The following is a 461,373-nucleotide window of genomic DNA, read 5'->3' on the forward strand; positions in this document are numbered from 1 at the left end:
ATTCAGTGATAAATCCAAATTTTCATTTTTTATCGTAATCTGGAACGTTCCATGATGTCGGAAAGTCTGAATAATGCTGGGTATATAACTCAACCACTTATGATAAAATTTTGCATAATAATCTCTTCTTCGAGCGAATTGAGGATAAATACCAAGTGATGAATTATTAACAAATACCAACCCATTCACTTCAGCCAGATCAATTTTTATAGTGTGAGGTTTTGCAATAGCATCCAATATACTATTTATATCTGCAGGTAACGATAACTCCTTTACAAAATGATTCATTGTGCCAAGAGGAAGTACACCAAGAATTGTGGAGGTATTAACACAATATTGAGCAGCACTGCGAATTGTTCCATCTCCACCACCGACTAATAAAATCTTAAATTTTTTTATACAGTCTTGAATAGTGCTTACCAAATCATTGGGTTCAACGACAAAATAATAATAATTAATTCCCTTATCATCAAATGCCGTAAGATAATTAGTTATTTGAGGGGCATTTTTAGCTTTTTTATTTACAATAAGAGCGATAGAACTATTCATAAGCATCCCTTAAACAAATGAAATAGCTTGCCAGCTTGGGCAATTATGAGTCTTATTTTCTAGTACTACCGTGCAGCAAAGAAAATCAAGCTCATAAATAATAAGATAGTATAGATAAACAGCCCCTGATTTAATTTTTAAAATATTTACGCAATAGTAACCACAATCCTATCGCTACCAAGGCATTTAAAATAGCAAGTATAAGAAAAATAACTGCTATACCTAATTGTAGGTACAGTAAAAATATCACCAAAAGAGAACCGAGTACCATAAATAAGGCATTGCAGATATTATTACTTGCGATTACACGGGCTCGCATCTCATCTTCACTAGCTACCTGCAGGAAAGTATACAAAGGAACAATAAATAAACCACCACAAAAGGAAAAAAGGAAAAAATCAATAGTAATGCGTATGTTATTTATTTGAGTAAAAAATAGAGAGAGTTTTTGCAAAGGTAACGTAGAAGTGACTTTAGGCGATGCAAAATACAAGTCGATAGCAAATGCTGATAATAGCAACATGGCCAAAGGTACATATTTTAAGGTAATTTTTCCTCCCAGCAAATACCCAATTACAATAGATCCAAACGCAATACCAATCGAAAATAATGCTAAAAAAACTGCAAAAACAGATGTATCAGCATTTAAAACATAATGCATATAATCCGGTAATTTGGTGAGAACAACTGCACCGAGCAACCAAAACCATGAGATAGTAAAAATCGTCGGTAGGACCTTTCTATTTAGCATGGTTTCTTTCAACATTAATCTAGTTGCATGCCAAACATGCCAATCTACTTTCAACGTTTCTATTTTGGGTGGTGTATTTGGAATAAATAAACTGGAAAGCAGACCAAGAATTGCTATTATATTGGTTAATACTATTGCGTAACTTATATGAGCCTCTGTACTTCCAATAACCAAGGCACCAAAAGTAGTTCCTAACAGAATAGCTAAAAAGGTGCTTGACTCGATTAACGCGGTTGCATTAAGTAATAACGGACGCGGCAACAGATCGGGCAAAATAGCATATTTTAACGGTCCAAAAAAACTTGAATGGATACCCATTCCTGTTAAAACCATCATCATCAGTAAAACAGTTTGATAATGCAAGGCAAAGGCACCAACAACCATGAGTAGAACCTCAAATGCTTTTACCCATCGAGCCATTTTAGCTTTATCGTATTTATCTGCCAGCTGCCCTGCAGTAGCAGAAAACAGAAAAAATGGCAGAATAAATAGGGCTCCAGCCCAAGCTTGGTAATGCTCTGATTGAGTTGGAGTGGTACTCAAATGGTAACTAATCAAAGTTAATATGGATAATTTATAAGCATTATCGTTGAAAGCACCAAAAAACTGGGTCAAAAAAAAGGGTAAGAATACTTTCTTTTTTAATAAATAAGATATTTGATCAGGCATTCACTACTCCATCATTTTTCTGCCCGCAAAGGTAATCAGAAAGCCTATTGAAGTCAAATACTCTCTTGATAGCGTCTATCTAGCCTGCCATAGCGCGTTTGCTTAAAGAAGCAATAATTTTTTCAAGGCTATGCTGATACGGCTCTGTTTGCTCGATAATAGCCTTGGTACGTTCTTCGCAATACTCTTTTACTTCCCTATCGGGTAAAATATAAAAGGTTTTATTTTCTACTTCCCGTACAATGTGTTCAGCCACATCTTCAGCAGGTCGGCTCCGAGCCACTAAATCAGCTACCATATGGTGTAATTTATCCGCATGCAAAGGAGCGGAATTAGTGAGTAACTGAGTATTGGCAAAAGATGGGCAAATCACTGATACATCAACGGGTTTATCCAAACGTTTAAGATCAAAATACAACGACTCGGAAAGTGCAACTACGGCATGCTTAGACATTGCATAAGCAGCCATCTGTGAACCGCTACATAACCCATAAAAACTCGCCATATTTATCACATGGGCACGATGAGTTTGTTTAAACATTAAGGGCAAGAAAGCTTGTATGCCATGAATCACACCATGCAAATTGATATCCATAACTTTACGAATGTGTTCACTTGTTAATTCCCATATCGGGGCTAAATGACCACTTACACCAGCATTGTTGAATAACCAATCTATACGGTTAAAATGCTCATAACTTTGTTTTGCCAAATGCCGGAGGCTTTCGGGCTTTGTTACATCACAAACAACGCCAAGAACATCAACCTTTGCCTGCGTACTTAATTGCTCAACTTGATCACAAAGTGCGGTAACAGCATTATCAGCCATAACCACATGAATCCCACGCTGGATACAAACCCGAGCTAACGCAAGGCCAATACCACTCGCAGCCCCTGTAATAACTGCAACACGTTGCACCGATTCCATTCCACGACTCCTACCGTTTGTGAGGTTCTTCACGCTTTGGTTATTAATTATTAAATTCACCTGAATTGCAGTACTGCCGTACCTTGCAGCCTAACAACTCATACTTGAGTTAAAAAATCATTGGCGATAACGAGCTGAACCTCGTCTCTTGATTTCAAATAAACCAGAATGGGCGAATAATAACGATTCTGACCCCTGAAGGTCAAGAAATAGTTAGATTAGGAATCCAAACAAACCATTAGCAATAAATATCAAGCCAGGCACATCAGCCTGACTTGCTTAATAATTATTCGCTAACAACTATAACATCTTGTGCTTTGAACCCTTTGGGACCTTTATCAAGAATAAAAGTTACTGAATCATTTTCATGTAAGGTTTTGAACCCAACACCTTGAATATCTTTGTAATGCACAAATATATCATCGCCCTGTTGATTGACGATAAATCCAAATCCCTTTTTTTCATTGAACCACTTAACATGGCCAGTTTCTCTTTGCGACATTCACTATCCCCTTCTTAAACTCTTCTACCTAAAGCGGTAGGGCAAACATTTCAGCATCCACGCAGTTCAAATTGCGGGCAACTATAAAAGAAATGCCTCAAATACCTCTTAATTTGCGCTACAATGGATACATCACAATGCTTGAGTGCCCAAGCATTATGATTAGCATAACAGTTTTTTATTGATTGTTAACGATTTTTTTTAAAATCTTCGAATTAAGCCTTTATCCTTATAAAGTATCTTACTTTGAATTGATTATTGACTGCAGGTTTGCTTGATTTATTTTATAGGATGTTTAAATGGATAATTATAAAGAAACGTTTATTCGCTTAGCCCTGGATTGCCAAGTCTTAAAGTTTGGTGAGTTTACTTTAAAATCTGGGCGTCTAAGCCCTTATTTTTTTAATGCAGGACTGTTTTATCAAGGTGAAGCCCTACGCCAACTCGGTCAATTTTATGCCAAGACATTAATAAAACATCGTATTGATTTCCAACATTTGTTTGGTCCTGCCTACAAAGGCCTTCCTCTGGCAACTGCGACAGCAATTGCCCTTGCTGAACTGGGAAAGGATATAACCGTTACTTTTAATCGCAAAGAGGCTAAAACGCATGGCGAAGGCGGACAACTCATAGGCGCTCCCCTGCATGGTAATACAGTTATTATCGATGATGTCATTACAGCGGGAACAGCCTTTCGCGAATCACAAGCATTAATTGCCGAAAATGGCGGCAAGCTTACAACCGTTGTTATTGCCCTTGATCGCTGTGAACGTGGTATAACAAATCAATCTACTCTTGCGGAAATTGAGGCGCAAGGTATTCGCGTCTTATCCATTATCACCCTGTTCGATTTAATCAACTACTTGCGCCAGGATGGGCAATTGAGAGAAGTGGAGCGCTTGCTCGCTTATCAAGATCAATATGGTATTAATTAATTTCATCCCCTGAGCACTATACTGCCAGGGGATTTTAACTGCTTAGTAAGCAGCAATATCAATCGTTTTCATTTTATGGTTAATCTGTTTACCACCTCTGAGTATTGTTAGCGTTATTTTTTCGCCTACCTTGATATCAGTAAACAGATGATAAAGAGCATCATAGTTTTTCACCGGGTGGCCATTTAAAGCGACAATAATATCGCCAAGATGCATACGACCCAAATGATCTCGTCCTGTCCCACGCAGACCTACCAAAGCCGCAGGCGTGTTGGGTATAACATCTGCGATTAAAATACCCTTATTCACACCCAAACGTTGCGCGATACTTGGTTCAACTCGCTGAATACCAATCCCAGATAATACAACCCGGCCGTTTTTGATAATTTGTGGAACAATACGGGCAATATCATCCGCTGGTACGGCAAAACCAACGCCAGCTGACGAACCAGAATTGGAATAAATGGCTGTATTTAAACCTATCAAACGCCCTTTACTATCTAACAAGGGGCCGCCTGAATTACCAGGGTTAATAGAGGTATCCGTTTGAATCATATCTCGTATGGCCACGCCCCCAGCTCCTGGAACTTGGCGCCCTAATGCAGAAATAACACCCACAGTCAAACTATGATCCAAACCAAAAGGATTGCCTATGGCAATGGTTTTTTGCCCTACCATTAGATCGTGAGTATGAGTTAATTCAAAAGGTACATAAGATTTTAATAACTCCAATACTTTCGGTGAACTGATAGCAAGCACAGCAATATCCTTGCGGGGCTCGGTACCAATTACTCGAGCAGGAACTGTTAAATTGCCAATACTGACCGCCAAACGCTCTGCACCATTGACCACATGAAAATTGGTAACAATATGACCTTTTGCATCCCATATAATCCCCGAACCAGCACCAGCTTTCACTTGCATATGCTCATAAGAACGTTTCACTGTCGCCAGGCGATGGACATACACTACTTTGGGTGAAAATTTCTGAAATATTTCAACTGTATTACGCTCATTCGGCAATAACTCATCAAGCGTTGTACTATAAGAGGGGGAGCCAGCAAAAAAAACACAACCACTTAAAAATAACGTTAACAACTTACATCTCATTATCAAACTCCATTCCTACTGCGCCGGTTAAATGCTTACGAATATGTTGACGTTCTACTAATTTATCAATTACCACTTGAGGGAAATCAGTAATAGTAATCACATTTTTACTGATTAATATTTCGATTAAATCTTCCAATACACGAATTAGCTGTAAATCTGATTGTGTTAATTTAAAACGATTCTCATTATCGCAGCGATTAAGAAATTCCAGTACTTCTGGAGCATCCATATCCATTTGCTCAGTACCAGCAGCTGACCGTGCATAAAGTGCACATATTTTACCTTGTTTATCTCGCTTAATGTAGACCACTTGACTCATCCTTTAGGTTAGTTGATCTAATTATACTCATTTATAATCGATAAATAAAAATAACCAGATTGAATGCCAACAATCACGACCATTGTTAATATGAACATTATAACACCAACTCGATATTATTTTCACCATATATCGTACTACCTAAGGTATTTTCTTATTTTAAACCCATCACCCACTTGTTAATAAAACCCGCTCATCTCCTTACAGCACTTTCATAGCCTTATTACTTGGTAAACTCATTAATGCAAATGAATCAATCGGCTGTGAGTATTAACCGCAAAATAATGGCAAAAATCCTGATATGACTCCACTTCAGGCCATTCCTCAGCACTATCACACATTCGTAACATTTCGGCTTCAAAAATGGGTCGGTAATAGTGTTTAAGAAAAGGTTTCACATCCGCCAATTTGGCAAAATTTTTAATAATGACTGTTGCGTTTTCAGCAAGGTGAGATAAATTGATGCGTTCTAAAGCGGTGACAATCTCATTTTTCTCCTCCACAGTAGTTCTCATCCACTTCAATAATACAGAGCGAGGTTTAATGCGTAATAACTGCCGCCCCTCAGCAACTGAAGACTCCATAAGAACTATTTGTGAATGCAATTCAAATTTGAAGCAACATAAAAAATCGAGAAAAGTACCTTCAATCCGATTGTGGGTATTTTTCCCTGCCAAACGACTTATTTCATATCTGAACATGGTAGGGAAATGGCGCTCAATCTCATTTAAAGTAGCTTCTTCGCTATCTTGTCTGGGAATGACATAAGCTGTATTGTCAGTTTGTAGTTCGTTTAATTCAGGTAATTCCAGATCGGGTAATTGGGATGACAGGAATGATAAAAATACAGCCGTTGGTTTAAGAACTATAATTTCCCATTCACTTCGTTGCATGACGCTCTCCTTGACTTTATTGACTCATCCTGAGTACAACTAAAAAGCACAAATCAACGCCCTTCCCCACTTTTTTCAGGGAAGACTATCAGATTAAACTCCTTATAAAATATTAGCAATATCCAATATTGGTTTTTTTTTAATCGTTTTTAACTTGACATGACCTGCATTATGTATATGCTTGCCATTTTATCCCCAATTATTCAAACATGAAATTCTTAAAAAAACTGGTTACTGGCTTCGCGCTTCTTTTTGTAATCACTGCCATCACTTTATGGGCATTAGCAAAATCAATAAAACCTGAAACAGTCAAATCCTATGTCAGCTCCCAATTGAGCTCCTTGACCGAACGCAAAAGTCTCGTGAATGGTGATATTTCCTGGCAGATATTCCCTCGTCCTGGTATTAAAATTACTGGTGTGCAGATAGGGAATGAAAACGATAACGCAAATTATTCAGTAAAACTGGAAAACCTTCTTTTTCATTTGAAAATCACTCCCTTATTACGCGGTAAATTGGTTTTTAGCGAATTAAATGTTGACGGTTTCCACGTTACTATCAATCCAGATTCTCAACCACCAGCTAAAATTAAGAAAAGCAAACAAAGCAATAATGGTGCAAAAACCAATAATATGACGGAACAATTTGCTATTGAGCGATTTTTATTAAGTCGTGGTCAGATTGTTATTGTGCAAAATCAGAAAAAAATAATTTTTTCTGGCTTACAGATAGGAGCAGAACAGTTTAATCTGCAGAAAAATTCTTTCCCTCTCCAATTAAAAACGACACTCGATGTCTCAGAAGCTAATGAACCTCTTTTAAAAGCACATATTACTTTCAAGGGTAGTAGCGCCCTGTCAGCGTCTTTATTTAATAATCCTGTTATGGCACTGCAAAACCTTCCCCTGGAAGGTCAATTGTCCTTACAAGACGTTCGCCTTAAAAAGCTAAAAATAAATAAAGTTAGTGCCAATGCAAAAACCAAGATTGGCGTTTTTCATTTAAATCCTTTAACTTTGAGTTTGTATAATGGCCAATCCGTTGGCGATCTTAGTTATGAATTTGCCAGCAAAAAACTAACTGTTAATCAAACTGCTACCAATCTTGATAGTAGTAAACTCCTTTATGACCTGGTTAAGAAACGTTTATTTAAAGGCAGTGTGGATTTCTCTATCCATGCTCAAACCAATATGCAAGACTCTAACTGGCCAGATCACACCAGTGGTAATGGCAGCCTAACAATCAAAGATGGTGTGGTTGAATCAATTAATCTTGATAGAGTTATTGATGAAACAAGCAATAAAATCAACAAATTAATGACCAGCACAAAGAAAGATGCAAAGCAAGCCCTGGAATTAGGTCAATTTGATGATCCTAATATGTTCAAAGGAAACACACGTTTTGAATTACTTACTTTCCAATACCAACTCCAAGACTCTACGTTGCAAAGCAATTCCCTGGTATTACAAGCCGAAAAACTACAATTAAAAGGGGAAGGTATACTGAATTTAAAAGACTATAATCTCGATAGTCATCTGTTTGCAAAAGTCGCTTTAACCGATGAAAAAGTAGAAAAAATTCAACAGATTTTGGGTGGCAGTTTCCCTATTTTAGTTCAAGGCACTTTAACAAAGCCTATTGTTTTACCCGATTTAAAAAAAATTAATCCCATATTGACCAAAGCTTGGCTCAAGGAAACGTTGGTGAAACCTGTTGAAACCATAGTAAAACCGGTTAAACAAATTCAACAACAACTTCAAACAATCATTTTTAGCGGTAATAACCGTGATACAAGAGCAATTCAGTAACCCATTATTGGTATGGTTTGATTTGCATGGACGCAAAGATTTACCTTGGCAACATCCACGCTCAGCTTATCGAGTGTGGGTTTCTGAAATTATGCTGCAGCAAACTCAGGTTAAAACGGTCATACCTTATTTCAACCGTTTTATAGACAGTTTTCCCGATATTTGGCTGTTGGCTAAAGCGCCTGAAGATCAGGTTTTAGCCCATTGGTCAGGATTAGGCTACTATAGCCGTGCCCGTAACCTCTCTCAAACAGCAAAAATTATTTGTGAGGAATATGCAGGTGAATTTCCTATTACTTTGGCAGAACTGGTTGCCTTACCAGGTATAGGCCCCTCTACCGCAGCAGCTATTGCCTCACAAGCTTTTAATCAACCAACAGCAATTCTGGATGGTAATGTCAAACGTGTGCTATGTCGTTATTTTCTAATTGATGGCTGGCCTGAACAGAGTGCTGTGAAGCAACAGTTATGGCAACTGGCCCATCAGTGCATGCCCACACAACGTTGCGCCGATTATACGCAGGCTATAATGGACTTAGGAGCTACTTGCTGTACAACCAGACAGCCTAATTGCGCTTCTTGTCCAGTAAGAAAGACCTGCCTAGCAAATATTCATGATAAGACTACTTTGTATCCTCAAAAAAAATTAAAGAAAAGCCTGCCAGTCAAGCAGCAACAGTTTTTATTACTTTATACGGACAATAATAAAATTTACCTTGAAAAAAGACCTCCATCCGGTTTATGGGGAGGGCTTTGGTGCCTGCCAATCATCGATGACACTGCAACTTGCCCCAGAGACTATATAGAAAATAACTATGCCTTAACGAGTCAGCAGCCTACAGAGTTACTAACACTTAAACATAGCTTTAGCCACTTTCATTTATATATCAAAGCATTAGCGCTGAAAACAACCAGTAGGAAAAATGTGCTTAACAAATGCCCGGGAAACTGGTTCGCTGCAACTGAGCTCAACCAACTCGGGCTTGCCAAGCCTGTTAGCGATATCATTAATCATTTTTTACTACAATCAGGTATCTAACATCCAACTCATTTCGGTAACATCACTGATTTATTCTCATCCGTTTATTACATACTATCAAAAGAAAGGAAGGCCAATGTACAACCTAGGCAAAGTATCTAATCACGTATCACATAAAAGATGACGTTGCTTGGCAAACCTAATAATTAACGAGTTAAAAGAAGGTTTGATACAGGATAAACCAGCTTTAACCTGTATCATTACTCTCTTAATTTAGTCCGCTGCCAATCTCTGGTGGGTCCTCTTCAAGAGAATCTGAAGGACGAGGCCCTGTCTCGTATTGCTGATTATTAAAAAACAAAAATGTTGCCGCTTGTTGGAAAAATGTTTTTAACTTACTCCAGAGATTGACTAATTTTTCTGCCAACATGCCAATAGTAGTTAACTCTTCCCCAATCTCTTTGCGCGGTTGCTGCTCTGATTCGAGGAGAGTCGAAGCTAATTGGTTAATTGCTTGGGTATTTTGTGGATTAGCTAATACTAGCGCTGTAGCTTTTTCAATACTTTGGCATTCCTCTTGAGTTAGCATGCCTCTCTCATGAGCAAATGCGGCTTTTTGGCGTACCGCTTCAATGCTACCCTGCAATTCGTCCATGACTTCTTTGATCGCTTCGCAAGCTATTAATTTGTCTGTAATCTTCTTTAACTTATTATGCATGTCGGACAGTTCTTCATCACTAATAGCATACCCTAAATTCTTCAATGCAGCCTTCATAGAGGTAATTCGAAGTACTTGTTCTTGCAACAAAACAAAATTCGATGTGAAGAATACAAGGTCAGATTGTTTAAAATCGGTGATTTCTTTAAGCTTTAGATCCACGCGTTCATATAACGCATTAAAGGCATCTAACTCGTCTACACAATGTCTAGCATATTTATTAACAATTATTTCTTGCTTTAATTTTTTAGCGGAAAGGTCTTTCCAAAAATCATAACTGTTTGCTGCGTCAATAACTTGTGCCTGCAATTTTTCCTGTAAAGCCACATCTGGTGGCTCTTGTTTCATTGCCCAACGTAATTTGAGTAACGCATAAAGATGAGCATCTCTTTTTTCTGGATCACCCGTATAAAAATCCATAGGCACATCCTTAATGAGCCCCTTTACAGCCATTTCCTCGAGTTCGCTATCATATTTTTCTGCAAAAATATCATCTAAGGCTTTAGAAAGCTTCTCATCTACTGCATGAAGATGGGTTAGTTCCAAATCAATCAACTTTTTCACACAGAGCTTGTGCTGTATATCAAAGTCTTGTAATTCCGATAAGCTGGCACCAGCATCTACCCTTAAATCAGCAACAGCCAATTCAACTTCCTTGTAGAGTTTTTGCATTTTTTCATCATAGGCAAAACGCTTATTTGCTGAATCACTAATCTGAATTGAGCTGTAATAACGATTAAAATCAACAAGTTCAATCTCAAAGATACCAGCTTCCCTAGATTCAAGCGCTTCAAAACCACCTTCTTTTTGTTGATAAACACGTCCCGTACTACCCCAGGGATTTCGCATTTGGACATAACAGACAGGGCGTGCTGACTGCTCTCCCTTCGCATTAACAACTATTTCTTCGCGGGTAACCACTTTTAATATCGTATAAGCGTGTCGATTACGGAGACCTGGCACAGCTTCATCGAATTTGGACGGGGTAGAAGCGGTTACCAGACAACCCTCTGCTAACGCTTTCTCTATCGCGCGGAATTGTTGAATTTGATCGACCTGATAATAGCCTGAAAAAGGATCGCGCTCACCTCGAACAACATTCGTTTCAACGGGTACATCGATATAATTAAAGCAATGTTTGATAAATTGCTGTGCATCTGGGTGGGTGCTACCTATAAGGTCGATTAATTTCAATAATTTAGTTGGCTCGGTATCCTTCGAGGCAAAAATCTTGTCGCATTCTGCTTTATTGTCAAAATAAAACAATAGATAATCTTTATATTCCTTGTAAGCTGTAAGAGAGTCTGTCATCTCTTCATCAGGAATCGCCATTGCGAACTCTGTTCGTAAAGCATCAAGAGCAGGCGAGTTAGGGCTGTCCTGATACATGTCGACAATTTTATCTATATTGCACAACAAATAAACCGGCTTGTTAAGCCCTGTCTTAATTGTGCTCTTAATAAACTCTAAATTATCCGATTCTATAAATTGGGGAATATTCCAAGGCTGCTCCACTTTTGCCCCAACCTTTTCGGAGCGAGTATTTATTCCGGTTAAAATCTTAGTTGCCGTCGCTGAAAAACCACCTTCATTGAATACAGAACTTATGGACGCATCTACTTCTCCGTCATGCCTGGTTTGCATGGTGGCATAAGCTGACTCCAATACATGCACCCATAAAGCCTTATGGCCACTTAATGCACCGCTCTGATCATGTATAATCGCTGTCGTTATCCGTTTATACACTGGCTCTAGCGTTTTTGGATTAAATAATCTAACGGTTGTCGTACCGTCATTATTTTGCACCATCATCCCACGAAGAAAGGCAGCACCATTAGGCTGGTTTAGGATGGCTTGTATTGAAGCAAGTAAAAAACAATCTGGAATTTGTCCCTGGTTAATTTCGCTTAATGAAGGTGACCCTGGATCTGGAAATAAGGGCTCAACACTACGCTCATAATGCTCATCAAAACGAAAACAAGAAGAGTCAGTCGTTGTATACGTATAGCTTTCACCACGTACAATATCACGTTGACTTTCCGGGAGTGAGTCATCAGCACTTGCCTTATTATCATTAAAACAAGTTATTTTGAATCGTGGTTCTTCGTTCGGTGCATCAAGGTTAAGCGGCTGAATAATAACTCGAGTGCCTTTTTTAAGTTCGACAGGCCCCTTACCATTATCAACGGTAATACTTTGGCTCAAAGACCCACGTACTCCAGGAAAAACACGCTCTACCCGTTTATCAGTAGCAGAGATATGCAAACCACCTTTTTTTACTCTGGTACGGGGCATGACTCAAAACTCCAACAGTAAAATAAAAAAACGTATTCTTAATGATAACACAAATGACTATTTTTTATTCATTTAACGACTATTTATTGTGTTCAGAGCGAAATAAAGTATTATCAATATCCAAGAATTATTGTGAAACAGCATGAAAGAAACAGCATGACGATATTATTTGCTCTGGTGATTAGTTTTATCGCTTTATTATGGTCTGCCAATCATTTGGTTAGCGGCGCCTCAGGTATTGCCCACTATTACCGGTTACCGCCCTTATTAATTGGTTTGACTTTAGTAGCATTAGGCACTTCTGCCCCTGAAATTATGGTTGCTATTAGGGCATCTATGGAAGGTTTCCCTGAAATAGCTATTGGCAATGCCATCGGTACAAACATTGCCAATATTGGTTTAGTACTTGGTATAACAGCTCTTTTAAAACCGCTTAGGGTACAGCCTACTTTATTACGTCGAGAATACCCTCTCCTTTTTTTAGTGATGCTTTTTGCCTATTCACTCATTATCGACGGCTATCTTGGCGTTTTGGATGGTTGCCTGTTTTTATTAGCCTGCATCGCTTTAATCACTTATTTTATATATATAACGCGACAAGAACGCCCCCAAAAACAATTAACAATCGCCTTTCAACAAGCAGCCCTTCGTAAACATTCGCTAAAAACCCATACCATCCATTTGGTTTTGGGCCTGATTGTTTTACCTCTTAGCGCCAAATATTTAATACACAATTGTGTTGAACTTGGGCACTGGTTGGGAATTAGCGAACTGATTATTGGCCTGACCATTGTTGCAATAGGAAGCAGTTTACCCGAACTGGTTACCTCAATTATCGCAGCAGTTAAAGGGGCTGACGATATTGCCATTGGTAATATCCTTGGCGCCAATATGTTCAATTTAATTGCCGTTATGATTTTTCCTGGCATTATCCATCCTGCAGCAATCAGTCATGCTATCTTGTGGCGTGATATTCCGGTTATGTTTATAACAACTTTAGCTCTTCTATGGCTTAATTACCGCCATAAGAAAAAAATTACTCGTTGGCAAGGCGGCCTATTAATATTGATTTACTGTTGCTATATGCTCTCACTACTTATTACTGCCATAGGCTAGGTCTGTTGACATTTCGCTAGCGTTTCGGCCTAGATAGTAGAAATTCAACAGCCCCTAAGTATGTTTGCCCTGTTTATAGATGATCAGTTTTGCTTGGCGTCTTAATATTTCAGCCGCAACTTTGGCTTCAGGCTGGCCTGCATCAGCAGCCCGATTGATCCAATACCAAGCTACTTTGCGGTCTTCAATAACCCCTTGGCCATAATAGTACATATAGCCTACAGCGTATTGCGCATCTGGCTGTCCCTTTTTCGCCTCAGGTACTAGGCGAACAAAAGCCCGTCGGTAATCCTGTGCTTGAAAACTGCGGATCCCTTCAGTTAAATTTACATTACTTACACAAGCCGTCGCAGTGAGTATCAAAATAAACAGCAAAATTGTTCGCAATGCAAAACGCATAAGCTTATTCCTCAATTAACGGCTTTGCAGGAGCTTCGAAGATTAATTCATTTTTAGGTAAACTTAAACTCTCAAGAACCCCCTTATGCAAAACCACTACTCCTTTTTCTGTAATTCGTTTGATTATTGCGCCCCCGGGCAAGACATCACCAACCACATAGGTTTTTTGCCCTCCTCCTCCGGCGCGAATAATAACTTGCGATTCCTCTTCTTTAGTCGCAAACATGACTCCTACAACTTCGGCATCCAGCATGGATTGTTTAATATCAGCATCAGCTAAATTGGTTGGGACATAGTCTCCAAATAAAGAAGTCTTAAATAAGGGCGAATCCTTACGCAAGTCGGCCTGTGTCGGTACAAAATTGGTTTTTGGCATTACCATTTGTTTTTTTTCATTAAATTGAAAAGCGATAACGAGCTCCCATATAAATAAAAAAAAAGTCAGCGCAAAAATACAGATCGCCACCATTTTTTGCGGCTCATTGGTAACGAATAAAGGAAACTTAATCTGTTTTGTTTGCATAATTCAAAATTAGCATGGTTTTTGCCTATCACTATATGCACTAAAACAAGCAAAGACAAGAAAGGGAGTAACTATGCACTCTTCTAATCAAGAGCAACCTCATATCCAGTTAGCCACTATGTCACGTTGGTATGTTGTTTCACGGGCCATCCATGCAGTGGCAAAACTTGGCATTGCTAATCACATGTCCTTAAAACCAATCTCTATTAATGAACTAGCAGAGTGCACAGGAACAGTCCCTGAATTATTAAATCGACTATTAAGATTTCTTAGCGCTTACGGTCTTTTTAATTGCGATGGCAACAGTTATTCGCTCACAAGCTTATCAATGCCTTTACGTGACGATGATCCTCATTCTGTCCGTGATGTTTTGTGTATGGTGGATGACAGTTGGTGGCAATCTTTTGCTCATCTTGATACCAGTTTAAAAACAGGAAACGCAGCCTTCTCCCATCAACATAGCGACAGTTTTTTTAGTTTCCTTAGTAAACACCCGGAGAAACAAGCCAATTTTGATCGAGGCATGGCAAGACTATCTACTTTTGATGATGAAGCAATTGCTACAGCCTATGACTTTTCGAAGTTTTCTCACCTGGTTGATATGGGAGGCGGTCGTGGAGGATTAACTCAGGCATTAGCCCGTCATTATCCCAAACTACAATTAACTCTTTTAGACACAGCCGCCGTCATTGAGCAATTAAGAAGTGCTGATTTTCCACCACAGATCAAATTAACTGCAGGTGATTTTCTGGCCCAAATACCACCGGCAGATGCTTATATTTTTAAAGGTGTCCTCCATGATTTCAACGATAATTTCATGCATCAGATTTTGGCAAATTGCCATCAACAAATGACAAAGAGTACTGCTCTTTTCATTGCGGAACAGGTTATGCCTGACAGCCCTGGTCCTCATCCCAATAAAACAATGGATATTGTGATGATGGTTCTGTTAGGGGGCAGGCAACGCACACTTAGCGAATGGCAGCAATCTATAGAACCTTCTGGTTTTGTCTTTCAAGGTAGTTATAAAACAGATACCCTCTTTACTCTGATGGCTTTTAAACCAAATTAAGACAGGACTTACACTGTGAGTATAAATACGTTAGCTAATTCATATCAAAGATGATGTAAAGATGAGGTTAAAATGTGGCGTGGATCATAGTCTTTTTTCAACTGTAGCCAATCACCATAGGCAGGGCCAAAATGAGTTTGCCAATAATTTTTGGCTAGTTTTTGCCCCAGATAACCTGAAAGATAACGCTTTCCACCTTGTTGCAAAAAGTGTTCATCCAGAATAGTCATAGCCTGCAAACAGCTAGGGAGCAAAACAGGGTTCACACCCGGGTTTAAAATCATTAGGGCACAAATGTCTGTAGCATTAGGCAGCATTAAAAAACCAATACGTTTCTTATTAGCAAGTGGCACAATTTGCAGAACTGTTGCGTAGTGAATAGGTAATTGCGCAAGTAATTCCTCGAGATCCTTGGATAATACAGAAGTTGGAATGAAACATTCATACCAGGGATGAAGTAAATCCCATTGTCCAGTTAATTTCATTGCTTCAAAACGAGAGTTGTGGCGATGAAGATAAGAATGGATCGATTCATCCTGAATGTGAATCGTTTTCCAGGGCTTTAAATGACTGCTAACAGCATTTAATTGGGGTGGTTTATTGTCATATTCCAGTGATACATGTAAAGCAAAAAGCCATTGGGCAAAGGGTGTACGTTTGCCTTCTGCTGTTAATTTAGCACCCTGTAATGAGGGGGAGCAAAAAGCTTCAACGTAATCAGCGCCAGATTTAATATCAGCAAGATCATGAAGCCATTGATTTTTATCAAGATACACTAAAAAAAATGTTCTAACCTGTTTAAGACAAGGACGCAATTTGATACAAGCCCTGGTTATGACGGCAAAACGTCCTTGCCCGGAAAGACAGGCATGAAACAATTCAGATTGCTCATCAACCTGCGAGGTCTTACCATCAGCTGTAGTTACCTCTAAGGCTTTAACATGAGAACTGACACTACCGAACTTAAAAGAAGAAGACCCTACTCCTCCTGCCGAAAGTACCCCGCCTATCGACAAATTACAATTATAAGGTAGCACATAAGGAATCTGTGCTTTTTTTAGAGATACCTCTACTAATGAAGACCAAGTCGCATTTGCTTCAACCCAGATACTAGCCTGCTCATGAGTTTGAACATGATTTAATTGCTCTAAATGCATAATTAAACCACCTTGCTGTGCTAAAGCCTGCCCTCCCTGACTCAAACCATTTCCGCGAACAGTCACATTTAGATTATGTTGATTAGCATAGGCTAATACAGACTCCAGTTTTTTTATTGAGGATGGAATACAAACTGCTGATGGGATAACTTTATTTAATTTACCGAAATCCTGGGCGTAAGAAACAAGCGCATGCTCATCACTGAGCATCGCTTGTCCACTCTCTTTCTCACACTGCTTTATCTGAGACATACTCCAAGGCATTGGCTGCATTTTGCTGATCCCTCTGTTTAGCCAATTCTAGTCGTTGGTTACATGCAAGAATTAATCCATCAAACATCTTGTTAAAGGCATCGTAACATCTATCAACCATCTTCAAGGCCTCACGACGTACATTGACCGGAACAGGTATCTCAAACAATTTGCGCTCCATTTCCTCTTCAAATAAGGCATGAGCTAATTCGACTTCAAGATGTGAACTCGAAAAGTACTTCAGGTTTTTATCTTCTCCAGCTTTCTTTACTTGATTAGCTACTTTCTCGAAAAACACATGCCCGGAAGATTCAAGGGTAAGCAATAAAGCAATATTTAGTATTTCATCGTCTGTCTTATAGATTTCAGACATGATTGCATAGGCTGCATCACGAGTGAGTTGTGATTCTTTACTATAAAGCCAAGCCACATCATCTTTAGTGCAGGATTTATCGTTACACAAACCACCCATGTATTTTTTATCGTGTAAAAACCATTTTTCATGTCCTGCGTCTTCGAGACGATGGTGACGGGCAACCTTTTTCAAGTAAGGATCAGTAACCCGCTCTTCATTCAGACGTAAAATATCTTGGAAAGTCATTGCCCAAAAAGTTAATTCAGGGACAAAATAGCTGATTTCTTCTAAACTATTCAATTGAGTTAACACTTCAAAAAAAGGATGTCCCATGAATTCTTGTTGTTTGGAATCAATATAAGTTTGTATAGTTTTCATGGTAGTTGCCTCCGAGGCACGATTAAATTGGTTGGACAATTCATGTGTTGCACACCTCATGCCAAAAAATTAATCTTTTTAGTCAAATTAAATTCAAGTAAGCGTGTTTTTTTTATTTTTTGCAGGAGAAATTCTCGGAAAGCGACAAAAAAATGTCCCCGACTCTGACTTAAACGACAAAAAATTGACCCAATACGCATTAAATTTTAATGAATTTTCTCAACAAAGCTTAAATTCGCCAATTTTTTGTCATATTTTTCCATTAATTTCTCTACTTCAGACCAATCTATCTCTTCTATACACCTCGCTTTTAAACAAATTTCATCCAAAAGCTCATTTTGCAAAGCGCCATGTGCCTTCGCCTCTGCGTAGGGCGTATTAGTAAACATGACTAACACATGCTTTGAAACATAACGCTGTGGATACCGATGCATTAATTCCTGCTCTGTTTGTTTTTTTAAATTAAATTTTGCATCACGAATATCCGTTTGAATTTCATGGTAATTAGCCATTGACATCTCTGCTACAGCATCAGTATTAACCTTACGTGAATTAAAAAATGCAGGCATTACTTGCTGCCAATCATCATCGTATTGCTCCAAAAGCGCAGAAAGAATACGGCAATCTTCAAAAGCACTGTTCATCCCCTGACCAAAAAAAGGCACTATTCCATGTGCAGCATCACCAATCAATAAGCAATGATCTTTAAAATACCAAGGCGCACATTTAATTGTGCTTAAATTACCCGTTGGATTGTGAGTAAATTCATTAATCAAATCCGGCATTACCTCATAGGCATCAGGGAAAGCTTCTCTAAAAAAAGAATTGATAGCTCTCTCATTATTGAGCTGAGCAAAACTATTCTTGCCTTTATTAGCCAAAAATAAGGTGCCGGTAATTGAATCATCACGATTAGGATTCCCCAGGAGCATAAATGAATCTCGAGGCCAGAGATGTAAATGCTCTGGCATAAAATGACGAGAATGCTCTTTACTAATAGACAATTCTTTATAGCCGTGAGGTAGAAATTCCCTTGATGCAACAATAAGTTGCTCTTGCTCAAGGACTTCGCGCACTTGAGAAGCAGCTCCATCAGCACCAATCAAGATATCATAAGGTTTGGATAAAAGACTTTTATCGGGAAGCTCGAAATACGCTATCTTGTTATAGAGATCAAGATTTACCAATTTCATATCAAAATGCAAATGGATCCCTGAAGTTTGCTCAGCTCTGTTAAGTAATAATTCATTGAGGCCGCTACGCTGAATAGCATTAATATATTCTGTGTTATCACGGCCAAAAGGCTGGTATTTTATTGCGCCATTTTGCTCGTGAATGGCTCTAGCACGCATCGGTACCATGAGCTTTTCAACTTCAGACATTAAATTCACACCCGCTAAACCAGTAATGCCACGACAAGATAAAGCCAGATTTATTGAACGCCCTCTTTCGATTTTTGAGACACGTAAATCGGCTCTCGATTCAAACAAATCAATTTCATAACCGCGTCTGGCAAGGTACAGCGAAAGTAAGGCTCCTGCTAATCCAGAACCAATTATGGTTATGCTTCTCATCATGTCTCTCCGTTGCCTGAGTTTAGACTAATGAAAGCCAGGTTTGTTCACCAGCCTTCATCCATCCAAGATTCATCATCCTTGATAAGTCCATCATTATCATAGGCAAGTGACGTTGGTTTTTTAAAATGATCCCCATATAAATTACTCTGCTTAGGCTACAACCGCATACATCCCCCTGTAGTTAAACTACCGACCAGTACAGGTACTAATGCCCCTTCTATATAAAATACCCAGCAAAAATCGTACCTGTCCGTTTATTTTTAGATTTTCAACGAATAAAACTAGTGGTGAATTTTTTGCAGGGACCCCTGAAGAAATAAAGACTTTTCAACTGAAATATAGCCTGAAAACGGGTAACTTAACGCTGTAATTGCAGTTAAATAAAAAGTGATAACCAAAGTCAATAAAATATGCATATATAATTGCATGCTATGCCTTCGCAAACTCAAGGCGTTTAACAAAATTAATACAAAAGCAACAAAAAAAATAAATACATACCAGGCAGTAGGAATAGCACTTTTTAACAGACTTAAACGATGATTACGCAATTCCATTATTGCATTTAATGCTGAAAGTATTTCACTGTAAAAAGTCTGGGTAACTGTTGTTTCAGGAGAATAACTTTGAATCAGGGTATACAAATTAGATAGCAATTGCGGGATATCAGCATCTTGTTCGCCATCTGCCATTGCAGGCCACTCTTCTTCTGTCACTTCTCTTGCATATTGCTCAATCGCTTCTTGCAATCCATTAGCTACCGAGGTGGGAAACACTCGACTTCCTTCCCACATGATTGTTAATTTACTTCCCTCATCAACAACAACCTGTTCTGCAGTTTGGTAATTCTCCCATATCAAAAATAAGAGAAACCCTAGCAAAATACTGTACACACCATTGACTAAACCTAAGGACATACTAACTGCTTCATCAAAACGATCATCCTTTAATCGTTTTGAAGGTACTATTTTCGTAGCAATCGCATAGACTACAATAGCAAAGCCAACATAAATAATTGATATAAAAATATAAAATAAAGTTGGATGTAAGGTATTAACAATAGTGCGAAACATTTGCTTCCCTTGTTCATTAATCTTTAGCACCAAACTCGCATAACTTCTGTTAAAAACCCGGAAAATTTTCTAAATAATCTTTCAATGCCGCGGCTGTATTGGGTGGTTTAAAATAATACCCTTGGGCGTAATCACAACCATGTGCCACCATGAAATCCTTTTGTAATTCAGTTTCTACTCCTTCTGCTAATACCTCTAAATTCAAACTGTGACCAAGATTAATAATTGCTCGGGCAATTGCAGCATCATTTTCCTGATTGGATAGTTCACTGATAAAAGACCGATCTATTTTCAATTTATTGACGGGAAATTGTTTTAAATAGGACAAACTAGAATAACCTGTACCAAAATCATCAATCACTAAACTGGTACCCATATCTTTTAACTGATACATCGTCTCAACAGCATGTTCAATGTCATCAACCAATAAGCTTTCCGTTAACTCTAGTTCCAGGAATTTTGCTTCCAATCCTGTTTTCGCTAAAACATCAGCAACTATTTCGGGAAGTCTGCTCTGCCGAAATTGACGACCGGAAATATTGACCGCAATCCTTAAATCCTTAAATCCTTAAATCCTTCTTTATGCCAGCAGATTGCTTGAGTACAGGCTTGTTCCAATACCCATCGACCGATATCAACAATCAGACCGTTTTCTTCGGCCATACCAATAAACTCAATAGGCGAAACCTGTCCTAAAAGATGGCTATTCCAGCGCAGTAATGCTTCAAACCCAACTATGGATCGTTTTCTGAGATCAATTAGGGGCTGGTAAACGAGATAAAACTCCTTTTTTTTCATTGCATCCCGCAATGCATTTTCCAATTGCATGTGATTAATCACACGCCTATTCATTTCCGGCTCAAAGACCCGGTAATTATTTCGTCCGCTGTCTTTGGCATGGTACATGGATAAATCGGCATTTTTCATCAATGATTCATAGTCAAGACCATCTTTTGGATAATAACTAATCCCAATGCTGCCAGTAATTTTTAAGCTGTGTTGATCAACTTGGAATGGCTTTTCAATAAGATGCAGAATTTCTGATGCCATTTGCTGGGCTTGTTGTTCGCTGCTTAATTCTGGCAAAAGAATAACAAATTCATCGCCCCCTAATCGAGCAACCGTATCAAAATCATTCGTAGCAATCAGCAAACGATTGGAAACAGCCTGCAGTAATTTATCGCCTATACTATGCCCTAACGTATCGTTAGTCATTTTAAAGCGGTCTAAATCGAGGAACAGGAAAGCTAAAAGAGATTTCTTCTTCTTGGCCTGTAAGATAGCTTGCTCTACCCTATCCATCAACAACACACGGTTAGGCAATTCGGTCAAGGGATCATGCGTTGCCTGCCTGACCAATTGCTTTTCCATATCACGGCGCTGGGTGATATCATTAATAATACAGACGTAATGCCTGATTTTTCCGAAAGAATCACTGACTGGTGCAACACTTAATTCACACCAGAACATTTCACCATTGCGGCGATAACTTTCTAACTCAACGGTTTCCTCTCTTTGTTCTCTAATTGCCAGGTTAATACGCTTTTGATTAACCTGATCCGCCTTCGTTCCTTGTAAATGAGCTAAATTTTGGCCGATTGTTTGTTTTACATTATATCCAGTGATGCGTTCAAAGGCTTTATTGACATAAATAATAGGTTGATTAGGCTTGATGATATCGATAATTGCTACACCATGGCTGCTTGCCTCAATTGCGCGCTCGCGAATACGTAATTCATCTTCTGACATCATCCGCTGAGTAACATCACGAAAACTATATACTCTGCCCACAATTTCTGACCCTACACGCTGTGGCTGCGTATAACGCTCAAAAATACGACCATCCTTAAAATGTAATAGAGGTAATTCCCCTTGCCAATCGGGATTTTCATAGAGATATTGGACATCGGCTATCACCGATGCGGGATTACTTAATTGTTCCAAAATGTATTCAAAACCAATACTTTCAGTACCAGACTCAAGCATATGGGAAGGAATACGCCACATTTCAACAAATTTTTGATTCCAATCCACAACCTGGCCTTTCCCATTAACCATCATGATGCCATCGGCAGTAGATTCCAAGGTTGCCCGTAACAAAGACAGGGATTTTTCCATCTCAATGTTTTTCTCAAGTATTTCGCTTGTTTCGATTTTAATATTATTAGAAAGAGGGGCATTAATTGAGCGCTGAAATTCTGGCTGCGTGTGGTACCATTTTTCCAGTAGAGAGGATAACTCCGGCGTCAGCGAAGGAATACCTAACTCTTCACATACATTCGTTAAAGATGGCTCCTTGCCGCGTCGTTTTACTGTTTCGGCTGCAGAAGCAACTTTTTCATAATCTATTTCTTGCCTAGGCATGAATCCCTCACTAAAATAGTCCTCATTCGCGTGGGTGATTAAGCATAAAATCCTTAGCTAACTTCATGATTCAACACAGTTCATTATGAATATTATATACTGCTCCTGTGCTTTTTGCCCGTAGGCTTAACTCAAAGAAGGAATTTTTAATGGCCTCCACTCACTTTGACACCCGTGCAATTCATGCAGGACAAGAACCAGATCCAAGTACTGGCGCTGTGATGACACCGATTTACGCCACATCCACTTACCGGCAAAGCGCTCCCGGTATTCATCAGGGGTATGAATACTCGCGGACTCACAATCCCACGCGAGCGGCATATGAAGGTTGTATAGCCAGTCTTGAATCAGGGCAACGTGGTTTTGCTTTTGCCTCAGGCATGGCAGCAATTAATACCGTTATCGATTTACTGGATGCAGGTGCTCATGTTATTGCAACAGATGATCTCTATGGCGGAACTTTCAGGCTCTTTGATAAGGTAAAAACACACACTTCTGGTTTATCTTTTTCCTTTGTCGATATGTCGGATATCAAAAACATTGAGACAGCCATTCGCCCAGAAACCCGGATGATCTGGCTTGAGACTCCCTCAAACCCCATGCTAAAGCTGGCTAATATACGCGAGATTGCAAAATTGGGTAAACGACGCAACCTCATTACTGTTGCCGACAATACCTTTGCCACTCCTTGGATACAACGTCCACTTGAACTTGGTTTTGACATCGTCTTACATTCCGCCACCAAATATTTGAATGGCCACTCCGATGTAATCAGCGGTGTTGTAGTAGTAGGAAATACACCCGAACTCGCTGATAAAATAGCTTTTTTACAAAATTCTTGTGGTGCAGTAGCCGGCCCCTTCGACAGTTTTTTAGTATTACGCAGCCTCAAAACTCTCTCTTTACGTATGCAAAGACATTGTGAAAATGCACTTGCACTGGCTAATTGGCTGGAAAAAAATCCTAAAGTCTCCAAGGTTATTTATCCAGGTTTGGTAAGTCACCCACAGCATTTTTTAGCCAGAGAACAGATGCATGATTTTGGCGGTATGATTTCAATGGTTATTAATGGTGATTTGGATACTGCCAAACGCTTTTTATCGCGTTGTGAATTATTTACCCTGGCGGAAAGTCTGGGGGGAGTAGAAAGCTTGATTGAACATCCTGCCATAATGACTCATGCTTCCGTGCCAGCAGAAAAGCGTAGGGCATTAGGAATAGAAGATGGGTTTATTAGACTTTCGGTTGGTATTGAACATATAGACGATTTGATCGCTGACTTAAACCACGCTCTGAGTTGATGTGTAATGGAGTATATAATGAATTTTATAAAAAAATCAGTCAATCAACTACATGCTATTTTCACAATCATTCTGTTAGCTTTTTCTACCATTATCTGGTTTATACCTATTCTTTTTCTGGGATTATTAAAGCTACTGCCTAATCTGCGGTGGAAAACTTTCTGCACCAAGATTGTTGATCGAATCGCCATGCTCTGGAGCTCTACTAACAACGCTTATATTAACTACACTCAAAAAGTAAAATGGGAAGTAACCGGTTTAGACAATCTAAATTGTAAAAACTGGTATCTTGTGATCGCCAACCATCAAAGCTGGCTTGATATTGTTGTCCTGCAGCGTCTTTTTAATCGAAAAATACCCGTTTTAAAATTTTTTATTAAAGATCAACTTAAATGGATACCGCTGTTGGGCTTCTCGTGGTGGGCAATGGGTTGCCCTTTTATGAAACGTTATTCAAAAGATTATCTGGCCAAAAAACCTCACAAAAAGGGTAAAGATATCCAGGCAACCCGCAAAGCCATCAAATTATTCAGGCATACACCAGCAACTATAATGAGTTTTGTAGAAGGTACACGCTTCACCCCCCAGAAAAACAGGCAACAAAAATCACCTTATCAGCATCTCTTGAAACCCAAAGCTGGTGGCATTGGTTTTGTGATTAGTACTATGGGCCAACAATTTAATAGTATCCTGGATGTAACTATTATTTATTCCTCCAAGAATCATTCCCTATGGGATTTTCTGTGTCGCAGAGTCAATGCAATCAAAGTACATATTCGCCAATTGCCAATTCCCAAACAATTTGCTAACCCCAATTTAGTTGATGACGACAAGACACAAACTGAATTCAGAAATTGGTTGAATGCTAGCTGGCTTGAGAAAGATAAGCTCATCGCCAGTTTAAAATTCAAATAACGAAGAAAAAGCACATTAGAGACATGGCATAACACAACGATATGCCATGTCTTATTTACCTTTTCGTCAAGTTGTTAAACAGAAAGTGGTTGTTTTAAGATGAGTGATAAAAACTCAAATACCACGTCACAAAACGAGAAACTCCCTCACGAAAATCAATTTTGGGTAAATAACCAAGCTCATTTTGTAAACGGCAAGTATCAGCGTGAGTTGATAAAACATCACCATCCTGCATCGGTAAAAATTCTTTAATGGCTTTCTTACCCGTTGCCTGCTCAATGGCTTGAATATAATCCAATAAATTGACTGGTTTGCCGCAACCTATATTATATATTTTGTAGGGCGCATCACTACTAGCTGCATCAGGCTGTGCTGCTAGCCAATTGGGATTGGCTGCCGCAGGTTTATCAATTGCCAATGATACGCCAGCAATAATATCATCAATATAGGTAAAATCTCGTTGCATCTGACCGTGGTTATAAACTTTTATTGCCTTGCCAGCCAAAATATCTCGGGTGAAAGAAAAGAAAGCCATATCAGGTCTGCCCCAAGGACCATAAACTGTAAAAAAGCGCAAACCCGTTGTTGGCAAATGGTAGAGGTGCGAATAAGAATGGGCTATAAGTTCATTCGCTTTTTTAGTTGCAGCATAAATCGTTAATGGATGATTGACCGCATCACTTTCGCTGAAAGGCTGAGTAGTATTTGCACCATATACAGAACTTGTTGACGCATAAACCAAATGCTCGACCTGGTGATGCCGACAAGCTTCCACAATGTTAGTAAAACCGATTACATTTGACTGCACATAAGCCTGAGGATTGGTTAACGAATAACGCACTCCAGCTTGTGCGGCTAGATTCACAACCCGCTGTGGCTTATGGCTGATAAAAATCTCATTTACTTTTTGCGCGTCACTAATATCAGCATGGTAAAATTGAAAATTAGCATAAGCTTGCAATTGCTCCAGTCGAGCATGTTTGAGACGCACATCGTAATAATCGTTAAGATTATCGATAGCAATAACAGAATTACCTTGTTCCAAACGAAGTTTAGCCAAATGAAAACCGATAAAACCAGCCGCACCTGTGATTAATAACCGCATTCTTACTTCCTTTATAAAAAATACGTCGGAAGTATAATCGCTCTGTTACTATCTGCAAATCTGATTATCTCTCAGTCAACAGCCCCCTCCCCCTATAGCACATCATCTTACTATTCAAACTTCTTCCACAAGCGAAAGGTTTTGAGTATCTAATAACGATTAGAAAATTGTTTTCACACAACCCCTCACAACTTTAATTTGATTGGGTATACTAACGATCATTTCATTATCAGAGTATTTTGATGAACTCATTACAAAGCATTATCGAGCAGGGATTCGAGGAACGGCATGAATTATCTCCCGCAACCACATCAAGAGAATTAATGGCTGCGGTGGATAAGGTCATTTCTGAGCTTGATAAAGGAAATTATCGGGTTGCCGAAAAAATTGATGGTGAGTGGATTGTTCACCAATGGCTTAAAAAAGCCGTTTTATTATCCTTTAAACTGTACCCCAATCAAATCATTGATGGGGGTTTTTGTCAGTTTTATGATAAAGTCCCCCTTAAATTTGCAGATTATAGCACGGCAGAATTCAGCCAAACCGGTGTACGCGTGGTACCTCACGCCATGATAAGACGTGGTGCTTTTATTGGTAAAAATACGGTGCTGATGCCTTCTTATGTCAATATAGGAGCTTATATCGATGAAGGCGTTATGATTGATACCTGGGCAACAGTAGGTTCATGTGCCCAAATCGGTAAAAACGTACATCTTTCAGGCGGTGCAGGAATAGGTGGTGTTTTAGAGCCCTTGCAGGCTAATCCTACTATTATTGAAGATAATTGTTTTATTGGTGCTCGCTCAGAGGTGGTAGAAGGGGTTATTGTTGAGCGAGATTCAGTTTTATCGATGGGTGTTTTCTTAGGTCAAAGCACCAAAATATACAACCGCCTGACTGGCACCGTAAGTTATGGTCGTATACCAGCAGGTTCCGTTGTTGTTTCTGGCAGCATGCCTAGTGACGATGGGTCTCATAGTCTCTACTGTGCCGTCATTGTCAAACAGGTTGATGAAAAAACCCGAGCTAAAGTGAGCATCAATGAGTTATTAAGAGATATAAAATAATGAATGAGATTCAGGCTCTGCTTGCCAAACTTGTCAGTTTTGCATCAGTAACACCCTTTGATGCTGGTTGCCAAGACTACATGATTGATTTTTTCAAACAACATGGATTTGAATGCCAGCGTTTTGATAGCCCTCCTGTCGCTAATTTTTTTGCCCGTCTGGGCTCCCAGGCCCCATTACTTATATTTGCCGGTCATACTGATGTAGTACCCGTGGGCGAACAAAGCAAATGGGAAACAGATCCCTTTACCCTGCAAGAAAAAAATGGCCTGCTTTATGGCCGTGGCAGTGCCGACATGAAGGGTAGTCTTGCAACAATGATGGTCATGGCCTCAGAATTTGTGCAAAAAAATCCTCATTTCAACGGTAGCCTTGGATTTTTAATTACTAGTGGTGAAGAAGGAGATGATTTTGCTCATGGCACTCCCTATGTTATGGCTGAATTGAAAAAACTGGGTATTCATCCTGATTTCTGCGTCATTGGTGAACCCTCAAGTAGTGAGCTGGTTGGCGACGTTATCAAAATTGGTCGCCGTGGTTCCCTTACCGGCAAATTAGTTCTGCAGGGAAAACAGGGACATGTTGCTTACCCTCATTTGGCAGTAAACCCTATCCATAGCTTAAGTCCCGCCCTAGCCGAATTAACTACTATCCAATGGGATGAGGGTAATCAACATTTTCCCCCCACTTCCTTACAAATTACTTCTATTCACGCTGGTGGACAAGCGAACAATATTATTCCAGGTGAATTGGCAATGCACTTTAATTTTCGCTTTTCAACAGAGCAAACTGCCGCCACTTTGAAAGCAGCGGTCAATGCCTGCTTTAAACGGCATGAACTTAACCCAATCATTGAGTGGCAATTAAATGGCGAACCTTTTTTAACGTCACAAGGTAAATTGCTGGAAAGTAGTCTAAAAGCTATAAAAACGATTACTGACAGACAGCCTGAATTGTCAACGAGTGGAGGTACCTCAGACGGCCGCTTTATTGCGCCTTATGGGGTGGAGGTCATTGAGTTAGGCCCTGTCAATGCCACGATTCACCAAGTTAATGAATGTGTTTCTCTCGTAGAGCTAGAAACACTTAAGAAAATTTATTATTCAATCTGTGAGCAGATTTTAATTGTTAACTAGTAACGCTTAGCCCTAATGGCACTTACTTAAGGAAAATGCTGTCATGGCGAACGCAGTGTAACCCAGACTGGAATTTTGTTCAGGACCGAACTGGGTTGCTTCACATTGCTCGTAGTGACGAAGCAAAGTACGTTTAAAATGGACTCCATTTCCTTACGTAAGGACCATTAAGCTTTGCCCCCTGAGGTGTCACCTCTATTTTAAATAAGGATTTATAAAAGGAATTATTATGACGTTTCATAAGTTACTGACCCTTATTACAGTACTACTATTCCCAATGCTTTCTCTTGCAGAAAAGCAGGGATTTATTATTAAAGCCATTGAAAAAACACCAAAATTCATTATCAATAAGCAAATAATTCAAACAAAATATATGGTTTTAAATAATACCTCCTCCCCTCTCATCCATAATCGCTTAATCCCTTTCTCTTCAGGGATACAACAGATTACTACTGGAAAAGGAACTTGCCAAAGCACATTTGACTTAGAACCTGGTGCCAGTTGTACGCTCATTCTTGAAATAAACGCAGCAACTATGAAAAATAATACCATTCAAGGGGGGCCCCAAGTTTGTCAAACATCTGCTCAGTCAACTCATTGCTCTGTCATCTCTTCCCAAGATGAGATTTCTATTAGAAGAAATGAGGATATTGATGCCATCTTAAATAAACCTCTCTACAAAAACTCCACTTGGGGACTACAGGTTATTGAGCAAGAAACCGGTGATTTATTAATCAATTTAAGACCACATGATAATTTTTATATAGGTTCCATTCGGAAACTTTTTTCAATTGGAGAATTACTCAACCAATTAGGTGCAGATTATAAATTTCATACCCCTGTTAACTATCAAGGAACCCTAGACAGCAAAGGAGTATTAACTGGAAATCTGATTCTTGTCGCATCAGGTGATTTAACAATGGGTGGACGCACTCTGCCTGATGGTACGATTGCTCTTTCAGATTTTGATCATAACGAAGCGAACTCTCTTGGCAATGCCATTCTTACCAAGCCTGATCCACTCGCAGGTTATAAAAAATTGGCGAAACAGGTTTATGATTTTGGAATACGGCGAATTAATGGGAATGTTATTATTGATGATAGACTTTTCACCCCTTTCAATTTCCGCGATGAATTTAATGTTAGTGCGATTTTTGTCAATGATGACGTTGTTGATGTCACAATAAATCCCAGCTCCGTTGGTAATTTTGCTTCCGTTAACTGGAGACCTGTATCAGAAGCGTTTACTATTCAGTCCCATCTTAAAACGACAGCGGCTGGCACCCAGGAAACTTACAAACTCAGTCCGGAATTACCTGGATGTATAGGCAAAAACCCTTGTCAAGGCCAGATTAGCGGCAATATCCCGATTAATTTTTTACCTCCTTTAACCGAAAAATTACCTCTTGTGCAAACATTTAGGATAGTTGAACCAGGCAATTATGCCCGCACTGTTTTTATTGAAGCCCTGAAACAAGCCGGTATTACTGTTAATGCACCTGTAGTAGCTATCAATCCGAGCCCAGCAAGTGGTACTTCCATGCCAATCACTTCGTTGATCTCATTACCCTATTCTGAATACGCCAAATTCATTCTTAAAGTAAGTTATAATATCGGTGCAGATACAAGTTTAGTTCTCTTTGGACTGACTCAAAGTGTAAAGAATATGGCTGATGCGTTATTCGTTGAAAAAAATCTCTTAACGTCCCAATACCATCTTCCTGCTAACGAATTCTATTTTATTGATGGTAGTGGGGGTGGACCTACAACTGCGACCAACTTTGTGGTCACAAAATGGTTACAAATAATGAGTACACTTCCTGTTTTTCAAGCCTATTTTGACGCACTACCTATTCTTGGCATTGATGGATCGCTAGCAACTGTCACTGCATTTCAAAAAAACCCATCTCTAAAAGGAGCAACAGGGAAAGTGCGCGCAAAAACTGGAACCTATGCTGAAGGCACTTCTCAGGGATTAATCCTAAAAGGCCAAGGGTTTGCGGGCTATATAACAACTAAAAGTGGAAAGAAACTTATTTATCAACTCGTGGTAAATAATGTCCCCCTACAGACTATTGATGAGATATTAAACGTCTTTGAGGATGAAGGTACCCTATCAGCCATACTCTGGCGTGACCTCTAGGGGCTGCTTCCTTTTACCATCTTGAGCGAAAGCGTTAATTCCCAGCGCTTCGCGGCTCATTTGCTCTCATGTGAACCATGCTGCGATGTTCCAATGCAGTACAGTTTTCAAAGAAGCCTCTTACCAAATATAAGGGATATGGCGCTAAGTTATTTCTTCATATAAGCGCTATATCCTTCCAACTCTTTTCGTAGTGTTTGCTCCTCCAGATAAGCCCTGTAAGCAAGCAAGACAGATAATAAGAACGAAAAAATTAACCAATACCATGAACCAGGCAATAAAGGCCTGCCAAAAAAGTAAAAACCTGCTCCAGTATACGTGGTATGACGTCGAGGTCGAGGCAAAAATTTGATTTGAGCATGTTTAGACTAACTAATCATCAAATTTTTTATAAGCCCTGACTAAAAATCAGTCCTGTTAGATAAATAATTTTGCTCGATCGGAAGAGACCTTGGTGGCCATACCACCAAGGAGAATAGATACAGATTTAATTTATTGCGGAATCAGACTGAGCCCACAACATTAATTTGATCTGCGCCGGGTACAATGATTTCTTTATCTTGCTTAACCTTATCATCAACAACTTTGGCGACACAGGAATCAGACCAAACATTCAGTGCAGTCTCCAACATGTCGATTAAACTGTAGAAAGGTAAAATAATGCCCATTAAAGTAATCGGCACATTCATACTTGCCAGTAAGCTGGCACTAAGAAAAAAGCATCCCATTGGGACACCGGCATTACCAATAGCTGCTATCGTTGCAATAACTACCCATAAAGCCATCATGGCAAAAGAAACCTCTATCCCATGATTTTGCATCAGATAAATGACCGTAGTGAAGATAAACGCAGCACAGCCATTCATATTTAGACTCGTGCAAAGTGGTAATACAAAACGACTTACTTCAGGTTTAACATGCAAATTTTTCTCAGCAGTTTCCATTGTTACCGGTAAAGTACCAACGGACGATTTAGAAAAGAAAGCAACCGACAAGGCAGGTAACATCCCCTTAAAGGCGGCAAAAGGTTTAATGCCCTGTGATTTTAGCCACAAGGGTAGAATCACAAATCCTTGAACTAAATTGGCAAGGACGATTATCAACAGATATTCGCCAATTCCTTTAATCGCCATCCCGTCCCGCAATTGCACGACAGTCGTCGTAATAAATCCATAAAGACCTAAAGGAATAATGGTAATGACCCAATTGGTTATCACCATAAATAGCCCGTGCGCACCTCGGAAAAATTGCGTAATCGTTTGTCTGGCCTCAGGCTCAGGAATAAATCGAATTGCTACCCCAATCACAATCCCAATTAATAAAACACCCATCACCTGATGCTCTAAGAAAGGTGAAAAGATAGTCGAAGGAATCAAATTGGCAATATGTTGGAAATAACCAAGTTGACTTGTTGTTTGCGGCTCACTGACAGTCTGTTTAATAACACCAACCATGCTAGGATGAATGAGCAGATATAACATGCAACTCACTGCTGCCGCAATGAGCGTAGTACCTAAAGTGTAGCACATTGCACGTCGCCAAATAGTACGCATAACACCGTCAGCACGATAATTCGATAGCGTAACAATAATGGACAAGGCAATAATTGGTAAGCTGATGCATTTAAAAATTTTTATAAATACATCAGCAATAAACAAACCAAAGGTTTTTAGCAAAGAAATGTCGGAGTATCCACTGACAATACCAAGAAGGATCATGACAGTGTATAAAAAAGGTGTACTAAGCCATCTTTTTTTCTGGGAATGTTGGGCGCACATGAAAAAATACCTTATAAAATAATTAATTAAAGATTTACTAACTTAAAAAGAGGATTAGCAACAACAACAGCAAGGCAGGATTGAAGAGACGTAGAGAGTTGTAATAGTCGAATAAGCCAAGTTAGAGTCTTTCATAATCACCAGCAAATGTATTTTTTATGAACAATGAGAGCATATTTTAACACAAATTGCTACCAGGTCAAGCACATTGTACGGCAGAAGTCTTGTCCAAGGCCAACTGCAATCGTTTTAAACGAGAGATCCGTTGATAAGCTTGGTCTATACGACTTCGCTCTATAGCATTTGAAAGGACTAAATGCTCAATTCTATCGACAACTTCAGTTGCTGCAATTTCTCCCAACTGATTAGCAAAAATTACCATATCTGCTCCAGCATTAATAGTTAAACGCAAAGCATCATCCACAGAATAATGCTTACTAATTGCATGCATTTGCAAATCATCACTGATTATCACACCATCAAATCCCAATTCTTGACGAAGCAAACCAGTTAAAATAGCGTGCGACAAGGTGGCAGGCAAGCCACTGGCATCCAACTGACGATTAATCACATGAGCCGTCATCACCATAGCTGGTAATGAAGGATTATCTCTTAACAAGAGGTTATAAGGCTCGAGCTCACTATTTTGAAAAGTTGTCGTTACATCAACAAAACCATGATGAGTGTCGCCAACAGCACTTCCATGACCAGGAAAGTGTTTATAGCAACAGCTAATCCCCTGTTTAGAAAACACGTCTACAAATTGCCTGGCAATATGTGCAACGCGCTTGGGATCAGCAGAAAAACTACGACCCAATTTGCCGATAATGCCTTGATTTTCATTCAAATTAAGATCAACCACGGGAGCAAAATTTAGATTAAATCCCAGTATTTTCAAAGTTTCAGCCATTTTTCCGGCTTCAATTTGTAACAACTCATCGGATAATTGCGCCAATTCATGAGGACTCATTGTCGGCATACAATCTTTAATATTGCGCAGTCTATCGACAGCACCACCTTCATAATCTAAAGCAACGAAAAGAGGAAGCCCTTCTTTCCCAGCAGATAGGTTGGCGTAATGATTCAGTTGCTGAGTTAATCGTTTAATTTGGGCGATATCTACTAAATTTTTGCCAGGCTGTTGTTTAGCTAAATCAAAGTCAAATAACAATACCCCACCTAAACCATCGGTGCTTAACCATTCTTTAACGGGATTAAGGTCGTCAATTGCTGTACCTGAAAAACCCATAATAAGCATTTGCCCGATTTGATGTCTTAAAGTCACCAAGTTACGCCCCTAGTTATTTTTATCTCCATCGAATAGAGCATGATACACAAAGGGCAGTGCTTGTGCCAATAGGTCCTAACTGGCTGGCTGCGGTGGCACCGGAGGAATACTGCCAAAATCACATTTGCAATTCCCCGTTGCATCAGGAGGAAAGGGAACAGCAGCAAAAGCGGCAGGATAACAAACAGGAATATCCCAGGCGGTATCACCTGGTTTCGGCGTTGCAGGTAGAGACCAATAACGAATAGCCATATAAACTTTCCCTACCTCGCTTTGCCAAAATGCGGGTTGAAAGCTTGCCTGATAAATTAACTTCTGGCCCGGCTGACAGGTAAACGGTTGTCTCGTCCAAGACTGTCCTTTAGGAACTTCAACCGTCGTGATAGGCTGATTATTACTTGCATCCATGACGATTACCTTGACATCATAATTGGTCCAACAACTATCTTTAGCCAAGGTAAGGAAACAAGGAAAAGCCAAGCTTTGTGCGGAAACCCCTAATCCACAAAGAGCCATAAGCAAACGACTAATCATGTTTTTTCCCTTCTATAGCCAGAAATTCTTATCCTAAGTATAAACATTTATTTGTATTTTGCATGCTCAAATTGCAGCATGTAACCTCAAATATTAGCAGGTACGCTGGAATAGGGGTTAGGCTCTTGAGACTCTGTGGTTCGCTGGGTATCCAGTTCAGTAGGACCAATATTCATCATCTCGGCTCCCTCTATTTTGCTCTTTCCAGTACCTTCTGAAGCAATAAAAAACTTACTTTGGTATTTATTCCCCCTCACTTCTTTGGGTAGCTGTGGGTATAGTCCATCAACACTAGTTAATAATAACAGCATGCCTGGACCATCCAAGCTGGCTTCAGGTATGGTTATATCAGTATATTTTTGTAAGGGATTAATTTGTTCATCATTTTTGAGTTTGATATCCTTCTCAAAAAAATCTAATACAGGTGCAACTAAAGTTGCAATCGGTTTGATATCTCGCAAATAATTAGCCACACAGGTATCCCCATCAGCACTCAAAAATACTTTAACATCAAAAAGGGCGCGCAAAGACTCATCGGCAAATAGATAGTTTCCTCTCACAATCACTATCCCTGATTGAGAAGAAATTGCCGTTTTTAAAAGCGCATAATCAATGGGTCTATTTTTATCATATTTTTTACTACACTCTGCTGGCATTAGCTGCGTAGTCTCATTATCTTTTTCATCATGTGCTGTTAAGATTAGAAAATCAGACTCATCAATGATTGTCACTTCTACTTTTTTATCAATCTTGTCAGCAAATCGCTTTGAAAATGTATTGATTGATGAGCCTATCGGCCCAGTAATTGCAAAAACGCGCATATTTAACCCTCAATGATTATTTTTTCCGCATTCTACGCACAGTTGCTTGAAAAATATAGTCATCATAGACTTTCTTGATTTCCTTGGAAGATGAGTATATCCTTTCGCGCTTGGAGAGATGGCCGAGCGGTTGAAGGCGCACGCCTGGAAAGTGTGTATACGGCAACGTATCGAGGGTTCGAATCCCTCTCTCTCCGCCAAGTAAAGACTGCTCCCCTCTTCCTTTCCGCGAATCTTTTTTATGAACGATGAGTTAATTGATTTTTTTAAAAACGCCGAAGATTATTTTTTTAGAGCAATCAGCAAAAAATGCATCGAGTTTCCTAACCAGGCAGTCATTTATCTTACTGGTGTAGAAGCAGAAAGCCTTAATCTTCTTATCTGTAAAGAAAATATCAGCGACAGTAAAACAATTTTCACAAAATCTGCCCAGATTTTTTTTAAGCCAAGCCTTACCCTGGACAATTGCTGTTTGCGAGCAGTCTTTTAATGAGCGTTTGCAAAACAGTCTCGAAACAATTGGTTTTGGATATCGCGAAGAAGGGGTAGCCATGTTCGCTGAATTACAGCAAAGTCTCAAATTACCCCCAGCGCCAGATTTATTAATTAAAGAGACCGATAAAAATCTAACCGATTGGATGTTGCCCTTAGTAGAAGCATTTGAATCAGCCTATGATATTTGTACTCAATACAAAGAGGCCCATAAGAACGCCTTGCTTAATGGAGCCAAACTTGCTCACTTTTGTCTCTATGAAAATGACAAACCTGTATCAGCATTAACCCTCTCCAAAAATAAAAATCTTATACGGATTGATGACGTAGGTACTTTGCCCGCGCACCAACGAAAAGGCTATGCCAGCTATCTAATTAGTTACGCGTTGGAGCAAGCAAGACTTTCCGGCGCCAAATTTTGTTTTCTGGAAGCCTCTGAAGCAGGCTTATCGGTTTATGAAAAACTTGGTTTTCAACCCTTATTTAAAAGACAATATATGGGGGAAACAGAGAGTAAAATTCTATCTTGATTATATCATTTGAAGCGAATAGCTATTGTGGCCCTGTAATTCGCCATCCTGTTTAAAGGACCACAATAGCTGTAGATTCAGGTCCTTGGTGCATCAAGTACCGCATAAGTTTCTTCACGTTGCTCATGGGTTGGATTATTCAATCTGGTGTTTGCAACTTTAAAGAAAGTTCCTGCAGCAGAAAAAAATGAATTCGTTGTGACATAATCATTGCTTGCTGCACGCAAAGTATAGAGGAGCGAAGCTGTGAAGGAAGGCGCTTCTCCTATTGCATCATAAATAATTTTTCGTGTGTTATCATCACAGGTTTCCACGACTCTTTCAAAATCACTTGCGGCTTCTATACGCTCTGCTGTTGACTTGCTTGAATCATGCATTTCTCTATGCAAAGTAATCAGTCTGTCGTATATTTCAGTTCGCATTTACATCTCCCATTACAAATTAAAAATCTATTGCTCATTTTGCTTTAAAAAATTACAACTGGATGTTATCGATTGTTCTAAAAAAAATCAAATAAATAAATTCTTTAGGAGTGGCAGGACCAAACTTCTTCTTAAGCCTGGCGCGGCAGCAGGGAATAAAAAATTGTCGCCAATTGCCTAAAATAGGCTGTATCAAGACCATCTTCCAAATTCCATATCCAGGAAAGAATGGCTTGTACAAAACACCATTTGTATATCCGCTGTCTATCCAATTCAAGCAAGGCAGCCATCATCTCAATACGATTTTGTAAAATAGCTAATGCTTTTTCAGAGTCAAGTAACTCTGGTATTGGATTGCGAATAAACGTTGTCACTTCGTAAGCTTGTTCACCCAAGACACCTTTGGGATCGATAAGTAACCAATCTTCTCCATGGGCAAGGATATTGTCATGATGAAGATCGCCATGAAGTAATCTGGTTTCATTTCTGGTCTTAAGAAGAGATTCTTTTAGCTCACGAGCTTCTTTTAGATAAACAGCGGGAATGTCCCACTCTTTATCCAAAGCAGCAAGCCATTCATCGATTGAAGGGAAAACGCCCTCTTGTGGACGTGGAGCCTGATGTAATTTTTTCATAGATTTACAAGCAATTTTAATGGCCTCCTCTTCCCTCTCCGGCCAGTAACTTTTTAATGAATGACCTGGAACCGCACATTCAAGCAGCAAGGCATCATTCATTTGATCTAACAAGGCAACAACACCAAATCCTGCAAAAGCCTTTAAAGCTATCGCCTCTTTATTTAAGGTTTTATTATCCGGAGTTAGCTTTAAAACGACTGCCTTGTTATTTTGCAAACCACTAAGCACATAATGGTAAGAATGATTACCCAGTGATTTTAGCGCGCTAATCTGCCAAAATTCTTCCTTGCTTTCTATGATTTGAGGTAAATTCTCAAGCCACTGCTTTCCTTTCGCCCCATACAGGCTAATGATGTTCTGTACAAATAGTTTGTCCATTTCGCTTCTCAACAGGCCTATTCTTCCATTTTCAGATCTGTTACTATGCAGAAGTTGTAAAGTTTATGCAACAGGACACCCAATAACATGAATATTATTTCTCAATAAAATTTTAAATGCCCAGAAACATGGTTTTCTGGATTTGCTTTAAATATTGAGAGTACTATTATGCATAAACCCCTTCGTATTAACAGACTTACTCTGTCTTTCCCTCAAAAAACCTGCTTTCAAGATTTCACCACTGACATACGACATGGTTCGCGCATCGCTATCATGGGCCAAAATGGCAGTGGCAAATCTTCCTTGCTCAAACTGTTATCAGGAGAAATGGATTCTTACGAAGGCGAGGTAAAACATCCCGCTGATCTTGTTTTAGCGTATGTTCCTCAAATGGTTGCTGACTACCGCACCCAGCTCAGCGGTGGCCAAGCTTTTAATAGGGCGCTAAGTAAAGCCTTAAGCCGCTCGCCCAACCTGCTGTTGTTGGATGAACCAACCAATCATCTGGATAAGATCAATCGTCGAGCACTTTTTAAATTGCTAGATAATTACAGAGAAACCTTGATCATTGTTTCGCATGCTCCGCAATTACTCCGCCAAATTGTCGATACCTTATGGCACATAGATAATGGTCGAATTCGCATTTTCGCAGGTAATTATGAGGATTATTGCCGTGAATTGGCAATTCAAGATCAAGTAATTTCAAAAGCCATTTCACAGCTTGGACTAGAACAAAAAAAAACGCATCACAAGCTTATGAAGGAACAAGAACGTGCCAAAAAACGTAAAATTTATGGTGAAAATAAATACGATGGTGATAAATTAGCCTTGCGTAGTGCTCAGGGGCGCGGACAAGCTACTGCCAATAAGAATAAAAAAAGCCTTGCTGCTGAAAAAAAATCGTTAGTTAATCAACTCGCTCAATTCAAGCGTCCAGACATTATTAAACCACAATTCATTCTTCGAGCAGGGCAAGTAAATTCAAACACTTTATTATCAATTCGAGATGGTGCGGTCGGTTATGATAAACCCATTATTGAGGCGATTAATTTTTCACTACAAGGCAATGAGCGAATTGCGATAGCAGGAAGAAATGGTAGTGGTAAAACCACTTTCATTAAAGCGATTGTGCAAGCCAACCTAAGGAGATCAGGCGATTGGCATACACCAAGGCTGGAAGATATAGGTTATATTGAACAGTTTTATGCTACCCTCTCTAATCACCACACTGCTTTTATAACGATTCAAGCGTTAAAATCAAATTGGACTACCCAAGAAATCAGAGAGCACTTAAACCGTTTTCTGTTTCGTAAAAATGAAGAAATCAATACGCTGGTTTGCGATTTATCGGGTGGTGAGAAAGCAAGATTATGCTTGGCTCAAATTGCAGCCTCACCCCCAAAACTTCTTGTTTTGGATGAGTTATGTAATAACCTTGATTTAGTAACAAGAGAACATATCATACAAATATTAAAAGAATTTCCAGCAGCAATATTAGCTATCTCTCATGATGAAGATTTTTTGTCAGCCATAGGGATAGACCGTTTTTATCAGATCGAAAATAGCCTTATGTGGCCACTAAACAATTTGTAAGGAGAAAATAATGACAAGCAAAGGTATTCAAGCGAGTGATATCATCCCTGATGGTGCTGATTTTGCTCAAATAAATGGAGTACAAGTAAGAAAAGGGAGTGTTGGCGCTTTTTTAGCGAATATCAATTTACTGGAAAATTCCTCGACAACCAAAGAGAAAGAAGATGCCTTGCACGTACTTCAAGAGTTGGCGCCAACAATCATCGCCATAGGACTGCAGAAGCATGTTACCTTCAAGAATAAGCAAGTAGAGGATCTATTGCAGCAAGCAAAAAAAATTTAAGTTATCGGGATATTGAAAAAATGATGCCCACAATCCGTGGGCGAACCATGAACTGATTCGGTGATGAGGTTTTCACAAGGGTTCGATCGGACTTTTACGCCAGAACAGGCCAAGTGCAATGATAAAAGGCATTTGGATGAGATGGCTATTCTAGTAAATCATTCTAGTAACTACTTTAAAAAGAACACGAGCAGGAGATGCTTTCTAATTTATCACCCCTACCCCACATTCTCCTTGGTAACGCGCTGTTGCCATTGCTTGTACGACAAGCGATATAAAACATGTTGTGACAAAGGATGATCAAGCGGTAAATTCGGATGAATAAAATCATTCTCTGGGTGATGAATTAGCCCTATTTTTTCCATGACGCGCCGTGAACGCTGATTATGCATCGTAGTAAAAGAAACTATCTCATCTAATTTGAAATGACGAAAACCATAAGCTAAAACAGCTTTTGCTCCTTCAGTCGCCAAACCCTGCCTCCAATAAGGCTGTGCAAGACGCCAACCAATTTCTACACAAGGGGTAAAAGGAGCAGAAAAAGTAGGGGTACTTAAACCGATAAATCCTATGAAAGTGTTTGTTTCTTTCAGTTCCGCAGCCCATAAACCAAACCCATGCAGACAAATATGAGTTTCAATGCGCTTAACCAATGCCGCTGTTTCTTGTACTGTTAACGTATTAGGAAAATACCTCATCACCTCTTCGTCAGCGTTCATTTTTGCAAAAGGCAACAAGTCTGACTCTTGCCAGGTTCTTAATAAAGTCCGTTCGGTCGATACGATTTGCATTAGTCACTCGCTCCTGATTTGCAGGGATAAATCAAAAATATAGGACTTATTTTGTGGCGACAATTGCGCAGCAAAACGCTAAAAAATCTAACAAATAGGTTGGATTTATTCGCTAATTAATTATCAAGTAAATTATGCTAAAAATAAATCTTGCCTTCTCAGCTTTTTTCTTATAAAAATCTCTTTTTATTGTTATGTTCCATAGAAATTTATGGACAAAATAGAAAATTATTGTACAATTTTCCAGCCAATTAATGCTTCACTTTTTGAGAGAGACTATACAGCTAGTGATTAATCATCAAGACAATCATCAAGCCCCAATCAGTGATGGTGGGTATAGGCGCGGTTTAAAAGATCGCCATGTGCAACTCATCGCCTTAGGTGGGATTATCGGATCTGGATATTTTTTGGGCACTGGGGAGGTTGTTAACCTGGTTGGCCCTTCAGTATTCCTAGCCTATATATTAGGTGGTTTGATTATTTATCTCACCATGTTATGTATGGGGGAATTGGCTGTTGCTATCCCAATCTCTGGTTCTTTTATAACTTACACGGCTGATTTCATCTCTCCTACCATAGCCTGTGGTGTAGGGTGGTCTTATTGGATTAGCTGGGTCGCTTATATTCCCGCCGAATGTATTGCAGGTGGCATTATCATGCAGCATTTTACCGGTATAAATGGTTACGTCTGGGCTGTCTGCTTTGGCTTGTTAATTACCTATATCAATATCGCCAAAGTAGGTACCTTTGGTGAAATTGAATTTTGGCTGGCTTTAATTAAAATTCTGGCACTGATGGGCTTCGTTATACTCGCCACTCTCATTTTTTTAGGCATTATTCATGGCCCACAACCCGCTGGCATTATTGGTACAAAATTTATTTTTGACCAAGGAGGACTATTCCCTAATGGCAAGATGGCCCTATTAACAGCGATGGTACTTTTATTAGTCAATTACCAAGGCTCAGAAATTATCGGACTAGCCGCCGGCGAGTCGGTTAACCCAGCTCGCATGATTCCTCGTGCTATTCGAAACGTGACATTTAGAATTCTTTTCATTTACATTATCCCAGTCTTTTGCCTGGTATTGATTTTCCCCTGGCAAAAAGCCGGTCTTGCTAATTCTGTTTTTGCCGACGCCCTAAATTTCTATGGGCTACGCTGGGCTGGTGCAGTGACCAGTTTTGTAACACTTACAGCAACACTCTCCTGCTCCAACTCTGGGGTCTACGGCATAGTCCGTTCACTAAATGCACTGGCTCGTAATGGTATGGCACCGCATAAATTGAGCTTACTTAATCATAATGCTGTACCGCAAAATGCAGGTATCGTTACTTTGATTGCCATCTGGTTATTACTTGCTGCTGGTTATTTCTTTGGTCAGTCCATGCTTTATATTGCTCTATTGCTTGTTTCGGGCTTTACTGGTGCCATCGCATGGATATCGCTCTGCTGGGCTCAAATTAACTTCCGCAGACGTTTGTACCAAGCAGGCTATACTACAGATGATTTAAGTTATAGAACCCCAGGCTCACCTTATACCGGTATTGCCGCTATTATATTGATGGTTGGCTGTTTAATCTTCTTATTATTAAATAAAGATCCAACCTATAAAATCGCTTTTACCATGGGCTTTATCAGCTTTGTTGGCCCCATTTTAATCTATAAAATAGGTGGTTTCTCCAAGCGCCATCCTATTGCTATGGAAATCAATAAACATCTGCAATTTAAAGATATCTTTCCTGATCGCAAAGAAAAGACACAAAAAGCAGAGTAGTTTCCTCTACTGAACCTGATACACTTTGCCTGTTTGTAAGCCCTCAACACTTTTGCTGTAAGCAAGTGCTACCTGGGCTGCGCTGACAGGCATATACCCCCTGAAATACGCTGCATAATGCTTCATAGCCTCAGTAATCACAGTAGGACTAATGCAATTGATACGTTGTTTTTTGGGCATTTCCAACGCGGCAGCAATTACAAACGAATTCAAAGCACCATTAACCATTGAAGCAGAACAACCATAGCGAATTGGATCATGGCTTAAAATCCCACTGGTTAAAGTAAACGAGCCACCCTCATTAAGGTAGTTTCTACCAATTAATACGGTATTGACCTGCCCCATCAATTTGTCTTGTAAACCGATATTGAACTCATCGCCATTCATTTGCATAAAATCGCCAAAATGTACTTTGCCTGTAGTAAGCACCACCGCATCAACCTGCTTAATTTTTTTAAACATCGCTTCAATTGAGTTTTTATCAGTAATATCCACCTGGATATCACCACTTTTATAGCCAGCTTTAATGATCTCGTGGCGTAAGTGTAATTCTTCCACTACCGCCCTTCCTATCGTCCCGGATGCACCAATAACAATAATTCTCATAAGTACCCCCCTTGATTAATAAATCATTTTAAGCCATCGCAAAACTTGTGCTACTATTTTTCTAATAATTTGATGAACCTATTTTTACAACAGATGATAAACGAGTGTTAATCATCAAGAAAGATGGAGAACATCCATGCTAGATCATGTCGGTTTACAAGTTTCTGATATCAAACGCAGTAAAGAATTTTATCTTAACGTGTTAAAACCTCTGGGATATGAATTATTTATGGAATGGGAAGAGTGGGCAGGCTTCTCCATTCATGGTCAACCTGAATTGTGGCTTAAACAAGGCATCCAGACAACCCCCATTATTCACCTTGCTTTTCGTGCCCAAACCCGAAAAATGGTTGATGCTTTTTATAAGACTGCACTTGCTGCTGGAGGAAGAGATAACGGTTCTCCCGGGGTGAGAGAAATTTATCATCCAAACTATTACGCTGCTTATATATTGGATCTTGATGGACATAATATAGAAGCTGTCTGCCGTGAGGCTTAAATAGCTTCTAAATACTTAAAGTTCACAGTTCTTGTATTTATTACCCAAATAGAGCTTACACAGCGTCTCCATCTCTCCTGTATCTTGCATAATCACAATCATTTGATCCATGATATTTCTAATTGGGCTATTCTGCGTATAAGCAAAAGCAAGTTCATCGCTACTGAATTTAAAACTAGATACCGTTAGATCTTTAAAATTTGAAGCATCAATCACCATGGATAAAACTAACGAATCTTCAACTATCCCAAAAACTTCCTGGCTCTGTAAAGCGTCTATTGCCGCCACTAAATCGACTTGCGGTACCGGATCAGCATTAATCGCTTTAATGTATTTAATATACATTTCACCTTTTACATAAGCTAATTTTTTGCCCCTTAAATCACTAACATCATGAACTGGTTCGCTTGCGCTAACTATTTTCGCTGTCATATAGGCCGTATAGGTAGAGGTTACAACCAAATAAAAGGATAAAGCCACTATAAACCAAAATGTAATCGCAACCCGCGCAGCCGTTGTTGTGGGCCTGAAAAACATTCCTCCCTTAAGAAAATGTGAGATAAACACCCAAAGAGAGAAAAACGTTCCTTTAAAATACCCCTTTGGCATTTCTTCATTTGTTGATTTTTCAGCAAACCAGATAAGGTTTGAAATAAGAAAAAATCCTAGAATAATCAAGCCAACTATTAGTAAAGGTATTGTCTCAAACAGATTGTAAAGCGTTTCAAGCGCCGATACGGAATGGGTGTTAAAGGCAAGCCTTACCTCACTAAGAAAAAAAGGCCTACCATAATCAACTCGGACTATACGTTCACTGGTAACCGAAATAGGTCCAATGAGCAGGTCAAATTTTTTTGCGGCAACAGCATCAATTGCTGCATCAATATCTTCACCAACCAGGGTGATTTGATAATGCCAGTGCTGAGTTTCAGCAACAAATTTAAAAATATCAACCGCCAAACCAGTCAATAATCGATCTTTAGAAATAACAAACGGAGCTTCATTAACAGCAGCAACACGTATTGGGCGTTGGACACTTCCTAATGGCGCTGCCGCATAAGCATTGCAAGTATCGAATAAGCAAAAAAATCCCCACAGACTGACTAGCAGGATGAATTTTTTTGAATAGCCATTGATAACTAACAAGTTTTTCTCCTAGTGCATCTCTACTAAGTTTAGCACTAGTAAGAACATCAAACTGAATAATCACATTAATATCTCTCTAGATTGTTCCCGCCTGGAATTAGTTGTTCTTTGGATGTAACCAAAATACCAATTTATTCCGCGCGGGAATTTCCCTGTTTCTTTCAAGAGGTGAATCAAGTTACCGTACGGAACAACGAAAACAAGCTACGATTCAATCCGCTAACAAGATTCAAAAAATACAACTGAGAGCCCATTTACGCTGCCCATCTTCCAAGGCGTTGATCAACTCCTCCAAAAAAGTTGAGAGAGATAACTTCGATAAATTAGTGTAACTTTCGACCATTTTCCACCTTGGGATCTGCAGTAATCAAGCAAATAGCACCGTCTGCATCAGAAAAACCAAGTAACAAAAATTGTGAGATGAAACCAGCAATATTTTTTTCACCCAAATTCACACAACCAACTACCAATCTGCCTATTAAAGATTCCGGCGTATAGTGAGCAGTAACTTGTGCTGAAGTTTGCAAAATACCAATTTCAGGGCCAAAATCAACCCAAACTTTATAGGCCGGCTTTTTAGCGCGTGAAAACTCTTTAACCTCTACTACTGTACCCGAACGCAAATCAACTCGAGCAAAATCATCATAGCTTATGGTCATTTCCTTTCCTTATTGATTAAGGCAACAAGCCTGAGGGGGGCCTCTGTACCTTGCAAAAGTTTAAGTGGTAAAGCAAGAATATAACTTCCTACAGCAGGTAATTTCACAGCATTAGCTACATTCTCAATAAGGTATTTACCTGCCCCTAAGAATAATTGATGAACTGGATAACCGGCACCAGGCCGATCCGGCGACAAGGTATCAATACCAAGTCCCACAATTTCTCTCTCCAAAAGCAACTCTGCTGCCTCTTGCGCAATAAAGGGATAATTATAGTTATTATGGTATTTCTCCGGCTCCAGCCAATATTGATCCCAACCCGTATAAATAATCACAAAAGAGTGAGTTTCGATTTTTCCGTATCTGGATTCAAAATTCATAACATCTTCTACAACGACCTTATAATCAGCGTTTATTTTTTGTGAAACGTCAATAACCACTGCTGGAGCGAGCAAATCATTTAAATCAAGCTCTGCTACCGATTTGCCGCCTTTTATGCAATGAGCAGGGGCATCAATATGAGTCCCAATCCCCGCATGCATAATTAGATGCTGCACTCGAAATGGTAGGCCAGTATCACAATCTTGATAATCAATTACGTTATGATATTGAAAACCGCAGGTCTTATCCCAGGAAGGACAGTCAGAAGTCAAACCATGAGTTAAATCGATAATCGAATAAGGAAAATTCATTGAAATAAACTATAAACCATCCGTATTTCATCATAAATGAGAGAAATCCTCATCGACAAGTACTTCATAAAAAATCTTTTAGAGAGAAAAAACTGCCCAATCTAATGGCTTAATTAACTACTGCCCCTTTTTCTACCTGTGAATTAAATTCCGGCACTAAACTCTTTAGTAAAACATAAAGCTCTTCATTATGATGCATAGCACAAGCCGTATTTAACAACCGAATTGTTTGGATCAACTCATGCCATTCCAGCTGACGAAACTTGGCTTTAAATAACTTCTCATGCTCCGTGGGAGCCAATTGTTCGGACACATGAAAAAGTTCTTCAAATAATTTTTCGCCAGGCCTTAGCCCTGTATATTCTATGGCTATATCTTTACCAGGCTCCTTGCCAGCCAAACGAATCATTTGTTCAGCGAGATAGCTGATTTTAATCGGTTCCCCCATATCCAATACAAAGATTTCCCCCCCGTGGCCATTAACCATTGCCTGTAAAATTAACTGACAAGCTTCTGGTATAGTCATGAAATAACGCTGAATGTCGGGGTGGGTGACTGTTAATGGTCCACCAGCCTGCAATTGCTTTTGAAATAAGGGTACTACACTACCGGCAGAGCCCAAGACGTTACCAAACCGTACAGTGATGAATTGGGTATCAACCCGTTCATTCAAATTCTGACAATAAATTTCAGCAACTCGTTTGGTCGTTCCCATGACATTCGCCGGATTCACAGCCTTATCTGTAGAAATCAAAATAAATTTTTCTACTCCAACGGCTACACTCGCCTCTGCTACGATTTGGGTCCCTAAAACATTATTCTGTATAGCGACACGAATTTGATCCTCAAGCATAGGCACATGTTTATAAGCCGCTGCATGAAACACGATTTGTGGTTTAAATTGGTCGAATAAATAGTCAATTGCTACTTTATCAGTGACAGATACTAATCCTAACTCAAGGGGTATCAGAGGAAAACTCTTGTTCAACTCCTGCTCTATCTTGTATAAATTAAACTCAGAATTCTCTACAATTAATAACTTGCCGGGTTGAAGCGCCATGATCTGACGGCATAATTCAGAACCAATCGAGCCCCCGCCTCCAGTCACAATAACGCGTTTATTTTTGATGTTGGCAGCAATTTTATCCCATTGTAACTGGACCTGATCACGCCCTAATAAATCCTCGATGTTAACATCTCGAAGGGCATTTACTTCTACACGCCCTGCCACCAAAGCAGGGATGCTGGGTAAGGTACGAAATGGCACATTTGACTTTTCACAATGACTGACTATACGTCGCATCGCTGCAGAGCCTGCTGAAGGAATAGCAATAAAAATCAGATCGACATGATGTTGTATAACTAAATCGAGCAAATCGCGAGAAGTACCTAATACTCTGATTCCATGTACCTCTAGTCCTCTTTTGCCAAGGTTGTCATCGACAAAACCAACTGGCTGATAAGACTGTGTGCGTTTGAGATCACGCACCAAACTTTCACCTGCTCGACCTGCCCCAATAATCAATACACGCTTAATTTCACTAACCTGCCCTTCCCTACCCCGCTTATCCCAGAGAGAACGCATTAATAGTCTGCCGCTACAAAGCAGTGTTATTAAAATCATGTTGTACAAAGGAAATACTGAGCGAGGAATATGTTGCAGAAGGGAGGCTAAATAAAAAACGGGTATAGAGAGTATTGTTGCACAGACTGTAGCCTTAATAATTCTTGCTACATCATTTAAAGAGGAAAAACGCCATAAACCACGGTAAACCCGAAAATAATAATAACAGGTTATTTGCATCGTCATTAAAGTCAGTAATGCGAAAAGAGAATAAACCGTAACAAGGCTGCTGGGAAAGGGCTGCATATTATATCGAAGCCAATAAGCAAAGTACCAGGCAACTGGAATTGCTATTACATCAAAAGCAATAACAGGTAATTTCTTGTAGAGTTTCAGAAAAAAAGTACCAATATTCTGCATAATTGTAAAAAATTCCTTTCTTGGTAGAGCTGCACAAAATTTGTCAATCAATGGCAACGGCTATATTACTACAGCTTTAATTTAATAGGGTATAAATTTCATACCGATAAGAAGAATCCAAGTCTTTAACTTGGTATATTGTGCGAAATTGATATAATTTGTTCTTTTTTAGCTCTCTGCGCAAGCAATAATCAGTTGGTGTATAAATAACTCTTCCACTCGCCATTAATGAGGTTAAAATAATCGCTTCGGGCTTAATGAGAAATGCGTCCTGGCACATACGATTATACCTCTCCTGGTGTGATATCTTCGTCATTTTTTTGTTATTCAAGCAATAGGAATCAATAAAACGTAAGGGGCTAAGATAGGGAATCATCCCGCTATCAGCAAGCAATACCTGGCTGTCCTGAGTGACATTATTCGTTAACCAATCTACGACCTTCTGCCGCAAATGCTCCCCTGCTTGCGGATTGATAGCAAAATAACGGTAATTGGACAAACTCATCGATGGAATAAAAACAAACGCAACAAGAAGCGCACAAAATACAAGACTTGTATAATAAATTTCATCTTCTTTTTGTAAGAAATAACGCAATATATAAGTCATTCCCAAAAGAGACAGGGGCAGAAGTAGAATAAAAACAGGCAAAAATAAGCGATTAAAGAAAGCAACAATGGGATCCGCACCAATTAATAGAGTCAGATACAAAATACTTGGTGTCCACAAAAAATAATGACGCCTGTCTTTTGCAAAAAAAATCGCAGGCAGAGCTAATAACAAAAAAGGCAAAATTAAACCTAAATAACTTTCATCAAGATTAAACGCAGAAAAGTCGTTGAATCCTTTGCAATAAACGGCATTGGGAAATAACCTGCCATAGTAGTACCAACGCCAGATGAAATAAGGTAAAAAAAGGATGAGAAAGGTGCTACAACTCCACAACAGATTCCTATAATACGTTTTGTTCTTTTCATTACCACTATCAAACAAGGCTATGAAGCTCAAAAGCAATACCAAAGCCGGCGCTTCAGGCCTGGTCATTGCTGATAGGGCAAATAACAAACCCGTTAACAAGAAATAAACTTTGTTTGATTTTTTTCTTTGCTGAGGATAAAAATCGTAGCCCATACCGCGTAACAGGGAAAATAGGGAAAAAACGAGCAAAGCCTGATATACAGTCGTTTCCAGGCCGCTGACAGACCATATTATTTGACCCCGGTATATTAACATCCATAGACAGGGAATAAAGGCAAGCCAAGCAGAAAACCATAAGCGCGAAAGAAAATAAACGCCCGCTGTTGCAAAGAAAAGCCCTAAAACACCGGCGCTCTTCAGCACGATAACAGGATCAAGATGTAAATAGAGTGACACTGCCGCCAAAACAACAAAGCTATAGTTAGAATACCCCTCTACAGGTTCCTCTCCGATATTCCATAACAAACCGTACCCATCTGCCCAATGCTTGGCATAACGAAGACTAATGTACATATCATCAATGGTAAAGGGCCAAATCGCTTTTAACTGGAATAAGAGTAGATAAATAAATGATGCAACCAGCAATAGACCAATTAATAACCCTTTCTTATTCATTATTTAAACAACGCAATGAGGGTTAAAATTAGAAAACACAACGAATTAAACCGTGATAAGTTGTCACTTAAAAATAAGGAAACCGGATCATCATTACCACTACTTCGTCTTGTCACCCAGGCAAAACGCCACAGTCCAATAGCAGCAAAAGGTATTGTTAGCAAAAAATAGAACGATTCATCCCGGGCATAAATGGTATAAAGGAGATAGGCTACAAAACAACAGAAAGCGGTACCATTAATCATATAATCCAGTAATCTGGGCGAGTATTTCTTCAGTACTTCTCTGGTTGTATAGGTTAAATCCAGTTGCTTTTCTAAACGTCGCTTGCACAAAGCAATAAACAGACTAATCAAGGTTGCCGTCAAAGTGAGCCACCAAGAAATAGGTAACCCTATACCGATAGTGCCAGCTAAAACACGTAACATAAATCCACTAGCAATACATAACACATCAAGTATAGGCAGATTTTTCAAAGCATGGTTATAAGCGAGGTTTATCAGCAAATATAAACCAAGAAGTGCAGCAAGATTGATTGAAATCAACCCAGCCAACAATAATCCTCCAACCAGTAAGATTGCTAATATACTCAATGCAAAAGGAAGTGATACATTCCCTGAAGCCAAAGGCCTACGGCATTTTTGTGGATGTAATCTATCCTGCTCCCTGTCTTGTATATCATTGTAGATGTAAACGGCGCTAGCAATTAGACAAAATGAGAATGCCGCCAGTAAAGCATCAGGCAGATATTCAAGTGAGCCAGAATAAAAAACGCCAAGTAGCACAAAGGCAGCCTTAGACCAATGAGAAAATCTAAGTAGCATGAAGAATTGTTTTATCGGCGTCATAATTATTGCCTAAACAGCTTTGTGCAATGTTAATTGTTAACTATATCATCAGTTTTTCAATAGGTTAATTAACTTTGCATTTCTTCACAAATGATTTTAAACAATTATGCCTTGATGGAATTTTTTGTATAGTAATGAGGATCAAATGGGCATTTAAACGCATATACTTCATAAACATAAAATTTAGTCAGGTAAGATTGCATTTAATCAAGGAGTAGGTAATATAGAAAAATAGGATATTAAATTAGCATGGATGTGAGGTGTGTATGGGCTTTGTCCTTCCTGTTGCAAAATTTCTTAGCAAACTAGACAGTTTAGATAGAGATTATGAAATTCGTTCTGGGAAAGATTTAGAAAAATCACCACAACCTTATGCAATCAGTTGTTTTTTTGGTGCCAAAGATATCGCGACCCGCAGGCAGCAAATTGGCTTTATAAAAGGATTGCTGACTGCTTTGCGTAAAAACTGGGAGAGTCTCACGAAACCTGAGGAGGTAATCCAGAGTTTTTTAACAGCCTTGCACGTACTCATGACAGCCTGCTTCTATATTAAATCCAAAACTAATAGCAATTATTTCCCTCCACCTATTTTAAGCCAGCTTCTTGATGAAGCAGCAGAGATAAGCCCTATTAATCTTGTTGATGAAAAAACTCGAGCCACTTGCTTATTAGCAACCAAACGCTATTTGGAAACTAATGGACCGTTAAAAGCTATCAATACCAGAACTAATTCTCCTTTTACAGAGCTGGAATGGCATGAGTTCCTGGAATTTACTAAAGATCAATGTGCCTTATTAGATAAAAAGCAAGTAAAGAACTATCCTATTACATCACTCCTGAGACCCTTAATTGCCCAGCCCTTACAAATATTAGGTTGGAGTGTAGGCTATGTCATGGGCGATACGATTAGCCATATACCACCTGTCCGCTATGCTTTAACAGCCGTATTAGGTGGTGGTGTTTATTTAGCAGTGGGATCCTCCGCCAGTGTTTGTATGATTGTTCTAGTACCTGCAGTTGCCAGCCGTATTCTTGATACCTTTTGCGGCCTCTCCCTAGCCTTTGTAATGGGGAAATCACTGAAGATAGTTGGGGAAGGTGTTGGTTTTGGTATTGGTATACCGCTTGACATAAGTTGCCAACTCATTGGTGAGGCAGTCTGCGGGATCACCACTTTGTATCATCATTCTAAATCAGGGGAGAAATTAAGCGGCATCTCATTAGTTGACGGGCATCTTATTCAAGACGGTATCGATTTAATGCTGGTTAATCTCAGTCACATGCCAGCACAACTAACACTTGAACACAAAGAACATCTTACTCAATGTAAAACGGGTGAATTTGAAATAGGAGAAGCGGAGGTCATCGTAACTATCGATGGTAAGCATACTAGACTTCCCTTGCTTACTGAATGCGAAACGGATGTACCCGTCACTTCGACAGAGCGGATCGAATCAAAGACGTTATAGTTAAAATAACGTTGGTTAAGTATTCAATTGTATTAACTCACGTACCACACTGGTTGCATAACTACCAGAAGTTAATCTAAAACTTAAATTCAATTGATTATCCTGCCAGCTCCACATCAAATCTTCTATTGGCAATACTAAAGGTCGATATGCACGTTCTAATCCATGAGACTCCAATGCCTCACACCAAAATTTATACCTGTCTAATACCTGCTCTTGTTGAGTTAAAGCATCGCCTCCAACCCGTTCTTGGCCTTTCCCCCATAAAGGGGCGGCTGGTGAAAGATCAAAGTCTTCCACTCTGGTTTGTATGAGCTCGTCTGGAGCCTCGATGGTAAAAATACTGTTCTTGCCCGTTAATTGCATGACATCACCAGGTAAAGCAGTATTCCAGGTTGCTGCTTTAACGCGAGCTGAAAGAATTTGGTTAAATAAAAAGGCTCTCGCTGCTGAATAATAAATCCCGCGTAAAAATCGATTTTTTACTTTGATATGGCCACTAAAAAAAGCTTCTGCTTTAACAAGATTTTGCCCCTCATAGCCAAATCGCTGAGCACCAAAATAATTTGGCACCCCCACACATCGAATTTGCTCAAGGCGGTTTTCCACCTCCTCATATTCTTTAATATCACGCAAAATCAAATTAAAACGATTTGCCTCAAGTGCACCTATTTTTAATTTTTTTAAATGACGCTTGTTTTCAATAACCCGCCATCCTTCTCCGGCAAGTAAGTCAGGCGAAATAATTTCTTCACCAGGACAGTGAACACAAAGCCATTGTGTTGTTAAAGCCTGGCGATCCTTTAAGCCTGCATAAGAAATATTTTTTTCGGATTTGCCTAAAGTACGTGCTAAAGCCTTAACTACCTCTTCCGTATTCAAACCTTTTTTTTCAATACGCAAATAAAGATGCTCGCCTTGACCGCTTAACTCAAAGCCAAGCTCTTCATCTACTTTAAAATCCTCTGCTGAGGTTTTCATAGTTCCTGTTGCCTGTGGTTTACCGTGAGCAAACTCAAGATCATTAAAATCAAACATAATTGTTATGCATCCTGACAAAATTTATAACTGATTAGAGACTATTTTATCCAAGTTTTACTTTAAACAAAAATAAGTATAAATTCCTTACGCTAAAGCAAAACGGATGTTCGTTTTCATTACAGATTTATTGGCTTAAATTGAAAGGAAGCAATATCTTGAAAAAACATTTAGTTATCGGCTTATTCGTACTTATAGCCCAAGCAGTCGCAGCACAACCATTGCAAACACCTTTAGTCGCGCAACCAACTACCTGTCTATCATCGCAATTCACTGCGACGGGCGATCAGTACTGGAAATCAATGATTTTAAGACTAACCAATAACTGTAATAAAACGGTAAACTTTCAAAACGCCACGATTTCCTTTGAAAGTACAACAACAATTAATACGTCATTCTGGGGAGATTTTGCACCGTTATCTTATCCGGATAGCTCGTTAACTATTTCTTCGCAACATCAAACTAATGGAAATTATTTAGCCACTTTAAATTTGCATTTTCCATCTTATCCAGGCGCAAACTCCAAACTACCTCCTAATGATTCTATCCAAATTAGATATGGTGTTAGTGCAGATAATCATCTTGCGGGGAGTGTAAACGTTTATTTACAAACCCCCGTCGAAACAGGCTCATTAGTGCTACAAAATGCATCACCGAAACCAATTGGTGTTTCGCAGGATCATGCCCTAATTCACTTATTTCACGATGGTCAGATAATCAATAACGTTCAATTGCCTTGGGCCTCCACACTCACTTTATCCGAATTGCCCATAGGAGCTTATAGTGTTGCAGCTGAAAATGTATCTGACAGTAATGGCCATAGTTACCAAGGCAATGTACTGCCTCATACTTTTACATTAGAAAAAGATCAAACAATTAATTCAACGATTACTTATAATTTGACTCAACAAGAGGGTAAAATTGCGATTAATTTACAAACCTTGCCTGATAAATTAACAGGCTACACCAGTAATCCATCGGTCTTAATCACGCAAAATCAAACAGGGAATTCAATAACGCGCTCATTGAATTGGGACAGCCTCACCACAATTCCTCAATTACAGGCAGGTGCTGCTTATCAGTTCTCAACAACAGCAATTAATTATAACGGCCAGCATTGCGCTCCAATCTTTACGCCTACTAGTTTAGTTGCCAGTACAACAAGCCTTCCTGCGACTACTTTAACTTATCAATGTACCCAGATTATTCAGGATTCCGTCACCTTAAATGTTACAGGCGCTCCAGCCAATTTAACAGCGCTAAAAATCAATCTGACACCTCATGATAATTCTACGGTCATGTCGCAAACGATAGATTTAAATAACGGCAACGGCTCAGCGACTGTCATACTACCAGAAGGAGTAATTTATACTCTTTCCTCGCAGGCTGTAGATGGTTTTTCAATTCATTTTTCACCACAACCTTTGACAGCCTCTGCCAATGCTGTAGTAACAATTAGCTTCAGTCCTGAGAATGCGGAAACTCCACTTGCAATCAATGGACAATTAAAAGTGTGTGGCACTCAGCTTTGCAATGAGCAAGGAAACGCGATTCAATTAAAAGGAATGAGCACTCATGGCCTTCAATGGTACGGTCTTGGTTCTTGTATAACTGAAGCCTCTTTAAATGTATTGAGCAAGAATTTTAAAGCCAATGTTATAAGACTTTCTCTTTATGTCCAGGAAGGTGGGTATGAGAGCAATCCTACAGCCTTTACTCAACAGGTAAGTGAGTTAATTAATGAAGCTTATGAGCGAGGAATTTATGTCATCGTTGATTGGCATATCTTGAATCCTGGTGATCCAAACTACAATTTAATTCGCGCTAAAAAATTCTTCACCGATATTGCTACAGTTCACAAAGATAAAAAGAATATTCTCTATGAAATTGCAAATGAACCCAATGGAGTAAGTTGGGCAGCAATAAAGAACTATGCTGATCAACTGATTCCTGTAATCCGGGAAATTGATGCCAATGCTCCAATTCTTATTGGCACCCGGGGTTGGAGCTCACTCGGTGTCTCTGAAGGTAGTACTTATCAGGAAATTGTTAACAATCCTGTCCAATTTACAAATATTATGTACACCTTCCATTTTTATGCTGCCTCCCACAGAGAGGAGTATTTAAGCGCTTTGGATAATGCTTCTCAAGTACTCCCTATCTTTGTAACTGAGTTTGGTACACAAACCTACAGCGGTGATGGAGCAAATGATTTTGTCATGTCTGATCGCTATATACAGCTTATGGCAACAAGAAAAATTGGTTGGACAAACTGGAATTATTCTGACGATTTTCGTTCTGGAGCTATTTGGAAAACGAATAGCTGTACAAACGGTTCCTGGGGAGATAACAATTTAAAGCCAGCAGGAGTTTATATTAAAAATAAAATAGCGTAACCCATTGCCTGCGGCGCCAACTCACTGAGAAATATCGATCTATTTGGCTAATTTGATTTACAGATGTCCTCCCGTGAAGCGGGAAGACATGGCGTAAACATAGTGAGGAAGCAATTTGAGAAGGAGACTTCCTGCGTGGAAATGACAAAATCGCCTCGCAGGCACTAGAGAATTTAGGCTGCAGGCCTCACCCCATAACGCAGCATACGTGCTGCAGCTTTTATGCCTTGCATACCTACCCCCCCCATCACACCAGTCACTGAAATACTTCCATTTGAGGTGAGGTAAACAGGTGGAATTCCTGCTGCTGAGCCCCAAGAGGTTGCACTGTTAATCATTGCTGGTGAGGCATTTCCTGTAATAATAAGTGCTATGTTGGCCGCTGCAGCTGTTGGAGCAATAAAAGTAGTTGGTGCAGTAGCTAGTGGTGGTGGTGCGGGATTGGCAGTACTGTCATATTGAATAACACCACTCGCTGTTTTCAAAGCAGAGACATCTACACTAACTATATTTGTACACTTGGTTGTCGAATGGGTATTTGCGCTATTCCATGGTACAACGACTACTCCACCATAAGCCAAAGAAGAAGTTGTTGAGCAAATTCCTGAAGAATCACTGACTTGTACTTTAATATTCGAAGCCGAACCACCTAGACTTCCATTAACAACCACTCCAAGCGAATTGATTAATATTAATTGTCCACTTGCAGCAAACAAAGAACCTGCCAAACCAAACGACAAGACAATGGTTAATGAGGCCAATGATCTTTTGAATTTCATATGTTTACCAATGCACCCATCCATAGCGGCTTCCTTCTTCGTAATTAATTAGTAAGTTCCTAATTAAAAATATAATTAACACACCATCACAAGCTTTACAAATCATATTATTGGCTTTTTACAGCAGTAAGAAATCAAGTTCTCCAAATTTGGAAATGGTAGACTTATCGTTTAATCTCACTCCATTAGAGCTCTACTGGTTTAAGGAGTTAAATGATTACTCTTTTTCTCAAAGGATTAATTGTTGGTATTGCAATTGCGGCACCTGTTGGTCCAATCGGTATATTGTGTATACAACGTTCTCTGCATAATGGTTTCCAAATCGGACTTATGAGTGGTTTGGGTGCAGCGCTAGCTGATAGCGTCTATGGAATAATTGCTGGATTTGGTTTAACGGCACTCTCTTCTTTTTTGCTTACCCAACAATTTTGGATACGCTTGATAGGTGGCTTATTTTTGCTTTATTTTGGAATCACACTTTTTCTGGCAAATCCCAAAGCACGAGCAACTCGAGATGAAGAACGATCCCTTTGGAATGCCTTTGCTACCACTTTTTTATTGACCTTAACAAATCCAGCAACAATTTTATCCTTTATGGCTATATTTGCAGGTTTAGGTTTAGGCAGTACAGCCACTGACTTTATACATGCCTTTCTATTAGTCTCAGGAATAACGCTCGGTTCAGCACTTTGGTGGTTATTACTCAGTAGTTTCGTAGCGTTTAAATTACGCCATCGCCTTAGCCCTAAAGTGATGAGCTATATCAATCGTGTCTCTGGAATTATTATTTTATTTTTTGGAATTTTTGCATTATCAATGCGCTAAACACTGTTAGTGTTCTTATTCTAAACAGGATTAGAACTGTCAATAAAATGATGTTGCAACTTAAAATGCTCGGACAGATGTCTACCCAGCGCTTGAATACCATAACGCTCAGTCGCATGATGACCACAGGCAAAATAATGAATCCCTAATTCTTGTGCTTGATAATAGGTGCGCTCGGAAATTTCACCACTGAAATAAGCGTCAACCCCAAGAGCATAAGCTTCTTCTATAAAATCCTGCGCTGCCCCACTGCACCAGGCTATACGTTGAATAATGTTATCCCCAGCTTGCACATGCAAAGGTTCTCTGCCTAATTTTTCCTGTAATTGAATTGAGAATTCTTTGGCAGTTTTACCCTGTTTTAATGAACCAGACCATAGTAAATTGGGCGTTTTACCAGCTTGGTGCATGGTGATTGCATTAAAATCAAAAAGCCTTGCCAAGCAAGCGTTATTACCCAATTCCGGATGACAATCAAGTGGTAAGTGGTAAGCAAACAAGCTTATATTATTAGTGAGTAATTGAGCAACACGCTGGCGCTTAATACCAGTTATCACTGCGTCTTCACCCCGCCAGAAATAACCGTGATGTACAAACAAAGCATCCGCTTGCATCTTCACTGCCTGTTCAATAACATCAGCTGATGCTGTAACAGCCGAACAAATCCGAGTGATCTTATCAGTCCCTTCGATCTGCACACCATTAGGCGCATAATCATTAAAATTGGCGCAAGCTAATAGAGTGTGCAGATAAGAAGCCAAGTCATTACGAGCGATCACCGCACTGAAACCCTCTTGATATCAGCGCCTAACATCGATAGTTTTTCTTCAATACGCTCATAGCCCCTGTCGACGTGGTAAATACGCTCAACACTGGTTTCTCCTTCCGCGGCCAAGCCGGCTAAAATAAGACTTGCGGAAGCGCGTAGATCAGTAGCCATAACTGGAGCGCCGGTTAATTTTTCTACGCCAGTAACCATTGCTGTATTGCCATTTAAATGAATTTGAGCTCCCATACGCTGCAATTCCTGTACATGCATAAAACGATTTTCGAAGATATTCTCAATCACTGAAGAGGAACCTTCAGCAATGGTATTCAAAGCCATGAATTGCGCTTGCATATCAGTAGGAAAAGCTGGATAAGGAGCCGTGGATATATTAACCGCCTGAGGACGCAAACCATGCATATTCAAAGTCACCCAATCTTCCCCTATCGCCAATTCAGCACCTGCTTCTTCAAATTTACAAAGCATGGACAATAAATTATCTGGTTTTACACGACGTACAGTGACTCTACCGCGTGTCAGTGCACCAGCAGTAAGATAGGTCCCTGCTTCAATACGATCAGGCATAACGGCATATCGACCGCCAGTGAGTGAGCTTACCCCTTCTACTTCAATAGTTGCCGTACCAGCGCCAGAAATTTTTGCTCCCATTTGAGTCAGGAAATTCGCTAAATCAACAACCTCTGGTTCACGAGCCGCGTTTTTAATGAGCGTTTTACCTTCTGCAAGAACAGCCGCCATAAGAACATTTTCAGTGCCTGTTACAGTCACCGTATCAAAAACCAAAGGCTTACCCTGTAAACGCCCCTTTTTACAACGCGCCTTGATGTAACCATTTTTCACAGAAATATCAGCACCCATTGCTTTAAGTGCCTTAAGATGTAAATCCACTGGACGAGTACCAATTGCACAGCCACCCGGCAGTGAAACATCGGCTTGGCCAAAACGAGCCAATAGAGGGCCTAGTACTAAAATAGAGGCACGCATGGTTTTCACTAACTCATAAGGTGCAACATAACTATCAACATGCGAAGCATCCACTTGCACATTCATTTTTTCATCAACAGTTAATTGTGCGCCCAATTGCCCCAAGAGTTCCATCATTGTAGTGACATCTCGAAGATGAGGCACGTTAGCGATCGTCACATTATCGGTAGCAAGGAGTGTTGCAGCCATAATTGGTAAAGCCGAATTTTTTGCACCAGAGATCATGACTTCGCCATTTAAAGCTTTACCGCCATTTATTATTAACTTATCCATGACTTGTCTCCCACTCTTCCTTTGTCCAAGTCTTCATACTAAGCGCATGCAGACTGCCGGTCGTAATATAATCTTTCAGCTTTGAATAAACCCATTGCTGTCTTGCTACCTTTGATTTGTCGAGGAATGCGTTAGAAACGATAGTTAACTGATAATGATAACCATCCCCTTCAACCTTAACAAAATCAACCTCGCCTGTTTCTGCAAGACGACGCTCCAACTCTTCATTACTTACCATACAACTATCTCACTCTGCATATTCTTTACTACAAGGGCCTGTTACATTTCTACTATCCAGGTACTTACTCTTGATTTTCTGCGCTTCGCTGCCCACATACTCGCGTGCGTGCTCCGCAACGATACTCGAATACCAAGCCATAAACACCCAAGCTAGCGAAATTTAGCCCTTAGCTACGGTACCAATATCCCGTTAACTCCACAAAACTCGGCCAAAACCTGAATAACTTTTGGCATGCCTTCCATTTTGCAAATTTTGTTTTTCTCTCTACAAAGCCTTTTGGCTTCAATCAATAAAGCAAGGCCTGCACTATCACAGTGAATCACTTTGCTTAAATCAATCTTTAAAATAGCCTCTTCATTTTCCCGGCAATATTTATATAAGCGCTTGCAATCCGTTTGCACCGTAGAAAATGTCATTTCTGACGAAGGTTTAAAAGGTTGTGTTTGCACTTAAGCCGCCTTTTTAACAGTACTACGTTGATTCATTTGTTTAATTAAATCTTGCATGCTTGAACTTCGTAAAGCTTCAGCAAATTGTGAGCGGAAACTTTGTAATAAACTGACTCCCTCTACACTTAAATCATAGATCTTCCACGTCCCATTTTTAGACACCAGACTATAACTGAGTGGAATATTTTGTCCGTTTGAACGGACAATCACACTGTTTACACGAAGAAAGCGACTTGATAAAGAACCTCTTATAGGGAGAAATTTTACTGTTTCATCTGTATATTCAGCTAAAGGACTTGCATAAGTGCGAATAACCAATTGCGTAAATGCAGTAGCAAATTGCTTCCTCTCGCCAGCAGAAGCTTTACTCCAAGCTTGACGACCCAGCACCGAACGCGACATACCATTAACATCAACGTTAGGTAATAAATAGCGTTGGACAGCTTGATGAATCACTTGGGGATTATCTTTTAAACTCGCCTTATTTTGCTTGAGGGTATCAATAATTTGATTAGCAGTATCTTCAAGCATAGGTAAAGGAGATGATTGTGCCCACAGGATTTGGGAGATGGCTAACGAGGCAACTAAAACAATTGTTTTTATTACATTCATAATTCACCTATTTTTTAATATTAAACAAAAGCTGACCAATTAGATTTTCAAGAATGACAGCTTCTTGTGTTTTTGCAATAACGTCGCCTTCTCGCAAATAAGGATGTTCCTTATTTTCCTCATCATCAAAACCAGGGACGATACTAATGTAGTTAGAACCAATTAAACCCTCAGTCAAAATCCGTGCTGATGAATCTTCAAAGGGTATTGGCTTATCATTTCGCAATAACATGGTTACCTTAGCATTCAATTCACCGGGCTGTAATTCGATATGAGTCACTTCACCGATGCGCACACCAGCAACTGTGACCGGCGCTCTCACCTTAAGGCCACCTATATCAGTAAATTCCGCGGTTACATGATAGCCTTTGCTCGATGCTAAATTAGAAATACCACTAACTTTCATTACGAGAATAAATAAGGCAAACATCCCTAAGAGCATAAAAATTCCTACGCTGATATCGACATAGCGTTGCCTATTATTCTTATTCATTTACCAACCTCCAATCATTATCGCTGTCAAAAGAAAATCAAGTCCAAGCACTGCGACTGACGAATAAACCACTGTACGTGTTGTTGCTTGACTGATGCCTTCCGCTGTAGCAATACAATTAAACCCTTGAAACACCGCTATCCATACGACTACAAAAGCGAACACAATACTTTTAATAATGCCACTGAACACATCGATGCGAAAATTAACTGCTGCCTGCATATTAGACCAAAAACTACCCGCATCAACGCCTAACCACTGAACACCAACAAAATAACCGCCATAAATAGCAACTGCAGAAAAAATCAGGGCCAATACTGGCAGAGAAATAAGACCTGCAAGAAAGCGCGGATAAATTACACGCCCCAATGGGTCTACACCCATCATATCCATACTTGCCAATTGTTCTGTTGCCTTCATCAAACCAATTTCAGCAGTCAAAGCAGATCCCGCCCGTCCGGCAAAAAGTAATGCACTAATCACCGGTCCAAGTTCTCTGGCTATACTCAGGGCTAGAAGCTGGCCAAGTTGGCTGCTTGCGCCAAATTTTTGCAGCGTATTATAACCCTGCAAGCCAATAACCATGCCAATAAAAAGCGCGGAAACAACAATAATCAAACATGACAAAACACCAACAAAATAAAGTTGTGCGCGCAATGCAGGCCAAAGCCGAGGTAAATCCGCCTTTCTAAAGAAAATACCTAATAAAAAAACACCTGAATTACCAATTGTTTGCAAATTATTTACGCCACGCTGCCCCAAGCGCTCAAGCATATCAAGCATTTAACAACTCCTCCGTATAAGGACGTGCCGGATAATGAAAAGGTACTACACCATCAGCTTCGCCATGCATAAATTGCTTCACTTGAGGTTGCATAGAATTTTTTAATTCAAGAGGCGTGCCATGTCCAATGACCTGGCCCCCTGCTATGAGGTAAATGTAGTCAGCGATAGAACAAGTTTCTTCTACATCATGGGAAACAATAATAGTGGTTGTCTGTAAAAGTTGATTTAATCGCTTAATTAATCGAACAAGAACACCCATAGAAATCGGATCCTGGCCAGTAAACGGTTCATCATACATCATCAACTCGGGATCCAAGGCAATTGTTCTCGCCAAAGCTACCCGCCTTGCCATACCGCCAGAAAGCTCGTCTGGCATCATCTGCGCAGCTCCTCGTAAACCCACTGCCTCCAATTTCATCAACACAATGTCCCGCAACATTGCCGCGTTCAAATTGGTATGTTCACGCAAGGGAAAAGCAACGTTATCAAAAACCGACAAATGAGTAAAAAGCGCACTGCTTTGAAACAATAATCCCATTTTTCGCCTGGCTAAATACAAAGCCTTGCGCGAAAGTTGATGAATATTAACACCATTTACTAGAATTTCCCCAGCTTCTGGCTGCAATTGTGCCCCAATCAAGCGTAACAACGTTGTTTTACCGCTGCCGCTCGGCCCCATAATTGCCGTGATTTTGCCTCGTTGAACTGTCAGATCCACACCAGCAAAAATAGGGCGAGACCCTCGTATAAAGGTAAGATTGGTGATTTGCACCAAATTATCCTGCATATAATTTTTATTCCGGATCTAAATAGAAGACGATTATATACCTGATAAGAGTTATTTTGCGAATTTAAAACGCTACTAACAGCATCTAAATTTTGCAGAGTTGGGGTAAAAACCATTATAAACTGCAGTCAGTCCCTGACTTGAGGTATCATCAGAGTTATGTGAAGATGGTATTTTGATGAGCACATTATTAAATTAATAAATATCGTCCTCGGGGTGGTGCGAAGGTAAGTCTAAAAAATGCAGGCAAAACCAGGCGCAGACAATGCTTTCAAGATTTTAAAGTAATAGTTCCAGGCAAGTTACTATTCCTTTTCATAATTAAGACAAAGAATTCGTATCAGGCGATGGGATTAAGTTCAGTGATGAGCTGGAGTCCAATGCCAAAGACGTTGCCGCAATTCCATCCAACTGACGAATTATTTCTTTCAGTTCAACAGCAGTACTCGTTTTTTCACTTTTTATTATAATCCTGAGAATATCCTCTTCCACATCCCCAGAGCCAGCGCTTTTTCCTGAGAAAAACTGTGGACCTTGCCTTCCTAATAAAGGCTTGGCCTGTTCTACCAGCATTTTAAAATCTATTTTACGTTGTAAAAAATTATCAATTATTGTTTTATAAGGAGTAGGATCATCACTATAAGAAGAATGCTGCAATAACAAGTAAAGCTTGTAATAGAGAATCTGCTCCATAACACGAACTTCCAACCTATCCACTGCAGATTGTCTTCTTGAAGTTGATTCCTTGTGAAAGGTATTCCACTCATCAATACAAACCTCGAGATTTGCAAGTAATTGCAAAGTAAATTCCGGTTGGTCATATTTGCCGAATCTTGAGAAAACCTCGACTGCGTTATTGAGCTTAAGCGTATAAGGTGAAGGTCTATTATAAAAAACCGTGCTCTGCTCCAACCACCTAGCCAGCTCTTCATTAATATTAGACTGCAATTGATAAACAGTATACAGCTCCGGAGCACGTTCTTTTAAATACGATAGATTTAGCGCTCTAAAATCCACTTTATTAAGCAAACTATAATCGCTTAACATCGCCATTAACCAGGTACACTTCATTGGTGTATAAATCCGCTCATCACTATCTGTTGTAGGTTGGTAATAAGGAAGCTCCGTTAAATTATTTATAATTCCAAGGCCTCCAAAGAAAGAAAGTGCACGCGAAGTTTGTTCATAATCAGGCATAAAATGGCCACTGGCGCCATCAACCATTATGATTTTTCCATCTATAACTTTGATTTGCCCAGCCATGAACAAATTTGAACGACTATAGTAGTCAGCATAGGTGGGATGCAAAATCGCTTCACTGGAGAAAAATGAGGTGCGCTCTGGTGCAAGAGAAGGCCCCATGAACATACCACCATTTACATGTACGGTGTAAATAGCCGTCTGGGGGAAATCTTCGGGGTGCTGCCTAAAACTATCGTAGGCTTTAATTGATAAATGCTCAGTAGTAGCATAGCTAAAAGTAAGATGCCGATTATCACCTTTATCAAGCGTTTGTAATTTCAATAAATTAGTCTTGTTTGGTATGACTCGAAATTCCTCCAGCTCCTCTTTACTGTGATGGACTGTTCCAACTTTAGAGCGAAGTGCATAAAATGCCTCATCACCCGCATCCTTTCCGCCGTAAGGTAATAAATCCCTACTTGCCTTTAATTTAGCGTAAAATTTTTTAAAATGGGCGTTTATCTGTTCTACAGACTTTCCTCTTACACGTTCATAGAATGTCCAAGGATCATTGGAAACATCACCAGGAGCTGGTCGAAGCCAAGGCATAAAAAAGGGATCGAAATCGCGAATAGCTACTCGCGCAGTAATTTTTTCTCTTATTGTTTCGACATTATCATCATTAATGATGTAACCGATAACGTCTAAGACAGTTTTTTTTAATGTTGCATAATTTTTATGATCTTTTTCATGCTCATCACAATGATGCAAAAGCTTAATGAGACCATCAAATCGTTCGTAAATGGTTTGAGCGTCATAAATTGCTCTTAAATACTTCTCAACTACCCGATCAGGGTGCTGTTTTGATTTTGTGAGCCAATCATTCACTGATGGCAAAACTGGAAAAGCCATTATCAGATCATTTTATGTACAATATAGAAAAATATAGTCCATAAAATGCACTTTCGCCTGCTTCTTCCAGCAAATCGATTATTAATTAACCTACTTTTATTATAATTGTAGTTGGTTGAAAGGAACTATCTCAGCAAGATAAACCCGAGCTTTTTAACCTATAAAGAAAAAAATTACTGTGTTAAACTTGCCCTTCTGCTTGATAGCACTGAGAATACATGAATTTTTGCAAATTAGGCCTTGCGGTCATTGAAACTGAAGCTCAGGCAGTGCTTGAACTAACGCAACGCATTGATGAGCGCTTTGAAACAGCCTGCGAACTTTTACTAGCCTGTAAAGGGCGCGTTGTAGTGACTGGTATGGGCAAATCAGGTCATATTGCGCATAAAATTGCCGCCACACTTTCCAGTACAGGTACACCTGCCTTTTTTATGCACCCTGGTGAAGCCAGTCATGGTGATTTAGGCATGATTACCCGACAGGATGCTGTGGTTGCAATTTCAAATTCTGGGTTTACCAACGAAATTGTTACCTTATTACCCCTCCTTAAGCGTCTTGAAGTACCTCTAATTACATTGACCGGCAATGATGATTCAACTTTAGCTAAAGCTGCCAGTGTCAATTTAGATATTAGCATCCGCCAGGAAGCTTGCCCTTTAGGCCTGGCTCCCACCACAAGTACCACTGTCTCTTTAGTGATGGGAGATGCTTTGGCTATCGCTTTATTACAGGCTCGCGGCTTTAGTGCCGAAGATTTCGCCTTATCACATCCTGGGGGCGCTCTGGGCAGACGCCTTTTACTGCGTATTGACGAATTATGCCATCATGGCGATGAATTACCTTTGGTTCATGAGCAAGCCACTATCAGTGAAGCGTTGATTGAAGTTACGGCAAAAAAATTAGGAATGACGTGCGTGGTTGATAACCACGGCTATTTATCAGGTGTTTATACCGATGGCGATGTAAGGCGTACTTTGACTCAAAATTTTGATATTAATACGACACCGTTGGCCAGTGTTATGAGTAGAAATTGTAAAACCATCAAAAAAGGAACCTTAGCAGCGGAAGCACTGGCAATTATGCAAAAATACAGTATTACTTCTTTAGTTGTTGTTGATGACAATAATAAACCAGCAGCAGTTATCCATTTACATGATCTGCTTCGGGCTGGTGTTTTTTAAGGTAGAAAAATGAACGAATTAACAGAAAAAGCTAAGCATATCAAGTGTTTAATTTGTGATGTTGATGGAGTTTTGACTGATGGTCTTCTCCATATAGATAACTTGGGCAATGAATTAAAATCCTTTCATGTACAAGATGGAATGGGTTTAAAATTACTAATGGCTGCTGACATTGTAGTAGCAGTTATTACTACCTCTCAAAATGCCGTCATTGATCACCGCATGAAACAACTAGGTATTTTGCACTATTTTACTGGACAGGTGGATAAGCGAGATGCATTTGAGCAGTTAAAATTACGCCTAGGTTTAAGTAACAAGGAAATTGCTTATATAGGGGACGACCTACCTGATTTGGCTATTATTCAACAGGTAGGCTTGGGAGTTGCCGTTGCAAATGCGGTGCCTCAAGTAAAAGAATTTGCAGTTTGGCAAACCGAACAACAAGGTGGACGGGGCGCTGTTCGTGAAGTTTGTGAACTAATTCTGAACGCGCAAGACAAACAAGAACAGGCACTCACCAGGTACCTCGCATCATGAATGCAGCCAAACAAGCTGCATGGTTATTTTGTGTATTAATCGCACTGGCATGTTCCGGTTGGTATTTTGCAAGCTCTACACCAGTAGCCAAACTTAATGATAAAGCCCTTTCCAAAGCGGCGGACACGATTATTACTAACTTAACTGTACGCCGTTTTGACGAGAATGGGAAATTAGTCAATTATTTAAAAACTCCCGAAGTACAGCATATACCGAACCATAATAGCCATATACTGCAATCGCCTCATATTATTATCACCCAAGACAACCAAGCACCTTGGGAAATTAAATCCGAGCGAGCCAGGGCAATCAATGGCGGACAACAAATTACTTTTATTCATAATGTAATAGTTCATCAAAATAAAAGTACGCATAACCAGGAAAGTACAATGAAAACAGAGGAACTTACCTATTTTCCTAAAAACAAGCTAGCCACTACCGAAAAGGCAGTACGATTTGAACAACCAGGCAGTATTGTGCTCGCCCAAGGAATGAAAGCCTATCTAGCCGATAAGCGAGTGCAATTATTAAGTAAAGCGCGAGCCACTTATGAACCCAAACATGCCTAAGATTGGACTATTAAAATCCATTACTTTGCTGCTACTGATCTTAACTAGTAACCATAGTCTGGCAATGCCCGATGATCGCGAAAAACTGGTTGAATTATCAGCGGATTCAGCTGATCTCAATCAACAAACCCATCGAGGGGAATATATTGGTGACGTCCAATTCGATCAAGGAACTACACATTTACGAGCAGCAAAAGCGATTACTGAAGGAGATAAGCACAACAAATTAGTTTTTGCTGTTGCTGAAGGTAATGATAAGGAACAGGCTCATTATTGGACGCAAACTGCAATAGATAAACCCTTATTACATGCCTACGCTGATATCATCCGTTATTACCCAAACCGCCACCTGATTGAACTCATTGGTAATGCCCATGTATCCCAGGGAGATAATTCTTTTGCAGCGCCTAAAATTAGTTACGATACTCTCAAACAGCATGTAGTCTCTAAAAGTGATGGTAAGACACGTACGACAATTATCATTCATCCAGGAAAACAATCATGAGTGAATTGTCAGCAAAAAACTTAAAAAAATCATTTAAAACCCGTACCGTTGTTAATGGTGTCAGTATTAATATTCGCCGTGGTGAGTGTGTCGGTTTATTAGGGCCAAATGGAGCAGGAAAAACAACTTGTTTTTATATGATCGTTGGCCTGCAATCCTGTGATGAGGGCCAAATCATCCTTGATGGCAAAGATGTTACCAAGGCGCCGATGCACCAACGAGCACGATTAGGTGTAGGTTATCTACCCCAAGAAGCATCCGTATTTCGTAAAATGACAGTATCAGAGAATATATTGGCCATACTGCAATTACGTCATGATCTGGATGAGCAAGCACGGCAAGAGAAACTAGAGCAATTGCTGCATGAATTCCATATTTCTCATTTACAAAAAAGTTTAGGAATGAGTTTATCAGGTGGTGAACGCCGCCGAGTCGAAATCGCCCGTGCATTAGCCATTGAGCCGACCTTCATTTTGTTGGATGAACCATTCGCAGGTGTTGATCCTATCTCTGTTCTTGATATTAAAAAAATAATTTCCCATTTATGTGACAAAAACATTGGGGTTTTAATCACGGATCACAATGTCCGTGAAACTTTAGATATCTGTGAACGTGCATATATTGTGACTCAGGGCAAAATCCTTTGCGAAGGTTCGCCCGAAGCAATTCTTGCCAACCAGCAAGTACGTGCAGTGTATTTGGGTGAAGAGTTCTCATTATAATCATGTTGCTTATTATTGATAATTACGATTCTTTTACTTATAACCTTGTACAATACTTTCAATGCTTGGGGCAAGAGGTTAAGGTCTTTGCAAATGATCGCATCTCTATTGAGGATATTGAACGTCTAGCGCCCCAGTACCTGGTTATTTCTCCGGGCCCCAAAGGCCCAGCGCAAGCAGGTATTTCTTTACAGGTGATTGAACATTTTTATCAGCAAACTCCCATTCTTGGAATTTGTTTAGGTCATCAATGTCTAGCTCATTTTTTTGGAGCCTCCATTATTCAGGCACCAGAAATAATGCACGGCAAAAACTCTTTAATTAACCATAACAAGCGAGGCTTGTTTCGTAATTTGCCGACTCCATTTCAGGCTACTCGTTATCATTCACTAGCTGTCGATATTGCAACCCTACCCTCTTGTTTTGCCATTGATGCATGGGCTGATAATACAATTATGGCTATTACACATCGTCAATATCCTTTATATGGTCTACAATTTCATCCGGAAGCCATTTTAAGTGAATATGGCATGCAGCTTTTAACTCATTTTTTAGCCTATGAATACCAATAAATTATTTGAACAATTAATTGCCGGTGAAAATTTAACCGCCACAGCAACACAAGATTTTATGTATGCCTGCATGAAAGGTGAATTGACTGATGTGCAAATCGCTACCTTTTTAGCCCTGATGCGTATGAAAGGTGAAACAGTTGAGGAATTAACTGCTGCGGCTTCCGTTATGATGAAAATGGCTCACTGCATTGATTTGGGTAATGATTTGCTAGACATCGTGGGTACAGGGGGTGATGGCAAAAATACCTTTAATGTCTCAACGGTCAGCAGTTTTGTTGCTGCAGCAGCAGGGGCTCAGGTGGCTAAACACGGTAATCGTTCTGTTTCCAGTCGTAGTGGTAGTGCCGATTTGCTATTACAGGCCGGCTTCGAACTTCATTTGACCGATGCGCAGTTACAAGCCTGCATGCAGCAATGCGGCGTCAGTTTTTTATTTGCGCCTCATTTTCATCAAGCAGTACAACATGCAAAAACAGCACGTCAACAACTTGGGATACGTACTTTTTTTAATTTGCTTGGGCCCCTTATTAATCCCGCCCATGTAAAAAAACAAGTTGTCGGCGTCTGCGCATATCGTTTGCTAGAGCCAATAGCCAAAGTACTTGCTAATCTTGGCAGTGAGCGTGCATTGGTCATCAATTCTCGTGATGGCATGGATGAAGTCAGTATTTCAGCCATTACAGATGTCGTAGAATATCATCAAGGTGAATTCAAACATTGGTGTATTGACCCCAAAGATTATGATTGTTTTCATGCTAATTTGGACGCCATTATAGTCAACTCCCCTGCTCAAAGCCTGATACTTGCTGAGAAGGTGTTGAATGGTGAGTGGGGACCCGCGCGCGATATCGTCCTATTAAACACTGCTGCCGCGCTTTATTGTGCAGAACTCAGCTCCAGTTTTAGCGATGCTGTAGAAAAGGCTAAAAAGGCAATTGATAGTGGCAAAGCCGCCAAAACATTTATGCAATTGAAAGCATTAACTCAACAAGTGATAAACAATAATGAATAGTATTTTAAATCGCATAGCCGAACATAAGCAGGAAGAAATCGCACAAGCAAAACGTCTTAAGCCTTTAGCCAGTTTAAAAAATATTGACGCGTTACCTGTCCGGGATTTTATTGCTGGTTTGCACAAGATTAATCCAGCGATTATTGCTGAAATCAAAAAAGCCTCACCCAGCAAAGGAATCATACGTGCTGATTTTGATGTAGCAACTATCGCCCAAATTTACGAAAAAAATGGAGCCAGCTGTCTATCTGTCCTAACAGACCATCAATTCTTTCATGGCGATCCAAGTTATTTAGCCGTAGCAAAAAAACATTCATCCTTACCCGTGCTCCGTAAAGACTTCATCATCGATGATTATCAACTCTATGAAAGCCGCGCTCTGGGAGCCGATTGTATTTTGTTGATTGTTGCCATGCTGGATGACTCGCAACTCCGAGATTACTGCCAACTAGCTCAAGAACTGGGTATGGCAGTATTAGTAGAAAGCCATACGCTAGCAGAACTTGAGCGTGCACTGGTACTACCGACTCCTTTGATGGGAGTCAACAATCGGAGTTTACACACTTTTATCACTGATATTCGTACTAGTCTTGAATTAATTCATCACCTGCCAGCAGATAAAATCATGATCAGTGAAAGCGGCATTAATACCAATGAAGATATTAAGCGAATGCAAGGAAATGGCATTAATACCTTTTTAATTGGTGAGAGTTTGATGCGCGCAGCGAATATAGGACATAAGCTTCAAGAATTAATGAGCTAATCGTTATAGTTTATAATATTTTTAATTAACTACTTGTTTTTAATTAACTTATTTAGTAGCCAATAATATCCTTACACCACTGTAAGTGAATGGCTTTTCCATTTATTTGTCTTAGTGTGCTAAATTTAGCATAATGCAACCCCATTTTTTATGGCTGAGAGCCTATGACAAATAAAAAAATAACACCTGCTCTTTTGAAACAATTAGTAACCAAGGCGGAGCGCAATCAGGATGGCGATACCGCGAATTACATACCCGAATTAGCGAATGTGAACAAAGACTTAACGGCTGTAGCAGTTAAGCTTTTAAGCGGCGAATCATTTTCTTACAGCAATCTGCCTCTATCGCCAGTTACTCTACAAAGTACAGGCAAATTGATTCCCCTTATTGGCCTTTTAGAGGAATTTGGCGCAGAACAGCTTTTTGAATGGGTTAAAGTTGAACCTTCCGGCGATGATTTTGCATCGATTACGCGTCTTGAACGGTTTGGCCCTAAACCATCCAATCCTATGTTAAATGCTGGCGCAATTACCCTTTGCTCTCATATACCTGGCTTAGGAGAGCAGAAATTTGCCTGGCTGGAACATTGGGTACAGAAATTATTTAATCAACGTTTGAGCATAAATCCCCTGGTATTTGCGTCAGAAAAAAGGACTGGGGACCGTAATCGTTCCATGGCCTATTTACTCAAAAGCAGGAACAATTTGGGAACCGGCGTTGGTGAAACGCTTGATTTATATTTTACTCTTTGCTCTTACGAAGCAATGCTTGAACAGATGCTCTATTTACCGACTATCTTAGCCAATGCAGGAAAAGATCCCCAAGATGGAACACAAATTATTTCACTTGAAACATGTAAAATTACGCTCGCTATTATGGCTACCTGTGGTTTATATGATGAGACTGGAACACATATGGTTCGTACCGGCATGCCCGCTAAAAGTGGCGTTTCAGGATATACCATTGCCGTAGTTCCTGCCAAAGCGGGTATAGTGGTACTTAGTCCTCGAGTCAATGCTAAAGGCAATAGCATTCGCGGTGAAATTATCCTGGAAAACTTATCAAATACCATGGAATGGCATTTTGCAGTTCCCTAAGCTGGTAAAGTACCCATTAGACCTCTTGTATAATCTGTGTATTTTAAGGCGAAAACGCTTCGAGAGCGGAGTTTACAAGTACGCGGAAACGTTCGCAACGCAGCAATATAACTAAAGACACCGGCTATACAAGGGATCTACTTAATCATCTGATAAAGGTTCTGGTATATGCACTGGCTCTGGCTCTGGATCATTGGCTGGGCTTGGCTCAGGAGAGTAATCAGGGCCTGGTTCTGCCGGATCGGGGAGCATAGGATCTTCTAGTGGTGGTGAAGAGGGAATTTCCTCCGGTTGTCCCGATTGCTCTTGATAATTCACAGTACTCTCCTTAGTTCTTAGGCCACTGTCGTTGGCGGTGGAATTTCTGGCAACGCAGCTGTCGGAGTCACTCCCACAACCTGAACATGAGCAACCTCTGCACCATTGGAGAATTCAAAAAGCTTGCCACCTCCATGTGCTGCATCTACATTTCCAAGTTCATTCCAGGTTTGCGTGGATGTTTTTTCAATATTAACTGTATCATGTTGTTGACCATCACCGTCCCCGCGAATTTTCAGGACATGATCATAGGTAACACCATTTACCTCAACACTCAAATCACTGTTATGGGCTAATTTTAATGCGGCATCCAAATCAAGATGCACATCATTTTTACCGGCACCAGCCATATCAATGACTTCCCAGCCACCATGACCAAAATGTTCTTTAATTTCATTAGTACTTAAGCCCATGTTATTTTCATTAAATTTCACGGTATCAATACCATGTCCACCAGCTACTGTTCCCATATGTGATAAATCCTCAGGAATTAATAAATTCTCAGAATTATTACTAAGGACTTTTTCATGCTCATTACTAAAATCAAACAAATTGAGATTTAACGGATCCGAAGTTACTGTAACGGTAAAGTTCCCTGAAATAGAATCACCATCTCCATCAGTAGCAGTAAATTGGAAAGGCAAATCTGTTGTTTTATCGCCTTCAATATCAAACTCAACGCCAGAAACCCGGAAATGCTTATTATTTGCACTTGAAGAGCTTGAATTATTTTCTAGTTCTACACGATCAAGGTATTTATTCGCTGTTACAGGAATATCAATACTGGCAGTTGTGCCATCAGGTAAAATTGCAGTCCCTGTGGCAGTTGTGCCGTCAGTGTAATAGGCAGTCCACTTATAGGAGACATCTACAGAGCCTGTAGCGATAAGATCCAGTGTCATTCCAGTAGCATTATTTGCTACTCCATCAAGACCCGTATTATCAAAATCAAATGTTAATTTTTCACCTCTATTAACTACAGTATTACCTGCACCTCCAGTAACACCGAGGCCATTACTATTTAAAATGACATTACCATTACCACCACTTGCTGTGATCTTCATTTCCCAATCACCAGCTGAAGCAGACAGAGCACCAGACGCACTATTTACATAATATGCACTTGCATTACCTGAACCAGAAACTGTTGGCGTATAAGCGATATTAATGGGATCAAGCGGTTGAAGAAGAGTAAAGTTGTAGGTACCATCAGGTCCATCAGCCGAAAGGACAAATACTACATTTGAACCAGCCATCGCAGTAATCGTTGACCCAGATATATTATAGGTAATATCGACTCGTCCTGAAGTTAATCCTTCTAAAGGTGTACCATTTAAATTAATTACTCCACCTTGAGATTCACCACCCATGTCTGCTAATACACCATCAATTTGAGCGCCAGCAATATTTTGTGTTATTCCATCCGCTATATTTGCTACCGGTACATCATCAACGGGATAGACTGTAACGTTAATATTCACAGTACTACTTTCCTGAGCACCATTTGATGTTTCCGTTGCTGTGGCAGTGACTTGCAGTGAAAAATTGCCATTAAAATTGAGTGGAGGAAGAATTGTTAAAGCATTTATATTCCAACCGGTGATATCAACAGAAGTATTACCTACAGTACTAGTAAAAGTATGCGTACCATCACTAAGTACAGCACCAACAGGAATATTACCAAGTTTAATTGCTAAAATTTCGGAACCATCAGTATCTACCAATGCAGCATTAATGCGTGAAAGCGGAATGGATGTATCTTCACTGCCCTCATTATAAGAGTATGCTTGATAAAAACCATCAGGCTTAAGTTCAGAAAGACGGAGATTGACCCCATGCACATCATCGACATCTTGATATAATTTGAAATTTGCTGAGCTTAAATCTTTAATCGCGCCACCATTGTCACGCAAATTAACATCATAATTACCTGGTCCATCGGAATTATTATGATAAATGGATAACAAATAATAACCTGTTGTGGTAGGGACAAAATTACCGCTGAACACGCCTTGACTACCTCCCCAGGTAGCTTGAGCTACGACGTTATTACCCACCACAATACGAATACTATCATCACCAGATCCACTAAATGTATAAGTATGACCTGCTTCTAAATAAATAAGCCCTGAAATTTTTGATGCTGTTCCTGTTGCAACATCATTCGTACCTGGTTGCTGAACATTCTGTATACTGGTTGTAGAACTTGGATTTAAAAGAGTAGCCTCTATAACAGCTTGTAAAGTACTTGGCGTAGCCCCAGCTCCATTCGTTGTCAAACCCAAGATATTATTTATCCATGTTTCTTTTATTAACCCCGTTCCAATTGGAATTGAAGAAGTCGGGGTAGTTAATCCAAGAGTGGGAACATCAGCCACTGCAGTAACATTAAGTTGTAGAGAAGCCGTTGCAGAACCACCCTGTCCATCACTAACCGTATAAGTTATAGATGGGGCTGAACCACTCCAATTCGCTACAGGTGTAAAACTATAAGCACCATTTGCTCCAATGCTAAGGGTACCTACACCCGCTATTGTTGCTGTAGCACCAGCGGCATAAGAGGTATTGTTGATGGAGAAAGCAGTTACAGTTAAAACACCTCCATCTGAATCTTGATCATTGCTAAGAACATTACCAGTAATGATTGTATCTTCATTACCAGTTTTCGTGTCGTTAGTTAAAATAGGAACTTCATTAGTACCCTGAATGGTTACCGTAACCACTTTGGTAGCAGTGCCATCAAAAGATTTTGCCGTGAAACTATCAGTCAACGATTGGCCAACCTTTAATTGCTGGATGGCCGTTTGCGCATTGTTCGCCGTGTAAGTCCAGACCCCATTGGCGGCCAGGGTAAAGGTCCCGTAGGTTCCTGCCACAGAAGGCTGGGCGATGAAACTGGATTGCCCGGCATCCACATCGGCAATGGTGAGCGTACCACTACTAGTCAGATTACCACTGGTGACATTGACATCTTCGGTGACTGTACCGGTAGAGACCCCGGCAATTACCGGGACATCATTGGTACCCTGGATGGTGACCGTGACGAGCTGGGTTGCTGTTCCATCTAAAGATTTTGCCGTGAAGCTATCGGTTAACGTTTGGCCAGCCCCTAATTGCTGGATGGCTGTTTGCGCATTGTTCGCCGTGTAAGTCCAGACCCCATTGGCGGCCAGGGTAAAGGTACCGTAGGTTCCTGCCACAGAAGGCTGGGCGATGAAACTGGATTGGCCGGCATCGACATCGGCAATGGTCAAGGTACCGCTCTTGGTTAAATTACCACTCGTCAGTGCTGTATCTTCGGTGACTGTCCCAGTAGACACCCCGGCAATCACCGGGACATCATTGGTGCCCTGGATCGTCACCGTGACCGTTTGACTGGCACTGCCATCGGCCGAGGTCGCAGTGAAGCTATCGGTCAAAGTTTGGCCAGCCCCTAACTGCTGGATGGTTGTTTGTGCATTGTTCGCCGTGTACGTCCAGACCCCATTGGCAGCCAGGGTAAAGGTCCCGTAGGTTCCTGCCACAGAAGGCTGGGCGATAAAACTGGATTGGCCGGCATCGACATCAGCAATAGTCAAGGTACCGCTCTTGGTTAAATTACCATTCGTCAGTGCTATATCTTCAGTCACTGTCCCGGTAGACACCCCGGCAATCACCGGGACATCATTGGTACCCTGGATGGTCACAGTGACCGTTTGACTGGCACTGCCATCGGCCGAGGTCGCAGTAAAGCTATCGGTCAGCGTTTGGCCAGCCCCTAACTGCTGGATGGCTGTTTGTGCATTGTTCGCCGTGTAAGTCCAGACGCCGTTGGTGGCCAGGGTAAAGGTACCGTAAGTACCTGCCACAGAAGGCTGGGCGATGAAACTGGATTGCCCGGCATCGACATCGGCAATGGTCAAGGTACCGCTCTTGGTTAAATTACCACTCGTCAGTGCTATATCTTCAGTCACCGTCCCGGTAGACACCCCGGCAATTACCGGGACATCATTGGTACCCTGGATGGTGACTGTGACGAGCTGGGTTGCTGTTCCATCTAAAGATTTTGCCGTGAAGCTATCGGTTAACGTTTGGCCAGCCCCTAACTGCTGGATGGCTGTTTGTGCATTGTTCGCCGTGTAAGTCCAGACGCCGTTGGTGGCCAGGGTAAAGGTACCGTAAGTACCTGCCACAGAAGGCTGGGCGATGAAACTGGATTGCCCAGCATCGACATCGGCAATGGTCAAGGTACCGCTCTTGGTTAAATTACCACTCGTCAGTGCTGTATCTTCGGTGACTGTACCGGTAGAGACCCCGGCAATTACCGGGACATCATTGGTACCCTGGATGGTGACTGTGACGAGCTGGGTTGCTGTTCCATCTAAAGATTTTGCCGTGAAGCTATCGGTTAACGTTTGGCCAGCCCCTAACTGCTGGATGGCCGTTTGTGCATTGTTCGCCGTGTACGTCCAGACCCCGTTGGTGGCCAGGGTAAAGGTCCCGTAGGTTCCTGCCACAGAAGGCTGGGCGATAAAACTGGATTGGCCGGCATCGACATCAGCAATAGTCAAGGTACCGCTCTTGGTTAAATTACCACTCGTCAGTGCTATATCTTCAGTCACTGTCCCGGTAGACACCCCGGCAATCACCGGGACATCATTGGTACCCTGGATGGTCACAGTGACCGTTTGACTGGCACTGCCATCGGCCGAGGTCGCAGTAAAGCTATCGGTCAGCGTTTGGCCAGCCCCTAACTGCTGGATGGTTGTTTGTGCATTGTTCGCCGTGTAAGTCCAGACGCCGTTGGTGGCCAGGGTAAAGGTACCGTAAGTACCTGCCACAGAAGGCTGGGCGATGAAACTGGATTGCCCGGCATCGACATCGGCAATGGTCAAGGTACCGCTCTTGGTTAAATTACCACTCGTCAGTGCTATATCTTCAGTCACCGTCCCGGTAGACACCCCGGCAATTACCGGGACATCATTGGTACCCTGGATGGTGACTGTGACGAGCTGGGTTGCTGTTCCATCTAAAGATTTTGCCGTGAAGCTATCGGTTAACGTTTGGCCAGCCCCTAACTGCTGGATGGCTGTTTGTGCATTGTTCGCCGTGTAAGTCCAGACGCCGTTGGTGGCCAGGGTAAAAGTACCGTAAGTACCTGCCACAGAAGGCTGGGCGATGAAACTGGATTGCCCGGCATCCACATCGGCAATGGTCAAGGTACCGCTCTTGGTTAAATTACCACTCGTCAGTGCTGTATCTTCGGTGACTGTACCGGTAGAGACCCCGGCAATTACCGGGACATCATTGGTACCCTGGATGGTGACTGTGACGAGCTGGGTTGCTGTTCCATCTAAAGATTTTGCCGTGAAGCTATCGGTTAACGTTTGACCAGCCCCTAACTGCTGGATGGTTGTTTGTGCATTGTTCGCCGTGTAAGTCCAGACGCCGTTGGCGGCCAGGGTAAAGGTACCGTAGGTGCCTGCCACAGAGGGCTGGGCGATAAAACTGGATTGCCCGGCATCGACATCGGCAATGGTCAAGGTACCGCTGCTGCTCAGGTTATTGTTGGCAACATTCGCATCTTCAGTCACCGTACCGGTAGACACCCCGGCAATTACCGGGACATCATTGGTGCCCTGGATCGTCACCGTGACCGTTTGACTGGCACTGCCATCGGCTGAGGTCGCAGTAAAGCTATCAGTCAACGTTTGGCCAGCCCCTAACTGCTGGATGGCTGTTTGTGCATTGTTCGCCGTGTACGTCCAGACCCCATTGGCAGCCAGGGTAAAGGTACCGTAGGTGCCTGCCACAGAAGGCTGGGCGATAAAACTGGATTGGCCGGCATCCACATCGGCAATGGTCAACGTACCGCCACTGCTCAGATTGACATTTATTACATTCGCATCTTCGGTGACTGTACTGGTAGACACCCCGGCAATTACCGGGACATCATTGGTGCCCTGGATCGTCACCGTGACCGTTTGACTGGCACTGCCATCGGCTGAGGTCACAGTGAAGCTATCGGTCAGCGTTTGGCCAGCCCCTAACTGCTGGATGGCTGTTTGTGCATTGTTCGCCGTGTAAGTCCAGACCCCATTGGCAGCCAGGGTAAAGGTACCGTAAGTGCCTGCCACAGAAGGCTGGGCGATAAAACTGGATTGCCCGGCATCGACATCGGCAATGGTCAAGGTACCGCTGCTGCTCAGGTTATTGTTGGCAACATTCGCATCTTCAGTCACCGTACCGGTAGACACCCCGGCAATTACCGGGACATCATTGGTGCCCTGGATCGTCACCGTGACCGTTTGACTGGCACTGCCATCGGCTGAGGTCGCAGTAAAGCTATCAGTCAACGTTTGGCCAGCCCCTAACTGCTGGATGGCTGTTTGTGCATTGTTCGCCGTGTACGTCCAGACCCCATTGGCAGCCAGGGTAAAGGTACCGTAGGTGCCTGCCACAGAAGGCTGGGCGATAAAACTGGATTGGCCGGCATCCACATCGGCAATGGTCAACGTACCGCTGCTGCTCAGATTGGCATTTATTACATTCGCATCTTCGGTGACTGTCCCGGTAGACACCCCGGCAATTACCGGGACATCATTGGTGCCCTGGATCGTCACCGTGACCGTTTGACTGGCACTGCCATCGGCTGAGGTCGCAGTAAAGCTATCAGTCAACGTTTGGCCAGCCCCTAACTGCTGGATGGCTGTTTGTGCATTGTTCGCCGTGTACGTCCAGACCCCATTGGCGGCCAGGGTAAAGGTACCGTAGGTGCCTGCCACAGAAGGCTGGGCGATAAAACTGGATTGCCCGGCATCCACATCGGCAATGGTCAACGTACCGCCACTGCTCAGATTGGCATTTATTACATTCGCATCTTCGGTGACTGTCCCGGTAGACACCCCGGCAATTACCGGGACATCATTGGTGCCCTGGATGGTCACAGTGACCGTTTGACTGGCACTGCCATCGGCTGAGGTCGCAGTAAAGCTATCGGTCAGCGTTTGGCCAGCCCCTAATTGCTGGATGGCTGTTTGTGCATTGTTCGCCGTGTAAGTCCAGACCCCATTGGCAGCCAGGGTAAAGGTACCGTAAGTGCCTGCCACAGAAGGCTGGGCGATGAAACTGGATTGCCCGGCATCCACATCGGCAATGCTGAGCGTACCGCCGCTGCTCAGGTTATTGTTGGCAACATTCACATCTTCGGTGACCACAGCAGTCGCAACACCGCCGATCTCTGGTACATCATTCGTCCCGGTAATCGTCACCGTGACCGTTTGACTGGCACTGCCATCGGCTGAGGTCGCAGTAAAGCTATCCGTCAACGTTTGGCCAGCCCCTAATTGCTGGATGGCCGTTTGTGCATTGTTCGCCGTGTACGTCCAGACCCCATCGGCAGCCAGGGTAAAGGTACCGTAGGTGCCTGCCACAGAAGGCTGGGCGATAAAACTGGATTGGCCGGCATCCACATCGGCAATGGTCAAAGTACCGCCACTGCTCAGATTGGCATTTATTACATTCGCATCTTCGGTGACTGTCCCGGTAGACACCCCGGCAATTACCGGGACATCATTGGTGCCCTGGATCGTCACCGTGACCGTTTGACTGGCACTGCCATCGGCTGAGGTCACAGTGAAGCTATCGGTCAGCGTTTGGCCAGCCCCTAACTGCTGGATGGCTGTTTGTGCATTGTTCGCCGTGTAAGTCCAGACCCCATTGGCAGCCAGGGTAAAGGTACCGTAAGTGCCTGCCACAGAAGGCTGGGCGATAAAACTGGATTGCCCGGCATCGACATCGGCAATGGTCAAGGTACCGCTGCTGCTCAGGTTATTGTTGGCAACATTCGCATCTTCAGTCACCGTACCGGTAGACACCCCGGCAATTACCGGGACATCATTGGTGCCCTGGATCGTCACCGTGACCGTTTGACTGGCACTGCCATCGGCTGAGGTCGCAGTAAAGCTATCAGTCAACGTTTGGCCAGCCCCTAACTGCTGGATGGCTGTTTGTGCATTGTTCGCCGTGTAAGTCCAGACCCCATTGGCGGCCAGGGTAAAGGTACCGTAGGTGCCTGCCACAGAAGGCTGGGCGATAAAACTGGATTGCCCGGCATCGACATCGGCAATGGTCAAGGTACCGCTGCTGCTCAGGTTATTGTTGGCAACATTCGCATCTTCAGTCACCGTACCGGTAGACACCCCGGCAATTACCGGGACATCATTGGTGCCCTGGATGGTCACAGTGACCGTTTGACTGGCACTGCCATCGGCTGAGGTCGCAGTAAAGCTATCAGTCAACGTTTGGCCAGCCCCTAACTGCTGGATGGCTGTTTGTGCATTGTTCGCCGTGTACGTCCAGACCCCATTGGCAGCCAGGGTAAAGGTACCGTAAGTGCCTGCCACAGAAGGCTGGGCGATAAAACTGGATTGGCCGGCATCGACATCGGCAATGGTCAAGGTACCGCTGCTGCTCAGGTTATTGTTGGCAACATTCGCATCTTCAGTCACCGTACCGGTAGACACCCCGGCAATCACCGGGACATCATTGGTGCCCTGGATCGTCACCGTGACCGTTTGACTGGCACTGCCATCGGCTGAGGTCGCAGTAAAGCTATCGGTCAGCGTTTGGCCAGCCCCTAATTGCTGGATGGCCGTTTGTGCATTGTTCACCGTGTATGTCCAGACCCCATTGGCAGCCAGGGTAAAGGTACCGTAGGTGCCTGCCACAGAAGGCTGGGCGATAAAACTGGATTGGCCGGCATCCACATCGGCAATGGTCAACGTACCGCCACTGCTCAGATTGGCATTTATTACATTCGCATCTTCGGTGACTGTCCCGGTAGACACCCCAGCAATTATCGGGACATCATTGGTGCCCTGGATGGTCACAGTGACCGTTTGACTGGCACTGCCATCGGCTGAGGTCGCAGTGAAGCTATCGGTCAGCGTTTGGCCAGCCCCTAACTGCTGGATGGCTGTTTGTGCATTGTTCGCCGTGTAAGTCCAGACCCCATCAGCAGCCAGGGTAAAGGTACCGTAAGTGCCTGCCACAGAAGGCTGGGCGATGAAACTGGATTGCCCGGCATCGACATCGGCAATGCTGAGCGTCCCACTACTAGTCAGATTACCACTGGTGACATTGACATCTTCAGTCACCGTACCGGTAGACACCCCGGCAATCACCGGGACATCATTGGTGCCCTGGATCGTCACCGTGACCGTTTGACTGGCACTGCCATCGGCTGAAGTCGCAGTAAAGCTATCAGTCAACGTTTGGCCAGCCCCTAATTGCTGGATGGCCGTTTGTGCATTGTTCGCCGTGTACGTCCAGACCCCATCGGCAGCCAGGGTAAAGGTACCGTAGGTTCCTGCCACAGAAGGCTGGGCGATGAAACTGGATTGCCCGGCATCGACATCGGCAATGCTGAGCGTACCGCCGCTGCTCAAGTTATTGTTGGCAACATTCACATCTTCGGTGACCACAGCAGTCGCAACACCGCCGATCTCTGGTACATCATTCGTCCCGGTAATCGTCACCGTGACCGTTTGACTGGCACTGCCATCGGCTGAGGTCGCAGTAAAGCTATCAGTCAACGTTTGGCCAGCCCCTAACTGCTGGATGGCTGTTTGTGCATTGTTCGCCGTGTACGTCCAGACCCCATTGGCAGCCAGGGTAAAGGTACCGTAGGTGCCTGCCACAGAAGGCTGGGCGATAAAACTGGATTGGCCGGCATCGACATCGGCAATGCTGAGCGTCCCACTACTAGTCAGATTACCACTGGTGACATTGACATCTTCAGTCACCGTACCGGTAGACACCCCGGCAATCACCGGGACATCATTGGTGCCCTGGATCGTCACCGTGACCGTTTGACTGGCACTGCCATCGGCTGAAGTCGCAGTAAAGCTATCAGTCAACGTTTGGCCAGCCCCTAATTGCTGGATGGCCGTTTGTGCATTGTTCGCCGTGTACGTCCAGACCCCATCGGCAGCCAGGGTAAAGGTACCGTAGGTTCCTGCCACAGAAGGCTGGGCGATGAAACTGGATTGCCCGGCATCGACATCGGCAATGCTGAGCGTACCGCCGCTGCTCAAGTTATTGTTGGCAACATTCACATCTTCGGTGACCACAGCAGTCGCAACACCGCCGATCTCTGGTACATCATTCGTCCCGGTAATCGTCACCGTGACCGTTTGACTGGCACTGCCATCGGCTGAGGTCGCAGTAAAGCTATCAGTCAACGTTTGGCCAGCCCCTAACTGCTGGATGGCTGTTTGTGCATTGTTCGCCGTGTACGTCCAGACCCCATTGGCAGCCAGGGTAAAGGTACCGTAGGTGCCTGCCACAGAAGGCTGGGCGATAAAACTGGATTGGCCGGCATCGACATCGGCAATGCTGAGCGTACCGCCGCTGCTCAGGTTATTGTTGGCAACATTCACATCTTCGGTGACCACAGCAGTCGCAACACCGCCGATCTCTGGTACATCATTCGTCCCGGTAATCGTCACCGTGACCGTTTGACTGGCACTGCCATCGGCCGAGGTCGCAGTAAAGCTATCCGTCAACGTTTGGCCAGCCCCTAATTGCTGGATGGCCGTTTGTGCATTGTTCGCCGTGTACGTCCAGACCCCATCGGCAGCCAGGGTAAAGGTACCGTAGGTGCCTGCCACAGAAGGCTGGGCAATAAAACTGGATTGCCCGGCATCCACATCGGCAATGGTCAACGTACCGCCGCTGGCCAGATTGGCATTTATTACATTCGCATCTTCGGTGACCGCAGCAGTCGCAACACCGCCGACCTGCGGTACACCATTGATCCCTGTAATGGAAGTTATATTTCCCGCAGCGGCATCGACTTCGGCTAGAATAGCTTTTTGGCCTGGTGGTAAAAGAATATTTGGAATTTCTGTTCCATTTGCCTCTTGGGTATTGGCGCTAAAAGTATCAAATCCAGCTGCCACACTTCCAATTCCGTAGGAAGGCTCATAGACAAAGATACTGCCACCACTACCTAAAACAGGCCCTTCCCCTGCTGCAGTTGCTTCAAGCGCTTCAAGTAAAGCTACCGGATCAATGCCATTATCAACTGCTTTTTGTAGCAAATTTTCAATATCTTCTTGAGAGCTCTGTGAAATATTTTTTAGTAGTGGAGAAATGCCATCCAAATTAAAAGGGGTATTTACTGCGAGTTTAATATCCCCTAATTCAGTGGCATGAAGAAGTGCATCACCGCTCAATAAGAATAGCTGCTCTCCTTTCATTACTTGGGTGCCATTCTTTGCGATGGATAGCTGGCCACTCGCGTTACTTTTAATTAATAGTCCGTTAAGAGAATCAACAATCCCAGGTATCGTTTTACTCATCTCTAACATCCCCAAAACTGGACATTTTTTCTGGGTCGTCATGAACCAGTTAGCATTAAGTACAGTACTACTTACCTTTATCTCATCTTACAAGTATAGCTTCAATATTAGTGCAATTTTTAAACTATTTAAATCTTATTTGTAATTATTTGGTTAAGAAGGGTTCAACATCGCTGAGATAACATCCTTGGCCCCATTTTAGATGTATATTGTTTATTGCTTGCCACTGTGTTTCTGTTTCTATTTGTGTTGCAATAACTTGAATATCTAAGGTACAAGCCATTTCATTGAAATAATGAAGTAAAAACTGTTTGTTTTGGTTTTCGGCCAGGTCATAGGTTAAGCTACCATGCAATTTTAGGTAAGTAATAGGTAGCTCACTTAGGTAATGCATTGGCGAAAAATGAATTCCAGCTTGATCAACACCTACTTTTATATGTAATTTTTGTAACAGCTTTACAAAAGACATCACTTTTTCAAAATGTACTAATACAAACTGTTCATTAAATTCAATAAAGAGATTACTACGTGACTCAATTGAGAGAGTTTCAAGTTTTTTAATATAATCAGTCCGATGATCTTCATTTGTTACTGTCTCTTGAGTCAAATTTAATGCAATTTTTGTATGGCTTAAAAGATCGGCAGCAATAATTTTTGTTAAAACAAACTGATCTATTAAATAAGCAATTCCTGCTTTTTCGGCGATGGGTATGAAATAACCAGCAAATACCTGCTGTCCCTGCTCATTAATGCGGACAAACAATTCCTGATGATAATTTTCTCTGCTAGAAGTGACCCATTGAGAAAAAAGAGATATTCTGCCTTCAGATATGGCAGCCATGATACCCTTGCTATCAAGATTTATTTTATAGGGTATAGCTATGTTAGCATCAAACGCTATCCCTTTAGCTTCTTCCCTTGCTTTTTTTAGTACCAAATCAGTTTCAGTAAGCAACGTGCTAACAGACTGATGCAAAGAGTAAGAAGCAGCTGCAATAAATACGTTGCATACACTGTTATTAAATAATTTACGAACACTGAGATTAAACTCATTACAACGCTTTATAAATAAATCTGGATCATTTTCTCTAACAAGCAAACCAAAATTACTACCACTAATTCTTGCCATACAGATAATCATTGCGGAGGGCCAAAAATTTACACAGGCCTTTGCTACATCCTGAATAATTTTATCTCCTGCCTGATACCCTTGTTTTTTATTTAATGGTTCTAAGCCATCAATGGCCAGGATTACAAGAAAACCTGGTGTAAACTCTTCTTCATTACTTAGTAATGCCGTTGTTTGTTGCAAAAAATAACGTCGATTACCTAAATCAGTTAACGGGTCTTGAAAAGACTGATGGCGTAACATTTCCAATTGTTGCATCTGTTCTTGAAATAATCGCTTAATACGCATCACCATTTGATTCATAGCAAGAGTAACTTTTTTTAATTCCGGTGTTTTGGGGATAATAGTTTCAACAGGAAATTCCCCTTCACAAATGGCATTCGCCTGATCCCTCACTCGTTTTAAAGGTTTCAGCAGCCATTGAATGAATAAATAAACAATTAACAGCGAAATCAGTGCAAATAAAAGATACCAATAAACCAGTTCCACCGCATTATGCCAGAGCGCGTTAAAGGCATAATTACAATCACTTGCTACAAAAACTTCCCCTACCTGATTCCATCCTCGCATCACAACAGAGGATTGGACAGAAGCTGGCCATTTAATCAGCTGAATAAACCATGAAGGAACTTCCTGTTCTTTTGGAGAGGAATAACGCGATACCAATAACTCGCCATTTAGATCGCGAATTTCAATCAAAGCAAAATACCCTCGATCAAAGACTGCTTCAACCATCGAAAGCATGAGTGCTTTATCTTTACTATTTAAAGCTTGAGATAAAGACAAACCGAGAGAGGTTGCAGTATCTTGTGCATTACTATTCATCTGTTGGATGAAATAGTTACGCTCATTATTTAAAGTAATCAAATAGGTGCCAATAAAAATTAACATTAATAAACTAAGCACACCCAAAGCCATCTTCTTGGTTAATGTCATGCTAATCACCTTTTTTTTGCATTCTTCCTATCAGATCCCGCCATTTAGATAATCGTGCTGAATCCCCCAATGGCTTATCGTTTCCTCGTTGTTTTGCCAACCATAATCCTTCTCCATTAAAACTATAAACAGGGATTAAATCAGGCCTTTTTGAAGCGGGTAAAATCTTTCCCGTTAAATTATCAAGTATTAACGGTTCCAAATCGGGCTTTGCATAATAAGCCAAAACCATATGCGCTCGATTGAACTCAACAGATTTAACATAGGTAATACGTAAAGTCTGTATAGGAACTCCTAAAGCAAGTAGTGTAAAATATTTTGCAATAGAGAAATCCTCACAATCCCCACCACCATCGGCAATAAATTCATCGGGAGTTTTCCAATAATCAGTAGTTCCTTGATAACTCTCATCTTGTTCAAAGGTAAATTGATTAAAAAAATCATTCACCGCTTTCAGCTTATTATTTAAAGACTGGCTACGATAATTAATTATTAGTTGTTTCCATGCTGTAAAACGGCGTTTGGCAGGATCTTTAGAGTCTTGTTGCCTCATCACAATCTCCTTATGAGAGGCAACTGAATGACTGTATTTACAAAAACTATTCTGAGGTGTAAGAAAAAAGAGTAAAAACAACAGCCCAGCCAAGGTATTAGCTACATTTTGGTTCTTTCCTGTAGGTAACCAATATTCCTTGCACATGCGCTATTTCCTTCAACCTCTCCATACCATTTCCAGCATGGCCACGGTACTCATAAGGACCAACCACCACATTAAAGCAATCTGTACATTTGCTCAGTGACTCAATGCATGCTGCAAATCCAAGGTTGCGTAAACGGTTTCTCAATGCAACAGCATCTGCTTTTAACTTTAGACGTCCTGCAGAAACATACCAAATTCTTGGCGTCACACCAGGCGGTGGAGTCGTATTTTTTGCGATTATTGCTTTTGTTAAGGGGGTCGTATCCATATTCTTTACTGGTTGCGCCAGATATAAAGACCTGTCCGTTGTATCCGGATAGGGTAATTCATCCATCGCTTTGTTTAACAGTATATGCGTCTGGGCTGAACTGAAAACATCATTATTCACGACGTTTTGCGGTAAGCGCATCTTCAGATAACACAGCAACCGACCCATGCCATTGAGCAACCGATAACGACTATAAACCTCGTCATTGATTCCACGGGCCAACTCTATTTGTGACTGATAGTACTCATTCTGAGAATCCAGCAAATCCAGCAGGGTTCTTTTGCCAACCTTAAACTGTTCTTGATAAGCACTGCGAGTCTCTCTTGAAGCAACAACATGCCGGCGTAGCGGATTTAAACGCAACCCGGAGGCTGTCCACGCATTCCAGGACAACCGCACAGACTCCTTCATATCGATCAAAGCCTTATTCTTCAATTCATAGGCTTCTTGAACCTCATAGGCCGTCTGCCGTACATTGGCATCATCTGAACCGCCACGAAACAAATTATAATTCATCCGAATCATCGCCATTCGGTCATTATTCGGCCCTATCAATCCATCCAGGTTACGGTTTTGGGACGCACTCAATACAAAATCAACGCGCGGATAATACGCTGCCCGCGCAACATCGTATTGTGATTTCGCCTCTTTCACATCCGCATAGGTTGAACGGACAGTTGGATGGTTATCTAATCCTCGCTCTATTGCCTCACCTAATGAACGAGGCAAATCCTGGTGTGTCGGTACACGCGGCCACACCAATTTCCCTGGCCACTTCCCTACAACCTTCGCGTAATTAATCCGTGCTTCCTGCAAGTTCGCTTCCGCACTGATTTTATTCGATTCCGCCAAAGCCAGGCGAGCATCGGCTTGATCCACCTCTGCCTCGCGCGATACTCCTGCTTCACTCCGATCTTTTATCATGCCAAAAACTGCACGATGCGCATGATAGTTGGTGATTGCATAACCATATAATTTTTCGTGGAGAATCACCAGTAAATAGCGATTTATGATTTCTAGCGCTAAATCTTCCGCCACGCCTTGCGTTTTCAATTCCTGCGCTTGATACAAACTCTTCGTTCGTTTGACTTCATTAACTATACCGCCGCCAGCAAACAGATTTTGCTTTAACTCAATGTAGGATTCCGTACGATTCAATATCCTGATACCAGGCCCATCAATCGCTTCTGTCGTCGGGTTATCACTCCTTTCTCGACCAAAGCCCGCATTCGCATCGATAGTCGGCCACCAGCCTCCTCGAGCCTTATCTATCCCTTGACGCGCGGATAACTGCTTCGCCGTGTTATATAGAACATCAGGGTTAGAAATCATCCCGTGCTGCACTGCTTCATTTAATGTGTCCGCTCTTAATGGAGAGGTTGCAACAATAGCCAATACCAGTAAGCAATACCTCATTCATCCATCCTTCCCTGCTAGCAACATTCTCTAAAGATTAATAAGCTAATCCAAACTTCTATTAACATCAACTGTTTTGAAGCAATAGTTATTTTATAAATAGCCTTTCCACGTCCTCATCTAACCCCGAAAAGGATCAAACCAGGTAGGTCTATTCAAACTCCATCTTCACTTACACGCCCATTTCATTGACTACAACCACGGGAATTTGAGGGGTAATGTCCTGTATCGAATGAACTGTCGTGGCATCCACATTAAGCCCAACAAAAGTAAGCGTCGCACCATTAGCAAAATTCACATTCAAATCTTGTCCATTATTACTATTGGAAAACGGAGTTTGTTGATCCAGCAAATTGTCCAGATCATTCACATTCTCAACATTGATTACACTTTCAAATTTAAGCACATCCTGCGTCGGATTGAAATTATGGATAGTATTATTGCCTTTTAATGTTTCAAGGTTAAGTAATAAAGTATCCTGATCGGTATCAAGCCCAAGATCAATCACATTATTGCCTGTGCCTCCATCAACAATATCAGCACCTTTACCGGCATTAATGATATCGTTTCCTTCTTGCCCGAAAATTCGGTCATTTCCGGAGCCACCTTCCAGAATATCATGGCCTCCAGATCTTGTATTACCATTCGCCAACACTGTTTCCTGAGCCAATTCATGGGTATGATTATTGATATAATCCAGAGTATCAGCGCGGGTCCAGTTATATTGGGCATTGTTTTCTAATTCATTAAAAACTGCCCAACCTGAGCCTAGTGGTAAATCAAGCCCTTTATCTGCTGCAAGTTTATCCGTATAAAGTGTGTCACCATAAATAAGATCATTATCACCATAACCTACAATATGGTCACCACCAGCCGCATTTAAGGTAATAAATGGATTTAATTGCGCTAAAATGTCATTTAGTATCGCGGGTGAATTAGCATTAAAAGCTATTCCTGTGCTGTCAATATTATTCAGGTAACTGGTAGCCGCTGCATTATCAATCGATACCGCCCGTAATATTCCATGACTTTGTAGCGCATCTACTTCACTAAAGGTATCAGCAATACTTCTTACATAGTCATTAGAGCCACCACCAGTAGCAGTAGTACTACTAACAGCCAATGTTTCAAAATCGCCATCACTATCGTTATCGACTCGATATTGCTGTGTACCATCAAGATCCCGTGAGTTAGATTCTGAGATTAGATTATTAAAATCGCGTGTTGTTGCACCACCTGTTTCAGTGCCATATAAATTTCTAATAAGAACTTCTTCTGTTAAAGAACCATGGCCCATAACAGAAGTTTGACTCGTATAATTTGTGGAGTCACCATCCATATAGAATGTAGGTAAACCATCAGTTAAAAATATAGTTTGTTGAATATCCGCAGCGCCTGCGGAGGTGTCAAACCACTGATGGGTTGCTCCTAAAGCGGCTTCGTAGTTAGTACCCCCTGTTGCTTGTAAACCCGCAATAAAATTAAGCGCTCCTGCTAAACCAGCAGCCGTACTAATGTTAAAAGTTCCTTGATTATTTACAAAGGTGCTAAAAGAGGTTAGATGAACATTAATCGTAGCATTTTCTGTCTCTGATAATTGGTTTAACAAATTAGATACTAAACTTTTCATGACAGTTAAACGGGATTGATTATTGCCAAAAATTTCACCCATACTGCCGGATGTATCAAGAATAAACGCTAAATTGGCTACCTTACCTACAACTTCTACACCGCCAACATCTCCCACTAAAATGTCGGCTCTTCCATCACCAGATATGGTACCTTGCCCACTACCCACTTCGTAATTGGGTAGACTATTCCCTGTATCATTAGTATTTGTACCTACGATAAGCACAGGAGGCGACGTGTCATGGGTATTAATAATTAAATTAGCCGAACTATAATCACCATCGCCATCACGAATAGTGTAAACGAATTGTTCTGTACTATCTTCCAATGTTTCATAGGATGTATAACTGTAATCACCACTAGTAAAATCGAATCTTAGAGTTCCGTGGAATTGTGTATCTTCAATAAGAACAAAACGATGACCATTGGCATCAATAGCAGCATTCTCGGCTAAATAAGTAACTCCATTATGTTCCAGGGAAACTACTTTCTGATCGGTCCCACCATCAGCACCATAAGAATCGACTTGCCCATTCGGACTAGGATTTGAGATTACATTACCATTAACAAAACTTGCCTCATTCACATTAGTTAGATTATCAAAAGCTACTGGACCGTCATCATCAAAACCAATGTTACCTCCCAAATCCAATACCTTAGCATCTGTATGAGTATCACCATCGCCATCAATGATGATGGCCGTAGCTAATAATCCAACCAGTCCATTATTTAGCCATATTTGCTGGGCAGCAAAATTAGCGTTTGTACCCGGTAAATCGTGATCGATTTCCCTTTGTTGAGTAAGTGTCACTAAGCCAGTACTAGAATTAACTCCCAATGAAAAGACTGTATTTCCCCCGGTCACGCCAGCTGCCGTTGCCGAGGTTGAACCGATAACCTCACCGTTGATGTTGTAAAGGTGAATCACCTGCCCATCCGATTTTAGCCCGGAATCAACACCGGCGGATGCCAGTAAATTAAGCTGGTAAGTCCATGCCACAGAACCAGCCCCATCCGCACCAAAATTCGAAGCAGCTGTAAAGGCGGCAGCAAAGGAAGCCGTCGCCACATCAGACGCCGCACCGATGGTTTGTGCATCCTGGGTATTTAACAGAATGAGGTTGCCATCGGTTGCTGTCACAGAAATGCTTGGACCATCATCATCAAAAACGACATTGCCCCCTAAATCAAGCACCTTGGAATCGGTACTGGTATCGCCATCACCATCCGTGATCGTGGCTTGACCGGTTAACCCCACCAGACCCGTGTTTAAACTAATTTCCTGGGCCTCATAATTCGCATTTGAACCTGGCAGGCTGTGATCGATTTCCCGCAGTTGCGTGAGGCTGACTTCCCCGGTACCGGAATTCACGGCCAGTGAGAAAATTGTATTTCCCCCGGTCACGCCAGCTGCCGTTGCCGAGGTTGAACCGATAACCTCGCCGTTAATGTTGTAAAGGTGAATCACCTGCCCATCCGATTTTAGCCCGGAATCAACACCGGCGGATGCCAGTAAATTAAGCTGGTAAGTCCATGCCACAGAACCAGCCCCATCCGCACCAAAATTCGAAGCAGCTGTAAAGGCGGCAGCAAAGGAAGCCGTCGCCACATCAGACGCCGCACCGATGGTTTGTGCATCCTGGGTATTTAACAGAATGAGGTTGCCATCGGTTGCTGTCACAGAAATGCTTGGACCATCATCATCAAAAACGACATTGCCCCCTAAATCAAGCACCTTGGAATCGGTACTGGTATCGCCATCACCATCCGTGATCGTGGCTTGACCGGTTAACCCCACCAGACCCGTGTTTAAACTAATTTCCTGGGCCTCATAATTCGCATTTGAACCTGGCAGGCTGTGATCGATTTCCCGCAGTTGCGTGAGGCTGACTTCCCCGGTGCCGGAATTCACGGCCAGTAAGAAAATTGTATTTCCCCCGGTCACGCCAGCTGCCGTTGCCGAGGTTGAACCAATAACCTCGCCGTTGATGTTATAAAGGTGAATCACTTGCCCATCCGATTTTAGCCCGGAATCAACACCGGCGGATGCCAGTAAATTAAGCTGGTAAGTCCATGCCACAGAACCAGCCCCATCCGCACCAAAATTCGAAGCAGCTGTAAAGGCGGCAGCAAAGGAAGCCGTCGCCACATCAGACGCCGCACCGATGGTTTGTGCATCCTGGGTATTTAACAGAATGAGGTTGCCATCGGTTGCTGTCACAGAAATGCTTGGACCATCATCATCAAAAACGACATTGCCCCCTAAATCAAGCACCTTGGAATCGGTACTGGTATCGCCATCACCATCCGTGATCGTGGCTTGACCGGTTAACCCCACCAGACCCGTGTTTAAACTAATTTCCTGGGCCTCATAATTCGCATTTGAACCTGGCAGGCTGTGATCGATTTCCCGCAGTTGCGTGAGGCTGACTTCCCCGGTGCCGGAATTCACGGCCAGTGAGAAAATTGTATTTCCCCCGGTCACGCCAGCTGCCGTTGCCGAGGTTGAACCAATAAGCTCGCCGTTAATGTTGTAAAGGTGAATCACCTGCCCATCCGATTTTAGCCCGGAATCAACACCGGCGGATGCCAGTAAATTAAGCTGGTAAGTCCATGCCACAGAACCAGCTCCATCCGCACCAAAATTCGAAGCAGCTGTAAAGGCGGCAGCAAAGGAAGCCGTCGCCACATCAGACGCCGCACCGATGGTTTGTGCATCCTGGGTATTTAACAGAATGAGGTTCTCATCGGTTGCTGTCACAGAAATACTTGGACCATCATCATCAAAAACGACATTGCCCCCTAAATCAAGCACCTTGGAATCGGTACTGGTATCGCCATCACCATCCGTGATCGTGGCTTGACCGGTTAACCCCACCAGCCCCGTGTTTAAACTAATTTCCTGGGCCTCATAATTCGCATTTGAACCTGGCAGGCTGTGATCGATTTCCCGCAGTTGCGTGAGGCTGACTTCCCCGGTACCGGAATTCACGGCCAGTGAGAAAATCGTATTTCCCCCGGTCACGCCAGCTGCCGTTGCCGAGGTTGAACCGATAACCTCACCGTTGATGTTGTAAAGGTGAATCACCTGCCCATCCGATTTTAGCCCGGAATCAACACCGGCGGATGCCAGTAAATTAAGCTGGTAAGTCCATGCCACAGAACCAGCCCCATCCGCACCAAAATTCGAAGCAGCTGTAAAGGCGGCAGCAAAGGAAGCCGTCGCCACATCAGACGCCGCACCGATGGTTTGTGCATCCTGGGTATTTAACAGAATGAGGTTGCCATCGGTTGCTGTCACAGAAATGCTTGGACCATCATCATCAAAAACGACATTGCCCCCTAAATCAAGCACCTTGGAATCGGTACTGGTATCGCCATCACCATCCGTGATCGTGGCTTGACCGGTTAACCCCACCAGACCCGTGTTTAAACTAATTTCCTGGGCCTCATAATTCGCATTTGAACCTGGCAGGCTGTGATCGATTTCCCGCAGTTGCGTGAGGCTGACTTCCCCGGTGCCGGAATTCACGGCCAGTGAGAAAATTGTATTTCCCCCGGTCACGCCAGCTGCCGTTGCCGAGGTTGAACCGATAACCTCACCGTTGATGTTATAAAGGTGAATCACCTGCCCATCCGATTTTAGCCCGGAATCAACACCGGCGGATGCCAGTAAATTAAGCTGGTAAGTCCATGCCACAGAACCAGCCCCATCCGCACCAAAATTCGAAGCAGCTGTAAAGGCGGCAGCAAAGGAAGCCGTCGCCACATCAGACGCCGCACCGATGGTTTGTGCATCCTGGGTATTTAATAGAATGAGGTTCTCATCGGTTGCTGCCACGGAAATACTGGGACCGTCGTCAAGTATATCAATATTAAAATTTTTACTCAGACTATCGCCATCACTATCAATAACGGTTGCTGTAACAACGACTCTAAACAGGTCGTTATTATCAAGAGAATCAGCGTGTGGTATCGCCTTTAGTTGCGTAAATTGATATTCATTCTCCGCATTGTAAACTAGCTTCCAAAATCCATCATTATTGGTTAACGTACGAGTTTCCGGATCCCATACTGCATTTTCTGCTGTAAATTTAACCTCACCACCGTCAGCATCAGCACCAAAATCTTTTTCTAAAACCCCAACAATAGACGTTAATCCATCTGTTTCATCTACTAATAAATCATCTGTACCCGTAATCTTAGGTCCGTCATCGTAAATAGTTATCAAAAATGGGCTACTGGCGCTGGCACCATCAGTCCTTGTTAGGATAGCAGTCACCTCAATAGCAGTATTGTCATTGTTATCATTTGAGTCTGGATGTTTAATGGCTTCTAATTGAGAAAAATCGAATTGCTTAGTATTAGCGTTATAGCGTAGCTCCCAACTACCATCATCCGCCACTAACATTTTTTCGCCATCGTTCCATGTTGCATTGCTCGCAGAAAATGTTAAGGATTTAATTGCTAAATCCTCCACATTCGAACGCACTGTTACAGCAGCTGTTTGTAAACCATTCGACTCATCGAATGACAACCCCTGTGTTGCCAGTTGAACAGGTATTTGCGCTGTTATGGCTGGTACACCAGAATCACCTATATTTGAAATTTGAACATCTTGTACAGGAGCTCTCTCTTCAAAAAGAATAGGAACAAACCTTATTGAGTCAGTAAAGGAGAGGGAAGGTCCTAAAGTATCATACCCGGCATTAACATGCCCAACACCATAAAGTGGATCCAGAACAAATATACTACCACCGCTTCCTAAAACCGTGTCCTCACCTGCTGCGGTTTCTTCCAATGATTGCAGCAAGGCCACTGGATCAATGCCATTAGCCATTGCCTTTTCAACAAGCGCGTCAACATCAACACCCTGCTTTATACTTTTTAGCAAGGGAGAAATACCGTCGAGATTGAATGTTTGCCCAGCCCCCAAATAGATATTTTCCAACCCCTGTATATGGAGTTGAGCGTCTCCATCCATTAGCAGGAGTCGTTCTCCAGGTAATACCGTCGTACCGGTTTTTGCAATAGTTGCGTGGTTATTTGAATGAATTTTAATAAGAAAACCATTTAAGGCATCGACAACCATCGGTATATCTTTATTCATTTTAATACATCCCTAAATAAAGAAATGGAAGCTATGTCTGAATGCACAGCAAAACCGACAGATCGCCTTTTGAATTTGTATATCCTTCACAAATACTGTTTAACGATTGGATTTGCTTAAATAGAATGGTTTCCTATCCCTGAATCCTTCTCATAATGCTTTCCAGTCATAAGGATACCATTTCAACAGTATCTTGTTTAAATATAGCACAGCATGAGATTTATTTTTCCTTTTTGATTTTTTGGAACCATTTTCCTGTTATTGATTAGCTGAAACCTTGAAAAAACCCGGTTAAACGGGAAAAGATGAAAACTATCTAATTGATTTAATTAATAAAAAAAAGCTTTCTCGAAATTATTAGCCTACCCCAATATTAAAAAATTTATCAAAAAAAACGGTATATTTTTAGCTTGTTCTCATCAAAATGACCATTAGTATAGTTATTAGCTCGTTGTATTCCATAACGAGAAAAGAGGCAGTATCTGCAATTTTGGCTTTAAGCGAGCAATATCACTCGTTATTGATGTCTTTATGCTCTCCTCTAGCCGATAGGAGGAGAGCCAAACCACTATCCTGCTAAATCTTAGCTACATTTTGGTTCTTTCCTGTAGGTAACCAATATTCCTTGTACATGCGCTACTTCCTTCAGCCTCTCCATACCATTTCCAGCATGGCCACGGTACTCATAAGGACCAACCACCACATTAAAGCAATCTGTACATTTGCTCAGTGACTCAATGCATGCTGCAAATCCAAGGTTGCGTAAACGGTTTCTCAATGCAATAGCATCTGCTTTTAACTTTAGACGTCCTGCAGAAACATACCAAATTCTTGGCGTCACACCAGGCGGTGGAGTCGTATTTTTTGCGATTATTGCTTTTGTTAAGGGGGTCGTATCCATATTCTTTACTGGTTGCGCCAGATATAAAGACCTGTCCGTTGTATCCGGATAGGGTAATTCATCCATCGCTTTGTTTAACAGTATATGCGTCTGGGCTGAACTGAAAACATCATTATTCACGACGTTTTGCGGTAAGCGCATCTTCAGATAACACAGCAACCGACCCATGCCATTGAGCAACCGATAACGACTATAAACCTCGTCATTGATTCCACGGGCCAACTCTATTTGTGACTGATAGTACTCATTCTGAGAATCCAGCAAATCCAGCAGGGTTCTTTTGCCAACCTTAAACTGTTCTTGATAAGCACTGCGAGTCTCTCTTGAAGCAACAACATGCCGGCGTAGCGGATTTAAACGCAACCCGGAGGCTGTCCACGCATTCCAGGACAACCGCACGGACTCCTTCATATCGATCAAAGCCTTATTCTTCAATTCATAGGCTTCTTGAACCTCATAGGCCGTCTGCCGTACATTGGCATCATCTGAACCGCCACGAAACAAATTATAATTCATCCGAATCATCGCCATTCGGTCATTATTCGGCCCTATCAATCCATCCAGGTTACGGTTTTGGGACGCACTCAATACAAAATCAACGCGCGGATAATACGCTGCCCGCGCAACATCGTATTGTGATTTCGCCTCTTTCACATCCGCATAGGTTGAACGGACAGTTGGATGGTTATCTAATCCTCGCTCTATTGCCTCACCTAATGAACGAGGCAAATCCTGGTGTGTCGGTACACGCGGCCACACCAATTTCCCTGGCCACTTCCCTACAACCTTCGCGTAATTAATCCGTGCTTCCTGCAAGTTCGCTTCCGCACTGATTTTATTCGATTCCGCCAAAGCCAGGCGAGCATCGGCTTGATCCACCTCTGCCTCGCGCGATACTCCTGCTTCACTCCGATCTTTTATCATGCCAAAAACTGCACGATGCGCATGATAGTTGGTGATTGCATAACCATATAATTTTTCGTGGAGAATCACCAGTAAATAGCGATTTATGATTTCTAGCGCTAAATCTTCCGCCACGCCTTGCGTTTTCAATTCCTGCGCTTGATACAAACTCTTCGTTCGTTTGACTTCATTAACTATACCGCCGCCAGCAAACAGATTTTGCTTTAACTCAATGTAGGATTCCGTACGATTCAATATCCTGATACCAGGCCCATCAATCGCTTCTGTCGTCGGGTTATCACTCCTTTCTCGACCAAAGCCCGCATTCGCATCGATAGTCGGCCACCAGCCTCCTCGAGCCTTATCTATCCCTTGACGCGCGGATAACTGCTTCGCCGTGTTATATAGAACATCAGGGTTAGAAATCATCCCGTGCTGCACTGCTTCATTTAATGTGTCCGCTCTTAATGGAGAGGTTGCAACAATAGCCAATACCAGTAAGCAATACCTCATTCATCCATCCTCTTCTTCCTAAATGCCTTCATTTATCCCAATAAGCTAATGCATCCCCCCCCTAACATCAACTTATTTTTCCTATAAATTTTAGTCTGTTATCATTAGATAACTTCTCTTGCTCAATTCATAAAAACATAATGCAAAATGATTTAACTGCTCTCACTGTCACTCAACTTAACCAACAGGTCCGATCCTGGCTAGAGCTGGAAATGGGGAATGTTACGGTTACAGGTGAATTATCTAATTTAAGTAAACCTGGTTCCGGGCATTTTTATTTTACTCTAAAAGATCCTACCGCCCAATTACGTTGTGTTTATTTTCGTAACCACCACAATAGCATGAGTAAAAATTTTCAGGACGGCCAGCAAGTCCTCGCTCAAGGCAAATTAAGCTTATATGAGGCGCGAGGTGATTACCAACTGATTGTCTACTCTTTGAATGAAGCTGGTTTGGGTGCACTCTACCGTCAATTTGAGGAATTGAAAACAAAACTTCAAGCACAAGGTTTATTTGCACAAGATAAAAAAAAGAGCATTCCACGTTACCCTACTGTCATTGGAATCATTACCTCACCAACAGGAGCTGCTCTTCGCGATATCCTCATTACTTTAGCACGGCGCTTTCCTCTAGCGGCCGTTAAAATTTATGCGAGTGAAGTTCAAGGCAGGGATGCGGCTAAACAGCTTATTAAAGCGATCAAAAAAGCGAATCAAGATAAAAAATCCGATGTTCTGATTTTAGCGCGTGGAGGGGGTAGTATAGAAGATCTCTGGGCTTTTAATGACGAGCAATTAGCCTTGGCAATCAGAGGCAGTACCATACCAATTGTCTCCGGAGTTGGACACGAAACTGATTTTACTATCGCTGATTTTGTTGCCGATTTGCGAGCTGCAACACCAACAGCAGCAGCCGAGGCTGTTACACCAAATCAGTTTGATTTATTAAACACACTTATTTCTCTTGAGCAACGACTGTTAAGAGCAATAAACCGCTTTATTCAACATAAACAATTGTTACTCTCTCATTGCACTACCAAAATCTTATCACCAGAGCACTTAATTAATAAGCATTACCAAACGCTCGATTATCTCGAACGACACCTCAATCAAGGCTTACGAAATTTAGTAAATCAGAAAAAAAATCATGTCCATTTACTAATAACTAATCTTCATGCAAAAAATCCGATAATCCTTTTACAGCAATCGAAAGCAAAATTACAATATCTTGAACAACAACTCACCCACAATCTACTTGCCAAAGTAAATAGATTAAAGCAAATTTTTTCTTCCCGTTTGGCAACATTGCATGCAGTGAGCCCTCTAGCTACACTGGAAAGAGGTTATGCTATCGCAACTCATGATAAAACTATTCTTTTCGATAGCAACCAAGTCAAAAAAGGCGATAATATTGAATTAAGATTGGCAAAAGGACGTCTCATGTGTGAAGTCATTAATAATGAGGAATAAAAGGATGAAAAATTTTTCTCAGCGTTTCACGATTGGTTTGATGTTTGTTTTTTTCCTAATAAACACCACATACGCCGCTTTGCCCTATCAGCTACCAGAAAATCATTCAGTCAATGGCGGCCTAACCATTATTCCTATTGACATCAAACAAAAACCTGAAGCCTACTACGACAACAAAAAAATAGCTGTTATGCCAAGTACACAATCCAATCAATGGCTACTGATTGTCGGAATCCCCTTGGACAAAGAAGAAGCTATTCAAACTCTTATGATCACCAAACCCTACAAAGCCTCTATCCCTTTTCATGTCACTGATAAATTTTATAGTACTCAGTATTTGACGATTGCAAACAAACGCCAAGTTGATCCCTACGAAGAAGATAAACAACGAATAGACAACGAAACGAAAGAAATGGCTATTCTTTTTGCCGAATTTACTCCTGCCAATCCTTTCGCCGAAGGTTTTAAGGCTCCAGCGCATGGTCCTATTACCGGTCTATTTGGCTTAAAACGACGATACAATAATCAGCCGCGTCCACCTCACTCTGGTTTAGACATTGGAGCCCCAGAAAATACGCCTGTCCATACTATTGCCAAGGGAAAAGTAGTCGCTACCAACGATTATTTTTTTACAGGTAATACTGTTATTGTCGATCACGGTATGGGCGTCTTTTCTCTCTATGCGCATTTGAAGCGCATCGATGTCAAAAAGGGAGATATTTTGAACCAAGGACAACAAGTGGGCATCGTTGGTCAAACCGGCCGAGCAACTGGACCCCATTTACACTGGTCAATGGTAATGAATCAAACCTTAGTCGATCCCCTTCTTTTTGTGCCCGTACGTATCATAACGGCTGTACCCAAACCAGCCGAGGTAAAAACACCCATGAACCCAGCGAATTAATACTATGCTCGAACAACTTAATACCAGCCTGACTTTGATTATTAGTCAGACACAACAAAATCTGAAGATCCTGGCTATTATCCTCTTTCTGCCTTGGTCCATTTACTTTATAAATTTCTTCCTGGGCAAGCGTTTACTTTATTTGGGCATCATTCCCAGGCACATGATTGGTCTACCCGGTATAGTATTTTCACCGCTACTGCACCTTAACTTTAATCATCTTTTTTTCAATTCAATTCCACTTTTAGTATTAAGCAATTTTGTTTTGATTAATGGCTTGACTTATTTTTTATGGGTTACCCTGGTTATTGCCATTATTAGTGGTTTTTTAACCTGGTGCTTTGCAAAACCCGGAATACATGTTGGTGCCAGTGGTTTGATTACCGGTTATTGGGGATTACTGGTCACCGACATTTTGCAGCAAGGAACTCTTACTGCGATCATTCTCGGTGTAATCAGTTTGTATTATTTCGCTGGGATTTTTCTAGGTGTATTTCCCGGGAAAAAAGGCGTCTCCTGGGAAGGCCATTTATTCGGTTTATTAGCAGGTTTAATAACCAGCTATCTACCTCATTCTTTCCTTAGCGCTTGAAACTCAAAGAAGGATCAAAAACAAGCCTTAGTTCCTGCATGCAGGTATACTATTAATCCTACAAATCACAAGTTATAAGAGTCGCTGCTTTGGAGCTTTTATAGTATACTCTTGCCCCTTAAAACATACTGGCAGCTTGTAAACCTTATGGCGACAACAATACTTAATTATCCCAAAATTGACACAAAACAAACCTGGGGACAGTTATACGGCTGCAGTCTACCCCTAGCGGTTGCTGAGTATTGTCATCAAAAAACGGGCGTCAAGCTGATAATTGCACCTGATAATTTAACAGCCGCCCAGCTACTTACCGAGTTACGATTTTTTCTTACTGATTTAACCACGCAGGAATTACTATTTTTTCCCGATTGGGAAACCCTGCCTTATGATCAATTTTCCCCACATCAGGACATTATTTCTGAACGTTTATCGACTCTCAGTCGTTTACATCAAACCACCAATGCAATCGTCATTAGTTCTGCCAGTACGTTGATGCATCGTCTTTGCCCACCCCAATTTTTACATCACCATGCCCTTCTCTTAAAGGAAGGGCAGACCCTGAATTTAGAACAATTCCGACATCAGTTACAACAAGCCGGCTACCACTGCGTCAATAAAGTATTAGAACATGGTGAGTTTGCCATTCGTGGCGCCATTATTGATATCTTTCCTATGGGAAGTAACATCCCTTTTCGAATAGGATTATTCGATAATGTCATTGATAGTCTGCGGCAATTTGATACTGAATCACAACGAACTGTAGCTAAAATTACCGATATCCATGTTTTGCCAGCACGTGAGTTTCCTTTAAACGAAAAAAGCATAACCCTATTCCGCCGTGCGTTTAGGGAGCAATTTCCTGGAAATCCAAGTCAGTGTCCAGTCTACGAAGCGGTAAGTGATGGACAATACCCTTCCGGTATTGAGTATTACTTACCTTTGTTTTTCGATAAAACAGCTACCTTTTTCGATTATCTTCCAACCGATACCAGCGTTTTTTTGATTGAAGAAATACAGCAACAGGCAGAGCAATTCTGGCACGAACTAACAACCCGTTATGAACAACGAAGCTACGATATTTCCCGTCCCATTTTAAAACCTAATGCGTGTTTTTTAACCACGACGGAATTACTAACTCTGGCCAATCAATATCAGCAAATACGTTGTTATCACAAAGCAGTTGAAAAAAAGGGGGCTATAAATTTCAACATTAACAAAGCGCCTTCTCTTCCTTTAGAGCGTCAAAGTACCCAACCACTCCTGAATTTGAGTAATTACCTCGCAGATAAAAGTAGACGTTATTTATTAGTAGTTGAGAGTGCTGGGCGGCGCGAGGTTTTATTGGATTTACTTAGGCAAGGCGATATAACCGCCAAAATACAACCCTCTTGGCAATCATTTATCAATGACAAAGAAACCATTAACATCATTACCGGTCCTCTGATTTATGGCACAGAGTTAATTGAACAACAAATTGCTGTTATCGTTGAAGCCCAACTCTTTGGAGAACAGGCGACTCCTCAACGGCGTAGCAGCCAAAAAGCAGTTGATCCCGATTTAATCATTCGTAATTTGGCTGAACTACGCTTAGATACTCCGGTTGTACATTTACAATTCGGTGTCGGCCGCTACCAGGGACTCAAAACCATTGAAAGCAATGGCATTGCCAACGAATTTCTCATCCTGGCCTATGCCGGTGATGATAAAATATATGTCCCTGTCACCTCACTGCATCTTATAAGTCGTTATACAGGCATGGATAGTGAGCATGCTCCACTGCACAAACTGGGTAGTGACCAATGGCAAAAAGAAAAGAAGAAAGCGGCTGAAAAAATTCATGATATAGCCATTGAATTATTAGAAATTTATGCCAAACGTGAAGCTAAACCGGGTTATGTTTATCAATTTGATGCCAATGATTATCAACGTTTTGCCAGTGGCTTCCCGTTTGCGGAAACAACGGATCAACTACGTGCTATTGAGCAAATTATCCAGGATATGCAGTCACCTCGTCCTATGGATCGGTTAATCTGCGGGGATGTCGGTTTTGGTAAAACTGAAGTAGCTATGCGGGCTGCCTTCCTAGCAGTACAGAACAGTAAACAAGTTTGTGTTCTCGTTCCAACTACTTTGCTCGCTGGTCAACATTTTGAGAATTTCCGCGATCGTTTTGCTCAATTCCCTATCAATATAGAATTGTTATCTCGTTTTCGTAGCGGCAAAGAAGCCGAAAAAGTAATCGAGTCATTAAAAAACGGTCAGGTAGATATCGTTATCGGTACTCATAAACTTTTTTCCAAAGATATCCAGTTTAAAAATTTAGGCTTACTGGTGATTGATGAAGAGCATCGCTTTGGTGTCAAGCAGAAAGAACATATACGTTCATTACGCACACATGTTGATATTCTATCAATGACTGCTACCCCTATCCCGCGAACACTCAACATGGCCATGGCCGGTATACGCGATATTTCTCTAATCGCAACACCACCTGCCAAACGGTTAGCGATTAAAACGTTTTGGCAAGAAAAAAATAACGCTATCCTGCGTGAGGCCATATTGCGCGAAATTTTACGCGGTGGCCAGGTTTATTTTCTCCATAACAATGTCCAAACGATCGAACGCGTAAGCCAGGATTTACAAGAACTTGTTCCCGAGGCCAAAATTCGCAGCGCTCACGGTCAGATGCGTGAGCGTGAACTAGAACGCATTATGTCCGATTTTTATCATCACCGATTTAATGTGCTAGTTTGTACCACCATCATTGAAACAGGTATTGATATCCCGACTGCCAACACCATCATTATCGATAGAGCCGATAAGTTTGGTTTAGCGCAATTACATCAATTACGTGGCCGTGTTGGCCGTTCTCACCATCAAGCTTATGCATATCTCCTCACGCCTAATGAAAAATCATTAACTGCTGATGCCGTTAAACGATTAGAGGCCATTGTTTCTCTCGAAGATTTGGGTGCCGGCTTCACTTTAGCGACTCATGATTTAGAAATTCGCGGGGCTGGTGAATTATTAGGAGAAGAGCAAAGTGGTAATATCCATGCTGTAGGTTTCAGTTTGTTTATGGAAATGCTGGACAGAGCCGTCAGCGATTTAAAAGCAGGAAAAACACCAGAATTGGCTGCACCAATCCAACAGGGTCCAGAAATTGATCTACGTTTAAGCGCAATTATTCCTGAAGATTATATCGCTGATGTGCATACCCGTCTCATTATGTACAAACGTATAGCGAATGCGAAAGACAAACAACAATTACGTGATTTGCAAATTGAAATGATTGATCGCTTTGGCTTACTTCCCCAACCAGCCAAGCAATTATTGCTAATTACAGAATTAAAATTATTGGCAACCCAATTAGCGATTAATAAAATTAATTCAGCCCAACAGACGGGCAAGATTGAATTTGGTGAGAAACCCGCGATTGATCCCGGCATTTTGATCAATTTGATTCAACTACAAGCAAAGCGCTACCAAATGGAAGGTCCTACCCGCTTGCGTTTTACTTTGGATAGTACCTCCCCAGAAGAACGTATTCATGAGATTCAAGCTTTACTAATGAAACTGGCTAATAAATCTGGTGAGTAATCTAAGCCCAAATAATGACGTTATGGTCGGTAATTGCCTCCCGTATTAAGTCTTTATAGGTTGATTCCACAACAGGACGCTTAACCTTTAATGTTGGCGTAAGCAGTCCATTCTCAGCTGTCCATGCCTCTTGCAAAATAATCACATGGCAAATTTTTTCATAACTGACCAGTTCACTATTAATTTTATGCAAATCTTCTTGTAGGCTCTTCTTGATTTCTTCCTTTTCCTGACTTCTCCCTGATTCGCTTAAGGTAATTAGTAAAACGTTATGAGGTAACTCCTTGCCAACCATACAAAGCTGCTCTATGAATTGATTTGATGAAAATCGTTTCTCAATAGCTGACGGGGCGATGAATTCTCCTTTTTGATTTTTAAAATTCTCTGATAAACGCCCTAGTATTTTTACATTATTGTGTTCATCAAGTTCAACTATATCACCGGTATGCAACCATCCATCGCTGGTAAAAGCTGCTTTAGTTGCAGCTTTCTCTTTAAAATATTCCTTCATCAAACAAGGCGATTTAAGAAGCAACTCGTTCTCATCACCAAGTTTAATCTCAACGTATTTTCTTGGTGTACCCACATAACCAGGACGACGCTGTTCTAAAGTAGAAAAAGTAGCATAAGCAAGATTTTCGGTTTGTCCGTAGCCCTCTTGAATATGAATATCAAGCTTGTCAAAAAAACCAAGAATTGATACTGGCAAATGCGAAGCGCCAGAAAAACTATTAGTGCAGCGGCAAAGACCAAGCTGGTGCTTAATTTTCTTTTTGATTACAGAAGAAATGCCAGGTATTTTGAGCAAAAAATTCAAAATCGCAGGAGATAGTTTCTGCTCTATTTTTTGCTGAAAAACCCCCCAAATCCGCGGAACTGCAGTAAAGAAGGTGGGTTCAGCTTCGCGCAAATTCTCAATAAATTTATCCAGGCTTTCAACGAAAGACACATCACAGGGTATCGTAATACTCCCTAATTGGATTGCTGAACGTTCATAAACGTGAGCTAGAGGTAAATAAGACATAAGATGATAATGAGCGACCCTTTTAATACGCTGAATGTCTTCAGGAAAAATTTTTAGGTAATTAGCAATTGTTGCATGCGTATAAACCGCTCCTTTAGGCAGCCCAGAAGTCCCTGAAGAATAAATAATCGTGAATAGATCATCTGGAGATGAGTCCACAATATCTGTTAAAGGCTCCTTAGCGAGAATATCTGCCCAATGGTTATTCGTATTGAGCTTAGGATGATAATCAAAATTTACTGTCGGCAAATCGGCGGGAATATAGCTACGAACTCGTACACAATCATCTAATTTTCCAATAAATACGAGCTTTACTTCTGCGTGCTTTAAAACATATTCAATGCTGTCATGGTGCTGATTTGCAAATAAAGGTACACTGGCCATACCTGCCAAACTGATACCAAAATCAGTAATAAACCATTCGGCACAATTTTTGGAAAAAATAGCAATATGGTCACCTTTTTTTAGACCAGCATCCTGCAAAAAACGGGCAATTTGCCTGGCTTGGCGAATAACCATCTGCCATGTATATTCATACCACTTTCCATTACGAGGTTGTCTTAAATAGACTTTTTCACCATGCTTTTTTTCGTTTTCTAATAAAAGTTGGTTAAGCGAATTTTGTAATATTTTTTTTGCCATAGCCTGGCCTTGAACGCTTTTTAATATTATTTTAGTATCAGAACCCCAAGTTTGCTCTTTGAATTACCTTAAATCGATACAATAACTATTTTCTATAAAAATGCTGTTTACATTTCACTAAATTAAAAGCATAGGGTTTTTAACAGGGGAAACAAGTAGGTCGGCCCCCGGCCTAACAAGCTGCTTGGCGAAGTCTGACCTACCTTTACTTAAGCAATTGAAGGTGATTCTGATAATTGATGCTCTCTATCTTTGACGGTGAGATCGTCACTCCCTTTTGTTATTTTTCGGTGCGCTTGCCTCTGCTGCTTATGACCGAATATACCATAGCTATCTAACTGTCTATTTAATAAACCGTCTAATCTTGTCCCTGATTCTCTACGTATTATTCGTGCTTTCCCCAAAACTTCACGCAAATAATCTACCATTTCTATCTGCTTAGTTGTGCTGGCTTTTCGAAGCGCTAATTCTAGTACAGCTTTTCGAGGTTTATTATCGGATAATAAACTACAAAAACCTTGCACCATGGCAATTTGCTTGCCTTTTACAGCAGTTAATAAACCTTGTTCAACTATACGTTGCGAAGGAGCATTGGTGGGCAAATTACAAAGATACAATACCGCTGCTGTATCACCTAATTTAATGGCTGCCTGCAGAGCATTTTCAGTCCCCTGGCGACTAGGTGGATTGCTTAAATTACAGAAAAACTCTATAGCTGTTGCCTGCTGTGATTTAACCGCCCACAATATCCCAAAATCAACCGCGCCCTGTAAAAAGCGATTTGTTGGTAAACTGCAAAAATAAGCTATAACGTCTTGTTTTCCCGCTTTTATAGAAGCTTGTAAAGCTTTTCCCTGAACTTGTGGACTTGTTTTATTTAATTCTAAATTTGATAAATAGTTTACTAAAGGCAAATGACCATTTGCCGCAGCCTCAATTAAGGCGGATTCAATAAGCGTTCGGCTTAAAGGATTATCCTTCAAACCGCAGAAATAGCTTATAAACTCAAGATTGCCAACCCGAGCCATTTTATTCATTACTCGGTCGATCACTAGTTGGCGAGGCGCATTATTTTCTAACCTGTAAAGACGTTTAGCCAACTCCAAACAATTAGTTTCTGCCGCCTGTTCAAACATTTTTTCAATTTGTAGTTGCGAGGGTGCATTGACTGGTAAGGAGCAAAAATATTCAGCTAAATCCCAATGATCCAACTTCGCTGCAAGTCTAAATCCTCTTTCAATCACTTCTTTACTAAAAGAGTGACCTGTCAACTGGCAAAGATAACGCACCACATTAATATGATTATTGGTAATTGCACCCTCAAGTGCTTTTTCTAAAATTTTTTTAGGAGGTAAGGGATTATCGTCATTACAAAAGACTCGTACAGCAGTTAGTTCCCCCTGCTCAGCAGCCTGCATTAAAACGAGATAAATTGTCCTTCGTGTGAATAATTTAATTGTATCCGCACAAAGGTAATTGACCACAGGCCAATGACCAACTTCGGCTGCAAGCAACAACGCTTTATTCATCACAGGCTTACTTTGTTGTTTTATTGCTGCAATAGTCGTAAGAAGTCCCAGATTGCCTTGTCTGGCAGCTTTAAGGAAAACCGTCTCACCACCATAATCTCTCGCCCACCAATTGTGGCGTTGAATAGGAGCAGCCTCAAGCTTATCGATAATTGTATCTCTAATTAATTCGTCATCAATTGCCGTCAGGATTTCAACTAACACACGCTCATATTCACTAATATCTTCCGATGGTTGTGTTGGCGATTGTAATGACAATAATTCAGTAAAGGCATTAATATCAAAAGCCCTGCCCTGCTTGTTAAAACAAGCTTGGGCAATCCGAATATACAAAGTATATTTGTCATAAAAATCAACTTTGGCCTGAGAATTGAGGTAAGTTAAAGTCTGCAATTTCCGTGATACCTCGAACCAGGTGTCTTCAATTAACTGATAGCTTTCAATAGTCAGCGGACTCTGTTCAGTACCCCTAGTAATGCATTCCTCAAGCTGTTGCTGTAACTGGACAGAACGACGAGCCAGGTGAATAGCCCATCCTGGGTATCTTTTTAATTGTCGCAATAACTCGATATCATCAATTAAGTGAGAACTATCAAAAAGCTTCTCAATAATTGCATCAAATACCTGACCCGCAGAGGGATGATTATGCTTTAAGAAGACAGTAAGCATAACCAGTAATTGGGCAATTACATCAAGTCCAGACGCGTCAGAACTATTAAGTTGCTGAATATATTTCTCCACATTGACTGCTTTTATCTTTTCAAACAAGGCTGGTTTATAAGGCAATAAATGCAAGACTGCGCCGCTATTTAATGAAATCAACTGCTCAACGGTGGACTCCTCTATTAATTTAGCCAGCTCTTTCAAAAATGCAGGTTGTCCTACGGCAATAAGATTAATAAGAGCCGGTAATTCTTTGGTTAACATACTTTCATGATTCAGGCTACGCTTTAAAGCATTCAGCCAATTTTGACTCTCAGGTTCGGTAGGCGTTATTACCGCAGCAACTAAGAAGGGTTGACCGAATAACTTGGAAAGTGCAGCAAAATTCTCTTCCGTAGGTGTAAAATCCAGAGGGGAATCTGACACCTGCACCGACAGAAGTTCCTCTTCTCTATGCAGGACACCATCTAAGCTATAAGACTCAAATCCACGCTCATCACAACTCACCTTGCCAGCCTGGACAACCAATTTTTTTGCTTCAGGAAATTGGGCCAGAAGCCTATATAATTGACGAATAGCACTCTCTTCCTGATCGAGAGTAAATAGATGATATTTTAGAAAATTATGTAGTAAATTCGTTCTTAGAATTGTCCTTGAAGAAACTCCCTGCTGTAATAGCCACAATAATAAAGCTGCAAATTTTTCAACGTCATACAATTCAGTATTAAATAACGCACTAATTCCCAGCGCATTTTTCTGTTGAGCTAATTCCTCTGAAAAAAGCCCTAGATAGATTTCGACAGATTTGACTGCCCCAGCCATTTTAATGTCAGCCAATTCCCTCGCTACCTGGCAATTTATTTCCTCACAATCTTTAAATAAAGCTTTATTTTCTTCATAAAAATTTAGTGCCTTGATCTTATCTTCTTGCAACAAAGCCATAAATAGCTGCGTACCTTTCTGAATAAACTTAGTGTTTTCACTTTCCACGGGAAAACTCAAACAATACTTAAGGGCCACCGAGAATAGGCTATCACTTGCAACCGTAGCTAACTCCCTTTTACCGAATTCTATAAAATTCAAGAGTTGCTGATGTTGTTCTACATCTTGAGCTTCTGAAAGAGAAGTATGGCTTGTATCGACCTTTCTGCTTTTGCTAAACCATGCGATCCTGGCTCTTGCGATTAATCTTTGGTGATTCTGTCGTTCGATTGTATGCTCTTTCTCAAAAAAAGAGAGTGTCAGAGGTTGGTTTTCAAAAGGAAAGTCTTCTTCGTTACCCTCTATCCATGCTACTAAACTGCTTAACATATTCACTCTCCTTATGAACGGGCATAAATTGATTATAAAGAAGCCGTTATAAAGAACAAGAGTTTTTTTGTACGGTAGGATAATTTTTTAGGCTTGACGCGCAGGTGGTAGGCGAAAAGATCGCCAAAAGATCATCGTGACAGAATATAGGCAGAAAGTTTTAAAGCACCCAAATTAACGGGTGCCGCCAATAGTCAGAGCATCAATTTTAAGGGTTGGTTGTCCTACGCCGACAGGGACTGATTGGCCATCTTTACCACAAACACCGATACCACCGTCCAATGAAAGATCATTTCCAACCATAGAGATTTTTTTCATGACTTCAGGGCCATTACCAATTAAGGTAGCCCCCTTAACAGGCTTGGTCACTTTGCCATCTTCGATGAGATAAGCTTCGCTGGCAGAAAAAACAAATTGCCCAGATGTTATATCAACCTGCCCACCACCAAAATTTACGGCATATAAACCGCGTTTTACCGAACGCAGAATTTCCTCAGGACTGTAATTTCCTGCCAGCATATAAGTATTTGTCATTCTTGGCATTGGTAAATGAGCATAAGACTCCCGCCGGCAATTACCTGTAGGTTTCATACCCATTAATTTGGCATTTAATTTATCCTGCATATAATTGACTAGTACCCCATCATCAATCAGGGTAGTGCACTGGGAAGGAGTTCCTTCATCATCAATGGTGAGTGAACCTCGTCGATCTTTTAGAGTGCCATCATCGACTACGGTAACACCCTTAGCAGCAACCTGCTGTCCCAAACGACCTGAAAAAGCGGATAAACCTTTACGATTAAAATCACCCTCCAAACCATGCCCTACTGCTTCGTGAAGCAAAACCCCAGGCCAACCAGGTCCCAGGATCACTGGCATAGTACCAGCAGGAGCTTCTTCTGCTTCAAGATTAATTAATGCTTCACGCACTGCTTCACGCGCATAACCCAGTGCTCTTTCCTGTTCCAGAAAATACGAATAGGCTACACGTCCACCGCCGCCGGAGCGAGCCGATTCTCGACGGCCGTTTTTATCTTCAACAATCACACTGACATTAACACTGACTAAAGGCCTGATATCAGCAATCATTTCTCCGTGTATACCAGCCACCATAACGACTTCGAAACAACCGCTTAAAGAAGCATTAACCTGAATTACTCTCGGATCTATCCGTCTCGCTTCTTTATCGATCGCTTCAAGCAAGGCAATCTTTTCCTGTTTGGTCATTCCTTCGATGGGATTTATATCGGCATAACGTGTAATAGGCGAAGCTGCTACTTGGATCGATTGAGTCGCCTTTGTGCCACTAAAAGCAATAGAACGTGCCGCATCAGCCGCACGCTGCATTGCAGGCAATAAAATATCATCGCAATAAGCATAACCTGTTTTATCACCACTGACTGCTCGAATGCCAACCCCACGATCAATGGAATAGCTACCGCTTTTAACTTCTGAATCTTCCAGATACCACGATTCATAGCTACTACTTTGAAAATAAAGATCAGCATCATCTACATGTCGACCCATCATCGAACGAATCAATTTTTCGACTACCGACTCATCCAGAGAAGCTGGTTTTAATAACAAATCTTTAGCAATAGTTAATACTTGAGACATAATTTTACCTTCAAAAATAACGGTCATTTATCCAAGAGAACATGGTGATCATTACAAGGAAATTGTCGACGCAACTGTTGCAGCCGTTGTAAATCAATATCAGCTGTCAACATGCCCACCCCATTCTCCTGCTGAGCCACTACTTTTCCCCAAGGTTCAACTATCATGCTATGGCCATAGGTTTGTCGGCCATTTTCATGAAGTCCTCCCTGATTAGGAGCTATAACGTAACATAAATTCTCAATTGCACGTGCTCTCAATAACACTTCCCAGTGTGCAACTCCTGTGACTGCGGTAAATGCCGATGGCACTGTAAATAATTCAGCACCTCTTAATACTAATTGTCGATACAATTCAGGAAAACGCAAGTCATAACAAACCGTCAACCCCACTCGTCCAACGGGCGTATCTACTACCACTACCTCATCGCCTCGTTCTATTGTTGCTGATTCCTGGTGAGCCTCCTGCTCAGAAACACGTACATCAAAAAGATGAATTTTGTCATAACGGGCCGCACAGCGCCCTTCATCGTCAAACACCAGACAACTTGTTTTCACGCGGTCGTGCAGACCTTTCAAAGGAAGAGTTCCAGCAATAACCCACAATCCATATTGCTTGGCTAAGGAACTAATCTTGTCTTGAATTGCTCCTGCCCCATATTTCTCGGCAATTTGCAATTTATCACTTTCATTAACGCCCATAAACGCAAAATTTTCTGGCAAAACCAGTAAATCAATTTGCTTTTCCCTTGCATCAATAAAGAATTGTTCAACCTGTTTTAAGTTATTTTCAACGGAAGCGGACGAAACAACTTGAACAGCAGCAACTTTAGGCATAATTATCCAACCAATAATAGTAAAAACTATCTGTAATTATCGGTGATTAAATCAGGATCTTTCAATAGATCTCTTTAAACTCTGCTGTAGCGCGAAATTGGCTTCGCCGATAAAGTGCTCAAATCCCTCCTGTGCTTGCATTTTTACACTCAGGCACTACGCATCTTCTTGCACTTCCTCACTACAACCAATTTGAAAAAGAGCTCCTATTGAGGAAAGAGATTTATAACCTTGATTCTAGAATTCTTTTTTAACAATCCTACATGAGTAGAGTATTTAAACTGCTTGCGAGTATTTATGCAGTTCTATAGACTTGAAAAATGGGCAAGCCGACCATAGATATGCTAAACTAGAAATATAAATTATCTGGAGTTATTGCATGAACCGAAATGACGTTACTGTGTTAAGCCAACGTAGTGATTCAGTACTTGCCACAAACAAAGTACTTCGTAACACTTACCTTTTGCTTGGCATGACTTTTTTATTTAGCGCATTAACTGCGTATGCTGCTTACGCTTTTGCTGTTAAACCCCTAAATCCAATACTCATGATTGTTGGTGTCTATGGCTTAATGTTCTTGACACAAGCATTAAGGAATAGCGCACTTGGAATAGTAAGCGTCTTCGCGTTCACAGGTTTTCTGGGTTATACCTTGGGACCGATTCTTAATTTTTACATTGCCAATTTTTCAAACGGCCCTCAGCTAATAGGCACATCATTAGGTGCGACGGGTATGATTTTCTTTGCCTTATCAGGCTACGTATTAACTACTCGTAAGGATTTCAGCTATTTAGGTGGCTTTCTGTTTGTGGGCATCATGGTTGCTTTGTTGGCCATGGTTGCTGGTATCTTCTTTCAAATTCCAGCGCTTCAACTAGCTATATCAGCAGCCTTTGTACTGATTTCTTCCGGTTTAATTTTATTCCAAACGAGTGAAATTATTCATGGCGGAGAAACGAATTACATTTCCGCAACCGTGTCATTGTTCGTATCCATATATAATTTGTTCGTGAGCCTACTTAACTTATTAAGTGCTTTTTCAGGACGCGATTAATATACGTCTCCTCAACCTGAATCCCGGTGAAATTAGCCGGGATTTTTTTTGAGTTTTATTACACACTCAAAACTGGTACGTAATCTGGGTACAGGCGCAGCCGAAACCCGGGATTTTAATTTTCAAGAAGTTGAGAGTATTTCATTCCTGACTTACAGCCTTCGACTTAGATCCGGGCTACCACCTAAACTACCTGTTTTTTTCACCTTGCTGCCAATTTGCTCTAGCACGGAATAGAGCAGGCAAATCAGCCACTGATTTTTGACTCGGTTTATCAAGATTAAATATTTCACGGGATTTTTGATAATAAATCCCCAAGGGTACTGGGAATTCTGGAAAATTAAGCTGGGCCAGGCGCATTGCAGCAATGTAGTTACTTGAGTCATGGTGATAGAGTGTATTCTTATCACTACAGTTGGCACTCGGAATACACTGTAAAGATTCATTCTGTAAAGCCAACACCCATTCTTGTTCTGCTCCGAAGTAGAGGGGCTTTTCCTCTTCCAGCACAATTGTTTTATCTGCTCGATTTGTTTTTAAAGCGAAGGAATCGAAAGCACCATGGTTAAAAATATTGCAATCCTGGTAAATCTCTACAAAAGAACACCCCTGGTGCTCGTATGCTTTCTTAAGAATGAAAGCCAGATGATTAGGATCCTTATCTACGGCACGTGCAACAAAACTAGCTCCCGACGCCAGTGCAATCATTAAAGGATTAATAGGTTCATTACTCACCCCTTCTGGGGACGTTTTGGTGACCTGCCCCTTTTGGGAAGTTGGTGAAAATTGCCCTTTCGTTAACCCATAGACTTGGTTATTAAAAAGCAAGATATTGATATTCACATTGCGTCTTAGGCAATGCATCAAATGATTACCACCAATACTAAGGGCATCTCCATCACCGGTGATAACCCATACCGTCAAATCATTCCTCATGGCTTTAAGACCAGTAGCCACCGCTGTTGCTCTGCCATGAATAGTATGAAAACCATAGGTGTTCATGTAATAAGGCAACCTGCCTGCACATCCAATTCCTGACACAAAGACATGTTGTTCCGGTGGCAAACCTAATTCTGGTAATAAACGCTGTAAAGCAGCTAAAATAGCGTAATCACCACATCCTGGGCACCAACGGACCTCGGTTGCATTGGCGAAATCTTCGCGTTTATAACTGTTATTCATAGTTTATTTCCAATTTAATGGCTTTAACAAGATGACCGACGGTAAAAGGCTGGCCATTGCACTGATTAATTGATTTAGCGTCAAGTAAATAGGTTGCCCGCAGAAGCTGGCACAATTGCCCCGAATTTAATTCAGCAACCAAAATCTTATCAAAACCAGCCATGACTTGACCTAATTCTTTTGGTAAAGGATTCAGATGCCGTAGATGTAGCAGAGCAATAGTAATACCTTCAGCACGACACTGGTTCACTGCTGATTTAAGACTACCGTACGTACTTCCCCAACCTATTAACAAAATTTGGGCATTTTCATCACCCTCTAATTGTAAATGGGGATAATCGCGAGCTATACCTGCAATTTTCTCCGCTCTCAATTTGACCATTTTCTGATGGTTATCAGCATCATAGCTAACTTTTCCTTCTTCACCCTGTTTTTCCAACCCTCCTATTTGGTGAATGAACCCTGCTGTACCAGGAACATTCCAACTACGAGATAGAACGTCATCTCGCTGGTAAGGTTTGGGGAAGCGGTTAAAATCAACAGCCGGTATCTTAATTGATTCAATCGCAGGTAGTTTCCAAGGTTCAGCCGCATTTGCCAAATAAGCATCCAGCAAAACTATCACTGGCGTCATATATTTAATGGCCAAAGTAAACGCTTCAATAATTGTGTTAAAGCAATCCGAAGGTGATTTTGCAGCGAGAACAGGTAATGGAGCCTCTCCATGACGACCGTACAAAGCTTGGCGTAAATCACTTTGGCCAGTTTTAGTAGGCAATCCAGTAGAGGCACCCGCACGCTGGACATCCACTAAAACAAGAGGTAGTTCCGTCATCACAGCCAGACCAAGACTTTCACTTTTCAAATCCAGCCCAGGCCCCGAGGTGCAAGTTAAGGCTAAACAACCACCATATGCAGCACCTATGCAAGAACAAATTGCTGCGATTTCATCTTCAGCTTGTAATAAACGAACACCGTAGTCTGCCAATCTCGCACACTCATGTAAAATGGCAGAGGCAGGTGTTATAGGGTAACCTGATACCAGCAACGGTATTTGGGTGCTCACAGCGAGCGTTGCCAGAGCAAGAGCCACAGCTTCTACACCAGTGATTTGTCTGTATTCACCGTTTTCACGGCTTACCTGCCCAAGCATAAATTGCCGCCGACTCAACTCCAGTGTCATGGCATAATTATAACCGGCCAATAAGGTCAACTCGTTGGCTTTAGCAATCTGTGGATTCGCTTTAAATTTTTTATTAATAAAAGCCAGACAACTTGCCGTGGGCAAATCAAACAGCCAAAGTACTAAACCTAATACATAGAAATTCTTTGCTTTTTTAGCTTGGGCATGGTTCATCGCCAGTGTTTCAACCGCTTGTAAAGTCTGACTTATCAGAGGCAAGGAAACAACTTGATACTGATCGACAACCCTGTCAAGAAATTCGCTCGTTAGACCTGCTTTTTGCCAATCCTTAGGTTGAAAACTATCTTCATTAATAATCAATAAACCACCTGGATTTAAGTATTCCAGTGAGTTCTTTAAAGCGGCAGGATTTAAGGCCACCAATACATCCAAGGTTTCCCCAGCAGTAAAAATAGCCTGTTCAGCCATCGCCAACTGGAATCCCGATACTCCCGCAACAGTCCCTGCAGGTGCTCTGATTTCAGCGGGAAAATCAGGCAAGGTTCGTACGTCACGTCCGGTAAGTGCTGCTGTGATGGTTAATTGCTCACCTACAAGCTGGACACCATCACCAGAATCACCGCTCAAACGAATAACAATCGCCTCAGTATTTGACATAATTTCTTGCTTCCAACATAAGTTGGCGCATATGCCTCACCGCATCTTTTAATCCACAAAATAAAGCTCGGGCGATGATCGCATGGCCAATGTTTAATTCGTGTAATTCTTTGATGGCTGCAATAGGCTTCACATTTTGATAGTTTAATCCATGACCGGCATTAACAATTAAATTGAGGCTTGCAGCATACTCTGCAGCTTGCCTTACTCTCTGCAGTTCTCGTGCCCGTTCAGCGGCATTGCTGGCATCCGCATAACAGCCTGTGTGTATCTCAATAGTGGGAGCTCCAATTTCAGCCGCTGCTTCAATTTGTTTTGGATCAGGATCGATAAATAAGGAAACCTCGCTACCCATTTCTGTTAAACGTTTCACTGCGTTAGAAACCAGTTGGTAGTTAGCCAACACATCCAAGCCGCCTTCCGTAGTCAATTCTTCACGTTTCTCAGGAACAAGGCAGGTGTGTTCCGGCATAATTTCTTCGGCAAAATCCAGCATTGCATCAGTGACAGCTAATTCCAAATTCATACGTGTTTGCAGTACAGACTTAATTAATCTGACATCACGAGCTTGAATATGGCGTAAATCCTCCCGCATATGTAGCGTAATTCCATCAGCACCGGCTTCCTCGGCATCGATAGCTGCCTGTACAGGATCAGGATAACGTGTACCTCGAGCCTGGCGCACAGTGGCAACATGATCAATATTAACACCCAGTAAAATTTCTTTAATCATTATTCACCATTAAATTCAAAAACACTCCGCTAAATTATGACTCGAAACCATCCCGGCTTCTATACTTGGCAACCTCATTTGCTAAGAAAACGCCTGCTTTGGCTTACACAAGCGATTTGCATGCCAATTATTAGAGTATCTGTGAAACTTTACTGGATTAGCGTGTTGATCGGCCTTTCTCCCCGCACGGTTCTCTATAGGGCGAGCTCACAAGAAGCCTATTTAATTTTTTTGCCGGATATATAAGGAGCGTGATTTAAGCTCTCGTCCACCTAGCAGATGATCAATTGCCTGACGCATAATTATTTTTGCCGTTTTCAGGACATTCAAATCACTGAGTTGTCCTTGGGAAAGTGCGAGAATATCACCGCCAGACATCCCCCCTTCAGTGGAAGCCATAAATCCTGTGCTAGCAATGAATTGGTATTGTTTATGACTAACAATGGCATTAGTAGAACAAGCTTCTTCAGTAAAGGAAATAGAACAACCACAGGCTAAAAGAAGCGCATATTCAAAACGCCTTAAGAGTGCTTCAATCACTAACCTATCCGTTGTGGTAGTTAAACCATGCAAAGTTAGCAGATAAACATCAAAGAGTTCTGGATGAGTATCCATAGGGGCAAGAGCATAATAGAGTAACTCATTGAGATAAAGGCCGGCAAAAAGCGCCTCTCCATTGAGTTTAAAACCAGTGGTAGTGCTTTCAATGTTACGCGCATAATACCAATCTTTCCGGGTATCAATGGCTAACCATAGGGAACTAAAAGGCTGTAAAAGGGCTTGTTTTTTCGGAGTGCGCCCCCCCTTACATAAACAGGTGAGCACCCCTTTTTCGCGGGTAAAAAAAGTTATCCGCACACTCGTATCACCAGAGGGGCGTTTATGTAAAACCCAACCCTCCAGCGTTTCAGTGGTCATAACCTAATTGTTTTAATAGACGCTCATCATCAGCCCAACCGGATTTTACTTTACACCAGCATTGTAAAAAAACTTTTTTACCCAGTAATTGCTCCATATCCAAACGGGCGCCGGTAGCCATTTCTTTTAATTTCTGCCCTTTATCGCCAATAATAATGCGTTTATGATTGGCTTTATCGACTAAAATTAAAGCGTGTATACGTACCAAATTACCCTCATCTTTATAAGATTCGATATCAACAGTTGTTGAGTATGGTAATTCTTGGCCACAAAAACGAAAAATTTTCTCCCGTAACAATTCAGCACATAAAAAACGTATAGGCCGATCTGTGAATTGATCATCCGCAAATAAATGGGGACCTTCCGGTAAATAGGCTTTTAATTGTTGTTGCAAATTATCAACTTGCACTCCTGTCTTGGCAGAAAGGGGGATGATAGCCGCAAAATCATGACGCTGGCTGATCTGCTCCAACCAGGGTAACAGTAACGATTTATCACTAATCTTATCTATTTTATTGACAACAAGAATAGAAGGAACATTAGCCTGCTTAATCAAACGTAGCACATATTCATCTTCATCTTCCCAATGTGTTCCATCCACTAAAAAAGCGATAACATCGACATCGCGCAAGACACTGATTGCTGTTTTGTTCATCAGACGATTCATCGCCTTTTTTGATCCCTGATGAATTCCGGGAGTATCTACATAGACATATTGATATTGCTCAAGAGTCTGTATGCCTAAAATACTGTGTCTTGTAGTTTGTGGTTTTTTAGAAGTAATACTTAGCTTTTGTTGTAAGATATGATTCAGTAAAGTTGATTTACCTACATTAGGTCGCCCAACCAAGGCAATGTAACCGCAGTAACTTGTCATTAATCCTAAATCCTGTTTATTTTTAGCACATTTTAACAGTCCACCTACAAGATTGCCAGCGATGCCTACATTCTTAACACCAGAATCAAAATTCGCTCAATAAAAATGATAGCTATCCTTTTCCGCAAACGAAATTCTGTACTTGAATTAATTTGCTAACAACTTTTCAAGATGGATTTCATTATCATCCAATTTGACTTAGTGCAAATTTACTTGCCATTGTTGTATAAAAGCATATAGTGTTGCACAAGGGATCCTCAATAACCAAGTGTAACATGGGCAGAACGGAATATATTGATGGGCGCTTACAAGCAATAATACCTTTGCAAGTTAAACCTTATTCTCATCAAGCAGTACCAACTATTACAGGTTCCCCCGTTACTAATCAAGCTGGTACTGTATTATATGGCTACTATGGTATGGATTATCGCCTGCCAGGTGGTGATTGCCTGCGCATGGTCGCCAATCATAATAAGGCAACTGTACAATTATTTTTGTTAACAACTATACCGGAAAAACTGCAGCAACTTCCTGGTGATCGCACTGCCTCACTGGTAGCGAATGCCATCAGTCATGTGCATCGTTACCGTATTCGTGCTAACAGTTATGAAAAACCCCTCACAGACATACAAACGGCAAAATATGAATTGGCATCCCAGTGTATTGCTAATCTTCAACAGCTGTTACCTCGCGAACGTGATATAACGCCTGATAACTGGGGCGCCCAAGAAGCTTTACGTGGAGATATTATTGCGATACTGGACGAATGTTGTGCTAAAAATCGCCTGCTCGCCAATAATCCTATTATCTCGGAAGGGGAATTAAATCGCATTCTCTTCGATGCAGTAAAAATGGCACAGCATTATGAGTTCAATCGTTTTTATCAGGTAACCCGAATTGATCAACTGGATTTTACCCAATATGATGCTGAGGCATCCAACTCCAGACCATCCTGTTTTGTCTGGGACAGTGAATTACACATCGGGCAAGATGAAGAAGCGTTAAATGACACTATACGTGTTATTTGCCAACTTTATGGCCTTAATCCGGCGCCCGCCTTAACTATCCCCGCAAATCGTTTTAAACGCCTGGCATTATTTTTACGCCAACTCTGGCATGATAGTAGAGATTGGATTAACCACTCGCTCATTCAACATCAGCCTACAGAGATAATTAACACCAACACAAGGCTTGACGGTTTATCAATCACTCGTATCAAACCATATTACCATTTAAGGGGTTTGGAACAAATTGGCTACAAAAAACTTGATGATTTGGTTGCAGCGTTTACCAAACAAAGGATAGCAAAACTAACAGCAGCGTCATTGCAGGAAGCAATAGCATTGCTTACTAATCTTGAAAACGGCAGCTGGGTAGAGCTACCTGATCAACAAGTCATTGTCCGTGTAGACAATGAAATTGTGGTACTTCCTTTTTTTGTAGAGAAACATGCTTATTACCCATTACCCAGCGGAGAAGATTTATTTACTTTAAGCCAACTTAGTAAGCATCATCTTTATTTGCCTGAACGTATCAATTTACGTATTAAAGCCTTTTTTTCGCGCCTACCGACCTTTTTCTTTCAGTTATACGAGCATTTATACCAGCTAATAGCCTATGAGCTAGGTAATGAATTTATTCACCATATTCATAGTGGCCATCATTTAGTTGAAAGTAAGCCCAATACCCCACCGCCCCACCTAATCTCATTGCAGCATTTTTTAAGTAAAGAGGGTGTCCTTGCTAATGGGGAAACGCTAGAAGAGTTTGTGAAAACACAAATTGCTACAAGTCGTTATGTAATCGCTCGTGAGAACCACCCGCCGAGCCCGCCCGCCTATGATAATCCACTCCATCGGCTCCTGGGGGTAGTACGCCATATAGCAGGTTTTTTTATTGAGACTAATGAAAAAAATCCTATCGTCGGCACCTTGGCAATGGCGGCCTATGCTTATGGCGCAGGAGCAGTGATTGCACCCGAAATGCTAACCAAGCTCTTGCAAAAATTACAATTGAATAAGCTTATTTCAGGTATTAAACCCACTCAGGAACTTGGCAAATGGATGAGCCATGGGGCTACTGCTGAAGCAATTTCTGCTGCAGTCACTTATTGGCAAACTATTGTTGTAGGCGGCGATCTCGATCAGTTTTTTGTTAAAGCAGCCACTGTACTAAAAGAAGATCCGGCAGAAGTGGCTATTATTGCTGCTCTCGCCTTGAGTTTAGGCTATGGCTTATGCAACACCATTCCAACATTCAAAAAGGAAAAGGGTCGCTTCCCGTATTTTAATTACGCTGCCTTCGGTGGTAAAGGTGGGGCGGCGCTTTATTCAACTGTTATGCATCCCGGGGAAGACTGGTTGTTTGGTTCAATTAAATGGCTCTTAAAAGGCGGGTTGACCTTGGCAAAAATAGTCTTGGGCCCTCTTGCCGAGGGCTATCATTATGGTTATAGAAAAGGGTTTTTATCTGGCCTTAAAAAAAGCTGGTCTTTAATGCGTTATAACAGCAGACAGACGCTTGCAGCACTAGGTGACTTATCGTTAGCTTTAACGACTATACCGCTACTGGAAATAGGGAGCCTATTTATTCATGTCCCCTTTTTGGGACTAACAGGCTTGTTAAGTAAATCGCTTGCTATTTTGGGAAATTGGCACCTTTTAGGACAGGCCTTGCTTGATTTTTCCGATTGGCTAACTAATCGTAACTATTTACCAGGATTTCGATTATCCCCTCTGTATGGTTTTAATATTTCCTTTAAACCTTATGTGAAAAATTTTTGGCTTAATAATAGCCTCAATCTGTTGCGGATAGTTACTCTGACTCCTTTAGCCTTACTTAAAAATCTAATCCTCTTGCCCACCATTGATATTTTATCATTTTCTATCCGCCTTAGCTTAACTTGCCTAACCCCCATTATTAGACAACTCGCCTATACTGCAGGTACCTCATTGATTGTTGCCGCATTACTCTGGGACAATACCGCAGGCCACATTTTTCGGTTAGCAGCCAAAGGCGTTACTCATAGCGCTAATTGGTTGGAAAGCTTAGCTGGATTCGCAAAGCAAGGTTTGTTAGCACAGATACAAATTACGCGCCGTCAATTGCATGCTTGGGCCTTTTGCAAAGAAGATGGATTATTGCATGAGATGCATAAAAATAATGATAATGATTACTTTATGCAAGAGCTTATGCGTTTAGAAAAATTAGAACCTTTTCCGCACGATACTACTCGTTGCTTATTAGAGGTATTACTTGACACTGATGAGTCAACACAGGAAAAGAAGGAAATCGATATACCTCTATCAGCTACACAAACAATAAATGAAGCAATCCATTATCCTCCCTTATTCACTGCTACCCAATTCCCAAGCTCATCAAGCGGCGAAAATCGAACTCTTGTTACAAACTACCTTTAGCCAATAATATTGTAATAATGAATAAACCAGATATGACAAGCAAAGGATTCACACTTATCGAAACACTTCTAGTAATAGCCATTGCAGGAATACTCATCACGATGGCTTATCCCACTTACGTCGATTATATAGCGCGAGTCAGGCGTGTTGACGGTAAGACTGCTCTCATTGATTTGGCAAATCGTCTGGAACACTATTATGCCATACACCATAGCTACCAATCGGCAACACTCGCTACCGGTAAAAATACTGATGTACAAAATACTAATGTGTCGCCAGAAGGCTGGTATACCCTATCAATAGTATCGCAGACTGCCACAACTTATGAGTTAAAAGCAACCGCTCAAAAGGCTCAGGCTTTTGATAAAATCATTTGCCAGGAGTTAACCCTCAATCACCTGGGTATAAAAGGGACGCACTCAAATACCGGCAGCAATGCAGATCTAAGTGCTTGTTGGTAAGTAATTATTAAGGAAGCTTAATAATTTAGTTCGCCCAAAAGTCATTTTGACTATTGTGTAGCCAATTTAGTTTCGTGTATACTCTATATAATAATCACTTCTTTTTGTGAGCTAGTATGTCTGAACACATCAAACCTGCCAAGCTGGTACCACTTTCTACTAATGCCCAATCTGAGCAAATAAAATCTGCACAAATGAAACAAGCCGTACAAGAGCATAGACAACAAGAAGAAAGTGCATTAACAGCCTCTCAGTCTAAAGAGGAAGTAAGACTAGCTCAATCTCAAGAAAGCAGATTGCCTTCACAACGTCCAGAGGAAGACACATTAACCCTCAATACTCACCAAGGCAAAGTCACCTTAACTGAGTCCGAAGTAGAGGAATGGTTTGCGAACACGGAAAAAGCATTAAGAGCCAGCCATGACAAAAAAGGCCCAGTCACTCAAGAGGCAAATGATCGTGAATTGGGAGCTAAATTCCTTAGCCGCTTTGGTCTTAAATCCGCTAAAGACGTAATTCAATTTTTAAATTCCCCGGCAGGCGACACAGTAAAAGAAACGATCGCCGCCAAATGGTCAGAAAAAGAGGCCATTAAAGCTGAGCGTGCTTTCGAGCAACGGGAGAAAGAAGCATTAAGAAAACGACGACTTGCCTATTTCCTGGCGGGTGTGATGATGCACAAAGCCGCGAAAGCGAAGGAATTGAATCGAGCCTATGCTGAAGCAGGTCAGAAAGCGATAGAGCGCAGTAAAGAGAATGCCACGGGCGGCACCTCATATGGCGCGAGCGAAACATCAGCTGCTGCCCACGCAGCCGCCCTATCACAACAGTTGGCGGCGTATCAGAATGTTATTGACGCACTTGAAAACCAATTGACAGCCAAACAAGCACAAGAAGCTGCAATAACCTCGCAGATAGCTGCTATTCAACAAAAATATCAAGCGTTGGGTAACCACGTGGCACAAGCCCATACTCATATCGCACAGGCACTGAGCAAAGACCTTAGTCATGATAAGGTTATTGATGCTTATGATATTAGAATTCAATATATAGAAAACCAAATTAAACAGAAACAATTAGACCACGCTTCATTCCTTAAAAGAAGTGAAAGTCCGGTCGCTAAAGATCGAACGAAATATCTGGATATTGCTGGTGTAATTTCAAAAGAAAGTCACGATTTAGAAACGCTGCTTCTGGTATTAAAAGCACGAGCCTTACTACACCGTGGAAACAAAGGATTAACACCTATCTCTGACGAAGACCGCATAGAAGTTATTGAAAGCAATGCTGCGAAATTGGACGATAAAATTCATTTGGACTTAAACGTCATCCATGAATTGCTGCAAGACGGCGATATTAAAAAAGAACAGCAAGCAATGGCCATGATACAAGAGCATCAAGGGCTTGTTGCGGAAATGGTCACTCTTAAAGAAATGATAGCCGTACTTAAAGGCGAGAAAAGACTCGTTAAAAAGGACGGGACAGAAACCATGTCCTATAAAGATGCAGCTTATATTTTATCCCCAGGACAGCGAGTTGTTAAAGATCAGCATGGTAAATCGTATCTATTAACTGGTCATCAATCTTTGGATAACATGACGCCGAATGAAAAGGATAAAGCTCATGACAAATTACGCAGTGTAGCAACAATAGATAAATTGCTACACCATAATGAAAAGCTTGAATTGGGGAAAAAGCAACAAGAGCTAAAACAAGTTCATAAGGAAATTCACGACCTTCGAGATCAAATTCAATTCATGCAGCAACGAAAAGCCGAGGTTAATGAAGCATTAAAAGCGCTTCATCATGAGCCTCGTCCGCAGCCTCATGTATCAGGTCCAGGGATTTTCAGTCCAACACCCAAGCCAGTTCCTTCCGAGACCTGGTTACAGATTGAACGCCTTTTGGATAAATTAAAAAATAATCCAAAGAAAGAAGACGTTGAGAAACTGCGCGATCTCATACCTAAGGATAACAGCAAATTACAAAATTTAATTACTCGGTTTGGAAAGGCACTTAACGCTAATGCCCAGATTGAAATGCAACGCTACCTGCAAACAATTGAGATATCGGCTGTGTCAGCTTATAAACCTTTTGTAACCTCTGTAACAAGCCCGCGAGAACAGGAGAGCGAAGAGTTCCAGTCTTCCAAAGAGTCAGTCAAATTTCACCCGACTCCCTTTAAAGATCCATACAGCCTTTAAAGATCCATACAAATAATGGATTTTTGACTTGCTAAGCAGCTGCAACTCTTCTAACATGAACGGATGTTGCAGCCTGTTAGCGAATAGCCATGATGACTGATAAATTATTTGGAAATCAATCAATTATTGTAACCCTTGATGTTGATGCCTTATTATTTGACAGGTTAAAACAAATTTCTCAAGCGGGTTTCTCTGTTGTCGAAATTAATTGCAGTGAACAAAATCTCTTAAGAAGAATTTTGCAGGAATTCCCAGGACTACGTATTGGTGCGGGTAATATTATCAGCACGCAACAGCTGGAAGATTGTTATAATGCCGGCGTACATTTTGTTTCGAGTCCCGGATTTTTACCTTCCATTGCGCAAACAGCAGCTATCTATTCAATTAACTACCTACCAGGTATTGCAACAATTTCTGAAGCGATGCAAGTGATGGCTTTAGGTTATCATCAGGCAAGACCCTACCCTGCAAATCTGGCCTTTTGCGGCTCATTGAATAAATGCTTGCCTATGCTGCGTTTATTTCCAGCCGAAATCGAATGGGATGAAGCAGAGCACTATCTAAGCCTGCCAGCCGTAGCAGCAGTAAGCATTCTCAATCCAGAAAGCAAACAATTAAATGCATTAGCGGCTGGGGTTCTTGCATAGATCAATCAGGAGTAGAATAGCGCCGATACAAATGGCGCTATCAGCCAAATTAAAAACAGGCCAATGATGATTTTTGTAATAGACGTCAATAAAATCGGTGACATGGCCTAAAACAGCCCGATCATATAAATTTCCTACTGCCCCTCCCAGAATCAAACTGATAGCGGCCGATTGTAATTTCGCTTTTACCGGTATGCGGATCAGCCAAACAATCAAGATCAAACTCATCACAATACTAAAACCGGCAAAAAACCAGCGATGCCAGCTGCCTGCCCCACTCAGGAAGCTAAAGGCAGCCCCCGTATTATAAGCCAGAGTAAAATTCATCATAGGGAATAATGGTTCGGGCTGATAGGGAATCAAATAGTTGGTAGCCCAATATTTGGAAGCTTGATCAACCAACAGAACCAATAGACTCAGTACAAACCAGGGCCATTTCTTCATACAAAGTTTCTCTCTTCATCATGACCACTAATATTACCAACACAACGTTGACATAAGCCAGGATGATTTGCATCCTCACCGACGTCTTCGCACCGATGCCAGCAACGTTCACATTTTTCATATTCACTCGCTTTGACGACAATTTCGACTGATTCCTCAGTACCGGGAGTCATTTTTTCCATTCTTTCTCCCACTCCTTTCTTATAGCCATCGATCAACTTCACACTGGCAGCCGACGTTATTAAAACAAAGCGGAGCTCATCTCCTAATCTATCGAGCATCGTTTTAGTCTCTTCCTGGGGACAAAGTATCAGTACTTCTGCCGCTAAGGGAGAGCCAATTACTCCTTCTTTCCGTTTATCTTCCAATGCCTTATTAACTTGATCACGTATAGTTTGAACGCGTTGCCAGAAAGCCATATCGACATCTGTAATAACAGGCCATGCTTCATACCAGCGTTCTATAAAAACAGAGTCACTTGTTTGCCCGGGAATTGCCTGCCAAATTTCATCCGCTGTAAAGGATAAAATAGGTGCCAACCAACGCGTTAAGGCATGAATAATATGATACATAGCCGTTTGGCAGGAGCGTCTGGCAATGCTGTTTTTAGCCGTTGTGTACTGGCGATCTTTAATCACATCCAAATAAAAACTACCCATATCTACGGCACAGAAATTATGAATCTTCTGGTAGATAACATGAAAATGATAATTTTCGTAAGCAGTTAAAATTTCATCTTGTAATTGCTGGCATCGTTTAATAGCCCAACGATCCAATTCAATTAACTGACTTGCATCGAGACAATGCTCTTCGGGTTGGAAATCAAATAAATTAGCCAATAAAAAGCGTGCCGTATTACGAATACGACGATAAGCATCTGCGTTACGTTTAATAATTTCGTCAGAAATACTGACTTCATGCCGGTAATCAGTGGAGGAAACCCATAAACGCAGAATATCAGCCCCGTGCTGATTAATCAGTTTATCCAAGGCGACGTAATTCCCCTTGGATTTCGACAATTTTCTGCCTTCTGCGTCAACTGTATAACCATGAGTTAACACAGTCTTGTAAGGGGCATGACCATAAATAGCCACCGCAGTGGTCAATGAAGAATTAAACCAGCCGCGGTGCTGATCAGACCCTTCAAAATAGACATCTGCAGGTAATCCGAGTGCTGCATTTTGCTTTAACACGCTGTAATGGGATACACCTGAATCAAACCATACATCCAGAGTATCGCTTATTTTGTCATAATGTTCTGCATCAGCACCCAGAATCTCAGCAATATCAAGGTCAAACCAGGCATCAATACCTCTTTTTTCTACCCTCAGCGCCACTTGCTCTAACAGCTCTACCGTATTTGGGTGTAACTCTCTTGTTGACTTATGCACAAATAAAGGCATTGGTGTACCCCATGCGCGTTGGCGTGAAATACACCAATCAGGTCTACTTTCAACCATTCCGCTAATACGCGCCTTGCCCCATTCGGGCACCCACTTGACTTGATCAATAACTTTGCTGATTGATTGACGTAAACCATTTTTGTCCATAGCGATAAACCATTGTGGTGTCGCAAGGAAAATCATCGGTGTTTTATGACGCCAGCAATGAGGATAGCTATGACGGATTGATTCGTTATGCAAAAGTACCTGCCGCTCCTGAAGTACTTCAATCACCTTGTCATTCGCTTTTAAAACGGAAAGGCCGGCAAACAAAGGAACTTCCTCTGCATAACAACCATTGGCCAAAACAGGATTAATCAGAGGTAAATCGTAAGCTTGCCCCACCTGATAATCTTCTGGTCCATGAGCCGGTGCTGTATGCACACAACCTGTTCCCGAATCAGTAGTAACGTGCTCACCAAGCACAATAGGCACCTGACGCTCATTAAAGGGGTGTTGCAAAGCAATTCTTTCGAATCGCTGTCCTTTAGCCTTAGCACTGAGCTTGTATTTTTCTATTCCATAACGCTGCATGACTGATTCAACCAGCTCTGCGGCAATCAAGAAATAATGTTTATCCGCATCCACCAGGACATAGTCCAGTTCAGGGTGCAAACAAACAGCCTCGTTAGCAGGTAAAGTCCAGGGCGTAGTTGTCCAGATTGGTACAATGACTGGCTTCACTGGCAATACACCAGCAACTGCCCCAAGAATGTCTTGCGGATTCACTGCCAAAAAAGCGACATCAATGGATGGCGACGTTTTGTCTTCATAATCCACCTCTGCTTCAGCCAATGCTGAACCGCAATCAATACACCAATGAACCGGTTTGAATCCCTGTTGTAAATGGCCATTTTCAATCACTTTACCCAGTGCACGAATAATGTTTGCTTCGTAGGTGTAATCCATTGTTATGTAGGGATGCTGCCAATCCCCAAACACACCCAAACGCTTAAACTCATCCCGTTGAATATCAATTTGGCTAGTTGCATAGTCACGACATTTATTGCGAAATTCAGCAGCACTAATCTTAAGGCCGGCTTTCCCAACTTTCTTTTCTACATTCAGTTCGATAGGCAGACCGTGACAATCCCATCCCGGAACAAAGGGGGCGTCAAAACCACTCAGTGATTTGGATTTAGTAATTATATCTTTCAAAATTTTATTTAATGCATGGCCACAATGAAGATGTCCATTTGCATAGGGAGGACCATCATGCAAAATAAAACGCTTAGAACCGGAGCGAGCCTGTCTAATTTTTTCATAAATACCTTTATTATCCCAATCAGCCAGCATCTGAGGCTCACGTTGCGCAAGGCTCGCTTTCATTGGGAAAGATGTGTCCGGTAAGTTCAAGGTATCTTTGTATTCAGCCATCTGGGTCCACTCTGTTAACGCGTTAAGTTCAACACCGATTCGCACCAGGAATTATTAGTATTTTTTCTTTCTTGGCGATTACGATGCTCAAAAATCAAATAATTCAAACTAGCGAAATGCCAGCGCTCCTTTAAATTGTTCTTTAGCCGCAACTACATCATCCTGAATTTGTTGAATCAAGGCATCCACGGATGAGAATTTAATTTCATCTCGCAATTTGCGCAAGAAAAACACTTGCAGCATCTCACCGTATAAACTTTCATTAAAATCGAAGAGATGTATCTCAAGAATATTTTTTGTGCCATCCACTGTCGGCCTGCTGCCAATATTGGCAACTCCTTTCAATAACTCGCCTGTGCTTCTACGTACTTGAACGCAAAAAACACCTTTTAACGGCAAGGTTAAACGATGCATACCCAGATTTGCCGTCGGGATACCCCATTGTTTACCTCGTCCATCGCCTTTAATCACTCGGCCACAAAGACTAAAGGTCCTCCCTAATAAAACAGTGGCTTGCTCAAGCTGCCCTTGCAATAGAGCATTTCTAATCTTCGTTGAGCTGACACGTTCTTCCGCAATAGCAAAATCAGGGAACGTTTGCACAAGACAATCAGTTCGCCGGCCCAGCTCTTCCAGCAATGCCACATCACCTTGCCGGGCATGGCCAAAACGAAAATCCCTTCCTATTAACAAATACTTTACGTGATGCAAAGAAAAAAAATAATGCTCCGCAAAATCCGGAGCAGGCATTAAAGCTAAGTGCTTATTAAATTTTAGACAATATACATAGTCAACGTTACATTGCTTCAGTATTTGTAATTTCTCTCGCAAACTGGTTAATCGCGCAGGTGCCAACTGCCCGTGAAAGTACTCTCCTGGTTGAGGCTCAAACAAAAACACAGTTACTGGCAACTTCATTTTATCAGCTTGCATATGCAGCTGAGCCAATAATGCCTGATGACCACGGTGTACCCCATCAAAATTACCGATGGTTGCAACAGTACCCGCAGAAACCTCATCTAATCTACGTAACAGCTTCATGCTTATTTAAAAATTATAAAAAGATAGATTATACCGAGTTTATTCCAGATTGCGAAACCTTAGTCTATAGATAACAGCTGATTGGCTAGTATTTCATGCAACGCGCTTACCAAAATGGCGCCGCACAACAACAAAAAATACTGGGACAAAGAAAATAGCCAATACAGTTGCCGTAAACATCCCTCCCGCTACCCCGGTCCCGACTGCATTTTGTGCACCAGAACCAGCACCTGTACTGAGAGCAAGGGGCAATACACCAAAAATAAAAGCAAGGGATGTCATTAATATTGGGCGCAAACGCCTACGTACTGCCTCCAGCGTTGCCTCAATTAAAGGCTTGTTTTCTTTTTCAATCAGATCTTTTGCAAATTCTACAATCAGGATTGCGTTTTTGGCTGATAATCCAATAGTAGTTAAAAGCCCTACTTGAAAATAGATATCATTATTTAGACTGCGAAAACTAGCCGCTAATAAAGCCCCAATGACACCTAGAGGCACAACCAAAATTACGGAAAAAGGGATAGACCAACTTTCATATAAAGCAGCCAAACATAAAAATACAACCAACACTGAAATAGCATATAGTAAGGGCGCTTGATTTCCTGATAAACGTTCCTGATAAGACATCCCAGTCCAATCAAAACCGACGCCGGCAGGCAATTTTGACGCCAAATGCTCCATTAAACTCATTGCATCACCGCTACTTTTGCCTGAAGCAGATTCACCTAAAATTTCCATCGAGGGTAAACCATTGTAACGCTCCAACCGCGGTGAACCGAATTGCCAGTGGCTAGTACTAAACGCCGAAAAAGGAACCATTTGTCCCTTTTGCCCTCGGACATACCAATCGTTAATATCTTTTGGCAACATACGATAAGGGGCATCCGCTTGCACGTAGACTTTTTTTACTCTGCCCCGATCAATAAAGTTATTGACATAGCTGCTTCCTAAAGCAATGCTAATCGTGTCATTAATGTTACTGACTGTAGCTCCAAAGGTTTCCGCTTTCTCCTGATCAACGTTCAGTTTAAATTCTGGCGCATCCTCTAAACCATTCGCCCTTACCCGAACCAATGTATCGGGATGATCAGCAACCATATCCAAAAGTTTATTCCGAGCCTCGGTTAGTTTTTCATGACCGATTCCGCCTCTATCAATCAACTCAAAATCAAAACCATTTGCTGTACCAAGTTCGATAATGGCCGGTAAATTAAAAGGAAAAACCAAACCATCCTTAATTTTGGCAAACGCACCGCTTGCCCGATCGATAATTGCGGGGACTTTGTTCTCAGCGCCTTTACGTTCACTCCAATCTTTTAAAGTAGTAAATGCAATGCCCGAGTTCTGTCCATTTCCATTAAAACCAAACCCAACAACAGTAAATGTGGAAATCACATTGTTTTTTTCTTTGGTGGCATAGTAGCGATAAACCTGCTCGGCAACTTCTTGTGTACGTTGCTGCGTTGCTCCAGCGGGTAACTGTATCATGGTTAATACCATCCCTTGATCTTCCTCAGGAAGAAAAGCTGTCGGTAAGGTCAGGAATAAATAGCCCATTCCTACTACAATCAAAAGATAGATAAATAAATAGCGGCCTGTTTTATTGAGCAGTTTCTCAACGCTATCATGGTAGCGTTGAGTTGCCTGCTCAAAATGACGATTAAACCAGCCAAAAAATCCTTTCTTATTGCGATGCTCAGCAGCAGATAGCGGCTTTAGGATCGTAGCGCAGAGTGCTGGGGATAAAATAAGAGCTACTAAGACAGAAAGCACCATTGCTGATACAATAGTCACCGAGAATTGACGATAAATAGCACCCGTCGAACCGCCAAAAAAAGCCATCGGAACAAACACTGCTGATAACACAGTTGCAATGCCCACTAAAGCCCCTTGAATTTGTCCCATAGAACGGCGAGTGGCTTCTTTGGGGGGCAAATTCTCTTCCATCATGACCCGCTCAACGTTTTCGACAACAACTATTGCATCATCAACGAGTAGTCCAATTGCCAATACCATGCCGAACATGGTCAACGTATTGATGGTATAACCAAAGAGGGACAGGACGGCAAAAGTGCCTAGGAGAACAACAGGAACAGCAATTGTAGGAATTAAGGTAGCCCGCATATTTTGCAGGAAAAGATACATGACTAAAAAAACCAAAATAATTGCTTCGATCAGGGTTTTCACCACTTCATGAATAGAGATTTTTATAAAAGGAGTGGTGTCATAGGGATAAACCACTTTAAAACCAGCAGGAAAATAAGGCTCCATTTTACGGAGTTCTTCTTTAATGGAGGTAGCCGTATCCAGGGCATTTGCTCCCACCGCAAGCTTAATACCCAGACCGGAAGCCGGAACACCGTTATAACGTGCTATCAGCGCATAATTCTCACCACCCAGAGCAATTCGGGCAACATCTCGTAAACGGACTTGAGAGCCGTCTGAATTGACTTTAAGCAAAATTTTTCCAAATTCTTCAGTTGTCTTCAACCGTGTTTGTGCAATAATTGGCGCGTTTAACTGCTGTCCAGGGACGGCAGGAAGTCCGCCTAATTGTCCGGCAGCAATCTGATTATTTTGTGCTTTGATTGCCTGAACTACATCGCTTGGTTGCAGTTGATAATTATTCAATTTGTTTGGATCAAGCCAGACGCGCATTGCATATTGCGCACCGAATAATTGCACATCCCCTACTCCATTTAGGCGACTAATCGGATCTTTGATATAGGAAGCCAGATAGTCAGCCAGATCATACTGATCCATACTACCATCTTCGGAAATGGCGCCTAAAACAAGAAGAAAGCTGCTGCTCGATTTTTCAATGGTTAGCCCCTGTTGTTGAACCTCTATAGGCAACAATGGGGTAGCCAACTGAAGTTTATTTTGTACCTGAACCTGGGCGATATCAGGGTTGGCACTGGAATTGAAAGTCAATGTTATTGTCGCTGTTCCAGAAGAATCACTCTGTGAGGTCATGTACAATAGTTTATCCAAACCACTCATATTCTGTTCGATGATTTGGGTCACAGTATCCTGTACTGTTTGTGCATCAGCACCAGGATAAATCGCTGTAATTGCTACTGCAGGGGGGGCTACGGTGGGGTATTGAGCTACTGGTAACTGAGCAATAGCCAAAACACCTGCCAACATAATAAGGATTGCAAGTACCCAAGCAAAAATAGGCCTGTCTATAAAAAAATTAGACATAGTTTAATTGTTCTCTTTGTGGTTTGGTGCTTTATCGGCAGCAGCCTTATTTTTTGTTTCTTCTACTTCCTCGGTTCTTACAGTCATACCTGGCTTTACCTTTTGTAGTCCCGATACGATCAGTTTATCACCCTCTTTCAAACCACTACGAATTAACCATTGATCACCAATGGCCTGCTCTGTTATCAAGGTACGCTCAACCACTTTATTTTTGTCATCAACCAGCAAAGCGGTTGCTTTCCCCTGAGCATTACGAGTAATACCTTGCTGAGGTGCTAAAATTGCCTCTACTTTAACCCCTTCCTGTATTCGCGCACGTACAAACATACCAGGTAAAAGTACTTCCTTCGGATTAGGGAATATAGCACGCAAAGTAATAGAGCCTGTCGTTTCATCGACAGTCACATCTGAAAATTGTAAAGTTCCTTTTTCGTTATAGAGTGTGCCATCTTCAAGCAACAAATCAACGACTACATTGTCATCGCCTTTTGTTAATACTCCTTTTTCCAATTGCCGTTTCAAACGTAAAAAATCCTTGCTGGATTGAGTAACATCAACATAAATTGGATCAAGTTGTTGTACAGAAGCCAGCGCCTCGGATTGGCTCGCTGTGACCAGTGCTCCCTCCGTAACACTGGATTTACCAATTCGTCCGCTAATTGGTGAATATACTTTGGTATAGTAGAGATTAATACGTGCAGTTTCCAACGCTGCTTTGGCCGCAACCACACTAGCGTCCGCCTGTTTTAAATTCGCCACAGCCGTATCATAATCCTGATGACTAACAAAGTTAGTGCTTAACAAAGGTTTATAGCGCTTGACCGTTAAACTGTTAATTTCAACATTAGCCTCCGCTTTGGCTAGATCACCTTGAGCACTATCATAGGCAGCCTGGTAAGTGGCAGGATCAATTTGGTACAATGACTGGCCTGCCTTGACATCACTTCCCTCAACAAATTGACGCTTTAAAATAATACCACTTACCTGCGGTCTGACTTCCGCAACACGATAAGGGCGGGTGCGTCCAGGCAATTCTGTTGTAAGCGTTAACGGACGCGCCTTTAAAGTAACAATACCCACTTCGGGCGATTTATCAGCCTTTGTTGATTGATCATTCCCGCATCCCGACAGTAGGAACATGCTCTGACAAACTGCCAAAAGAATTAATTGCATGAATCTACCGTTATACTTCATTGAAAATCCTCAGTATATCCAACTCCAAAAGGGGTTTAGAATAACGCGCGAATTACTATATAACAATCTTAAGCGGATATAAAAAAATCATCAAATTTTTACCCTGACAGTATTGTAGTTTTACTAACAGCCAAATAATATGGAAATTGTATTAATTCTTTTCTTTTCAAGTAAAAGAGTCCCGAAAAGAGCATTTAAAACTCGCTCTAGTAATCATGATATTTTCTTGGAGTCAATGAAAAAACCATGGAAAACGCCTTAGTTTGTCTTCTTCTGCTGTTTCTATTAGTGATCTCCGGAGTTATGTCCAGATTTACACCTTCGTTACCCACACCTATCGTCCAAATTGGCTTGGGTGCTTTAGTTGCTATTATTTTCCCTGATTTTCATATAGGTTTTAATCCCGAATTGTTCATGCTTCTTTTTATTCCGCCTTTACTCTTTAACGATAGTTGGCGTTTCCCTAAACGGGAATTTTTATTAAATACAAGACCTATTGTCATGTTATCGATAGGCCTCGTATTTTTTACCGTGTTAGGACTTGGTTATCTTATGCATTGGCTGATTCCTTTCTTGCCTTTATCTGCCTCCTTTATCTTAGCTGCAGCACTCTCACCAACAGATGCTGTAGCCTTAAAATCGATGACTGCCAAGGTACAAATGCCTAAACGAATCATGCATATTTTGCAAGGAGAAGCCTTGTTAAATGATGCCTCAGGCCTCGTTTCTTTTAAATTTGCCATAGCGGCTATGCTAACGGGTGTTTTTTCCCTGGGTAGTGCTACTGCCAGCCTCTTTCTAATTAGTCTTGGCGGATTAGGAATAGGTGCTATTCTCACTTATCTATTTATTACTTTACTTGGTCGCTTAAAACTTAAAAGCGATCATGAAACCACAACTGAAAATCTTTTATTATTACTATTGCCTTTTGCAGCTTATCTTGCTGCAGAAAAACTTGGTTTCTCAGGGGTATTGGCCGCTGTTTCAGCCGGATTTACTATTGATAAAGCGGGATTTTTAGACCGGACTATGGTAAGCATGCGCATTGAAGGACGTTTTGTCTGGGGTATGTTAGAAATTACGTTGAACGGTATTATCTTTATCCTGTTAGGTATCTATTTACCGAATTCATTGAACTTACTTGCCAATACTGACTGTACTACAGGGCAATACCTGATGATTGTAATCTTTATTACTTTAGCGCTGATTAGTCTACGTGCCCTCTGGATCTACCTAACACTACCCTTTGAAGCTTTAATTGCACGTCGTCTTCATAAACCCTGGCACCGTCCTAATTTAAGAATGATTGCAGCAATTTCCCTTGGAGGAGTACGTGGAGCAATTGCTCTGGCAGCCATATTATCACTGCCAGAATTTATGCCTGATGGCATGCCTTTCCCAGCACGCAATCTGTTAATTATCGTTGTTGTTGGCGTAGTTCTTTGCTCTTTGCTAATCAGCTCGATAATTTTGCCTTTAATCTTGCCAGGCCTAAATGCCCTCATTACCCATTCTACCAATGACGAGGAAAAAGAAGCGATTCTTGCTGCTGCGGAAGCAGGTATCCGGGCTATTGAAAATCGAGTGCAAACTTTAACAAATGATATGAATGAGCAAGATGCTGCGATATGCATGCAGGTTAGCAGCTCATTAACGGCCAAACTGAATCAATTCATAGCCTCAAATGTTGGCACCGAAACGGAGAAAATAATTCATGTGATGGCCCTAACTTTTGAAGAAGAGTTACGCCTTGCAGCCTTGGAGGGGGCCCGGCAAGAATTACGTTTACTTAGAAAACAAGGTAAAATTAATAATACAACGATGATGACTATTATTGCCAAACTTGATCTAAGGCAAATTTCCTTAGTTGGTAGTCAGCGAAATTATGAGCTTCTTACACAATCCGGACATAAATCTTTAACTGCGGAAGAAATGAATCAAGATCATTCCGTTATGGTTTATGATTAACGTCTTCGTTGAGCCATTCTTTTAAACGCGATTCACCCCCAATGCGAGGCAAGTGACAAAAATTTCAAATGCTTATTATTCAAGCATTGTATAATAAAAATTTCAGCCTTAGTACTTAACACGAGCTCGACATAGTAAAATGGCATTATTTTTCCTGGCGAACTCAGTTTCCTTATTATTTTTTAGAGATAACCATGGCGCAACCTTTAATTAATATCACCAGAAAACAAGCCTTGGTTTTTGCCGCTTTTTTAGTTCTGTATGAATTTTTAACCTATATTGCGAATGATATGATCATGCCTGGAATGATCAAAGTAATTGAATCATTTCACGGTCCAGAGTCTGCAGTTGCGACTTCGCTAACTGCCTATATGTTAGGTGGGGCCAGTTTACAATTATTCTTGGGTCCTATCTCTGATCGTTATGGACGACGCCCAGTCATGCTGGCAGGAGCTCTCTTCTTCTTTATTTGTACCTTATTGATTGCCAGTTCAAACTCAATTGATCAATTTCTTATTGCCCGTTTCTTCCAGGGTATGGGGTTGTGTTTTATCGGTGTTATTGGTTATGCCACTTTACAAGAAATTTTTGCAGAAATGGATGCTATACGCTTAATAGCCATTATGGCCAACGTTTCCATAACGGCTCCCTTATTAGGTCCACTTCTAGGCGCAATCTTTATTCATTTTTTCAGCTGGCGATTTATTTTTATTATTATCAGCCTCTTTGCTCTTGTAGCGCTTTGGGGATTGTGGCGGTTCATGCCCGAACCTGTTGGGCAAACAAAATCAGATGGAGAAAAAATCACGCGCGTCTCATTATCACCGCGGGTAATAGCTGCAAACTATAAAAACCTGATGATAAATTCGCCATTTATGCTAGGCTCCATTGCTCTCGGACTCATGGGACTGCCTTGCCTTGCCTGGATTGCTCTGGCACCTGTTATTTTAATTGCCGATGCAAAATTATCTGTTATCCAATATGGCCTATGGCAAATACCTGTATTTGGTGCCTCTATTATTGGTAACTGGTATTTACAAAAGTTAACCCATCGTTACCCAGTAGAGAAAATATTACTGATTGGCTCAATTATTCTAGGGCTCGGCCTTGTAATCACTTTTATTTTACCACTTTTATTCGGTAACTATTTTGTATGGTTAATGCCTGGCCTCATTATTTACTTCTTTGCTTTAGGTATCGCTGGAGCTCCCTTGAATCGCCTCATCCTTTTTTCAACACCAGTGAGTAAAGGAACTACTTCTGCTCTTATGAGTATGATTAGTATGTGTGTCCAAGCAATTGGTATAGAAATAGCCAATTATTTATACAGCTATCACAATAATAATGTTTTCGGTTTCTATTGCTCACTAATTGGTCTTGTTTACTTTATTTTACTTGCCTCTACCTTTTCCTTTCCGAAAAATCATTCTAAAAAATCAATGTAGCGACAATTGGCATCACCAAGATAACAGGAACAGACTTGTAGTTCTGCTCAAGGCGCGCTACAAATGTAGGGCAAACTACTCTACATAAGGACGAACGATGAAATTATTTTTTGCACGAGGTGCTTGCTCATTGGTAGTACGCATCATTATCAACGAAATAGGTCTTAAATGTGATTATGTATCCGTCGATCTGAAAACGAAAAAAACGGAAGATAATAAAGATTATTTAGCAATCAATCCGAAAGGAGCTGTTCCCGCACTCCAACTTGATAACGGTGAAATTATTACTGAAAATCTGGTTATCCAGCAATATCTTGTTGATGAACATAAAGCAAACAACTTATGCCCCCCGATTGGAGATATCAATCGCTATAAAATACTTAGCTGGTCAAATTATATAACTACAGAATTACACAAAAGTTTTGGCGCCCTTTTTAACCCTGCTATTACCCAAGAGTTAAAAGATAAAATTTATATACCTGCCATTAAACAAAAATTGGAATTTATTGATAAACGACTGTCTCAGCATCGTTACTTGGCAGGAAATCATTTTACCCTACCTGATGCCTATCTATTTGTGATGCTTACGTGGTCTACCAATTTTAAGATTGATCTTACCAAATACTCGCATCTACCCCGCTATTTTGAAGAACTTCACAGCAGGGAATCAATTATGAAATCGCTTAAAGAAGAAGGATTTGCTTAAGCTGGTTTAGCAACCTAGCCCAGAGCAAGGCTAGGTTTCTTTACTACTTCGCGATAATAATAAAACCCGCTCGCAGGGGTCGAAAAGGGCTGATTTACGGACAGTCAGCGCTTTTCGACCAACATACCGGAAATGTCAAGAGATTTTAGGAACCCTGCACTTGGGGACGCACAATCAGTACATCACACTCTGCGCCATGCAGAATGGCATTTGCCGTTGAACCCAACAATAAGGCAAGACCATGTTTACCGTGGCTACCGGTCACAATTAAATCAATTTTCTTTTCTTGAGCCACACGCAAAATTTCATTCTTGGTAGAACCAAATTCAATCATGCAGTGCGCACTATCCACTCCTAATTTCTTAGCTAAAGCCGCTAACTCTTTTTCAGCTTGCTCACGTATTGAAACCTCGACTTCTGCAAAACCAGCAAAACCTGGGTAAGCATAGGCAGGAATTGGTTCAACGACATGAACAAGAAGCAAATCAGCGCCATTTTCATCAGCAATTTTTTTTGCCTTATGCGCCGCTCTCACTCCAACTTCATCGAAATCTGTTGCGAATAACACCCTTTTGTACATGATTCTCTCCTTGGCGACCTCTGGATACTAAAGACTAGCAGAAAAATTTTTAATTTCCCATAAGAATCAGTTTACTATAAAATCGCTATCTCATGTAAGCCAAATTGAGAGTTAAAAATGATTCAACTCATCAGTTGACAAGGCTTATCTAGAAATTAGGGGTGTCTTTACCAGACTATTTAAACACTCTGCAGTGGAATATCGCTTCGCCAATACGGTGCTTGAATTTTTCCCAAACGCAACGAGTTTCTTAAGAGTCTGGGGTAAGACTGAGATCATACCCATTGAACCTGTCGGGTCATGCCGTCGTAGGGATTGTTAATGTTGTTAGATTTATTTGGTGCATCTGTTTCATTATTGTCCACCTATTTTTTTATCCGCCTGGATAGTAAAGCCTGGTTAACCACGTTATTGGCCACTTGTTTAAATGGTTGGCTATATTGGCAAAAAGGCATTTATGCCGATATGCTACTCGAGGCATTTTATTTCTTTAGCGTTTGCTATGGCTGGTATTTATGGCGTTTACCCGCAAAAGGGGATAAACCGTTCATTCTACAACTTTCGATAAAACAATGGCTGTTTGTTGGAGCTATTGTTGGCTTGTTCTACACTATTATTGCCAAGCTTCTGTTAACTTTTACTCATTCAAATGTCGCAGTACTGGACGCCCTGACAACTGCCTTAAGCTTGGTCGCACAAGGGCTCATGTGCTATAGAGCTATTGCGACGTGGATCCTCTGGTTTTTTACTGATGTACTATACGCCTATCTGTATTTTCAGAAAGAGTTACCTTTCCATTTCTTACTCATGTTGTTATACACAACGATGGCGATCACTGGTTACCTTCGTTGGGCAAGGCGGCGTGCGATTGAAAGCAAACCGCCTCATCTTATGATGACAGCTAGCCCAATTCCCTGAGGCCGGATAAAGAACGAATCCAGGGCTTAAATCGTATCAAATCTGTAGGCAAATTACTGACAACTGCTTTCGCTTGAGCGAATTGATCATACTCACCAAGAGTCAACACATACCAATCCATACCCTGACGCTTTGTTAACCGTATTGCTGCATTCAGTTCGATATGATGAGTGCGCATAAAGCGCTTCAAATCATCCTGATTTTGACTGGATTGTAATTGAATGGTGTATTGCTCCTTTATCGCCTTATCCTTTACTGCCTTTTCTTTTTCTGCTAGTGATTGAGAAATTTTTTGCTTAAGAGCAACATCAGAAATAGTTTCCCTGACCGCCGGATTCTCCCTCTCCACTCCAGCTAAGGACTGTCTTTGCAATGTCTTGGGAATAACGACAACTCTATCCATAACGACGAGGGAATCATCATTTCCATCGTCATCCTCAAGCACTATATTTGTTATCCTCTTTAAAGGAGGCGGCTGAACTGGCTGAACCTCTGCTGCAATATACCAGGCCGGGATTTTACTGACCAATTCTTGCTGAATAACAGGCATCTCACTAACTAACTCTGGTTCACTCTTTATCTGAGGCACTGCAGGAACAGTTGAAGATAAGGGTTCCTCACTAATGACTGAAACTGGTTCGGGGAGATCTTGTTCGGGCGGCAAGAGTTTGTCGGGTGATACCAAATTTTGGTGTTGCCAGATATAAACAGATGCCAATACAGCAATTACCAGACTGGCTGCGATATTCATACGGTTTGCAAATGATTTTTGCTTCACCCCTGCTTTCAACGATCCAGGGCAAAAATAATTTATCATTTGACTATTAATCCGGGCGATATTACCCCCTGTTAACTGATAGAATTGCCCCAGGCGCTTATCCGTCATTGTTTTATCTAGTCGCTTTGGTGCAGGTAAGGAATGCAACAGATAGGTTTTCATCTCACTTTCTGTCAATACTCCAGGCTCTAAAGTATGAATCAAAGGCTCAAATGAATCCGCTTTCAATTTGTTTAAACTGGCTACAATAGAAAAATCTGAGACTAAACAAAAATGAAAGAAATTATTTTCTTTTTGTTGTTGTAACGCGATTAAAATATCCTGCAATAGACTATCTGGTAAGTGTTGCGCTTCATCAATGATTACTAAAACATGCGCTTTACGTTCATTAATTTGATGTAAAATATTAGCAATCGTCGGTTCAGCATCATCCCGTAAATGGAAAATAGCAGCCAACTGGGCTAAAAAATCGGTCTGCGAGAATGGTGCAGTAGCGACCATAACATGTGATTTAATAGAAGTGTCTAGACCAGCTTGCAACAAACCAATAAAGGTTGTTTTCCCCCCGCCCTGTTCTGCTAACACCGTTAACATCTTGTTATTAAATAATACCAAATGATTGATAAAATCAATTTTAGTCAGCCAAGAACTGGGTTTAAAAACATGTTTGGCACGTGGGTTCTCATCCTGATTACCTGATTCGCTTGCCTCGTTATGCATTTCCTAATCTCCTTCAACCGCGCGTTGCAACGTTGAACACAAAAGATTTTCCGGTACACAGTCTTCGATGTAACAGTGTCCTATTGTTTTCATAAGTATGAAGCGCAAGTTCTTGTTTTTGATTTTTTTGTCTTGTGACATTAAGTTACGTAAATCATTTAGATCAATATCGCTTGGAATCCTGTTTGGCAATTTAGCCATAGTTAACAGCTTATCGATTAAAAGCAAGGATTTTTCATCCAAACCAGCATGATAGTATGATAATAAAGCGGCACAATAAAGACCAATTGCTACTGCTTCACCATGCAACCAACGGCTATATTGCGAATAAGCTTCCAAAGCATGGGCAAAGGTATGACCGAGATTTAATAGAGCCCGCATCCCCTTTTCACGCTCATCCTCTTGCACAAATTTGGCTTTTATTTGACAACAATGACTAATAATTTCCGGCAATTTTTCTGATTTTCTTAGATCAAGATCTTCACGTAAAGCATTATAGATGAGCTCAAAAAACTCTCCACCAGCCAATAAGGCATGCTTAATTACTTCAGCAAGTCCTGCACGAAACTCTCGTTCAGAAAGAGTTTGTAAAGTCTCTAAATCCATGATGACCGCTTTGGGTTGATGAAAACTACCAATCATATTTTTCGCTAATGGATGGTTGATAGCCGTTTTACCTCCAATAGAAGCATCAACTTGAGCAAGCAAAGTTGTTGGAATCTGTAAAAAATCTACACCACGCTGGTAAGTGGCTGCTGCAAAACCAGTCATATCCCCTATAACGCCCCCACCTAAAGCGATCAATGTAGTATCACGATGATGTTGTTTGGCAATCAGTGTGTCGTAAATAGCAAATAAACTCTGTTGATTTTTGAACTCCTCGCCATCTTCAAGAATCACCACATCACATTGTCTATCAGTGAATGCCGATTGAAGGTAATCAAGATAAAGCGGTGCAACCGTAGTATTTGTTACTACCAGTACCTGTTTACCGGAAATATAACGGCGCAATACCTCTTCATCAGCCAGGAAATTCCGCCCGATAATAATTGGATATTCATAGGCAGGTAACCGAATAACCAACTCCTGATATAAATCAAACTTCGCCATAGATATATTTGATAATGTTATTTGCTACGGCTTTGACTGTTAATTTATCCGTTTCAAAACTGATGTCAGCAAGTTCATCGTAATAAGGTTCACGCTCATCGCGTAACGTCTCTAAACGTCCTTCCAAATCATCTGTTTGCAACAAAGGACGCTTGGTATCACGCTTTGTGCGCTCGTATTGTTGCTGTAAAGAGGTTTTCAAATAAATAACCGTACCTCGACCTGCCAGAGCATTACGATTTTCTGGGGTCATAACTACCCCGCCGCCGGTTGCCAAAACAATATTGTTTTTTTGTGTCAACTCATCTATTACTTTCTGTTCACGTCGACGAAATCCTTCTTCTCCTTCAATATCAAAGATCCAAGAAATATCTGCTCCTGCACGCTCTTCGATCACTTCGTCAGAATCATAGAACTCAAGTTTGAGCTCCTTTGCCAAAGTACGGCCAATCGTGCTCTTACCTGCTCCCATTGGCCCTATCAGAAATATATTTCGTACTTTAACTATGCTCATTTTTAATTACATACCCCTTCAGCTGAACATGAGAATAGAGTGCATTCTCTGTTTAATTTAACATAGCACCCCCCAAAAAAGACTCTCAGGGAGTTGTTCCTACTTGCTTACCGAACCTATCTGATCCAAGCCTTCCTACAAACCTATGTAATCCGTTCCTTACCAGCTGTTATCGCCAAGTTGTTGCTTATTATCCTAGGAGTAATGAAAATGAGCAACTCCTCATTTTTAATCATAGTCGATTGATTTTTAAATAACGCACCAATCAATGGAAGGCCCCCTAGAAAAGGAACTCGATTAACCATGTTATTTTTATCTCGCTTGTAAATTCCTCCCAAAACAATAGTTTGGCCGTTATCAACCAATACATTTGTATGTACTTCTTTAGTCAATATACCAGGTACACCATTAAATACTTTAGTCGACAACGTATTTTGATTGATTTGTAAATCCATCAAAATTTTGCTGGCGGGCGTAATTTGCGGTGTTACCTTCAAGCTTAATACAGCTTTTTTAAAAGCAACAACCGTTGCACCGCTAGAAGTCGCCTCCTGATAAGGAACCTCTTCCCCAGACTCTATAAAAGCAGCTTGCTGATCCGTCGTTAGAAGACGAGGGCTGGATATTATTTCTCCTCGTCCCTCACTTTCAAGTGCAGAAAGCTCCAAATCAAGGAGAACCCCATTATCTAACTTGGCTAAAGCTATACCAATTGAAGCAGGTGAGGTCGTGATTGGTATGGCTGCAAGATCAAGATTTAAACGCTCAGCAAATCCGATTTTATCACCTGAAACTACGTTTTTTAATAGCTGCTTCGTACAACCTGACATACTATTTAAACAGATTGGTTTCGATGCACTGAAATGCAAACCTAAATCTTGAACAAAATCTTTAGTTACATTAACAATCCGCGCCTCAATTAGAACTTGCTTTACTGGAATATCAAACTGTCTAACTAGCTTTCTTATCTCTTCTATTTGCGCCCGATTATCCCTTACCCAGATTGTGTTGCTTCTTGTGTCTACCGCTAATCGACCCCTGGCAGACAAAAGCGCCGCATTTTTGTCTTGTAATACAGCAGCAATATCAGCTGCCTTTGCATGATGAATCTGTAATAAAGCGGATCGTATGGGACCTAAATTTATTAGCCCCATATCGGCCTGCAATTCCCTCTTCTCATACTCGTTTATTTCTTCAACCGGAGCTACCAACATAACTTTACCAATAATTCTTTTACCTAGAGCTCGCGTTGCGAGAATAATATCCAAAGCCTGGTCCCAGGGAATATCATTTAAACGAAGTGTAATATTACCGTTTACTTTATCACTGACTACCAGATCCATTCCAGTAAATTCAGCCAGTAACTGAAGAACAGACCGTACTTGAATATTCTGAAAATTTAAAGAAATAGATCTACCTGTATATCTTTTTTTCTCAAAGCCAGCTTTTCCTGCCCCAGGATTAGAGAAGTGGTTATTACGCTGTAATAACTCTCTTTTTTGCGGTAAAGATAACTTGCCATTTTTATTTGAGTATCGAATATTAAGTCGATTGCTTTGAGCAAATGAATAATCACAAACCAGGTATAATAAGAAAAAAAACAGTATAATTTTATGCATCCATGCTCCTGGTTATGTTAATTTAACGGGTAATAAATGATATTTTTCTGTCGTTTTCCTCTGGTAGAAATCGCTCTTTCTAAAGTTAACGATTTTTCCTCAATGTGAATTATTTTCTCATAGCCATGTTCAGGTTAATCATCTAATTTTCTATGAGTTATTTCACCATCTTTATGGGCAAATAATGCCCATTTTTTTCTCTTTCTCTTTAGAAATCCTACAAATTTCAATGACTCTTCATTAGAATCAGCTGAGCGAGATTGTTTTCCATCGCTTGCTGCCCTTTTTTTCTTAAAAGGACTTTTTCTATGCTGGTATACCGGGTATCCCAACGTCGTTTCTTTTGTACATTCAATCCTGCCGATATGGTCTATAACCAATCTATTTTTTACTTGTTGGATGTACTTTAAAAACACTTCATCCTGAGAGGAATTACAGGCGCTCACTGACATTGCGATGAGTAGAGTCATTACCCTCTTTTTTTGTTTCATAATGGTCTATAGATCGTTGCTACAAGCTTCATTACCAGTATTTCTGTCTTAACTTTTTGTTTCTCATCAGAAACAGGTAATAACTCAAACTTATTAATAGTCACCATTTTGTCCCACTGGGCAATTTGCTTTAAAAAAAATGTTAATTGCTCGTAACGCCCTCGAATAGTTATCTTAATGGGTAGTTCAATGTAAAAATTGATTGCTACCTCTGGTAAGGGGGCAAACAAGGCAAAAACCAGCCCATTGGCACCACCTGCCTTAGACAATTCTTCCAATAAAATACTAAGACCTTTAGAGGTCGAAAATTGCGTAAGCAAACCCTTGTATTGTTTATTCAGCTCCTTTAAATTTTTACGCCTTTCTTGAAGACTAGCTGCCCTCTGCTGACTCTTCTCAAACTCACGCTTCAAACTAACTTCCTGACTTTGCAGCTGACTATATTGTTGAAAACCCTGTTTTATAAAAAAAAAATAATCAAAAACTATTAATAAAACAGCGAGCACACTTATCCACCAACGGTTTATCTCTACTATCCTTGGTTTAATATGCCCCGTCGTAAAGTTGTTCACTATCAATTTATTTACTTTAGGAAGTGTAAACACATTGAGGTTCCCTTAGCTTAAAATTTACTGTAAATTCATGATTATTGTTCATTTTCTCTACGCTTCTTTTTTTTATTTCAATCAATATTGGCGCTTTAACCAAAGCGCTTTTTTCTAGATTGCGCATTAAACTAACCACACCCTGACTTGTTGCCGAATAACCAATCAACCTAATGCTGTCATTAGTCTTTTTTACTCCGGCCAGGTAAACATCATCAGGCAGAACTCTAATCAGTTCATTAAATAAATGAACAAGTAAAGGACGGCTCAAAGCCAGGTGCCGTATAATTATAATGCGTGAGATCAAACGCTTACTTTCTTCCTCTAATTTATCAATTTCTTGTATTTGACGAGCAAAGCGGGTAGTTTCTTCTTCTAATTGTTGATTGTGTTGTGACTGTTTGGAAAGCAGTGATAAGGTATAAAGATGCATTGAAAAAATGGTACTCACTGTTCCAAGTGTTATACCTGACAAAGTTATAATGGCTCTCTTTCTTTCCCGACGCCGTTTGTCTTCTCGCCAAGGCAGCAAGTTAATTTCGCTCATAATAATAACAACCTCCCTACCTCAAAGCCAAACCACAAGCAACCATGAGTGATGGGCCAGTATTCAGGATCACCTCCGCATTTAAATTTTTTGAAATTACGAGATATTGCAAAGGATTAGCCAGTTGAATTGGAATGGTTGTTTTTTCTTGCAGCCTTTCCGCAATCTTTGCCAAACTTGCCCAATTGCCCGCTAACAAAATTTGGACAATCACAGGTTGATAAGCCAATGACGAAAGGAATTGCCGGATTTTTTGCATCCCTATTAACAAAATTTCCACAACCGGCTGAATTATCTTTAGCGCCCAGGCATCGGATAATATAAATACCCCTGCATCCATAGGCAGGGCATGCTCATAGGAAGGACCATCGTGTTTTTGAACTGATTCAAATAATTGCCGGTCACCCAAAATTTCTTCGTGTATAAATAGGATTTTACTACTATCAGAGACAAAGAAATGAGTGAGTGACACACCTATACTAATTAAAACGACTATTTCCCCTTGCTGCAGTAAAAGTTGCCTGGTAATTAATCGCAGACTTCGCCCGATAGCATCGGACTCCACATCAACACTTTTTACCCGCAAGCCGGCGCGTTTCAATGCATCTGCACGTCGAGTCACCTGTTCAGTTTTGGCAACAACGATCAACACATCAAGCATCGAAGAGTTCGTTCGGCAATGGCCTAATATTTTGAAATCTACGCTAATTTCATTAGGTGGATGAGCAACATAATAGTCTGCTTCAATAAGGACAGCTTCCTCTATCTCCGAATGGTGTAATTTTGCACTGAGTTGAATCACTTTGCTAAGAACCAGAGAATCAGGCAATGCCGTAACTGCCATATAGTCGAAGAAATTATGTTGTAACAATATTTCTCTGAGACCCGAACTGACTGCGTCGATTTCCTTCGTGGGATTAATTTCGCCTTCAATCACTGGCAATAATTTATACCCATAACCTTCAACGCGAGATTTTCCTCTAGCATTCGATATTGCGAGCACTTTGATTGAAGTCGAACTGACATCGACTCCGAGTATTGAACTCGGTTTGGAGTTGAACCATTTGATCACTTGCATTTTTCCTGTGAATTCCGTTCTCAACATGGACTTGCATTAAGAAAATTATTTTCCTGTAAAAATTCTTAATAGCAACGCTGATTCTAATCTAACTCTTTAAAAAAAGGAATATTTTTTATTTCCCATCCTTTTTATTTCTGGCCTTAAAATTAAACGTTGTAACCTCCATTAATCTATTTGTCCAACACTTGCGCTCATCGTATTGTTTTAATATAGTGGACGATCTGGGATGTAATTCTGCATCCTGATTTCAGCTAAAAGGAGTTACTATGTCGCGTCTGCAAAATTTAGTTAATTCGCTCGTTTCCGTCGTACTAAACTATACCGACCCTAAAGGGCTAAAGGGACAAACCGAAGAGAGCTTACTTCAAAAATCACATGGGGATTTAGTAAAAGAAATAACTAAACTCATCGAGGACGCAACTGCTTCCTATGGGACAAGGCGTACATTACTTGATTATTTTCTTTACGAATTAAATACTCTAAAACCCCTTGTGGATAAATCTACTCCTCTTGATGAGGTTGAGCTCAAACGTATAAAAGCACATTTACTGGCTCTAATTACCCATACCCAAGGCTTACTAAAAATTGATAAAACAAGTTCTCTCTCTGTAAGCTATATTGAAGAAGATCGTGACAAAACAGTACAAATTTCTGGCTTTATAGATGCTGGTACCTTATATTCATCAACCTGCCGTTCCGGGCAAGTGATTCAACGTTGGCATGAAAACATAGAAAAATTATCAGTATTTCCTGACGACAATTTAAAAGATGCTCAATTATTTCTTGATCACATAATAGACGAACACCACCATGCTATTCTTCTGCCACATTTAGAAGAAGAAAATCGCGGATTGAAAGCAGCAAATACCCGTCTTAGCGAAAGCGAAGCTTTGGCTAAGCGTGAAAAAGAAGCATTACAAAAAAAAGCTGATGCATTTGACGATCTAGAAAAAAAAATTCGTAGTCTTGAAGAAAGAGAAAAATTGTTGGCTGAAGAAAACAAGCGTCTGCAAGAAGCGCTTGTACTAAGTCAAAAACAAGAAGAAGCCAGCCGACGAGAAGCCGAAAACCTACGCAGTGAGAATCTCCGTTTACATGAGGAGCATGCCTCCCTGGCAGAAACCAATGATAGTTTGAAGCAGGACAACGTTCGCCTAGTGAAAGAGAATGGTACGTTAACAGCAGCTAGTAAGATAAGAGCGACTACAGGGCGGCCTCTGATGGGAATGACGGCTCTTGGCCCTCAATTTTTTGCCCTGCACAATGCTGTCCTGACAGGCCTGCCAACTCACCCCCCTCAAACAACAACTAAAAAAGAGGGACAAAGTACTGAGTCGCCACAGTTTCCCTGATTTATCACTATACCTTCTTCTCAAATTAGCTTGAGGAGGAGGTTTCTTTACTAAAATTCGCAAAACACCCTTAAATAGCGCTATAATCGGCAAATTCGAGTTTATCTATTTATCTCATGAAAAAACCTGCATATTTCTGGCGTAAAGGCTTATGGGCTCTCACTAGCCTTTGTTTTCTCCTTCTAGTGTGTGCAATTCTGCTTTACCTTTATCTTGAAAGCCAGCTTCCAAACGTGGACTCTCTGAAAACTGTACATTTGCAAGTCCCTCTGCGAGTCTATACACAAGATGGCTTACTGATCCAGGAATATGGTGAAAAGCGCCGTATACCACTTACTTACGAAGAAATTCCCCCAACACTGGTTCGTGCCGTATTAGCCACTGAAGATCAGCGTTTTTTTGAGCACCCTGGTGTCGACATTTTCGGTTTAGGACGCGCAACTGTTCGTATGATTCAAACCGGTACGAAATCGCAAGGGGGCAGTACAATCACTATGCAGGTAGCCCGTAATTTTTTCTTAACCCGTAAAAAAACCTTTTTACGTAAATTCAATGAGATTTTATTAGCTATTAAAATTGATCGTGAATTAAGTAAAGAAAAAATTCTGGAGCTCTATCTTAATAAAATATACCTTGGTAATCGCGCCTATGGAGTTGGTGCAGCAGCAATGGTCTATTATGGTAAAACTTTAAAAGAACTAAACCTGGCTGAATTAGCCATGATTGCAGGTTTGCCTCAAGCCCCATCAACTCAAAATCCCATCGCTAACCCGCTTGCTGCTAAAAAGCGACGTGATCATGTTCTGGAACGCTTGTTAGAAGAAAAATATATTGATGAAAAACAGTATCAAGAAGCCATTAATCAACCTATCACTGCCAAATACCATAGTACGAATATTGAGGTAAGCGCGCCTTACGTTGCCGAAATGATTCGTCAATCATTGTATGAGCATTTTGGTCCTAAAGCGTATACCAAGGGCTATAAAGTATACACAACGATCAAGGGTCCCCTACAAACCGCCGCGAATAAGGCTGTTACCGACACACTACTCGCCTACGATCGCCGGCATGGCTACCGCGGTCCCGTGGCCAAGATAAGTGGTGTCGATGATCAATCACCCGATTCCTTACATAAGTTGCTTGCCCAATACCCGGTCGTTAATGAGCTGCAACCTGCAGTTATATTAGCAGTGGGTGAAAAGGAAGCGACTGCCGCCACCCGACACGGTCAAAATTTTACAATTCCTTGGGAAGGCTTATCCTGGGCAAGACCAGCACTCAAACATGGCTGGATGGGTAAATCGCCAACTAACGCTCAACAAGTCGTTAGTGTTGGTGATATTGTCTATGTTCGTTATCAGAATGAACAATGGTACTTAACCCAGATTCCACAAGCAGAAGCGGCACTTGTCGCCTTAAACCCGAATAATGGATCCATAGAAGCCTTGGTAGGCGGCTTTAATTTCCAGAAAAGCAAGTTTAATCGCGCTACACAATCTGAGCGACAACCCGGCTCAAGTTTTAAACCCTTTATTTATGCAGCTGCTTTAAATAAAGGTTACACTTTAGCCACCCTCATTAATGATGCACCGGTAGTAGTTGATGATCCCAGCCAAGCGAATTTATGGCGCCCGCATAATGTGAATCTCACTTTTAATGGCCCTACCCGCCTTAAAGATGCCTTGGTTCACTCCCGCAATCTAGTCTCTATTCGAGTTTTAGATGATATAGGTTTTGATTATGCGATTAATTTCATTACCCACTTCGGTTTTCACAAAGAAAATCTTCCGAAAGCTTTATCACTGGCTTTAGGGAGCTTATCGGTGAGTCCGATGGATTTAACTGCTGCCTATGCTGTTTTTGCTAACGGTGGCTATAAAATCGAACCTTATTTGATTGATCATATCACCGACAATGACGGCAAAATTCTTCTACAAGCAAAACCCTCAGTGGTTTGTAATAATTGCGATCTAAACAAGGCTGACCCAGCTACACTTGCACCACGCGTGATTCCGGCTGATGTCGCTTTCTTAATGAATACTGCGTTAAAAGGAGTCATTCAGCAAGGTACTGCTCGGGCAGCGAAAGTATTAAATCGCCAGGACATTGCAGGCAAAACAGGAACAACCAATGATCAAGTCGATGCCTGGTTTGCTGGTTTTAATACGGAACTGGTTGTTACTACCTGGGTTGGATTTGACAATCCTCAGTCCTTGCACGAATACGCTGCAAACCTTGCTCTGCCACTATGGATTGATTTTATGAAGGTCGCCTTGGCCAACATGCCGGAGCGGGAATTACCCCAGCCACCAAATATTGTCGCTGTTCGTATTGATCCCAAAACGGGCTTACTGGCAAAAAATAACCAACCCAATGCCATTGTTGAATATTTTCGTGAACATGAGGTACCTGGAGCGGAGGATTCTACGCCTTCGAACTCCATAACAGCCTCGCCAGATGCAGGCCCAGATAATCAAGAACAAGAACAAGAGAATTTATTTTAGTAGTGGCTATTAAAAAATGCGACCAGACTTGGAAGCCCCTATAAACATTCACGGGGTGTGTACTTCGTCTTTGCGAGGCCTCTTGGCAAAGCAATCCAGAAAGATAGATTTACCCTGGATTGCTTCAGCTTAATCCCGGATTACAGCCTTCGTCTTTCATCCAGGCTACAAAATAAACCATAATTTGTCGCTCCGAAACCCGGGATTCATGTGTGAGCAGTAAGCGCAGGAAATCAATTTACTATCACCAAGAGGGTAGAAATAATTGAGGACTGTTTAGATGTCGCTAGCTTGAGTGCTTATGGCTTGATAGTCGAGCCTCGCAGCGGAGCATACACCTAGTATGTGAGCAGTGAAGCGCTTCAAGTTACTATCACCAAGAGGGTAGAAATAATTGAGGACTGTTTACAGTCGCTAGCTTGAGTGCTTATGGCTTGATAGTCGAGCCTCGCAGCGGAGCATACACCTAGTATGTGAGCAGTGAAGCGCTTCAAGTTACTATCACCAAGAGAGTAGAAATAATTGAGGACTGTTTACATATCGCTAGCTTGAGTGCTTATGGCTTGATAGTCGAGCCTCGCAGCGGAGCATACACCTAGTATGTGAGCAGTGAAGCGCTTCAAGTTACTATCACCAAGAGAGTAGAAATAATTGAGGACTGTTTACATGTCGCTAGCTTGAGTGCTTATGGCTTGATGGTCGAGCATCGCAGCGGAGCATACACCTAGTATGTGAGCAGTGAAGCGCTTCAAGTTACTATCACCAAGAGAGTAGAAATAATTGAGGACTGTTTACATGTCGCTAGCTTGAGTGCTTATGGCTTGATAGTCGAGCCTCGCAGCGGAGCATACACCTAGTATGTGAGCAGCGAAGCGCTTCAAGTTACTATCACCAAGAGAGTAGAAATAATTGAGGACTGTTTACATGTCGCTAGCTTGAGTGCTTATGGCTTGATGGTCGAGCATCGCAGCGGAGCATACACCTAGTATGTGAGCAGCGAAGCGCAGAAAATCAAGCCATAAGCACCAAGATAGTAGACATGTAAGCAGTCCTCCAGTGTTAGCCTGCCAACGCATCAGTAGCAGCGACATACTCATACCCAAGCTCACGAGCCACTGCTTCATAAGTGATCATGCCTCTATGCACATTAAGACCATTTAACAAATGACCATCACTTAATAGTGCTAATTTCACACCCTTAGTCACTAAACTCATGACAAAAGGCAGGGTTGCGTTATTTAAAGCAAATGTTGAGGTTCGTGGCACAGCTCCAGGCATATTAGCTACACAGTAATGCACCACATCTTCTACCATATAGGTAGGCTCATGGTGAGTGGTTGGACGACTTGTTTCAAAACATCCACCCTGGTCAATTGCTACATCCACTACCACTGATCCCGGGCGCATTGTTTTTAACATGGTACGGGTTACTAATTTGGGTGCGGAAGCTCCGGGAACAAGGACAGCGCCTATTACCAAATCAGCCTCAGCAACATAATGTTCTAAAGCTTCCACAGTGGAATAAATAGTATTTAATTTTGAACCAAATTGAAAATCAAGTTCATGTAGACGAGATAAGGATTTATCTATTACGGTTACACGTGCTTCCATGCCCATTGCCATTCTCACCGCATTCGACCCTACTACACCACCGCCAATTACAACAACATTCGCAGGAGCAACGCCTGGTACCCCGCCTAATAGGACGCCACTTCCACCTTGAGCCATTTCAAGACAATGAGCACCCGCCTGAATCGACATGCGACCGGCAACCTGTGACATAGGGGTTAACAGGGGTAAACCACCATCATTTTGAGTCACCGTTTCATAGGCAATTGCGGTGGCGCCAGATTCTTTAAGTAATCGCGTTTGCTGCGGATCAGGGGCTAAATGCAAATAGGTAAATAAGGTCTGTCCTTCGCGTAAACGTCGGCACTCGACAGGCTGCGGCTCTTTAACCTTAACAATCAATTCTGCTCGCTCAAATACCTCGTCTGCCGTAGCGACAATTTCAGCACCGGCTGCATGATATTGCTCATCGCTGATACCAATTCCTAAACCAGCCCCTTTTTCCACCAAGACGGTACTGCCAGTACGCACGATTTCTTTAACACTACCAGGAACAAGTCCTACACGATTTTCCTGTGGTTTAATTTCTTTTGGTACGCCAACAAACATAGCTCTTTCCTTCTATTGTTGCTTAAATTTGATCCGAGCAGATAAACTCCTGGAGCTACCAACGCAAGATAAGCCAACTCCCAAACGCAGATAGCAGGACTATTCTCCACAACATCAGCCCCTGGGGGACTCTCAGGCTCTCTTCTTTAATTGCTCAATGAGTTGTGGTACTAATTCAAATAAATCCCCAACCAATCCATAATTAGCAATTTGGAAAATTGGCGCATCTTCATCCTTGTTAATAGCAACGATAACTTTGGAGTCTTTCATACCAGCAAGATGTTGCACAGCCCCTGAAATCCCAATAGCCAGATATAGAGTAGGCGCAACTACCTTCCCTGTTTGACCAACTTGATAATCATTAGGGACAAAACCTGCATCTACTGCTGCCCTGGAGGCACCAACCGCTGCGCCTAATGCATCAGCAAGTTCTTCAACTAACTTAAATTTTTCTGCACTCTGCAAACCACGCCCACCCGAAACAACAATTTTGGCGCTACCTAGATCAGGTCGCTCTGAACGGCTTAATTCATGTCGAACAAATTTGCTAGTCGTGGATTGAATTATCTTATCAATATGTTCTATGCAACAGGGTGATTGCTCTGCATTGATACTGTCAAAAGCCGTGGTACGAATAGTCAGTACTTTTATACTATCTAAAACACGGACTGTTTCAATTGCATTCCCTGCGTAAATGGGATGCTCAAACGTATTTTGATCAATTACGCGACTTACATCAGAAATCTGTGCTACATCAAGTTTGGCAGCAATACGCGGTGCTATATTTTTACCAAAGGTAGAAGCTGGCGCCAGGATTGCAGAAAATGATGAAGCCATCCCAATGACTAATTCACTCATATTTTCCGCTAATGGATGAGCATAAACAGCACTGTCAACTAACCAGACTGCATGAACACCTGCTATTGTTGCAGCCTGTTCAGCGACTGTTTGACATTGATGGCCAACAACCAGTAAGACTGGATTTTCTTTTAGTTGTAGGGCAGCAGCAACCGTATTACGTGTTGCCGGATGCATCATTTTATTATCATGTTCAACGATTACTAAAGTGCTCATAGCTCCTCCTTGTTAAAGCACTTTGGCTTCATGTTGTAATTTATTGAGTAACTCTTCAATGGAATTTAGTTTAACCCCACCAGAGCGAGCTGCCGGGCTAGTCACAGTCAGCACTTGAATATGCTCTTTCAAATTTAATCCCATAGAATCAAGTTCGATGATGTCAAGGGGCTTACGCTTTGCTTTCATAATATTAGGCAAACTGGCATAACGTGGCTCGTTCAAACGCAAATCGGTACTGACTATTACGGGAAGATCCATTGCCAAAGTTTCCAAACCGCCGTCAATTTCACGTGTGACTTCTACAGCTCGGCCATTTATATTAAGTTTTGATGCGAAGGTCGCTTGTGGCCAATTGAGTAAAGCAGCAAGCATTTGCGGTGTTTGATTATTATCACCATCAATGGATTGTTTACCCATTAAAATCAAATCGGGTTTTTCATCCAGTGTGATTTTTTGCAGAATCTTGGCAATATTAAGACTACAAAGATGTTTCTCACTACGAATCAGAATTGCGCGATCAGCACCAAGAGCTAAAGCATGACGTAAAGTCTCCTGGCTCGCATCAGTACCTATTGAGACAGCTACTATTTCCGTTACATGTTTTTGCTCTTGCAATCGAACTGCTTCTTCTATTGCTATCTCATCAAAAGGATTCATGGACATTTTGACATTTTGTGTTTCTACCCCACTGTTATCCGACTTGACTCGGACTTTTACATAAGGGTCTATCACACGCTTCACTGCAACGAGAGTTTTCATAGTTCCTCACTGGAATATCAAATCAGTCAGCATCTTGCCAGAGATAGTGGCTTAAGTTCAAGTTAGAACTTTGCTTAACATTCGTTTAAAGACTCTAAATAATCATTAAAGGCTTCTCCAATCTCTGGATGTAGCCTGCTTAATTCCACTGTGGCCTGCAAATAACCTAGTTTTGAACCACAATCATAACGTTTGCCATGAAATTGGTAAGCCTGGACTTTTTGCTCAGCTAACAACCGTTGAATACCATCAGTTAATTGAATTTCCCCGCGATGATCAGGCGATATTTGCTTCAGGCAGGAAAAAATTGCTGGAGTAAAAATATAACGCCCTACAGCAGCAAGATTAGAGGGAGCAGACTCTGTCTTTGGTTTCTCAACAATCGTCACAATCGGAGAATAATTTGCGCCAGCATCCTCAACGCGAGCCACACCATATTGATGAACATCATGCCAAGGTACTGGTTGAACTGCCATCACTGAATGACCATCTTTATGAAAATAATTAACCATCGCAGAAAGACAAGGTAATTTGGAATCGTCTATCAGATCATCTGCCAACAAAATAGCAAAAGGCTCCTCTCCCACTATGTGCTCAGCGCACAGTACTGCATGCCCCAGACCTAAAGGCTGATTCTGCCTGACATACGTAAACTGTATACCTGGTGGCGAAATATTTTTTACTACCTCAAGTAAAGCTTCTTTGCCTTGTTCTTTCAACCGCATTTCTAATTCAAAATGATGATCAAAATGATCTTCAATTGCGCGTTTACTTGAACTAGTAATAAAAATCATATGATTAATGCCAGCACGCACAGCTTCCTCAACAGCATATTGAATCAACGGCTTATCTACTACAGGCAGCATTTCTTTAGGATTTGCCTTAGTCGCTGGTAAAAACCGGGATCCTAAACCTGCTACAGGAAAAACAGCTTTTTTTATTGGCATCATTAATACCTCCTGGGAGATGCTTTATCCATGAATGGAAACATTAAATTAATTAAGCACTAGCTTCTTCAGTTAACTGAAACAATTACGGTCAATAGAAGTACAAATAATTTCGTGACCAAACTCCCCCAACAAACAGTAGATGCCAGGCCTGCATACCCTATTGTCTCACAAACTAAATGCTTGCATTATCGATAAAATCATCAAGAATAACAAATTATCAAGAATTAACTTTTTCTCGAATAAATAGCATGGAATTTCTCTCATACGTTATACTTAATCATTTTAAGCAATCAAGATGGTCTAAACGATGAGGAAATCTTCTTATTGGCTTGAGCGACCAGCAGTTATTCTTTTTTTTCTTACTCTTCTTATTCTGTTCATTCGACTTTTCTTGCGTGGCAACTCACTTGAATTAGATGAAGCAGAGCAAGTCATTGTGGCGCAACAACTCTTACCAGGATATCCTGATCAGCCTCCTTTTTATTCCTGGCTGCAATATCTTTTTTTCAAGCTAGTTGGTTTTAATTTATTAAGTCTTGTTTTATTAAAGTGCAGTCTTTTATTTGGCTGTTTTTACTATTTTCATCAAATTTGTCGCTTACATTGCCCGAATAATACCTTGGCCTGGTGTACTACCTTAGCTTGGGCACTGATACCGGCTATTAGTCTTGATCTGATAAAAGACAATACCCATTCAGTCTTGGTCTTATTTGCCGCCTGCCTTACCTGGTATTGGTTCATCGCACCTTCACGCCTGCCCAAAACAGTTTGGTATCTAATTTTTGGTCTTATTATCGGCATAGGATTTCTTTCCAAATTTAATTATCTTTTGTTTCTTTCTATCTTATTGCTGAGTGCAATTTCCATTGATAATTACCGTATTAAATTAATCCATCCAGGTATGCTATTAACCTTAGTGGCAGCCCTTGCTCTTGCAAGTCCTTATATTTTTTGGCTGTCTGAACACCCTGGTATTGGCTTACATGCCCGATCCAAGTTAATGCCTGACAATAAGCAATCTTCGTTTGGCCTTATAGAATTCGGTAAAGCAATCCTGTTTTTTGCTTCTCCAGTCTTGCTCTTTACAACTATTTTTTTTCCATTCAAGCATTGGCAACTACGTCAAACTGCCAGGAATTATTTACTTCTACGTTACCATTTAATTAGTTTACCCTTGCTTGCTTCAATTATTTTTTTTGCGGGTATTAGTAATTTTGCAACACGCTGGCTTATTCCAATCCTATTTTTATGCCCACTGTGTATCTTCAGCCAAGTGCAACTAAAACCTGAGTTAACCACCAAAATACGCTCTTTTGCCGTAATTTGTTTATTAGTCCAACTCATTTTCTTTGGTATCCTAATTAATCGCGGTCACTCAGAACATAATAAATACAATCAATTTCCTGTCAATGAAACAGTACAAGCAATCAAAGCAGATCGCTTCAAGGTGGATTACATTGTCTCTGACTCCTATTGGTTATTAGGAAATCTCATGTTGAAACTCGGCATTAAAAATGGCTGGTATCTGCATCCTGCCTCTCCGTTTTCTTTACCTAAAGGTAAGCTACTCCTTGTTTGGCAAAGCCCGCAATTACCTGTGTGGGTAAATACCTTAATGCCACCTCCGTCGAAAGCAATAAATTGGGTGGAAAATCCTGGAAACAGCTTAATCGTAACTGGACGAACTTATTATGTTACCTAGCGGAAGAAGCGACAAAGACTACGATACCTGTTTTAGTTTCTTTGTCATCCTGGAAGAACGCTCTCTCTGAATTAAATAAAGGTTGCGTGCGTAGATAAAAACACCGGTCGATTGTCCTAATATAAAGACAGGATCCTGTTTATAAATCGAATAGACCAATAATGTTAAACCACCCAATAAACTCAAATACCAAAAAGCGACAGGAATAACACTTCGCTTCACTTTTTCACTAATCAGCCACTGTACGACAAAACGTGCAGAAAAAATTCCCTGACCAATAAAACCAATAGTGAGCCACAGATAATCACCGTTCATGTGTAGAAACCTCCGGGGCACAAGGACGCTTTAATAACCAGCGCACGCCAATTAAATCATGAATACCAACAAATAGTCGATTCATAACACCATATTTAGATACGCCGTGGCGGCGCGGTCTATGATTCACGGGTAAATTAACTAATTTAAATCCAGCTCTTTTAAACAAAGCCGGTAAAAAGCGATGCAAATGGTTAAAATGAGGTAAAGCTAAAAAAGCTTCTCGAGGAAACAGTTTTAAACTGCACCCTGTGTCAGGGCAGCCATCATCAAGGAAACGCTGCCGTACACCATTACCGATACGCGAAGATAATTTTCTTAAGTAATTATCATCCCTTTTTTTACGGTTGCCTAAAACTACTGTACGAAAATCTTGTACTTGTTCCACAAGTCGCGGAATATCGGCAGGATCATTCTGTCCATCACCATCCAACGTAACTAACAAAGCATATCGAGCTGCTTGGGCGCCACTCAAAAAAGCCGCACTCTGCCCAAAATTTCGCTTATGATAAACAACACGACAATTACTGTAACGTTGTGATAACGAATCAAGTTTTTCTATCGTACCATCCCTACTGCCATCATCAACAAAAATGACTTCGTAAAGAAAGTCTGTCGCTGAAAGCGTCGCTACAATTTCCTCATATAATGGTTCAACATTATCGACCTCATTATAAACAGGAATAATAATCGACAAAGCAACCTGCATAGAAGCCATTTCAGTTCACCTTAAAATCAGAAAATTTTTATTGTACCGTATGTCCCCAAGCCGGAGCCAGCCATGATTTGCGTCGCAAAATACACAGCAAGATCCCAACTTCTAATAAAGTGAGGTAACCCGCCGTCAAAACATCACTGAGATAATGATGGGTAAGAAAAACGCGGGAAAACGCAATGGTTAAACCAGCCAAAATAAAGGCATAAAAATAACGTGGGAACAGAATACTTAAGCCCAAGGCTGCACCTATAACTGTGGTTGTATGTCCAGATGGAAAGGACCAAAAATAGGCATTGGTTTTAAAACCAAAAAAACCGTACAACTGCTCGTCAAACCACATATCTGGTCTGGCTCGTCCTAATAATGCCTTCAAAAATACGCAAATGACTCCAGGTATGGTAACGCACATAAATAAAAACCAGGCGCGCGCCTCCCACTCGCTATTTTGCCGTATATAGCGGAAAAAAAGTGCAAGAACAAAAAATCCAACCATATAGATCAAACCTAAACCCAGTTTTGTTAACCAAGTCAATAACGGCAAATTTTCTTTTAAATCAATTGAATAAAAATATTGGGCAATAGGTTTATCAAGATACAAAAAGGACAAAACAACGAAACCAATATAGAGCATCGCGACCCAGGGCTTAGTCATTACAGCCAACAAACGATCAAAGGGCGACATACTGTTTTTCTCCCATATTTTCTTGTCTAATTAAAAAAAGCTCTACCCAACGGCCTTTGGTGTAATTATAACCTTTCGTATAGGCCATAATAGCATAGCTCCTACGGTTATTTATCCATTTGGCAAACAGAGCCGGTTCGATTAAAGCCAACCGAGACGAGTCTTGTTGCAACGCTTTCTCTGCCATCTCGCTATCAGTAAATTTCACCAAATTAGTGTTTAAATTAAACACTAAACTGGGCTCTTCAAAACCCACTACCAGTAAAGGCTTGGCAGATGAAATTTGCTTCCTATCAATCAGTTCCACCACATTTTTTGTTAGCCAAAGAGGCTCCAGGGAAGGTAATAATTCTGTAAAAATGAGTGGATAGGCAACCAAAGCCGAAATAAGTACCGCTATACTGGCACGATAATAAGCACCCTGCCAAGCAAAATAAACACAAATAATTGTCATACCAGACAATCCAGCAAACAGAATACAGCTAATAACAGGAATCTGTTGCATCACCAGGTAAGGCAAGAGAGCTAAACTAAAAGCAAACCCCAGGGATAAAAATCCCCATAGAATCTGCAAGAAATGCAACCAACGCCCCGGCAGTTTTATTTTCTCAGTTTTTTCAATAGCCAAAGCACATAATAATGCAATAGCGGGAAATGTGGGTAACACATATTGAGGTAATTTGGTTGGCATCAATTCGAAAAAAATCCAGGTGGGCAAAAGCCAAGCTAACAGAAATTTAACTACTTTATTGTGGCGATTACGAACAGCATAAGTTCCACCTTGCCATAAAAACAGAGAAGCCGGCCAAAATGTTAACGGTAAAATGACTAGATGAAATAAGGGCGGCTTACCATGTGATTCATGCCCACCTTGTAATTTAGGTAATAAATCCTTATGAATCATTTGTAGTAAATAATTACTGTTTTCTGCGGCATTAACCATCAGAACCCAGGCGAAGCTAACTAAGGTAAACAATAATAAACCACGATAAATACGCAGCCCGCGAAGCCAATCCATCCGTCGTTCAATAATACAGAGTGTTGCAACAGATAAGCCCCCAACTAACGGTGTCACACCCTTTAGCACTAAACCATAAGTCATAGCCAACCAGAAGCAACCGGCCCATCCCCAATGAACAGGTTGTTTATCGATGGCTTTTTGATAAATAACCCACAAGGCACCCTGCATTAACAACACAGAAAACAATAAAGAAGTATCAATCACCGCCATATGGGCTTCTACAACGAGCAATAGTGCAGAGGCAAATAGCGCTGTGGCTAATCCGGCTGTGCGCCGACTAACAAAACGGCGAGAGAAAAAATAGGTCAGCAATACAGAGAATAATGCACCTAACAAGGACGGTATGCGGTAAGGCCAGATACTTGTAGACTGGGCGCTAGAGAATAAATTTACACTACCTGCCTGCAGCCAATTTATTCCAGGTGGTTTCTGAAAACGGGTTTTCTCTTGAAAACGAATTTGAAAGTATTGGCCGGTTTGTATCATTTGTCGGCTTGCCTGGGCAAAATGTGCTTCATCCCTATCAATTACAGGCATTTTTGCGATACCAGGCATGAAAATTAATAAAGAAAAAAATCCTAGTAATAAATAACTATTAAGTTTATCCAAGGCATTTGCTCATCGCCCCAATTTGACATGACATGATATAAGAGCAACACGGCCCTGTCCATCGTACCTAGTCATTGCCCAGAAATTATGATCCCGAATACCCAAGACAGGCCAGCAACTATTCTAAACGTAAACTCAACTACTCGGTACAGCATTGGCTTGAGCAAATCACTAACTATCCGTTAGAATGACGCACGCTCATAATGGAGTAAATTTCTATACTCATGCTTGAATTAACAACCATCCAACAGATAGTCACCTGGATACTTCCAGTTTTATTTGCCATAACCCTTCATGAGGCAGCACACGCCTTGGTTGCTAATTATTTCGGCGATAAAACCGCTAAGATGCTTGGGCGTTTAAGCGTTAACCCACTGCGTCACATTGACCTCATTGGCACGATAATTGTCCCTGTTATTACTTTGATATTAAGTGGTTTTGTGTTCGGTTGGGCCAAACCTGTACCTATTAACAGCTCGCAATTGCGCAATCCACGCCGTGATATGGTATTAGTGAGTGCTGCAGGCCCACTTTCAAATCTCATAATGGCTTTTTTATGGGCGTGCTGCCTCAAACTAGCCACCATGCTGGATCCTAACTCGTCTAATATTGCTTTGTTTTTATTGCTCACGTCGCGAGCAGGAATACTTATCAATTTGCTTCTCGCTTATTTTAATTTGATACCCATTCCACCTCTCGATGGCGGGCGTGTTGTTGCTTGTCTTTTACCAATCAGGCAAGCTTTAATTTATGAGAAAATAGAACCCTTTGGTTTTTTTATTTTATTAGCACTGTTATTTAGCGGTATTTTGGGCTGGTTACTCAATCCTGCCATTAGCTGGTCACTGGCAACTATTCGTTTTTTATTTAATTTATGAAAATTCTCGCTGATGCAACTATACCGGGTTTAGTCCAAGCCTTCCCACAACCCTTTGAATTAACTGTCTACAAAGAGGGTGAAAATATAGCCGAACTTCTCAGTGGACAAGATATTCTCTTATGCCGCGCCACACTGAAAGTTAATGAGCAGTTACTAAAAGGACATTCACTGCGCTATGTTGCAACAGCCAGTAGCGGCACTGACCATATCGATAGTGCTTATTTAAAAATGCATGCCATTACGCTCTTGGATGCAAAAGGCAGCAATGCTGTTGCAGTGGCTGATTATGTTATTGCCACACTCGCCTATTTGCAGAGGGATCATTCATTTCAAGGTACGAAGGCTGGTCTTATTGGTGTAGGTGAAGTTGGCTCAAAAGTAAAAGAACGCTTGGCAGCAGCCAACATGGAAGTCCTTTGCTATGATCCACCCAAAAGCAAACGCGACACCAATTTCTACAGTATTACTTTGACCGAACTCGCTGATTGTGATCTAATCTGTGTCCATGCCAGTTTGCACGAGGAGCCCCCTTATCCCAGCCGGAATCTTATCAATGCAGCACTGCTTAAACGATTAAAACCAGGTTGTGTCATCATCAATGCCTCGCGCGGTGGTATCATCGACGAAAAAGCCCTTCTTCAAACTCCGTCAGTTATCTATTGTACTGATGTTTATAATAATGAACCTTTTATTAACCCAGAGATTGTTAATTTTTCCAGGTTATGCACCCCTCACATTGCGGGCCATAGCATTGAAGCCAAGTATGCTGCTGTATTCATCCTAAGTCAGAAATTGCATACTTGCTACGACCTTTCTCCTCCTACAATGGGTAGTTTTTTGGCAACCACTGCAAACTTACCTCCCTTGCCTGAAACGCAGAGTTGGCAGGATTGTGTTTTATCGCTTTTTAATCCTGTTGTTGAGACAAACTTGTTAAAGAATTCCAGCAATCTTGCTGCAACGTTTACCGAACTGCGCAAAGCACATAAAAATCGTCATGATTTCTGTGTCTATAACGCACAATTAGTAAACCAGCAAACACGTAATATCCTTGGGTTTAATAATACTCGTTAAGCAACAGTCGATTATTACCTGAAGGAGATCTTCTGTTTTAGTAGGGCTCTATAATTTAGGCAAAGTGCTTGGTCCCTATCTTATTATGATCGGCATTGCCATGTTTAAACATGGATCCGTTCGGGACTCATGGACAAAATTTAATAAACGATACTCCATGAGTGTTCGTCACAGATTTTTTTACTCTCCCAGTGGAATTGCTTATCGTGGTCGCCACACTATTGATGGGGTACTGAAGTCAAGCCGAAACTAATTTGGCTGTAGTACCCAAGCTTGCTCTAACAATTTGATAGGTGTTGATTTAGCTTTTAATTTACTTGTTGTTTAGCCTTCAAACGCCTTATCACCGCTTGATCAGAAAAGGCATGCCGCACATTGCCAATTTGCTGATAGGCTTCATGACCTTTGCCCGCAATAAGAATAATATCATCTTTATGTGCCAAATTAAGCGCTTTGGTAATCGCTTCTTCTCGATCGGAAATTTTATACAAATTAGCTTTGGAAATTATTCCGGCATCAATGGCATCAATGATAGCCCAAGGATCCTCATTACGCGGATTATCACTGGTGATAATAGCAATATCTGCATATTCACTGGCAATTCGCCCCATTATCGGTCGTTTACTCTTGTCTCTATCACCACCACAACCAAACACGACTATAATACGACCTTTTTTTACTTTTTTTAGAGTAGCCAATACATTTTGCAACGCATCTGGCGTGTGTGCGTAATCAACGATAGCATAGGGCTCATGCGTTACAACTTCCATACGGCCAGGGGCCGGTTGTAATTCTGCCATCACAGGGATTACTTTCTCAACATCATAGCCAACTGCCAATAAGCTGGTAAAAACGGCCAGGGCATTATAAATATTAAAAAAACCAAGTGCATTAATCACTAATTGATGCTGTCCCCAAGGTGAAGCCACCTCAAGCCGAGTCCCCGCCAAGCTAACATCCCAACGCAAAGCGCGCACATCGGCCTCATCTTTAATGCCGTAACTGATAATTTGGCAAGGTTTTCTCACTGCAGCCCGCATTGTTTGTTGGTAATTATCATCCTGATTAATAATGGCCCACTTGAGGGTTGGCTCGGCGAAGAGTAACGCTTTCGCAGCAGCATAAGCATCCATTGTTTCATGATAATCAAGATGATCATGACTTAGATTAGTAAAAATTGCCTGGTGAAAATCAATACCCTCCACCCGCTTTTGATGTAAGGCATGAGAGGAAACTTCCATACACACTTGCTTTATACCCTTTTGCTGATAGGTGTATAAAAGATATTGCAAACAAAGCGCATCTGGCGTTGTATTCGCTAAAGAATCCAATGCAGTAACATCACCTTGCCCCAGGGTTCCAATGTAAGCCGCTTTTTCACTCAATAGGGTATGAGCCTGAGCTAATTGGTAAGCAATGGTTGTTTTGCCATTTGTTCCTGTGACTCCAGTTACCGCTAATTTCTTCGTTGGCTCAACAAAAAATCGGCTGGCAATTGCGGCAAGTTTTTTTGCCAGATCTGGTAAAGCAAGGCAGGGTACTTGCGTTGGAAGTTGACCATTACTTGGCCAGTTATCTGGTTCGTAAACAATCGCTTTTGCACCTGCTTTAATCGCCTGTTGAATATACAACCTACCATCAGTAGCAGCGCCAGGATAAGCAAAAAATAAAAACCCATGTTTTATTTGCCGGCTATCGTTATGTATACCTAGAATGTCACAATCAGGTAGATTCTCAGTAATCCAAGGACGCATTAACTCAGCAAGTTTCATGGTAACCTCACGTAGTTGTTTTATCAGGGGGCACTTCCAAGATGCGTAAAGCCCCAGACATAACCTGTGCAAAAAGTGGGGCTGCAACAGCCGCGCCATAATAACTGTTCCGTGTCGGTTCGTGAATCACAACAACCACAACAAGCCGCGGTTGTGAAACTGGCGCTATACCGACAAAGCTCGCAATGTGACGATTCGCTTCATAGCCATTTTTACCGGCAATTCTTGCGGTTCCTGTTTTACCGGCAACTCGATAACCAGGAATTCTAGCCAATTTTCCTGTCCCTTCATTGCCAAGCACTGCCTCCATCATGGCAAGAACCTGACTGGCTGTTTTCTCATCCAGTACTTGTTCACCAGCGATTGTTGTTTCATTATGTAGTAAAGTAACCGGTAACAATCGCCCTTTATTGGCAAAAATAAGATAACCTTTCGCTAACTGTAAAGCGGTTACAGATAAACCATAACCAAAACCCAGCGTTGCTAATACAAATGGATTCGCATCTTTGGCTTTAACAATTCCCCCATCACTTTCTCCGGGATAACCGCTTTCCGTGCGTTGTCCAAACCCACTGCGCTGCAGCAGACCAATGAGTTGTTCGGGGGGACTTAAGAGAATCATTTTGGTAACACCAACGTTACTGGAATGCTGTAATACGCCAGTTACATCTAATACACCATAATTATGTACATCACGGATAGTATGGCCATGTACTATCATCCAGCTTGGCCGGGTATCAATAATATCTTCGGGCTTCACCAAACCACTTCCCAACGCACTGGCTATACTAAAAGGCTTGATCACGGATCCAGGTTCAAAAATATCGGTTATCGCTTTATTACGATAACTGTCACGCGTATAACGACCACGTGCATTAGGATTAAATGACGGGTAATTGGCCGCGGCCAGTATTTCTCCATTTTGAGCATCAACAACCACCACAGAACCCGATTTTGCAGCAAATTTCTCCAGAGTTAGCTGTAATTCATGGTAAGCCAAATACTGAATACGTTTATCAATACTCAAAGGTAAATCATGTCCTGGCCGAGGTTCTTTAAGCACACCCAACTCATCAACAATCTGGCCTGTACGATCTTTTACAACCCTCTTCTTGCCGTTAACTCCCATTAACCAATCCTGATAAGCGAGCTCTAATCCTTCAAGACCAGCATCGTCAATATTAGTAAAACCAATTAACTGTGCGGTACTTTCTGCTTCAGGGTAATATCGCTTAAATTCCTGTTGAAAATTAACACCAGGAATTTTGAGTTGCTCAATTTGTTTAGCAAGCGTCGGCGGTAACTGGCGATGTAGATAAAGAAATTCCCGCGAACTGGCTCTTCTAACTCTGGCAATGATTCGCTTTGAAGGTACATTCAGTAAACGGGATAACGCTGCCAATTGTTTGGCATTCGGTGAAAATACTTTAGGATTTACCCACACGGATTGTACTGGCGTACTTACAGCGAGAGGACTCCCTTGTCTATCAGTAATCATGCCGCGATAGGCCGGAATATCAATGGTACGAATACTGCGCGCCTCACCCTGCCCTAACAAAAATTGACGATGAAGTACTGTCAAATCCAACATCCGCCATACAAGCACTGCTAGTAGCAGGATGAAAAAAAACGATACGACTACTAGCCGAGCTTGATGACCATTTGTTTTCATTGGATTCGCAACACAAAAGTTTCTTTATCCGCCGGTAATCTCATCTGTAATTTCTGTATTGCCAGCTCCTCTACTCTTGCGGGCGTTGCAAGACTTGCTTGCTCCAAAAGTAATTGTCCCCATTGCAACTGCAGCTGGTGCGTTTGCTGCTCTAAATGCTGCAACTGACTAAAACTGATACGATGCTCATTGGTCGTATAGATAATAGCCAAGGCACTCAGTAATACTGCCAATAGTAAAGTTAACATGAAACAAAGCTGTTTTGAGAGACGCATATCTAGTAATTGTCCACTAAAAAAATTGCTCTGATTAATCGCTCTGGCTGCGGCATTCATGCTATTTTTTCTCCTATTCTTAAGACCGCACTGCGTGCCCTGATGTTTTCTTTTACTTCCTCATCAGATGCTTTGACGGCCTTCCCCACCCGCTTAAAACACGTTTGAATCTCCACATTGCGTACAGGCACCTCCGGTGGCAGGCGCAAACCTTGCTCTTTAGTACGCATAAACTGCTTAACAATACGATCTTCCAAGGAGTGGAAACTAATCACTGCCAAACGCCCGCCAACCGCTAAAACATTGAGAGCTTCATCCAGACAAGCCGTCAAATCACTTAATTCCTGATTCACATGGATACGTATCGCTTGAAATACTCTTGTTGCAGGATGTTTATGTTTTTCCCATTTTGGATTAGCTTGTTTGACAATTTCCGCCAAAGCTTCTGTAGTCTGAATGGGGGACTCTGTACGCGCAGCCACAATTGCACGTGCAATGCGTCCAGCAAAACGCTCTTCGCCATATTCTCGGAATATGGCAGCCATTTCATCCGCCTCTGCCTTATTAACAAATCGAGCAGCATCCAACTCTTGATCTAAATCCATGCGCATATCTAAAGGTCCTTGCTGCATAAAACTAAAACCTCGCGCTGGGTTATCCAATTGGGGCGAAGAAACACCTAAATCCAACAAAATACCGTTGACCTGCCCGTAAACATTGGCTTGCTTGGCAAATGAAGCAAGCTTGGCAAATGAGCCTTGATATATATGAAAGCGATTATCCTTAGCAAAATGTTGTTTAGCGTACTCTATTGCCTCAGGATCTTTATCAATTGCAATTAGACGCCCTGCTGCAGATAATTGCTGCAAAATAGCGCGACTATGACCACCACGGCCGAAAGTTCCATCAATATAGATGCCGTCTGCCTTGATAGCCAAGCCTTCTATTGTTTCCCGCAACAATACTGATTGGTGCGCCATCATAATTATTTCCGTTACAAAGAAAAAGTTTTCATCTCATCTGGCAATCCATCCTCTTGGGAAGCTTCTTCAGCCAACCATTGTTCGCGTCTGGTCTGCCACAACATTTCATCCCAAACTTCAAACTTATTGCCCTGACCTATCATCACAACTCGTTTATCAAGATGGGCATAGTCGCGTAATAAAGGTGGTAAAAGCACACGGCCATTCCCATCCAGCTCTACATCCGTTGCATGTCCAATCAGCAAGCGCTGAATTCGACGAGCTGCCACATTAAAACTAGGCAAGCTTTGCAGCTTATCCTCAATAATCTGCCACTGCGCTGCTGGATAAAGCAGCAAACATGTCTCTTCTGTATCAATGGTCACCACCAAAGAGGATTTCTCTTGCGCACCCAAGGCGTCTCGATAACGCGTTGGTACTGCAAGACGGCCTTTCCCGTCAATTGTGATGGCATTAATTCCGCGAAACATGGTTTCTTTTTTGTGGTCGGTTATTAACCATCCCACAATTCTCCACTTTTTTAGTATTTTAAACCACTTTTATACACTATAGAAACACATTTTCCCAAGCGTCAACCCCAAAACAGGATTTTCTAGTAAAAAATTTCAGCAATACCCATTCACAAGCCTATAAAGAGGCATAGTGATTTTATTTAGAGCATTCTCTTGATAGATCAACACCCTAGAAATCGTTTTTATTTTTTTAGGAAAGGAACAACTATGTATTTCGAATAAACGCAGAGATTAAAACTGATTTACTACAACTACTGTCACTACCTAAAAACAACACCTACAACTTGCTAGCTATTCAGCATTGCAGCCAAACGAATACCCTGCAACACTAAATCAGGAACCAAATGATCATAAATTCCCTGTTTATCAAACAAAGAAGCAAATCCCCCTGTTGCCAACACTATTACATCTTGCCCAGCAAAAGATTCGGTTTTAATACGATTAATTAATTCGCGACAAGCACCTAAAGCACCATAAAAAACACCTGACTGAATACTTTCAATCGTAGAGCGCCCTACAACCTGTTCTGTTCTAACAATTTCTACCGCCGGTAACTTCGCAGTCTTGGTAGCAAGCGCATCGACTGACAAGCGCACACCAGGTAAGATTGCCCCACCCAAATACGCTTTTTGCATGGTAATTACGCAAAATGTCGTAGCAGTACCAAAATCAATGACTACAATATTTTTTCCTGGAAAAGCATGCGTCGCCGCGATCGCATTGGCTATACGGTCTGCACCAACTTCAACCGGGTTACGATATTTAATGTTTAAACCTGTCTTGACCCCTGCTTGCAACATGAAAGGCTCTACAGAAAAATACTTCACACAGGCGGCCCGCAGAGAATAATCTAACTGTGGTACAACGGAACAAATGGCAATTGCATTAATTCCTTCCGGTGAACACTGATTCTCACGCAAGACAGTTTTAAGAAAAATGCCTAATTCATCGGAAGTACTCACTTGCGAAGTATGGCGAAAGCGAAGACGAATCTCATCCCCGGCAAATACACCGCCGTAGATATGTGAATTACCAACATCAATACATAGCATCATGGTCAATAGACTCCGCTATTGCAAATGCGCCGATAGTAAGTCTAGTTATGATGAGAATCAAGGGGGGGAATAGAAAAAGTCGGTCGATAAGCCGGGTTCTGTCTTGGACAACCATTCATCTGGGACATGCGTCACCACATGCCTCAAGCGACCTACCCGAATCCCGTACGGGCCATACGTTCGTGCATCGCAGCACGAAGGATTCCTATTTGGTCTTGCTCCGGGTGGGGTTTTCCCTGCCACGACTGTTACCAATCGTGCGGTGCGCTCTTACCACACCATTTCACCCTTACCTACCTGCTGTGAACAACAAATAGGCGGTATATTTTCTGTGGCACTTTCCGTAGGCTCACGCCTCCCAGGAGTTACCTGGCACCCTGCCCTGCGGAGCCCGGACTTTCCTCCCTTTGTTTTACACAAAGAGCGATTGCCTGACCGACTCTGTTGTTAATACTAGCAGAGTGCCCAATGAAAGACTAGAGCTATTAATATTTCCACTAGCTTGTTATTCATGCCTTGATTTGGCTGTGATAGACAGAAATCAAAGCATAACCGCTTAGACGAATTATCAACAGTCTCAAGAATTAACCACGCGTACCGATAAACTCGTCGTCAAAATAACGCTTCAGTTTAGTACGCAAAGTACCACGGCTTACACCAAGAACACGAGCAGCTTTAGACTGATTATAACGAGTTAATTCCATTACCGTACGAAATAAAGGGGCTTCAACTTCTTCAACAATTAATTGATAAAGATTCAAGTTCGCATCTTTATTACCAACCGTATTCAAATAACCCTTTACTGCTCCAACGACCTGTTGAGTCAACGCTTCATTGTTTTGCTCAACCTGTTGCATAACTGCACTCATTATTCCTCTCCCAACACACAAAATTAACTATAGAACATGTGGTCAAACTCAATGCAGAGACTGAACATCATGCGCGATATACTAACAAATATCTCAAAGAGTGTAAACATTGTTTTATTGATATTCATTTATTAAGGGAAGCTTAAGGGAAAAATGGGAAATTTTCAAGCATTTTTGTAAAATATGAGCATTTTTTTATCATTTGACGGCCACTTTCTGCTCTAAATAAATAATAAAAAGCCTTGAAAAAAACAAAATGACAATAAATGATGCGAAAACAGGGCGGTAATTGCAAAAAAACATTGCTTTCTGTCTATAATTTAGAATATTTGTTATAAGGAAAGATTGAAATGACTAAGAAATCCGAGAAAAAAACGAGTGGCTTAAAGAAAGAAAAACAAAAAATTCCTACAGAAAATTTAGCGAAGGTATCCGGTGGCCACCATGAAAGACCGATACAGCTCCCCAGACCTCCCAGACCCCATATCCCTCGCGAAGAATAATGAGCTGAGAGTTTTACTCCACTGTAAAACTCTCTCCACAACCACATTGCCCTGTTTGATTAGGATTATTAAAAACAAACTTATGGTTTAATCCCTGTTTGACGTAATCAATGCTCATCCCTTTAAGATAGGGATAACTGCCCTTATCAATACAGATTTGATAATCACCGGCTAACGGCAGCACGATATCGTTCTCTTGGGGCACCACAACATAATCCACAACATAAGACAAACCAGAACAACCAGTCTTTTTTACCGATAAACGAATCCCTCTACTTTCTGGATGTTTGCCAAGATCAGAAAGTACATGGCGAGTAGCCGCTTCACTGAAAGTAACAGCCATCCCAGAATCACTTTTATGCTGCATCACTTCACTCATTTTTCCCCCTTGCGTATTAACCCTGGATTAGGGTCTGTTGTCATTTCTACTCTTGGCCGAAATGCGTTACTTCCTCTGCTTCGCTACTTAGTTTTAACCTCTGCTGCGATGTTCGAAAATCAACACCTTTCGACTCAAGCTAGCGAAATGGAGCCCCCTAGAAGGCAACCAATTTTGCTTTCATAATCCGCACAATTTCTTTATAGCCGTCTTCAATCTGCAGTGCCACGTGATAACGAACTTTTGGCAGAGCCAATTCTTGGGCCAACCAAGCATGATCATATTTTGGGTGTGTCTCCAACAAAGTCCCCTCCAATTGCCGGCACAACCATTCTGCAGCAGCAATCAAATAGGGATTCCCATAGGCTTTGAAGCGTGCCTTCAGGATGTGGCCTTGCGCATCACAACATAAATAAAAGTCGAAGACGTCACCCCGACCCGCTTCTCCCCCATGATAATGGGCACACAACGGCTGCAACTGATCCAAAACACCCACATGGGTTGGCGAAAAAAAACAAGACTCTACAAGTTCATTATACATCATAGTGGCGATATTTCGTGCAAACGGTTTATCTGATAACAAATTATTTCAATGGCCTGCTTCACTTGCTCTTCAGTAGTAAAACGGCCGCAAGACAATCGAATTGAACTATAAGCTAACTCATCATTTAAACCCAGTGCCCTCAGTACATAGGAAGGCTGCCGGCTTGCCGCTGCGCAAGCAGAAGTCGTTGAAATAGCTAATTCACGTAAAGCGAATAAGAGTGAATCTCCATCAACGCCAGCAAACGTCACATTTAAATTTCCTGCTACGCGTTGCTGTTCATGGCCATTTAAGCGAACTCCGGGCAAATGTTTAATTCCTTGCCATAATTGCTGCCGCAAACGCAAAATACCTGCTTGCTCCTCGACACGGGAATGCTCAGCAAGGGCAAAAGCCTCTCCCATCGCTACTATTTGATGGGTTGCTAAAGTACCTGAGCGCATTCCTCCTTCATGCCCTCCCCCAAAAGAAAGTGCTTGAATGCGAATTCGAGGCTTATGACGGACATACAAAGCCCCTATACCCTTAGGACCATAATTTTTATGAGCAGAAAACGACATTAAATCAACAGGCAATTTACGCAAATCAATTTCAATTTTACCGGCACTTTGTGCGGCATCCACATGAAATATAATTCCCCTGCCACGCAAGAGTTCACCAATGGCACTAATATCCTGCACAACCCCTATTTCATTATTAACGTGCATGACAGACACTAAAATTGTTTCGTCCCTGAGAGCCTGGATCAGTGTTTGTAAATTGAGTAGGCCATCGGGTTGCGGTTCCAGATAAGTGACTTGAAAGCCTTCTTTCTCTAACTGATGGAAACTATCAAGTACCGCCTTATGTTCTGTAAGCAGGGTAACCACATGGCGGCCTTTCCTCTGGTAAAAACGCGCCGCCCCAAGAATAGCCAGGTTATCCGCCTCAGTAGCACCAGAGGTAAATACAATTTCTTGTGGCTGCGCATGAATAACAGCCGCTATTTGGGACCGTGCATAATCCACCGCTTCAGCCGCCTGCTTACCATAGACGTGAGTAATTGAGGCTGGATTGCCAAAGCAGCCATCAGGCCCTAGATACCCCGTCATTTTTTCAATTACCCGCGGATCAACAGGCGTAGTGGCCATATAATCCAAATAAATTGGTAATTTACTCATTCTGAACTCCTGCTAGCGATCCTTTGCGTACTTCAATGCATTTTGCATATGGCTTAAAATCCCCCGTAGTATAGTGACTTCCATATATTCAAGGCCTGCGCGATTAAATAGCCTTCTAATCCGTTGTATCAAACGCCTGGTCGGCTTTGTAGTCTTTAAAAAATTTATTGCTCGCAAGACTTCTATTAGATGAGTATAAAACTGTTCCGCTTCATCTGCCGTTGCCAAACGATCATGGCGTAATTCAACATCAGCTGCCGGGGATAATAGTTTCATGCGCAGCTCATAGGCAATAATTTGTACTGCCTGGGAAAGATTTAAAGAACTATAGACAGGATTAGAGGGGATATTGACGTGATAATGGCTACGCAATAACTCTTCATTAGTAAGGCCTGTACGTTCGCGGCCAAAAATAATCGCCACCTCTGTCTCATCAGGTTGCGAGCAAACCAGTTCCGCACAACTTGCCGGAATTAACCCTGGTAGACTAAGTCCTCGCGGCCTCGCACTGGTCGCAATAACTAACTGACAACCTGTAAGCGCTTCTTCCAACGAGTCACAAACCACTACCTGCTGTAACAAATCATCCGCACCAGCCGCCATTTCATAAGCTTTTTGATCAGGAAAAGACTTCGGCGAGACGAGATAGAGCTTATGTAAACCCATCGTTTTCATTGCTCTTGCAGCTGAACCAATATTACCAGGGTGGGAGGTTTCAATCAGTACTATTCGAATTGAAGCAAATTTCATAACAACAGTCTTAATTATTCAGTAATCGCAACTATACCAGCAATGACTTCTCTCTGTACAAAAAAAAATGTGTTAGAATCGCAAACTTTGTTAAAAACGAGCGAATCCATGCAACCACTATTAAATATTGCCATTACTGCCGCACGCCTTGCCGGCGATATCATTGTCCGTCATTTAGAGCAACTCGATCGAATTAAGATCACGGCAAAGAGCAGCGAGGAATATTTTACTGAAGTGGATATTAAGGCCGAACAAGCCATTATTCATACTATCCATAAAGCTTATCCCGAGCATGGCATTATTGCTGAAGAAAGCGGTATTCATAATGATAATGCAGACTCTGTATGGATTATTGATCCGCTTGATGGCACAACCAACTATATGCATGGTTTTCCCTTCTTTTCAGTATCGATTGCCCATAAAGTAAAAAACCGCATTGAGCATGCCGTTGTCTATGACCCCATGCGCCATGAATGCTTTTCAGCCAGCCGCGGCCGTGGTGCACAATTAAATGATCGACGTATTCGAGTCTCGAAACAAACACAATTAAATGCCGCCCTACTCGGTACAGGTTTTCCTTTCCGCAATACTGCCATGGCACAACGCTATTTACCCACGTTTGAAGCATTAATTGGCAAATGTGCTGGTGTTAGACGTACTGGCTCCGCTGCCTTGGATTTAGCGTACGTAGCGAGCGGTAGATTAGATGGCTTTTGGGAGTTTGGTCTTCGTCCCTGGGACATCGCAGCGGGCAGTTTGATTGTCAAAGAAGCGGGGGGGTTGATTAGTGACCTGCAGGGCGGCGAAACCTACATGAAACAAGGTGATGTTGTCGCTGGCACTCCCAAAATCTTCAAATCATTGCTGCAAACGTTTATGCCAATAATCAAGAGTTAATCACATTAGTTGATCCATACCCGATCACCGACATGCCGTGCACATAGCATGGCAGGCGTTATTTATTTGGCGCTTAGGCAATTTTACTCTCTAAACCGTCTGCTTCGATGGCACTAAAAATAGTATTGATCACCAATATAGTGAGTAGTACTGATTAAGTTGCTCTTTCTTAGGAACACTATTTACTATAATTATACTAATGGAATTATCCTGTAATAGGGATCAATTATGAGAAGATATCACAGTATTCTTCGCATTGATGAATCACTCGATGACGAAGGAATAAAAAAGTTACTTCATTCTCATCCCTATAAACTTATAGTAAAAAAGACCAATGAACAGTTCACTGTATTTTTTATCATCGATGGCCAAATTAGCAAACAACAATTAAACCCCGACGATCTTCAAAGCTTCGCCAGTGAAATCCCCAAACAGGCCAACCAGGAATCATACAATAGCTCGTTAATAGAACTGCTGGAAACCATCCTAAAGATACCCGCCTTACCTGAAACAGACACCATGGTTCAATTTAAAGGGGGATGGGAAAAAATACTCGACTATCTTGATAAGAAATTTGAAGGACAAGGCGATCTGGTCAATTATCTAACAATCGATAAGGTGATCAATACTTATAAAAATGAGTTTAACTTTTTATATAAATTGGCAGAATTTCTCCTATTTAATTATAAAAAATTAAGCGATGAGTATAAGAAAAAAAATCGTTTACCGGATCGTATAGAGGGAGTAATTGATAAAATAATAACGCTGATGTTGAATTTTATTGAAAAAGATCCAAATTTACTTATCAGTCACAACGTAAGTAGTATAATTGTTAGAAAAATTTTAGAAAAAACCGAAGAGACAAACCCTGCGCTTTTCGAGAAAATTTTGCATCGATATTTACCGAAAATTTTAAGAAATCCCCATAACCAAACTGCATTCGCCTTAAAATTCCATAGTTTTAATCACGCGCGTGCAGAACTAGAAAAGACTGATGCCTTAGAACTCCCTCAAGAATGCATATTTGCTCACCAAGGTCCCTGGCCTGATCCTGATCCCAGAATAGTGCAAGTGCCAGGTAATATGTTTCAGGCAGAAAAGGATCTTGAGTTAGGCTATACCCTATTCCTACCCAGAAACACAAGACCAAAAGCCATCCTAATTTGGGTTTATGGCGGGAATACAGCCAATGAAATTAATACACTGACAGGTCAATTAGCTGATATTGACTTATATTTGCTTAATGAAGGCATCGCTGTAAGCTATTTAAATACCCCTGAACGAAAGTTGTATCCGGCAGTTACCGTTAATCAATTAGAAGCATCAAAAACGGGGCAAGCCGCAGTCAATCAGACTATCTCTTGTTACGTAAAACAAGTTAAGGAAAATCCAGCTGATCTTCATGAGAAGTGCAAGGTTCTGCATGGCATCCCTGTTTTCTTGATAGGATTCAGTTTTGGGGGAGGTACTGTGTTACGTTACAAGCAACTATGTGATGATCCCAACATTGATGGCTTTATAAGCATTAATGGCGCCCTTTCTCTTGAGAAAATACAATTGCATGAGCGTCAAATAATGTCCAACCGTTGGACGAATCCAGCAAAAGAAGCAATAAGCTGGTTATCTCCTGAGGCCCTGCTTCGTAAAAAAGAAACAGTAAAACCAGCATTAATGGTACAAAATATTAAGGATACGAATTCAAATGTTCTTAATACGCTTTCATTCTTTAAGAAAGCTCTAAAGGTACAAATTCCTGAATTAAAGGTTTATTTATTCGATGATGATACTAACGCTTCACATGATAATTTTGATCATGAGATCCCTCGAAGAGGGAACCGCTCCTTTGTAAAGCTAGCCCATGCCATCTGCGATTTTATCCTGAAAGGGGATTTTGATAAGAAGGACTCCTTAACCCTGGAAGAAACAAAGATAAAAATGTTGATTTACACCTATAATAAGAGCCTTTCCATGCGATTTGTTTCTTATGTATATTGTTATTACCCACAGGATTTTGAACAAGCAGCAGAAATAATTACAGCTAAATATGAGCCAGTCCTGGCAGCACTCTATTATGTCAATCAACTTTTTAAACGTAGGGATGAAACCCTTAAGACCACTGTAGAAGCTGATGTTCAGAGATTGGGTGAATCAGGTTCTGCTGGTCAATACAGCGAACATTTTGAGAAATACCTGACCCTCTATTTATATTTCTCTATTTCCAGCTCACTGAACTTCCTACATTACGATAAAATTCAAAAATTTGTAGAGATGGTCAAAAATAGTAACGAAGCGCTCTCTTGCTTTCTTACTATTTATGAAGATATTGATTCTATTGTGAATGCACAATCCCTTCATCTGATTGAAAATTTATATATCTGTGTCCCAAGCCTCCTTCCAGCAGATATTTATAAACAGGAGGGTTTCTTACAATTTAAAGAAGAAGCTCTACAAAAATTTTCACAAGTCATGTCAAAATTAGAGCATGCCCGGATGTCTCAAGACACACTTTTATCCGAATTGAATTTTCATTAAATATCTGGTGATTTCCCGGAAGATAGTACGGGATTTACAAGCAAGCATCGCAAAAAAACCGGAAATCAAAATTATCGATGCAGGGCTGTATTATCTTAACCATGATTGAAATGACTGGGGAGAGACTCTATAATCCCGCCTCATAACATCATTACAGGATATAGAATGCAAGCAGCCGATACCTTAACCGCTGAAGATTATTCCAAGGCAATGAATCTATTGGGGCAAAATTTACTGTCCGCATTAACCCAGTCTATAGAAAAACTGCCACAACCACTCCGTAATCGTAAAGTGGTATCCCAGGCTTTGTCCGCATTCATTGCTAATCTTGTTTATAAACAATTTCCTGGCGATCAAGAGTCACGCCAGCAAATGCTTGATGAACTTACCATGCTTATACAACTACAATTAGACAGCATCACACAACTTTCTGAACCTGCGTAATAATAAATCAACCTAAAATCCCCCGCCGCAAGCGGGGGAATTCCAAACTAATGAACCAATACGCTTTCCACCATCCGTCGTAGCATCGTAGGAAGCAAGGGTTTTACATAAATCTGGTTCGCCCCTAAAGCCAAACATTGCTGGCCTAACGCCTCATCCACATGTGCAGAGATAACAATCACGGGTGTATTGCCATTTAAGGGATTACGACGAATTAAAGGTAGTAACTCTTCGCCTGGTTTATCCGGTAAACCCAAATCGAGCAGGATGCAATGGAAAGGCTGCTTTGACAGGCAGTCGAGGGCTTCTGCCGCTGTCGCTGCCAAAACGGGTTGATACTCGTTGAGTAAGGACAGATAAATGTGCTGACAAACAAAATCATCTTCAACGATTAACAGTTGTGAGTAGGACATCATTTTTCCTTGTTTTTGTTGCTAGGTTGAAGGTCGGCGGACCGTAGCCCGGGTTTCACTTCGTTGCACCCAGGCTACAGACAGCTGTGTAGTGTTGGGCGCTTCGCCCAACAGCGCTAGTCGGCGGGAGGGAGTTTGAGGTAATCCTTCGCAAACGCCTTAAGGAACTGCTCCTCTTTCAGCGCGTAATACGTACAAAGGTTTTTTTTACTGATTGAATGATTCATCCTGATTCCTTTTTTCAAGGTGAGCGATAGCCCGGGTAAGACAGAAAAAGACCCTACCCGTGCGTCGAGATCTCAAAAATCCATACAGGCCCGCCAGCTTTTTATGAACAATAAAAAGCCATCAAGCCGGATGCTTAAGAGATAACACCAGGTGAATAAAGGGTTTTCTTGTGGACGAACCATTGAAAAATGGACGCGAAATCGTCTAGTATGACGTCAACCATAGTTTACCTCGTCTGTAAATTGTGGCCAGCTGGTAGTTGGGACTGCCATCCCTTCTATCAGCGCTTGTACAACTGCATTGAAATGTCGCAAAATGCCTAATAATCTTATGGTATTCCGTGGTGAGTTGCAACTGAAAATTTAGAGTGTTTTCAGGAACTCACTACAGGAAATACTTTTCAATCCTGCTGGATTTCACCTTTTTACTCATCGCGGAGAGTGGATAAGAAGAGCAAATTGGTTTTTATTCCTAATTCGCCTGCGATTCGGTGTAGGTACCTGAAATGGTTTTGGAGTAAACGCACACTGAATCAACAGAAACGCTATCCTCAAGACCATGTTGTTTAAGTTGTTTTGCACAGTAAAGAAAAATATCCTTCGCTATATTTTCGTACGAGATGACATACTCTGTCGCGTAAATCTTGATCCTGTGCTTTTCAACCAGGACTTCTATATCCGCATAAAGCGGATCCAGTTTATGCAACAGGAAAGAGTGATCTAACGCTTTAATTTTCTCTTTCATTAAATTTTTTAATATGTCTGTATCCAGGATAAATCCTGTTTCATCTAACTCATGACCTTTTAAACTAATATCAAAATGCAAGGTATGGCCATGTATTTGAAATTCGGGACACATGTCATTCAGGTCATAATGATCTTTTCCACGCGTCTGCGCACGTCCTTTCTTCCAATTTCTCTCTGCTACATCTATCTTAAATGTTTTAGTAATAATATAGGTCATGATTGCACCCCAAATAGCCAGGTTATTACATGATAGCAACTTACTTATTGACTCCTTTATGGAAATCACTTGCATCGATATGTTTAGAATACAAAGAACCCCAGCAATATTGATTATCCCAGTAGCCTATTACTGTTTCTTTGGTATGATCAAAAAAAACAACTTCATTTAATTTTGTTTTGATTTCTTTACCATTGAGAACAAAGGTTTGCTGAGCCACACCTTCAAAAATACTAATGTTTTTATTAGCAGTAGGCACAGCTCGTTTTATTTGATAATCACTGACTTTATGATTGTCTTCTTTACCTCCAGACATTTTAATGTTGGAAGGCATATTTTCTACTGTGGCCTTATTGTCATAACTAAGATAGAGGGGCTTCATAATGTCTTTGCATTGGTCCTTAGTCATTACTTTCTCATTCGCTGTATGTGTATGGCTAAAAACGATCTGTTTATAAAATGTTTGAGAATAACCAGGCACTACGATTAAGCTAAGGGTCATGGTAGTGAACAATCCTGTTATTTTTTTCATTTATACACTCCTTGTCCAATGAAGAATAAGGACAGGGTACCCGTGTCAAGAACCCATTTGATTCTTAAAAGGTGCTCTGCCCTGTCAAATTCGCTTTACGAGTCTATTGTTAAAATATAGTCTAATTTTTCAAATTAGCGCCCCAGTGCGGGTTTGAAGAAGCCGTGTAGCCTGGTCACCTGGGTTGCAGGCAACCAGGTTGCTTTACGCTGGTTGAGGAAGATCTTTAGTTCGATTACGCGAGTTAATTAATAAGCGATGATCTCGTTGATAGACATCATCCCAAAAATGTAACACACCCTCCTCGTTGACCCAGGCTGTAATATAAGTCACACGAATAGGAATAGGATTTGCCAACTTAAAACTGACCGTACGTCCAGATTCTAATAGTTGTTTAATATCTGGTAATTGAACCTTAATCGAATCCTCATGTTTAGCAATTTTTTCAAAAAGGGTTAACGGGTTTTCCAAACGGACACAACCTGAGCTAAAGAAGCGCTTTTCCTTGTTAAATAATTCTTTTGCAGGCGTATCGTGCAAATAGACCGAGTGAGAATTAGCGAAGTGAAATTTAATTTGTCCCAAGGCATTCTTTGAGCCAGGATCCTGGCGAAACAAATAGGTGCTTGGGTTAATAGCGACATCAGACCAGCGAATTTTATTTAATGGAATTTCATTTTTTAATGAATCCCTATGAAAAACCCGAATGTGCTGTTCTCCCAGATAGCCTGGATTAGTCAGTGCTTTTGGAATCAGATCTTGCCTGACTATGGTGGGCGGTACATTCCAATAAGGATTGATAATAATATGAGTTACTTCAGAATCTATTTCCGGCGTTGCCCGCGTGGGCTTACCCACAATAACACGTGAGGTTATTTTGGTCTTATGCTTACTGACATAACGTAAACGATAGTCTGGAACATTAATCCATATGTATTTAGGGGTAACCTGCTTACTAAATGTTTTCCAGCGCGCTATGTTAATATAAATCTGCTGCAACCGCTTTTGTGGTGAAATATTTAAGGCGTTCAATGTATCCTTCCCTACAATACCATCAGCTAAAATACCATGCCTTTCCTGAAATACCTGGACAGCCTTTTCCAATTCTTTATCAAAATAGGCATCATTCATCGAGGCAGAGGTTGGGAGCTCCCCTGTCTTTTGTAATCGCTTACGGAGGGTGATAACCGCATTATCTCGACAACCAATTCGTAATGCCTTATCCGTTACAATTGCCTGCCAAGGGTTCTTTACTGCGTCAAGATAAAGAGGAATAAATTTTTCTAATTGCTGATAAGGGGTATCCAGGGGGCGATTAATTGGGTCTGCGTAGACCTTGATGCCTGCTAAAACCCATGCAAAGCACAATACGCCAACCCCCTTTAACCATTGCCGCTTATCAAACTCAACCATCGGGCTTATCCTCTATATGTTCTGACATTCATTGAGGCAGCGATTTTGCGAGGGCGCCAGGGGATTGTCAACAACATTGAAAGTGAACAGTCTGTGGTTACCTTATAGACTTAAAATAATCAATGGGTTAAATCCTGCTCTGTTGATATAGGTTGCAAAAATCAACTAAAGTAAACTAAGGTCATATTATCTTGCACCAGGATGTGCAAGTGCTTAAAAGAAATTAAAACAAATGCGAATTAAAACCACATTGATAGTCCTCTGTCTTCTCCTATCCTCACCGAGTTATGCCGCGCTGATATTGGTACCCTCATGTTTAAGCCACCTTATATTCTATCCCCGCACAATAGCTTTGATATTGATTTAGCGAAATTACTTTGCGAGCGCCTGCAAGAACAATGTAGATCTATTCCAATGGGTATGAATGCACTCTACAAAGGATTAGAAGAAGGGGAAGTTGATTTGGCAATGGGGGGTATTCCGGTTTCTTATGCCCTTAAAATAAACTTTATTTTTAGTTTGCCTTATATGCTAAGTAAAGGACAGTTTTTAGTACTGAAAGAGAACCCCATTCATTCCGTCAATGGATTACAAGGACAAACTGTTGGTGTTTTGCGAAACATACTCAATGGAGGCGTGTTTTATAATTATCTCCTGAATGATTACCAGAAACGATTTCAAATTACTCTGTATGAAGACGTTGAAGACGTGTTGGCTGATTTAAATAATCATTCAATCGCTGCAGCCTTTCTTGATCGTTCATCAGTCAATTACTGGGTTCAAGAGGGTAGCGCACAATTTAAGCCCCTAGGAAGAATACACACCATTGGAAATGGTATAGCAATCCTGGCATTACCAAAAAATAAAAAGTTAATTGAGCGTATCAACGTAATATTAGAAGACATAGAAAAAGATAGTACCTATCTTAAATTATATGGGATCTATTTTTCGAACGAGTAAATTGGATGCGTCAACTCTAATAAACTTAAATCCTGTAATTTTCTGGCCAGAATCCCTTCTATTTTTGTCCTTTAACACAAGATGATTCAATTTATCGCGAGCTTATTTCACCTTGAGAGTCAATAATTACCCCCCTGCGACAGAGTGACCATATATAAATCACAATGGATTATTAGTAAACGAAACGATATAATGCGCGATTTATGTACTTTGAGTTAAATATGGCAAATTCAAAAGAGCTTCTCTTACTTGCTCAAGCAAAAAATTATGAAAAACTTCGTGAGCTTATAACAACGCGTCAAAATACAGTGCACCAAATAGCTCTAATCTATGCATTAGATGGAAACCATGACAAAGTGGAAGAGTACCGAACTAAGCATCAAGCTTCAGTCCATGAAATCGTACAAGGCTATGCTCTGGCCTGCAACCATGACAAGGTAGAAGAGTACCGAACCAGGCATCGGGCTTCAGTAAACATGATTGCCAGAGCCTATGCTGGGGCTGGAAACCATGACAAAGTGGAAGAGTACCGAAGCAGGCATCAGGCTTCAGTACACATGATTGCCAGAGCCTATGCTGGGGTTGGAAACCATGACAAAGTGGAAGAGTACCGAACCAGGCATCATGCTTCGATACATGCAATTGTTAAAGGCTATGCCCAAGGGGGCAACCATGACAAGGTAGAAGAGTACCGAACCAGGCATCAGGCTTCAGTCCATGACATCGCCGCAGGCTATGTTCAAGGGGGCAACCATGACAAGGTAGAAGAGTACCGAACTAAGCATCAAGCTTCAGTCCATGAAATCGCACAAGGCTATGCTCTGGCCGGCAACCATGACAAGGTAGAAGAGTACCGAACTAAGCATCAAGCTTCAGTAGACATGATTGCCAAAGCCTATGCTCAAGGCGGAAACCATGACAAAGTGGAAGAGTACCGAACCAGTCATCAGGCTTCAGTCCATGAAATCGCCGTAATCTATGCTCTGGCCGGCTACCATGCCAAGGTAGAAGAGTACCGAACCAGACATCAGGCTTCAGTTCATGTAATTGCCAAAGCCTATGCTCTGGCCGGCAACCATGACAAAGTGGAAGAGTACCGAACTAAGCATCAAGCTTCAGTAGACATGATTGCCAAAGCCTATGCTCAAGGCGGAAACCATGACAAAGTGGAAGAGTACCGAACCAGTCATCAGGCTTCAGTCCATGAAATCGCCGTAATCTATGCTCTGGCCGGCTACCATGCCAAGGTAGAAGAGTACCGAACCAGACATCAGGCTTCAGTTCATGTAATTGCCAAAGCCTATGCTCTGGCCGGCAACCATGACAAAGTGGAAGAGTACCGAACCAGGCATCAGGCTTCGATATATGCAATTGTTAAAGGCTATGCTCAAGGGGGCAACCATGACAAGGTAGAAGAGTACCGAACCAGACATCAGGCTTCAGTCGATGAAATCGCAAACGGCTATGCTCTGGCCGACAACCATGCCAAGGTAGAAGAGTACCGAGCTAAGCATCAGGCTTCAGTCCATAAAATCGCAAGAGGCTATGCTCTGGCCGGCAACCATGACAAAGTAGAAGAGTACCGAACCAGGCATCAAGCTTCAGTCCATGAAATCGCAAGAGGCTATGCTGTAGCCGGCTACCATGACAAAGTAGAAGAGTACCGAACCAGGTATCAAGCTTCAGTCCATACAATTGCCAAAGGCTATGCTCTGGCCGGCTACCATGACAAGGTGGAAGAATACCGAAGCAGACATCAGGCTTCAGTCCATGAAATCGTCCAAGGCTATGCTCAAGGGTGGGGGGGCAACCATGCCAAAGTAGAAGAGTACCGAAGCATGCATCAGGCTTCAGTCCATACAATTGCCAAAGGCTATGCTCTGGCCGGCAACCATGACAAAGTGGAAGAGTACCGAACCAAACATTACGCTTTACTGTACACGATCATCCAAGCCTATGCCAAGGCTGGATACCATGACAAAGTGGAAGAGTACCGAACCAAAGATCGCTCTTCAGAGCTCCCGATCGTCGAAGCCTATGCCAAGGCTGGATACCATGACAAAGTGGAAGAGTACCGAACCAGGGATCAGACTTTAGTCTATGGAATCGCAAGAGGCTATGCTCTGGCCGGCAACCATGCCAAAGTAGAAGAGTACCGAACTAAGCATCAGGCTTCAGTCCATAAAATTGCCCAAGGCTATGCTCTGGCCGGCTACTATGACAAGGTAGAAGAGTACCGAACTAAGCATCAAGCTTCAGTCGATGAAATCGCAAGAAGCTATGCTCAGGCCGGCTACCATGACAAGGTGGAAGAATATCGAATTGTGCATGATGCTTCAGTACATGCAATTTTTCAAGGCTATTCTCTGGGCCACTACTATGCCAAGAAAGAAGAGTACCGAACCATGCATCAGGCTTCAGTCCATACAATTGCCAAAGGCTATGCTCTGGCCGGCAACCATGACAAAGTGGAAGAGTACCGAACTAAGCATCAGGCTTCAGTCCATGAAATCGTCCAAGGCTATGCTCAAGGCGGCAACCATGCCAAAGTAGAAGAGTACCGAAGCATGCATCAGGCTTCAGTCCATACAATTGCCAAAGGCTATGCTCTGGCCGGCAACCATGACAAAGTGGAAGAGTACCGAACTAAGCATCAGGCTTCAGTCCATGAAATCGTCCAAGGCTATGCTCAAGGCGACAACCATGCCAAAGTAGAAGAATACCGAATCAGGCATCAGGCTTCAGTAAACATGATTGCCAAAGCCTATGCTGAGGCTGGAAACCATGACAAAGTGGAAGAGTACCGAACCAGGCATCAGGCTTCAGTCGATGCAATCGCAAGAGGCTATGCTCTGGCCGGCAACCATGCCAAAGTAGAAGAATACCGAATCAGGCATCAGGCTTCAGTCCATGAAATCGCCGCAGGCTATGCTCAAGGCGGCAACCATGCCAAAGTAGAAGAATACCGAATCAGGCATCAGGCTTCAGTCCGTGGAATCATCCTAGGCTATGCTCGGGCTGGCAACCATGCCAAAGAGAAAGAATACAACGAACTTTCAGATGTCCTCGCCCCCCCGAGTATCCCGAGTATCCCGAGTATCCCGAGTATCCAGGGTGGCATCCATACCAAATATACGACAGGCAGTCCCCATCCGCGCCTGCCTAAATCACAGAAAGCCGTTAATGATACTAGCTCTATGCATCACAAACTGCCATTGACGCCGGTCTGCAACATGAGCCTAGCCTCCGGCTCATTTTACACTCACTCTATTACTACTCCTGCTTTCGGTGCAAAGCTTATCACCCAAAAGAAAGACATGGAATTTGCTTCACCTGCCCTATTTATTTGTGCTGGCCGCACAGTAAATGCGCTTGTTCCCCTTACTCAAAAGATTCGTTGCACGTTAATTTGTACTGAAGAAGAGAGCATCCAGTTATTACCTTACCTCTCCAGCCAGCTTGATTTATTAGTAATAAGTAAAATTGAGAGTAAATACTATGGCGTGTATAGCGAAGCAGGAAGTATCACAGCAAGAAGGCTTGCGGCCTTTTTGTTTGCTTATTACGCCCACTGCCCTCAGTTTGCCCTTCTGGACGATAATATTGCCAGCCTATCTTTCTCGCCGGAAATAATTCCTTCTGACTCATGGGATTCAGTAATGGATTTTTTAGGGCTTCAAACGGCAGAGCAAGCAAGTCTGAGTGTGGGAACCTTAGGCGGCCATAAAAAGAGACCAGGGGAACTTGGCTCTAAATTCTTTATGGTCAATATGCAACTCATCCGGCAAATGCTTCAAGCGGAAGAGGATTTATTCTGCCTCTTTCCTGAAGCAGCACAAGCAAAAAAATGGGGTGAAGATTATTATTTCCAGATTGTTCTACATTATTTATTTGCAGAACAAAATATTGCTGGCTATGGCATTCTGCCTTTAGAAAAAATCGGTTTATTTCGTTCCAAACAGCAGAAAAATTTATTTGCTGCCACAGGAAAAAAAGCGGAGCTATTTGAACTTCCCTGCCCAATTCAGGCTGTTCCCTCCCCCTTTCACGGAATTATTAAAGCCGCTATTAAAGAGCTAAATCAGATTATCGAAAAAAACTACAGGCATCATGAGGATTATGAAGGCTCCATGCAACAGGTTGATTTATTAAGCCTCCATGCCAAAGCGAATGGGCAACGTCTTGATTTAGTAGCATCAAGACCTTCGTTGGTTCAAAGTGCCGCTGAGTTTAAAACCTGTTTTGCTCAATTCATTCATGGGTATGATTTTGCAAGTACCCCTCTGCGCGGATACCAGGTTGAAGCCATTCAAGCGGCGGCAAGCTATTCAGGCCCTTCACGGCTTGTCATGGCGACGGGAAGTGGTAAAAGCCTTATTCAATCTACACTGGCATTGATGGCTTATCATACCGCAGCCGCAAATCAATCCGTCTTTATTGTCACCCCCCATATCGAACTCGTCATCCAGTTCTATCAGGATTTACTTCGCTATAATAACGCTTTGCAGCGAGAGAATAATCCTCTTTCAATTCCACAACAGCAGATCATCACCGTTTCCAGTCATACGCAAAGTATCAGTGCAATAGCGCTGCTTAAAAACCAACGCATTCACCAACAAAGCACTATCATTATTTGCTGTGAAGATAGTTTTAAAAAGCTTCTGGAAAGCCAGTCCATGATTCATCGGGCAGCTTTAATTCTTTTAGATGAATATCATGAATACACAGCAACAGTGAAAAACTTAATTGCAGAGCTTCCCTCTGATGCCCCCATGGTCATTGCCAGTAGTGCAACCCCTCCTAACCAGGACCTCATCAAAAATACGTTGTATTCATTTAGTCTTCAACAAGCACTTAATAGTCCTTTTCATGCGCCCTTAATTGTAGATACCATTAATATTCCTTACTCACTGGCCAATCTAAACCTTATCCTTAAATGGCTGCCGAAAATCCTGAGAAATCAGTATCACCCAGGATTTCAGGAAGGAGTTACTTTGGCTGAAACCAAAGGCCTTATTTATTTAAAATCCATCGAATTGTGTAACAAGGCACAAAAAATCCTGCGCGAAGCAGGGTTAAATGCTTATGCCATTCATAGTGATAATGCGCTTTCTCTTGAAGAGGTAAAACAATTTGTCCAAAGCAATCAACCAGGTATTCTACTCGCCGTAAGAAAACTTCGCTTTGGATTTGATTGCCCTGACTTGGCATGGGAGTTTATTTTACGTCCGCCCTCTCAACAGACAGCACGACAAGACATTGAGCAAATGCTAGGACGAGTGATTCGTCACTATCAAGACAAGCTTGGCTATGTGGTCACCTTTGAGGATATTTACAAGCAACACATCCATCCCCTTATCCAAAACCAGGAGAAATTACCTGCTCTTTCTACAGATTATCTAGCCAATGCGGATGCAAAAGAATACCATCTTCAGGATGATAGCTGTGTGGTGGTGGATTACGACCTCGCTGAAGCCCAAAAATATTCCGCCAGATTTTTCCAAACTCGCCCACCACGAACACGAAATGATAACCAATGCACTGGCGTGGCGTTAGACGTCGTGGATGAAAATCAACCAGAAATTCAAACTGTAAAAATAGGTTCTTTTACTCTTCCTATAGTAGAACTAACGCCCAAAAGCCCTGCTTTCTTCAGTACTCAAGCACAGTCCAATGATTCCATGATGAGATTACTTGCTGAGTTATACCAATCCGGTCACGCTGAAATCGAAGGAACAAGCTTAATTTTTTCAATTGATGAAACTATCAGAGAAGCAATGTACCAAGCCCTCCATGAGACTAAAATACTAGACGCGTTTGATTTTGAAATCATCCCCCAAAAAGAAACGCTTATACTAAACCTGAAACATTTTAGTCCTGATGCTGAATCCCATTTTTCTCTTTTCGGTGCGGCGCTTATTCATGACTACGTTAGGCATGACAATGAACCAAGAGCTTCGCAACCAAAGCGTCCTGCAAGTCCTCTTGACAGTAAAAAGAAAGCTAAAATGGAAGAAGATGAATCGATATCAGTGGCTTTTCGTACCCATTTAAACTTACGGGTTCCAGATAAAGAGAACGAAATGACTGAGGCTTTCACTAGGCCAGATGACCGTCCTTCTTTAACCCGTTGTTCTTAAAAAAGACGACGCTTAAAACTGCCTGTCGCCAGAGCGTGTTGACAATGATCCTGGTCAGGGTAGAAAAAATAATCGGAAAGAGAAAGAGGCCATGGCAATATTAATGTCTGACGATCAATATCTGGAGGCCTCTATGCATCTCGAAGTACTACAGGGTAATATTCAAGCTCTTATTCCTTGCTGCATCCCCATTGCTATTGGTAATTGATTGGCAACCGCCGTACCGATATTTTTTGCCATCCGCTCAAATACACTTTGCTTATAGCTATAGTCAATTACCTGGTCAATCTTGACGATATTACGGGCAATCTGGCCGCTGCTGGCAAAACCATCTATTAATCCACGATCTTTTGCCTGTTGACCTGTCCAAAAAAGCCCTGAGAAAGTCAGCTCATCAATTTTAAGACGATTGCCCCGCCCTTCTTTCACTTTTGCGATGAATTGCTGATGGACATCATCCAACATCGTTTGCAGAAGTTGTTTATCGCCAGGGGCAACTGGCGAAAACGGATCTAAAAAGCCTTTATTAATCCCTGCTGTTTGCAAGCGCCGGCTAACACCAATTTTTTGCATGGCATCAGTAAAACCAAACCCGTTATACAGAACACCAATCGAACCAACCATACTTGCAGGGTTAGCATAGATTTCCTCAGCTGCCGCAGCAAGATAATAAGCAGCCGAGGCACACATATCAACACACACGGCGTACGTTTTAATATCAGGGTATTTTTGACGGTAGTATTGCAGCGTATTGTACATATAATCAGCTTGCACCGCACTGCCGCCTGGGCTGTTAATCCGTATGATCAGAGCCTTCAAACCAGTATTTTTATAGGCATCGTCCAAACCCTTCGCAAAATTCTCAGCATTACCACTGTCTGTGTCGAATATCGTGCCATTCACATCAATCAAACCGACATGGGGTTTGGCACGTAAAACTTTATCCTCATCTTTATAAGTGGCGATAAGATAAATGACAAAGGCAAGTAACAATAAGTAAATGACTCTCTTCACCCAACGCCAACGGCGTTTACTCTTTTGTTCCCTCATAAATTCAATAACAATCTGGTTTAACAAGGTTTGGGAATCTGGATTCTCAGTCATCGGATTATTATTCATAGTTAATACTTGATATTGTCAAAAGAGCCCTCATTTTACGGGGTACTGCATCATTTAAACAATCATTTCCTGAAAAAGAGAGGCCTTTTTATGAGAATGGACAAGCTTACCTCAAAATTCCAAATGGCTTTAGCCGATGCTCAATCACTGGCGTTGGGGAGAGATAATGGTTTTATCGAACCGGAACATCTCATAAAAGCGCTGCTTGATCAGCAAGGGGGTAGTTGCCGGCCGTTGCTGACCAAGGCTGGTGTTAATTTATCACAACTGCGAACCTTAATAGACCAAGCACTCGATAAACTGCCTAAAGTCTCAGGTACTGGGGGCGATATCCATATTTCCAACGCTCTCGGACGCTTACTTAATCTCACCGATAAATTATCTCAACAAAGAAAAGATAGTTATATTTCCAGCGAAATATTTATCTTAGCAGCCATTAGCGAGGAAGGTACTCTTGCAAAACTATTAAAGCAGGCTGGTGCTGACAAACAAGCGATTGAAAAAGCGATCAATGACATTCGCGGTAATGAAACAGTGAATGATCCCAACGCCGAAGAACAAAGGCAAGCACTGGAAAAATATACGCTTGATTTAACGGAGCGTGCAGAACAGGGTAAGTTGGATCCAGTGATTGGCCGCGATGATGAAATCCGCCGTACTATCCAGGTGCTGCAACGGCGTACAAAAAATAATCCCGTCCTCATTGGGGAGCCGGGGGTGGGGAAAACAGCCATTGTGGAAGGCTTGGCGCAACGAATTGTTAATGGTGAAGTACCCGAGGGCTTAAAAGACAAACGTTTACTGTCTTTAGACATGGGCGCACTCATTGCTGGCGCTAAATTTCGTGGTGAATTTGAAGAGCGATTAAAAGCCGTCTTGAATGATTTAGCGAAACAAGAAGGGCAAATCATTTTATTTATCGATGAGCTTCATACCATGGTTGGTGCTGGGAAAGCAGAAGGCGCAATGGATGCAGGGAATATGTTAAAACCAGCTCTCGCCCGCGGTGAATTGCATTGTATTGGTGCCACAACACTGGATGAATACCGTCAATACATTGAGAAAGATGCAGCCCTTGAACGCCGTTTCCAGAAAGTGCTGGTTAACGAACCAAGTGTTGAAGATACCATAGCTATTTTACGCGGCTTAAAAGAACGTTATGAAGTCCATCACGGCGTTGAAATCACCGATCCTGCTATCGTTGCAGCCGCCACACTCTCTCATCGCTATATCAGTGACAGGCAATTACCTGATAAAGCCATTGATTTAATCGATGAAGCAGGTAGTCAGATCCGCATGGAAATTGATTCCAAACCGGAAAGCCTGGATAAACTTGACAGACGCCTCATCCAGTTGAAAATTGAGCGGGAGGCACTCAAAAAAGAACATGATGAAGCCTCTAAAAAACGCTTAGACGATTTACAAAAAACAATTCAGGAACTGGAAAAAAATTACGCTGACCTGGCCGAAATCTGGAAAACAGAAAAAGCCACCTTGCAAGGCGCAACCCAAATCAAGGAAGCCCTGGAACAAGCCAAAATTGAACTGGAAACAGCGAGAAGAGCTGGCGATCTGGCGCGCATGTCAGAATTACAATACGGCCGCATTCCCGAACTTGAAAAACAACTGAATCAGGTTTCTACCTCTGAACCCAGTGAAACAAGACTGGTACGTAACAAAGTTACCGAGGAAGAAATTGCTGACGTTGTTTCCAAATGGACTGGCATTCCCGTTTCTAAAATGCTGGAAGGTGAAAAGGAAAAATTGTTGCACATGGAGGAGGCCTTACATAAACGGCTCATTGGCCAAAATGAAGCCGTTGATGCAGTAGCCAATGCCATTCGTCGGTCACGAGCCGGCCTGTCTGATCCGAACCGCCCTATCGGTTCCTTTTTATTTCTTGGTCCAACAGGTGTTGGTAAAACAGAGCTTTGTAAAGCCTTGGCCGCTTTTCTCTTCGATACAGTAGACGCCATGGTGCGCATTGATATGTCTGAATTCATGGAAAAACATTCCGTTGCCCGCTTGATTGGCGCCCCACCTGGCTATGTAGGTTATGAAGAAGGGGGTTATTTAACTGAGGCTGTACGCCGCCGTCCTTATTCAGTGATCTTGCTGGATGAAATTGAAAAAGCGCACAGCGATGTCTTTAATATTCTTTTACAAGTTCTTGATGACGGGCGTTTAACGGATGGCCAAGGTAGGACGGTTGATTTTCGTAATACCGTGATTGTTATGACCTCCAACATCGGCTCCTCCCTGATTCAAGATATGGGCGCCAAACTCAATTATGAGCAGATTAAAACCGCTGTCATGGATTTAGTCAGTCAGCATTTCCGCCCCGAGTTCATCAATCGAATTGATGATTCCGTCGTATTCCATGCGTTAACGAAAGAGCAAATTGCCAATATCGCAACTATCCAAATTGGTTATTTGCAACAACGATTACAGCAGCAAAATATTATCCTGCAGGTGAGTCCCGATGCATTGGCCCACTTGGCTGAGGCGGGTTTTGATCCAGTCTATGGGGCAAGGCCATTGAAGCGGACTATTCAACAAAAATTGGAAAATCCATTGGCTCAGGCTTTATTAACAGGCCAATTTAAACCAGGTGATAAAATAAATGTTATCTGGAACGATGAACAATTGCAGTTTACCTCAGTTTGATAAAAGCAAGGCATCTCCTGCAGATGCCTTGCTGATTCATTAGACTTCTTTTCGCAACGCTACTGCATTGGAACATCGCTGGGTCGATACGATGTTCCAATACTCTGTACTAGCCTGTCCACAGCAGTTCTGCGCACCGTATCTCCTTGCTCTGTCAGTGCAGCGAGTTGCGAAAGAAGTCTGTTTACACAACCAATGTGAATTCCAGCCTGCTTTCTTTTTTCAACTCTTTCATTTGATTCAGCAAATCAGTTTCCATAGCATCAGCGCCCTCCCAAGCATCACATTTAATGGTGGACTCACCCGGTAATTTGATAAAAAATTTCAGCCCTTTAAAAGCAAGCTCAATGGTCTTCGTATCCAGTGTGTTATCCAAGTCCTCAATAACCTCACGGATTGCACTATCAAGATGAGGGTAAGGTACAGTTTGACAAGCTTTGAGGGGTAAGATATAAGCCCCTAAAAGAATGTGTTGATTGTAGATAGTCAATCTCTCTATCATTGTTTCCTCAAAATTAACACTGCTTTCTTCATCAATAACTAAATCATCCGGCAAAAGTTCCTTGATATACTGCGTGATACCACTTCCTAACTCCAGAGACAGTAAACACTTAATAATTTCTTCCCGTTTGATGGAATCTTTCGTGGCCAATTTTGTTTTTAAGAGCTTATCTAACGTGTTTAAACCATCCCTAACCTCTTTATCATATTTTTTTAATGATTTAGCTACCGATTGGATAAAACTAACATAATGTAGTTGCGCCTGTATCGGCGCTGCAACCAACTTAGCTTTAGCAATGATAAGATCAAGATTGGAAAAAAAATCAGCATCCCCTTTTATGTAGGTATATCGGTCACTCACACCCTCTTGCATTAAATACTGCTTATAAGCCCCGCAACAAACAGCAACTGTATGCGCATCAAAAACATTTCCTTTCTTGATAAGGGCTTCCCTCAAGGTAGTGTGTAAGGCGCAGGAATTGACAATAGTAATATTAAAATAATCCTCAATACGGGCTGCTTTGAAAAACTCATAAAGATTGATCTGTTCATGTTCCAAGCGCAATAAGCGATACATGAAGGCTCCCATCAAGATAGAAACAGCCTTCTTTACCTCAGCCTCCGTGCGAGGCTTAAGATCATTTTTTAATTGGCTAATACAAGCAATTTGTGAAAGACGTAATTCCTTAGGGATAGGAGTAAAAACCCAGGATGTTTTCTTTTTGACATTTTTACAATACTCGTCCTTTAACGTTTCAGCCTACGTTTCGCACCAAGATAAACGATTTTTATAATTATTCTGTTCAATAGCCAGGCAGGAGAAGCCTGTGCCACGCGCAGATTCTGCGGCAAGTCCATAGATTTCAAGAGCATACTGACCAAAATAAGAAATGATTTGTTGATGTACTGGTTTTAGATTAGTTACCACACGATGTTTTTGATCGTTTGTCAGGATGGTTACAACAGCTATCACGTTCATCAGCTCAGCAATCCATTTCATTGTGGGATTTTGTACTGGCTTACCCAGCTGATTGGGAAGTGCTTCATCATGCTCCTTTAAGCATTGCCTGATGTGAGCTTGAGCAAAATTGTACACCATGAGACAAAGCGTCATTACCATCATCAAGGCTGTAATTCGCTCAGGTGTTTTAAGGAAGAAAGAGTCCAGTTCGAAGGCATTGTTTTTCATGAATTTAAAGCTTGATTCGACACAGGATTGCTCTTTATATTGTTGAAGCATGGCATGATTATTCAATAGCGAGCTATCACATTGATTACTGGCCAAAATAAAGCGTCCCAGTGTTTCTTTTTTAGCACCCACCCTCTCCAGACAGGTAGAAAGACAGGCTTGTATTTGATATCCAATCACCATTTTTTGAGCTCCAGGTTTTGGGCGACCTTTCCCTGTATGGCGTTCAACAGGTAGAATCTCATAATGAATTTGGTGGTATTTGAGTGATTTGATGAGCGGTTTTAATGCCTGCTTTGCATCGTCAGGACATTGAAAGACCTGGTGACCAAGATGCCATAAGGATTTAATGAGCTCTTGAGATTTTTTATCCAAATGCCTCTGAAAAGTCTTTAGCTCTCGCAACCTCGCCTGTTGCGACTCAATCAAAACCCAGCGTTGTGGAATACCATAAAGAACCGTTTCATGAACACTTCCACGATAGTTTGCATCAAACGGCTCCCAGGTCAGAGCATCACAAGGCTTGTTCAACAATACTTTGGCTTCATTAAGCTGTGCAGGTACTCGGGTTATCCAAAACACGTTATTGAGGCTTGCCAACTGCTCTGGAACATAAAAGGCGGCATCAACCACAAAACAAAGGCCATCAGGCATCCCATGAATACTTTGTGTAAACGCTTGCACCCTCCTAACCGTCTCTTGGAAACTTGTTTTATCACTACTATTCCCATCTAAGGCCTCCATCCATAAGGGGATATTCGCAGCTCCTCCTTGTACTAGTGACAGCATCACTTGCTTTAGATCAGAGCGATTCGCTTTGGAATATCCGTAGTCTGGTTGCGCAATCCCGGGCGCGGCCTCTTCTGTGTCATAGCGGCCGTAAAGAACAAAGCTTGTACTGTCTAAATGCAGTCTCTGGCTTAGTAAATTTTTTTCTCGGGCAATCTCAAAAGCCAATTCCGAATAAAGCCTGGTCACACCGTATTCTGCGATTTTATCCAGGCAGCGACCAAGACTGTCATCATTCAGGTGTGCCGCGTCTAGTTCTGAACCAAGCAGTTGAGCCACAGGCTTATCTTGGAAAAAATGCGGCGTCATATACAACCGGCTATTCATAAAACCCAACCCATTGATAACCATCGCCGCTACTCGACGACCATAGCTTACCACGCCTCCTTTTTTTTCATTTAACTCAAGGCGTGCATCAATTCTCTCTATTATCCCTAATTCTCTAATCGTTGCTGCAACAAGTCCTAAATGCCCCAATTGCTCTGAACTTACTGTATCTCGATTCAGCATCCTTCTCTCCAATAGGTCTTTGGGAGACAAGGGTACCTGATTCTTCTCTTGTGGGCTGTGATCTTTTTCTTATATCGGCTTGATCTTTTTCTCAATTTAACTAATGCGATAATTCCTTGGGGATAATTCTAATTTTAGCTTTTTCATGCTGCGGAATGTCCGTTTCAGCGATACTGCACAGATTAGAATAACTAACAACAACATAGCGCGATGCAAACTTATTAAAATACCCTTCTAATTGATCAGTTTCTTCACATAGTTTTTCAAAAGATGGCGGCTCATACCCCATATATTCTCCTTGGCATTTCTTTGTCCAGCCACAGCCACTGTCCATTTATTTAGCGCAGCTGCTGCTCCCAATTCCTTGCGTTGGGAGCTTCTATTTTTATAACAATCTGCCAAAGAATTTGCAATCAACGAATGCCTTATTTGCTATTTGTTAAAGCGCAAATCAATCTGTGAAACCAGATCTTGATGAATATTACCAAAGCCACGATTAGACATAATCAATACAGCATCACCAGGCTGTACCGTATCAACCACCGCATTAACAATTGCATCGGTACTAGGTAACACCTGATGCGGACAAATCCAATCTTTCACCACATTAGCCAGACTAAATTGCTCGGGGTTCAACACAAAGGCACCATCTACAGGCGCTAAAGCCTCTGACATAGCACCAACATGCACGCCTGTCCGCATGGTATAAGAGGCAAATTCAAGAACAGCGAAAATACGCTGATGCCTTCCACTTTGTTTAAGTGCCTTAATGGTCTTGTTTATTGCGGTAGGGTGGTGTGCAAAATCATCATAAACAGTGATCCCATGACGATTGGATTTTACTTCCAAACGTCGCTTAACGGGATTAAATTCTGCTAATGCTTTGGCTGCTGTTTCGGCATCGACTCCGGCAAAAGAACTCGCCGCAATTGCTGCCAAGCCGTTTTCAACATTAAATTGACCAATCAAAGGCCAGTTTACTTCCGTCACGACCTTCCCCTGATGCCATACACGGAAAGTCTGACCGCTATCATCAAGCAACTCAGCCCGCCAAGTCGCATCCCCACTAAACGCCAAATCATTAACAGTGGAAAAAACGCCACGTGCAAGAACTTCGTTTAAGGCAGCATCATCACGAGGCTTAATAACCACCCCTTTGGCAGGAATAGTCTTTAAATAATAATGAAATTGCTGCTGAATAGCAGCGAGGTTTTCGTAGATATCAGCATGATCAAATTCCAAATTATTTAAAATCGCTACTTCAGGCCGATAATGCATGAGTTTAGGTCGTTTATCAAAAAATGCGCTATCGTACTCATCCGCTTCAATAACAAACCATTCCCCTTCTCCCAAATTGGCACTGGTATTAAAATTAGGTGCTACCCCACCGATTAGGAAACCAGGTTGTAAACCTGCCTGATGCAAAATAAAAGCAAGCATAGAGGTTGTCGTTGTTTTGCCATGCGTACCAGAAACAGCCATTACGCGATAGCGAGGCAAAATGTTTTCAGCTAACCACTGCGGACCTGAAGTATAATTCTTACCGGCATTCAGCACTGCTTCCAGAACAGGCATTCCTCTTTTGATAGCATTGCCGACAATCACGCAATCGGCCTTCAATGCTTGTGTACTGTCCTCATAACCTTCCGTCCATTCAATACCTTTTGCCTGCAATAAATCACTGACTGGCGGATAGCAATTCGCATCACATCCTGTCACTTTAAAACCAGCATCCCTCGCTAATAAAGCAAGAGCACTCATAAAAGTTCCGCTAACACCCAAGATATGTAAATGCATAAATAGTCCTATCACCAAAATGAAACAGTTAAAATATTACAAGCCAATAAACCAACACTTGCTAAAATTGAAGCTAGATTATCCACTTCCAGAGCATGTTTATAGATATGAGCAGTGATTAAAAATTGCCAAACAGTCAATACCAAAGTAAGAATCAAATACAAAATTCCAAAGAATAAAACGAATGTTGGATTGATAGTTGAATTAAAAATTGGTGCCACCAATAATAAAGGCATAGCAAATATATGAACAATTAAATGGCTTACCAAAAGCGCAGTTAACGTTTGGGCAAAGCGATTGGTTTTTCGATAAACTTTTAATAATACAAAAGTATAAATAAAATAGGAACAAAGCAAACTAAGGCCAGCAAAAATTGATGTTATTAATTTAAATTCCTTTTGTACATCGGTGATGTACCATTGCAGAATAATCAAAGCAAGGAATAAAAAAGCAACCAACCCCAGTAAAAAATGAGAATAAGGGGTGTTTGCCGGTGTTTCCTTAAAAATGCAAACTCTCCAATAACGCTTAAAAAGCATGTCCCACATACCTGTGTCCTATCAATAAATTTAAATACCTTTCTGGGGGCTGTTGACATTTCTATTACCTTCGCGACTTATTTACCTTATGTAAACAATGCTGCGATGCTCATAAATCCATGTTTTTCAACTCAAGCCAGCGAAATGTCAACAGACCCAACTCTCTCTTAAAGTGAAAGAAAATCATCAAGTCTGGCGTTTCTTGATAATACTCACTTGTTGTACGACCGGTTGTCGCCAGGGACCGGAAATCTTGTAAGTATAGCCACTGATTCTCTGCATTCCCTGATTAATAATTTTAGAGGCTACCCAAGTGGCAATTCCTGCTATTGGGCCACCTGCAATTGTTGCCACAACCGGTAAACTTGCTGTGATGTGAGGAGAGACTTTCAAATTAACATCATACAGTTGTTTTACTACATCCAGGTTTCCTTTCATACTGGCATAAGCTACAGGACCATCGATATAACTATCTTGTGTAGTCAGGACCCCTTTTGCCAGAGTAAAGCTTCCACTAAATTCATCAAAACTGTAACCGGCTTGTGAAAGATCACTGAAATCCAATTTCAAGCGTCTGGGTATAGTTTGCAAACTAAGAATACTTAACAACTTTCCTAAGCCAAGTTTTTCCTCCGTTTCTGGGCTTAAATTGGTAATACGACCATTTTTAAAACTGATCCCCATTTGCCCAACAACATTGACTAAGGAAAAATCATGAAAAGCACCTGGCCAACTCCCCTGAAATCTTACATCTCCTCGATGCGCTTCAACCACTGGGCTAATTTCCCAACTAACCAAACTTTTTGCTAAATCATTAATGTGTAAATCGGCACGAAGTCTCGTTGTATTTATTTTGCCTTCTTGCTGCCACTGCCCTTTTGCGCTTAGTAGATAGTATGGTGATTCCATTTTAAAGGATTCAAGTTGCCATAAATTATTTGCTCTGCTTGTTTTTAGGGTTACGTCACCTAGATTTAGACTATCAAATTGAAAAGAATGAATACTCAGATCAAGATTTGGCATCTCGGCAGGTTTAAGAGTCCAGGGAGTCGCCTCCCCTAATTTATCCGCGTCAGCCTGTTTGGTAAGACTTAATTTATCAAAAACCCCCGTTAAGCTATTGGTTGATGGCTGATATTTCAAGTTCGCAGCCAATCTTTCCTGTTCGAGGTGGATAGACCAGGAATTATTTGTTGATTTTACTGCTTTGACTGCTAAATCCTTATAATTTTCGCGCCATATCTTCGCTTCGCGCAATTTGAATTCAACATAATTAAGGACATCCATCAAGCCTTTTTTAGTTCTTAAATCCGACAATTTTTCCCAAGTAGCAAGCCATTCTTGTAAATTAAAAGTAGTCAGGGCGCCAACCAGGCGTAATCCTTTTTGTTTTTGCTCCATCGGAGGTTGGTTAGTATCACCTACCAGAATTTCTCCTTTTTGTAAGAGATATTCGTCTTTAGAACCAGAAAACCATAAATCACTACGTAGCCGATTATCATAATTAAAACGTACCCGGATTGCTTTTTGAGGATTAAAATCAATATCGATTGTTAAGGGCGTTTTTACACCAGCCAACTTCCCTAAAGGTGAGGGTAAATCAATACTTAGCCCCTGCAGAGAAGTGTGAATACGCAAATGATCCAAATCACTGGGATCATCGGTTAACGTTAATAAACTTTCTAACCATAAGGAGCCATGCATTAGAGAAAAAATAGGTAAATTAAATTTACTACGTACCACATCCATTGTTGTTTTACCTTTAATCCGAACTTCTGTGTAAGGCTCAGGATGGCGAATTGATCGAATAAGAATGGCGACAGGATACCCCATAATAATCGCTTTTAAGTCACTGTCTAAAATTCCCTGCTGATCAAATTGCAAAGTACCATTTAACTTATTTAATTGCACATCATCCAAAGTATGATGTACATCGACGGTGTTATTTATAAAGGCTAGATCGCCTAGCGCTAAAACATCATCGTTTTCAGGATAAAGTGGCGCCTCCAATTGGAGATCAAGTTCCAGTAGGCCTTTCATTTTAAGCATGTTTAAAACAGATAATTTTTTATTTAAAGGAGACGATAAAATATAGGACTGAGCTTTACCGGAGTCTGTTGTCATTTTGCTATGGATAAGTAAAGTTTCTTTGTCCAATCCAATATCATTGACACGCAAATTTCCTTTCTCTGCAACAATGCCTTTGAGATCAGCATGAACAATATCTGCTTCTAAAGCTCTTTTGTTGACCCGTAAATAACCTTCAATGTCTTTCGTTAACGGCCAGTTAGGAGCGAAAACCAAATCCACACCGGTTAAATAGCTTTTGATCGCAAACTCACCGGGTTGTTTATCAAAAGGAAAATCCGCAACCAATCCATTAACGGTCAACTCACCACTGGCGGTTGCAATACGTTTAACATCCTGTTTCAGCCAAATAGCCAGTTTCGGTTTCAAATGTTTGACTGGCAAATAAGGCAGCCATTTATGCGCATCATTGGCTGAAAATTCCGCTGTCAAACGTAAATTACCTGCTGAGTTGGTTGATACTTCGTCAACTACTCCCTGAGCACTGAGCAATAGATTGGGATGCTTTAAGACAAGTCGCTCCATACTTAAGCGCATACCATGACTTAATTCTTTCCAATCAAAAGCAGCATTAAGCGTTTCAAAGGTGATTGGTGGCTGATTTTTATCGTCAATGACTGTTTTCTCACCATCGAGTTCTAAACGCCCTTCGGTCGGCTGCCAATGAATGACTCCTGAAAGATTATCTACGCCCGGACGGGTTTCCTGAGCCAGCCACCCCAATTTTGAGAAACGTGTCAAGATATAAGCAATACCACCGTCTTTAATATGCACTTGTGTATCATGAAACTGTCCATGCGGTTTCATAGCCAAAACTGTACTTATATTATTTGGCCAAGGGATCGATGTAGAAAACAACGATTGCAACAGAATATTTTTTATAAAAATAAAATAATCATGGTTGGATCTCTCATAACGAACCAACAAAGAATTTTCAGGCCACAGCGTATCTCCCAAACGTAATTTTATGTGGTCTCCTGCCAATTGCCAGCCTTCTTTCGTAGGATTCCAGGCTAAATTTGCTTTTAATGATTGCACCAATTGATTTTTTTGGGTTTGAGTATCATCCCAGGCTAGATGATCCAGATCCAATCTTGCCTGAACATTTTCTAATTGCCCTGCGCCAACATCAGCCCATACCTGTATATCCCCCTTTCCACCTAACAGATGAATACGCGATTGAGGGAAAAAGCTTTGCCATTGTGCTAGCAGAAGATCATCAACGGAGAAAAATGCATGGCCAACAGTCTTATTCAAGGCGCGGGGGTCGAGGTACATTTCAGCGAGCAATTGAAAATCAGTCCGCGTCGTTTGCGCAAGGTGTGCCTTACCTTTGATACGATAACGCCCAGACCGATTAGCAATGGTAAGATTAAATTCGCGTACAGGAATTAGTGTGCCATTCTCCAGATAAATCTGGGCAGAGAGATTTTTAATGATAATTTTTTGCTGACTCAGGATCCAGGCAAGAATAGGCTTATAAGTATCTGTATCCCAAGTCATTGTTGACTTATTAGAACCGGTTAAACCATCAACCTGCCATTGCCCATTTTTTTGACGCAGGGTTAAGTGTAGCTCATCAAGAAACAATACACCTGGTTGAATTTGCCAGTGCCAAAGGGAACTAAAAATATTGATACCAACCAATAGCTTGTCAAGCTTGATAAGTTTCTGTTTGCCGTCTGAAATACTCACCTGCTTTAATTTGATTACTGGTTCAAACCAATACCATCCAGTCTCCATAGTATGAATACTAACGGGCTCACCAAGTAAGGTTGATAAATGATGCTCTACTTCCTTCTTGTATTGCTTAGCCCAAGGGGTAAGCGCGCGGAAAAGGCTAGAAATAACCGCGGCAGTAATAATCAAGATGGCCAGAGGCATCCAGCATCGCTTTAAAAATTTAATCACCGCGTTTTGTTGAGTTAGTGGTAGAGTTTTTACTATACCACTGCTTTTGCGCGTACTCATCACTTTCTTTCTGCTCAGCACGTTCTCTTTTAAGGTTTTGTTGTTGCTCAACCCGCTCAATCAGTTTTTTTACAGCATCTTGCTCGGATTTTACCTGTAAATAAATTGTTTCGCATTTTAAACGTTGCTTTGCAAATTGCGCTAATTGTTGATTGAGTTGAGACAAAGCCATATCAAGCTGGGCAATGAAATCAATACGATTACGTACCCGACCGACTGTACACCCCGCATCGCCTAAATTACTCAGTTGCTGCATATAGTCCTGTCGATAACCGAGCAATTGTTCATGTTTCATTTTGCCTGTTATAAATTGCTCACGAGCACGAATTAAATCTTCCATCGCAGTGCGGGTTGCCTGTTCTTTTAATTCAAGAATCCGCAATAATCGGGTTATCCGCTGTTTCATGCGTTTTCCAGTAACTCAGCCAAGTCTTGTAAAAGAGCTATACTAGTTGAAAAATCAACCTTTTCATCCATTCCTTGAGCAATATAGTCCCTAATTTTTTCTCGATACGCAATGGCTTTATCCAATTGCTGATCACTCCCTTTTGCATAAGCACCTAACAAAATCAAATCCTTATTTTTTTCATAAATCGAAAGGTATTTCTTCAGTAATAGCATTTGTTTCATTTGGGCTTCTGGAACAATGGCCGGCATAACACGACTAATCGAGGCTTCTAAATCAATGGCTGGAAATTGCCCTGACTCCGCCAACTCACGATCCAAGACAATATGCCCATCAAGAATAGCACGGGCCGCATCCGCAATCGGATCCTGTTGATCATCACCTTCGGTGAGAACAGTATAAAAAGCGGTTATCGAGCCACTTCCGGGTTTGCCATTACCCGCCCGCTCAACTAACTGGGGTAATTTAGCAAAAACCGAAGGAGGATAACCTTTTGTTGCCGGAGGTTCACCGATGGATAAAGCGATTTCTCGTTGCGCCTGGGCAAACCGTGTTAAAGAATCAATGAGTAACAATACATGCTTACCCTGATCACGAAAATACTCTGCAATGCTGGTTGCTACCATCCCTCCATGCAGACGCATTAAAGGACTCTCATCAGCAGGCGCTGCTACAACAACGGCCCGCTTTAACCCTTCTTCACCCAAATTACACTCGATAAATTCTTTGACCTCTCTTCCTCGCTCACCAACTAAACCAACAACCACTAAATCTGCTGCTGTAAAGCGAGTCATAATACTAAGTAACACCGATTTACCCACACCACTGCCAGCAAATAAACCAATACGCTGACCGCGTCCCACCGTGAGTAGACCATTAATTGCCCGCACACCGACATCTAAAGGTGTTTCTATAGCAGCTCGTTTTAAAGGATTAAAAGGCTGGCTCATCAAAGGATAATTCTGCGTAGTATCCAGAGGACCGCCCTCATCAATAGCAATACCTGCCCCATTAAGTACCCTGCCTAACAAGTCGTTGCTTACGCCCACTTGCGCCACTTTGCCACTCGGAACAATTAACATGCCAGGTCCAATACCCTGTGTATGTCCTATGGACATCAAATAAGCATTTTCATTATCAAAACCGACCACTTCGGCCTCAACGCGGTCATTATCGCTAATTTTCACCCAGCAACGTGCACCTACTGGTAGATGAAAGCCTTGTGCTTCCAAGGTTAAACCAATTGCTCGACTCACGCGCCCACAATGAATCAGCCCCCTGTCTGGTTTTGTGCGCAGTATTTTTAAAGCGTTGGTTAATTGCGATTCATAAATTTTCATTGTGAATCTTTGTTGTTAGTTGACTCGGCCCCATCTTCAAGCAAATAATTTTTGAATAATTTTTGCAAACGGGTTTTCAAACGTCCATCAAGTTCGCCGTATTCATTTTTTAAATAAAAATCACCTCTCGATAAAGAGGGATCAGCAACCAATAGCGCCGTCAATCCTGCTACCTGCTGTTCACTCAATTCATTCAATAACCACTCCACATCCAAGGGATTCATAACCAGCTCTCTATCACCTTGCAACGTAGAAAATTCACGTTTTATTTCTTCGAGTAACGTTAATAATTTTTTCGGATGAATTGATAACTCAATACCAATACAGGCTTCACAAATCCAGGCAATGGTTTGGACGATTTCTTGACTCAAAGCATCATCCAGTAATTCGACTGGGTTTTGGATTAGAGTCAGCCAAGAGGCTAATTCTTGTCTTTTTTGTTGTAATTCCGCCGCGGCTTGTTGCATACCTTCTTCGTAAGCAGCTTTTTTAACTTCTTCTCGTAAACGTGCGCATTCCTTAGCAAACTCTTCCTTTTCATCAATTTCGATGACTGGTTCTGGTTCTGGCATTTTCATTTGCCAGACATCAAAAGCATCCTTATCTTTTTCTTCATATAAGGGCTGGAAATCGTTATCCACACTAGTCCTCTTAGCATCTATAGATCGATACAGTTCCATAATTATTTTGATAACAAACCCGTTGGCTCTAAGTGCTTGTTAATTAATTCGCTAAAAATAAAACAACAACGTTTATTGACCAGCGTTACAGCGAAGCGCAGGAAATGATCATCAGTTCATTTCTAGCCGAATTAATTAACAAGCCCTAGATCATCTCGTCGCCACCTTTAGTACCCAGAGCAATTTTACCTTCATCCGCCAGGCTCCTGGCAATGGCCAGAATATCCCGTTGGGCTTTTTCCACATCACTGACCTTCACGGGTCCTTGCATCTCCAAATCATCACGTAACAAATCTGAAGCCCGTTTTGACATATTAGTAAAAATCTTTTCTTTGACTGGTTCTGTTGTACCCTTCAGTGCTAACATTAACTGCTCAGTAGATACGTCACGCAATAAAGTCTGTACACTGCGATTATCCATATCCACTAAATTTTCAAAAACAAACATTTTGTCTTTAATTTTGTCGCAAAGCTCTTCATCCCATTCATGAATTTTCTCAAGTACTTCTGTCTCTACCGAACCCTCAAGAAAGTTAATCACATCAGCAACGCTTTTAATGCCTCCGACTGACGCTATTTTTCCAACTTTCTGACCGCTTAATTGCTTTTCAATAACATGCCCAAGCTCAGAAATAGCTTCAGGTTTAACCGTATCAATCGTACACATCCGTAATAAAACTTCAGCTCGTTTTTCCGATGTAAAATAACTCACCACTTCAGCGGATTGTTCACTGTCCAGATGGATAAGAATGGTGGCGATAATTTGTGGATGTTCATTACGGATCACGTCAGCAATAAGACGGGCATCCAACCATTTAAGTCGATTAAGCCCGCTGTCTTTATCAGATACTAAAATCCTGTCAATAAACGGAATTGCATTTTCCTCACCCAAGGCATTGATCAGGACGGTACGTAAATAATTTTCAGCATCGACTGTCAAACTTGTTTGATCTTCAATCGCAGTTAAAAACTCACCTAACACACCTTGCATTTTTGCTTTACTGACACTGCTCATTGTGGAGATAGCCATACCAACTTTTTGAACTTGACGCGGTTCCAAGTGCTTCAGTACTTCAGCAGCATTTTTCTCTCCCATCCCTAACAACAAAATTGCAGCCCGTTCGATGCCATCCATAGTACTATCCCCGCTCAACCCAAGTTTTAACGACTTGCGCTACCCGTTTTGGCTCTTTGTCTACCACCTGACGAAGTAATGACAATTGTGATTCATAATCATTAGCATGAGGCAACATCGCTTGACCCTCTTGAGTAAGTTCCGCAGCCTTCTCCTCTGTGTTTTCTTCCCGACGTACGCCAGATAAGTTCCTGAACAATGGCCTGAGAAGGCCAAACACCATCGTCAATACAAATAATGCAGCACCAACTTGTTTCATTATTGACCAAAAAGAATCTTTTTGCCAAAATTTTTCTTCGGGTAACGGAGGGACCGGATCAGGCTTGACGAAATGACTATTAAGGACATTCAAGCTATCACCCCGTTTGGCATTTAAACCGATTGCGTTGGCAACAAGGACTTTAATTTGCTCAATTTCAGCTTGTGTTAACGGTTTAACTTCCATTTTTTTAGTCTTGGGATTCAAGGCCGGTTTATCATCTACCAAAACAGCAACCGTTAAACGTTTAATGGTTCCTGGTTGATTTTTGGTATGACTAATTGTCTTGTCCAATTCAAAATTCTTTGTACTTTGTTTGCGATAGTCACTCGCTTGTACATCAACATCAGCGTTACTGACCTGGGTACTATTCTTGGCATTGGGGTTGTTGCCTTTATTTTGCTGCAAGTTCGCATTGGCTGGCGCTGTATTTGATAAGGAACCTGGGACACCACTGGCATTACCCCCTACATTACGTTTTTCTTCCATGCTTTGCTCACTGCGCAGTGATTGCAATTCAGGATTGTAAATTTCCTGGGTTTGCTCAAAAGAAGTAAAATCCAGATCCGCTGAAACCTTCGCCCTAACTCGCCCATAGCCAAGTAAAGGCGTTAAGATATCCTGAATTCTTTGCACGTATTGTTGTTCAAGAGTTTGACGATAATCCATAAAGCGTTCGGTATTGGTAAATAATGTTTGCCCTCCGCCCTCACTTAGCAATTGGCCGTTTTGATCAACAACAGTGACTCGATTGGCAGAAAGACTTGGAATACTGGAGGCGACCAAATTAATAATCGATGCAATGGTTTGTTTTTTCAATTCAAGTCCGGAATAAACATCAATAAACACCGAAGCACTGGGTTCACGATTATCCCTGACAAAAGCAGATTCGCGAGGAATAGCTAAATGGACTCGAGCAGATTTTATATCATGAAATTGACTAATAGTGCGCGCTAACTCTGTCTCTAGAGCTTGTTTATAGCGAGCATTTTCCATAAATTGGCTGCTGTTAAAAACATTGGAATTGGTGGAGAATGCTTCATAACCGACCCCCTTACCACGCGGCAGGCCTTCCGCAGCTACTTTCAAGCGCGCTTCCTGCGCCTCATCGGCTTGTACCAATATGGTGCCATGGCTTTTATCAATTTTGAATGGGATATTATTACGTTGTAACAGTTCCACAATATCAGCCGCGTCTCGTGGTCCTATTTCACTATAAAGAGGTAGATAGGTTGGTTCGCGTGACCATAAAACCACTCCAACACCAATTGCTACACTTGCAGCAAGCCCTAACATCAATCCCAATTGCCTTGGGACAGAGAGACTTGCAAATCTTGCTGCGGCAGTTGAAGCACTGTCAGCCAATGCCATGATTAACTCCTGTATCACCAATAGGTGGCTGTTCTTTTTCTAACAGTTCCGTAATTAGATGCCCGCTATATAGGCATATTCATAATATCTTCATAAGCTTGTACTAATTTGTTTCTTACCCTTAAAGTCGCTTCAAAACCCAGGCTTGATTTCTGTGCTGCGACCATGACCTCGCCAATACCGACACTTTTATCACCCAACTCAAATTTGGTTCTTAAATTGTCTGCATTTTGGTGTAATTGATTGACTTCGCCCAAGGCCTGTTTAAAAACATCACCAAATGAAGTCTGGGTTGCATTCTCTACACTACTACCTTCAGCTTTAGCTGCCAATACACGCATTTGATTTAGCAAAGAGACGGTATTAATATCGCTCATTATCGTTCTCCTCTATCCCTGCTTACTGAGTTCCTATACGACATATCCCTCTTCGCGCATTTTTGCTAATTTATAACGCAATGTACGCTCACTCACCCCTAAAACCGCTGCAACTTTTTGTCGGTTACCATCATATTCTTTGAGTGTTTGTTCGATTAACTCAAACTCGTGATTCTGAAGATTTTTACTATCAACCTTCTTAACAACCCTTGGTTCATCCACCCCTTGCATTGGTAATTGCAAATGGGGCACTTCAATGATGCCCTGTGTTTGAAGTACTAATGCACGCTGTACAACGTTATCCAGTTCACGAGCATTACCAGGCCAGCTGTATTCAAGTAGAGCTTGCTTGGCTTCATCACTCAAACTTGGAATTAGTGGTTGGTTATTCTGACAATGACGACGAATCAGATAATTTGCCAACGGAATAATGTCACAGATTCTTTCTCTTAATGGCAACCAATGGAGAGGAAAAACATTTAAGCGATAATACAAGTCCTCTCGAAAACGGCCTGCCTTCACTTCATCAAGCAGTTTTCTATTACTAGTAGCTAATACGCGTACATCAAGATTAATTAGTTTATTAGCCCCTATGCGCTCGACCTCTTTTTCTTGCAGCACCCGCAATAATTTTGCCTGCAGACCCAAATTCATTTCACTGACTTCATCCAATAATAAAGTACCACCTTGGGCCTGTTCAAATTTCCCAGGAGTTGACTTGTAAGCACCAGTAAACGCTCCTTTTTCATAGCCAAATAAAGTCGCTTCTAACATTTGCTCAGGTATTGCTGCGCAATTAATAGCAATAAAAGGATGTTGCTTACGCGGAGAATGATCATGAATAAAGTGCGCTAACACTTCCTTTCCTGTACCACTTTCACCACTGATCATCACCCCAACATCTGATTGCGCAACTCGCAACGCCATGGACAACAAGGCTTGACTCTTCGGATCTTGAGCCACTGGCTGACTATCATCTTCCAGGATAACAGGTTTGATGTAGCGATTAATTTTTTCAGTAAGCGCGTGCGCACTAAAAGGTTTTTGCAGATAATCAACCGCACCATGACGCATTGCAGCGACCGCATCTTCAACTGAGCCATGCGCTGTCATCAAAATAACAGGAACACCTGGATTTCGACGTTGAATTTCAGCAAGAAGTTGTTGCCCATCTATCTTATCCATACGTACATCACTTAAGATAATTGCGGGGCTATGACGCTCCAGCATGGCCAATGCTTCTTTACCATCTTTCGCTGCCAGATAAGAGTGTCCTGCCAGATTCATTGTTTCTGCCAGTGCTTCACGTAAAACGGGATCATCTTCAACAATTAACACGTCACTCATGAGTTATCCTCGGGTAAAATACCATTATCCTGGTAGATTAATCGTTATACAACTCCCTTGCCCTGGTAAAGAATCTAACATAACCTCTCCACCGTGCGCTCTTACAACTGCATAAACAACAGCAAGCCCTAATCCTGTTCCCTGTGCTTTCGTTGTGAAAAAGGGCGTAAAGGCCTGCCCTCTTACATCATCAGGCATCCCGAGACCATTGTCGATCATTTTAAATTGCACGCCACCATCGGCCTGATCCTCAATGGTGAGACTGATACAATTTGCCTTGGCTTGCAAGGCATTGATAACGAGATTTAACACAGCCCCGATAAATGACTCTTTATGCAAAAGCATTTCATCTTTCTGTGATTGATTATCAATCGTAAAACTTGCAGACTCAGCCTGAATAAAAGGCTGTGCTCGTTCAGCTAACTGATTACAACACTCTTGTAATGATACCGAAACAAGCTCAATCATTTCACCTTTGGCAAATAACAACAACTCTTGAATTTGCTGTTCTATACTGGCATGGCAACCTTGTAAACGAGTAATCCACTGTAAACAACGGCTATCACTCTGCGGCTGCGCGGCTAAATGCTCTGTGTAGAGTATTGCTGATGACAAAGGGGTCCTAATCTGGTGAGCAAGCTGGGCGGTCATTCTACCCATAGCCATTAAACGATGCTGATTTGCTTTGGATTGTTCATAATCACGGCTAGCGGTGACGTCTGTTAAGGTAATTAATTGTCCTGGTAAACTTTCGAGCGAAGAAATGGCTACATGTAATCTATGACCATTCACTAAAGAAACTTCATGACCATCATCGGCGCGAGGAGCGAACACTTGCTTAATTACCCTAAGCCAGGCAATTCCCTGTAGTCCCGTTCCTAACAAAGCCTCAGCTGCTTTATTGAGCCAAACAATGTAACCTTGCGCATTCAGCACAACTAGACCACAAGGTAGACAGGTTAAAATGTCTTGAGCAGGTAAGCTGACTGCTGCTTGTGTTTCGTTTGGAGAAACCTCAGTGCAATGCATACATTAGTACCTTGATTAATTGGAAAACCCGTAGCAAAGTTTAAGCCAAAACTAAAATATAAATAAAATCAGATAATTAATCTATAAAAAACGAATTAAAGTCGCTATTTTGACATTTATAAAAGGTTTGGCGTCAAATTAAACTTGCCTCAACTTTATAATAAAGACAAGATTATACCATATACTGTAAACTGGCTCTGAACCCGGCTTAGATCAAACTCTTGAAGTTACAAAAATTGGGGACTCAATGCAAACTATACATCAATTATTAAATTATATCTTACATATAGATACTTATCTTATTGCTTTTGTATCAGCATATGGTATTTGGACCTATCTAGCATTGTTCGCCATTATATTTTGCGAAACAGGGCTAGTTATAACCCCTTTTCTACCAGGTGATTCGTTACTTTTTGCTGCAGGCAGTCTTGCAGCACAGCAAAGTACACCTTTGAGTATTCTGCCTTTATTCAGTCTATTAGTAATCGCATCGATTGCCGGAAACCAAATAAATTACTTCATAGGAAAAGCTATTGGTCCACGGGTATTTTCTGCAAATCATTCTCGATTATTGAATAAAAAATACTTAATTGAAGCCCATCAGTTTTATGAAAGGCATGGGGGGAAAACAATTATCCTCGCTCGCTTTATTCCTATCATTCGCACCTTTGCCCCTTTTGTGGCAGGAGTCGGCTATATGACCGTCTCACTATTTTCCATCTACAATCTGGTTAGTGCTCTATTTTGGGTGGGCAGCTTGCTCAGTTTAGGGTATTTTTTTGGTTCTATTCCCATTATTAAGGACAATTTTGCCATCGTTATTTATGGTATTATTGCCCTCTCCCTTCTACCACCCGTTTTGGCTTTTCTCTATCGTAAGATAAATGCTGCCACCCACAAACTTGTTTAGGATATTCTGACCGCTACTCGAATAGCAGGACAAAGCATAGGCAAATGCAGGTTGGCCGCCGCTCCCAACAGCTTGTCGAGGGATAACCTGCATGCCTCAAAATCAAGTCATAACTACTGCAGAGCGAAACGTAAACAGCCCCTAAATAATCTCAGAATTTTACTTCTTTCCTGCTTTTTCATCCAGTTTCCGCAAGAATGCCATCTTTTCCGCAATTTTACTTTCAAGGCCTCGTGAAACTGGTTGATACCAGCGAGGTTCTTTCATCCCTTCTGGTAAATAGTTTTCTCCTGCAGCATAAGCATCCGGTTCATCATGGGCATAACGGTATTCATGGCCATAACCTAACTGTTTCATTAATTGGGTCGGTGCGTTGCGCAAATGAAGTGGTACTTCTCGCGATTTGTCCTGTTTCACGAAAGCCGTCGCTTTATTGTAAGCAACATAACCAGCATTACTTTTAGCGGCAACTGCCATATAGATAACCGCCTGAGCAAGAGCCAGTTCGCCTTCAGGAGAGCCTAAGCGCTCGTAAGTTAAGGCAGCATCATTCGCAAGTTGCATAGCACGTGGATCAGCTAATCCAATATCCTCCCAAGCCATTCTCACAATGCGGCGAGAAAGATAATAGGGATCAACACCACCATCAAGCATACGGCATAACCAATAAAGTGCTGCATCAGGATTGGAGCCACGAACTGATTTATGTAAGGCTGAAATCTGATCGTAAAAATTTTCTCCACTCTTATCAAAACGACGTCTTGTCGAACTCAGGGCATTGTTAATTAATTCAGCAGTAATTTGGACTGTCCCTTGAGCCTGCGCAGCAGTATTGACTTGTTCCAAAAGATTTAAAAACCGGCGAGCATCGCCATCAGCAGAAGCAATAAGATGAGCCTCAGCCTCCGCTTCAAATTGCAGATGGCTAAGTACTCTCTCCTGAGCACGAATTAATAAACGTTTAAGCTCCGTATCTGTTAACGGCTTTAACACATAAACCTGGGCGCGGGACAATAAGGCAGAGTTGACTTCAAAAGAAGGGTTTTCTGTTGTTGCGCCAATAAACGTGATGAGACCTGATTCAGTAAAAGGCAGTAAAGCATCTTGTTGCGATTTATTAAAACGGTGGATTTCATCAATAAAAAGTAACGTTTGACGTTGTTGCATTAAATGCTGCCTGGCCTCCTCAACCGCAGCACGTATATCTTTAACACCAGAAAAAACAGCAGAAAGCGCTATCCACTCACAATCAAACGCCGCTGCACTTAATCGTGCCAAGGTTGTTTTTCCTACACCAGGCGGTCCCCACAAAATCATGGAATGCGGCTTGCCGGATTCAAAAGCAAGTCTTAATGGTTTCCCTGTTCCCAACAAATGTTCTTGCCCGATGACCTCATCCCAATGTTTGGGTCTTAATAACTCTGCGAGAGGAGCGTTGGGTTGAGTATTAAATAAATTCATTGGTGTACTACATCTGTTCCTTTAGGCGGCTTAAATTGGAACAAACTGGCAGCAACTTTAGGGTTGGTTTTTACGTTCTTCAAATTGACAACGGTGTGTTGGCCAAGTTGATCAAACATTTCAATGGCAATTAATACATCACGATTAAAAATCAGCTTCATTCGCTGAAAATTTGCTTTATGGGATTTAGATTGCAAATCATAAGATTGCTTATCACCAGCCGTCGTTGCAGTGACATCAAAATCACGGGTCACCGTATCATCATAACCACTTAAAAACAGAGCCGCTGTACCACCCAAACTTTTTTCCTGTTTTTTAACGGTTACTTGCTCCAGGTCAACATCATAAACCCAAAGTTTTTTTCCATCCGCAACGACCAATTGCTCCATAGGACTTTTAGTTTGCCAGCGGAAACGTCCAGGACGCTCAAGGGCCATAGTTCCAGAAGAACGCGAGATTTCTTTTTCTTTGGTTTTGATGACTTGATTGAAACTGGCAGTCATACTGCGAATAGCATTGAGTTTTGTCTGTAAAACATCCCCAACCGATTCGCAAAAGGCATTAGCGGCAAATACAAGCGATAGCAATAAAACTAATTTTTTCATAGTTAATCCTCATTAACTGTAGACACTAATACATCTCTGAACCCCCCATCCAAGGGTCCTACAATTCCGGTCCGCTCCATTTCTTCGACGAGTCGCGCAGCTCGGTTATAACCTATTTTCAAACGACGTTGCACAGAAGAAATACTCGCTTTTCGTGTCTGAATCACGAACTCAACAGCCTGATCATAGAGAGGATCTGTTTCTTCTGTCTCTTGTCCTTCTTCACCGAAACCACCCTCAGAACCTTCACCAGGTGTTTGGAGAATATCATCAATGTATTCAGGCTCACCCCGTGCTCGCCAATCATCAGCGACACGATGCACTTCTTTATCATCAACAAATGCTCCGTGCACACGTAATGGGGCTCCGCTTCCAGGCGCTAAGTAAAGCATATCACCATGGCCAAGTAACTGTTCAGCCCCTTGTTGATCAAGAATGGTGCGAGAATCTATTTTTGAAGAGACCTGAAAAGACATTCGAGTAGGAATATTTGACTTAATAAGCCCAGTTAACACATCTACAGAAGGCCGTTGTGTTGCCAGAATTAAGTGGATACCCGCTGCACGGGCTTTTTGGGCAATACGAGCGATTAATTGCTCTACCTTTTTGCCTACCACCATCATCATATCGGCTAGTTCATCAATAATGACTACTACATAAGGCAACGATTGCAAGACAGGTGGAGTTTCATCTACAGAATCAACCGGTTTCCACAAAGGATCAGCCAAGGGCTCACCTTTTGCCTCAGCTTCCGCAATCTTGGCATTAAAACCTGCCAGATTTCGAACCCCTAAAGAAGCCATTAAACGATAACGCCTCTCCATCTCGCCGACACACCAGCGCAACGCACTGGCAGCCTCTTTCATATCAGTCACTACCGGCGTTAATAAGTGTGGGATCCCGTCATAAACTGATAATTCGAGCATTTTTGGATCAACCATAATGAGTCGTACTTGTTCAGGAGTTGATTTAAACAAGAGGCTCAAAATCATTGCGTTGATCCCCACTGATTTACCAGACCCAGTTGTACCAGCTACAAGTAAATGAGGCATTTTTGCCAAATCAACTACCATTGGATGGCCTGCAATATCAACCCCCAAAGCCAGGGTTAATGGTGAATGGGATTGCTGATAAACATCCGCTGATAACACTTCGGACAGAGAGACCATATCCCGTTGTTGATTCGGTAACTCTAGACCGACGACTGTCTTACCCGGAATAACCTCAACTACTCGCACACTGGTAACCGATAAAGATCGAGCTAAATCTTTAGCCAGTGCTGACAATTTACTGACTTTAATCCCGGCTGCCAGTTGTAATTCAAAGCGAGTGATTACTGGTCCCGGATGGACAGCAACTACATCTGCCTGAATACCGAAATCCAATAAATGCTGTTCGACTTCTCGCGATACTGTTTCCAACTCCTGGTGGGTATATCCCCCCATTACCTTACCGGGTCGTCCTTTATCAAGCAGGCTAAGCGCTGGTAAACTCCCAGTCGGCGCTTGTGCAGGTGGCTTGGCAACAGGACGGACTGGCTCTTTTACAGATTTCAAAATAGAGGGAGCAGGTATACTGGGTGTAACCACAGGAGAGGGCGTTTTGATCACTGAGTCAAGAGGCTCCAGGGAAGGTATATTCACTACAACAGGTTTCTCTTTTTTTCCACCTATTAATCTACGTGTTGGTTTACTGCTCTTAACAACGGTTGATTTTTCTCGTTCTCTAAAACGCTTAATCACTGCTCGTATAAAACGAGAGCCTCTAACCAGGCCACCAAAACAGCGATTTAATAAGGTAGCGGAATAAAAACCAAGTAACTCCGTAGCTCCAACCCAGGAGAGCCCCGTTAACAGGGTAATACCCACTAGTAAAATGGCAAACAGTAATAAAGCAGCCCCTTGGGTGTTCAACGCATAATCAAAACCACCAGAGACGAAACTGCCCAGTATGCCACCCGCACTATGCACTGCATCAATTGGCGCAATAGAGGATAAACTTAGCAATCCACAACTGCCAATCATCAGAAAAACCAATCCACTGGCACGTAAAAACATAGCTAGCCGATTCACAATCCGCAAGGCACGCAGATCTTTTAAAATTAGCCAGGCAACATAGGCAAAACAAAACGGTAAAAGGTATGCGAGATAGCCAAAAATAAAATAAAGTCCGTCAGCAATATAAGCACCAACCTGGCCACCAGCATTGCCTATCCCGATATTTCCTTTATTGGCATGTGACCAACCTGGATCGGTGGTTTGATAAGTACTAAGCGCGAGTATCATGAAGAAAGCACAGGTTAATACCAAAATAAAGCTGCCTTCACTAACACGTTTGAGCAAGAAATTTGGCATAGCCTGCTTCGGGGTGCCGGCCTGATTACCCGTTTGTTGTTTTCGCATAGGTATTTTAATGTGCCTTATTTTGTCATACTATTTGCCATCTTAACATAATTCATAAGGAAGGCAGAGATGATAAGCGAAAGCAATCACCATCGCCTGATAATTCTTGGCTCAGGTCCCGCCGGGTATACTGCAGCGGTCTACGCCGCCCGTGCTAATCTTAAGCCGGTACTCATTACTGGTATGCAACCAGGTGGCCAATTAACCACGACGACTGATGTCGATAACTGGCCTGGCGATGTAGAAGGCTTACAGGGTCCGGCGCTAATGGATCGCATGCAACAGCATGCTGAGCGCTTTGAAACTAAAATTATCTTCGATCATATTGTAAAGGCAGATCTACAGCAACGTCCTTTTGTCTTGCAAGGGGATAGTGAAACGTATACCTGCGACGCGCTGATTATTGCAACCGGAGCATCTGCCCGTTACCTGGGACTGCCCTCAGAGAAAGCTTACCAGGGACGTGGCGTTTCAGCCTGCGCAACCTGTGATGGCTTTTTTTATCGTAACAAAGCTGTTTGCGTTATAGGCGGAGGAAATACCGCTGTTGAAGAAGCCTTATATCTGTCAAATATTGCAGCTTCTGTTACCCTTATTCATCGCCGTGATAGTTTACGAGCCGAGAAAATTCTCCAGGATCAACTCGTTGAAAAAACACGCACAGGTAATATAAAACTCTTATGGCATCATACATTGGAAGAAGTGCTTGGTGACGATATGAAAGTCACCGGAGCCCGTGTCCGCAATGTTCTCGATGATAGCAGCCACGATCTGGCTGTTGATGGCGTTTTTATTGCGATTGGTCATGATCCCAATACGGGTTTGTTTAAAGAACAACTTGCCATGAAAGATGGCTATCTGACTATCCGCTCTGGTTTGGAGGGCATGGCCACTGCTACGAGTATCAATGGGGTTTTCGCCTGTGGTGATGTTGCTGATCATGTTTATCGCCAAGCTATTACGTCAGCAGGGTTTGGTTGCATGGCTGCTTTAGATGCTGAAAAATATTTGGATAGTTTAGGCTCTATTACAAATTCATAATTTCAATTTCATACACCTTGATTTTTTATTTATTCAAGTGACATTTAGATCTTGAATATCGAGGATACCCTTGGGAAAAATCAAGGTGGAATCACTGTTGCTAATAGAGTAATCTTACTATAGGAATGGACTCTTGATTAGTCCTGTCCCCCTATAACTGCTGCGCATTTTATGGAATAACGTTCGTTGTGCGATATAAAAACAGGATCCTGTGTTTTATATTAAACTCACATTAATATCACAAGCAGGAGGCCGACCATTCCCTCTTCAACATCCCGCACAACCCAAGATATAAACTTCCCGGACCCTGAGAGTAGTGATGCCCAAGGCTTACTCGCAATTGGCGGGGATTTGTCACCAGAGCGCTTGTTAGTGGCTTATAAGCAAGGTATTTTTCCATGGTTTGAACCAGGATGTCCTATTCTTTGGTGGTCACCTAATCCTCGTTTGATTTTAAAACCCCAAGCCTTTAAAGTGTCCCACAGTTTAAAACAGGCCCTTAAAAAACCTTATCGCTTCACTATTGATACAGCCTTTAGTGAGGTCATTTTCGCTTGCGCTAACAGTGAGGGAAGAATAAATAATACCTGGATTACTGATGGCATGAGAGACGCATATACCCTCTTGCACCAAATGGGTTATGCACATTCTTTTGAAATATGGTTAGAGGAGCAACTAGTTGGTGGCTTATATGGTATTAGTCTAGGACGAGCTTTTTTTGGTGAGTCGATGTTCCATCGACTTCGGGATACTTCAAAATTAGTCTTGTATTATCTTTGCCATACTTTGGCGACCTGGAAATTTGATTTTATAGATTGCCAGTTACCTACCAAACATCTGCAAAGTTTGGGTGCAATTACTATCAGTCGTCGTGAATTTTTGCACCATTTACAGGAAACATTAAAATACCCTACTCGGCAAGGACTATGGACAAAAGAGGTTAATTAAAGAAAAATAGTGACTTAGAGGAAAGACTGGATTGCCATTTTTCTTATTTTAGTGCACTATTTGCGCCTTATTGAGTTTCATTTTTGAGGACCCATGGCAAAAGAAGATCATATTGAGATGTTTGGTACTGTCGTTGATACCTTACCAAATACTATGTTTCGTGTTGAACTTGAAAACGGTCACGTTGTTACCGCTCATATTTCTGGCCGTATGCGCAAAAACTATATTCGCATATTAACTGGTGATAAGGTCAAAGTAGAGTTAACACCCTATGATCTAAGCAAGGGTCGTATTATTTTCCGAGATAAAAATTAACTCATAGATCCGAGCTACTGTCTTTTGAGTCATCTTGCTACCACTGTTTCACAGTGGGCGTAGTTGTATCCGTCTGTCTTTATCAATCAGTAACAAATGATTAGCCGGCACATCACCCCATTGATCACTGATATTGGTTAATTTCTCCGAAGTTACTAAGATACACTCATGCTTATGATTTTCCTTTAGCTTATGGAAATGCTCCCTGCCAGCAAAACAAGCGCCATTAAAATAGTGCAGGGATTCTGGAGAGTCCTCTTTATCAGTACAATAACGACTAGCAACTATCCGCTCACCATCAGTAAGACAGATATTAAAATAGGAAGGGCCTTTCGTACCAAATTGTTGAACCAATTGAATCACTTCATACAAAGTGTCTTGTAATGTATCTGCTACAACCGACAATTTACTAAGATCTTTCCCCTTGGCCAATTGTAAAAAGAGGCCAAATAAATGTTCGGAATCCGTTTCTCCTTGAATCCAATGGTAAATATCATCCTCCAATAAATGCCGTAAATGGCGTTTAACGACAATAAAATCGTTAATCCCGCCATTATGCATTAACATCCATCGTCCATGAATAAAGGGATGGCAATTATAGTTAGTCACACCACCAGCACTGGCAGCACGTACATGAGCAAAAAAACAGGGGGATTTAATTTTTGCGGTCAAATGAAGCAAATTTCTATCATTCCATGCTGGTGAAATGGATGTAAACAATGCAGGTTCTGGACTAATAGAGGGAACATACCAACCCAGGCCAAAACCGTCACCATTCGTAGGGATTGTGGATTCCCGAGCATGTAAGCTTTGCATTATAATGGAATTAACTGGTTTAACCAGTACATCTTCCAGCACAACATCATGTCCAAGGTAGGCAACAAAACGGCACATAAGCGCGCTCCATTTTATTTTTAACTATAGCAAGAAAAGTTAACTCCTGTGGTTAGAAATTGTTGATATTATTACAATCTTGACGTTTCTGTTCCACTATCAGGCTCAAAACATAGCGAAGGGCCCAACCTACACCTATTAGCTTGTGATCTAGCTTAATCATGTAGCTTGGGCTCCTGGCTCGACATGCACATTTATGATAATGGAAAGATAACCAGCACCTAGTGTCCAGCAATCATCATTTGTTCAATCAGGATAGAGCCGCAACGAGTGGAGATATTTGGGTTAATATCTGTACCAACAGCAGTAATCATTTTAAACATATCTTTCAAATTACCGGCAATTGTTATCTCCTCAACCGGATATTGAATAACACCATTATCTACCCAGAATCCACTTGCCCCGCGTGAGTAATCACCAGTTAGGCCATTTACGCCTTGTCCCATTAACTCGGTCACCAACAAGCCCGTACCCATTCTATGTAATAAATCCTGCAAATCGCCTGCAGTGGGATCAAGCGTTAAGTTATGAACTCCACCGCTATTAGCAGTTGTTTTCAGACCTAAGCGACGAGCTGAATAACTACTTAATGCATATTGGCATAAACGTCCATCTTCAACAAAAACATTATTTCTTGTTGGCACACCCTCACCATCAAACGGTGAACTTCCTAATGCTTTTAAAAGATAAGGTTGCTCATAAATTTTAAAACCAGCAGGAAAAACCTGCTTTTCCAAGGCATCCAGTAAAAAAGAGTTCTTACGGTACAAATTTGAACCACTAATAGCATTAATAAAACTTGCCAGCAAACCACTCGATACACGCGAAGAAAACAACACCGGTATTTTTTGCGTTTTCACCTGTCTTGCCCCTAAACGACTGGTAGCGCGCTCAACTGCTTTTTGCGCTAAGGCTTCCAGTGAATTTAAACCTTCTGCATATCTTGCCGTCGTATAATCGTAATCTCGTTGCATGCTCTCTCCTTCTTTCGCAATAAGAGAGCAACTAATGCTATGACGCGTACTGTGAATTACACCCTCCCCGCCATAACTATTGGCAAAACCATTGCAGAAAGCATAGGTGGAAAAATTAACCCCATCAGAGTTAGAAATACGTTTATCCATGGCCAACGCATGAGCTTCACAAGCAAGTGCTTTCTCTATTGCCTGAGGCGGCTTTATTTCCCAAGGATGATAAAGATCAAGATCAGGATGATGATTCTTCATCAACTCTCGATCCGCAAGTCCAAAACAAGGATCTTCGGCACTCACTTTAGCGATATCACAAGCAGCAGCGACCAAGGCATCCAAAGCAGCAGGAGAGGTATCTGTACTACTTGCACCACCTTTACGATGTCCAATATAAACAACGAGACTTACTCCTTTATCCTCACTAAAAGCAACTGTCTCAACTTCCCCCATACGAACATCAACTGAAAAACCACTATCATGGTTAACTGAAACCATCGCATCCGTTGCACCCTGCGCACGAGCGCGATCCAGGACATCATGCATTAATTCTAATAAATTGTTGGTTGACTTAAGCGCTACTCTATTGTTATTTTCCGGTAATGTTTTCATGGTAGGTCTACCGCTATCAAAGTTTGTTCATAAGGATACAAGATTAATATGCCCAGGCAAACCATTGCTCTTGTAAAATGGCTTACACAAGCCTCTAAATTTATAACTATTGCTCTACTGTTGTTGTTTTTTACTCATTATGTGATTGCTAGCAGTGGTTGGCGTCAATTGGCACCCGGCATTGAGTATCAAGATCTTGAGGGGCGCTTTTTGACACCTTGGTCCCATATCCACGCCTTTCGTATTAACCTGAAAAACAATGAGCTTTCCCTGGTTACCGCTAAAGATTTATCACGTGAACATGCATCAGTTAATGAATATGCGCAGCATAGTAATGCGCTCCTGGCTATCAATGGGGGGTTCTTTGATGGTAATTATAAACCGCTAGGTTTACGAGTTTATAATAGGCGGCAAAAAAATCCTGCTAAAAATATCAGCTGGTGGGGAATTTTTTACGTCAAACATCAGAAAGCTTATTTAAGCAATATCAGGCAATACAGTCCTGATCGACAAATCGACTTTGCCATACAGAGCGGCCCAAGATTGTTAATTAATAATCGTATTCCTCCTCTTAAACCAGGTAGAGCTGAGCGTTCTGCTTTAGGTATCACTCAGGATGGACGTGTCATTATTCTCGTTACCGATAATATGCCTATGTCCACTACGGAATTAGCGCAACTGATGAAAGCAGCTCCGCTCAATTGCGAAAATGCACTTAATCTGGACGGTGGTAGTTCGAGTCAATTACGTGCTCAAGTCGCATCCTTTCAATTAGACGTCCATGGTTTTTCTAATGTCAGTGATGCGGTCATTGTTAAAGCAAGAAAAAAATAATCCTCTCAAGAGCAACTAACCATTTCCCGTTAATTGAGCGTTAAACAATTGCTTCTCATTTAGAGCATCATTGGAAAATTTTGCTTTTTGATACCATAATTTAAAAGATGAATTTGGATAAAGTATGAAAAAATTTTTTGCAGGTCTGAAGAAGACTAAAAAAACCTCTAGTCAAAAAAAAAGTGACGTACCCACTCAACAATCTCCTTTTTTAGAAGAATCAAAACAAATTGAGACTGAAAATAGAGATTTCTTTTCTGATCCAAGAATGAGGGACTTAAGCGACATTGGAGAGAGAAAAGCCTTAGGTTATTTGCCATTAGCCAGAATACGCGAAGCGGGTTACGATGTCTTTCAAACCTCTCTTTTGTTGAAAAAGAAAGGCTTAAAGATCCTGGTCATTCCAGCTGCCTTACCTGAAGAAATCTATGCTTATAAACCCGAGACTAAGAAATTTATCCATATGGCCGATAAAAAAATGTATGATGTTGTTCCCAAAGGACAATTCTATAGTATCCAATCAGGAGCCCTCGTTGCCTATGATATAGAAGCAGTAGATCTTTTTTTGCAGCAAAATGCAAAACTTATCGATGATGAAAATCAATCTGAAACAATTGACGAACATAAGTGGCCAATGAATGCAGCTGATTTTGTTGAAATGCTGTTTAGAAAAACGGCCGAATCCAAAGAAATGAATAACTTAATCCATACCATTTATCAAGAAATGCCCACCGCTATCACTAGCTTTAAAATGGAATAATACCCAGTAATTATTCAGCCCTATTAATCCAGCTTAGCTCTCGAGTTTGACAAAGCGCTTTAATTTTCCTGTTTCAGGATGGCGCTTTAATTGAGGAACAATCTTGATTTCAATCAGAGGATTTTCTATACCCACTTGCCGATAGGCAGCAACCAGATCTTTTTGCATTTTCTCGGTAGCGAAATTTTTTCTGGCCGTTAACCAAATTTCAGCACCTTGAATGGTTTGAAATACTTGATACTCTTCTACTTGCTCTTCCGGAAAAATTAGATTTTCAAATACTTCGGGAATAACACAAATGCCATTGGCATAGGAAAAACTGTCGTCATTACGCCCTTTAATGGATTGCACTAATCTAAACGGTGCCCCACAAGAACATGAATCCGCCAGAATGGTAATACGATCATCAATTTCATAGCGGAATAGAGGCATGCTTTTATGAAATAAATTAGTCACCAATACTTTCGTTGCTTCTTGTCCATCAAGAACTGGTTGATTATTTTCATCAACTGCCTCAAAAATGATGAGGTCCTCATTGAGATGGAGATGATTAGTATGATCACAGCTTTGCGCGTGTGGACCAGCATCAGATGACCCCCACATATTAGTCACAGGAACATTCCACGCTTTTTTAATGGTCTTTAACATATCAGGGAACAAGGGCTCTGAATTAACACTCACGCGGCGAGGAAAAATTTTTAATTTTCCGCGACAAGCCTCTTGAGCCAAGCGATAAATTTCGGTCGTGTAGCCAATTAAATGGCTGGGCTTTTGGATATTCAGTTGCTCAACCATATTAGTAATAGGCATCGTAGCCGGTAATAGGAGGACTTTCATTTGTGGTATAAGAGGAATCGTGAATACAAATCGGCTCAGATGAACCGGCTTGGCTGCAGTAATTGCTGCCATGAGTAAACGGCTATTATCCTTTTGCGAAGAAAACTCATCACGATATTGAAAACGAAAAAAAGCAGTCACAAACAAGATAAACTCTTCAATACTCCACCCAAATACCCCCCTGACTCCTGAAGAGCCTCCTGTCGCTGTAAAATGATAGGCATTATCCAATAGCTCCGGTTCAATTTGGTTATGGAGAAATTGACGGGCCCTTTCCAAAGTTAGTTTTCTATCAGTGATAATCTCATCCCAATGCGTCATGGCTTCTTTTTTGGTCATGACAGGCAATTTAGCCAAATCACTCAAAGTAAAACGGGATGGCTCAATATGAGAAAATTTGCTCGCATAATACGGTGAGTTTTCTTTTGCATAAGCTAATAAAGCGATTAAAGCGCGTTGCTGTTCTGCTTTGATCTCTTCTTTACTCCAGCTTAACCGGGAAGAAAGTTGTGGCAAGAAATTTTGTATGGCATCAATTTCTTTATTCAATGTCGAAGCGTAGAGATTGGACATGATTAGCAATCGCCTTGATTTATTATAAAAATGACTATAGCCCTTAGATAAATAAAAATCCTCTATCGTTTGGCAAATTCCTTTATGGAATACAACTTTCCTAAAGTTTCTCTTTATCAATTGATCATTTTTTACATAATAACCCCCTTTTTAGTTGGGGAATTCCAGTGAAAACTATTTTTCAAGCGGTTATTGACGGTGATTTAGATGAAATTCGTAAACTACATGCCCATGGTGAAATTGATATTAATGCGCTAAATGAACAGGGTGATTCAGCCTTAACTATCGCTATAAAAAAAAGAAATCTCGCAGCATTCAGATTATTACTTGACTTCAAAGGACTTGACCTGAATCAAGAAACCTATACTGGCAAATTTCAAAATAAGCCTTATCCTCGCAATCCTTTATTGTGGAGTACCCAACTAAACCAGCCTGATATGGTTAGGGAACTCTTAGCCAAGGGAGCGGATCCAGCCAGGCAATTAGGATACTTTAAAGTGACTCCGTTAATGTTCGCAGTTTCCAATGACTTTCTAGCGTGTGTAAAACTACTTGTAGAAACAGGGAAAGGAATTCATTTGAAAAATGCTCAAGGAACTACAGCGCTCGATCTAGCAGCACAAGAGGGTAAATCCGCTACTCTGGGACTTCTTATACCCCATGCGACGCAGGGTGAACTGCTAACAGCCTCTAACTTTGCAGACCAGCATCAACATCCTGAAATAGCTCAATTGCTGCGTAATTGGACCAGTCGTGCTTCTCAACAAGAAAATCAATCAACCAGTTCGCAGGCGGTACCGAAAGTAAGAGCTCAAAAATTGATAGATAAATCGACGATTGACAAGCACTATACCACCTTGATAAAAAAAGTAAAAACTCTCGAGGAAAAATTTAAAGCTCAAGAAGAGGTGGTTAAAACACTCCAGGAAGAATTAAAAGCTGTAAAAGAAGCACAACAATTACCGACAACAACAGCACAACCAGTCCCAGCCCTCGTTCAAACCACAGCGGAAGCAATGCAAGCCCTTGGACCAATACTACGAGCAACAGCGGGGAAAGTAGAGCCAGCGCCAGTAACAGAAGTATCAATCGCTGGAAGAATACCGCCAATGATACAACCTGTATCTACAATAGAACCAATGACAGCAAACATACTAAAGCCAACCCCCATAAGAGTACAATCAACCACGAGTGCAGCGCAACCTGCATTGAGTACAGGCCCCCTACCAACCCCAGGTGACGCACGACCTCACATCCCGAATCAAACAAGATCGTCATTTTTTGCTCTGGCAAATAAGCCATTGCCACATAATGAACTGTCAAACCCGGCAAACTATGCATTAAGCTCATCGCAATCCAAGCCAAGTTAACCCAGGCTTTGTACGCTGTAATAATTTTTCCTACGCGAGAAATTAGGGTCTGTTGACATTTCGCCAGCTTAAGCCGAAAAATATTGATTTATGAGCAGCACAAGAAATCAACACTTTTCGGCAAGATAGTAGAAATGCCAATAGACCCTAAGATAAGATGGAGGGGAAACAGGGAGGTTCATATGCCTGCGCCAGAATCAGCCACATGCATCATTGATTTAATCATTGCAAAAAAAGAAAAGGCTTATATCGTCTATGAAAATGAACAATTCATTGCTTTTTTAGACCACCGCCCCCTCTTTCCTGGCCATACCTTGCTTGCGCCGAAAAACCATTTTAAGACCTTATATGATTTGCCAGATTCCTTGATCAGCCCTCTTTTTATGTTAACTAAAAAAATTGGGGTGGCAGTGGAGAAAGCCACAGAGGCAGCAGGAAGTTTTATTGCCATGAATAACACGATTAGCCAAAGTATCCCACATTTGCACGTCCATATTGTCCCTAGGAATAGGCAAGATGGTTTAAAAGGCTTTTTTTGGCCAAGAACCAAGTATCAAAATGAAGAGCATATGCTTGCAGTACAAGAGAAAATTAAATCCCAGCTGCTCTAAGAAAAATTCGAACTCGATTTTTAAACTAAAATATAAAGATAACCTGAGGATGAAAAATCTAAACTATTTACATGTCTAATATTGCTGCAATAAGATGGTTACCACAAGGCAAAGAGAAACCGCCTCTTATCCAATATATGCTCATTAATCCCGAATTAGATTATCTTATTTCCCCCACAGAAATTTCTGTAACGGATTTGAAGAAAAATATTAATGACCTTTTTATTCATATTGATAAATTTTCACAGCCTGATATTCCGTTGATAGTACACTATAAATCAATCACTAAAAGCTTTGGCAAACACCGCAGGGATTCCGCGGAATTTCATAAACTGATAAATAAAGTCTTGCGTAAAAGAAAATTATTAAAAGCTAACAGCCGCACAATCTCATTGCTTAAAAGAGAAAATCTCACCTTATTTAAGAATGCCCTTTATTTCATGGATATTGATTGTAAAACCAAAGGTTGTGCTTTTATAGCTCATCTGTGGACTATTGCGTTAAAAGCGACTAACAAACATTTTCCCGCAGTAATCAAGAAAATCTGGAAAAGTAAATACGGAATAACTCGCATGACGAAAGATTCCTCGATAAAATTTTCTGAATTTTATGCGCATTTTTTATAATAAACTTACTTCTCTGAGTTCCTTGATATAAAGCGATAAACGGGTTAGATTGGCTTAGCTCTTTCATCCTATATCAGGTTAATAAGCGATGAGTCAGAAGAATTTTCCACATAAAACTGCCAGCTTTCTTCTGCTTTTTACAGTGGTTACAGCGCTTGCCCTTAGTTTGGTTCCTCCCTTTGCGCAACCCTTTAGCTACCATGATTTTGCAGATAAACGCACTTTATTTTACATCAGTAATTTTTCTGATGTGATGTCCAATCTAGCCTTTATTATTGTGGGCTATCTAGGTATTAAAACCATTCACCAACCTACTCCAACTCAATGCGCACTCACTCCAGAAGCAAAATGGGCCTACCTCATTGGATTTATTGGCACGATCTTAACAGGCTTAGGTTCGATCTATTATCATTTACACCCCAATAACTATACCTTGTTTTGGGATCGAGCCCCGATGGGCATGCTTTTAATGTCATTTTTTGCGGCCATCTTTATAGAGCGGGTCAATCGCTCGATTGGCTTTTATCTATTATTCCCCCTTATTTTGCTGGCAACCCTTTGTACCTTGCAATGGGAGCTTAGCGAGCTGTGGGGACAGGGAGATATGCGCTTATATATTTGGTCGCAGGGCTATCCTCTGGTAATGATTATATTTATTTTATTCTTTTTTCCCTCATCCTATGTGCGCAACTATTATCTTACAACCTGTTTCATTTTGTTTGGTTTGGCCAAAATAACTGAAGGCTTGGATAAAATCATTTATCATTTTACCTTCGAGACAATAAGCGGACATACTTTGAAACATCTTCTCGCTGCTATTGCTGTTTACTCCCTTGTTTATGATGTAAAACACCGCCAATCCAAGCCTTCCCCGCAAAATAATACCGCCTCTTAAAGAGGCATTTACTATACTTAAGATAACATTGAGATACCAAGGAAAAAGGAGGAGTCATGAAAGGTGCTAAATCAATCAAGAAACCTCATCATTCTAGCAGGGATGATACTGCCAAAGAAAAACGTAAAAAAAAGGAAAGAAAATTGGATAAGTTAATAGAAGATACCTTTCCTGCCAGTGATGCAACTGCTAAATACTAGGTTGAGAGCGTCGCCTTACAGACAATCCCTTACTAGATGGGGAAATTTACGCTGCTCAGCCCATCCTTCATAAGGAGAGATTATTCTGTTCCCAAGTTTTTCATCATGATAAAATAAAATCCAACTGATTAAATACTCCAAGCTATGAAGCCAAATCCCCCCCACAAGAATCGTGGTGCGCTCAGTAACCCTGAAGGACGATTTGAGGTTAGCACTTATGAAAATTTTGATGACGGCTGGGTGCTTGAGGAAGAAACGCTTCCCGCTATAGAAACCTTCTTATTGCCGGAAACCGCTAAAACAATTATTAGCCGCAATGATTCTCCCGACCTTGGCTTTGAGCAATCTATTAATCCCTATCGTGGTTGTGAGCATGGTTGTATTTACTGTTATGCTCGTCCCAGTCATGCTTATGTCAACCTATCGCCAGGCCTCGATTTTGAAACTAAAATTTTTTACAAAATTGACGCAGCAACTCTGTTAGAAAAAGAACTTAATAAATCAAACTATCAGTGTAAACCTATTGTTTTAGGTGCAAATACAGATCCTTATCAGCCAGCAGAAGCCAAACTCAAAGTGACTCGCAGTCTTTTGGAAGTATTAAATCATTATCAACATCCAGTCATTATTATCACTAAAAATGCACTTATTGAACGTGATTTGGATCTTCTCACAGCAATGGCTAAACAAAACCTTGTCAAGGTTGCAGTCAGTGTTACCTCCCTTTCCACCCATTTAAAACATATTATGGAGCCTCGGACTACAGCGCCAGCCGGCCGCTTAAAACTTATCAAACATTTATCAGAAAACCAAATACCGGTAAGAGTGATGGTAGCTCCTGTCATTCCAATGATTAATGATGTAGAACTGGAAAAAATTATCCAGGCTGCAGCACAAGCAGGAGCTAAACATGCGAGTTATGTTTTAATCAGATTGCCTCATGAAGTAAACGATTTATTTAAAGAATGGCTAGCCAATCATTTTCCTCAACGGGCAAAACACATTATGAGTCTTATTCGTCAAATGCGCGGAGGTAAAGACTACGATGCCGCTTTTGGCTCGCGCATGCGTGGAGAGGGAGAATATGCCAAACTTTTAGCAACCCGATTTCATTTGGCTTGCAAGCGTTTTGGTTTAAATGGTGCAGCAGAACCAAACCTGGAGATAAAAAAATTTACCCAGAGGAAAAACCTAACATCCCGACAATTGAGCCTGTGGGATGATGAGTTTTAATGCGCCGAAAATGTTACCTAACTACATCAAGCTTTTTTCTTAGCTTTAGCAGCTACTTTTTTCTGTAAGGTTTTATTCTTATCTTTCCCCATACTCTTTTTCAATAAGGAAATAAAATCGATGACATCATCGGGTTTTCGTCTACGGGTTTTCGTCTTGGTACCCATTGCTTTTTCAGCTTCCGCCGTCTTTTTATCAAGCCACTGCGATAAAGCCTCTTGGTACTCATCATGATATTTTTCAGGTTTCCAGGTCGTTGTCATGTCTTTAATTAAATCAACAGCCATTTTTATTTCACGATCTGAAATTTTATAGGATTTCAGTGATTCAGTAGGAACTTCCAAGTCCTCTTCTTTACGTATTTCCTGTTGAAAGCGAATCAGGTTGAGTACTAAAGCGTGATCATGCGGCATCACTAAGCACAAATATTCTTTGGTGCGGATAATAACTTTTGCCACACCAACTTTTTTGGTTTTTTTTAATGCTTCGCGTAACAAAACATAGGCTTTTTGGTTTTTAGAATCAGGAATAACATAATAGGGCTTATCAAAATACAAGTTGTCAATTTCAGCCAACTCAATAAATTCTTCGATATCAATGGACTTATAAACTTCAGGACTGGCTTTTTCAAACGCTTCCTCATCCACAATAATGTACTTATCCTTATCAAATTCATAGCCTTTTACAATTTTCTCCCAAGGTACTTCCTTATCCGTATTGGCATTAACTCGTTTATAACGAATACGCGATTTATCGCGCGAATCCAATAGATGAAAGTGCAAATCCTTTTTTTCTTCAACAGAAATAATCTGGACCGGAATGGTAACCAAACCAAAAGAAATATCCCCTTTCCATATAGCTTTCATAGCATTTCCCAATTTTACACGTTATTTAATTATAGGCCTCCCTATTTTAATGACTAAAACTCACCCATTTATAAAAATAATAATTACACCTCTTTACATAAAAAATATCGTAAAAACAATAGGAGTGAATTTGCTTAAAATAAACTTAAAATTAGTAATCCATTAAAATTAAAAAGAAAAAAAATAATTTTTTTCTCATAAAAAAATAAAGAAAATTGCATTCGTAATTTTATTGTCCTATTCCTTTAATTAGGACTATTAATTAAATAGATATTAAATTTAGGAGAGAATCATGAAAAGGATATTTTTAATATTAGCCATGCTAGCCTCTTCCACCTTATATGCATCTGCCGGAACAAGTACAGGAACGGGCACTAGCACAGGAACAGACACTAGCACAGGAACAGACACTAGCACAGGAACAGACACTAGCACAGGAACAGACACTAGCACAGGAACAGACACTAGCACAGGAACAGACACTACCACAGGAACGGGCACTAGCACAGGAACAGACACTACCACAGGAACGGGCACTACCACAGGAACGGGCACTAGCACAGGAACAGACACTAGCACAGGAACAGACACTAGCACAGGAACTGGAACCAGTACGGGAACAGACACGAATACAACTATCAACTCCAATCCTGAAACCCCAATTGATAACAGCACTGGCACTAATACAGGAGGGGATACTAATACAGGAACCACTATTCATAATAATACAAATTCCCCATCTGGAATTGATACAAATACAGGAGTCAACCCTAATCCTAATTCAGTTCCTGGCTCTACTAACGACCCTGAAACAAACACCAATAATGGAACTAACACGAATACACAATAATTGCAGCACTCAGTTAGCCTGTCTATGAGGCAGGCTTTTTCTTAGAGGGAGTAGTCTAATGAGCTTGGAACATTACCACCAAAAAAGAGATTTTAGTAAAACACCCGAGCCCAAAGGAAAAATATCCCGAAAAAAGCAACGACGTTTTTATATTCAAAAACATGCTGCCTCTCACCTTCACTACGATTTTCGACTCGAATTAGAGGGCGTTCTTAAAAGTTGGGCTATTCCCAAAGGGCCCTCTCTAGATCCCTCTGTTAAACGCTTAGCCATTCACGTAGAAGATCATCCAATTGAATATGGCACTTTTGAAGGCATTATTCCTAAAGAGGAATATGGTGGAGGTACAGTGATGCTCTGGGACAAAGGGGAATGGGAATCGCTGGATAAAAATCCTCTGCAAGCTTATAAAAAAGGGCATCTGCGTTTTGAGTTACATGCAGAAAAACTCGGGGGGCGATGGGATTTAATTCGTTTTAAAAAAGAAGATAAATCCTGGTTTCTTATTAAATATAAGGACAGTTATGCCCGAGAAGATGATGATATTACCACCCAAAAAAACAAGAGTGTTCTTAGCCAACAATCAATAGAAGAAATTGAAAAAAATTATCAAGCTGTTTGGACAAAGACTGGGTTAAAAAAAAACCTTAAAAAAATTAATATTGATCTGCCATCCACTAACATGCCAGAGACCATTTCACCACAATTAGCTACTCTAGTGGATAAACCACCATCAGGTGAAGATTGGTTGCATGAAATTAAGTTAGATGGTTATCGGATTCTTGCTTTTAAGAATGGTAAACACGTCCGTCTTATGTCACGCAACAATATAGAGTGGACTCGTAAGTTTCAAATTATCATCAAAGCGGTTGAGAAAATACCTGTAACAAAACTCATTCTTGATGGCGAAATTGTACTTTTTGATGAGCACAATAGATCCAGTTTTCAATTATTACAAAACGCCTTGGACTCTGACGACAACCCTCCCTTTATTTATTACGTATTTGACCTGCTTTATTATGATAAATGGGATGTACGCTCTCTTCCTCTTTTAGAAAGGAAAAAACTATTAGAGCCATTACTAACCCCTGAAATCCCTCATTTGCATTTTAGTGATTACATTCTCGGACATGGGGAAGCTATTTTTGCTTATTCCTGTGATCTTGGTTTAGAGGGGATTGTTTCAAAATTAGCAACAAGTAAGTACGTGACCAAACGCTCTAAATCCTGGTTAAAAATTAAATGCCTAAAACGGCAAGAATTTATTATTGGAGGCTTTAGTCCACCGAAAAACTCACGAAGCTGCTTTGGTTCGCTCTTTTTAGGGCTCTACGATAAAAAGGGACATTTTATCTACAGTGGCAATGTTGGCACAGGCTTTAGCGAGGCCTCCTTAAGGGAAATCTATGAAAAATTAAAACAGCGCATCGTTACTAAAAACCCTTTTAATTCACAACCACCAGGTATTACGACTGCCACTTGGGTAAAACCAGAACTGGTTGCCGAAGTTGAGTTTACTGCATGGACAAAAGAGGGACGTTTACGCCATCCAAGTTTTAAAGGATTACGTTTTGACAAGAAAGCCAGGGACATTATAAAAGAAGTGGAGAAACCAGTGGATAAAATTAATAAACAAAAGATCGCACTCGAAAAGCAAAACTCTCTTAATATAAAACTAACGCATCCAAATAAAATTCTCTATAAAGAAGATAAAATTAGTAAAAGAGAGCTTTTTAACTATTATCTTGATATTGCTGATTTTATTCTTCCCTTTATTAAAAAACGCCCCTTGACGTTAGTACGCTGTCCAACAACCTATAAAGATTGTTTTTATCAAAAAAAACTCAATGAAACTAGCTTCACAGCACTGCATCCGATTGAAATAGCGAATATTAATCAGGGGAAAAGTGAGAATTATATTTACCTGGATGATGTAGAAGGGTTACTCAGCTTGATACAAATGGGAGCACTTGAGATTCACCCATGGGGAAGTCGTATTGAAAAACTGGAATACCCAGACATTTTAGTCTTTGACCTGGATCCTGCTCCCGACATTTTATGGAAACAGGTTGTTGAAGCAGCTTTTGAAATAAAAAAACATTTGAGTGAGTTTAAATTAAAATCCTTTGTTAAAACAACGGGAGGTAAAGGCCTTCACGTTGTTGTACCTATTCAACCAGAATATGAATGGGATAAGGTTAAAAATTTCGCCCAGGTATTTGTCCAATTTTTAGAACAAATTAGTCCGGAAAACTATACTGGCAAGATGTCAAAAACCCAAAGAAAAGGGAAAATTTTTATTGATTATTTGCGTAATCAACGAGGTGCAACAGCCATAGCTGTCTACTCAACTCGCGCACGGATACACGCTCCCGTAGCGACTCCCCTACATTGGGATGAATTGACTAATGATATTATGGATACTTATTATACGATAAGAACAATCACTAAAAGACTTAGTCATCTACAAAAAGATCCTTGGCATAGTTTTTGGGAAATAAAACAATCTTTACGCTTAGATCAATTAGAATGAAGTACTATCGGTTTATCGCCAATCGGTCGGCTCCAAGGGAATCAAAATCCACATAATGAGATAGACTAACAGTGCTGAACCACCTAAAAGAAAAAAAATAACGAAGATAAACCGAATCCAGAATGGATCCATATTAAAATAAATGCCTAATCCTCCGCATATCCCCGCAATTTTTCTTTCTCTACGAGAGCGCCATAGCTTTCTGTAAGGCTTTGAGAGTCGAGTCATAGTCGATTAACTTGAATTAAGAGGCTTTAATATACCAAATCTTGAATAGAAAGAACCAGTTTCTATCAAATTTATTCTATTTAAGTTGAATAGAAATAGGTATTCCGTCTTGCTTTGAAGACGGAATATCTCTCCAGGAGCTGTCACGCTATTCTGTTAATTACGTTTAATACCTGCCTGTCGTAGACTTTGCTCACCCAATTTCCTGGCATTGCTAGCCGCGGAAAGCATGTGCTTTTCAAAAATATGAAAAGCCTCTTCCATGTAATTTAAGGTTTTATGACTATTTTCTATCAATACGTGAATATTACGCTCCAGAAGCTCTTCGGGTCTTCGAAGCTTCGTGAGCTCTTCTGGCCTCAGATAAGACATATTTTGCAGAGTCTTAAGATTAAGGGCCATTATTTCTTGTAAAGGTTGTTGAAAGTTACGGACACTATTTTTCCACTGTTCCATTTGTTCATGCATGGTCATCTCCTTGTGTGCACTGCACAATCAAAGATTAGCTCACTAAAATTGCTTGTCAAATTTGTTAATAAGAAATGGTCCGCCTTTCAATCATTCTACCTTTTTACTATTGTTAAGCTTGAAATAAGCTATGCTTAAGAGAGAATCCTGCAATTACCAAAGGATAATCTTTTAACAAAATAATAAAAATTAAAATAATGATTTTATAGGGAGATAAAATGGGTTATTTGATCGGTTGGCTTTTGGGTGTCCCAATAAGCATACTCATCTTAATTTGGTTAATATCCCATGTTTGATATATCTCATTAAACAAGGAGAGTTATAATGGCTAAAGAATCTGTAGTAGTAACAGAGCATTCGCATTGTTCGCACACCTACAAGCGCATTTCATGGTCTGCCATTGTCATTGGGGCCTTAGTAGCAGTAGGACTGAATTTCCTCTTAAATCTTTTTGGACTTGCTATAGGCTTGAGTGCTTTTACAATGAGCGATGCAGGAGCAAGTACTGTAGTCATTGGAGGCATGCTTGGAATTCTTATCGGTATCATTGCCGCTATGCTAGCTGCAGGGTATGCAGCAGGTTATCTCGGACGCTTATATTGTCCTCAGAGAAATCTCGGTATCCTGTATGGTTTTAGTACCTGGACTTTGGCCTTAATTCTATCGGCCTTAATTACCATGCCTCTTACCCATCATGTAACCAATTATACAAAAATGGCTTCTCCTTCGATTTCAGTAATCACTAAGAAATCAATGGATACTGGCAAGGTGGTATCCGCCGCCACTGTCTCTCCTGCTTCTCATCATCAGAACATTCATCAAAAAGCGATGAATGTAACGGCGCCGACGGAAACAACGGCTTGGAGTGTATTTTGTGTCTTTATTCTATTCTTCATCAGTGCCTTATCCTGCTGTTTTGGTGCTTGCTGGGGAATGAGTTGTTGCCGGGAGGATTAACTTGTTACTTTAAGCCCTTTCGTTGATGCGAAAGGGCTATTTACCATTCTAAAATTACCAGCCTGTATTTAAATCTTCATGTTTGTCTATAATTAATTACTACATGGAGGTAGTTATGAACAAGACGAGCAAAAATCCACAACCTCATGCCGTTGACAGAAAAAATAAAAGCCAAGGGACGGAAAAGAAGAGTGCTTTAGCAGGCAGTGAGTTGGAAAAGCCTAACCATAAATCTCACCTAAGTCGTGATCCAATTAAAAAACGCCCTTTTTTCACCGACGACCCTCCGAAATTAGAAAAAAAAGTTGATAACTATGATGAAGAGAATGATGGTTTTTAAAATTTCTTCAACGGGGATCTTCTTAATACGATAGAGAAGGGATTGTAGGAAGCAGCTTTTTTGTGACAAGCATCTTTTAACGATGCGAAAACCAGAGGATAGTCTTCAATTTAATAAAGCAACAGTACAATTATTCCACTCCCCAAAACTGATAACTTAATAGGCTCAATCGGTAACAGTAGTGGAGAGTTTCATACAAGCTTGCTCCTTGTTCTTTTGATAGTATTCTTTTATTTTGATCCTTGGAGACAATGCATGCTTTATTTATGGCTAAAGTATATTCACATTTTAAGCTCTACCCTATTATTTGGTACCGGACTTGGTACTGCCTGTGTTTTGCTTTATGGGCACTCTACAAAAAACATATCGACCATGGCAGTCTGTAATCAATATGTCGTATTAGTAGATTGGCTATTTACTGGTATCTCGGGCTTTATACAAGCCCTCACAGGTTTTTGGATGATCTACCTGGCAGGGTACTCCTTTAAATCCCTGTGGATCTGGGGGGCTATAACAGGCTATACCTTTACCGCTTGTTGCTGGTTTCCTGTGGTTTATTTTCAAATAAAACTACGCGACATCATCATAATGTGCATTAAAAATAAAACGTCTCTTCCAGCAGAGTACCATTACTATTTTCGCTGGTGGTTTTTTTTAGGATGGCCTGCTTTTATCAGCTTACTGATTGTTTTTTATTTTATGATAATGAAGCCTATGTAAAATATTATAATGCTAACCATTCAATGTAATTAGCCATTAACGATGACTCCACCATTAGGATGCAGCACTTGGCCAGTCATATAGGATGAGTCGTTCGAGGCAAGGTATACGTAAGCCGGAGCAATTTCTGCAGGTTGCCCGGCCCGTTTCATTGGTACTTGTTGACCAAATTCTGCTACTTGCTTTGCTGTAAAACTTGCTGGAATCAGAGGAGTCCAAACAGGGCCTGGCGCCACAGCATTGACACGAATCTCGCGCGAAATAAGGTTTTGCGCAAGTGAGCGAGTAAGGGCAATGATAGCGCCTTTAGTTGCGGAATAATCAATTAGGTGATCATTTCCTTTGTATGCTGTTACAGAGGTAGTATTAATAATCACGCTTCCTTTTTTCAAATGAGGCAATAAGGCTTTGATCATGTAAAAATAAGAAAAGAAATTAGTCTTAAAAGTCCGTTCTAACTGTTCACAACTTATTTCCTCCAAAGTATCTTGTGGATGCTGTTCTGCAATATTATTCACTAAAATATCGATCTGCTTAACTAATTTTTCAGCCTGAGTGACCAATTTCTTACAGGCACCATAAGTCTTTAAATTAGCTGGCATGAGCCAACAATGCCTGCCTATCGCTTCGATTAATTGTTTGGTTTTTTCAGCGTCTTGATGCTCATTTAAATAATGGACAATCACATCCGCGCCTTCTTTTGCAAAAGCGCAAGCGACGGCACGACCGATGCCACTATCACCACCTGTAATCAAGGCTGTTTTACCGAGCAGTTTATCACTTCCTTGGTAATCTGCAGATAAATACTCAGGTTGAGGCCGCATTTTAGCCTCAATACCGGGTTGTTTTTTTTGTTCTTGCGGCGGTTGTTGTTGAGGCCTTTTCTGCTTCATAGTGCACTCCTATGTTACAGTTATGTTCCTCATGGTGGTTAGAGATTAAAAAATATGAGAAACCAGCCAAATGAGGATCAATATACTGATAGGCACTCCTAGTAGCCAGGCAATAATATATTTCAGCATTTTTTTCTCCTTTCTTAAAAACTATCCATTCTTTATTATGCTTTAGTTTGTTTCCTCAGTTTTTTGTGCACCAGACCCTTTGATCATTTGTTAGTGCTGTTGAAAAAGAAACCATTCCTGTACTATCCAAAATGCTGGTGATAAAGATTCGGAAGCCCTTTTCTCAAATATCTTTCCATGATACTTTCTTCCAAATTAAACATATAAATTAACTTTTTGATTTTACTAGAGTAAAAGCAGCAAAACCATTCAAAAACTACTTCTATTCATTAAATTTGGTTAATAGTTGATCCTCTTTATACTATAGATGACTATTGCTCTTTTAACAAAAATTAGCGACAGATGTAATAATTTATTCTATTTAATAAGTCATTTCTTATTCTTTTTCTTGCTTTTAGGTTTCGTTGTCGTTATTAAAGGAGATTGCACGATATCCAAGATAGTTTGCATAGGATCCATATCTGTAGTAGGTTCAAATATCGCTTTCCCCAGCAGCGGTAATATAGCGGAATTCGTCGGTAAATTCATGGATTTAGCTATATTATTTATATTTTCTTGCACAATATTGGTTGTAGGAAGTTCTATCCATTTATCAAGCAGTTTATTAGCAGAATTGAAATAACTACACATACTATTGGCAAACGTATTCAAGAACTGAATTTGTTTATTGATTAAAGTCATCTGCAGTTCAAGCCAAGGATTATTCTCCAACATTTTCATGGTATTGAACCATTGTCCAGGAATATATTGTTCTGAATTATTTTCAGGTGTTTTCGCCTTTCCCTTGTTAATCATAAAATTCCTTATCTGGTATGAAGCATTGTTTAAAAATGGAATATTTAAACTATAGGTGACAATTTAACGGACTGCCAAAAGAGAGATAAAAGGCAAGAGTAGCAACAGCTTTCATACCTCAATGGACGCAGATTGTTTGTAATTTACTCTTATGGCTATTTTTAAACTATGCTTAATGATAAATAACCAAGGAGGTAAATAGACATGGAAACGAAACGAACCACCGCTGCACATGCACATAAAAAGCCCTCTCTCAAAGAAAGCGCACATAATGGCCGTAGTAAAGCTCATGTTGGCGAGGCCGCAAATCATTTATTACACGAAGGGAAAAAACTGGCCAATGACGTTTATGAAGAAGGCTTAAATAAATTGGAAGACGTACAAGATGAACTTAAGGGGTATTCCGACGAGCTTTTGAAGAAAGTACAAAAAAATCCACTAACCTCTTTATTAATAGCAGGTGGGGTAGGTTTTTTGCTTTCTCTCATATTAAAAAATAAATGAATATTATTGAACACTTAGAGGGACTAGTTTCAGGGAAAATACGCATTTTTAAACTAGTCTCTCGTCTTATTAAATTAGAGGCAAAATTAGCAGGGCTAAGTATTTATCCTCTGTTAATTAATGTATGTCTGTTATTAATTACACTCACTACGCTGTGGTTATCAGCCATGTTGTTGTTTGGATATTTCTTGACCCAACTTGTTGGTAATGCCTTTTTTGGCATTTCTATGGTCTTATTATTTAACCTTGGTGTTTCTTTTCTATTAGCAAGATATTTAAGATCCAATTTAGAAAAAATGAGTTTCAAGAAAACAAGAGCTTATTTTGCCAGGCAGAATACCCATGAAAAACTCCCGAAAGCAACTGATTATCAAAATTGAAAAACTAGATAGGAATTTACATAAACAACAAATTAAAGTGCGAAAGCATTACCATTGTTTGACGAGCTTTATCCACTCTACTGATGCCCTCATTGGCCTTCTACCTGCCTTTATAATCGGTTGGGAAAGTACCAAAGGGAGCTTTATAAAAAATATGCTTAGGTACATCATTCGTATAGAATTCCTTACAGTTTTAGCTACTCTTAGCAAGAAATTTATTAAATAGAACTCACTGGGCATTTAAAGCAAAAAATCTCGAAAATTAATCACAGAAAGCCATTGTCTATAATTAAGATAAGAAAATGTCTAATAAGGAGATTAAAATGCCACAAGGAGATAAGTCAAAATATACCGACAAGCAAAAACGCCAAGCCCATCATATTGAAGAAAAATACCGTAAAGAAGGTGTATCAAAAAAAGAAGCTGAAGAACGTGCCTGGCGAACTGTAAACAAACAGGATCATGGAGGTAAAAAAGGAGCTTAATACGTTTAACTATCACAGATTTCTCTCCGCAAATTACTGGTAAGGAAAAGAAGTGATGAGAGAATATACTTCAAAGGGATTTAGGGGTTGTTATGATATAAAACCCACGGAGAGTAATCTGTACCACGCTGAAGGTGAAGTCTTCTTTTACACCAAAGATTCAAGTAATCCCTGCTTATTACAGAAATTTCATACTGAACACCCTACAAAAATTGGAGCCAAAAAAGAAATTAAACGATTAATTGATGATTACATCAACTTTGAATGGAAAAACACCTCGAGATGAAAAAAATTGAGGCCTTCATATTAATAATAATTTAAGGGTAACGTACTCTCTACATCTATAGAACTGTGTCAAACATATTAATTCTTACTTGTCTTTACATAGTTTTTTATATTCTTCTTCCAATTTTTTTAAATCCTCATCGGATAATTTATCCAAATCCAAAATAGAATTACGCGCATTTTTTTTCGTTTTGATTAATTCATCAATTTTTAAGTTAAGAATTTTCGTATCACGATTTTGCGTATTCTGAATTAAGAACACCATTAAAAAGGTAATAATGGTTGTCCCAGTATTAATTATAAGCTGCCATGTATCGGAAAAATGAAATAAAGGGCCTGTAACGAGCCAAATCAATACTAAACTCAATGCAATTATAAAAGACCCGGAGTGTCCAACTGCATGTGAAACCCGCTTTGCAAAATTATTAAAATGATTGGAATCGTCTTTAGCTTTCATCGTTATTTCCTTAAGTGAACTTTAAGCCACCCTCGTTTAAATATCTTTTCAACTATAGCAAAATCTCTCTTGCCTTCCACTTTACAATCATTGCCATTGCCTAATGGTTTAAATTATTTTAGCTTAAGAATAAGCATTTTCTATTCTGGAAAATCCCTGGCGGGGTTTTAACTGAAAATTCAAACAATTGCTTTTCGCTGCAAAAAGCTGTTAACAATACTCTCACATCTTATCCACAGCTTACTCCCACTTTGTTCTCTTGATTTTTCCAAAAAACACAATATATTGTTTTTTTAAAACAAAAATACCACCAGATATGGTGTATTTAAGATTGTATTCAGCAACGATTTATTCTATATTTTTAAATATGGATCCAACTAATCTTAAGGATTGAAATTAGTTGGGTGGCCAAACAACACCGTGGAGAAAACATGTCTGAGATTCTTGAGTCGGTAAAAGATGTACCGCAAACAAGTCAACTGGAATTGACCGCTACAGCACCAGGTTTGCTGAAAACCATAAAACGCAATGGCAAAGTTGTTAGCTATGATGATAGCAAAATCAAAGTTGCCATTACTAAAGCATTTATTGCTGTAGAAGGCGGCAATGCAGCAGCATCGAATAGGATTCATCAGCAAATTGATGAAATCACTCAACGGGTTACTCAAGCCTTTAAACGTCGTCATCCAAGCGGCGGCAGTATTCATATCGAAGACATCCAAGATCAAGTAGAACTGGCTTTAATGCGTAGCAGTCAATACAAAATTGCGCGTGCTTATGTGCTCTATCGTGAAGAACACCGTAAAGCCCGAGAAACCGCTCTAAAACAACAAGCCAGTGATAACAAGGTGCCGCTCATCACTATGCCTGATGGTGAATTGAAACCTTTGGATATGGCGCGTGTAGATACTATTGTTGCCGAAGCCTGCCGTGAATTGGATAATGTTAAAGCAGAGCCTGTTATTAAAGATGCCCTGCGTAACCTTTATAATCAGGCCAAATTGGAGGACGTTCATAAAGCCTTAATTATGGCCGCTCGTGCCCTGGTAGAAAAAGAGCCTAATTATAGTTACGTCAGCGCTCGTTTACTCCTGGACAGTTTACGTGCTGAAGCATTAAATAAATTAAATATACAAACAGAAGCAACCTTCGATGAAATGGCAGCCCTCTATCCTGCGTACTTCAAGGCCTACATTGCCCAAGGTATCAACCAAGGCATGCTCGAACACAAATTGACTGATTTTAATTTGGATAAGCTGGCAAAAGCATTGTTACCCCAACGCGATATGAAATTCACCTATTTAAGCCTGCAGACGCTTTATGATCGTTATTTCATTCACGAACAGGGTGTCCGCTATGAATTACCGCAGGCCTTCTTTATGCGTGTAGCGATGGGCTTAGCGATTCGTGAGCAAAACAAAGATGATAAAGCAATCGAATTTTACCTATTGTTATCCTCTTTCGACTATATGTCCTCTACTCCGACACTCTTTAACTCGGGTACAGTCAGACCCCAGTTATCAAGCTGCTATTTGACCACAGTCCCTGATCATCTGGATGGCATTTACAGTGCAATTAAGGATAATGCGCTGCTGTCTAAATTTGCTGGTGGGCTTGGCAATGATTGGACTCCTGTTCGCGCCATGGGGGCACATATCAAAGGCACGAATGGTAAATCGCAAGGTGTTGTACCTTTCTTAAAAGTTGCTGACTCAACAGCTGTTGCTGTAAACCAGGGTGGTAAGCGTAAAGGGGCTGTTTGCGCCTATCTTGAATGCTGGCACCGCGATGTGGAAGAGTTTACTGAATTACGTAAAAATACCGGTGACGACAGACGCCGTACGCATGATATGAACACGGCCCTGTGGATACCTGATTTATTCATGAAGCGTGTGCATGAAGATGGTGAATGGACTTTATTCTCCCCCGATGAAGTTCCTGAGTTGCATGATGCCTACGGAAGCGAGTTCGAAACCCTGTACACTCAATGCGAAGAAAAGGCGCAACGTGGTGAAATTAAAAATGTTAAAAGAATTTCTGCCCTTAAACTATGGCGCCGTATGCTTTCCATGTTATTTGAAACCGGTCATCCATGGTTAACTTTTAAAGATCCATGCAATCTGCGCTCACCTCAGCAGCACGTGGGAGTCATTCACAGCTCCAATCTGTGTACGGAAATTACACTCAATACGTCACAGGATGAAATTGCAGTCTGTAACCTAGGTAGTGTTAACTTGCCTGCCCATATCCATAATGGCAAACTGGATCGTGAAAAATTAAAGCGTACCATCACTACCGCTATTCGCATGCTTGATAATGTGATTGACATTAATTATTACTCTGTCCCACAAGCCCGCAACTCTAACCTGCAGCATCGTCCAATTGGCCTGGGTTTAATGGGCTTCCAGGATGCGCTTTATGCACTCAAAATTGATTATACCTCTAAAAAAGCTGTTGAATTCGCTGATGAATCAATGGAATTAATCAGTTATTACGCCATTGAAGCCTCCTGTGAATTAGCGAAAGAACGAGGTAGTTATTCAAGTTATGAGGGTTCTTTATGGAGCAAAGGGATTCTACCTATTGATTCCATTAATTTGTTACAACAAACTCGTAACAAATACCTTGAGCAAGATCGTTCACAACATCTGGATTGGGAAGATTTACGAGTCAAGGTACGTACTCAGGGAATGCGTAACTCTAATGTGATGGCCATTGCTCCAACGGCCACTATTTCCAATATTTGTGGTGTATCACAATCGATTGAGCCGACTTATCAAAATCTCTACGTGAAGTCTAATTTGTCTGGCGAATTTACAGTGATTAACCCTTATTTGGTTGCTGATTTGAAAGCACTCGGCCTTTGGGATGAAGTCATGGTTAATGATTTGAAATATTTCAACGGCAGCGTACAACCTATCAGTCGTATTCCTGCTGAACTAAAGGCACGTTATGCAACGGCGTTTGAAATTGATCCCATGTGGCTAGTAGAGGCTGCTTCTCGTCGCCAGAAATGGATTGATCAGGCCCAATCGCTGAATATATACATGGCTCAGCCATCCGGTAAAAAGCTTGATCAATTATATAAACTTGCTTGGGTACGCGGTTTGAAAACAACCTACTATCTACGTAGCCTGGGTGCTAGTAATGCAGAAAAATCCACTGTCACTGACGGGGCACTTAATGCAGTCAAGATAGAAGCAGAACCTAAAGTATGCTCTATTCTGGATCCTGACTGCGAAGCTTGCCAATAATGAGGAGAATTTGATGTCAATAACCACTTTAGAAACGATGAAAGCACCCAATCCTATGGGTGCTACCGGCTTGGAAGCCTTAGAAATGGGGGCTGGCCGCATTCATGTTGATGACAAGCAAATTATCAACTGCCGAGCTGATTTAAACCAATTAGTTCCCTTTAAATATACTTGGGCTTGGGATAAATACTTAACTGCCTGTGCTAATCACTGGATGCCCAATGAAATCAATATGAGCACTGATGTTGCTTTATGGAAAGATCCTAATGGTTTAACTGCAGACGAACGATTGATTGTTTTACGCAATTTGGGCTTCTTCTCAACAGCTGATTCTTTGGTAGCCAATAACCTGGTCTTGGCTGTTTACCGTCACATTACTAACCCAGAATGCCGTCAATACCTGTTACGTCAAGCCTTCGAAGAGGCTCTTCACACTCACGCTTATCAATATATTATCGAAAGTTTGGGACTGGATGAGGCTGCTGTATTTAATATGTATCGCGAGATCCCTTCTGTTGCTACAAAAGCTGCTTGGGCACTGCCTTTTACCCAAAGCTTGAGTGATCCTAATTTCCATACGGGAACACCAGAGGATGATCAACGATTATTACGAGATCTGATTGCCTTCTATGTGATTTTTGAAGGTATCTTCTTCTATGTTGGTTTCACACAAATCCTGTCTATGGGCAGACGTAATAAAATGGTCGGTACCTCTGAGCAATTTCAATATATTTTGCGTGATGAATCCATGCATATGAATTTCGGTATTGATGTCATTAACCAAATAAAAATTGAAAATCCTCACTTGTGGACGCCTGATTTTAAAGAGGAAATCATCCAATTGATTAAAGAAGGTGTAGCGTTGGAATATCAATATGCTAGAGATACCATGCCACATGGCATTTTGGGCATGAACGCAGAAATGTTTGAAGAGTATTTACATTTCATTGCTAACCGTCGCCTTAGCCAGATTGGTTTACCAGAACAATACCCTGGTGCTGAAAACCCATTCCCCTGGATGAGTGAAATGATGGATCTCAAAAAAGAGAAAAACTTCTTTGAAACTCGCGTGATTGAATATCAAGCCGGCGGAACTCTCAGCTGGGATGATGAAGATAACTAACCGAAAATCAAAATAAAAAGCTCTCCTTCAGCAAGATACTGAAGGAGAGAAAGCTTTCTTATTTATTCCTTATTAATATTGAGTTCACGAAGCTTTCCTTTACTTTCAGCTTTCTTAGGTATCGTTACCCACAACATACCCTTTTTGAAAGACGCTTTCGCTTTATCAACATCAACTGACTGAGGCAAAGTAATGGTTCTATCGTAACGTCCATAACTGATTTCACGGCTCAGATAATTTTTATTTTCATCTTTCTTAGATGTACTTTTTTCACCTTGAATAGTTATTACGTTATCACTAATAGAAATTTTAATGTCTTTTTCATCCATGCCTGGCATTTCAATTTCAATTTTAAGACAATCTTTATCTTCAATGATATCCATTGCTGGAGATAGTCTTAGGTTGTGAAAATGTTCTAAATTCAAGTTGCTGGATTCGAACAAATTATACAAATCACTCATGGCTCTATTAACTTCTTGATGAAGGCCTCTAAACGGACTCAATAAAGATTCAGCTGTGCTGGAAATATCTCCTTTTCGTTTTGATAAATTACTCATTTCCGTATCTCCTATGCCGTATTTCACAGAAATTCACTCTGTAAAATAATTAACCTATATTTATAAATATTAGTAGGAATCATTTACTTTTCAAGCGAGAATAACTCCTTAATTCTTCAATAAAAAATTTCAATATTATTTATAAATCAAAATGTTATATTTTTTAAAATTCGTAAAATCATCTTTATCTTGTTTTTACTTTGTCTTAATATCTTAATGTTATTGATTTGAAAACCGCTTGAACTATCGTTATTAACCACTGCAGCTCACAGGACAGAAAGGCTATGTCAATTGATAGTGTATTTTTAACTAAAGACTCTATTAAATTTCTTCTTTTTTTAGCTAAAAAAAATACCTTATCAATGACGAAAAAGCATTTCTGCCATGACCAATCGGAGGCAGATTTTTATTCACAGCCGGATCAGAAACTGAGACGTGGTACCATTGTTGTATTTCACGGCCTTAACCAGGAGGGGAATAACGATACTCGCATCTTGAAATTAGTGGGGGCTCTCGTAGCGATTGGTTTTACTTGCCTGGTTCCGCGTATACCTGCTTATGTAGAACTTCGATCTACAACTGAATATGATTTTGATTCGCTTACCCGTTTTTTAGATCATTTATCCATCACGACAACCGAAATAAATGGCTATTATTCTTTTCTTGGCCCTTCAACCTCTTGCCTATTCATGAGCAAATTGGCATCTAAGGAACCACTGAAACCGAAAATTAAATCGCTTTGTCTGATTAGTCCTTATTTCTCTGCTCAAAATAGCTTTGCAGAAATCCTGGAGTCACCCAAAAGCTTCTATGCTCAACTTGTGCTGTTAAAAATGCTCCTTCACAGTCAATATATGCACGAGAAAAATGAATCGACTGGTGATGATATAAACTTACTGAATCAAGCGATCACTTTTTGCTTTCAAAATAAAAAAGAAGAAGAAATAAGACTAGATGTGCTGAAATTTATTAATCAGGAATCTTCACGAAGGAGCACTTTATATTCTTTAGTTAGGCTTTTAGGAAAAAAAGGATTTATCACCGATTCAATAAGACCTTTCTTTCTTGATATTTCACAGCGAGCACAATATGAAGACCACATTACAAAAATAGATGCAAATGTGACTATTATTCACTCACTCCATGATGACATTTTTTCCCCGAAAAACAGTGTTGATTTATCGCAGCATCTTAATAAGTATCAGATAAAAAATAGCTTATTAATTACTAAATTGCTTGAGCATGCTGATTTAAAGTTTAAAAGCATTCTTAAAGAAGCAAAACCAATAATTAATTCCCTGAACTATTTTTTTAGTCACACGCAAGTGAAATAAAGCTAACGACAGTCAATACAGCTATGGTCTAGAGTTAAATGCAGTCATTGATCTTAGTTTCGTTACGTTGAGACATTGACGTGAAAAATAGCCCATGCTAGTTTTTAAAACAGTCAACTAAAGGGAGTTAGTTATGGATCTTGTGAGCTTGGGAGTAAATTTAGTCAGCGGGTTAGTAGGAGGGCACCTTCTTGGTGCTGCATGGAAAGATAAAAGCCTTGGTGCACTTGGTAATTCAATCGCGGGCATTATTGGAGGCGCAGCAGGCGGTTACATCCTTCAAACCGTTGGAATGTTAAATAGTTTAGGCTTAGGGGATATGTCTATTCACGCATTATTAGGCAATGTTGGCTCAGGATTAGTTGGGGGAGCCGTTTTAACAGCCATCGTCGGTATGATAAAAAAATCAATATCTAAAGCCTGACACATTACACCATCGTAGCCATATCTCTTGACGCGCTAATACGGAGTAAGTTCACAGAGTATGTTATTTTTTTACAATCGAATAAGATCTGTCGTCATTGCGAACGAAGTGAAGCGACCAAGTACAGGTTTCTAACAAAGAATCCTTTCGGTTGCTTCGCCAAGGTTCGCAATGACGAAATTAGGTACTGTAAGTCCTTACAAGAATTATGAAAAAGCTGTTAAATGCAGATTAGCGCAACATACACGCCCTCCCGCCCTCATAAACCGTCGATTAATTTTTCTATTAACGCCTGTTTTGAAGAAACATTCAGTTTAATTTTCATATTGCCAAGATAGTCTTCAATAGTGCGAAAAGACAAACCTAATTTGGCTGCAATCTGCTTTGCGCTATAGCCTCTTACTAACCAGTAACCACAATCCTTTTCCCGCGCCGTAAAATCAAGGCTATTAATCGCATAAGAATTATTACCCAATAGAGCAGTGATATGTGGAAACAAACCTAACTCTCTGATTTGTTGTAAAGAATAAATCAATGAACTTGAATGCAGATTAAAACTAAAACCGGCAGAACCAACCAATTGATTATTATGGTTAAACCAAGGGAATTTAACGGAAAAAATGAATTGTTCATTTCCTTCATGATTCACCAGGCGTTCTTCATAAACCTTAATTGTATTGGTTATGCAAACATCAGAACTATTACGCATTAATTGCAGCGCTGATTGTTTTTCAGCGACATCCAGTAAACAGCGTCCTTTTGAATCCTCTGCTGAATCAAAGCCACAAAGCAAGGCTCCATATTGATTCATTAAATGGGTTGTGCTGTTGGCATCAAGAAAATAAACACTCATCGACAGCTTTAGTAAATCAAATAAGTGAATTCTGGAAACAGGGGTTCGTGTTTCCATGTGTTTAGGCAAGGTAAGTTTAATCCCCTTTCTATAAGGAAGAACTCGCATTTCTTCCTGCAAGATACTTTTTGATTTATTCAATAACAACATAAGAATGATTTTGTTACCGTATTCAATACGGGGTTAATTGGTGATAAACCCAGTTTATATTCTGGCTCTCTCTTAACCATTATGCTTGGATGGACATGATTATGGCACGAATAAACAATCTGGAAAATTCTCCTCTCGGTAAAAAAACAGTCTACTCGACCCGTTATGATAAATCACTCCTATTTAGTATAACGCGACGTGAGCGGCGCCAGGAAATCAAAATACCCTCCATACTACCCTTTCAAGGTGAAGATATTTGGAATGCTTATGAATTTTCCTGGTTAAATGGTAAAGGAAAACCTGTTATTGCCCTGGCAACATTCATTGTTCCGGCCGAGTCCCCCCGCATTTTTGAATCCAAATCCCTTAAGCTTTATCTTCATAGTTTTAATGCCTCCCGGTTTAACAGCGAAAGGGAAGTCAGTAAGATTCTGTGTAAAGACTTAAGCGAAGTAGTAGGCGTCCCTGTTCTAGTCACTCTACAACATTGGGAGTACTCACCACTAGCTACAATCCTTTTACCCGCAGGGATAAATCTTGACCATTATGATCTCAGTACTAATCGTTATACTTATGCCCCTGAATTTTTAGAAACAGCGCCTTTTTTTGACAAGGAACTTCTTTATTCCAATCTGTTGAAATCAAACTGTCCGATCACCAGCCAACCTGATTGGGCAACTATTTTCATTCGCTATGAGGGACGCAAAATCAAGCATGAAGGATTACTTAAATACATTATTTCGTTAAGAAATCATGATGAATTTCATGAGCATTGTGTTGAACGTATCTTTATGGATATTCTCAACCATTGTAAGCCAGAGAAATTACTTGTGTATGCACGCTATACACGGCGCGGAGGAATTGATATTAATCCTCAAAGAGCTACACTTGGCTTTGCTTTGCCCGAAAATTTACGCCAACCCAGACAATAAGAATGAAAGAAGAGGCAATCAGCCGATTGCCTCTTTAGCCTAAAGTGCTTGCCGTAAATGAGGAAATAAAATGACATCGCGTATGGAAGGGGAATTAGTAAACAGCATAACTAATCGATCGACACCTATCCCTTCGCCAGCAGTCGGTGGCATGCCATATTCCAGTGCTTCAATGTAATCGCTGTCAAAATGCATCGCTTCCAAGTCCCCTGCATCTTTCTCCGCAACCTGTTTTTGAAAACGTTCTGCTTGATCCTGTGAATCGTTTAGCTCAGAAAACCCATTCGCAATCTCACGACCACCAATAAAAAACTCAAATCGATCCGTCACCTCTGGATCCTGATCACTACGTCTTGCCAAAGGAGATACTTCGGTAGGATAACCAATAATGAACGTTGGCTGAATTAACTGGTGTTCAACAGTTTCTTCAAAGAGGATCATTTGCAGCTTACCCAAACCATCACTGCCCTTATAAGCGAACCCCAAATTGTCGAGTAAGGCTCGGCAACCATCAATCGTTTCAATCTGAGCCGCGCTGAGTTCAGGATGATAGTGCAAAATAGCCTCTTTAACAGTCATTCGAGAAAAAGATTTTGAAAAATCAAGTAGTTGCCCTTGATACTCCACTTTTCTCGTCCCTAGCACAACATCACAGAGATGATGTAATAATTGTTCAGTGAAATCCATTAAATCACGATAATCAGCATAGGCCTGGTAGAATTCCACCATCGTAAACTCAGGGTTATGGCGTGTTGAGATACCTTCATTGCGGAAATTACGGTTAATCTCATAAACACGCTCAAATCCACCCACCACCAGCCGTTTTAAATAAAGCTCAGGCGCAATGCGTAAAAACATTTGCATGTCCAGGCTATTATGATGAGTCACGAATGGACGTGCTAAAGCACCACCCGGAATAGGGTGCATCATTGGGGTTTCTACTTCCAAAAATTGATGATTGTCCATGAAATGCCTTAAGGCTTTTATCAGTTTTGAACGCAATAGAAACGTTTGGCGGCTCTCTTCATTGGCGATTAAATCAACATAGCGTTTACGATAACGTACTTCCTGATCAGCCAGACCGTGAAATTTATCAGGTAAAGGCCGTAGAGATTTAGTCAATAACTCGATATCTTCCGCATTCACTGTTAGCTCACCGGTATTCGTCTTGAATAACTCGCCACGAACTCCGACAATATCCCCCAAATCCCAGTGCTTAAATTGCTCATAGATTTCTGGTAAATCATTTTGCCGTACATAAACCTGTAAACGTCCGGAAACATCCTGAATGTGAAAAAAACTGGCCTTACCCATAATACGGCGCAGGACAATTCGCCCAGCAACAACAACTTTTATATGTTCTTCTGCCAAAACTTCTTTCTCAATATCAGCATATTGATTCATTAAGCTGGCGGCTAAATATTGACGACGAAACTGGTTAGGGAAATTAAAACCGCTGCTGCGCAAATCAGCCAATTTTTGTTTACGAATTTGGTAAACTTCACTCTCATCTAGGTGCTGTTCTTCTATCATGCTTCCCCTACTCCTGCTTTCAAACTTGCTACAATAAATTGATCTAAATCGCCATCTAAAACTGCTTGCGTATTACTTGTCTCAACGCCGGTACGCAAATCCTTAACACGAGACTGATCCAAGACATAAGAACGGATCTGCGATCCCCAACCAATATCCGATTTGGTTGCTTCCAGGGCTTGTTGCGCCGCATTTTTCTTTTGCATCTCCATCTCATAGAGCTTAGCGCGCAACTGTTTCATTGCCTGATCTTTATTCTTGTGCTGACTTCTATCAGTCTGGCACTGAACTACTATTCCACTGGGCGCATGGGTAATACGTACTGCTGAATCAGTTCTGTTAACATGCTGCCCACCTGCTCCGGAAGCACGGTAGGTATCTATTCGCAAATCCGCAGGATTGATTTCGATATCAATATCTTCATCAACCTCAGGCGAAACAAATACGGCTGAAAAGGAGGTATGCCGTCGATTACCAGAGTCGAATGGCGATTTACGTACTAAACGATGCACCCCTGTTTCGGTGCGTAACCAACCATAGGCATATTCACCAGTAAAATGAATAGTAGCACTTTTAATGCCTGCCACTTCACCCGCAGAACATTCGATTAACTCTGTAGTAAAACCATGATGCTCTCCCCAGCGCAAATACATCCGCAAAAGCATTTCAGCCCAATCTTGAGCTTCGGTCCCGCCAGAGCCAGCTTGAATATCAAGATAAGCACTCGAGTTATCCATTTTTCCGGAAAACATGCGTCTAAATTCAAGTCCAGCCACCTGTTGTTCGATAACCGCAAGTTCGGCGGCAACATCAGAAATAGCGCTCTCGTCATCTTCTGAACGCGCTAACTCAAAAAGCTCTGTTAAATCGGCTATAGATTGGGTTAATTTTTCGAGCTGCATAACCACAGCCTCCAGCTGCGCACGCTCACGCCCTAAAGCTTGTGCCTGTTCAGGGTTGTTCCAAATTCCTGACGATTCAAGTTCACGAACAACTTCTTCCAAACGCTCACGCTTAGTATCGAAGTCAAAGATACCCCCTAAGCGCATTAATACGCTGCTCCAAATCAGCCAAACCAAGAGTGATTTGATTTACTTCTAACATGAGTACCCTATTGTGTTTTTATTAAAGGACGATATTGTACAATCAAAGCGAATTTCAGGCCATAGAATGACCATTTTTAATACCTGGACCTGCTTGTATCGGTTTTGATGAACAATCATCAGATTCTACCGAGCTCTTTTTGTACTAACTCACTAACCGCATCACCCGTATTCAGTGTCGTCTTTGGTTCAACAAGCAGCACATAAACTTCCTCTTCAGCAACAGGTAGATGCTCAACACCTTTAGGAATAATAAGAAACTCCCCTTCATGGATAGTAATGTCTTGGTCTCTTAATTTTATTAGCAGGTTTCCTTTTACTACTAAAAACAACTCATCTTCATTATCATGTTTATGCCAAACAAACTCACCTTTAAATTTAGCCAATTTGACCTGTGCGTCATTTAAATCGCCTACTATTTTGGGTGACCAATGATCACTAAATAAGCCAAATTTATCATTTAAATTTACTTTTTGTATTTTCATTTTTCATCCACTTCAGTCGACTATAGAGGATTTTCTATAGTTTTACCCTTAACATCAGAGAATTGTAAAAAAATCGCAATTAATCGTACCATAAACCCCAAAGTATCTTTAAATACGGTATCGTTATAATAATTTTAGCAAACTTGCTAGAAAGCCTATTCTAACTTATTATTGATTTATATTGAATCAAACTGTATTAATTTTATTTATTTAATAAATACAGTAGATTGGAGAAAAATTATGTCCACCCCTGAAGATGAAGTAAGAAAAAAAATGCGCAGCATCGCTGAAGAAGCGGCAGAAGTAGCCAGAAAAAAACAACAAGCCCTTGAAGAAGAGGCTCAAAAAGCTAAAAAGCCAATTCAGGATGATGGACCTAAAAAACCTGCACCGGAAACTGCATTTAAAGCAGAAAAACCAAGTAGCGACTGGGAGAAAATAGTAGAAGATTTCAAGAAAAAATATAATAAAGAACCCGAGGGACCAACAAAAAACATTCTTACCTTTCCATCAGAACAAGAAGCCTTGGCGTTTTTTGAGTCCCAAGCAAAAGCAGAGCCCCCGCGTGAATTCCTTATGCAAAAATTGGAGAACGGTAAGCCCGTTGATGATCATGTGTTTTCTTGTGGGAATGGCCAGCTTTTTAGAGGAGGCTTAAAAGACATCCAAACACAAGTGGCAAAGGCTTTAGAGGCTGAAAAAGATCCCCAGAAACGTGCAAAACTCGAATCGGGAAAAGAACTTATCGATCAGCGAATTGCTGCCATAGAAAAATCAACCGATATGCGTGCCAAAATGGGCAGCATGAAAGAGCAGGCGAAATCAGAGCAAACACCACCACAACCGACAGACACTGAAGAGCATGGGCATAAACTCTAAACCAATCACGACGCTAACCTCCTCTCCGGAGGTTAACGGTTTCTCCTTGAAATGCCATCCTTTGTCGCTTTCAGCTATGCTTAAGTATAGTAATTCATGAGCAAGAAGAAAGGATTAAAAATCATCATACAAGGATAGTGGAGAAAATCATGTTAAATATCAATGTATTAAATATTAATCCGGAAATTGTTTGTGCCTTAATTGAAAAAGCAAAAATATTTCATAGTAAAGAAGAGGTTACTTTCGGTGAAGAAATGCCCGATTCAGAATATGAATATGACTGGGCACAGGTATTGGCTGATCACCAGGACGATTTAACTTATCTCGAGGTCCGTTCAACCATCAATGATCTCGATCCTGCACAAAAAATTGATTTGCTCGCATTAATGTATCTGGGTCGAGGTGATTTCGAGGCAAATGACTGGAGCAATGCACACAAGGAAGCGAAAGCCCGCTTGGCTCCTAATTTAACAGATTATTTGTTTTCCAAACCGCTTATTGCTTCTTATTGGGAAAAATCCTTAGAATTGTTGGGTTATTCCTGTGAAGAATGAAGGGTGTGCTCTATCTCGGCAGGCCACTCGAGATCACCAAACAGTGGCCCAAATACGGCCGCCTTCCCCAAAACACGGCTCCAAAATAAATTGCCCAGATCAAAATGCCACCATTCATACTGGTAAGAGGTAAACCCTGCCTTAGTCATTGCCTGATTTAGCGAATTTCTTCTTTCTTTTATGTTTTTCTCTTCAACAGACAATTCACTCTGTAAGTTAAAATAATCTTTATGAGCTTTTTCTGTGCAGTCATCAAAGGGCGTACCCATATCCAGTTCTTTACCAGTACTCATCTCAAACAAGGTCAAATCAATAGCACCCCCACTGAGATGAGGCGAACAATAGCTATCACCTACCCTGCCTGGTAAAGAAACATATTTTAACGTTTCCTCATAATTCTCTTGTTCCGTAAAATAGGGGAATTTACTGCGCACCTCATCTCTCATCCAATCAAAAAGCTTGGCTTGCACTGCCCTGGGTCTATAAACATCCCAGACAAGAAAACCATATTCTGCTGGTAGAAAATTCAGAGCCTGCTTTAATCGGGCTAATACTGCATAACGCCCCCAAATTTGAGACACTGGGCTAAACCCCAGTTCAAAATACTTGGGACAAACTTGAATCCGTGGATGACTCTGACTAGTCAATTCAACCGCTGTATAGTCATGAGGAGAAAACTCATAGTCCGCACTCATTATCGTTCTCGTTTACGGCAAAAAGGAAAGGAAAGTATAAACAAATTCTCGTCAATTTGTCTCTTATGTCTGCTTATTTTATAGTTTAGAGAACAATCTTATGGCAATCCAGAAACTGAACTCCGATCGGATTTAAGCAATACTTTATTTGTTAGCGATAAAGCTACCTTTCAAAAGTGATTATGCTAAGATGATTTCTGCCCTCACTATTTCTACTTCAATGATTAGCTTTGGATATTTCAATCAGAATAGTGAGAAGTGTTTATTGAGGCAGAACATTATTTTTTCAATAAAACCTTTTAGATTAAGAGAAAGACACTATGTTTAAACCTTTTCTAACTTTGTCCTTTATAACACTTTTTGGTATCGCCACACAGGGACGAGCCAGTGATGCTGCACTGGCGAATGTAGGTATAACACCACCGCCCATACAGGAGTCGAGTGACGCCGAGGTTATTTCGGCACCAGTGCCAGTAACAGCGGTAGCCCCTGCTCCCAGTCCTCTTTCTCAACCTGGCAGCAATCAAAAGCCCCATGCCACGGTATTAACATGTTCTGACTCGCCCGTACAAACCAACATACTCAATAAAACACCTGCGGCTAATTTATTTATGATTAGTAATATAGGTAATCAACTGGTTACTTCCCTCGGTTCAGTCGAATATGGTGTAAACTATCTTGGTTCCTCACTGCTATTAATTGTGGGGCACTCCAATTGTAAAGCCATCCATACGGCAAACAGTGATTATTCAAAATTAGCCCCTGCGCTTGTGAAAGAGCTCAATAACATGCGGATTGTTAAAGGCGCTCCTGATAACGACAGTGCTAAAACCAATGTTAATAATCAAGTCGCTATAGCTTTGCAAGAATTTGCTGCAAAGGTAAAAAATGGCCAATTATTAGTAGTTGGGGCAATTTATGAATTTAATGATGATTCGCAAGCGAATGAGGAAGGTAAACTTAACATTATTAACATCAATGGCGAAACCGATCCGGTGAAATTAAGTGCTATAGCCGCTACAGTCGCTCAAGCGCAATAATTTTTTTGCGTTGAATAATTTGTTGTTTCCTCCCCGTAAACAGGGAGGAAACGATTCATCCTAGTTAAAACTAGGTACCTCTGGTGTTTGGCCTGTAATTTGTTGAACTGGTGGTTTTGTAGTCTGTTGTGTACCCCCACTAAATACTCCCATATTGGTTGCTGTTTTTACACTGCCAGGTGACACGGGAGTCTGCATAGGCAGTTGTTCTACAACAGGTACAACGGGTTTAACCGCCGGTTTTCTATCGTCAAGGATTACCGCACCATCACCATCTACAAGCGTTAAATGCAATTCTTCATTATCTTTGCAGCGTACAGGTTTCAACGCCGTAAACTGTCCCGACAAATCATAGCAACAAGCGTAGGTTGTTTCTGGTCCTGCTTCGAGTTCTGCTTCGAGTTCTGCTTCGACCACAAGGCGGCAGGTAAACAACTCTCTTCCGGCCGCCCATTCCTGCATCTTATCATTCTCCGATAAGGCAGCCACGAAATCCGGACTATCTGTGTTAATAACTGGTGAACCGAATATTTGGGCAACAGTATGTAAAACTGGTGGTTGGCTCGCTCCGTAACTAATAATAAAAAATTTGTTACGTGCAAGAATTAAAGGCGAACCATTTTGCAACGCCTCAATTTTTGATTGCAAGTCTTGCTCTGCGGAGTCTGTATTTTGACCATCAGTAAAGAGCAAAACATTAGTATGCTTTGTTGAACTGGAAAAGGAAGATAATTGGTTTGTTGTGGCAGTAAAGAGATTAGTCCCTCCACTTGCTTTTAAGCCGTTAACCTGCATACGCAAAGTCGCTAGATCTCCTTTGTTATAGGAACCAACATTGTTTATTGTACTATTAAATTGTTTAATATTGATTGTGGCATCGGGGTGAAACGCATACAAAGCCTCAGCAAATTTTATTACGCTCTTTTGCAACTGTTGGAGGCGTGTACCATTTGTCCCATATTTTTCATCCATACTCCCACTAGTATCTAGAACAAACGTATAGGCGGGAGGCTTGGCCGCATAGGGAATAAAAACATGCGGCGTCACCTCTACTTCGTTTTCATTTAACCGTTTTTGCGCATAAAATACTTTTTTCTTTTCAAATTGAGCCGCATCGCATAACAATAAGGGGGCTTCCCCATCAATTAAAACGAGTTCCTCGCGATGATCTTTTAAAAATTCTTTAACATTGAACCTTAAAGTTTCCCCCTCAAGCTTCATGTACTTATAAGTCAAAGAGCCAAACAGAGGCGCATAGGCCATGGAGGGGAGTTGAATGTTCAGGTATTCTTGCTCTGGATCCAGCGCAAAACCAAGTTCTAAAATAGGTAATAAAGCCTGTAATGAGCGTTTGTTCTTTTCAGTCATTTGAACATTCGTACAGGTAGCGGCATTAATTTCCGCGTTGAGTAAATCACTCAGGGTGAACCGTTTAATAGCAGGTTTTGTCTTACCTGTTTCAAGGAGTGTTTGTATCTCTCCGGCAAGATTTTCAGCCTCTTCCTGTGTGGCTGGCTTCAAAATAACCAGTTCATCCTTGCAGCTAACTTCAGCCTTGCCCTCCTCTTTCTTCCCTACCTTAATCCCCATATCTTGGAGTAACGCGATCATGTTTTTTGTGCGCAAAGCATTATTAGCAAGTTTCATATCCTTTCCCTTTTTTAGTTAATAATAAGTACACTTTTGTCGCCGATGATACACAGAAACAAGAAGGAAAAACAGACAAGTTAGAAGCTATTTTTACAGGCTAATAAAAATATTTTCAAAAATTCTATTGGTCTGCTTGTCATGGCGACATTCATTATGGATAGCTTCGAGATTTAAAGAGAGGCAGAATATTTGACCAAGGCCTAAGGTTTTCCTGGGGGCATTTCACAAATCAGTGAAAAATAATTGGATAGATAGATTTCCACTGCGCAGAACTGGCAATAAACTGTCTGCGCAAAGAAAGTGATTGGTATTTACAGGTTAGTTTGCGGCGTTTTCTTGATTACCGTGCGGTAGGCATTCAAGTTCATTAGTAATTCAGCTTCAGCATTGGAAAGATGACAACTACCAATTATCTCTTCTTTATCCCCACCCATTTCTAATATACGCAAAGCATGCTGATAACTACCATCGTTATCACGCTTGTTTTCCAGCGCCTGTAGCTGATTATCCATACTCACAAATTGGCGATTTATTCCAGTAAGCTGTTTAGCGAAAACTAAATCAGCATTCACTAACAAACTATGGTGATGTTGATATTGCTTTACCTCATTGCTTAACGCAGCCAACTGCTGTCTTAGATCAGCAAAGTGCTTGCGATAGTGTAGCATTAAGCCCAAAAAAAGTACGCCAACTATTATTCCAGTACAGAAAATTATCATGGGTTTTCCTTATTATTATCCTTATTAGGTGTTTCCGTTTGGCTATTACCAACCGCATTGTCTTCTTTGCTTTGCGTTTGCTCGTCATCAGCAGCCTCTTTGTCAATCTTATAGCTCATTTCCGGATTGAATAGCCGTGGTACAGTCCTGTCTTTGGCAATAATTAGGCTAACACGCCGGTTCATAGCCCGTCCCTCTTCTGTACCGTTATCGGCTACTGGATACTGCTCGCCAAAACCGGTCACTGTAATACGACTCTGATCCACCCCAAACGTTGTCAAACAACGAGCCACCGAAGCCGCCCTTGCCGAAGATAATTCCCAATTTGAAGGGTATTGCGGTGTATTAATGGGGACATTATCTGTATACCCTTCCAAAGCAATTGGATAAGGGAGTTTGCGGATAACGTCAGCTAATTGCATCAGTTTCACTACGGCAATGGGTCGTAAGTCCGCACTACCGCTGTCAAACAAAGCCCCTGCTTTAATATCCAGCTCAATCCAGCCATCTTGTGGATTCATATGGTAATCAGAATCTTGTAAATCAGACAAGGCTTTGATTAATTCATTAAATTGATCTTTTTCCTGAATAGGGTTCTCTAATGCACTTTTAGCTTCTTTTCGCGAGGCAATTTCGGCCACGGATTGATGTTCCCCTTTTTTGGTAAACGCCGAATGCATGCCCTCAGCTAACGATTTATATTTGGACACATTCACTGAGGAAATAGCGTACATAACGACAAAAAACGCAAAGAGCAAAGTAATGAAATCAGCATAGGATACCATCCAACGGTGGGTGTCTTCATGAGCTACAGCTTTACTTTTTCTTCCGCGCATGCTGATGATGTTGTCCATAATTGTTTAACTTCAAGTTTAGCATATTTGGACTCTCACCGCTTGCCATCGAAACCAGACCCTCAACAATCATTTCATCATGATGTATTTGATTTGCAATACAACTTTTGATTTTATTAGCGATAGGTAAAAACATTAAATTAGCCAAACCGACCCCATAAATAGTTGCTACGAAAGCCACCGCAATACCAGCCCCTAATTCACTAGGTTCGGCTAAATTACGCATCACCTGAATTAAACCAAGTACAGCCCCCAAAATACCAATTGTCGGGCTATAGCCTCCCATACTTTCAAACACATGAGCCGCACGCAAGTCTTGCTCTTCGCAGCGGATCATTTCCGCTTCCAGTACTTGCCTTATTGTTTGTTTGTCTACGCCAATCACTAAAAGCTCGAGACCTTGACGCATTAAGGGGTTTTTCTCCCTTTCCATGTGTTCTTCCAACGAGAGTAAACCAAATTGCCTTGCGCGCCGAGACAAATCGATTAACTGCTCACGACTCCTATCAAAAGGTTGTTGTGGTGGCCGAAAAATCCACGGCAGAATTCTGAATGCATGAATAAACGTTCGGAAAGGTGTCTGGATCATCACAGCCCCCAGAGTGCCGCCAAGGACGATCAGTAAAGCAGGCAAATTCATCAGGGAGTGGATATCGCCCCCTTCAATCATCTGGCCTATGATAATCGCCAAAAACGCTGTAACTAAACCAAGTAAGGTCAACCCGTCCATAATTTGTTTGTCACTCCGATAAGCGAGACCGAATGCGAAGCGTTGCCTGGCTATGAATTTGCGAGACACGGGATTCACTTACCCCCAACACTTCGCCAATTTCTTTTAAATTCAAATCTTGTTCATAATACAAGGACAATACTAAACGCTCATTCTTCGGTAATCCTTCAATAACCTGCGCCAAATGGCTAATCAAATCATCATGTAAGGCATTAATGTGGGGTTCTGTTGAAGCATTCCCTGTCTCAGCTTTTAAGCTATCATCTGTTACACCAATATCATCGAACCCATACAGTTGGCTTCCCGCTGAATCTTTGAGCATCTCATGATATTCATCAAGGCCTAGTTTGAGCTCGGTAGCTATTTCATGATCTTTAGCATCTCGTCCTAAACGATTTTCTACGTTTTTAACTGCCTCGGAAATCATTCGCGCATTACGATACACTGAGCGTGGCACCCAATCATTACGGCGAACTTCATCCAACATATGTCCCCGGATGCGGATCCCCGCATAAGTCTCGAAAGAGGCGCCTTTGGTTGAATCATAATGCCTGACTGCCTCTAGCAGCCCTAACATCCCCGCCTGAATGAGATCATCAAGCTGCACAGAATGCGGTAACCGACCCAGTAAATGGTGTGCTATACGCTTTACCATTAATGCATGTGTTTTAACTAATGTTTCCTGGGTTTGTTGGTTCACCTTGCCGTATGCTGCCAAAGCATCCACGACGTTCTCCTTAGTGTTTCTATCTGAAATCACCCTTTTCAGTGTTCCCCAGCCACTAGACGCTCAAGAAAAAAGCTGGTATTCCCTCCCAGCGATTGCTTCAGTGGCCAATCCTCAACCGTCTCAGCTAATTGTAGCAGTGCTTTTGCCGCATGCGAGTCAGGATAAGCAACAAGCACTGGTTTTTGTTTTTTTACTGCTTCATGGACTCGTTCATCGAAAGGGATAGCCCCTAAATAATCCAGGCGCACATCTAAAAACTGTTCTGCAACACGGTAGAGTTTATTAAATAATTCCCGGCCTTCACGGGTAGAGCGCACCATATTGGCCAGTACATGAAAATGACTCCAGTTATAACGCTTGGACATGACTTTGATGAGCGCATAAGCATCTGTGAGTGACGTAGGTTCATCACAAACTACTACAATGATTTCTTGCGATGAGCGGGCAAAACTTAAGACCGTGTCGGAAATTCCTGCTGCAGTATCAATTATCATATAATCGACATCATCAGTGAGTTCATTAAATGAATCAATGATGCCAGCATGCTCCGCGGGACTTAACTGTGTCATGTACTCTGTACCTGATGCGGCAGGGATAACACGGATTCCGCTCGCATCTTGCAGCATAATGTCACTGAGATGGCAAAGTCCCTGCACCACATGTGATAAATTATATTTGGTGTGCAGCCCCAGCATGATATCAATATTTGCCAAACCTAAATCAGCATCCAATAGAAGGACATTTTTATTTTTCTTGGCTAAAGCGACTGCGAGATTGACAGATACATTACTTTTGCCAACACCTCCCTTCCCTGCTGACACAGCAATGACTTTAACCGGTTTAGAACGGGATAAATTACGAAGTCCTGCTGCCTGATCCAATACCTTTTTAGCCTTCGACATAAATCCCCCTTGCAACATCAGTCTTAAATTCGTTGCTATTGCTCAGATTTACTTTGCGTTCCTGTTCCATAAATTGCTCAAGCAATTGATGACGAGTAGCCACCTTAATGTCTTCAGGTACTCGCTGCCCATTCGTTAAATAACTTATTTCAATGCCTGTTTCTGCGATTGCACTTAATACCCCCCCTAAAACGAATGATTCGTCTAGCTTGGTAATTATGCATTGCTCGATTCGATCGCGCTGATAGCAACTAATCGCTTCATTTAAAACCTGGTAGTGGCTCGTAGCTGGTAAAACCAAGACTGTCGATATTGAATGCAAACGTGAACTCAATAGATTCATTTGAGCCGCCACACGCTCATCGGCTGGATTCATTCCTGCAGTATCAATGAGAATTAATTTTTTATCATTCAGTTGTCTAATAACCCGACTTAAAGAAACATCATCTTGAGCAACGCATACCTGGACACCCAAAATTTTTCCATAAACCATTAATTGCTCATGGGCAGCAATCCGGTAAGTATCCATGGTTACCAACCCCAAGTTTTCAGCACCAAAACGCAAAACAAAACGAGCGGCAATTTTTGCCAGTGTGGTTGTTTTTCCAACACCAGTAGGTCCAACAAAGGCGTAAATTCCACCCTCCTCTATCCGTCGTGAATCACGAATCGGCAAGGCATCTGAAAAATAGCCAAGCAATTGTTGCCAGGCACGCTGTTGATTCAGACTTGGATTAACTTTGCTGACTAGAAGGGAAGCGGTATGTTGACTAACCCCTAACTGCAATAATTTTTGCATGAGTACAGTATGCAAAGGCTGTTCCCCATGCCCGGTATAACCTCGTAATTGTGCTTCTAACATGCCCCGCAAAGTTTGAATTTCCTGCCGCATATCATCGAGAGGCGATGAAATATCTTTTCCTCCTGCTTGACCAGTTGGCTCCAGACTTGCCACCGCAGCGGTTGCCGTGATGACTGATTCATCAAAATCAACGGCAGCAACTATTTCAACCCCACCTTCAACACGACTACTGGATAAGATCACTGCATCAGGACCAAAGGTCGTTTTTATTTGTTGCATTGCACTACGTGTATCCTTGGCAACAAAACGCTTTAATTTCATAAGGCCTCCACCTTATTAGCCTACAGTACCAATAATCCGTATCTGTTTGTTATCAGGTATTTCCTGATACGATAAAACATGTAGATTATTGGAAATATTACGCACAAAACGTGCCAAAACAGTTCGTATTCCAGGTTGTACTACCAGTACAGCCAACTCTTGTTTCGCCTGCTGCTGAGCGGCAAGTTGCATCAAGGATTGTTGTATTTTATCTGCCATTCCCGGTTCGAAACTGACTCCATGACTACTGTTCTGAATAGTATTTTGCAATAACTGTTCCAACTCGGGTTTTAGAGTGATAATTGGCAATTCTTCATTTAAACCGCTAATTTTTTGCGTTATCAGACGCGATAAGGCAACCCTGACTTGACTGATAAGGTAGTCAGGATCTTTGGATTTTGGCGCAGCTTCTGCCAATGTTTCGACAATCGTGCGAATGTCTGATAAAGGAATATGTTCAATCAATAAACCTTGCAAAACTTTAGAGACCGCACCAAGCGATAAAGTATCAGGTACTAATTCTTTTACCAATTTTGGTGACGTAGTTGCTAATTTATCCAATAATTGCTGGGTTTCTTCATAACCCAGTAACTGTTGGCTATTTTGCTCAAGAATTTGACTTAAGTGTGTTGCAACCACCGTGGATGCATCTACAACCGTATAGCCATAGGTAAGTGCCACCTCTTTTTGATTCTCGTTAATCCATACTGCCTCCAAACCAAAGGCTGGATCACGGGTCGGTTGACCATCTAACTCACCAAATACCTGTCCGGGATTAATAGCCAACCACTTTTCACTAAAAATGGCCGCTTCGCCCATAATGACGCCTGCCAAACTAATACGGTAATGATTAGGCTTAAGATCAAGGTTATCGCGTATATGAACGGTTGGAATAAGGAAACCAAGCTCTTGGGATATTTTTTTCCGTACCCCTTTAATTCGCGCTAACAATAAACCACTTTGTGAGCTGTCAACCAAGGGAATAAGACGATACCCTACTTCCAAGCCAATCACATCAACAGGGTTTACATCGTCCCAAGACAATTCCGATGCAAGCGGTTCATTGATTACATTGGCATTACTTTCAACAGCCTTCTCATCCTTTGTTTTTTGTTTGTTTTGTTTAATCAGCAAGAAAGCAATCCCCCCCAAGCCTGCTGCTAACAGTAAAAAAGCAATATGAGGCATACCGGGAATTAAACCAATAAGGCCTATAATGGCAGCAGCAATGATGAGGGAACGAGGATTGCCAAAAACCTGCATCATCACTGCATTGCCCATATTCTGCGCAGTTGATACACGGGTGACCATAATAGCTGCTGCGGTAGATAGAACCAGAGAGGGAACTTGCGCTACCAAACCATCACCGATAGTCAGTAAAATATAATTATGCAAAGCATCCGTGAACCCCATATCATGCTGTAAAACACCAATTATCAAACCACCAATAATATTAATCAGTAAAATTAAAATTCCTGCAATAGCATCCCCGCGTACAAACTTACTGGCACCATCCATGGAACCATAAAAATCAGCTTCCTGCGCTACTTCCATACGACGATTAATGGCTTGCTCCTGAGTAATTAAACCCGCATTAAGATCAGCATCAATCGCCATTTGTTTACCGGGCAATGAATCAAGGGTAAAACGCGCACTTACTTCTGAAACACGTCCAGCACCTTTCGTTACAACCACAAAATTAATGACTACGAGGATAATAAATACCACCAAACCCACCGCATAATTCCCACCAATAACCACTTCACCGAACGATTTGATAACCTGTCCCGCGGCATCTGTGCCTGTATGACCATTGAGTAAAACAATACGCGTCGATGCCACATTTAAGGCCAGCCGCAATAAAGTTGTAATAAGAATTACTGTGGGGAAAACAGCAAAATCGAGCGGCCTTTCACTGTAAATCACCGCTAGTAATACCACTAAAGACAAAGCAATATTAAAAGTAAATAAAATGTCGAGACAAAATGCCGGCAGAGGCAACATCATCATGCTCAACATAATGATGAGCATCAACGGTGTACCCAACCCTTGCTGCATCCATTGACGTATAGTTTGTAAAATCGCATTCATCAAAGACTCTCCTCAGCATTCCGTTTTAGCTCATCAGGAATAAGCAAATCTTGTAAGATAGCCGGCTCTCTTTCATAGCTCCGTTTATCATTAAGTTGAAAAATATAAGCCAGGACTTGTGCTACAGCGACATAAAGGCCCCTGGGAATTTCTGCGTTTAAATCAGTAGAAAAATAAATAGCACGTGCCAGAGGTGGTAGTGTTAATAAAGGTACGTCATTGGCAAGAGCGACTCGGCTAATTTGCAAGGCAATCAAATCCTTCCCTTTTGCTATGACTACCGGAGCCCGATTGCCATTTTGTTTATAACTTAATGCGACTGCATAATGTGAGGGGTTAGTAAGCACTACATCTGCCTTCGGTACATCACTCATCATTCGCCGTTTTGCCATTTCTTGCTGCGTACGCCGAATATGACTCTTCACCTCCGGCTTACCTTCCGTTTCCTTGTACTCATCCTTAAGTTCCTGTTTAGTCATTTTTAATTGCTTGTTGTGTTCATGTAATTGAAAAGGCACATCCACAAGGGCAATAAAAATAAGACTGGCACTAATCATCAGAAAGGAAATGGCTACAATCATTAAGCCATTGCTAACTGCCCCAGCCAAAGGAAAGCCAGCCAGAGCAAGTAAGGCAGGAATCTGCCATCGCAACACCAAAATAGCGACAACAGAGAGCAATAAAAATTTCGCCAATGACTTAACCATTTCCATCAAACCTTTCAGTGACACCATTCGCTTTAAACCTTTTAACAGGCTTAAACGCGATAATTGCGGTTGTAGGGATTCAAGGCTAAAAACCCAACCACCCATTAAAAGCGGCGCACTCAGAGAAAATAGGAGAATGAATAACAGAATGGGTAAAGCAGCCCAAAATCCTGCTGTCACCAAGAAATAAAGCCTTTCCAAAGTTAGATTTGGCGTTGTTAAAATGGAGCTGTTAAAGTCAAAAGATTGACGCATCATCATCATGAATTGGTCAGATAAGTAATGGCCAAAAATAAAAAACCCTCCTCCGGAAAATAATAAAATCAAGGTTGCATTAAAATCTTTTGAACGTGCGACCTGACCTTTTTCCCGTGCTTCCTTTAAGCGTTTAAGCGAGGGCTGTTCAGTTTTTTCCTGTGCTTGTTGTTCGTCTTCAGCCATCAGTGCAATAATCCTATAATAAGCTGCATTCCCTGCTCCAAACTATCGGCAATTTGTGCCGAAACACCTGGCAAACTGATACGGATAATCACTATTCCCATTAGCAACGTAATGGGAAACCCCATAGAAAAAATATTTAATTGCGGTGCTACCCGAGTCATTACACCAAAAGCCAGATTGACAATCAGCAGTGACAAGATAGCTGGTAAGGAAACTAATACAGCCTCTTTAAACATCCATCCAGAAAAAGTCAGCACCGAGCCTATTGCGGACAAACCAACTCCTATTGTACCTACAGGCATTTGCCGAAAGCTGCTTAATAACGCATCTAACACGGCAAGATGGCCATTCAGTGATAAAAACGTCAAACTCATCATCATTAAATAAAGCTGGCTGACTAGAGGCACACTTGCTTTACTTGCCGGATCTACCATGGTGGCAAAACCTAATCCCGCCTGCATGGCAATCACTTGCCCCCCAAGAACAAAGACTTGAAAAACCAATTGCAAAACAAATCCCATTAACAAACCGAGTAACAGCTCATGCACAATAACGGCTACATAGGCACTGTTAAAATGCAAAAAACTAAGGCCTGTTGAAATGGCTGGTGCACATAAAAAAGACAAAGTCATGGCAAAAACAAGTCGGATTCTCATCGGTACAAGCACGGAAGAAATCAACGGCATGGTCATAAACAAACCACTAATACGTAGTAAAGGCCAAATCGCCTGGCTAAACTGACTAATCACCGTTTGATAGTTTAGATTCATGATTAGCCTATCAAATAGGGAATGTTAGTGATCAAATTATCGGTATAGTTCATGATGGTTTTCAATAACCACGGTCCGGCAAAAACCAATACCAAAAAAGTAATAAATAACTTAGGAATAAAGCTTAAACTCATCTCGTTAATTTGAGTCGCCGCCTGGAACATGGCAACCAATAAACCAACAATAAGTCCTGGAACAATCAAGACCGTCAGCATGATAATCATTACATATACACTTTCACTAAAGAGCGATACGACTGTTTCAGGCGTCATTAGCCCCTCCTACGTTATGGCAAAACTGGATGCCAGTGAGCCCAATACGAGTGTCCAACCATCTACCATGACAAACAACATAATTTTGAATGGTAAAGAAATAATCAATGGCGATAACATCATCATTCCCATTGCCATCAACACAGAAGCCACGACCAAATCAATGATTAGAAACGGCAAAAATAAAAGAAACCCAATTTGAAAAGCTGTTTTTAATTCGCTGGTAACAAAGGCAGGAATCAAAACCGTCATAGGTACATCGGTCGGTGAAACATAAGATTGGTTACTGAATTTTTGAAAAAGCGACAAATCATTTTTACGCGTTTGATTCAGCATAAAAAGGCGCAAGGGTTCCTGAGCCTTTGCCATTGCTTGTGGAAACTCTATTTTATCGGCAAGGTAGGGTTTTAAGGCCTGCTCATTAATTTGATTAAAAACGGGCGACATGACAAAAAAGGTCATGAAAAGAGCAATGCCGATCAAGATTTGGTTTGTTGGAGTTTGGGCCATACCAATAGCCTGTCGTAGAATGGACAAAACAATAATAATGCGTGTGAATGCGGTCATTGCCATTAATAAACCTGGCAAGACGCTTAACAATGTCATAAAAATTAGTATTTGTAAGTTAACGCTGTACGTTTGGCCACCGCCCGGTGCTTGAGAAACCGTGACAGCTGGCAAAGAGGTAGTCGCCGCCTGAGCCAGCCAAGGCCCTAAAAACAGTGCCAGAAAACAAGTTAGGAGAAGCGTTTTTTTCATCTTAAGACTTACCCAGCGCTGTTTTGAGAAAAGCAGTGAATGATGCTTTGGATTCCGCTTCAAAACCTGCAGGGAGTTCTTCTCCAAAATCATGCAACGTATTAATACTTCCTGAGGCTACGCCCAACAGTAAAATGCGATTTCCTACCTTCACCAACATAATTTTTTCCCTTGTCCCCAAGTTCATATAAGCAATGATTTTAAATCCACCTGTATTTGCTAATCCTGTCCCATTTAAACGCCGCAATAGCCAGGATAGAAACACAATCACCAGGACTACCAGTAATAATCCACCCATTACACGCATTAATTCACCACTACTAATTGCTGCAGCGTTAGAAGATAAGGCAGCAGCCTCAGCAGTTAAGGGTAATAAATTAGCGAGGAATATAAAAAATGAAATTCTCATCGTAAACGCTTGATTCGTTCTGTTTTACTAACAATATCAGTCAAACGCACACCAAATTTGTCATTGACTACCACTACCTCTCCATGAGCAACCAGCGTACCATTCACTAAAACATCCAAAGGCTCGCCAGCCAGACGGTCTAAAGCAACAATTCCCCCTTGATTAAGTTGTAACAAATTACGTATTGTCATTTTGGTACGTCCAATTTCAACAGTCACTACAACAGGAATATCCAAAACCAACTCCATTTTTTCCGCATCACCATCCTGTGGTGCGACATTTGGTTGTTGGGTATTCGCAGCTACTTCTGTATCCGTTTGATTGCTCATTCAACTCCCCTAATAATTGATTTTATTTATAATTTTTACTGCTCTTTTATCATTGGCACTGCCCTGTGTAGCGGTAAAACTAGGTGTACTTTCAATGTCTAAAGTAACTATCTCTTTCATTTCCAAGGGAATGAACTCTCCTGCCTGCCAACTCATGACTTGGCCAAGGCTAGTATGGGTTTCTGCCATCGATGCACTTACTGTTAACTCAACTTCCATCAACTCCTCTCGTAAAGACATCATCCAGTTTGGATCAATTTCATCATCCGGACGGGCTGCACCAAGTTCTAATTGTTGTTTGATTGGCTCAACCATGGAATAAGGAATAACAAAAGAAAAAGAACCTGACTCTTTACCAAAATCGAGATTGAAACGACTAACTAATAACAACTCATTGGGTTCACCAATATGAACCAATTGCGGGTTAGTCTCATCCCCGACCTTTAATGCATCCAATTTAATAATCGGAGCCCAGGCCTGCTGAATATTACGAACCAATTTGCTAATAATGATTTCCATGACTCGCAGCTCTGTAGCAGTAAAGTCTGTGCGATCTGTTTGCGCAAGAAATTGTGAACTACCACCAAAATAATAATTCACCAGATCATAGACAAAGGTGCTATCAAACAAGATTAGCGCTTTACCACGCAAAGGTTTGAAGCGACGTATGGTCATTAAGGTAGGATTGGGTAAACTACCCATAAATTCTCGATGTTTAACAATAGCTAGCGGCTCTTGCTTAATGTCAAAATCCTTCGCCATCAATTGATAAATATCATTTGTAAAAAATCGGGCAGCTCGGTCATGAATTTTATCAAGAACTGGCAATTCACCACGAACAATTCGTTCTTGATTAGCAAAATTAAGAACTTGCACATGCTCAGTCGGCCGACTCAGGCTCTCATTAGGTTCGTCCTCTGCGTCTTTGATGGCTGCTGGCTCTGCATTAGCGCCGGCAGCTGCCGCGGAATTTTCCTCACTATCTACTGAATTTAACAGTGCATCAATTTCTTCCTGCGATAAAACGTCTTTTTCAGCCATAGCCATCCTGTCTTGAGAGTAACTCTATAAGTCATTAAAACTTATCGCTTTAACTCCTTAAGCAAAGTACGTGCCAGTTAATAAATTTGTTTATTATCAATAAGATATTAAGTTATCTTTCGCTTATTTGGCAGCTAAAAAAAACATAGTCAACTATTTGGCATAATCTCTCTTGGCCGGTGACTCAATATCTGGCACTGGGAAATTTCTTTTATTCCGATTTGTTTTTTTAGGGCTAATCCAATAATTACACTTCTTAAGAAAATGTGCCAAACTTAGCTTTCAATTGCTTTTTAGTGATCAGACATGCTCAGTAAAAACAAACGGCTTTCCAATTTCGGTCACGCTGTACAAACAACATCGGATTGTTTTCGCCCTGATAACGAACAGCAAATTCAATCCCTATTGACTGCCAAGGATAACCTTCTCGCACGCGGTAATGGTTCGAGCTATGGTGATTGTTGTCTTAACAACGACGGAGGCATTGTTGATACAAGGCGGTTGAATCACTTCCTCTCTTTTGATGAATTATCAGGTGAGTTGATCTGCCAGGGTGGGGTCACTTTTGCGGAGCTTTTTTTAGTGCATCCACACTATATTCCTCCTGTCATACCAGGTACTTTGCGTGCTACGGTAGCAGGCGGTATTGCCAATGATGTCCATGGTAAAAACAACCACCATGCGGGTAGTTTTGGCCAGCATTTGAACTGGTTAGATTTGCAATTAGGGAAACAATCTTTACGCTGCAGCCCTGCTGTAAATAGCGATTTATTTTATGCCACCATAGCCGGCCTTGGCTTAACGGGCATTATTACACGTGTTGCCCTGCAAATGCTTAAGAAACCCCCTTTTGTAGCAGTAGAAACTGAAAAATACAGTGAGTTCGAAACCTTACTCCAACGCATGCAACAAAGCGGCTGCCAATACGATTATCAAGTAGCCTGGCTTGATTTACTTAATGAACCACGCGCTGTGTTATCGCTTGCTAACCATACAGAATTGGAAGCCCCAGAGTCACTATCACGTTTTAGTATACCTAAATTACCCTTTCGCCTGGTCAGCCGCCGGGTAATGAAATATTTTAATCGCTATTATTTCAACAGCAAGAAAACAAACCGGCAAATTCTATCCCTGCGCCAATTTAATAACCCACTCGATTCCATTCAACATTGGAACCGTCTCTATGGCAGCCAGGGGCTATTACAGTTTCAAGCAGTATTTGACAGTAACACAGCCCACAGCACCTTCAATCAATTACTCGCAATCATTAATAGCAGTCAGGCAACACCAACCTTGGCCGTGCTGAAATACTTGACACAGGCTGGCAGTGGTTTATTGTCTTTTGTGCAACCAGGGTTTACGCTGGCAATTGATTTTATTAACAATCAAGCAGCACAAGAAGTCATTCGCAATCTGAATGACTTTATAACCAGTATCCAGGGCAAAATTTATTTGGCAAAAGATATGTACTTGACCCAACAACAATTTCAACAACAATACCCCAATTATGGACAATTTAAGAAATTATTAAGCCATTACAAAAGTGGTATGCACTCTGATCTTAGCCATCGTTTGGGAATCACATCATGACCATAAAAACCTGGGTCATCTTAGGCGCGACCTCCATTATCGCTGAAGAATTTGCACACCTTGCTGCTCAAGCCGGTTATACGCTATTACTGGTTGCTCGAAATCAAGCACAGCTGGAGGTTATTAGTGCTGATATACGCTTGCGCTATCACATTCAGTGTGATTTTCTAATTGCCGATTTTGCAAGTGATTTAACACATTTAACAGAAATTTTAAGTCAACATCCAAATGAGTTAGCGCTATTTATCGCCTACAGCCATATTGTAGAAAACAATGCCTTGGATACTCGTACTATAGACTATTTAATTAAAATTAATGTCTTAAGCACGGTTCAATTAATTAATCGTTATTTGGATAAACAACAGGCTACTCATCAGTTGATTTTCTTAAGTTCAGTAGCCGCCTGCCGAGGTCGGGCCAAGAATAGTCTTTATGGTGCCAGCAAAGCTGCTATTGAAATTTATCTGGAAGGTTTACAACAAGCTGCAGAAAACAACATAAAAATTACTATCGCCAGACTAGGCTTCATTGATACAGTGCAAACTTATGGTATGGCAGGCATTTTTTATGCTTCATCGCCTAAAGCTTGCGCTGAAGCCTGTTGGCAAGCCGCAAAAAATGGAAAACACCTGTTTTATCACCCTTTTTTTTGGCGTTATATCATGACCATCATTCGCTGCCTGCCCTCTTTTCTTTATAAGAGAATGTCCTTTTAGCGTTCTCACTTAAATAGCCGTATCGTCGGCAACACATTATGAATAAGCCCGAAAAACTGGAGAATATAAATAATTAGTACAATTAAAACCAAAAGGTTAAGTAAGCTTTTAATTGCACCCGGCATGGGTATAAACACATTAACTACCCATAAAATCACGCCAAACACAATAATGATGGCAAAGAGATTAAGTAAGTCACTCATGAATTTTCCCTATCAATGGCTTCACTCCTTATTTTAGTCTAAAAATAAGCACTTAATAGCAAAATGTTTCTTTTAATGGTGCTCTTGCAGCCCGCTTCACTGCGATGGAGCTACGAGAATTTCCCGAAGTAAATTATACAAGATGCCAAGAAACAGGCCGGCGTGGGGCTCGAGAGGGGAATCCGTTACTAGGAGTTCCATCGGTTCGCCACCAAGAAGGTGTTAATCTAGTCGCTTTTAATGCCTCTGTGCTGTCTAATTCAAGAGAGTATTGCAAAATTACACTATATTCTAAATGTCAGCTCTCGAGAAATTAGAGTATTTCGGGCAAATGACGAATTGTTAGAACCAGCTTTTCTTGTCGTTTAAGTTCTAGACGGCTATATTCAATCATTTTTTACTTGTTTTTTCGCGTAACAGATCTCTAATTTCAATCAATATCGCTTCTTCCTTACCAATTTTTTCTTCAGTTTCTTCCTGCTTTTTTTGCAGGATGTTAATGAATTTAATGGCAACAAAGATAGCACAGGCAATAATTGTAAAATCAATGATGGTCTGTAAAAAGGCACCCCATTTAATTACTGCTGCGCCAATTTTAAAGGTTTTATCAGTAATATTGATGCCACCCATTAAGAGACCGATAACGGGCATGATAATCCCATCGACCAGTGAAGAAACAATTTTACCGAAAGCAGCGCCAATTACGACGGCAACGGCAAGATCCATCACATTACCGCGCATAGCGAATTGTTTAAATTCACTAAGAAAACCCATAATTAGCCTCCTTTAACTGGAGACTGTTTACATTTCGCTAGCTTGAGTGCTTTTGGTTTGATTTTCGAGCATCGCAGCAGAGCATACACGCCAGTATGTGAGCAGCGAAGCGCAGAAAATCAAACCATAAGCGCCAAGATAGTAGAAATGTAAACAGTCTGCAAACCAAGATTGCATGGTTAACATACAATCTTGATCTGCTTTACAATTTACTCGCAGCGACTAAACATTCCTGTGCTACATTCACCGGCATGATTCGTGATTCATCGCGACTATCATCTTCAAGATGGAAAACGCTATGTAATTCACGTACACCCTCATCAAGCATGGCGGTATCAATGAGGACTGAGAGTTTAATTTCTGAAGTCGCAATCAGTTGTATATTGATACCCTTCGAAGCAAGGGTTTTAAACATGATTGATGCGACCTCTGGATGACTCTTAAGACCCGAGCCAACAAGCGACAACTTAGCTAAATTGTTGACACCAACCACATCCCCGGCGCCTAATTCCTTAGCTACTTTATGCAGTTGTTTCAAGGTCGCCTGGTATTCATCACGGTGGACAGTAAACGTAAAATTGGTTTTATTATTAGCCGATAAATGCTGTACGATCATATCGACATTCACACCGATTGCACTAATTTCGGATAAAATACCAGAAGCCATACCTGGCGCATCAGGTACCCCGGATAAAGTAACCTTGGCTTCATTACGGCTAAAAGCAATGCCTGTAACCAGAGGCGCTTCCATACTGTTTTTTTGCTGATAGGTAATTAAGGTTCCAGGTCCTTCCTGTGATGAAGATAGAACACGCAAAGGAATATTATATTTACCGGCAAATTCAACGGCACGAATTTGCAACACTTTTGCCCCTAAGCTGGATAGCTCCAACATTTCCTCAAAGGTAATCTGCTCTAAACGCTTAGCATCAGGTACAATCCTGGGATCAGTTGTATAAACACCATCCACATCAGTATAAATCTGGCATTCATCTGCTTTTAAAGCAGCAGCAATAGCCACTGCCGTGGTATCTGAACCACCACGGCCTAAAGTCGTCACATTGCCATCTTTATCAATACCCTGAAAACCAGCAATAACCACAACGGTACCTTGCTCAAGATCTTTGAGGATCGGCTGGGTATCAATTGCCTGAATACGTGCTTTTTTAAATTGACTACAGGTATGAATTCTTGCCTGTCCGCCCGTATAAGAACGAGCATTAATGCCGCGATTAATTAAAGCCATCGCCATTAAAGCCATAGACACTTGCTCTCCAGTAGCAACAAGTGCGGCATACTCTCTTTCGTTTGGGTATTCACTGATGCTATTCGCTAAATTAATGAGTCTGTCCGTTTCCCCACTCATTGCTGATACAATGACTACCACGCTGTGGCCTGCTTGCTTTGCTTTTGCCACTAAATCCGCTGCATGGTTAATATGTTCTAGCGTAGCAAGCGACGTTCCCCCGAATTTTTGCACTAATAATGCCATTTCAGCGCCCCGTCTTTTTTATGTTAACCCACGTGCTCAACAATCATGGTCTTAATCTGGGCAATTTTTTCTTCCAGATCATCCGGAACACGCCCTCCACCCTGGGCCATATCGTCACGGCCCCCGCCCTTGCCGCATAAATGTTTTACCAGCATAGCGGCGGTTGGCACTCGGCCCAAAATATTCTTGCTCACTCCAGCAACAACGTTTATCTTCTCCTGTTCAATAGCAAACAACACTATCACAGCCTGATCCAAACTGGATTTCAGTTGATCTAAAGTTGTCCTCAACGCTTGACTGTCCATGCCATCCAATTGCTTCACTAATAAGTTAACGTCATTTACGGCCTGAACTTGAGAAAGCAGATCAGTACCTGATTTTGCCGCCAACTTGGCCTGCAAGCGTGTTAATTCTTTTTCCTGCTGTTTTGCATCATGCAAAAATTGTGACAATTTATCAGAGACATTGGCCGGGGTTGTTTTAAGTTTTTGCGCAACGCCATCCAAAATACCCAATTGCTCGTTAATCCAAGCCTGAGCGTAAGCACCCGTTACCATTTCTATGCGTCTTACACCACTTGCCACACCGTATTCAGCGGTGATTTTGAACAAGCCAATATCACCTGTTCTTGCCGCATGGGTGCCGCCGCATAACTCTTTGGAGAAATCCCCTAAAGAAAGTACCCGTACAGCATCACTGTATTTTTCCCCAAATAACGCCACAGCCCCACTGCGCTTTGCCTCATCAAGCGACATGATCTGAGTCTCTACTTCATCGTTGGCACGTATCCTACCATTCACCAAATTTTCCAATTGGCGTAACTGTTCGGAGGTTAGTGCTTCAAAATGCGAGAAATCAAAACGTGCCCGTTCAGCATCAACTAATGAACCTTTCTGTTGAACATGAGGACCAACAATCGCTTTTAAGGCTGCATGTAATAAATGAGTTGCCGTATGATTTAAGCGGATTGCATTCCGTCTCGCAGAGTCGACCTTCGCATTAATGGTTTGCCCAATAGACAGTTCCCCCTGCAACAATTGGCCGTAATGGACAATTGCTTGCCCCACTCGCTGGGTATCTTCTACCTGGAAAACAAGGTTCTCGCCCTGAAGTTGACCACGATCACCAACCTGACCACCGCTTTCGGCATAAAAAGGCGTGTTTTCAAGAACCACGGCTGCTTTACGGCCCGCCGTTAATTTATCTACTTTAACGCTATCGCAAAGTATAGCGGTGACTGTAGATTGCATACTGTCTTTTTCGTAGCCATGAAAGACTGATGCTTCATCCAATTGGCTTGAAACTGAGTAATCCGTAGTAAACTGACTTGCTGATTGCGACAACTCGCGTTGTTGTTGCATGGCCTGATTAAAACCAGCCATATCAATGGAAAGCCCTGATTCGCGGGCAATATCCGCTGTTAAATCGACGGGGAAACCATAAGTATCGTACAGTCTAAAAGCCATTTCACCCGGAATTGCTTTTCCTTCCAGCGTTTGAATTTTCTCCTGCAGCAAACGTAAACCTTGCTCAAGTGTACGAGCAAATTGGTTTTCTTCCTGCGCTAAAATACGTTCTATCTGTTTTTGGTTATTTACTAACTCAGGATAAGCCTCGCCCATGACGGTAATAAGAGCCGGAACCAATTTAGAGAAAAAAGGTGTAGGTAAATCCAGCTTATTGCCGTGGCGAATTGCACGGCGAATAATACGGCGTAAAACATAACCTCGACCTTCATTCCCGGGCATTACACCATCAGCAATCAAGAATGAACAGGCACGAATATGATCGGCAATCACTTTTAATGAAGGATGCTCCGGATTAATCGTAGGTGGGGCCAGCTTGCAGATCGCATGAATTAAATACTGGAAACTATCGATATCATAATTACTATGTACACCCTGGACCACTGCCGCGATACGTTCAAGTCCCATACCAGTATCCACAGAAGGCTTAGGCAAAGGATGAAGATGGCCTTCTTTATCGCGATTAAACTGCATGAAAACCAAATTCCAGATTTCGATGTAACGATCACCCTCTGCTTCAGGCGTTCCCGGAGGGCCGCCGGCAATCTCAGGACCATGATCATAAAAAATTTCTGTACAAGGGCCGCAGGGCCCAGTATCACCCATAGACCAAAAATTATCTTTTTCACCACAACGAGAAAAACGCTCAGCAGAAACCCCGATTTCCTTCAACCAGATATCGGCTGCTTCATCATCATCTTCATAGACAGTAACCCATAATCGTTCACTCGGTAACTTCAATACCTTGGTCAGAAACTCCCAGGCAAATTGAATCGCTTCACGCTTGAAGTAATCGCCAAAACTAAAATTACCCAGCATTTCAAAGAAAGTATGATGTCGTGCCGTATAACCAACATTTTCCAGATCATTATGCTTACCACCAGCACGTACGCATCGTTGAGAACTGGCCGCGCGGCTGTAAGAACGTTTTTCCAATCCCAGGAAGGTGTCTTTAAACTGCACCATCCCCGCATTTGTAAATAACAAAGTTGGATCGTTTCCAGGCACAAGTGGACTCGACTCAACAATCTGATGGCCTCGTGCAGCAAAATAATCTAAAAATGCTTGTCTGATTTCTGAACTTTTCATGCTCTTAGAATCTACTGGTTATTATTACAATATAATATCTGGAGCTGGCTTGGACAAACCAAACCCCTCTCCTCACCTATTCACTTACCTTTCCCAGGATCTGTTGACACTTCGCTAGCTTGAGTGTTTGTACCTTGATTTTCGAGCATTGCAGCAGAACATACAGGATAGTATGTGAGCAACGGAGCACAGAAAATCAAGGCATAAGCGCCAAGATAGTAGAAATATTAATAGTTCCTAAATTTCTTTCATAACTCTAGCGATAACATCGGTGGGAAATCCACGGTACAATAAAAAACGCTGCCGTTTTTGTAACTCGGCAAAAGAAACCTGATCCTGTTTTTTATATTTCTTATGCCATACAGCTAAGGCGTGATCCAGCCAATGATCTGCTTCCCGTGCCAAAATTTCATCAATCAATTCGGACTCAATGTGCTTAGCTTGCAACTCCTGATGAATTTTAAGAGGACCACAGCCTTGACGGATACGAACATGACATACAGCCTCAACAAAACGACGATCACTCTGAAAACCAAGACGTTGACATTCGGCAATTGCTTCATTACTTTCCTGCCGATTATAACCTTTTTGTGCCAATTTATCTGCCAATTCGCATGCACCATGCTCGCGCCTGGCAAGCAGGCGCATTGCACAGTCCAGGGCTTTAGTCATCTATAGACCCACTAACTTCTTCAAATTCTTCTACAGGCAGCTTTTTAGTCAACAATTCTGCTCTGATTTGTTGCTCCAAGGTCGCAGCAATTTGTGGATTCTCTTTCAAGTACAAGCGAACATTGTCTTTACCCTGACCAATTTTTTCGCCTTTATAACTGTACCAAGCCCCTGATTTTTCAATGAGCCCTAACTGGGCGCCAAGATTGATGATTTCACTCTCGCGAGAAATTCCTTCATTATAGAGAATATCAAAATCAGTTGTTTTGAAAGGCGGTGCCACTTTATTTTTAACGACTTTCACTCGCGTTTCGCTACCTAAAACTTCTTCACCTTTCTTAATTGAACCTACGCGTCGGATATCTAAACGCACAGAAGCATAGAATTTCAATGCATTTCCACCTGTGGTCGTTTCAGGATTACCGAACATAACACCAATTTTCATACGAATCTGGTTAATAAAGATCACCAAGGTATTGGAGCGTTTAATATTTGCAGTCAATTTACGCAAGGCCTGCGACATCAATCTAGCCTGCAAACCAACATGGGTATCACCCATTTCCCCTTCAATTTCGGCTTTAGGAGTCAATGCGGCGACAGAGTCGACAATAATAACATCCACTGCAGCAGAACGAACCAGCATATCCGTGATTTCTAAAGCCTGCTCACCGGTATCTGGTTGTGAAACCAGTAGCTCATCAACATTAACACCCAGTTTGGCCGCATAGCTTGGATCCAGCGCATGTTCAGCATCAACGAAAGCAGCAGTACCCCCTTTTTTCTGGCACTCGGCAATAACTTGCAGAGTCAATGTCGTTTTACCTGAGGATTCGGGACCATAAATTTCAACAACTCGCCCTTTGGGTAAACCACCTATACCTAAAGCAATATCCAACCCTAATGAACCCGTTGAAATGGCTTCAATATCACGCACAGCATTATTATCGCCCATACGCATTACTGAACCCTTTCCAAATTGACGTTCAATCTGAGCAAGAGCGGCACTTAATGCTTTTTGTTTATTGTCTTCCATAGGTCACCCACCGTAGTAGTATGCAAAGCGCAAATTATCACACAGATATGGGTCCGCAGCAAACTTAGAATTAGCCTAAATTGAAGCGTGAGTGATACCCTCTCTTAAGGGTCTAAGGCCGATCTTATCATGAGGGGTGAGAAGTTATTTTGTTGTTTGATTTAACAAAGAAATTGCACCTTGTAATGCGCGTTGACAGGCAAGATGGCGTATTTGTTGCCGAGATGCATTTTGAAAATAGCAACGTCTACTTTGTACCGGAAAATTTGTCATAGCCCAGGCAAAACACACCGTTCCTACCGGTTTTTCCGGACTACCCCCGTCAGGGCCAGCAACGCCAGTTACTGATAAGGTGATATCGGCACGACTACGTGATAAAGCCCCCCAGGCCATCGCTTCAGCAACAGGCAGACTCACAGCGCCATTGAACTGGATTAAGGATTCTTTAACACCTAACATATCCTGTTTGGCCTGATTGCTATAAGTAACAAACCCTCGATCAAACCAAACCGAGCTTCCCGGCAACTCCGTAAGTAAACCGGCAAGTAAACCACCGGTACAGGATTCAGCCGTGGCAATTCTTAAACTCCTTTCCCGTAATATATCGGTCAAATTAATCAGTAGATGCTCTAAGCTATCCATTTGGGATCTCGATTTTCTTTAAAAAAAAACCCCACAAGTCACAGCGGGGTTTTAAATTCTATATAGAAGCTATTATTGATTTTGCTGTTCAGCAGGCTTGTTAGCATCGCTAGGTGTAGTTGTATCCGTTGTACCGGCTGGCTGGGTTTGCTCTACAGTAGTTGCAGCATTGTCTTCTGCTTTTTTCTCTGCTTTATCACCGCAAGCAGACAGTAAAACTGCTAAACATGCAGTAACTGCCAGAAGGGCTAAACGTTTCATAATCATTCTCCGTTGTTGATCGTTAGGAATATTTCCCTATCTAGTCTAACAAAAATTTACCTTAAGTGAAGAACTTACATCTCATTAATGTAAAATTTACCTTTATAAGGATAAAACACAATTTTACAAGCTAATTTTATGCCATTATTCAGGCGTGCTAAATACCCAATTACCGTAGGTGCGGTGAAATTATGTAGCTTCTTGTTCTAAATATAGACATCATCTTTGTTGCCCAGTAAAGTTGACTTTCATGACAAAGAGTTATGCTATGATTCTTCTTTTTACAGCACCGGTTTCATCTGTTTCACTCGACTACGATACTGATACGGTCCATAAGCAAGCAGGTAGCCATTTCAATAAAGGACGTCATAATTCATGAAAAAATATCGGAGTATCCTTGCCTGCATTATTGGGAATGCCCTGGAATGGTATGAATTTAGTTTGTTTGCTTATTTGTCGCCTGTTATTGCAAGCTTGTTCTTCCCTGATAATAATCCTGCCACGAGTTTACTGGCCACGATGCTGGTCTTTGCTGCAGGATTTATTGTGCGTCCCCTGGGCTCTATTGTTTTAGGGCATTTAGGCGATCGCTATGGGCGTGCCAAAACCCTTAAGTTTACTATTTTACTCATGTCCATTGCTTCCATCTTAACCGGTTTTCTCCCAACTTATAAACAAGCAGGATTATTGGCTCCCCTCTTATTAATTATTTGCCGTTTACTACAAGGATTTTGTATCGGTGGAGAATTTGCCGGCTCAATGATTTATCTTTCGGAGTCAGCACAAGGTAAACATCGTGCCTTGGTTAGCAGTATGACTAATAATGGTTCCAATATTGGCGTATTGGCCGCTATTCTAGCCTGTACTACTCTCACTGCCTTTATTGGTAACGACGCCCTAGCAAGTTATGGCTGGCGTATTCTTTTTATTTCTGGCGGAGTAATGGGAATTTTAGGATTGTGGTTAAGACGCGACCTGTCGGAATCAGAGACTTTTCTACAGTTACAGCAAAACATTCGTGAAAAATATTTGCCTGTTAAATATGTACTTACTAAACAATATCGCTCCATGTTTCACATTATTTTATTATTATTTATTAGTGCCTGCGGCAGTTATACTCTCATGGGCTATCTCTCCACCTATTTACATGAATTTTTGCAAGTCCCGCTTAATCAAGCTTATCAAATGCAGACCTTGTTTATTGTTCTTTCTTTATTATTTGTGCCGGTGTTTGCTCATATTTCTGACAAAGTTGGTAGAAAAAATATTTTAGTTTTTTCAACACTTGGCTATTTAATTTGCGCTATTCCAAGTTTTTGGGTTTTACAAACGATTTCCGCTTGGTGGGTGTTGCTACCTTTAGTTATTTTTTATAGCGCGGAACAGGCTGTCACACCGGTAGTAATGGCAGAAATGTTTTCGGGTAAAGGACGTTATACGGGAATTTCCATGGCCTACAATATCTCCATGGCTTTAGTAGGCGGCTTTTCCCCGGCCATTAATACCTGGCTTATTAATCGCTTTAATACAATGATGATTGCCTATTACGTGGTCTTTTGCGCACTGGTTTCCTTAGTTGTTATCGTAAAATACTTACCAAAACACTATGGCATTGAAAAGAATTTAGCTGCCATTTAGAGAAATCCTCTTCTCGCCCTGAAATCAACATTTGGAACCAGCCTGTCAGAGAGTATTACCAAGCTCTTTCTCAGGCCTAACCCGTTCACCAAGACACAAGGCCATGAATAAGAGAAAGAAATAGCCTGATCCTGAATAAAACAATAAAGAATCGGAGAGATTACCGAGCAAAAAAGGTATCAGCATGGCAAAAGCAATAGCTCTTGTTGTATTAAGCTGCCAACTGGCTCGAATTAAACTAACAAACAGGAACAATAAAGCAGCAAAACCCACGATCCCAAATTCCGCAGCAACCAACCAATATTGATTATGAGGCTCTAACAATTTAGGCCCCCAGGCTGGTACTGGTTTCTCAGTTCTAAAATAATAAGTAAAGCTCCCGGTGCCATTACCAAATACTGGATGTTGATTAAAAAGCTTGTGCGCAAAATCATGAAACTGTAACCGATAACCCACTGCGGAGTTTTTATCATTGTTTTGGTAGCGATTTAATTCTTTGGCAATCGAATTAACATGCTCGTTGATTAAAGGGTATTTAAAGTAAGCTAATGTAAATGCCGAGCTGATCAACAGAATACCTGCTATAGCCTGGCGCCAAGAGCAGAGTTGTAAAACTAAAATACCCATCATCAATAGATAAACGACGTAGCCTGTACGACCAATATTGATAAAAAGCTCTTGATAGCTGTAGATCGCTGCCAGTAAAACGTAGGCAATACGCCCCTTTAAACCTTGATGACGGTAGGCTAGCAGCAGCGAGAGATAAGTTGCAAAAGCAACCATAAAACCAGTAATAATATGGTTGCGAAACACATTATCAGGATCAATAGCAAGCGATTGCAAAAAACCATGAAACTTTAAGATAGAAAGCGCACAGGTAATAAAAATAGCGCATAGGAATGCATGCAAACCAGTTTTTCTCGTTTTAGCATCACGAAAGCCAACCACTAACAATGGCAAGTAAAGCAATTTGCTGTATTTTTCTACGACAAAAAATCTTTCTGAAAAATTAGCCGGGCTCCAGAAGCAAGCCAGTAGAGCGATTCCGAATAAAATTAAGGCAGCCTTGCACCAAGGTTTTGCAAAAAGACCAGCCAACTCTGAGCGATAAGAAGGCGATAGTAGAATGGCCACTACCGACAAAGCCATACCAATACTCTTTCCACTGGAACTCATCGGTAAAAGAAAGAGTGTTGTGACCAGCAAGAAAGGAACAGCACGATGCAAAGAAAATTTTTGTGAAAAACTGAGTGTTGTTTCCATACGATTAATTATCTCTTATTGTCTTGGGTAATTTTTCGAACTGAGCATCACGGTAAAGCTGTTTGATACCACGATAGAAAGTCCCCTGCGCATTAAAAACAGCAAATAAAAATCCGGCTTTGCCATCTAAAAAACCCCGTTGTAAAAAATAACAACGGAAAAACATCCATCCTGTTCCTAATAACGTTTTGCCAAAACTCGGCGATTTCCTTGCTTCGATCTTTATTTTGGCACTATAAGACGAATAACGATTGATTTTGTAGAGGGCATGACTAACATCCTGAAAAGAGTTGTGCATAATTCCCTGCTTTATTCGACTGATTCTTGCTGTTGCCGGAAGCAGTACTTTTTCATGCACAATATCCTCACTATAACGAGCGCCAACTCGCTTAAAAAGACGCACATGTCGTTTAGGACTGGAGGAAAAACGCAAGGGCTGACCATAGAAACTCATACAGATGGGTATGCGATAAGCATCTGCTGCATCGCTGTTAATGGCTGCAATGATTGTCTCTTTAAGTCCTGCATCCACCCATTCATCGGCATCAAGATTTAATACCCAATCACCCGTGGCATAAGCAAGTGCCCGCTGTTTTTGTACGCCATAACCTTGCCAATCGGTGCAATACACTTTTTTAGTATATTCTTCGGCAATGGCAACTGTATTATCGCTACTACCCGAATCAAGAACGACAATTTCATCAGCCCATTGCACGGATTCCAAACAACGTCTAATGTTTGCTTCTTCATTTTTAGCGATGATAATGACACTGAGCATGTATGATTAACTAGCCAGAACTCGATAATGGCAATATTTTAACTGGATAACGGCATAAATGTAAGTAATTTGCAACAGGAAACAGGCTTAATGGCCAATGCGTATTAGAAATCTCAAGTAAAAATAACGCCCTATTACTATTAAATGTCACCATTGATCGGGACGTCTCGAATTCTCTAATGGAGAATAGTTTGCCCATTTGAATAGAGATTATTTTACAAATTCTTAGGTAACTTTTGCAAAAATCTCTTGATTCTTTTTCATTTAAAATAAGAATTTAAAAAAGGAAAGGGGCTAATATATAGGGAAAAAATCCTGTCACTAAAACCATCAACCAGTACAAATCTACTCGTTTCCCTTTCATTACAGGAATATACCTATTACGTTGATTCAGATCACCCATCATGATAAGGACTTTTATATATCTGTTGGAAAAATGGGTGTAGTTCTATCATCACTTGCTCATCAAACAATGGATGCTTTATAAAATAACCCCGTCTATTTGCAAATTAGCCAGCCTTATTTTTTCTGCTTTCACCAGCAAATCCCAACCAAAGTGGCCTTGCAAAAAACCGATGACCTCTTCAAAGTTAGGTATTTTCAATCAATTGGATAATATTATCGCCCACTTAGTAAGGATCTGAAAAATGGTACCACTTGTTAACTTTCGGTAATACGACTATAAAATCTCATTGTCCAAAAATTACAATCCTTAAGTTCGCTGCGCCCACTAAAAACAAAAAGGCACTGCATGCTAAGCATGAGTGCCTTGAATAGGGAGAACAGGTAGAATCAACAGACACCTTCACGGTGATCATGACTATCAAAATGAAGCTTGCCATCTTTTACTTGCAAGGTGACATGACCTCCATTCGCCAACTTACCAAACAGTAATTCGTCAGCAAGTGGTTTCTTCACATTTTCCTGGATTAAACGCGCCATTGGTCGCGCCCCCATGGTTTTATCGTAGCCATGTTCAATCAGCCAATCTCGAGCTGATTTATCAACCTTAAAGGTTACGCCTTTATTGCTTAATTGCTCATCAAGCTCCATGATAAATTTATCGACAACTAAACCAATCGTCATCTGATCAAGCGGCGCAAAATTAATGATAGCGTCTAATCGGTTTCTAAATTCAGGGCTAAATTGTCGTTTAATAACCTCTAATCCATCATTGCTGTTATCCTGCAAAGAAAAACCAATGGCGTTTCTGCTGATTTCATAGGCCCCGGCGTTAGAAGTCATCACGAGTATCACATGACGAAAATCGGCTTGCCGCCCATTCGTATCTGTCAAAGTGCCATGGTCCATAATCTGCAGCAACAAATTAAAGACATCGGGATGTGCTTTTTCAATTTCATCAAGCAATAACACTGCATGAGGGTTCTTAGTCACAGCTTCCGTCAATAACCCGCCTTGATCATAACCGACATAGCCTGGAGGAGCGCCAATCAGGCGTGAAACCGTGTGTTTTTCCATGTATTCAGACATGTCGAAACGCAACAGCTCAATACCCAAAACATTGGCTAACTGCTTAGTGACTTCTGTTTTACCGACGCCTGTTGGTCCGGCAAAGAGGAAGCAACCGACTGGTTTTTGTGGTTCACGCAGACCGGAGCGAGCCAGTTTAATTGCAGAAGCAAGTGCGGTTATTGCATTATCTTGGCCATAAACTAACAGTTTTAAATCCCGTTCCAAATTGCGTAACGTATCTTTGTCTCGAGCAGAAACTTTCTTAACCGGTATGCGAGCAATATTGGCTACTACACTTTCAATTTCTGTCACAGAGATTATTTTTTTGCGTTTTGTCGCCGTTAACAGATTTTGATATGCACCTGCCTCATCAACCACATCGATCGCTTTATCAGGCAAGAAACGATCATTAATGTACTTCGCTGATAATTCAGCAGCAGCCTTCAGTGCGGGAATAGAAAACTTAACGCCGTGATGATCTTCAAGGCGTCCTTTTAATCCCTTCAGAATTTCAAAGGTTTCATCAATACTTGGTTCTGTAATATCAATCTTCTGAAAACGTCTGGCAAGCGCTCTGTCTTTTTCAAAAATCCCACGATATTCCTGATAGGTCGTTGAACCAATACATTTCAATTCGCCATTAGCCAGTAAAGGTTTAATAAGGTTAGAAGCATCCATTACCCCTCCAGATGCCGCACCTGCACCAATGATGGTATGGATTTCATCAATAAATAATACGGCCCCATCCTGCTGACTTAATTGTTTTAAAACAGCTTTTAAACGTTTTTCAAAATCACCACGATACTTGGTACCAGCCAATAAGGCTCCTAAATCCAGTGAGTACACAACACAGTTACTAATTGCCTCTGGGACTTCCCCATCAACGATACGCCGCGCCAGCCCTTCCGCTATAGCTGTTTTACCCACGCCTGCTTCACCTACCAATAAGGGATTGTTTTTACGGCGACGGCATAAAACCTGGATAGTGCGTTGAATTTCTTCGTGGCGCCCAATAAGGGGGTCGATTTTACCCATTCTGGCGCGCTTATTGAGATTCATGCAATAACTTTCAAGCGGGGACTCACTACCTTCTCCGCCTAATCCTTCATCATCCATCGGGGAATTCATACTGTCATTCATATCATTGTTATGATATTTAGAAACACCATGGGAGATATAATTAATGACGTCTAAACGCGTTATATTTTCACGGCGCAAAAAATAAACAGCCTGGCTTTCCTGCTCACTAAATATGGCTGCAAGGACATTAGCTCCAGTCACTTCGGTTTTACCTGCAGACTGAACATGAAACACTGCCCGTTGTAGCACCCGCTGAAAACCGAGTGTAGGTTGAGTTTCTCGATCTAGCTCATCCTCTGGAATCCTAGGGGTGGTTTCGTCAATGAACTCAAGCAAATCACGTCGTAACGAATCAATGTTGGCATCACAAGCCTGTAACACATTACCAGCTGCTGGATTATCAAGCAATGAGAGCAACAAATGCTCTACCGTCATGAACTCGTGACGTTTCTCTTTGGCTTCCTTAAAGGCTAGATTTAAGGTGAATTCAAGTTCTTTGTTTAACATTTTATTGCTCCTCTCTCCAGCCACTACCAGTTTTCGGGTTCCATGGTACATAACAAGGGATGCTGGTTGCTTCTAGCATGGTCGTTTACTAGAGCGACCTTGGTTTCTGCTATATCCCTGGTAAAAACACCACAAACTCCCTTTCCTAAAATATGAACCTGTAACATCACCTGTGTCGCCAATTCCTCATTTAAGTGAAAGAACCGCTTCAATACATCTACAACGAACTCCATCGGCGTGTAATCATCGTTAAGCAGTATAACCCTATACTTCTTCGGCTGTCTGACCGCCGGTAAGGCTTCTGACTCCGCCTTTTTGCGCTCAATTATTTCCTCTAAAGACCATCCGCTCATGACATACACCCTTTATTAATTTTATAGACTTACAATGCACTTTTGGCCAGTAAAAAGATGATTTAATTATTGAAAAAATTAAACCTTGCGGCAATCAACAACATCTTGATTAGATAGCATTCATACTGGTTATTATGAATAGTATAAAAAATACTCTCACTGTTAATCTGTAAAATGGCAGTTGAGCTCTTAATGCTGCCAATATACCCTAAATTTATTTGTATCCAAAAGTCCTTTTTTGGACGTAAAACGCCCCTTTTCAGGGGCGTCGTTTTATTCGTTATAAATTTGATTTATAACTATCCAATTTAGAATATTACTTTATTTACATATGGTTAATCATCGCTTCAGCAAATCCGGAGCAACTTACACAGGTAGCGCCTTGCATTAAGCGCTCAAAATCATAAGTAACCGTTTTTGCTTCAATTGCCCCTTCCATTCCTTTGATAATTAGATCAGCCGCTTCAACCCAACCTAAATGGCGAAGCATCATTTCAGCCGATAAAATCAATGAACCGGGGTTTACTTTATCTTGACCCGCATATTTAGGCGCTGTTCCGTGAGTTGCTTCAAAGACAGCCACCTCATCACCAATATTAGCTCCAGGCGCAATTCCAATACCACCAACCTGTGCTGCAAGCGCATCAGAAATATAATCACCGTTTAAGTTCAGGGTAGCAATAACGCTATAATCTTCTGGTCTTAACAAAATTTGTTGCAAAAAAGCATCCGCAATGACGTCTTTAATTATGATGGGTTTACCTGTTTTAGGATTGGTTAATTCCATCCAGGGCCCACCCTGATATTCTTTTGCTCCGAAACTCTCGCGGGCAACTTGATAACCCCAATCCTTGAATGCCCCCTCGGTAAATTTCATGATATTACCTTTGTGAACCAAGGTGACAGAATCACGCTGATTATCAATCGCATATTGAATAGCAGCTTTGACCAAACGCGCCGTACCTTCCTGAGAAACTGGTTTAATTCCTATACCGCAATTCTCGGGAAAACGAATTTTCTTCACGCCCATTTCTTTTTGCAGAAAATGAATAACTTTTTTCGCTTCAGCTGAGTTGGCTTGCCATTCTATACCCGCATAAATATCTTCTGCATTCTCGCGGAAAATAACCATGTTGGTTTTCCAAGGCTCTCTGACTGGGCTTGGTGTACCATTAAAATAACGGACTGGACGTAAACAAGTATAGAGATCAAGTTCCTGGCGAATGGCAACATTCAATGAGCGAATTCCACCACCGACTGGCGTAGTCAAAGGACCTTTAATAGAAACAACGAATTTTCTTATGGCATCTAGCGTTTCTTTGGGTAGCCATTGATCTCCACCATAGACTTTTGTTGCCTTCTCACCGGCATAAACTTCCATCCAGGCAATTTTCTTTTTATCACCATACGCTTTTGCCACTGCAGCATCAACGACCCGTATCATCGCTGGAGTCACGTCCACGCCAATACCATCTCCCTCAATAAACGGAATAATAGGAAATTGAGGTACTTTCAAGGATAAATCAGCAGCAACAGTAATAGCTTGTCCCTGAGCTGGAACATGGATTTTTTCGTAGGTCATTGATAACTCCGTCTGGGTTAAAGACATTAATCATAGCACGCTCAAACTCTTTGTCCCAAATGCATTTCTTCTCCTCTTTAAACTAAAAACAGGTATGGCTTCACAATTGAATATAAGGACACTTAGTGGCCGATATACACTACCCTTTCTGAATTAAGTCTGCCTTGAAGAAGCCCTGAATGGGCCTAGGGGTGTTTACTAGTGATTACCTCAACTCAATGCTCAGGCAAGCGTTGGGAGATAGCAAGAATGTTGAAAAGGATTTGAAATTTGGTAATCCATCTCATTGCACTGGGTATAACCACTCATGATCAAACAGCAATTGGCTCGGTCGCTAAGCTGAAGACCCAGCGACCGATAACTCGATGAGTTAGACATTGGCTATGTATTTTAGACCAATATAAGGACCTGATGCTGAAAAATCACTTTCAATACCTCTGAATACAGCCCCAATGTTATTTTGCGCATTAAAATAATTAAACCACATATAACCTGCATCCAAAATTAAATCGCCTTGCGCCATAGTATAAGTGTAATCAGCCCCTACTTTGGCTTCCAGTTCTGGAACCATGGCAGTCTTTGAACCTTCGGTTAAACATATGCCACAGTTGAATTTGCTAGTTCCAACTAATATCGCTGTTGCAGCCTTCGCGTAAACTCCCAGACCATTTCCAAAAACGTAGTTCAGATCCAGGCCAGTACGGGGGCCAAATCCATTAAATGTAGCGGACGATTGCGAAATAAATACGCTGCTGTTATAAACGTGTGCACGAGTTTGAATTCGCGCATATTGTACGCCGCCATGAAACCGTATTTTCTTATTTGCACTAAAATCAACAAATTGGCCTAACTCACCATTAACAGCATCCCACTTACTGTTAATAGACAAATAATTACCGCTTGCGAATGAAGCCCCTGGTGTGAAATTATTATCGTTGTCGAAGTGGTACCAGTTTACATTGATGTCATTGCCTGTATTGAAATGGTAGGATCCTTCCAGTTTGAAGCCCCAATCCCAATCCGGGTCGAAATCAGTAAACCTTGTAGCAGAATCAGTAGTGTTTGAGCCATAGTAACCAAAATCAGCATCATAGACTGGTTGCAAATAAAGAGCGCTTATACCAATATCCCATGCAGTTCTCTCACAAGGAACAGTAACATTACCTGGGATACAAACAGGTCCCATAGTACCAGCAAATACTGCACTACTTCCTAAAGCAAGTATACTTAGAGCTGTTTTTTTCAAACTAAACATCCTTTGTCTCCACTTAAAATTATTGGGTATTCATTCATTGATAAATCTGCTTGGGAGTTACCAAGAGCATGCTCTCTATCAGTCAGTAAGCGAAGCATGCAATGCTTCGAGTATCCTTTTTGAATATATATAAGTCAAGATTTTATCATTAAAAAAATTTAATGATTACCAACATGCAGGCATAAAACCTACCAAGTGTATTATGATATGATTCAGCATTATAGGCTACGTAAGAGTTACTTTTCTATTGCAAGCAACATGAGTGAAATTTTACTATTCAATAAACCTTTTGGGGTTCTAAGCCAATTCACCGGCGACATACATGAACAAACGCTGGCTCACTATATTAATAAACCGAATTTTTATGCAGCAGGGCGTTTGGATAAAAATAGCGAAGGGCTTTTGCTTCTTACTCATCAGGGTAAATTGCAACATCGGCTCAGTCATCCTGACGCCAACAAAGAGAAATATTATTGGGTTCAGGTAGAGGGGATACCACAAGAACAAGACCTCTTCCCCATTAGGCAAGGCTTAGTAATCAGAGAAACACGGTTTTTGCCAGCTAAAGTAACATTAATCGATGAGCCTCCACTATGGCCAAGGAATCCACCTGTGCGTTTTCGTAAAACCGTACCAACCAGTTGGTTAGAGATCGTGTTGCGGGAAGGTAAAAATCATCAAATCCGTCGAATGACAGCAGCGATTGGTTTTCCAACATTACGATTAGTCCGACATCGCATTGCTGATTGGTCACTAGGCAATTTGCAACCAGGTGAGTACCGTTTATTACCTATCAATTCCAAAACTGGTAAATTATTGCAAGGGCCTATTCGGTAAGAAACGTTTTTAACTCCAAAAAAGAAAAAACCTCTTGAGAATAAATAGTCACTCCCTGTTGAATCAAACTCAACAAGCATTCGACGTAGTATTTATCAAATAAAATGCCTGCTGTTGAATTTAAATAACTAATTGCTTCTTTAATTGTACGAGCAGCTCGATAAGGTCTATTTATGACCATGGCGTCCCAAACGTCGGCTATCGCAACTATTTTGGCTAACTCATTAATCTCTTCTTTCTTTAATCCCTTAGGATAGCCAGAGCCATCCAACCGCTCATGATGTTGGGATACAATCACCTCAATGTCCCAAGGACAGACAATCTTATTTACGATCTCACTGCCTTTATTCACATGCTGCTTTAAAACTTCATATTCATAAGTTTCTAGTTGGCGAGGAGTTACTAAATAGTCCATAGGCACATAAATTTTTCCCACATCATGGATAAGAGCCCCTAAATACAAGGTAGCCAAAAGATTAATCTCTGAGAGATCCGCTTTTTTGGCAATATGCAAGGCAATCGAGGCGGTTCGCTTCTGATGCCCTGCTGTATAAAGATCACGTGTCTCAACTACCTCTGCAAGTGCTCTAATCGCATTAAAGAATGAATTTGCTAAAGTTTCTTTATCAAGCTCAATTTGCTCTTCCAATCTTAAAAAGGTAGTTATCTCCTCAAAGTAAATCATATAGATCGTTTTTTGTGCAATAATTTTGGTGACGGGTACAACTCTAACGATAAACGTTTTCTTGTTTAAATTAATGACTCCTTTTATTTCTTTATGAGACTTAACTGCCGCTTTAAAATAATCTGGAACCTGATTAATCTTTGGAAAAACATGCCAAAATTTCAACCCAGTTGCATCCATATTTACCAATCTGTAATAAGAAGGATTGGCATAAAGGATTGAGGCTTGTACATCACAAAGAAGCACCGGATTTTCTAATAACGAAAGAACATGCGACATTGCATCAAAGAGAACGAAGTCTTTTTTATGAGCAGGCATACCTTGATCCTGAAAGTTATTTTTCTTTAATAAAAACGCCATTAAAGAATTTTATTAATTAATTTCTAGTATAGAATTAATTGAAAGAATACAAGGCAGATCTAATTCAGGTACAGTCCGTTTGGCAGGACCATCCACCTCCCAAAGCTTTAATAAGTAATACACTGGCTACCTGGCGGCGAGTACGAATATCCACCGAATTCAGTTCTGCTTGTAAGGCGGTGTTTTCATTGACAACGACATCCAGATAATTAGTGAGTCCACCTTTATATCGATCGATTGCTTGGACCAAGGCACGTTTTGCTGCAGCCGTGGCGGCGGTTTGACTTCGGTTTTCTTGATCAAGACGGCGTATGGCAACTAGATTATCTTCTACCTCCTGGAAAGCAGTAAGCACAGTTTGCCGGTAAGAAGCGACTGTTTCGTGATAACTCGCTTTTGCAGAGTTCAATAAACCACGCAATTTGCCACCATCAAATAATACCAAGTTTGCCAAAGGCTTTACTAAAGCTAATCCACTAATGGGTCCAAGCGACCAAAATAGACTGGGCTGATCAAATAGGTTTGCTAGGGTTTGACTTTCAACACCAGCTATTGAACTAAAATTAATTTGCGGGTAAAAAGCTGCACAAGCAACACCTATCTCAAAATTTGCCGCTTGCACGCGTTGTTCTGCAGCAGCAATATCGGGCCTGCGTTCTAAAAGTGAAGAAGGTAATTCAGGCGCAATAGAAACCAGATTCATTCGTGTTTTTGCAGGGGGCATTTTAAAATTAGCTGGTATTTCACCCACTAATACTGCAATGGCATGTTCAAGTTGAGCACGCCGCAATCGCATTTCCGTTGCTGCAGTTCTGGCATTTTCCAGTTGCGTAATGGCTTGATCAACATCGGCTATCGGTGCAGCCCCTCCATCATAACGTTTACGAGTTATGTATAAACCTTTTTCATAAGCCGCTACTGTCGCATCCAATACCCGTTGGCTAGCTTCATCCCCCCGCAAAGCAAAATAATCCATAGCCAATTCTGCATGCATGCTAAGAGAGGTAGCAGCAAGATCAGCGGTGCTGGCTCGTAACTGACTCTCACTAGCAGCCACTGAATTCCGCACCCGCCCCCACAAATCGATCTCATAAGAGACATCCACACCCGCTAAAAAATCACTAAAGGAATTATTTGTACTTGGGTTAGCAATATTCCTCGATTTTTGTTGCCTGTCCGCATTTCCTACCCCAAGCAAGGTAGGATAATAAGCAGAACGTGCAACCTGTGCTGCGGCACGCGCGTTTTGAAAACGAGAAAAGGCAACTTTCAAATTTTGGTTTGTACAAGTCACTTTTTCTTCGAGTTCATTTAACACTGGATCATTAAACATTAACCACCAACGCGTACCTTTAGCAGTAGGAGTATATCCCTTAGCCTTTTTCCACTCCTTTGTTTCTTTGTATTCAACAGGAATAGGCATCGGGGGGCGCTGATATCGGGGTGCAAACGAGCAAGCAGCCAATAATAACGAAAATAAAATCAGAGTCATTAGTCTTTTCATTTTGGGGCTGGCTCTTGTGGTGTTTCATTGTCTTTGGATGCTATTTTCACCTCTTGCCCGGCTATAAGAGCATCTGGTGGATTTAAAATAACTAGCTCTCCAACTTGAAGACCGGTATTAACCTCGACTTCAGTACCAAAATCACGACTTACAGTGATTGGGCGTAAATCCACTTTATTATTCTTATTAACTACAGCCACTTGTAAGCCTTGGGCACGAAAGATAAGTGTATTCACTGGTAAACGAATAAGTTTTGACGAAAGGGGCATATTGAAATGGACTTCCGTATATCCACCAGGCAGTAATTCATCCTTGGGATTATCCGCCCAGAATTGAGCAAGCAAAGTCAGGGAATCAACATTAATCGCATCCGCTGTTTTGTACAGTTTGGCTGGAAATTTTTTCCCGGGATGTTCAGTGAAATATAAACTTACTTCCATGTTGGGTTTAACATTATTCACATAGGTTTGTGGAATTTGCACATATACACGTATAGGATTCGATTGCACAATATGAAATAAAGAAAAAACATTAGTACCACTACCTGCATTAATGAGTGAACCAATATCAATATTGCGGAAACTAATCGTACCATCAAAAGGTGCAATGACTCGCTCATAACTCACTAGATCACGCAATCTATCGCGGTTGGCTTGCGCGGATTTCATAATTGCTGTCGTCGCTTTTAGATTGCTAACTTTCTCATCAGTTTCCTGTTTGGAGACAGAATCTGATTTTAATAAATGGAGCCAGCGTTTTGCTGTAATATCAGCCAAATCTTTATTGGCAATCGCGGTGTGTAAATCAGCTTCAGCTTGGTGTAACTGGGCATTGACTTCCGGTGCTTCAATGATAGCAAGTAAATCACCCTCTTTCACTTTACTACCAATGTCAACATACCAGTCTTTAATATAACCATTTGTACGCGCGTAAATTGTTGCTTCATGCCAGGCTTCAACCTTACCTGGTAAAATAATTTCCTCCGTCAAAGGACCTGGCTTAGTAGTAAGAGTCGCCACAATCGGTACTGCATTCGCATTGGTTTCTACACGCAACGCCATCTTAGCCTGCACACGAAAAAAAATAATAACAAAGGCAAGCAATAAAATAAGACAAACAATAATAATAACCCGACGCGACGTGTGAGACGCCATCGGCAATTGGCTTTCGTCAGACATGCTTTTCCCCTTGCTCTTTTTTATGCTTGCGGCTATGAATCAGGCAAAAAATCGTAGGAACAAAAAATAAGGTGGCAATTGTTGCAAATGACAAGCCGCCAATAACAGCACGTCCTAACGGGGCATTTTGCTCACCGCCATCCCCCATGCCAAGTGCCATAGGAAACATACCAATAATCATCGCCGAAGCAGTCATTAATACCGGTCGTATGCGGGATTTTCCCGCTTCAAGAGCAGAGGTAAACGGATCATGGCCTTCTTTCATATGATCCCGCGCAAAACTAATCACTAAAATACCGTTTGCAGTGGCTACCCCCATACACATGATAGCCCCCGTTAAAGCGGGAACACTAAGCGTAGTATGAGTAAGGAATAACATCCACACAATACCGGCAAGTGCAGCTGGTAAAGCGGTAATAATAATGAACGGATCTAGCCATGATTGGAAATTAATCACGATAAGTAAATAAACGAGAAGAATAGAAAAAATAAGTCCCAGATAGAGGCCCGTAAACGCTTCATCCTTGGTTTGTATCTGCCCCCGAACAACGACAGAAGACCCCTTTGGCACATCCTTTTTGGTATCTTTGACAATTTTATTGATAGCCTTTGAAACAGAACCCAGATCGGTATCTTGTATAGAAGCAAAAATATCAATCACAGGCTGAACGTTGTAGTGAGAAACAACAACGGGTTCCATAGTGCGTTTTGCATGCATCATCGCACCCAGAATCTGTGGATCTGTATCTTTTGCAGCATTGGCAACAGTAATATTACCCAAAGCCTGTAATGAATTCATATAATACTGTGGTGTTTGAGTGGCCACGGGATAAGAAACATGATTCTTTGGGTTAACCCAAAAGGTCGGTGAGGTTTGAAAACTTCCTGAAAGAGTAATCAACAAATTATTGGCAATATCGAATTGACTATACCCCAACTCACGTGCACGACTGCGATTTGACTCGACTAGAAAACCAGGGTAGTTAAAGGCTTGCCTCAGATGGGCATCTACTACGCCAGGGACATGTTTCAAACGCTCTAATACTTTAGAGGCGTAACGAATATTTTCCTCCTGCTTTAAACCAATGACTTGAATATCAATCGCTGAAGGTAAGCCAAAGTTAAGCGTTTGGTTGACAATATCCGCTGGCAAAAAGGAAAACGTGACTCCTGGAAATTTTTTCTGGAGCAACGGCCTTAAATCACGAATATAATCCTCTGTTGGTTTATGATTCTCCTGCAGCGCAATCAAAATATCAGCATCACTAGCCCCATTGGTCGCTGAGTTACTGTAGGATAAATTGATACCACTGACAGGTAAACCAATGTTGCCAACGATACTAAATAATTCTTCTTCGGGAACAAGTTCGCGCACAACATGACCAATTTCTCCTGCCAAGCGAGCAGTTTCCTCTACCCTTGTCCCGGTAGGAGCCTGAAAATGTAATTTAATTTGTCCAGCATCCACGCTGGGGAAAAAATTAGAACCAAGCCAGGGCGCTAAAAGAGCTATTGATACTAAAATAAACCCCAGGAAACTGAGAATAAAAACCTTTCTGTTGTCTAACGCTTTTGTTAACAGCGTAAGATAACGTTGGCGAAAACGTTCAAACCATCTTTCAAATCCAGCGTGAAAACGCTGAAAACGGCTAAGACTATCTGGATCATGGATAGGCTCATGTTTTTTTAACAAGTATTTGGCCATCGTCGCAACAAGAGTACGTGACAAAATATAAGACGCTAACATGGCGAAAATAACAGCTTCTGCTAAAGGAGCAAATAGATACTGTGCTACTCCACCCAGATAAAACATAGGCACGAAAACAATACAAATACAAAGTGTTGAAACCAGTGCCGGAATAGCGATTTGTTCCGCACCATCCAGAATGGCCTGTTCCACCTCTTTACCTTGTTCTAAATTCCAATTGATATTTTCAATGGCTACAGTCGCATCATCGACTAAAATTCCCACTGCAAGGGCTAAACCACCCAGGGTCATAATATTGATTGTCTCCCCCAAGGCAGACAAGATCGTTAGCGAAGCCAAGATAGACAGAGGAATAGAAAGTGCGATAATAAAAGTACTTCGCCAACTACCAAGAACAATTAAAATCATCAAGCCTGTTAAACAGGCTGCAATAAGCCCCTCCCTAATAACCCCATCAATGGCAGCAAGAACAAAGATTGATTGATCGCCAAAAGTAGACAAATTCAAGGCTGCAGGCATCATATCTTTTACGACAGGTAACAGGGCTTTCACTCGGCTTACAATGTTAAGGGTCGATGCATTCCCTGTTTTTTGCACGGACATCATCACGGCCCGTTTTCCATTAACAGTAATAATATTGGTTTGCGGGGGGAAACCATCACGAACATGAGCAACATCGCGAATATAAAGCACACCACCGTGCGGTAATGCTTTCACGGGAAAATTATTAAACTCATCCGCTGTTAAAGGACTGGCATTAAGTTTGACTAAATATTCATACAGGCCAATCTTCTCTGTGCCAGCAGGTAAAATTAAATTCTGTGTATTAATCACTGCACTAATATCTTGTGCCGAAACACCATAGGTTTGCATTTTTTCCGGCTGAAGATCGACTTGTACCTGACGTATTTTCCCACCATAAGGGAAAGGCAATGCGGCGCCCTGTACTGTGGCAAGCTGCGTTCGAATAAAATTATTACCTAAATCGTATAAATCTTGCTCGGGTAAAGTTTGGCTAGTTAAAATTAATTGCAGTACAGGGACTGTTGCAGCATTGTAACTTAATACCAGAGGGGGTGTTTGGCCAGGTGGTAATTGCTTTAACAAGGTTTGTGCAATCGCTGTTACCTGACTTAAGGCAACAGCAATATCGACGTCATTATGGAAAAAAAGTTTTGTCACACTGACGCCAAGCAACGATTCGGATTCTATATGTTCGATGTCATTAACCGTTGTTGTTGCTGCCCGTTCAAAAATGCTGGTGATTAAATCAGACATCTGTTGGGGTGGCATACCACTGAAACCCCATACCACACTGACCACCGGGATATCAATATCTGGAAAAATATCGGTTGGGGTGCGTAATATGGCCAATGGCCCAATAATCAATAACATTAATGCCAAGACGACGAAAGTATAAGGTCGAGATAAGGCAATCCGCACAAGCCACATAGCAATCCATGCCAAAGGATTTAATGATTTTCAGTATAACAATGTAAAATACTTAGATCTATCTTAAGAGGATATTGATTTAAAAAATAAATTTTCCAGATCTAACAAGAGCTGGTTGACATTTTTGCTGGGTAAATGAGCATCGAAAGGCAGGCAATCAATCAATGCTTTCGGGAGGCGTTTCAACAGACCCTAATAAACTATCGCCGGTAAGGCGCCTTGGCAAGCAAGGTATCATCCGCAAGTAATCTCACCCACGGCCAAAATAAAACACTAATAAGCGCACTGCCTACAGACATAAGAAAACCAATATGAAATCCCAAGAAAGCATCTATGGTTAAAATCAGTACTTGGTAAAGTAGACAGAAAAATCCTATCAGCCCCATTTGTTGCCCTATGGAAAAAAACGAAAACCGCCGAGCTTTATTACTGGCTATCCAGGATACAAAGCAAAGAGCGAAAGCATGTTCACCAATGACAGTAGCTAATAAAACATCCAGCATTAAACCGATAATCACAAGGAGACTGATATTGAAATGATCAGGTAAATAATACTGTAAATACAAAACCAGCATCAAAACCCAAGGTGGCCTAAGTCCCACTAAAAGATCCGGTAAAGGTAAAATAGTCAGTACAAGCGCTAAAATGATTGCAATAATCAAACGCAAATTTAACGAATTCATGCATTTGCTCCTATGGCATTCATACGCTCATTAATCTGTGCCGTTAATGCAGTCTGCTCTTTATCAGGCCAGATGAGAAGTACTAGGCGATTCCTGTTGAGTAAAGCAATAGGGCTAACATCAACTTTTATAAAATCTTCACCAGGAATACTTTTTATTTCTTCAACTCGACCAACGGGATAACCTTCTGGATAAAGACGGCCAAGTCCAGAAGTAACCAAGAGATCACCTTTGTTAATCGACGAGGTTCTTGGCAAATTGATTAGTGATAACTGGCTCATACTGTTAGTACCAGCCAAAATGGCCCTTTCGCCAGTTCGATTGTTTCTTACCGGAACCGCGCTTTTAGAATCGGAAATTAATAGAACCGTACTGGTCATATAGCCTACATCAATAATTTGTCCCATGACCCCTTTAGCATCAAGTACAGGCTGACCCGTATAAACACCATCGCGCTTTCCTTTATTCAAGACAACTAACTGCCGTGCACTCGTGGTATCAACTGCCAGAATTTGTGCAGCCATTGCACGCATTCTCGCCTTGGACGAGGTAAGCAGTAACTCGCGCAATTGTGAATTTTCTTCCTTGATAACTAAAAGCTTCTGCAATTCCGCTTCAAGCATTGTTTGCTGGTAGCGCAGTTTTATATTTTCATCAATGAGGGCTTTCTTGGCACTGACTAAAGATTGGATCCAACCAATAACCCGGACAGGGTAGTCAACAACGTATTGCAATGGAGAAACAAGCAAGGCAAAACCACCACGGACGCTATCAAGATATCCATAGCGGTAGTCTGAAAACATAAGCGACAATGAGAGCACCAAGGCAAACGCAAAACTAACCGATTTAGGTTTGCCTTTAGCAAAAAGTCTGCTATTTGAGTTATTCGGTTGAGAGGAAATCACCGCCACGCAGATCCATGGTTTCTAACGCTTTACCACCACCACGAGCCACGCAGGTTAAAGGATCTTCTGCAACCAGCACGGGTAGACCCGTTTCCTCCATCAAGAGAGTATCCATGTTTTTCAATAGAGCTCCGCCACCGGTTAATACCATACCACGCTCGGCAATATCTGCCGCCAATTCGGGAGGTGCTAACTCAAGGGCAGCTCTCACAGCACCCACAATACCTGACAGCGGCTCTTGCAGGGCTTCAAGAATTTCAGCACTGGTCAATGTGAAACTGCGAGGTACCCCTTCTGCCAAATTTCTGCCGCGGACTTCTATCTCAAACAAATCTCGACTCGGGAAAGCGGAGCCAATTTCGTGCTTAATGCGCTCAGCAGTAGTTTCGCCAATCAGAGTACCATAATTGCGACGCACGTAAGAAACAATGGCATCGTCAAACTTATCACCACCAATACGTACTGATTGATGATAGACTATACCACTGAGAGAGATAATAGCGACTTCAGTAGTACCGCCACCGATATCCACGACCATAGAACCACTGGCTTCTTCCACTGGCATACCAGAACCCAAGGCTGCTGCCATCGGCTCTTCAATCAGGAAGACTTCGCGCGCACCTGCACCCATGGCTGATTCACGGATTGCACGACGCTCAACCTGTGTGGAACCACAAGGCACACACACCAAGACACGCGGGCTTGGGCGCAAGAACCGGTTTTCATGCACTTTATGAATGAAATGTTGCAGCATTTTTTCTGTAACAAAGAAATCTGCGATGACTCCATCCTTCATTGGTCTAATAGCATTGATATTGCCAGGTGTTCTACCCAGCATGCGTTTTGCTTCCAAACCAACAGCTGCCACTCGTTTCTGACCCGACTCATTGCGCAAAGCAACAACAGACGGCTCATTTAAAACGATCCCTTTATCCCTTACATAAATCAATGTATTGGCTGTTCCCAAATCAATGGACAAATCATTGGAAAAAACGCCCCTTAATTTCCTAAACATCTGCAACAACCTCTTCTTTTTTTTGGCGAACACTTTAACTCATATTTGGATAAAAATCGACAGATCTTGATGAAGATTTATTTGAAGATAAAAACAGGCCAAGTAATCTATCAATATTTATCAAAAATCGGCGGGATTCCCCGCGCCGTTAGTGTTCAAAATAAATTAGTTAAATTGAGGGGCTGTTAACAGCCCCCTATATGGGTTAACTCACTGTAAAAACCTCTTGTAATTGGAGTAAATGCTTTTCCACGAATTGCTTTCCTAACCCGCGCACATGAGATAGCTCTTCCACTGATTTAAAACTCCCGTTACTTTCGCGGTATTTGATAATCGCTTCGGCACGTTTTCTCCCTATACCCTTAAAAGCCTTGGCAAGAGTATTGATATCCGCTTTGTTGAGATCTACTTTAGCATTCAATTTTTGGCTTGCGGCCGGGATTACCGTATTGAGCTGATTGGTTGCAGCATGAATTGGAAGGATTATGACCAACAGCAACCAGACAACAGCAAACAAACTTGCTTTCATTTTTTATTCTCCTTTATTGATTGGACTATACGGTTTTTGTTAAACCGTTTGTCTCGCATCAGACTCCTCCTGTGCGAGCCAAGTGAGTATCTCAGTATTTTTTTTATCTGTCGAGACTTAATGATATAAAATGTGAATGAAGCACATAGGCGACGCAAGCCGTTAATTTTTTTACCATTTCTAAATGCAAAAATTCATTAGGACCATGGGCATTAGAGTGCGGGCCCAAAACACCTGTAATCATAAATTGTGCGTCAGGGAATTTTTCACCCAGCATCGCCATAAAGGGAATCGTACCACCCTCCCCCATATACACAGCAGTTTTCTTATAAAAAGCCAATGAAGCCTCATCCACTGCTTTTGCCAACCAGTCTGCCATCAATGGAGCATTCCAGCCTTTAGCACTATCATCAATACGAAAACTGGTCTTTGCCTGATAAGGTGGGTTTTGTGTTAATGTGTGTTGCAAGGCTGTCGCAGCCTCTTGGGGGCAGACTAAAGGCGGCAGACGCATGGAAAGCTTGAATGCTGTTTTCGCTCTAAGTACATTCCCTGCATCTGCTATGGCGGGCAAACCTTCAGCCCCTGTGATAGCTAAGGCCGGGCGCCAGGTACGATTTAATACGAGTTGTTGTTTATCATGCGTCACCGGTTCAACACCAGTATGAAAAGGGAAACCAGAGTAAACCTCATCACCTAGAACAGCGGCGCAGGCATTTGCCTGTTTCACACGCTCCTGAGGAATATCACAGTGCAGTGCTGCCAATTTAATCTCGCCATTTGTTTCATCTTCAATACGGCTAATTAATTGTTTGGCTACACGGAAACTATCAGCAACAATACCGCTAGCATTGCCAGAATGCACCCCCTCATTAAGCAACTCAACCGATAATTCACCAACAACATTACCGCGCAAAGATGTCGTCATCCATAATTGCTCATAATTACCGGCACCAGAATCCAGGCAAATAACCAGAGAAGGTTGTCCAATTTTGTCTTTTAATGCTTCGATATAATAAGGTAAATCATAACTGCCACTTTCTTCACAGGCCTCAATAATTAACACACAGCGAGCATGGGGCAGTTGCTGCTCTTGCAATGCGTTTATCGCCGTCAATGATGCATACGCAGCATAACCATCGTCAGCCCCGCCTCGGCCGTAAAGACGTCCATCGCGTATTACAGGTTGCCAAGGACCAAGCCCTTCTTGCCAGCCAGTCATTTCCGGTTGCTTATCTAAATGGCCATAGAGTAATACCGTCTGATCCACCTGACCGGGTACTTCCATGAACAATAAGGGGGTACGGCCTGGCAAACGGATAACTTCCAAAATTATTCCTGCTGGAGCATGCGCTTTGCACCAATCAGCAACATGGTTAACCGCTTGCTCCATGTAACCATGTTCCTGCCAATGCTCATCAAAATGGGGGGATTTATTCGGAATTTTAATGTAATCGCACAAGCTTGGCAGAATTTCTTTTTGCCATTCCTGCTCGATGTACTCATATAGTTTTAGGGTGTTCAGCATGCAACTGTTCCTTGATGAGAGCAATAATTTTCAAGGTAGCTGATTCAATATGAAGCGCCTTGATTTTAGCAATAATTTCTTCACGTTGCTGGCCAGCTTCAGTAATTGCAGCCAGTAAATTCTCTGCTGTTAAATTGTCATCATCAACGACCTTGCTAATTCCCTGCTGGGCAAAATAACGCGCATTTTGAATTTGATCGCCCCGACTAACTTTGGCAGAAAGCGGAATTAAAACATGAGGCTTCTGCAAAGACAGAATTTCATAAAGCGCATTAGCTCCTGCTCGTGAAATAACCAAATCGCTTGCGGCAAACAAATCCGCCAACTCACTAGTCGCGTATTCGAGTTGGCAATAATTAGCCTGGTTAATCAGGTTGCTATCCAATTTTCCCTTACCACATAAATGAATCACCTGATAGGAAGCAGTCAACGGATCCAAAATGCTTCTTAACGCTGTATTCAGTTTTACCGAGCCCTGGCTTCCTCCCATCACTAATACACAAGGCTTGTCGTAATTAAAACCACATAAATCCAAACCTTTTTCTTTCGAACCTTTGAATAGCTCTTGTCGTATAGGCGTACCCGTTATTTCCACCTTTTCTGGTTTCTTAAAATGTTTTTTTGCTGCTCCAAAAGTAACACAAATTTTATCGACGAAAGGAAAGCTTAACCGGTTAGCAAGTCCGGGACTCATATCTGATTCGTGGGCAATAACTGGTATGCGATTTAACCAGGCCGCCACAACAATTGGAAAAGCAACAAAACCACCCTTGGAAAAAACGATCTCTGTTTTAAGCTTGCGTAATAGGCAATAAGACTGCACGATACCAAGAAGAATTTTGAACGGATCCAAAAAATTTTGCCAACTAAAATACCTTCTTAATTTGCCGCTGCTAACAGCATGGTAAGGGATATTTAAAGCGCTGATCATGTCCTTTTCGACACCATCTTTTGAGCCAATATAATCAATTTGCCAACCCTCCTGTCGCAGCACTTCTATGAGTGGCAAGTTAGGTGTGACATGGCCAGCCGTACCGCCGCCAGAAAAAACAATCGATGAATTCATTTAACTTCCCTAACCAGTAAACTTAAATCAATGGCTTGAATTGATTTCGTAATAGCTCCGATTGAAATATAATCAACGCCGATTTGTGCTACAGCAGCGATGGTATTCAAATCAATACCGCCTGAGGCTTCCAGTTCACAACCATAAGGTTTAGCAATTCCTACTGCTTCCATCAGCATAGCATTGCTAAAATTATCGAGCAAAATACGATCGGGTCTGGCGAGCAACGCTTCGTGCATCTCCTCAAGCGTCTCTACTTCGACCTCAACCAGCAAATCACTACGCATTTGTCTTGCTTGGTTAATTGCCTGACTAATAGAACCACAGGCTTTAATGTGGTTTTCCTTAATTAAAAACGCATCGTATAAACCCATACGATGATTGACCCCTCCCGCGCAGGCTACAGCGTATTTTTGGGCATGGCGTAAACCTGGTAATGTTTTACGGGTGTCCAGTAAACGAGTCTTGCTGCCTTGTAGCTTTAGCTGGTACTCATGTGTTTTTGTGGCGGTAGCTGACAAGGTTTGTAAAAAATTCAAAGCAGAACGCTCAGCAGTTAAAATTCCAGCTGCTGGGCCTTTAATTTGGCATAGAGTGGCAGGCTGACCAAGCCACTGCCCTTCGTCTACCAGCCAATCCAATTTTATCGCAGGATTTACCTCGGCAAAAACAGCATCGACCCAGGGGCGCCCGCAAACCAACATCGGTTCACGTGAGATAATTTCGGCCTCGGCAAATAACTCAGCAGGCAGTAAGGCAGCACTAACATCGCCATTCCCAACATCTTCCTCCAGCGCCCTTTTAACATCAGCCAAAATATCAATTTGGCTTAACTTCATGCTTTCTCCCCTTTTTGATCACTTTTGCCATAACGGGCTTTAATAAAAGGCGGCGCAATAACGGTAGTCACAATAACCATCAAAACAATCGCTGAAAACAGTTGATCAGACATCACTCCCAATGTTCTTCCTATAGACGCAAAAATCAATCCAACCTCACCGCGCGGTAACATACCTATCCCAATCAACAAGCGATCATCTTTGCGATCTGCCCCCAAGCCACTCACTAATTTACCAACAACAGCTGCAACGATCAGACCGCTGGCCATTAGCAGTACCTGCCAATCCCAAAAGGATTCCAGTTTTACCTGGATCCCGATGAGAATGAAAAATAATGGAGCCAAAATAGATTCAAGCGGCGCTACAAGATTATGAATACTTAAAGAATCACTTGCAGAACGTGTGCGCGATTCAAACAAACCATCATGAATAATGAGTCCTGCCGCAAACGCACCGATAATAGTTGCTAAATGAATCAGCGTTGCTATCCATGCTAACAACATAACAAAGATAAATGAAATAAACAGTTTAGCTTCCCAGAGCTCAAGAAATTTAAAAAAGCTTACTGCCTTCCGGATAACCCAAGGACCAAGAGTGATAACAACAATAAAAAACAGGGTAGCAGAAATTATAACGCGCCCTACCATGACCAGATCAACTACCCCACTAATCACCACAGAACTGACAATAGCTAGAATTACCAACCCTAAAATATCATCAATCATGGCCGCGCCAAGAATTGTTCTCGCTTCGCGGGTGCGTAATTTTTTCATCTCGGCAAGTACACGAGCGGTGATCCCTATACTCGTCGCTGACAAGGTCGCTGCAACAAACAAATCAGCCTGGTAGGAGGACTTTGGCAGCATTAAGTGGGCTACGGCAAAACCCAGGATAATAGGTACAATAACACCAATAATGGCTACTTGTACTGATTCACGGCCAGTATGTTTAAGCTCTTCTACCGAACTTTCAAGGCCAACCATAAATAAAAGAAAAATCACCCCATAACGGGAAAAAATATCAAGAACATAAGCCACCTTGATTAAATCAATCCCGTTACCATTACCTAGTGCATCGGTCACTTGCTTGGCATAATAAGGATCAGAAACACTACTCGCAACTGCCTGGGGAAGAGAAATGCCCGCAAGCATTTCCCGCATGATGTTAAAAATAGCAGACCCTTCCCGTAAAATAACAACAAGCTGCGAGCCAAAAAGGTAACATAGATTGCCCAGAAAAACGCCTATCAACAATTCACCCAATACCCCCGGCTGATTAAAGCGTCTGGCAATATAGCGGCCCAGAATGGCAAAAAAAAGGATGAGAGTAACCCAGAGTATCACGGGTGCAACTGGATCATGGTGATCAGCTTGGTTGCCAGCAAATAGCAAGGCAGGGAAAAACCCTGACAGTAAAATCCAATATCTTAAATAGCGCGACATGGCTATTGCTCAGCAAGAAAGAGACAAGTTTCCAATACTGAATCAGGATTCAACGATACACTGTCAATTCCTTCCTGCATGAGCCATTGAGCGAAATCCTGATGATCGGATGGACCCTGGCCACAAATACCAACGTATTTCCCTGCTTTTTTACAGGTCGAAATCGCCATATGTAAGAGTGCCTTAACCGCATCATTCCGCTCATCGAATTGGGCTGCAATCAAGCCAGAATCTCTGTCCAAACCAAGCGTTAATTGCGTTAAGTCGTTAGAGCCTATTGAAAAACCGTCAAAATGTTCTAAAAACTCGTTGGCAAGTAATGCATTAGAAGGCAATTCACACATCATGATGACACGCAGGCCATCTTTACCGCGCTCAAGTCCATGCTGTTTAAGTACCTGGATAACCTGTGCCGCTTCAGAAACCGTTCTGACGAAAGGAATCATGACTTCGACATTCGTCAATCCCATCTCTTCGCGTACACGGCGAACGGCTTTACACTCCAGAGCAAAACACTCGGCAAAATCAGCAGATACATAGCGTGATGCCCCACGAAAACCAAGCATGGGATTTTCTTCATGGGGTTCGTATAAATTACCGCCCGCCAGATTAGCATATTCATTGGATTTAAAATCGGAGAGCCTGACAATGACAGGCTTTGGGTAAAAGGCAGCAGCAATCGTAGCGATACCTTCTTTTAAACGCTCAATATAGTACTCCACTGGAGATGCATAAGCGGCGGTCTTGTCATCAATAAGCTGTTTTAAATTTTTATCCTGTAAAGAGTTATATTCCAACAAAGCTTTTGGATGAATACCAATCGTGTTGGAAATTAAAAATTCGAGGCGAGCCAAACCAACCCCGGAATTGGGTATGGATTGAAAAGCCAAAGCACGCTCAGGATTACCCACATTCAGCATGATTTTCATCGGTAGTTCAGGCATGGTATCCACATCAAGGTGTACCTTCTCAAAGGGTAACAAGCCTCGATAAACATACCCGGTATCTCCTTCGGCACAACATACCGTGACTTCGTCTCCGTCCCGAATGGCTTTGGTTGCATCGCCACAACCAACCACAGCAGGAATACCCAGTTCGCGGGCAATGATGGCTGCATGGCAAGTTCTGCCACCCCGATTGGTAACAATCGCCGCAGCACGTTTCATGATTGGCTCCCAATCCGGATCCGTCATGTCAGAAATTAAAACATCACCGGGCTCGACGCGGTGCATTTCACTGATGTCTCTGATAACCCTCGCCCGTCCCTGCCCGATACGTTGACCAATACTACGGCCTTCCGTTAATATCTCCCCTTGTTTTTTCAAGGTATAGCGCTCTAACACCTGGGTACTGCTACGGCTTTTTACAGTTTCAGGACGTGCTTGTAAGATATATAACTTCCCGTCCTTACCGTCTTTGGCCCATTCAATATCCATAGGTCGGCCATAGTGCTTTTCAATAATAAGGGCCTGCCTGGCCAACAGCTCTGCTTCTTCATTCGTTAAAGAAAACAACAGACGCTCTTTTGCTTTGACCTCTTCTGTTTTAACAGTCCGGGCTTGTGTTTCATCATTGCAATAGACCATTTTGAGCGCTTTACTGCCCAAATTACGGCGGATGACAGCCGGTCTACCCGCTTGCAGACCTGGTTTATGAATATAAAACTCATCTGGATTTACCGCACCTTGCACAACCATTTCACCCAGGCCATAGGATGATGTAATGAAAACAACTTGATCAAAACCAGACTCGGTATCCATGGTAAACATCACACCACTGACCGCCAAATCACTACGAATCATTTGCTGAATACCAGCCGACAAGGCCACATCATTATGGGCAAAACCGTGATGCACCCGATAAGCAATAGCCCGATCATTAAATAAAGAAGCAAAGACCTGTTTAATAGCAATTAAAACAGCGTCAATACCCCGAACGTTTAAATAAGTTTCTTGCTGACCGGCAAAAGAGGCATCAGGCAAATCTTCTGCCGTTGCTGAAGAACGCACTGCAACACTAAAGTCACTGTGACCGATTTGTTGAGCAAGTAGCTCATAAGATTGGCGGACTGCTTTTTCAAATTCATCAGAAAAAGGCGCCTTGACAACCATATCACGAATCGTTTTTCCGGTTATGGTTAATTGGGCAATATCATCCGTATTGAGTGAATCGAGCATGGCATAGATTTTTTTATCCAAACCATCCTTCGCTAAAAAATCGCGAAAAGAATCCGCTGTAGTGGCAAACCCGGTTGGCACTGAGACGCCAGCCTTTGATAAATGGCTAATCATTTCACCTAAAGAAGCATTCTTACCGCCTACTTGCTCCAGATCCTGCATACCCAGATGTTGAAAATCAATTGTATGTACGCTGACTGCCATAACCACCTCTAATCCATAAAAATGACCACCATTCTACTGAAATTGCTAGATGATGTGAATTACCAACATAATTTGTTGTTAATTCAAGTAATACTCCCAGTAATCGGCCCATGCCCAACAATTGCCACAGGAAAATTCCACTTTACGCCGAGCCAGGAGGCCGGCCTGCGTTTGGTGTCAGGCTATTGGCGATACAAACGAATATTGGCAGGAGGTACAACCGGTTTTGTCGAACGAATAGGATTGATATCCAATCCACCGCGGCGCGTATAACGTGCGTAAACTGTTAATTCGTCAGGCTGGCAGTATGTCATGAGATCCATAAAAATACGCTCAACACATTGTTCATGAAATTCATTGTGATTGCGAAAAGACACCAAATACTGCAACAAGGATTCATTACTAATACGAGGACCGGAATAAGTAATTGCAATCGAACCCCAATCTGGCTGACCTGTCATTAAGCAATTTGATTTAAGCAAATGACTATATAAGGCGATATTCTCTACTTTTTCCGTCGAAACATTTAGCAATTGCGGATTTACTTTATACTCAGAACAGCTAATATCCAGCTCATCCAGGCAAAGCCCTTCCAACTGCCCAATAGGCGCTTCAATAAAACCTTCCGCTTTATAAAGCACGACTTGCACAACGCTCCCTGCCGCCTTACTTAAATCAGATGCTATGGTTTCCCGCACCGTCTCAGCCGAATCAAAGATTGTATTATTAAAGGAATTTAAATATAACTTGAGGGATTTCGATTCAATAAGATTAACCGATTCACAGGGCATAATAATATCAGCTATCGCAACAACCGGCTTGCCTTTTTGATTCAGCCAGGACAATTCAAACGCTGTCCAAATATCATAACCCGTGAACGGCAGGGATAAACCAACGCCAATACCCTCACGCTTTGTTTGGCGTGCGATGGGAAAAAGCAGTGAATTATCATAATTGTCAATGTAGGCACTACGCCGTCCCAGAGGCGAAGCGTGTAAATAGTCTTCGGACATACTTTTTTATCTATTGACTAAAAGCGCCTATCATAGCAAATCAAGGCTAGTTATGCAGCAAGTTTGTACAGTGAGGCTCTTCACAGCAATCAAATCTGCACCTGTATTTTAAATTAGATGCTTACAACAATTCACATCTGCCGCTGCATCTAATATTATATGCGCTTTATGATTGCGGCGAATTATCCATGACCTTAACTGCTTTAAACGCTATCTCACCTATTGATGGGCGCTACCTGAAAAAAACCAGCGCATTAAGTCCTTATTTTAGTGAGTTTGCCCTAACTTATTACCGTCTTATGGTAGAAATTCGCTGGCTCGAATCATTAGCTGCAAACAAAGAGATCGCTGAAGTCCCCGAACTGGACAAAGAATCACAAAATTATTTAAACGAAATCCTGGTCAATTTTAACGAAGCTGAAGCAGAAAAAATTAAGGTTTATGAAAAACAAACCAATCATGACGTCAAAGCAGTAGAATATTACTTACAGGATAAACTTGAGCAATTTGAAGGATTACGCAGGTATACCGGCTTTATTCATTTTGCCTGCACGTCGGAAGACATAAACAATTTAGCCTATGCCTTGATGGTGAAAGAAGCCATTGCCCAGGTCATACAACCTTCTCTCGCAGAAATTATTGGCAGTATTACTATGCTGGGTAAGCAACATGGTGATATCGCCATGTTATCAAGAACACACGGGCAACCAGCAACACCAACTACGATAGGCAAGGAATTAGTCAATTTTGTCGCTCGTCTGAAACGCCCACAACAACAATTGGCAGAAGTACTTATTCCAGCCAAATGCAACGGAGCAGTGGGAAATTATAATGCTCATATTATTGCGTATCCCGAAGTTGACTGGCGTAAACATTGCGCAAACTTTGTCAGTTCACTCGGCTTATCTTTCAGCGCTTATACAACCCAGATAGAGCCTCATGATGGCATTGCGGAAGTCTCTCATATCATGATTCGCATCAATAATATTTTGCTTGATTATACCCGCGATATCTGGACTTATATTTCCTTAAATTATTTTAAACAGAAAACAGTTGCTGATGAGGTTGGTTCATCCACCATGCCTCACAAGGTCAACCCCATTGATTTCGAAAATGCTGAAGGTAATTTGGGTTTAGCTAATGCTTTATTTAATCATTTTGCTAACAAACTAACCCAATCTCGTTTACAGCGCGACTTATCTGACTCCACTGTGTTACGCAACCTTGGCGTCGCCTTCGCTTACACATTGATTGCCTATCAAGCTATTGCAAAAGGGAATGATAAATTACAGATCAATAAGCGTGCCCTAAAACATGATCTTGATTCCAATTGGGAAGTGCTCGCTGAAGCTATCCAGACTGTTATGCGTCGCTATGAAGTCCCGAATGCTTATGAACAATTAAAAACCCTTACTCGCGGCCAAGGAATTGATGCGGATAGTTTGAAAACCTTTATTAAATCGCTCGATATTCCGGATAAAGTAAAAAATCAGTTAATCGGATTAACACCGGAAAAATATATCGGCTTGGCGGCCCAACTGGTTAAAGCATTTTCATGAGTAGTAATCTGTCGCAGCAAGGACATGCTCTAGAATTTGATGTTCTGGTTATAGGGACTGGGCTTGCTGGCCTGAATTATTGCTTACAATTACTAAAATTACAGCCAAACCTGACTATTGCTTTAATCAGTAAAGCTGAAATCACTGAATGTAACAGCCGTTACGCCCAAGGCGGAATTGCCGCAGCAGTTGCCCCTGAAGACTCTCTGGAATCGCATATCGCGGATACACTCCATGCTGGTGATGGTTTATGCTATCAACCAGCCGTTGAATTCATTATTCGCCAAGGGCCACAAGCTATCAAAGATTTACTGGCTTACCCGATTCCTTTTACCAAACAAGCTGGTGGCGATTTTTCCCTCGCTCAAGAAGGCGGGCATTCGCATCGACGAATTTTTAACAGTGGTGATCAAACCGGTTTAGCCGTTACTGAAGCCCTGTTACAAGCGGTCAAGCAACAGCCCCAGATCCATTTTTTTGACTATCATATCGCCGTTAATCTCATTACCCATTACCATCCGCATCGTACAGATAATCAGGGAGAAGTCTTAGGGGCCTACGTACTGGATTGCCAAAACAATCGTATTCACACTTTCGTATCCCGTTGCGTCATTCTTGCGACCGGTGGCGCTGGTAAAACCTACCGCTACACCACCAATCCCATTATTGCGACTGGCGATGGTGTCGCTATGGCTTATCGGGCTGGGGCACGCGTGGGTAATATGGAGTTTTATCAATTTCACCCGACTCTTTTACACCACCACTCGCTGAATAATTTTTTAATTTCCGAAGCCGTACGAGGCGAAGGGGCTTTGCTAAAAAATGCTGATACAGGCGAGCGTTTCATGCGTCGTTATGCACCAAACCAATTAGAGTTAGCGACCCGTGACGTGGTTGCCCGATCTATTTTTAGTGAAATTGAGCAGGGCCAAAGTGGTTTTGTGCATTTAGATATCACCCATCAGTCCAAGTCTTTCTTAAAAAAACGTTTCCCGCAAATTTACAATACCTTGCTCTCTATTGGCATCGATATGAGTCAGGATATGATTCCTGTCGTCCCTGCTGCCCATTACCAATGTGGCGGTGTGTTAACGGACGTTGATGGACGGACTGATCTCAAACGACTCTACGCGATTGGCGAGGTTGCTTTTACCGGTCTGCATGGAGCCAACCGCCTGGCCAGTAATTCCTTGCTGGAAGCATTAGTCATGGCAAGCAATGCTGCTCATTGTACCTTGAAAGACATTACTAGCCCGATTAAGACAATGGATAACATTCCCAACTGGAGTTCTCCAGGTGAAGTCAATGCTCGCCGCGCGAGCCAGATTAATGCGCATTGGCGTGGTTTGCGTGGTGAAATGACCTCTTATGCCGGTATTGTCCGTACCGAAGCAGGCCTCCAGGATCTACTACAATTAATCATGAAACGTAAAAAAATAATTGAGGAATATTATTGGAAGCATTGCATTACCCGTGACTTTATCGAGTTACGTAATATTGTTTTAAATGCTGAACTCATTGTTAGAGCTGCTCTATCAAGAAGAGAATCCAGAGGTGGCCACTATCGCGAGGATTTCCCGTATAAGAATGCCCAGGCAGAAGAAAGTATTGCCCGGCTGACCTCACCGCAGAATCCCTTTATTTAGTTGAGGTGTACCCATGTTTAAAAGTCATACCCTTTATCAACCAGAAAAAACACTCATGCAGATTACCAATGACATGAGTATTTGCCAAAGCGACTACCCACTGGATTGGTATCAGGAAGACTTTGTCCCCTATGCAGAAGAGTATCAGGCTTTACCGGATCGAAAACTGACAACAGTGCTTGCCTGGATGCAACCCTATATGCGAAAAGCACAAGCCCATTTTGGTGATAAATTATTATTACTTGCCCACTACTACATGGGAGGCGATATTGTAAGATTAGTTGAGCAGTTTGGTGGCCAAATTGGTGACTCTTACCAATTGGCACTCATGGCAGCAAATCATCCTGAGAAATCGGTGATTATTGAATCCGCGGTCCATTTCATGGCGGAATCGATCAGTATTCTCGCCAACAAACAACAACAAGTCTATATCACTAATCCCAAATCCGGCTGCACAATGGAGATGCTTGCTAAAGATTTCATGGTTGAGCCTGCCTTTCTGGATCTGAACGAACGCTATGGGGCCGAGAATATTTTGCCAGTTTGCTACATGAATACCTCCGGACGGGTAAAAGCCATGACTGGTGCTCAAGGTGGTGCTGTCTGTACCAGTTCGAATGTAAAGAAAATTTTCTCCTGGGCGATGAAACAAAACAAAAAAATATTGTTTATTCCTGATCAACATATGGGTGAAAACATTGCCTATTGGCTAGGGATCAACCACCTTGCTTACTGGCCTGGTGGCACAGCAGGCGCTCAATACTCTTTAGCCGCTCAAGATAGCAAAACGCTGGAGCAATTCGATAAAGCCAATTTAATTTTATTCGCCAGTCAATGTGCCGTTCATACCCATTATCAGCCAGAGATGTGTGAATACTGGCATCAATTGGGATACACCACCGTGGTTCATCCTGAATGCCGCAATGACGTTATTCGTGTTGCCCAACAAGCGGGTTCAACAGCCTTTATTTGGGATTATGTAGTGAATGACCGAGGGAACACCAAACATTATGCCATCGGCACAGAAAATCATATGGTAGAAAACTTGAAGCAGCATTGTAAAAGTAAGGGCATCACTGTAGTTAACCTGGCCGAAGCGCCTAAACAAGATAATGAGAAAGGCATGGGCTGTGGTTGCGCTACCATGTCACGCAATGATCCGCCTCATCTAGTGGCACTGGTTGATCGTTTACGCCAAGGAAAAACGATGGCTTATAATGAAGTCAAAGCCGGTGATCTAGTCAATGAATTTACCGGTAGTCGCCAGCGCTTACAAGAGAGCGAACAAGAATGGGTCATCGACAATGCTAAGAAAGCCTTGCAAATGATGATAAATATTACCGAAGACCGTTTATGAAGCTCAGGGCCTTAGTCCATGCCTGCTAAACATGAAAAACCAAGGCAAGTTGTCTTGGTTCCTTATGACAAGCAATGGCCGCTTTTATTTGCCCAGGCAGAACAACAACTAGCGGCTATTTTGAAGCAACGATGTCTGGCTATTCACCACATTGGCAGCACTGCAATTCCTCACATTCACGCGAAGCCAATTATTGATATCTTGCCGGTTGTTGATGATATCGAGAATATTGATGCCTTAAACCCTGACTTTGAGGCTTTAGGCTATACCTGTATGGGTGAATATGGAATAAAAGGCCGTCGTTTCTTTTGGAAATCGAAATCGCAGCGCAGCCATAATATTCATATTTTTGCCCAAAATTCACCAGAAATTGCCAGACATTTAGCGTTTCGTGATTTCCTGATTAACAATCCTGTTTATGCCCAGGCTTATTCGCTGATAAAACAGTCCCTAGCCGCGGTCTTTCTGGATGACATCGAAAATTACGTGAATGGCAAAGCGTCTTTTATTCAATACATTGACTATAAAACAGGCCAATACAGTCAGGAACAATTAGATGCGGATGATCATATAGTTATTAGTGCCTACAACCCGGCCTGGCCATTACTGGCCAAAGCTGAAATTGACACTATCACCGAATTGAGCAAGGCACTTGATGTTGTTGTTATTGAACATATTGGCAGCACAGCTGTGCCAGAGTTATCCAGTAAACCAATCATTGATTTGTTCATTACAATTCAATCTTTAGACCAAGCCCCCCAATGGATCGCACTATTGGAAACATTAGGTTATGTTTTCTGGCCTGAGAATCCGGATAAAGCTCATCTGCGCTTTTTTAAAGGTATGCCTCCTTTTGGTAAAGGCAGAACTCACCACATTCATCTTATGGAAGCCAGCACTAGCTCGATGGAACACCGTCTATTGTTTCGCGATATTCTGCGTCGTGATGGGCGAATACGACGCGACTATGAAAAATTAAAACAGCAATTGGCCAATGAACATGGCGGGGACAGAGAATACTATACCGATGCCAAATCATTATTCATTACGCAGGTACTTCGCACTCACGGTTATGAGAAACCCCTCTCGCGTTGATGATTATTGCCAAATTCATTAAAGATTGATTACACTCAATAGTCGCTAAAACAGAGCAGGGAGATACCCATGTCAACAGCTTCTCATGATACTGCAAATTCAATCTATGATGTTCCTGTTAACACGATGGATGGCAGTGTTACAACGCTCAATCCCTACCGAGGCAAGGTGATGTTAATCGTCAATGTAGCCAGTCGCTGTGGGTTCACACCGCAATACGCCGAACTGGAGGCCATGTATCATGATTACAAAGAGCGAGGACTCGGTATCTTGGGTTTTCCGTGTAATCAATTCCTCCATCAAGAACCCGGAACGCACGAAGAGATTAAAGCTTTTGCGGAGAGCTGCTATCGAATAACTTTCCCCTTGTATGCAAAAATCGATGTTCGGGGAGCAAACCGCGCGCCGCTCTATAGCTATATCATCCAACACATTCAAAAACGCCCTTTAAAATTTATTCCCTGGAATTTCACCAAAATTTTAGTTGATAGTGAGGGCCGTATACTGAAACAGTATCTTCCAACCACATCGCTGCAAAAGATTCGCAAGGATATTGAAGCGTTATTACCCAATTAGCCTCACCCCTGGTATAGCTATTTTACTGCAACCAAATTGTTATACCTGAGCCGATATAAGTGCCATCCAAGCGACCACTGACCGGATGGCCAATTTCCAAATCAAAAGCCATTGTTGGATGAATCAGATACAAAAATCCATAATCAGCGTTAAAACCACTACCTAGGCCTGGCCCCGTCTTGGTTTGACCATAAATTTCCGCAAAAAAGCTAAGTTTTGTCGCAGGAGCATAGGAAAAAACCAAATCGGGATTAATCGTTTGAAAACGTAAATTACCCGCAATGGGAGGTAAGGAAATTGTGCTGGCACTCAACTCAAAAAGCCAACTAAATTGATCATTAATTGTGTAATTCAAAATACCACTTACAACAGCACTAACTTCCTTTGCACCAAAACCAGCACTACCACCAGGAGGTGCTATTGCAGCCTCTGCTGCGAACATCCATTTTGAGTTGTAAAAAACCTGATGTTTTATATCCAGCATGGTTATATCATAACCAGAAAACGGATCACTGGTTTGTTGATTAAACGAGGGGGCAAACAAAACAAACTGAGTATTAGCCGGTAATCCTAGCGTTAAAGTCAGTTGCGGGAAATTCTGGGCGAAAACGGCAGGGTTGGAAAATCCTGAATAGATATACCCTGCTTCTGCCATGAATGTTTTAGGTGGTATCACACATGGACTATCAGCAACCGAACCTCGATGCGTATAATTAAACACCGCGCCAGGGCCATCACAAGGATTATCTGTTGTGCCTGCAAAAACGTTCGTCATTAATAGGAAGATAACAATCCCTATTGATAACAATTTCCCTGTTAATCTAAATCCCATTCACTGCCGGCCATGCCATTCATTTATCCGTCACTCTACCATATCTTTACTCTTAAGTTGATAAAGCGCCCACGGTTGTATAAATATTTTACAAAACTATTGATCACGACTATCCTTAATAACTGAGGCGATATGATTTACGTCTCTAATCCCAATATAAAAGTAAGTTCAACCAAGATAGGAGATCAATAATGAACAAGGACATCTTTGAAGGTAAATGGGAAGAGGTTAAAGGTCAATTGAAACAAAAATGGGGTAAATTGACTGACGATGATCTCTTGGAAATAGAAGGTAATAACCAGGAAATTTATGGTAAATTGAGACAACATTATGGTTATACCAAAGAAGAGATTGAAAGGCAGTTGAGAATGTTTACCAAACATTAATTCTAACTTTAAAAGGAATTCATGATGTTAGGATGGGCGCTTATTTTCCTCATCATTGCAATTGTAGCCGGTCTATTCGGCTTCAGAGGCGTTGCTTCTACGGCAACGAGTATTGCAAAAGTCTTGTTCTTTTTATTCATTGTTATTTTTATCGTGTTACTTTTGATGAATTTATTGGGTGGCGGACCACCTCCTGCTCCTCCAACCTAAATTAAAAAGTAACAGATAGAAGCCTTCTAATGTATCGCAAAGAGTGAGAGTAAATCGAAGTCTTTGCGATATTTAATTGTTAACAGAAAAATTTCTATTTAAATTTTTACAAAATCAAATTCTTAGACTACAAATAATATCAAGGACTGTCACTGAGAGACTTCATGAAAAAATGGACCGGATTCCTCGTCGTTTTGGTAGTGCTGATTCTTATCGCCTATTATGTCATGGGTTTTGTACTCGAACGAACACTCAATAAAAATATCAATTCAATTCCTAAATCCCCAGTACTGAGTGTTGAACTGGATAACTATGAACGTGGCTGGTTTTCATCGCAGGCTCTTTTAGCGGTAAAAATGCATATTCCAGCGCAAGAAACAACCGATGCAGAAGGTGAAACCTCCACCGAGCCACCCGCTGATGTTGATATGAGCTTTCCGCTAATTATTAATCATGGTCCTTTTATAGTTTCTGATTATGGCATGGGCTTTGGAATGGGGCAGGTAACAACTCGCCCCGAGACGCATTTTCATGTGTTGGTCAATTATTTTAATAAAACTATTTTCAAATATGCTATTCCTGCTTTTACCATCAAAGGCCAGGGTGGATCAGATGAGGATAGTTTCCAAGCGGAATGGTTAGGCTTAAATGCGTTACTTTGTGTCTCGCCCAATTTGGACAAATTAGGCGGTGGTTTTATCCTGTATGGACTCAATACTTCTGCAAGTAATGGCCTATTCAAATTAGGTAGGGTAGTCAATAATTTCACACTGAGCCGTTCCCAAGAGGGATTATGGGTAGGACAGGTTAGTTTTAATGTCCCCTCTGCATCACTTAGCGGAGATAAAGATAATCAGAATTTTAATCTTGAGGGCTTTGATTTAGCTTTAGGTTCAGATATCACGGACGACGTCCTGAATGTTGATTTAGGTTTATCACTGAAACAATTAGTTACTAATGACAAAACTTACGGGCCAGGTGTAGTGAAACTCAGTATTAAAAATCTGGATCCTGCAGCAATGGCCAGTATTAACAAACTGACAGAAAAATTGGTTCAAGATAATCCCAACGCCACCCTACTTGGCGTTTCCATATTATCTGAACTTCCTAAACTACTGTCCAAAGGCGCCATCTTGGAATTATCCGAAATGAACTTTAATTTACCTGAAGGTAAGATTATAGGTAATCTAAAAATCTCCGTACCGACAGGTGAAGTCAATGACCCCGTTCAATTACTGCAAAAGGCGCAGGGTACTGGCGAATTGAGAGCACCAATGGCGATCGTCAAAGAGATTCTGCTAGCAACCATGACAAGTCATTCAGAAGGGAACTCGACCTCAGAGGAAGACCAATCAACTCCGGCACAAGCGACTGCAGTGATACCCACTGCTTCAACCACAGACTCCCATGCGGATCTCTCCGCGCAAGCAGACAAAGTTTTGCAGGATTTAGTGAATAAAGGTCTGTTAAAGGTGGAAGGAAACGATTATGTCGTCAGTTTCAAATTAGAAAATCAACAACTGATGGTGAATGGACAACCCTTTGATCCCAACACATTGAAATGATTTTTCAGAAAGGCCGGTATACTTGCCGGCCATAGATACCCTTACTCGATCCTAATTTGACTAAAATACTGCGGTAACTCCTTAGCCAGCAAAGGATCAATCTTATTAACATAAGGAATATTATCGAACGCAGTACGTGGATAAACCCTGTCATTAACCCAATGTCCCGACCAATACGCTGTCGTTCTTATGCAATCCCTGGCAAAATGATGCAAATGGTATTGTTCTTCTAATTCAAAACAACCTCTCAGAAAAATATCAACATAGGATTGTACAATAGGATCATGGTTTGACGGGGGCTGCAAACTCCGCGTTGTATAAACCCAGTATTGGCCGCGCGGAAGAGACTTGGTAATTAAGGGGCGAATTTTTTCGCGGGCAACAGCAACTCTACAATAGGTATTTTCACGTCGATCGTAGTTATGCAGCGCCTTCGCCTCATTTAATTTAAAGTAGACTGCATTCATTTCCGAACCAGCCCGTTTTCTTATTCCAAGGTAGGTTGTGCTAAATCCCACTTTACTGCCTTGCTCAATCCACCCTCGCTCGAAACCACTAATATAGACGGGATAATTCTTACCCACGCCTGCAGCATCCTCTCGCTTTGAATCTTCTTGCATCAGAGAGCCATAGCCAATGACAAATTGGGGCAGCTTACTATTAAACGGTGGTCGACAATTGCTTGCTAAAAAAGGCTCTTCCTTGACTGCCTGATTAGCACAAGAAGACAGAATCAAAACGCTGAATAACAAAAAAAGCCCTGGTTTTGTTTGATTGAGAAATAACATAGAGTCCTTTCATACGCGAATTGCAAACAGTAAACCCTACTCTTCCACCGCGACGTAGAATTGGCAACTGCCTAAGGAGTCAGTACAGACATAACCACCCAGGGTATCAATCCAATTATTATCCGAACGGGCCGGTATCTTGACTCTCACGGGCCACCAGATTGAATAAAGACCGACTGAATTTTTATAAGTGCAGACTACACCTTGCCCCAAACCTGCAACCATAATGTTGGCACGCACAAATTGAGTATTCGCCTCACCTTGCGGATTATGGGCTGAAAATGGATCTTTTTGCCAAGGTGCTGGTAAAATACCCCAGCGCAGTGAACTGGTTTCCGGATCAGGACAGTTAAAGGGCGTGGCATAAACAACCGCATTTAACGCACAAAGTAATCCTGCTGCCAATATTTTTTTTTTCATAAAATCCTCGCCAAAATCGAGCTCTCCATTCCAAAGCTCATTTATATGAAATGTTGCACATTATTTGCAATAAATAGTACAAGGTCAATCGAAATGAATTTATTTTCTAGCATAGTAAATAATTTCATTTTCCCCATTGTTTCGCAATATTTCTTTGTTATAATGGCCGCCTGTGCCGGGGTGGCGGAATTGGTAGACGCGCCGGATTCAAAATCCGGTGGTGGTGACACCGTGTGGGTTCGAGTCCCACCCTCGGTACCATTGAGACATGTTGTAACGGTTCTCAATGGTTCATAAAAGCAAGTAATCCTTCACTTTATTGAAATAACAGTAATTTCCACTTCTTAAGTCATTTCGAGCTATTCGCTTTTCATAGGGTTATCTTTTAGGTTAGACCCCGCTCAGAGCGAACTTTGAGCTTTGACGATGACCTGTGCCGCTAATCTTCCCCAAAGCTCAGAAAGGTTAAATTTTGACCTGGTCATTTCAAAAGCATAGAGGGCAGATATATCGGCTGCCGCTATATCTTTTAATGTCTGGTAGCGAGCCTGATCATTGCGTTTTTCTGCGGCATTGAGTGCCTTACATAAACCAAGCGAATAGTCTTTCACTAAAGGTTGCACAGAAGCAATGACATTACCAGCCCCAATTGCATCAGCATCCCGAGATGAGAACCGGTGATGGGCAAAACCGGCTTTTAAGGTTAACGACATATGCAAAGGGACCAGTAATTGGGCCTGCCCCGCTAGCTCATCCCAGCAACGCTCTAATTCTTCACTACTCCAGTCCTTATGATTAGTGAGTAGCCGATTAACTGCAGCCGCGCTTAATTCAAAATTAAAATGTTTTTCTCTATAGCGTTTCCCTTTTAACCCATATTCCAACCCATAATCTCTAACTAATTGGGCTTGCGCATGCAGCTTTTGCCTGATTGCTTCACCTTCGGAACTCGCAGGAAGGGAATCCAGCATAAGATTGCAGCTGGCAATATCCAAAATCCAGAGTGCATATTGGAAGGGAGAACAGTTAAATGCCCGCCCCGCACCATCTGTTATAGGAACAATTTCCGCAGCCAAGGCCGGGTATTTGCCTAACAATTCTTGCATCTCTTTACGTTTTACTGCGCTAATGAAATCCATTAGTTTGAGCGCATAATGAAAATTCCTGGTTATGGGGTGAAATCGATGTGAGACTAATGCCAACCTGCTTAGAGAGTTTCCTTCACTTTTTTTATTTTGCCCCCCCCTCTCATTCTCTTTAGCTCTGTCCGAAGCAAGATGAAACAAAATAAGTGAAAGCAAATCATCAGGTAAGGCGATCAAATAATTATCAGTTGTTTGTTGATTGCCTCCGCTTGGGGGAAGATCGTGCCCGCTTTGGGGAACCATCTCTTCCCTTTTTCTTTTTGGCATGTTTAATCCTTTGTACTATGTCGATGATTTATGAAGAATTTTTATTATCTACATTATCATTTTATTCAAGGAGGCAGATATTGCCCTTAATCTTTGTACGAATCAAGCTTGCCAGGTAATGAAGAATGATTTAACGCTATCATCCATTCAATAATAGAAGCACTAATCACATAACGATCACACACATCGGTTTAATTTTTTACAAATAGTTTAGGCTATATTCAATGAAGTGTGTAAAATTGTACCAATAAAATAGAGATGTCCTTTCAATAATGTGACAAGTCAAAATAGGACATCAAAGACTTTTTATATGTCGAACTGGTAAAAATTTATACTTTTCATGCCAAGAGTAATATGTTAGCATTTTCGATTTTTTTAAGGGCTTTATTGTGAGATCAAAATACATTAATGCTGGCATGGAGACAGCAAGAGAAAGCTATAAAGGGGCTCAGCAAAGTATTACGCTTACAGGCACTATGAAGCAGGTGGCGAATGTTGCTTCAGGGAAAGCGGTTATCGATGCGATTGAACGACATGTTCCGCCAGTCAATCAAGGTTTAAAACTATTTGCTAAAGGCGTCGAACTCCCAGCAAAAGTGATTGCCAAACCACTCGTTTCAGCAGCCTTTTCTTTTGCTATAAGACGATCAGTGCGTGGCGCAGTAAAATCTTATTATGTCCATTCAATAAGTCACACTGTAGTGTCCTCTGTGGTCCAATACGGCTTGAGTTTTTTGTCAGAAGAAGCGTCTAAAAGCGGCATCGCTGATAGTATTTCAAATTTTGCCTTAGGCATAGCCGAAGAAGAGTTTATTAAACATGCTTCGGCGAAAATTTTAGAATTGCTTGAGCCATTGATTAGGAGTGGTGCAGATTTAATTGCAGCTGAGACTGGAAGAATAGCGAAGAATTCCGTCAAGGTTTATTTTGGCAATCTACTTTTGCTTTACATAGCTTCGCTTATTTTATCATTATTGCATGATGATACCGCGGGCATGTTAAGAACAACCGTTAATTATGCGCAAGACTTAGATAACGGTTGGTATTGTTTGCTCGTTGTCATGATGACAATGGCTGCCCACCTATTGCCTGTCGTAGGCCGCGCAATCTCACCCACTCTTCAAAAACAGCATACCAAGTCTGACTTAAAGGAATACATCTTTTTAAAATCGCAAAGAGAGGGTGGAAAAGAGTCGGATAGCGCACTCTATAAATATGTTGTGGGGATCGTTGTGGATACTCTCGTGGACAGTAATCTGATTGATAGTAATCAGATTCAATTGGCTTTAAATTCAATACAACTGGGTGAGAGAGCAGCCCGTGCAACATTCGGTTCCTAGTAACTACGCTGAAGATTAACCTCACGGAATCAGTGGAAGCGAAAGCATCGCCATTGATTCCTAGTCAATTGCCCGACATGCGGCCATTAATTCTTTCAATCGACCGCTGAGTTTGCCCTGTCTTTGAAATGACAAAAATCTCGCTTCATCACAGGCAATCCTCAGTCTATATTGAGCTAATGCCTCGTATACAAACCATAGCAGCTGCGCTATATCAAAAGCATCGAATAAATGTCTTTTCGACTCAAACGCCAGATAATTTTTTAGACAAGCATCCAGAAGCCGTAAATAGATATCATCTTCCTTTGTCAACGCGTGGTGAAACATTATCTGTCGCAAACAGCCGACCAGGGAAAAAAACGGATGAGAAATCACTACTTCACCCAAATCAATAAAGGTAATAGTTTGTGATAGATCACTGATAAGGATGTTATTGTCATGAAAATCACACTGCACAAGCGTTTGTTTGAGCGAATAGTTGGATAATTTTTTACATAAATGAATGATCGTTGGAAGCAGACTCTCTAATTCATTCCTTTCTATTTCGGATAATCCATCCTCCATTAATAGGTCTTTTTGCGACAGTAATTGCTGGTATAACACTGGTAATTTATCTAATCGCCAGTCGGGGACGCCAATATCCAGAAAATTATCGACATTAGAAGCAACAGCCAACTGGATAGACGTAAATTGTTCAATAGACTTGCAAAGCAGTATGGGGTCGAATCGTTTTTTCAGAATTTCGCGCAATGGCCTGCCTGCATCTTTCATTAAAAAGCAATTTAATTCCGCATTCACTGCAATCACTTCCGGAACTGAAGCATGAAATTGATCATGCAAAATATTGGTAATGAGAGGCTCTAAGGCAAGCAGTGGCGGTGTATGCTTCAAATAAATATAGCCATCCGATGTTATAAAGCGGACCACATACGACCAAGGTGTATTTTGTACATGCTCTGGCTGAGTGCTTTTTAATCTATAGCGGTGCGATGCAAGATAGTTACAACCCCACTGAATAATTTCTTCATTCAAATTTTTATTTCCTTGCACAGGCTCAGTAGCCATTATTTGCTTCTCTATAACTCGTTGTAATGAACAAAGTTAAACCTTAGACAGATCCGATTAACTATGATTATAGCGATAAAAATAATAGCCAAAGCAATCAGGTGAAAACCAGCTTGACTTAAACTGGATTATAGTTAGTCGGATCAAAAAAATTGATCCGACTATTTTAGATTTTACTTTGTATTTAAAAGACTTCTAAGCCATTCCTTTGCCTTTGGGCTTACCTTAGCATCTTTTAATGCCATTTCGTAGATTGTAATTTTGCGAGCCTCCTCCTCGCCGTACATATCATCGAGTATTTCATTCCAAAGCATTAAAGCAGTAGAAGAAGGAATCATACCGATTTGGTCAAGGAACCCATAAATTCGATCTCGCCAGTAAGCATCTGTGGCTTTTTCTATCCACGATATAAGCTCTGGGGTTAATCCAATCTCTTCAAGACCTTTTCCTTCTCCAAACCCCCTCTCCCACTTTTTGGTCCTGAGATGGGCGTATTTTTTACCATAGATTGCATTCACCCAATCCATATATTTTTTTCCTAAGTGAATACCTACTTGTGAATAAGGATCGTTTTTGAGATTAGTTTTCAACTCCTCTGCCAATTGTTGCCAACTTTGTTCAAAAACCGCTTTTTGCTGATTGGCTTTCATTTCTTTTTCAAACTCTACATACTGCTTGAGTTCATCAGGGGTGAATATTTCTTTAACCCAGTTATGTTCAAGGTGCTCTGTCATTCGATATACCTCAATAAATTGAATAATGGTTTCCCAAGGAATGGATTGATTGTCATCAACAGAATCAATAATACTTCTCAAGGTTTTAGCTCCCTCAAGTAAAGCAGCTGCTTTCTGCTCCAACACTTGTGCTTGACTGTTAAAATGCTGGAGCGCTTCACATTCTTCAGAGAGTAAGGTTTTGATTTTTGATAACTCAAAACCAAAAAACTTCAAAGCAATAATCTGTTGCAATTTCAATAAATCCTTTTCGGAGTAAACACGATACCCATTGGCAAGTCGTAATGAAGGCTTGAGCAGCCCTATACGGTCATAGTGATGCAGCGTTTGCACCGAAACACCGGTTAATTTGCTTAAGTCTTTTACGAACCATTGAGTCATCGTATTACCTCCTTCAGTCAAAAGATAAGGTATATAGCAACCATAGGGTCAAGCGGCTTTTAATAGTTCTTTGGCAATCCATTATTTTCTCTATTTTCTATGAAGAAATAGGTTTAATTTGAACTTTGAATTCCAGTAAACTTCACTTTGTCTATATTAAAAATAAACTACACTGTACTAAATAATAGGCTTTTAAAGAGTCTTGTCTTGGAAATGACGTTATGAAAGCTTTTAGTAACATGAAAATGTATACACCTTACTTAGAAAGTCGCTACCAGTCTATTTTTGAAAAGACCCTGATTTATAGCTGGGGCTATTTTTACTTCGATCTGAGTGGACGATGTTTGCAGTTGATGTCAGATAACTCGCTTCTAGATGTTTTTATTAAAAATGATTTATTTACTACCCAGATTCTCAATCATATTACGGCACCCCTAAATGACTTTTATAGTTCAGATATTGAAAATGACAAGATGTTACCTTTTTCAATTAAAGAAACGTTAGTTGATCAAAAGTATACTTATTTTTTTGATATTGTTCATAATCATGAAACCTTCACAGAAATTTATACATTTGCGACGCGTTCCGATGTAGCTCACTCAAATAATTTTATCCTTAACAATATAGATACTTTAAAAATAGTTTCTCAGGATCTTGCGGAGCGTTGCAGACGGTTAATTAATGGAAACACACTGACTTTACCGAAAGATTTTATCATTGAGATGAACTCACTTGCGGAATTGCGCCAACCACCAGGCTCTTTAAATTTAAAGGAAATAATCTTAGGGAAAAAAGAACAGGCCTCTAAAATTCACGAAATGGTAAAAGGCACTGTTTTCGATATAAGTAAGCTGCCCTTTAACTTTTTGTCGGCAAAAAGTATAACTTTAAAAGAAAAAGAAATTATTTATCTCTATTATTTTGGTTTTAATGCTAATCGTATTGCTGATATTTTAGAAATATCAAAACGCACTGTCGATAAACATTTCGAGAATATTAAGAAAAAACTTGCTTGTGAAAGTACAGGCCAGATAATTCCTACCTTATTACGTTCTAATATTTCCATAAATAACTTGATCCAACATGCCTAAACTCATTAAAAACTTCAAAGGATGTTATTTCTCAGTACAATGCTCTTCTTTTAGTAAATTTTTCTATATGAAAAATAATGATATTTTTACATCGATAATTTCTCCCTTAATAATTTGTTAATCAAGAAGTGTAATAATAGATATTTTTGGGAAATAATAGATGTGCATTCTGGGTTCAGTTATTGGAATAATATCTATCATGCTAGGTGCTTTCGAGCAGAGTAGCGTATTAGTAGCCACTGGGGTACTAAACTGCGTCCTTACTCTAATCGCATTCCATTTAGCTTAATTTCTCTTGAAACATTGAACATCCCCAGCCTAAGTAAGACAATAAACAAAGTATAAATTTCATTAGACAGGACTATATGAGCGAACTCAATGCGAAAGGATTTACAACCAAGCAGGAAACTGATGATAAGACAACATCACAGCATTTTCCCCATGTCTTACTCGTCGAAGATAATGCTATCGCATTAAGATTACTTGAAACACTTCTAAAACAGGCAGGATGCGCATTTACCTCCACGATGAATGCAGAAAATGGCTTCGATCTTATCAAAAAATCCAAATTCGATTTAATCATTACAGATATTGGCTTACCAGGTATGTCAGGAATTGAGTTAGCCATCTATATTCGTGATTGGGAAAAAGATAATAATCAAAAAGCAATCCCTATTGTAGGCTTAACGGCTCATTGTTTAGCAAGCTCAGCTTATGAATGCATAGAAGCTGGCATGAGTCAGGTATTTACCAAGCCTATGACCCCAACGATTCTAACTGGTATCCTTTCCGAATTAGTTATTACAACGAAGGAAAATCAGCACTCAAAAGTCATCGAAACAAAAGACAGGCTCTCTAAGGAAATACTTCTTGCTTTAGAGCAATTTTCCCTACTTGATAGTAATCAGGGAATTAATAATTTAGGCAGTATTGAGTTATTAAAAGAATCACTCGAGTTAATGATGAGTGAGCTCCCACTGGAAAAAATCAAAATTCAGCAGGCTTATGAGGCAAGCGCTTGGGACTCTCTGGGAGACACTATACTTAGGATGAGAAGTAGTGCTATTTATTGCGGCACAGCCAGGCTCCAATACGCCTGTCAATATCTGCAGATTAATCAAAAAGCAGGCGATACAACAAACTTCAATACCTTATACCATCATTTACTTGAGGTCATAGAAACGACTCAACAAAGTATTAACGACTGGCTAAACCAACAAAAATAAAAAAAATCCCTATTGATTTATATCTCATCAGCGTGAAGTTGTTTTTTATCACCGGCAAGATCAAGATTATTCAAATCGACTGATAAAAAACCTGCAAGCAACTGCTCACTTTTTTAATTCAAATCAATCGGTTAACCCACCTCATTAGGGACGAAATGCAAATCTGTACTATAGTTTATGAGTCAGGTAATAAATAAAAATGTTTGTTAAGGAGTCCTAATGAAAAAACTAATCTATACAGCATTTTCTATTACCCTATTTTCTGTAATATTAACTGGGTGTAGCTGGGATAACACTATAGACGAGCCAAAAGCTACTTATATAAATACCGGAGTTGGATATAGATTCATTCCTGTGAACACAGTAGAAGGCAATATACCGAGCCAGGATATTGTGGTTTATTAAGAAGAAAGGAATTGTTTATAAAAAAGTCCTATTTTCACAGTTTACTAAAACCCTATTTTTTTACGTAGTCGTTGCAGAGACTAATTTCATTGAGACGGATTACCAAACTCTTTTTAATCCCTTGCTTCATGTAAGTTTTATTGGCTTCTTGGGCAAGACTCTCTCTGTTTATCGCCCATTGTGCGGTTTATAAAACATACTAAATAATAGGAGCAGGATCCAACCTAACATTAGCAACGCTCCGCCACAAGGAGTCCCATAGCGAAAAATAGGTTTGGCAAGAAAAATCAATGCGTAAAGACTACCACTAAATACGAGAACACCTGAGAGGAAAATAACGCAAACAAGATGTAATAATTTGGGAGGATTGCGCTGCAAACCATATAAACTGAGTGCAACCAATAAAATACTATATAATTGCTGATAATGGAGTGCGATACCGAAACGTTGAGCATTTTTTAACGTTAGCATGACACCAAATACATGGCTTTCTAACGCACCAAGCATTACCGAAGACAAGCCAAGAATACTTGCCAAAACCAGGATCAATTTCATTATGGAATACGCTCCACACGGAGGCTCAGCACCAACAACCAGGTGCTTTGCCTGTCATAGCATAGTATAGTTATACTACAATAGCACCTATTCACAGCAAGTGGTAAACATATCTTGGATTTAATCATGGCCTCTTCTCAAACCCTATCCTCTCATCTTTCTCTGCGTTCTTATCAAACTGAAATTGCAAGCCACAGTCATGATTTTGCTCAGCTTGTATTGCCTATTAGTGGTGCCTTAGAACTTCAGACAGGTTGTCACACAGGAATTGTCAGTACTAATACAGCCGCTTTTATTGCACCTTATGAAGAGCATTGTTTTGCTGCCAGTAAGGAGAATCTTTTTTTAGTGGTTGATATAAAAACGCCCTCTCTACGGTCGCATGCCACACGAATGTCTTCTTTTCTTAGGTTAACACCAACGACTAAAAAATTTCTCTCTTTTGCTCAAAGTTATCTTATGCACGAAGAGCATGATGCTTTTTGTGATTATCTGGTCGAGAATTTATTATTTAAATTGCTAGGCCAAACTGTAGCGAGTATTGAAGATCATTATGTATCAAAAGCCAAATCCTGGATCGAAAAACATCTTGCCATGCCCATTGATATCAACAAACTATCACAAGTATGCCACTTAAGTAGCAGCCAACTACAACGGCGTTTCAAACGCAGCACAGGCCAGGGTCTTGCAGAGTATTGGCGCCATAAAAGAATGTCAAAAGCACAGCAACTCCTTGTGAGCGAACACCTGTCGATTGAGACTATTGCCTATGAGATTGGCTATGAAAACTTACCTGCGTTTAGCCGTCGCTTTAGCCAAACCTTTGGTATGACGCCCTCTCAGTGGCGTGAAATGATGCTGACTGCAAAAACTATGCGTGCTTAGAATAATACATTGATTTGATTAACTTGCTAAACTCCGATTTCATTCTTGGTACTGCACCAGGAGGCTGTTATAAAAGGGGTTCTTCATGGCAAAAAATAATGATTATTTTCAGGGTCTCTTCTACCTTGTTCTAGCTCAAACCATGGTAGGACTGAATATTGTTTCATCAAAATATTTGGTTTCATCAATACCCATTTTATATATGCTAACACTGCGATTCTCCTTAGCAGCCTTTATTCTCCTGCCTTTACATTGGTTAACACCTGCCAGGCGATTTACTATAAAACACCATTTTTCAACACTAAAGAAAAGGGATTGGCTTTTTATTTTCGCGCAAGCACTCTCTGCTGGCGTTTTGTTTAACTGTCTTATGTTACTGGGATTGCATTACACAGATGCTAATATGGCAGGTATTATTACCAGCGCGCTTCCTGCGACGATTGCGCTAATGTCCTGGCTGATACTTGGCGAAAAAATATCTGCTAAGACAAGTCTCTGCATACTCTTTGCTACCTTAGGGCTTGTAATTATTGCCAGCAATAAATTCAAAGGAGTTGGCTTAAATCATTCGTTTTTTGGTGACGCTATTATTTTGCTTTCCCTTTTACCTGAAGCCACTTACTATATTTTATGTAAACTGCATTCAAACCGTTTACCCGTATTTTTAATTTCAGCCTTTCTGAATGGTCTTAATGCTCTGCTCTTATTTCCTCTGCTTCTCTTTTTTTCCTGGAGTCCTGCACAGCTCACCAGCTGGGATTGGGTCATTTTATTGTGTCTGGGTTTAAGTTCAGGCTTGTTTTATGTCTTCTGGTCTTTTGGCTCCCAACGCGTTGATGGGCTCTTAGCTTCTCTTTCTACAGCGATCATGCCACTCGCTACGGTAATTTTGGCCTGGTTACTATTAGGAGAGCAATTAACAAAGATGCAGTGTTTAGGAATGAGCCTGGTAATATTTTCCATTGGAATTTACGCTAGACGAAACTAGTTTGTTATCAGTATTTTCAATAACAAGCTGCAGATCTTGGTTTTGCTTACCATCGGTCTGCAGCGAATTTGACAGAATCGTTCGTTATCTTATTGCAAAAGAATTGGGTTGCGGATTGAAAGTTTGCTCATAAGATCTTAGCCAATTCCAATGCTTCGGTGCATTATCAGGAGCCATGATGATATTATTCAGGGTCTTTGCCAGATCAGGTACCATAAAATCCAGGTTTTTCTCTGTTAAATTATGAATAGTACCAAGCATTGACTCTTTCTTATCCCTATTGGTATACACCAAAGTCAGTGTATTATTTCTCGTATCATGTTCCAAATGCAATTGACCATTTTTTTCTTTATAGATACTTGCTTCAGAATTTAATGCTGGCAATCTGTATTTCTTAACATCCATTGTAGACTCCACGTGTAAACCATATTTCACCATCTCATGCATTAACTGAACAAATCTGGAATCGGGCTTGCTGCCAAACAACTTGAATCCGCTAAAGACCCCCTTGTTTTGTCTTGCGGCCTGCTGCCCCCATTGTTCAAGTGTAGTAATCGCTCCTACCAATTTAGGCTCCGTAAAAATTTGCCTAATACATTTATCGGTAATTGTGGAATTAGAAGTACCAGAGCTTATATCAACAATAGCTCGTCTCAAAGCGCGAAATTGTGGATCTCGATCAGCGACATCATTAAACCAAACACCAAGCGCTGAACGAGGATGGCTTCCTAACGTACCTGCGCCTCGCGTTACCAGCAGTTCTGCCAATTGAGTATGGCCTATATTGAGTACTTTGACGAAAGGTGGGATGGCTTCATATTCATTCTCTGACAATTTTGTACGTCTTTCTTGTCTGAGAGAGTTTACATCCATTCTCGTAATTAAATTAATAGCAATTGTTTCAGCTCTTGGATTGTTTCCTGCACGAGAGCAATGATTTAGAGCAAATTGCAGTGCAGAACCAAAGCGATCGCCTGGTGTTTTATTTGCCAAAAAGCTGACCATATCTAATTGCAAAGAGTTAGCTGCATAAGCAATTGGAGGTTCACCATTACGATCAGGGAGAGTTAACCAAGCCGGATTTACAAAATCAATAAAGCGCATTAGGTTAATGTTACCACTGCGCGCAATCTCATGAACCATTGTTCTCCCATGGTTAAAGAGATCTTGGGATAATTTACACAGCTTGGTTTCATTTTGTAGCGGATTATTCGCATTTTGTGTTCCTAAATAACCCATAAATTTTTGAGCAAATTGGAGAGCCTCTGCACTTTTCTCTTGTTCGGAGGAACCCTGTATAAAATCATAAAGAGCGGTTAATATCGTATTGTCCCTCTCATCTGACTTATGTAAAATCTCATGCTTATTTTCTTTGACTAGCTTATCCAAGAGAGCATTTGCTAACTTGAATGAGCCTTTTTCTACAGCCAATTGAACTAATGATTTACCTCCTTTATAGGAAATTGCCAAATCATTGCTATTAGCCATTACAGACATTAGCTCTAGTGCTATTTCCTCCTTGCCTTCTTCTATCGCTTGGTAAAAGAATTGCTGAGGCTCCTGAATGTATTGACTTAGGTTATGAAATATTTCGATAGCAGCATTGTTGTCCTGCAATTGCAAGGCTAATTTCGCAGCTTCATGAGCTTCCGATTCATAATTCTTACCCCGAGTAAGAATAAAGTTAACCATACCAGCACTGCCACTGGATACCGCTGCTTTTAAAAAATCACGACCGTATTTACTCTGAAAATCCAGTAATTGTTGGCCGTCAATTTTGTCGATTACTTTACCCAGTAATGCTACACGACCTGTTTGAACAACATCTTTTATCAAGTATAAAACGTCTTCTTCGGAATTCTTACCTTGTACCATTAACTCCAAGAAAATAGGTTCATAGTTCTCATGACCCTTTTTAATTTCACGTAAAAATACCTTACCCCAAAATTGCCTGGCTGTTTGGTCTTGTCCAAGTACAGTCAACATTCCTTCTAAATTTTCTGGCGCTAACCCACTGATATAACCTTCTGTTACCAGTTTCTCTTCACAGCTATGGCGTATTAATTGTTTTAATTTAGTAATATCTGTAATCGCAAATGTAGGTGGCGCAATATTGATATTAAAAGTAATGCCATACTCACCTGAAGCAGCTTCAAAAATTTTCTTGGCTAAACCCAGCTGCTCCAGTAATTGGTAGATTTTCAAATAATGATTATTATTTTCAATTCCATGTGTTACTACCAAGGCTTGAAGTTTTTCATAATAGCATTCATGATAACGGTCAATTAGCGCCTCTCTATTATAGTTTTTTACGAAAATTTCTTTGAAATGTGCACGCCAACATTCCTTGAACTTATTGTCTTGTAATTGCGGTCTTTGTGCCATCAAACCATCTAAATGCACGTCTTGAGCATCATTTATTTGTTTAATCTCAGGAATGTTGAGTTGTTGCCAATAGGATTGGTCTGACAATAACTGGGCAGCATATGCTCTTACATGCTTCTCATACTGTTCAGGTGCGTGTACTTCATGAGCTAATTCACTCACTAATTTTTCAAATAATTCTACTCTTAATTTAGAGAAAACTGCTTCGGGAGTAGCCGTGCCGGACACCTCACCGATCTGAATAATTAACTCACCCTCTAAACCTGGGCCACAAGAAGTGATATTAGAGAACAATTTTGTAAAAGCAGCTTTTTTTTCAGATTCTGCTTGTTCGGAGTGTTCAATTACATAGATCAATTTTTCAATATATCTTTTAATACGCGTTCCAGTTGCATTGCCGTTATCTATGTAGTTATTGATTTTATTTCGTAAGGAATCATTTCTTAGAAATAATGCATTCTGAATATCATTCGCAGTTCCAGAGCCTGCATCGATTAGTTTTTGTGCCAGTTTGTTCAATAAAGTATTGAATTGGGCTTTAAGCGCTTGTTTTCCAGCATTAGAGATCAAATTATTTTCGTCTAAAACATTGGCGTCATCATATAAACTGGTTTTAGAAAACGAATCTAAGATATCCGTTTGAATACTCACTTCAGGATTAGCTGCAAAAGCTTTATCTTCTAACAAACTCGTGGGATATCTAAAATTGGGTAACTCTATGATCCTAGGCATGATAATCTCCTAAATTATGAACTAAATGAACATAATTTATTCTATTACGCCGCCAATTTTTCCTTTGAATCCTTTGTAAAAACTGGTAAAAAAAGCATGAAAACCCTAATTAGTCAGCCAGTTTTTGTTGTGGAATGCCTTCCTATGAACAAAGAAGAACAAAGGTTCAAGAAAATGATAATGATTCTATAAGTGATTTTTAACTTGTTCTGGATTCCGTGGACAAGCCACGGAACGTTGCAAGACTCGACAATTAACTCCCCGAGATAGTGGAGAAATCCAGTACAAACGTTATGCGTGGCAACCAAAGAATGAGAAGTTAACTGTGAACAATTTTTTTGGGCTCTCTCAGCTTTATACGCGTCATTCAAATAGCGATATTAGTTATTCAAAAAATTTTCTAACATTGCTTGAGATTTGTTCCCTAACAAAACACTTCTCATATTATTTTTAAATGTTGCAGGAACACCCTGAATTGAAGTACCACAAACTTTTTCAAATTTATCATTTTCAAGCGCATAAAAAGTCCAATCGCTATATTTTTTAAGATCAGAAACTTTTTGGTAAGTAGGCATGAAACTTCTACAATGTGAACACCAGGAAGCATGTACCAGGATCACTGTTTTAGGCATTGCTAAAGCGGCACAATCTGATTTGGTAAAAGGGATTACAGTCGCAAATGAAACGAAAGGGATCATTATCATTATGCCTGCCAGGCATTTTATTATTTTTTTCATTTTTTCTACTCTCAATTTTGAGGAGTCAACGACATCCTCTAGTGGACAACAGGTTAGCGATACTAAGCTAGAGCTAGAGTACAGTCAATGAGATCGAGAAGCTCTACCTACATAAAATTACAATCCACTAATTGAACAAAGGCATCCTTAAGATTTAATTAATTTAGAAGTAATAAAATAAATAGAAAAACACCTCTCAGATTTTAGAGTCTCAAAATTAGTATGAAATTTTTCTCAAACAACAGCGATTTGCAAGTTTATTATTCACAAAAAGCGATCGATTACACCCTATCCAAAATTAAAACCTCGACTAATCAAATCCCTGAACAAGATTATAATCTGCCCAGCTCGCAGGAAGCATTTAAAAAAATGAATCAAATGCGTGAAATAGAGATCGCTTACGAAATGTATTCCCTGGAGTGGATTAATGAAATTGCCGTATTGGCAGAAGAATATGGCGTCGGAAATTGTTGTGAGAAAGCCTGTGTTGCCTACCTTTATTTATATAAAAAATTTTCCAGGCTACCCATAGAGCAACGCCCATCCATTGAATTATTTAATAATCCGGTTACCGACCATTTTTTCGTAGTCATCGGCCGTTTGGATTCAACACTTAGCTCAGATCCAAGAGCATGGAATCCAAATACCGTTATTTGTGATTCCTGGGCAGAGGAAAGTTTTTCAATGCTTGATGTGGATTATTGCAGACCTACAAATCACGACTATCAAATAATTAAAGATTTAATAAAAGCGCCAGAGAACGAATTTGTTTTGCAATGTGATGTCTTAGCGAAAGCAAATAATGATAAAAGTAGAGTAATTATTCCACAAGATCGGATGGTATTGCGCTCAAGGCTAAACTTTCAAAAAAATGACTTCCAACGGTTTAATACAGAAGTTCCAATGGCTTATGAAATGTGGGATTACCCAAAACCTAAACATTATGAAAAACAAAAGAGATTGGATGAAGCCGCGATGTCTTTTCCCCAGGGATATCATTCTTAATTTGCAAATCCACTTTTAGATTAGCAAATTCTTTCCTGCAATAAAAAACCCGCCAATTGGCGGGTTTTTAAATCGGGGGAAAGGCTTACATCATGCCCATGCCGCCCATACCACCCATACCGCCCATACCACCCATATCGCCGGCACCAGCCATACCTTCATCTTTCTTAGGTAAGTCAGCAACCATGCACTCAGTGGTCAGCATTAAGCTAGCAACAGAAGCTGCGTTTTGTAATGCAGTACGAGTTACTTTAGTTGGATCAAGAATACCCATCTCAACCATGTCACCGTATTGACCAGTCGCTGCGTTGAAACCAAAGTTATCTTTGTTTTCAGCTACTTTGTTAACGATAACAGAAGACTCATAACCAGCATTCGCCACGATTTGACGTAAAGGAGATTCAATCGCACGGCGCAGAATGTTGATACCCATGTCTTGATCTGCATTTTCACCTTTCAAACCATCCAAGGCTTTTTGTGCACGAATCAGGGCAACACCACCACCGGCAACGATACCTTCTTCAACTGCAGCACGAGTAGCATGAAGAGCATCTTCAACACGTGCTTTCTTCTCTTTCATTTCAATTTCAGTCGCTGCACCCACTTTGATAACGGCAACACCGCCAGCTAACTTGGCAACACGCTCTTGTAATTTCTCACGATCGTAGTCAGAAGACGTTTCTTCCATTTGCGCACGGATTTGAGTAATACGTGAATTAATGTCAGATTCCTTACCTTCACCATCAATAATTGTGGTGTTTTCTTTGGTAATAACGATACGTTTTGCAGTACCTAAATCTTCTAATGTAGCACCTTCAAGGCTCTTGCCAATTTCTTCAGAAATTACTTGGCCATTAGTCAAAATAGCGATATCTTGCAACATTGCCTTACGACGATCACCGAAACCAGGTGCTTTAACAGCACATACTTTAACGATACCGCGCATGTTGTTCACAACCAGTGTAGCCAACGCTTCACCTTCAACATCTTCAGCGATAATCAGTAAAGGACGGCCAGATTTAGCAACAGATTCCAATACGGACAACATATCACGAATACTAGAGATTTTCTTGTCCACCAATAGAATGAATGGGTGTTCAAGCTCAGCACTCATGTTTTGCTGGTTGTTGATGAAATAAGGAGAAATATAACCGCGGTCAAATTGCATCCCTTCAACCACAGATAATTCATTTTCCAGGCTGTTACCATCTTCGACAGTAATCACACCTTCTTTACCTACTTTTTCCATTGCTTCAGCAATGATAGAACCGATAGCCTGGTCAGAGTTAGCAGAAATAGTACCTACTTGTGCAATCGCTTTGCCATCTTTGCAAGGCTTAGACATTGATTGCAATTGCTTGGTTACTGCAGTCACTGCTTTATCAATACCACGCTTCAGATCCATAGGATTCATACCAGCAGCAACTGCTTTATGACCTTCCACCAGAATCGCACGGGCGAGTACAGTTGCAGTCGTTGTACCGTCACCGGCTGTGTCAGAAGTTTTAGCAGCAACTTCTTTAACCATTTGTGCACCCATGTTTTTGAAACGATCTTCAAAATCGATTTCTTTCGCAACAGATACACCGTCTTTTGTTACAGTAGGAGCACCAAAAGACTTCTCCAAAACAACATTACGTCCACTTGGACCCATAGTTGCTTTTACTGCATCAGCTAATGCATTTACACCAGCAAGCATTTTTTGACGAGCATCGTCACCAAAACGTAATTCTTTAGCCATTATCACAATCTCCTTAATCTTGTTAGATTACTTCTCAATCACACCCATGATGTCGTCTTCACGCATCACAACGAGTTCTTGGCCAGCTACTTTAACTTCAGTACCAGAGTACTTGCCAAACAGGACTACATCACCTACTTTGACAGCCAAAGCACGAACATCACCGTTATCCAGCACTTTACCTGCGCCAACAGCGATAATTTCGCCACGCATTGGTTTTTCAGTAGCACTATCTGGAATCACGATACCACCAGCTGTGGTACGCTCTTCTTCCATACGACGAACAACAACACGATCGTGTAACGGACGAATTTTCATACTTGTTTTCTCCTGATTGGTTAAATCACCTATAATTTTCAGAGGAAGCTCTGAGTTTTTAGCGCCACATATTAAATACTACATAACGCTGATGTCAGCCATATGGAGACAAAAAGATTATTTTCAAGGGGTAAATTTAAAAAATTTTGGTTTTTTTAATCTTGAGACTACAATGTTCTACAATTTTACAGGTTTTCAAAAGCATATTATGAAAAAATGTCTCTCATTCGCGGCACTTATTTTAGCTTCTTTTATCAATTATGCTAGCCCTCTTCCTGCCGCTGACGTTTTTCAAGTCCAGGCGAAACAAATTGACCCGAATACGTTCACGCTTAATTGGCAAATTAAGCCAGGCTATTTTCTTTATAGCGATCGCATTAAATTAACTGAGCAACCTGGTTCCAATATTCATCTGGGTACCCTTCGCTTTCCCGAAACGTTAAAAAAAACCGATAAACGGGGTCGTATTTATGATATATACCGTCAACAACTGTCATTACCCGTACCCGTTCTAGGTGAGCAACCTGGGGAAACCCTGATCAATTTATATTTCCAGGGTTGTTCAGATGATGGTTTTTGCTACCCTCCCGAGACTCGGTCAATCAAATTAACAATCGATAAAAATCTGGCACTTAGTCAGGTAGACATCGAAACGCAACTAACTCAAGAACAAGTAGAAACACCACAGCAACCAACGAATGATATCGAAGCTGTATTAGCCAACAATCACGGGCTCATGATAATACTAAGCTTTTTGGGCTTTGGCCTGCTCTTATCATTCACTCCCTGCGTCTTACCAATGGTACCCGTACTATCAGGGATTATTGTCGGTCATGGGGCAAATATCTCTACTCGCAAAGCTTTTTTTCTCTCATTAAGCTATGTACTTAGTATGTCGGTTACCTACGCAATCGTCGGAGCTGTCGTTGCTTTATTAGGAGCTAATCTCCAAATCGCCATGCAATCACCATGGATAATCAGTCTATTTAGCCTGATTTTTATCTTGTTGGCGCTGTCCATGTTTGGCTATTACGAACTACGCTTACCGGTTTCCTGGCAAGCAAAACTAGCTGGCGCCAGTCAACGTCAAGGGGGAGGACACTACCTTAGCGCGGCTGCAATGGGATGTTTATCAACTTTAATCCTCTCACCCTGTGTTACGGCCCCACTGATCGGTGCTTTAAGTTATATTGCTCACACCGGAAATATTATTTTAGGCAGCATAGCCTTGTTTTTCCTCGGGCTAGGGATGGGAATACCGCTTTTATTAATTGGCATGTCAGCCGGAAAATGGCTTCCTAAAGCAGGTCATTGGATGAATACGGTCAAAACGTTTTTTGGTGTTTTGCTGCTTGCTGTTGCGATCTATTTATTAGAACGTATTCTTCCCTCTCCCCTGGTTATGGCTTTATGGGCAAGTTTATTGGTTTTTTCAGGGATTTATTGTGGCGCACTGAGTCCTGCTCATTCCAAGCAAGCTAAATTTGGCCAAGGATTAGGTATTCTATTACTGGTTTATGGTTTGCTGGTACTGGTGGGGGCAAGCATGGGTGGCTCTAATCCGCTGCAACCCTTAACTGGCTTGCGAGTTACCGCCGCTGCAGAAGGAAACCCTCTTGGCAGTTCGCACGAACTGGTTAAAACAGTGGATGAAGTGCAACAAGCGATTGCCAAGGCGCGAGGCAAACCCGTTATGATTGATTTTTATGCTGATTGGTGCTCCTCTTGCAAACTGATGGAAGCTACCACTTTTAAAGATCCCCGAGTGGAAAAGGCCCTAAAAGAGTTCGTCATATTAAAAGTAGATATCACCGCAAATAACAAACAAGATAAAGCGCTTCTTAACCAATTTAATGTCGTTGCACCACCTACTTTTTTATTCCTTAACAAAAATGGTGATGAACAGGAAAATTTACGTCTCGTGGGTGAAACATCAGCAAATAAATTTTTACAACAATTACAGGAAGCTCTGGCATTCTGAATACTGGCCGGTCGGATTAGTTGATATCAATCAACCTTGTTTTCGATTTAACAAATGGCTTGCTTAGAATAATATGATCGCCCGTAATGTTCCTGCTGTAGCAGAATTTAAACGTTTGCTTTGTCCCGGATTAGGGATATAGGAAATTGCAGGCTCCAAATAGACGTTCGTGATTAACTTGGCTTGGTAATACCATTGAAACATCACCTCCTTCTTGCGATTCGTCGTTCGTTGATTCAACCAAGCCAGCGAGAACCCTGCACCCATTGAATCTGAACTTCGGTTAGCAACAAGGCCAAATGCAGTTAAGCCGGCTCCGACTGATTGCTTCATGGATAATACTTTCGAATTATTAATGCCATATTGATAAAACGCTGAGATACCACTAATGTCGTATCCTGGATGGCGATACCATAGGCGTTGAGAACCAAATAAATAAACCCCTGTTGCCCCCGTTTCAGTGAGGTTGTTCTGGCGGATAAGGCCTGCTTGATGCCATAATCCAAGTCCCAAGGTACCCGGCTTTCTTCCCAAGAGCCAGGCACTTCCTGTTTCTCCCACCTGAAAATAATTGCCATTGAAGGTGGGCCCTGTAAGTCCTGTTTGTTTTCCACTGGCTAAATTACCATCAAAAATTCCATAAGAAAGATACCACTCCTTGACCGGAGTATAGGTTGCCGATATGCCATAGGCCGAATTGGTATAACCAGGCATGATTCCATCCACTGCAGGGTTAATAAAAACCGGGGTATAAATTAAACTGGTAACAGCCGGAATATTAGGTACACCACGCTCGAGCTGGACGGGTTTTATTACATTATTAAAATCCAAGGTTGTGATCGTCTTCCCTAGACGAATGAAAAGGCGGTCATCGAAAAGACCCTGTCTATACCAAAGTGCATAAAGTTCAGAGCGGTTGTAAGGCGGAACATCAGGCAAGGAATTATATCCTTGCGTAATGCCAGCCTGCCCATTCGTGTTTTGCGCATTCTGCTGAAGAAATTGCGCACTAAATAATCCTCCTTTCCACCCATTAAATCGCTCCATATCAATGGTCAAATCAACTAACCCTACGCTATTCGATGTAGATTTCTTCGCGGCAGGGATGCCTCCCGTAAATAATCGATTTGTATCCCCGAACCATGCGCCTTTTATGTCGATACCATGATTATCCTTTATACCTAACTGTTGCTGTATTAACTGCTGAAGAATCCCTGAGCCAGTAGTGACATTAACGGCAGCCGGGTTTGAGCTAATAGCAGATGTTTCGGTTGTTGTATTTGACAGGGATGGTGAACTGATCGTTGGATTCTTGGAGGAATCGGCATGGAGATCACAAGCAGGTAACAAAATTGAAAATAACATAGTGAGGGCTAAAAGATAGCTGATTTTTTTTATAAGAAGTTCCAATTTCTATTCCTAATGAGCAACCAGTCTATTAATAACCCCGTATTTATTTCTTTGGGTCATGCATTCCTGCATTAAATCCGATAATTAAATTTACTTGCTTTTTACAGGCATGCATATAAACATAGTCGATATTAGCTATTTTTAATAGGACTAGAAATGCTAAAAAAATTCCAAATTTTCTCATTCATCATCAGCACCTTATACGTTTCCTCACTTATGGGTGAAACATACCGCGTTCCAGCAAACTCCGAAACAACTACACTAGGTCTTTTTACGCTCGATAAACCGCCTGTCATAAAAATTCGCTCAGGGGATGCAGTCTCGTTGGAAACCTGGAATAGTTGCCTGCATGAAATGGTCTTCAATAAAACAACACCTGCAGATGTAGCAAAATTTTATGTCAAGCATGATATTCAGAAAAGACGTGGCATGCATACGTTGACCGGCCCTGTTTACGTCGAGGGTGCCGAGCCAGGCGATGTACTAGAGATTCGGATTCTCGATATTAAATTGAATGACTTCGGGTATAACTTCTTAAGTCCAACACAAGGGATTTTATCAGAGTTTACCAAACCAAGGATTAAATATTTTAAATATGACAAACAGAATAACACGACCGAATTTACAAAAGGAGTGTGTTTACACCTCAAGCCATTCCCGGGAATAATAGCCGTAGCCCCTCCGCTTGACTGGCCAGACGGCTGGCCAGTCAATTTGCAAACCCAGATGGGACAACCCGTATCTGGGCAATTTAACTCCGTCCCCCCTGGACCTTTTGGTGGCAATTTGGATGCACCCAGTCTACAAGCTGGCTCTATCCTTTATCTACCTGTATTTCACAAAGGGGCCCTGGTTTGGACTGGGGATTCACATGCGATGCAAAGCAATGGTGAAATTGATGTAACAGCCCTGGAGACATCCTATGAAGGAATCACGCTGCAGTTTATTGTACGAAAAGACCTTAAAGCAGAGGGTGTTTTTGATAAGACCAAACGAAACGGTAGTAGTTTATTTACTTGGCCTATTATCGAAAACTCATCCGAATGGATGATTGTAGGCTTAAATGAAGATCTTTTGGAGGCCATGCAACTGGCGTCTAAAAATGCTATTGAGTTTTTAGTACGCACTCAAGGCTTCTCTCCACAAGAGAGTTACCAGTTCCTAAGCATGGTTGGTAATTTCGAGATTGTTGAGGCAGTCAATGTTATCAAGAATGTAACCGTGCATATTCCTAAAGAACTATTCAAAGGGATTGGCAAAACGCCCACACTTTGTTCTGAGGGAAGTTTTCCACTAAAGACACCCCAAATAAATAAAAATGCTCCATGTCAGACTCAAGAAGGAATAACCGTTCTATAACTATTATCAGGTGATAAGATGAAAAAAATCATGGCATGCTTTCTCTCCCTCATCGTTGCTTCAGTAGGGTTTGCTACAACTATTGTTTTCGACAATAAAACAACTTTTCCCCTAAAAGATCAAAAATCAAGGATTGCTGTCCAATGGGCGACAACTGCTAAAGAGATGCAAAAAGAGAATAAAGCGCTAATTTATGGTCTAAAACTGAACTCAGATTCATTACAAATTATTTCACAGACAGGTAAGAGCGAGTTAGATCTCCCTAAAAACGCAAGTCACTTCAGAATATTAGTGTGGTCAAAAGGTGTAGGAGAACCCGATTTGCTGACTAACTGGGTTAGTGTAGTACCCAACAAAACCTATACGTTAGAAAAAGATCAACTCGTGCCGGCTGCTCTTATGTCTGGCGTAGGGTGTTAACCCCATAGAGGCAAATACTTATTTATGTATTTTGTATTTCATATAAAATACAACTTTTATCCATTTAGCGTAGTTACCCTATCTACTCGCTTATTTTTTAACAAACCGGTGATAAACGGGAGTTTACGTATCATGGATAAAACACCAATATATTTTTACCACAGGGCAGGAAAACTCGAAAATCCTACTTGCTAAAGGCGTTTATTTTGAATCTTTTTATTGACATTTCCCTTCTTAAGAAAAACCGTCACTATGCCCTACTTTATGTCGGACAATTTGTATCATTTATTGGAACAATGATTACAACTGTTGCCTTACCTTATCAAGTTTATCAACTAACCCACTCATCGCTGATGGTAGGATTATTAAGCCTGGTTCAATTGATTCCTTTATTAATTACTGCACTGCTTGGTGGTGTATTTGCAGATAAATACAATCGCCGCAGTTTAGTGATAATGAGTGAAGCATGTCTTGTTATTGGCTGCGCCCTCTTGACTATTAACGCTTATATTGCGCACCCCAGTCTAACTGGCATTTTTGTTATTTCTTCATTGATGTCTGCTATTACGGGATTACACCGCCCTGCCTTAGAGAGCATAAGCCAACAATTAGTCCTGCCGGGGGATTATAAAGCTTTAGGCGTGTTAGTAAGCTTTAAATACAGTTTTTGTATGATTGTTGGACCTGCTATAGCTGGCTTTATTATTGCCCACTTGGGAATCGTAGCAACTTACTGTATTGACTTACTCACTTTTGCTATCTCGATTACCAGTTTATTCCTCATGAAAAATCCACCCAAGCCGGTTGCTGCAAATACCTCATCAGCTTTAGCAGCCATAAAAGAAGGAGTTCAATTCGCCTGGAAACGACAGGAGCTTTTGGGAAGTTATTGTGTAGATTTTATAGCGATGGTTTTTGCAATGCCTAATGCGCTATTCCCGGCAATTGCACAATCCCTGGGTGGTGCACAAACATTGGGTTTACTGTATGCAGCACCTGCTGTTGGTTCCTTGGTGATTTCTTTTGTCAGCGGTTGGACAACTAGAGTTAAACAACATGGTAAAGCGATAGCGATTGCAGCGGCCTTTTGGGGGCTCACCATGGTAGGCTTTGGCTTATCGACCTCACTTTTCTGGGCTTTCGTCTTTTTGACACTTTCTGGTGCTTTTGACGCAATCAGCGGAATTTTTAGAAGTGTTCTGTGGAACCATTCGATCCCGCACGACTATCGCGGCCGTTTAGCGGGTATTGAAATGATCAGTTATTTAAGCGGCCCCAGACTAGGGGATACCAGAGCAGGTTATATTGCCTCCGCCGCTGGTATTACCACCGCTATAGTCTCTGGCGGTTTTTTATGCATTGCAGGCGTCACTCTTTGCTGTCTCTGCATGCCAAAATTCTGGAAATATCAGTCTGATAATTAGTTCTTAATTCCAACTAAAGCTATCTATTTATTTCAATACATCTATTCCTTTTTGGACTCCGTACTTCCGTAATTTTCGCTGTAATCATGACCAACAAATAATTAAAATGCGAAAAATAAATACCTTTGCTATCCAGTTATTGCAGTATCCCAGGAGAAAATTAGATGAAATTAACGACCCAACTATTCGATAAAGAGGGTAATCCTCTAAAATTTTCTGTTGTCACTAAAGATGTGTATCAGCATACCTATGAAATCATCGACAGTGAAGGGCAGCAGCTTGGTTATGTCAACATTTCTGAAGAGCGCCTGGGAGCACCAACTCATAAAAAATATATCATTATCAATCAATTGCACAATACCTCTCCCGATCGGGAATGCAGAAATGTTGGCACTGCTCTCCATGAGTTAGTATTCAGATTAAGTTTTTCTAAACGATTCCAAACCAATGGAAATATCAAAGTAGATATGACTTACGAATCCCTGCTATTTCATTACCATTGCGGATTTCGCCTGCATCCCCGAAACAGATTTGAATGGAACTGTTTGGGTAATAAATTTTTAAATCATGAGCAATATGGTAAAACAGCCTATGAACGATGGTGTTTATCTCGTTCTGACAGCTCTAACCCCAAGTCGCTAGAGGAGTCATCAGCAAATGATGTCCTGGCCTTTTATTACGCCATGTACAAGGAAAATAAAGATCAAACAAGTCGTGCCTATTTACGTAAGAAGCTAGCAAAACTGGGCGGTTTATTGGGATATTTATCCCAAGAAGTCATCCCACAGAAAAAAGAAGAATTTTCTGTGGATGTCGCACCAATCAGCCAATCCTCTTCATCGAGTACATTGTTTTACTCAACAAGCCCAAAGGAGACAATAGACTGCGCTATACAACGTGGTAACGCTGCCCAAAGGAATACGTCGCTGGCTGGATAAAAGAACAGGTATCAGAGCTTGAATTTCGATTATTGAGTACAAATTCAAGCCCTAACTCACCAAGCCCTTCGAACTAACTGGATTGTTATCCATAGCTCATTTTGGTTTTGAATAATGAATACCCTGATTACGCTATTCTCCGCCACTGCCTCGCAGTACAACTGCCCAAAAGATTGATTATCGATTTTCATCATGTAAGATTTGTTATCTACGATTTTATCATTACTTTAGGCAAGGATTCCATGCTGTTCGATCGCCAAATAATCGCTTTTACTAATAGGTGTTGGCTACTAATACTCTTAGCCTTGGTGATACTTGGATCAGGCCTTGGTTTTCGTGATCCCTGGCCTGCTGATGAGCCACGTTTTGTTTTGATTGCTAAACAAATGCTAGAGAGTGGACATTGGCTCATTCCCATGCGTGGAGGGGAAATCTATGCTGATAAACCACCACTCTTTATGTGGGGAATCGTTGTCTCATACTTATTGACTCACTCTCTTAAAGTCGCTTTTTTGCTACCTTCGCTGTTGGCTAGTTTATTGACGTTGGTTCTGACATGGAATCTGGGTTGTCGATTGTGGAATAGAGAAATCGGTTTTCTTGCAGCGCTTATGTTGCTCTTTACGTTACAATTTACACTGCAAGCCAAAACAGCCCAGATAGATGCGCTAGTCACTCTATTTGTTACTCTCGGTATTTATGGGTTTTTACGTTTTTTGCTCTTAAGCGGCGGTTGGCGTTGGTACTATTTTGGCTGGTTTACGACAGGTCTTGGAATTATTACGAAAGGAGTTGGTATTCTCGCGGCCTTCATCTTACTCCCCGCCCTATGGACTCATTTTGATGTAATCCGTCAAGCAAGATTTTCCTCTATTGCAAAAACTGCAGCAGGTCCTCTAGTCATGCTGGCTACTATCAGTCTTTGGCTGTTACCGATGATTTGGTGCACGCAACATAGCGCCTCCCCTCTCCTGGAAGCTTATCGCAATGATATTCTATTTCATCAGACGATGAGTCGCTATGCTCACTCATGGGTTCATATCAAACCCGTTTGGTATTATCTAATCCAAGTTATACCTTTATTTTGGTTGCCCTTATCTCTTTTTTTACCGTGGCTGATTGGATGTTGGAAGGCCGCTCTTAAGCAGGACGATCGACGTGTTTTCTTATTATTAAGTTATGTGTTACTGGTTATTTTATTTTTCTCAATTTCCCCTGGCAAGCGCGCAGTTTACTTAACGCCAGCCACACCCGCATTCGCTTTGTTAGCATCTCCTTGGCTAATGGATCTGGTTGGTTATACTTGGCCAGCCCGATTGCTGCGAGGTTTATATTGGCTGATAACGATTATTGTGTTTGCCATTGCATGTATGTTACTGACTGGTAAAAAACCAGCCATTCTCACTACTGATCTGAGTACAACATTGAGCCTCTCTTTGTTTTTTTTAGGGATTGGCTTATTACTTATTAATTTCTTATTGCGCCAGGCTCCATTAGTACGCCTATTGCTTGGGCTAACCCTTTGTTGGCTTTGTTACTCGCTGTTGCTTTATCCACAGCTAAACAATTTACGCACTCCAGCAGCTATTATGAATAAAACAGCTGAGCGTGTCCCTTATCAAGAATCTCTTCTCATTCTAGGTGTTAAGGAGCAACATCTGTTATTTGCTCATCAACCTATCTGGCATTATGCCTATCACATGAGCCGCTCAAAGCAGAAACAAGAAGCTGCTGCCTGGATTGCGGCTGCCCCACATCGCTGGGTTTTAGGTCCAATGGAACTATTAAGAACGTGTTTCAAGCTTAGGCCATCTCACGAGCTAGGTTATCGCCATCGTACTAGATGGTTTCTCGTTAATAGTGTTACTCTAAAACCAAGCTGTCATGGCCAAAAGGTGACAGTACCTCCTTATCTTTATATTCCGGGTATTTCTTACACGAGTAAAAATCAATCCGCTTGGCCTGGGTGAGATAGTTCTGATAACTAGTAGTTACTATGCCCCAAAAACTTGCAGGTGACCTTAAAAGTAAGAATTTAGCCAGAGCATTGATACAACGACCTTACACCATGTGGGATGCTCCGTTTGCGTTGCCATTTTAGAAAGGCGCTGATGATTTCTGTTGATGTTCTGTATCGAGAGTGACATGGGGATCATTCAATTGAAAGAAGCTCAACATTTTTTTATAGTTGCATAGAATTTGGAGGATCGAATGGCGTATGACAGATCAATGGGCCAGGTCTGTTAAAAATGACGAATCTCAGCGAGATATTAGACAACCTTACCCTAGAAACGGTATAATTCGCCCACTTTTTTTACAGATAGAAAATTATGAATCATAGAGTGGGCTTTGTCAGTTTGGGTTGTCCTAAAGCACTGGTGGATTCAGAGCGAATCATTACTCAACTGCGTGCTCAGGGCTATGATTTGGTATCCAGTTATCAAGATGCCGGAGTCGTGGTAATCAATACCTGTGGCTTTATTGATGCAGCAGTCAAAGAATCTTTGGACACCATTAAAGAAGCGATGGCCGAAAATGGACGTGTTATTGTAACAGGTTGCCTCGGTGCCAAAGCAGATATTATTCGTGAAGCATGCCCTGATGTATTACATATCAGTGGTGCGCATGCTTACGAGGAAGTTGTCCGTGCTGTGCATAGGCATTTACCACCTCCTGTAGATCCCTTCACCCAACTAGTACCCCCTCAAGGCATTAAATTAACACCGCGTCATTATGCCTATTTAAAAATTTCAGAAGGTTGCAATCAAAAATGTACCTTTTGCATCATTCCCACCATGCGCGGTAAATTACAAAGTTATTCTCTGCCACAAATACTAAGTGAAGCAAAACGCTTGAAAGATGCAGGGGTACAGGAATTATTGGTTATTTCCCAAGATACTAGTGCCTATGGTGTCGATACTCGTTATCAACCGGTTGAATGGCAAGGTAAAACAATCAGCACTCGTTTTTATGATTTATGTGAGCAACTCGGCGATTTAGGTATTTGGGTACGTCTGCATTATGTTTATCCCTATCCGCATGTCGATGAGATTATCCCATTAATGAGTGACCGATTAATTCTCCCTTATCTGGATATTCCACTGCAACATGCCAGCTCACGGGTGTTAAAAGCAATGAAACGCCCGGCCAGTAGTGAAAACACCTTGGCGCGTATTGCTCAATGGCGTGACATTTGTCCTGACATTACCTTACGTTCCACGTTTATTGTTGGCTTTCCCGGTGAAACGGAAGACGAATTTGAAGAATTGCTGAGCTTTTTGCAAGAAGCCGAGCTGGATCGTGTTGGTTGTTTTCAATATTCGCCAGTTGAAGGGGCTAAAGCCAATGAATTGGCAAACCCGGTTCCTGAACATATCAAAGAAGAACGATATCATCGTTTTATGCAAGTGCAGGCTGAAATCAGTCGCGCTAAGCTGGCTGCCAAAATTGGTTCACGTCAAACCGTTTTAATTGATGAAATTAACGAAGAACAAATTATTGCGCGCAGCAAAAGTGATGCACCGGAAATAGATGGTCTAGTCTTTTTACCACTGAATAATAATGTTCGTGTCGGCGACTTGGTAGATATTAAAGTGACCGACAGTGATGATTACGATCTCTATGGTGACTTTGATACTACCAGTCACTAGACTTCTTAGGAAACTCTTGCTTCGTCGATACAGTGCTCGAATCCTAATGCCTGCCTGAACACTTATGTTCTGCGGCGACGTGACTTGCATTTTTCTGTAGCAAATTTCTGAAAAGCCTATTAATTTTTACCTTCGCCGAGTCGTTTACTTGGCGAAGGTAAATTCAACTCCTTCCGCTATCCTTTTCCATGATTTACATGCTACTCTTGGTAGATAGCGCTCGCTCACTTCGAAATAATGATTATCTCTATTGTAATTTCTGGACAGAATTTTTTCCTACCATAGTAGATTTTGGAAAAGGTCTAATGCTTGGCTGATCACTTAAAAATAAGGACATACGATGTTAAATCCAAGGGATGTTAGAACAGTGGAAGATGCAAAAGGCATCGTTGAAGAACGTAACCTCACTCACGTAAAAATCGGACTTATTGATATGGACGGGGTCATGCTTGGCAAGTACATGAGCCGGAGCAAATTTTTCTCGGCCTTAGACCATGGATTTTCTTTTTGCGATGTAATTCTGGGCTGGGATTCCAAAGACAAGCTTTTTGATAACGTTAAATATACCGGCTGGCATACTGGCTATCCAGATGCATTAGTTCGTATTTTACCTCAGAGTTGTCGTGAGCTTGTCTTTGAAGACAATCAATTATTATTTATGGCTGAGTTTGACGGTGCGGCCGCGGAATTATGCCCCCGGGGTGTGTTACGTCGCGTCATTCAAAAAGCAGAGATGATGGGCTTTGATGCCTATGCTGCTTTGGAATATGAATTTTTCATGTTTGATGAGACGCCAGACAGCATACGAGCCAAAGGGTACCGTAACTTAAAACCAATGACCCCTGATTTCTTCGGTTATTCAGTAATTCGCAATAGTGTCCATGCGGAGTTGTATCATCAAATCCTCAATATGGGTGAAATTATGGATTTCCCTATTGAAGCTCTCCACACAGAAACAGGTCCCGGAGTCCTTGAAGCAGCGATAGCAGTAGATAAAGCTGAGGCTGCTGGCGACAAAGCAGCGCTGTTTAAAACCTTTATGAAAGTATTGGCACAGCGCAATAATATGATGGCAACTTTTATGGCTAAGTGGTCGCCCAATTACCCAGGGCAAAGTGGCCATATTCATATGTCGTTGCGAAACAAAAACAACTCGTCTTCCGCTTTTTATGATCCCTCAACGAAATACAATATGAGTAAGATCCAGCGCCACTTCCTGGCCGGGCAGCAAAAATTGATGCCCGAATTGTTAGCCATGTTTTCACCCACTGTGAACAGCTATACTCGTCTGATTCCTGGATTTTGGGCTCCCACTGATGCCACCTGGGGAGTAGAAAATCGTACTACTGCCTTGCGTTTGATTCCAGGTAGTGACAAATCACAACGAATCGAATACCGCTTGGGTTCTGCCGATGCGAATCCTTATCTTGCCCTCGCTGCGGCATTGGGCTCGGGTTTATATGGGATTGAGCATGAGTGGGAGCCAGAAGAGGAAATTCGAGGCAACTCCTACACTCAATCTCATAACAAGGAATTGGCTTTACCTTCAACCTTGTGGGAAGCAGCACAACGCCTGAAAAATTCAGCAGCGGCCTACTCTCTGTTTGGTGAGGGATTTGTTGAGCATTTCGCAGCCTCACGCGAATGGGAAGAGCGGGAATTTCGCCGACATATTACTGATTGGGAATTGGATCGTTACTTCGAAATTATTTAGGACATTTCTACTAAACCGTGACACTTAAGCTAGCGAAATGTCAAACCTGCTAGATTCTGAAGGAATTTTAAGATGAAGGACACATTAAAAACGTATTCTCCCATTGATAACTCGCTGTATGTAGAACGTCAGTTTGCCAGTCAAGAAATTATCCACCAAGCTCTGATAAAAGCTGAGGCAGCAAAAAGTACTTGGCGTACTACTTCCTTAGCAAAGAGAGCAAAACTTTGTCTAGCCGCTGTTGAAATCCTTGTGGCTAACAAGGCAGCGATTGCCGAAGAGATTTGCTGGCAAATGGGACGCCCTATTCGTTATGCCGCAGGCGAAATAACCGGTTTTGAAGAACGCGCACTTTATATGATCAATAATGCCGATAAAGCATTGGCAACCATTGAATTACCTGAAAAACCAGATTTTATCCGTTATATCAAACGTGAACCCCTGGGAGCCGTGTTAATAATCGCGCCATGGAATTATCCCTTTCTCACCGCAGTGAACGTCATCATTCCAGCCATTATGGCGGGCAATATTGTGTTGCTGAAACATTCTGCACAAACGCCTCTAGTAGCAGAGCGTTTAGCGGAAGCATTTGTTCAAGCTGGTATGCCCGATGGGGTTTTCCAGTACTTACATCTCACTCATACAGACACAGAAAAACTCATTCAATCTACAACCATTAATTATGTTGCATTTACTGGTTCTGTTGCCGGCGGGAAAATGATTGAAAATGCTGCTGTTGGACGTTTTCTCAATATTGGTCTTGAACTCGGTGGTAAAGATCCTGCCTATGTACGTGCAGACGCCGATATTGATCAAGCCGTTGCAACCCTAATTGATGGCGCTTTTTTTAACTCAGGTCAATCGTGCTGTGGTATAGAGCGTATTTACGTGCATCAACATGTCTATGATCTTTTTGTTAAGAAAGCCGTAGATCTGGTTAAAAAATATAAACTTGGGCGACCCAATGATCCTGAAACCACACTTGGCCCCTTGGTATCCGCTGCCCGTGCTGATTTTGTGCGCGCTCAAATTAAAGAAGCAGTTGCACAAGGTGCTGTAGCGCATATTGATAGACAAGATTTTCCAATGGATAAGTCTGGTTCCGCTTATATGGCTCCCCAGATTTTAACTCAGGTTAATCACCAAATGCGGGTGATGTCGGAAGAATCTTTTGGGCCAGTAGTAGGTATCATGGCAGTCAATAGTGATGCTGAGGCCGTTGCCTTGATGAATGACAGTGACTATGGTTTGACTGCTACTGTTTGCACTAAAGATATCCCTGCGGGTACAGCCATTGGCGAGCAATTGCATACAGGCACTTTTTTTATTAATCGCTGTGACTATCTTGATCCAGCATTAGCATGGACTGGTGTAAAAAATTCTGGTCGGGGCTGTACCTTATCTGTGCTTGGCTATGAGTCACTCACCCGTCCAAAATCTTTTCATATAAAAACTGTAAGCTAAAGGAGTTTGCACTATGAGCATGCCATCATTGACGGCTAACTGGAACTATCCTACCCAGGTGCGAGTAGGAGCCGGACGAGTGAACGAACTTGCCCAGACATGTAGCACACTAGGCATGAAAGCGCCTTTGTTAGTAACCGATCCAGGTCTAGCCCGGTTGCCTATGGTCGCCAATTTATTACAACATTGCCGGGAAGCTCATCTGCGCGTAGCGGTATTCAGTCAAATCAAAGCAAATCCGAGCGGTGAAAATGTCATGGCAGGGGTAAACGCTTACCATGCTGGCAAACATGATGGTGTGATTGCGTTTGGTGGTGGCTCCGGGCTTGATGCAGGCAAGGCAATTGCCTTAATGGTAGGTCAAGAACGCCCGCTCTGGGAGTTTGAAGACATCGGCGATAATTGGAAGCGAATCAATATCGCAGGTATGGCCCCCGTAGTTGCCATACCAACCACTGCAGGTACCGGCTCTGAAGTAGGACGTGCGTCAGTTATTACGGATAGTGAGCGACATACCAAAAAAATTATCTTTCATCCCAAAATGTTACCTGAAATAGTCATTCTGGATCCAGAACTTACCATTGAGCTACCACCACAGCTCACCGCAGCTACTGGTATGGATGCCTTGTCACACTCTTTAGAAGCCTTATGTTCTAACTATTATCACCCCATGGCAGAAGGAATCGCTATGGAAGGTATTCGGCTTGTAAAAGAGTATTTACCTCGTGCTGTTAAAAATGGTAGGGATTTGGAAGCGCGTACGCAGATGCTTGTCGCCTCAGCAATGGGCGCTACTGCTTTTCAACGTGGTTTAGGTGCAATGCACGCATTGGCGCATCCCTTAGGGGCTATTTACGATGCCCATCATGGACGTTTGAATGCTATTCTGATGCCTTATGTATTACAGGCTAACAGACCTGCTATAGAGCATAGAATATCACGCCTCGCGGCTTATCTGCAGATAAGTGAAGGCTTTGATGGCTTTTTTGACTGGGTGTTAAAATTACGCCATGAGTTGGGTATTGAACATTCTTTAGCTGAAATAGGTATTAATGATTCGCAAGTAACACGAATTGCGGCAATGGCCACAGAGGATGCCGCAGCCGGTAGCAATCCTATTCCCTTCAATGTATCGCAGTATCAGACTATTCTGCATGCAGCCATTGTCGGGGAAATAGCTTACCTGCCGGAGCCATCATGAATCTTGGATTATTACAATGTGATGAGGTTCAAGAAAAATTTGCTCCAGTACATGGACGATATCCAGATATGTTTGCCAGATTGCTAAAAAAAGCAGATCCTTCCCTGGAGTTTGTCGTTTACGATGTGCGACAGGGTGAATTACCAATTACTATTGATACTTGTGATGCTTACTTGATTACAGGCAGTCGCCACGGCGTCAACGATGATCTTCCCTGGATAAGAGTACTTGAGGATTTCGTACTGCAATTAAACAACGCCGCAAAGAAAGTGATTGGCATTTGCTTTGGTCATCAGCTCATTGCCAAAGTCTTGGGTGGAGAAGTGATTAAATCCCCGAAGAGCTGGGGTGTAGGTATGTCACAAAACAAAATGACCCAACAAAAACCCTGGATGATTCCTCAACGTGATAATTTCAAGCTACTAGTCAGTCATCAAGATCAGGTTGTAACCTTACCCCCAAACGCGCAAATACTTGCCGGCAGTGACTTCTGTCCGTTTTATATGCTGCAGTTTGGCGATAACCTCTTCACCATACAAGGCCATCCGGAATTTACCAAAGCTTATTCTCAAGCCTTAATCGAAGATCGTGAGCGCATTCTAGGCAAGGAATGCTATGAACAAGGACTTAAGTCATTGCAGCAAGATGCAGATGATGAATTGATCGCCCAGTGGATTATCAATTTTTTACGCGGCTAATTCACAGGTAAAATCTGTTTAGGATATAACATGGACATATTTAATACAGAAATTTTTCTCGATGGTTTTCAATTTACTGAAGGTTTAAGATGGCATAATAATAATTTATGGTTCTGTGATTTAGGGGGCAATACCGTATATTGTTTTTCTGCAACAGGTCAATTAATCACAAAAATTTCTGTTGCTTCTCCTGCCGGATTAGGTTGGTTATCGGATAATAGTCTGTTAATAACCTCGCTGAAAAAGAGAGAGTTGTTGCAATATAAAGATAATTTTTTATCTATTTTTAAATCACTTGAGATAGCCACGCCAGGTTATTGCCATGATTTTACTGTTTCTCAAAATGATATCATTTATGTGAGTGCCTCAGGTTTTTATCCACAACACAAAGTAAAACCAGTTAAATCAAATATTCTAATGATCACAAAAGAACGTGATATTAAAATAGCAGCGTCCAATATTGGCTATCCGAATGGTATTTTGATAACGCCCGATGGTAAACATTTGATAGTAGCAGAGACATTTTCAGCTACTGTATCCATTTTTGATATTCACACAGATAATACTTTGATCAATCAAAGACCATGGATCAAATTTGATAATCTAGGTTTTGAAGTGAGCTTCGATGAGCATGGCGTACCAGAAAATTTAAACCGCCATTATCCTGATGGAATTTGCTTTGATGAAAAGCTGAATGCTGTATGGATTGCATCGCCAGGAAAAAAGGAGGTGCTATGCATTGATTCCAATAGAAATTGCTTAACAGTTATAAAAACCCGTTTTCACCCATTTGATTGTGTCCTTGGCGGACAAGATAATCAAACCCTTTTTATTGCATCGTCCGATAACAGTCCTAAAAATAAACCTGGAAAAATTGAGAAAGTCACATTTAAGTAAAAGCTGCTGTAATAATGAACCTAAACGGGTAAAGCTATGATGCCATAGGATAATAAAGAGCCTAATGAAGTTAGTGAACCCTTTTTAGATAAAATTGATTTTATTGATGTGAGTATCCAGCACTGTATGTCGTAACCTGGTTGCTTGCAACCAGGTTACACTTATTTATCTAAGCTCTTAATTTAAAGCAATACCAGTTTCTATATCTTGCTGAATGGATGGTTCTTTGGAAGACTTAGACGAAGCGAAAAATCCCGCACTACAATTGGCGATGCTGCTTACAATTTTTTTTGCTGCTTGTACAGTTGCAGAGGCAGTCCCTACAATAATATGCGAGTTATTATATACCATTGTACAAGCGTATTCGCGAGCAGGTATGTAAGTAGAGTAATACCCAATGGTGCTAGGCGGCCCAATGACTAACGCATAAGCAGCGGGGAAAATTGCTCTGGTTGCTAAAGCTAAATAAGGCGCTGCAAAATACGCAATTAGAGCGGGGCCAGCAATAGCAGCCAAAGTAGTTGTCATATTATAAGCACATTGGCTATAGCTAGCGCTTTGGATTGTATTATCTGGGGACTGATTAGTCATTATTTTACCATTTAATCAATTAAGTCAACAATTATACTCAAGGATGCTTAAAGAAATATTAATATAGGGTAGGTGGTGAGGAATTGTTAAATTAATTGATAAAAATCCCGGGAAGAGCTTAAGGGAGATAATTATTTTGGATCAATCATTCAATCTTCCTGTGGCTAATACAGATAAAACCGTTGGCTAAGCTCTGATACTTCAGCCTGATAAGATTTATTACCTGCTAATCCAGGTTGAAGGACATGTTGATGCAACAAATGATGATAATATTTATACGCTCGCTTTAATTGGCCAAATTGTGTTTTATTTAATTTACCTTCCTTAAATAATGTTCTTAGCCAACTTAAAGTATGAGTATGTTGTACCAAACTTTGAGCAGGATTGGTCAATACTAAAAACTGCACTAAAAACTCCAGATCAAGCAAGCCACCCGCTGTATGCTTAATTTCATCAGCATCAACATGTTTCTGAATTTTTGCACGCATTGCCAATACGTCATCGCGAATAGTTTGTTTAACTCTCGGCAAAAATAATACATCAATCTTTAACTGCTTAAATACCGAACGTATAGGTTGGTTTCCTGACAACACCCGAGCCCGCAATAAAGCCTGATGTTCCCAAGTCCAGGCTTGAGTACATTGATAATCGACAAACGCTTCAATAGGACTAACCAACAGTCCAGCTGCTCCGGAAGGACGCAAACGAGTATCAACTTCATATAAGATACCTGCTTGTGAGCGCGTAGTCAGCATATGCAAAATCTTCTGAGTTAAACGAGTCACCAAACTCTCTTCTTCAGGATAGGCAGCATGAATAAAAACCAAATCCAAATCGGAATTGTAATTCATTTCTCGACTGCCTAACTTGCCATAAGCAATAATGGCAAAACGGGATTTAATCTGCCTTATTTGTGGGTAACGGCTGCTTAACTGCTGGCAAGCAATTGTTAAAACTTCAACAACAATTACTTCGGCAACATCCGCCAAAAAACGACCGATACGTACCGCGTCATAGCAACCGTCCATTTCGGCACGCGCCGCAGCAAGCCAATTAACCAATTTAAACTGGCGTAGAACTTCTTCCTGTAATTCATTATCACCACAGTGTGCTAACTGATTTCTCAATGTCTCCTGTAATTGCTTACGTGATAGAGGATGCCAAGTCTGTTCTGGATCCAAGAGTACTTCAAGTAAAAATGGCTGACCAACCAATAAAGAAGTAATAAAAGGGCTATTGGCAAACCAATACAATAATTCTTTTAGTACCTGTGGGTTCTCGGTTAACAATGCGAGATAGGCACTACGGCCAACAATATTCTCCAATAAATGCAAAACCTGCAGTAAAACGGTATCTGTTTCGCTAACCTGGGTTAACTCACTTAGCAACAAAACCATGAAACGATCAAGCCGCATTCTTGCCGCTTGAGTTAAGCGTCTACAACGTGGTGCATGCCTAAAGGCATGAATCATTTGATAACAGCGTTCAGCGTGTTGAAAACCAAGACTTGCTAACAAATTAATAGCCATTGAATTTTCAATATGTCCCTGCCATAAACTGGTTAATTGGTTAGCAAGAAGGCGATGTTGATCTTCATCCGTATCTACCTTATGAAGGACTGCATGAAAAGCGGCACTGATGATTCGTTGGTATTGATGTAACTTTGTCAACAAATCATCCCAATTACTGTACCCCATCGCTAACGCAATTTGCGCTTGCTTTACTGCATCCACAGGTAAAGAATGGGTTTGTTGGTCATTTTGACTTTGCAGGCAATTCTCCAACTTTCTTAAAAAGAGATAAGCTTGTTTTAATGCCGCTGTACGAGCCAATAATCCCTCTTGTTTTAAAGCATCAAGCGCGGCCATAGCACCTTGTTGACGTAAATGGGGCAATCTACCACCACGAATTAACTGGATATTTTGAATAATAAATTCTACTTCGCGAATCCCCCCAAAACCGCGTTTAATATCGTTTAGAGCAGGATTTAATTGTACTTCCCGTTCAATCATTGCTTTCATGCTGCGTAAAGACTCAATGACACTAAAATCCACATAGCGTCTATAAACGAAAGGGGTTATCAAACGGTGAATCCATGATTGTTCATCGGGATTTATACTAATCAAACGTGCTTTAACCATTGCATACCGTTCCCAATCTCTCCCCTGTTCCTGGTAATAAGTTTCCATAGCTGCAAGACTACTCACCAAAGCCCCACTCTCCCCGTTAGGCCGTAAACGTAAATCGACCCGAAAAACAAAACCATCAGCAGTCACATTTTGTAACAGCTGTATAAAACGCTGTACTACCCTCGTGTAATACTGCTCATTACTCAATCGCTCCTGGCCATTGGTATAACCAGTAGCAGAAAAAGCAAAAATCAAATCAATATCGGAGGAATAGTTAAGCTCGCGGCCGCCAAGTTTCCCCATAGCAAGTACATAAAGTTGGGTTGGAAGGCCAGTCTCGTCAGACGGACTTCCATAACGTGCTATCAATTCCTGCTGGCAAAAAGCAAGACCGTGCCTAATCATTGCATCGGCGCAATCAGACCAGGACAGCATTGTTTCTTCGGTATTAGCTAAACCTGCGATTTCACGTAGTAGCAGACGCAAAAAATGACTATGGCGAAATTGGCGTAAAGCACGAGCAAAAGGAATAAACGATTGCCCGCTCAGTTGACTCACCTGCATAAAGTAATCTTCACGGGTTAAAGGCTGTTGACAATCATCTTGTTGCAGCAATTGGTTCAAAATGTCTACCTGTCGGCAAGCATAATCACTAACCAACAAAAGCCTCTGCAGTGCCTCAGCCACCGGATGCTTAAGGGCTGCAAAGTGTTTTAGATAAAAGGAATTCCTTGACTGTAAAAGAATTGGAAGTTCGTCCACTGGCTGCATTTGACCTATTAATAATAAAAAGCATATCCAAGACTATCCAAGCTGGAAATAAAAAACAAACACGCGATGATTTCTACCATCGGTTGGCTTGTGGAAATAATTGATAAAAATACAAGTTGCCTGAATGTTGCTTAATCAAAGAAAAAAGAAACTCAACCATCTATTCCTTTAGAGCATTTTCAAAACCCGCTGTGACGAAGAAAACACGAAGAGACGCAGAACCGGAGTGGACACTCGAAAGCACTTGTGGATTGAAGCCCTTATCGATGAAGCAATTTTCCGCCACAGTAGAGTTTGGCAAGAGGCCTATTTAAAAATAAGCTGGCAGGCTATACTCTATAAATACTATAAATTAGTAATTTGATTAAACTGATGAAAATAATTGGCCTTGTTTTAGCCCTGGTAATCGGTATCAGTTCACCTCTTCATGCCCAAGGCGAACCCCTTAGAGTCGCAGTTGATACGTTTGCCCCCCCTTTTGTTATGGAAAGCGCTAATAATCAACTGTATGGCTTTGACATAGCAATGATGCAAAGCCTTTGTCGCATTATGGAGCGTACCTGCCAATTTGTACCAGTGCCCTTTGAAGACATTTTTGCCACTATAGAAACAAGAAAAGCTGATGTTGGAGTAAGTGCAATTATTATCACGGCGGAACGGGCATCTCGAGTTAATTTCTCCCTTCCTTATTTATTAAGTTATGCGCGCTTCTTAGGCCCTAAAAAATGGATTGGCCAAACTTTTCGCCTGCAATTGTTGACTAACCAGACTGTAGGCGTTTCTGAAGGAACCATTTTCCCCGAAGTAGTAAAAACCTTGGGAATCGCCAATGTAAAGAGCGTTAAATTTGACCGCTTGGACTCCATGATAGAAGCATTGGAAGAAGGGGATATAGATTTTGCTCTCATGGATGAGCCTACAGCCTTATACTGGCAATCACAATCCTCAGGGACTCTCACTGTGGTCGGCGAACCGTTTATTTATGGGTTTGGTTTGGGTATTGCTGTTAACCGTGGGGAACCTGATTTATTACAGGTTATTAATAAAGCGTTACTTCAATACCAAAACAGTGATGAATTTAAACTGAACTATCAGAAATACATTGCTCATTTTTAATAGAACTATTGCCTTGCGGTTAAAAATGACTGCTTGCAATCCAATCTAACAACACATAAGCGTTCACGGGATAGGTATATTTCGTCGTTACGGGACTTGGCGAAACAATCCAGAACGATACTACATTGAAGATTTGAAACTGGATTGCTTCACTTTGTTCGCAATGGCGACAGTGCTTTCCGTTATCAAAGAATGTCATGCGCCGTGAACACTTACCAAGGCAAATAGGGTAGTGATTAATGCAAGGTTTCACCTTTAGTGATGCAATGACTAATCACTCGGCGAGTCACGAAATCACCTTGACTGGCTCCGTAGAGTGATTTGAAATGCTCTGCCAGCGTTAAAACCCAAGAGGATAAACGAAAATCCATACGCTTTTCTTCCTGATTGACGACTAATTCGAATAACCCCAATGAATCACTATTTTGCTCGTTCGCATACTCCTCCATGATACGCTGAGCAGTATAGATATCTTTCTCTCTGGTTGGCCAACTTTTGTTCATAAATATCCCCTAACTTCATGACTTCGGGTCATTTGAAAAACTTCACGGCAGAACAAATTGGGTCAAATAATTAAATTACAAGTCCTCAATCTGAATTTTTATCATGCCATACATTGATTATTTTTTCAATATATTGCTCTATTTTTACTCATTTATTACCAACTTTACAAAGCCTTGCGGCTCTTCCCAAAGCGTCACAAAGAGCACCATTATGATTGGCCCAACAAATAAACCAAGCAATCCCAACGTTTCGACACCGCCTAAAATACCAAACAAAACAGCAAGAAAAGGTAGTTGGATCGCACCACCTATTAAAACCGGCTTTATAAAATGATCGGCAACAAACATCACGATGGTTCCCCATACCAAGACAATAATAGCGCCTATCATGCTGCCGTAGGATAATAAAATCAAAGCAACAACGACAAACACAAAGGGAACAACAAAGGGGATCATAGCAGCAAATGCTGTTATAAAACCGGTTAGGGTTGGAGCAGGGAAATCAACCAAAAAATAACAAAAACCCATTAACACACCAACCCCTAAACCTACCACAATCGTGCCATTGACTGTCGCTCTTAACGCTGAGGGTAAACGATCAGCATAGCGAAACCAACGGGATCCCAAACAAAATTCACCGATATGATTGATTTGTTGAAATAATTTATCGCCATCGCGATAAAAGAAAAATAAGGTTAAGAGTGTAAAACCTAGCTGAAAACCGCGATGAGCAAGATTGACTCCTACCTGCTTAATATAATAACTGGCGGACGTTAAAGGCAGATGAAGATTGGATAAGAACGATCTGACATTGCCTGGTTTGCTAATATTAGCATCCCAGTAAGTTACAAGCTCATTACCTATAATTGGGACTTGTTTTATAAATTCCGGAGCCTGCCCTCCTTCGCGATTTATCAGCTGTAAGTAATTAATGAATATTTGTAATTCTTTCACCAAAATACTGACTAACCAACTTAGAGGTAATATAAATATCAAACTCAAAATTATAGTAAACAGCAAAGCAGCCAGGTTATCATGATTAGCAAAAAATTCTCGCCAACGGCGATATAAAGGATAAGTCGCAATGACAATAATAGCTGCCCAAATCATAGACGGAATAAAGTGATGAATGATAAATAGGGCCAGCAGGACTATACCAACAGTCAACCCCATACTGATTAATTCCTTATGGTTTTCATTCATTTTGCAAATCCCCAAGCAAGCAATTGCATTAACAACCAGGCGGGAATAGCCGCCAACACATCATCTAACATGATTCCTATACCACCGTGAACCTGCTTATCGATGCTACGAATCGGTTGTGGTTTCCAGATATCAAAAATACGGAATAAGAAAAAACCGATGATCATCCACCCCCATCCTACGGGGGCCATTGTCATGGTAAGCAAATACCCTACAACTTCATCCCATACAATACCAGAATAGTCGTGGACTCCCATTTCTTGTGAGACTTTATCACTAACCCAAACACCTAATAAAAACGCGAGAATAGTCATTAGCAAATAAACGATGAGAGGCTGTCCAGCAAGCAACAAATAAACAGGTATAGCAGCGAGAGTACCCCAAGTTCCCGGAGCAACCGGCATCAACCCACTACCAAAACCAAAAGCAATAAAATAAGCGGGATCCTGCCATACCTTATTGGACAATTTTACTGTATTCATTCGCACTCCTTAATCAAGTTTGCTTGAATAAACCCGGTTTATATCTTTTAAAAATGGCTATAACCACTTGGTGTAAGAGACAGCAGATCACCCTCTTCTGTCCTGGCACGCAGACCATTTTTTTCTTCTATGACTCCAATTTGGTAACAGCGCAACCCCGCCTTGGCAAACAAAGCGAGTAACTGCTCTTCCTTTTGTGGTGCAACGGTAAAGCATAACTCATAATCATCCCCTCCTGTAAGCGCAAAATTAACTGCATTTTCCCCTTGATATTCGTGGACCAAAGAATGAACAGGAATAGCAGATAACGATAAGGAAGCCCCAACGCCACTAGCAACACAAATATGATTAAGATCTGCACTTAAACCATCGGAAATATCGATTGCTGCCGAAGCGCTGTTTTGCAAAATATCGGCTAGATCAACACGTGGCTGAGGATGTTGCAATTTTAACATCAACGCACGCTTATCAGCTTCAGGAAGATCATTTCGCTGCAAAAAAGCCACTGCAAGAGCAGCAGCACCTAATTCACCACTCACATAGATTTTATCCCCTGGTTGAGCCCCAGAGCGCCTAACCGCTTTTCCAGTCGGCACCAAACCATGAATAGTGAGTGTTAAGCTTAAAGGACCACGCGTTGTATCACCACCAATTAAAGCGATATCAAATTGCTTTAAGGAAGCGTGCAATCCTTGGGAAAAACGCTGCAACCAAGCAGGATTAAGCTCCGGAATAGTCAGTGCCAAACTTATCCAGCAAGGCCTGGCTGCCATTGCGGCTATATCACTGACATTAACCATGACTGCTTTATAGGCAATGTCATACGCATCCCAGCTACGCAAAAAATGTACATCAGCCACTAAAGTATCAGTGCTCACTAACAATTGATGGGCAGGAGGTACATTCAGGCAAGCGGCATCATCACCGATACCCAATACGACATCGGCGCGAGTGCTGGCAGGATTTTTAAAAAAAACATCGATTAATGAAAATTCATTCATTATGAAGGCTGATTTCAATTTTTCGTACTTGTCGCGCCAGATTATTCAGTACGCCATTAACATAACGGTGGCCATCCTGGGAACCAAATTCTTTCGCCAGCGATATTGATTCATCCAGTACAACACGATACGGAATCTCAGGGCAGAACAACAGTTCAAAGGCCCCTAAACGTAATACAGTTAATTCAATGGGATTTAAACTCTCAATCGATCTATCCAAAAATGGCATCAGATTTTCTTCCAGGAGCTTCACCTGCTCTGGGACACCATAAAGTAAACGGTTGAAATACTCACTATCAACTTTATCCATATTATTTGCAACACGAAACTGAGCTTCTATTTCGAATAATTCATGGCTAGACATTAACCACTGATAAAGCGCTTGCAGGGCAAGTTTTCGTGCACGTCTTTTGCCCCTAATTGATTGTTTTTCCACAATTACCTCATGAAGTTCTATCATCTTTCATTTGATCGATAGTTTGTCTGAAATCACTAACATCTTTAAAGCGTTTATAAACCGATGCAAAGCGCACATAAGCAACATGATCAAGACGATACAATTGCTTCATAACCAATTCGCCCACCTCACGAGAATCGATTTCTCGCTCCCCGCTACGGCGAATTTCCTGCATAATGGTTACGATAGCTTCTTCAAGCGCATCAACGCTAACAGGCCTCTTCTCCAAAGCCCGCAACATACCAGCTTTCAAGTTATTAATATTAAATGGTTCACGCCGGCCATCTCGTTTGATGATCGAGGGCATTATCAATTCGGCTGATTCAAAGGTAGTAAAACGTTCGTGACAAAGAAGACATTGTCGCCTTCTTCGTACTTGCGCTCCTTCTGCAACCAGGCGTGAATCCACTACCTTGGTGTCTTCTGCATGACAAAATGGACAATGCATAATTAACGATATACCGGAAATTCATGGCACAACTGCAAGACTTGCATTTTTACACGCGCAATCATTGCTTCATTATTCAAATCATCAAGCACGTCTGCTATCCAATTACTCAAAATATTCACCTCTTTTTCTTTAAATCCACGTGTTGTTATTGCTGGAGTGCCTAAACGCAGACCACTCGTTACAAAAGGCGAACGTGGATCATTAGGTACAGAATTCTTATTGACCGTGATATTAGCCCGTCCCAAGGCAGCATCAGCCTCTTTGCCGGTAATATTTTTAGTGATCAAATCAACCAGTAACAGATGATTTTCTGTACCACCCGAAACAATAGGATATCCTCGGCCTTTAAGCACCTCAGCCATCACTTTTGCATTCAATAAAACTTGTTGTTGATAGTGCTTAAATTCGGGTTGCAGGGCTTCAGCAAAAGCCACCGCTTTGGCTGCAATAACATGCATTAAAGGGCCACCCTGCATACCAGGAAATACTGACGAATTTAATTTCTTTTCAATTTCTTCATTGGCACGAGCCAGAATCAACCCGCCACGTGGGCCACGCAACGTTTTATGGGTCGTCGTAGTAACCACATCCGCGTAAGGCAGGGGCGAAGGATAAAGGCCAACAGCTACCAAACCAGCCACATGCGCCATATCAGCCATTAAATAAGCGCCTACTTTATCAGCAATAGACCGGAACCTTGCCCAATCAAGCACCTGCGAATAAGCAGAAAAACCAGCGATAATCATTTTCGGACGATGAGTCACTGCCAACTCTTCCAAGGCGTCATAATTGATGAGACCCGTCTCAGGCTCCAATCCATAGCCTATTGCTTCATAGAGTTTGCCGGAAAAATTAACTTTAGAGCCATGAGTCAAATGACCGCCATGCGGTAGAGCCATCCCCAGAATGACATCGCCAGGCGAAAGCAACGCCATCATTACTGCGGCATTAGCTTGTGAACCTGAATGCGGCTGTACGTTTACATAGTCAGCACCAAACAATTGCTTGGCGCGGCTAATGGCGAGGTTTTCTGCAATATCCACATATTCGCAACCACCATAATAGCGTTTACCGGGATAGCCTTCAGCATATTTGTTGGTCAATACTGAACCCTGTGCTTCCAGGACCCGTGGACTGGCATAATTTTCCGAGGCAATAAGCTCGATATGATCTTCCTGGCGCTGACGCTCTGATGCAATTGCTTGCCACAGCACCTCATCAAACCCGGCAATCGTGTAATTTTTATCAAACATTAGCAATCCTTAACCCTGTCGGTAATTAAACGTAACTTCACATGACCTCGGCTAATTGCTTAAAGCACGGAGGTAGGAAAGACATTCCCTATCCAGACGATAATTAAATAATTATAATAGCTACTCAGCCAGGTTTGTAGCTCCTACTTACATTAGCCATTAATTCTCGTTATTCAACCAAGAGAGAATTACGTACTCGCCTGACTCCATCAATATTCGCTGCGATCGCAGCAGCACGCTGCTTGGTTATGGGGCTATTTACAATACCACTCAATTGCACTTCACCCTTATAGGTTCTGACTGTAATCGCGAACCCTTTTGTTCCTAATTTATCAACCAATTCCGTCTTAACCTTTGCAGTAACCGCTGCACTATCAAGGTACTGTCCTGTACTTTCGCTCATTGGCGTAGCAGAGCAAGCAACCATGATTAGCAGTGAAAAAACCAGTAGGATTTCACCCATTATCCTTAACATACTGCTCTCTTGGAATGAAATTATCCAAGAATATCACAGCACAGTGAACTAGTCATGACCATGCATATGACCTTCCTCCACACTATCATGACCATAAACATAGCCATTTCCATAGTTGCCAGGATGTTCGTGTACTCTTGACTCAGGCATCACCGAGCCATGCCCGTGGTAATGTGACTCCCTGTTTTCGTGATGATGATAATGATGATAGGCACGAGGGGCTGGTGCAGAATGATGGTAAAAAGGCCTTGGCGCCGGCTCATAATAACGATCATAGTAATAGTAATCGTTCTCCAATGTACATGAACCCAGTGATGGTAATAAAGCCAGTAACGCTAACAAACGTTTCATAAAAACCTCTTAGGCATAACAACATAAAAAAAGAAAGGCACGATTCTACAATCGTGCCCTCTATGTATTTTACAGCTCATAAAAAAATACTACTTCAATTAATTTGGAATTACTGTGCTTTCACCTCGGCTTTTCTTCCATTACGAAAGGGATATTCACGAAAGGGATAAACGGTTTCGCCTACATAAGCTCTTCTTGCTACGAGTCGCCACCCACTAAAGGTATTAATATCTAAACGCATGCCACTATGGCAGCGCATTACACCATCCCTATCTCGATAATACAAACTAATATAATGAGGGCGTTCCATACGATAAATATCAAATGGTTCTAATAAAGTATCATCATCGAACCTGCCATAGACACGTATATCGTCGTAGCCATCGTTTAATACCTCTATTTCACAATAGCCAGGCATCATCGCTCTTTTCTCTACAGAAGGACCAGTATTTGCCTGTGGATGAACATGCCGATTGCTATCGGCATAAACTGATGTTAACAAACCTAAACAACTAACAAAAAGCAGTGACTTAAGCTTCATCATTAACTCCAAAGTAACTCTAAGATAGAGTGCAGACCAATTGTTAACAAAGAGTGGTCTTTAGTCAATAGGATTTTTTTGTGACCATGATAAAAATAATTTGCTCTATTTTCAGGCAATCTATTGACTGTTCAATGACCAATTGTTGATTCTGATTCGACCAAATTATTTATGCTAATCCAGGCTCGCCCCAATTCCCAGTAATCGAAAAATGCAAAACATCACGAAGTTACTTACTTCATCTATCAAGTAGTTATGGTATATTAAGCCCCAAATTAGGTAGAGGTTTAGTGGAAGTTCCTAAGCATTAGCCCGTTCAGAGGAATGAAGATGAAAAAACGCATGAAGATCATGATTATTGCTTTAATCGTTGTATTTGGAGGCATTATTGCGTTTAACCTCTTCAAAAGCTTTATGATTAAGCGCTTCTTTGCGAACTATGAACCTCCTGCCGTGAGTGTATCTTCCGTCAAAGCCATCCAAAAAAGCTGGGAACCGCGTATTGCAACAGTAGGAAATTTTGTCGCCATTAATGGTGTTGATGTCAATTCTGAAGCATCTGGAAACGTGGTGAAAATTCATTTTGAATCAGGCCAGTATTTTGAGAAAGATAAACCTCTGATTGATATTGATGACAGCGTTGATCAGGCCACGCTTAAATTTAATCTGGCAGAACTGGCTCTAAGAGAGCTCAATTATAAACGCCAAGCTGATTTATTTAGACGAGGGGCAACCCCCAGTTCAAGTGTTGATGAAGCCACAGCCAATTTGCAACAATCCAAGGCCAATGTCGAAAAAACTGAAGCGCAAATAAGGCAAAAGCATATTAGCGCACCTTTTTCAGGATTATTAGGCATTCGTCAAGTTAACTTAGGGCAATATATCACACCTGGACAAACCGCGATTGTGACCTTGCAATCACTCGATCCCCTTTACCTGGAATTTTATTTACCTGAACAGATGCTGAAGAGATTACATATTAATCAAGGCATTCAATTTAACGTAGAAGAATTTCCTAATGCTATCTTTGAAGGAAAAATCACCGCTATTAACTCCAAGGTCGATACGAATACTCATAACATTCTGGTCCAGGCGACTCTGCCCAATTGCCCCGCTGCAGCAACTGACAATCCAGAGAATTCGACGCTCATTAAGCTTGGCAAAAAAATTGGCGAAAAAAGAATTATCAATTGCAACACAGAACTTAACACCAAAAATCATATTACCCAATTCACTTTTATTCCCGGTATGTTTGCCTCTGTTTCCGTGGAACAACCCTTAATTCCAGACGTGATTGTTTTACCTTCTACAGCTATTTCTTACAGTCTGTATGGCAACTCTGTTTTTGTGATCGAAAAAGATAAAGACGGTAAAAAAGATGCTGAAGGCAAGGATATTTTGCGAGTCCAACGTGTGTTTGTCACTACAGGCGAACAGGCCGGCAATTACACAGTGATTAAAAAAGGAATAAAAGCGGGACAGCTGATTGTAAGTTCAGGAGAATTGAAATTACAAAATGGTACCCCTGTGGTCATTAACAACAGTGTACAACTCAATGATGTCAGTGACGCTGATAATTTAGGCCAATAGCAGTTTTAGCAGCAAGTGATTTGCCTTAGGCGATGGTTATTTTAACCATTGCTGAGATCAATATCGTCAAAAACGACGAAGGTTTTTTCCAGGATAACGCATGAATTTTACAGATATATTTATTAAACGCCCGGTTCTCGCCACAGTCATTAGTTTATTGATCTTTTTGTTTGGCCTGAACTCAATCTCAACCATGCAAATTCGCCAATATCCGCGCATGGATAATACGGTTATCACAGTGACTACTGCTTATCCTGGTGCTGATGCCGCTCTAATTGCCGGATTCATTACGACACCTCTGGAAGCGGCTGTTGCCAGTGCGGAAGGGATCGATTACATGACCTCAACCAGCACACAAGGCTTAAGTACAATTACCTTAACGATTAAATTGAATTTTAATCCCCAGGTTGCCTTTACCGATGTAATGAGCAAGGTGCAGCAAATCTTAAATCAATTGCCTCCTGAATCACAGCAACCGGTTATTGTTAAAAGTTCGGATACCTCAACCCCGTTAATGTATATCAGCCTTGATAGTCCTGATATGACACCGCAGCAAATTACCGATTACGCTACCCGTGTTGTACAGCCACAATTACAAACTGTTGATGGCGTAGCAAAAGCAGATATCCTGGGTGGGGCGACTTACTCAATGCGGATTTTCCTCGACCCAATCAAAATGGCTGCTTTGAATGTAGCACCCTCCGATGTATCCAGTGTATTGGCTCGTAATAATTTCCTGACTGCGGCAGGCAATACTAAAGGTGAATATGTTGCGATCAATATGACTGCAAAAACCGATTTAAATAACGCTGAAGAATTCAGCCAATTAATCGTCAGAAGCAACAAGAACTCTATTATCCGCCTGCGTGACATTGGTAAAATAGAATTAGGTTCGCAAAACTATGATTCAACGGTACGATTTAATGGTAAAAAGGCTGTCTTTCTCGCCATCACACCAACACCAACTGCTAACCCGCTGACCGTGATTACTGATGTACGCAAAATAATGCCCTCTATTCAACGTGAATTTCCCCCTTCTTTATCAGGGACTATTGTCTACGATGCGACTGATTTTATTCGCGCCTCTATCGAAGAAGTGATTCAAACCATTGCTGAAGCCGCGATCATTGTTATTATCGTCATCTTCCTGTTTTTAGGCTCTTTACGCTCCGTTATTATTCCGGTAGTCACAATACCTTTGTCATTGATTGGTGTCTGTACCTTCATGTTATTTTTAGGCTATTCCATCAATTTACTGACTTTGCTTGCTTTCGTTCTGGCAATTGGTCTCGTAGTTGATGATGCCATTGTAGTTGTTGAAAACGTACACCGACACATTGAAGAAGGAAAAACGCCTTTCCAAGCTGCAATTATCGGTGCTCGTGAAATTGCAACGCCTGTAATTGCCATGACCATTACTTTGGCAGCGGTGTATGCCCCTATCGGATTTATGGGAGGATTAACTGGCGCTCTCTTTAAGGAATTTGCGTTCACCTTGGCAAGTGCCGTAATTATCTCTGGTATTATTGCATTAACATTGACCCCAATGATGTGTTCTAAAATACTCTCGGCAGAAATCAGTAGCGGACGTTTTGTTCACTTTCTTGATGATAAATTTAACCGCCTGAAAATCCGTTATCAACGTGCTCTCCATAGCTTATTGGATACTCGGATCATTATTTTGCTGTTCGCTGCAGTGGTATTACTTATGCTGCCCTATCTCTATAGCCATACCGCAGAAGAAACGGCCCCTGAAGAAGACCAAGGATTCTTCTTTGTCGTCTCAACAGCACCACAATATGCGACGATTAATTACCTCGAAGCCTATACTCAACCTTTTGATGAGATCTATAAAAGTTTTCCTGAAACCGAACATTATTTTACAGTTAATATGAGTGCACCTATTTCCGGTATGGTACTCAAAGCCTGGGATCGACGAGAACGCAGCCAATTTCAGTTAAAACAGCCTTTACAAGAAAAATTGGACAGCGTGGCGGGTCTTAAATCATTTGCTGTTATTCCTCCTCCACTCCCGGGCGGCGGTAGTGGTACTCCTATTCAGTTTGTAATCAAGACTACCAATGATTTTCAAACACTCTTTGAAGTATCCAACAAATTAATTGATGCGGCACGCAAGAGTGGTCTTTTTATTTATATCGATAACAGCCTTAAGTTCAATCAACCAGAAATTGAATTACAAATTAACCGCTCTAAAGCCTCTGATCTTGGATTGGACATGCAGGCGATCGGTAGCAGTTTAACCACTGCCCTTTCCGGCAATTACGTTAATTATTTCAATTTGCAAGGACGTAGTTATCAGGTGATTCCACAATTAGACAGGCGTTATCGCTTGAATTCCGAGCAACTAGGACAAATTTTTGTGCGTACCGCGAATGGCATCATGGTACCCTTATCGACTGTGGTTACACCAAAAGAAAAAGTACAACCTAATGCCGCAACGCACTTCCAACAGTTAAACGCTGCCACTATCCAAGCAGTGATGATGCCAGGTACAACGCTTGGACAAGGTTTAGCGTTTCTAAAAGAACAAGCCGATAAGTTATTACCTAAAGGTTTTACTTATGATTATGGCGGGCAGTCAAGGCAATTTATTCAGGAAGGTAGCGCGCTTATTTTTGCCTTTTTCCTGGCAATCATTGTTATTTTCCTGGTGCTTGCAGCCCAGTATGAAAGTTTCAGAGACCCACTAATTGTATTAATCAGCGTCCCGATGTCCATTTGTGGAGCATTGATCCCTCTTAATTTGGGAGCAGCAAGTATTAATATTTACACCCAGGTTGGGTTAATTACCTTAATTGGCTTGATCAGTAAGCATGGCATTTTAATTGTTGACTTTGCTAATCAATTACAACGAGAAAAGAATCTTGACCGTCGATCTGCAGTCGAGGAAGCGGCTGCCATTCGTTTGCGTCCAATCTTAATGACAACGGCAGCCATGGTCTTTGGCGTCCTCCCCCTATTAATCGCAGCGGGGGCTGGGGCTGTCAGTCGTTTTGATATTGGTCTGGTGATTTCAACAGGTTTACTGGTTGGTACCTGTTTTACTCTTTTTGTCGTGCCGACTATGTATACTTACATTGCAGCTGACCACCGACATGATTACGATAATGAGAATACCATTTCCCCTTCAGCAATAAGTGATTCTCATAACCCAGTCTAGGTTTGGGGTTATGAGAATGACCCTAGCAAGTGAATAATCGGTCGTTTAGCGATCGATTTATTGCCATTGAATATGTTAGAATTCGCGATTTTCACCAGTACAGGTTAAATCATGGATAAGACTTATTCCCCCCAAGCGATAGAACGTGCATGCTATGAAAAATGGGAAAGCCACCATTATTTTCAGCCGCGCGGCGAAGGAAAGGCTTATTGCATTATGTTACCTCCTCCTAATGTAACCGGTAGCTTACATATGGGACATGGTTTTCAACATACTTTAATGGATGCCCTGATTCGGTATAAACGTATGCAAGGCGCAAAAACCCTTTGGCAACCTGGTACTGATCATGCGGGAATCTCAACGCAACTCGTTGTGGAACGCCAATTGGATAGCAAGGGATTATCCCGCAAAGACATGAGTCGTGAGGAATTTCTAGAGCATGTATGGCGTTGGAAGGAAGAATCAGGAAATCAGATTACTAGCCAGATGCGCCGCATCGGTTCTTCCGTGGATTGGTCGCGCGAACGATTTACCATGGATGAAGGCTTGTCAGCTGCTGTACAAAAAGTATTTGTTCAATTATACGATGAAGGGCTTATCTATCGCGGTACCCGTCTGGTAAATTGGGATCCCAAATTAGGTACAGCTGTTTCAGATCTGGAAGTTATTTCTGAAGAAGAAGATGGGTGTTTATGGCATATACGCTACCCTGTCGTTGATTCAAGCGAATCAATTATTATCGCCACAACAAGACCAGAAACTTTGCTTGGTGATACAGCGGTTGCCGTTCATCCAGATGATCCCCGCTATCAACATTTGATCGGTAAACAGCTACAACTTCCTTTATGTGACAGAACGATTCCTGTTATTGCAGATGACTATGTCGATATGGAATTTGGTAGTGGTTGTGTCAAAATTACGCCAGCTCATGATTTTAATGATCACGAAATTGGTAAACGCCACAATTTGCCGTCAATTAACATCCTAACAAAAAAAGCAACCATCAATAAGAACGCCCCCTTACCTTACCAGGGGATGGATCGCTTTGTAGCTCGTGAACTCATTATTCAAGACCTGGGTAAAGCAGAGCTCTTAGTTAAAATTGAACCACACAAATTAAAAGTGCCTCGCGGCGAAAAATCGAATGTTATCATCGAGCCACTTTTAACTGATCAATGGTATGTAAAAATTAAACCGTTGGCTGAACCAGCTATCGAAGCCGTTGAAAAGGGAGAAATCCGCTTTATTCCTGAGAATTGGTCTAAAACGTATTTTCAATGGATGGAAAACATTGAAGATTGGTGTATTAGTAGACAATTATGGTGGGGACATCGTATTCCAGCCTGGTATGACAGCCATGGCCATGTTTATGTTGGCTATAGTGAAAACGATGTTCGCTTTAAATATTCCCTGGATGAATCCGTCTCATTAAAACAAGATGAAGATGTTCTGGATACCTGGTTTTCTTCTGCACTTTGGCCTTTCTCCACCTTGGGCTGGCCAGAACGTACGCCGGAGCTTGAACAATTTTACCCAACGTCAGTCTTGGTAACTGGCTTTGATATTATTTTCTTTTGGGTTGCCCGCATGATTATGATGGGCTTAAAATTTACAGGTAAAGTCCCCTTCAAAGAGGTCATCATTACTGGGCTTATTCGCGATAGCGAAGGGCAAAAAATGTCTAAATCCAAAGGGAATGTCTTGGATCCTATTGATATTATTGATGGGATTGATCTCGACAAACTCATTGAAAAACGAACTTCCAACCTGATGTTGCCTTCAGTACGTGATAAAATAGCAAAGGCCACCCGCAAAGAATTTCCAGAAGGCATTGCCTCTTTTGGGACTGATGCACTTCGTTTTACCTTTTGTTCGTTAGCATCCACCGGTCGAAATGTACGTTTCGATATGGGGCGAGTTGAAGGGTATAGAAATTTTTGTAATAAGCTATGGAATGCTTCACGTTATGTATTACTTAATACCGATGAGGAGCAGATTGATTTTGGTGATGGCGCATTTCAATATAGTCCTGCCGATCAATGGATACTTTCACGTCTGCAACATACGATTACTCAGTGCCATCATTATTTTGAAACCTACCGTTTTGATTTACTGACAAACACACTGTATGAGTTTGTCTGGCATGAGTATTGTGATTGGTATCTTGAATTATCAAAACCAGTGCTCTATGACAATAATGCCTTGGCAGCGATGAAGCGAGGAACTCGGCGTACTCTGATTCATGTGCTTGATCAGATCTTAAAACTCTTGCACCCTATTATGCCGTTCATTACTGAAGAAATATGGCAACGTACCAGCAAACTTACCAGCCAAAATGGTGAAACCATTATGCTAAGTCACTACCCGCAGGTAAACAAGGATTTCATTAATCCTGACGTGGAAGAAGAATTAGCCTGGTTAAAGTCAGTCATTCAATCTGTCCGTACCATTCGCAGTGAAATGACTATTTCCCCTGCTAAATTAATTCCCTTACATTTCAGAAACGTAACACCGGTAATAGAAGAGCGGATTAAGAAATATCATGGAACTTTAATTGCGTTAAATAAACTGACTCACATCCGTTGCATGGATAAGAATGAATCACTATCAGTTTCAGCCTCTGCTGTAGTTGGTGAGCTCGAGTTACTTATTCCTATGGCAGGCCTCATTGACAAACAAGCAGAATTATCTCGTCTAGAAAAAGAAATTGCTAAATTGGATAAAGATATAGCTCTTGCTGAAGGTAAACTTGGTAACCCTAAATTTACTGACAAAGCACCTGCTGAAATTATTAGTAAAGAACAAGAAAAATTAGCTCAGGCAAAACTAACCAAGAGTAAGTTGTTACACCATAAAAAAACGGTAGAAACACTCTAGGCAGGAGGTGGGCGCTTCGTCCAACAGGTTATTATTTGGAAACATGTTGAGTCAAGATCGCCGACCTACAGGGTTTATGGTTTGATATTGCGCGTTTCGCTGCTCACATAGACTAACGTGTATGCCCCGCTGCGATGCGCGAATATCAAGCCATGGGCACTCATCACACCGCTTAAACAACAGTTCAAAACTAACATGACAAGAATGGATTCTTGCCTTTACATCGTCTTGTTACACAGGCATGCTTACCCTTACCCTAATTCGGGATTTCAGTATGGTCAAGGAACAAAAAGCAAATCACCTGCTTCACGAAAAAAGCCCTTATCTACAACAACATGCCCATAATCCCGTAGACTGGTATCCTTGGGGAAAAGCAGCCCTTGACAAAGCACGGGAAGAAAATAAGCCGATTCTGCTTTCTATAGGTTACGCTGCCTGCCATTGGTGTCATGTCATGGCCCATGAGTCCTTTGAAGACGAAGAAACCGCGATGGAGATGAATAAAGGCTTTATTAATATAAAAGTAGATAAAGAAGAACGACCCGATTTGGACAAAATTTACCAAACAGCCCATTATTTTTTAAGCCAACAACACGGTGGCTGGCCTCTGACGATTTTTTTAGCATCTGATCTTACCCCTTTTTTCAGTGGGACTTATTTTCCTCGCGAAGACCACTATCAATTACCCGCCTTTAAAAAAATTTTGCACTTCGTTACTGCGATCTATAACAATCAACAACAGGATATCCAAGAACAAGCCAAGCAATTAAAAAAAATCTTGCAGCAACAGCGACATAGCCCGACCAATTCCGTTTTAAATAATCGTCCCTTAGAGCTCGCTCTGTATAATCTGTCTGCAAGTTATGATGCGAATCATGGTGGCTTTGGTGTCGCTCCCAAATTTCCTCAAGCACCTAAGCTTGATTATTTACTAGACCATCATTCACCCCTTGCTTCAGCCACTCTGGAGCATATTGCAAAAGGTGGGATCTATGACCAATTAGCAGGAGGCTTTTATCGTTATTCGGTTGACGAAAAATGGAACATCCCTCATTTTGAAAAAATGCTTTACGATAATGGGCAATTATTAATGCTCTACTCGATTGCTGGCCAAAATCACGCAGAGGCATTTTTCCACGAAATTGCTGCTGAAACCGCCGAATGGGTAATTGAGGAAATGCAATCTTCCGAAGGCGGGTATTACTCCAGTCTCGATGCAGACTCTGAAGGGGAAGAAGGAAAATTTTATCGTTGGGACAACACAGAGATTCAGGCTGAACTCACTGAAATAGAATATGCTGTCCTGAGCCATTATTTCGGTTTAATACAACCACCTAATTTTGAGCAATATTGGCATTTTTATGTTGCTCAGCCTTTAGAAAAAGTCAGTAAACAGCTAACCCTCTCCATGGCAGATACTAAAAAACTGCTGTCCACGGCAAAAAAGAAACTACTCGCTAAACGTAATCAACGACCAAAACCTTTTCGTGATGAAAAAATTTTGACTTCATGGAATAGCTTGATGATTAAAGGTATGCTCCTTGCCGGATATTATTTGGCGGAGCAGCGCTACCTGAACTCCGCTGAACGAGCAATTCGCTTCATTAAAGAAAAACTTTATTGTAAACAACAATTACTAGCCAGTTATAAAGATGGTGACGCTTATCTTCAAGCCTATTTGGATGATTACGCTTTTTTAATTGATGCGCTACTGACTTCGTTGACCATCTCTTGGCATACTGAACATTTATTTTTTGCTATCGAACTGGCTGATAGCGTATTAAACCATTTTTCTGATCAAGTGGCTGGAGGATTCTTCTTCACCGCTGACAATCATGAAAAATTATTATATCGCCCCAAAACAATGTCTGATGACGCAATACCTGCTGGAAATGGGATCCTCGTCAGAGCTTTGCTAACTCTTGGTCATTTATTAGGTGAACCACGCTATTTAAACGCCGCAGAAAAAACGTTGCAGACCGCCTGGGCAGCTTTAATGCAATTTCCTGCGGAACACTGCAGTTTACTACAAGGGTTAAGCGATTATTTAACCCCACCGCAAGTGGTGATTATTCGTGGCAAACAAGATGAAATCAACTCTTGGTGGGAATATGCGCGACCACGTAACCCTTATACCTTTGCCATACCCAATGAAACGCTAAATCTTCCCCAAGCCCTTTCTACAAAAAAGCCACAGGGAAAAACCTGTGCTTATATTTGCCAGGGTTTGCAGTGTAATGAGGTAATAACGGAGCTAGAAAAATTTAAAATGCTTCTGCAAGATAATACTAATTAAAATTAACGAGTTAATTTCAAAAAGACTTAGGAAAAACATTGAGTCGAGGCAAAGGCAACATTTGATTTTAACGAGAGAATTTAGCCTCACTAAAGCCCGAATTAAAAGCAAATTTTAACGAAGTGATCGACGTTTTGCGTAAGTCCTATTTAAGAAATGGCACAGCATTGCACACACCAGTCCTATCCCACCACCAATAATCACGTGAGAAAGGCGTTCAAAAGCGATTGCTCTTGAGTGCGTAATCAACATCACCACTGTTGCCACGAAGACACAGCGTAGCGTGTAAGCGATGATATAACGCCGAAAGGCTACCAGCGTTAAAAACAGCGCAACTGTAGTAAGCGTTAAATCAAAAGGCGTAGAAGGAACAACAAATTGGCCAAGTAGAATACCTACTGGAACACCAATTAAAACACCAATAAGACGCTGATGGAACTTCCCAGGCGTTGTTTCGATTTCTCCTGTAATAACACTTGCGACTCCCCAAATCATCCATTGACCATTTTGCATCGGAATATATTGGACTAAAAAGGCTGAAACACCGACACCCAAAGCCATTGCGATCATGCTCTCGGTATTATTCTTTTTCGCACCAAAATCAGACAAATACGAGAGTTGTAGAAATTGATAACCTTTGCTGTCTTTATAAAATTTTATTTGATTAAACAAGGTAATGGCTAAGGTAGGAATCAAGGCCACAAGTAAATAAGGCACTAAACGAGTGAAGCTGTATAAGGAAAAGACTGGTTTCATTTCAGAAGCGAGTTCTATGGAAAGAATGATAGCTGGAATAAATGTCCAATTTCCCAATGTCCGTAACTTATCACCTTTGCAGGCTATCCAGATGATCGCTGTGGCTGACAAGGTGCTACTTAAAATAAAAAGTATAGGCAGCTCTTGGGTAAAAAATAATAAATAAAATAAGAAAATGATTGCTAACCCATGCAGTAATACTCCCAAGACAGTAAGCTGCAATTTTTCCTCAACGATTAACGTTGCCATCGCTAAGACCGATACTTCTAACCAATAGGAATTCTCAGTAACCAGGAAAAGAACGGCAAAGGGTATTAAGACAATCATGCCAAGCAAGAGGAACCATCCTCTAATTTCATTTTTTATCCATTGTATGCTCTTCGCTAAAATTTGCATTTTAAATGTTGCTCACATTTACTAATCGGCATCGTTGGTTTATTGCTGCATTGCAGTGCTAACCTCCGTCCGAAACGCTCCGCCTTGCACGAAAACACAAAAATACACAGGTTATGCAAGAAGGCCAATTCGAAGTCGAAAGAATAAGATTTACAAGCTTATAATAACCTTTTACTGTTATCTTTGTCGTTGTTCTAACATACAACGTTATTTAGAAATGTAAATTGGCTTTTAAGGATTACTGTGATACGGAATAATCAGAACCGACTGTCTTATTATCTGTTGGGCATTATTGTATGCCTTTTTTTATTTCTTTTCTTAACCGCCATTGTCGCGTGGCACGGTCCCTATCTCTTTCTTAATACGTATGTGCATCGCACCATTGAGACGATACAAACATCTTACCTTACTCTCGCTGCTACTTTTCTCTCTATTTTAGGAAACAAGTATATAGTTGTCCCAGCACTGATATTGACTAGTCTATTTTTATTTTTTCAAGCACAGAGAAGACTTGCCGTGCATTTTTTTCTTGTCATTGTTTTAGCCGCTACCATAGCGTTCCTCTTCAAGAATTTTTTCCCCATTCCCCGGCCTGAAGAGCATGGTGTTATAGAGAGCTTTGCCTTCCCAAGTCGGCATGTCGCCCTATGCTCAGCTTATTTAATTTTTATATTGGCAATTGTGAGTCCCAAGATTAAATCGAGTCGGTGGTTAACAATGACCATTTTTTGTTTGATTTTAGCGGAATCTATCGCACGCCTAATACTAAAAGTTCATTGGCTAACTGATGTGATGGGTGGTTTTTTTCTTGGTTCTGCTTGTGGCCTAATTGGAGCCTATAGTTATCATCTTAAACCGGATCCTGCCTTGGATCTTCCTGTATTTTTTAAAACCCTTGGCATTATTTTCGGTATCACTAGCATGGTTTATTATTTAATACCCGGTTTCTTTTAGTTCTACCCTAAGATTTACTCTCGTTAATAAAATGACGGCCCCAATTCGGGGCTATCCTTTTATTTTTTTCCACAGACACGACGCTCTATCCAATACGCCAGTATCAGGGTCGAGACAATACCTAACATGATTCCATAATTCTGCCAATTCTTTCCTACCATGGTTAATGCATTGGGAGTATGGAAAATAGAGAAGGGGATAGCTAATAAAACATCAACCAATGCTGAACCTGCTACCAAGCCACAGGCAATCAACACCCCCCTTTGTCTCCGTAGCTGACTTTCTTCATCAGGAAGCTTCTTTTTACTGAGACGCCACTGCGTGACCATTGCAATCATTCCGCCAAGAAATAAAGGAAAAGAAGAAGCGATTGGTAAATACATTCCTATAGCAACGCCTAATATAGAAAGTCTAATACAACGATCTAATTTAACTACATGGATGAAAAAAATAAGCGCGAGAATTACTGCTGCTCCGATAAACATCATCGTCCAAGGCAAGGCATTACGAAATACTGCTTCAGTGATTGCCGCCATTAATGCAGCGGTGGGTGCGGGCAGTGACTGGCCAGGATCCATTCCATCATGAGGCATAACCCCTGCAATACCATAGACATCAAACATCAATTGCATGACAGGTGGTATTACCAAGGAAGAAATGATTACCCCTAGCAAAAGCATAACCTGCTGCTTCCACGGAGTCGCGCCAACCAATTGTCCCACCTTCAAATCTTGCGTATTATCGTTGGCAATAGCAGCAATGCCTGTTACCACCGAACCAATAATAATTGTGATTGCCTCTGCTGCCTTAATCTGGTTAACGCTAAAAGGTAACGGTAAAAGCTTGTTAATCATCGTCAGCAATATCCAGGCTGCAAATAGCATGCCGGCAATAACTATTGCACTACCAGGACTCGCTGTTACTCCGACCATACCTGAAAAATAGCCTGTAATAACCGAGAATAAAAAGCCAATGATCAAAACATAGAGTACTGCCCCAAACACTAAGGTAGGGGCGAAATCACCGTCCAGCCCGATTTCCTCCAAAGGGAAAATAAATTGAAAAAACAAAAATAAAATAGCAGACATAAGTGTTACGCCAATTAAAATAAAGGGCATGGGAATGTCTTTATCCGTGCGCGGCAATTGCGTTTCTTGATGACTTTTAGACATAAAAGCACGGAAAGAAATCCGCATACTCTTAAGTAAAGGCCTTATTAATTTCAAGAAAGTCCAGGTACCGGCAAAAAGCATTGCTCCAATCCCTAAATAACGCATTTCACTATTCCAGAGAAAAGTAGCCGCTTTTTGTGCAGGATAATGGGTAAGAAACTCTGGGTAAAATTGACTAATAATCGGCATGGCTATCAGCCAGGAAATAATAGCCCCCAAGAAAATACTCAAAGCCATTTCATGTCCGACTAAATAACCGGCCCCTATCATCGTTGCAGAAAATCCCACACCAAAACCTAATAGCGAACGCTTGATCGAAAACCAAAAACTCCAATTGTTTGCAATAATTTTAAAACCGGTTTGGAAGAGCTCCAGCAGGCCACCTACAGCCCCCCCGAGAAAAATATCTCGAATACCCGCTTTTTCTGCTGATGATTTCAATACTTCGGCAATAGCCCTCCCCTCCGGAAATCTTAACACCGGTTCATTCACTAAAACCCGGCGAAGAGGAATTGAAAATAAAACACCCAAAATACCACCACAGACAGCAATAAAAAAATTAGTGAGATAATCAAAACCATCCCAGTATTGAATAATAATCAATGCAGGAATGGTATAGACAATACCTCCAGCAACTGCTTCGCCCGCAGAAGCGGCTGTTTGGACTGCGTTATTCTCCAGAATGGTAGAGTTTTTAAACAAACGTAAAATACCCATGGAAATAATAGCTGCAGGAATGGAAGCCGACGTCAAAATGCCCAACTTTAACGCCAGATAAGCATTCGATAAGGCCAAAATAATCGTCAAAATAATTGCTAAGACAATACTACGAATAGTTAATTCAGCAATTTTTTCATCCGCTTTGATAAACGGAACAAATGTACTCATTCATTACCCCATACTGCTTTGGTTACATCAGGACGTAACCAGTTCTTGAGTTCAGATTTAGAAATTTTTACTGTTTGTGGACCGTAAAAATAAGGCGCGACTTGATAAGTATCAAACACAATAGCTAAACCATCTTGTGTAAAATGCCAATTTCTATAATTCTCCTGGGTCGCCGTTGTTCCTTTTATTAACCAATCCCGATCGGTCATTTTTTTCTTCCCTAAAGCTTTACGGCATATAGTGGCTATTTGGTTTAAGTAATTACTATTTGGTACAAACAAATGATCTAACGTCACTGATTGGCCTTGGATAAAATTGAACGTTTTTACAGAATTACTGGGATGTGCAGCACCTTGACTATAAGCCGATACGGAGAACAAGATACTTAACGCATTTTTATTTTGAAACTCTATTTTATAATCAATATATAAACTACCTTTTCCCAAAGTATCACCTGTCTTTTTCACCCCAGGTACTTCAAGAGCGGCTGCACTCTTTTGGCTTTCAGCTATAAACGCTTTTATCCTTTCACCCACTTCTTCATCTGGAAATCCTTCTGGATATTTAATACTAAGATCAAAATCAGCAGTTTCTTTTTTGATGACTATTGTCTTTGGCGGTGCTGCCCAAACCAAACTCTGTAACAAGAAATAACTCAGCCCTAACAGACTTATAATAAATTTCTTCATCGTTGTACTCCCTCAAATTCCCTTAACCAATTTCCCGCTACCATTGTACTGTGTTGTATGGGATAACCAAAGTGATAACAAAGTGAGGCACTATCCTTTATTGACCAACGGACTAAATCCGCAGTCATTCCCGCTGCAAGAGAACCTGTTTCCCGCTCCAGATCAAGTGCTCTCGCCGCTTGATACGTGACTGCCATTAAAGCCTCCGGTACTGTTAGGCCAAAAAGCTGACAGGCCATATTGAGCATTAGTAATAATGATGTCGTAGGTGATGAGCCTGGATTAGCATCGGTGGCAATTGCTATACCCACCCCCATTTCACGCAGCAACGCTACAGGCGGTTTGACTGTCTCGCGTAAAAAATAGTAAGCGCCCGGTAACAGGACAGCTACTGTTCCATTATTAGCCATTGCAGCAACTCCTTCGCGATCCAGGTACTCTAAATGATCACAAGACAGAGCCCCTAAGCTGGCAGCCAATTTTGTCGCTCCGAGATTAGACAATTGTTCTGCGTGGCACTTAATAGGGAAAGCCAAGGCCTTTGCTTGGGTAAACAACTGTTCTGTTTGAGCCAAGGTAAAACCAATGGATTCACAAAATACATCTACCGCATCAGCCAATCTCATCTCAGCTATAGCAGGCAACATATCTTGACAAAGAAAATCGACATAAGCCTGGGCATTATTTTTATATTCTGGCGGCACCGCATGAGCCCCTAGAAAAGTAGTCCTTACTCGCAGACCAACCACTTCCCCCAAACGCCTCGCCACACGCAAGATTTTAAGCTCATTATCCCAATCTAGACCATAACCCGATTTAATCTCAACGGTAGTTACGCCTTCTGCCCGTAAAGCCAACATTCTGGGTAATGATTGTTGAAAAAGCTCTTCTTCAGAGGCAGCACGCGTTTGTCTGACAGTCGATAAAATGCCTCCCCCGGCGCGCGCAATTTCAGCATAAATTTTTCCTTCAAGTCGTTGCTTAAATTCATCAGCACGATTACCGGCATAAACCAAATGAGTATGACAATCAATCAAGCCTGGCGTAATTAATAAATTACCACAGTCTTCAGTAACAGTAGCCTGTTGCGAGTAAGAGGCAGGTAACTCACTCATGGCACCACACCAAACTATCATTCCTTTGCTAATAGCAATCGCTTGATTTTCGAGTTGCTTACCTTGTGCATCAATTGTCGTTGCATTTGATAATAAGCGGTCACATGCCTGCATGTTTACTCCCAGTCAGGCACTTGTTGCGATGCCTTGAGCCATTGTTGGTGGTGGCTTTTGTCATAGATATCCCATTCTTGGGCTACATAGTCTGTTTTATCCACATCGATTAATAACCATATTAAAAAATCAGCTACGGTGGTAGTGGATAAGAGACGTTTTTCTTGCTTGAGAACCCTGAAAAAATCACGTTTTTCCTCATCCATCAACGAAGCGTGTCGAATGGTGGTCTGCATGTCGGTATCAATAATCCCAGGCATCACACTGGCAAAAGCCAGGTTTTGATTTTCTAACTGTAAACAACGGGTGAGCATAGCTAGAGCCGCCTTGGACACACAGTAAGCAGCCCAACCTGCAACAGGGAAATGCGCTGCACCAGAACCGATATGCAATACACGACCTTGCTCTAATTTGGCAAGCAACATCTGCGTTAAAAATAAAGGTGCATTGAGATTAGTGGCAAGAACTTGCTGCCAGGAAGCTTCATCGATAGCAGCAACAGGCATAATCGGCTCAATAACACCCGCGTTGTGGATCAACCCCTCAAGCGCGTTAATTTGAATTTGCTCTATATGGGCAACAATTTCCCGGCGTCCTTTACTCGTTGAAACATCCGCAACAAGGTAACTAATTTGGGGAGAATAGGCTGCCGTTTCTACTAAAGCCTCTTCGCGTCGACCTACAATTAAAATCTGCTTTTGTCGAACCGCCAAAGCATGAGCCAGAGCCCGTCCAATTCCACTCCCTCCACCAGTAATCACAAACATGATATTTCTCCAGCTAGCTTAATCTTTGGCTATTCGCTTGTAATCCAGCAAACATCGATTTTATAGGCCTCAATACAGAAGAGCGATGAGAACTTAAAATCACCACTTCGTGAACTTCAGAGAAGAATACCGAACCACACTAGACTTCTTTCGCAAACGCGTTGCAGTGAGAGCAATGCAGAGGAGAAACGGCACGCAAAGCCGGAGTGTACACATCAGTACATGAGGCTCCAAGCACCGCATCAACGAAGCTGTGCTTCAATGCTGTAGCTCCTGAAGAGGTCTACTCTTAAAATAAGGCCCGATAATAACAGACCTGCTTAGGATTGGCACCGATTTTAGAATAAAGAAATAATTACAGTGACATTATCCTATACAGGAAGATATATTATCCTTATATCAAATTTCTGCTTTGAAATTGACTATGTTTGCAAACCTAAAAAATTACGAACCAACTGAGCAATCTATTTGGCAAGGGCGTCAAGATAGCTTGCCTGGGGAACGTTTCTTCCAACGTGTTCGTTGTATCGATCTGCGTTCCCAAACTCTACATGATAACCAGCAAAACCTGATTATGCTGGGATTTTGTAGTGACGAAGGGATCAGGCGTAACGAAGGTCGTACTGGCGCTAAATTAGGTCCATTCAAATTGCGTGAACAATTAGCAAAACTTTCCTGCAATCTCGATAAGCAGTTTACCGATATAGGTAATATCGTCTGTGAGCAAGAACAATTGGAATCTGCTCAACAAGAATTCGCATCCTTAATTACGGCTTGTCATCAACAGGGTTATAAAACCTTGGCTTTCGGTGGTGGTCATGAAATTGCATGGCCGCATTTTTCTGGTTTGGCTGCTCATTATCCCAAAATAGGTATTATTAATTTTGATGCCCATTTTGATCTGCGTCCTTTAAAAGACGGGCATTATGCTACTTCAGGAACCCCTTTTCGCCAAATCAGCCAATATTGTCAACAAAATCGGCTATCCTTTGACTACTGTTGTTTAGGAGTCCAATATATTGCGAATACAGCTAGTTTGTTTGCTACTGCCGATGAATTAAAAGTATCTTATCTTAGCGCAGAACAAATCCATAATGAGGATATTGCCTGGCAACTCGCTTTCCTGGATACGTTTCTTTTACGGCATGAATATATTTATTTAACGATTTGTTTGGATGTATTTGCCGAATGCTTTGCACCAGGGGTCAGTGCGCCCCAAGCCCTGGGTTTAACACCATGGCAAGCATTAGCCCTGTTGAAATACATCTTACAAACTGGCAAAGTGATAAGTCTTGATGTAGCTGAGCTCTCCCCCCCTCTGGATCAAGAGCAAAAAACCACACGACTGGCTGCCAGCCTAGTGGCAGAGTTGTTGGATTATTATTAAAGGAGTGTTATTAATGAAAAAATCCATGCTATGCGCAGGATTGATGACTGTTTTATGTACAACAATCTATGCTGAAAATAGTGCTCAACCCGCGAACAGTAACGCTGGCGACACCTTGCAAACAAAACCAGCACCTACAACACTGGGAGCAAGTGCATCGCCTGCAGTAGTGCAACCTGCTCCTTCTCAAACCGCACCAACCCAAACACCACAGGGTACACCTGCTCCTACGCCACAGGGTACGCCTGCTCCTACGCCACAGGGTACGCCTACTCCTACGCCACAGGGTACGCCTACTCCTACGCCACAGGGTACGCCTACTCCTACGCCACAGGGTACACCTACTCCTGCACTACAAGGTACACCAGCACCTGTATCGCAAGGGACAGTAATACCCGCAGGGACTTCTACAACTACACCAGCAAAAACTCCCATGCAAGTAACCCCTATTACGCCCCCCCAACCCATTGACTGTAACTATCGTATCCCTGCAGAAACAACCCACATTGAGCAAGCGCTGGTATTAAAATGGGCAGAGAAAGCTGCGGCCCAATCATTTGATTTTGATTACAGCACACTTGATAAACAATTATTAACTTTAAAATCATGTTATACCGATCAAGGATGGCAAGGATTTAATGATGCCTTACAAAAATCAGGTAATCTCAATGCTATTAAATCACAACAACTCATGGTCAGCTCTATGGTCAATGGTACACCGACCATTACTGAGCTTAAAGAAAACCAATGGAAAGTGGTTCTGCCTTTGCAAGTGGTTTATCAAAATGATAAGGAAAAATTAACTCAACCACTTACCATTAATTTAGTTGTCGGACGAAAAATTTCGGGTGATCTTGGTATTATGCAAATGATTGCAACACCTCGCCAATCTTCTGGTCAAGGTAGTGCTCAAACCACTCCAACAACAAATACCACAACATCGCCAGCTAGTACGACGAAATCTAATTAACGTGAATAGAGTGCCGTACAGGTATTTTTCATACCTGTACGTCTTTTTGATTAGGATAATCATGCGCTACAAATTCGCGATTATACTGTGCTTTACCAGTGTTAACGCATCGGCAAATGTGCTGCAATATTTTGCGGGGTTAAGCTATCACAATCCGGCAGAATTATTTAAAGTTAAAAAAAATGAATTCATTATTGGGGGTACTAGCTTTTATGCCGACATTGGTTTTCAAGGCAACGTATTAAATCTTAATACTTTTCAATATGATAGTGGTATCGCCCACTCGCGGCGAGTAAGTTTACTTCCTTTTGGCCGCATTGCGGCTCGCGCAAACGAGAAAATCGTTCTTGCTGTTGATGTGACGGAACCTTTTCATTCCAACCTGGTCTATGGAGGAAAGGCATTTACTCGCTATGCCGCAACTGAAACACTGATGACGGATGTTGATATCAGTCCACGTTTTTCTTTGAATATTTATCCGCAACTTTATTTTGGAGGTGGCTTAAATTTTAATTTTCTAAAGAATAATGAAACAAATTGGGCCTTACCCATCAACCAAACTGATTATGCAACCTTAATCAATCGTACCTCCGGTTTTGGTGTAGGCTATGATACTGGTCTTTATTACATGGCCAATCAAACCAATTTTTTTGGTATCGCTTATTATTCTTCTATTAAACAAAAAACACGTGGGGAAAGTTTATTCGACGGCGATGTTAATAACGCGCTTAGCTTTAATTTCCGTATGCCAGCAACTACCATACTCAATTACGTACATCTTTTCAGCCAAACCTGGCTTGCCAGTTTACAAGCCTTCCGCAGTGAATGGAATGCTAATCAATACGCTCGCATTCGCAATACAGCTGCTCGCCCTCCAGTGAATAAAGACTTTACATTTACGATGAAATATAAGGAGTCATGGGCTTATTCAGCAGCAATACACCATCAATACAAAGAGAGTTTGGGATTTACACTAATTGGACTTATCGATGATGGTCCGGAGCGAGACCCTCTCCGAACCATTAATTTTCCTTCCGATGTTCAATATTTCATTGGGTTAGCAACGGATTACCATTTTAATAAAGAAGCGAGTTTGGAACTTCTTTACGGCCATGTGTTTTCCAACACGACTATTGGTAATCGCATAACGATTAATAATCAATCGCTGCCCTTTACCACAGGAAAAATCCGCATTAATGCCGATGTCATTGATTTAAGATTTAAAATGCAAGCTTAGGGGGTTGTTTCCATTTCGCTCGCTTGAGGGCTTATGGTTTGATGAACGCACATTGCGGAGAAGCACAGCACATCAAGAGCCATAAGCACCAAGATAGTATAACCTAATGGTTGGAGCCATTCTCATTGGTATACGAAAGCACAGTAACCTGTGTTCCGACAGTAACAAATTGCTCATTGAGCCATTTTGCTGCACTGGGAAGTACGCGAATACAACCATGGCTTGAGTTCGCATAAGGAACCTCATAAGCAGCATGAATAGTAAAACCGCGGTTGAAGTACATGCAATAAGGCATTTTTGCCCCGCCTGTTGTTTCTACCGGATACTCACCGGAACGGCAATCAATTCCTCGTTTATTGTAGACATGGAAACTACCGGTCACCGTACGGCAAGGCTGCCCCACATCTTCACAAAAATCTTTTCCTCCTGAAGCAGCTCCAGTCATCACTCGATTACCCTCTGGATCATAAGCTGCCCAGGCAAAAGCTTTGGGATCAAAAATAAATTGTTTTTTTCCTGTTGCTGGTGCTTTTAAAGGAAAGTAATCTCGGCCACGTTTATCATTTAAATAGTGGGTTGTCTTATGGACGTAACCATTATCATCAGTAATAAAACAAGACTCATCGCAGGTATCCATAAAACAACCGGAAAGCCCAAGGCCTAATAAGCAAACCCACAACAACTTCTTCATGGTAAAAAATTCTCTCTTAAGTTTATTAACACATCCAGACTGTTAACCTATCGCTAGCTTGAATTCCTGGTTATAGAAATTAAACAGCGCTATAAGTTTACAGGCAGCAAGGATAACACAGAAAAATACACTTTGAATTACCTTTATACTTATACTGCAGCAATTTAACGTATAAATTGCTGCCAACTCTGTATCAAGATTTTAAACGACGATATTTAATACGCGACGGCCTATCTGCTTCATCGCCTAATCGCCGCTTCCTATCCAGTTCATAATCGCTGTAATTTCCTTCAACAAAAACGACTTGCGAATCACCTTCAAAAGCCATTAAATGTGTACAGATACGATCTAAAAACCACCGATCATGTGAAATGACAATCGCACAACCCGGAAAATTCAAAATAGCCTCTTCCAGTGCACGTAACGTTTCTACATCCAGATCATTACTTGGCTCGTCAAGCAATAATACATTTCCACCGCGCTTAAGTAGTTTGGCTAAATGGACACGGTTTCTTTCTCCACCTGATAACTGTGCCATTTTCTTCTGTTGATCCGCACCTTTAAAATTAAAGCGTCCAACATAGGCTCTTGAAGGCATTTGGAAAGAACCCACCTGCATGATGTCATGTCCGTCTGCAATTTCTTGCCAAACCGTTTTGTTATCATCTAAATGATCACGCATCTGGTCGACATAAGCCAAATTGACTGTATCACCTACACGAATCTCACCGTCATCAGGTTTTTCTTGTCCAGTAATCATTTTTAAGAAAGTCGATTTACCCGCGCCATTGGGACCAATAATACCAAGCACTCCACCTTTAGGTAATTGAAAACTCAGATTATCGATTAACAGACGATCGCCAAATGACTTGCTTAATTTTATTCCTTCCAAGACCAAATCACCTAAACGATCACCTGGTGGAATATAGAGCTCATTGGTTTCATTACGCTTTTGGAATTCCTTGGAGTTCATCTCTTCGAAACGTGCAAGACGGGCTTTATTTTTGGCATGGCGTCCTTTAGGCGAAGTACGAACCCACTCTAATTCGGCTTTGATAGCTCGTTGATGTGACGCTTGCTGTTTATCTTCCATGGCCAAACGAGCCTCTTTTTGTTCAAGCCAGGCAGTATAATTTCCTTTATAGGGTATCCCCTCACCTCGATCAAGTTCCAAAATCCACTCAGCGGCATTATCAAGAAAATATCTATCGTGGGTAATTGCAACCACCGTACCAGGGAACTCTTCCAAATAACGCTCAAGCCAGGCAACACTTTCAGCATCCAGATGGTTAGTTGGCTCATCTAATAACAACATGTCTGGATTGGATAATAATAAACGGCACAATGCCACACGCCGACGTTCCCCTCCAGAAAGCAGACTGATTTTGGCCTCCCAATCAGGTAAGCGGAGTGCATCGGCAGCAATATCTAATCTGCGATCCAAATCCCAACCACCACAGGCCTCTATTTCATTTTGCAGCTCACCCTGTTTAGCCAGCAAGTCATTCATCTCATCATCGCCCATCGGCTCGGCAAAACGCATGCTGATCTCATCAAATTGAGTCAATTTGGCTTTAATTTCAGCCACGCCTTCTTCTACAACCGCTCGTACAGTTTTGTCTAAATCAAGATCAGGCTCTTGCGCCAAATAACCAATCTTAATACCTGGTTGTGGCCTCGCTTCCCCTTCGAATTGTTTATCAACGCCTGCCATGATACGCAATAAAGTAGATTTACCCGAACCATTCAAACCGAGTACACCAATTTTAGCGCCTGGAAAAAAGCTCAGGGAAATATCTTTCAAAATAAAACGTTGATTATCAACGATTTTACTCACTCGGTTCATAGTAAAAATATATTGCGACATACACACTCCATCCCACTAAAAATGGGCAGACGTTAACCCAAACCTGTTATTTTCTCAAGGGCGCCATACAACTGACTTGTTAATACCCATAAAAAACCTAATATAGGAACTGCTGCATGTCGCTAGCTCCAGAAATTCTAGCTTGATTTGCGAGCAACGAAGTACAGAAAATCAAAGCAGAACGGCCAAGCTAGTCGGCATGTAACAGCGCCTAAGACCAGTCAAGAATCACTTTTCCTGACTGCCCTGAAGCCATCATTTCAAAACCCTGCTGGTATTCTGCCACTGGGAAATGATGCGTAATGACGGGTTCTATATTTAGACCACTTTGTAACATTGCTATCATTTTGTACCAGGTTTCAAACATTTCTCGGCCATAAATTCCCTTGATAACCAAGCCTTTAAAAATAACCTGATTCCAATCAATCGCTGTTTCCTGTGGGGGGATTCCCAACATCGCTATATGGCCGCCATGATTCATCGCTTTGACCATATCATTTAGAGCCATAGGATTTCCGGACATTTCCAAACCAACATCAAAGCCTTCAGTCATCCCTAACTCGGTCATCACATCTTTAATTGCTTGACGTTTTATATTGACTGCTCGTGTAGCTCCCATCTTACGGGCTAACTCCAGACGATATTCATTCACATCGGTGATCACTACATGGCGTGCGCCAATGTGACGTACAATCGCTACAGCCATAATACCGATTGGTCCCGCACCGGTAATTAATACATCTTCACCGACAACATCGAACGCCAGGGCACAGTGTGTTGCATTACCAAAGGGATCAAGAATTGAAGCCTGATCACCGCTAATATTATCTGGTAAGACCACCACATTAGACGCTGGCATAGCCAGATATTCTGCAAAGCAACCGGGTCGATTAACACCTACGCCTAAGGTATTACGACATAAATGGCGCTTCCCTGCACGGCAATTTCTGCATATACCGCAGGTAACGTGTCCTTCTCCTGAAACACGTTGACCAACTTTAAGCCCTTTTACTTCTCGACCTACTTCAACAATTTCACCATAAAATTCATGACCCACTGTCATAGGTACCGGAATGGTTGCCTGCGCCCAATCATCCCAGGAGTAGATATGAATATCAGTTCCGCAGATGGCTGTTTTATGAATTTTTATCAGCACGTCATTGACACTGTACTCAGGTACGGGAATATCTTCCATCCAAATACCTGGTTCGCGTTTGGCTTTTACTAGAGATTTCATGCAACTCCCCTACAGTTAATAACACCAGCTATACTGACGTTATTAATTTTAAAATGTTAGAACTCAGCAACTTGAAGTGATTAAATAACTCCAAGTTCTCGACCCACGTTCGCAAACGCATCCAATGCCTTATCCAAATGTTCCAATTCATGTGCTGCGGACATCTGGGTACGAATCCTTGCTTTCCCTTTCGGGACGACTGGATAGGAAAACCCAACCACATAAATTCCTTGCTTGAGTAAATGCTCTGCCATCCGGCCAGCCAAAGCTGCATCCCCTAACATCACAGGAATAATAGGATGCTCACCTGGTACCAGAGTGAATCCAAGCTCAGTCATGCCCTCACGAAAATATTGGCTATTGCGTTTTAGTTTTTGTCCTAATTCATTGCTAGTTTCAAGCATGTCTATAACAGCAATTGAACAATCAGCAATCATTGGTGCCAGCGTATTGGAGAAAAGATAGGGTCTGGAGCGTTGGCGCAACCAATCAATAATGACTGCATTGGCTGCAGTATATCCTCCTGAAGCACCACCTAATGCTTTACCCAGGGTACCGGTGATAATGTCAATCTTATCTGCCACACCACAATATTCAGGCGTACCGCGTCCTGTTTCGCCCATAAAACCAACAGCGTGTGAATCATCAACCATGACCATAGCGTCATATCGCTCAGCCAATTCACAGATGGCAGGTAAATTAGCAATAATACCATCCATAGAAAAAACACCGTCGGTAGCAATCAAACGAAAACGGGCATTCTTGGCAGCAATGAGTTGTTCTTCCAAATCCTTCATATCATTATTGGCATAACGAAACCGTGCTGCCTTGCATAAACGAATCCCATCAATAATACTGGCGTGGTTCAGAGCATCACTTATAATGGCATCCTCTGGTCCCAACAACGTTTCAAATAAACCGGTATTCGCATCAAAGCAAGATGAGTAAAGAATAGTATCTTCTTTACTGAGAAAATGGCTTATTCTTTTCTCCAGAGCTTTATGAGGTGTTTGTGTACCACAAATGAAGCGAACAGAAGCCATTCCATAACCATATTTTTCCAGGGCTTTCTGACCTTCGGCAATTAAATCGGGGTGATTGGCAAGCCCGAGATAATTGTTTGCACACAAATTGATAACTTCACCTTCCTTCACTTGGACAGCCGCTTTTTGCTGGCTGGATATTACTCGCTCTGCCTTATATAACCCCTCTTTTCTGAGGGTATCTAACTCGGATTGCAAAAACTCGGTAAATTGCTCAAGCACTGTTCTCTCCTTTGAGTCTCACCAAAATGGGGCGATAATAACAAATTTTACACAGCTCCACTATGAAATCATTTCACTTCATGCTCTTAATTCTAAAAAATTATCTTTGAGGAGGGGCAATTCTAAAAGAAATCCCTCTTTTTAGATTAAATTAACGAATCAGTGTTGAATTAATCGCACCTTTTAGCAATTCTTGCTAAAATCCTCTCAACACTTTAACCTAGGTTTGGTTGATAATTCGTTAACTTAGCGCGAAAGTTCTTTGTTTAGGCAGTATGACGACAGACGACCGCAACTATTTGCTGTTGTGCAACAGAAAAATAAAGAATTTTTAGCCAAAATCGCATTATCACGCCTGAAATATTGAATGTATGGTGATCCAATGACTAACGCTCAAACCAATATGATTAAGCAACAACTTCGTACGGGTGATGTTCTTGATGAAAAAATTCTCAACCTTTACGATTTGCTACCACGTCATGAGTTTGTGCCCCATGCTTTTCAGCATTTTGCTTATTCAGATATGCAAATCCCTCTGGCTCATAATCAGCGGATGCTGACTCCTTTGGAAGAAGGTAAAATCCTGCAAGCCTTGGCCCTGCAAGGTAGTGAAACCGTTTTGGAAATAGGTACTGGAACCGGTTTTTTCACCGCTCTTTTAAGCCGTTTATGTAAAAAAGTAATCAGTGTTGACTATTACACAGAATTTACCACCCATGCTCAACAAAAATTAAAAACCCACCACTGTAATAACGTTGAGCTGGCAACCGGCGATGCCTGTCGTGGTTGGCTTGAAAAAGCCCCTTATGATGTGGTTGTTTTTACTGGCTCTATCGAGTCACTGTGTGATACACAACGCTTACAAGTGCTGCCAGGTGGAAAATTATTTGCCATTATTGGGAAAGAGCCTGTGATGCAGGGGCAATTGCACACATTACAGCAGGATGGAAAATGGCATGGAACAGTATTGTTCGAAACAAGCATCCCTCCATTAATTGATAAATCAAAACCCAAAGAATTCGTCTTCTAGGACAAGCTTGTATGAAAAAAACGTTATTGTGCCTGCTATTAGGTCTCGGTTTACCTTCCTGGTCACACGCTACAGATCTAATGGATATTTATCAGCAGGCGCTAGAAAATGATCCTACTTTCAAGCAAGCCTATAGCACCTACATGTCGAGTACGGAAGCTATACCTCAGGCTCGTGCAGCACTGTTTCCTCAACTGACAGTATCTGCACAGACCGGACGTAGCGTTCAGAATGTTATCGCCTCTGGTACAGCCCTCGAAACGACTTACAATAACAATCTATGGTCAGTGAGTGCTTCACAGGCCATGTTTAACTATCAGGCGTGGGCTCTTGTGCAACAGGCAAAAGCATCTGTTAAAGCAGCACAAGCCAATTTTAATAATGCAGCCCAAGATTTGATTTTGCGTACGGCAAGCGCTTATTTTCAGGTTTTGCTCGCTAAAGATACGTTAAATTTTGCTGAAGCAAAAAAACGCGCTAACAAACGCCAATTTGAGCAAGCAGAACAACGTTTCAAAGTGGGTTTAGATGCAATTACTTCCGTCTATGAAGCAAAGGCGGCTTATGATCAATCCGTAGCGGAAGTTATTTCAGCCAAAAATAACCAAATTAACCAAAACGAGAATTTGCGTAAGTTAACCAATCACGTTTATGAAATCCTGGCACCATTAAGGGATAGCCGTATCCCTCTTATCAAACCCGAACCGGATAATGTCGATGAATGGGTTAATACCGGACTCAAACAAAATTATAAACTTTATGCCGCCAAATATAGCCTGGAATCATCGCGTGATAATATCAAGGCACAATCTGCAGGTAATTGGCCTACTTTTGCATTGCAAGGTACCGCAACACAAACTCATAACAGCGGCGGTAGTAGTTCTTTTTTCGTTCCCGCTCGCCAAGGTACCGCTAACGTTGCTATCGCTTTAAATTTCCCTGTCTTTCAGGGGGGCTTAGTAGAATCTCAAACTCGACAGGCACAATACGATTTTCAAACCTCAAGTCAACAATTAGAACAAACGTATCGAGATGTTGTGGTCAATAGCCGTATTGCTTTCAATACTATTATTGATGGTATCTCTAAAGTAAAAGCAGACAGACAAACCATTATCTCTCAGCAAAACTCTTTAGAAAGTACCGAAGCGCAATTTCAGGTTGGAACGCGCACGATGGTGGACGTGGTGAACGCGCAACAAAAACTTTTTGAAGCTCAAGAACAACTGGCCAGCGATCAATATAATTTAATCAATGCAATGCTAAATTTAAAGTACCTTGCTGGCACCTTAAATGTTAACGATTTGGAAGAAGTTAACTCCTGGTTAACGACCGCTCGTATTGCAAACTTTCCACCACAAAACCCGGCAGTCTCAAAAGCAAAAGCCACTACCGAGTAAAATACAAGCGTAAACATCAGTATATGACCAGGTCTGCTAACATTGCACCGCCATGAGTCAAGAGCATTGATTTACACGCATCACAGCACAGTTTACACAGTAGTCAATGAGTAACGAAGCACAGGAAATCAATCTTTTCGGCCAAGCTAGTAGAAAATGTCAACAGACCCTAAGTAATATGATAGAATCGCTGCCAATATTTTGATCCGTTTTTATTACCTTAGGTTGTAACTATGTCTGCTACTCCTTCTGCCGTTGAAAAAAAACTATTGCATTACACCGGTAAAGCCATTGCCGATTTTAATATGATCCAGCGTGGTGACCGAGTGATGGTATGCTTATCTGGCGGTAAAGATTCCTTTAGCTTATTAACTTTGCTTCACACTCTTCGACGTCGTTCAAATAATAAGTTTGAGCTGTTTGCCTTTACTTTAGATCAAGCCCAACCGGGTTGGGATGATAGTAAATTGCATGCCTGGCTAAAGGAAAGAAACATTCCTTACGAGATCCTAACTCGTGATACCTATAGTATTGTTAAAGAGAAAATACCTGAGGGTAAAACCTACTGTTCACTTTGCTCAAGATTACGACGCGGAATAATTTATCGTTATGCAGAAGAACACGGTTTTAATAAAATTGCCTTGGGACACCACCGCGATGATTTGATTCGTACACTTATGATGTCCATTCTTTACAATGGTGATGTACGTTCCATGCCCCCCAAACTACTTAGTGATAATAAAAAACATATTGTTATTCGTCCCCTTTGTTATGTACAAGAACGCGACATCATTACGTTTGCACAAGAACAAGCTTATCCAATTATTCCCTGTACTTTATGCGGCTCACAGGAAAATCTTGCTCGCAAGCGCATTGGCAGGCTTATTGATCAATTAGCGGAAGAAAACCCTAAAGTCCCTAGTAATATTTTACATGCTTTACAAAGCATCAAACCGAGTCAATTAATGGATCAGGATCTTTGGCAATTTAAAACGCTTGAAAATCAATTGCTCCTTGCTAATACTAACGCAAGTGAGACGATTTTTGCTGAAGAAGAATTGTTATCTCTTGAAGAGGAATGCTAGAAATTTATACAAATTTGGATAAGGAATTTTATTTTTGCATAAAAAACTAGCAAAGCAATCACATAAAAGTTAAGATATTTATCTTTATTGTAAAGAAACAATAATTGAACAACCTGATTTACCAATGAACTGAAACCAGGGTATAAATAAAGATGAATGAAATACTAGCCACAAATATCCGAAAATTCCGTATTTATAGGCATCGCTCGCTAAAATATGATTTTATAGCAGCTATTGTTGTATTTCTGGTTGCTATTCCACTCTGTTTGGGAATTGCTCTGGCTTCCGGCGCACCATTATTCTCCGGTATTTTAAGTGGTATTGTTGGGGGGATTATTGTTGGTGCACTTAGTGGCTCTCAAGTTAGCGTCAGCGGTCCCGCCGCCGGAATGGCAGCCGTCGTTCTTGCCGCTATTTCTCAATTAGGTGATTTCAATACATTTCTTTTAGCATTGGTGCTGGCAGGATTTCTACAGCTGATTGTAGGCAGTCTGCGTGCAGGTTTTGTTGCTGATTATATCCCTTCCAATGTAGTACAAGGGTTATTGTGTGCTATCGGTATTTTGCTGATTATTAAACAACTTCCCTTGGCTTTTTCGCTCTCTACCGATCTAAAAGAACTAAAATTACACCTATTAGAAACCACTGAAAGTCTGACTTTAAACCCACTTTATGATTTACCATCGCATATCAATACAGGCGCTGCGATTATTTCACTCATCTCTTTAGCCATTTTAATTTATGCTGAAAAAACAAAAATTAAATGGCTACGAGGTATCCCTGCGCCGATTGTCGTTGTGGTTGCCGGGATTTTAATTAATGAGCTATTCCTTATAACCGGCTCACCCTTTGCCCAAAACAACCCGCATCTGGTTAACATACCGCAACAAGATGGATTTGGCGATTTTTTTAGTGAACTGGAATTCCCTCGTTGGTCGGCATGGACTAATCCAAAAATTTATTTATACGCGTGTATCATCGCTATTGTTGCTTCATTAGAAAGCTTGCTTAATGTTAAAGCAGGTGAAAAACTCGATAAGAAACGGCGTTACTGTTCCAAGGATCAAGAGTTAATCGCTCAGGGATTTGGCAATCTTACTGCCGGTTTAATTGGAGGTATTCCTCTCACTTCCGTTATTGTCCGTACATCGGTTAACATTCAAGCCGGCGCTAAAACCAAGATGTCAGCCGTGTTACATGGTGTTTTTCTTCTTCTTGCCGTCGTGTTTATTTCAACCTGGCTGAATAAGATCCCTTTATCCTCGTTGGCAGCCATTTTAATCTTCACAGGTTATAAATTAACGAAGCCGTCTATTTACACCACCATTTACCAGCATGGTATGGATAGGTTTATTCCTTTTATTGCAACGGTCATCAGTATTGTTTCATTTAATTTATTGGCAGGTATTCTTATCGGTTTGGCAATCAGCCTCTTTTATATCTTAAAATCTAACAGCCAAGCCCGACTGGATATTATCAAAGAAATATACCCAACAGGTGTAACCAACCGCCTTATGTTGCCACAACAAATTACTTTCTTGAATAAAGCATCCCTAATTGCTGAGCTTGATTCCATTCCAAGAAACTCCCAATTAATTATCGATGCGCGTTACACAAACTACATTGATAAAGAAATTGTCGAATTACTTAAAGAGTTTCAACAAGAGCAAGCACCATTAAAACAAATCGCTTTAAACCTGATAGGCTTTAAAGATCATTACGACATTCATAATTATGTTGATTTCATCAATGTCACTACTTACGACGTCTTAGCCACTTTAGAACCGCCTCAAGTACTTAACATATTGCGTGAAGGTAACCAACGTTTCCTGCACGATACGCGTATCCACCGTAGTCTTAAAACCGATATTAAATACACCGCTGAAACACAACATCCTATTGCAGTGGTTTTGGGTTGCATCGATTCCCGCGTACCGGTAGAAACCATTTTTGATATGAGCTTCGGTGATTTATTCTGTATACGCGTAGCTGGGAATGTGGTTAATGACGATGTGTTAGCCAGCATTGAATATGCATGTAACGTTGTGGGTGCAAAATTAATCGTTGTCTTGGGCCACACGCGATGTGGCGCTATTCAAGCAGCTTGTGATGGGGTTGAAAAAGGCCATATCACGCAATTGTTGAGCAAAATTCAACCCGCTGTCGCAGCAGAAAGAGAAACTATAAATAATCGTACAAGCAAAAATACTGAGTTTGTAAATCATGTGACTGAATTCAATATTGCTAATACCTTGCAGCAAATATACAAGGATAGTGAAATCTTAAGATTGATGATTGATCAGGACAATATCGCCATGATTGGTGCAAACTATGATGTTACAAGTGGTAAAGTTAATTTTAATGACTATTCACACGCATTGACCCACCTAGATGGGGCAGATCAGAATAATATGCTTAGTGAAAAAATGAGAAGCGTACTGGAGAAAGCCAAAAAAACGCCTATTACTGTTGACACAGAAAATACGGTTTCCTAGCTCCCAATCTGCCGTGCTTTATGCACGGCACACATAATGTTCCCGAAAATACAACCTTTCTCGCATAATACATTGATTATCGGTAATCGTGTTCTTTTCACCTTTCTATCCTACGTTTCGCACCAAGATAAACGATTTTTATAATTATTCTGTTCAATAGCCAGGCAGGAGAAGCCTGTGCCACGCGCAGATTCTGCGGCAAGTCCATAGATTTCAAGAGCATACTGACCAAAATAAGAAATGATTTGTTGATGTACTGGTTTTAGATTAGTTACCACACGATGTTTTTGATCGTTTGTCAGGATGGTTACAACAGCTATCACGTTCATCAGCTCAGCAATCCATTTCATTGTGGGATTTTGTACTGGCTTACCCAGCTGATTGGGAAGTGCTTCATCATGCTCCTTTAAGCATTGCCTGATGTGAGCTTGAGCAAAATTGTACACCATGAGACAAAGCGTCATTACCATCATCAAGGCTGTAATTCGCTCAGGTGTTTTAAGGAAGAAAGAGTCCAGTTCGAAGGCATTGTTTTTCATGAATTTAAAGCTTGATTCGACACAGGATTGCTCTTTATATTGTTGAAGCATGGCATGATTATTCAATAGCGAGCTATCACATTGATTACTGGCCAAAATAAAGCGTCCCAGTGTTTCTTTTTTAGCACCCACCCTCTCCAGACAGGTAGAAAGACAGGCTTGTATTTGATATCCAATCACCATTTTTTGAGCTCCAGGTTTTGGGCGACCTTTCCCTGTATGGCGTTCAACAGGTAGAATCTCATAATGAATTTGGTGGTATTTGAGTGATTTGATGAGCGGTTTTAATGCCTGCTTTGCATCGTCAGGACATTGAAAGACCTGGTGACCAAGATGCCATAAGGATTTAATGAGCTCTTGAGATTTTTTATCCAAATGCCTCTGAAAAGTCTTTAGCTCTCGCAACCTCGCCTGTTGCGACTCAATCAAAACCCAGCGTTGTGGAATACCATAAAGAACCGTTTCATGAACACTTCCACGATAGTTTGCATCAAACGGCTCCCAGGTCAGAGCATCACAAGGCTTGTTCAACAATACTTTGGCTTCATTAAGCTGTGCAGGTACTCGGGTTATCCAAAACACGTTATTGAGGCTTGCCAACTGCTCTGGAACATAAAAGGCGGCATCAACCACAAAACAAAGGCCATCAGGCATCCCATGAATACTTTGTGTAAACGCTTGCACCCTCCTAACCGTCTCTTGGAAACTTGTTTTATCACTACTATTCCCATCTAAGGCCTCCATCCATAAGGGGATATTCGCAGCTCCTCCTTGTACTAGTGACAGCATCACTTGCTTTAGATCAGAGCGATTCGCTTTGGAATATCCGTAGTCTGGTTGCGCAATCCCGGGCGCGGCCTCTTCTGTGTCATAGCGGCCGTAAAGAACAAAGCTTGTACTGTCTAAATGCAGTCTCTGGCTTAGTAAATTTTTTTCTCGGGCAATCTCAAAAGCCAATTCCGAATAAAGCCTGGTCACACCGTATTCTGCGATTTTATCCAGGCAGCGACCAAGACTGTCATCATTCAGGTGTGCCGCGTCTAGTTCTGAACCAAGCAGTTGAGCCACAGGCTTATCTTGGAAAAAATGCGGCGTCATATACAACCGGCTATTCATAAAACCCAACCCATTGATAACCATCGCCGCTACTCGACGACCATAGCTTACCACGCCTCCTTTTTTTTCATTTAACTCAAGGCGTGCATCAATTCTCTCTATTATCCCTAATTCTCTAATCGTTGCTGCAACAAGTCCTAAATGCCCCAATTGCTCTGAACTTACTGTATCTCGATTCAGCATCCTTCTCTCCAATAGGTCTTTGGGAGACAAGGGTACCTGATTCTTCTCTTGTGGGCTGTGATCTTTTTCTTATATCGGCTTGATCTTTTTCTCAATTTAACTAATGCGATAATTCCTTGGGGATAATTCTAATTTTAGCTTTTTCATGCTGCGGAATGTCCGTTCTATCATCGCTAGTAAATAGCTCTATCTAAAAAACTGACTAACAGAGCTGATTGTATAATTGACGTAGTTTCCTGAATTCGTTCTAAAGTAAAAATCACTGAAACTTATGTTTCGCTTATGAATTATTTTAATTTCCACAAGAAGAAGCTCAACCTTGACTACCGGCGTTACTTGTCCAATATCTCTCAAACTTCAAGCAAAATACACAGGCTACATAAAATCCTTTAACTGTTTTGACATTGCTTCTATCCAAACACGAACTTTGGGCTGAATGAATCGTGCTGGATGATAAAAAAGATAGACAGGGATAACAGGCATTTTATAGGTTGGGAAAAGCTCGACAAGCTCACCTCTTTCCAGCGCCCTCGCTACCTGATAATGGTGTAAGGCAACAATCCCTATACCACGGCAAGCACAATCACAAAGTGCTGCGGCATCATTTAAATAGAGCGAGGGCTCCAAAAAGACAGTCTCTCCTGAAGCAAAAGTCCAACTATTATTTGGCTGACGCATACTATGAGTTAAATAATGATGTTGTTGCAATTGAATAGGTTTTTCAGGAGTACCAAAATTTGCAAGATAAGCAGGTGATGCGCAAAACACATAACGGGTAGTGGTAATTTTTTTTTGTATTGAATTCGATGCGACCTGCATAGACATCCCAAATGCTATATCGAGTCCTTCCTCTAAAAGATGGGGTACTTGCTCCGCAATTTGTAAATCGAGAACAACCTGCGGATAGTGTACCTGAAACTCTGGCATGCGCGGTAAAATAATATTCTCGGCAAAAAAACGTGAACTTTTTACTCTTAACAGGCCTTTGGGCTCTGCTTGTGAAGCGGCAACCACACTATTGGCTTGTTCCAACGCTTGTAAAACTGCCTGTACCTCTCGGTAATAAGATTCACCTACACTGGTTAGCGTTATTTTGCGTGTTGTTCGCTCCAATAAAGTAACACCTAACTCTGATTCCAGGAGGCTAATTTGCTTGCTCACTGCCGCAGCAGAAATATCCAACTGTTTGGCCGCTGCGGTCAAACCTTGACATTGCACTACCTTGCAAAAAGTTTGAATAAGCGCAATTGTGTTCATTCTCTCTCCACCTGAGCGCGAAGGAATTATTTTGTTTATAACTGGTGAAGTATATAATGACTCTCTTTTTAAAACTAATATGATCAGGAGCAGGCATGCGCGCGTCTCAATGGCTATCAGCTACCCTTAAAGAAACACCGAGTGATGCTGAAATTGTTTCACATCAACTTATGCTACGAGCTGGCATGATCCGCAAACTTGGCTCCGGTCTTTACACTTGGTTACCGCTTGGTTTAAAAGTTTTACGTAAAGTTGAACAAATTGTACGTGAAGAGATGAATCGTGCTAATGCAATGGAAGTCTTAATGCCTGCCGTACAACCCGCTGAATTGTGGCAGGAAACAGGACGTTGGGATACCTTTGGCGGCCTGTTATTAACAATGCGTGATAGCAATGGAAGAGACTATTGCTTTGGACCAACTCATGAAGAAGTGATTACTGATTTAATGAGAAATGAATTGCAATCTTATAAACAATTGCCCATTAATCTCTACCAAATTCAAACTAAATTTCGCGATGAAATAAGACCTCGTTTTGGTGTTATGCGTGCGCGTGAATTTATTATGAAAGATTCTTACTCCTTTCATTTAAGCCAGGCATGTCTACAACGTACTTATGATGCAATGTACCACGCTTATTGTCGCATTTTTGATCGGCTTGGTCTTCGCTATCGCGCAGTCGAAGCAGATACCGGTGCAATTGGTGGTTCGGCATCACATGAATTTCAGGTATTAGCCGATTCTGGTGAAGATTTGATTTTTTATAGTGATGGTAGTAACTACGCGGCTAATATTGAACAAGCAACCAGCTTACTTCCTCCAAAGGCAACCGCGTTGCCAGAAGAAATTATTACGCTCGTCGATACACCGGAGCAAAAAACGATTACGGAGGTTGCCAATTTTTTACAGGTCGATACTGCTCAAACAGTAAAAACATTGATTGTTGAAGGTAAAGAACATCCCTTGGTTGCCCTGGTATTGCGCGGTGATGACGAATTAAATGAAGTAAAAGCCAGCAAACATCCTTTGCTAAAATCACCTCTTCGATTTGCTGATGAACAAACTATAGCAACAGCACTCAAAGCGCCTATAGGCTCTCTTGGTCCTGTTGGTCTTACTATTCCTGTTATTGCTGATCACCATGCCTTGGCATTAACGTCCTTCATCTGCGGCGCTAATCAAGCTGATAAGCACTATAAGCATGCTGCCTGGGGTCGAGATGCCCACTATCAAGATGCTTTTGATCTACGTAATGTCAAAAAAGGCGATTCAAGCCCCGATGGTAAAGGGACGCTCCATTCTTGCCGTGGTATTGAAGTTGGGCATGTATTCCAACTCGGTGATAAATACGCGAAAGCCATGAACGCTGCAGTTATCAATGAAGAAGGCCAGTTACAAACCATGTTAATGGGATGTTATGGCTTAGGTATTACTCGTGTTGTTGCAGCCGCGATTGAACAACACCATGATGCTCATGGTATTGTCTGGCCGCAAACTATTGCCCCGTTCCAACTAGTTATAGTCCCCATTAATGGCCATCGCTCGGCGCTTGTTAAAGAAAAAGCAGAATCCCTTTATCAACAACTCAGTGCACAAGGCCTTGATGTTTTGCTTGATGATCGCAATGAGCGTCCGGGCGTTTTATTTGCTGATAATGATTTAATCGGTATCCCACACCGCCTCGTGGTAAGCGAACGCAACCTGGAACAGCAAGCAGTAGAGTATAAAGCACGCAATAAGGGAGAAGTCACTCGTATTGCCTTGTCAGAGCTGGATCAATTTATTAGCCAGCTATTACAAAAATAGCCGACTCTTAGGTAGCAATCCCTTAGCAATGCTGTGGTAAAAGGGATTGCTCCATTTAAACTGTTAGAACACTAGCTAATAATCGACGTGTATAGTCTTGTTGCGGTTGCTGTAAGATTTGTTCACAAAGACCTTTTTCAATCGCACGGCCATCACGCATGACTAACACATCATCAGCAATATAAGAAACAACTGCCATATTGTGAGTAATAAATAAATAAGATAGGCCTCTCTCTTGCTGTAATTCCTTAAGCAAATTCAGGATTTGTGCCTGCACAGAAACATCAAGCGCACTAGTCGGCTCATCACAAATTAACAATTCAGGTTCGGTAGCCAATGCCCGGGCGATACAAATCCGCTGCCGTTGGCCACCGGAAAATTGATGAGGATAACGATGCAGACTGTTACGGGGTAAATTGACTTGTTCAAGCAACGTTTGTTGCTTACGCTTGATAATCGTCGAAGCTAAACCCTGAGCCAACATTCCTTCAGCTAAAATCTCACCCACTGTCATACGGGGATTCATTGAAGAAAAAGGATCCTGAAAAATAATCTGTACCTGTTTACGGTAATTTCGCAAGTGACGACCTTGCATAGTATTAATATTTTTATCACGATAGCTTATCTCACCAACAGTAACAGGTTGTAATCTTAATACAGCACGACTTACTGTTGTTTTGCCGCATCCTGACTCACCTACCAAGGCCAGAGTTCTACCCTTGTATAAATCAAAAGACAAGCCATCCACTGCTTTGATCACTTCTTTATTATGTCTCAATATACCCCGTTTAGTATAAAAATGAACACTTAACTCGTTGACACGCAGTAGAATTTCTTCTGTTCTTTGGTTAGGTTTAGGCTGCCAATTCCTTTCTTCAATAGCTAAAGCAGGCGGCTTAGCGAGATCCGGGTATAAATGACAACGCACTATCCGATTTTGTATTGTTTGTAATTGTGGTTCCTGAGCATCACAGGGTCCAAAAGCATGTGCGCAACGGGGATGAAAACGGCAACCATTGGGAAGGCAATCTAAGGTTGGCACAGCGCCTGGTATAGTTTGTAAACGATAATGGCGCTTATTAAAAGATGGCAAAGCAGCAAGTAATTGCTGGGAATAAGGGTGTTTCACTTGCGAGAAAAATTCTCTGACTGTGGCTTGCTCCACAACTTGCCCTGCGTACATAACACAGACTCTATCAGCCATTGCTTTTACCACACCAAGATCATGGGTGATTAAAAGCAGACTCATCTGGTGTTGGCCTTGTAGTTTTTTTAATAACGCCAAAATTTGTGCCTGAATAGTCACATCAAGTGCGGTTGTTGGTTCATCTGCAATCAATATTTCCGGATTGTTCGCTATAGCCATAGCGATTACTACCCGTTGTTTTTGGCCTCCCGATAATTGGTGCGGATACTGATTTAGCCGCAAATGAGGCTTGGGCATTTCAACTTCGTCAAGAAGAGCAAGCAAGCGCTCATCCATTTGTTCTTTAGGTATTTTTTGCTGTTTGGATATCGCTTCGGCCAATTGCTGTCCGATAGTTAACACTGGATTTAGTGCGGTCATTGGTTCCTGGAAGATCATAGCCAACCGTCGTCCGCGCAACCCTCTCATCACAGATTCAGGTAAGTTCAGTAAATCCGTATTTTCAACATTAATTTCACTCGTTTTGCCATAAACACCATTGACTGGTAAAAGACGCATCAATGCGAGCGAGGTTAACGATTTACCACAACCCGACTCACCAAGCAGTGCCAGTGTTTCACCAGGATTAAGAGTAAAGCTTACTGCATCTACAGCAGTAATTACCTGCTCAGGCGCTTGGAAGGCAACGCTTAATTTTTTGATTTCAGCAAGATTTTTTACCATAAAGAACTTCATTATAAAAAGGGATTTCACCACTGCAATTACCAGCCATAAGTGATTGGTTGTGCAGTATCGTCATTTCTTCTAATCGTGACATAAAAGAGAAGAGGTGTGTATAATCATGAGCAATAAACTGTACATTAAGAGTTACATAGCCCTAAAAAGAAGAAGAAATTATGCTTAGACTATTCATTTTGATAATCACGCTTTTATTTACCTGTGTTGGACAAGCAAAAAAAACCGCCTCTTTTTATCAGGTTGACCTGATTGTCTTTACCCATCAGAGTGCTTATTCTCTACCTGATGATTTATCCCTGGCAAGTAACATCACAGCAAATACCTCTCAGGCCATTCCGTTAAGTACGGAAGCCAAGAACTCCCTGACACCGTATCATTTATTGCCCGTCTCGTCTTCACAACTGCGGCAGGAATATTGGGCTTTGCACCGTAAACCGCAATATAGAGTGCTTTTACATTACACCTGGTTACAGCCTTTAAATAACCAGCGCCCGATCATGTTACCTAAAACAACAAAAGATGGCTGGCAAATAGAAGGTACTCTACGTATTCGCCGTTCCAATTATTATTTACTTGACACTGAACTGCTATTTTCAGCACCAAGCAGCCAAGCAGCTTTTGTTTTTTCCCAAAAACAACGCCTGAAAGGCGGGGCGATTTATTATCTGGATCATCCACAAGCTGGCATGCTGATTAAGGTCCATCAGCTCGCTTAGCTTCAAAGCTTGTCTCTGCTGCGTGAAAGCAGTAAAGACAAGAACAATTATGGCCGCTTTTCTTTTAATAAATTCTGGATAGTGATACTAATTAATCGTGCCAAGGCTTCGAAGCAAGAAAGTCTGGCAGTACCTGTGCGCCAATATAAGGCAATAGTACGAAACGGTGCAGGTTGGACAAAAGGAATAATTTGTAAATCACTAGGCGCAACCTTATAAACAGATAACGCAGGCAACAGAGTGACACCCCTCCCTGCTTGTACCATTAATCGTAAAGTTTCCAAACTTGTTGCAGTAAAATCAGCCTGCACAACATCAGTCTTTGCCAATTGGCATACAGCCATTGCCTGTTCACGTAAACAATGACCCTCTTCTAATAACATTACCGGCTGATTAGCCAAATCATCAACTCGCATTTCAGTTTTATCAGGGGATACAACATTAGCTGCGCAAGCAAAATAGAAGGGCTCATTAAAAAGAATTTGCTTGCTAAATTCAGCCTCCACGGGTGTCGCCATTATAGCCGCATCCAATTGACCTGCAGCCAATTTAGCAATTAAGCGATCGGTTTTTTCTTCAAGTAACCAGACGCGTAAATTCGGTAAGGTCTCTTGAATCACTGGCATGACATGAGGTAATAAATAAGGTCCTAATGTAGGGATAACCCCTAAACGTAACTCACCTGTATAAGGATCAGAGGCAGCACGTGCCATTTCTTTCATTTCAGTAATCTGAGTCAGTATATGTTGAGCTCGACTAAGCAACATACGTCCACTGTCAGTTAACATAACTTGCTTGTTAGTCCGTTCAAAAAGTGGCACGCCCAACTCTTCTTCCAGTTTTTTCAACTGCATACTCAAAGTAGGTTGACTTACATGGCAGCGCCTGGCAGCCTCGCCAAAATGCATAACGTCAGCCAATACAACAAAATAATGCAAATCGCGTAAATTCATTTTATCCCCATAATACTGTTATTGTATTAGTTCCTCCAACCATCGCTACTCTCATTTACCTCGAATGAAAACCAAATTAGATACGGCTTATATAACCTGAATTTATGCGCACTTATCCCGTATTTGTTAAACACAGTGCCATTTAAATCTACACATTCCTACGACGATTGGGTATAGTCTCTTCTTTTTTACAGCCTAATGAATCAATGACTCCAATTAGTATTCCCATTGCCAAAACAACACAGCGCTCTCTTATCTGGCTTGTTGGTGTTTCTTTTGTTCTGTTCCAATTTTTCTTGCAATTATCATCAGGGGTCATTATTGGTGCCATTATGTATGATATGCAATTGTCTGCGTGGCAGGCAGGACTTTTAAGCAGTTCTTTTTATTATGTTTATACTAGCATGCAAATTCCTGTGGGAATGCTTTTTGATCGTAAAAACACCCGGTTGTTACTCACACTCAATGCACTCCTCTGTACCATTGGTTGTGTTTTTTTCGCTCAAAGCACCAGCCTGTTTTGCCTAATTATTGGGCGTCTTCTAATAGGTGCCGGCTCAGCCTTTGCTTTTGTTGGTTTATCCCACTTATTAAGACAACATTTTCCACTCAAACAATTTGCTTTCATGATTGGGCTTTCCGAAACCTTGGGATTTCTGGTCACCATGTTTGGTTTGATAGGGTTGGGCGCTTTGATTAGCGAGTGGGGATGGCGAAGTTTCATTAACAGTGCAGCACTTTTAGGCCTGATTATTTCTTGTCTGTGTTGGTTATATATTCCTGTTGCTTCGCAAGAAACATTTTCTTTACCCAAATATAGCAAACAACTGTCAGGGATTTTAAGCAATGGGAAAGCGTGGATCAATGGATTATTTGTGGGTTTAAGTTTTACCGTTATCACAGTTTTTGGAGCCATGTGGGCAGTACCTTTTATTCAGGTAAAACTTGCCTGCAGTTTAAAACAAGCCAGTTTTATTGACGCCATGATCTTTTTAGGTGCTGGACTGAGCTGCCCTCTTTTTGGTAAGTTGGCTAGCCTTTTTAAGCGCCGCAAACCACTTATGGTAAGTTCATGTTTATCGACAGCATTTTTGATAAGTGTCGTCCTTTATCTGCCGTTTGATAATGCGGTGACCCTCGGCTGGTTAATGTTTCTAATCGGCTTGTGTTGTGGGGCTTATATGCTGGCATTTTCTATCGCTAACGAACTGGCTCCTGCTGACTCCCTCTCTACTTGTACGGGCTTTACAAATACACTGGCCATGCTTAGTGCACCTCTTATGCAACCATTCATTGGATATATACTCGACAGTATCAATCATACCGGCAAGACCTATACTCTTGCTAACTACCAAACGGCTCTTCTTATTATCCCAATTAGCTTAGTCCTTTCCAGCTGCCTCGTTTTATTTTTACCAGAAAAAACAACAAATTATTAATAGAAAGTAGGTGATAAACTTTGGCTGGCTAATGGCTCAACTTGCTTCTGAATACCACCATCAAAAAAATTTAATCCGGCTGTTACACTACCAACCGCTTTTTGGTTCATCCGGTGAAAATCGGCTATTTTTTTCTCAATAACTTTCTTTGCAAAAGGCAATGTTATTTCAAACGATTGGTGCGCCATTTCAGTAAAATTAAAGCTTCTATAAAATGGTTTACCATAGTCTGACGAGATTAACGAGATGGTATCAATCTCTAATTCACAAGCGATATCATGCACAACCAGCATTAAGGCAGAGCCAAGCTTTTTATTCCGGTATTCCTTGTCCACCCCTAATGAATGCAGAATCATATATTTCTCGTCCCCCCCAACACAACTAACCGTTATACTGCCGATAACCACACCACCCTTCAAGCAAATAATGGAAAGAACATTATCCACAGAACTTAATAGTTGACTGGGTTTATAATCATCGACTTCTCTTGGTGGAAAAATCTCTTCCATTAAAAGATCAGCCTCAGCCACTTCAGTGTCACCTTCCTCAAGTAGTCGCAGTTGAAAATCACTATTTGCCAATGCTTTCTCTAATGGTTTAGACAAAATATCGTTGAAATTTACTTCCCCACACACAATTTCATTAAAACTCGGCATAATCGTCTCAAATCTCTCAAGTCAACCAATATATGCCCAGACAAGTACAATACTCAAGTCTCAGCATGCCTTGGTTCGAGTTTTAGCCTCAGCCCAGAGCATAAGCAGCAATTTGATTGGCTGTCCTTTGAGAGTTACTAATCCTCTTTCTCTTGTAATGGCTTTTAAAGCCTGCATACGCGCCGAAAATTTTTCTACTGTTTTTAATAACGTTTGCTCTGGCTCAAAGCCGGTAAAAAGACATAAAGACAGGACGCTATGTAATAAATCTCCTATTTCTTCTTGAATACGTTCTTTTGGTTCCTGTAGTTCAAGTGCCTCCTTGATCTCGTCACATTCACTAATAATCTGCTCTATAATCATCGCTTGATTAGGCCAGTCAAAACCAAACCATCTTGCATTTTTCTCCAGAGCAACAAGATCGCACAAAGGATTGCTTAATGGTTTTAGCATATAAACCATTCCCGCTTCAGAAGACCCATTCAACAGCGGTTGAAAACCGTGTTTTTCATAAAATTGATAGCTTTTTAAATACTCATTATTTTCTTTGTCTGGACTAACTACGGCTACCGTCATTGTTTGAACCTGCTGTTGTTTTGCATACACATAAGCAGCGTGCATCAGTGACGTCCTGGCACCCCGCCCTTGATAATCAGGCAAAACGCCCAACCAACCAATATGAGCGTTTGCAGAATAAGGGAACTTAAGATTTAGAAGTCCGACTTGTTTCTCCTTAACTCTCGCAGCAAGATAAACTTGCAGATCCGTTGCCTCTATAAACTCGTTTGAGTCTATTACCTCATCGCACTTGACCCAGTTGGCTCTAATCTGGGCACTTAATTCCAGGGCAGAGGTAGCAGAAATAAACTCTATCTTGTAAACCATTTAATTGTCCTAAACGTCAATCCAGTCGCCGAAACTCTAATGCATTGCAGCAAATATTATTAGCCACAAAGCAAAATTTAAAAAGATAAAAGAAGCGCCAGGCCGGGGGGAGTTTACAAGATCTTTAACCTGTATTACGCTGCGCTGTTGCTACATTAACGTACCTTGTTCTCAAGAAGCGAGAAGAAACATGAAAGATCTTAACCGGTTAGCCAGACCAGTGGAGCAGCCTAAAACCACTGACCGCCTTAAATCAATCTTTCGTGGTTCAATAGGTAATTTAATAGAATGGTATGATTGGTACGCCTACGCCGCATTTTCAATTTATTTCGCTAAATCTTTTTTTCCTCAAGGCGATTTAACAGCACAGCTAATGAATACGGCAGCCATTTTTGCAGTTGGCTTTTTTATGCGCCCCATAGGCGGATGGTTAATGGGAGTCTATGCTGATCGTTGTGGGCGTAAAAAAGCGCTGTTGGCTTCTGTATTACTCATGTGCGTTGGTTCACTTATTATTGCATTGACCCCTGGTTATGAAACCATTGGACTGCTCGCACCTATACTACTTGTTTTAGCCCGTTTGCTGCAGGGGATCTCGGTAGGTGGCGAATATGCCACTTCGGCTACTTACTTAAGCGAAATGGCTACAAGAGAAAGACGTGGGTTTTTCTCCAGTTTCCAATATGTGACACTTATTGCAGGCCAATTAATTGCTTTATCTTTATTGATAGTACTACAACAGTTTTTTCTTACCACAGAACAGTTAGAAAATTGGGGCTGGCGCATTCCTTTCCTGGTAGGCGCACTTCTAGCAATCGTAGCGCTGTATCTGCGGAAGGGGATGGAGGAAACCACCTCCTTTATCACTCAGAAACAAACCACAAAAAAAGAAAATTTATTATTTGCCTTAATGCGTCATCCTAAAGAAATTCTTCTCGTCGTCGGTTTAACTATGGGTGGCACACTGGCTTTCTACACTTATAGTACCTACATGCAGAAATTTCTCACGAATAGCGTGGGAATGAGTAAAATTGAAGCGACACTTATTTCGGCAGCAAGTCTATTTGTCTTCATGTTACTACAGCCGGTTATAGGGGCGTTATCGGACCGAGTTGGTCGAAGACCGATTTTGATCGCATTTGGTGTACTAGGCACCCTTTTTACAGTACCTATTCTTTCTCTACTCAGTACCATTGAAACCTGGTGGGGAGCATTACTCTTGATTATGGCTGCCTTAACCATCGTCAGTGGTTATACGGCAATCAATGCCGTAGTTAAAGCTGAATTGTTTCCTGTAGAAATTCGCACTCTTGGTGTCGGTTTACCTTATGCCATTACGGTTTCACTATTTGGTGGGACAGCTGAATATATCGCTTTATGGTTTAAATCCAAGGGGATAGAAAGCGGTTTTTATTGGTATGTTACGATTTGTATTGCTTGTTCACTGATAGTTTATCTTTTTATGAGAGATACCAAACAAGATTCACAACTGGACTATCAATAGACCTCTTGCATACTCTGTATCTTTTGCTGCGTTTCTCGGTTGCTCATTTACTTCATGTAAACTTCGCTCCTCGAAACGCTTACGCCTTGCACTAAAACACAGAGTATACAAGAAGTCTAATAAAATAATTTTTGCATAATAAATAATTTGTGTTAAAATCGCGCGGGTCAATAGGGAGTAGCTGCACCTCACCTAGAGGTGGCTTACATCAACATCCTTGGTTACAAACCATGGTGTAAGCAGCTTAGGCCTAGCAAGACTTTTGACTACCTATCTTCTTGAAGCTGGTGAGAAGATTAGTAGTCATTTGTCTATCACCAGCTGAGGCAAACCAAATGGAATCTTTACTTGTATCAACTGGTGCAATCGCCTTCGCGGAAATAGGTGATAAGACCCAATTACTCGCCATAATCTTAGCAGCACATTTTAAGCGACCTATACCGCTTATTTTAGGTATTCTATTTGCTACCTTAATCAACCACAGTCTGGCAGCCGCTGCTGGCATCTGGTTAGCTTCCACTATCAATCATACGACATTACGTTGGATACTCGCCGGCTCCTTTATTGCAATGGCAATCTGGGCCTTTGTACCCGATAAACTAGAAGAAAACCAACCAATGATCAAAGGTAAAATGGGTGTTTTCTGGGTTACTTTCTTCACTTTTTTTCTGGTTGAAATGGGAGATAAAACACAGTTAGCCACAATTGCTTTCACTGCTCATTATGCAACGCCTTTCATGGTTGTCATGGGAACAACGCTGGGGATGCTGATCGCCGACGTTCCAGCCATTATGCTTGTAAGCAAGACAACTAATAAGCTATCGCTGAAACTGGTACGCTCTATTAGCGCTGTGTTTTTTATCTTTATGGGAATAGTGACTTTGCTCAATGTTAACCGATTTTTTTCCTAAAATAACAATAGCTTAATCGACATAAAAGGCATTTTATGTCGTTAAAGGAACGTTAATTGTGAGCGCTGACGAGGTACACGATTCTTTGAGAACTGATAAAAAACAGTCGCCATAGCGAACAAAGGGAAGCAATCCCGTTCATCTCCAATGAGCATCGTTCTGGATTACTTCGACAGGGCTCGCAACGACGAAATACATAGCCCCCGGAACACTTACCGTTAATTAATTGCTTCTGCCCCAGGTTGCTGCTGACCAATTTTATCTTTACTTATTGTACAAAACCCGGGCATCATACCATCCGTCAACCCAGCAATCAGTTGATGTTGGTTATCATTCTCGGCTAATGCATTCTGCAAGGATAAACGCACTTTCGGTGAAGCAATACGAATATGCCAGACGCCCTCTTTCTCTTCTTGCAAAGTCACAAATTGTGACATAGACACCGCTTTTCCTTCTATATTTCTCCAGCCCGCTACAGCTCCTCTTAAAGCATCAGGTTCCTGTAAGTTCACTGAATAAAAACCACTACCATCATTGAATTGGCATAAAATTCCAATGAAGGGATGGAGAGATTCCTGGGGTTTACTAACCCAGATCTGCCTAAACCAGGCCTTTTGGGCGGTAACAAATTGCTCTTTACTATCCTCACCCGTTTGTAGATGTCCATTCAAACGACCAGTTTGATTAACTAAAAGCTCTATTCCAGAACGCAAGTCTTGAATAGTGGGTGTATTTCCTGCCTGCTTTAACATATCAACCTTGAAATTGAATCCTTTTTGGGCCTTTGTTTTTACACCGAAAACCCAGCTGTTGTTAATGGGATTAAATTGGAGGAAAGCTCGTCCTACCTGCCAATTACTGACAGCAGGTTGTTCAATAGTTGTGATAGCCTCTTCAAAGAGCAATACTTTTTGAGTTTGCCCATCAATGAGGGTTGCGATAGCATGGAATTGATTATTATCGCGTTGCATTTGGAAATAATAGTTGTAGCGTTCCCCACTTTCATTAGTCACCATACCAGAAAATACCCAATCCGCTTGTAGCGCAGTGGAAGAAAGTGCCTGTTTCGTTTCTTCCGGTTTCACTGCTGTCTCGGCTATAGGTTGTGCGCCAACGTAACTGGTAGCCAATAAGGCAAAACAGGCGAATAACTTGGATAATTGTGTACGTTTCATCTCAAATATGACCTTGTAAGTGTTCATGGGACCATAGCGCCTCCCAAAATGAGTCGCTTAATTTAGCTTCTACAGGTAAAAAATACCATGAATCATCGGCAAAAACCTGGCATTTAACGGCGTCTTTTTCTGTCATTAGTACTGCTTTTTCCGTGAATTGTAGTTCATTTTTCAAAAAATGATGATGATCTGGAAAAGGATATTTTTTAAAAGTAATTCCAAGATTCTGCAAGGTAGCGAAAAATCGTTGTGGATGCCCAATGGCTGCAACAGCCGCCACAGGAAACTCTAGGGCGCTAATAGGTACATTTCGTCCAGTGGACAAATGAGTTAATTCACCTGGTTGCAAAACCATGGAATAAGCGCCTGGCCACTCTCCCCCATTCACTACAATTAAATCACTTTTCTGCAAGCGGTTAACATTTTCACGCAATGGGCCTGCGGGTAAACAAAAGCCATTTCCTAATCGGCGCAGACCATCAATCACAACAATTTCTACCGCCCGCCCCATAGCATAATGTTGCAAGCCATCGTCACTAATGATGATTTGACTCTGATACTTATCTAACAGATATTGAACTGCCTTTACTCTCTTCGGAGCAATGACTACCGGACAACCCGTTTTCCTGGCCAGTAATAAAGGTTCATCTCCAACTAAAATTGCCTGATCGCTAGCAGAAACCTCGTGGGGAAATTGAGTAATCGTAGCGCCATAACCACGACTAACAATACCAACCCGTAATCCTTTTGCCTGAAACGCCTTTGCCAAGGCAATTACCAGAGGTGTTTTTCCCACTCCCCCTACTGTCAAATTACCAACGATAATAATAGGAACAGAAAATTGTTGTTGCCAAAAACATTGTAAAAAGATTCGGCGTGTCGCAATAACCAGTTGGTAAAGCAGGGCAAATGGCCATAAAAACCAACGAAAAAAATGCTTTTTATACCATAGTTTTTCGATAAATTGTGACATTAGCCAATAACTTCTTCTGCACTATCTATACCCAGTTGATACAATTGAGCATAGTGACCTTCCAAGGCCAATAATTGCTGATGGGAGCCTTGTTCAACTACCCGCCCTTGATTCATCACGATAATTTTATTAGCTCGTTTAATTGTTGACAATCGATGCGCAATAACCAATGTAGTCCTTGTTTTCATTACTTGCTCCAGTGCAGATTGAATATAACGCTCTGATTCACTATCTAAGGCCGAAGTTGCTTCATCTAGAATTAAAAGTGGGGCATCTTTTAGTATGGCACGCGCTATAGCTAAACGCTGACGTTGCCCGCCTGAGAGAAGAACCCCATTTTCCCCTATTTTGGTATCGTAACCGCTGGGTAAACGAACAATAAATTCATGGGCAAAAGCCAGTTTGGCTGCATGAATAATTTGTTCACGGCTCACATCAAAACAACCATAAGCAATATTGTTAGCCATGGTATCATTAAACAAAGTTACGTGTTGACTCACTAAAGCAATTTGCTCTCGCAAGCTTGCTAACGTTAACTCTTGAATGCTTTCTCCATCTAACAAAATCCGACCCTGGCTAAGCTCATAAAAACGCGGAATTAAACTGGCAATCGTTGTTTTACCACTACCGGAATGACCTACCAAAGCGACTGTTTCACCAGCAGCGACGCTAAAACTGACCTCATGCAGTACCTGCTGGCCTCGACGGTATGCAAAACTAACTTTATCAAACACAAGATCACCGCGCACTTTCTGGGCTATTTTTTTACCTTGATCAGGCTCAGTAGCCTTATCCAATAAATTAAAAACACTCTCCGCTCCGGCCAATCCGCGTTGAATCGCGGCATTGAGTGTCGTGAGTGTTTTCATTGGTTTGATAAGCTGGAACATCGCAGCAATAATAGCCAGGAAAGCTCCAGCGGTAATCGTAATGACGGTTGCTAACTTAATAGCAGCCAGAATGATTAAAGCAATCCCCACAGCAATCACAAATTGTACCCCGGCAACATTCATTACCTTGGTTACAGCTACTTTCATATCATTTTTGCGTGACGTTTCTGTCGCTTGATTAAATTTGGTCACTTCGTGGCTCTCGCCGCCAAAAATCCTTACAACCCGATAACCTTCAATCGCTTCCCCAGCAATTTCAGTCACCTCTCCCATCGATTTTTGCACTTTGTGGCTAATTCTTCGCACTCGTTTATTAGTGTAACTGACAATGAGCCCCACAAAAGGGACAGTCAGCAGAAACATCAATGACAGTTGCCAGCAAATAACCATCATCACTGTTAATAGTCCTATCACTAAACAGGTATTTTGGACAAAGTCAGTCAATGCATCAGCACTGACTTGGGCTACCTGCTCAACATCGTAGAGGATCTTAGATAATAGTTGTCCTGAAGTAGCTTCATCATAATAGTCAGCAGGCAGACGAATAATATGCGCAAAAACACGCTGACGAAGCACTTTGACCACAGAGCGGGCAACCCAGGTCATACAGTAACTGCCAGCAGAACTTACCAAGCCCCGGATTGTAATCCCCAGTAATATGATAAGAGGAATTTTCTTAACAAAGGTCATGTCGACATCAATAAAGCCTTTATCCAGAAAAGGCCGCATCATGTACGTAAGGCCAGCATCAATAGCCGAATACAAGATATTGGCAAAAATGCCAAGAAGAAGAATAGGCCAAAAAGGCTTAACATAAGACAGTAACCGTCGATAAAGCAGGCCTGTTTTACCAATTGTATTTTTTTGCATGGGCTAAGCGCTAGGGTTGGCATTCAGGGGGCGAATTGTACCGTAATTAGAGGAAACTGCCAATTTATCGGGTCAAAAAACGACTCAAACAACAAGCCGTTTAAAGGTGAACTTATAAGGGTTGTTATAAATTTCTCGCCAAGGTGTCAATCAAATCAGGCCCTTTATATATGAGGCCTGTATACACTTGCAATAAAGAAGCTCCAGCCTGCAGTTTTTCACGGGCCACCTGGCTATTATCAATACCACCAACACCGATTAAGGTTACTTCATTGCCCACTACCTGCTTTAATAAACGCAAACACTGGGTTGAACGCTCAGCAAGGGGTTTACCACTTAATCCGCCTGTTTCATTTCCATGAGCCAACGCACTGACAGTATCCCGTCTACAAGTAGTATTAGTCGCTATAATGCCAGCTACCTGATATTGGAGGATCACGTCAGCCATTTGTTTTAATGTCTCATCTGATTCATCGGGTGATAATTTAATGACTAAAGGAACCAGGCGTTGTTGCTCATCGGCTAAACGTTTTTGCTCTTCACACAATTGGCCAAGCAGTACACGGAAAAATTTATCTTGCTGCAATAAACGCAAATCCGGCGTGTTAGGTGAAGAAATATTGATAGTGATATAGGACGCGTATTGGTACACCTTCTGTAAACAATAAAGATAATCTTCAACCGCGCTCGTCAGGGGAGTCTCTTTGTTTTTACCAATATTAATCCCCAAGATACCTTTGTAACGAGCTTTAGCCACATTCGCTATTAAGGCATCAACACCAAGATTGTTAAACCCCATGCGATTGATGATGGCTTCAGCCTGCGGCAGGCGAAAAAGACGAGGTTTAGGATTACCTGCCTGCGCACGAGGCGTTACTGTCCCCAATTCGATGAAGGAAAATCCCAGTTTGCTTAAAGCATCCAAATGCTCACCGTTTTTATCTAATCCTGCCGCTAAACCAACAGCATGAGGAAACTCTAGGCCCATAGCCTTAATAACTGTTTTTTGCGGCTGTTTAAAGCAGCTTTTCGGTAAATAATGGAGGGTAGAAAGCACCAGCTGGTGCGCTCTCTCAGCATCTAGTTTAAAAAGCAATGGACGAAGAAGTGAATACATGACAGCTCCAAAAAAAGCAATCTTACAATAGGTTCATAAGGGGAGAAAGCGATTAAATCAGTTTATTTCCAAGATAACCATGCCTGTTATTTTGACCCTACTGAGAATTAAGGAATATATCCTAACCACTAAATAACGATTTCATTCTTCGGAGCCGTTTCGGTAGTCAATAACCATTGTATCTGCTGGTTAAGATCAATTGTAATTGCCGACCATTCTTCAATCTGCTTATCTTCATAAGCATTCTCTGTGGGAAAAAGTGTTTTGTGTCGGGCAACAGCCGCATCTCGTGCTTGATGTAGCCAGGCAATTTGCGGGGAAAACAAATGCAGCATACCCTCTACCCATTGATCGAGAATTTTCCAATAAGGATCAGCTAAGGTCATTTTGAATTGTTTGATAAAACGCGAGATGTGTTTGGCATCGTACCAAATTTCATATGAAATCCAGCGATTAACCGTAAATAAACGAATAGGTTGGCCAAAACGATTCATTGCAATAGCAACTAGATGCGTCATAGGATTATCGATATTTTTATCCCAATCTGGCAAATCAGTCGGTTTTATCTGTTTTGGAATATGTTTATAGCGTAAAAAACAATGGAAATGGCCGTGTTCATTACTCGCAAGATCTTCGCGATGACAGTGATAAAAATACTGCGCACCAGTATCATGATCGATACGATCCCCTTTAGGATAATGATTCATTCGCACATGGCGACGTTTCTTTTCCAACGTGTAGTGGAGAATATTCTTGCCTTTCTTGGTAGTCATTTGCTGCTGTGCTTCAAGCACTTGCATCGCATAACGCAGATATCGCTCTTTGCTACCGTTTGTCAGAGAAGGCAACTTAAATTCAGCAATTGTTAGCATAGAATACACCGATAATAAAGAGGTAGTAATTTCATACTACCTCTTTATTTAACAAGCGATTAACTACCAGAGCAACCGCCGCAACCACCGCAACCTTTACAACCGTTGCAGCCTTTGCAACCGTTACAACCTTTGCAGCCCTTGCAGCCAGTGCAGCCTTTGCAACCTTTACAGCCAGTGCAGGCAATTTGAGAACCAGCAGCTTGATTGTCTGCAAAAGCAACAGGAACTACAGCAGCAGTTGAAAGTGCAGATAACAGAGCAGCAACAGCTAATGATGACTTTTTCATAGTGAGCCTTCCTTGCAAAATTAATAATTAAAACAAATTTAATACTAGCAAAACATTCTTACATCTTTTTACTAAATTAATAAAGACGTTATCTAAAATAATTTCTCACCTCCTGATTGATAGGTATCAACATGTTTTACAAAATATCAAATCGCTAATGACATTCTCAAATCATAGGGACAAGTTTACTTTTCACCATACAGTCAACAATATAATTGGGAGTATAGATGAAGAAACGTTTTTTTTCATAGGTGGTATTTAGATAAATCTGGGGCACAAAACCTTAAACTGAGTCCCAACAAATTCAGGATCTTAAAGACAATAGGTTTTCAGCTAAAGCTGGCATTGTTGTGCCCAGACTCGCAGCATCGCGTTCCCGCCGGGTTGCAAATGATAAGCGACTTCTCGCACCTCTACCCCTAAATTATCCTGTTGTAAGCCGAGAAGGACAGGTCCTAAAAAGGGAGATGGGTGGCCGTAACGATCAATCAGAGGAAAAATTCTCACCTCTTTGGCTACACGTGCCAGTTCTTTTATCACTTGCAGGTGAAAATCCACATCTTGATCATCAAGATCAGCAAATAAATAATGAGAACTTAAAGCAAATTCAAAGGAAAAATCAGCAAATGGCAAGGCATAATTCCCTATTCCTATATAACGCTTAGCCATCTTACCTTTTTCATAATCACCAAAAAACTGAGCCATTCCTTCGCGCCTTTTTGCAAATAAGGCCTCAGGATTACCATAGCGACTAAAATCAAATTTCTCTTGATCCCTTACCACTCTACTGACCATATCAGCAAAAATTAAAGTAACTTTGCTGTATAAAGTATCCTTATCCAAATTAAACAGTGGATCACAACTCACTATTTGCTGTGTATGGGCAGTTAATTCCGCGTTCACTGCACTTGGACCACAACCATATTCCAACAGGCGAGTTTCCATATCTGCTTTTGATAAATCAAACATTTCCTGGTATTCATCAGCATGATGGCCCCACAGCACAAGTTTACGCATATACATCCCCTTCCTTTGTCGATTACCTATTTCAAAACAGGTGCTCTTCATTCACTTGGCACAGTCCAAGACAAACGCTTGCAACAAGTTCTCATTTAAATTGATGTTGCAACTTGAATTTGATTGGGTATAGTCTAGCCTATTTGCTTCAGTAACAGGAAGTCATCTATGCACGTCGGTATACAACATCAACTTGGCGAAACCTATGATCTTTTGCGAGATAGTGTTTATCAATTCGCCCAAAAAGAAATCGCTCCTCTGGCAGCTCAGATCGATGCAGATAATACTTTCCCCAATCATCTATGGCAAAAATTGGGCGAAATGGGTTTATTGGGCATCACGGTTAGTGAAGAATATGGCGGGGCGAACATGGGTTATCTTGCGCATGCCATTGCGATGGAGGAAATTTCCCGCGCATCAGCCTCTGTTGGCCTAAGTTATGGGGCTCATTCCAATTTATGTGTGAACCAAATTTACCTCAATGGCACAACGGAGCAAAAGCACCGTTATTTGCCTAAACTAATAAGTGGAGAATATATTGGCGCATTGGCAATGAGTGAGTCAAATGCTGGCTCCGATGTTGTCAGCATGCAACTTCAAGCGCAGGCTGCGGGCGACAAATTCATTCTCAATGGTACCAAGATGTGGATCACGAATGGTCCAGATGCAGATGTTTTGGTTGTTTATGCAAAAACCGATAAACAAGCAGCAAGCAAAGGCATCACCGCGTTTATCATTGAGAAAGGATTTAACGGTTTTCGGACGGCACAGAAACTTGATAAACTCGGTATGCGCGGTTCAAATACCTGCGAATTAGTATTTGACAATTGTGAAGTACCTGCGAAAAACGTGTTAGGAGAAGTGAATAAAGGCGTAAGAGTATTAATGAGCGGTCTTGATTATGAACGCACGGTATTAGCAGCAGGTCCTGTTGGAATCATGCAAGCCTGTCTGGATGTGGTCTTACCTTATATTCATGAACGCAAGCAATTTGAACAAGCCATTGGCGAATTCCAATTTATTCAAGGTAAGTTAGCGGACATGTATACGGAATTAAGCGCGTCACGGGCTTATCTGTACACCGTAGCTCGGGCCTGTGATCAGGGCATGGTTAGCCGTAAAGACGCAGCAGGCGTTATTTTATATACAGCCGAAAGAGCCACACAAATGGCTCTGCAGGCCATTCAAACTTTAGGTGGGAATGGTTATATTAATGAGTACCCTACTGGGCGCTTGCTGCGTGATGCAAAACTCTACGAGATCGGTGCTGGTACCTCTGAAATCAGGCGGATGTTGATTGGACGCGAACTATTTAACGAAACTGCATAAGGAAAATGAATATGGAACCAAATGATATTGTTATTGTTGCAGCCAAAAGAACACCAATGGGTAATATGCTTGGTAGCTTATCCGCTTTATCAGCACCCGAGTTAGGCGCGGTAGCCCATCAAGCGGTTATCGAACAAGCTGGCCTTTCCCCTGCAGACATTGATGAAGTGATCACTGGTTGTGTATTGCAAGCAGGCATAGGTCAAGCGCCAGGAAGACAAGCAGCAATCAAAGCCGGCATTCCCAATTCAGCTGGTGCGACTACGATCAATAAAATGTGTGGTTCAGGGATGAAAGCCGTCATGTTAGCCCATGATTTATTGAAAGTTGGTTCGGCAAACATCGTTCTTGCCAGCGGTATGGAAAGCATGAGTAACGCGCCCTATTTACTGAGTAAGGCACGAGCAGGTTATCGTTTGGGTCATGGTGAACTAAAAGATCATATGTTTCTTGACGGCCTTGAAGATGCATACGAGCGCGGCCAATTAATGGGCTGTTTTGCTGAAGCAACAGCAACCCATTTTCAATTTACCCGCCAGCAACAAGATGACTATGCTATTCGCTCTTTGACTCGGGCACTGCAAGCGCAACAAGATAATTCTTTCGCTGAAGAAATAGCGCCCGTCACTATTGCCGGACGTAAAGGTGATATCGTTGTTTCTCTGGATGAAGGCCCAGACGCCAGTAAACTGGCTAAAATTCCGCAACTCCGCCCTGCTTTCAAGACTGATGGTACTGTAACTGCCGCGAATTCTTCCTCAATCTCAGATGGTGCAGCCAGCCTGATTTTAATGACTGCAGCTAATGCAAAAAAACGTGGTTTAACGCCGTTGGCTCGAATTATCGCTCATGCAACCCATGCACAGGCACCACAATGGTTTACTACCGCTCCTGTTGACGCAATTCGCAAAGTATTAAACAGAGCTGGTTGGCATCAAAGTGAGGTTGATCTTTTTGAGATTAATGAAGCGTTTGCTGTAGTCGCTATGGCAGCAATTACACAACTTGAACTCAATGATGAAAAAGTCAATGTTCATGGTGGAGCCTGTGCCCTCGGCCATCCTATTGGAGCATCGGGTGCACGCATTATTGTTACCTTAATGCATGCTCTAAAACAACAACGCAAAGCACGTGGTGTAGCGGCCTTATGTATCGGTGGTGGTGAAGCAACTGCTGTTGCTATTGAAATGGTGTAACCCCCAGGTATTATGAATTTACTTGGGTCTAGTAGAAATAAAGTCCGCATCACTCTTCAGTCCGCAGAGTGATGCACTAACTGCTTAAGGATGTACATGCTTAGACAAAGTCTTATTTATTTAGCGTTAAGTATTGTGGTTGTAATTTTTGCTAAATATGCCCATATGCTCATTGTTTATATAGGGATGCTCTATGCTTTTATTAATGTCAAATTGACACCCATTTTTAGCCAAAGTGGTTTGGGATTAATGATCCGTAAAGTGATTCTTCTCGTATTTATCCCAGTTCTAATTGCGGCCGTTCCAGCGCTCACTTACCGGCTCATCAAAGGGAATGACATGCCCTATCTTATCGAATTCACCTGGTGCCTATGGCTGGTAATTGTACTCAGTAATATCTTGATACATTAAGGATTATCGATGGCTAAAATCACTAGTCAATTAAATCCCGCCAGCAAGGATTTCAAAGACAATGAAGCGGTCATGCAAAAATTGCTTGGTGAACTGCAGAACACTATCCAGGAAATTGCTCAGGGTGGTGATGAAAAAGCGCGTCAAAGACATTTAAAACATGGAAAATTACTACCCCGTGAGCGCTTACAGTACTTACTTGATCCAGGCAGTCCTTTTCTTGAATTATCCCAGCTGGCCGCCTACCGGGTTTATGAAGATAAGGTTCCTGCTGCAGGAATTATTACCGGAATAGGACGGATTGCTGGTACTGAATGTATGATTGTGGTGAATGATGCCACGGTTAAGGGTGGAACCTACTATCCCCTTACTGTTAAAAAACATTTGCGAGCCCAGGAGATTGCTAAAGCTAATCACCTTCCCTGTGTTTATTTAGTTGATTCAGGAGGCGCTTTTCTACCCCGTCAAGATGAAGTTTTTCCGGATCGAGATCATTTCGGCCGTATTTTTTATAATCAAGCCATGTTATCAGCAAACAATATTCCTCAGATTGCGGTGGTGATGGGCTCTTGCACCGCAGGCGGTGCTTATGTACCCGCGATGGCTGATGAATCCATTATGGTACAAAATCAGGCTACTATCTTTTTAGCTGGCCCACCCCTGGTAAAAGCGGCTACCGGCGAAATTATCAGTGCAGAGGAATTGGGTGGTGCTGATGTCCATTGCAGGCAATCTGGTGTAGCTGATCACTATGCCGAGAATGATGCCCATGCGTTACACTTGGCCCGTGTCTCGGTAAGTCATCTAAACCGTAAGAAACCTGATGGTCTTTGTCGTATTGCCAGCAGAGAGCCTCTCTATGATCCCAAAGAATTAAATGGTGTTGTACCAGCCGATCCACGAAAACCTTTCGATATCCGGGAAGTAATTGCCCGCCTTGTTGATGGTTCAGAGTTGGACGAATTTAAAGCACTTTATGGTACCACCCTGGTTTGTGGTTTTGCCCATTTGTTTGGTTATCCTATCGGCGTAATTGCCAATAATGGTGTTTTATTTGCTGAAAGTGCTTTAAAAGGAGCGCATTTTATCGAGCTATGCGCTCAACGTCGTATCCCTTTATTATTTCTGCAAAATATCACTGGTTTTATGGTGGGTAGCAAATACGAAGCAGCGGGTATAGCCAAACACGGTGCCAAGATGGTGACCGCTGTTGCCAATGCTAACGTTCCTAAATTCACTGTAATAGTAGGCGGTAGTTTCGGTGCGGGTAATTATGCCATGTGTGGCCGCGCTTATGAGCCCCGTTTTTTATGGTCCTGGCCGAATACCCGTATCTCGGTCATGGGAGGGGAGCAAGCCGCAAATGTTTTAGCGCAAGTTAACCGCGATAAACATTTGAAGCATGGAACAACCTGGTCTGTTGAGGAAGAAGAGAAATTTAAAGCTGATTTACGCAACCAATATGAAACTCAAGGCAATCCCTATTACGCGAGCGCAAGACTCTGGGACGATGGTGTTATTGCCCCGGCAGATACTCGTAAAATCCTTGGATTAAGCTTGTCTGCTGCCTTAAATGCTCCCATCCCTGGAACCAATTTTGGTGTATTTCGCATGTAAGAGAATCTAATGACAAAATGCCAAAACAGCACGATAGGGACAAACAATGACTGATTTACTAAGTGAGTTGCATGATCGCGTTTTTATAATTACTTTAAATCGAGCAGGTAAACATAATGCTTTTGATGACAACTTGCTGGCAGCATTGCAACAGCTACTTGATGAAGCCATTAGTAATCCGCAAGCAAGAGTTATTTTACTAAAAGCAAATGGAAAACATTTTTCAGCAGGCGCGGACCTTGCCTGGATGCAACGCATGGCTCAATTTAGCGAAGAAGAAAACTTACAGGATGCCCTGGTACTTGCTCGTGTCATGCACACTCTACATATCAGCCCTAAACCCACTATAGCGATGGTACAAGGTGCCGCTTATGGTGGTGGCGCTGGTTTAGTAGCCGCTTGTGATCTGGCAATTGCTTCGCGAACTGCCCGATTTTGTTTTTCAGAAGTAAAACTGGGTTTAGTCCCTGCTGTCATTAGTCCTTATGTCGTAAAAGCGATAGGTGAGCGAACTGCAAAATGGCTATTTATAACAGCAGAGATCTTTGATGCGGAAGAAGCAAAGAAATTACAATTAGTACAACACTGTGTAGCTGAAGAGGAATTGTTGGCCTTTACTGTCAATTATGCTCAACAAATAGCCCGACTAGCTCCTGAAGCAGTGAAGGCTTGTAAAACGCTGGTTTCACAGGTTGCAGCTCGGCCTATTAATGAGGAGTTGTTGCAGCAAACTGCGACGCTCATTGCCAAGAAACGGGTTTCCGCAGAAGGGCAACGGGGATTAACCGCATTTCTTAATAAAGAAACACCCATTTGGGATTAGGGGCTTTCATGTTTAACAAAATTCTTATCGCTAACCGCGGTGAAATTGCCTGTCGGGTTATTAAAACTGCACGACAAATGGGTATCCACACTGTTGCTATTTATTCAACCGCGGATAAAGACAGTCAACATGTGTCACAGGCCGATAGTGCATTTTGTGTAGGTGATGCAACAGCCAAAAACAGTTATCTCAATATTGAAGCGATTATTGCTGCGGCTAAAACCAGTGGTGCTCAAGCCATTCATCCCGGCTATGGTTTTTTATCTGAAAATCCCTTATTTGCCCAAGCTTGCGCCGATGCAGGAATCGTATTTGTTGGCCCCTCGATTGCAGCGATGGAAGCAATGGCATCAAAACAAATAGCCAAACAATTACTGGAAAACACTGGCGTACCTCTTACCCCAGGCTATCATGGTAGCGATCAATCCGATGAGCGCTTATTACAAGAGGCACGTCAGATTGGTTTTCCAGTCTTGCTAAAAGCAGCCAGTGGCGGCGGTGGCAAAGGTATGCGTGCTGTCTATAAAGAAGCTGAATTTTCTCAAGCGTTAGCAGGTGCTCGTCGTGAAGCGATGGCCAGTTTTAGAGATGACACCATGCTCATTGAAAAATTAATCAGTAATCCCCGCCACGTCGAGGTCCAGATCATGGCGGATAATTATGATCAAATTGTCCATCTTTTCGAACGGGATTGCTCCATTCAGCGACGGCATCAAAAAATTATTGAAGAAGCACCAGCACCTAATTTAACAGCGACCATGCGGCAGGGTTTGGCAGAGGCAGCCTGTGAAGTTGCTCGTTCGATTGCCTATCGTGGTGCGGGCACAGTTGAGTTTTTAGTAGATGGTGACAAAAACCATTTTTATTTCATGGAAATGAATACGCGTTTACAAGTCGAACATCCCGTCACTGAAATGATAACCGGTTTTGATCTGGTAGCATGGCAATTGAAAATAGCAGCTAATGAACCACTCCCCTGCCTCCAGGAAACAATTGCAGCTCATGGCCATGCATTTGAGTGCCGGATCTATGCTGAAGATCCCCAACAAGGCTTCCTGCCATCGATCGGCCAACTGCGTTTTTTACACGAACCGGCAGGCTCGGGTATTCGAATAGATAGTGGTGTATCACTTCATTCGCACATTACCATGCATTATGATCCCATGATTGCCAAATTAATTACCTGGGGGGAAACAAGAGACCAAGCCCTACAACGCATGCAATACGCGCTTGCAAACTATGCCGTAGGTGGAGTGAAAACTAACATTGCTTTTTTACAAGCTATTTGTAGACATCCCCGCTTCGCTAAAGCAGATTTAAGCACTGATTTTTTAACTCAGGAAGCGATTAATCTTCCCCTCCCTGACGAACGCTTGGCACTCCTGGCAGTGGCTAGTCATGATTACCTGGTACTCAACAACAATGAAACAGATCCGCTTCGTAACAGTAGTTTTGCCTGGCAAATGCATTTGTCCAGTTATTGGTATTGGCGTTACTTCATTGAAGGTCAACAACAAGAAATCAAGATCCTTCCTCTGACAAATACGTCCTTTAAAGTAAAAATCAGCGAAGAAGAATTCACTTTGTCGCCACGCTTGATTGCTGATAAATTATATCTCGATGACGGTCAGCAAATGAGAGAAATCCTCGTTGATAACCAGGGGCCCAAAATCACTCTATATCTGGCGCAAGGTCCGTTGGTGATTGAACGGTTTAATTGGCAGAATTTTGATCCGCAAGTTGCCACAAAAAAAGGACAACTCACCGCCCCGATGCCAGCAACCGTAGTGGCTATCCTGAAAAATAAGGGTGATAAAGTTAAAGAGGGTGAGAGTTTAATCGTTTTGGAAGCAATGAAAATGGAACACACTATTCATGCCCCCAAAGACGGTATACTGGCTGAATTATTTTACGATGTGGGCTCGCAAGTGAGTGAAGGCGCTGAATTGTTAGCTTTAAAAGATTGACTAGGGACAAGCATGAACTATCCACAACGAGTCACGATAGTTGAAGTGGGGCCACGGGATGGGTTACAGAATGAATCATCCTTTGTTGCTACTGAAAGCAAAGTAGAATTGATCAATTTACTGAGCCAAAGTGGTTTAAAACACATTGAGGTCACCAGCTTTGTTTCAGCAAAAGCGATTCCTCAACTGGCTGACAATGAAACGGTCTTTACCAGCATCGCTAAACCAGCAGGCATTCATTATTCAGCATTAGTACCCAACGAACGCGGCATGTTAAAAGCACTCGAAGCGGGCGTAAAAGAAATTGCAGTCTTTACAGCAGCGAGTGAAGCCTTTAATCAACGTAATATTAATTGTTCAATCAGCGAGAGTATTCATCGCTTTGAGCCCGTTATCGCTTTGGCTAAGGCAAACAAAATTCGCGTACGGGCTTACATTTCCTGTGTTCTCGGCTGTCCTTATGAAGGTGAAATTGCCCCGCGACAGGTCGCTGAGGTTACACGTCAGTTGCTGGCTCTCGAGGTTGATGAAATTTGCCTGGGCGATACCATTGGTGTTGGCACCCCCAAACAAACTATCGCTGTTTTACAACAAGTCCTGGAATTTTTACCTTTGCCTCAGTTAGCGATGCATTTTCATGATACATACGGCCAGGCAATTGCCAATATTTATGCCTCTCTTGAATACGGTATCTATCGTTTTGACAGTTCTGTCGCTGGTCTTGGCGGCTGTCCATATGCCCGAGGTGCAAGTGGAAATGTTGCAACGGAGGATGTTTTATACTTGATGCACGGACTGGGGATTGAAACCGGTGTTGATATTTTCAAGATCGTCGCTGCAGGCGATAAAATATGTAAGCTGTTAGGGAAAAAGAACCAATCGAAAGTAGCGAATGCCCTGCTGGCAAATCAAAGCTAAATCAATAGACTTCTTCGGGAACTCTACTACAGAGGAGAATTGCTGCGTCGATACGGTGCTCGAATCCTCATGTACTGGCGCCGTACACTACGGTTCTGTGCTCCGTGTCTCCTCGCACTTCTCCTCTGTAGCGGGTTTCTGAAGAAGTCCACTGAAAATTCATGATTGTACTTACCAGGAAATCACTCTAAACTCCTTCGCGGGACTGGGTTTGACCAAGGTTGGAATCCTACCTAAAACTCGAAGTAAACTGTATACATAAAAACCAATTGGTTATATCATACAGCAACTTTTTATTCGAGATATCCAACAGTCCAAGAGTTGTTGATATTCTTTTTATAGATTAAACGTGAGGCTCAAGATGACGAGTAGTAAATTAAAAGTAGGCTTAGTACAGGAGAAGTGGTCTGAAAATCTACAAGAACATCAAGACCGTCTTGCCTCAGGCATTTTTGCCGCTGCTAAACAAGGGGCTCAACTCGTCTGCCTGCAAGAATTAACGTTGTCACCTTATTTTTGTACCCGCCATGATGTCGATGGTACAGCTTATCAAGAAGAGCTGCACACAGGCCCTACAGCACAATTTGTCAGTGCCATGGCAAAAGCAGCGAAAGTAACTATTACGTCCTCTTTATTTGAAAAAGCAGGCTATAACACTGCCGTAGCTTTTAATGAGTCAGGTGAATTGGTTGCTGTAACCCGCAAACAGCATATTCCCAGTGGTGAAAAATACCATGAAAATTATTACTTCAAACCAGGTGATTCCGATTATCCGGTCCACAACCTGGTTGGACATCGATTTGGTTTACCTACCTGTTATGATCAATGGTTCCCTGAGTTGTCGCGCATTTACGGTTTAAAAGGAGCAGAGGTTCTGGTTTATCCTACTGCCATTGGTGGAGAACCCACTGCACCAGGTTTTGATAGCCAACCCATGTGGCAAAAAGTGATGGTTGCGCAGGGGATTATGGCAAACACCTTCGTCGTGGCTGTTAACCGTGTTGGCTGTGAGGATGGGCTTGAATTTTACGGCTCTAGCTTTATCTCTAACCCAATGGGTGAAGTTTTAGTGCAAGCGCCACGCAATGAGCCTGCTGTGCTCGTCGCTGAATTGGATTTCAGTCAACGCGCATTATGGGGGCGGCTGTTTCCTTTTGCAGATCAGCGAGAGCCTGAAACCTATCATGAGCTCCTCAAAGCCCGTAAATCCGATGTGGGAAAACCCTAATGACTGACAACGCATTCCAAGATGAAAATCTATACAATATTAATAACTGGGGTGAAGGTTATTTCAATATAAACGCAGCAGGAAATATTGCTATCAGCAAAACGCCGGAAGAAAAAGGCGTTGAATTGCAAGCGATTGTAAATGCCGCTAATCGAGCAGGTTTACAATTACCGCTCTTGATTCGTTTTACCGATATTCTTCATGACAGAGTCGTAAAATTAAATGAAGCCTTTGCGCAAGCCATTGAAGAAAACGATTATCGAGGAAGCTATAAACTGGTCTACCCGATTAAAGTTAACCAGGAATATTGCGTAGTGAGGGAAATTTTAAAAGCACCCCGCTACCCAGTGGGTTTAGAAGCCGGTAGCAAACCTGAATTAATGGCAGTGATTGGGTTATTGGGCCAAACGCCTTCCACCATTGTCTGTAATGGCTATAAAGATAACAGTTATATTCGCACGGCTTTAATTGCACAACAAATGGGCCATGAAGTCTTCATTGTCATAGAAAAACGCTCGGAATTAGACATTATCCTGAAAGAATCTGCACGGCTAGATATCAAACCTAAAATTGGTGTGCGTATTCGTTTAGTCACCAAAGGCGCAGGTAAATGGGAAAATACCGGCGGGGCTAAATCCAAATTTGGTTTAAATGCAGAACAGGTTCTTGAGTTAGTCAATCACCTAAAGGCCCACAATTCGTTGGATTGCCTGCAATTAATGCATTGCCATTTGGGCTCGCAAATTGCCAACATCCATGATATTCGCCACTGCATGCAGGAAGTTGCCCGCTATTATATTGAACTGCGTCGCCTGAACGCCCCCATCAATACCGTTGATGTTGGTGGTGGTCTTGGGGTGGATTATGAGGGTACACATTCCAATACAGGTTGTTCAATGAACTATTCTGTAAAAGAATATGCTACTAATATCTTGCTGGCGCTTCGTCCTCTTTGTGAAGAAGCGGGTATGCCGGAACCCAATCTTATTTCTGAATCTGGGCGTGCACTCACAGCCCATCACGCGGTTCTAATTAGCAATATCACTGATGTGGAGCTAGTCAAAAAAACCAGAGAATTGCCCTTCATTGAGGCAGACGATTCTCACGTTATTCGTGATATTTGGGACACTTATCAATCTATTTCTGATAATTCTCCCAGCGAAATTTATAATTATGCTGCTCACTCACTGGATGAGGCTCATTCCATGTTTAAACATGGCGTCATTAGTTTGCAGGAAAAAGCAAAAGTAGAACAATTTTTTACTGCGATTTGCCTTGAAATTCAAGAACGCCTGGATGAAAACAATCCTGGTGATAATGAACTTATCAAGCCTATTAACGAACGCTTGGCAGCAAAAATATTTTGTAATCTGTCATTTTTCCAATCATTACCAGATGCATGGGCAATAGGGCAGATTTTCCCAGTTGCACCGATTTCGCGGCTTACCGAAAAGCCAACCATGCACAGTATTTTGCAAGATTTGACTTGTGATTCCGACGGTACTTTAAAGGAATACACGGGTAGTTCCTGCATCAATACCACCTTAATGTTGCCCCCGTTTAATGAACATGATCCCTATGCCATTGCTTTCTTTTTAGTAGGCGCCTATCAGGAAATACTTGGCAATTTGCACAATTTATTTGGGGATACGAATTCACTGGATGTGAAATTAACCGGCGAAGGGCAATTTGAGATCAATGATTTAGTCAGCGGTGATACGGTAACCAATGTCTTGAATTTCGCTCATTTTGATACTAAAAAATTGCTACTCTCCTATGAAAAACAATTGATAAGTAGTGAATTACCTCATGAAAAAATTCAGAATTATCTCAATGAGTTACGCAGTATTTTTTCACAACAAACGTACCTCGACAGTAATAAAATAAAAGGATAAGCCATGACAACACCAAAACAAGCCGGCTTTCATATGCCCCCCGAATGGTATCCTCATGCTGGTTGCTGGATGGCCTGGCCTTGTCACCAGGATAGTTGGGCGGCCATCGGTTTGGAGCGTGCGGGAATTGCTTATGCACGGGTTGCCCAAGCCATCGCACAATATGAACCTGTTACCATGCTGGTTAAACCTGCCGATATGGCGCAGGCAAAAAAATTATGTGGTGAGGAAATCCACTTGGTTCCTTTGGCACTCAATGACTCCTGGACGCGTGATACAGGTCCGACGTTTTTACTGAATGAACAAAACGAGTTAGCCGGTGTTGATTGGATTCATAATGCCTGGGGTGGTAATTATGAGGATTGCGCCCTGGATAATCAAATTGCTGCGGCCGTCATCAAACAAACAGGAGCCCGCCATTTTAAAGCACCTCTGGTTATGGAAGGCGGTTCCTTCCATGTCGATGGTGAAGGTACTATTTTAACTAGCCGTGAATGCCTGTTAAATCCCAATCGTAATCCCCACCTCTCTCAAGCCGAGATAGAAGACTATCTTTACAATTATCTCAATGCAGAAAAAATTATTTGGTTAAATAAAGGACTGCTTGGCGATGAGACCGACGGCCACATTGATGAAATTGCCTGTTTTATTGCACCGGGTAAAGTCCTGGCTTTAATTACCCATGATAAAGAGGATGCCAATTACCAAACCCTGCACGAAAACCTCGAGATCCTAAAATCAGTGACTGATGCCAAAGGAAGAAATCTGGAAGTTTTTACCGTAGAACAGCCACCGGCAACGTTTATGGGTGAGGAACGTTTAACTCTTTCCTATATCAATTTCTATCTGGCTAATCAGGGAATCGTGATGCCCGCTTTTGGTCATGCCAAATATGACAAAGCAGCTTACGAACTGTTTTGCCAGTTGTTTCCAAACCATCATATTACACAAATTGATGCGTTGGATGTTTTTGCTGGCGGTGGCGGTATTCATTGTATTACGCAACAACAACCCATCTCCAGAAAATAGTGTTAAGAACTTTCTACTCTGAAAAGCGAAATTCTACCAGGTTTACAAATTCAAATATTACCCTCTATAGCGGGTAATATTGAATTTACCCTCTATAGCGGGTAATATTGAATTTACCCTCTATAGCGGGTAAATAATAGGCCTAAGGAAATTAACCATGCTAATCCATTCACCCAGAGAATTAGCTTTTTTTGTTATTAGTCAACGCAAAAAACTTAAATTAAGTCAGGCAAAGGTTGGTAAGCTTGTAGGATTAAAGCAGCAAACTATTTCAGAGTTTGAACTCAGGCCTGAGAGCACACAACTCGATACCTTATTTCGCATACTATCTGCGCTTAATTTAGACATTAAGATGTTATCAAAACACGAAACTTCTAACAATGAAACCCAGTGGACTGAAGAATGGTAACAGCAAAACGAAAAAATCGAATACTCAGTATATTAATGAATGGGATTTTGATCGGAAAACTTGAGAAAACAACAACAGGTGGGTTAATTTTTATTTATGACCAGCAATGGCTTAATACCCCAGGTGCACGCCCCATTTCATTATCATTGCCTTTGACCGAACAGCCTTTTTCTGGCGATATCGTTTATAATTTTTTTGATAATCTCCTGCCTGATAATCAACAAATTAGATCGCGAATTCAGGCTAAATTTCATGTGGCAATAAACCAACCCTTTGATCTATTGGCTAGTATTGGTAGAGATTGTGTGGGGGCTGTTCAAATTATCGATGGAGAAATACCAGCCTTTAAAAAAGAGATAAAGGCTCAACCCTTAGATGAAAAAGCAATAGCCGCTATTTTACGGGGCTATCAAAACAATCCGCTTGGTATGACTGATCCTACAAGGGAATTTCGAATTTCCATTGCAGGAGCACAAGAAAAAACGGCATTCTTGTACCATCAAAAAAAATGGTGCCGTCCCTTAGAAGAAACCCCAACCAGCCATATTTTTAAATTGCCTATTGGCTACATCCCACATCAAAATATGGATTTAAGGGATAGTTGTGAAAATGAATGGTTATGTTCACAGATTGCTGCAGCCTTTGGATTACCCGTCGCAAAGTGCGAAATTCTTCACTTTGAAGAAACTAAAGTGCTTGTGGTAGAGCGGTTTGATCGCAAAATGTCTAGCGATAACGCTTGGATCATGCGATTGCCGCAAGAAGATATATGCCAGGTTCTTGGCATTTCCCCTAATTTAAAATATCAATCAGACGGAGGAGCAGGTATTAGTGAAATTATGCAATTATTACTCGGAGCTACCAATCCTATTGCTGATCGAGATATGTTTTATCGAGCTCAAGTTTTATTTTGGCTATTAGCAGCAATTGATGGCCATGCAAAAAATTTTAGTGTGTTTATCGAGCCTCAAGGAAAATATCACCTAACACCGCTCTATGACATTATGTCAGCCTATCCATTGATAGAGAAAAAGCAATTACAAGCCCAAAAAATTAAAATGGCCATGGCGTTGAGGGGGAGAAATACCCATTATCACTGGCATAGTATGCAAAGAAGGCATTTTTTAGATACTGCAAAAGCAGTCAATTACTCCACCGAAAGAGCCGAAACCATCCTGGATGAGATGTTAGAAAAAAGCGATGCTGTCATCAATGAAGTAGCTGCCAAATTACCTGGAGATTTTCCAAATGAAATCGCCCAACCTATTTTTACGGGAATCCATTTGGCAACAAAGAAACTAAAGTAAGTCCGAAAGAAAAGGTAAGGGCAAAGGTTGTTGCTCTGAGTAATGCCATCCAATCCTGCGTGTTATTCGGTCTTTTATCGCTACACAAACAAAAGTACAGCGTTCAGGAATAGAGACCTTAAACGCCGACTTTAAATTATGAATTTCATTAAAGAGCTGCAGCAAGCGAACCTTACTCAATAGAAGAATTACCCTTTCAACCCGCAAGTGCTCTCTTTTTCTGCGACGCTTGCAATTAACTGTTCAAATTGACTATTATCTATGAATGTCCCTTGGGAGTCTTTTAAATAACCTGTCTCAGACATCACTACTTCCCCACTTTCAAAGGCTTTCACGCCAGTATCACTAAACAACTTTGGGTAGTAAGAAGGATGAAGATTGACCAACTGACTCATGGATTGAATAGTGCTATTTTCAAATAACTTCAAACCGTTAGCAGAAATGACATGTGCCAGTGAATCCTTGGTAAAATAAATGATCGCAAACCAACCTGAAATGTAATTTTTTCTCATCATTTTTAAGCCCATCGGTGACAAGAGTAATTCGACTAGTGGTTCAAGTTTAGGGTTATCAGATAGTTTTGCGTCAATTTCCACGGCATTGGATGAGTCCAGTTTTCCATTATTAACCAGCTCAATTAGTCTGGGATTCTTTAACTTGGAGCGAGCATACTCGGTGCTAAAAAACCAATTACTCCCAATAGGCTTAAATTGACAGAATTCTAATTTTTTAGCGACTATCGTCTCAGGAGGCAGGTACATGATGCCATGCATATAAGATTCCAATGAATCCGTTTCAGTTAATTTTTCCCCAGAAGCCCTGGCCTTAGCAATTCTCTCGGCAAACTCATCATTCCATGCACTATATTCACCGTACTCTAACACCTGTTCAAAAGAAAGAGATGTTAAACCCTTTTTCCGGGCGGCTGCCTCTGCATCTTTCTTTAAGGTCTGATAAAAAACACTTTCTTCTATTTTCCGTTTTATAGTCGGTGATTTCGTAGCCATATAGTCAGCTATTTCTTTCTGCAGCCACATCACTCCTGTTCCCTTTTTTCTTAGTCCCATATGAAAATAGGCAGGCGGCGAATTCTTAATAGCATCGAGCTCTATACGTCCCTCTTTACCCGCCTGAATACTCTTGTGAAAGGCATACTCCATCAAAAGAGAGCCAACATGTTTAAATGGAGCATCCGCGTTGATCGAATAATTATCCATACGATGGATATAAAGACAATTCTCCTGGATAGAATACTGCATACAACCTATTTCTTTACCATTTACAAAAACTTTCACGTCGGTACGTGGACCAGAGAATGTTTCCCCTGAGCGCTTACGAATCGCGTAATTGACTGGCTGATTTGTTGAAGTTCGGATTTTGGTCGTTAAGCGCATGTTGTCTAACTCAGTCGATGAATGATAGTAAATGCGCCGTATAATAGCAGGTTAAAACAAAATCACAATGACGAATGGTTAATCTTATGATTAAATTTTCCACTCTATAAAATATAATGAGTCGCCTACTACACAGCAAAAAATAACCCGACATACGTTGTTGCTCAGAGTAATGCCGGTTATCATTTAGGCATGCAGTGAAATCGGCCAACTGAACACATTTCCCACCCTTCTTAGAAAAAAAATACAGTTAAAAGGAAGTCAATAATGAACACAGTGGTATGGCAACCCAAAGAGCCCCAAAAAAGCAGAATGTGGCAATTTATGCAATTCGTTGCCCAAAAACAGCAGCGACAGTTTGCTGATTATCAACAGTTGCATGCATGGTCCGTGCAAGAACCGGCCCTTTTCTGGCAGGCTCTATGTGATTACTTTCACTTAACCTTTAATAGTTCCGCCAAACAAGCCTTAAACACCTATGACCATATGTTAGATGCCCGTTGGTTCGAGGGAGCAACATTTAATTTTGCTGAAAAATTATTAACTCGACGTGATGAACATCCTGCCTTGATCAGCGTTAATGAAGAGGGAGAACGCCAGGTTTTAAGTTATAAAGAACTGTATCAAGAAGTTGCTCGCTGTGCAGCTGGTTTAAAGCAGGTTGGTGTTGTTAAGGGGGATCGCGTTGCCGCCATCATGCCGAATGTCTCTTATACCATTATCGCCATGTTAGCGACTGCTTCAATCGGCGCTATCTGGTCTTCCTGTTCCCCTGATTTTGGTGCTCAGGCTGCTATAGATCGTTTAGGTCAAATAGAGCCCAAAGTTTTGTTCGTTTGTGATGGCCATCAATATCTGGGCAAAAAGCACGAAGCCACCAGCAAGATAATAGAAGTGAGTAAAGCGATTCCTTCACTGGTTAAAATAGTTGTTTGTCCCGTTATCCATACTGAAGCTAACTTTGACGCCCTTACCAAAGCGATCACTGTTGATAAGTTTGTTAAACCGGTTAAAGATTGTGAGTTTGCGGCACTCCCCTTCGCTCATCCGCTGTATATTCTCTTTTCATCAGGAACAACAGGTAAACCAAAATGCATCATGCATGGTGCCGGTGGAACCCTCTTGCAACATCTAAAAGAATTGGGCCTGCACACGGACATCAAGGCAGAGGACAACCTCTGTTTTTACACAACCTGTGGCTGGATGATGTGGAATTGGATGGTGTCGGTTTTAGCGCTTGGTGCAACACTGACGCTTTATGAAGGGGCTCCGACCTACCCAGATGCCAGTCGTCTGTTCCAATTAATTGAGAATGAAAAAATTACTGTCTTCGGTACAAGTGCCAAATTTATCTCAGCCGTAGAAAAAGCAGATACGAAGCCAAATCAACAGTTTTCCTTAAAAACCCTGCGTACAATTCTCTCTACTGGCTCACCACTGTTGCCTAAAAACTATGATTTTGTCTATCAACAGGTGAAATCCGATGTGCAATTGAGCTCCATATCAGGCGGGACTGATATCGTTTCCTGCTTTGCATTGGGTAATCCAATTCTGCCTGTTTATCGCGGCGAATTACAATGTTTGGGGCTTGGCATGGCGGTTAAGGTTTTCAATGAACAGGGGAAACCAGTCAGTGAGGAGCGTGGAGAGTTAGTGTGCACCAAACCTTTTCCATCCATGCCAGTGGGTTTTTGGCAAGATCCAGATAAACAAGCTTATAAACGTGCTTATTTTGAGCGTTTTAACGACGTCTGGGCCCATGGTGATTTTGCCGAAGTGACTAAGCACCACGGTCTTATTATTTATGGTCGTTCCGATGCTGTATTAAATCCTGGTGGTGTACGCATAGGAACCGCTGAAATTTATCGTCAGGTAGAAAAAATTCCTGAAGTGGTCGACAGTGTAGTGATAGGTCAAGACTGGCAAGAAGATGTTCGTGTGGTGTTATTTGTTAAATTAAGAGAAGGCCTACAGTTAAATGACGAGTTGATTAATACCATTCGTCAAACCATACGCCATAATGCTTCTCCTCGCCACGTACCAGCCAAAATCCTGCAAGTGAACGATATACCACGCACGATGAGTGGTAAAACAGTGGAAGTCGCTGTACGACAAACAGTCCATGGGCAGACCATTAACAATCTCCAATCACTTGCCAATCCCGAAGCGTTAAACGATTTTAAAAATCGTCAGGAACTAGCTGACTAGCCTTGGATGGCGGGATGATTAATTCGACAGGATCAAAAAGCAGCCCCTGGCTTATCAGGGGCCCTAAAGCAGACTCACAGCAACAATGACAAATTTAGTACGATCAAAGTAAAATATCGCCTCTAGAAAAAATTTTTACACATTATAGGCAATCTGATGTGGTATGAAGAACTCCTTATATCCCTAACATCCAAGGTATTTCATCATAAGAGAAAAGCAGCCCGCTATTTTATTGAAGAATTATTCCTTTTTTTAGACACCCTCTATCAACCACTACCTATTGAACTGTTATTAGGTGTTAATGAGAAAATGTACGCCAAATACAGTTTAAGACGCAATAACTCTGTTCATTTAGCTGCTTTTACACGAGATCTTTTAGGCCTTAGTATCCTTTACATCAAAATTACCGATGACCATCTTATTAAGAACAGTATCTTTACTGATTTTATTAACCAGGAAAGAATGGTTACTGCCCTTAATTTTGGCAACGATAAACGATTCGCCAGAAAGGCGCCTTTAGCCAGGATTAATCTTATAGAACGCATTATTCTGAAAAATTTTACTGTCATAGACAGCTCAAACCCCTTACATAAAAATTCGTTAGAAGTTGATTTAGCCCATATTTTAATGATTGTTACTCAAAGAAAATCGCTTCAACTGATCGAGGCAATGCTCAATTCTTTTCAGCCTTTAATACCAATTTGTTACCCCTATATAGAGAAGAATGATAAATTCGGTCATTTTGTCATAGAACTGTACCGGTTAAAAAATCAGCTTGAAATGGAAGCAATAACAAAGGGATATGAAGCTGATCGAGAGAGTTCCTTCTCTTTTTTTGCTTTTGGCAATCCCTTGGAGCGAATCCACTCCATAGCGCCATCTAAATCCTCCTCCCCTGCCAAAGCCTATGATCCCATTTTTTACGGCTGCCCATCAACATTGGAAACAGGAGGAAGAGCCACCGCTACAACAACCCAGTTTTCCTTTTTTGCCATGGATGCTGTTTTGACTAAATCACAACAGAAAGAGGCAGCCTTAGATGATAGGGAGTTGCCAGACATGTCACCACCCCCCCCCTATCTCTCCCTGTTTGCGCCTTCTAAAGCCACCGAGAAAATTTATACAACGCGAAACAAGGATGAAGAGGGCAACGACACTAGGCTAACCCCAAACCAAGAGTTATGATTTTCAGGTATTGTAATAAAGCACAGAAAACCAAGCCATCGGTATCTGGAAATAATCTTAAGTAATTTGGCGCTCATTGCTAAACACTTGAAAACTCTTTCCTAATTGACAATGGATTTGATGGCGCTCTACAGGATGATAATCTTTGGCGTTCATACTGGCTACTTGTACTTCAACGCTAGTATCTGCATGAATAGTGTACTTCACGTACTCGATAATAGGATTTCCGAGATTATCCAATGTGAAATGCTTATCAGAGGCAGTAACTCGGTTATTGGCAATTAACATCAGCGCCTGAGGCCTGAAGGATGCTTTAATATTAGCGGTTGGATTCTCTGTTTCACAATCCTTGAAGGATACTACAAAATTTATTTGTTTCCCTCCAACCACAGCATCTGCCACTTCAGCAAAAGTACTAAGCTCACTGGCATGTACTGAGAATGATAACAGCGCAAGAATTGACATTAATTGCTTTTTCATTAACACAGCTCCTTCATCCGATCAATAGTGAGAGTTGAGGTTGCCAATAAATTTAAGGCTTGTCAATTTAACCTCAATCTTTGATTCTTCTCCTATTATGAAAATCGGATCTATAATAAACAGGACTTACGAAAAAATATCGAGGTCAAGGCAAAATTTGATTTTAACATCGGAGTTCCAAGTAAGACCTGATAATCAAGCTAACACGTAGCCATATCTGTTAAAAGATAAAAAAGAAAAATTTATAAGGAGATTTGGATGTGCGATCGTAAATGCTTTACCAATGGTGTCCTTTCTGGTGTAGTCGCTGGTATTGTCTTTGCCTTTTTTTTAATTCTTGGCGGTATGTCTGAAACCCTGGGCAGTATCATCGGCATGCCTACTAAATTAGGCGGGATGATAGTTCACTTTATAATCACTATTATCGCGGGACTTGTCTTCGCTTTTGTCTTCGGCTGGCTAATCCATTCATGGTTTACTTCGATTTTCTGGGGACTCCTCTTTGGTATAGGCATGTGGATAATAGGTCCTATGACCCTGTTACCGACTTTATCTGCAGGTGACCCTTTGTTTGTAAAATGGAATCTTGCTGGTCTGCAAAGTAATATACAACCGTTAATTGGCCATTTGGTGTATGGTTTAGTTTTAGGCCTGGTTTATTGTTTTTTAAAGAAGGGAAAACTACATAAACTCAAAGTGCCTAAAAAACAAAAAGATTAAACCCTCAAAGAGGCAGAGACACGCTTTTAGTTTCTTTCACTAAAGAGATATTGTATGATACGCGCTTGCGCCGATTTGAAACTTCAGCTTGCGGGCGCTCAGTAATTTGGTCTAGGCTCATTTTATTGTAAATACGGCTAAAGCGGGTAATTTCCCTCCTTGCCTCCGCATGCTGCAATACCCTTAGGTTGATGTAATGATAGAATTAAATGGATTAACCAAATCCTATGCAACGAACATTGCCTTGCGTGATATCAATTTATTCATTCAGGAAGGTGAGATTTTTGGCATCATTGGCAAAAGTGGTGCTGGAAAATCCACTTTATTGCGCTCCATTAATTTACTGGAAAGACCGAGTAGTGGAGAAGTCATTGTTGATAATGAAAATATTACACACCTATCTATGCAGGGTTTGCGTAAAGCCCGCCACAAAATGGCAATGATTTTCCAGCATTTTAATTTACTCAATTCCAAAACGGTTTATGACAATATTGCACTGCCTATGCGCATCCAGGGAATAGCCGAATCGGTTATCCATGAAAAAATTCACGAATTACTCCCTCTTGTTGAGCTTGAGGAAAAAATACATCATTATCCAGGACAGCTTAGCGGGGGACAAAAGCAGCGCGTTGCCATTGCGCGTGCCCTCAGCTGCTCACCTAAAATTCTTCTCTGTGATGAAGCAACATCTGCCCTCGATCCGGAAACAACCAATGCCATTCTTGAATTACTAAAGAAAATTAATACTTTGTACGGTATTACCATTGTATTAATTACTCATGAAATGGAAGTAGTAAAGCGAATCTGCCATCGCCTCGCTGTCATGGAGGCTGGTGAGATTGTTGAAATAACCTCCTTGGCGAGCGTATTCAGTAATCCAGCCAGCCCAGCACGAAGCATGCTATATACTCAGTTAAGCCCGCAACTCCCAGCTTGCCTGCAAAGTTCACTATCCAGCGTAGCTAATAATAAACCCTTGTTACGCCTCTTTTTCCAGGGTGATAATGCGACTATTCCCTTTATTAGCAAAACCAGCCGTGAGCTGAATTTAGATATTAATATCCTCCTTGCTAATATTGACCAATTTGATGCGGTTACCTGCGGTGTGCTAATAGTCGAATTAGCCGCTAACCAGGCATTGCTGCAAAAATTTATCAAACGTTGCGAAGAATCTAATTTAACGGTGGAGATTTTAGGTTATGTCACTGACGATGTTTTATGATTTAATGGTGGCCAGTGGTGAAACGCTCTACATGGTGATTGTCAGCACTGTATTTGCCGTCTTACTAGGGTTACCTTTAGGTACTCTTCTTTTCACCTCTGCAAAAATCAAACCCCACCCAGGGTTGCATCGCTTCATTGCCGCAATTATCAACATGAGTCGCTCCATCCCTTTTATTATCCTGCTTGTTGCCTTGATTCCAATTACCCGTTTTATTGTGGGGACCTCGATTGGTTTACATGCCGCCATGGTTCCACTTACGCTTGGCGCTACTCCTTTTTTTGCTCGTTTAGTGGATAACATCTATCAAAGTTTACCGAATGGTCTGATCGAAACTGGTTTTTCCATGGGGGCGAATACCTGGCAAATGATTCGTCATCTCTTGTTTCCAGAAGCTTTTCCTGCGTTAATTCATGGAGTCACTATTACTGCGATTACCTTGGTGAATTACTCCGCCATGGCGGGTACCGTAGGTGGAGGCGGTTTAGGTGATTTGGCAATTCGTTACGGTTATCAACGTTTTAATGTGAGTGTCATGTTAGCAACCGTCTTTATTTTGGTATTAATTGTCCAATTACTCCAAATGGGTGGCGATCGATTAGCGCGCCGATTTTCGCACAATTAGATAGGGTAGAAATTTAGGAGTCATCATGCGTTTTTTTAGTATCTTAGTTTTGTTAGTCAGCTTAGTGGCATGCCATAAACCCTCACCCAATACCCTAACCATCGGCACTATTGCAGGTCCCGAAACTGATTTGGTTGAAACAGCAAAAGAGGTAGCCGAGCAAAAATACGGCTTAACCATTAAAATTGTCGAATTTAACGACTATAATTTACCCAATGAAGCCTTACAAGACGGAAGCCTGGATGCCAATGTTTACCAACATTTACCTTATTTACAAGCCGCTAACAAAGCACATGGCTATGATCTCGAAGCAATAGGTAAAACCTTTGTTTACCCCACAGGAGTTTACAGCAAAAAAATCAAAAAACTAAACCAGTTACCCGATAAAGCCACCATTGCTATTCCTAATGATCCGAGCAATGAAGCGAGGGCTTTATTACTACTGCAAAAAGCCGGTTTAATTACCTTGAAAAAAACAGACTTGGCTAGTGTCGCTGATATTGCCAGCAATCCCAAACACCTCGCCATTAAAGAATTGGATGCAGCTCAATTACCACGTATTTTAGACGATGTGGATGCAGCAGTTATCAATACCACCTTTGCAATTCCAGCAGGTCTCAGTCCTTCCCGCGATGCAATCTATGTCGAAGGAAAAGATTCCCCCTATGCCAATTTAATTGTGATTCGTCGTGACAGTCCTAAAAAGGCTCAACTTGAAGAGTTTGTTAAAGCAATGAACTCCAAGGAAGTAACGAATAAAGCGCAAGAGCTTTTTGGTGATGCTGCAATACCAGCCTGGTAACCTCCTGCATTCGCGGAAGCAGCTTTGTACTGCGCTGGTTCCGCGAATCCACTCTTAACTATTAAAACAAAAATAAGATACTTTACCCCCGGCATTCTATATATGTTAAGAAAAAGTTAAGAAGAATCGGCTTAATCCTATTTTAATTATTTAGGTGTTATACTTTTCTTATCTGACTACTACCTTAACAGAGATAGACATTATGGCTGACCCTACAAATATTAAGACCAGAGGGCAAAAAATCAAAAATGCATTCACGCTGGGAGCAATGAGCACTGAACAGCAGGTTGCTTATTGGGATGAACACAGAAAAAGCGTAGGTATTGAGGGCGGTATCACGGCTCGCACTACTATGGAAAATTACTCATCAAAAAGACTTAAAGATCTGAGTGATTTTGATAAAATAGTAGATGGCGATAAAAAACCCCTTAAGACCACGACACCAGATGGTAAATCAATTACTGAAAAATTTGGATCGGATCCCGATCTTGTTAATGGTATAAAAGAAGTATTTGCCAAAACCCCAGCCACTGATAAAGCGATTAGTGATTTTACCAAAGATGTCACTAACTTGCATACGTTAGTGATGGCAAATCCTCCTCAATACAGTGCTGCCGGAATAGCCAATGTTTTACAAGAAAAGAAATCTGACGCATTGGCAGCAATCAAGGCCCAACAAGCGAAAGAGCTTGAACGGCTCAATGATAAATTTGCTCCTGCTAATCCCCCTGCTCGTAATGAATTTCGCGAAAAAATAAAAGCTGCCATGGGACCAGGCACCACCGAAGAACAGGTGAACAAAGTTAAGGATGATATGGTTAATGCGACGAAAGCATCCCATGCCTCACAAATAAAACGGGCTGAGGCGGAGTTTAACTACAGCATTAAAAAATTTTATTCGGCTATGCAAAAGGAATTCGATCGTATTGCATTACTCGGTGATCGCTATGAGCGCGATAAACAAATGAGGGCAGCAATCGATACGCTGGCTGCACAACGAGCAGCCAACGAACCACGTCGATCGACCACTGTTTCAATTCAAGCGGATCAATCAACCGCGATTTTGAGAGGGATTAAAGTTCAAGATTTAGACACAATCAATACTTTAACTGGCAGGCCTCTTACCAAAAATACGGATGGTTCCTATTCAATGAAACTATCTAAGGATTGGATTTTCTTTGATCGTAAAGCCCGCGATGTAACAAAGAGTGTTGAAAAGGATTTAGCCAGTCTCGCGCATACTATCAAAGCGACGGGTGCCGAAACGATTACCATGGAACTCACTGCAGCAGATCCTGATAAAGCAAAAGAATTAGGGAAAAAAGCTTACGAAGCCGCTATTAAGGCAGGTTTTGAGCCGAGAGATATCAATATCGTAGTCAATGGTAAATCGCTTACCGAAAAATATGAAAAAGGAAAGCTCAAAGAAGAAGATAAATTGTTTGACGATGAACCCAGTCGGCTGCGAAAAGCTAAAAATGAAGCCACTAAAATTGCCCAGGAACGTGAAGGACGAGTCTTTAACTCACCGGGCGCTAAAGCAGAAACAGTCAGCATCAAACAAAAACTCCAGGAAATGCGGACTACGCCTCCACCACCAACAGGTTCTACGACACCTACTCTTGGAGGCGGTACTATTTAACCCCACACACTCTGATTACCTCTTGCAGCCAATGTTTAAAAAATTCCACTGTCCCTGACAGTGGAATTCTGTTATTTTTATTAGAAAATTCAGAGGATTATTACTGGATTTTTACTCCTGGTACTTGAGTAGATAAAACACTGAAGTCTGGAGCGCCTTGCCAAGAGGTTAAAGATCCACAACCCAAAATGTTGTTATGGAATTCAATAGACCTCTTGCATAACTGTGTATTTTGTTTTTGCGCAAAGCATAAACGTTTCAAGAAGCAGAGTTTACAAGTCGTCAATGAACACTGCATAACGTTGCAACGCAGCAATGGAAGCAAAGAACAGTTATGCAAGAGGTCTAATCAGCCCAGTAAAGGAGGACAACCATGAGTACTCAACGTTTTGATGATTTTGAGATAGGGCTTGAAGAAAGTATTAACTCAACGGAAATGAGCACTGAAACTCATCTAAGTACCAAATTGGAACGACGCCGGCGTATTGAAGACATTTTTGAACAAAAACGTTTGCGCGAAGAGTTGGGCGAATTCGATCTGGCTTAAGGCTGATTGAAACATGGTGCTAGCTTGAGTGCCTAAGCGTTGCTTTTCGGATATCATCGCGGAGCATATTTACTAATCTGTGAGCAGCAAGGTATAGAAAATCAAAGTTTAGGTACTTAGATAGTGTCATCAACCTTTAAGTTTTATTGTCAAAAGCAGAAGCATTTGCATAGATATCGAACCGAACTGTTTTGCCTGCGATACTGCTAGTCGGTGGCAACAGGGCAGGCAAATGCTGCGGCCATTTAACGACTACTCGTTTAAGAGCCTTGGTTTTGGCTAACGCTAAAAGCGCTAATGCATCTTCATCAGTACCAATTAGCTGTTGCAAGGCTTGCATGTCTTTCTTGACCAGTGCCGCTTTTTGCCGTTGTGGATGCATGGGATCCATATAAATAACTTCTGGGTAGGCATTCAAAGGCAAATCTTGTAAATAATGAAGCGCATCACAGTGTTTTACTTTCAGTTTCAAGCGCTCTTTGGAATGCTCATCACGGCGCATCAAAGCATCAGCAAGTAAGACAGCCATTATCGGCTGACGCTCTATCATAAGCACTTCCGCACCGAAACTGGCGAGTACAGCAGCGTCTCTCCCCCACCCAGCCGTTACGTCAATAATTCGCGTCCCTGGACCCGGTTTGCAAGCACGTACCAATCCCTGTTTTTTCCCCGCATCACGGCGTTTTTGCCAGGTCGAGGTGGTAAAATCCGCATACAAGGGTGAAAAAGCAGGAATTTTAAGAACCAATCTCTCGCTGGTCACTAACAATTGTCTGGCAGCTTGATTATTTATCTCGAGTCCCAATTGTACAGCAAGCTGTTCTGCTTCCTCCTCCAGCGCTTCATTTTCGTAGCCAATTGCCAACTGATCATTCATGGTGCTAGTAACTGCTCGACACATTGCGCAAGCGAATTAAAAACAGGGACATGGGAATAGGCTTGTAAAGCAATTCTATCGGTCATTGGTGAAAAAACCAGTAGTGGTTTTGCGCCTACAGCTTCTGCGGCCTGAATATCAGATACTCTGTCTCCAATAAAGGGCGTATCAATCAAAGTACACTCTAATTTTCTTGCTAATGCATAGAGCATCCCTGGATTTGGTTTGCGACAAAAACAACCTTGATCGGGCATGTGGATACAATACTCTATTGCTTCAATTTCTCCTCCTGCAGCACGTACATGTTGCAAGAGTTTTTCATGAATAGCAGCAAGGGCTTCCTCATTATAATAACCACGGGAAACACCCGATTGATTCGTAGCAACACCAATACGATACCCGGCCCTGGTTAAAGCGGCGATCGCCTCAACACTACCAGGTAAAAAGATAAACTCATCAACTGATTTAATATAGTGAAGAGAGTCCTGGTTAATTACGCCATCTCTGTCTAACAGAACTACTTTCGAAAGATGTCTATTCATAAGTCAATTTGTAAGAGAGAAATATCTGCAACGCCTTGTAACAGTGTTTGCAAACGAGCCAATAAACTCAACCGATTCATTTTAACGTCTTTATTATCAACCATCACCATGACATGTTCAAAAAAAGCGTCTACTGGTTCGCGTAAATTGGCAAGCTGGGTAAGAATAGGCCCATAATCACCTGATGCGTAAAGAGGCTGCACCATATTTTCCATTGCATGTAAATGCGTATAAAGTGCCTTTTCAGCGCCTTCTTCCAACAACGCTTCATCAATAGCTGAAAAGCCACTTTGCTCCGCTTGCTGTAACAAATTATTTACGCGTTTACAGGCTGCTGATAAAACAACTGCTTCCGGTTGTCTAGTAAAGACTGCCAGCGCTTTAATCCGTTTATCAAAGTCATACAACCAATCCTCTTGACGGGCACGAACCGCGTGGACCAGATCAATACCCAAATTGTGGCTCTGATAATAAGACTGCATCCGTTCCAATATAAATGGCTGCAGTTCTGCCAAAGAGACCTTTGCTTCTGCCGGCAAGGTATCGGCATACATTGTCACTGTTTTTTCTATTAACTCAGACAAACAAAGTTTTACTGGCGTTGCAAGCAACAACCGTACAACTGCGAGCGCGTGACGACGTAACTTAAATGGATCCTTAACACCAGAAGGTTTTTGACCAATAGCAAAAATACCTACCAAAGTATCCAATCGCTCAACCAGGGATAAGGCCAGTCCTAAATCGGTTTTAGGTAATTGATCCGCTGCAAACCGAGGCATATATTGCTCATTCAAGGCAATTGCCACGCCCTCTGTTTCCTTGTCATGATGAGCATAATAATACCCCATCAAACCTTGTAACTCAGGAAATTCCCCGACCATCCCAGTCAAGAGATCACATTTACTCAATTCTGCTGCCCGCTGGGCTTCCTTCTCATTTAATCGAAGTGGCGAAGCCAAATAAGTCATTAAACCTTGCATACGCTTGGCTTTATCATACAAACTACCTAAACGTGCCTGAAAAACAACTTTCTTAGTGGCCTCAATATGATCGCTCAACGCCAGCTCTTTATCCTTGCGAAAGAAGAAAGCGGCATCACTTAACCTGGCACGCATGACTTTCTCATTACCATTGATAACCTGCTTCGGGTTGGTACTGCGAATGTTACTAACTGTAATGAAATTTGCCAGCAATTTTCCACTGCTATTTTGTAAAGCAAAACATTTTTGGTGTGACTGCATGGACGCAATCAACGCTTCTGCAGGTACCTCCAGAAAATCCTGATCAAAGCTGGCACTCAATGCTTGCGGCCATTCAACAATTGAAGTGACTTCATCAAGCAACTCATCTGGCATGATTGCTTGCGCACCCTGTTCTTTGGCAAGTTGTTCTACTTGTTTAACAATCAATGCCCGACGCTTACTAAAATCAGCAATCACAAACGCCTCTTGTAATAATGCTTCATAGTCTTGTGGTTTTTTTATTTCTATTGCTTGCGGGTGATGAAAACGGTGGCCATAGCTATGACATCCAGTCTTTACCCCTAAAATATCACAAGCTATTACTTCATTTCCGAACAGCATAACCGCCCAGTGGACTGGCCGCGCAAATTCAGCATCACCATTGCCCCAACGCATGGGTTTAGCAACGGGTAAGGTTGCTAATACCTGGTTAATCATCGTGGGCAATAATTCACTTGTTTTTGCCCCCTTAACAGTAGATTCATGAACCAGCCATTCACCTTTATCCGTTTTAATGGCGACTAAATCACGTACATCGACACCACAAGATTTAGCAAAACCTAATAAGGCTGCTGTAGGTTTACCCTCTGTATCATAAGCAGCGGCCAGAGCAGGACCACGTCGAGATATAATTTGGCTAGGCTGTTCATCTTGCAGGCCAGACACAAGAAAAGCCAAACGTCTTGGTGTTGCGAAAGACTTTATCCCAGCGTGATTAATCTTTGCCTTATCCAACATAGCTAAAAAATTATTTGCCAAAGCATCAGCTAAAGGCCAAACAGCCGCAGAGGGAAGCTCTTCACAACCTAATTCAAATAAAAAGTCATTTGCCATCACACACCTTTTGCATAGGGAATCCTAGCGCCTCGCGCGCCTCATAATAAGCTTGTGCCACTGATCGGGATAAATGGCGTACTCGTAAAATATAGCGCTGCCTTTCCGTTACAGAAATCGCTCGTCGTGCATCTAACAAGTTAAAGGCATGGGACGCTTTAATGACCATTTCATACGCCGGTAAAGGCAGATTCAAAGCAACCAGCTTTTCTGCCTCCCCTTCGTAGTAATCAAACTGTTTAAACAAAGCATCCACATTGGCGTGTTCGAAATTGTAAGCTGACATTTCAACTTCGTTTTGATGAAACACATCACCATAGGTGACTACACCCTGTGCTGTTTCACACCAAGGCAAATCGAACATATTATCCACGCCTAACACGTACATAGCCAATCGCTCAAGGCCATAAGTCAATTCACCTGTAATTGGTTTACATACTAAACCACCCACTTGTTGAAAATAGGTGAACTGCGATACCTCCATACCATTTTGCCAAACTTCCCAGCCTAGTCCCCAGGCCCCCAACGTAGGTGATTCCCAATTATCTTCGACAAAGCGAAGATCATCTGCCAACGGATCAACACCCAAGGCACGTAGAGAGTTCAAGTACTTTTCTTGTATATCGAGGGGAGATGGTTTCAAAATTACCTGAAACTGATAATAATGCTGGCCCCGGTTAGGGTTTTCCCCGTAGCGCCCATCAGTTGGTCGTCGCGAAGGTTGCACATAGGCTACTGACCATGGTTCAGGGCCTATCGCTCGTAAAAAAGTAGCCGGGTGAAAAGTCCCAGCCCCTACTTCCATATCCAAAGGTTGTAATAATACACAGCCTTCTGCAGCCCAAAATTGCTGCAGGGCTAATATAATATCCTGGAAAGTACTGGGTTTTGTCATGTTTGTCTCAAAATAACGAGTAAAGCTCTTTATGAATGGCAAGATACTATCATTCTTTCCGCTCACACCAGAAGGAATAAGTAGACTTCTCTCGAAACTTGCTGCATTGAAGGCAGAAAAAGAAAACACGGAGCTCGGAACCCTGGTATACAGGATTCGAGCGCCACATCGAATGCAGTCGTATTTCGAAAGATAATCCAAGGACTAAGCCTATTACCTATCCCATTATAACAGGCTTAGTCAGTATCTGCTTTAGTGGCAGTTCTCTTGCTAATTATCCTTAACGCAATGACTCTGTTTTACTAACCAGAGCATTCAACCGGTTTATTGATTGGAAGCTGCTTTCTTAATCAATTCTTGCAAGGCTTCTTCCCCGGCAGCACCTGGAATAAATGATGGCACACTGCCTTCTTTAAATTTACCGGCTGGCGTAGCAGCAACAATAAACGCAGGTGTACCCATCAAACGCAATTTTTCTGCAAGCTCACGATTAGCATTTAAAGCATCAGTCACTGCTTTGCTGTTCATATCTGTTTTAAGTTTTGCCATATTCAGACCGAGTGATTTTGCAGTACTCAATATCAGTTGTTCATTCAAACGCTTTTCTTGCTTGAGTAACGCATCATGCATCGCTTGATATTTTCCTTGCATGCCAGCTGCCAACGCTGCTCTGGATGCTAATTCGGAACTTTTACCGAAAATAGGAAACTCTTTATAAACAATACGGAGATTATTGTCTTTCTTGACTAAATCACTAAGTACAGATGCCATTTTCTTGCAATGAATGCATTGGTAATCAAAAAATTCAACCAGGGTTACGTTACCTTTGGGATTGCCGGCAACAGCCATACTATCATTAAACAATTGACTGGCATTATCTTTAATCGCTGCCTGTGCTTGCTGTTGCATGGTTTGCTGCTGCTTTTGCTGCAACGCTTGTGAAGCTTCTATTAACACCTCAGGATTATTCACTAAATAATCATGGACTACTTTTTCAATCGCTTTTTTTTGCGCGTCAGTCATAGTATCAGTATCGGCAGCCATTACTACCGGCGAGTTCATTGCTGTGATCAATGCGCCCGCTGCTAATAAACTTGTAAATTTCACACCTTTCCCCTTATTGATGATTAGATTGTCAGACCTACGTAGGCTGAATTTCGAAAATCGAACTCAGATTCGTTAGGACTATCCTTTATTTTGACAACAGAAACGTAGCACCAGCTTACGCTAAATTCAATAGACTTTTTTCGAAACTGGGTTGTAGCAGCCTATTGCTTCATCATTGCCCCTGGATCTTGTATAAGTACGATGCATTTTATGGATAACGTTCAAACAGAAACCTGTTTTATATCGAATCCACGTTACTTAAAAGGGCATGCAATCCTCAAGTATGGTCAAATTGGCATACGCTAAAACCAGCCATTTGCTGCCTTCCTCTGCAAATTTTATTTGCACCCGTGTTTGAGCACCACTACCCTCAACAGCAAGCACTACTCCCTGGCCAAATTTAGCATGGGTTACACTTTGACCAAGCTTTAAGCCTGCTTCTTTAGCAACCGCAGAAGCTAAGTTTTTGGGCGATACTGGTATTTGCATACGTGATTTGACACGTACTTCATCCACCAATCCTTCTGGTAATTCCCGTAAAAAACGTGAGGGTCGATGGTACTCTTCCCTCCCATATTGACGGCGAACTTCGGCATATGACAGGACTAATTTCTCCATCGCTCGGGTCATACCCACATAACACAAACGACGCTCCTCTTCTAAACGGCCAGGCTCCTCTACAGACTGTCTACCGGGGAAAACCCCTTCTTCCATACCAACCAAGAAAACTAATGGGAATTCCAACCCTTTAGCGGCATGCAAGGTCATCAGATGCACATACCGTTCATGCTCCTCAGCCTGCATCTCGCCTGCTTCCAAAGAAGCATGGGCCAGGAAGGCAACCAATAAAGGCAATTCTTCCTCAGCATCTTGTTCATAACGAAACTGTTTGGCTGCATTGATCAATTCTTGCAAGTTATCCAAACGCGATTCTGATTTATCACCCTTTATTTTTGCAAAGTGCGCATACAAACCACTAAGTTCAATGACAACCTCGATTTGCCCATCTAACTCCATAGAGAGAGTATCGGTCTGCAGTTTTTCAATGAGTGCCATAAAATTAGCTAAAGCGGAAGCAGCTCGTTGCGGCAAAAGCTCTTTTTGTAAGAGAAGCTTGGCCGAGCGCCATAACGAAATCTGTTCTGTTTTCGCTTGCTGACGCAACTCTTCCAGCGTTTTTTCGCCGATACCGCGGGTAGGAAAATTCACAATGCGTTCAAATGCTGTATCATCATCACAATTAGCCAGGAGACGCAGGTAAGCCAGTGTATCTTTTACCTCTGCCCGCTCAAAAAACCGTACACCACCATGAATACGATAAGCAATACCGGCACGCAGTAACGCTTCTTCTATAACACGCGATTGAGCATTGGAACGATACAAAACTGCAATTTCATGGGCACCCCGCCCCTGATTAATTTCCATGGCAATGCGTTCACTAACAAAACGCGCTTCTTCCAATTCATTGAAAGCACTATAGACAACAATCTTTTCGCCAGCAGCACCAGCAGTCCACAAACGTTTACCCATGCGTGAATTATTGTTGGTAATCAAGGCATTGGCAGCATCGAGAATGGTCGCTGTTGAACGATAATTTTGTTCCAGTTTAATAATTTGGGTGCCTTTAAAATCATGCGAAAACTGCTCAATATTTTCTACCTTGGCACCACGCCAACCGTAGATAGATTGATCATCATCACCTACGGCCATTACCGCCGTATGTTCACCTGCTAGTAAGCGAATCCAAGCGTACTGTATTGTATTAGAATCTTGAAATTCATCCACCAAAATAGCCTGGAACCGTTGGCGGTAATGAGCCAAGAGATCAGCGTTATCGCGCAATAATTCATGGGTACGTAACAATAACTCAGCAAAATCAATCACTCCGGCAGTCTGACATGCTTGTTCATAAGCCTTGTAAATCTGGATTAGCGTGCGAGTTGGACCATAAGGCAGTGCATTAATATGCTGCGGCCTTAACCCTTCATCTTTTTTACTATTAATAAACGCTTGGGCTTGTTTTACCGGCCACTGCTCATCATCGAGATTCAAAGCAGCAATCACCCGCTTAATAATGCGCGCCTGATCTTCACTATCCAGAATGTGAAATTGTTCAGGTAATTTAGCTGCCTGGTAGTGCCGACGCAGTAAACGATGGCATAAGCCATGAAAAGTACCGACCCAAAGTCCCAACAAGGGTGTTTTAAGCATGGCGTTTAGTCGTGCCTTCATCTCACCGGCTGCTTTATTGGTAAAAGTTACCGCCAGAATCGCATGCGGAGATAATTGCTCTTGCTCAATAAGCCAGGCAATACGACTAACCAGGACCTGTGTTTTACCACTCCCTGCACCAGCCAAAACAAGGATATTGCCTAAAGGCGCCGTCACCGCTTCACGCTGTTTCTCATTTAATCCATCAAGCAGTGCTTTCATTAATCCCCTCTTGTAGACGCATTAGATTTCAAAAAAAGTATTATCTTAAATTTAGCAGTCAAAGACAAAGTTTTGCTATGCTAATTTTATCCGGTTCACAGGGTCAGGAATTATAAAAAACGCCGAGGTCGAGGAAAAATTTGATGTTAACCAGGGAGTTTAGCCTGACTAAATGACCGAATTAAAATCAAATTTTAACGAAGAGATCGGATTTTTTCGTAAGTCCTGAGAGTATCTTTTCAATATCCCTGTGCAAGTATAAGATGATATTAAAAATTAGCGAGCCTATTATGCATACTCTCTATCCTCCCATTAAGCCTTACAAATGCAGCGAATTGCCGGTTAGTGAACCCCATGTACTTTATGTGGAAGAAACCGGTAACCCAAATGGTTTACCAGTGCTCGTGCTACATCCGGGTCCAGGGGCCGAGGGAGCCAATCATCTACGTCGTTTTTTTGATCCCCAAATTTATCGCATCGTCTTATTTGATCAGCGTGGTTGCGGACGCTCAACGCCCCATGCTGAACTTAAGAATAATAACACGCAAAATTTGCTTGATGACATCGATACCATTCGCGATTACTTAAACATAACACGCTTTGTATTATTTGGTGGGGGTTGGGGTTCACTGCTGGCTTTGCTCTATGCTCAATTATATCCGCAGCAGGTACACGCCTTGCTATTACATCATGTTTTTTTAGGCCGACAACGGGATATAGATTGGTTTTACCGTCAAGGTGCAAATCTAATCTATCCGGATTATTGGCAAGAATTCATTAGCCTTGTACCCTTGGAAGAGCAAAATCACCTTACTCATTATTATGCCAGATGCCTGCAAGGCGACAATGAAGTCGCTCGTATGGCTGCTGCCAAACACTGGGCATTATGGCAAGCACGCTGCAGTAGTTTACAACCGCATGCGAACGTTATTGAACACTATAGCGAACCCCATTTTGCTCTGGCACTTGCCACCCTGGAATCGTATTTCATTAATAATCACTTTTTTATTGAAGAAAATCAGGTTCTGGCTAATGTGCATAAAATTAGACACCTGCCTACTTATCTTATTCACGGTCGTTACGATATGATATGTCCATTGGCAGGGGCTTGGGAATTACATCAAGCCCTGCCTGCTTCAAATTTAAGAATAGTGAGAGAAGCAGGCCATTCGGATCAAGAAACAGGGATTATTGATGCTCTAATTGCCGCCGGCAAAGAAATTTCTCGTCAAGGTTTGGATGTATGTTAGTTGTAGTACAACGGGTTAGTGAAGCAAAAGTCGTTATTAATGACCAGATTATGGGCGAGACTGCTCAAGGCTTATTGATTCTTTGTGGTTTTGAACAGGCTGATGAAGAATCTACCCTGCTTCGTATGCTGGAAAAATGTCTTAATTATCGCATTTTTAGTGATGAGCAAGGCAAAATGAATTTAAGCCTTAAGGAGATAGGAGGTGGTTTATTATTAGTACCTCAATTTACCTTAGTAGCAGACACAAAGAAAGGATTACGCCCCAGCTTTTCTAAAGCAGCAACACCAGAAACAGGACGATTACTATTTAATCAACTCCTGCATTTTGCTTTTAAAATGCATCCGAAGGTAGCCAGTGGTCAGTTTGGTGCTGATATGCAAGTTCATCTTTGTAACGATGGTCCAGTCACTTTTTTACTGCAATTTTAGGGTCTGTTGGCAGGTCTACTATCATGGCCGAAAAGCATTGATTTACGAGCATCGCAACGCAGTTTATAGGGTAGTCAATGAACAGCGAACGTAGCAAATCAATGCTTTTCCACTCCGTCAATAAACTCTAAAATTAACATCAAGATGCGAGTATTCCTTTGATTTGTCTGCCAGGAATCGTTTTCAAGACACAGAAAGTGTTGTAACATCAACTCTCGCAATCAAAAATTAAAATAATCATGCGCTTAATTGGTATCTTCGCGACCTTGATCAGCTCGTTCATTTTATCTGCCTGTGTACACAAAGGTCCAAATCCTGACGATCCTTACGAGCCGCTTAACCGCGAAATACACAAATTTAATATGGCGTTTGATGCAACCTTTTTAAAACCCCCAGCAAAATTTTATAAAGCCGTTGTACCTCCACTGGTGCGACTGGGCATCAATAATGCCTACAATAATGTGGCAATGCTTCCGACCGTCGCGAATGATGTACTCCAAGCTGACTGGCGCTATACGGTCAAGGATAGCTGGCGCTTTTTGATCAACTCGACCATCGGCGTGGTGGGTATTTTTGATGTAGCGGATAAACGCTTTGGTTTGCCGCCTCACTATAATGATTTAGGGTTAACTTTTGCCAAATGGGGCGATAAAAAGTCCCCCTACATTGTGATTCCTTTCCTGGGGCCCAGTACCATCCGTGATGGCATGGGTATGGTCTTCGATTATACGGTGTTTACTCCCTATCCCTATCTTTTTAGTGATGGGATTATCTATGCATTAGCTGGACTGAGGTATGTCGATCTACGCTCGCAATTCCTTGAGAATGAGCGTTTAATGGACCAAGCCCTGGATAAATATGCCTTTATCCGTGATGCCTATTTGCAGCACCGTCATTTCCGCATCACCGGTGAACAAGATAATGGTTCTCTCTATGTTGATGAGAATGAGGAAGGCGGGGAAGATTATATTGATGACGAAGAAGAGCCAACGCCGGCTGCATCTAAACCAGAATCTAAAAAGCAATAGCCATGCTGCACATAGCACTCTACCAGCCTGAAATTCCACCCAATACAGGTAACATCATTCGTCTGTGCGCTAACAGCGGCGCACAGCTTCATCTCATTCATCCATTAGGATTTGAGTTGGATGACAAGCGCATGCGACGTGCTGGTTTGGATTATCACGAATGGGCCAATATAATCCACTATCCTGACGAGCAATGCTTTATAGAAAAAAATCACCAGCGTCGTATCTTCGCTTGTACAACTAAAAGTGAAAAAAATTATACTACAGTCGACTATCAAGATGAGGATCTTTTACTTTTTGGACCTGAAACAAGGGGCTTACCGGCCGATTTAAGGGAGCGCTACACTGCCATCCGCATTCCAATGTGTGCGAACAGCCGAAGTTTAAATTTATCTAATTCTGTGGCTATTATTCTTTTTGAAGCTTGGCGCCAATTACAGTTTGAAGGTAGCGTTTAAGCTAGAGGAGGAAACCTCTCCTCTAATAAGCTGGCAACCTAAGAAGAAACTAAAGTAGCCAGGCAACGCATATAATCCCCCGCAATATCTAACCCGGTTTCCGCTTCTATTTCTTTAATACAGGTAGGGCTTGTAACATTAATTTCGGTTAAATAATCACCTATCACATCGATTCCAACAAAATATAATCCCTTGGCTTTCAGTGTTGGCGCAATTTGCTGGCAAAGCCAACGATCCCGGTCTGTAATCGCTACAACCTTACCGTGAGCGCCCGCAGCAAGATTGCCACGTAACTCCCCTTTCGCAGGAATACGTGCCAGTGCATATGGCACAGGTTCACCATTAATCAGTATGATGCGCTTATCACCCGCGGTAATAATTTCCGGAATGTATTGCTGTGCCATCACGCTAATCTGTTGCCCCTTAGTCAACACCTCCAGTATCACCGATAAATTATGAGCTTTCTCATTAACATGAAAAACTGAACTCCCTCCCATCCCTTCAAGGGGTTTAAAAATAACATTGCGATGCTCATGCCAGAAAGCACGTAAGCGATCCATATCCCGGCTAACTAAGGTAGGCGGACAGCATTGCGGAAAATTGAGGGTAAAAAATTTTTCATTGGCGTCACGTAAACTTTGCGGTTTATTGGCTACCAAAACCCCTTCCTGCTCCGCTAAATCGAGCGCATAGGTTGCATAAATGTATTCCATATTAAAGGGCGGATCTTTACGCATCAGGATAATGTCAAACTCGGCTAAAGCACACTCACCCCAAAAAGTGCTTTCTGCCCAATTCGTACTGGTTTCATCTCCGACTTTAATGGTAGACATTTGTCCATAGGCACGCCCACCCTGACAATACAAATCGGCAAGAGTAAAATAAGCACAAGACCAACCCAGGGCTTGTGCACTTTTAAGCATAGCAATGGTTGAATCTTTATACGGCTTTAATTTGTGCAAAGGATCCATCAGCACAGCAAGTTTCATGTCTACTCCCCTCCGACCGCTGCAATTTCCCTTGCTGCAGCAAGAGCAGCAAGACGCGCTATAACGCCGTATGCGTAAAAACGGTTAGGGCAATCGACTACCGCCAAATCATTACGTGGCATATTACAAGCTTGGGCAAACGCCAAAGGTTCAAAATGCATACCGGGTGCATTCAGATTTTCATTCGTTCCTCTCCCTTGATGGACACGATAAAAACCGCCTACTACAAATTGGCCAATCATATAAACAACAGGTTCTGCTACTGCGCCATCCGGCATGGTTTCAAAAGTGTATACGCCTTCCTGAATCATTACACGGTCTACTTTTCGACTCCCTTTACTGACAGCCATACGGGTACGTTGCTTGCGATTCAGCTGGCGTAATTCCTCCGCATCATGCACCATCATCACACTCATTCCATAGGTACCATTATCTGCCTTGACGACGAGGAAAGGCTTTTCTGAAATTTCATAAGTGGCGTACTTATCTTTGATTAAAGCGAGCAATTTATCAGCTTGTTCAGCTAAATCATCCACCCCTTCCTGAGCCATGAAATCAACACCATCCACCGCAGAAAAATAGGGATTAATAAACCAGGAATCAATATTTACTAATTGCGCAAACTCCGTAGCGACCTGATCAAAAAAATGGAAATGACTGGATTTTAGTCTTGAGGACCAGCCCAATTTTGCAGTTGGTCTTATCGCTTGCTTTATGCCTTGTAAAATTTCCGGTATTCCTGAGGATAAGTCATTATTTAACAATAGCATGCAAGGATTAAAATCAGCTAATTCAACTCGATCGCCACGTCGGTGTATGGGTTCAATGAGCAAGCTTATACCCTCATCAGTACGCATTTCGGTAGGGGATGTTAATTCTGGATCCAAACTGCCTATACGTACTATAAAACCTGCTTTCATAAAAATATCACGCAAGACAGCGAGACTCTGTAAATAAAAGCGATTACGGGTGTGGCTCTCCGGTAGCAACAAAATTTTTTTACAAGTAGGCAGGTAGTCATCCAAGACTGATTGGGCAGCCTGGACACACAAGGGCAGAAAATCACGATTCAGGTTATTAAAACCCGCAGGAAATAAATTGGTATCTACTGGTGCCAATTTAAACCCTGCATGGCGCAAATCCACTGAAGAAGTTAGTGGCGGCGGTGTTTCCCGCCATTTTTGCCGGAACCATGTTTCGATTGTCGCCACCTGATTCAAGATAACTTTTTCTACATGATGTAAAGGGCCGTAATGGGCTGTAGTCAAATGAGGTACAGGAACATCCTCAGCTTGCATGCTCTCTCCCGTGATAAATTATCAAAAGATGGTAACCCAGGTTAAAGACTGAATCAAAGGATGAAAACTATTCTTAATCCAGCAGACCAATCTAAACACCCAGATATCACTCTGATTTTATCCGCGATATAGTTATAATTATTCTTTTCTATAAGTGCCAGGGCTGTTTGAGGGACGTATCCGATGTATTGACACCGTTTTTCCTCATTCCAATGATCCGCTTATGGTTGATGGTTTTCTAATTCTCAACAGGATTTTTAATGAATGAGTATGAAGCGTGAGTAACTCTAAAACTTTAGTGGCAATCCTTCTGTTAATAATACTGGGTTTTATCTGGGGCTCAGGTTATAGCTTGGCTAAATATGCAATGACTCACGGTGTGCCGCCCTTAGGTTATGCATTTTGGCAAGCATTGGGGCCAGCCCTGTTATTATTACTGACCAGTTTTATCACCCAAAATAACGCGTTACTCCAACCCGGAAATTGGCCCTTTTTCCTTGTATGCGGTTTGGTAGGTATTGCGATACCCAATACCAATATGTACTTCATCGCGCCTCATATTCCAGCAGGCTTACTGGCAGTTTTGGTGAACACAGTGCCCCTATTGGTTTATCCCCTGGCTTTGGCGGCTGGCCAGGAACGTTTTGATGTATGGCGCATCCTTGCCCTTCTATTAGGTATGACAGGTATTTTGCTTATCATTGCTCCAGACAATGGGCATTTATTCTCAAGCTGGACTTTACTTGCTTTAATTAGCCCACTGTGTTTTGCACTTTGTTCGATTTATATTGCCGCCTATCAACCCGAAAAATTAAACGCCTTACAAGCTGCCAGCGGCATGTTACTCGCCGCATCGCTGTTGTTGACCCCCATGGTCATCCAACAACAGGCATTTTATCCTCTCAGCATGCCTTTCACGACAGCCAAACAAGTCGTTCTGTTAGAAATCATACTATCCAGCCTCGGTTATATACTTTTTTTCCAACTCGTTCGCCTGGCTGGCCCTGTTTTCTATAGTTTGACAGGCGGCATGGTTGCCTTAACGGGGTTATTCTGGGGGTTTGTTGTGTTTAATGAAACACCAAACTACTTACAAAGCCTGGCTATCTTTTGCGTCATCAGCGCTCTTTTTCTGATATCATGGCGACAATCAAGACAAACGCACGGAGCTTCTGTAAATGTTAACTGAAATCATGCAGCAATATGAAAACCAGATTCAAACCATGCATTATCTTCTCATGCTAATCACTGCCATCCTGCACGTTCTCTTTGCCGGAGCAGTAGCACGTGATGCAGGTCATTTATACAAGCTGGGACAACGCCCTGCTTTGGTATCTGCAGCAACCTGGGCTTTCGCTACGCTGATTGGCGGTGTTATTACAGCCGCTATATACTGGTTTATCCATCATTCAACGCTCACCCGACCAGCCCTAAGAGAGACACCATGACTGACGCCACTGTTACTATCATTGATGTTCATGAATTAAAAAAACGCCAAGCGCTTGAGCCGCATTTATGTTTAATTGATGTTCGCGAACCGGATGAATGGGAGGAAGCCCGGATTCCTGGCGCTCTACATATTCCTAAGGATACTCTGCCTGCCTGTATCGAGACCGAAGTTCCTGAGCGACATAAAGCGATTTACCTTTATTGCAAAGGCGGTGTGAGATCCCTGTACGCCGGACAATCCCTGATAGCCATGGGATATCGGGAAGTTTATTCCATAGATGGCGGTATTATTGAGTGGGCGATGTCTGGCTATCCCGTAGAGGTGTAAATAGTAAAACAAACACCCTGCGTTTTGCAGGGTGCTGAATTGGCTATTGATATTGAGTTGATACAAGCTGTTCTGTCTGTTCCTTGTATTCTTCCGTGGCCTTGACTTCATCCCGTTTCTCAGATTCTGCGGTAGGGGCTGGTGATGACCATAACCTCAATCCCCAAGACGTACTGGCGCCCGATTTTTTACGTAACTCTTCGGCTTTACGTAACTCTTCAGCTTTACGTAACTCTTCAGCTTTACGTAACTCTTCAGCTTTACGTAACTCTTCAGCCTGCTTTTTTAGCACATTTCGGTTTATGATACGGTGCTCTGCTTCAGCACTAACCTTAGTACACACTTGAAGATAATCATCAATCTTTAATTCTTCAATCTTTGAAAACTCATGTCCATCTTTAAAGCCACTGAGAGAATCCCCATCAACATACACATGGGAGGTAATAAAATTTTTTGCCTTACCAATTAACAAACGGTAGTCTTCATAATCGAGCGGATTGTCCGGTTTTAAACCTATATTAACAAACAAGCAACGGAAGTAAGTACTCCCCTGATAAGATTTACTTCTCTCAGAAGGCTTCGTTGCTTTCAAATCCTTTGCAATGGTATCGAAAATATTTTCACCATAGCTTTCAGCGATAATCGCTAACTCAAGCAGCATTAACCCTGTCATAATCCGTGCTTTTTCGGGTTGCGTTTTCCCTGAAGAATGTAATAGCAATTTTGACTGATCGATAAATTGCACCTGATGGCGTCGTGGTTGTCTTAGCTTGTCTACAGATTCAGCACGATGCTCCCCCCTAAGAGTAGCTCTAGTATCCGTGAAGCCATCCTCGTTCCTGGTACTGTCCTCCCTGGTAGTACCATCCATAATGTGTTGATATTCTCTTACCTTAAAAACCATTGTTGTTTCTCCTTAAAATCCATGAATGGTTAAGTGAAATCTATTTCACCATCGACCAGTGTAAACTAACTAAATTCATTCGTCATGGCTTTTCTTTAATCTAATTAATCAATTTATATTCCTATGATTAAATTTTAAAAGCGTCCTGCCTAATCAGCTTTTCTTTTAAAAATCAAAATTTTATTCATAAATTTGGGCAAATTTTCTAAATTATAAGCATCTCCTTCTATTTACCAGCCGCTCAAACTCCTTTAGGATGCCGCTATTTAAATTTTATTAATGCCAGGGAGCAATAATGAAAAAAAGCATCAGCGTCTTACTCTTACTTTGTGTTAGCACGGTGTTTGCCGAAATAAAGCCCCCCAGACTTGTTGTCCAGCTTGTTGTCGATCAATTGCGTGGCGATTTAATTAACCAATATCATCGAAAATTTGGTAAAGACGGCTTCAATTATTTGTTGGCGCATGGTCTTGATTACAATAATGCCCATCATCCACATGCAAATACCGTCACCTGTGTAGGCCATGCCACTATTGCCACAGGCAGTTACCCAGCCTTGCATGGCATCGTCAACAATGATTGGTATGATAAACAGACACAGCAAAGTATTTATTGTGTTGAAGATAAGCAAAGTAAGATCTTAGCCACGTCGCGCACGAAAAAAGAGCTAGTCGGGCGCTCTCCCCATAACTTGTTGGCCTCCACCTTAAGTGATGAGCTTGTATTGTCTCAAGCGGGTCGGGCTTTTGCCGTCTCTCTGAAAGATCGCGGCGCCATTACCCTGGCTGGCCACGCGGGGAAGGCATTTTGGTTTGACAAAGAAAACGGTGGTTTTGTGACCAGTCGTCACTATTACGAAGCGTATCCGCAATGGGTCAATCAATGGAATAAAGGTTATGAAGCGAAAAATGAAACCTGGGCTTTGAGCAATGAAGCGGTTAATTACCACTATGCGAATGCCCCTACCTTCAAAAATCGCTTCCCAGGTTTTGGCCGTAACTTCCCCCATCATTTGGGAGCACCTGACTCACCAACCTATTATAAATTTTTATCCATGACTCCTATTGCCGATGAATTAACCGCTGATTTTGCCATCCATCTGTTACGTGAAGAGAAATTAGGTGCCAGCTCTGATAAAACCGATTATTTAGCCATCAGCTTTTCTGCCGTTGATGCAATTGGACATCAATTCGGCCCCAATAGCCTTGAATCGGAAGATAATCTATTACGGCTCGATAAAACATTGGCAAAATTATTAGCCGCCATTGACAAACAAGTTGGCCTTGAAAACACCCTGATTGTATTAACCGCTGATCACGGCGTCAGTGATTCGCCGGTCTACCTTGCTGCCCATCAAATTAAGGAAAATAATTCCCTAAAATTGCCAGCATTACAAACATTGATCGAACAAACATTAGCGAAACGTTTTCAATTACCTCCTGAAAGTTTGCAAGCTATTTCCCTACCTTACATCTACCTTAACCATCAACTGATTAACGAGCATCAATTATCCGTTAATGAAATCAGCACTTACCTCGCCGAGACTCTCCGGCAGCAAGCGGCGATTTTTCAAGCTTATCCAATGCCCCTTGCTAACACCGAGCATGATTGGTTAAGTGCCAAAGTAGATAAAATGGCTTTTCCCAATCGCTCTGGCGATCTGTATCTGGTTGCTCCGCCTTATCAAGCCCTGGCCGACAAAAGTGAACAGCGTGTAGCCCATGGAACCCCTTGGCAATACGATAGTTATGTTCCTTTGTTATTTGTTAATCCAGCCTTCAAAGCGCAGCGAATTAGCAAAATAGTCAGCACCACCGATATAGCACCAACCCTTGCAGCTATCCTGGCGATAAAATACCCCTCTGCGGCTGTCGGACAGCCGTTGCCGGAAGTCATGGAACTATTTGGAGCAAGGACTTGAAATTAACAATAGCTGCCACTACCTTTAATCTAAATTACGTCAGTTCGATATAAAAAGCAGAATCCTTTTTTTTATATCGTTAAACGATCCGAAATACGGGTAGGGATTAGTCATGAATAATATGAAAACCTTCATTTTGTTGGCTGCCTTAACTGCCTTGTTGCTGGTCATTGGTAGTCTATTAGGTGGGCGTACAGGTTTATTAATAGCGCTCGGATTTACCGTTATTATGAATTTCGGTGCCTATTGGTACTCTGATCAATTGGTTTTACGCATGTACAATGCCCAACCATTGGATCCGAGCCATCCGGTCTATAGCATCGTGGCACAATTAGCCGCCAAAGCTCAAATTCCCATGCCGAAGGTTTACGCCATTGATAATCCCACACCAAATGCCTTTGCGACAGGCCGTAACCCTGAACATGCAAGTATTGCTGTAACCAGCGGTTTGTTAAGCCGTATGACCCAGGAAGAGTTAACAGGCGTCCTTGCTCATGAGATGTCGCATGTTATCCATCGCGATACATTAATTAGTGTAGTAGCTGCTACGCTTGCCGGAGCAATCAGCAGTGTTGCTAATTTGTTCATGTGGACCTCGATGTTCAGCCACTCCTCCGATGAGGATCGCCCTAATCCGTTGGTAAGCATACTCATGATGGTGCTTGCCCCTCTGGCAGCTGGATTGATTCAAATGGCTGTCTCGCGCTCGCGCGAGTATGAAGCAGATGCCGGTGGCGCTCAATTATGCGGGCATCCCTTATGGCTGGCCAGTGCTTTAGCAAAACTTGAAAATGCTAACCAACAGGGCCAATTTCAAGCGGCTGAAGAACATCCAACCACTGCTCATATGTTTATTGTTAATCCTTTAAGTGGGGAACAATTAGCAGCACTCTTTAAAACGCATCCTTTAACCAGCGAACGGATAAGGCGTTTACAAGAAATGGCAAGAAGCGCCCCTTAGATTCAAGGGCTATTTTTTCCTTGTTTAATATCGGCAACTTTGCTGCTAAAACCAATTGCCAAACCGTGCAATTGATAATCAGCCTGAATTCGATTTAGGAAAATAGAATTACTTTTCCAGGTCGAATTGGACTAAATTGGACTGAATCGCGTTCAAAAGAGGGTCGCTTTTCCGGGTTAATGACATAATAAAGTATGGGTATTTTTTATGTCCTCACGCTAATTAATAAGATGGGCCATGGATAACTTGCGTTATCACAACATTCTAAGGATAATTCGCCTATTTGCAGCCATTAATTAGGTTAGGTATGGAACAGTTAGGTCAATTTGTTGTAAATCATTGGGGGCTCTGGCTTGCCTTGGTCATTGTTTTATTAATCATTTTTATTAATGAATTACAAACCCAGAAAAAGCGGGCCAAGGAACTTTCACCACAAGCGGCTGTTAATCTGATCAATCATGAAAATGCTGTGGTGATTGATCTCCGCGAAGCGGAGGTTTTCCGGAATGGCCACATCCTTGACGCTATCCGTGCTACGGCTGATGACTTTAACGAACAGCGCATGGACAAGTATAAAACAAAGCCGCTAATTCTTGTTTGTGCACGTGGCTTGCAATCCTCTCAACTCGCCACCAAATTACGTGAAAAAGGATTTACGCAACCAATGGCTTTAGCGGGTGGCATGGCCGCATGGCAAACCGCTGAATTGCCAGTAGTCAAAGGAAAATAAAATCATGGCTGAAGTAATTATGTATAGCACTGTCTACTGCCCTTATTGCATGCGCGCACGGCAGTTATTGGAAAGTAAGGGAGTCTCCTATACCGATATCCGTATCGATGATGAACCTGATAAACGGGATGAAATGATAGCAAAAAGTGGTAGACATACCGTGCCACAAATATTCATAAACGGCCAACCAATAGGTGGCTGCGATGATATGTACGCTCTGGAACACCAAGGGCGATTAGATGAACTTTTACGAGGATAAATAAACAATGTCAGAACACACCAGTGATATGCAACAAAATACAGAAGCTCAATTTATGATTCAACGAATTTATACGAAAGATTTATCGTTTGAAACCCCTAATACACCTGCAGTTTTCCAACAACAGTGGGAACCAGAGTTAACGCTGGATTTGAATACCCAGAACACACAATTAGAGGAAGGGGTTTATGAGGTTGTACTTTCTGTTACTGCAACTGTCAAAAATCAAAAGGCGGTCGCTTTTTTAGTAGAAGTGAAGCAAGCCGGTATTTTCACAATCCAGGGTGCCGCTGGCCAACAACTCGATCATTTATTAGGTAGTTTCTGCCCAAGCATTCTTTTCCCTTATGCGCGTGAAGCCATTACTTCACAAGTTATTCGTGGCAGTTTCCCACAATTGGTATTAGCACCCATTAATTTCGACGCGCTTTATATGCAACAGTTAGAAGAGAATCAAAAAGCAGCGGACAAAACTGAGACAACAAGCCATTAATTATGAAAAAATCAACGATTGCCATACTTGGCGCTGGTTCATGGGGCACTGCTGTTGCCATTCACCTAGCAAATTATGGTAATCAGATCATGCTGTGGGGTCATAACCCCCAGCATGTTCAAGACATGATTGAACAGCGTTGTAATAAACGTTATCTGCCTTCCGATAGGTTTCCAGACTCGCTGCAACCCATCGCTGACCTCTCTCAATGCTTAAAGTTAGCCAACGAAGTGATTATTGCCGTTCCCTCTCATGCCTTTGCTGGATTATTAGAGCAATTACCGAAACCAGCCCATGGCTTGTCTTGGCTCACCAAAGGGATCGACCCGCTTAGTCACAAACTACCGAGCCAATTGGTTGCAGAAAAATGGGGCGAATCATACCCCATAGCGATTATTTCAGGCCCCTCATTTGCAACGGAGGTCGCCAAATTATTACCTACCGCACTGACCCTGGCGAGTAATAATTTGCCTTATCAACATGCCATCCAATCACTCTTGCACCACGATAATTTACGTGTTTACTTAAGCAACGATGTTGTTGGCGTTCAAATCTGCGGTGCAATAAAGAATGTACTGGCTATCGCCTGCGGTATTAGTGATGGCTTGGGTTATGGCGCAAATGCCAAAGCTGCCCTAATCACGCGAGGGCTGGCGGAAATGAGCCGTTTAGGCATTCGTATGGGAGCCCGCGAAGAAACATTTATGGGTTTGGCTGGCGTTGGTGATCTGGTATTGACGTGTACGGATGATCAATCACGTAATCGGCGTTTTGGTTTACAATTAGGCCGAAGCATTAACCTTGTGGAAGCAGAGAAGCAAATAGGCCAAGTCGTTGAAGGAAAGCACAACGCCGCACAAATTTGCATGCTTGCCGAGGAATTAGGGATTGATATGCCGATCTGTACCCAGGTCAATGCACTTTTAAAAGGCGAGATCACACCACAACAAGCAGCAATCAATTTATTGAACCGTTCCCCACGCGAAGAATAAGTCCCGGGCGTCTGGCAACAAAGTGAAACGAGTCAGTTCAAATCTTCCATAAAGCATCGTTCCGGATTGCTTCGCTGAGGCTCGCAACGACGAAATAGAGAGATCGGGTGCTCCCACTGCTTGCGAAACTCGCTGCTTATGGAGAAGTACGAGGAGAAACGGCTGCAGACCTACAGTGTCCCCGTCAATGCATGAGGATTCGAGGACCGTATCGACGAAGCGATTCTCCCTGTGCAGTAGCGAGTCTACTCACCGCATCCCCAAGGCGCTCCACAGCCCAAATCAAACTGTTGTAACCCCAGGTTTTCGTTAGCCTTGCCCTCTGCCGGTGACTGCGCTAATTGAGAAATCGGTTGCTGAAACATGGTTTGGCTAATTTGCTGTTCAAGCTTGTCCAAACGCTGCAATGCGTGTGCATCCAGGCTCCTTAACTCGTCAAGATTTGCATGAATGCAAGGGCTACATTCCCGACTTTGATGAGGTAAAAAGCGAAAGCCAGTGCGCTTAATTAAGGCACCCAATTCTTCATCCCCTGTTTGCCAAAGAGGGTACCATAACGTTCGTCCTTGATATAAATCATCTTGTTGCTCAAACTCTTGCAAGTTGGCATAACGCCTTGAATCGAAGCGCCGCTTCCCAGAGACAATGTAAGCCTCACAGGCCGGATCCAAATCATCTAAATGCGTAAGAATGGCCAATCCTTTGAGAAAACCGGCACACCATTGAAATTTTTGACTTGGGAATTGTTTACGGTCAATAACCATCTCGGCAAAAGTCGCCTGTGCAGATAAGACATGCACGGCAATCCCTTGTTTGCGGGCATAGTCAGCACAAGCAGCCACTCTCATTGCCCAGGAAGCAGCTGCCCACCCTGTTTCCACATAGACAAAGTGAATTCCTGATAAGCCTTTTTCAATTAAGGCTTGCATTGCAGCCAACGAATGATTTCCGAAATTGCCAATGATTATATGTTGCATTCTGAGATAATGATGGATGGTGCCCAGGGCCGGAGTCGAACCGGCACGGAGTTTAACCTCCGAGGGATTTTAAGTCCCTTGCGTCTACCTGTTTCGCCACCTGGGCATATTCTTGTCATGGAGGCTGAGGCCGGAATCGAACCGGCGTACACGGCTTTGCAGGCCGCTGCATAACCACTCTGCCACACAGCCACTCTTCAACGGTAAAAAAAAAGCGACTATGGCGTCGCTTTAATTTGGAGCGGGAAACGAGACTCGAACTCGCGACCCCAACCTTGGCAAGGTTGTGCTCTACCAACTGAGCTATTCCCGCGTCTCTACGGGGTGCAATTCTACCGTAAATTAGAATGCTGTCAACAGAAAAACCTTAATTTTTTAAGCAATATTGTGACTTTTTTTCATCAGTTGCGGCCAGGCAATCATTAAATAAATAACCATCGACCAAATCGTTAAAATGGCTGCCAAATAAAGCATTATGAAACCAAAAACGCCCCACCAGGATTGAGCTGGTGTAAAAGCAATCAAAAGAAAAAGGGCAACCATTTGCATCATCGTTTTGATTTTTCCGACATAGCTTACTGTCACACTGGCGCGGCTCCCTATTTCAGCCATCCACTCTCGGAGTGCAGAAATAACAATTTCACGGCCCACAATCACAATAGCAGGAATGGTGATGTAATCCATGCTCTTGGTACCAACCAGCAAGAGTAGACTACAAGCAACTAATAATTTATCTGCCACAGGATCCAGAAAAGCACCAAAAGGTGACATTTGCTTGAGTTTACGCGCTAAATAACCATCCAACCAATCCGTAAAACTAGCCAAAGCAAAAATGGCTGCAGCCAACCCATGTGCCCAGGGAAAAGGCATATAAAAAGCAATAATAAAGATGGGTATCAAGACAATACGCATTAACGTTAACAGATTGGGTAAACTGGTCAGGTTACTCACTAAAGTCCCCCTTGTTCAGGTAATTGGAGGTAAGCAGCAAGGTGTTGGTAGTCATCAAAAACTTCCATGGCACCTGCCGCACGTAATGCAGCTTCTTGTTGATGGTAAAAGTCGACTCCAATGGCATCAACACCGAGATTTTTTGCCATTTCAATATCAATTACCGAATCTCCCACCATCAGTGTCTCGTGAATTCCCACATCAAATTCAGCCAAAATTTCTTCTAACATTTGTGGACAGGGTTTAGGCGGTGTTTGTCCCGCAGAACGGGTTACTTTAAAAAACTCATCCAAACCGGAAGCATGCAAAATCCTTTGTAAGGATTGATAGCCTTTATTGGTTGCAATCGCCAGATTAATGCCTGCTCGATGTAACTGCCGAGCGACCTCTTTTGCACCGGGGATTAAATAAACATGGGTAGTACGTGATACCAATGATTGATGTACAGCTAATAGTAGTTGTTCTTGCTGTTGCAAACTCAAGTGTGGAAATACCTTGTTTACTGCCTTGACCAAACCCAGTTCAACCGATTGGCGAGCCAGCTCTTCATCAATTTCACCAAAATTCAAACGTCTGGCCTCTGTAGCCACTGTATCCAAAATTTGTCCCAGTGTATCCCCTAAGGTTCCTTCCCAGTCAAACACTACTAAGCGATATGGCTTACCCATGAGTCAACAAGCTCCCCGCACGTAATTTTTTTAGTGTTTCTGCAAACCGTTCGTCTAAATTTGCTTCAAACAAATAATTTTTTCCGTTCAGGTTAAATTGAATTGCTCTGGCATGCAAATAAAGTCGTGATTTAACCGACTCCAAACCGGTTATCAATTCTTCTGTCCCATACTTTTCATCACCCACAATTGGATGTCCTAAGTACGCGCTATGCACCCTGATTTGGTGGGTACGTCCTGTTTTGGGAGAGGCCTCGACCCAGCAAGCCTGCTGATAATTTTCCAGCAACTTAAAGGAAGTTTGTGATGCTTTCCCTTCTTCCTTCACAGCGACAACTCGTTCCCCTGATTTTAAGGTATTCTTTTCCAATGCGGCATCCACTAATTTTGTTTTTTTGCCCTGCCACGAATTACTAAGAA

At 41.5% G+C, this 461,373-nt stretch carries 394 protein-coding genes, 5 tRNA genes, 1 other RNA gene, 2 pseudogenes and 1 riboswitch (2 of these 403 cut by a window edge); of the genes and pseudogenes, 167 read left to right on the forward strand and 235 right to left on the reverse strand.

From position 1 onward, the window contains the following. From DYC89_RS09185 to DYC89_RS09200, 4 genes are all read right to left on the reverse strand, one after another. Nucleotides 1–549, reverse strand: the 5' portion of a protein-coding gene (locus DYC89_RS09185) for a diacylglycerol/lipid kinase family protein (RefSeq protein ID WP_115221514.1). 336 nt of this gene lie to the left of the window's left edge; only the first 549 of its 885 coding nucleotides appear in the window; it begins with the start codon at nt 547–549; the stop codon falls past the left edge of the window. Between the two features lie 130 nt (nt 550–679). Then, a complete protein-coding gene (locus DYC89_RS09190; protein WP_115221515.1) occupies nt 680–1,969 on the reverse strand; it encodes an MFS transporter in 1,290 nt (429 codons plus the stop codon). A 79-nt stretch (nt 1,970–2,048) separates the two neighbouring features. Beyond that, on the reverse strand, nt 2,049–2,897 hold the full coding sequence (locus tag DYC89_RS09195) for an SDR family NAD(P)-dependent oxidoreductase (protein WP_115221516.1): 849 nt from the start codon (nt 2,895–2,897) through the stop codon (nt 2,049–2,051). A gap of 286 nt (nt 2,898–3,183) precedes the next feature. Then, nucleotides 3,184–3,399, reverse strand: coding sequence for a cold-shock protein (locus DYC89_RS09200; protein WP_115221517.1), 216 nt, complete (start codon nt 3,397–3,399; stop codon nt 3,184–3,186). A 299-nt stretch (nt 3,400–3,698) separates the two neighbouring features. Here DYC89_RS09200 and pyrE point away from each other — a divergent pair, with 299 nt between their 5' ends. After that, nucleotides 3,699–4,334 carry an orotate phosphoribosyltransferase gene (gene pyrE, locus DYC89_RS09205; protein ID WP_115221518.1) on the forward strand — a complete coding sequence of 212 codons (636 nt, stop codon included), beginning with the start codon at nt 3,699–3,701 and terminating at the stop codon, nt 4,332–4,334. Between the two features lie 42 nt (nt 4,335–4,376). Here pyrE and DYC89_RS09210 read toward each other — a convergent pair whose 3' ends face one another. The 3 genes from DYC89_RS09210 to DYC89_RS09220 form a co-directional block, all read right to left on the reverse strand. Next, nucleotides 4,377–5,444, reverse strand: a complete 1,068-nt coding sequence (locus tag DYC89_RS09210) for a S1C family serine protease (protein WP_115221519.1) — start codon at nt 5,442–5,444, stop codon at nt 4,377–4,379. After that, nucleotides 5,434–5,757: a hypothetical protein gene (locus DYC89_RS09215; RefSeq protein ID WP_115222715.1), complete on the reverse strand. Its 324-nt coding sequence runs from the start codon at nt 5,755–5,757 to the stop codon at nt 5,434–5,436. The genes DYC89_RS09210 and DYC89_RS09215 overlap by 11 nt, the downstream gene beginning before the upstream one ends. Before the next feature lie 248 nt (nt 5,758–6,005). Continuing rightward, nucleotides 6,006–6,659 carry a hypothetical protein gene (locus DYC89_RS09220; protein ID WP_115221520.1) on the reverse strand — a complete coding sequence of 218 codons (654 nt, stop codon included), beginning with the start codon at nt 6,657–6,659 and terminating at the stop codon, nt 6,006–6,008. Between the two features lie 209 nt (nt 6,660–6,868). On the opposite strand from DYC89_RS09220, the gene DYC89_RS09225 reads away from it, so the two are divergent. Further along, complete coding sequence (locus tag DYC89_RS09225) at nt 6,869–8,467, forward strand: AsmA family protein (protein ID WP_115221521.1); 1,599 nt, start codon at nt 6,869–6,871, stop codon at nt 8,465–8,467. Next, nucleotides 8,439–9,506, forward strand: a complete 1,068-nt coding sequence (mutY, locus tag DYC89_RS09230; protein ID WP_342767883.1) for an A/G-specific adenine glycosylase — start codon at nt 8,439–8,441, stop codon at nt 9,504–9,506. The genes DYC89_RS09225 and mutY overlap by 29 nt, the downstream gene beginning before the upstream one ends. A 208-nt stretch (nt 9,507–9,714) precedes the next feature. Here mutY and DYC89_RS09235 read toward each other — a convergent pair whose 3' ends face one another. Then, complete coding sequence (locus DYC89_RS09235) at nt 9,715–12,459, reverse strand: C2 family cysteine protease (protein ID WP_115221523.1); 2,745 nt, start codon at nt 12,457–12,459, stop codon at nt 9,715–9,717. A gap of 156 nt (nt 12,460–12,615) precedes the next feature. On the opposite strand from DYC89_RS09235, the gene DYC89_RS09240 reads away from it, so the two are divergent. Continuing rightward, complete coding sequence (locus tag DYC89_RS09240; protein ID WP_115221524.1) at nt 12,616–13,575, forward strand: calcium/sodium antiporter; 960 nt, start codon at nt 12,616–12,618, stop codon at nt 13,573–13,575. 54 nt (nt 13,576–13,629) lie between these two features. On the opposite strand, the gene DYC89_RS09245 is transcribed toward DYC89_RS09240, so the two are convergent. Both DYC89_RS09245 and DYC89_RS09250 read right to left on the reverse strand, forming a co-directional pair. Then, complete coding sequence (locus DYC89_RS09245; RefSeq protein ID WP_115221525.1) at nt 13,630–13,974, reverse strand: SEL1-like repeat protein; 345 nt, start codon at nt 13,972–13,974, stop codon at nt 13,630–13,632. Between the two features lie 4 nt (nt 13,975–13,978). Beyond that, on the reverse strand, nt 13,979–14,497 hold the full coding sequence (locus DYC89_RS09250; protein WP_245953970.1) for a type II secretion system protein N: 519 nt from the start codon (nt 14,495–14,497) through the stop codon (nt 13,979–13,981). 73 nt (nt 14,498–14,570) lie between these two features. On the opposite strand from DYC89_RS09250, the gene DYC89_RS09255 reads away from it, so the two are divergent. Beyond that, entirely contained in the window at nt 14,571–15,569 is a 999-nt protein-coding gene (locus tag DYC89_RS09255) for a methyltransferase (protein ID WP_115221526.1), read from the forward strand. A 44-nt stretch (nt 15,570–15,613) separates the two neighbouring features. Here DYC89_RS09255 and DYC89_RS09260 read toward each other — a convergent pair whose 3' ends face one another. The 5 genes and pseudogenes from DYC89_RS09260 to DYC89_RS09280 all read right to left on the reverse strand — a co-directional run bounded on the left by DYC89_RS09260 (nt 15,614) and on the right by DYC89_RS09280 (nt 22,722). Next, complete coding sequence (locus DYC89_RS09260) at nt 15,614–16,999, reverse strand: FAD-binding protein (protein ID WP_245953971.1); 1,386 nt, start codon at nt 16,997–16,999, stop codon at nt 15,614–15,616. Next, nucleotides 16,956–17,711, reverse strand: coding sequence for a hypothetical protein (locus DYC89_RS09265; RefSeq protein WP_115222718.1), 756 nt, complete (start codon nt 17,709–17,711; stop codon nt 16,956–16,958). Before DYC89_RS09265 ends, DYC89_RS09260 begins: the two co-directional genes overlap by 44 nt. 206 nt (nt 17,712–17,917) lie before the next feature. Beyond that, nucleotides 17,918–19,285 carry an FAD-dependent oxidoreductase gene (locus DYC89_RS09270; protein WP_115221527.1) on the reverse strand — a complete coding sequence of 456 codons (1,368 nt, stop codon included), beginning with the start codon at nt 19,283–19,285 and terminating at the stop codon, nt 17,918–17,920. A gap of 284 nt (nt 19,286–19,569) precedes the next feature. Further along, nucleotides 19,570–20,358, reverse strand: a complete 789-nt coding sequence (locus DYC89_RS09275) for a DUF4239 domain-containing protein (RefSeq protein ID WP_115221528.1) — start codon at nt 20,356–20,358, stop codon at nt 19,570–19,572. A 49-nt stretch (nt 20,359–20,407) separates the two neighbouring features. Continuing rightward, nucleotides 20,408–22,722, reverse strand: a pseudogene (locus DYC89_RS09280) (EAL domain-containing protein). A 149-nt stretch (nt 22,723–22,871) separates the two neighbouring features. Between DYC89_RS09280 and DYC89_RS09285 the strand changes: the two are divergent. Continuing rightward, nucleotides 22,872–24,023: a trans-sulfuration enzyme family protein gene (locus DYC89_RS09285; RefSeq protein ID WP_115221529.1), complete on the forward strand. Its 1,152-nt coding sequence runs from the start codon at nt 22,872–22,874 to the stop codon at nt 24,021–24,023. 18 nt (nt 24,024–24,041) lie between these two features. After that, entirely contained in the window at nt 24,042–24,938 is an 897-nt protein-coding gene (locus DYC89_RS09290; RefSeq protein ID WP_115221530.1) for an acyltransferase, read from the forward strand. 94 nt (nt 24,939–25,032) lie between these two features. Here the strand turns inward: DYC89_RS09290 and DYC89_RS09295 are convergent, their stop codons facing one another. Next, complete coding sequence (locus DYC89_RS09295; protein WP_115221531.1) at nt 25,033–26,043, reverse strand: NAD-dependent epimerase; 1,011 nt, start codon at nt 26,041–26,043, stop codon at nt 25,033–25,035. Nucleotides 26,044–26,285: 242 nt separating this feature from the next. On the opposite strand from DYC89_RS09295, the gene dapD reads away from it, so the two are divergent. The 3 genes from dapD (at nt 26,286) to DYC89_RS09310 (ending at nt 30,389) form a co-directional block, all read left to right on the forward strand. Further along, nucleotides 26,286–27,110: a 2,3,4,5-tetrahydropyridine-2,6-dicarboxylate N-succinyltransferase gene (dapD, locus tag DYC89_RS09300; protein ID WP_115221532.1), complete on the forward strand. Its 825-nt coding sequence runs from the start codon at nt 26,286–26,288 to the stop codon at nt 27,108–27,110. Then, a complete protein-coding gene (gene dapE / locus DYC89_RS09305; RefSeq protein WP_115221533.1) occupies nt 27,110–28,246 on the forward strand; it encodes a succinyl-diaminopimelate desuccinylase in 1,137 nt (378 codons plus the stop codon). The genes dapD and dapE overlap by 1 nt, the downstream gene beginning before the upstream one ends. Nucleotides 28,247–28,475: 229 nt before the next feature. Further along, complete coding sequence (locus DYC89_RS09310; RefSeq protein WP_245953973.1) at nt 28,476–30,389, forward strand: D-alanyl-D-alanine carboxypeptidase/D-alanyl-D-alanine-endopeptidase; 1,914 nt, start codon at nt 28,476–28,478, stop codon at nt 30,387–30,389. A gap of 503 nt (nt 30,390–30,892) precedes the next feature. Here DYC89_RS09310 and DYC89_RS09315 read toward each other — a convergent pair. The 4 genes from DYC89_RS09315 to DYC89_RS09330 form a co-directional block, all read right to left on the reverse strand. Then, a complete protein-coding gene (locus tag DYC89_RS09315; RefSeq protein WP_115221534.1) occupies nt 30,893–32,167 on the reverse strand; it encodes a dicarboxylate/amino acid:cation symporter in 1,275 nt (424 codons plus the stop codon). Between the two features lie 199 nt (nt 32,168–32,366). Then, nucleotides 32,367–33,455 carry a glycoside hydrolase family 3 N-terminal domain-containing protein gene (locus DYC89_RS09320; RefSeq protein ID WP_115221535.1) on the reverse strand — a complete coding sequence of 363 codons (1,089 nt, stop codon included), beginning with the start codon at nt 33,453–33,455 and terminating at the stop codon, nt 32,367–32,369. 75 nt (nt 33,456–33,530) lie between these two features. After that, the gene (locus tag DYC89_RS09325) at nt 33,531–33,989 is read right to left on the reverse strand and encodes a hypothetical protein (RefSeq protein ID WP_115221536.1); all 459 of its coding nucleotides are present in this window, start codon (nt 33,987–33,989) and stop codon (nt 33,531–33,533) included. Between the two features lie 86 nt (nt 33,990–34,075). After that, entirely contained in the window at nt 34,076–34,810 is a 735-nt protein-coding gene (locus DYC89_RS09330) for a hypothetical protein (RefSeq protein ID WP_115221537.1), read from the reverse strand. A gap of 112 nt (nt 34,811–34,922) precedes the next feature. On the opposite strand from DYC89_RS09330, the gene DYC89_RS09335 reads away from it, so the two are divergent. The 3 genes from DYC89_RS09335 (at nt 34,923) to DYC89_RS09345 (ending at nt 35,832) form a co-directional block, all read left to right on the forward strand. Next, a tRNA-Ser gene (locus DYC89_RS09335) sits at nt 34,923–35,010 on the forward strand. A gap of 41 nt (nt 35,011–35,051) precedes the next feature. Beyond that, on the forward strand, nt 35,052–35,300 hold the full coding sequence (locus tag DYC89_RS09340) for a hypothetical protein (RefSeq protein WP_115221538.1): 249 nt from the start codon (nt 35,052–35,054) through the stop codon (nt 35,298–35,300). 7 nt (nt 35,301–35,307) lie between these two features. Beyond that, complete coding sequence (locus DYC89_RS09345; RefSeq protein ID WP_147285499.1) at nt 35,308–35,832, forward strand: GNAT family N-acetyltransferase; 525 nt, start codon at nt 35,308–35,310, stop codon at nt 35,830–35,832. Nucleotides 35,833–35,909: 77 nt separating this feature from the next. Here DYC89_RS09345 and DYC89_RS09350 read toward each other — a convergent pair whose 3' ends face one another. Together DYC89_RS09350 and DYC89_RS09355 are read right to left on the reverse strand one after the other, a co-directional pair. Continuing rightward, the gene (locus tag DYC89_RS09350; protein WP_115221540.1) at nt 35,910–36,254 is read right to left on the reverse strand and encodes a hypothetical protein; all 345 of its coding nucleotides are present in this window, start codon (nt 36,252–36,254) and stop codon (nt 35,910–35,912) included. Nucleotides 36,255–36,385: 131 nt separating this feature from the next. Next, complete coding sequence (locus tag DYC89_RS09355; protein ID WP_115221541.1) at nt 36,386–37,270, reverse strand: aminoglycoside phosphotransferase family protein; 885 nt, start codon at nt 37,268–37,270, stop codon at nt 36,386–36,388. Between the two features lie 168 nt (nt 37,271–37,438). Here DYC89_RS09355 and DYC89_RS09360 point away from each other — a divergent pair, with 168 nt between their 5' ends. Next, nucleotides 37,439–38,863 carry an ATP-binding cassette domain-containing protein gene (locus DYC89_RS09360; RefSeq protein ID WP_115221542.1) on the forward strand — a complete coding sequence of 475 codons (1,425 nt, stop codon included), beginning with the start codon at nt 37,439–37,441 and terminating at the stop codon, nt 38,861–38,863. A 10-nt stretch (nt 38,864–38,873) separates the two neighbouring features. Beyond that, nucleotides 38,874–39,146 (forward strand): hypothetical protein, encoded by a 273-nt coding sequence (locus DYC89_RS09365; protein ID WP_115221543.1) that lies wholly within the window; start codon nt 38,874–38,876, stop codon nt 39,144–39,146. Between the two features lie 218 nt (nt 39,147–39,364). On the opposite strand, the gene DYC89_RS09370 is transcribed toward DYC89_RS09365, so the two are convergent. Next, nucleotides 39,365–39,937 (reverse strand): GNAT family N-acetyltransferase, encoded by a 573-nt coding sequence (locus tag DYC89_RS09370; RefSeq protein WP_115221544.1) that lies wholly within the window; start codon nt 39,935–39,937, stop codon nt 39,365–39,367. Nucleotides 39,938–40,224: 287 nt separating this feature from the next. Here DYC89_RS09370 and DYC89_RS09375 point away from each other — a divergent pair, with 287 nt between their 5' ends. Next, entirely contained in the window at nt 40,225–41,712 is a 1,488-nt protein-coding gene (locus DYC89_RS09375) for an amino acid permease (RefSeq protein ID WP_115221545.1), read from the forward strand. A 6-nt stretch (nt 41,713–41,718) separates the two neighbouring features. On the opposite strand, the gene DYC89_RS09380 is transcribed toward DYC89_RS09375, so the two are convergent. Beyond that, nucleotides 41,719–42,318, reverse strand: a complete 600-nt coding sequence (locus tag DYC89_RS09380) for a short chain dehydrogenase (RefSeq protein ID WP_115221546.1) — start codon at nt 42,316–42,318, stop codon at nt 41,719–41,721. Nucleotides 42,319–42,454: 136 nt separating this feature from the next. Here DYC89_RS09380 and DYC89_RS09385 point away from each other — a divergent pair, with 136 nt between their 5' ends. Continuing rightward, nucleotides 42,455–42,817, forward strand: a complete 363-nt coding sequence (locus DYC89_RS09385) for a VOC family protein (protein WP_115221547.1) — start codon at nt 42,455–42,457, stop codon at nt 42,815–42,817. 15 nt (nt 42,818–42,832) lie between these two features. Here DYC89_RS09385 and DYC89_RS09390 read toward each other — a convergent pair whose 3' ends face one another. The 6 genes from DYC89_RS09390 to DYC89_RS09415 form a co-directional block, all read right to left on the reverse strand. Continuing rightward, nucleotides 42,833–43,963, reverse strand: coding sequence for a transporter substrate-binding domain-containing protein (locus DYC89_RS09390; RefSeq protein WP_115221548.1), 1,131 nt, complete (start codon nt 43,961–43,963; stop codon nt 42,833–42,835). A 323-nt stretch (nt 43,964–44,286) separates the two neighbouring features. Further along, nucleotides 44,287–44,622 (reverse strand): tRNA-binding protein, encoded by a 336-nt coding sequence (locus DYC89_RS09395; RefSeq protein WP_058443384.1) that lies wholly within the window; start codon nt 44,620–44,622, stop codon nt 44,287–44,289. After that, the gene (locus tag DYC89_RS09400) at nt 44,619–45,314 is read right to left on the reverse strand and encodes a cyclase family protein (RefSeq protein WP_115221549.1); all 696 of its coding nucleotides are present in this window, start codon (nt 45,312–45,314) and stop codon (nt 44,619–44,621) included. Before DYC89_RS09400 ends, DYC89_RS09395 begins: the two co-directional genes overlap by 4 nt. A gap of 109 nt (nt 45,315–45,423) precedes the next feature. Further along, the gene (locus DYC89_RS09405; protein ID WP_115221550.1) at nt 45,424–47,298 is read right to left on the reverse strand and encodes a polysaccharide biosynthesis protein; all 1,875 of its coding nucleotides are present in this window, start codon (nt 47,296–47,298) and stop codon (nt 45,424–45,426) included. A 76-nt stretch (nt 47,299–47,374) separates the two neighbouring features. Beyond that, complete coding sequence (locus tag DYC89_RS09410) at nt 47,375–48,889, reverse strand: protein LphB (protein WP_115221551.1); 1,515 nt, start codon at nt 48,887–48,889, stop codon at nt 47,375–47,377. Beyond that, nucleotides 48,889–49,737 (reverse strand): decaprenyl-phosphate phosphoribosyltransferase, encoded by an 849-nt coding sequence (locus DYC89_RS09415; RefSeq protein ID WP_181879363.1) that lies wholly within the window; start codon nt 49,735–49,737, stop codon nt 48,889–48,891. Before DYC89_RS09415 ends, DYC89_RS09410 begins: the two co-directional genes overlap by 1 nt. A gap of 266 nt (nt 49,738–50,003) precedes the next feature. Here DYC89_RS09415 and DYC89_RS09420 point away from each other — a divergent pair, with 266 nt between their 5' ends. Continuing rightward, nucleotides 50,004–51,206, forward strand: a complete 1,203-nt coding sequence (locus DYC89_RS09420) for a hypothetical protein (RefSeq protein ID WP_115221552.1) — start codon at nt 50,004–50,006, stop codon at nt 51,204–51,206. A 15-nt stretch (nt 51,207–51,221) separates the two neighbouring features. Here DYC89_RS09420 and truD read toward each other — a convergent pair whose 3' ends face one another. Beyond that, nucleotides 51,222–52,244: a tRNA pseudouridine(13) synthase TruD gene (truD, locus tag DYC89_RS09425; RefSeq protein ID WP_115221553.1), complete on the reverse strand. Its 1,023-nt coding sequence runs from the start codon at nt 52,242–52,244 to the stop codon at nt 51,222–51,224. A 158-nt stretch (nt 52,245–52,402) separates the two neighbouring features. On the opposite strand from truD, the gene DYC89_RS16695 reads away from it, so the two are divergent. Continuing rightward, the gene (locus DYC89_RS16695) at nt 52,403–54,640 is read left to right on the forward strand and encodes a glycoside hydrolase family 5 protein (RefSeq protein ID WP_245953974.1); all 2,238 of its coding nucleotides are present in this window, start codon (nt 52,403–52,405) and stop codon (nt 54,638–54,640) included. A 173-nt stretch (nt 54,641–54,813) separates the two neighbouring features. On the opposite strand, the gene DYC89_RS09435 is transcribed toward DYC89_RS16695, so the two are convergent. Beyond that, nucleotides 54,814–55,419: a hypothetical protein gene (locus DYC89_RS09435; RefSeq protein WP_181879364.1), complete on the reverse strand. Its 606-nt coding sequence runs from the start codon at nt 55,417–55,419 to the stop codon at nt 54,814–54,816. 213 nt (nt 55,420–55,632) lie between these two features. On the opposite strand from DYC89_RS09435, the gene DYC89_RS09440 reads away from it, so the two are divergent. After that, complete coding sequence (locus DYC89_RS09440) at nt 55,633–56,244, forward strand: LysE family translocator (RefSeq protein ID WP_115221555.1); 612 nt, start codon at nt 55,633–55,635, stop codon at nt 56,242–56,244. Between the two features lie 20 nt (nt 56,245–56,264). Here the strand turns inward: DYC89_RS09440 and DYC89_RS09445 are convergent, their stop codons facing one another. The 9 genes from DYC89_RS09445 to DYC89_RS09485 form a co-directional block, all read right to left on the reverse strand. Beyond that, nucleotides 56,265–57,023: a Nif3-like dinuclear metal center hexameric protein gene (locus tag DYC89_RS09445; RefSeq protein WP_115221556.1), complete on the reverse strand. Its 759-nt coding sequence runs from the start codon at nt 57,021–57,023 to the stop codon at nt 56,265–56,267. After that, on the reverse strand, nt 57,020–58,288 hold the full coding sequence (gene murA / locus DYC89_RS09450) for a UDP-N-acetylglucosamine 1-carboxyvinyltransferase (RefSeq protein WP_115221557.1): 1,269 nt from the start codon (nt 58,286–58,288) through the stop codon (nt 57,020–57,022). The genes DYC89_RS09445 and murA overlap by 4 nt, the downstream gene beginning before the upstream one ends. Beyond that, nucleotides 58,281–58,526 carry a BolA family protein gene (locus DYC89_RS09455; protein WP_058443375.1) on the reverse strand — a complete coding sequence of 82 codons (246 nt, stop codon included), beginning with the start codon at nt 58,524–58,526 and terminating at the stop codon, nt 58,281–58,283. Before DYC89_RS09455 ends, murA begins: the two co-directional genes overlap by 8 nt. A gap of 173 nt (nt 58,527–58,699) precedes the next feature. Continuing rightward, nucleotides 58,700–58,978 carry an STAS domain-containing protein gene (locus DYC89_RS09460; RefSeq protein WP_115221558.1) on the reverse strand — a complete coding sequence of 93 codons (279 nt, stop codon included), beginning with the start codon at nt 58,976–58,978 and terminating at the stop codon, nt 58,700–58,702. Then, nucleotides 58,979–59,590, reverse strand: a complete 612-nt coding sequence (locus tag DYC89_RS09465) for an MlaC/ttg2D family ABC transporter substrate-binding protein (RefSeq protein WP_115221559.1) — start codon at nt 59,588–59,590, stop codon at nt 58,979–58,981. A gap of 7 nt (nt 59,591–59,597) precedes the next feature. Beyond that, on the reverse strand, nt 59,598–60,083 hold the full coding sequence (gene mlaD, locus DYC89_RS09470; protein ID WP_058443373.1) for an outer membrane lipid asymmetry maintenance protein MlaD: 486 nt from the start codon (nt 60,081–60,083) through the stop codon (nt 59,598–59,600). Further along, the gene (mlaE, locus tag DYC89_RS09475; protein ID WP_058443372.1) at nt 60,084–60,866 is read right to left on the reverse strand and encodes a lipid asymmetry maintenance ABC transporter permease subunit MlaE; all 783 of its coding nucleotides are present in this window, start codon (nt 60,864–60,866) and stop codon (nt 60,084–60,086) included. It lies immediately after the preceding gene. Continuing rightward, nucleotides 60,859–61,656 (reverse strand): ATP-binding cassette domain-containing protein, encoded by a 798-nt coding sequence (locus DYC89_RS09480; protein ID WP_115221560.1) that lies wholly within the window; start codon nt 61,654–61,656, stop codon nt 60,859–60,861. Before DYC89_RS09480 ends, mlaE begins: the two co-directional genes overlap by 8 nt. 321 nt (nt 61,657–61,977) lie before the next feature. Further along, on the reverse strand, nt 61,978–63,750 hold the full coding sequence (locus tag DYC89_RS09485; protein WP_115221561.1) for a hypothetical protein: 1,773 nt from the start codon (nt 63,748–63,750) through the stop codon (nt 61,978–61,980). Nucleotides 63,751–63,968: 218 nt separating this feature from the next. Between DYC89_RS09485 and DYC89_RS09490 the strand changes: the two genes are divergently transcribed. The 9 genes from DYC89_RS09490 to glsA all read left to right on the forward strand — a co-directional run bounded on the left by DYC89_RS09490 (nt 63,969) and on the right by glsA (nt 70,711). After that, nucleotides 63,969–64,931: a KpsF/GutQ family sugar-phosphate isomerase gene (locus tag DYC89_RS09490; protein WP_115221562.1), complete on the forward strand. Its 963-nt coding sequence runs from the start codon at nt 63,969–63,971 to the stop codon at nt 64,929–64,931. Between the two features lie 9 nt (nt 64,932–64,940). Then, nucleotides 64,941–65,468: a KdsC family phosphatase gene (locus DYC89_RS09495; RefSeq protein WP_115221563.1), complete on the forward strand. Its 528-nt coding sequence runs from the start codon at nt 64,941–64,943 to the stop codon at nt 65,466–65,468. Further along, nucleotides 65,465–66,037, forward strand: a complete 573-nt coding sequence (lptC, locus tag DYC89_RS09500; RefSeq protein WP_115221564.1) for an LPS export ABC transporter periplasmic protein LptC — start codon at nt 65,465–65,467, stop codon at nt 66,035–66,037. The genes DYC89_RS09495 and lptC overlap by 4 nt, the downstream gene beginning before the upstream one ends. Then, on the forward strand, nt 66,030–66,542 hold the full coding sequence (lptA, locus tag DYC89_RS09505) for a lipopolysaccharide transport periplasmic protein LptA (RefSeq protein ID WP_115221565.1): 513 nt from the start codon (nt 66,030–66,032) through the stop codon (nt 66,540–66,542). Before lptC ends, lptA begins: the two co-directional genes overlap by 8 nt. Further along, a complete protein-coding gene (lptB, locus tag DYC89_RS09510; protein WP_115221566.1) occupies nt 66,539–67,264 on the forward strand; it encodes an LPS export ABC transporter ATP-binding protein in 726 nt (241 codons plus the stop codon). The genes lptA and lptB overlap by 4 nt, the downstream gene beginning before the upstream one ends. Nucleotides 67,265–67,266: 2 nt before the next feature. Next, nucleotides 67,267–67,836: an anthranilate synthase component II gene (locus tag DYC89_RS09515; RefSeq protein ID WP_115221567.1), complete on the forward strand. Its 570-nt coding sequence runs from the start codon at nt 67,267–67,269 to the stop codon at nt 67,834–67,836. Next, nucleotides 67,823–68,851 (forward strand): anthranilate phosphoribosyltransferase, encoded by a 1,029-nt coding sequence (gene trpD, locus DYC89_RS09520; RefSeq protein ID WP_115221568.1) that lies wholly within the window; start codon nt 67,823–67,825, stop codon nt 68,849–68,851. The genes DYC89_RS09515 and trpD overlap by 14 nt, the downstream gene beginning before the upstream one ends. After that, nucleotides 68,844–69,614 carry an indole-3-glycerol phosphate synthase TrpC gene (trpC, locus tag DYC89_RS09525; protein ID WP_115221569.1) on the forward strand — a complete coding sequence of 257 codons (771 nt, stop codon included), beginning with the start codon at nt 68,844–68,846 and terminating at the stop codon, nt 69,612–69,614. The genes trpD and trpC overlap by 8 nt, the downstream gene beginning before the upstream one ends. A 164-nt stretch (nt 69,615–69,778) precedes the next feature. Next, the gene (glsA, locus tag DYC89_RS09530; protein ID WP_115221570.1) at nt 69,779–70,711 is read left to right on the forward strand and encodes a glutaminase A; all 933 of its coding nucleotides are present in this window, start codon (nt 69,779–69,781) and stop codon (nt 70,709–70,711) included. A 141-nt stretch (nt 70,712–70,852) separates the two neighbouring features. Here glsA and DYC89_RS16490 read toward each other — a convergent pair whose 3' ends face one another. From DYC89_RS16490 to DYC89_RS09560, 7 genes are all read right to left on the reverse strand, one after another. Beyond that, a complete protein-coding gene (locus DYC89_RS16490) occupies nt 70,853–71,029 on the reverse strand; it encodes a hypothetical protein (RefSeq protein WP_181879365.1) in 177 nt (58 codons plus the stop codon). Between the two features lie 17 nt (nt 71,030–71,046). Continuing rightward, nucleotides 71,047–82,374, reverse strand: coding sequence for a VCBS domain-containing protein (locus tag DYC89_RS09535; protein WP_181879366.1), 11,328 nt, complete (start codon nt 82,372–82,374; stop codon nt 71,047–71,049). Nucleotides 82,375–82,519: 145 nt separating this feature from the next. Continuing rightward, nucleotides 82,520–84,439 carry a bifunctional diguanylate cyclase/phosphodiesterase gene (locus tag DYC89_RS09540; RefSeq protein ID WP_115221572.1) on the reverse strand — a complete coding sequence of 640 codons (1,920 nt, stop codon included), beginning with the start codon at nt 84,437–84,439 and terminating at the stop codon, nt 82,520–82,522. A gap of 1 nt (nt 84,440) precedes the next feature. Then, entirely contained in the window at nt 84,441–84,992 is a 552-nt protein-coding gene (locus DYC89_RS09545; RefSeq protein ID WP_115222722.1) for a transglutaminase-like cysteine peptidase, read from the reverse strand. Nucleotides 84,993–85,089: 97 nt separating this feature from the next. Beyond that, on the reverse strand, nt 85,090–86,823 hold the full coding sequence (locus tag DYC89_RS09550) for a TolC family outer membrane protein (protein WP_115221573.1): 1,734 nt from the start codon (nt 86,821–86,823) through the stop codon (nt 85,090–85,092). Between the two features lie 172 nt (nt 86,824–86,995). Next, the gene (locus tag DYC89_RS09555; RefSeq protein WP_115221574.1) at nt 86,996–93,562 is read right to left on the reverse strand and encodes a DUF5801 repeats-in-toxin domain-containing protein; all 6,567 of its coding nucleotides are present in this window, start codon (nt 93,560–93,562) and stop codon (nt 86,996–86,998) included. A gap of 583 nt (nt 93,563–94,145) precedes the next feature. Then, nucleotides 94,146–95,879: a TolC family outer membrane protein gene (locus tag DYC89_RS09560; protein WP_115221575.1), complete on the reverse strand. Its 1,734-nt coding sequence runs from the start codon at nt 95,877–95,879 to the stop codon at nt 94,146–94,148. A gap of 140 nt (nt 95,880–96,019) precedes the next feature. Here DYC89_RS09560 and xseA point away from each other — a divergent pair, with 140 nt between their 5' ends. From xseA to mfd, 4 genes are all read left to right on the forward strand, one after another. Further along, the gene (xseA, locus tag DYC89_RS09565; protein WP_115221576.1) at nt 96,020–97,348 is read left to right on the forward strand and encodes an exodeoxyribonuclease VII large subunit; all 1,329 of its coding nucleotides are present in this window, start codon (nt 96,020–96,022) and stop codon (nt 97,346–97,348) included. Nucleotides 97,349–97,352: 4 nt separating this feature from the next. Continuing rightward, nucleotides 97,353–98,252: a peptidoglycan DD-metalloendopeptidase family protein gene (locus DYC89_RS09570; protein ID WP_412754437.1), complete on the forward strand. Its 900-nt coding sequence runs from the start codon at nt 97,353–97,355 to the stop codon at nt 98,250–98,252. 4 nt (nt 98,253–98,256) lie between these two features. Then, nucleotides 98,257–98,844: a rhomboid family intramembrane serine protease gene (locus tag DYC89_RS09575; RefSeq protein ID WP_115221577.1), complete on the forward strand. Its 588-nt coding sequence runs from the start codon at nt 98,257–98,259 to the stop codon at nt 98,842–98,844. Nucleotides 98,845–98,991: 147 nt separating this feature from the next. Continuing rightward, the gene (gene mfd / locus DYC89_RS09580) at nt 98,992–102,444 is read left to right on the forward strand and encodes a transcription-repair coupling factor (protein ID WP_115221578.1); all 3,453 of its coding nucleotides are present in this window, start codon (nt 98,992–98,994) and stop codon (nt 102,442–102,444) included. Between the two features lies 1 nt (nt 102,445). Here the strand turns inward: mfd and DYC89_RS09585 are convergent, their stop codons facing one another. From DYC89_RS09585 to DYC89_RS09600, 4 genes are all read right to left on the reverse strand, one after another. Beyond that, nucleotides 102,446–104,110 (reverse strand): AMP-binding protein, encoded by a 1,665-nt coding sequence (locus DYC89_RS09585; protein WP_115221579.1) that lies wholly within the window; start codon nt 104,108–104,110, stop codon nt 102,446–102,448. Nucleotides 104,111–104,319: 209 nt separating this feature from the next. Then, a complete protein-coding gene (locus DYC89_RS09590) occupies nt 104,320–107,613 on the reverse strand; it encodes an ankyrin repeat domain-containing protein (RefSeq protein ID WP_115221580.1) in 3,294 nt (1,097 codons plus the stop codon). 174 nt (nt 107,614–107,787) lie between these two features. Beyond that, complete coding sequence (gene tldD, locus DYC89_RS09595) at nt 107,788–109,230, reverse strand: metalloprotease TldD (RefSeq protein ID WP_115222724.1); 1,443 nt, start codon at nt 109,228–109,230, stop codon at nt 107,788–107,790. A gap of 23 nt (nt 109,231–109,253) precedes the next feature. Then, a complete protein-coding gene (locus DYC89_RS09600; RefSeq protein ID WP_115221581.1) occupies nt 109,254–110,066 on the reverse strand; it encodes a carbon-nitrogen hydrolase family protein in 813 nt (270 codons plus the stop codon). Nucleotides 110,067–110,445: 379 nt separating this feature from the next. On the opposite strand from DYC89_RS09600, the gene DYC89_RS09605 reads away from it, so the two are divergent. Then, entirely contained in the window at nt 110,446–111,120 is a 675-nt protein-coding gene (locus DYC89_RS09605; RefSeq protein ID WP_115221582.1) for a Bax inhibitor-1/YccA family protein, read from the forward strand. Between the two features lie 189 nt (nt 111,121–111,309). Here DYC89_RS09605 and DYC89_RS09610 read toward each other — a convergent pair whose 3' ends face one another. The 5 genes from DYC89_RS09610 to era form a co-directional block, all read right to left on the reverse strand. Beyond that, nucleotides 111,310–112,302 carry a 2-oxoacid:ferredoxin oxidoreductase subunit beta gene (locus DYC89_RS09610; RefSeq protein ID WP_115221583.1) on the reverse strand — a complete coding sequence of 331 codons (993 nt, stop codon included), beginning with the start codon at nt 112,300–112,302 and terminating at the stop codon, nt 111,310–111,312. Further along, nucleotides 112,295–114,103 carry a 2-oxoacid:acceptor oxidoreductase subunit alpha gene (locus DYC89_RS09615; RefSeq protein ID WP_115221584.1) on the reverse strand — a complete coding sequence of 603 codons (1,809 nt, stop codon included), beginning with the start codon at nt 114,101–114,103 and terminating at the stop codon, nt 112,295–112,297. Before DYC89_RS09615 ends, DYC89_RS09610 begins: the two co-directional genes overlap by 8 nt. After that, nucleotides 114,090–114,836 carry a pyridoxine 5'-phosphate synthase gene (pdxJ, locus tag DYC89_RS09620; protein ID WP_115221585.1) on the reverse strand — a complete coding sequence of 249 codons (747 nt, stop codon included), beginning with the start codon at nt 114,834–114,836 and terminating at the stop codon, nt 114,090–114,092. The genes DYC89_RS09615 and pdxJ overlap by 14 nt, the downstream gene beginning before the upstream one ends. Before the next feature lie 222 nt (nt 114,837–115,058). Further along, nucleotides 115,059–115,754 (reverse strand): DNA repair protein RecO, encoded by a 696-nt coding sequence (gene recO / locus DYC89_RS09625; RefSeq protein ID WP_115221586.1) that lies wholly within the window; start codon nt 115,752–115,754, stop codon nt 115,059–115,061. Further along, entirely contained in the window at nt 115,744–116,631 is an 888-nt protein-coding gene (era, locus tag DYC89_RS09630) for a GTPase Era (protein ID WP_115221587.1), read from the reverse strand. The genes recO and era overlap by 11 nt, the downstream gene beginning before the upstream one ends. A gap of 275 nt (nt 116,632–116,906) precedes the next feature. Here era and DYC89_RS09635 point away from each other — a divergent pair, with 275 nt between their 5' ends. From DYC89_RS09635 to DYC89_RS09650, 4 genes are all read left to right on the forward strand, one after another. Beyond that, a complete protein-coding gene (locus tag DYC89_RS09635) occupies nt 116,907–120,050 on the forward strand; it encodes a hypothetical protein (RefSeq protein WP_115221588.1) in 3,144 nt (1,047 codons plus the stop codon). A 17-nt stretch (nt 120,051–120,067) separates the two neighbouring features. After that, entirely contained in the window at nt 120,068–120,511 is a 444-nt protein-coding gene (locus DYC89_RS09640; protein WP_115222725.1) for a type IV pilin protein, read from the forward strand. 116 nt (nt 120,512–120,627) lie between these two features. Next, on the forward strand, nt 120,628–122,715 hold the full coding sequence (locus DYC89_RS09645; RefSeq protein ID WP_115221589.1) for a hypothetical protein: 2,088 nt from the start codon (nt 120,628–120,630) through the stop codon (nt 122,713–122,715). A gap of 89 nt (nt 122,716–122,804) precedes the next feature. Further along, on the forward strand, nt 122,805–123,362 hold the full coding sequence (locus tag DYC89_RS09650) for a multidrug DMT transporter permease (protein WP_115221590.1): 558 nt from the start codon (nt 122,805–122,807) through the stop codon (nt 123,360–123,362). Here the strand turns inward: DYC89_RS09650 and lspA are convergent. The 5 genes from lspA to DYC89_RS09675 form a co-directional block, all read right to left on the reverse strand. Further along, a complete protein-coding gene (gene lspA / locus DYC89_RS09655; RefSeq protein ID WP_115221591.1) occupies nt 123,339–123,806 on the reverse strand; it encodes a signal peptidase II in 468 nt (155 codons plus the stop codon). The genes DYC89_RS09650 and lspA overlap by 24 nt on opposite strands. Then, nucleotides 123,803–126,625 (reverse strand): isoleucine--tRNA ligase, encoded by a 2,823-nt coding sequence (gene ileS / locus DYC89_RS09660; RefSeq protein WP_115221592.1) that lies wholly within the window; start codon nt 126,623–126,625, stop codon nt 123,803–123,805. The genes lspA and ileS overlap by 4 nt, the downstream gene beginning before the upstream one ends. Before the next feature lie 108 nt (nt 126,626–126,733). Next, on the reverse strand, nt 126,734–127,666 hold the full coding sequence (gene ribF / locus DYC89_RS09665) for a bifunctional riboflavin kinase/FAD synthetase (RefSeq protein WP_115221593.1): 933 nt from the start codon (nt 127,664–127,666) through the stop codon (nt 126,734–126,736). 93 nt (nt 127,667–127,759) lie between these two features. Continuing rightward, nucleotides 127,760–130,873: an efflux RND transporter permease subunit gene (locus tag DYC89_RS09670; RefSeq protein WP_115221594.1), complete on the reverse strand. Its 3,114-nt coding sequence runs from the start codon at nt 130,871–130,873 to the stop codon at nt 127,760–127,762. 3 nt (nt 130,874–130,876) lie between these two features. Further along, nucleotides 130,877–132,046: an efflux RND transporter periplasmic adaptor subunit gene (locus tag DYC89_RS09675; RefSeq protein ID WP_147285500.1), complete on the reverse strand. Its 1,170-nt coding sequence runs from the start codon at nt 132,044–132,046 to the stop codon at nt 130,877–130,879. Nucleotides 132,047–132,370: 324 nt separating this feature from the next. Between DYC89_RS09675 and DYC89_RS09680 the strand changes: the two genes are divergently transcribed. The 3 genes from DYC89_RS09680 to gstA all read left to right on the forward strand — a co-directional run bounded on the left by DYC89_RS09680 (nt 132,371) and on the right by gstA (nt 136,186). Continuing rightward, nucleotides 132,371–134,035, forward strand: coding sequence for a Na+/H+ antiporter (locus DYC89_RS09680; protein WP_245953976.1), 1,665 nt, complete (start codon nt 132,371–132,373; stop codon nt 134,033–134,035). A gap of 194 nt (nt 134,036–134,229) precedes the next feature. Continuing rightward, on the forward strand, nt 134,230–135,480 hold the full coding sequence (locus DYC89_RS09685) for an MFS transporter (protein ID WP_115221597.1): 1,251 nt from the start codon (nt 134,230–134,232) through the stop codon (nt 135,478–135,480). Nucleotides 135,481–135,577: 97 nt separating this feature from the next. Further along, nucleotides 135,578–136,186 (forward strand): glutathione transferase GstA, encoded by a 609-nt coding sequence (gene gstA / locus DYC89_RS09690; RefSeq protein ID WP_115221598.1) that lies wholly within the window; start codon nt 135,578–135,580, stop codon nt 136,184–136,186. A gap of 145 nt (nt 136,187–136,331) precedes the next feature. On the opposite strand, the gene DYC89_RS09695 is transcribed toward gstA, so the two are convergent. Next, nucleotides 136,332–136,766, reverse strand: coding sequence for a universal stress protein (locus DYC89_RS09695; RefSeq protein ID WP_115221599.1), 435 nt, complete (start codon nt 136,764–136,766; stop codon nt 136,332–136,334). Between the two features lie 321 nt (nt 136,767–137,087). Between DYC89_RS09695 and pnuC the strand changes: the two genes are divergently transcribed. After that, nucleotides 137,088–137,684, forward strand: a complete 597-nt coding sequence (pnuC, locus tag DYC89_RS09700; RefSeq protein ID WP_115221600.1) for a nicotinamide riboside transporter PnuC — start codon at nt 137,088–137,090, stop codon at nt 137,682–137,684. Here the strand turns inward: pnuC and DYC89_RS09705 are convergent. The 8 genes and pseudogenes from DYC89_RS09705 to pilM form a co-directional block, all read right to left on the reverse strand. Then, complete coding sequence (locus DYC89_RS09705) at nt 137,668–139,182, reverse strand: AAA family ATPase (protein ID WP_115221601.1); 1,515 nt, start codon at nt 139,180–139,182, stop codon at nt 137,668–137,670. The two genes, pnuC and DYC89_RS09705, sit on opposite strands and share 17 nt — an antisense overlap. Before the next feature lie 3 nt (nt 139,183–139,185). Then, complete coding sequence (gene aroB, locus DYC89_RS09710; RefSeq protein WP_115221602.1) at nt 139,186–140,292, reverse strand: 3-dehydroquinate synthase; 1,107 nt, start codon at nt 140,290–140,292, stop codon at nt 139,186–139,188. Then, the gene (gene aroK, locus DYC89_RS09715; protein ID WP_058447454.1) at nt 140,279–140,806 is read right to left on the reverse strand and encodes a shikimate kinase AroK; all 528 of its coding nucleotides are present in this window, start codon (nt 140,804–140,806) and stop codon (nt 140,279–140,281) included. Before aroK ends, aroB begins: the two co-directional genes overlap by 14 nt. 143 nt (nt 140,807–140,949) lie before the next feature. Further along, nucleotides 140,950–142,227, reverse strand: a pseudogene (locus DYC89_RS09720) (type IV pilus secretin PilQ); the annotation flags it as partial. A gap of 332 nt (nt 142,228–142,559) precedes the next feature. Then, nucleotides 142,560–142,916, reverse strand: coding sequence for a hypothetical protein (locus DYC89_RS09725; RefSeq protein WP_115221604.1), 357 nt, complete (start codon nt 142,914–142,916; stop codon nt 142,560–142,562). Then, nucleotides 142,913–143,521: a type 4a pilus biogenesis protein PilO gene (locus tag DYC89_RS09730; protein WP_115221605.1), complete on the reverse strand. Its 609-nt coding sequence runs from the start codon at nt 143,519–143,521 to the stop codon at nt 142,913–142,915. The genes DYC89_RS09725 and DYC89_RS09730 overlap by 4 nt, the downstream gene beginning before the upstream one ends. Next, nucleotides 143,505–144,068, reverse strand: coding sequence for a PilN domain-containing protein (locus DYC89_RS09735; RefSeq protein WP_115221606.1), 564 nt, complete (start codon nt 144,066–144,068; stop codon nt 143,505–143,507). Before DYC89_RS09735 ends, DYC89_RS09730 begins: the two co-directional genes overlap by 17 nt. Before the next feature lie 16 nt (nt 144,069–144,084). Further along, nucleotides 144,085–145,140 (reverse strand): type IV pilus assembly protein PilM, encoded by a 1,056-nt coding sequence (pilM, locus tag DYC89_RS09740; protein ID WP_181879367.1) that lies wholly within the window; start codon nt 145,138–145,140, stop codon nt 144,085–144,087. Nucleotides 145,141–145,415: 275 nt separating this feature from the next. Here pilM and DYC89_RS09745 point away from each other — a divergent pair, with 275 nt between their 5' ends. Beyond that, entirely contained in the window at nt 145,416–146,501 is a 1,086-nt protein-coding gene (locus DYC89_RS09745; RefSeq protein WP_115221608.1) for a hypothetical protein, read from the forward strand. Nucleotides 146,502–146,617: 116 nt separating this feature from the next. Continuing rightward, nucleotides 146,618–149,005: a penicillin-binding protein 1A gene (locus tag DYC89_RS09750; protein ID WP_115221609.1), complete on the forward strand. Its 2,388-nt coding sequence runs from the start codon at nt 146,618–146,620 to the stop codon at nt 149,003–149,005. Nucleotides 149,006–150,064: 1,059 nt separating this feature from the next. On the opposite strand, the gene ald is transcribed toward DYC89_RS09750, so the two are convergent. The 4 genes from ald to galU all read right to left on the reverse strand — a co-directional run bounded on the left by ald (nt 150,065) and on the right by galU (nt 153,969). Then, on the reverse strand, nt 150,065–151,183 hold the full coding sequence (gene ald / locus DYC89_RS09755) for an alanine dehydrogenase (RefSeq protein WP_115221610.1): 1,119 nt from the start codon (nt 151,181–151,183) through the stop codon (nt 150,065–150,067). A 132-nt stretch (nt 151,184–151,315) separates the two neighbouring features. Further along, nucleotides 151,316–152,257, reverse strand: coding sequence for an electron transfer flavoprotein subunit alpha/FixB family protein (locus DYC89_RS09760; protein ID WP_115221611.1), 942 nt, complete (start codon nt 152,255–152,257; stop codon nt 151,316–151,318). A 12-nt stretch (nt 152,258–152,269) separates the two neighbouring features. Then, nucleotides 152,270–153,019, reverse strand: a complete 750-nt coding sequence (locus DYC89_RS09765) for an electron transfer flavoprotein subunit beta/FixA family protein (RefSeq protein ID WP_115221612.1) — start codon at nt 153,017–153,019, stop codon at nt 152,270–152,272. Nucleotides 153,020–153,093: 74 nt separating this feature from the next. After that, complete coding sequence (gene galU / locus DYC89_RS09770) at nt 153,094–153,969, reverse strand: UTP--glucose-1-phosphate uridylyltransferase GalU (RefSeq protein ID WP_115221613.1); 876 nt, start codon at nt 153,967–153,969, stop codon at nt 153,094–153,096. A 307-nt stretch (nt 153,970–154,276) separates the two neighbouring features. On the opposite strand from galU, the gene DYC89_RS09775 reads away from it, so the two are divergent. Next, a complete protein-coding gene (locus DYC89_RS09775) occupies nt 154,277–155,671 on the forward strand; it encodes a glycosyltransferase family 39 protein (protein ID WP_115221614.1) in 1,395 nt (464 codons plus the stop codon). 18 nt (nt 155,672–155,689) lie between these two features. Here DYC89_RS09775 and DYC89_RS09780 read toward each other — a convergent pair whose 3' ends face one another. From DYC89_RS09780 to DYC89_RS09795, 4 genes are read right to left on the reverse strand one after another with little or no spacing between them, the layout of a single operon-like run. Next, nucleotides 155,690–155,986, reverse strand: a complete 297-nt coding sequence (locus DYC89_RS09780; protein WP_115221615.1) for a lipid-A-disaccharide synthase N-terminal domain-containing protein — start codon at nt 155,984–155,986, stop codon at nt 155,690–155,692. After that, nucleotides 155,976–156,704, reverse strand: coding sequence for a glycosyltransferase family 2 protein (locus tag DYC89_RS09785; RefSeq protein WP_181879368.1), 729 nt, complete (start codon nt 156,702–156,704; stop codon nt 155,976–155,978). The genes DYC89_RS09780 and DYC89_RS09785 overlap by 11 nt, the downstream gene beginning before the upstream one ends. A 28-nt stretch (nt 156,705–156,732) precedes the next feature. Next, nucleotides 156,733–157,386 (reverse strand): phosphatase PAP2 family protein, encoded by a 654-nt coding sequence (locus DYC89_RS09790; RefSeq protein WP_228364904.1) that lies wholly within the window; start codon nt 157,384–157,386, stop codon nt 156,733–156,735. After that, nucleotides 157,373–159,016 (reverse strand): ArnT family glycosyltransferase, encoded by a 1,644-nt coding sequence (locus DYC89_RS09795; protein ID WP_115221616.1) that lies wholly within the window; start codon nt 159,014–159,016, stop codon nt 157,373–157,375. The genes DYC89_RS09790 and DYC89_RS09795 overlap by 14 nt, the downstream gene beginning before the upstream one ends. 224 nt (nt 159,017–159,240) lie before the next feature. Between DYC89_RS09795 and DYC89_RS09800 the strand changes: the two genes are divergently transcribed. Together DYC89_RS09800 and DYC89_RS09805 are read left to right on the forward strand one after the other, a co-directional pair. Then, nucleotides 159,241–159,894: a site-2 protease family protein gene (locus DYC89_RS09800; protein ID WP_115221617.1), complete on the forward strand. Its 654-nt coding sequence runs from the start codon at nt 159,241–159,243 to the stop codon at nt 159,892–159,894. Next, the gene (locus DYC89_RS09805; RefSeq protein WP_115221618.1) at nt 159,891–160,970 is read left to right on the forward strand and encodes a 4-phosphoerythronate dehydrogenase; all 1,080 of its coding nucleotides are present in this window, start codon (nt 159,891–159,893) and stop codon (nt 160,968–160,970) included. Before DYC89_RS09800 ends, DYC89_RS09805 begins: the two co-directional genes overlap by 4 nt. A 308-nt stretch (nt 160,971–161,278) precedes the next feature. On the opposite strand, the gene DYC89_RS09810 is transcribed toward DYC89_RS09805, so the two are convergent. From DYC89_RS09810 to DYC89_RS09845, 8 genes are all read right to left on the reverse strand, one after another. Next, nucleotides 161,279–162,742: a UDP-N-acetylmuramoyl-L-alanyl-D-glutamate--2,6-diaminopimelate ligase gene (locus tag DYC89_RS09810; RefSeq protein WP_115221619.1), complete on the reverse strand. Its 1,464-nt coding sequence runs from the start codon at nt 162,740–162,742 to the stop codon at nt 161,279–161,281. A gap of 7 nt (nt 162,743–162,749) precedes the next feature. Next, on the reverse strand, nt 162,750–164,414 hold the full coding sequence (locus DYC89_RS09815; RefSeq protein WP_115221620.1) for a peptidoglycan D,D-transpeptidase FtsI family protein: 1,665 nt from the start codon (nt 164,412–164,414) through the stop codon (nt 162,750–162,752). Next, the gene (ftsL, locus tag DYC89_RS09820; protein WP_058447474.1) at nt 164,411–164,749 is read right to left on the reverse strand and encodes a cell division protein FtsL; all 339 of its coding nucleotides are present in this window, start codon (nt 164,747–164,749) and stop codon (nt 164,411–164,413) included. The genes DYC89_RS09815 and ftsL overlap by 4 nt, the downstream gene beginning before the upstream one ends. Next, on the reverse strand, nt 164,746–165,672 hold the full coding sequence (rsmH, locus tag DYC89_RS09825) for a 16S rRNA (cytosine(1402)-N(4))-methyltransferase RsmH (RefSeq protein WP_115221621.1): 927 nt from the start codon (nt 165,670–165,672) through the stop codon (nt 164,746–164,748). The genes ftsL and rsmH overlap by 4 nt, the downstream gene beginning before the upstream one ends. An 11-nt stretch (nt 165,673–165,683) precedes the next feature. After that, the gene (mraZ, locus tag DYC89_RS09830; protein WP_115222728.1) at nt 165,684–166,142 is read right to left on the reverse strand and encodes a division/cell wall cluster transcriptional repressor MraZ; all 459 of its coding nucleotides are present in this window, start codon (nt 166,140–166,142) and stop codon (nt 165,684–165,686) included. A 329-nt stretch (nt 166,143–166,471) separates the two neighbouring features. After that, complete coding sequence (locus DYC89_RS09835; RefSeq protein ID WP_058447476.1) at nt 166,472–167,239, reverse strand: type III pantothenate kinase; 768 nt, start codon at nt 167,237–167,239, stop codon at nt 166,472–166,474. A 71-nt stretch (nt 167,240–167,310) separates the two neighbouring features. Next, nucleotides 167,311–167,682, reverse strand: an RNA gene (gene rnpB / locus DYC89_RS09840) — RNase P RNA component class A. Between the two features lie 141 nt (nt 167,683–167,823). Then, nucleotides 167,824–168,108, reverse strand: coding sequence for a helix-turn-helix domain-containing protein (locus tag DYC89_RS09845; protein ID WP_058447477.1), 285 nt, complete (start codon nt 168,106–168,108; stop codon nt 167,824–167,826). Between the two features lie 350 nt (nt 168,109–168,458). On the opposite strand from DYC89_RS09845, the gene DYC89_RS16495 reads away from it, so the two are divergent. Next, nucleotides 168,459–168,611 carry a hypothetical protein gene (locus DYC89_RS16495; RefSeq protein ID WP_181879369.1) on the forward strand — a complete coding sequence of 51 codons (153 nt, stop codon included), beginning with the start codon at nt 168,459–168,461 and terminating at the stop codon, nt 168,609–168,611. A 13-nt stretch (nt 168,612–168,624) separates the two neighbouring features. On the opposite strand, the gene DYC89_RS09850 is transcribed toward DYC89_RS16495, so the two are convergent. The 4 genes from DYC89_RS09850 to DYC89_RS09865 all read right to left on the reverse strand — a co-directional run bounded on the left by DYC89_RS09850 (nt 168,625) and on the right by DYC89_RS09865 (nt 171,444). After that, nucleotides 168,625–168,990, reverse strand: coding sequence for a HesB/IscA family protein (locus DYC89_RS09850; protein ID WP_115221622.1), 366 nt, complete (start codon nt 168,988–168,990; stop codon nt 168,625–168,627). A 157-nt stretch (nt 168,991–169,147) separates the two neighbouring features. Next, a complete protein-coding gene (locus tag DYC89_RS09855) occupies nt 169,148–169,534 on the reverse strand; it encodes an iron-sulfur cluster assembly scaffold protein (protein ID WP_115221623.1) in 387 nt (128 codons plus the stop codon). After that, a complete protein-coding gene (locus DYC89_RS09860) occupies nt 169,531–170,694 on the reverse strand; it encodes an IscS subfamily cysteine desulfurase (protein WP_115221624.1) in 1,164 nt (387 codons plus the stop codon). Before DYC89_RS09860 ends, DYC89_RS09855 begins: the two co-directional genes overlap by 4 nt. Nucleotides 170,695–170,706: 12 nt before the next feature. Further along, nucleotides 170,707–171,444, reverse strand: a complete 738-nt coding sequence (locus DYC89_RS09865) for an RNA methyltransferase (protein WP_115221625.1) — start codon at nt 171,442–171,444, stop codon at nt 170,707–170,709. Nucleotides 171,445–171,552: 108 nt separating this feature from the next. Between DYC89_RS09865 and DYC89_RS09870 the strand changes: the two genes are divergently transcribed. The 3 genes from DYC89_RS09870 (at nt 171,553) to DYC89_RS09880 (ending at nt 175,317) form a co-directional block, all read left to right on the forward strand. After that, entirely contained in the window at nt 171,553–172,341 is a 789-nt protein-coding gene (locus tag DYC89_RS09870; RefSeq protein WP_115221626.1) for an inositol monophosphatase family protein, read from the forward strand. 228 nt (nt 172,342–172,569) lie between these two features. Further along, nucleotides 172,570–174,873: an alpha/beta hydrolase family protein gene (locus tag DYC89_RS09875; protein ID WP_115221627.1), complete on the forward strand. Its 2,304-nt coding sequence runs from the start codon at nt 172,570–172,572 to the stop codon at nt 174,871–174,873. 165 nt (nt 174,874–175,038) lie between these two features. Further along, nucleotides 175,039–175,317, forward strand: coding sequence for a hypothetical protein (locus DYC89_RS09880; protein WP_115221628.1), 279 nt, complete (start codon nt 175,039–175,041; stop codon nt 175,315–175,317). 47 nt (nt 175,318–175,364) lie between these two features. Here the strand turns inward: DYC89_RS09880 and DYC89_RS09885 are convergent, their stop codons facing one another. The 4 genes from DYC89_RS09885 to DYC89_RS09900 all read right to left on the reverse strand — a co-directional run bounded on the left by DYC89_RS09885 (nt 175,365) and on the right by DYC89_RS09900 (nt 178,866). Next, complete coding sequence (locus DYC89_RS09885) at nt 175,365–175,733, reverse strand: response regulator (protein WP_245953977.1); 369 nt, start codon at nt 175,731–175,733, stop codon at nt 175,365–175,367. Nucleotides 175,734–176,429: 696 nt separating this feature from the next. Then, nucleotides 176,430–176,921, reverse strand: a complete 492-nt coding sequence (locus tag DYC89_RS09890) for a 6-pyruvoyl trahydropterin synthase family protein (RefSeq protein ID WP_181879370.1) — start codon at nt 176,919–176,921, stop codon at nt 176,430–176,432. A 40-nt stretch (nt 176,922–176,961) separates the two neighbouring features. Then, a complete protein-coding gene (locus DYC89_RS09895) occupies nt 176,962–177,453 on the reverse strand; it encodes a hypothetical protein (RefSeq protein WP_115221631.1) in 492 nt (163 codons plus the stop codon). Between the two features lie 204 nt (nt 177,454–177,657). Continuing rightward, the gene (locus DYC89_RS09900; protein WP_115221632.1) at nt 177,658–178,866 is read right to left on the reverse strand and encodes a L,D-transpeptidase family protein; all 1,209 of its coding nucleotides are present in this window, start codon (nt 178,864–178,866) and stop codon (nt 177,658–177,660) included. A 312-nt stretch (nt 178,867–179,178) separates the two neighbouring features. On the opposite strand from DYC89_RS09900, the gene DYC89_RS09905 reads away from it, so the two are divergent. Then, nucleotides 179,179–179,826: a transporter substrate-binding domain-containing protein gene (locus tag DYC89_RS09905; RefSeq protein WP_115221633.1), complete on the forward strand. Its 648-nt coding sequence runs from the start codon at nt 179,179–179,181 to the stop codon at nt 179,824–179,826. 221 nt (nt 179,827–180,047) lie between these two features. After that, on the forward strand, nt 180,048–185,966 hold the full coding sequence (locus DYC89_RS09910) for a DEAD/DEAH box helicase family protein (RefSeq protein ID WP_181879371.1): 5,919 nt from the start codon (nt 180,048–180,050) through the stop codon (nt 185,964–185,966). Nucleotides 185,967–186,128: 162 nt separating this feature from the next. Here DYC89_RS09910 and DYC89_RS09915 read toward each other — a convergent pair whose 3' ends face one another. Further along, nucleotides 186,129–187,085, reverse strand: coding sequence for a S49 family peptidase (locus DYC89_RS09915; protein WP_115221635.1), 957 nt, complete (start codon nt 187,083–187,085; stop codon nt 186,129–186,131). A gap of 90 nt (nt 187,086–187,175) precedes the next feature. Between DYC89_RS09915 and clpB the strand changes: the two genes are divergently transcribed. Continuing rightward, the gene (clpB, locus tag DYC89_RS09920) at nt 187,176–189,752 is read left to right on the forward strand and encodes an ATP-dependent chaperone ClpB (RefSeq protein ID WP_115221636.1); all 2,577 of its coding nucleotides are present in this window, start codon (nt 187,176–187,178) and stop codon (nt 189,750–189,752) included. Nucleotides 189,753–189,936: 184 nt separating this feature from the next. On the opposite strand, the gene DYC89_RS09925 is transcribed toward clpB, so the two are convergent. The 14 genes from DYC89_RS09925 to DYC89_RS09990 all read right to left on the reverse strand — a co-directional run bounded on the left by DYC89_RS09925 (nt 189,937) and on the right by DYC89_RS09990 (nt 207,080). Further along, nucleotides 189,937–190,830 (reverse strand): hypothetical protein, encoded by an 894-nt coding sequence (locus tag DYC89_RS09925; RefSeq protein ID WP_115221637.1) that lies wholly within the window; start codon nt 190,828–190,830, stop codon nt 189,937–189,939. 183 nt (nt 190,831–191,013) lie between these two features. Further along, nucleotides 191,014–192,741: an IS1634 family transposase gene (locus DYC89_RS09930; protein ID WP_115220201.1), complete on the reverse strand. Its 1,728-nt coding sequence runs from the start codon at nt 192,739–192,741 to the stop codon at nt 191,014–191,016. Nucleotides 192,742–192,841: 100 nt separating this feature from the next. Next, nucleotides 192,842–193,030, reverse strand: a complete 189-nt coding sequence (locus DYC89_RS09935) for a hypothetical protein (protein WP_115221638.1) — start codon at nt 193,028–193,030, stop codon at nt 192,842–192,844. 143 nt (nt 193,031–193,173) lie between these two features. Continuing rightward, the gene (mpl, locus tag DYC89_RS09940) at nt 193,174–194,538 is read right to left on the reverse strand and encodes a UDP-N-acetylmuramate:L-alanyl-gamma-D-glutamyl-meso-diaminopimelate ligase (protein ID WP_115221639.1); all 1,365 of its coding nucleotides are present in this window, start codon (nt 194,536–194,538) and stop codon (nt 193,174–193,176) included. A gap of 11 nt (nt 194,539–194,549) precedes the next feature. Then, nucleotides 194,550–195,086, reverse strand: coding sequence for a hypothetical protein (locus tag DYC89_RS09945; protein WP_115221640.1), 537 nt, complete (start codon nt 195,084–195,086; stop codon nt 194,550–194,552). Between the two features lie 177 nt (nt 195,087–195,263). Continuing rightward, nucleotides 195,264–199,136, reverse strand: a complete 3,873-nt coding sequence (locus DYC89_RS09950; RefSeq protein WP_115221641.1) for a YhdP family protein — start codon at nt 199,134–199,136, stop codon at nt 195,264–195,266. Beyond that, complete coding sequence (gene fliJ / locus DYC89_RS09955) at nt 199,069–199,542, reverse strand: flagellar export protein FliJ (RefSeq protein ID WP_115221642.1); 474 nt, start codon at nt 199,540–199,542, stop codon at nt 199,069–199,071. Before fliJ ends, DYC89_RS09950 begins: the two co-directional genes overlap by 68 nt. Beyond that, complete coding sequence (gene fliI / locus DYC89_RS09960) at nt 199,539–200,882, reverse strand: flagellar protein export ATPase FliI (protein WP_115221643.1); 1,344 nt, start codon at nt 200,880–200,882, stop codon at nt 199,539–199,541. The genes fliJ and fliI overlap by 4 nt, the downstream gene beginning before the upstream one ends. Beyond that, nucleotides 200,879–201,523 carry a FliH/SctL family protein gene (locus DYC89_RS09965; RefSeq protein WP_181879372.1) on the reverse strand — a complete coding sequence of 215 codons (645 nt, stop codon included), beginning with the start codon at nt 201,521–201,523 and terminating at the stop codon, nt 200,879–200,881. Before DYC89_RS09965 ends, fliI begins: the two co-directional genes overlap by 4 nt. A gap of 184 nt (nt 201,524–201,707) precedes the next feature. Next, nucleotides 201,708–202,697 carry a flagellar motor switch protein FliG gene (fliG, locus tag DYC89_RS09970; RefSeq protein ID WP_115221645.1) on the reverse strand — a complete coding sequence of 330 codons (990 nt, stop codon included), beginning with the start codon at nt 202,695–202,697 and terminating at the stop codon, nt 201,708–201,710. 4 nt (nt 202,698–202,701) lie between these two features. After that, the gene (fliF, locus tag DYC89_RS09975; protein ID WP_115221646.1) at nt 202,702–204,327 is read right to left on the reverse strand and encodes a flagellar basal-body MS-ring/collar protein FliF; all 1,626 of its coding nucleotides are present in this window, start codon (nt 204,325–204,327) and stop codon (nt 202,702–202,704) included. 65 nt (nt 204,328–204,392) lie between these two features. Next, nucleotides 204,393–204,704 (reverse strand): flagellar hook-basal body complex protein FliE, encoded by a 312-nt coding sequence (gene fliE, locus DYC89_RS09980; RefSeq protein ID WP_115221647.1) that lies wholly within the window; start codon nt 204,702–204,704, stop codon nt 204,393–204,395. Nucleotides 204,705–204,737: 33 nt separating this feature from the next. Beyond that, nucleotides 204,738–206,051 (reverse strand): sigma-54-dependent transcriptional regulator, encoded by a 1,314-nt coding sequence (locus DYC89_RS09985; protein ID WP_115221648.1) that lies wholly within the window; start codon nt 206,049–206,051, stop codon nt 204,738–204,740. A gap of 24 nt (nt 206,052–206,075) precedes the next feature. Then, on the reverse strand, nt 206,076–207,080 hold the full coding sequence (locus tag DYC89_RS09990; protein ID WP_115221649.1) for a sensor histidine kinase: 1,005 nt from the start codon (nt 207,078–207,080) through the stop codon (nt 206,076–206,078). A gap of 247 nt (nt 207,081–207,327) precedes the next feature. Between DYC89_RS09990 and DYC89_RS09995 the strand changes: the two genes are divergently transcribed. Next, complete coding sequence (locus DYC89_RS09995; RefSeq protein ID WP_115221650.1) at nt 207,328–207,990, forward strand: DedA family protein; 663 nt, start codon at nt 207,328–207,330, stop codon at nt 207,988–207,990. 159 nt (nt 207,991–208,149) lie between these two features. Here the strand turns inward: DYC89_RS09995 and DYC89_RS10000 are convergent, their stop codons facing one another. The 3 genes from DYC89_RS10000 to DYC89_RS10010 are packed head-to-tail and all read right to left on the reverse strand — an operon-like array spanning nt 208,150 to nt 212,458. After that, the gene (locus tag DYC89_RS10000) at nt 208,150–209,451 is read right to left on the reverse strand and encodes a replication-associated recombination protein A (protein WP_115221651.1); all 1,302 of its coding nucleotides are present in this window, start codon (nt 209,449–209,451) and stop codon (nt 208,150–208,152) included. Beyond that, a complete protein-coding gene (lolA, locus tag DYC89_RS10005) occupies nt 209,448–210,056 on the reverse strand; it encodes an outer membrane lipoprotein chaperone LolA (RefSeq protein ID WP_115221652.1) in 609 nt (202 codons plus the stop codon). Before lolA ends, DYC89_RS10000 begins: the two co-directional genes overlap by 4 nt. Nucleotides 210,057–210,058: 2 nt before the next feature. Next, the gene (locus DYC89_RS10010) at nt 210,059–212,458 is read right to left on the reverse strand and encodes a DNA translocase FtsK (protein WP_115221653.1); all 2,400 of its coding nucleotides are present in this window, start codon (nt 212,456–212,458) and stop codon (nt 210,059–210,061) included. 69 nt (nt 212,459–212,527) lie between these two features. On the opposite strand from DYC89_RS10010, the gene trxB reads away from it, so the two are divergent. The 3 genes from trxB to infA all read left to right on the forward strand — a co-directional run bounded on the left by trxB (nt 212,528) and on the right by infA (nt 214,762). Continuing rightward, nucleotides 212,528–213,499, forward strand: coding sequence for a thioredoxin-disulfide reductase (trxB, locus tag DYC89_RS10015; protein WP_412754457.1), 972 nt, complete (start codon nt 212,528–212,530; stop codon nt 213,497–213,499). A gap of 291 nt (nt 213,500–213,790) precedes the next feature. After that, nucleotides 213,791–214,447, forward strand: coding sequence for a leucyl/phenylalanyl-tRNA--protein transferase (gene aat / locus DYC89_RS10020; RefSeq protein ID WP_115221654.1), 657 nt, complete (start codon nt 213,791–213,793; stop codon nt 214,445–214,447). Between the two features lie 93 nt (nt 214,448–214,540). Beyond that, a complete protein-coding gene (gene infA, locus DYC89_RS10025; protein WP_058447834.1) occupies nt 214,541–214,762 on the forward strand; it encodes a translation initiation factor IF-1 in 222 nt (73 codons plus the stop codon). A 48-nt stretch (nt 214,763–214,810) separates the two neighbouring features. On the opposite strand, the gene DYC89_RS10030 is transcribed toward infA, so the two are convergent. Together DYC89_RS10030 and pmbA are read right to left on the reverse strand one after the other, a co-directional pair. Further along, nucleotides 214,811–215,656 carry a class II glutamine amidotransferase gene (locus DYC89_RS10030; protein WP_115221655.1) on the reverse strand — a complete coding sequence of 282 codons (846 nt, stop codon included), beginning with the start codon at nt 215,654–215,656 and terminating at the stop codon, nt 214,811–214,813. A gap of 221 nt (nt 215,657–215,877) precedes the next feature. Beyond that, complete coding sequence (pmbA, locus tag DYC89_RS10035) at nt 215,878–217,236, reverse strand: metalloprotease PmbA (protein ID WP_115221656.1); 1,359 nt, start codon at nt 217,234–217,236, stop codon at nt 215,878–215,880. Between the two features lie 48 nt (nt 217,237–217,284). Between pmbA and DYC89_RS10040 the strand changes: the two genes are divergently transcribed. Both DYC89_RS10040 and DYC89_RS10045 read left to right on the forward strand, forming a co-directional pair. Next, nucleotides 217,285–218,070, forward strand: a complete 786-nt coding sequence (locus DYC89_RS10040; protein WP_115221657.1) for a phosphodiester glycosidase family protein — start codon at nt 217,285–217,287, stop codon at nt 218,068–218,070. A 124-nt stretch (nt 218,071–218,194) separates the two neighbouring features. Further along, a complete protein-coding gene (locus DYC89_RS10045; RefSeq protein ID WP_115221658.1) occupies nt 218,195–218,830 on the forward strand; it encodes a hypothetical protein in 636 nt (211 codons plus the stop codon). 33 nt (nt 218,831–218,863) lie between these two features. Here DYC89_RS10045 and DYC89_RS10050 read toward each other — a convergent pair whose 3' ends face one another. Beyond that, nucleotides 218,864–220,240 carry a phenylacetate--CoA ligase family protein gene (locus DYC89_RS10050; protein ID WP_115221659.1) on the reverse strand — a complete coding sequence of 459 codons (1,377 nt, stop codon included), beginning with the start codon at nt 220,238–220,240 and terminating at the stop codon, nt 218,864–218,866. A 167-nt stretch (nt 220,241–220,407) separates the two neighbouring features. Here DYC89_RS10050 and DYC89_RS10055 point away from each other — a divergent pair, with 167 nt between their 5' ends. The 6 genes from DYC89_RS10055 (at nt 220,408) to DYC89_RS10075 (ending at nt 225,175) form a co-directional block, all read left to right on the forward strand. After that, nucleotides 220,408–221,610 (forward strand): ankyrin repeat domain-containing protein, encoded by a 1,203-nt coding sequence (locus DYC89_RS10055; RefSeq protein ID WP_181879373.1) that lies wholly within the window; start codon nt 220,408–220,410, stop codon nt 221,608–221,610. A gap of 182 nt (nt 221,611–221,792) precedes the next feature. Further along, nucleotides 221,793–222,221 (forward strand): HIT family protein, encoded by a 429-nt coding sequence (locus tag DYC89_RS10060; RefSeq protein WP_115221661.1) that lies wholly within the window; start codon nt 221,793–221,795, stop codon nt 222,219–222,221. A gap of 71 nt (nt 222,222–222,292) precedes the next feature. Beyond that, nucleotides 222,293–222,847, forward strand: a complete 555-nt coding sequence (locus DYC89_RS10065; protein WP_245953978.1) for a hypothetical protein — start codon at nt 222,293–222,295, stop codon at nt 222,845–222,847. Nucleotides 222,848–222,935: 88 nt separating this feature from the next. Next, complete coding sequence (locus DYC89_RS10070) at nt 222,936–223,742, forward strand: ceramidase domain-containing protein (protein WP_115221662.1); 807 nt, start codon at nt 222,936–222,938, stop codon at nt 223,740–223,742. A 56-nt stretch (nt 223,743–223,798) separates the two neighbouring features. After that, nucleotides 223,799–223,942, forward strand: coding sequence for a hypothetical protein (locus DYC89_RS16500; protein ID WP_181879374.1), 144 nt, complete (start codon nt 223,799–223,801; stop codon nt 223,940–223,942). Nucleotides 223,943–224,086: 144 nt separating this feature from the next. Next, nucleotides 224,087–225,175 carry a PA0069 family radical SAM protein gene (locus tag DYC89_RS10075; protein WP_115221663.1) on the forward strand — a complete coding sequence of 363 codons (1,089 nt, stop codon included), beginning with the start codon at nt 224,087–224,089 and terminating at the stop codon, nt 225,173–225,175. A gap of 26 nt (nt 225,176–225,201) precedes the next feature. Here DYC89_RS10075 and DYC89_RS10080 read toward each other — a convergent pair whose 3' ends face one another. After that, nucleotides 225,202–226,041 (reverse strand): Ku protein, encoded by an 840-nt coding sequence (locus tag DYC89_RS10080; protein WP_115221664.1) that lies wholly within the window; start codon nt 226,039–226,041, stop codon nt 225,202–225,204. A 292-nt stretch (nt 226,042–226,333) separates the two neighbouring features. On the opposite strand from DYC89_RS10080, the gene DYC89_RS16505 reads away from it, so the two are divergent. Both DYC89_RS16505 and ligD read left to right on the forward strand, forming a co-directional pair. Continuing rightward, nucleotides 226,334–226,891: a hypothetical protein gene (locus DYC89_RS16505; RefSeq protein WP_181879375.1), complete on the forward strand. Its 558-nt coding sequence runs from the start codon at nt 226,334–226,336 to the stop codon at nt 226,889–226,891. Nucleotides 226,892–226,949: 58 nt separating this feature from the next. Further along, nucleotides 226,950–229,424 (forward strand): DNA ligase D, encoded by a 2,475-nt coding sequence (ligD, locus tag DYC89_RS10090; protein WP_115221665.1) that lies wholly within the window; start codon nt 226,950–226,952, stop codon nt 229,422–229,424. A 12-nt stretch (nt 229,425–229,436) separates the two neighbouring features. Here the strand turns inward: ligD and DYC89_RS10095 are convergent, their stop codons facing one another. Continuing rightward, a complete protein-coding gene (locus DYC89_RS10095) occupies nt 229,437–229,652 on the reverse strand; it encodes a PspC domain-containing protein (RefSeq protein WP_115221666.1) in 216 nt (71 codons plus the stop codon). A gap of 156 nt (nt 229,653–229,808) precedes the next feature. Continuing rightward, a complete protein-coding gene (locus tag DYC89_RS10100) occupies nt 229,809–230,120 on the reverse strand; it encodes a phasin family protein (protein WP_115221667.1) in 312 nt (103 codons plus the stop codon). Nucleotides 230,121–230,444: 324 nt separating this feature from the next. Between DYC89_RS10100 and DYC89_RS10105 the strand changes: the two genes are divergently transcribed. The 3 genes from DYC89_RS10105 (at nt 230,445) to DYC89_RS10115 (ending at nt 232,137) form a co-directional block, all read left to right on the forward strand. After that, nucleotides 230,445–231,077: a hypothetical protein gene (locus tag DYC89_RS10105; protein ID WP_115221668.1), complete on the forward strand. Its 633-nt coding sequence runs from the start codon at nt 230,445–230,447 to the stop codon at nt 231,075–231,077. Nucleotides 231,078–231,192: 115 nt separating this feature from the next. Further along, complete coding sequence (locus tag DYC89_RS10110) at nt 231,193–231,417, forward strand: hypothetical protein (RefSeq protein ID WP_115221669.1); 225 nt, start codon at nt 231,193–231,195, stop codon at nt 231,415–231,417. A gap of 255 nt (nt 231,418–231,672) precedes the next feature. Beyond that, nucleotides 231,673–232,137, forward strand: a complete 465-nt coding sequence (locus DYC89_RS10115; protein WP_115221670.1) for a DUF2269 family protein — start codon at nt 231,673–231,675, stop codon at nt 232,135–232,137. A gap of 29 nt (nt 232,138–232,166) precedes the next feature. Here the strand turns inward: DYC89_RS10115 and DYC89_RS10120 are convergent, their stop codons facing one another. Further along, a complete protein-coding gene (locus tag DYC89_RS10120; RefSeq protein WP_115221671.1) occupies nt 232,167–233,030 on the reverse strand; it encodes an SDR family oxidoreductase in 864 nt (287 codons plus the stop codon). 498 nt (nt 233,031–233,528) lie between these two features. Continuing rightward, nucleotides 233,529–233,954 (reverse strand): hypothetical protein, encoded by a 426-nt coding sequence (locus DYC89_RS10125; RefSeq protein WP_115221672.1) that lies wholly within the window; start codon nt 233,952–233,954, stop codon nt 233,529–233,531. Between the two features lie 204 nt (nt 233,955–234,158). Between DYC89_RS10125 and DYC89_RS10130 the strand changes: the two genes are divergently transcribed. From DYC89_RS10130 to DYC89_RS16510, 3 genes are all read left to right on the forward strand, one after another. Next, complete coding sequence (locus tag DYC89_RS10130) at nt 234,159–234,458, forward strand: hypothetical protein (RefSeq protein WP_228364861.1); 300 nt, start codon at nt 234,159–234,161, stop codon at nt 234,456–234,458. Continuing rightward, a complete protein-coding gene (locus DYC89_RS10135) occupies nt 234,455–234,838 on the forward strand; it encodes a hypothetical protein (protein WP_115221673.1) in 384 nt (127 codons plus the stop codon). The genes DYC89_RS10130 and DYC89_RS10135 overlap by 4 nt, the downstream gene beginning before the upstream one ends. 323 nt (nt 234,839–235,161) lie before the next feature. Further along, nucleotides 235,162–235,323, forward strand: coding sequence for a hypothetical protein (locus DYC89_RS16510; RefSeq protein ID WP_181879376.1), 162 nt, complete (start codon nt 235,162–235,164; stop codon nt 235,321–235,323). A gap of 370 nt (nt 235,324–235,693) precedes the next feature. Here DYC89_RS16510 and DYC89_RS10150 read toward each other — a convergent pair whose 3' ends face one another. Next, complete coding sequence (locus DYC89_RS10150) at nt 235,694–236,065, reverse strand: low affinity iron permease family protein (protein WP_115221676.1); 372 nt, start codon at nt 236,063–236,065, stop codon at nt 235,694–235,696. A 431-nt stretch (nt 236,066–236,496) separates the two neighbouring features. Between DYC89_RS10150 and DYC89_RS10155 the strand changes: the two genes are divergently transcribed. Both DYC89_RS10155 and DYC89_RS10160 read left to right on the forward strand, forming a co-directional pair. Further along, complete coding sequence (locus DYC89_RS10155) at nt 236,497–239,319, forward strand: ribonucleoside-diphosphate reductase subunit alpha (RefSeq protein WP_115221677.1); 2,823 nt, start codon at nt 236,497–236,499, stop codon at nt 239,317–239,319. Between the two features lie 13 nt (nt 239,320–239,332). Further along, on the forward strand, nt 239,333–240,442 hold the full coding sequence (locus DYC89_RS10160) for a ribonucleotide-diphosphate reductase subunit beta (protein ID WP_115221678.1): 1,110 nt from the start codon (nt 239,333–239,335) through the stop codon (nt 240,440–240,442). A 62-nt stretch (nt 240,443–240,504) separates the two neighbouring features. Here DYC89_RS10160 and DYC89_RS10165 read toward each other — a convergent pair whose 3' ends face one another. Then, on the reverse strand, nt 240,505–240,999 hold the full coding sequence (locus tag DYC89_RS10165) for an Hsp20/alpha crystallin family protein (protein ID WP_115221679.1): 495 nt from the start codon (nt 240,997–240,999) through the stop codon (nt 240,505–240,507). A 284-nt stretch (nt 241,000–241,283) separates the two neighbouring features. On the opposite strand from DYC89_RS10165, the gene DYC89_RS10170 reads away from it, so the two are divergent. Together DYC89_RS10170 and DYC89_RS10175 are read left to right on the forward strand one after the other, a co-directional pair. Beyond that, nucleotides 241,284–242,333 (forward strand): alpha/beta fold hydrolase, encoded by a 1,050-nt coding sequence (locus DYC89_RS10170; protein ID WP_115221680.1) that lies wholly within the window; start codon nt 241,284–241,286, stop codon nt 242,331–242,333. A gap of 133 nt (nt 242,334–242,466) precedes the next feature. Continuing rightward, a complete protein-coding gene (locus DYC89_RS10175) occupies nt 242,467–242,757 on the forward strand; it encodes a hypothetical protein (protein ID WP_115221681.1) in 291 nt (96 codons plus the stop codon). 259 nt (nt 242,758–243,016) lie between these two features. On the opposite strand, the gene DYC89_RS10180 is transcribed toward DYC89_RS10175, so the two are convergent. Beyond that, nucleotides 243,017–243,760 (reverse strand): helix-turn-helix transcriptional regulator, encoded by a 744-nt coding sequence (locus DYC89_RS10180; protein WP_115221682.1) that lies wholly within the window; start codon nt 243,758–243,760, stop codon nt 243,017–243,019. A gap of 101 nt (nt 243,761–243,861) precedes the next feature. On the opposite strand from DYC89_RS10180, the gene queF (DYC89_RS10185) reads away from it, so the two are divergent. Next, nucleotides 243,862–244,692, forward strand: a complete 831-nt coding sequence (gene queF / locus DYC89_RS10185; RefSeq protein WP_220271774.1) for an NADPH-dependent 7-cyano-7-deazaguanine reductase QueF — start codon at nt 243,862–243,864, stop codon at nt 244,690–244,692. A gap of 39 nt (nt 244,693–244,731) precedes the next feature. On the opposite strand, the gene lysS is transcribed toward queF (DYC89_RS10185), so the two are convergent. The 3 genes from lysS to DYC89_RS10200 all read right to left on the reverse strand — a co-directional run bounded on the left by lysS (nt 244,732) and on the right by DYC89_RS10200 (nt 247,813). Continuing rightward, nucleotides 244,732–246,225, reverse strand: coding sequence for a lysine--tRNA ligase (lysS, locus tag DYC89_RS10190; RefSeq protein ID WP_115221684.1), 1,494 nt, complete (start codon nt 246,223–246,225; stop codon nt 244,732–244,734). Next, a protein-coding gene (gene prfB / locus DYC89_RS10195; RefSeq protein WP_115221685.1) for a peptide chain release factor 2 occupies nt 246,222–247,329 on the reverse strand; the annotation gives its coding sequence in 2 pieces (ribosomal slippage) (nt 246,222–247,253 and nt 247,255–247,329; 1,107 coding nt in all). Before prfB ends, lysS begins: the two co-directional genes overlap by 4 nt. A gap of 118 nt (nt 247,330–247,447) precedes the next feature. Beyond that, nucleotides 247,448–247,813, reverse strand: coding sequence for a cupin domain-containing protein (locus DYC89_RS10200; protein ID WP_220271775.1), 366 nt, complete (start codon nt 247,811–247,813; stop codon nt 247,448–247,450). A gap of 171 nt (nt 247,814–247,984) precedes the next feature. Between DYC89_RS10200 and DYC89_RS10205 the strand changes: the two genes are divergently transcribed. Further along, nucleotides 247,985–248,692, forward strand: a complete 708-nt coding sequence (locus DYC89_RS10205) for a hypothetical protein (RefSeq protein WP_147285501.1) — start codon at nt 247,985–247,987, stop codon at nt 248,690–248,692. Between the two features lie 149 nt (nt 248,693–248,841). Next, on the forward strand, nt 248,842–249,246 hold the full coding sequence (locus tag DYC89_RS10210) for a DUF3775 domain-containing protein (RefSeq protein WP_115221687.1): 405 nt from the start codon (nt 248,842–248,844) through the stop codon (nt 249,244–249,246). Here the strand turns inward: DYC89_RS10210 and DYC89_RS10215 are convergent. Further along, complete coding sequence (locus tag DYC89_RS10215; RefSeq protein WP_115221688.1) at nt 249,228–249,941, reverse strand: M15 family metallopeptidase; 714 nt, start codon at nt 249,939–249,941, stop codon at nt 249,228–249,230. The two genes, DYC89_RS10210 and DYC89_RS10215, sit on opposite strands and share 19 nt — an antisense overlap. 320 nt (nt 249,942–250,261) lie before the next feature. Between DYC89_RS10215 and DYC89_RS10220 the strand changes: the two genes are divergently transcribed. Then, on the forward strand, nt 250,262–250,981 hold the full coding sequence (locus tag DYC89_RS10220; RefSeq protein ID WP_115221689.1) for a carbonic anhydrase: 720 nt from the start codon (nt 250,262–250,264) through the stop codon (nt 250,979–250,981). Between the two features lie 60 nt (nt 250,982–251,041). Here the strand turns inward: DYC89_RS10220 and DYC89_RS10225 are convergent, their stop codons facing one another. The 15 genes from DYC89_RS10225 to fliM form a co-directional block, all read right to left on the reverse strand. After that, nucleotides 251,042–252,628 carry a VWA domain-containing protein gene (locus tag DYC89_RS10225; protein WP_115221690.1) on the reverse strand — a complete coding sequence of 529 codons (1,587 nt, stop codon included), beginning with the start codon at nt 252,626–252,628 and terminating at the stop codon, nt 251,042–251,044. A 314-nt stretch (nt 252,629–252,942) separates the two neighbouring features. Further along, nucleotides 252,943–253,350, reverse strand: a complete 408-nt coding sequence (locus DYC89_RS10230; RefSeq protein ID WP_115221691.1) for a DUF2802 domain-containing protein — start codon at nt 253,348–253,350, stop codon at nt 252,943–252,945. Beyond that, complete coding sequence (locus DYC89_RS10235; RefSeq protein ID WP_245953979.1) at nt 253,347–254,204, reverse strand: OmpA family protein; 858 nt, start codon at nt 254,202–254,204, stop codon at nt 253,347–253,349. Before DYC89_RS10235 ends, DYC89_RS10230 begins: the two co-directional genes overlap by 4 nt. After that, the gene (locus DYC89_RS10240) at nt 254,167–254,934 is read right to left on the reverse strand and encodes a flagellar motor protein (RefSeq protein WP_115221693.1); all 768 of its coding nucleotides are present in this window, start codon (nt 254,932–254,934) and stop codon (nt 254,167–254,169) included. Before DYC89_RS10240 ends, DYC89_RS10235 begins: the two co-directional genes overlap by 38 nt. Nucleotides 254,935–254,944: 10 nt before the next feature. Continuing rightward, nucleotides 254,945–255,661, reverse strand: coding sequence for an RNA polymerase sigma factor FliA (locus DYC89_RS10245; protein WP_115221694.1), 717 nt, complete (start codon nt 255,659–255,661; stop codon nt 254,945–254,947). Nucleotides 255,662–255,699: 38 nt separating this feature from the next. Beyond that, the gene (locus DYC89_RS10250; RefSeq protein WP_115221695.1) at nt 255,700–256,566 is read right to left on the reverse strand and encodes a MinD/ParA family protein; all 867 of its coding nucleotides are present in this window, start codon (nt 256,564–256,566) and stop codon (nt 255,700–255,702) included. Then, nucleotides 256,553–257,689, reverse strand: a complete 1,137-nt coding sequence (gene flhF, locus DYC89_RS10255) for a flagellar biosynthesis protein FlhF (RefSeq protein ID WP_115221696.1) — start codon at nt 257,687–257,689, stop codon at nt 256,553–256,555. The genes DYC89_RS10250 and flhF overlap by 14 nt, the downstream gene beginning before the upstream one ends. 15 nt (nt 257,690–257,704) lie before the next feature. After that, complete coding sequence (gene flhA / locus DYC89_RS10260; protein ID WP_115221697.1) at nt 257,705–259,780, reverse strand: flagellar biosynthesis protein FlhA; 2,076 nt, start codon at nt 259,778–259,780, stop codon at nt 257,705–257,707. Beyond that, complete coding sequence (gene flhB / locus DYC89_RS10265) at nt 259,780–260,928, reverse strand: flagellar biosynthesis protein FlhB (RefSeq protein WP_115221698.1); 1,149 nt, start codon at nt 260,926–260,928, stop codon at nt 259,780–259,782. Before flhB ends, flhA begins: the two co-directional genes overlap by 1 nt. Then, nucleotides 260,928–261,698 carry a flagellar biosynthetic protein FliR gene (gene fliR, locus DYC89_RS10270; RefSeq protein ID WP_115221699.1) on the reverse strand — a complete coding sequence of 257 codons (771 nt, stop codon included), beginning with the start codon at nt 261,696–261,698 and terminating at the stop codon, nt 260,928–260,930. Before fliR ends, flhB begins: the two co-directional genes overlap by 1 nt. Before the next feature lie 2 nt (nt 261,699–261,700). Then, a complete protein-coding gene (gene fliQ, locus DYC89_RS10275) occupies nt 261,701–261,970 on the reverse strand; it encodes a flagellar biosynthesis protein FliQ (RefSeq protein WP_115221700.1) in 270 nt (89 codons plus the stop codon). A 9-nt stretch (nt 261,971–261,979) separates the two neighbouring features. Beyond that, a complete protein-coding gene (gene fliP / locus DYC89_RS10280; RefSeq protein WP_115221701.1) occupies nt 261,980–262,729 on the reverse strand; it encodes a flagellar type III secretion system pore protein FliP in 750 nt (249 codons plus the stop codon). Nucleotide 262,730: 1 nt separating this feature from the next. Then, entirely contained in the window at nt 262,731–263,138 is a 408-nt protein-coding gene (fliO, locus tag DYC89_RS10285) for a flagellar biosynthetic protein FliO (RefSeq protein ID WP_115221702.1), read from the reverse strand. After that, on the reverse strand, nt 263,135–263,467 hold the full coding sequence (gene fliN, locus DYC89_RS10290; protein WP_115221703.1) for a flagellar motor switch protein FliN: 333 nt from the start codon (nt 263,465–263,467) through the stop codon (nt 263,135–263,137). Before fliN ends, fliO begins: the two co-directional genes overlap by 4 nt. A gap of 9 nt (nt 263,468–263,476) precedes the next feature. Next, nucleotides 263,477–264,508 (reverse strand): flagellar motor switch protein FliM, encoded by a 1,032-nt coding sequence (fliM, locus tag DYC89_RS10295; protein WP_115221704.1) that lies wholly within the window; start codon nt 264,506–264,508, stop codon nt 263,477–263,479. Between the two features lie 306 nt (nt 264,509–264,814). Here fliM and DYC89_RS10300 point away from each other — a divergent pair, with 306 nt between their 5' ends. Further along, nucleotides 264,815–266,098, forward strand: a complete 1,284-nt coding sequence (locus tag DYC89_RS10300) for an FAD-binding oxidoreductase (RefSeq protein ID WP_115221705.1) — start codon at nt 264,815–264,817, stop codon at nt 266,096–266,098. Next, nucleotides 266,095–266,814 (forward strand): SDR family NAD(P)-dependent oxidoreductase, encoded by a 720-nt coding sequence (locus DYC89_RS10305; RefSeq protein ID WP_115221706.1) that lies wholly within the window; start codon nt 266,095–266,097, stop codon nt 266,812–266,814. Before DYC89_RS10300 ends, DYC89_RS10305 begins: the two co-directional genes overlap by 4 nt. A 5-nt stretch (nt 266,815–266,819) precedes the next feature. Here the strand turns inward: DYC89_RS10305 and DYC89_RS10310 are convergent, their stop codons facing one another. The 8 genes from DYC89_RS10310 to DYC89_RS10345 form a co-directional block, all read right to left on the reverse strand. Beyond that, nucleotides 266,820–267,017, reverse strand: coding sequence for a Thivi_2564 family membrane protein (locus DYC89_RS10310; protein WP_115221707.1), 198 nt, complete (start codon nt 267,015–267,017; stop codon nt 266,820–266,822). Between the two features lie 390 nt (nt 267,018–267,407). After that, nucleotides 267,408–267,791 carry a large-conductance mechanosensitive channel protein MscL gene (gene mscL / locus DYC89_RS10315; protein ID WP_115221708.1) on the reverse strand — a complete coding sequence of 128 codons (384 nt, stop codon included), beginning with the start codon at nt 267,789–267,791 and terminating at the stop codon, nt 267,408–267,410. A 202-nt stretch (nt 267,792–267,993) separates the two neighbouring features. Continuing rightward, entirely contained in the window at nt 267,994–269,283 is a 1,290-nt protein-coding gene (locus DYC89_RS10320) for an aspartate kinase (protein WP_115221709.1), read from the reverse strand. Between the two features lie 23 nt (nt 269,284–269,306). Then, complete coding sequence (alaS, locus tag DYC89_RS10325) at nt 269,307–271,898, reverse strand: alanine--tRNA ligase (RefSeq protein WP_115221710.1); 2,592 nt, start codon at nt 271,896–271,898, stop codon at nt 269,307–269,309. 237 nt (nt 271,899–272,135) lie between these two features. Beyond that, nucleotides 272,136–272,570, reverse strand: a complete 435-nt coding sequence (gene recX / locus DYC89_RS10330) for a recombination regulator RecX (protein ID WP_115221711.1) — start codon at nt 272,568–272,570, stop codon at nt 272,136–272,138. After that, nucleotides 272,563–273,603: a recombinase RecA gene (recA, locus tag DYC89_RS10335; RefSeq protein ID WP_115221712.1), complete on the reverse strand. Its 1,041-nt coding sequence runs from the start codon at nt 273,601–273,603 to the stop codon at nt 272,563–272,565. Before recA ends, recX begins: the two co-directional genes overlap by 8 nt. Nucleotides 273,604–273,747: 144 nt before the next feature. Further along, complete coding sequence (locus DYC89_RS10340) at nt 273,748–274,245, reverse strand: CinA family protein (RefSeq protein ID WP_115221713.1); 498 nt, start codon at nt 274,243–274,245, stop codon at nt 273,748–273,750. A 72-nt stretch (nt 274,246–274,317) separates the two neighbouring features. Next, on the reverse strand, nt 274,318–274,506 hold the full coding sequence (locus DYC89_RS10345) for a hypothetical protein (protein WP_115221714.1): 189 nt from the start codon (nt 274,504–274,506) through the stop codon (nt 274,318–274,320). 250 nt (nt 274,507–274,756) lie between these two features. Between DYC89_RS10345 and DYC89_RS16850 the strand changes: the two genes are divergently transcribed. Both DYC89_RS16850 and DYC89_RS10350 read left to right on the forward strand, forming a co-directional pair. Continuing rightward, a complete protein-coding gene (locus DYC89_RS16850; RefSeq protein ID WP_281271383.1) occupies nt 274,757–274,885 on the forward strand; it encodes a hypothetical protein in 129 nt (42 codons plus the stop codon). After that, nucleotides 274,882–276,144, forward strand: coding sequence for an MFS transporter (locus DYC89_RS10350; protein ID WP_115221715.1), 1,263 nt, complete (start codon nt 274,882–274,884; stop codon nt 276,142–276,144). The genes DYC89_RS16850 and DYC89_RS10350 overlap by 4 nt, the downstream gene beginning before the upstream one ends. 45 nt (nt 276,145–276,189) lie before the next feature. On the opposite strand, the gene DYC89_RS10355 is transcribed toward DYC89_RS10350, so the two are convergent. From DYC89_RS10355 to DYC89_RS10380, 6 genes are all read right to left on the reverse strand, one after another. Further along, nucleotides 276,190–277,407, reverse strand: coding sequence for an O-antigen ligase family protein (locus tag DYC89_RS10355; RefSeq protein WP_115221716.1), 1,218 nt, complete (start codon nt 277,405–277,407; stop codon nt 276,190–276,192). A 4-nt stretch (nt 277,408–277,411) separates the two neighbouring features. Then, nucleotides 277,412–278,185, reverse strand: coding sequence for a glycosyltransferase family 2 protein (locus DYC89_RS10360; protein ID WP_115221717.1), 774 nt, complete (start codon nt 278,183–278,185; stop codon nt 277,412–277,414). Between the two features lie 792 nt (nt 278,186–278,977). Next, a complete protein-coding gene (clpA, locus tag DYC89_RS10365) occupies nt 278,978–281,245 on the reverse strand; it encodes an ATP-dependent Clp protease ATP-binding subunit ClpA (protein WP_115221718.1) in 2,268 nt (755 codons plus the stop codon). A gap of 23 nt (nt 281,246–281,268) precedes the next feature. Further along, nucleotides 281,269–281,598, reverse strand: coding sequence for an ATP-dependent Clp protease adapter ClpS (gene clpS / locus DYC89_RS10370; RefSeq protein WP_019216488.1), 330 nt, complete (start codon nt 281,596–281,598; stop codon nt 281,269–281,271). Between the two features lie 325 nt (nt 281,599–281,923). After that, the gene (gene icd, locus DYC89_RS10375) at nt 281,924–283,180 is read right to left on the reverse strand and encodes an NADP-dependent isocitrate dehydrogenase (RefSeq protein WP_115221719.1); all 1,257 of its coding nucleotides are present in this window, start codon (nt 283,178–283,180) and stop codon (nt 281,924–281,926) included. 370 nt (nt 283,181–283,550) lie between these two features. After that, the gene (locus DYC89_RS10380) at nt 283,551–284,435 is read right to left on the reverse strand and encodes an Lpg1974 family pore-forming outer membrane protein (protein ID WP_115221720.1); all 885 of its coding nucleotides are present in this window, start codon (nt 284,433–284,435) and stop codon (nt 283,551–283,553) included. A gap of 258 nt (nt 284,436–284,693) precedes the next feature. Here DYC89_RS10380 and DYC89_RS10385 point away from each other — a divergent pair, with 258 nt between their 5' ends. Further along, a complete protein-coding gene (locus DYC89_RS10385; RefSeq protein ID WP_115221721.1) occupies nt 284,694–285,272 on the forward strand; it encodes a pseudouridine synthase in 579 nt (192 codons plus the stop codon). Here the strand turns inward: DYC89_RS10385 and DYC89_RS10390 are convergent. From DYC89_RS10390 to queF (DYC89_RS10455), 14 genes are all read right to left on the reverse strand, one after another. Next, complete coding sequence (locus tag DYC89_RS10390) at nt 285,262–286,275, reverse strand: HD domain-containing phosphohydrolase (protein WP_181879377.1); 1,014 nt, start codon at nt 286,273–286,275, stop codon at nt 285,262–285,264. The genes DYC89_RS10385 and DYC89_RS10390 overlap by 11 nt on opposite strands. Nucleotides 286,276–286,381: 106 nt before the next feature. After that, on the reverse strand, nt 286,382–287,809 hold the full coding sequence (locus tag DYC89_RS10395) for an efflux transporter outer membrane subunit (protein WP_245953980.1): 1,428 nt from the start codon (nt 287,807–287,809) through the stop codon (nt 286,382–286,384). A gap of 8 nt (nt 287,810–287,817) precedes the next feature. Continuing rightward, nucleotides 287,818–288,999 carry an efflux RND transporter periplasmic adaptor subunit gene (locus DYC89_RS10400; protein ID WP_115221724.1) on the reverse strand — a complete coding sequence of 394 codons (1,182 nt, stop codon included), beginning with the start codon at nt 288,997–288,999 and terminating at the stop codon, nt 287,818–287,820. Beyond that, nucleotides 288,992–292,159: an efflux RND transporter permease subunit gene (locus DYC89_RS10405; protein ID WP_115221725.1), complete on the reverse strand. Its 3,168-nt coding sequence runs from the start codon at nt 292,157–292,159 to the stop codon at nt 288,992–288,994. The genes DYC89_RS10400 and DYC89_RS10405 overlap by 8 nt, the downstream gene beginning before the upstream one ends. A gap of 200 nt (nt 292,160–292,359) precedes the next feature. Continuing rightward, nucleotides 292,360–292,842 carry a rod shape-determining protein MreD gene (gene mreD, locus DYC89_RS10410; protein ID WP_115221726.1) on the reverse strand — a complete coding sequence of 161 codons (483 nt, stop codon included), beginning with the start codon at nt 292,840–292,842 and terminating at the stop codon, nt 292,360–292,362. Next, a complete protein-coding gene (mreC, locus tag DYC89_RS10415; RefSeq protein ID WP_115221727.1) occupies nt 292,839–293,747 on the reverse strand; it encodes a rod shape-determining protein MreC in 909 nt (302 codons plus the stop codon). Before mreC ends, mreD begins: the two co-directional genes overlap by 4 nt. Next, nucleotides 293,725–294,762 (reverse strand): rod shape-determining protein, encoded by a 1,038-nt coding sequence (locus DYC89_RS10420; RefSeq protein WP_025385468.1) that lies wholly within the window; start codon nt 294,760–294,762, stop codon nt 293,725–293,727. The genes mreC and DYC89_RS10420 overlap by 23 nt, the downstream gene beginning before the upstream one ends. Before the next feature lie 205 nt (nt 294,763–294,967). Then, nucleotides 294,968–295,291: a ComEA family DNA-binding protein gene (locus DYC89_RS10425; protein WP_115221728.1), complete on the reverse strand. Its 324-nt coding sequence runs from the start codon at nt 295,289–295,291 to the stop codon at nt 294,968–294,970. A 103-nt stretch (nt 295,292–295,394) separates the two neighbouring features. Continuing rightward, a complete protein-coding gene (locus tag DYC89_RS10430) occupies nt 295,395–296,819 on the reverse strand; it encodes a M20 family metallopeptidase (protein ID WP_115221729.1) in 1,425 nt (474 codons plus the stop codon). Further along, nucleotides 296,794–297,885, reverse strand: a complete 1,092-nt coding sequence (locus DYC89_RS10435; protein WP_115221730.1) for an undecaprenyldiphospho-muramoylpentapeptide beta-N-acetylglucosaminyltransferase — start codon at nt 297,883–297,885, stop codon at nt 296,794–296,796. Before DYC89_RS10435 ends, DYC89_RS10430 begins: the two co-directional genes overlap by 26 nt. After that, entirely contained in the window at nt 297,882–298,724 is an 843-nt protein-coding gene (gene nadC / locus DYC89_RS10440) for a carboxylating nicotinate-nucleotide diphosphorylase (RefSeq protein WP_115221731.1), read from the reverse strand. Before nadC ends, DYC89_RS10435 begins: the two co-directional genes overlap by 4 nt. Then, nucleotides 298,721–300,166: a cation:proton antiporter gene (locus tag DYC89_RS10445; RefSeq protein WP_115221732.1), complete on the reverse strand. Its 1,446-nt coding sequence runs from the start codon at nt 300,164–300,166 to the stop codon at nt 298,721–298,723. The genes nadC and DYC89_RS10445 overlap by 4 nt, the downstream gene beginning before the upstream one ends. A gap of 2 nt (nt 300,167–300,168) precedes the next feature. Beyond that, complete coding sequence (ppsA, locus tag DYC89_RS10450; RefSeq protein ID WP_115221733.1) at nt 300,169–302,547, reverse strand: phosphoenolpyruvate synthase; 2,379 nt, start codon at nt 302,545–302,547, stop codon at nt 300,169–300,171. A 182-nt stretch (nt 302,548–302,729) separates the two neighbouring features. Further along, on the reverse strand, nt 302,730–303,560 hold the full coding sequence (gene queF, locus DYC89_RS10455; protein ID WP_115221734.1) for an NADPH-dependent 7-cyano-7-deazaguanine reductase QueF: 831 nt from the start codon (nt 303,558–303,560) through the stop codon (nt 302,730–302,732). A gap of 188 nt (nt 303,561–303,748) precedes the next feature. On the opposite strand from queF (DYC89_RS10455), the gene purB reads away from it, so the two are divergent. The 5 genes from purB to DYC89_RS10480 all read left to right on the forward strand — a co-directional run bounded on the left by purB (nt 303,749) and on the right by DYC89_RS10480 (nt 309,793). After that, nucleotides 303,749–305,119, forward strand: coding sequence for an adenylosuccinate lyase (purB, locus tag DYC89_RS10460; RefSeq protein ID WP_115221735.1), 1,371 nt, complete (start codon nt 303,749–303,751; stop codon nt 305,117–305,119). Next, nucleotides 305,116–306,765: an L-aspartate oxidase gene (gene nadB, locus DYC89_RS10465; protein WP_115221736.1), complete on the forward strand. Its 1,650-nt coding sequence runs from the start codon at nt 305,116–305,118 to the stop codon at nt 306,763–306,765. The genes purB and nadB overlap by 4 nt, the downstream gene beginning before the upstream one ends. Before the next feature lie 13 nt (nt 306,766–306,778). After that, a complete protein-coding gene (nadA, locus tag DYC89_RS10470; protein ID WP_115221737.1) occupies nt 306,779–308,122 on the forward strand; it encodes a quinolinate synthase NadA in 1,344 nt (447 codons plus the stop codon). 18 nt (nt 308,123–308,140) lie between these two features. After that, a complete protein-coding gene (locus DYC89_RS16515) occupies nt 308,141–309,217 on the forward strand; it encodes a GrpB family protein (protein ID WP_181879378.1) in 1,077 nt (358 codons plus the stop codon). 69 nt (nt 309,218–309,286) lie between these two features. Continuing rightward, complete coding sequence (locus DYC89_RS10480; RefSeq protein WP_115221738.1) at nt 309,287–309,793, forward strand: glutathione peroxidase; 507 nt, start codon at nt 309,287–309,289, stop codon at nt 309,791–309,793. 22 nt (nt 309,794–309,815) lie between these two features. Here the strand turns inward: DYC89_RS10480 and DYC89_RS10485 are convergent, their stop codons facing one another. Next, nucleotides 309,816–310,625, reverse strand: a complete 810-nt coding sequence (locus DYC89_RS10485; RefSeq protein WP_147285502.1) for a hypothetical protein — start codon at nt 310,623–310,625, stop codon at nt 309,816–309,818. A 191-nt stretch (nt 310,626–310,816) separates the two neighbouring features. Here DYC89_RS10485 and DYC89_RS10490 point away from each other — a divergent pair, with 191 nt between their 5' ends. The 3 genes from DYC89_RS10490 (at nt 310,817) to DYC89_RS10500 (ending at nt 312,786) form a co-directional block, all read left to right on the forward strand. Further along, nucleotides 310,817–311,011, forward strand: coding sequence for a CsbD family protein (locus DYC89_RS10490; protein ID WP_058447711.1), 195 nt, complete (start codon nt 310,817–310,819; stop codon nt 311,009–311,011). Nucleotides 311,012–311,035: 24 nt separating this feature from the next. Beyond that, nucleotides 311,036–311,221 carry a DUF1328 domain-containing protein gene (locus DYC89_RS10495; protein ID WP_115221740.1) on the forward strand — a complete coding sequence of 62 codons (186 nt, stop codon included), beginning with the start codon at nt 311,036–311,038 and terminating at the stop codon, nt 311,219–311,221. A 164-nt stretch (nt 311,222–311,385) separates the two neighbouring features. Then, complete coding sequence (locus tag DYC89_RS10500; RefSeq protein ID WP_115221741.1) at nt 311,386–312,786, forward strand: YdgA family protein; 1,401 nt, start codon at nt 311,386–311,388, stop codon at nt 312,784–312,786. A 41-nt stretch (nt 312,787–312,827) separates the two neighbouring features. On the opposite strand, the gene DYC89_RS10505 is transcribed toward DYC89_RS10500, so the two are convergent. Then, the gene (locus tag DYC89_RS10505) at nt 312,828–313,574 is read right to left on the reverse strand and encodes a gamma-glutamylcyclotransferase (RefSeq protein ID WP_115221742.1); all 747 of its coding nucleotides are present in this window, start codon (nt 313,572–313,574) and stop codon (nt 312,828–312,830) included. Nucleotides 313,575–313,610: 36 nt separating this feature from the next. Next, the gene (locus tag DYC89_RS10510; RefSeq protein WP_115221743.1) at nt 313,611–313,994 is read right to left on the reverse strand and encodes a DUF3757 domain-containing protein; all 384 of its coding nucleotides are present in this window, start codon (nt 313,992–313,994) and stop codon (nt 313,611–313,613) included. Between the two features lie 174 nt (nt 313,995–314,168). On the opposite strand from DYC89_RS10510, the gene DYC89_RS10515 reads away from it, so the two are divergent. Then, nucleotides 314,169–314,255 (forward strand) — tRNA-Leu (locus tag DYC89_RS10515). Nucleotides 314,256–314,395: 140 nt separating this feature from the next. On the opposite strand, the gene DYC89_RS10520 is transcribed toward DYC89_RS10515, so the two are convergent. Then, nucleotides 314,396–315,406, reverse strand: coding sequence for a hypothetical protein (locus DYC89_RS10520; RefSeq protein WP_115221744.1), 1,011 nt, complete (start codon nt 315,404–315,406; stop codon nt 314,396–314,398). Between the two features lie 389 nt (nt 315,407–315,795). Here DYC89_RS10520 and DYC89_RS10525 point away from each other — a divergent pair, with 389 nt between their 5' ends. Next, nucleotides 315,796–316,746, forward strand: coding sequence for a hypothetical protein (locus tag DYC89_RS10525; RefSeq protein ID WP_115221745.1), 951 nt, complete (start codon nt 315,796–315,798; stop codon nt 316,744–316,746). 60 nt (nt 316,747–316,806) lie between these two features. On the opposite strand, the gene DYC89_RS10530 is transcribed toward DYC89_RS10525, so the two are convergent. Then, nucleotides 316,807–317,811 (reverse strand): phosphotransferase, encoded by a 1,005-nt coding sequence (locus DYC89_RS10530; RefSeq protein ID WP_115221746.1) that lies wholly within the window; start codon nt 317,809–317,811, stop codon nt 316,807–316,809. Nucleotides 317,812–317,984: 173 nt separating this feature from the next. Continuing rightward, nucleotides 317,985–318,926 (reverse strand): MerR family transcriptional regulator, encoded by a 942-nt coding sequence (locus tag DYC89_RS10535; RefSeq protein ID WP_115221747.1) that lies wholly within the window; start codon nt 318,924–318,926, stop codon nt 317,985–317,987. Nucleotides 318,927–319,147: 221 nt separating this feature from the next. Between DYC89_RS10535 and DYC89_RS10540 the strand changes: the two genes are divergently transcribed. The 3 genes from DYC89_RS10540 (at nt 319,148) to DYC89_RS10550 (ending at nt 321,648) form a co-directional block, all read left to right on the forward strand. After that, a complete protein-coding gene (locus DYC89_RS10540) occupies nt 319,148–320,017 on the forward strand; it encodes a helix-turn-helix transcriptional regulator (RefSeq protein ID WP_115221748.1) in 870 nt (289 codons plus the stop codon). Between the two features lie 365 nt (nt 320,018–320,382). After that, on the forward strand, nt 320,383–321,243 hold the full coding sequence (locus DYC89_RS10545; protein ID WP_115221749.1) for a response regulator: 861 nt from the start codon (nt 320,383–320,385) through the stop codon (nt 321,241–321,243). A gap of 219 nt (nt 321,244–321,462) precedes the next feature. Next, complete coding sequence (locus DYC89_RS10550) at nt 321,463–321,648, forward strand: hypothetical protein (RefSeq protein ID WP_115221750.1); 186 nt, start codon at nt 321,463–321,465, stop codon at nt 321,646–321,648. Between the two features lie 168 nt (nt 321,649–321,816). On the opposite strand, the gene DYC89_RS10555 is transcribed toward DYC89_RS10550, so the two are convergent. After that, nucleotides 321,817–322,203, reverse strand: a complete 387-nt coding sequence (locus tag DYC89_RS10555) for a DUF423 domain-containing protein (protein WP_115221751.1) — start codon at nt 322,201–322,203, stop codon at nt 321,817–321,819. A gap of 126 nt (nt 322,204–322,329) precedes the next feature. Between DYC89_RS10555 and DYC89_RS10560 the strand changes: the two genes are divergently transcribed. Then, nucleotides 322,330–323,088 (forward strand): AraC family transcriptional regulator, encoded by a 759-nt coding sequence (locus DYC89_RS10560; protein WP_181879379.1) that lies wholly within the window; start codon nt 322,330–322,332, stop codon nt 323,086–323,088. A gap of 85 nt (nt 323,089–323,173) precedes the next feature. Continuing rightward, the gene (locus tag DYC89_RS10565; RefSeq protein WP_115221752.1) at nt 323,174–324,076 is read left to right on the forward strand and encodes a DMT family transporter; all 903 of its coding nucleotides are present in this window, start codon (nt 323,174–323,176) and stop codon (nt 324,074–324,076) included. 84 nt (nt 324,077–324,160) lie between these two features. Here DYC89_RS10565 and DYC89_RS10570 read toward each other — a convergent pair whose 3' ends face one another. Together DYC89_RS10570 and DYC89_RS16705 are read right to left on the reverse strand one after the other, a co-directional pair. Further along, the gene (locus tag DYC89_RS10570; RefSeq protein ID WP_115221753.1) at nt 324,161–327,193 is read right to left on the reverse strand and encodes a hypothetical protein; all 3,033 of its coding nucleotides are present in this window, start codon (nt 327,191–327,193) and stop codon (nt 324,161–324,163) included. Between the two features lie 380 nt (nt 327,194–327,573). Continuing rightward, the gene (locus tag DYC89_RS16705; protein ID WP_058443264.1) at nt 327,574–327,768 is read right to left on the reverse strand and encodes a hypothetical protein; all 195 of its coding nucleotides are present in this window, start codon (nt 327,766–327,768) and stop codon (nt 327,574–327,576) included. On the opposite strand from DYC89_RS16705, the gene DYC89_RS16710 reads away from it, so the two are divergent. Together DYC89_RS16710 and DYC89_RS10580 are read left to right on the forward strand one after the other, a co-directional pair. Then, nucleotides 327,767–328,021 (forward strand): hypothetical protein, encoded by a 255-nt coding sequence (locus tag DYC89_RS16710; RefSeq protein ID WP_228365080.1) that lies wholly within the window; start codon nt 327,767–327,769, stop codon nt 328,019–328,021. The two genes, DYC89_RS16705 and DYC89_RS16710, sit on opposite strands and share 2 nt — an antisense overlap. Nucleotides 328,022–328,152: 131 nt before the next feature. Then, nucleotides 328,153–328,935, forward strand: a complete 783-nt coding sequence (locus DYC89_RS10580; protein ID WP_115221755.1) for a hypothetical protein — start codon at nt 328,153–328,155, stop codon at nt 328,933–328,935. Between the two features lie 85 nt (nt 328,936–329,020). Here DYC89_RS10580 and groL read toward each other — a convergent pair whose 3' ends face one another. Both groL and groES read right to left on the reverse strand, forming a co-directional pair. Continuing rightward, complete coding sequence (groL, locus tag DYC89_RS10585) at nt 329,021–330,679, reverse strand: chaperonin GroEL (RefSeq protein ID WP_228365069.1); 1,659 nt, start codon at nt 330,677–330,679, stop codon at nt 329,021–329,023. 24 nt (nt 330,680–330,703) lie between these two features. Continuing rightward, a complete protein-coding gene (gene groES, locus DYC89_RS10590) occupies nt 330,704–330,994 on the reverse strand; it encodes a co-chaperone GroES (RefSeq protein ID WP_026069347.1) in 291 nt (96 codons plus the stop codon). A 208-nt stretch (nt 330,995–331,202) separates the two neighbouring features. On the opposite strand from groES, the gene dsbD reads away from it, so the two are divergent. Then, nucleotides 331,203–332,975: a protein-disulfide reductase DsbD gene (gene dsbD / locus DYC89_RS10595; RefSeq protein WP_115222733.1), complete on the forward strand. Its 1,773-nt coding sequence runs from the start codon at nt 331,203–331,205 to the stop codon at nt 332,973–332,975. A 63-nt stretch (nt 332,976–333,038) separates the two neighbouring features. On the opposite strand, the gene DYC89_RS10600 is transcribed toward dsbD, so the two are convergent. Beyond that, nucleotides 333,039–334,340, reverse strand: a complete 1,302-nt coding sequence (locus tag DYC89_RS10600) for a carbohydrate porin (protein WP_115222734.1) — start codon at nt 334,338–334,340, stop codon at nt 333,039–333,041. A gap of 201 nt (nt 334,341–334,541) precedes the next feature. Here DYC89_RS10600 and DYC89_RS10605 point away from each other — a divergent pair, with 201 nt between their 5' ends. The 11 genes from DYC89_RS10605 (at nt 334,542) to DYC89_RS10655 (ending at nt 348,150) form a co-directional block, all read left to right on the forward strand. Beyond that, entirely contained in the window at nt 334,542–335,744 is a 1,203-nt protein-coding gene (locus DYC89_RS10605; RefSeq protein WP_115221757.1) for an acetamidase/formamidase family protein, read from the forward strand. Nucleotides 335,745–335,762: 18 nt separating this feature from the next. After that, entirely contained in the window at nt 335,763–336,164 is a 402-nt protein-coding gene (locus DYC89_RS10610; RefSeq protein WP_245953982.1) for a hypothetical protein, read from the forward strand. 206 nt (nt 336,165–336,370) lie between these two features. Further along, complete coding sequence (locus DYC89_RS10615) at nt 336,371–337,588, forward strand: MFS transporter (protein WP_115221758.1); 1,218 nt, start codon at nt 336,371–336,373, stop codon at nt 337,586–337,588. Nucleotides 337,589–337,752: 164 nt separating this feature from the next. Then, nucleotides 337,753–338,526, forward strand: coding sequence for a hypothetical protein (locus DYC89_RS10620; protein WP_115221759.1), 774 nt, complete (start codon nt 337,753–337,755; stop codon nt 338,524–338,526). A 242-nt stretch (nt 338,527–338,768) separates the two neighbouring features. After that, the gene (locus DYC89_RS10625; protein ID WP_115221760.1) at nt 338,769–340,496 is read left to right on the forward strand and encodes an ArnT family glycosyltransferase; all 1,728 of its coding nucleotides are present in this window, start codon (nt 338,769–338,771) and stop codon (nt 340,494–340,496) included. 360 nt (nt 340,497–340,856) lie between these two features. After that, nucleotides 340,857–342,176 carry a 30S ribosomal protein S12 methylthiotransferase RimO gene (gene rimO, locus DYC89_RS10630; protein WP_115221761.1) on the forward strand — a complete coding sequence of 440 codons (1,320 nt, stop codon included), beginning with the start codon at nt 340,857–340,859 and terminating at the stop codon, nt 342,174–342,176. Nucleotides 342,177–342,516: 340 nt separating this feature from the next. Beyond that, complete coding sequence (locus DYC89_RS10635; RefSeq protein ID WP_115221762.1) at nt 342,517–343,890, forward strand: glutamine synthetase family protein; 1,374 nt, start codon at nt 342,517–342,519, stop codon at nt 343,888–343,890. 72 nt (nt 343,891–343,962) lie between these two features. Next, entirely contained in the window at nt 343,963–345,354 is a 1,392-nt protein-coding gene (locus tag DYC89_RS10640; RefSeq protein ID WP_115221763.1) for an aldehyde dehydrogenase family protein, read from the forward strand. A gap of 13 nt (nt 345,355–345,367) precedes the next feature. Then, nucleotides 345,368–346,555, forward strand: a complete 1,188-nt coding sequence (locus DYC89_RS10645) for an iron-containing alcohol dehydrogenase (protein WP_115221764.1) — start codon at nt 345,368–345,370, stop codon at nt 346,553–346,555. Continuing rightward, the gene (locus DYC89_RS10650) at nt 346,552–347,253 is read left to right on the forward strand and encodes a glutamine amidotransferase-related protein (protein ID WP_115221765.1); all 702 of its coding nucleotides are present in this window, start codon (nt 346,552–346,554) and stop codon (nt 347,251–347,253) included. The genes DYC89_RS10645 and DYC89_RS10650 overlap by 4 nt, the downstream gene beginning before the upstream one ends. Before the next feature lie 30 nt (nt 347,254–347,283). Further along, nucleotides 347,284–348,150, forward strand: coding sequence for an SMP-30/gluconolactonase/LRE family protein (locus tag DYC89_RS10655; RefSeq protein ID WP_115221766.1), 867 nt, complete (start codon nt 347,284–347,286; stop codon nt 348,148–348,150). 177 nt (nt 348,151–348,327) lie between these two features. Here the strand turns inward: DYC89_RS10655 and DYC89_RS10660 are convergent, their stop codons facing one another. Continuing rightward, nucleotides 348,328–348,741: a hypothetical protein gene (locus tag DYC89_RS10660; RefSeq protein WP_115221767.1), complete on the reverse strand. Its 414-nt coding sequence runs from the start codon at nt 348,739–348,741 to the stop codon at nt 348,328–348,330. Between the two features lie 164 nt (nt 348,742–348,905). After that, the gene (gene glnE / locus DYC89_RS10665) at nt 348,906–351,641 is read right to left on the reverse strand and encodes a bifunctional [glutamate--ammonia ligase]-adenylyl-L-tyrosine phosphorylase/[glutamate--ammonia-ligase] adenylyltransferase (protein WP_115221768.1); all 2,736 of its coding nucleotides are present in this window, start codon (nt 351,639–351,641) and stop codon (nt 348,906–348,908) included. Between the two features lie 372 nt (nt 351,642–352,013). Between glnE and DYC89_RS10670 the strand changes: the two genes are divergently transcribed. Further along, on the forward strand, nt 352,014–352,757 hold the full coding sequence (locus DYC89_RS10670) for a transporter substrate-binding domain-containing protein (RefSeq protein ID WP_115221769.1): 744 nt from the start codon (nt 352,014–352,016) through the stop codon (nt 352,755–352,757). Nucleotides 352,758–352,993: 236 nt separating this feature from the next. Here the strand turns inward: DYC89_RS10670 and DYC89_RS10675 are convergent, their stop codons facing one another. The 10 genes from DYC89_RS10675 to DYC89_RS10720 form a co-directional block, all read right to left on the reverse strand. After that, nucleotides 352,994–353,260 carry a hypothetical protein gene (locus DYC89_RS10675; protein WP_115221770.1) on the reverse strand — a complete coding sequence of 89 codons (267 nt, stop codon included), beginning with the start codon at nt 353,258–353,260 and terminating at the stop codon, nt 352,994–352,996. Between the two features lie 144 nt (nt 353,261–353,404). Next, nucleotides 353,405–354,463, reverse strand: coding sequence for an AI-2E family transporter (locus tag DYC89_RS10680; protein ID WP_115221771.1), 1,059 nt, complete (start codon nt 354,461–354,463; stop codon nt 353,405–353,407). Next, nucleotides 354,460–354,945, reverse strand: a complete 486-nt coding sequence (locus DYC89_RS10685) for a phosphatidylglycerophosphatase A family protein (RefSeq protein ID WP_115221772.1) — start codon at nt 354,943–354,945, stop codon at nt 354,460–354,462. Before DYC89_RS10685 ends, DYC89_RS10680 begins: the two co-directional genes overlap by 4 nt. Before the next feature lie 47 nt (nt 354,946–354,992). Then, the gene (thiL, locus tag DYC89_RS10690; protein ID WP_115221773.1) at nt 354,993–355,946 is read right to left on the reverse strand and encodes a thiamine-phosphate kinase; all 954 of its coding nucleotides are present in this window, start codon (nt 355,944–355,946) and stop codon (nt 354,993–354,995) included. Continuing rightward, nucleotides 355,939–356,382 carry a transcription antitermination factor NusB gene (gene nusB / locus DYC89_RS10695; protein ID WP_115222736.1) on the reverse strand — a complete coding sequence of 148 codons (444 nt, stop codon included), beginning with the start codon at nt 356,380–356,382 and terminating at the stop codon, nt 355,939–355,941. Before nusB ends, thiL begins: the two co-directional genes overlap by 8 nt. 7 nt (nt 356,383–356,389) lie before the next feature. Continuing rightward, on the reverse strand, nt 356,390–356,851 hold the full coding sequence (nrdR, locus tag DYC89_RS10700) for a transcriptional regulator NrdR (RefSeq protein WP_058443286.1): 462 nt from the start codon (nt 356,849–356,851) through the stop codon (nt 356,390–356,392). A gap of 2 nt (nt 356,852–356,853) precedes the next feature. Further along, on the reverse strand, nt 356,854–358,107 hold the full coding sequence (gene glyA, locus DYC89_RS10705; RefSeq protein WP_115221774.1) for a serine hydroxymethyltransferase: 1,254 nt from the start codon (nt 358,105–358,107) through the stop codon (nt 356,854–356,856). A gap of 169 nt (nt 358,108–358,276) precedes the next feature. Further along, complete coding sequence (locus tag DYC89_RS10710; RefSeq protein WP_245953983.1) at nt 358,277–358,582, reverse strand: BON domain-containing protein; 306 nt, start codon at nt 358,580–358,582, stop codon at nt 358,277–358,279. 48 nt (nt 358,583–358,630) lie between these two features. After that, the gene (locus DYC89_RS10715; protein WP_115221776.1) at nt 358,631–358,933 is read right to left on the reverse strand and encodes a hypothetical protein; all 303 of its coding nucleotides are present in this window, start codon (nt 358,931–358,933) and stop codon (nt 358,631–358,633) included. Between the two features lie 109 nt (nt 358,934–359,042). Next, nucleotides 359,043–359,474, reverse strand: a complete 432-nt coding sequence (locus tag DYC89_RS10720) for a hypothetical protein (protein ID WP_115221777.1) — start codon at nt 359,472–359,474, stop codon at nt 359,043–359,045. A 330-nt stretch (nt 359,475–359,804) separates the two neighbouring features. Here DYC89_RS10720 and DYC89_RS10725 point away from each other — a divergent pair, with 330 nt between their 5' ends. From DYC89_RS10725 to DYC89_RS16715, 4 genes are all read left to right on the forward strand, one after another. Then, the gene (locus tag DYC89_RS10725; protein ID WP_115221778.1) at nt 359,805–361,064 is read left to right on the forward strand and encodes an efflux RND transporter periplasmic adaptor subunit; all 1,260 of its coding nucleotides are present in this window, start codon (nt 359,805–359,807) and stop codon (nt 361,062–361,064) included. Nucleotides 361,065–361,164: 100 nt separating this feature from the next. Beyond that, nucleotides 361,165–364,245, forward strand: coding sequence for an efflux RND transporter permease subunit (locus DYC89_RS10730; protein ID WP_115221779.1), 3,081 nt, complete (start codon nt 361,165–361,167; stop codon nt 364,243–364,245). 111 nt (nt 364,246–364,356) lie between these two features. After that, nucleotides 364,357–367,122 (forward strand): valine--tRNA ligase, encoded by a 2,766-nt coding sequence (locus DYC89_RS10735; RefSeq protein ID WP_115221780.1) that lies wholly within the window; start codon nt 364,357–364,359, stop codon nt 367,120–367,122. A gap of 274 nt (nt 367,123–367,396) precedes the next feature. Continuing rightward, nucleotides 367,397–369,418 (forward strand): thioredoxin domain-containing protein, encoded by a 2,022-nt coding sequence (locus DYC89_RS16715; protein WP_115221781.1) that lies wholly within the window; start codon nt 367,397–367,399, stop codon nt 369,416–369,418. Nucleotides 369,419–369,532: 114 nt separating this feature from the next. On the opposite strand, the gene DYC89_RS10745 is transcribed toward DYC89_RS16715, so the two are convergent. Further along, on the reverse strand, nt 369,533–370,570 hold the full coding sequence (locus DYC89_RS10745; protein WP_115221782.1) for an FUSC family protein: 1,038 nt from the start codon (nt 370,568–370,570) through the stop codon (nt 369,533–369,535). 243 nt (nt 370,571–370,813) lie between these two features. Between DYC89_RS10745 and DYC89_RS10750 the strand changes: the two genes are divergently transcribed. Continuing rightward, nucleotides 370,814–371,524 carry a phosphatase PAP2 family protein gene (locus tag DYC89_RS10750; RefSeq protein ID WP_181879380.1) on the forward strand — a complete coding sequence of 237 codons (711 nt, stop codon included), beginning with the start codon at nt 370,814–370,816 and terminating at the stop codon, nt 371,522–371,524. 59 nt (nt 371,525–371,583) lie between these two features. Here DYC89_RS10750 and DYC89_RS10755 read toward each other — a convergent pair whose 3' ends face one another. The 4 genes from DYC89_RS10755 to DYC89_RS10770 are packed head-to-tail and all read right to left on the reverse strand — an operon-like array spanning nt 371,584 to nt 376,269. After that, a complete protein-coding gene (locus DYC89_RS10755) occupies nt 371,584–373,584 on the reverse strand; it encodes an OPT family oligopeptide transporter (protein ID WP_115221784.1) in 2,001 nt (666 codons plus the stop codon). Continuing rightward, entirely contained in the window at nt 373,581–374,273 is a 693-nt protein-coding gene (locus DYC89_RS10760) for a DUF3298 and DUF4163 domain-containing protein (protein WP_115221785.1), read from the reverse strand. The genes DYC89_RS10755 and DYC89_RS10760 overlap by 4 nt, the downstream gene beginning before the upstream one ends. Beyond that, nucleotides 374,270–375,502, reverse strand: coding sequence for an imidazolonepropionase (hutI, locus tag DYC89_RS10765; protein WP_115221786.1), 1,233 nt, complete (start codon nt 375,500–375,502; stop codon nt 374,270–374,272). Before hutI ends, DYC89_RS10760 begins: the two co-directional genes overlap by 4 nt. A gap of 2 nt (nt 375,503–375,504) precedes the next feature. After that, nucleotides 375,505–376,269 carry an SDR family NAD(P)-dependent oxidoreductase gene (locus DYC89_RS10770; protein ID WP_115221787.1) on the reverse strand — a complete coding sequence of 255 codons (765 nt, stop codon included), beginning with the start codon at nt 376,267–376,269 and terminating at the stop codon, nt 375,505–375,507. A 424-nt stretch (nt 376,270–376,693) separates the two neighbouring features. Between DYC89_RS10770 and hutG the strand changes: the two genes are divergently transcribed. The 3 genes from hutG to DYC89_RS10790 all read left to right on the forward strand — a co-directional run bounded on the left by hutG (nt 376,694) and on the right by DYC89_RS10790 (nt 379,863). Then, nucleotides 376,694–377,656, forward strand: coding sequence for a formimidoylglutamase (gene hutG, locus DYC89_RS10775; protein WP_115221788.1), 963 nt, complete (start codon nt 376,694–376,696; stop codon nt 377,654–377,656). Nucleotides 377,657–377,669: 13 nt separating this feature from the next. Next, nucleotides 377,670–378,626: a DotI/IcmL family type IV secretion protein gene (locus DYC89_RS16720; RefSeq protein WP_245953984.1), complete on the forward strand. Its 957-nt coding sequence runs from the start codon at nt 377,670–377,672 to the stop codon at nt 378,624–378,626. Between the two features lie 61 nt (nt 378,627–378,687). After that, on the forward strand, nt 378,688–379,863 hold the full coding sequence (locus DYC89_RS10790) for an OmpP1/FadL family transporter (RefSeq protein WP_181879381.1): 1,176 nt from the start codon (nt 378,688–378,690) through the stop codon (nt 379,861–379,863). A gap of 103 nt (nt 379,864–379,966) precedes the next feature. Here DYC89_RS10790 and DYC89_RS10795 read toward each other — a convergent pair whose 3' ends face one another. From DYC89_RS10795 to DYC89_RS10810, 4 genes are all read right to left on the reverse strand, one after another. Then, nucleotides 379,967–380,554: a L,D-transpeptidase gene (locus tag DYC89_RS10795; protein WP_115221789.1), complete on the reverse strand. Its 588-nt coding sequence runs from the start codon at nt 380,552–380,554 to the stop codon at nt 379,967–379,969. Nucleotides 380,555–380,747: 193 nt separating this feature from the next. Continuing rightward, nucleotides 380,748–382,421 (reverse strand): energy-dependent translational throttle protein EttA, encoded by a 1,674-nt coding sequence (ettA, locus tag DYC89_RS10800; RefSeq protein ID WP_115221790.1) that lies wholly within the window; start codon nt 382,419–382,421, stop codon nt 380,748–380,750. A 211-nt stretch (nt 382,422–382,632) separates the two neighbouring features. Next, a complete protein-coding gene (tdh, locus tag DYC89_RS10805) occupies nt 382,633–383,658 on the reverse strand; it encodes an L-threonine 3-dehydrogenase (protein WP_115221791.1) in 1,026 nt (341 codons plus the stop codon). Between the two features lie 80 nt (nt 383,659–383,738). Further along, nucleotides 383,739–384,923: a glycine C-acetyltransferase gene (locus DYC89_RS10810; RefSeq protein ID WP_115221792.1), complete on the reverse strand. Its 1,185-nt coding sequence runs from the start codon at nt 384,921–384,923 to the stop codon at nt 383,739–383,741. Nucleotides 384,924–385,305: 382 nt separating this feature from the next. Between DYC89_RS10810 and DYC89_RS10815 the strand changes: the two genes are divergently transcribed. From DYC89_RS10815 to DYC89_RS10830, 4 genes are all read left to right on the forward strand, one after another. After that, complete coding sequence (locus DYC89_RS10815; protein WP_228363273.1) at nt 385,306–385,953, forward strand: protein-L-isoaspartate O-methyltransferase family protein; 648 nt, start codon at nt 385,306–385,308, stop codon at nt 385,951–385,953. Between the two features lie 11 nt (nt 385,954–385,964). Beyond that, nucleotides 385,965–387,350: a TolC family outer membrane protein gene (locus tag DYC89_RS10820; RefSeq protein WP_115221793.1), complete on the forward strand. Its 1,386-nt coding sequence runs from the start codon at nt 385,965–385,967 to the stop codon at nt 387,348–387,350. Between the two features lie 233 nt (nt 387,351–387,583). Beyond that, nucleotides 387,584–388,435: a tRNA 2-thiocytidine(32) synthetase TtcA gene (gene ttcA, locus DYC89_RS10825; protein ID WP_058443306.1), complete on the forward strand. Its 852-nt coding sequence runs from the start codon at nt 387,584–387,586 to the stop codon at nt 388,433–388,435. Nucleotides 388,436–388,587: 152 nt separating this feature from the next. Beyond that, nucleotides 388,588–390,930 (forward strand): bifunctional SulP family inorganic anion transporter/carbonic anhydrase, encoded by a 2,343-nt coding sequence (locus DYC89_RS10830; RefSeq protein WP_115221794.1) that lies wholly within the window; start codon nt 388,588–388,590, stop codon nt 390,928–390,930. Between the two features lie 110 nt (nt 390,931–391,040). Here DYC89_RS10830 and DYC89_RS10835 read toward each other — a convergent pair whose 3' ends face one another. Both DYC89_RS10835 and DYC89_RS10840 read right to left on the reverse strand, forming a co-directional pair. Beyond that, entirely contained in the window at nt 391,041–392,768 is a 1,728-nt protein-coding gene (locus DYC89_RS10835; protein WP_115220201.1) for an IS1634 family transposase, read from the reverse strand. Between the two features lie 375 nt (nt 392,769–393,143). Further along, nucleotides 393,144–394,025 (reverse strand): LysR family transcriptional regulator, encoded by an 882-nt coding sequence (locus DYC89_RS10840; protein ID WP_115221795.1) that lies wholly within the window; start codon nt 394,023–394,025, stop codon nt 393,144–393,146. A gap of 95 nt (nt 394,026–394,120) precedes the next feature. On the opposite strand from DYC89_RS10840, the gene DYC89_RS10845 reads away from it, so the two are divergent. Then, nucleotides 394,121–395,830 (forward strand): proline--tRNA ligase, encoded by a 1,710-nt coding sequence (locus DYC89_RS10845; protein ID WP_115221796.1) that lies wholly within the window; start codon nt 394,121–394,123, stop codon nt 395,828–395,830. A gap of 55 nt (nt 395,831–395,885) precedes the next feature. Here DYC89_RS10845 and DYC89_RS10850 read toward each other — a convergent pair whose 3' ends face one another. Next, entirely contained in the window at nt 395,886–397,700 is a 1,815-nt protein-coding gene (locus tag DYC89_RS10850) for an ABC transporter ATP-binding protein (protein WP_115221797.1), read from the reverse strand. A 173-nt stretch (nt 397,701–397,873) separates the two neighbouring features. Between DYC89_RS10850 and DYC89_RS10855 the strand changes: the two genes are divergently transcribed. After that, on the forward strand, nt 397,874–398,431 hold the full coding sequence (locus DYC89_RS10855; protein WP_115221798.1) for a CsiV family protein: 558 nt from the start codon (nt 397,874–397,876) through the stop codon (nt 398,429–398,431). A gap of 47 nt (nt 398,432–398,478) precedes the next feature. Here DYC89_RS10855 and DYC89_RS10860 read toward each other — a convergent pair whose 3' ends face one another. Next, the gene (locus tag DYC89_RS10860) at nt 398,479–399,384 is read right to left on the reverse strand and encodes a LysR substrate-binding domain-containing protein (protein ID WP_115221799.1); all 906 of its coding nucleotides are present in this window, start codon (nt 399,382–399,384) and stop codon (nt 398,479–398,481) included. A gap of 206 nt (nt 399,385–399,590) precedes the next feature. On the opposite strand from DYC89_RS10860, the gene DYC89_RS10865 reads away from it, so the two are divergent. After that, nucleotides 399,591–400,823, forward strand: coding sequence for an MFS transporter (locus tag DYC89_RS10865; protein WP_115221800.1), 1,233 nt, complete (start codon nt 399,591–399,593; stop codon nt 400,821–400,823). Here DYC89_RS10865 and DYC89_RS10870 read toward each other — a convergent pair. After that, the gene (locus DYC89_RS10870) at nt 400,820–401,479 is read right to left on the reverse strand and encodes a GNAT family N-acetyltransferase (RefSeq protein ID WP_115221801.1); all 660 of its coding nucleotides are present in this window, start codon (nt 401,477–401,479) and stop codon (nt 400,820–400,822) included. The two genes, DYC89_RS10865 and DYC89_RS10870, sit on opposite strands and share 4 nt — an antisense overlap. 60 nt (nt 401,480–401,539) lie before the next feature. After that, nucleotides 401,540–402,364, reverse strand: coding sequence for a GNAT family N-acetyltransferase (locus DYC89_RS10875; RefSeq protein WP_115221802.1), 825 nt, complete (start codon nt 402,362–402,364; stop codon nt 401,540–401,542). Nucleotides 402,365–402,554: 190 nt separating this feature from the next. Between DYC89_RS10875 and DYC89_RS10880 the strand changes: the two genes are divergently transcribed. Continuing rightward, nucleotides 402,555–403,868, forward strand: a complete 1,314-nt coding sequence (locus DYC89_RS10880; RefSeq protein WP_115221803.1) for an MFS transporter — start codon at nt 402,555–402,557, stop codon at nt 403,866–403,868. Nucleotides 403,869–404,028: 160 nt separating this feature from the next. Then, a riboswitch (yybP-ykoY riboswitch) is annotated at nt 404,029–404,194 on the forward strand. Nucleotides 404,195–404,203: 9 nt separating this feature from the next. Further along, complete coding sequence (locus tag DYC89_RS10885) at nt 404,204–404,779, forward strand: TMEM165/GDT1 family protein (RefSeq protein ID WP_115221804.1); 576 nt, start codon at nt 404,204–404,206, stop codon at nt 404,777–404,779. Nucleotides 404,780–404,997: 218 nt separating this feature from the next. Here DYC89_RS10885 and DYC89_RS10890 read toward each other — a convergent pair whose 3' ends face one another. The 7 genes from DYC89_RS10890 to DYC89_RS10920 form a co-directional block, all read right to left on the reverse strand. Then, nucleotides 404,998–405,954: a hypothetical protein gene (locus DYC89_RS10890; protein WP_115221805.1), complete on the reverse strand. Its 957-nt coding sequence runs from the start codon at nt 405,952–405,954 to the stop codon at nt 404,998–405,000. Between the two features lies 1 nt (nt 405,955). After that, a complete protein-coding gene (lpxK, locus tag DYC89_RS10895) occupies nt 405,956–406,927 on the reverse strand; it encodes a tetraacyldisaccharide 4'-kinase (protein ID WP_115221806.1) in 972 nt (323 codons plus the stop codon). Next, the gene (msbA, locus tag DYC89_RS10900; RefSeq protein WP_115221807.1) at nt 406,927–408,687 is read right to left on the reverse strand and encodes a lipid A export permease/ATP-binding protein MsbA; all 1,761 of its coding nucleotides are present in this window, start codon (nt 408,685–408,687) and stop codon (nt 406,927–406,929) included. Before msbA ends, lpxK begins: the two co-directional genes overlap by 1 nt. A gap of 124 nt (nt 408,688–408,811) precedes the next feature. Then, complete coding sequence (locus tag DYC89_RS10905) at nt 408,812–409,804, reverse strand: quinone-dependent dihydroorotate dehydrogenase (protein ID WP_115221808.1); 993 nt, start codon at nt 409,802–409,804, stop codon at nt 408,812–408,814. Between the two features lie 128 nt (nt 409,805–409,932). Next, the gene (locus DYC89_RS10910; RefSeq protein ID WP_115221809.1) at nt 409,933–410,676 is read right to left on the reverse strand and encodes a DUF6969 family protein; all 744 of its coding nucleotides are present in this window, start codon (nt 410,674–410,676) and stop codon (nt 409,933–409,935) included. Nucleotides 410,677–410,707: 31 nt separating this feature from the next. Next, the gene (locus DYC89_RS16520) at nt 410,708–410,863 is read right to left on the reverse strand and encodes a hypothetical protein (protein ID WP_181879382.1); all 156 of its coding nucleotides are present in this window, start codon (nt 410,861–410,863) and stop codon (nt 410,708–410,710) included. Between the two features lie 436 nt (nt 410,864–411,299). After that, nucleotides 411,300–411,983, reverse strand: coding sequence for a hypothetical protein (locus DYC89_RS10920; protein ID WP_115222740.1), 684 nt, complete (start codon nt 411,981–411,983; stop codon nt 411,300–411,302). 168 nt (nt 411,984–412,151) lie between these two features. On the opposite strand from DYC89_RS10920, the gene DYC89_RS10925 reads away from it, so the two are divergent. The 12 genes from DYC89_RS10925 (at nt 412,152) to DYC89_RS10980 (ending at nt 426,112) form a co-directional block, all read left to right on the forward strand. Further along, complete coding sequence (locus tag DYC89_RS10925; protein ID WP_115221811.1) at nt 412,152–413,312, forward strand: isovaleryl-CoA dehydrogenase; 1,161 nt, start codon at nt 412,152–412,154, stop codon at nt 413,310–413,312. 11 nt (nt 413,313–413,323) lie between these two features. Then, complete coding sequence (locus tag DYC89_RS10930) at nt 413,324–414,508, forward strand: acetyl-CoA C-acyltransferase (protein WP_115221812.1); 1,185 nt, start codon at nt 413,324–413,326, stop codon at nt 414,506–414,508. Nucleotides 414,509–414,604: 96 nt separating this feature from the next. Then, entirely contained in the window at nt 414,605–414,919 is a 315-nt protein-coding gene (locus DYC89_RS10935; RefSeq protein ID WP_115221813.1) for a hypothetical protein, read from the forward strand. 9 nt (nt 414,920–414,928) lie between these two features. Continuing rightward, the gene (locus DYC89_RS10940) at nt 414,929–416,536 is read left to right on the forward strand and encodes a carboxyl transferase domain-containing protein (RefSeq protein WP_115221814.1); all 1,608 of its coding nucleotides are present in this window, start codon (nt 414,929–414,931) and stop codon (nt 416,534–416,536) included. 46 nt (nt 416,537–416,582) lie between these two features. Further along, entirely contained in the window at nt 416,583–417,359 is a 777-nt protein-coding gene (locus DYC89_RS10945; protein ID WP_115221815.1) for an enoyl-CoA hydratase-related protein, read from the forward strand. 8 nt (nt 417,360–417,367) lie between these two features. Continuing rightward, on the forward strand, nt 417,368–419,326 hold the full coding sequence (locus tag DYC89_RS10950; protein ID WP_115221816.1) for an acetyl/propionyl/methylcrotonyl-CoA carboxylase subunit alpha: 1,959 nt from the start codon (nt 417,368–417,370) through the stop codon (nt 419,324–419,326). A 12-nt stretch (nt 419,327–419,338) separates the two neighbouring features. Further along, nucleotides 419,339–420,244, forward strand: coding sequence for a hydroxymethylglutaryl-CoA lyase (locus DYC89_RS10955; RefSeq protein WP_115221817.1), 906 nt, complete (start codon nt 419,339–419,341; stop codon nt 420,242–420,244). 361 nt (nt 420,245–420,605) lie between these two features. After that, entirely contained in the window at nt 420,606–421,472 is an 867-nt protein-coding gene (locus DYC89_RS10960; protein ID WP_115221818.1) for a carbon-nitrogen hydrolase, read from the forward strand. Beyond that, nucleotides 421,472–423,367: a biosynthetic arginine decarboxylase gene (gene speA / locus DYC89_RS10965; RefSeq protein WP_115221819.1), complete on the forward strand. Its 1,896-nt coding sequence runs from the start codon at nt 421,472–421,474 to the stop codon at nt 423,365–423,367. The genes DYC89_RS10960 and speA overlap by 1 nt, the downstream gene beginning before the upstream one ends. Before the next feature lie 3 nt (nt 423,368–423,370). Continuing rightward, nucleotides 423,371–424,396, forward strand: coding sequence for an agmatine deiminase family protein (locus DYC89_RS10970; protein WP_115221820.1), 1,026 nt, complete (start codon nt 423,371–423,373; stop codon nt 424,394–424,396). Between the two features lie 157 nt (nt 424,397–424,553). Beyond that, the gene (locus DYC89_RS10975) at nt 424,554–424,805 is read left to right on the forward strand and encodes a helix-turn-helix domain-containing protein (protein WP_115221821.1); all 252 of its coding nucleotides are present in this window, start codon (nt 424,554–424,556) and stop codon (nt 424,803–424,805) included. After that, nucleotides 424,799–426,112 carry a type II toxin-antitoxin system HipA family toxin gene (locus DYC89_RS10980; protein WP_115221822.1) on the forward strand — a complete coding sequence of 438 codons (1,314 nt, stop codon included), beginning with the start codon at nt 424,799–424,801 and terminating at the stop codon, nt 426,110–426,112. Before DYC89_RS10975 ends, DYC89_RS10980 begins: the two co-directional genes overlap by 7 nt. A gap of 188 nt (nt 426,113–426,300) precedes the next feature. Here the strand turns inward: DYC89_RS10980 and DYC89_RS10985 are convergent, their stop codons facing one another. After that, nucleotides 426,301–427,506, reverse strand: a complete 1,206-nt coding sequence (locus DYC89_RS10985) for a hypothetical protein (protein ID WP_147285503.1) — start codon at nt 427,504–427,506, stop codon at nt 426,301–426,303. Nucleotides 427,507–427,773: 267 nt separating this feature from the next. On the opposite strand from DYC89_RS10985, the gene DYC89_RS10990 reads away from it, so the two are divergent. Continuing rightward, on the forward strand, nt 427,774–429,714 hold the full coding sequence (locus DYC89_RS10990) for an acetoacetate--CoA ligase (protein ID WP_115221824.1): 1,941 nt from the start codon (nt 427,774–427,776) through the stop codon (nt 429,712–429,714). Between the two features lie 156 nt (nt 429,715–429,870). Next, the gene (locus DYC89_RS10995) at nt 429,871–430,899 is read left to right on the forward strand and encodes a hypothetical protein (RefSeq protein WP_115221825.1); all 1,029 of its coding nucleotides are present in this window, start codon (nt 429,871–429,873) and stop codon (nt 430,897–430,899) included. A 57-nt stretch (nt 430,900–430,956) separates the two neighbouring features. Here DYC89_RS10995 and DYC89_RS11000 read toward each other — a convergent pair whose 3' ends face one another. Then, the gene (locus tag DYC89_RS11000; protein WP_115221826.1) at nt 430,957–431,379 is read right to left on the reverse strand and encodes a VirK family protein; all 423 of its coding nucleotides are present in this window, start codon (nt 431,377–431,379) and stop codon (nt 430,957–430,959) included. 258 nt (nt 431,380–431,637) lie between these two features. Here DYC89_RS11000 and DYC89_RS11005 point away from each other — a divergent pair, with 258 nt between their 5' ends. The 6 genes from DYC89_RS11005 (at nt 431,638) to DYC89_RS16525 (ending at nt 436,937) form a co-directional block, all read left to right on the forward strand. Next, nucleotides 431,638–432,099: a hypothetical protein gene (locus DYC89_RS11005; protein WP_115221827.1), complete on the forward strand. Its 462-nt coding sequence runs from the start codon at nt 431,638–431,640 to the stop codon at nt 432,097–432,099. A gap of 196 nt (nt 432,100–432,295) precedes the next feature. Beyond that, nucleotides 432,296–433,321: an ATP-binding cassette domain-containing protein gene (locus DYC89_RS11010; RefSeq protein WP_115221828.1), complete on the forward strand. Its 1,026-nt coding sequence runs from the start codon at nt 432,296–432,298 to the stop codon at nt 433,319–433,321. Then, nucleotides 433,299–433,946: a methionine ABC transporter permease gene (locus DYC89_RS11015; RefSeq protein WP_115221829.1), complete on the forward strand. Its 648-nt coding sequence runs from the start codon at nt 433,299–433,301 to the stop codon at nt 433,944–433,946. Before DYC89_RS11010 ends, DYC89_RS11015 begins: the two co-directional genes overlap by 23 nt. A 25-nt stretch (nt 433,947–433,971) precedes the next feature. Beyond that, on the forward strand, nt 433,972–434,748 hold the full coding sequence (locus DYC89_RS11020; RefSeq protein ID WP_115221830.1) for a MetQ/NlpA family ABC transporter substrate-binding protein: 777 nt from the start codon (nt 433,972–433,974) through the stop codon (nt 434,746–434,748). Nucleotides 434,749–434,950: 202 nt separating this feature from the next. Continuing rightward, nucleotides 434,951–436,390 carry a hypothetical protein gene (locus tag DYC89_RS11025; protein ID WP_115221831.1) on the forward strand — a complete coding sequence of 480 codons (1,440 nt, stop codon included), beginning with the start codon at nt 434,951–434,953 and terminating at the stop codon, nt 436,388–436,390. A 373-nt stretch (nt 436,391–436,763) separates the two neighbouring features. Beyond that, nucleotides 436,764–436,937 (forward strand): PA3496 family putative envelope integrity protein, encoded by a 174-nt coding sequence (locus DYC89_RS16525; RefSeq protein WP_181879383.1) that lies wholly within the window; start codon nt 436,764–436,766, stop codon nt 436,935–436,937. Between the two features lie 136 nt (nt 436,938–437,073). Here the strand turns inward: DYC89_RS16525 and DYC89_RS11030 are convergent, their stop codons facing one another. From DYC89_RS11030 to uvrD, 6 genes are all read right to left on the reverse strand, one after another. Beyond that, entirely contained in the window at nt 437,074–437,814 is a 741-nt protein-coding gene (locus DYC89_RS11030) for a class I SAM-dependent methyltransferase (RefSeq protein ID WP_115221832.1), read from the reverse strand. After that, on the reverse strand, nt 437,811–438,356 hold the full coding sequence (gene gmhB, locus DYC89_RS11035; protein WP_115221833.1) for a D-glycero-beta-D-manno-heptose 1,7-bisphosphate 7-phosphatase: 546 nt from the start codon (nt 438,354–438,356) through the stop codon (nt 437,811–437,813). The genes DYC89_RS11030 and gmhB overlap by 4 nt, the downstream gene beginning before the upstream one ends. Then, on the reverse strand, nt 438,353–440,431 hold the full coding sequence (glyS, locus tag DYC89_RS11040; RefSeq protein WP_115221834.1) for a glycine--tRNA ligase subunit beta: 2,079 nt from the start codon (nt 440,429–440,431) through the stop codon (nt 438,353–438,355). Before glyS ends, gmhB begins: the two co-directional genes overlap by 4 nt. Continuing rightward, the gene (gene glyQ / locus DYC89_RS11045; protein ID WP_115221835.1) at nt 440,421–441,326 is read right to left on the reverse strand and encodes a glycine--tRNA ligase subunit alpha; all 906 of its coding nucleotides are present in this window, start codon (nt 441,324–441,326) and stop codon (nt 440,421–440,423) included. The genes glyS and glyQ overlap by 11 nt, the downstream gene beginning before the upstream one ends. 324 nt (nt 441,327–441,650) lie before the next feature. Further along, nucleotides 441,651–442,433 (reverse strand): DsbA family protein, encoded by a 783-nt coding sequence (locus DYC89_RS11050; RefSeq protein ID WP_115221836.1) that lies wholly within the window; start codon nt 442,431–442,433, stop codon nt 441,651–441,653. 258 nt (nt 442,434–442,691) lie between these two features. Further along, nucleotides 442,692–444,866, reverse strand: a complete 2,175-nt coding sequence (gene uvrD / locus DYC89_RS11055) for a DNA helicase II (RefSeq protein WP_115221837.1) — start codon at nt 444,864–444,866, stop codon at nt 442,692–442,694. A gap of 290 nt (nt 444,867–445,156) precedes the next feature. Between uvrD and pip the strand changes: the two genes are divergently transcribed. The 4 genes from pip to trmL all read left to right on the forward strand — a co-directional run bounded on the left by pip (nt 445,157) and on the right by trmL (nt 448,033). Then, entirely contained in the window at nt 445,157–446,116 is a 960-nt protein-coding gene (gene pip / locus DYC89_RS11060; RefSeq protein ID WP_115221838.1) for a prolyl aminopeptidase, read from the forward strand. Beyond that, on the forward strand, nt 446,110–446,547 hold the full coding sequence (dtd, locus tag DYC89_RS11065; protein ID WP_115221839.1) for a D-aminoacyl-tRNA deacylase: 438 nt from the start codon (nt 446,110–446,112) through the stop codon (nt 446,545–446,547). Before pip ends, dtd begins: the two co-directional genes overlap by 7 nt. 239 nt (nt 446,548–446,786) lie before the next feature. After that, the gene (locus DYC89_RS11070; protein WP_115221840.1) at nt 446,787–447,575 is read left to right on the forward strand and encodes an MlaA family lipoprotein; all 789 of its coding nucleotides are present in this window, start codon (nt 446,787–446,789) and stop codon (nt 447,573–447,575) included. A 2-nt stretch (nt 447,576–447,577) separates the two neighbouring features. Then, nucleotides 447,578–448,033 (forward strand): tRNA (uridine(34)/cytosine(34)/5-carboxymethylaminomethyluridine(34)-2'-O)-methyltransferase TrmL, encoded by a 456-nt coding sequence (gene trmL / locus DYC89_RS11075; protein ID WP_115221841.1) that lies wholly within the window; start codon nt 447,578–447,580, stop codon nt 448,031–448,033. A gap of 38 nt (nt 448,034–448,071) precedes the next feature. Here the strand turns inward: trmL and gshB are convergent, their stop codons facing one another. Both gshB and gshA read right to left on the reverse strand, forming a co-directional pair. Then, entirely contained in the window at nt 448,072–449,022 is a 951-nt protein-coding gene (gshB, locus tag DYC89_RS11080; protein ID WP_115221842.1) for a glutathione synthase, read from the reverse strand. A 2-nt stretch (nt 449,023–449,024) separates the two neighbouring features. After that, the gene (gene gshA / locus DYC89_RS11085; RefSeq protein WP_115221843.1) at nt 449,025–450,320 is read right to left on the reverse strand and encodes a glutamate--cysteine ligase; all 1,296 of its coding nucleotides are present in this window, start codon (nt 450,318–450,320) and stop codon (nt 449,025–449,027) included. A 277-nt stretch (nt 450,321–450,597) separates the two neighbouring features. Here gshA and DYC89_RS11090 point away from each other — a divergent pair, with 277 nt between their 5' ends. Genes DYC89_RS11090 through DYC89_RS11100 form a run of 3 tightly spaced genes read left to right on the forward strand, consistent with a single transcriptional unit; the run spans nt 450,598 to nt 452,097 of the window. Beyond that, a complete protein-coding gene (locus tag DYC89_RS11090; protein ID WP_115221844.1) occupies nt 450,598–451,509 on the forward strand; it encodes a DMT family transporter in 912 nt (303 codons plus the stop codon). Further along, a complete protein-coding gene (locus DYC89_RS11095; RefSeq protein WP_115221845.1) occupies nt 451,499–451,768 on the forward strand; it encodes a hypothetical protein in 270 nt (89 codons plus the stop codon). Before DYC89_RS11090 ends, DYC89_RS11095 begins: the two co-directional genes overlap by 11 nt. Continuing rightward, on the forward strand, nt 451,765–452,097 hold the full coding sequence (locus tag DYC89_RS11100) for a rhodanese-like domain-containing protein (RefSeq protein ID WP_115221846.1): 333 nt from the start codon (nt 451,765–451,767) through the stop codon (nt 452,095–452,097). Before DYC89_RS11095 ends, DYC89_RS11100 begins: the two co-directional genes overlap by 4 nt. A gap of 43 nt (nt 452,098–452,140) precedes the next feature. Here the strand turns inward: DYC89_RS11100 and DYC89_RS11105 are convergent, their stop codons facing one another. Next, nucleotides 452,141–453,001, reverse strand: coding sequence for a hypothetical protein (locus tag DYC89_RS11105; RefSeq protein WP_115221847.1), 861 nt, complete (start codon nt 452,999–453,001; stop codon nt 452,141–452,143). A gap of 295 nt (nt 453,002–453,296) precedes the next feature. Between DYC89_RS11105 and DYC89_RS11110 the strand changes: the two genes are divergently transcribed. The 6 genes from DYC89_RS11110 (at nt 453,297) to DYC89_RS11135 (ending at nt 458,357) form a co-directional block, all read left to right on the forward strand. Then, nucleotides 453,297–454,922 carry an alkaline phosphatase family protein gene (locus DYC89_RS11110; protein ID WP_115221848.1) on the forward strand — a complete coding sequence of 542 codons (1,626 nt, stop codon included), beginning with the start codon at nt 453,297–453,299 and terminating at the stop codon, nt 454,920–454,922. Between the two features lie 112 nt (nt 454,923–455,034). Further along, nucleotides 455,035–455,883, forward strand: a complete 849-nt coding sequence (htpX, locus tag DYC89_RS11115) for a zinc metalloprotease HtpX (protein ID WP_115221849.1) — start codon at nt 455,035–455,037, stop codon at nt 455,881–455,883. Between the two features lie 307 nt (nt 455,884–456,190). Further along, on the forward strand, nt 456,191–456,613 hold the full coding sequence (locus DYC89_RS11120) for a rhodanese-like domain-containing protein (RefSeq protein WP_115222741.1): 423 nt from the start codon (nt 456,191–456,193) through the stop codon (nt 456,611–456,613). 4 nt (nt 456,614–456,617) lie between these two features. Next, nucleotides 456,618–456,872, forward strand: a complete 255-nt coding sequence (gene grxC / locus DYC89_RS11125; protein ID WP_115221850.1) for a glutaredoxin 3 — start codon at nt 456,618–456,620, stop codon at nt 456,870–456,872. Nucleotides 456,873–456,879: 7 nt separating this feature from the next. Beyond that, nucleotides 456,880–457,365 (forward strand): protein-export chaperone SecB, encoded by a 486-nt coding sequence (secB, locus tag DYC89_RS11130; protein WP_115221851.1) that lies wholly within the window; start codon nt 456,880–456,882, stop codon nt 457,363–457,365. Nucleotides 457,366–457,367: 2 nt separating this feature from the next. Beyond that, complete coding sequence (locus tag DYC89_RS11135) at nt 457,368–458,357, forward strand: NAD(P)H-dependent glycerol-3-phosphate dehydrogenase (protein ID WP_115221852.1); 990 nt, start codon at nt 457,368–457,370, stop codon at nt 458,355–458,357. 245 nt (nt 458,358–458,602) lie between these two features. Here the strand turns inward: DYC89_RS11135 and DYC89_RS11140 are convergent, their stop codons facing one another. The 7 genes from DYC89_RS11140 to DYC89_RS11170 form a co-directional block, all read right to left on the reverse strand. Next, nucleotides 458,603–459,334: a phosphoadenosine phosphosulfate reductase family protein gene (locus tag DYC89_RS11140; RefSeq protein WP_115221853.1), complete on the reverse strand. Its 732-nt coding sequence runs from the start codon at nt 459,332–459,334 to the stop codon at nt 458,603–458,605. Nucleotides 459,335–459,351: 17 nt separating this feature from the next. After that, nucleotides 459,352–459,440 (reverse strand) — tRNA-Leu (locus DYC89_RS11145). A 12-nt stretch (nt 459,441–459,452) separates the two neighbouring features. Next, a tRNA-Cys gene (locus DYC89_RS11150) sits at nt 459,453–459,526 on the reverse strand. A gap of 45 nt (nt 459,527–459,571) precedes the next feature. Continuing rightward, nucleotides 459,572–459,647: transfer RNA gene (locus DYC89_RS11155), tRNA-Gly, on the reverse strand. Nucleotides 459,648–459,709: 62 nt separating this feature from the next. After that, nucleotides 459,710–460,285, reverse strand: a complete 576-nt coding sequence (pgsA, locus tag DYC89_RS11160) for a CDP-diacylglycerol--glycerol-3-phosphate 3-phosphatidyltransferase (protein ID WP_115221854.1) — start codon at nt 460,283–460,285, stop codon at nt 459,710–459,712. Then, nucleotides 460,285–460,953, reverse strand: coding sequence for an HAD family hydrolase (locus DYC89_RS11165; RefSeq protein ID WP_115221855.1), 669 nt, complete (start codon nt 460,951–460,953; stop codon nt 460,285–460,287). Before DYC89_RS11165 ends, pgsA begins: the two co-directional genes overlap by 1 nt. After that, on the reverse strand, nt 460,946–461,373 hold the 3' end of the coding sequence (locus DYC89_RS11170; protein ID WP_115221856.1) for an RluA family pseudouridine synthase. Its footprint extends 517 nt past the window's final position; 428 of the gene's 945 nt are visible here — the last part of the coding sequence; the start codon falls outside the window, past its right edge — the gene reads right to left on this strand; it ends in the stop codon at nt 460,946–460,948. Before DYC89_RS11170 ends, DYC89_RS11165 begins: the two co-directional genes overlap by 8 nt.

This window comes from Legionella donaldsonii (assembly GCF_900452385.1).
In the GTDB taxonomy this organism is placed as follows: Bacteria; Pseudomonadota; Gammaproteobacteria; order Legionellales; family Legionellaceae; genus Tatlockia; species Tatlockia donaldsonii.

What these genes read in the sequence shown, in the direction of transcription:
- DYC89_RS09190 (WP_115221515.1), bottom strand. Translation starts at nt 1,969, where the DNA reads ATGCCTGATCAAATATCTTATTTATTAAAAAAGAAAGTATTCTTACCC.
- DYC89_RS09195 (WP_115221516.1), bottom strand. Translation starts at nt 2,897, where the DNA reads ATGGAATCGGTGCAACGTGTTGCAGTTATTACAGGGGCTGCGAGTGGT.
- DYC89_RS09200 (WP_115221517.1), bottom strand. Translation starts at nt 3,399, where the DNA reads ATGTCGCAAAGAGAAACTGGCCATGTTAAGTGGTTCAATGAAAAAAAG.
- pyrE (WP_115221518.1), top strand. Translation starts at nt 3,699, where the DNA reads ATGGATAATTATAAAGAAACGTTTATTCGCTTAGCCCTGGATTGCCAA.
- DYC89_RS09210 (WP_115221519.1), bottom strand. Translation starts at nt 5,444, where the DNA reads ATGAGATGTAAGTTGTTAACGTTATTTTTAAGTGGTTGTGTTTTTTTT.
- DYC89_RS09220 (WP_115221520.1), bottom strand. Translation starts at nt 6,659, where the DNA reads ATGCAACGAAGTGAATGGGAAATTATAGTTCTTAAACCAACGGCTGTA.
- DYC89_RS09225 (WP_115221521.1), top strand. Translation starts at nt 6,869, where the DNA reads ATGAAATTCTTAAAAAAACTGGTTACTGGCTTCGCGCTTCTTTTTGTA.
- DYC89_RS09235 (WP_115221523.1), bottom strand. Translation starts at nt 12,459, where the DNA reads ATGCCCCGTACCAGAGTAAAAAAAGGTGGTTTGCATATCTCTGCTACT.
- DYC89_RS09240 (WP_115221524.1), top strand. Translation starts at nt 12,616, where the DNA reads ATGACGATATTATTTGCTCTGGTGATTAGTTTTATCGCTTTATTATGG.
- DYC89_RS09245 (WP_115221525.1), bottom strand. Translation starts at nt 13,974, where the DNA reads ATGCGTTTTGCATTGCGAACAATTTTGCTGTTTATTTTGATACTCACT.
- DYC89_RS09250 (WP_245953970.1), bottom strand. Translation starts at nt 14,497, where the DNA reads ATGCAAACAAAACAGATTAAGTTTCCTTTATTCGTTACCAATGAGCCG.
- DYC89_RS09255 (WP_115221526.1), top strand. Translation starts at nt 14,571, where the DNA reads ATGCACTCTTCTAATCAAGAGCAACCTCATATCCAGTTAGCCACTATG.
- DYC89_RS09260 (WP_245953971.1), bottom strand. Translation starts at nt 16,999, where the DNA reads ATGCAGCCAATGCCTTGGAGTATGTCTCAGATAAAGCAGTGTGAGAAA.
- DYC89_RS09265 (WP_115222718.1), bottom strand. Translation starts at nt 17,711, where the DNA reads ATGAAAACTATACAAACTTATATTGATTCCAAACAACAAGAATTCATG.
- DYC89_RS09270 (WP_115221527.1), bottom strand. Translation starts at nt 19,285, where the DNA reads ATGAGAAGCATAACCATAATTGGTTCTGGATTAGCAGGAGCCTTACTT.
- DYC89_RS09275 (WP_115221528.1), bottom strand. Translation starts at nt 20,358, where the DNA reads ATGTTTCGCACTATTGTTAATACCTTACATCCAACTTTATTTTATATT.
- DYC89_RS09285 (WP_115221529.1), top strand. Translation starts at nt 22,872, where the DNA reads ATGGCCTCCACTCACTTTGACACCCGTGCAATTCATGCAGGACAAGAA.
- DYC89_RS09290 (WP_115221530.1), top strand. Translation starts at nt 24,042, where the DNA reads ATGAATTTTATAAAAAAATCAGTCAATCAACTACATGCTATTTTCACA.
- DYC89_RS09295 (WP_115221531.1), bottom strand. Translation starts at nt 26,043, where the DNA reads ATGCGGTTATTAATCACAGGTGCGGCTGGTTTTATCGGTTTTCATTTG.
- dapD (WP_115221532.1), top strand. Translation starts at nt 26,286, where the DNA reads ATGAACTCATTACAAAGCATTATCGAGCAGGGATTCGAGGAACGGCAT.
- dapE (WP_115221533.1), top strand. Translation starts at nt 27,110, where the DNA reads ATGAATGAGATTCAGGCTCTGCTTGCCAAACTTGTCAGTTTTGCATCA.
- DYC89_RS09310 (WP_245953973.1), top strand. Translation starts at nt 28,476, where the DNA reads ATGACGTTTCATAAGTTACTGACCCTTATTACAGTACTACTATTCCCA.
- DYC89_RS09315 (WP_115221534.1), bottom strand. Translation starts at nt 32,167, where the DNA reads ATGTGCGCCCAACATTCCCAGAAAAAAAGATGGCTTAGTACACCTTTT.
- DYC89_RS09325 (WP_115221536.1), bottom strand. Translation starts at nt 33,989, where the DNA reads ATGATTAGTCGTTTGCTTATGGCTCTTTGTGGATTAGGGGTTTCCGCA.
- DYC89_RS09330 (WP_115221537.1), bottom strand. Translation starts at nt 34,810, where the DNA reads ATGCGCGTTTTTGCAATTACTGGGCCGATAGGCTCATCAATCAATACA.
- DYC89_RS09340 (WP_115221538.1), top strand. Translation starts at nt 35,052, where the DNA reads ATGAACGATGAGTTAATTGATTTTTTTAAAAACGCCGAAGATTATTTT.
- DYC89_RS09350 (WP_115221540.1), bottom strand. Translation starts at nt 36,254, where the DNA reads ATGCGAACTGAAATATACGACAGACTGATTACTTTGCATAGAGAAATG.
- DYC89_RS09355 (WP_115221541.1), bottom strand. Translation starts at nt 37,270, where the DNA reads ATGGACAAACTATTTGTACAGAACATCATTAGCCTGTATGGGGCGAAA.
- DYC89_RS09360 (WP_115221542.1), top strand. Translation starts at nt 37,439, where the DNA reads ATGCATAAACCCCTTCGTATTAACAGACTTACTCTGTCTTTCCCTCAA.
- DYC89_RS09365 (WP_115221543.1), top strand. Translation starts at nt 38,874, where the DNA reads ATGACAAGCAAAGGTATTCAAGCGAGTGATATCATCCCTGATGGTGCT.
- DYC89_RS09370 (WP_115221544.1), bottom strand. Translation starts at nt 39,937, where the DNA reads ATGCAAATCGTATCGACCGAACGGACTTTATTAAGAACCTGGCAAGAG.
- DYC89_RS09380 (WP_115221546.1), bottom strand. Translation starts at nt 42,318, where the DNA reads ATGAGAATTATTGTTATTGGTGCATCCGGGACGATAGGAAGGGCGGTA.
- DYC89_RS09385 (WP_115221547.1), top strand. Translation starts at nt 42,455, where the DNA reads ATGCTAGATCATGTCGGTTTACAAGTTTCTGATATCAAACGCAGTAAA.
- DYC89_RS09395 (WP_058443384.1), bottom strand. Translation starts at nt 44,622, where the DNA reads ATGACCATAAGCTATGATGATTTTGCTCGAGTTGATTTGCGTTCGGGT.
- DYC89_RS09400 (WP_115221549.1), bottom strand. Translation starts at nt 45,314, where the DNA reads ATGAATTTTCCTTATTCGATTATCGATTTAACTCATGGTTTGACTTCT.
- DYC89_RS09405 (WP_115221550.1), bottom strand. Translation starts at nt 47,298, where the DNA reads ATGCAGAATATTGGTACTTTTTTTCTGAAACTCTACAAGAAATTACCT.
- DYC89_RS09410 (WP_115221551.1), bottom strand. Translation starts at nt 48,889, where the DNA reads ATGAATAAGAAAGGGTTATTAATTGGTCTATTGCTGGTTGCATCATTT.
- DYC89_RS09415 (WP_181879363.1), bottom strand. Translation starts at nt 49,737, where the DNA reads ATGACGCCGATAAAACAATTCTTCATGCTACTTAGATTTTCTCATTGG.
- DYC89_RS09420 (WP_115221552.1), top strand. Translation starts at nt 50,004, where the DNA reads ATGGGCTTTGTCCTTCCTGTTGCAAAATTTCTTAGCAAACTAGACAGT.
- truD (WP_115221553.1), bottom strand. Translation starts at nt 52,244, where the DNA reads ATGTTTGATTTTAATGATCTTGAGTTTGCTCACGGTAAACCACAGGCA.
- DYC89_RS09435 (WP_181879364.1), bottom strand. Translation starts at nt 55,419, where the DNA reads ATGAAATTCAAAAGATCATTGGCCTCATTAACCATTGTCTTGTCGTTT.
- DYC89_RS09440 (WP_115221555.1), top strand. Translation starts at nt 55,633, where the DNA reads ATGATTACTCTTTTTCTCAAAGGATTAATTGTTGGTATTGCAATTGCG.
- murA (WP_115221557.1), bottom strand. Translation starts at nt 58,288, where the DNA reads ATGGATAAGTTAATAATAAATGGCGGTAAAGCTTTAAATGGCGAAGTC.
- DYC89_RS09455 (WP_058443375.1), bottom strand. Translation starts at nt 58,526, where the DNA reads ATGGTAAGTAATGAAGAGTTGGAGCGTCGTCTTGCAGAAACAGGCGAG.
- DYC89_RS09465 (WP_115221559.1), bottom strand. Translation starts at nt 59,590, where the DNA reads ATGAATGTAATAAAAACAATTGTTTTAGTTGCCTCGTTAGCCATCTCC.
- mlaD (WP_058443373.1), bottom strand. Translation starts at nt 60,083, where the DNA reads ATGAATAAGAATAATAGGCAACGCTATGTCGATATCAGCGTAGGAATT.
- mlaE (WP_058443372.1), bottom strand. Translation starts at nt 60,866, where the DNA reads ATGCTTGATATGCTTGAGCGCTTGGGGCAGCGTGGCGTAAATAATTTG.
- DYC89_RS09480 (WP_115221560.1), bottom strand. Translation starts at nt 61,656, where the DNA reads ATGCAGGATAATTTGGTGCAAATCACCAATCTTACCTTTATACGAGGG.
- DYC89_RS09485 (WP_115221561.1), bottom strand. Translation starts at nt 63,750, where the DNA reads ATGGCTTTTCCAGTTTTGCCATCAGTGAATGATTGGCTCACAAAATCA.
- DYC89_RS09490 (WP_115221562.1), top strand. Translation starts at nt 63,969, where the DNA reads ATGAATTTTTGCAAATTAGGCCTTGCGGTCATTGAAACTGAAGCTCAG.
- DYC89_RS09495 (WP_115221563.1), top strand. Translation starts at nt 64,941, where the DNA reads ATGAACGAATTAACAGAAAAAGCTAAGCATATCAAGTGTTTAATTTGT.
- lptC (WP_115221564.1), top strand. Translation starts at nt 65,465, where the DNA reads ATGAATGCAGCCAAACAAGCTGCATGGTTATTTTGTGTATTAATCGCA.
- lptA (WP_115221565.1), top strand. Translation starts at nt 66,030, where the DNA reads ATGCCTAAGATTGGACTATTAAAATCCATTACTTTGCTGCTACTGATC.
- lptB (WP_115221566.1), top strand. Translation starts at nt 66,539, where the DNA reads ATGAGTGAATTGTCAGCAAAAAACTTAAAAAAATCATTTAAAACCCGT.
- DYC89_RS09515 (WP_115221567.1), top strand. Translation starts at nt 67,267, where the DNA reads ATGTTGCTTATTATTGATAATTACGATTCTTTTACTTATAACCTTGTA.
- trpD (WP_115221568.1), top strand. Translation starts at nt 67,823, where the DNA reads ATGAATACCAATAAATTATTTGAACAATTAATTGCCGGTGAAAATTTA.
- trpC (WP_115221569.1), top strand. Translation starts at nt 68,844, where the DNA reads ATGAATAGTATTTTAAATCGCATAGCCGAACATAAGCAGGAAGAAATC.
- glsA (WP_115221570.1), top strand. Translation starts at nt 69,779, where the DNA reads ATGACAAATAAAAAAATAACACCTGCTCTTTTGAAACAATTAGTAACC.
- DYC89_RS09535 (WP_181879366.1), bottom strand. Translation starts at nt 82,374, where the DNA reads ATGAGTAAAACGATACCTGGGATTGTTGATTCTCTTAACGGACTATTA.
- DYC89_RS09540 (WP_115221572.1), bottom strand. Translation starts at nt 84,439, where the DNA reads ATGACATTAACCAAGAAGATGGCTTTGGGTGTGCTTAGTTTATTAATG.
- DYC89_RS09545 (WP_115222722.1), bottom strand. Translation starts at nt 84,992, where the DNA reads ATGAGGCAACAAGACTCTAAAGATCCTGCCAAACGCCGTTTTACAGCA.
- DYC89_RS09550 (WP_115221573.1), bottom strand. Translation starts at nt 86,823, where the DNA reads ATGAGGTATTGCTTACTGGTATTGGCTATTGTTGCAACCTCTCCATTA.
- DYC89_RS09555 (WP_115221574.1), bottom strand. Translation starts at nt 93,562, where the DNA reads ATGAATAAAGATATACCGATGGTTGTCGATGCCTTAAATGGTTTTCTT.
- DYC89_RS09560 (WP_115221575.1), bottom strand. Translation starts at nt 95,879, where the DNA reads ATGAGGTATTGCTTACTGGTATTGGCTATTGTTGCAACCTCTCCATTA.
- xseA (WP_115221576.1), top strand. Translation starts at nt 96,020, where the DNA reads ATGCAAAATGATTTAACTGCTCTCACTGTCACTCAACTTAACCAACAG.
- DYC89_RS09570 (WP_412754437.1), top strand. Translation starts at nt 97,353, where the DNA reads ATGAAAAATTTTTCTCAGCGTTTCACGATTGGTTTGATGTTTGTTTTT.
- DYC89_RS09575 (WP_115221577.1), top strand. Translation starts at nt 98,257, where the DNA reads ATGCTCGAACAACTTAATACCAGCCTGACTTTGATTATTAGTCAGACA.
- mfd (WP_115221578.1), top strand. Translation starts at nt 98,992, where the DNA reads ATGGCGACAACAATACTTAATTATCCCAAAATTGACACAAAACAAACC.
- DYC89_RS09585 (WP_115221579.1), bottom strand. Translation starts at nt 104,110, where the DNA reads ATGGCAAAAAAAATATTACAAAATTCGCTTAACCAACTTTTATTAGAA.
- DYC89_RS09590 (WP_115221580.1), bottom strand. Translation starts at nt 107,613, where the DNA reads ATGTTAAGCAGTTTAGTAGCATGGATAGAGGGTAACGAAGAAGACTTT.
- tldD (WP_115222724.1), bottom strand. Translation starts at nt 109,230, where the DNA reads ATGTCTCAAGTATTAACTATTGCTAAAGATTTGTTATTAAAACCAGCT.
- DYC89_RS09600 (WP_115221581.1), bottom strand. Translation starts at nt 110,066, where the DNA reads ATGCCTAAAGTTGCTGCTGTTCAAGTTGTTTCGTCCGCTTCCGTTGAA.
- DYC89_RS09605 (WP_115221582.1), top strand. Translation starts at nt 110,446, where the DNA reads ATGAACCGAAATGACGTTACTGTGTTAAGCCAACGTAGTGATTCAGTA.
- DYC89_RS09610 (WP_115221583.1), bottom strand. Translation starts at nt 112,302, where the DNA reads ATGAATAACAGTTATAAACGCGAAGATTTCGCCAATGCAACCGAGGTC.
- DYC89_RS09615 (WP_115221584.1), bottom strand. Translation starts at nt 114,103, where the DNA reads ATGTCAAATACTGAGGCGATTGTTATTCGTTTGAGCGGTGATTCTGGT.
- pdxJ (WP_115221585.1), bottom strand. Translation starts at nt 114,836, where the DNA reads ATGATTAAAGAAATTTTACTGGGTGTTAATATTGATCATGTTGCCACT.
- recO (WP_115221586.1), bottom strand. Translation starts at nt 115,754, where the DNA reads ATGACCACTGAAACGCTGGAGGGTTGGGTTTTACATAAACGCCCCTCT.
- era (WP_115221587.1), bottom strand. Translation starts at nt 116,631, where the DNA reads ATGACAAGTTACTGCGGTTACATTGCCTTGGTTGGGCGACCTAATGTA.
- DYC89_RS09635 (WP_115221588.1), top strand. Translation starts at nt 116,907, where the DNA reads ATGGGCAGAACGGAATATATTGATGGGCGCTTACAAGCAATAATACCT.
- DYC89_RS09640 (WP_115222725.1), top strand. Translation starts at nt 120,068, where the DNA reads ATGAATAAACCAGATATGACAAGCAAAGGATTCACACTTATCGAAACA.
- DYC89_RS09645 (WP_115221589.1), top strand. Translation starts at nt 120,628, where the DNA reads ATGTCTGAACACATCAAACCTGCCAAGCTGGTACCACTTTCTACTAAT.
- DYC89_RS09650 (WP_115221590.1), top strand. Translation starts at nt 122,805, where the DNA reads ATGATGACTGATAAATTATTTGGAAATCAATCAATTATTGTAACCCTT.
- lspA (WP_115221591.1), bottom strand. Translation starts at nt 123,806, where the DNA reads ATGAAGAAATGGCCCTGGTTTGTACTGAGTCTATTGGTTCTGTTGGTT.
- ileS (WP_115221592.1), bottom strand. Translation starts at nt 126,625, where the DNA reads ATGGCTGAATACAAAGATACCTTGAACTTACCGGACACATCTTTCCCA.
- ribF (WP_115221593.1), bottom strand. Translation starts at nt 127,666, where the DNA reads ATGAAGCTGTTACGTAGATTAGATGAGGTTTCTGCGGGTACTGTTGCA.
- DYC89_RS09670 (WP_115221594.1), bottom strand. Translation starts at nt 130,873, where the DNA reads ATGTCTAATTTTTTTATAGACAGGCCTATTTTTGCTTGGGTACTTGCA.
- DYC89_RS09675 (WP_147285500.1), bottom strand. Translation starts at nt 132,046, where the DNA reads ATGCAATTAATTCTTTTGGCAGTTTGTCAGAGCATGTTCCTACTGTCG.
- DYC89_RS09680 (WP_245953976.1), top strand. Translation starts at nt 132,371, where the DNA reads ATGTCCAGATTTACACCTTCGTTACCCACACCTATCGTCCAAATTGGC.
- DYC89_RS09685 (WP_115221597.1), top strand. Translation starts at nt 134,230, where the DNA reads ATGGCGCAACCTTTAATTAATATCACCAGAAAACAAGCCTTGGTTTTT.
- gstA (WP_115221598.1), top strand. Translation starts at nt 135,578, where the DNA reads ATGAAATTATTTTTTGCACGAGGTGCTTGCTCATTGGTAGTACGCATC.
- DYC89_RS09695 (WP_115221599.1), bottom strand. Translation starts at nt 136,766, where the DNA reads ATGTACAAAAGGGTGTTATTCGCAACAGATTTCGATGAAGTTGGAGTG.
- pnuC (WP_115221600.1), top strand. Translation starts at nt 137,088, where the DNA reads ATGTTGTTAGATTTATTTGGTGCATCTGTTTCATTATTGTCCACCTAT.
- DYC89_RS09705 (WP_115221601.1), bottom strand. Translation starts at nt 139,182, where the DNA reads ATGCATAACGAGGCAAGCGAATCAGGTAATCAGGATGAGAACCCACGT.
- aroB (WP_115221602.1), bottom strand. Translation starts at nt 140,292, where the DNA reads ATGGCGAAGTTTGATTTATATCAGGAGTTGGTTATTCGGTTACCTGCC.
- aroK (WP_058447454.1), bottom strand. Translation starts at nt 140,806, where the DNA reads ATGAGCATAGTTAAAGTACGAAATATATTTCTGATAGGGCCAATGGGA.
- DYC89_RS09725 (WP_115221604.1), bottom strand. Translation starts at nt 142,916, where the DNA reads ATGAAACAAAAAAAGAGGGTAATGACTCTACTCATCGCAATGTCAGTG.
- DYC89_RS09735 (WP_115221606.1), bottom strand. Translation starts at nt 144,068, where the DNA reads ATGAGCGAAATTAACTTGCTGCCTTGGCGAGAAGACAAACGGCGTCGG.
- DYC89_RS09745 (WP_115221608.1), top strand. Translation starts at nt 145,416, where the DNA reads ATGTCGCGTCTGCAAAATTTAGTTAATTCGCTCGTTTCCGTCGTACTA.
- DYC89_RS09750 (WP_115221609.1), top strand. Translation starts at nt 146,618, where the DNA reads ATGAAAAAACCTGCATATTTCTGGCGTAAAGGCTTATGGGCTCTCACT.
- ald (WP_115221610.1), bottom strand. Translation starts at nt 151,183, where the DNA reads ATGTTTGTTGGCGTACCAAAAGAAATTAAACCACAGGAAAATCGTGTA.
- DYC89_RS09760 (WP_115221611.1), bottom strand. Translation starts at nt 152,257, where the DNA reads ATGAGCACTTTAGTAATCGTTGAACATGATAATAAAATGATGCATCCG.
- DYC89_RS09765 (WP_115221612.1), bottom strand. Translation starts at nt 153,019, where the DNA reads ATGAAAACTCTCGTTGCAGTGAAGCGTGTGATAGACCCTTATGTAAAA.
- galU (WP_115221613.1), bottom strand. Translation starts at nt 153,969, where the DNA reads ATGATGCCAATAAAAAAAGCTGTTTTTCCTGTAGCAGGTTTAGGATCC.
- DYC89_RS09775 (WP_115221614.1), top strand. Translation starts at nt 154,277, where the DNA reads ATGAGGAAATCTTCTTATTGGCTTGAGCGACCAGCAGTTATTCTTTTT.
- DYC89_RS09780 (WP_115221615.1), bottom strand. Translation starts at nt 155,986, where the DNA reads ATGAACGGTGATTATCTGTGGCTCACTATTGGTTTTATTGGTCAGGGA.
- DYC89_RS09785 (WP_181879368.1), bottom strand. Translation starts at nt 156,704, where the DNA reads ATGGCTTCTATGCAGGTTGCTTTGTCGATTATTATTCCTGTTTATAAT.
- DYC89_RS09790 (WP_228364904.1), bottom strand. Translation starts at nt 157,386, where the DNA reads ATGTCGCCCTTTGATCGTTTGTTGGCTGTAATGACTAAGCCCTGGGTC.
- DYC89_RS09800 (WP_115221617.1), top strand. Translation starts at nt 159,241, where the DNA reads ATGCTTGAATTAACAACCATCCAACAGATAGTCACCTGGATACTTCCA.
- DYC89_RS09805 (WP_115221618.1), top strand. Translation starts at nt 159,891, where the DNA reads ATGAAAATTCTCGCTGATGCAACTATACCGGGTTTAGTCCAAGCCTTC.
- DYC89_RS09810 (WP_115221619.1), bottom strand. Translation starts at nt 162,742, where the DNA reads ATGAAACTTGCTGAGTTAATGCGTCCTTGGATTACTGAGAATCTACCT.
- DYC89_RS09815 (WP_115221620.1), bottom strand. Translation starts at nt 164,414, where the DNA reads ATGAAAACAAATGGTCATCAAGCTCGGCTAGTAGTCGTATCGTTTTTT.
- ftsL (WP_058447474.1), bottom strand. Translation starts at nt 164,749, where the DNA reads ATGAATGCCGCAGCCAGAGCGATTAATCAGAGCAATTTTTTTAGTGGA.
- rsmH (WP_115221621.1), bottom strand. Translation starts at nt 165,672, where the DNA reads ATGATGGCGCACCAATCAGTATTGTTGCGGGAAACAATAGAAGGCTTG.
- mraZ (WP_115222728.1), bottom strand. Translation starts at nt 166,142, where the DNA reads ATGTTTCGCGGAATTAATGCCATCACAATTGACGGGAAAGGCCGTCTT.
- DYC89_RS09835 (WP_058447476.1), bottom strand. Translation starts at nt 167,239, where the DNA reads ATGATGCTATGTATTGATGTTGGTAATTCACATATCTACGGCGGTGTA.
- DYC89_RS09845 (WP_058447477.1), bottom strand. Translation starts at nt 168,108, where the DNA reads ATGAGTGCAGTTATGCAACAGGTTGAGCAAAACAATGAAGCGTTGACT.
- DYC89_RS16495 (WP_181879369.1), top strand. Translation starts at nt 168,459, where the DNA reads ATGACTAAGAAATCCGAGAAAAAAACGAGTGGCTTAAAGAAAGAAAAA.
- DYC89_RS09850 (WP_115221622.1), bottom strand. Translation starts at nt 168,990, where the DNA reads ATGAGTGAAGTGATGCAGCATAAAAGTGATTCTGGGATGGCTGTTACT.
- DYC89_RS09855 (WP_115221623.1), bottom strand. Translation starts at nt 169,534, where the DNA reads ATGATGTATAATGAACTTGTAGAGTCTTGTTTTTTTTCGCCAACCCAT.
- DYC89_RS09860 (WP_115221624.1), bottom strand. Translation starts at nt 170,694, where the DNA reads ATGAGTAAATTACCAATTTATTTGGATTATATGGCCACTACGCCTGTT.
- DYC89_RS09865 (WP_115221625.1), bottom strand. Translation starts at nt 171,444, where the DNA reads ATGAAATTTGCTTCAATTCGAATAGTACTGATTGAAACCTCCCACCCT.
- DYC89_RS09870 (WP_115221626.1), top strand. Translation starts at nt 171,553, where the DNA reads ATGCAACCACTATTAAATATTGCCATTACTGCCGCACGCCTTGCCGGC.
- DYC89_RS09875 (WP_115221627.1), top strand. Translation starts at nt 172,570, where the DNA reads ATGAGAAGATATCACAGTATTCTTCGCATTGATGAATCACTCGATGAC.
- DYC89_RS09880 (WP_115221628.1), top strand. Translation starts at nt 175,039, where the DNA reads ATGCAAGCAGCCGATACCTTAACCGCTGAAGATTATTCCAAGGCAATG.
- DYC89_RS09885 (WP_245953977.1), bottom strand. Translation starts at nt 175,733, where the DNA reads ATGATGTCCTACTCACAACTGTTAATCGTTGAAGATGATTTTGTTTGT.
- DYC89_RS09890 (WP_181879370.1), bottom strand. Translation starts at nt 176,921, where the DNA reads ATGACCTATATTATTACTAAAACATTTAAGATAGATGTAGCAGAGAGA.
- DYC89_RS09895 (WP_115221631.1), bottom strand. Translation starts at nt 177,453, where the DNA reads ATGAAAAAAATAACAGGATTGTTCACTACCATGACCCTTAGCTTAATC.
- DYC89_RS09900 (WP_115221632.1), bottom strand. Translation starts at nt 178,866, where the DNA reads ATGGTTGAGTTTGATAAGCGGCAATGGTTAAAGGGGGTTGGCGTATTG.
- DYC89_RS09905 (WP_115221633.1), top strand. Translation starts at nt 179,179, where the DNA reads ATGTTTAAGCCACCTTATATTCTATCCCCGCACAATAGCTTTGATATT.
- DYC89_RS09910 (WP_181879371.1), top strand. Translation starts at nt 180,048, where the DNA reads ATGGCAAATTCAAAAGAGCTTCTCTTACTTGCTCAAGCAAAAAATTAT.
- DYC89_RS09915 (WP_115221635.1), bottom strand. Translation starts at nt 187,085, where the DNA reads ATGAATAATAATCCGATGACTGAGAATCCAGATTCCCAAACCTTGTTA.
- clpB (WP_115221636.1), top strand. Translation starts at nt 187,176, where the DNA reads ATGAGAATGGACAAGCTTACCTCAAAATTCCAAATGGCTTTAGCCGAT.
- DYC89_RS09925 (WP_115221637.1), bottom strand. Translation starts at nt 190,830, where the DNA reads ATGTATCGCTTATTGCGCTTGGAACATGAACAGATCAATCTTTATGAG.
- DYC89_RS09930 (WP_115220201.1), bottom strand. Translation starts at nt 192,741, where the DNA reads ATGCTGAATCGAGATACAGTAAGTTCAGAGCAATTGGGGCATTTAGGA.
- DYC89_RS09935 (WP_115221638.1), bottom strand. Translation starts at nt 193,030, where the DNA reads ATGGGGTATGAGCCGCCATCTTTTGAAAAACTATGTGAAGAAACTGAT.
- mpl (WP_115221639.1), bottom strand. Translation starts at nt 194,538, where the DNA reads ATGCATTTACATATCTTGGGTGTTAGCGGAACTTTTATGAGTGCTCTT.
- DYC89_RS09945 (WP_115221640.1), bottom strand. Translation starts at nt 195,086, where the DNA reads ATGTGGGACATGCTTTTTAAGCGTTATTGGAGAGTTTGCATTTTTAAG.
- DYC89_RS09950 (WP_115221641.1), bottom strand. Translation starts at nt 199,136, where the DNA reads ATGAGTACGCGCAAAAGCAGTGGTATAGTAAAAACTCTACCACTAACT.
- fliJ (WP_115221642.1), bottom strand. Translation starts at nt 199,542, where the DNA reads ATGAAACAGCGGATAACCCGATTATTGCGGATTCTTGAATTAAAAGAA.
- fliI (WP_115221643.1), bottom strand. Translation starts at nt 200,882, where the DNA reads ATGAAAATTTATGAATCGCAATTAACCAACGCTTTAAAAATACTGCGC.
- fliG (WP_115221645.1), bottom strand. Translation starts at nt 202,697, where the DNA reads ATGGATGGCATCGAACGGGCTGCAATTTTGTTGTTAGGGATGGGAGAG.
- fliF (WP_115221646.1), bottom strand. Translation starts at nt 204,327, where the DNA reads ATGGCATTGGCTGACAGTGCTTCAACTGCCGCAGCAAGATTTGCAAGT.
- fliE (WP_115221647.1), bottom strand. Translation starts at nt 204,704, where the DNA reads ATGAGCGATATTAATACCGTCTCTTTGCTAAATCAAATGCGTGTATTG.
- DYC89_RS09985 (WP_115221648.1), bottom strand. Translation starts at nt 206,051, where the DNA reads ATGAGTGACGTGTTAATTGTTGAAGATGATCCCGTTTTACGTGAAGCA.
- DYC89_RS09990 (WP_115221649.1), bottom strand. Translation starts at nt 207,080, where the DNA reads ATGCATTGCACTGAGGTTTCTCCAAACGAAACACAAGCAGCAGTCAGC.
- DYC89_RS09995 (WP_115221650.1), top strand. Translation starts at nt 207,328, where the DNA reads ATGCAAACTATACATCAATTATTAAATTATATCTTACATATAGATACT.
- DYC89_RS10000 (WP_115221651.1), bottom strand. Translation starts at nt 209,451, where the DNA reads ATGAATTTATTTAATACTCAACCCAACGCTCCTCTCGCAGAGTTATTA.
- lolA (WP_115221652.1), bottom strand. Translation starts at nt 210,056, where the DNA reads ATGAAAAAATTAGTTTTATTGCTATCGCTTGTATTTGCCGCTAATGCC.
- DYC89_RS10010 (WP_115221653.1), bottom strand. Translation starts at nt 212,458, where the DNA reads ATGCGAAAACAACAAACGGGTAATCAGGCCGGCACCCCGAAGCAGGCT.
- trxB (WP_412754457.1), top strand. Translation starts at nt 212,528, where the DNA reads ATGATAAGCGAAAGCAATCACCATCGCCTGATAATTCTTGGCTCAGGT.
- infA (WP_058447834.1), top strand. Translation starts at nt 214,541, where the DNA reads ATGGCAAAAGAAGATCATATTGAGATGTTTGGTACTGTCGTTGATACC.
- DYC89_RS10030 (WP_115221655.1), bottom strand. Translation starts at nt 215,656, where the DNA reads ATGTGCCGTTTTGTTGCCTACCTTGGACATGATGTTGTGCTGGAAGAT.
- pmbA (WP_115221656.1), bottom strand. Translation starts at nt 217,236, where the DNA reads ATGAAAACATTACCGGAAAATAACAATAGAGTAGCGCTTAAGTCAACC.
- DYC89_RS10040 (WP_115221657.1), top strand. Translation starts at nt 217,285, where the DNA reads ATGCCCAGGCAAACCATTGCTCTTGTAAAATGGCTTACACAAGCCTCT.
- DYC89_RS10045 (WP_115221658.1), top strand. Translation starts at nt 218,195, where the DNA reads ATGAAAAAATTTTTTGCAGGTCTGAAGAAGACTAAAAAAACCTCTAGT.
- DYC89_RS10050 (WP_115221659.1), bottom strand. Translation starts at nt 220,240, where the DNA reads ATGTCCAATCTCTACGCTTCGACATTGAATAAAGAAATTGATGCCATA.
- DYC89_RS10060 (WP_115221661.1), top strand. Translation starts at nt 221,793, where the DNA reads ATGCCTGCGCCAGAATCAGCCACATGCATCATTGATTTAATCATTGCA.
- DYC89_RS10065 (WP_245953978.1), top strand. Translation starts at nt 222,293, where the DNA reads ATGTCTAATATTGCTGCAATAAGATGGTTACCACAAGGCAAAGAGAAA.
- DYC89_RS10070 (WP_115221662.1), top strand. Translation starts at nt 222,936, where the DNA reads ATGAGTCAGAAGAATTTTCCACATAAAACTGCCAGCTTTCTTCTGCTT.
- DYC89_RS16500 (WP_181879374.1), top strand. Translation starts at nt 223,799, where the DNA reads ATGAAAGGTGCTAAATCAATCAAGAAACCTCATCATTCTAGCAGGGAT.
- DYC89_RS10075 (WP_115221663.1), top strand. Translation starts at nt 224,087, where the DNA reads ATGAAGCCAAATCCCCCCCACAAGAATCGTGGTGCGCTCAGTAACCCT.
- DYC89_RS10080 (WP_115221664.1), bottom strand. Translation starts at nt 226,041, where the DNA reads ATGAAAGCTATATGGAAAGGGGATATTTCTTTTGGTTTGGTTACCATT.
- DYC89_RS16505 (WP_181879375.1), top strand. Translation starts at nt 226,334, where the DNA reads ATGAAAAGGATATTTTTAATATTAGCCATGCTAGCCTCTTCCACCTTA.
- ligD (WP_115221665.1), top strand. Translation starts at nt 226,950, where the DNA reads ATGAGCTTGGAACATTACCACCAAAAAAGAGATTTTAGTAAAACACCC.
- DYC89_RS10095 (WP_115221666.1), bottom strand. Translation starts at nt 229,652, where the DNA reads ATGACTCGACTCTCAAAGCCTTACAGAAAGCTATGGCGCTCTCGTAGA.
- DYC89_RS10100 (WP_115221667.1), bottom strand. Translation starts at nt 230,120, where the DNA reads ATGCATGAACAAATGGAACAGTGGAAAAATAGTGTCCGTAACTTTCAA.
- DYC89_RS10105 (WP_115221668.1), top strand. Translation starts at nt 230,445, where the DNA reads ATGGCTAAAGAATCTGTAGTAGTAACAGAGCATTCGCATTGTTCGCAC.
- DYC89_RS10110 (WP_115221669.1), top strand. Translation starts at nt 231,193, where the DNA reads ATGAACAAGACGAGCAAAAATCCACAACCTCATGCCGTTGACAGAAAA.
- DYC89_RS10115 (WP_115221670.1), top strand. Translation starts at nt 231,673, where the DNA reads ATGCTTTATTTATGGCTAAAGTATATTCACATTTTAAGCTCTACCCTA.
- DYC89_RS10120 (WP_115221671.1), bottom strand. Translation starts at nt 233,030, where the DNA reads ATGAAGCAGAAAAGGCCTCAACAACAACCGCCGCAAGAACAAAAAAAA.
- DYC89_RS10125 (WP_115221672.1), bottom strand. Translation starts at nt 233,954, where the DNA reads ATGATTAACAAGGGAAAGGCGAAAACACCTGAAAATAATTCAGAACAA.
- DYC89_RS10130 (WP_228364861.1), top strand. Translation starts at nt 234,159, where the DNA reads ATGGAAACGAAACGAACCACCGCTGCACATGCACATAAAAAGCCCTCT.
- DYC89_RS10135 (WP_115221673.1), top strand. Translation starts at nt 234,455, where the DNA reads ATGAATATTATTGAACACTTAGAGGGACTAGTTTCAGGGAAAATACGC.
- DYC89_RS16510 (WP_181879376.1), top strand. Translation starts at nt 235,162, where the DNA reads ATGCCACAAGGAGATAAGTCAAAATATACCGACAAGCAAAAACGCCAA.
- DYC89_RS10150 (WP_115221676.1), bottom strand. Translation starts at nt 236,065, where the DNA reads ATGAAAGCTAAAGACGATTCCAATCATTTTAATAATTTTGCAAAGCGG.
- DYC89_RS10155 (WP_115221677.1), top strand. Translation starts at nt 236,497, where the DNA reads ATGTCTGAGATTCTTGAGTCGGTAAAAGATGTACCGCAAACAAGTCAA.
- DYC89_RS10160 (WP_115221678.1), top strand. Translation starts at nt 239,333, where the DNA reads ATGTCAATAACCACTTTAGAAACGATGAAAGCACCCAATCCTATGGGT.
- DYC89_RS10165 (WP_115221679.1), bottom strand. Translation starts at nt 240,999, where the DNA reads ATGAGTAATTTATCAAAACGAAAAGGAGATATTTCCAGCACAGCTGAA.
- DYC89_RS10170 (WP_115221680.1), top strand. Translation starts at nt 241,284, where the DNA reads ATGTCAATTGATAGTGTATTTTTAACTAAAGACTCTATTAAATTTCTT.
- DYC89_RS10175 (WP_115221681.1), top strand. Translation starts at nt 242,467, where the DNA reads ATGGATCTTGTGAGCTTGGGAGTAAATTTAGTCAGCGGGTTAGTAGGA.
- DYC89_RS10180 (WP_115221682.1), bottom strand. Translation starts at nt 243,760, where the DNA reads ATGTTGTTATTGAATAAATCAAAAAGTATCTTGCAGGAAGAAATGCGA.
- queF (WP_220271774.1), top strand. Translation starts at nt 243,862, where the DNA reads ATGGCACGAATAAACAATCTGGAAAATTCTCCTCTCGGTAAAAAAACA.
- lysS (WP_115221684.1), bottom strand. Translation starts at nt 246,225, where the DNA reads ATGATAGAAGAACAGCACCTAGATGAGAGTGAAGTTTACCAAATTCGT.
- DYC89_RS10200 (WP_220271775.1), bottom strand. Translation starts at nt 247,813, where the DNA reads ATGAAAATACAAAAAGTAAATTTAAATGATAAATTTGGCTTATTTAGT.
- DYC89_RS10210 (WP_115221687.1), top strand. Translation starts at nt 248,842, where the DNA reads ATGTTAAATATCAATGTATTAAATATTAATCCGGAAATTGTTTGTGCC.
- DYC89_RS10215 (WP_115221688.1), bottom strand. Translation starts at nt 249,941, where the DNA reads ATGAGTGCGGACTATGAGTTTTCTCCTCATGACTATACAGCGGTTGAA.
- DYC89_RS10220 (WP_115221689.1), top strand. Translation starts at nt 250,262, where the DNA reads ATGTTTAAACCTTTTCTAACTTTGTCCTTTATAACACTTTTTGGTATC.
- DYC89_RS10225 (WP_115221690.1), bottom strand. Translation starts at nt 252,628, where the DNA reads ATGAAACTTGCTAATAATGCTTTGCGCACAAAAAACATGATCGCGTTA.
- DYC89_RS10230 (WP_115221691.1), bottom strand. Translation starts at nt 253,350, where the DNA reads ATGATAATTTTCTGTACTGGAATAATAGTTGGCGTACTTTTTTTGGGC.
- DYC89_RS10235 (WP_245953979.1), bottom strand. Translation starts at nt 254,204, where the DNA reads ATGGACAACATCATCAGCATGCGCGGAAGAAAAAGTAAAGCTGTAGCT.
- DYC89_RS10240 (WP_115221693.1), bottom strand. Translation starts at nt 254,934, where the DNA reads ATGGACGGGTTGACCTTACTTGGTTTAGTTACAGCGTTTTTGGCGATT.
- DYC89_RS10250 (WP_115221695.1), bottom strand. Translation starts at nt 256,566, where the DNA reads ATGTCGAAGGCTAAAAAGGTATTGGATCAGGCAGCAGGACTTCGTAAT.
- flhF (WP_115221696.1), bottom strand. Translation starts at nt 257,689, where the DNA reads ATGAAATTAAAGCGTTTTGTTGCCAAGGATACACGTAGTGCAATGCAA.
- flhA (WP_115221697.1), bottom strand. Translation starts at nt 259,780, where the DNA reads ATGAATGCGATTTTACAAACTATACGTCAATGGATGCAGCAAGGGTTG.
- flhB (WP_115221698.1), bottom strand. Translation starts at nt 260,928, where the DNA reads ATGGCTGAAGACGAACAACAAGCACAGGAAAAAACTGAACAGCCCTCG.
- fliR (WP_115221699.1), bottom strand. Translation starts at nt 261,698, where the DNA reads ATGAATCTAAACTATCAAACGGTGATTAGTCAGTTTAGCCAGGCGATT.
- fliQ (WP_115221700.1), bottom strand. Translation starts at nt 261,970, where the DNA reads ATGACGCCTGAAACAGTCGTATCGCTCTTTAGTGAAAGTGTATATGTA.
- fliP (WP_115221701.1), bottom strand. Translation starts at nt 262,729, where the DNA reads ATGAAAAAAACGCTTCTCCTAACTTGTTTTCTGGCACTGTTTTTAGGG.
- fliO (WP_115221702.1), bottom strand. Translation starts at nt 263,138, where the DNA reads ATGAGAATTTCATTTTTTATATTCCTCGCTAATTTATTACCCTTAACT.
- fliN (WP_115221703.1), bottom strand. Translation starts at nt 263,467, where the DNA reads ATGAGCAATCAAACGGATACAGAAGTAGCTGCGAATACCCAACAACCA.
- fliM (WP_115221704.1), bottom strand. Translation starts at nt 264,508, where the DNA reads ATGGCTGAAAAAGACGTTTTATCGCAGGAAGAAATTGATGCACTGTTA.
- DYC89_RS10300 (WP_115221705.1), top strand. Translation starts at nt 264,815, where the DNA reads ATGCTCAGTAAAAACAAACGGCTTTCCAATTTCGGTCACGCTGTACAA.
- DYC89_RS10305 (WP_115221706.1), top strand. Translation starts at nt 266,095, where the DNA reads ATGACCATAAAAACCTGGGTCATCTTAGGCGCGACCTCCATTATCGCT.
- DYC89_RS10310 (WP_115221707.1), bottom strand. Translation starts at nt 267,017, where the DNA reads ATGAGTGACTTACTTAATCTCTTTGCCATCATTATTGTGTTTGGCGTG.
- mscL (WP_115221708.1), bottom strand. Translation starts at nt 267,791, where the DNA reads ATGGGTTTTCTTAGTGAATTTAAACAATTCGCTATGCGCGGTAATGTG.
- DYC89_RS10320 (WP_115221709.1), bottom strand. Translation starts at nt 269,283, where the DNA reads ATGGCATTATTAGTGCAAAAATTCGGGGGAACGTCGCTTGCTACGCTA.
- alaS (WP_115221710.1), bottom strand. Translation starts at nt 271,898, where the DNA reads ATGAAAAGTTCAGAAATCAGACAAGCATTTTTAGATTATTTTGCTGCA.
- recX (WP_115221711.1), bottom strand. Translation starts at nt 272,570, where the DNA reads ATGACTAAAGCCCTGGACTGTGCAATGCGCCTGCTTGCCAGGCGCGAG.
- recA (WP_115221712.1), bottom strand. Translation starts at nt 273,603, where the DNA reads ATGGAAGACAATAAACAAAAAGCATTAAGTGCCGCTCTTGCTCAGATT.
- DYC89_RS10340 (WP_115221713.1), bottom strand. Translation starts at nt 274,245, where the DNA reads ATGGATAGCTTAGAGCATCTACTGATTAATTTGACCGATATATTACGG.
- DYC89_RS10345 (WP_115221714.1), bottom strand. Translation starts at nt 274,506, where the DNA reads ATGAAACGTTTAGCCCTTCTGGCAGTTACTGCATGTTTAGCAGTTTTA.
- DYC89_RS16850 (WP_281271383.1), top strand. Translation starts at nt 274,757, where the DNA reads ATGACAAAGAGTTATGCTATGATTCTTCTTTTTACAGCACCGGTTTCA.
- DYC89_RS10350 (WP_115221715.1), top strand. Translation starts at nt 274,882, where the DNA reads ATGAAAAAATATCGGAGTATCCTTGCCTGCATTATTGGGAATGCCCTG.
- DYC89_RS10355 (WP_115221716.1), bottom strand. Translation starts at nt 277,407, where the DNA reads ATGGAAACAACACTCAGTTTTTCACAAAAATTTTCTTTGCATCGTGCT.
- DYC89_RS10360 (WP_115221717.1), bottom strand. Translation starts at nt 278,185, where the DNA reads ATGCTCAGTGTCATTATCATCGCTAAAAATGAAGAAGCAAACATTAGA.
- clpA (WP_115221718.1), bottom strand. Translation starts at nt 281,245, where the DNA reads ATGTTAAACAAAGAACTTGAATTCACCTTAAATCTAGCCTTTAAGGAA.
- clpS (WP_019216488.1), bottom strand. Translation starts at nt 281,598, where the DNA reads ATGAGCGGATGGTCTTTAGAGGAAATAATTGAGCGCAAAAAGGCGGAG.
- icd (WP_115221719.1), bottom strand. Translation starts at nt 283,180, where the DNA reads ATGACCTACGAAAAAATCCATGTTCCAGCTCAGGGACAAGCTATTACT.
- DYC89_RS10380 (WP_115221720.1), bottom strand. Translation starts at nt 284,435, where the DNA reads ATGTTTAGTTTGAAAAAAACAGCTCTAAGTATACTTGCTTTAGGAAGT.
- DYC89_RS10385 (WP_115221721.1), top strand. Translation starts at nt 284,694, where the DNA reads ATGAGTGAAATTTTACTATTCAATAAACCTTTTGGGGTTCTAAGCCAA.
- DYC89_RS10390 (WP_181879377.1), bottom strand. Translation starts at nt 286,275, where the DNA reads ATGCCTGCTCATAAAAAAGACTTCGTTCTCTTTGATGCAATGTCGCAT.
- DYC89_RS10395 (WP_245953980.1), bottom strand. Translation starts at nt 287,809, where the DNA reads ATGACTCTGATTTTATTTTCGTTATTATTGGCTGCTTGCTCGTTTGCA.
- DYC89_RS10400 (WP_115221724.1), bottom strand. Translation starts at nt 288,999, where the DNA reads ATGTCTGACGAAAGCCAATTGCCGATGGCGTCTCACACGTCGCGTCGG.
- DYC89_RS10405 (WP_115221725.1), bottom strand. Translation starts at nt 292,159, where the DNA reads ATGTGGCTTGTGCGGATTGCCTTATCTCGACCTTATACTTTCGTCGTC.
- mreD (WP_115221726.1), bottom strand. Translation starts at nt 292,842, where the DNA reads ATGAATTCGTTAAATTTGCGTTTGATTATTGCAATCATTTTAGCGCTT.
- DYC89_RS10420 (WP_025385468.1), bottom strand. Translation starts at nt 294,762, where the DNA reads ATGTTTAGGAAATTAAGGGGCGTTTTTTCCAATGATTTGTCCATTGAT.
- DYC89_RS10425 (WP_115221728.1), bottom strand. Translation starts at nt 295,291, where the DNA reads ATGAAAGCAAGTTTGTTTGCTGTTGTCTGGTTGCTGTTGGTCATAATC.
- DYC89_RS10430 (WP_115221729.1), bottom strand. Translation starts at nt 296,819, where the DNA reads ATGCTGAACACCCTAAAACTATATGAGTACATCGAGCAGGAATGGCAA.
- DYC89_RS10435 (WP_115221730.1), bottom strand. Translation starts at nt 297,885, where the DNA reads ATGAATTCATCGATTGTTTTTTCTGGCGGCGGTACGGCTGGCCATGTC.
- nadC (WP_115221731.1), bottom strand. Translation starts at nt 298,724, where the DNA reads ATGAAGTTAAGCCAAATTGATATTTTGGCTGATGTTAAAAGGGCGCTG.
- DYC89_RS10445 (WP_115221732.1), bottom strand. Translation starts at nt 300,166, where the DNA reads ATGTCGCGCTATTTAAGATATTGGATTTTACTGTCAGGGTTTTTCCCT.
- ppsA (WP_115221733.1), bottom strand. Translation starts at nt 302,547, where the DNA reads ATGGCAGTCAGCGTACATACAATTGATTTTCAACATCTGGGTATGCAG.
- queF (WP_115221734.1), bottom strand. Translation starts at nt 303,560, where the DNA reads ATGTCCGAAGACTATTTACACGCTTCGCCTCTGGGACGGCGTAGTGCC.
- purB (WP_115221735.1), top strand. Translation starts at nt 303,749, where the DNA reads ATGACCTTAACTGCTTTAAACGCTATCTCACCTATTGATGGGCGCTAC.
- nadB (WP_115221736.1), top strand. Translation starts at nt 305,116, where the DNA reads ATGAGTAGTAATCTGTCGCAGCAAGGACATGCTCTAGAATTTGATGTT.
- nadA (WP_115221737.1), top strand. Translation starts at nt 306,779, where the DNA reads ATGTTTAAAAGTCATACCCTTTATCAACCAGAAAAAACACTCATGCAG.
- DYC89_RS16515 (WP_181879378.1), top strand. Translation starts at nt 308,141, where the DNA reads ATGCCTGCTAAACATGAAAAACCAAGGCAAGTTGTCTTGGTTCCTTAT.
- DYC89_RS10480 (WP_115221738.1), top strand. Translation starts at nt 309,287, where the DNA reads ATGTCAACAGCTTCTCATGATACTGCAAATTCAATCTATGATGTTCCT.
- DYC89_RS10485 (WP_147285502.1), bottom strand. Translation starts at nt 310,625, where the DNA reads ATGGGATTTAGATTAACAGGGAAATTGTTATCAATAGGGATTGTTATC.
- DYC89_RS10490 (WP_058447711.1), top strand. Translation starts at nt 310,817, where the DNA reads ATGAACAAGGACATCTTTGAAGGTAAATGGGAAGAGGTTAAAGGTCAA.
- DYC89_RS10495 (WP_115221740.1), top strand. Translation starts at nt 311,036, where the DNA reads ATGTTAGGATGGGCGCTTATTTTCCTCATCATTGCAATTGTAGCCGGT.
- DYC89_RS10500 (WP_115221741.1), top strand. Translation starts at nt 311,386, where the DNA reads ATGAAAAAATGGACCGGATTCCTCGTCGTTTTGGTAGTGCTGATTCTT.
- DYC89_RS10505 (WP_115221742.1), bottom strand. Translation starts at nt 313,574, where the DNA reads ATGTTATTTCTCAATCAAACAAAACCAGGGCTTTTTTTGTTATTCAGC.
- DYC89_RS10510 (WP_115221743.1), bottom strand. Translation starts at nt 313,994, where the DNA reads ATGAAAAAAAAAATATTGGCAGCAGGATTACTTTGTGCGTTAAATGCG.
- DYC89_RS10520 (WP_115221744.1), bottom strand. Translation starts at nt 315,406, where the DNA reads ATGCCAAAAAGAAAAAGGGAAGAGATGGTTCCCCAAAGCGGGCACGAT.
- DYC89_RS10530 (WP_115221746.1), bottom strand. Translation starts at nt 317,811, where the DNA reads ATGGCTACTGAGCCTGTGCAAGGAAATAAAAATTTGAATGAAGAAATT.
- DYC89_RS10535 (WP_115221747.1), bottom strand. Translation starts at nt 318,926, where the DNA reads ATGACTCAATGGTTCGTAAAAGACTTAAGCAAATTAACCGGTGTTTCG.
- DYC89_RS10540 (WP_115221748.1), top strand. Translation starts at nt 319,148, where the DNA reads ATGAAAGCTTTTAGTAACATGAAAATGTATACACCTTACTTAGAAAGT.
- DYC89_RS10545 (WP_115221749.1), top strand. Translation starts at nt 320,383, where the DNA reads ATGAGCGAACTCAATGCGAAAGGATTTACAACCAAGCAGGAAACTGAT.
- DYC89_RS10550 (WP_115221750.1), top strand. Translation starts at nt 321,463, where the DNA reads ATGAAAAAACTAATCTATACAGCATTTTCTATTACCCTATTTTCTGTA.
- DYC89_RS10555 (WP_115221751.1), bottom strand. Translation starts at nt 322,203, where the DNA reads ATGAAATTGATCCTGGTTTTGGCAAGTATTCTTGGCTTGTCTTCGGTA.
- DYC89_RS10560 (WP_181879379.1), top strand. Translation starts at nt 322,330, where the DNA reads ATGGCCTCTTCTCAAACCCTATCCTCTCATCTTTCTCTGCGTTCTTAT.
- DYC89_RS10565 (WP_115221752.1), top strand. Translation starts at nt 323,174, where the DNA reads ATGGCAAAAAATAATGATTATTTTCAGGGTCTCTTCTACCTTGTTCTA.
- DYC89_RS10570 (WP_115221753.1), bottom strand. Translation starts at nt 327,193, where the DNA reads ATGCCTAGGATCATAGAGTTACCCAATTTTAGATATCCCACGAGTTTG.
- DYC89_RS16710 (WP_228365080.1), top strand. Translation starts at nt 327,767, where the DNA reads ATGAAACTTCTACAATGTGAACACCAGGAAGCATGTACCAGGATCACT.
- DYC89_RS16705 (WP_058443264.1), bottom strand. Translation starts at nt 327,768, where the DNA reads ATGCCTACTTACCAAAAAGTTTCTGATCTTAAAAAATATAGCGATTGG.
- DYC89_RS10580 (WP_115221755.1), top strand. Translation starts at nt 328,153, where the DNA reads ATGAAATTTTTCTCAAACAACAGCGATTTGCAAGTTTATTATTCACAA.
- groES (WP_026069347.1), bottom strand. Translation starts at nt 330,994, where the DNA reads ATGAAAATTCGTCCGTTACACGATCGTGTTGTTGTTCGTCGTATGGAA.
- dsbD (WP_115222733.1), top strand. Translation starts at nt 331,203, where the DNA reads ATGAAAAAATGTCTCTCATTCGCGGCACTTATTTTAGCTTCTTTTATC.
- DYC89_RS10600 (WP_115222734.1), bottom strand. Translation starts at nt 334,340, where the DNA reads ATGTTATTTTCAATTTTGTTACCTGCTTGTGATCTCCATGCCGATTCC.
- DYC89_RS10605 (WP_115221757.1), top strand. Translation starts at nt 334,542, where the DNA reads ATGCTAAAAAAATTCCAAATTTTCTCATTCATCATCAGCACCTTATAC.
- DYC89_RS10610 (WP_245953982.1), top strand. Translation starts at nt 335,763, where the DNA reads ATGAAAAAAATCATGGCATGCTTTCTCTCCCTCATCGTTGCTTCAGTA.
- DYC89_RS10620 (WP_115221759.1), top strand. Translation starts at nt 337,753, where the DNA reads ATGAAATTAACGACCCAACTATTCGATAAAGAGGGTAATCCTCTAAAA.
- DYC89_RS10625 (WP_115221760.1), top strand. Translation starts at nt 338,769, where the DNA reads ATGCTGTTCGATCGCCAAATAATCGCTTTTACTAATAGGTGTTGGCTA.
- rimO (WP_115221761.1), top strand. Translation starts at nt 340,857, where the DNA reads ATGAATCATAGAGTGGGCTTTGTCAGTTTGGGTTGTCCTAAAGCACTG.
- DYC89_RS10635 (WP_115221762.1), top strand. Translation starts at nt 342,517, where the DNA reads ATGTTAAATCCAAGGGATGTTAGAACAGTGGAAGATGCAAAAGGCATC.
- DYC89_RS10640 (WP_115221763.1), top strand. Translation starts at nt 343,963, where the DNA reads ATGAAGGACACATTAAAAACGTATTCTCCCATTGATAACTCGCTGTAT.
- DYC89_RS10645 (WP_115221764.1), top strand. Translation starts at nt 345,368, where the DNA reads ATGAGCATGCCATCATTGACGGCTAACTGGAACTATCCTACCCAGGTG.
- DYC89_RS10650 (WP_115221765.1), top strand. Translation starts at nt 346,552, where the DNA reads ATGAATCTTGGATTATTACAATGTGATGAGGTTCAAGAAAAATTTGCT.
- DYC89_RS10655 (WP_115221766.1), top strand. Translation starts at nt 347,284, where the DNA reads ATGGACATATTTAATACAGAAATTTTTCTCGATGGTTTTCAATTTACT.
- DYC89_RS10660 (WP_115221767.1), bottom strand. Translation starts at nt 348,741, where the DNA reads ATGACTAATCAGTCCCCAGATAATACAATCCAAAGCGCTAGCTATAGC.
- glnE (WP_115221768.1), bottom strand. Translation starts at nt 351,641, where the DNA reads ATGCAGCCAGTGGACGAACTTCCAATTCTTTTACAGTCAAGGAATTCC.
- DYC89_RS10670 (WP_115221769.1), top strand. Translation starts at nt 352,014, where the DNA reads ATGAAAATAATTGGCCTTGTTTTAGCCCTGGTAATCGGTATCAGTTCA.
- DYC89_RS10675 (WP_115221770.1), bottom strand. Translation starts at nt 353,260, where the DNA reads ATGAACAAAAGTTGGCCAACCAGAGAGAAAGATATCTATACTGCTCAG.
- DYC89_RS10680 (WP_115221771.1), bottom strand. Translation starts at nt 354,463, where the DNA reads ATGAATGAAAACCATAAGGAATTAATCAGTATGGGGTTGACTGTTGGT.
- DYC89_RS10685 (WP_115221772.1), bottom strand. Translation starts at nt 354,945, where the DNA reads ATGAATACAGTAAAATTGTCCAATAAGGTATGGCAGGATCCCGCTTAT.
- thiL (WP_115221773.1), bottom strand. Translation starts at nt 355,946, where the DNA reads ATGAATGAATTTTCATTAATCGATGTTTTTTTTAAAAATCCTGCCAGC.
- nrdR (WP_058443286.1), bottom strand. Translation starts at nt 356,851, where the DNA reads ATGCATTGTCCATTTTGTCATGCAGAAGACACCAAGGTAGTGGATTCA.
- glyA (WP_115221774.1), bottom strand. Translation starts at nt 358,107, where the DNA reads ATGTTTGATAAAAATTACACGATTGCCGGGTTTGATGAGGTGCTGTGG.
- DYC89_RS10710 (WP_245953983.1), bottom strand. Translation starts at nt 358,582, where the DNA reads ATGTTAAGGATAATGGGTGAAATCCTACTGGTTTTTTCACTGCTAATC.
- DYC89_RS10715 (WP_115221776.1), bottom strand. Translation starts at nt 358,933, where the DNA reads ATGAAACGTTTGTTAGCGTTACTGGCTTTATTACCATCACTGGGTTCA.
- DYC89_RS10720 (WP_115221777.1), bottom strand. Translation starts at nt 359,474, where the DNA reads ATGAAGCTTAAGTCACTGCTTTTTGTTAGTTGTTTAGGTTTGTTAACA.
- DYC89_RS10725 (WP_115221778.1), top strand. Translation starts at nt 359,805, where the DNA reads ATGAAAAAACGCATGAAGATCATGATTATTGCTTTAATCGTTGTATTT.
- DYC89_RS10730 (WP_115221779.1), top strand. Translation starts at nt 361,165, where the DNA reads ATGAATTTTACAGATATATTTATTAAACGCCCGGTTCTCGCCACAGTC.
- DYC89_RS10735 (WP_115221780.1), top strand. Translation starts at nt 364,357, where the DNA reads ATGGATAAGACTTATTCCCCCCAAGCGATAGAACGTGCATGCTATGAA.
- DYC89_RS16715 (WP_115221781.1), top strand. Translation starts at nt 367,397, where the DNA reads ATGGTCAAGGAACAAAAAGCAAATCACCTGCTTCACGAAAAAAGCCCT.
- DYC89_RS10745 (WP_115221782.1), bottom strand. Translation starts at nt 370,570, where the DNA reads ATGCAAATTTTAGCGAAGAGCATACAATGGATAAAAAATGAAATTAGA.
- DYC89_RS10755 (WP_115221784.1), bottom strand. Translation starts at nt 373,584, where the DNA reads ATGAGTACATTTGTTCCGTTTATCAAAGCGGATGAAAAAATTGCTGAA.
- DYC89_RS10760 (WP_115221785.1), bottom strand. Translation starts at nt 374,273, where the DNA reads ATGAAGAAATTTATTATAAGTCTGTTAGGGCTGAGTTATTTCTTGTTA.
- hutI (WP_115221786.1), bottom strand. Translation starts at nt 375,502, where the DNA reads ATGCAGGCATGTGACCGCTTATTATCAAATGCAACGACAATTGATGCA.
- DYC89_RS10770 (WP_115221787.1), bottom strand. Translation starts at nt 376,269, where the DNA reads ATGTTTGTGATTACTGGTGGAGGGAGTGGAATTGGACGGGCTCTGGCT.
- hutG (WP_115221788.1), top strand. Translation starts at nt 376,694, where the DNA reads ATGTTTGCAAACCTAAAAAATTACGAACCAACTGAGCAATCTATTTGG.
- DYC89_RS16720 (WP_245953984.1), top strand. Translation starts at nt 377,670, where the DNA reads ATGAAAAAATCCATGCTATGCGCAGGATTGATGACTGTTTTATGTACA.
- DYC89_RS10790 (WP_181879381.1), top strand. Translation starts at nt 378,688, where the DNA reads ATGCGCTACAAATTCGCGATTATACTGTGCTTTACCAGTGTTAACGCA.
- DYC89_RS10795 (WP_115221789.1), bottom strand. Translation starts at nt 380,554, where the DNA reads ATGAAGAAGTTGTTGTGGGTTTGCTTATTAGGCCTTGGGCTTTCCGGT.
- ettA (WP_115221790.1), bottom strand. Translation starts at nt 382,421, where the DNA reads ATGTCGCAATATATTTTTACTATGAACCGAGTGAGTAAAATCGTTGAT.
- tdh (WP_115221791.1), bottom strand. Translation starts at nt 383,658, where the DNA reads ATGAAATCTCTAGTAAAAGCCAAACGCGAACCAGGTATTTGGATGGAA.
- DYC89_RS10815 (WP_228363273.1), top strand. Translation starts at nt 385,306, where the DNA reads ATGACTAACGCTCAAACCAATATGATTAAGCAACAACTTCGTACGGGT.
- DYC89_RS10820 (WP_115221793.1), top strand. Translation starts at nt 385,965, where the DNA reads ATGAAAAAAACGTTATTGTGCCTGCTATTAGGTCTCGGTTTACCTTCC.
- ttcA (WP_058443306.1), top strand. Translation starts at nt 387,584, where the DNA reads ATGTCTGCTACTCCTTCTGCCGTTGAAAAAAAACTATTGCATTACACC.
- DYC89_RS10830 (WP_115221794.1), top strand. Translation starts at nt 388,588, where the DNA reads ATGAATGAAATACTAGCCACAAATATCCGAAAATTCCGTATTTATAGG.
- DYC89_RS10835 (WP_115220201.1), bottom strand. Translation starts at nt 392,768, where the DNA reads ATGCTGAATCGAGATACAGTAAGTTCAGAGCAATTGGGGCATTTAGGA.
- DYC89_RS10840 (WP_115221795.1), bottom strand. Translation starts at nt 394,025, where the DNA reads ATGAACACAATTGCGCTTATTCAAACTTTTTGCAAGGTAGTGCAATGT.
- DYC89_RS10845 (WP_115221796.1), top strand. Translation starts at nt 394,121, where the DNA reads ATGCGCGCGTCTCAATGGCTATCAGCTACCCTTAAAGAAACACCGAGT.
- DYC89_RS10850 (WP_115221797.1), bottom strand. Translation starts at nt 397,700, where the DNA reads ATGGTAAAAAATCTTGCTGAAATCAAAAAATTAAGCGTTGCCTTCCAA.
- DYC89_RS10855 (WP_115221798.1), top strand. Translation starts at nt 397,874, where the DNA reads ATGCTTAGACTATTCATTTTGATAATCACGCTTTTATTTACCTGTGTT.
- DYC89_RS10860 (WP_115221799.1), bottom strand. Translation starts at nt 399,384, where the DNA reads ATGAATTTACGCGATTTGCATTATTTTGTTGTATTGGCTGACGTTATG.
- DYC89_RS10865 (WP_115221800.1), top strand. Translation starts at nt 399,591, where the DNA reads ATGACTCCAATTAGTATTCCCATTGCCAAAACAACACAGCGCTCTCTT.
- DYC89_RS10870 (WP_115221801.1), bottom strand. Translation starts at nt 401,479, where the DNA reads ATGCCGAGTTTTAATGAAATTGTGTGTGGGGAAGTAAATTTCAACGAT.
- DYC89_RS10875 (WP_115221802.1), bottom strand. Translation starts at nt 402,364, where the DNA reads ATGGTTTACAAGATAGAGTTTATTTCTGCTACCTCTGCCCTGGAATTA.
- DYC89_RS10880 (WP_115221803.1), top strand. Translation starts at nt 402,555, where the DNA reads ATGAAAGATCTTAACCGGTTAGCCAGACCAGTGGAGCAGCCTAAAACC.
- DYC89_RS10885 (WP_115221804.1), top strand. Translation starts at nt 404,204, where the DNA reads ATGGAATCTTTACTTGTATCAACTGGTGCAATCGCCTTCGCGGAAATA.
- DYC89_RS10890 (WP_115221805.1), bottom strand. Translation starts at nt 405,954, where the DNA reads ATGAAACGTACACAATTATCCAAGTTATTCGCCTGTTTTGCCTTATTG.
- lpxK (WP_115221806.1), bottom strand. Translation starts at nt 406,927, where the DNA reads ATGTCACAATTTATCGAAAAACTATGGTATAAAAAGCATTTTTTTCGT.
- msbA (WP_115221807.1), bottom strand. Translation starts at nt 408,687, where the DNA reads ATGCAAAAAAATACAATTGGTAAAACAGGCCTGCTTTATCGACGGTTA.
- DYC89_RS10905 (WP_115221808.1), bottom strand. Translation starts at nt 409,804, where the DNA reads ATGTATTCACTTCTTCGTCCATTGCTTTTTAAACTAGATGCTGAGAGA.
- DYC89_RS10910 (WP_115221809.1), bottom strand. Translation starts at nt 410,676, where the DNA reads ATGCTAACAATTGCTGAATTTAAGTTGCCTTCTCTGACAAACGGTAGC.
- DYC89_RS10920 (WP_115222740.1), bottom strand. Translation starts at nt 411,983, where the DNA reads ATGCGTAAACTTGTGCTGTGGGGCCATCATGCTGATGAATACCAGGAA.
- DYC89_RS10925 (WP_115221811.1), top strand. Translation starts at nt 412,152, where the DNA reads ATGCACGTCGGTATACAACATCAACTTGGCGAAACCTATGATCTTTTG.
- DYC89_RS10930 (WP_115221812.1), top strand. Translation starts at nt 413,324, where the DNA reads ATGGAACCAAATGATATTGTTATTGTTGCAGCCAAAAGAACACCAATG.
- DYC89_RS10935 (WP_115221813.1), top strand. Translation starts at nt 414,605, where the DNA reads ATGCTTAGACAAAGTCTTATTTATTTAGCGTTAAGTATTGTGGTTGTA.
- DYC89_RS10940 (WP_115221814.1), top strand. Translation starts at nt 414,929, where the DNA reads ATGGCTAAAATCACTAGTCAATTAAATCCCGCCAGCAAGGATTTCAAA.
- DYC89_RS10945 (WP_115221815.1), top strand. Translation starts at nt 416,583, where the DNA reads ATGACTGATTTACTAAGTGAGTTGCATGATCGCGTTTTTATAATTACT.
- DYC89_RS10950 (WP_115221816.1), top strand. Translation starts at nt 417,368, where the DNA reads ATGTTTAACAAAATTCTTATCGCTAACCGCGGTGAAATTGCCTGTCGG.
- DYC89_RS10955 (WP_115221817.1), top strand. Translation starts at nt 419,339, where the DNA reads ATGAACTATCCACAACGAGTCACGATAGTTGAAGTGGGGCCACGGGAT.
- DYC89_RS10960 (WP_115221818.1), top strand. Translation starts at nt 420,606, where the DNA reads ATGACGAGTAGTAAATTAAAAGTAGGCTTAGTACAGGAGAAGTGGTCT.
- speA (WP_115221819.1), top strand. Translation starts at nt 421,472, where the DNA reads ATGACTGACAACGCATTCCAAGATGAAAATCTATACAATATTAATAAC.
- DYC89_RS10970 (WP_115221820.1), top strand. Translation starts at nt 423,371, where the DNA reads ATGACAACACCAAAACAAGCCGGCTTTCATATGCCCCCCGAATGGTAT.
- DYC89_RS10975 (WP_115221821.1), top strand. Translation starts at nt 424,554, where the DNA reads ATGCTAATCCATTCACCCAGAGAATTAGCTTTTTTTGTTATTAGTCAA.
- DYC89_RS10980 (WP_115221822.1), top strand. Translation starts at nt 424,799, where the DNA reads ATGGTAACAGCAAAACGAAAAAATCGAATACTCAGTATATTAATGAAT.
- DYC89_RS10985 (WP_147285503.1), bottom strand. Translation starts at nt 427,506, where the DNA reads ATGCGCTTAACGACCAAAATCCGAACTTCAACAAATCAGCCAGTCAAT.
- DYC89_RS10990 (WP_115221824.1), top strand. Translation starts at nt 427,774, where the DNA reads ATGAACACAGTGGTATGGCAACCCAAAGAGCCCCAAAAAAGCAGAATG.
- DYC89_RS10995 (WP_115221825.1), top strand. Translation starts at nt 429,871, where the DNA reads ATGTGGTATGAAGAACTCCTTATATCCCTAACATCCAAGGTATTTCAT.
- DYC89_RS11000 (WP_115221826.1), bottom strand. Translation starts at nt 431,379, where the DNA reads ATGAAAAAGCAATTAATGTCAATTCTTGCGCTGTTATCATTCTCAGTA.
- DYC89_RS11005 (WP_115221827.1), top strand. Translation starts at nt 431,638, where the DNA reads ATGTGCGATCGTAAATGCTTTACCAATGGTGTCCTTTCTGGTGTAGTC.
- DYC89_RS11010 (WP_115221828.1), top strand. Translation starts at nt 432,296, where the DNA reads ATGATAGAATTAAATGGATTAACCAAATCCTATGCAACGAACATTGCC.
- DYC89_RS11015 (WP_115221829.1), top strand. Translation starts at nt 433,299, where the DNA reads ATGTCACTGACGATGTTTTATGATTTAATGGTGGCCAGTGGTGAAACG.
- DYC89_RS11020 (WP_115221830.1), top strand. Translation starts at nt 433,972, where the DNA reads ATGCGTTTTTTTAGTATCTTAGTTTTGTTAGTCAGCTTAGTGGCATGC.
- DYC89_RS11025 (WP_115221831.1), top strand. Translation starts at nt 434,951, where the DNA reads ATGGCTGACCCTACAAATATTAAGACCAGAGGGCAAAAAATCAAAAAT.
- DYC89_RS16525 (WP_181879383.1), top strand. Translation starts at nt 436,764, where the DNA reads ATGAGTACTCAACGTTTTGATGATTTTGAGATAGGGCTTGAAGAAAGT.
- DYC89_RS11030 (WP_115221832.1), bottom strand. Translation starts at nt 437,814, where the DNA reads ATGAATGATCAGTTGGCAATTGGCTACGAAAATGAAGCGCTGGAGGAG.
- gmhB (WP_115221833.1), bottom strand. Translation starts at nt 438,356, where the DNA reads ATGAATAGACATCTTTCGAAAGTAGTTCTGTTAGACAGAGATGGCGTA.
- glyS (WP_115221834.1), bottom strand. Translation starts at nt 440,431, where the DNA reads ATGGCAAATGACTTTTTATTTGAATTAGGTTGTGAAGAGCTTCCCTCT.
- glyQ (WP_115221835.1), bottom strand. Translation starts at nt 441,326, where the DNA reads ATGACAAAACCCAGTACTTTCCAGGATATTATATTAGCCCTGCAGCAA.
- uvrD (WP_115221837.1), bottom strand. Translation starts at nt 444,866, where the DNA reads ATGAAAGCACTGCTTGATGGATTAAATGAGAAACAGCGTGAAGCGGTG.
- pip (WP_115221838.1), top strand. Translation starts at nt 445,157, where the DNA reads ATGCATACTCTCTATCCTCCCATTAAGCCTTACAAATGCAGCGAATTG.
- dtd (WP_115221839.1), top strand. Translation starts at nt 446,110, where the DNA reads ATGTTAGTTGTAGTACAACGGGTTAGTGAAGCAAAAGTCGTTATTAAT.
- DYC89_RS11070 (WP_115221840.1), top strand. Translation starts at nt 446,787, where the DNA reads ATGCGCTTAATTGGTATCTTCGCGACCTTGATCAGCTCGTTCATTTTA.
- trmL (WP_115221841.1), top strand. Translation starts at nt 447,578, where the DNA reads ATGCTGCACATAGCACTCTACCAGCCTGAAATTCCACCCAATACAGGT.
- gshB (WP_115221842.1), bottom strand. Translation starts at nt 449,022, where the DNA reads ATGAAACTTGCTGTGCTGATGGATCCTTTGCACAAATTAAAGCCGTAT.
- gshA (WP_115221843.1), bottom strand. Translation starts at nt 450,320, where the DNA reads ATGCAAGCTGAGGATGTTCCTGTACCTCATTTGACTACAGCCCATTAC.
- DYC89_RS11095 (WP_115221845.1), top strand. Translation starts at nt 451,499, where the DNA reads ATGTTAACTGAAATCATGCAGCAATATGAAAACCAGATTCAAACCATG.
- DYC89_RS11100 (WP_115221846.1), top strand. Translation starts at nt 451,765, where the DNA reads ATGACTGACGCCACTGTTACTATCATTGATGTTCATGAATTAAAAAAA.
- DYC89_RS11105 (WP_115221847.1), bottom strand. Translation starts at nt 453,001, where the DNA reads ATGGTTTTTAAGGTAAGAGAATATCAACACATTATGGATGGTACTACC.
- DYC89_RS11110 (WP_115221848.1), top strand. Translation starts at nt 453,297, where the DNA reads ATGAAAAAAAGCATCAGCGTCTTACTCTTACTTTGTGTTAGCACGGTG.
- htpX (WP_115221849.1), top strand. Translation starts at nt 455,035, where the DNA reads ATGAATAATATGAAAACCTTCATTTTGTTGGCTGCCTTAACTGCCTTG.
- DYC89_RS11120 (WP_115222741.1), top strand. Translation starts at nt 456,191, where the DNA reads ATGGAACAGTTAGGTCAATTTGTTGTAAATCATTGGGGGCTCTGGCTT.
- grxC (WP_115221850.1), top strand. Translation starts at nt 456,618, where the DNA reads ATGGCTGAAGTAATTATGTATAGCACTGTCTACTGCCCTTATTGCATG.
- secB (WP_115221851.1), top strand. Translation starts at nt 456,880, where the DNA reads ATGTCAGAACACACCAGTGATATGCAACAAAATACAGAAGCTCAATTT.
- DYC89_RS11135 (WP_115221852.1), top strand. Translation starts at nt 457,368, where the DNA reads ATGAAAAAATCAACGATTGCCATACTTGGCGCTGGTTCATGGGGCACT.
- DYC89_RS11140 (WP_115221853.1), bottom strand. Translation starts at nt 459,334, where the DNA reads ATGCAACATATAATCATTGGCAATTTCGGAAATCATTCGTTGGCTGCA.
- DYC89_RS11165 (WP_115221855.1), bottom strand. Translation starts at nt 460,953, where the DNA reads ATGGGTAAGCCATATCGCTTAGTAGTGTTTGACTGGGAAGGAACCTTA.